General features: G+C 71.6%; 402 protein-coding genes, 5 tRNA genes, 3 pseudogenes and 1 riboswitch (2 of these 411 cut by a window edge). Of the genes and pseudogenes, 216 read left to right on the top strand and 194 right to left on the bottom strand.

The features are described from left to right. Positions 1-607: the 5' portion of a hypothetical protein gene (locus V4Y03_RS17185; RefSeq protein ID WP_332435485.1), read on the bottom strand. Its footprint begins 2 nt before the window's first position; 607 of the gene's 609 nt are visible here — the first part of the coding sequence; the start codon lies at positions 605-607; only part of the stop codon is in view: it crosses the left edge, with 1 base visible at position 1. A gap of 158 nt (positions 608-765) precedes the next feature. Continuing rightward, on the bottom strand, positions 766-1,557 hold the full coding sequence (locus V4Y03_RS17180; protein ID WP_332435484.1) for a bifunctional DNA primase/polymerase: 792 nt from the start codon (positions 1,555-1,557) through the stop codon (positions 766-768). 536 nt (positions 1,558-2,093) lie between these two features. Between V4Y03_RS17180 and V4Y03_RS17175 the strand changes: the two genes are divergently transcribed. Together V4Y03_RS17175 and V4Y03_RS17170 are read left to right on the top strand one after the other, a co-directional pair. Beyond that, positions 2,094-3,545 carry a PP2C family protein-serine/threonine phosphatase gene (locus V4Y03_RS17175; RefSeq protein ID WP_332435483.1) on the top strand — a complete coding sequence of 484 codons (1,452 nt, stop codon included), beginning with the start codon at positions 2,094-2,096 and terminating at the stop codon, positions 3,543-3,545. Positions 3,546-3,680: 135 nt separating this feature from the next. Beyond that, entirely contained in the window at positions 3,681-5,141 is a 1,461-nt protein-coding gene (locus V4Y03_RS17170; protein ID WP_317877166.1) for an aminopeptidase P family protein, read from the top strand. Between the two features lie 167 nt (positions 5,142-5,308). On the opposite strand, the gene V4Y03_RS17165 is transcribed toward V4Y03_RS17170, so the two are convergent. Next, positions 5,309-5,758 carry an ATP-binding protein gene (locus V4Y03_RS17165; RefSeq protein ID WP_332435482.1) on the bottom strand — a complete coding sequence of 150 codons (450 nt, stop codon included), beginning with the start codon at positions 5,756-5,758 and terminating at the stop codon, positions 5,309-5,311. A gap of 213 nt (positions 5,759-5,971) precedes the next feature. Between V4Y03_RS17165 and V4Y03_RS17160 the strand changes: the two genes are divergently transcribed. From V4Y03_RS17160 to V4Y03_RS17120, 9 genes are all read left to right on the top strand, one after another. Further along, entirely contained in the window at positions 5,972-6,754 is a 783-nt protein-coding gene (locus V4Y03_RS17160) for a hypothetical protein (RefSeq protein ID WP_332435481.1), read from the top strand. A gap of 154 nt (positions 6,755-6,908) precedes the next feature. Further along, positions 6,909-7,658, top strand: a complete 750-nt coding sequence (locus tag V4Y03_RS17155; RefSeq protein WP_317877169.1) for a YcnI family copper-binding membrane protein — start codon at positions 6,909-6,911, stop codon at positions 7,656-7,658. A gap of 47 nt (positions 7,659-7,705) precedes the next feature. Beyond that, positions 7,706-8,440 carry an SCO family protein gene (locus V4Y03_RS17150; RefSeq protein WP_317877170.1) on the top strand — a complete coding sequence of 245 codons (735 nt, stop codon included), beginning with the start codon at positions 7,706-7,708 and terminating at the stop codon, positions 8,438-8,440. Beyond that, the gene (locus V4Y03_RS17145) at positions 8,437-8,889 is read left to right on the top strand and encodes a copper chaperone PCu(A)C (protein ID WP_317877171.1); all 453 of its coding nucleotides are present in this window, start codon (positions 8,437-8,439) and stop codon (positions 8,887-8,889) included. The genes V4Y03_RS17150 and V4Y03_RS17145 overlap by 4 nt, the downstream gene beginning before the upstream one ends. 50 nt (positions 8,890-8,939) lie before the next feature. Further along, complete coding sequence (locus V4Y03_RS17140) at positions 8,940-10,841, top strand: copper resistance CopC/CopD family protein (protein WP_332435480.1); 1,902 nt, start codon at positions 8,940-8,942, stop codon at positions 10,839-10,841. Between the two features lie 3 nt (positions 10,842-10,844). Then, on the top strand, positions 10,845-12,116 hold the full coding sequence (gene efeB, locus V4Y03_RS17135; RefSeq protein WP_332435479.1) for an iron uptake transporter deferrochelatase/peroxidase subunit: 1,272 nt from the start codon (positions 10,845-10,847) through the stop codon (positions 12,114-12,116). 81 nt (positions 12,117-12,197) lie between these two features. Further along, complete coding sequence (pheA, locus tag V4Y03_RS17130) at positions 12,198-13,133, top strand: prephenate dehydratase (protein ID WP_317874466.1); 936 nt, start codon at positions 12,198-12,200, stop codon at positions 13,131-13,133. Between the two features lie 506 nt (positions 13,134-13,639). Continuing rightward, entirely contained in the window at positions 13,640-14,929 is a 1,290-nt protein-coding gene (serS, locus tag V4Y03_RS17125; RefSeq protein WP_317874465.1) for a serine--tRNA ligase, read from the top strand. Then, a complete protein-coding gene (locus V4Y03_RS17120; RefSeq protein WP_332435478.1) occupies positions 14,926-15,732 on the top strand; it encodes an HAD family hydrolase in 807 nt (268 codons plus the stop codon). Before serS ends, V4Y03_RS17120 begins: the two co-directional genes overlap by 4 nt. 101 nt (positions 15,733-15,833) lie before the next feature. Here V4Y03_RS17120 and V4Y03_RS17115 read toward each other — a convergent pair whose 3' ends face one another. Together V4Y03_RS17115 and lpdA are read right to left on the bottom strand one after the other, a co-directional pair. Then, the gene (locus V4Y03_RS17115) at positions 15,834-16,511 is read right to left on the bottom strand and encodes a rhomboid-like protein (protein ID WP_443079796.1); all 678 of its coding nucleotides are present in this window, start codon (positions 16,509-16,511) and stop codon (positions 15,834-15,836) included. 34 nt (positions 16,512-16,545) lie between these two features. Further along, positions 16,546-17,949: a dihydrolipoyl dehydrogenase gene (gene lpdA / locus V4Y03_RS17110; protein WP_317874462.1), complete on the bottom strand. Its 1,404-nt coding sequence runs from the start codon at positions 17,947-17,949 to the stop codon at positions 16,546-16,548. Positions 17,950-18,072: 123 nt separating this feature from the next. On the opposite strand from lpdA, the gene V4Y03_RS17105 reads away from it, so the two are divergent. Together V4Y03_RS17105 and V4Y03_RS17100 are read left to right on the top strand one after the other, a co-directional pair. Continuing rightward, entirely contained in the window at positions 18,073-18,753 is a 681-nt protein-coding gene (locus V4Y03_RS17105) for a FadR/GntR family transcriptional regulator (RefSeq protein ID WP_332435476.1), read from the top strand. Further along, positions 18,750-20,042 (top strand): CynX/NimT family MFS transporter, encoded by a 1,293-nt coding sequence (locus tag V4Y03_RS17100; RefSeq protein WP_443079795.1) that lies wholly within the window; start codon positions 18,750-18,752, stop codon positions 20,040-20,042. The genes V4Y03_RS17105 and V4Y03_RS17100 overlap by 4 nt, the downstream gene beginning before the upstream one ends. Positions 20,043-20,086: 44 nt before the next feature. Here the strand turns inward: V4Y03_RS17100 and V4Y03_RS17095 are convergent, their stop codons facing one another. The 4 genes from V4Y03_RS17095 to V4Y03_RS17080 are packed head-to-tail and all read right to left on the bottom strand — an operon-like array spanning position 20,087 to position 23,611. Further along, a complete protein-coding gene (locus tag V4Y03_RS17095; protein ID WP_332435475.1) occupies positions 20,087-20,806 on the bottom strand; it encodes an ABC transporter permease in 720 nt (239 codons plus the stop codon). A 14-nt stretch (positions 20,807-20,820) separates the two neighbouring features. Further along, positions 20,821-21,732, bottom strand: a complete 912-nt coding sequence (locus tag V4Y03_RS17090) for an ABC transporter ATP-binding protein (RefSeq protein WP_317874459.1) — start codon at positions 21,730-21,732, stop codon at positions 20,821-20,823. After that, positions 21,729-22,640, bottom strand: coding sequence for an ABC transporter permease (locus V4Y03_RS17085; RefSeq protein WP_317874458.1), 912 nt, complete (start codon positions 22,638-22,640; stop codon positions 21,729-21,731). Before V4Y03_RS17085 ends, V4Y03_RS17090 begins: the two co-directional genes overlap by 4 nt. Further along, entirely contained in the window at positions 22,637-23,611 is a 975-nt protein-coding gene (locus tag V4Y03_RS17080) for an ABC transporter ATP-binding protein (RefSeq protein WP_332437202.1), read from the bottom strand. Before V4Y03_RS17080 ends, V4Y03_RS17085 begins: the two co-directional genes overlap by 4 nt. Before the next feature lie 285 nt (positions 23,612-23,896). Between V4Y03_RS17080 and V4Y03_RS17075 the strand changes: the two genes are divergently transcribed. The 5 genes from V4Y03_RS17075 (at position 23,897) to V4Y03_RS17055 (ending at position 28,791) form a co-directional block, all read left to right on the top strand. Next, complete coding sequence (locus V4Y03_RS17075) at positions 23,897-24,742, top strand: M24 family metallopeptidase (protein ID WP_332435474.1); 846 nt, start codon at positions 23,897-23,899, stop codon at positions 24,740-24,742. Next, entirely contained in the window at positions 24,742-26,556 is a 1,815-nt protein-coding gene (locus V4Y03_RS17070) for an SDR family oxidoreductase (RefSeq protein WP_332435473.1), read from the top strand. Before V4Y03_RS17075 ends, V4Y03_RS17070 begins: the two co-directional genes overlap by 1 nt. Positions 26,557-26,679: 123 nt before the next feature. After that, entirely contained in the window at positions 26,680-27,630 is a 951-nt protein-coding gene (locus tag V4Y03_RS17065) for a MerR family transcriptional regulator (RefSeq protein WP_332435472.1), read from the top strand. Positions 27,631-27,753: 123 nt separating this feature from the next. Then, positions 27,754-28,323, top strand: coding sequence for an RNA 2'-phosphotransferase (locus V4Y03_RS17060; RefSeq protein WP_317874454.1), 570 nt, complete (start codon positions 27,754-27,756; stop codon positions 28,321-28,323). A gap of 15 nt (positions 28,324-28,338) precedes the next feature. Further along, positions 28,339-28,791 (top strand): hypothetical protein, encoded by a 453-nt coding sequence (locus tag V4Y03_RS17055; protein ID WP_332435471.1) that lies wholly within the window; start codon positions 28,339-28,341, stop codon positions 28,789-28,791. Positions 28,792-28,809: 18 nt separating this feature from the next. Here V4Y03_RS17055 and V4Y03_RS17050 read toward each other — a convergent pair whose 3' ends face one another. The 5 genes from V4Y03_RS17050 to V4Y03_RS17030 all read right to left on the bottom strand — a co-directional run bounded on the left by V4Y03_RS17050 (position 28,810) and on the right by V4Y03_RS17030 (position 31,827). Next, positions 28,810-29,349 (bottom strand): pyridoxamine 5'-phosphate oxidase family protein, encoded by a 540-nt coding sequence (locus V4Y03_RS17050; protein WP_332435470.1) that lies wholly within the window; start codon positions 29,347-29,349, stop codon positions 28,810-28,812. 203 nt (positions 29,350-29,552) lie between these two features. Next, a complete protein-coding gene (locus V4Y03_RS17045) occupies positions 29,553-29,954 on the bottom strand; it encodes a DNA-binding protein (protein ID WP_332435469.1) in 402 nt (133 codons plus the stop codon). Further along, complete coding sequence (locus V4Y03_RS17040; RefSeq protein WP_317874450.1) at positions 29,951-30,199, bottom strand: hypothetical protein; 249 nt, start codon at positions 30,197-30,199, stop codon at positions 29,951-29,953. Before V4Y03_RS17040 ends, V4Y03_RS17045 begins: the two co-directional genes overlap by 4 nt. Positions 30,200-30,254: 55 nt before the next feature. Next, positions 30,255-31,463, bottom strand: a complete 1,209-nt coding sequence (locus V4Y03_RS17035; protein WP_332435468.1) for a hypothetical protein — start codon at positions 31,461-31,463, stop codon at positions 30,255-30,257. Beyond that, positions 31,456-31,827, bottom strand: a complete 372-nt coding sequence (locus tag V4Y03_RS17030) for a hypothetical protein (RefSeq protein WP_332435467.1) — start codon at positions 31,825-31,827, stop codon at positions 31,456-31,458. Before V4Y03_RS17030 ends, V4Y03_RS17035 begins: the two co-directional genes overlap by 8 nt. Positions 31,828-31,927: 100 nt before the next feature. Between V4Y03_RS17030 and V4Y03_RS17025 the strand changes: the two genes are divergently transcribed. Further along, the gene (locus V4Y03_RS17025; RefSeq protein ID WP_317874447.1) at positions 31,928-32,821 is read left to right on the top strand and encodes an LLM class flavin-dependent oxidoreductase; all 894 of its coding nucleotides are present in this window, start codon (positions 31,928-31,930) and stop codon (positions 32,819-32,821) included. Positions 32,822-32,914: 93 nt separating this feature from the next. On the opposite strand, the gene V4Y03_RS17020 is transcribed toward V4Y03_RS17025, so the two are convergent. Together V4Y03_RS17020 and V4Y03_RS17015 are read right to left on the bottom strand one after the other, a co-directional pair. Continuing rightward, positions 32,915-33,319, bottom strand: a complete 405-nt coding sequence (locus V4Y03_RS17020; protein ID WP_332435466.1) for a DUF6083 domain-containing protein — start codon at positions 33,317-33,319, stop codon at positions 32,915-32,917. A 178-nt stretch (positions 33,320-33,497) separates the two neighbouring features. Further along, positions 33,498-34,034, bottom strand: a complete 537-nt coding sequence (locus tag V4Y03_RS17015) for a MarR family winged helix-turn-helix transcriptional regulator (protein ID WP_317877649.1) — start codon at positions 34,032-34,034, stop codon at positions 33,498-33,500. Positions 34,035-34,103: 69 nt separating this feature from the next. Between V4Y03_RS17015 and V4Y03_RS17010 the strand changes: the two genes are divergently transcribed. The 4 genes from V4Y03_RS17010 (at position 34,104) to V4Y03_RS16995 (ending at position 37,486) form a co-directional block, all read left to right on the top strand. After that, positions 34,104-34,898: a hypothetical protein gene (locus tag V4Y03_RS17010; RefSeq protein WP_332435465.1), complete on the top strand. Its 795-nt coding sequence runs from the start codon at positions 34,104-34,106 to the stop codon at positions 34,896-34,898. Between the two features lies 1 nt (position 34,899). Next, on the top strand, positions 34,900-35,796 hold the full coding sequence (locus tag V4Y03_RS17005) for an SGNH/GDSL hydrolase family protein (protein ID WP_332435464.1): 897 nt from the start codon (positions 34,900-34,902) through the stop codon (positions 35,794-35,796). Next, entirely contained in the window at positions 35,793-36,473 is a 681-nt protein-coding gene (locus tag V4Y03_RS17000; RefSeq protein WP_332435463.1) for an NAD(P)-dependent oxidoreductase, read from the top strand. Before V4Y03_RS17005 ends, V4Y03_RS17000 begins: the two co-directional genes overlap by 4 nt. Before the next feature lie 119 nt (positions 36,474-36,592). Next, positions 36,593-37,486, top strand: coding sequence for a Cof-type HAD-IIB family hydrolase (locus V4Y03_RS16995; RefSeq protein WP_332435462.1), 894 nt, complete (start codon positions 36,593-36,595; stop codon positions 37,484-37,486). Positions 37,487-37,518: 32 nt separating this feature from the next. On the opposite strand, the gene V4Y03_RS16990 is transcribed toward V4Y03_RS16995, so the two are convergent. From V4Y03_RS16990 to hisC, 5 genes are all read right to left on the bottom strand, one after another. Next, a complete protein-coding gene (locus V4Y03_RS16990) occupies positions 37,519-39,231 on the bottom strand; it encodes a GAF domain-containing sensor histidine kinase (protein WP_317877644.1) in 1,713 nt (570 codons plus the stop codon). Positions 39,232-39,250: 19 nt separating this feature from the next. After that, the gene (gene cydD / locus V4Y03_RS16985; RefSeq protein ID WP_332435461.1) at positions 39,251-42,853 is read right to left on the bottom strand and encodes a thiol reductant ABC exporter subunit CydD; all 3,603 of its coding nucleotides are present in this window, start codon (positions 42,851-42,853) and stop codon (positions 39,251-39,253) included. A gap of 29 nt (positions 42,854-42,882) precedes the next feature. Continuing rightward, positions 42,883-43,884 carry a cytochrome d ubiquinol oxidase subunit II gene (gene cydB / locus V4Y03_RS16980; protein WP_332435460.1) on the bottom strand — a complete coding sequence of 334 codons (1,002 nt, stop codon included), beginning with the start codon at positions 43,882-43,884 and terminating at the stop codon, positions 42,883-42,885. An 18-nt stretch (positions 43,885-43,902) separates the two neighbouring features. Then, entirely contained in the window at positions 43,903-45,411 is a 1,509-nt protein-coding gene (locus V4Y03_RS16975) for a cytochrome ubiquinol oxidase subunit I (protein WP_317877388.1), read from the bottom strand. Positions 45,412-45,666: 255 nt separating this feature from the next. Continuing rightward, the gene (gene hisC, locus V4Y03_RS16970) at positions 45,667-46,779 is read right to left on the bottom strand and encodes a histidinol-phosphate transaminase (RefSeq protein ID WP_317877389.1); all 1,113 of its coding nucleotides are present in this window, start codon (positions 46,777-46,779) and stop codon (positions 45,667-45,669) included. Positions 46,780-47,195: 416 nt separating this feature from the next. Here hisC and V4Y03_RS16965 point away from each other — a divergent pair, with 416 nt between their 5' ends. The 3 genes from V4Y03_RS16965 to V4Y03_RS16955 all read left to right on the top strand — a co-directional run bounded on the left by V4Y03_RS16965 (position 47,196) and on the right by V4Y03_RS16955 (position 50,769). Then, positions 47,196-48,302 (top strand): LacI family DNA-binding transcriptional regulator, encoded by a 1,107-nt coding sequence (locus V4Y03_RS16965; protein WP_317877390.1) that lies wholly within the window; start codon positions 47,196-47,198, stop codon positions 48,300-48,302. A 255-nt stretch (positions 48,303-48,557) separates the two neighbouring features. Beyond that, positions 48,558-49,967 (top strand): metallophosphoesterase, encoded by a 1,410-nt coding sequence (locus V4Y03_RS16960; protein WP_332437201.1) that lies wholly within the window; start codon positions 48,558-48,560, stop codon positions 49,965-49,967. A 160-nt stretch (positions 49,968-50,127) separates the two neighbouring features. Beyond that, positions 50,128-50,769, top strand: coding sequence for a hypothetical protein (locus tag V4Y03_RS16955; RefSeq protein ID WP_332435459.1), 642 nt, complete (start codon positions 50,128-50,130; stop codon positions 50,767-50,769). A gap of 58 nt (positions 50,770-50,827) precedes the next feature. Here V4Y03_RS16955 and thiC read toward each other — a convergent pair whose 3' ends face one another. Continuing rightward, entirely contained in the window at positions 50,828-52,618 is a 1,791-nt protein-coding gene (gene thiC / locus V4Y03_RS16950; RefSeq protein ID WP_332435458.1) for a phosphomethylpyrimidine synthase ThiC, read from the bottom strand. Between the two features lie 211 nt (positions 52,619-52,829). Between thiC and V4Y03_RS16945 the strand changes: the two genes are divergently transcribed. After that, complete coding sequence (locus V4Y03_RS16945) at positions 52,830-54,308, top strand: YibE/F family protein (RefSeq protein ID WP_332435457.1); 1,479 nt, start codon at positions 52,830-52,832, stop codon at positions 54,306-54,308. A 57-nt stretch (positions 54,309-54,365) separates the two neighbouring features. Here V4Y03_RS16945 and V4Y03_RS16940 read toward each other — a convergent pair whose 3' ends face one another. The 4 genes from V4Y03_RS16940 to V4Y03_RS16925 all read right to left on the bottom strand — a co-directional run bounded on the left by V4Y03_RS16940 (position 54,366) and on the right by V4Y03_RS16925 (position 56,690). Then, complete coding sequence (locus V4Y03_RS16940; RefSeq protein WP_317876326.1) at positions 54,366-54,809, bottom strand: SsgA family sporulation/cell division regulator; 444 nt, start codon at positions 54,807-54,809, stop codon at positions 54,366-54,368. A gap of 138 nt (positions 54,810-54,947) precedes the next feature. Then, positions 54,948-55,718, bottom strand: coding sequence for an IclR family transcriptional regulator (locus V4Y03_RS16935; RefSeq protein ID WP_317876317.1), 771 nt, complete (start codon positions 55,716-55,718; stop codon positions 54,948-54,950). A 237-nt stretch (positions 55,719-55,955) separates the two neighbouring features. Next, positions 55,956-56,168: a DUF5326 family protein gene (locus tag V4Y03_RS16930; protein WP_317876318.1), complete on the bottom strand. Its 213-nt coding sequence runs from the start codon at positions 56,166-56,168 to the stop codon at positions 55,956-55,958. Positions 56,169-56,372: 204 nt separating this feature from the next. Continuing rightward, positions 56,373-56,690: a cupin domain-containing protein gene (locus V4Y03_RS16925; RefSeq protein ID WP_317876319.1), complete on the bottom strand. Its 318-nt coding sequence runs from the start codon at positions 56,688-56,690 to the stop codon at positions 56,373-56,375. 51 nt (positions 56,691-56,741) lie between these two features. Between V4Y03_RS16925 and V4Y03_RS16920 the strand changes: the two genes are divergently transcribed. The 5 genes from V4Y03_RS16920 (at position 56,742) to V4Y03_RS16900 (ending at position 60,408) form a co-directional block, all read left to right on the top strand. Then, on the top strand, positions 56,742-57,119 hold the full coding sequence (locus V4Y03_RS16920) for a phage holin family protein (protein WP_317876320.1): 378 nt from the start codon (positions 56,742-56,744) through the stop codon (positions 57,117-57,119). A gap of 9 nt (positions 57,120-57,128) precedes the next feature. Next, complete coding sequence (locus V4Y03_RS16915; protein ID WP_332435456.1) at positions 57,129-57,620, top strand: low molecular weight protein-tyrosine-phosphatase; 492 nt, start codon at positions 57,129-57,131, stop codon at positions 57,618-57,620. A gap of 5 nt (positions 57,621-57,625) precedes the next feature. Further along, complete coding sequence (locus V4Y03_RS16910; RefSeq protein ID WP_332437200.1) at positions 57,626-58,756, top strand: cystathionine gamma-lyase; 1,131 nt, start codon at positions 57,626-57,628, stop codon at positions 58,754-58,756. 240 nt (positions 58,757-58,996) lie between these two features. Next, on the top strand, positions 58,997-59,893 hold the full coding sequence (locus V4Y03_RS16905) for a LysR family transcriptional regulator (RefSeq protein ID WP_317876322.1): 897 nt from the start codon (positions 58,997-58,999) through the stop codon (positions 59,891-59,893). Positions 59,894-59,928: 35 nt separating this feature from the next. Further along, positions 59,929-60,408 (top strand): NUDIX hydrolase, encoded by a 480-nt coding sequence (locus tag V4Y03_RS16900; RefSeq protein ID WP_317876323.1) that lies wholly within the window; start codon positions 59,929-59,931, stop codon positions 60,406-60,408. Here the strand turns inward: V4Y03_RS16900 and V4Y03_RS16895 are convergent. Both V4Y03_RS16895 and V4Y03_RS16890 read right to left on the bottom strand, forming a co-directional pair. Beyond that, positions 60,351-61,757 carry a globin domain-containing protein gene (locus tag V4Y03_RS16895; protein WP_332435455.1) on the bottom strand — a complete coding sequence of 469 codons (1,407 nt, stop codon included), beginning with the start codon at positions 61,755-61,757 and terminating at the stop codon, positions 60,351-60,353. The genes V4Y03_RS16900 and V4Y03_RS16895 overlap by 58 nt on opposite strands. A 106-nt stretch (positions 61,758-61,863) precedes the next feature. Then, on the bottom strand, positions 61,864-62,517 hold the full coding sequence (locus V4Y03_RS16890; RefSeq protein ID WP_332437199.1) for an HAD family hydrolase: 654 nt from the start codon (positions 62,515-62,517) through the stop codon (positions 61,864-61,866). Between the two features lie 99 nt (positions 62,518-62,616). Here V4Y03_RS16890 and V4Y03_RS16885 point away from each other — a divergent pair, with 99 nt between their 5' ends. From V4Y03_RS16885 to V4Y03_RS16875, 3 genes are all read left to right on the top strand, one after another. Then, positions 62,617-63,480 (top strand): GNAT family N-acetyltransferase, encoded by an 864-nt coding sequence (locus V4Y03_RS16885; protein WP_332435454.1) that lies wholly within the window; start codon positions 62,617-62,619, stop codon positions 63,478-63,480. Positions 63,481-63,597: 117 nt separating this feature from the next. Then, positions 63,598-64,056: a MarR family winged helix-turn-helix transcriptional regulator gene (locus tag V4Y03_RS16880; RefSeq protein WP_332435453.1), complete on the top strand. Its 459-nt coding sequence runs from the start codon at positions 63,598-63,600 to the stop codon at positions 64,054-64,056. Between the two features lie 30 nt (positions 64,057-64,086). Then, a complete protein-coding gene (locus V4Y03_RS16875; RefSeq protein ID WP_332435452.1) occupies positions 64,087-64,539 on the top strand; it encodes a GNAT family N-acetyltransferase in 453 nt (150 codons plus the stop codon). A 51-nt stretch (positions 64,540-64,590) separates the two neighbouring features. On the opposite strand, the gene V4Y03_RS16870 is transcribed toward V4Y03_RS16875, so the two are convergent. Then, on the bottom strand, positions 64,591-65,973 hold the full coding sequence (locus V4Y03_RS16870) for a serine hydrolase domain-containing protein (RefSeq protein ID WP_332435451.1): 1,383 nt from the start codon (positions 65,971-65,973) through the stop codon (positions 64,591-64,593). Positions 65,974-66,178: 205 nt separating this feature from the next. On the opposite strand from V4Y03_RS16870, the gene V4Y03_RS16865 reads away from it, so the two are divergent. Further along, positions 66,179-66,745, top strand: a complete 567-nt coding sequence (locus V4Y03_RS16865) for a dihydrofolate reductase family protein (protein WP_332435450.1) — start codon at positions 66,179-66,181, stop codon at positions 66,743-66,745. A 27-nt stretch (positions 66,746-66,772) separates the two neighbouring features. On the opposite strand, the gene dnaB is transcribed toward V4Y03_RS16865, so the two are convergent. Further along, complete coding sequence (gene dnaB, locus V4Y03_RS16860) at positions 66,773-68,254, bottom strand: replicative DNA helicase (RefSeq protein ID WP_317875331.1); 1,482 nt, start codon at positions 68,252-68,254, stop codon at positions 66,773-66,775. A 423-nt stretch (positions 68,255-68,677) separates the two neighbouring features. Between dnaB and V4Y03_RS16855 the strand changes: the two genes are divergently transcribed. Continuing rightward, positions 68,678-70,015, top strand: a complete 1,338-nt coding sequence (locus tag V4Y03_RS16855) for an MATE family efflux transporter (RefSeq protein WP_332435449.1) — start codon at positions 68,678-68,680, stop codon at positions 70,013-70,015. A 131-nt stretch (positions 70,016-70,146) separates the two neighbouring features. On the opposite strand, the gene rplI is transcribed toward V4Y03_RS16855, so the two are convergent. From rplI to rpsF, 4 genes are all read right to left on the bottom strand, one after another. Further along, positions 70,147-70,593 carry a 50S ribosomal protein L9 gene (gene rplI, locus V4Y03_RS16850; RefSeq protein ID WP_056565090.1) on the bottom strand — a complete coding sequence of 149 codons (447 nt, stop codon included), beginning with the start codon at positions 70,591-70,593 and terminating at the stop codon, positions 70,147-70,149. A gap of 18 nt (positions 70,594-70,611) precedes the next feature. After that, complete coding sequence (rpsR, locus tag V4Y03_RS16845; protein ID WP_003956534.1) at positions 70,612-70,848, bottom strand: 30S ribosomal protein S18; 237 nt, start codon at positions 70,846-70,848, stop codon at positions 70,612-70,614. Between the two features lie 58 nt (positions 70,849-70,906). After that, positions 70,907-71,509, bottom strand: coding sequence for a single-stranded DNA-binding protein (locus V4Y03_RS16840; protein WP_317875333.1), 603 nt, complete (start codon positions 71,507-71,509; stop codon positions 70,907-70,909). Between the two features lie 74 nt (positions 71,510-71,583). Further along, complete coding sequence (gene rpsF, locus V4Y03_RS16835; RefSeq protein WP_015034882.1) at positions 71,584-71,874, bottom strand: 30S ribosomal protein S6; 291 nt, start codon at positions 71,872-71,874, stop codon at positions 71,584-71,586. A 285-nt stretch (positions 71,875-72,159) separates the two neighbouring features. Between rpsF and V4Y03_RS16830 the strand changes: the two genes are divergently transcribed. From V4Y03_RS16830 to V4Y03_RS16820, 3 genes are all read left to right on the top strand, one after another. After that, complete coding sequence (locus V4Y03_RS16830) at positions 72,160-72,474, top strand: hypothetical protein (RefSeq protein ID WP_073908773.1); 315 nt, start codon at positions 72,160-72,162, stop codon at positions 72,472-72,474. A gap of 118 nt (positions 72,475-72,592) precedes the next feature. After that, entirely contained in the window at positions 72,593-73,711 is a 1,119-nt protein-coding gene (locus tag V4Y03_RS16825) for a lipid II:glycine glycyltransferase FemX (protein WP_317875334.1), read from the top strand. A gap of 103 nt (positions 73,712-73,814) precedes the next feature. Beyond that, positions 73,815-74,846: an alanine racemase gene (locus tag V4Y03_RS16820; protein ID WP_317875335.1), complete on the top strand. Its 1,032-nt coding sequence runs from the start codon at positions 73,815-73,817 to the stop codon at positions 74,844-74,846. A 15-nt stretch (positions 74,847-74,861) separates the two neighbouring features. Here V4Y03_RS16820 and V4Y03_RS16815 read toward each other — a convergent pair whose 3' ends face one another. Together V4Y03_RS16815 and V4Y03_RS16810 are read right to left on the bottom strand one after the other, a co-directional pair. Further along, positions 74,862-76,379, bottom strand: coding sequence for a glycosyltransferase family 87 protein (locus V4Y03_RS16815; protein WP_317875336.1), 1,518 nt, complete (start codon positions 76,377-76,379; stop codon positions 74,862-74,864). A 116-nt stretch (positions 76,380-76,495) separates the two neighbouring features. Next, positions 76,496-79,249, bottom strand: coding sequence for a transglycosylase domain-containing protein (locus tag V4Y03_RS16810; protein WP_332435448.1), 2,754 nt, complete (start codon positions 79,247-79,249; stop codon positions 76,496-76,498). A 372-nt stretch (positions 79,250-79,621) separates the two neighbouring features. On the opposite strand from V4Y03_RS16810, the gene V4Y03_RS16805 reads away from it, so the two are divergent. From V4Y03_RS16805 to V4Y03_RS16795, 3 genes are all read left to right on the top strand, one after another. Beyond that, entirely contained in the window at positions 79,622-80,302 is a 681-nt protein-coding gene (locus V4Y03_RS16805) for a PadR family transcriptional regulator (RefSeq protein ID WP_317873336.1), read from the top strand. Positions 80,303-80,351: 49 nt separating this feature from the next. After that, positions 80,352-81,434, top strand: coding sequence for an inositol-3-phosphate synthase (locus tag V4Y03_RS16800; protein WP_317873335.1), 1,083 nt, complete (start codon positions 80,352-80,354; stop codon positions 81,432-81,434). A 76-nt stretch (positions 81,435-81,510) separates the two neighbouring features. Next, positions 81,511-82,773: an MFS transporter gene (locus V4Y03_RS16795; protein WP_332435447.1), complete on the top strand. Its 1,263-nt coding sequence runs from the start codon at positions 81,511-81,513 to the stop codon at positions 82,771-82,773. A gap of 116 nt (positions 82,774-82,889) precedes the next feature. On the opposite strand, the gene V4Y03_RS16790 is transcribed toward V4Y03_RS16795, so the two are convergent. Beyond that, positions 82,890-84,356: a CCA tRNA nucleotidyltransferase gene (locus V4Y03_RS16790; RefSeq protein WP_332435446.1), complete on the bottom strand. Its 1,467-nt coding sequence runs from the start codon at positions 84,354-84,356 to the stop codon at positions 82,890-82,892. A 212-nt stretch (positions 84,357-84,568) separates the two neighbouring features. Between V4Y03_RS16790 and V4Y03_RS16785 the strand changes: the two genes are divergently transcribed. The 7 genes from V4Y03_RS16785 to trxA all read left to right on the top strand — a co-directional run bounded on the left by V4Y03_RS16785 (position 84,569) and on the right by trxA (position 94,338). Next, positions 84,569-86,968 (top strand): DUF6049 family protein, encoded by a 2,400-nt coding sequence (locus V4Y03_RS16785; RefSeq protein ID WP_332435445.1) that lies wholly within the window; start codon positions 84,569-84,571, stop codon positions 86,966-86,968. A 45-nt stretch (positions 86,969-87,013) separates the two neighbouring features. Then, a complete protein-coding gene (murJ, locus tag V4Y03_RS16780; protein ID WP_332435444.1) occupies positions 87,014-89,260 on the top strand; it encodes a murein biosynthesis integral membrane protein MurJ in 2,247 nt (748 codons plus the stop codon). Between the two features lie 117 nt (positions 89,261-89,377). Further along, positions 89,378-91,102, top strand: coding sequence for a protein kinase family protein (locus V4Y03_RS16775; protein WP_332435443.1), 1,725 nt, complete (start codon positions 89,378-89,380; stop codon positions 91,100-91,102). Positions 91,103-91,210: 108 nt separating this feature from the next. Further along, the gene (gene sigM, locus V4Y03_RS16770) at positions 91,211-91,921 is read left to right on the top strand and encodes an RNA polymerase sigma factor SigM (RefSeq protein ID WP_317873329.1); all 711 of its coding nucleotides are present in this window, start codon (positions 91,211-91,213) and stop codon (positions 91,919-91,921) included. Next, on the top strand, positions 91,918-92,856 hold the full coding sequence (locus tag V4Y03_RS16765) for a hypothetical protein (protein ID WP_332435442.1): 939 nt from the start codon (positions 91,918-91,920) through the stop codon (positions 92,854-92,856). The genes sigM and V4Y03_RS16765 overlap by 4 nt, the downstream gene beginning before the upstream one ends. A 138-nt stretch (positions 92,857-92,994) precedes the next feature. Further along, the gene (gene trxB, locus V4Y03_RS16760; RefSeq protein WP_317873327.1) at positions 92,995-93,960 is read left to right on the top strand and encodes a thioredoxin-disulfide reductase; all 966 of its coding nucleotides are present in this window, start codon (positions 92,995-92,997) and stop codon (positions 93,958-93,960) included. Between the two features lie 45 nt (positions 93,961-94,005). After that, positions 94,006-94,338 (top strand): thioredoxin, encoded by a 333-nt coding sequence (trxA, locus tag V4Y03_RS16755; protein WP_317873326.1) that lies wholly within the window; start codon positions 94,006-94,008, stop codon positions 94,336-94,338. A 104-nt stretch (positions 94,339-94,442) separates the two neighbouring features. On the opposite strand, the gene V4Y03_RS16750 is transcribed toward trxA, so the two are convergent. The 9 genes from V4Y03_RS16750 to rpmH form a co-directional block, all read right to left on the bottom strand. Then, positions 94,443-95,060, bottom strand: coding sequence for a GNAT family N-acetyltransferase (locus V4Y03_RS16750; RefSeq protein ID WP_317873325.1), 618 nt, complete (start codon positions 95,058-95,060; stop codon positions 94,443-94,445). 163 nt (positions 95,061-95,223) lie between these two features. Then, complete coding sequence (locus V4Y03_RS16745; protein ID WP_332435441.1) at positions 95,224-96,312, bottom strand: ParB/RepB/Spo0J family partition protein; 1,089 nt, start codon at positions 96,310-96,312, stop codon at positions 95,224-95,226. Continuing rightward, a complete protein-coding gene (locus tag V4Y03_RS16740) occupies positions 96,309-97,385 on the bottom strand; it encodes a ParA family protein (protein WP_317873323.1) in 1,077 nt (358 codons plus the stop codon). Before V4Y03_RS16740 ends, V4Y03_RS16745 begins: the two co-directional genes overlap by 4 nt. Before the next feature lie 236 nt (positions 97,386-97,621). Further along, positions 97,622-98,341 (bottom strand): 16S rRNA (guanine(527)-N(7))-methyltransferase RsmG, encoded by a 720-nt coding sequence (rsmG, locus tag V4Y03_RS16735; RefSeq protein ID WP_317873322.1) that lies wholly within the window; start codon positions 98,339-98,341, stop codon positions 97,622-97,624. 117 nt (positions 98,342-98,458) lie between these two features. Further along, a complete protein-coding gene (locus V4Y03_RS16730) occupies positions 98,459-98,968 on the bottom strand; it encodes a Jag family protein (protein ID WP_056565157.1) in 510 nt (169 codons plus the stop codon). A 29-nt stretch (positions 98,969-98,997) separates the two neighbouring features. Next, positions 98,998-100,308 (bottom strand): membrane protein insertase YidC, encoded by a 1,311-nt coding sequence (gene yidC / locus V4Y03_RS16725; RefSeq protein WP_317873321.1) that lies wholly within the window; start codon positions 100,306-100,308, stop codon positions 98,998-99,000. Between the two features lie 3 nt (positions 100,309-100,311). Then, positions 100,312-100,638, bottom strand: coding sequence for a membrane protein insertion efficiency factor YidD (gene yidD, locus V4Y03_RS16720; protein ID WP_317873320.1), 327 nt, complete (start codon positions 100,636-100,638; stop codon positions 100,312-100,314). Then, positions 100,635-101,006 carry a ribonuclease P protein component gene (gene rnpA, locus V4Y03_RS16715; RefSeq protein ID WP_317873319.1) on the bottom strand — a complete coding sequence of 124 codons (372 nt, stop codon included), beginning with the start codon at positions 101,004-101,006 and terminating at the stop codon, positions 100,635-100,637. The genes yidD and rnpA overlap by 4 nt, the downstream gene beginning before the upstream one ends. Positions 101,007-101,026: 20 nt before the next feature. Continuing rightward, positions 101,027-101,164 (bottom strand): 50S ribosomal protein L34, encoded by a 138-nt coding sequence (gene rpmH / locus V4Y03_RS16710; RefSeq protein ID WP_079045023.1) that lies wholly within the window; start codon positions 101,162-101,164, stop codon positions 101,027-101,029. Between the two features lie 393 nt (positions 101,165-101,557). Here rpmH and dnaA point away from each other — a divergent pair, with 393 nt between their 5' ends. The 11 genes from dnaA to V4Y03_RS16655 all read left to right on the top strand — a co-directional run bounded on the left by dnaA (position 101,558) and on the right by V4Y03_RS16655 (position 115,999). Then, positions 101,558-103,327, top strand: a complete 1,770-nt coding sequence (gene dnaA / locus V4Y03_RS16705; RefSeq protein WP_317873318.1) for a chromosomal replication initiator protein DnaA — start codon at positions 101,558-101,560, stop codon at positions 103,325-103,327. Positions 103,328-104,236: 909 nt separating this feature from the next. Further along, complete coding sequence (dnaN, locus tag V4Y03_RS16700) at positions 104,237-105,367, top strand: DNA polymerase III subunit beta (protein WP_015034855.1); 1,131 nt, start codon at positions 104,237-104,239, stop codon at positions 105,365-105,367. A 151-nt stretch (positions 105,368-105,518) separates the two neighbouring features. Then, positions 105,519-106,397: a phosphogluconate dehydrogenase (NAD(+)-dependent, decarboxylating) gene (gene gnd / locus V4Y03_RS16695; RefSeq protein ID WP_056565173.1), complete on the top strand. Its 879-nt coding sequence runs from the start codon at positions 105,519-105,521 to the stop codon at positions 106,395-106,397. A 60-nt stretch (positions 106,398-106,457) separates the two neighbouring features. Then, positions 106,458-107,579: a DNA replication/repair protein RecF gene (gene recF, locus V4Y03_RS16690; RefSeq protein ID WP_317873316.1), complete on the top strand. Its 1,122-nt coding sequence runs from the start codon at positions 106,458-106,460 to the stop codon at positions 107,577-107,579. Then, positions 107,576-108,130, top strand: coding sequence for a DUF721 domain-containing protein (locus V4Y03_RS16685; RefSeq protein ID WP_317873315.1), 555 nt, complete (start codon positions 107,576-107,578; stop codon positions 108,128-108,130). Before recF ends, V4Y03_RS16685 begins: the two co-directional genes overlap by 4 nt. Positions 108,131-108,613: 483 nt before the next feature. Further along, positions 108,614-110,644 (top strand): DNA topoisomerase (ATP-hydrolyzing) subunit B, encoded by a 2,031-nt coding sequence (gyrB, locus tag V4Y03_RS16680; protein WP_317873314.1) that lies wholly within the window; start codon positions 108,614-108,616, stop codon positions 110,642-110,644. Positions 110,645-110,685: 41 nt separating this feature from the next. Next, on the top strand, positions 110,686-113,322 hold the full coding sequence (gene gyrA / locus V4Y03_RS16675) for a DNA gyrase subunit A (RefSeq protein ID WP_332435440.1): 2,637 nt from the start codon (positions 110,686-110,688) through the stop codon (positions 113,320-113,322). 106 nt (positions 113,323-113,428) lie between these two features. Further along, on the top strand, positions 113,429-114,001 hold the full coding sequence (locus tag V4Y03_RS16670; RefSeq protein ID WP_317873312.1) for a DUF3566 domain-containing protein: 573 nt from the start codon (positions 113,429-113,431) through the stop codon (positions 113,999-114,001). A gap of 121 nt (positions 114,002-114,122) precedes the next feature. After that, positions 114,123-114,196 (top strand) — tRNA-Ile (locus V4Y03_RS16665). 158 nt (positions 114,197-114,354) lie between these two features. Next, the gene (locus V4Y03_RS16660) at positions 114,355-114,489 is read left to right on the top strand and encodes a DLW-39 family protein (RefSeq protein ID WP_003958712.1); all 135 of its coding nucleotides are present in this window, start codon (positions 114,355-114,357) and stop codon (positions 114,487-114,489) included. 109 nt (positions 114,490-114,598) lie between these two features. Further along, positions 114,599-115,999, top strand: a complete 1,401-nt coding sequence (locus tag V4Y03_RS16655; protein WP_332435439.1) for a hypothetical protein — start codon at positions 114,599-114,601, stop codon at positions 115,997-115,999. Between the two features lie 34 nt (positions 116,000-116,033). Here V4Y03_RS16655 and V4Y03_RS16650 read toward each other — a convergent pair whose 3' ends face one another. Both V4Y03_RS16650 and V4Y03_RS16645 read right to left on the bottom strand, forming a co-directional pair. Continuing rightward, positions 116,034-117,464 (bottom strand): serine/threonine-protein kinase, encoded by a 1,431-nt coding sequence (locus V4Y03_RS16650; RefSeq protein ID WP_332435438.1) that lies wholly within the window; start codon positions 117,462-117,464, stop codon positions 116,034-116,036. A gap of 61 nt (positions 117,465-117,525) precedes the next feature. Then, complete coding sequence (locus V4Y03_RS16645) at positions 117,526-118,074, bottom strand: helix-turn-helix domain-containing protein (RefSeq protein ID WP_317873309.1); 549 nt, start codon at positions 118,072-118,074, stop codon at positions 117,526-117,528. Between the two features lie 129 nt (positions 118,075-118,203). Here V4Y03_RS16645 and V4Y03_RS16640 point away from each other — a divergent pair. Further along, positions 118,204-118,276 (top strand) — tRNA-Ala (locus tag V4Y03_RS16640). Here the strand turns inward: V4Y03_RS16640 and V4Y03_RS16635 are convergent. After that, on the bottom strand, positions 118,267-118,920 hold the full coding sequence (locus V4Y03_RS16635; protein WP_332437198.1) for an NUDIX domain-containing protein: 654 nt from the start codon (positions 118,918-118,920) through the stop codon (positions 118,267-118,269). The two genes, V4Y03_RS16640 and V4Y03_RS16635, sit on opposite strands and share 10 nt — an antisense overlap. Before the next feature lie 143 nt (positions 118,921-119,063). Then, positions 119,064-119,447, bottom strand: a complete 384-nt coding sequence (locus tag V4Y03_RS16630; protein WP_317875409.1) for a DUF4406 domain-containing protein — start codon at positions 119,445-119,447, stop codon at positions 119,064-119,066. A gap of 49 nt (positions 119,448-119,496) precedes the next feature. Here V4Y03_RS16630 and V4Y03_RS16625 point away from each other — a divergent pair, with 49 nt between their 5' ends. Next, entirely contained in the window at positions 119,497-120,255 is a 759-nt protein-coding gene (locus V4Y03_RS16625) for a DeoR/GlpR family DNA-binding transcription regulator (protein WP_332435436.1), read from the top strand. Positions 120,256-120,471: 216 nt separating this feature from the next. After that, positions 120,472-120,858: a DUF6344 domain-containing protein gene (locus V4Y03_RS16620; protein ID WP_332435435.1), complete on the top strand. Its 387-nt coding sequence runs from the start codon at positions 120,472-120,474 to the stop codon at positions 120,856-120,858. Between the two features lie 211 nt (positions 120,859-121,069). On the opposite strand, the gene V4Y03_RS16615 is transcribed toward V4Y03_RS16620, so the two are convergent. Beyond that, positions 121,070-121,777: a DUF5324 family protein gene (locus V4Y03_RS16615; RefSeq protein WP_332435434.1), complete on the bottom strand. Its 708-nt coding sequence runs from the start codon at positions 121,775-121,777 to the stop codon at positions 121,070-121,072. A gap of 172 nt (positions 121,778-121,949) precedes the next feature. On the opposite strand from V4Y03_RS16615, the gene V4Y03_RS16610 reads away from it, so the two are divergent. Together V4Y03_RS16610 and V4Y03_RS16605 are read left to right on the top strand one after the other, a co-directional pair. After that, positions 121,950-122,477 carry a peptidylprolyl isomerase gene (locus tag V4Y03_RS16610; protein ID WP_332435433.1) on the top strand — a complete coding sequence of 176 codons (528 nt, stop codon included), beginning with the start codon at positions 121,950-121,952 and terminating at the stop codon, positions 122,475-122,477. A 23-nt stretch (positions 122,478-122,500) separates the two neighbouring features. Then, on the top strand, positions 122,501-123,385 hold the full coding sequence (locus tag V4Y03_RS16605) for a rhomboid family intramembrane serine protease (protein WP_332435432.1): 885 nt from the start codon (positions 122,501-122,503) through the stop codon (positions 123,383-123,385). A gap of 294 nt (positions 123,386-123,679) precedes the next feature. Here V4Y03_RS16605 and crgA read toward each other — a convergent pair whose 3' ends face one another. Beyond that, positions 123,680-123,934 carry a cell division protein CrgA gene (crgA, locus tag V4Y03_RS16600; RefSeq protein WP_317875415.1) on the bottom strand — a complete coding sequence of 85 codons (255 nt, stop codon included), beginning with the start codon at positions 123,932-123,934 and terminating at the stop codon, positions 123,680-123,682. A 140-nt stretch (positions 123,935-124,074) separates the two neighbouring features. Between crgA and V4Y03_RS16595 the strand changes: the two genes are divergently transcribed. From V4Y03_RS16595 to V4Y03_RS16570, 6 genes are all read left to right on the top strand, one after another. Then, the gene (locus tag V4Y03_RS16595) at positions 124,075-124,842 is read left to right on the top strand and encodes a DUF881 domain-containing protein (protein ID WP_317875416.1); all 768 of its coding nucleotides are present in this window, start codon (positions 124,075-124,077) and stop codon (positions 124,840-124,842) included. Positions 124,843-124,872: 30 nt separating this feature from the next. Continuing rightward, positions 124,873-125,541, top strand: coding sequence for a class E sortase (locus V4Y03_RS16590; RefSeq protein WP_332435431.1), 669 nt, complete (start codon positions 124,873-124,875; stop codon positions 125,539-125,541). Between the two features lie 64 nt (positions 125,542-125,605). Next, complete coding sequence (locus tag V4Y03_RS16585) at positions 125,606-125,767, top strand: hypothetical protein (protein WP_107103837.1); 162 nt, start codon at positions 125,606-125,608, stop codon at positions 125,765-125,767. After that, positions 125,764-126,402 carry an aminodeoxychorismate/anthranilate synthase component II gene (locus tag V4Y03_RS16580; RefSeq protein WP_332435430.1) on the top strand — a complete coding sequence of 213 codons (639 nt, stop codon included), beginning with the start codon at positions 125,764-125,766 and terminating at the stop codon, positions 126,400-126,402. The genes V4Y03_RS16585 and V4Y03_RS16580 overlap by 4 nt, the downstream gene beginning before the upstream one ends. Next, positions 126,399-127,625: a class E sortase gene (locus V4Y03_RS16575; protein ID WP_332435429.1), complete on the top strand. Its 1,227-nt coding sequence runs from the start codon at positions 126,399-126,401 to the stop codon at positions 127,623-127,625. Before V4Y03_RS16580 ends, V4Y03_RS16575 begins: the two co-directional genes overlap by 4 nt. 37 nt (positions 127,626-127,662) lie before the next feature. Further along, on the top strand, positions 127,663-128,337 hold the full coding sequence (locus tag V4Y03_RS16570; protein ID WP_317875420.1) for a class E sortase: 675 nt from the start codon (positions 127,663-127,665) through the stop codon (positions 128,335-128,337). Positions 128,338-128,425: 88 nt separating this feature from the next. Here the strand turns inward: V4Y03_RS16570 and pknB are convergent, their stop codons facing one another. From pknB to V4Y03_RS16540, 6 genes are all read right to left on the bottom strand, one after another. After that, complete coding sequence (pknB, locus tag V4Y03_RS16565) at positions 128,426-130,411, bottom strand: Stk1 family PASTA domain-containing Ser/Thr kinase (RefSeq protein WP_332435427.1); 1,986 nt, start codon at positions 130,409-130,411, stop codon at positions 128,426-128,428. Positions 130,412-130,553: 142 nt separating this feature from the next. Further along, positions 130,554-132,020, bottom strand: coding sequence for a peptidoglycan D,D-transpeptidase FtsI family protein (locus V4Y03_RS16560; RefSeq protein ID WP_332435426.1), 1,467 nt, complete (start codon positions 132,018-132,020; stop codon positions 130,554-130,556). Continuing rightward, positions 132,017-133,438, bottom strand: coding sequence for an FtsW/RodA/SpoVE family cell cycle protein (locus tag V4Y03_RS16555; protein ID WP_332435425.1), 1,422 nt, complete (start codon positions 133,436-133,438; stop codon positions 132,017-132,019). Before V4Y03_RS16555 ends, V4Y03_RS16560 begins: the two co-directional genes overlap by 4 nt. Before the next feature lie 26 nt (positions 133,439-133,464). Next, the gene (locus tag V4Y03_RS16550) at positions 133,465-134,955 is read right to left on the bottom strand and encodes a Stp1/IreP family PP2C-type Ser/Thr phosphatase (protein WP_317875424.1); all 1,491 of its coding nucleotides are present in this window, start codon (positions 134,953-134,955) and stop codon (positions 133,465-133,467) included. Between the two features lie 179 nt (positions 134,956-135,134). Beyond that, entirely contained in the window at positions 135,135-135,659 is a 525-nt protein-coding gene (locus tag V4Y03_RS16545; RefSeq protein ID WP_317875425.1) for an FHA domain-containing protein FhaB/FipA, read from the bottom strand. A 10-nt stretch (positions 135,660-135,669) separates the two neighbouring features. Beyond that, positions 135,670-136,530 (bottom strand): DUF3662 and FHA domain-containing protein, encoded by an 861-nt coding sequence (locus tag V4Y03_RS16540; RefSeq protein WP_332435423.1) that lies wholly within the window; start codon positions 136,528-136,530, stop codon positions 135,670-135,672. Positions 136,531-136,950: 420 nt separating this feature from the next. On the opposite strand from V4Y03_RS16540, the gene V4Y03_RS16535 reads away from it, so the two are divergent. Continuing rightward, a tRNA-Leu gene (locus V4Y03_RS16535) sits at positions 136,951-137,037 on the top strand. 175 nt (positions 137,038-137,212) lie between these two features. Here V4Y03_RS16535 and V4Y03_RS16530 read toward each other — a convergent pair. The 11 genes from V4Y03_RS16530 to eccD all read right to left on the bottom strand — a co-directional run bounded on the left by V4Y03_RS16530 (position 137,213) and on the right by eccD (position 163,525). Beyond that, entirely contained in the window at positions 137,213-138,757 is a 1,545-nt protein-coding gene (locus V4Y03_RS16530; RefSeq protein ID WP_332435422.1) for a hypothetical protein, read from the bottom strand. 48 nt (positions 138,758-138,805) lie between these two features. Continuing rightward, positions 138,806-141,352, bottom strand: coding sequence for a hypothetical protein (locus tag V4Y03_RS16525; RefSeq protein ID WP_332435421.1), 2,547 nt, complete (start codon positions 141,350-141,352; stop codon positions 138,806-138,808). A gap of 32 nt (positions 141,353-141,384) precedes the next feature. Beyond that, positions 141,385-154,971 (bottom strand): WXG100-like domain-containing protein, encoded by a 13,587-nt coding sequence (locus tag V4Y03_RS16520; protein ID WP_332435420.1) that lies wholly within the window; start codon positions 154,969-154,971, stop codon positions 141,385-141,387. A gap of 6 nt (positions 154,972-154,977) precedes the next feature. Next, positions 154,978-155,298: a hypothetical protein gene (locus V4Y03_RS16515; protein ID WP_317875704.1), complete on the bottom strand. Its 321-nt coding sequence runs from the start codon at positions 155,296-155,298 to the stop codon at positions 154,978-154,980. Next, a complete protein-coding gene (locus tag V4Y03_RS16510) occupies positions 155,295-155,795 on the bottom strand; it encodes a YbaB/EbfC family nucleoid-associated protein (protein ID WP_332435418.1) in 501 nt (166 codons plus the stop codon). Before V4Y03_RS16510 ends, V4Y03_RS16515 begins: the two co-directional genes overlap by 4 nt. 124 nt (positions 155,796-155,919) lie before the next feature. Beyond that, positions 155,920-158,856 (bottom strand): AAWKG family protein, encoded by a 2,937-nt coding sequence (locus V4Y03_RS16505; protein ID WP_332435417.1) that lies wholly within the window; start codon positions 158,854-158,856, stop codon positions 155,920-155,922. A 144-nt stretch (positions 158,857-159,000) separates the two neighbouring features. After that, the gene (locus tag V4Y03_RS16500; protein WP_317878170.1) at positions 159,001-159,474 is read right to left on the bottom strand and encodes a type VII secretion system-associated protein; all 474 of its coding nucleotides are present in this window, start codon (positions 159,472-159,474) and stop codon (positions 159,001-159,003) included. 101 nt (positions 159,475-159,575) lie between these two features. Next, positions 159,576-159,908: a WXG100 family type VII secretion target gene (locus tag V4Y03_RS16495; RefSeq protein ID WP_317878171.1), complete on the bottom strand. Its 333-nt coding sequence runs from the start codon at positions 159,906-159,908 to the stop codon at positions 159,576-159,578. Between the two features lie 49 nt (positions 159,909-159,957). Further along, complete coding sequence (locus V4Y03_RS16490; protein ID WP_317878172.1) at positions 159,958-160,317, bottom strand: hypothetical protein; 360 nt, start codon at positions 160,315-160,317, stop codon at positions 159,958-159,960. A 253-nt stretch (positions 160,318-160,570) separates the two neighbouring features. After that, entirely contained in the window at positions 160,571-162,103 is a 1,533-nt protein-coding gene (gene eccB, locus V4Y03_RS16485) for a type VII secretion protein EccB (RefSeq protein ID WP_332435416.1), read from the bottom strand. Positions 162,104-162,118: 15 nt separating this feature from the next. Next, positions 162,119-163,525, bottom strand: coding sequence for a type VII secretion integral membrane protein EccD (gene eccD / locus V4Y03_RS16480; protein ID WP_332435415.1), 1,407 nt, complete (start codon positions 163,523-163,525; stop codon positions 162,119-162,121). Between the two features lie 258 nt (positions 163,526-163,783). On the opposite strand from eccD, the gene eccCa reads away from it, so the two are divergent. Then, complete coding sequence (gene eccCa, locus V4Y03_RS16475; protein ID WP_332435414.1) at positions 163,784-167,884, top strand: type VII secretion protein EccCa; 4,101 nt, start codon at positions 163,784-163,786, stop codon at positions 167,882-167,884. A gap of 33 nt (positions 167,885-167,917) precedes the next feature. On the opposite strand, the gene V4Y03_RS16470 is transcribed toward eccCa, so the two are convergent. Both V4Y03_RS16470 and V4Y03_RS16465 read right to left on the bottom strand, forming a co-directional pair. Continuing rightward, complete coding sequence (locus V4Y03_RS16470) at positions 167,918-169,138, bottom strand: S8 family serine peptidase (RefSeq protein ID WP_332435413.1); 1,221 nt, start codon at positions 169,136-169,138, stop codon at positions 167,918-167,920. 150 nt (positions 169,139-169,288) lie between these two features. Beyond that, entirely contained in the window at positions 169,289-172,594 is a 3,306-nt protein-coding gene (locus V4Y03_RS16465; RefSeq protein ID WP_332435412.1) for a right-handed parallel beta-helix repeat-containing protein, read from the bottom strand. Between the two features lie 364 nt (positions 172,595-172,958). Here V4Y03_RS16465 and V4Y03_RS16460 point away from each other — a divergent pair, with 364 nt between their 5' ends. Further along, on the top strand, positions 172,959-174,710 hold the full coding sequence (locus V4Y03_RS16460) for a sensor histidine kinase (RefSeq protein WP_332435411.1): 1,752 nt from the start codon (positions 172,959-172,961) through the stop codon (positions 174,708-174,710). A 37-nt stretch (positions 174,711-174,747) separates the two neighbouring features. Continuing rightward, positions 174,748-175,407, top strand: coding sequence for a response regulator transcription factor (locus V4Y03_RS16455; protein ID WP_317879057.1), 660 nt, complete (start codon positions 174,748-174,750; stop codon positions 175,405-175,407). 31 nt (positions 175,408-175,438) lie between these two features. Here V4Y03_RS16455 and V4Y03_RS16450 read toward each other — a convergent pair whose 3' ends face one another. Then, positions 175,439-176,008, bottom strand: a complete 570-nt coding sequence (locus V4Y03_RS16450; protein ID WP_332435410.1) for a MarR family winged helix-turn-helix transcriptional regulator — start codon at positions 176,006-176,008, stop codon at positions 175,439-175,441. Between V4Y03_RS16450 and V4Y03_RS16445 the strand changes: the two genes are divergently transcribed. The 4 genes from V4Y03_RS16445 (at position 175,983) to V4Y03_RS16430 (ending at position 179,707) form a co-directional block, all read left to right on the top strand. Further along, on the top strand, positions 175,983-176,462 hold the full coding sequence (locus V4Y03_RS16445; RefSeq protein WP_443079794.1) for a hypothetical protein: 480 nt from the start codon (positions 175,983-175,985) through the stop codon (positions 176,460-176,462). The genes V4Y03_RS16450 and V4Y03_RS16445 overlap by 26 nt on opposite strands. 127 nt (positions 176,463-176,589) lie before the next feature. Further along, positions 176,590-178,116 (top strand): DUF2252 domain-containing protein, encoded by a 1,527-nt coding sequence (locus V4Y03_RS16440; protein WP_332435409.1) that lies wholly within the window; start codon positions 176,590-176,592, stop codon positions 178,114-178,116. A gap of 404 nt (positions 178,117-178,520) precedes the next feature. Beyond that, complete coding sequence (locus tag V4Y03_RS16435) at positions 178,521-179,306, top strand: hypothetical protein (protein ID WP_332437197.1); 786 nt, start codon at positions 178,521-178,523, stop codon at positions 179,304-179,306. Positions 179,307-179,362: 56 nt separating this feature from the next. Next, positions 179,363-179,707 (top strand): rhodanese-like domain-containing protein, encoded by a 345-nt coding sequence (locus V4Y03_RS16430; protein ID WP_317875996.1) that lies wholly within the window; start codon positions 179,363-179,365, stop codon positions 179,705-179,707. A 22-nt stretch (positions 179,708-179,729) separates the two neighbouring features. Here V4Y03_RS16430 and V4Y03_RS16425 read toward each other — a convergent pair whose 3' ends face one another. The 6 genes from V4Y03_RS16425 to paaA all read right to left on the bottom strand — a co-directional run bounded on the left by V4Y03_RS16425 (position 179,730) and on the right by paaA (position 184,627). After that, positions 179,730-180,863 (bottom strand): acyl-CoA dehydrogenase family protein, encoded by a 1,134-nt coding sequence (locus V4Y03_RS16425; RefSeq protein ID WP_332435408.1) that lies wholly within the window; start codon positions 180,861-180,863, stop codon positions 179,730-179,732. Positions 180,864-180,961: 98 nt separating this feature from the next. Next, a complete protein-coding gene (locus V4Y03_RS16420; RefSeq protein ID WP_332435407.1) occupies positions 180,962-182,065 on the bottom strand; it encodes a 2Fe-2S iron-sulfur cluster-binding protein in 1,104 nt (367 codons plus the stop codon). Then, positions 182,066-182,563, bottom strand: coding sequence for a 1,2-phenylacetyl-CoA epoxidase subunit PaaD (gene paaD / locus V4Y03_RS16415; RefSeq protein WP_317875998.1), 498 nt, complete (start codon positions 182,561-182,563; stop codon positions 182,066-182,068). Further along, complete coding sequence (gene paaC, locus V4Y03_RS16410) at positions 182,557-183,324, bottom strand: 1,2-phenylacetyl-CoA epoxidase subunit PaaC (protein ID WP_317875999.1); 768 nt, start codon at positions 183,322-183,324, stop codon at positions 182,557-182,559. Before paaC ends, paaD begins: the two co-directional genes overlap by 7 nt. Continuing rightward, positions 183,321-183,608 carry a 1,2-phenylacetyl-CoA epoxidase subunit PaaB gene (gene paaB / locus V4Y03_RS16405; protein ID WP_024760355.1) on the bottom strand — a complete coding sequence of 96 codons (288 nt, stop codon included), beginning with the start codon at positions 183,606-183,608 and terminating at the stop codon, positions 183,321-183,323. Before paaB ends, paaC begins: the two co-directional genes overlap by 4 nt. Beyond that, a complete protein-coding gene (paaA, locus tag V4Y03_RS16400) occupies positions 183,605-184,627 on the bottom strand; it encodes a 1,2-phenylacetyl-CoA epoxidase subunit PaaA (protein ID WP_317876000.1) in 1,023 nt (340 codons plus the stop codon). The genes paaB and paaA overlap by 4 nt, the downstream gene beginning before the upstream one ends. Before the next feature lie 112 nt (positions 184,628-184,739). Between paaA and V4Y03_RS16395 the strand changes: the two genes are divergently transcribed. The 3 genes from V4Y03_RS16395 to V4Y03_RS16385 are packed head-to-tail and all read left to right on the top strand — an operon-like array spanning position 184,740 to position 187,485. Next, positions 184,740-185,528: a DUF5819 family protein gene (locus V4Y03_RS16395; RefSeq protein ID WP_332435406.1), complete on the top strand. Its 789-nt coding sequence runs from the start codon at positions 184,740-184,742 to the stop codon at positions 185,526-185,528. Continuing rightward, on the top strand, positions 185,525-186,811 hold the full coding sequence (locus tag V4Y03_RS16390) for an HTTM domain-containing protein (protein WP_332435405.1): 1,287 nt from the start codon (positions 185,525-185,527) through the stop codon (positions 186,809-186,811). The genes V4Y03_RS16395 and V4Y03_RS16390 overlap by 4 nt, the downstream gene beginning before the upstream one ends. Next, the gene (locus V4Y03_RS16385) at positions 186,808-187,485 is read left to right on the top strand and encodes a TrmH family RNA methyltransferase (RefSeq protein ID WP_332435404.1); all 678 of its coding nucleotides are present in this window, start codon (positions 186,808-186,810) and stop codon (positions 187,483-187,485) included. The genes V4Y03_RS16390 and V4Y03_RS16385 overlap by 4 nt, the downstream gene beginning before the upstream one ends. A gap of 40 nt (positions 187,486-187,525) precedes the next feature. On the opposite strand, the gene paaN is transcribed toward V4Y03_RS16385, so the two are convergent. Next, positions 187,526-189,223, bottom strand: coding sequence for a phenylacetic acid degradation protein PaaN (gene paaN / locus V4Y03_RS16380; protein ID WP_332435403.1), 1,698 nt, complete (start codon positions 189,221-189,223; stop codon positions 187,526-187,528). 279 nt (positions 189,224-189,502) lie between these two features. Between paaN and V4Y03_RS16375 the strand changes: the two genes are divergently transcribed. Together V4Y03_RS16375 and V4Y03_RS16370 are read left to right on the top strand one after the other, a co-directional pair. Then, entirely contained in the window at positions 189,503-191,023 is a 1,521-nt protein-coding gene (locus tag V4Y03_RS16375; RefSeq protein ID WP_443079875.1) for a 3-hydroxyacyl-CoA dehydrogenase, read from the top strand. Next, entirely contained in the window at positions 191,020-191,613 is a 594-nt protein-coding gene (locus tag V4Y03_RS16370; RefSeq protein WP_317879001.1) for a TetR/AcrR family transcriptional regulator, read from the top strand. Before V4Y03_RS16375 ends, V4Y03_RS16370 begins: the two co-directional genes overlap by 4 nt. A 184-nt stretch (positions 191,614-191,797) precedes the next feature. Here the strand turns inward: V4Y03_RS16370 and V4Y03_RS16365 are convergent, their stop codons facing one another. Continuing rightward, positions 191,798-192,400, bottom strand: a complete 603-nt coding sequence (locus V4Y03_RS16365; protein WP_317878664.1) for an Lrp/AsnC family transcriptional regulator — start codon at positions 192,398-192,400, stop codon at positions 191,798-191,800. 177 nt (positions 192,401-192,577) lie between these two features. Here V4Y03_RS16365 and pdhA (V4Y03_RS16360) point away from each other — a divergent pair, with 177 nt between their 5' ends. From pdhA (V4Y03_RS16360) to V4Y03_RS16330, 7 genes are all read left to right on the top strand, one after another. After that, a complete protein-coding gene (gene pdhA, locus V4Y03_RS16360; RefSeq protein ID WP_317878663.1) occupies positions 192,578-193,738 on the top strand; it encodes a pyruvate dehydrogenase (acetyl-transferring) E1 component subunit alpha in 1,161 nt (386 codons plus the stop codon). Then, a complete protein-coding gene (locus tag V4Y03_RS16355; protein WP_332435401.1) occupies positions 193,738-194,784 on the top strand; it encodes an alpha-ketoacid dehydrogenase subunit beta in 1,047 nt (348 codons plus the stop codon). Before pdhA (V4Y03_RS16360) ends, V4Y03_RS16355 begins: the two co-directional genes overlap by 1 nt. Beyond that, positions 194,784-196,220 (top strand): dihydrolipoamide acetyltransferase family protein, encoded by a 1,437-nt coding sequence (locus V4Y03_RS16350; RefSeq protein ID WP_332435400.1) that lies wholly within the window; start codon positions 194,784-194,786, stop codon positions 196,218-196,220. Before V4Y03_RS16355 ends, V4Y03_RS16350 begins: the two co-directional genes overlap by 1 nt. 102 nt (positions 196,221-196,322) lie before the next feature. Beyond that, the gene (locus tag V4Y03_RS16345; RefSeq protein ID WP_332435399.1) at positions 196,323-197,177 is read left to right on the top strand and encodes an NTP transferase domain-containing protein; all 855 of its coding nucleotides are present in this window, start codon (positions 196,323-196,325) and stop codon (positions 197,175-197,177) included. Next, positions 197,174-198,643: a molybdopterin molybdotransferase MoeA gene (locus V4Y03_RS16340; RefSeq protein WP_332435398.1), complete on the top strand. Its 1,470-nt coding sequence runs from the start codon at positions 197,174-197,176 to the stop codon at positions 198,641-198,643. Before V4Y03_RS16345 ends, V4Y03_RS16340 begins: the two co-directional genes overlap by 4 nt. A gap of 20 nt (positions 198,644-198,663) precedes the next feature. After that, positions 198,664-199,725 (top strand): potassium channel family protein, encoded by a 1,062-nt coding sequence (locus tag V4Y03_RS16335; RefSeq protein WP_442809831.1) that lies wholly within the window; start codon positions 198,664-198,666, stop codon positions 199,723-199,725. A gap of 48 nt (positions 199,726-199,773) precedes the next feature. Then, positions 199,774-200,760, top strand: coding sequence for an NAD(P)H-quinone oxidoreductase (locus tag V4Y03_RS16330; RefSeq protein WP_332435397.1), 987 nt, complete (start codon positions 199,774-199,776; stop codon positions 200,758-200,760). Positions 200,761-200,968: 208 nt separating this feature from the next. Here the strand turns inward: V4Y03_RS16330 and V4Y03_RS16325 are convergent, their stop codons facing one another. The 6 genes from V4Y03_RS16325 to V4Y03_RS16300 form a co-directional block, all read right to left on the bottom strand. Beyond that, the gene (locus V4Y03_RS16325) at positions 200,969-201,517 is read right to left on the bottom strand and encodes a bacterial proteasome activator family protein (protein WP_332435396.1); all 549 of its coding nucleotides are present in this window, start codon (positions 201,515-201,517) and stop codon (positions 200,969-200,971) included. Between the two features lie 97 nt (positions 201,518-201,614). Then, entirely contained in the window at positions 201,615-204,476 is a 2,862-nt protein-coding gene (locus V4Y03_RS16320; RefSeq protein WP_332435395.1) for an ABC transporter permease, read from the bottom strand. Next, on the bottom strand, positions 204,473-205,207 hold the full coding sequence (locus tag V4Y03_RS16315; protein ID WP_332435394.1) for an ABC transporter ATP-binding protein: 735 nt from the start codon (positions 205,205-205,207) through the stop codon (positions 204,473-204,475). Before V4Y03_RS16315 ends, V4Y03_RS16320 begins: the two co-directional genes overlap by 4 nt. 101 nt (positions 205,208-205,308) lie before the next feature. Next, positions 205,309-206,061, bottom strand: a complete 753-nt coding sequence (locus V4Y03_RS16310; RefSeq protein WP_332435393.1) for a PadR family transcriptional regulator — start codon at positions 206,059-206,061, stop codon at positions 205,309-205,311. 95 nt (positions 206,062-206,156) lie between these two features. Continuing rightward, complete coding sequence (locus tag V4Y03_RS16305) at positions 206,157-207,074, bottom strand: hypothetical protein (RefSeq protein ID WP_332435392.1); 918 nt, start codon at positions 207,072-207,074, stop codon at positions 206,157-206,159. Positions 207,075-207,236: 162 nt separating this feature from the next. Continuing rightward, positions 207,237-208,901 carry a protein kinase domain-containing protein gene (locus V4Y03_RS16300; RefSeq protein ID WP_332435391.1) on the bottom strand — a complete coding sequence of 555 codons (1,665 nt, stop codon included), beginning with the start codon at positions 208,899-208,901 and terminating at the stop codon, positions 207,237-207,239. Positions 208,902-209,200: 299 nt separating this feature from the next. Between V4Y03_RS16300 and V4Y03_RS16295 the strand changes: the two genes are divergently transcribed. Continuing rightward, complete coding sequence (locus V4Y03_RS16295; protein ID WP_332435389.1) at positions 209,201-210,823, top strand: protein kinase domain-containing protein; 1,623 nt, start codon at positions 209,201-209,203, stop codon at positions 210,821-210,823. Between the two features lie 28 nt (positions 210,824-210,851). On the opposite strand, the gene V4Y03_RS16290 is transcribed toward V4Y03_RS16295, so the two are convergent. From V4Y03_RS16290 to V4Y03_RS16280, 3 genes are all read right to left on the bottom strand, one after another. After that, positions 210,852-211,874, bottom strand: a complete 1,023-nt coding sequence (locus tag V4Y03_RS16290; RefSeq protein ID WP_332435388.1) for a phosphotransferase — start codon at positions 211,872-211,874, stop codon at positions 210,852-210,854. A gap of 186 nt (positions 211,875-212,060) precedes the next feature. Continuing rightward, positions 212,061-212,513, bottom strand: a complete 453-nt coding sequence (locus V4Y03_RS16285) for a pyridoxamine 5'-phosphate oxidase family protein (protein WP_332435387.1) — start codon at positions 212,511-212,513, stop codon at positions 212,061-212,063. A gap of 134 nt (positions 212,514-212,647) precedes the next feature. Continuing rightward, positions 212,648-213,307 (bottom strand): response regulator transcription factor, encoded by a 660-nt coding sequence (locus V4Y03_RS16280; protein ID WP_317877393.1) that lies wholly within the window; start codon positions 213,305-213,307, stop codon positions 212,648-212,650. A gap of 344 nt (positions 213,308-213,651) precedes the next feature. Between V4Y03_RS16280 and pdhA (V4Y03_RS16275) the strand changes: the two genes are divergently transcribed. The 6 genes from pdhA (V4Y03_RS16275) (at position 213,652) to V4Y03_RS16250 (ending at position 220,025) form a co-directional block, all read left to right on the top strand. Then, positions 213,652-214,845 (top strand): pyruvate dehydrogenase (acetyl-transferring) E1 component subunit alpha, encoded by a 1,194-nt coding sequence (gene pdhA, locus V4Y03_RS16275; protein ID WP_317877392.1) that lies wholly within the window; start codon positions 213,652-213,654, stop codon positions 214,843-214,845. 2 nt (positions 214,846-214,847) lie between these two features. Further along, positions 214,848-215,828, top strand: coding sequence for an alpha-ketoacid dehydrogenase subunit beta (locus V4Y03_RS16270; RefSeq protein WP_317877391.1), 981 nt, complete (start codon positions 214,848-214,850; stop codon positions 215,826-215,828). Between the two features lie 10 nt (positions 215,829-215,838). Further along, complete coding sequence (locus V4Y03_RS16265; RefSeq protein ID WP_332435386.1) at positions 215,839-217,269, top strand: dihydrolipoamide acetyltransferase family protein; 1,431 nt, start codon at positions 215,839-215,841, stop codon at positions 217,267-217,269. 98 nt (positions 217,270-217,367) lie between these two features. After that, entirely contained in the window at positions 217,368-217,892 is a 525-nt protein-coding gene (locus V4Y03_RS16260) for a hypothetical protein (protein ID WP_332435385.1), read from the top strand. 64 nt (positions 217,893-217,956) lie between these two features. After that, the gene (locus V4Y03_RS16255) at positions 217,957-218,631 is read left to right on the top strand and encodes a GntR family transcriptional regulator (protein ID WP_332435384.1); all 675 of its coding nucleotides are present in this window, start codon (positions 217,957-217,959) and stop codon (positions 218,629-218,631) included. Beyond that, positions 218,628-220,025 carry an MFS transporter gene (locus V4Y03_RS16250; RefSeq protein WP_332435383.1) on the top strand — a complete coding sequence of 466 codons (1,398 nt, stop codon included), beginning with the start codon at positions 218,628-218,630 and terminating at the stop codon, positions 220,023-220,025. The genes V4Y03_RS16255 and V4Y03_RS16250 overlap by 4 nt, the downstream gene beginning before the upstream one ends. A gap of 20 nt (positions 220,026-220,045) precedes the next feature. On the opposite strand, the gene V4Y03_RS16245 is transcribed toward V4Y03_RS16250, so the two are convergent. Further along, positions 220,046-220,873, bottom strand: a complete 828-nt coding sequence (locus tag V4Y03_RS16245) for a maleylpyruvate isomerase family mycothiol-dependent enzyme (protein WP_332435382.1) — start codon at positions 220,871-220,873, stop codon at positions 220,046-220,048. 155 nt (positions 220,874-221,028) lie between these two features. On the opposite strand from V4Y03_RS16245, the gene V4Y03_RS16240 reads away from it, so the two are divergent. Continuing rightward, on the top strand, positions 221,029-221,835 hold the full coding sequence (locus V4Y03_RS16240) for a carbon-nitrogen family hydrolase (protein WP_317878153.1): 807 nt from the start codon (positions 221,029-221,031) through the stop codon (positions 221,833-221,835). A 274-nt stretch (positions 221,836-222,109) separates the two neighbouring features. After that, positions 222,110-222,400: a hypothetical protein gene (locus V4Y03_RS16235; protein WP_332435381.1), complete on the top strand. Its 291-nt coding sequence runs from the start codon at positions 222,110-222,112 to the stop codon at positions 222,398-222,400. 43 nt (positions 222,401-222,443) lie between these two features. Here the strand turns inward: V4Y03_RS16235 and yczR are convergent, their stop codons facing one another. Then, the gene (yczR, locus tag V4Y03_RS16230) at positions 222,444-224,015 is read right to left on the bottom strand and encodes an aminotransferase-like domain-containing protein (RefSeq protein WP_332435380.1); all 1,572 of its coding nucleotides are present in this window, start codon (positions 224,013-224,015) and stop codon (positions 222,444-222,446) included. Positions 224,016-224,078: 63 nt separating this feature from the next. Between yczR and V4Y03_RS16225 the strand changes: the two genes are divergently transcribed. Further along, positions 224,079-225,350, top strand: coding sequence for a trans-sulfuration enzyme family protein (locus V4Y03_RS16225; protein WP_332435379.1), 1,272 nt, complete (start codon positions 224,079-224,081; stop codon positions 225,348-225,350). A gap of 73 nt (positions 225,351-225,423) precedes the next feature. Here the strand turns inward: V4Y03_RS16225 and V4Y03_RS16220 are convergent, their stop codons facing one another. Genes V4Y03_RS16220 through V4Y03_RS16210 form a run of 3 tightly spaced genes read right to left on the bottom strand, consistent with a single transcriptional unit; the run spans position 225,424 to position 228,269 of the window. Then, the gene (locus V4Y03_RS16220) at positions 225,424-225,918 is read right to left on the bottom strand and encodes an LURP-one-related/scramblase family protein (RefSeq protein WP_317878746.1); all 495 of its coding nucleotides are present in this window, start codon (positions 225,916-225,918) and stop codon (positions 225,424-225,426) included. Positions 225,919-225,948: 30 nt separating this feature from the next. Then, positions 225,949-226,698 carry a bestrophin-like domain gene (locus tag V4Y03_RS16215; protein WP_317878747.1) on the bottom strand — a complete coding sequence of 250 codons (750 nt, stop codon included), beginning with the start codon at positions 226,696-226,698 and terminating at the stop codon, positions 225,949-225,951. A 2-nt stretch (positions 226,699-226,700) separates the two neighbouring features. Next, on the bottom strand, positions 226,701-228,269 hold the full coding sequence (locus V4Y03_RS16210) for a hypothetical protein (protein WP_332435378.1): 1,569 nt from the start codon (positions 228,267-228,269) through the stop codon (positions 226,701-226,703). 142 nt (positions 228,270-228,411) lie between these two features. Between V4Y03_RS16210 and V4Y03_RS16205 the strand changes: the two genes are divergently transcribed. Together V4Y03_RS16205 and V4Y03_RS16200 are read left to right on the top strand one after the other, a co-directional pair. Next, complete coding sequence (locus tag V4Y03_RS16205) at positions 228,412-230,214, top strand: NHL domain-containing thioredoxin family protein (RefSeq protein WP_332435377.1); 1,803 nt, start codon at positions 228,412-228,414, stop codon at positions 230,212-230,214. Positions 230,215-230,399: 185 nt separating this feature from the next. Continuing rightward, the gene (locus tag V4Y03_RS16200) at positions 230,400-231,257 is read left to right on the top strand and encodes a CPBP family intramembrane glutamic endopeptidase (protein WP_332435376.1); all 858 of its coding nucleotides are present in this window, start codon (positions 230,400-230,402) and stop codon (positions 231,255-231,257) included. A 24-nt stretch (positions 231,258-231,281) separates the two neighbouring features. Here the strand turns inward: V4Y03_RS16200 and V4Y03_RS16195 are convergent, their stop codons facing one another. The 3 genes from V4Y03_RS16195 to V4Y03_RS16185 all read right to left on the bottom strand — a co-directional run bounded on the left by V4Y03_RS16195 (position 231,282) and on the right by V4Y03_RS16185 (position 235,045). Further along, a complete protein-coding gene (locus V4Y03_RS16195; RefSeq protein ID WP_317876281.1) occupies positions 231,282-231,626 on the bottom strand; it encodes a hypothetical protein in 345 nt (114 codons plus the stop codon). Positions 231,627-231,690: 64 nt separating this feature from the next. Beyond that, positions 231,691-232,998 (bottom strand): M18 family aminopeptidase, encoded by a 1,308-nt coding sequence (locus V4Y03_RS16190; protein ID WP_317876282.1) that lies wholly within the window; start codon positions 232,996-232,998, stop codon positions 231,691-231,693. A 217-nt stretch (positions 232,999-233,215) separates the two neighbouring features. Further along, a complete protein-coding gene (locus V4Y03_RS16185; protein WP_332435375.1) occupies positions 233,216-235,045 on the bottom strand; it encodes an acyl-CoA dehydrogenase in 1,830 nt (609 codons plus the stop codon). A gap of 143 nt (positions 235,046-235,188) precedes the next feature. Between V4Y03_RS16185 and V4Y03_RS16180 the strand changes: the two genes are divergently transcribed. The 3 genes from V4Y03_RS16180 (at position 235,189) to V4Y03_RS16170 (ending at position 238,068) form a co-directional block, all read left to right on the top strand. Continuing rightward, positions 235,189-235,719 (top strand): SseB family protein, encoded by a 531-nt coding sequence (locus V4Y03_RS16180; RefSeq protein ID WP_332435374.1) that lies wholly within the window; start codon positions 235,189-235,191, stop codon positions 235,717-235,719. A 134-nt stretch (positions 235,720-235,853) separates the two neighbouring features. Then, entirely contained in the window at positions 235,854-236,816 is a 963-nt protein-coding gene (locus tag V4Y03_RS16175) for a pirin family protein (protein ID WP_056565434.1), read from the top strand. A 181-nt stretch (positions 236,817-236,997) separates the two neighbouring features. Beyond that, positions 236,998-238,068: an AI-2E family transporter gene (locus V4Y03_RS16170; protein WP_317876285.1), complete on the top strand. Its 1,071-nt coding sequence runs from the start codon at positions 236,998-237,000 to the stop codon at positions 238,066-238,068. Between the two features lie 21 nt (positions 238,069-238,089). Here the strand turns inward: V4Y03_RS16170 and V4Y03_RS16165 are convergent, their stop codons facing one another. Next, positions 238,090-238,908, bottom strand: coding sequence for an MBL fold metallo-hydrolase (locus tag V4Y03_RS16165; RefSeq protein WP_317876286.1), 819 nt, complete (start codon positions 238,906-238,908; stop codon positions 238,090-238,092). A 273-nt stretch (positions 238,909-239,181) separates the two neighbouring features. Beyond that, positions 239,182-241,302, bottom strand: a complete 2,121-nt coding sequence (locus V4Y03_RS16160; protein ID WP_332435373.1) for a SpoIIE family protein phosphatase — start codon at positions 241,300-241,302, stop codon at positions 239,182-239,184. A 170-nt stretch (positions 241,303-241,472) separates the two neighbouring features. Here V4Y03_RS16160 and aspS point away from each other — a divergent pair, with 170 nt between their 5' ends. Continuing rightward, entirely contained in the window at positions 241,473-243,299 is a 1,827-nt protein-coding gene (gene aspS / locus V4Y03_RS16155) for an aspartate--tRNA ligase (RefSeq protein WP_317874487.1), read from the top strand. Positions 243,300-243,376: 77 nt separating this feature from the next. Here aspS and V4Y03_RS16150 read toward each other — a convergent pair whose 3' ends face one another. From V4Y03_RS16150 to V4Y03_RS16120, 7 genes and pseudogenes are all read right to left on the bottom strand, one after another. Further along, positions 243,377-243,835 carry a hypothetical protein gene (locus tag V4Y03_RS16150; RefSeq protein WP_332435372.1) on the bottom strand — a complete coding sequence of 153 codons (459 nt, stop codon included), beginning with the start codon at positions 243,833-243,835 and terminating at the stop codon, positions 243,377-243,379. Then, positions 243,835-248,487 carry a putative T7SS-secreted protein gene (locus V4Y03_RS16145; protein WP_332435370.1) on the bottom strand — a complete coding sequence of 1,551 codons (4,653 nt, stop codon included), beginning with the start codon at positions 248,485-248,487 and terminating at the stop codon, positions 243,835-243,837. The genes V4Y03_RS16150 and V4Y03_RS16145 overlap by 1 nt, the downstream gene beginning before the upstream one ends. After that, complete coding sequence (locus V4Y03_RS16140) at positions 248,487-249,134, bottom strand: hypothetical protein (RefSeq protein WP_317874484.1); 648 nt, start codon at positions 249,132-249,134, stop codon at positions 248,487-248,489. Before V4Y03_RS16140 ends, V4Y03_RS16145 begins: the two co-directional genes overlap by 1 nt. Continuing rightward, positions 249,131-249,634, bottom strand: coding sequence for an SseB family protein (locus tag V4Y03_RS16135; RefSeq protein ID WP_332435369.1), 504 nt, complete (start codon positions 249,632-249,634; stop codon positions 249,131-249,133). Before V4Y03_RS16135 ends, V4Y03_RS16140 begins: the two co-directional genes overlap by 4 nt. Before the next feature lie 310 nt (positions 249,635-249,944). Beyond that, positions 249,945-250,728, bottom strand: a pseudogene (locus V4Y03_RS16130) (hypothetical protein). A gap of 38 nt (positions 250,729-250,766) precedes the next feature. Further along, positions 250,767-251,810, bottom strand: coding sequence for a helix-turn-helix domain-containing protein (locus V4Y03_RS16125; RefSeq protein ID WP_332435368.1), 1,044 nt, complete (start codon positions 251,808-251,810; stop codon positions 250,767-250,769). 290 nt (positions 251,811-252,100) lie between these two features. Beyond that, a complete protein-coding gene (locus V4Y03_RS16120; RefSeq protein ID WP_332435367.1) occupies positions 252,101-252,532 on the bottom strand; it encodes an ATP-binding protein in 432 nt (143 codons plus the stop codon). A 151-nt stretch (positions 252,533-252,683) separates the two neighbouring features. Here V4Y03_RS16120 and V4Y03_RS16115 point away from each other — a divergent pair, with 151 nt between their 5' ends. From V4Y03_RS16115 to V4Y03_RS16100, 4 genes are all read left to right on the top strand, one after another. Continuing rightward, on the top strand, positions 252,684-253,559 hold the full coding sequence (locus V4Y03_RS16115) for a helix-turn-helix domain-containing protein (RefSeq protein WP_332435366.1): 876 nt from the start codon (positions 252,684-252,686) through the stop codon (positions 253,557-253,559). Then, complete coding sequence (locus V4Y03_RS16110) at positions 253,556-253,822, top strand: DUF397 domain-containing protein (protein WP_332435365.1); 267 nt, start codon at positions 253,556-253,558, stop codon at positions 253,820-253,822. Before V4Y03_RS16115 ends, V4Y03_RS16110 begins: the two co-directional genes overlap by 4 nt. A 187-nt stretch (positions 253,823-254,009) precedes the next feature. Then, positions 254,010-254,576 (top strand): Uma2 family endonuclease, encoded by a 567-nt coding sequence (locus V4Y03_RS16105; protein WP_317874475.1) that lies wholly within the window; start codon positions 254,010-254,012, stop codon positions 254,574-254,576. A gap of 123 nt (positions 254,577-254,699) precedes the next feature. After that, entirely contained in the window at positions 254,700-255,053 is a 354-nt protein-coding gene (locus tag V4Y03_RS16100; protein ID WP_332435363.1) for a DoxX family protein, read from the top strand. A gap of 73 nt (positions 255,054-255,126) precedes the next feature. On the opposite strand, the gene metG is transcribed toward V4Y03_RS16100, so the two are convergent. Further along, a complete protein-coding gene (gene metG / locus V4Y03_RS16095) occupies positions 255,127-256,734 on the bottom strand; it encodes a methionine--tRNA ligase (RefSeq protein ID WP_317874473.1) in 1,608 nt (535 codons plus the stop codon). Between the two features lie 88 nt (positions 256,735-256,822). Between metG and V4Y03_RS16090 the strand changes: the two genes are divergently transcribed. Then, positions 256,823-257,479 (top strand): response regulator transcription factor, encoded by a 657-nt coding sequence (locus V4Y03_RS16090; RefSeq protein WP_317874472.1) that lies wholly within the window; start codon positions 256,823-256,825, stop codon positions 257,477-257,479. Next, positions 257,476-258,579 (top strand): sensor histidine kinase, encoded by a 1,104-nt coding sequence (locus V4Y03_RS16085; protein ID WP_332435362.1) that lies wholly within the window; start codon positions 257,476-257,478, stop codon positions 258,577-258,579. Before V4Y03_RS16090 ends, V4Y03_RS16085 begins: the two co-directional genes overlap by 4 nt. Here the strand turns inward: V4Y03_RS16085 and V4Y03_RS16080 are convergent. Next, entirely contained in the window at positions 258,576-260,474 is a 1,899-nt protein-coding gene (locus V4Y03_RS16080; protein WP_332435361.1) for a VWA domain-containing protein, read from the bottom strand. The genes V4Y03_RS16085 and V4Y03_RS16080 overlap by 4 nt on opposite strands. A 256-nt stretch (positions 260,475-260,730) precedes the next feature. On the opposite strand from V4Y03_RS16080, the gene V4Y03_RS16075 reads away from it, so the two are divergent. Next, entirely contained in the window at positions 260,731-262,803 is a 2,073-nt protein-coding gene (locus tag V4Y03_RS16075) for a PhoX family protein (RefSeq protein WP_332435360.1), read from the top strand. Positions 262,804-262,830: 27 nt separating this feature from the next. Here the strand turns inward: V4Y03_RS16075 and V4Y03_RS16070 are convergent, their stop codons facing one another. From V4Y03_RS16070 to V4Y03_RS16035, 8 genes are all read right to left on the bottom strand, one after another. Next, complete coding sequence (locus V4Y03_RS16070; RefSeq protein ID WP_332435359.1) at positions 262,831-263,820, bottom strand: hypothetical protein; 990 nt, start codon at positions 263,818-263,820, stop codon at positions 262,831-262,833. A gap of 101 nt (positions 263,821-263,921) precedes the next feature. Then, positions 263,922-265,397: an APC family permease gene (locus V4Y03_RS16065; protein WP_332435358.1), complete on the bottom strand. Its 1,476-nt coding sequence runs from the start codon at positions 265,395-265,397 to the stop codon at positions 263,922-263,924. A gap of 195 nt (positions 265,398-265,592) precedes the next feature. After that, positions 265,593-267,581, bottom strand: coding sequence for an FUSC family protein (locus V4Y03_RS16060; protein WP_317876650.1), 1,989 nt, complete (start codon positions 267,579-267,581; stop codon positions 265,593-265,595). Positions 267,582-267,683: 102 nt separating this feature from the next. Then, positions 267,684-267,920 (bottom strand): DUF2630 family protein, encoded by a 237-nt coding sequence (locus V4Y03_RS16055; protein WP_317876651.1) that lies wholly within the window; start codon positions 267,918-267,920, stop codon positions 267,684-267,686. A gap of 18 nt (positions 267,921-267,938) precedes the next feature. Next, entirely contained in the window at positions 267,939-268,922 is a 984-nt protein-coding gene (locus V4Y03_RS16050) for an endonuclease/exonuclease/phosphatase family protein (RefSeq protein WP_443079874.1), read from the bottom strand. A 34-nt stretch (positions 268,923-268,956) separates the two neighbouring features. Next, positions 268,957-269,388: a hypothetical protein gene (locus V4Y03_RS16045; protein WP_332435356.1), complete on the bottom strand. Its 432-nt coding sequence runs from the start codon at positions 269,386-269,388 to the stop codon at positions 268,957-268,959. A gap of 12 nt (positions 269,389-269,400) precedes the next feature. After that, the gene (locus V4Y03_RS16040; RefSeq protein WP_317876654.1) at positions 269,401-269,835 is read right to left on the bottom strand and encodes a DUF7144 family membrane protein; all 435 of its coding nucleotides are present in this window, start codon (positions 269,833-269,835) and stop codon (positions 269,401-269,403) included. 37 nt (positions 269,836-269,872) lie between these two features. Continuing rightward, positions 269,873-270,709, bottom strand: coding sequence for an alpha/beta fold hydrolase (locus V4Y03_RS16035; protein WP_332435355.1), 837 nt, complete (start codon positions 270,707-270,709; stop codon positions 269,873-269,875). 76 nt (positions 270,710-270,785) lie between these two features. Between V4Y03_RS16035 and V4Y03_RS16030 the strand changes: the two genes are divergently transcribed. Together V4Y03_RS16030 and V4Y03_RS16025 are read left to right on the top strand one after the other, a co-directional pair. After that, positions 270,786-272,141 carry an aminotransferase-like domain-containing protein gene (locus V4Y03_RS16030; protein ID WP_332435354.1) on the top strand — a complete coding sequence of 452 codons (1,356 nt, stop codon included), beginning with the start codon at positions 270,786-270,788 and terminating at the stop codon, positions 272,139-272,141. 82 nt (positions 272,142-272,223) lie between these two features. Further along, the gene (locus V4Y03_RS16025) at positions 272,224-272,628 is read left to right on the top strand and encodes a hypothetical protein (protein ID WP_317874856.1); all 405 of its coding nucleotides are present in this window, start codon (positions 272,224-272,226) and stop codon (positions 272,626-272,628) included. Here V4Y03_RS16025 and V4Y03_RS16020 read toward each other — a convergent pair. From V4Y03_RS16020 to V4Y03_RS16000, 5 genes are all read right to left on the bottom strand, one after another. Beyond that, entirely contained in the window at positions 272,586-273,149 is a 564-nt protein-coding gene (locus tag V4Y03_RS16020) for a hypothetical protein (RefSeq protein ID WP_332435353.1), read from the bottom strand. The genes V4Y03_RS16025 and V4Y03_RS16020 overlap by 43 nt on opposite strands. Positions 273,150-273,362: 213 nt before the next feature. Then, on the bottom strand, positions 273,363-273,734 hold the full coding sequence (locus tag V4Y03_RS16015) for a VOC family protein (RefSeq protein ID WP_332435352.1): 372 nt from the start codon (positions 273,732-273,734) through the stop codon (positions 273,363-273,365). Positions 273,735-273,821: 87 nt separating this feature from the next. After that, positions 273,822-274,259, bottom strand: a complete 438-nt coding sequence (locus V4Y03_RS16010; protein ID WP_332435351.1) for a universal stress protein — start codon at positions 274,257-274,259, stop codon at positions 273,822-273,824. A 64-nt stretch (positions 274,260-274,323) separates the two neighbouring features. Then, a complete protein-coding gene (locus V4Y03_RS16005) occupies positions 274,324-274,947 on the bottom strand; it encodes an FMN reductase (protein WP_332435350.1) in 624 nt (207 codons plus the stop codon). Positions 274,948-274,951: 4 nt separating this feature from the next. Next, entirely contained in the window at positions 274,952-276,031 is a 1,080-nt protein-coding gene (locus V4Y03_RS16000; protein ID WP_317874871.1) for an LLM class flavin-dependent oxidoreductase, read from the bottom strand. A 101-nt stretch (positions 276,032-276,132) separates the two neighbouring features. Here V4Y03_RS16000 and V4Y03_RS15995 point away from each other — a divergent pair, with 101 nt between their 5' ends. The 3 genes from V4Y03_RS15995 to cobM are packed head-to-tail and all read left to right on the top strand — an operon-like array spanning position 276,133 to position 278,291. Next, complete coding sequence (locus tag V4Y03_RS15995; protein ID WP_332435349.1) at positions 276,133-276,276, top strand: DUF6126 family protein; 144 nt, start codon at positions 276,133-276,135, stop codon at positions 276,274-276,276. Positions 276,277-276,318: 42 nt separating this feature from the next. Next, positions 276,319-277,533, top strand: a complete 1,215-nt coding sequence (gene cbiE, locus V4Y03_RS15990; RefSeq protein WP_332435348.1) for a precorrin-6y C5,15-methyltransferase (decarboxylating) subunit CbiE — start codon at positions 276,319-276,321, stop codon at positions 277,531-277,533. A gap of 8 nt (positions 277,534-277,541) precedes the next feature. Next, the gene (gene cobM, locus V4Y03_RS15985; protein ID WP_317874862.1) at positions 277,542-278,291 is read left to right on the top strand and encodes a precorrin-4 C(11)-methyltransferase; all 750 of its coding nucleotides are present in this window, start codon (positions 277,542-277,544) and stop codon (positions 278,289-278,291) included. Positions 278,292-278,359: 68 nt separating this feature from the next. Here cobM and V4Y03_RS33905 read toward each other — a convergent pair whose 3' ends face one another. Then, positions 278,360-278,434: a 50S ribosomal protein bL37 gene (locus V4Y03_RS33905; RefSeq protein WP_015034725.1), complete on the bottom strand. Its 75-nt coding sequence runs from the start codon at positions 278,432-278,434 to the stop codon at positions 278,360-278,362. 62 nt (positions 278,435-278,496) lie between these two features. On the opposite strand from V4Y03_RS33905, the gene V4Y03_RS15980 reads away from it, so the two are divergent. Then, the gene (locus tag V4Y03_RS15980; protein ID WP_317874863.1) at positions 278,497-279,210 is read left to right on the top strand and encodes a hypothetical protein; all 714 of its coding nucleotides are present in this window, start codon (positions 278,497-278,499) and stop codon (positions 279,208-279,210) included. Between the two features lie 137 nt (positions 279,211-279,347). Here the strand turns inward: V4Y03_RS15980 and V4Y03_RS15975 are convergent, their stop codons facing one another. Continuing rightward, the gene (locus V4Y03_RS15975; protein ID WP_317874864.1) at positions 279,348-280,493 is read right to left on the bottom strand and encodes a cobalt-precorrin-5B (C(1))-methyltransferase; all 1,146 of its coding nucleotides are present in this window, start codon (positions 280,491-280,493) and stop codon (positions 279,348-279,350) included. A 12-nt stretch (positions 280,494-280,505) separates the two neighbouring features. On the opposite strand from V4Y03_RS15975, the gene V4Y03_RS15970 reads away from it, so the two are divergent. After that, entirely contained in the window at positions 280,506-281,240 is a 735-nt protein-coding gene (locus tag V4Y03_RS15970; protein WP_332435347.1) for a cobalt-precorrin-6A reductase, read from the top strand. Between the two features lie 60 nt (positions 281,241-281,300). After that, complete coding sequence (locus tag V4Y03_RS15965; RefSeq protein WP_443079793.1) at positions 281,301-282,875, top strand: serine hydrolase; 1,575 nt, start codon at positions 281,301-281,303, stop codon at positions 282,873-282,875. 51 nt (positions 282,876-282,926) lie between these two features. Here the strand turns inward: V4Y03_RS15965 and V4Y03_RS15960 are convergent, their stop codons facing one another. Genes V4Y03_RS15960 through V4Y03_RS15950 form a run of 3 tightly spaced genes read right to left on the bottom strand, consistent with a single transcriptional unit; the run spans position 282,927 to position 286,359 of the window. After that, a complete protein-coding gene (locus V4Y03_RS15960; RefSeq protein ID WP_332437195.1) occupies positions 282,927-284,441 on the bottom strand; it encodes a precorrin-2 C(20)-methyltransferase in 1,515 nt (504 codons plus the stop codon). A 32-nt stretch (positions 284,442-284,473) separates the two neighbouring features. Continuing rightward, positions 284,474-285,127 (bottom strand): precorrin-8X methylmutase, encoded by a 654-nt coding sequence (locus V4Y03_RS15955; protein ID WP_317874867.1) that lies wholly within the window; start codon positions 285,125-285,127, stop codon positions 284,474-284,476. Further along, positions 285,124-286,359, bottom strand: a complete 1,236-nt coding sequence (locus V4Y03_RS15950) for a cobalamin biosynthesis protein CobG (protein ID WP_443079792.1) — start codon at positions 286,357-286,359, stop codon at positions 285,124-285,126. Before V4Y03_RS15950 ends, V4Y03_RS15955 begins: the two co-directional genes overlap by 4 nt. A 73-nt stretch (positions 286,360-286,432) precedes the next feature. Beyond that, positions 286,433-286,572, top strand: a riboswitch (cobalamin riboswitch). Between the two features lie 39 nt (positions 286,573-286,611). Between V4Y03_RS15950 and cobN the strand changes: the two genes are divergently transcribed. The 4 genes from cobN (at position 286,612) to V4Y03_RS15930 (ending at position 292,876) form a co-directional block, all read left to right on the top strand. Continuing rightward, on the top strand, positions 286,612-290,238 hold the full coding sequence (gene cobN / locus V4Y03_RS15945) for a cobaltochelatase subunit CobN (protein WP_332435345.1): 3,627 nt from the start codon (positions 286,612-286,614) through the stop codon (positions 290,236-290,238). 213 nt (positions 290,239-290,451) lie between these two features. Continuing rightward, positions 290,452-291,330: an alpha/beta fold hydrolase gene (locus tag V4Y03_RS15940; protein WP_332435344.1), complete on the top strand. Its 879-nt coding sequence runs from the start codon at positions 290,452-290,454 to the stop codon at positions 291,328-291,330. Positions 291,331-291,560: 230 nt separating this feature from the next. After that, positions 291,561-292,517: a DUF1648 domain-containing protein gene (locus V4Y03_RS15935; RefSeq protein WP_332435343.1), complete on the top strand. Its 957-nt coding sequence runs from the start codon at positions 291,561-291,563 to the stop codon at positions 292,515-292,517. 2 nt (positions 292,518-292,519) lie between these two features. After that, positions 292,520-292,876, top strand: a complete 357-nt coding sequence (locus V4Y03_RS15930) for a GntR family transcriptional regulator (protein ID WP_317876329.1) — start codon at positions 292,520-292,522, stop codon at positions 292,874-292,876. Between the two features lie 136 nt (positions 292,877-293,012). Here V4Y03_RS15930 and V4Y03_RS15925 read toward each other — a convergent pair whose 3' ends face one another. Continuing rightward, positions 293,013-293,972 (bottom strand): D-2-hydroxyacid dehydrogenase family protein, encoded by a 960-nt coding sequence (locus V4Y03_RS15925; RefSeq protein WP_317876330.1) that lies wholly within the window; start codon positions 293,970-293,972, stop codon positions 293,013-293,015. 144 nt (positions 293,973-294,116) lie between these two features. Between V4Y03_RS15925 and V4Y03_RS15920 the strand changes: the two genes are divergently transcribed. Next, on the top strand, positions 294,117-295,475 hold the full coding sequence (locus tag V4Y03_RS15920) for a hypothetical protein (RefSeq protein WP_332435342.1): 1,359 nt from the start codon (positions 294,117-294,119) through the stop codon (positions 295,473-295,475). 11 nt (positions 295,476-295,486) lie between these two features. Then, positions 295,487-295,846, top strand: a complete 360-nt coding sequence (locus tag V4Y03_RS15915) for a hypothetical protein (protein ID WP_317876332.1) — start codon at positions 295,487-295,489, stop codon at positions 295,844-295,846. Between the two features lie 157 nt (positions 295,847-296,003). Here the strand turns inward: V4Y03_RS15915 and V4Y03_RS15910 are convergent, their stop codons facing one another. The 7 genes from V4Y03_RS15910 to V4Y03_RS15880 form a co-directional block, all read right to left on the bottom strand. Then, positions 296,004-296,288 (bottom strand): SCO5918 family protein, encoded by a 285-nt coding sequence (locus V4Y03_RS15910; RefSeq protein WP_317876333.1) that lies wholly within the window; start codon positions 296,286-296,288, stop codon positions 296,004-296,006. A 152-nt stretch (positions 296,289-296,440) separates the two neighbouring features. Continuing rightward, positions 296,441-296,644, bottom strand: coding sequence for a cold-shock protein (locus V4Y03_RS15905; protein WP_056565564.1), 204 nt, complete (start codon positions 296,642-296,644; stop codon positions 296,441-296,443). 267 nt (positions 296,645-296,911) lie between these two features. Further along, the gene (locus V4Y03_RS15900) at positions 296,912-297,397 is read right to left on the bottom strand and encodes an iron chaperone (RefSeq protein ID WP_332435341.1); all 486 of its coding nucleotides are present in this window, start codon (positions 297,395-297,397) and stop codon (positions 296,912-296,914) included. A gap of 68 nt (positions 297,398-297,465) precedes the next feature. Next, the gene (locus V4Y03_RS15895) at positions 297,466-298,104 is read right to left on the bottom strand and encodes a glyoxalase (protein WP_317876335.1); all 639 of its coding nucleotides are present in this window, start codon (positions 298,102-298,104) and stop codon (positions 297,466-297,468) included. Between the two features lie 10 nt (positions 298,105-298,114). Then, positions 298,115-298,555 carry a helix-turn-helix transcriptional regulator gene (locus V4Y03_RS15890; RefSeq protein WP_317876336.1) on the bottom strand — a complete coding sequence of 147 codons (441 nt, stop codon included), beginning with the start codon at positions 298,553-298,555 and terminating at the stop codon, positions 298,115-298,117. A gap of 195 nt (positions 298,556-298,750) precedes the next feature. Next, complete coding sequence (locus tag V4Y03_RS15885; protein WP_317876337.1) at positions 298,751-299,161, bottom strand: VOC family protein; 411 nt, start codon at positions 299,159-299,161, stop codon at positions 298,751-298,753. Positions 299,162-299,692: 531 nt separating this feature from the next. Next, positions 299,693-303,040 (bottom strand): AfsR/SARP family transcriptional regulator, encoded by a 3,348-nt coding sequence (locus V4Y03_RS15880; RefSeq protein ID WP_332435340.1) that lies wholly within the window; start codon positions 303,038-303,040, stop codon positions 299,693-299,695. Positions 303,041-303,452: 412 nt separating this feature from the next. On the opposite strand from V4Y03_RS15880, the gene V4Y03_RS15875 reads away from it, so the two are divergent. Beyond that, positions 303,453-305,336 carry a tetratricopeptide repeat protein gene (locus tag V4Y03_RS15875; RefSeq protein WP_332435339.1) on the top strand — a complete coding sequence of 628 codons (1,884 nt, stop codon included), beginning with the start codon at positions 303,453-303,455 and terminating at the stop codon, positions 305,334-305,336. A 65-nt stretch (positions 305,337-305,401) separates the two neighbouring features. Here the strand turns inward: V4Y03_RS15875 and V4Y03_RS15870 are convergent, their stop codons facing one another. The 3 genes from V4Y03_RS15870 to V4Y03_RS15860 form a co-directional block, all read right to left on the bottom strand. Beyond that, entirely contained in the window at positions 305,402-305,980 is a 579-nt protein-coding gene (locus tag V4Y03_RS15870; RefSeq protein WP_332435338.1) for a hypothetical protein, read from the bottom strand. After that, complete coding sequence (locus tag V4Y03_RS15865) at positions 305,977-307,140, bottom strand: hypothetical protein (RefSeq protein ID WP_332437194.1); 1,164 nt, start codon at positions 307,138-307,140, stop codon at positions 305,977-305,979. The genes V4Y03_RS15870 and V4Y03_RS15865 overlap by 4 nt, the downstream gene beginning before the upstream one ends. A 335-nt stretch (positions 307,141-307,475) precedes the next feature. Beyond that, entirely contained in the window at positions 307,476-307,898 is a 423-nt protein-coding gene (locus tag V4Y03_RS15860) for a hypothetical protein (protein WP_317877402.1), read from the bottom strand. 210 nt (positions 307,899-308,108) lie between these two features. Here V4Y03_RS15860 and V4Y03_RS15855 point away from each other — a divergent pair, with 210 nt between their 5' ends. Further along, positions 308,109-308,876, top strand: coding sequence for a GNAT family N-acetyltransferase (locus tag V4Y03_RS15855; protein WP_317877403.1), 768 nt, complete (start codon positions 308,109-308,111; stop codon positions 308,874-308,876). A gap of 250 nt (positions 308,877-309,126) precedes the next feature. Here the strand turns inward: V4Y03_RS15855 and V4Y03_RS15850 are convergent, their stop codons facing one another. Next, the gene (locus V4Y03_RS15850; RefSeq protein WP_332435337.1) at positions 309,127-309,702 is read right to left on the bottom strand and encodes a YdeI/OmpD-associated family protein; all 576 of its coding nucleotides are present in this window, start codon (positions 309,700-309,702) and stop codon (positions 309,127-309,129) included. Positions 309,703-309,891: 189 nt separating this feature from the next. Here V4Y03_RS15850 and V4Y03_RS15845 point away from each other — a divergent pair, with 189 nt between their 5' ends. Further along, positions 309,892-310,401, top strand: coding sequence for a GNAT family N-acetyltransferase (locus V4Y03_RS15845; protein WP_317877405.1), 510 nt, complete (start codon positions 309,892-309,894; stop codon positions 310,399-310,401). A gap of 185 nt (positions 310,402-310,586) precedes the next feature. After that, complete coding sequence (locus V4Y03_RS15840; RefSeq protein ID WP_332435336.1) at positions 310,587-311,072, top strand: hypothetical protein; 486 nt, start codon at positions 310,587-310,589, stop codon at positions 311,070-311,072. 211 nt (positions 311,073-311,283) lie between these two features. On the opposite strand, the gene V4Y03_RS15835 is transcribed toward V4Y03_RS15840, so the two are convergent. From V4Y03_RS15835 to V4Y03_RS15795, 9 genes are all read right to left on the bottom strand, one after another. Next, on the bottom strand, positions 311,284-311,634 hold the full coding sequence (locus tag V4Y03_RS15835; RefSeq protein WP_317873062.1) for a MerR family transcriptional regulator: 351 nt from the start codon (positions 311,632-311,634) through the stop codon (positions 311,284-311,286). 783 nt (positions 311,635-312,417) lie between these two features. After that, positions 312,418-312,729, bottom strand: coding sequence for an SCO5918 family protein (locus V4Y03_RS15830; RefSeq protein WP_332435335.1), 312 nt, complete (start codon positions 312,727-312,729; stop codon positions 312,418-312,420). A 49-nt stretch (positions 312,730-312,778) separates the two neighbouring features. Continuing rightward, a complete protein-coding gene (locus V4Y03_RS15825) occupies positions 312,779-313,192 on the bottom strand; it encodes a CBS domain-containing protein (protein ID WP_317873064.1) in 414 nt (137 codons plus the stop codon). Between the two features lie 46 nt (positions 313,193-313,238). Continuing rightward, on the bottom strand, positions 313,239-314,750 hold the full coding sequence (locus V4Y03_RS15820) for a DEAD/DEAH box helicase (protein WP_332435334.1): 1,512 nt from the start codon (positions 314,748-314,750) through the stop codon (positions 313,239-313,241). A 251-nt stretch (positions 314,751-315,001) separates the two neighbouring features. Continuing rightward, complete coding sequence (locus V4Y03_RS15815; RefSeq protein ID WP_030323642.1) at positions 315,002-315,205, bottom strand: cold-shock protein; 204 nt, start codon at positions 315,203-315,205, stop codon at positions 315,002-315,004. 490 nt (positions 315,206-315,695) lie between these two features. Further along, a complete protein-coding gene (locus V4Y03_RS15810; protein WP_332435333.1) occupies positions 315,696-316,511 on the bottom strand; it encodes a DUF6585 family protein in 816 nt (271 codons plus the stop codon). A 377-nt stretch (positions 316,512-316,888) separates the two neighbouring features. Then, positions 316,889-317,143 carry a hypothetical protein gene (locus V4Y03_RS15805; protein WP_332435332.1) on the bottom strand — a complete coding sequence of 85 codons (255 nt, stop codon included), beginning with the start codon at positions 317,141-317,143 and terminating at the stop codon, positions 316,889-316,891. A gap of 66 nt (positions 317,144-317,209) precedes the next feature. Beyond that, positions 317,210-319,552, bottom strand: a complete 2,343-nt coding sequence (locus V4Y03_RS15800; RefSeq protein ID WP_332435331.1) for a terpene synthase family protein — start codon at positions 319,550-319,552, stop codon at positions 317,210-317,212. Positions 319,553-319,902: 350 nt separating this feature from the next. Beyond that, positions 319,903-320,631 (bottom strand): ArsR/SmtB family transcription factor, encoded by a 729-nt coding sequence (locus V4Y03_RS15795; protein ID WP_332435330.1) that lies wholly within the window; start codon positions 320,629-320,631, stop codon positions 319,903-319,905. A 109-nt stretch (positions 320,632-320,740) separates the two neighbouring features. Here V4Y03_RS15795 and V4Y03_RS15790 point away from each other — a divergent pair, with 109 nt between their 5' ends. Further along, positions 320,741-321,241, top strand: a complete 501-nt coding sequence (locus V4Y03_RS15790; protein ID WP_332435329.1) for a GNAT family N-acetyltransferase — start codon at positions 320,741-320,743, stop codon at positions 321,239-321,241. Then, complete coding sequence (locus tag V4Y03_RS15785; RefSeq protein ID WP_332435328.1) at positions 321,219-322,535, top strand: ISAs1 family transposase; 1,317 nt, start codon at positions 321,219-321,221, stop codon at positions 322,533-322,535. Before V4Y03_RS15790 ends, V4Y03_RS15785 begins: the two co-directional genes overlap by 23 nt. Positions 322,536-322,700: 165 nt before the next feature. Here V4Y03_RS15785 and V4Y03_RS33900 read toward each other — a convergent pair whose 3' ends face one another. After that, positions 322,701-323,684, bottom strand: coding sequence for a DUF1206 domain-containing protein (locus tag V4Y03_RS33900; protein ID WP_443079791.1), 984 nt, complete (start codon positions 323,682-323,684; stop codon positions 322,701-322,703). Between the two features lie 749 nt (positions 323,685-324,433). On the opposite strand from V4Y03_RS33900, the gene V4Y03_RS15770 reads away from it, so the two are divergent. The 6 genes from V4Y03_RS15770 (at position 324,434) to V4Y03_RS15745 (ending at position 332,585) form a co-directional block, all read left to right on the top strand. After that, positions 324,434-325,804 carry an ice-binding family protein gene (locus V4Y03_RS15770; RefSeq protein WP_332435327.1) on the top strand — a complete coding sequence of 457 codons (1,371 nt, stop codon included), beginning with the start codon at positions 324,434-324,436 and terminating at the stop codon, positions 325,802-325,804. Between the two features lie 251 nt (positions 325,805-326,055). Beyond that, entirely contained in the window at positions 326,056-326,667 is a 612-nt protein-coding gene (locus V4Y03_RS15765; protein WP_332435326.1) for a DUF5819 family protein, read from the top strand. Then, entirely contained in the window at positions 326,657-327,838 is a 1,182-nt protein-coding gene (locus tag V4Y03_RS15760; protein WP_332435325.1) for an HTTM domain-containing protein, read from the top strand. Before V4Y03_RS15765 ends, V4Y03_RS15760 begins: the two co-directional genes overlap by 11 nt. A 700-nt stretch (positions 327,839-328,538) precedes the next feature. After that, a complete protein-coding gene (locus V4Y03_RS15755; RefSeq protein ID WP_332435324.1) occupies positions 328,539-330,701 on the top strand; it encodes an MMPL family transporter in 2,163 nt (720 codons plus the stop codon). Between the two features lie 16 nt (positions 330,702-330,717). Continuing rightward, positions 330,718-331,899: a sensor histidine kinase gene (locus V4Y03_RS15750; RefSeq protein WP_332435323.1), complete on the top strand. Its 1,182-nt coding sequence runs from the start codon at positions 330,718-330,720 to the stop codon at positions 331,897-331,899. Continuing rightward, the gene (locus V4Y03_RS15745; protein ID WP_327108899.1) at positions 331,896-332,585 is read left to right on the top strand and encodes a response regulator transcription factor; all 690 of its coding nucleotides are present in this window, start codon (positions 331,896-331,898) and stop codon (positions 332,583-332,585) included. Before V4Y03_RS15750 ends, V4Y03_RS15745 begins: the two co-directional genes overlap by 4 nt. A 598-nt stretch (positions 332,586-333,183) precedes the next feature. Here V4Y03_RS15745 and V4Y03_RS15740 read toward each other — a convergent pair. Beyond that, entirely contained in the window at positions 333,184-333,405 is a 222-nt protein-coding gene (locus tag V4Y03_RS15740; protein ID WP_317873077.1) for a hypothetical protein, read from the bottom strand. A gap of 646 nt (positions 333,406-334,051) precedes the next feature. Between V4Y03_RS15740 and V4Y03_RS15735 the strand changes: the two genes are divergently transcribed. Then, positions 334,052-337,189 carry an FG-GAP-like repeat-containing protein gene (locus V4Y03_RS15735; protein ID WP_332435322.1) on the top strand — a complete coding sequence of 1,046 codons (3,138 nt, stop codon included), beginning with the start codon at positions 334,052-334,054 and terminating at the stop codon, positions 337,187-337,189. A 531-nt stretch (positions 337,190-337,720) separates the two neighbouring features. Here the strand turns inward: V4Y03_RS15735 and V4Y03_RS15730 are convergent. Continuing rightward, positions 337,721-338,656: an alpha/beta fold hydrolase gene (locus V4Y03_RS15730; RefSeq protein WP_332435321.1), complete on the bottom strand. Its 936-nt coding sequence runs from the start codon at positions 338,654-338,656 to the stop codon at positions 337,721-337,723. A 127-nt stretch (positions 338,657-338,783) separates the two neighbouring features. Between V4Y03_RS15730 and V4Y03_RS15725 the strand changes: the two genes are divergently transcribed. Continuing rightward, on the top strand, positions 338,784-339,419 hold the full coding sequence (locus V4Y03_RS15725) for a TetR/AcrR family transcriptional regulator (protein ID WP_332435320.1): 636 nt from the start codon (positions 338,784-338,786) through the stop codon (positions 339,417-339,419). A gap of 162 nt (positions 339,420-339,581) precedes the next feature. After that, positions 339,582-340,004 carry a GNAT family N-acetyltransferase gene (locus V4Y03_RS33895; protein ID WP_442809488.1) on the top strand — a complete coding sequence of 141 codons (423 nt, stop codon included), beginning with the start codon at positions 339,582-339,584 and terminating at the stop codon, positions 340,002-340,004. A gap of 131 nt (positions 340,005-340,135) precedes the next feature. Here V4Y03_RS33895 and V4Y03_RS15720 read toward each other — a convergent pair. Next, positions 340,136-340,209 (bottom strand) — tRNA-Gly (locus V4Y03_RS15720). A gap of 404 nt (positions 340,210-340,613) precedes the next feature. On the opposite strand from V4Y03_RS15720, the gene dcd reads away from it, so the two are divergent. Both dcd and V4Y03_RS15710 read left to right on the top strand, forming a co-directional pair. Continuing rightward, the gene (gene dcd / locus V4Y03_RS15715; RefSeq protein WP_055642613.1) at positions 340,614-341,189 is read left to right on the top strand and encodes a dCTP deaminase; all 576 of its coding nucleotides are present in this window, start codon (positions 340,614-340,616) and stop codon (positions 341,187-341,189) included. A gap of 13 nt (positions 341,190-341,202) precedes the next feature. Beyond that, on the top strand, positions 341,203-341,700 hold the full coding sequence (locus V4Y03_RS15710) for a phosphoribosyltransferase (protein ID WP_332435319.1): 498 nt from the start codon (positions 341,203-341,205) through the stop codon (positions 341,698-341,700). A gap of 195 nt (positions 341,701-341,895) precedes the next feature. Here the strand turns inward: V4Y03_RS15710 and V4Y03_RS15705 are convergent, their stop codons facing one another. Continuing rightward, positions 341,896-342,426, bottom strand: a complete 531-nt coding sequence (locus tag V4Y03_RS15705) for a hypothetical protein (protein WP_332435318.1) — start codon at positions 342,424-342,426, stop codon at positions 341,896-341,898. Between the two features lie 586 nt (positions 342,427-343,012). On the opposite strand from V4Y03_RS15705, the gene V4Y03_RS15700 reads away from it, so the two are divergent. From V4Y03_RS15700 to V4Y03_RS15690, 3 genes are all read left to right on the top strand, one after another. Further along, complete coding sequence (locus V4Y03_RS15700) at positions 343,013-344,125, top strand: peptidoglycan DD-metalloendopeptidase family protein (RefSeq protein WP_332435317.1); 1,113 nt, start codon at positions 343,013-343,015, stop codon at positions 344,123-344,125. Positions 344,126-344,349: 224 nt separating this feature from the next. Continuing rightward, the gene (locus V4Y03_RS15695) at positions 344,350-345,600 is read left to right on the top strand and encodes a sensor histidine kinase (RefSeq protein ID WP_332435316.1); all 1,251 of its coding nucleotides are present in this window, start codon (positions 344,350-344,352) and stop codon (positions 345,598-345,600) included. Continuing rightward, positions 345,597-346,307, top strand: a complete 711-nt coding sequence (locus V4Y03_RS15690; RefSeq protein WP_332435315.1) for a response regulator transcription factor — start codon at positions 345,597-345,599, stop codon at positions 346,305-346,307. The genes V4Y03_RS15695 and V4Y03_RS15690 overlap by 4 nt, the downstream gene beginning before the upstream one ends. Positions 346,308-346,397: 90 nt before the next feature. On the opposite strand, the gene V4Y03_RS15685 is transcribed toward V4Y03_RS15690, so the two are convergent. The 3 genes from V4Y03_RS15685 to V4Y03_RS15675 all read right to left on the bottom strand — a co-directional run bounded on the left by V4Y03_RS15685 (position 346,398) and on the right by V4Y03_RS15675 (position 350,374). Further along, the gene (locus V4Y03_RS15685) at positions 346,398-347,315 is read right to left on the bottom strand and encodes a Yip1 family protein (protein ID WP_317873085.1); all 918 of its coding nucleotides are present in this window, start codon (positions 347,313-347,315) and stop codon (positions 346,398-346,400) included. 173 nt (positions 347,316-347,488) lie between these two features. Beyond that, positions 347,489-349,741, bottom strand: a complete 2,253-nt coding sequence (locus V4Y03_RS15680; RefSeq protein ID WP_332435314.1) for a (Fe-S)-binding protein — start codon at positions 349,739-349,741, stop codon at positions 347,489-347,491. Positions 349,742-349,858: 117 nt separating this feature from the next. Further along, a complete protein-coding gene (locus V4Y03_RS15675; protein WP_317873087.1) occupies positions 349,859-350,374 on the bottom strand; it encodes a sugar transferase in 516 nt (171 codons plus the stop codon). A gap of 213 nt (positions 350,375-350,587) precedes the next feature. Between V4Y03_RS15675 and dnaK the strand changes: the two genes are divergently transcribed. The 4 genes from dnaK to V4Y03_RS15655 are packed head-to-tail and all read left to right on the top strand — an operon-like array spanning position 350,588 to position 354,746. Beyond that, positions 350,588-352,429 (top strand): molecular chaperone DnaK, encoded by a 1,842-nt coding sequence (dnaK, locus tag V4Y03_RS15670; protein WP_317873088.1) that lies wholly within the window; start codon positions 350,588-350,590, stop codon positions 352,427-352,429. Further along, complete coding sequence (grpE, locus tag V4Y03_RS15665; protein ID WP_332435313.1) at positions 352,429-353,076, top strand: nucleotide exchange factor GrpE; 648 nt, start codon at positions 352,429-352,431, stop codon at positions 353,074-353,076. The genes dnaK and grpE overlap by 1 nt, the downstream gene beginning before the upstream one ends. 37 nt (positions 353,077-353,113) lie before the next feature. Then, a complete protein-coding gene (dnaJ, locus tag V4Y03_RS15660) occupies positions 353,114-354,298 on the top strand; it encodes a molecular chaperone DnaJ (RefSeq protein ID WP_332435312.1) in 1,185 nt (394 codons plus the stop codon). A gap of 4 nt (positions 354,299-354,302) precedes the next feature. Continuing rightward, complete coding sequence (locus tag V4Y03_RS15655) at positions 354,303-354,746, top strand: heat shock protein transcriptional repressor HspR (RefSeq protein ID WP_015034631.1); 444 nt, start codon at positions 354,303-354,305, stop codon at positions 354,744-354,746. Between the two features lie 108 nt (positions 354,747-354,854). On the opposite strand, the gene V4Y03_RS15650 is transcribed toward V4Y03_RS15655, so the two are convergent. Further along, positions 354,855-355,874, bottom strand: a complete 1,020-nt coding sequence (locus tag V4Y03_RS15650; protein WP_317873091.1) for a helix-turn-helix transcriptional regulator — start codon at positions 355,872-355,874, stop codon at positions 354,855-354,857. Positions 355,875-355,981: 107 nt separating this feature from the next. Between V4Y03_RS15650 and V4Y03_RS15645 the strand changes: the two genes are divergently transcribed. Then, positions 355,982-356,239 carry a hypothetical protein gene (locus V4Y03_RS15645; RefSeq protein ID WP_317873092.1) on the top strand — a complete coding sequence of 86 codons (258 nt, stop codon included), beginning with the start codon at positions 355,982-355,984 and terminating at the stop codon, positions 356,237-356,239. After that, positions 356,236-356,556 (top strand): (2Fe-2S)-binding protein, encoded by a 321-nt coding sequence (locus V4Y03_RS15640; protein WP_317873093.1) that lies wholly within the window; start codon positions 356,236-356,238, stop codon positions 356,554-356,556. Before V4Y03_RS15645 ends, V4Y03_RS15640 begins: the two co-directional genes overlap by 4 nt. 131 nt (positions 356,557-356,687) lie before the next feature. Here the strand turns inward: V4Y03_RS15640 and V4Y03_RS15635 are convergent, their stop codons facing one another. Beyond that, positions 356,688-357,092, bottom strand: coding sequence for a pyridoxamine 5'-phosphate oxidase family protein (locus V4Y03_RS15635; RefSeq protein WP_317873094.1), 405 nt, complete (start codon positions 357,090-357,092; stop codon positions 356,688-356,690). 110 nt (positions 357,093-357,202) lie between these two features. On the opposite strand from V4Y03_RS15635, the gene clpB reads away from it, so the two are divergent. Beyond that, on the top strand, positions 357,203-359,818 hold the full coding sequence (gene clpB / locus V4Y03_RS15630; protein WP_317873095.1) for an ATP-dependent chaperone ClpB: 2,616 nt from the start codon (positions 357,203-357,205) through the stop codon (positions 359,816-359,818). Between the two features lies 1 nt (position 359,819). On the opposite strand, the gene V4Y03_RS15625 is transcribed toward clpB, so the two are convergent. After that, positions 359,820-360,272: a hypothetical protein gene (locus V4Y03_RS15625; RefSeq protein WP_317873096.1), complete on the bottom strand. Its 453-nt coding sequence runs from the start codon at positions 360,270-360,272 to the stop codon at positions 359,820-359,822. A gap of 107 nt (positions 360,273-360,379) precedes the next feature. Between V4Y03_RS15625 and V4Y03_RS15620 the strand changes: the two genes are divergently transcribed. Next, positions 360,380-360,919 (top strand): YbjN domain-containing protein, encoded by a 540-nt coding sequence (locus tag V4Y03_RS15620; RefSeq protein ID WP_317873097.1) that lies wholly within the window; start codon positions 360,380-360,382, stop codon positions 360,917-360,919. A gap of 36 nt (positions 360,920-360,955) precedes the next feature. Here the strand turns inward: V4Y03_RS15620 and V4Y03_RS15615 are convergent, their stop codons facing one another. Both V4Y03_RS15615 and V4Y03_RS15610 read right to left on the bottom strand, forming a co-directional pair. Further along, positions 360,956-362,191, bottom strand: a complete 1,236-nt coding sequence (locus V4Y03_RS15615; protein ID WP_443079790.1) for a hypothetical protein — start codon at positions 362,189-362,191, stop codon at positions 360,956-360,958. Positions 362,192-362,307: 116 nt separating this feature from the next. Beyond that, entirely contained in the window at positions 362,308-363,495 is a 1,188-nt protein-coding gene (locus tag V4Y03_RS15610) for a pyridoxal phosphate-dependent aminotransferase (protein ID WP_442809853.1), read from the bottom strand. A gap of 651 nt (positions 363,496-364,146) precedes the next feature. On the opposite strand from V4Y03_RS15610, the gene V4Y03_RS15605 reads away from it, so the two are divergent. From V4Y03_RS15605 to V4Y03_RS15520, 18 genes are all read left to right on the top strand, one after another. Beyond that, on the top strand, positions 364,147-364,665 hold the full coding sequence (locus V4Y03_RS15605) for a DUF2617 family protein (RefSeq protein WP_332435311.1): 519 nt from the start codon (positions 364,147-364,149) through the stop codon (positions 364,663-364,665). Between the two features lie 75 nt (positions 364,666-364,740). Continuing rightward, positions 364,741-366,447: a polyamine aminopropyltransferase gene (locus V4Y03_RS15600; RefSeq protein WP_443079789.1), complete on the top strand. Its 1,707-nt coding sequence runs from the start codon at positions 364,741-364,743 to the stop codon at positions 366,445-366,447. Positions 366,448-366,511: 64 nt separating this feature from the next. Next, a complete protein-coding gene (locus V4Y03_RS15595) occupies positions 366,512-367,381 on the top strand; it encodes an SRPBCC family protein (RefSeq protein ID WP_332435310.1) in 870 nt (289 codons plus the stop codon). A gap of 107 nt (positions 367,382-367,488) precedes the next feature. Further along, entirely contained in the window at positions 367,489-368,274 is a 786-nt protein-coding gene (locus tag V4Y03_RS15590) for an aldose epimerase family protein (protein WP_332437190.1), read from the top strand. Between the two features lie 27 nt (positions 368,275-368,301). Continuing rightward, positions 368,302-368,841: an orotate phosphoribosyltransferase gene (pyrE, locus tag V4Y03_RS15585; protein ID WP_317876491.1), complete on the top strand. Its 540-nt coding sequence runs from the start codon at positions 368,302-368,304 to the stop codon at positions 368,839-368,841. 222 nt (positions 368,842-369,063) lie between these two features. Continuing rightward, complete coding sequence (gene fbaA / locus V4Y03_RS15580) at positions 369,064-370,086, top strand: class II fructose-bisphosphate aldolase (protein WP_317876490.1); 1,023 nt, start codon at positions 369,064-369,066, stop codon at positions 370,084-370,086. Between the two features lie 96 nt (positions 370,087-370,182). Further along, on the top strand, positions 370,183-371,343 hold the full coding sequence (locus V4Y03_RS15575) for a MalY/PatB family protein (RefSeq protein ID WP_332435309.1): 1,161 nt from the start codon (positions 370,183-370,185) through the stop codon (positions 371,341-371,343). Between the two features lie 129 nt (positions 371,344-371,472). Beyond that, entirely contained in the window at positions 371,473-373,467 is a 1,995-nt protein-coding gene (locus V4Y03_RS15570) for a YncE family protein (RefSeq protein ID WP_332435308.1), read from the top strand. A gap of 81 nt (positions 373,468-373,548) precedes the next feature. Beyond that, complete coding sequence (locus V4Y03_RS15565) at positions 373,549-374,994, top strand: MFS transporter (RefSeq protein WP_317876487.1); 1,446 nt, start codon at positions 373,549-373,551, stop codon at positions 374,992-374,994. Between the two features lie 112 nt (positions 374,995-375,106). Then, positions 375,107-375,520, top strand: a complete 414-nt coding sequence (locus V4Y03_RS15560; protein ID WP_317876486.1) for a DUF3151 domain-containing protein — start codon at positions 375,107-375,109, stop codon at positions 375,518-375,520. Positions 375,521-375,752: 232 nt separating this feature from the next. Beyond that, positions 375,753-376,631, top strand: a complete 879-nt coding sequence (locus tag V4Y03_RS15555; RefSeq protein ID WP_443079788.1) for a DUF3152 domain-containing protein — start codon at positions 375,753-375,755, stop codon at positions 376,629-376,631. Positions 376,632-376,755: 124 nt separating this feature from the next. After that, positions 376,756-377,616 (top strand): tryptophan 2,3-dioxygenase family protein, encoded by an 861-nt coding sequence (locus V4Y03_RS15550; RefSeq protein ID WP_317876484.1) that lies wholly within the window; start codon positions 376,756-376,758, stop codon positions 377,614-377,616. After that, positions 377,609-378,811, top strand: a complete 1,203-nt coding sequence (gene kynU, locus V4Y03_RS15545) for a kynureninase (protein ID WP_332435306.1) — start codon at positions 377,609-377,611, stop codon at positions 378,809-378,811. Before V4Y03_RS15550 ends, kynU begins: the two co-directional genes overlap by 8 nt. 103 nt (positions 378,812-378,914) lie before the next feature. After that, positions 378,915-379,784, top strand: coding sequence for an alpha/beta hydrolase (locus V4Y03_RS15540; protein WP_332435305.1), 870 nt, complete (start codon positions 378,915-378,917; stop codon positions 379,782-379,784). 69 nt (positions 379,785-379,853) lie between these two features. After that, a complete protein-coding gene (locus tag V4Y03_RS15535; protein ID WP_332435304.1) occupies positions 379,854-382,133 on the top strand; it encodes an FG-GAP repeat domain-containing protein in 2,280 nt (759 codons plus the stop codon). A 100-nt stretch (positions 382,134-382,233) separates the two neighbouring features. Next, positions 382,234-383,547: a sensor histidine kinase gene (locus tag V4Y03_RS15530; protein ID WP_332435303.1), complete on the top strand. Its 1,314-nt coding sequence runs from the start codon at positions 382,234-382,236 to the stop codon at positions 383,545-383,547. Beyond that, positions 383,544-384,206 carry a response regulator transcription factor gene (locus V4Y03_RS15525; protein WP_317876903.1) on the top strand — a complete coding sequence of 221 codons (663 nt, stop codon included), beginning with the start codon at positions 383,544-383,546 and terminating at the stop codon, positions 384,204-384,206. The genes V4Y03_RS15530 and V4Y03_RS15525 overlap by 4 nt, the downstream gene beginning before the upstream one ends. Positions 384,207-384,255: 49 nt before the next feature. Beyond that, positions 384,256-385,452 carry a cytochrome P450 gene (locus V4Y03_RS15520; RefSeq protein ID WP_332435302.1) on the top strand — a complete coding sequence of 399 codons (1,197 nt, stop codon included), beginning with the start codon at positions 384,256-384,258 and terminating at the stop codon, positions 385,450-385,452. Between the two features lie 81 nt (positions 385,453-385,533). Here the strand turns inward: V4Y03_RS15520 and V4Y03_RS15515 are convergent, their stop codons facing one another. Next, a complete protein-coding gene (locus tag V4Y03_RS15515) occupies positions 385,534-387,105 on the bottom strand; it encodes an ABC transporter permease (RefSeq protein WP_332435301.1) in 1,572 nt (523 codons plus the stop codon). Beyond that, complete coding sequence (locus tag V4Y03_RS15510; RefSeq protein WP_332435300.1) at positions 387,102-387,998, bottom strand: ABC transporter ATP-binding protein; 897 nt, start codon at positions 387,996-387,998, stop codon at positions 387,102-387,104. The genes V4Y03_RS15515 and V4Y03_RS15510 overlap by 4 nt, the downstream gene beginning before the upstream one ends. 71 nt (positions 387,999-388,069) lie before the next feature. Here V4Y03_RS15510 and V4Y03_RS15505 point away from each other — a divergent pair, with 71 nt between their 5' ends. Next, on the top strand, positions 388,070-388,597 hold the full coding sequence (locus V4Y03_RS15505; RefSeq protein WP_317876906.1) for a GbsR/MarR family transcriptional regulator: 528 nt from the start codon (positions 388,070-388,072) through the stop codon (positions 388,595-388,597). Here V4Y03_RS15505 and V4Y03_RS15500 read toward each other — a convergent pair. Together V4Y03_RS15500 and V4Y03_RS15495 are read right to left on the bottom strand one after the other, a co-directional pair. Beyond that, entirely contained in the window at positions 388,570-390,378 is a 1,809-nt protein-coding gene (locus V4Y03_RS15500) for a hypothetical protein (protein WP_332435299.1), read from the bottom strand. The two genes, V4Y03_RS15505 and V4Y03_RS15500, sit on opposite strands and share 28 nt — an antisense overlap. Positions 390,379-390,504: 126 nt before the next feature. Then, positions 390,505-391,314, bottom strand: coding sequence for a diacylglycerol kinase (locus V4Y03_RS15495; protein WP_332435298.1), 810 nt, complete (start codon positions 391,312-391,314; stop codon positions 390,505-390,507). 144 nt (positions 391,315-391,458) lie between these two features. On the opposite strand from V4Y03_RS15495, the gene V4Y03_RS15490 reads away from it, so the two are divergent. Next, entirely contained in the window at positions 391,459-392,742 is a 1,284-nt protein-coding gene (locus V4Y03_RS15490) for an adenylosuccinate synthase (RefSeq protein WP_317875160.1), read from the top strand. Between the two features lie 169 nt (positions 392,743-392,911). Here V4Y03_RS15490 and V4Y03_RS15485 read toward each other — a convergent pair whose 3' ends face one another. Then, complete coding sequence (locus V4Y03_RS15485) at positions 392,912-394,897, bottom strand: serine/threonine-protein kinase (protein WP_332435297.1); 1,986 nt, start codon at positions 394,895-394,897, stop codon at positions 392,912-392,914. Positions 394,898-394,923: 26 nt separating this feature from the next. Further along, positions 394,924-396,468, bottom strand: a complete 1,545-nt coding sequence (locus V4Y03_RS15480) for a substrate-binding domain-containing protein (protein WP_332435296.1) — start codon at positions 396,466-396,468, stop codon at positions 394,924-394,926. Positions 396,469-396,648: 180 nt separating this feature from the next. Here V4Y03_RS15480 and V4Y03_RS15475 point away from each other — a divergent pair, with 180 nt between their 5' ends. Both V4Y03_RS15475 and V4Y03_RS15470 read left to right on the top strand, forming a co-directional pair. Continuing rightward, positions 396,649-397,590, top strand: a complete 942-nt coding sequence (locus V4Y03_RS15475; RefSeq protein ID WP_332435295.1) for an NADP-dependent oxidoreductase — start codon at positions 396,649-396,651, stop codon at positions 397,588-397,590. A gap of 212 nt (positions 397,591-397,802) precedes the next feature. After that, on the top strand, positions 397,803-398,690 hold the full coding sequence (locus V4Y03_RS15470) for a glycoside hydrolase family 19 protein (protein ID WP_332435294.1): 888 nt from the start codon (positions 397,803-397,805) through the stop codon (positions 398,688-398,690). 4 nt (positions 398,691-398,694) lie between these two features. Here V4Y03_RS15470 and V4Y03_RS15465 read toward each other — a convergent pair whose 3' ends face one another. Beyond that, positions 398,695-398,964 carry a DUF397 domain-containing protein gene (locus V4Y03_RS15465; protein WP_332435293.1) on the bottom strand — a complete coding sequence of 90 codons (270 nt, stop codon included), beginning with the start codon at positions 398,962-398,964 and terminating at the stop codon, positions 398,695-398,697. A 285-nt stretch (positions 398,965-399,249) separates the two neighbouring features. Here V4Y03_RS15465 and V4Y03_RS15460 point away from each other — a divergent pair. The 6 genes and pseudogenes from V4Y03_RS15460 to V4Y03_RS15435 form a co-directional block, all read left to right on the top strand. Further along, positions 399,250-399,483: pseudogene (locus V4Y03_RS15460) on the top strand (hypothetical protein); the annotation flags it as partial. Further along, a complete protein-coding gene (locus V4Y03_RS15455; protein WP_332435292.1) occupies positions 399,411-399,671 on the top strand; it encodes a hypothetical protein in 261 nt (86 codons plus the stop codon). The pseudogene V4Y03_RS15460 and the gene V4Y03_RS15455, both read left to right, overlap by 73 nt. Further along, complete coding sequence (locus V4Y03_RS15450) at positions 399,668-400,111, top strand: PIN domain-containing protein (protein WP_332435291.1); 444 nt, start codon at positions 399,668-399,670, stop codon at positions 400,109-400,111. Before V4Y03_RS15455 ends, V4Y03_RS15450 begins: the two co-directional genes overlap by 4 nt. A 111-nt stretch (positions 400,112-400,222) precedes the next feature. Then, positions 400,223-401,587, top strand: coding sequence for an aspartate aminotransferase family protein (locus V4Y03_RS15445; protein WP_317875169.1), 1,365 nt, complete (start codon positions 400,223-400,225; stop codon positions 401,585-401,587). A gap of 69 nt (positions 401,588-401,656) precedes the next feature. Next, positions 401,657-402,376: a GntR family transcriptional regulator gene (locus V4Y03_RS15440; protein ID WP_332435290.1), complete on the top strand. Its 720-nt coding sequence runs from the start codon at positions 401,657-401,659 to the stop codon at positions 402,374-402,376. Positions 402,377-402,489: 113 nt separating this feature from the next. Further along, on the top strand, positions 402,490-403,140 hold the full coding sequence (locus V4Y03_RS15435) for a hypothetical protein (protein WP_317875171.1): 651 nt from the start codon (positions 402,490-402,492) through the stop codon (positions 403,138-403,140). A gap of 65 nt (positions 403,141-403,205) precedes the next feature. Here the strand turns inward: V4Y03_RS15435 and V4Y03_RS15430 are convergent, their stop codons facing one another. After that, a complete protein-coding gene (locus V4Y03_RS15430; protein WP_332437189.1) occupies positions 403,206-403,910 on the bottom strand; it encodes an SLATT domain-containing protein in 705 nt (234 codons plus the stop codon). A gap of 266 nt (positions 403,911-404,176) precedes the next feature. Here V4Y03_RS15430 and V4Y03_RS15425 point away from each other — a divergent pair, with 266 nt between their 5' ends. The 7 genes from V4Y03_RS15425 to V4Y03_RS15395 all read left to right on the top strand — a co-directional run bounded on the left by V4Y03_RS15425 (position 404,177) and on the right by V4Y03_RS15395 (position 410,588). Next, positions 404,177-404,512 carry a YbaB/EbfC family nucleoid-associated protein gene (locus V4Y03_RS15425; protein WP_317875172.1) on the top strand — a complete coding sequence of 112 codons (336 nt, stop codon included), beginning with the start codon at positions 404,177-404,179 and terminating at the stop codon, positions 404,510-404,512. Positions 404,513-404,578: 66 nt separating this feature from the next. After that, positions 404,579-405,178 (top strand): recombination mediator RecR, encoded by a 600-nt coding sequence (gene recR / locus V4Y03_RS15420; protein ID WP_317875173.1) that lies wholly within the window; start codon positions 404,579-404,581, stop codon positions 405,176-405,178. 35 nt (positions 405,179-405,213) lie between these two features. Further along, positions 405,214-405,873: a DUF5063 domain-containing protein gene (locus V4Y03_RS15415; protein ID WP_317875174.1), complete on the top strand. Its 660-nt coding sequence runs from the start codon at positions 405,214-405,216 to the stop codon at positions 405,871-405,873. Between the two features lie 118 nt (positions 405,874-405,991). Continuing rightward, the gene (locus V4Y03_RS15410; protein ID WP_317875175.1) at positions 405,992-407,263 is read left to right on the top strand and encodes an aspartate kinase; all 1,272 of its coding nucleotides are present in this window, start codon (positions 405,992-405,994) and stop codon (positions 407,261-407,263) included. Continuing rightward, complete coding sequence (locus tag V4Y03_RS15405) at positions 407,260-408,351, top strand: aspartate-semialdehyde dehydrogenase (RefSeq protein ID WP_332435289.1); 1,092 nt, start codon at positions 407,260-407,262, stop codon at positions 408,349-408,351. Before V4Y03_RS15410 ends, V4Y03_RS15405 begins: the two co-directional genes overlap by 4 nt. Before the next feature lie 261 nt (positions 408,352-408,612). Continuing rightward, positions 408,613-409,386, top strand: a complete 774-nt coding sequence (locus tag V4Y03_RS15400) for a SigE family RNA polymerase sigma factor (protein ID WP_332435288.1) — start codon at positions 408,613-408,615, stop codon at positions 409,384-409,386. Next, positions 409,383-410,588, top strand: a complete 1,206-nt coding sequence (locus V4Y03_RS15395) for a hypothetical protein (RefSeq protein WP_332435287.1) — start codon at positions 409,383-409,385, stop codon at positions 410,586-410,588. Before V4Y03_RS15400 ends, V4Y03_RS15395 begins: the two co-directional genes overlap by 4 nt. Positions 410,589-410,609: 21 nt before the next feature. On the opposite strand, the gene V4Y03_RS15390 is transcribed toward V4Y03_RS15395, so the two are convergent. Together V4Y03_RS15390 and V4Y03_RS15385 are read right to left on the bottom strand one after the other, a co-directional pair. Then, the gene (locus tag V4Y03_RS15390) at positions 410,610-411,350 is read right to left on the bottom strand and encodes an SURF1 family protein (protein WP_317878268.1); all 741 of its coding nucleotides are present in this window, start codon (positions 411,348-411,350) and stop codon (positions 410,610-410,612) included. Positions 411,351-411,373: 23 nt separating this feature from the next. After that, complete coding sequence (locus V4Y03_RS15385) at positions 411,374-413,209, bottom strand: S9 family peptidase (RefSeq protein ID WP_332435286.1); 1,836 nt, start codon at positions 413,207-413,209, stop codon at positions 411,374-411,376. 71 nt (positions 413,210-413,280) lie between these two features. On the opposite strand from V4Y03_RS15385, the gene V4Y03_RS15380 reads away from it, so the two are divergent. Next, positions 413,281-414,111, top strand: coding sequence for a class I SAM-dependent methyltransferase (locus V4Y03_RS15380; RefSeq protein WP_317878270.1), 831 nt, complete (start codon positions 413,281-413,283; stop codon positions 414,109-414,111). On the opposite strand, the gene V4Y03_RS15375 is transcribed toward V4Y03_RS15380, so the two are convergent. Further along, the gene (locus tag V4Y03_RS15375; RefSeq protein WP_317878271.1) at positions 414,089-414,382 is read right to left on the bottom strand and encodes a DUF6191 domain-containing protein; all 294 of its coding nucleotides are present in this window, start codon (positions 414,380-414,382) and stop codon (positions 414,089-414,091) included. The genes V4Y03_RS15380 and V4Y03_RS15375 overlap by 23 nt on opposite strands. A gap of 115 nt (positions 414,383-414,497) precedes the next feature. Between V4Y03_RS15375 and V4Y03_RS15370 the strand changes: the two genes are divergently transcribed. Both V4Y03_RS15370 and V4Y03_RS15365 read left to right on the top strand, forming a co-directional pair. Further along, the gene (locus tag V4Y03_RS15370) at positions 414,498-415,898 is read left to right on the top strand and encodes a tetratricopeptide repeat protein (RefSeq protein ID WP_332435285.1); all 1,401 of its coding nucleotides are present in this window, start codon (positions 414,498-414,500) and stop codon (positions 415,896-415,898) included. 119 nt (positions 415,899-416,017) lie between these two features. Continuing rightward, positions 416,018-417,046 carry a YdcF family protein gene (locus tag V4Y03_RS15365; RefSeq protein ID WP_332435284.1) on the top strand — a complete coding sequence of 343 codons (1,029 nt, stop codon included), beginning with the start codon at positions 416,018-416,020 and terminating at the stop codon, positions 417,044-417,046. 25 nt (positions 417,047-417,071) lie between these two features. Here V4Y03_RS15365 and V4Y03_RS15360 read toward each other — a convergent pair whose 3' ends face one another. Continuing rightward, a complete protein-coding gene (locus tag V4Y03_RS15360; protein ID WP_332435283.1) occupies positions 417,072-418,901 on the bottom strand; it encodes an alkyl/aryl-sulfatase in 1,830 nt (609 codons plus the stop codon). A 187-nt stretch (positions 418,902-419,088) separates the two neighbouring features. Between V4Y03_RS15360 and V4Y03_RS15355 the strand changes: the two genes are divergently transcribed. After that, positions 419,089-419,370 carry a hypothetical protein gene (locus tag V4Y03_RS15355; RefSeq protein ID WP_332435282.1) on the top strand — a complete coding sequence of 94 codons (282 nt, stop codon included), beginning with the start codon at positions 419,089-419,091 and terminating at the stop codon, positions 419,368-419,370. Positions 419,371-419,424: 54 nt separating this feature from the next. Here the strand turns inward: V4Y03_RS15355 and V4Y03_RS15350 are convergent, their stop codons facing one another. From V4Y03_RS15350 to V4Y03_RS15335, 4 genes are all read right to left on the bottom strand, one after another. Then, positions 419,425-420,600, bottom strand: coding sequence for a serine/threonine-protein kinase (locus V4Y03_RS15350; RefSeq protein WP_332435281.1), 1,176 nt, complete (start codon positions 420,598-420,600; stop codon positions 419,425-419,427). Between the two features lie 141 nt (positions 420,601-420,741). Next, positions 420,742-421,617: a glycosyltransferase family 2 protein gene (locus tag V4Y03_RS15345; protein WP_332435280.1), complete on the bottom strand. Its 876-nt coding sequence runs from the start codon at positions 421,615-421,617 to the stop codon at positions 420,742-420,744. Between the two features lie 156 nt (positions 421,618-421,773). After that, positions 421,774-423,693: a potassium channel family protein gene (locus V4Y03_RS15340; protein ID WP_443079787.1), complete on the bottom strand. Its 1,920-nt coding sequence runs from the start codon at positions 423,691-423,693 to the stop codon at positions 421,774-421,776. A 176-nt stretch (positions 423,694-423,869) separates the two neighbouring features. Continuing rightward, a complete protein-coding gene (locus V4Y03_RS15335; RefSeq protein WP_317876669.1) occupies positions 423,870-424,931 on the bottom strand; it encodes a PucR family transcriptional regulator in 1,062 nt (353 codons plus the stop codon). Between the two features lie 316 nt (positions 424,932-425,247). Between V4Y03_RS15335 and V4Y03_RS15330 the strand changes: the two genes are divergently transcribed. The 5 genes from V4Y03_RS15330 (at position 425,248) to V4Y03_RS15310 (ending at position 435,122) form a co-directional block, all read left to right on the top strand. Beyond that, positions 425,248-427,386, top strand: a complete 2,139-nt coding sequence (locus V4Y03_RS15330; RefSeq protein ID WP_332435279.1) for a flotillin family protein — start codon at positions 425,248-425,250, stop codon at positions 427,384-427,386. 206 nt (positions 427,387-427,592) lie between these two features. Then, complete coding sequence (locus V4Y03_RS15325; RefSeq protein WP_332437187.1) at positions 427,593-432,401, top strand: DNA repair ATPase; 4,809 nt, start codon at positions 427,593-427,595, stop codon at positions 432,399-432,401. 137 nt (positions 432,402-432,538) lie between these two features. Next, entirely contained in the window at positions 432,539-432,880 is a 342-nt protein-coding gene (locus tag V4Y03_RS15320; protein ID WP_317876667.1) for an ArsR/SmtB family transcription factor, read from the top strand. A gap of 71 nt (positions 432,881-432,951) precedes the next feature. Beyond that, positions 432,952-434,646 carry a SulP family inorganic anion transporter gene (locus tag V4Y03_RS15315; RefSeq protein WP_332437186.1) on the top strand — a complete coding sequence of 565 codons (1,695 nt, stop codon included), beginning with the start codon at positions 432,952-432,954 and terminating at the stop codon, positions 434,644-434,646. A 47-nt stretch (positions 434,647-434,693) separates the two neighbouring features. After that, positions 434,694-435,122 (top strand): anti-sigma factor antagonist, encoded by a 429-nt coding sequence (locus V4Y03_RS15310; RefSeq protein ID WP_332435278.1) that lies wholly within the window; start codon positions 434,694-434,696, stop codon positions 435,120-435,122. A gap of 26 nt (positions 435,123-435,148) precedes the next feature. Here V4Y03_RS15310 and V4Y03_RS15305 read toward each other — a convergent pair whose 3' ends face one another. Both V4Y03_RS15305 and V4Y03_RS15300 read right to left on the bottom strand, forming a co-directional pair. Continuing rightward, complete coding sequence (locus V4Y03_RS15305) at positions 435,149-435,301, bottom strand: DUF6126 family protein (protein WP_332435277.1); 153 nt, start codon at positions 435,299-435,301, stop codon at positions 435,149-435,151. Between the two features lie 4 nt (positions 435,302-435,305). Beyond that, the gene (locus tag V4Y03_RS15300; protein WP_317875722.1) at positions 435,306-435,485 is read right to left on the bottom strand and encodes a hypothetical protein; all 180 of its coding nucleotides are present in this window, start codon (positions 435,483-435,485) and stop codon (positions 435,306-435,308) included. Positions 435,486-435,682: 197 nt separating this feature from the next. Between V4Y03_RS15300 and V4Y03_RS15295 the strand changes: the two genes are divergently transcribed. Then, positions 435,683-436,036 (top strand): ArsR/SmtB family transcription factor, encoded by a 354-nt coding sequence (locus tag V4Y03_RS15295; protein ID WP_317875721.1) that lies wholly within the window; start codon positions 435,683-435,685, stop codon positions 436,034-436,036. A gap of 21 nt (positions 436,037-436,057) precedes the next feature. On the opposite strand, the gene V4Y03_RS15290 is transcribed toward V4Y03_RS15295, so the two are convergent. Continuing rightward, entirely contained in the window at positions 436,058-436,711 is a 654-nt protein-coding gene (locus V4Y03_RS15290; protein ID WP_332435276.1) for a DUF1326 domain-containing protein, read from the bottom strand. 183 nt (positions 436,712-436,894) lie between these two features. Between V4Y03_RS15290 and V4Y03_RS15285 the strand changes: the two genes are divergently transcribed. Then, positions 436,895-437,719, top strand: coding sequence for a DUF2182 domain-containing protein (locus tag V4Y03_RS15285; protein ID WP_332435275.1), 825 nt, complete (start codon positions 436,895-436,897; stop codon positions 437,717-437,719). A 202-nt stretch (positions 437,720-437,921) separates the two neighbouring features. Here V4Y03_RS15285 and V4Y03_RS15280 read toward each other — a convergent pair whose 3' ends face one another. The 3 genes from V4Y03_RS15280 to V4Y03_RS15270 form a co-directional block, all read right to left on the bottom strand. Beyond that, a complete protein-coding gene (locus V4Y03_RS15280) occupies positions 437,922-438,194 on the bottom strand; it encodes a hypothetical protein (protein WP_317875720.1) in 273 nt (90 codons plus the stop codon). Positions 438,195-438,290: 96 nt separating this feature from the next. Beyond that, the gene (locus tag V4Y03_RS15275) at positions 438,291-438,500 is read right to left on the bottom strand and encodes a hypothetical protein (RefSeq protein ID WP_317875719.1); all 210 of its coding nucleotides are present in this window, start codon (positions 438,498-438,500) and stop codon (positions 438,291-438,293) included. 4 nt (positions 438,501-438,504) lie between these two features. Then, complete coding sequence (locus V4Y03_RS15270; protein ID WP_332435274.1) at positions 438,505-439,059, bottom strand: DUF5994 family protein; 555 nt, start codon at positions 439,057-439,059, stop codon at positions 438,505-438,507. A 317-nt stretch (positions 439,060-439,376) separates the two neighbouring features. On the opposite strand from V4Y03_RS15270, the gene V4Y03_RS15265 reads away from it, so the two are divergent. From V4Y03_RS15265 to V4Y03_RS15255, 3 genes are read left to right on the top strand one after another with little or no spacing between them, the layout of a single operon-like run. After that, a complete protein-coding gene (locus V4Y03_RS15265) occupies positions 439,377-439,871 on the top strand; it encodes a DUF5994 family protein (RefSeq protein ID WP_317875717.1) in 495 nt (164 codons plus the stop codon). Then, positions 439,868-440,224, top strand: coding sequence for a PRC-barrel domain-containing protein (locus V4Y03_RS15260; protein ID WP_332435273.1), 357 nt, complete (start codon positions 439,868-439,870; stop codon positions 440,222-440,224). Before V4Y03_RS15265 ends, V4Y03_RS15260 begins: the two co-directional genes overlap by 4 nt. A gap of 30 nt (positions 440,225-440,254) precedes the next feature. Further along, entirely contained in the window at positions 440,255-440,425 is a 171-nt protein-coding gene (locus V4Y03_RS15255; RefSeq protein ID WP_317875715.1) for a hypothetical protein, read from the top strand. Between the two features lie 4 nt (positions 440,426-440,429). Here the strand turns inward: V4Y03_RS15255 and V4Y03_RS15250 are convergent. The 5 genes and pseudogenes from V4Y03_RS15250 to V4Y03_RS15230 form a co-directional block, all read right to left on the bottom strand. Next, positions 440,430-440,807: pseudogene (locus V4Y03_RS15250) on the bottom strand (SpoIIE family protein phosphatase); the annotation flags it as partial. A gap of 98 nt (positions 440,808-440,905) precedes the next feature. Next, positions 440,906-442,189 carry a cation:proton antiporter gene (locus V4Y03_RS15245; RefSeq protein ID WP_332435272.1) on the bottom strand — a complete coding sequence of 428 codons (1,284 nt, stop codon included), beginning with the start codon at positions 442,187-442,189 and terminating at the stop codon, positions 440,906-440,908. A 782-nt stretch (positions 442,190-442,971) separates the two neighbouring features. Then, positions 442,972-443,045 (bottom strand) — tRNA-Pro (locus V4Y03_RS15240). Between the two features lie 38 nt (positions 443,046-443,083). Further along, entirely contained in the window at positions 443,084-443,821 is a 738-nt protein-coding gene (locus tag V4Y03_RS15235; RefSeq protein ID WP_317875713.1) for a Pr6Pr family membrane protein, read from the bottom strand. Positions 443,822-443,838: 17 nt separating this feature from the next. Continuing rightward, positions 443,839-444,777 carry a metallophosphoesterase gene (locus V4Y03_RS15230; protein ID WP_317875712.1) on the bottom strand — a complete coding sequence of 313 codons (939 nt, stop codon included), beginning with the start codon at positions 444,775-444,777 and terminating at the stop codon, positions 443,839-443,841. Between the two features lie 73 nt (positions 444,778-444,850). Here V4Y03_RS15230 and V4Y03_RS15225 point away from each other — a divergent pair, with 73 nt between their 5' ends. After that, positions 444,851-445,315, top strand: coding sequence for a GatB/YqeY domain-containing protein (locus V4Y03_RS15225; protein ID WP_317875711.1), 465 nt, complete (start codon positions 444,851-444,853; stop codon positions 445,313-445,315). Positions 445,316-445,396: 81 nt separating this feature from the next. Here the strand turns inward: V4Y03_RS15225 and V4Y03_RS15220 are convergent, their stop codons facing one another. Next, positions 445,397-447,631, bottom strand: coding sequence for a transglycosylase domain-containing protein (locus V4Y03_RS15220; RefSeq protein WP_317875710.1), 2,235 nt, complete (start codon positions 447,629-447,631; stop codon positions 445,397-445,399). 417 nt (positions 447,632-448,048) lie between these two features. Between V4Y03_RS15220 and V4Y03_RS15215 the strand changes: the two genes are divergently transcribed. Further along, a complete protein-coding gene (locus V4Y03_RS15215) occupies positions 448,049-448,393 on the top strand; it encodes a WhiB family transcriptional regulator (protein ID WP_026058363.1) in 345 nt (114 codons plus the stop codon). A 29-nt stretch (positions 448,394-448,422) separates the two neighbouring features. Here V4Y03_RS15215 and V4Y03_RS15210 read toward each other — a convergent pair whose 3' ends face one another. After that, positions 448,423-449,844 (bottom strand): ArsA family ATPase, encoded by a 1,422-nt coding sequence (locus tag V4Y03_RS15210; protein ID WP_332435271.1) that lies wholly within the window; start codon positions 449,842-449,844, stop codon positions 448,423-448,425. Next, on the bottom strand, positions 449,841-450,803 hold the full coding sequence (locus tag V4Y03_RS15205; protein WP_317875708.1) for an ArsA family ATPase: 963 nt from the start codon (positions 450,801-450,803) through the stop codon (positions 449,841-449,843). Before V4Y03_RS15205 ends, V4Y03_RS15210 begins: the two co-directional genes overlap by 4 nt. A 123-nt stretch (positions 450,804-450,926) precedes the next feature. On the opposite strand from V4Y03_RS15205, the gene V4Y03_RS15200 reads away from it, so the two are divergent. From V4Y03_RS15200 to V4Y03_RS15180, 5 genes are all read left to right on the top strand, one after another. Then, the gene (locus V4Y03_RS15200) at positions 450,927-451,085 is read left to right on the top strand and encodes a DUF4177 domain-containing protein (protein WP_015034547.1); all 159 of its coding nucleotides are present in this window, start codon (positions 450,927-450,929) and stop codon (positions 451,083-451,085) included. After that, positions 451,082-451,552, top strand: coding sequence for a RidA family protein (locus tag V4Y03_RS15195; protein WP_317875707.1), 471 nt, complete (start codon positions 451,082-451,084; stop codon positions 451,550-451,552). Before V4Y03_RS15200 ends, V4Y03_RS15195 begins: the two co-directional genes overlap by 4 nt. An 88-nt stretch (positions 451,553-451,640) precedes the next feature. Then, the gene (locus V4Y03_RS15190; RefSeq protein ID WP_332435270.1) at positions 451,641-452,513 is read left to right on the top strand and encodes an NUDIX hydrolase; all 873 of its coding nucleotides are present in this window, start codon (positions 451,641-451,643) and stop codon (positions 452,511-452,513) included. Beyond that, positions 452,510-453,340 carry an MBL fold metallo-hydrolase gene (locus tag V4Y03_RS15185; protein ID WP_332435269.1) on the top strand — a complete coding sequence of 277 codons (831 nt, stop codon included), beginning with the start codon at positions 452,510-452,512 and terminating at the stop codon, positions 453,338-453,340. Before V4Y03_RS15190 ends, V4Y03_RS15185 begins: the two co-directional genes overlap by 4 nt. 106 nt (positions 453,341-453,446) lie before the next feature. Further along, positions 453,447-454,331 (top strand): prohibitin family protein, encoded by an 885-nt coding sequence (locus V4Y03_RS15180; protein WP_317876070.1) that lies wholly within the window; start codon positions 453,447-453,449, stop codon positions 454,329-454,331. Between the two features lie 77 nt (positions 454,332-454,408). On the opposite strand, the gene V4Y03_RS15175 is transcribed toward V4Y03_RS15180, so the two are convergent. After that, entirely contained in the window at positions 454,409-455,083 is a 675-nt protein-coding gene (locus V4Y03_RS15175; protein WP_015034542.1) for a Crp/Fnr family transcriptional regulator, read from the bottom strand. A 254-nt stretch (positions 455,084-455,337) separates the two neighbouring features. On the opposite strand from V4Y03_RS15175, the gene nth reads away from it, so the two are divergent. From nth to V4Y03_RS15160, 3 genes are all read left to right on the top strand, one after another. Then, positions 455,338-456,291: an endonuclease III gene (gene nth, locus V4Y03_RS15170; protein WP_443079786.1), complete on the top strand. Its 954-nt coding sequence runs from the start codon at positions 455,338-455,340 to the stop codon at positions 456,289-456,291. Between the two features lie 98 nt (positions 456,292-456,389). Continuing rightward, complete coding sequence (locus tag V4Y03_RS15165) at positions 456,390-457,094, top strand: NUDIX hydrolase (protein WP_332435268.1); 705 nt, start codon at positions 456,390-456,392, stop codon at positions 457,092-457,094. 88 nt (positions 457,095-457,182) lie between these two features. Continuing rightward, entirely contained in the window at positions 457,183-458,382 is a 1,200-nt protein-coding gene (locus V4Y03_RS15160; protein ID WP_332435267.1) for a MarP family serine protease, read from the top strand. 24 nt (positions 458,383-458,406) lie between these two features. On the opposite strand, the gene V4Y03_RS15155 is transcribed toward V4Y03_RS15160, so the two are convergent. The 3 genes from V4Y03_RS15155 to V4Y03_RS15145 all read right to left on the bottom strand — a co-directional run. Next, positions 458,407-458,604: a hypothetical protein gene (locus V4Y03_RS15155; protein WP_317876067.1), complete on the bottom strand. Its 198-nt coding sequence runs from the start codon at positions 458,602-458,604 to the stop codon at positions 458,407-458,409. A gap of 143 nt (positions 458,605-458,747) precedes the next feature. Further along, on the bottom strand, positions 458,748-459,677 hold the full coding sequence (locus tag V4Y03_RS15150; protein ID WP_317876066.1) for an alpha/beta fold hydrolase: 930 nt from the start codon (positions 459,675-459,677) through the stop codon (positions 458,748-458,750). Further along, positions 459,674-459,686, bottom strand: partial view of a phage holin family protein gene (locus tag V4Y03_RS15145; RefSeq protein ID WP_317876065.1) — the 3' end only. Its footprint extends 473 nt past the window's final position; only the last 13 of its 486 coding nucleotides appear in the window; its start codon lies off the right edge, out of view; it ends in the stop codon at positions 459,674-459,676. Before V4Y03_RS15145 ends, V4Y03_RS15150 begins: the two co-directional genes overlap by 4 nt.

Here is a 459,686-nt window from a genome sequence, read left to right as displayed (position 1 = left end):
AACTTCCTTCGCTGTCCGCGGTGTTGCTGCCCGCCCGCAGAAGCAGCGGGGTGCTGTCCCCCTCGCCGCTGCCCGCGAATTCCGCGACCGCCGTATACGCCGTGGCCGCGCCGCGCCCCCGCTCCCTGGGGGTTTCACAGGTTCCCGGTTCGTCCTGCGCCGGGACGGCGCAGCGGACTTGTACGGTCCGCCCGCCGGGCGCCATCAGGGTCAGAAACGCGTCGAGCTCCTGGCCGGCCGCGTTCCGGTAGTACGTACGCGCCCAGGTGTCGGGCCCCTCGGCGAGGACGCAGGTCTGCGCTTCGACCCCGTCGGGGGAGGCGAGTTCCGGCCCACAGTTCGTGACCCGCTCCGGGAGCCTCGGAGCGGCCGGGGCGACGGCGGGGGTGGACGGGGTGGGGGACGCGGGTGTACGGGACCCGAGGCCGAGCCCTTCCAGCAGATCCCCGGCGCCGCCACGCGCCTTCGCGTCGTCTCCGGCCCCTGCCTTCGCGTCCGCCGGTCCTGCGGGCTCCCCGGTCGGCCCCGCCATCGCGACGAGCGGCAGCAGGACGGCGACCGTGACGACGGCCCCGAGTCCGATCACACGAAGGTTCACCGGACCCATGCGTCCCACCTGCTCCTGCTCGGCCGGAGATCTCGGGCAGGAGATCTCGAACGGTGGGCTGAACATAGCGGCGGCCGACGGGCACCCGGTCGGCCGCACGCCCGTTTGCCGGAGAAGTCGGACCAGGACGCACCCGTTCGGGTGAACGTCCGGGCCCGTCAGTACGCCAGCCGACTCCCGCCGCCCGGTGTGCTCGTACTCGCCTCCACCAGCGCGTCCACGACCGCCTCGACGTCCGGCAGCCACGGCCGGGCCGAGCCCGCGAGCGGGGCCCGCTCCCACCGCACCTGTCCGGTGCCGGAGACCGAGGGCGGCAGAAGCAGATAGCCGCCCTCTCCATGGAACCGCAGGGAACTCGGCACGCTGTCCTTCGCGTACAGCAGCTCGCCGAGCCGTTCGAGGCCGTACGGGGCGACCAGGATCGACCACCGGGTCGGGGTCGCCACGACCGGGCCGAGCCGCATGCCCATCGCGTCGAGCGCGGCGAGCGCCCGTGCGCCGGCCTGCGCGGGCAGGCTGACCGCGCAGGGCGCGCCGCCGCCCGTGGCGAGGAGCACCGGGGCGTCGGGGCGCCGGGTCCACCACCAGCGGATCATGCGCTCGTCCGTGGTGGCCGCGAGCAGACCGGGGTCGTAGGGGTGGGCGCCGGGCACCACGCACTCGGGATCGGGGCAGGCGCAGGCCGGCCCCGACGGAGCCGGGTTCGCCGCTCCCGCCCCCGAGGGAGCGGAGCCCGGTTCGCCCGCGCGGGCCGCCGGCCGCCCCAAACCCATGGCCGTACGGGCCGTCGCGCCCAGGCCCGCCGACGTACGGGCTTTCGTTCTCAGGCCCACTCCCGGCAGGACGGGCCAGTCCCACTCGACGGCGAAGGCGACCGCCGCGTCGAGCCGGGCGGTCCTCGCCTTGCGCCGGAACCGGAGCCTGCGTCGCCTTCCGAGGATCTCGCGCATGAGCGCTCGTTCCTTTCCGTTGAACGCCGAATCCATCCACATCACCATGTGCAGGACATTTCACCGTGCGTATCAGCGCGTACCGGGTCGGCGGGGTCCCGGCCCCGTCGCAGCGGGGCCGTCCGGGCCGTCACCGGGTGGAAACCACGTGGAGCCAGGTCAGAACGAGGTGGAGCCGGGTCAGCACCAGAGGCGGGTCAGAACACGTTCCCCGCCACTCGGTGACGGGCTGCGGCCTGCGGCATGAAAGACGCCGGGGTTCCGCGTCGCGTTCCAGGACAGCTCCAACTGCCCCTGCCTGTCACCGATTACGTACCCAGCACGCTCGGAATGACGCGCTTTCAAACGACGCCAGTCGACCGCAAAAGGTGCACACCGGGGACAATTTTCGGCCAACTTCCCGCCGACTTCAACCCTCTCGTACAACCTCACGGACACCACAAGTCCCGTGGGGACAATGCTGGACATCGTTCCTCTTGTGCGTGTACATGTGGATGCACCGAGCGGCTCAGGATGACATGGGGGTTTGCGATGCTATGGCGTCAAACGCACCGGTCGGAAAGCCGACTGACATGAGCGCCCCACACATGCCGAAAGTGGCCGGAATCGATTCCATGGTTCCCGGGCCCCCGCACACTACGGCGCCCCTCCCCGGGGTCCCCGCGGCGGCGGCACCCTCCGACCCGGTCCCCCCGCCCGGGGCGCTGATCCAGGACCGCCTGGCGGCCTGGGTCTCCGACCTCACCACCCTCCACGAACTCACCGAGCGCCTCATCAGGACGGCCTCCCTCGACGGGGCCCTCCGCGAGGTGCTCGGCGCGGGCGCCGCCCTGGTCGGGGCCCGCCGCGGCATGGCGGTGCTCGAACCGGCCGACGGGCTCGGCCCCGCTGCCACCATCGGACTCGGCCTCGCCCACTCCGACCTCGGAATCATCGAGACCGTCCCGCGCGGCACCAGCAGTTACGGCCGCCTCCTGGACGGCCTCCGCGATCCGGCCCGCCCCGAGCGGGTGCCGGACCCGATCGCCATCCCCGACGTCCGCACCGAGGAAGGCCTCGACCCGCGTCACCGCGAGGTCGCCGCCCGCCTCGGCTACGCCGCCAGCTACGCCCTGCCCCTCGCCACCGAGGAGGCCGGCCGGCTCGGCGCGGCCGTCTGGCTCTACGACGAGCCCGCCGAACCCACCGACCGGCAGCGCCACCTCATCGGGCTCTACGGCCGTTTCGCCACCGAGCACCTCGCCCGTCTCCTCCAGGTCGAGCGCGCCAGCGCCCAGGTCTCCACCGTCGCCGAGGAGCTGCTCCCCAGCCGGCTCCCCCGCGTCCCCGGCGTCCAGCTCGCCGCCCGCCACCTCACCGGACCCCGGGGCGGCGGCGACTGGTACGACGCGCTGCCGCTGCCCGAGGGCGCCCTCGGGCTCTCCGTCGGCTCCGTCACCGGGACCGGCCCCAGCGCGCTCGCCGCCATGGGAAGGCTGCGCACCTCCCTCCGGGCGTACGCGGTGATGGAGGGCGAGGACCCCGTCGCCGTCCTCTCCGACCTGGAACTCCTGCTCCGGCTCACCGAACCCGCCCGCTCGGCGACCGCGCTCTTCGCGTACGCCGAACCCTCGCGGCGCCGGATCGTCCTGTCCGGTGCCGGGCACGCGCCGCCGCTGGTCATCGGCGAGCGGCGCACCGAGTTCGTCGAGACCTCGCTCTCGGCCCCGCTCGGGATGCTCTCCTGCTGGGAGGCACCCAGCGTGGAGCTGTCCCCGGCACCTGGAGAAACGGTGCTTCTCTACACGGACGGGCTGCTGCGCCGTACCGGAGACGCCATGGACCGCGCCTTCGCACGGCTCCACGCGGCGGCGGTGAGCGTGCCGCAGGCGGACCGGGGCGACCCGGGCGCGATCGCCGACCACATCCTGCGGACCCTGCTGCCCGAGGGCCTGGACCGGGGTGGGGACGACGAGGACGTGGTCCTGCTCGCCGCCCGCTTCGAGTGAGCGGCCCGGCGCGAAACCGTAGGCGGCGATAACCGGAGAGTGACATTCCGGTAATGGGTCTTCCGGCCCTGGGCCCCCTTCCGTACGACCGTACGATGGTGGGGGTTCAGTGTCGTACCAAGAGGAGGCAGACCCGTGGCCGAGGAGCTCACGCCGGAGACCCCGGAAGAGACTGAGGAACAGGCGATCAAGCAGCGGAAGAACGGCCTGTACCCGGGCGTCTCCGACGAGCTGGCCGAGAACATGAAGTCCGGCTGGGCCGACACCGAGCTGCACGGCCTGGCGCCGATCGCCCAGGCCGACAAGACCGCCGCGCGCCGCGCCGCGCTCTCCGCCCGCTTCCCGGGCGAGCGCCTGGTGATCCCGGCGGGCAACCTGAGGACCCGGTCGAACGACACCGAGTACGCCTTCCGCGCGTCCACCGAGTACGCGTACCTCACCGGCGACCAGACCCAGGACGGCGTCCTCGTCCTGGAGCCGGTGAAGGACGGGCACAAGGCGACGATCTACCTGCTGCCGCGCTCCGACCGCGAGAACGGCGAGTTCTGGCTCGACGGCCAGGGCGAGCTGTGGGTCGGCCGCCGCCACTCCCTGACCGAGGCCGAGCAGCTCCTCGGCGTCCCCGCCAAGGACGTCCGCGAGCTGGCCGAGGCGCTGCGCGAGGCCACCGGCCCCGTCCGCAACGTCCGCGGCCACGACGCCGGCATCGAGGCCGCGCTGACCGACAAGGTCACCGCCGAGCGCGACGAGGAACTCCGCGTCCACCTCTCCGAGGCCCGCCTCGTCAAGGACTCCTTCGAGATCGCCGAGCTGGAGAAGGCCTGCGCCTCCACCGCCCGCGGCTTCGAGGACGTCGTCAAGGTCCTCGACAAGGCCGAGGCCACCAGCGAGCGCTACATCGAGGGAACCTTCTTCCTGCGCGCCCGCGTCGAGGGCAACGACATCGGCTACGGCTCCATCTGCGCCGCCGGCCCGCACGCCACCACCCTGCACTGGGTCCGCAACGACGGCGACGTGCGCTCCGGCGACCTGCTGCTGCTCGACGCCGGCGTGGAGACCACCGAGCTGTACACCGCGGACATCACCCGCACCCTGCCGATCAACGGCCGGTACACCGAGCTCCAGCGCAAGATCTACGACGCCGTGTACGAGGCGCAGGAGGCCGGCATCGCCGCGGTGAAGCCCGGCGCCGCCTACCGCGACTTCCACGACGCCGCCCAGCGCGTCCTGACCGAGAAGCTCGTCGAGTGGGGCCTCGTCGAGGGCCCGGTCGAGCGCGTCCTCGAGCTCGGTCTCCAGCGCCGCTGGACCCTGCACGGCACCGGCCACATGCTCGGCATGGACGTCCACGACTGCGCCGCCGCGCGCACCGAGATGTACGTGGACACCACGCTGGAGCCGGGCATGTGCCTGACCGTCGAGCCGGGTCTTTACTTCCAGGCCGACGACCTGACCGTGCCGGAGGAGTACCGCGGCATCGGCGTCCGGATCGAGGACGACATCCTCGTCACCGAGGACGGCAACCGGAACCTCTCGGACGGGCTGCCGCGCCGTTCCGACGAGGTCGAGGCGTGGATGGCCGCGCTGAAGGGCTGATCCCCGCGTACGTTGGAACCGAAGGGCCCCCGCCGACCGACCGGCGGGGGCCCTTCCCCGTGCCCGGTGTCCCGTACGGCACCTTCGCGGATCACACCGGCGGGCGGCCTTCGGAGTCACACCGGCGGGCGGCGTTCGGAGTCACACCGGCGGGCGGCGTTCGGGGATCACGCCAGCAGCAGGGAAGGGCTGTCCCGCCATTTCAGGATCTTGTCGAAGCTGACCACCGCGCCGCCGCGGCCCGAGCGGTTGCCGAACTGGACGTGATCGGCCAGCTCCTCGATCAGGCGCAGCCCCCTGCCGTGCTCGGCGTCGTCCGACGGGGCCGCCGGCACATCGCGGCCGGGGAAGCCCGGACCCGAGTCGGCCACCTCGATACGGCAGGTCTCGCCGTCCAGGTACGCCGTCACCCGATACGCCCCGCCGGGCGCGCGGGAGCCGCCCACGCCGCCGCCGTGCTCGACCGCGTTGGCACACGCCTCGGTCAGCGCCACCGACAGCTCGTAGGACACATCGGGATCGACACCCGCCGTCTCCATCGTGCCCAGCAGCAGCCTCCGGGCCAGCGGCACGCTCGCCGCCTCCCGCCGCAGATGGAGTGACCACCAGATGCTCATGCTCCAGCCTCCCGGCAGCGGCTCGACATACCGATACCTATTGCCGGACGGAACCCCTCGTAAGCGCCGAAGGGCGTCAAGAGCGCTCGTTCGGCGGATGCACCACGCCGGTACGCCGGTGTATGTCGCCGCGAAGACCCCCAAGAGGCCCAAGAACGACCTTACGGACCTGCCTCCTGCCGGTGCCGCCCGTGGTGCGATGATGGGCGCGCCATGACTGCCCCCGCGCTCGCTCCACGGCTGCTGAGGGCCGCGGTGTTCACCGCGGTCTGCGTCGTGCTGTCCGCGCTCGGGCACGCCCTGGCCGCCTGCGCGGGGATCGCCCTGTGGACGCTCCTCGCCGGATTCCTCGGGGTCTTCGGGGTCACGGTGCTCCTCGCCGGACGCGACCGCTCCCTCGGCTTCGTGGTCGGCGCCCTCACCGGCGGCCAGCTCGCCCTGCACGTCCTCTTCGGCCTCGGACAGCGCCAGCTCACGCTGAGCCCCCAGGCCGACGACGCCCTCGTCCGGATGGCCGCCCGGCTGGTCTGCGGAGCGGGCACCTCGTCCCTCGACGCGACCGACGCCACCCGCATCATCCGCGACGCGGGACTCGACCCGGCCGCCGCCGGCGCCCACGCCCACATGGGACACACGGCCACCGCCGTCCCGGCCGGTGAACTGCTGCCCGGACTGCCCATGCTCCTCGGGCATCTGCTCGCCGCCCTCGCGACGGGCTGGCTGCTGCGGCGCGGCGACCGCGCCCTCGTCCGGCTCGTCGAACTCTCCGAGCAGGGCGCGACGGAGCTCGCCGAGTGCGCCTTCGTCCGCTCGCTGCGGGCCGCCCTGCGTCTCGTACGGGCGCTCCTCACCGGCCTCTCCGCCGCCCCGCGCACGGGCCCGGCGCACGCCGTCCGTACCGCCTTCGACTCCTCGCCGCCGCCGGTGGCCGAGGCCCTCCAGCACTCGGTGATCAGGCGCGGTCCGCCCGCCGCCGACTGCGTCCTCGCTGCCTGACGCAGCCCGGCGCAGCCCGCCGCGGACCGCTCAACGGGAGCGGGACCGCGCTCGTCCGCACGCCACCGGACCGGGATTCCCCCGGGACTTCCCGGGTTCCCCTTCCGGCGTGCTGACCCACCGTCTCCCTCTCCGAGCTGGAGTGTCTTCTGCCATGACCGTCTCCCGTCTCTCCGCCACCCGGGTCGCCCTCGCCGGCGGCATCGCCCTCTCCTCCGTCGTGCTGCTGTCGGGCACGGCCTTCGCGCACGTGAGCGTGCAGCCGCAGGGCGAGGCCGCCAAGGGCGGCTACGCCACCGTCAACATCAAGGTCCCGAACGAGCGCGACGACGCCTCCACCGTGAAGCTGGAGGTCAACTTCCCGCTCGACCACCCGCTCGCCTCCGTCATGCCGCAGCCCATCCCCGGCTGGAAGGCCGTGGTGACCAAGAGCAAGCTCAGCAAGCCGCTGGAGCTGCACGGCAAGACCATCAACGAGGCCGTCTCCAAGGTGACCTGGACCGCCGACGGCTCGAAGATCGGCCCCGGCCAGTTCCAGCAGTTCCCGCTCTCCCTCGGCCAGCTGCCCGAGGACGCCGACCAGCTCGTCCTGAAGGCGATCCAGACGTACGACAACAAGGAGGTCGTGCGCTGGATCGAGGAGCAGAAGGAGGGCGCGGAGGAGCCGCAGAACCCCGCCCCCGTCCTGAAGCTCTCCGCCGCCTCCGAGGACCACCACGGCGGCGCCGCCCCGTCCGCCTCGGCCGACGGGAAGGCCGGCCACGACGAGAAGGCCGCGGAGAAGGAGACGGCCGCCGCCGACTCCTCCGACACCACGGCCCGGATCCTCGGTGTCATCGGCATCCTCGTCGGTGTCGCCGGTGTCGCCTTCGGCATCCTCGCCGGCCGCCGCCGCTCGGCCTGACGGCCGCCCCTCATCCAGAGCACCCGGAAGGAAGCGGAAAGAACAGCATGTCCGCAGAGAAGACACCCACCCCGAAGCCCGGGGACGACGGCGCCGCCCGCCCCGGGCGGCGCACCCCGCTGATCGTCGCCTCGGTCGCGATCGTCGCCGCGCTCGGCATCACCGCGGCCGTCGGCCTCGGCGACGACGACAAGCCCACCGGCGGGGGCGCCGGCTCGGTCGCCGTGGTCTCCGGCGGTAACGAGTCCACCAAGGCCGCCACCGTCCTCGACCGGCCGTTCACCAAGCCCGCGCTCGTCCTCACCGACACCAAGGGCCAGAAGTACGACCTGCGGGAGCGGACCAAGGGCAAGCCGACGCTCGTCTACTTCGGCTACACGCACTGCCCCGACGTCTGCCCCCTGACGATGAGCAACATCGCCATCGCCAAGAAGCAGCTCCCCAAGGCGGACCAGGACAAGCTCCAGGTCGTCTTCGTCACCACCGACCCCGAGCGGGACACCTCGGCCGAACTGGCCAAGTGGCTGCCCGCCGCGGGCGACTCCTCCTTCACCGGTCTCACCGGCGACTTCTCCGCCATCCAGGCGGGCGCCCGGCAGATCGGCATCGGCATCGACCCTGCGAAGAAGGACAAGGACGGCAAGGTCGTCTCCATGCACGGAGCACAGGTGATCGCCTTCTCGCCGACGACCGACCAGGGCTACGTCCTGTACGGCGAGGACGCGAGCGTCGACGACTACACCAAGGACCTGCCGAAGCTCATCAAGGGGGAGAACCCGTGAACCGCCGCACCACCGCCCTGTCCGCCTCCGTGGCTCTCGCCGCCGCGCTCGCCATAACCGGTTGTTCGTCCTCGTCCGACGGGGACAAGCCCCAGCTCAAGGTCAGCGGCGCGTTCATGCCGCAGCCGGTGATGGACATGGCCGGCGGCTTCCTCACCATCACCAACGACAGCGCCACCGCCGACAAGCTCACCTCGGTCACCAGCACCATCTCCGACGACGTCACGATCCACGAGACGAAGAACCAGAAGATGCAGGAGGTGAAGTCCTTCGACATCCCCGCGAACGGGGAGCTGAAGCTCGCACGTGGTGGCAACCACATCATGTTCATGGAGCTGAAGCAGAAGCCGAAGCAGGGCGAGAAGGTCAGCATCGAGCTCCACTTCGAGAAGTCCGACCCCATCAAGGTCGAGCTTCCCGTCGAAGCCGCCAACCACAACCCGCGGTAGCACCCAGCGCGTTGACGGAGTTCATACAGAACTGACGGAGTGACCCAGAGATGACAACCACCGCCCCGCGCCTCGGTACCGCCCTGGCCCGGCTGCTGATCCTCGCGGCCGCGCTGCTCGGCACGCTGCTCGCCGGCGCCGCCCCCGCGTCCGCGCACGCGGCGCTGACCGGAAGCGATCCGAAGGACGGGGCGGTGGTCGCCACCGCTCCCAAGGAGGTCAACCTGACCTTCTCCGAACAGGTCGCCATGAGCCCCGACTCGATCCGGGTCCTCGACCCGGCGGGCCGCCGGGCCGACACCGGCGAGGTAATCAACCTGTGCAGCGACTCCGTCGTCCGTTACGGCGTCGCACTGCGCGCCGGACTCCCCGACGGCACCTACACCGTGGCCTGGCAGACCGTCTCGGCCGACAGCCACCCCATCTCGGGCGCCTTCACCTTCTCCATCGGCGCCCCGTCCACGACGTCCGTCGCGCTGCCCGACCGGACGGCCGGCGGCGGACTCGTCGGCGCCCTCTACGGCATCGCGCGCTACCTCTCCTACGCGGGCTTCGCCGTCCTCGTCGGCGGCGGTGCCTTCGTCCTGGTCTGCTGGCCGCGCGGCGCGAGCGTCCCGCCCGTCCAGCAGACCGTGGTCCGGGGCTGGCTGACCCTCACCGGCGCCACCCTCGTCATGCTGCTCCTGCGCAGCCCGTACACGGGCTCCGGCGAACTCTCCGACGCCTTCGACCTGGCCGGTCTGAAGGCCGTCCTGGAGACGAAGACCGGGGCCGCGCTCACCTCCCGGCTGCTGCTGCTCGGCGCGGCGGCGCTCTTCGTCGCCGTCCTCTTCGGGGCCTATGCCCGGCGCACCGACCCGAAGGAGAAGAAGGACCTCGCCTTCGGTCTCGGCCTCGGCGGCACTGTCGTCGCCGCGGGGATCGCCGGCACCTGGGCCCTGGCCGAGCACGCCTCGACCGGTATCCAGCCCGGCATCGCCATGCCGGTCGACATCCTGCACCTGCTGGCCGTCGCCGCCTGGCTCGGTGGGCTCACGGTGCTGCTCGTCGCCCTCTACCGGGCCCCGAGCGTCCCGCGCGGGGCGGTCGAACGCTTCTCCAGGGTGGCCTTCGGCTCCGTGGCCGTCCTCGCGGCCACCGGCATCTACCAGTCCTGGCGCCAGGTCGGTTCCTGGTCGGCGCTCACCGGGACCCGCTACGGGCAGCTGCTGCTCGTCAAGATCGGTCTGCTGGCCGTTCTGATCGGCATCGCCTGGATCTCCCGCCGCTGGACCCAGCGCCTGGCCGCCCCGGCAACGCCCGAGGAAGAGGCCCGGGAAGAGGACGCGGAGGAAGCCCAGGAGGAAGCCAAGGAGCAGGCCGAGGCCGCCGATCCCGAGCGGGCCGCGCAGCTCGCCCGGCAGCGGGCGGCCGTCGCCACCGCGCGGCGCAAGCGCGAGCGGGACGCCGACCCCGAGCGGGCCGGCCTGCGCCGCTCGGTGCTGACCGAGGCGGCCGTCGCCGTCGTCCTCCTCGCCGTGACCACCGTGCTCACCTCGACCGAGCCCGGCCGCACGGAGGAGGAGGCGGGCCGCGGCACCTCCGCCTCCGGTCCGGCCGCCGTGCCCGACCGGCCCGTCGACATCCGGCTGCCCTTCGACACCGGCGGCGTCGACGGCAAGGGCGTCGTCCGGCTCAGCCTCGACCCCGGCCGCACCGGCGCCAACGCGCTCCACCTCTTCGTCGAGCGCCCCAACGGCAAGCCGCTGGACGTCCCGGAGATCAAGGTCGCCCTCACCCTGGAGGCGAAGGACGTCGGCCCGCTGCCCATCGCCCCCGACCGGATCCAGACCGGACACTGGAGCGCGAGCGGCGTCCAGATCCCGATGCCCGGGGAGTGGCGGATCCAGGTGACCGTCCGTACCTCCGAGATCGACCAGACCACCATCGAGAAGAACGTGAAGATCGGCTGACCCGTGAGCGAGAACGACAACCTTGAGATCTCCCGGCGGCGCCTGCTCGGCAGCGTCGGCGCGGTGGGCGCGGCCGGGCTCGTCATCGGCGCGGCCGGTGGCGTCGGAGTCTCCGCCGCGGTGTCGGGCGACGACGACGCGTCCGGAACCGGCGCCGGCGGCGCCCCGGCGCTGGCCTCCGTCGGCTCCACCGAGGTGATGTTTCACGGGAAACATCAGGCCGGCATCACCACGCCCCTCCAGTCCCGCGGGCATCTGGTCGCCTTCGACCTCGCCCCGGGCGCCGGGCGCAAGGAGGCCGTCGCGCTGCTGCGCCGCTGGTCGGCGACGGCGAAGACGCTGATGTCGGGGAAGGCCCCGGCCGGGGACACGGGTGTCGCGCTCGACGCGGGCCCGTCCTCCCTCACGGTCACCTTCGGCTTCGGCCGTACCTTCTTCGACCGCACCGGGCTCATCACCCGCCGCCCCATGGCGCTCGACCCGCTGCCGGCCTTCTCCTCCGACGCGCTGGACGCCCGGCGCTCGGAGGGCGATCTGTGGGTGCAGATCGGTGCCGACGACGCACTGGTCGCCTTCCACGCGCTGCGCGCGATCCAGAAGGACGCGGGCGACGCGGCCCGGGTGCGCTGGCAGATGAACGGCTTCAACCGCTCGGCCGGTGCCACCGCGAAGCCGATGACCGCACGCAATCTGATGGGCCAGGTCGACGGCACGAGGAACCCGAAGCCCACCGAGCCCGACTTCGACCGGCGGATCTTCGTCCCGGCCGGGACGACCGGCGCGGCGGAGTGGATGGCCGGAGGTTCGTACGCGGTGGTGCGCCGGATCAGGATGCTGCTCGACGACTGGGAGCAGCTGCCGTCGGGCCAACAGGAGCAGGTCATCGGGCGCCGGAAGTCCGACGGGGCCCCGCTCACCGGCGGTACGGAGACCACCGCGCTCGACCTGAACAAGTTCGGGCCGGACGGGAAGCTGGTCATCCCGGACAACGCCCACGCCCGGATCTCCGCCCCCGAACAGAACGGCGGGGCGGCGATGCTGCGCAGGCCGTTCTCCTTCCACGACGGCATCGCTCCCGACGGGACGCCGGACGCCGGTCTCCTCTTCGTCTGCTGGCAGGCCGATCCGCTCAGGGGCTTCGTGCCGGTGCAGCGCAAGCTGGACCGGGGCGACGCGCTGTCCGCCTTCATCCGCCACGAGGCCAGCGGCCTCTTCGCGGTCCCGGGCGGCCCGGCCGAGGGCGAATACGTGGGCCAGCGCCTCCTGGAGTCCTGACCTCCGGCCCGGACGGCCCACCGGCACATGGCTCCCGCCGGACGGGCCGCCCGTGGCCCCCGGGCCCACTAGGGTGACGGTATGTCCGCCAACCGGTTCACGTATCTCGGCCCCGAGGGCACCTTCACCGAGGCCGCGCTGCGTACGCTGCCCGAGGCCGCGACGAGGGAACTCGTCCCCATGGTCTCGGTCCCGGCCGCGCTCGACGCCGTACGGAACGGGGACGCCGCCGCCGCGCTCGTGCCGATCGAGAACTCGGTCGAGGGCGGGGTGACGGCCACCCTCGACGAGCTGGCCTCCGGCAGGCCGCTGATGATCTACCGCGAGGTGCTGCTGCCGATCGCCTTCGCCCTGCTCGTCCGGCCCGGGACCAGGCTCTCGGAGATCAAGACGGTGACGGGTCACCCGGTGGCCCAGCCGCAGGTGCGGAACTGGCTGCGGGCGAATCTGCCCGAGGCCGTGTGGGAGTCGGCGGCCTCCAACGCTGACGGCGCCCGGCTCGTACAGGAGGGCCGCTTCGACGCCGCCTTCGCGGGGGAGTTCGCGGCGGCGACGTACGGTCTCGAAGCGCTGGTCACCGAGATCCACGACGCGGAGAACGCCGAGACGCGCTTCGTGCTGGTGGGCCGGCCGGCCCGGCCGGCGGCTCCGACGGGTGCGGACAAGACCTCGGTGGTGCTGTGGCTGGGTGACGATCATCCGGGTGCCCTCCTCGAACTGCTCCAGGAATTCGCGGTGCGCGGGGTGAACCTGATGCTGATCCAGTCCCGGCCCACGGGGGCGGGGATCGGGAACTACTGCTTCGCCGTGGACGCCGAGGGCCATATCTCGGACCGCCGGGTGGGCGAGGCGCTGATGGGGCTCAAGCGGATGTGCCCCCAGGTGCGCTTCCTCGGCTCGTACCCGAGGGCGGGCGTCGTGGTCGAGGACGTACGGGCGCTGCGGCGCGGTACTTCGGACAGTGAGTTCATGGCGGCCTCCGACTGGCTGGCGAGGGCCCAGGACGGTCGGGCCTGATCAGATGGTGACCGAACGCTCCCGAAGGCGGGAGCGTTCGTCCACAGGTACGACCCACTAGTCCTACCTGCATATTTTTCAGTTACCCACAGCAGTTATCCACAGGCTTCACACTCGACCTGGGGACAAGTCGACAGCTCGCCCCGACAAGGTCGACAAATCGCCCTAGTCACACCCCCGAGCACCCCACCTGTCCACAGCGCCGCCGCAACGCCCCCGTCAGCACTCCTCGTCAGACCCACTCGTTGGAGCAAGCGGAGCAAGCAATTCCCACCCAAATGAGTGTCTCAATGGCGTTTGATCACGGAATTCCCAGGCGGGCGGCGGGAAATCCCCGCGATCCTCTCCGTAATCCACAGATCTTCCGCACAGCCTGTGGATAACTGAATGCCCTGCACCGCTCCCGGCGTTTTCACGGGTATCAATTCGGGCGAAACGGCACGCGTGACAACACGCGTGCCGTTATCCGGTGGGGGCGGGCGAACACGCACCGGTAGCCTGGTGGGGTGATTGACCTTCGCCTGCTCCGTGAGGACCCCGACCGTGTTCGCGCCTCCCAGCGCGCCCGTGGAGAGGACGTCGCGCTCGTCGACGCCCTGCTCTCCGCCGATGAACGGCGCAGGTCGTCCGGCGTCCGCTTCGACGAGCTCCGATCCGAGCAGAAGGCGCTCGGCAAGCTGATCCCCAGGGCCACCCCCGAGGAGCGCGCCGAGCTCCTCCAGAAGGCCGAGCAGCTCAAGACCGACGTCAAGGCCGCCGAGGCCGAGCAGAACGAGGCCGACGAGACGGCCAAGCAGCTGCTCCTCCAGCTCGGGAACATCGTCCACACGGACGTGCCCGTGGGCGGCGAGGAGGACTTCGTCGTCCTGGAGACGCACGGCACCATCCGCGACTTCGCCGCCGAGGGCTTCGAGCCCAAGGACCACCTGGAGCTGGGCGAAGCGCTCGGCGCCATCGACGTGGAGCGGGGCGCCAAGGTCTCCGGCTCGCGCTTCTACTACCTGACCGGCGTGGGAGCCCTGCTGGAGCTCGCCCTGGTCAACGCCGCCATCGCGCAGGCCACCGAGGCCGGCTTCATCCCCATGCTGACCCCGGCGCTGGTCCGTCCGCGCGCCATGGAGGGCACCGGATTCCTCGGCCAGGCCGCGGAGAACGTGTACCACCTGGAGAAGGACGACTACTACCTCGTCGGCACGTCCGAGGTGCCCCTCGCGGCGTACCACATGGACGAGATCATCGACGCGGACAAGCTGCCGCTGCGGTACGCGGGCTTCTCGCCCTGCTTCCGCCGCGAGGCCGGCACGTACGGCAAGGACACCCGCGGCATCTTCCGCGTCCACCAGTTCGACAAGGTCGAGATGTTCTCGTACGTCGCGCCGGAGGACGCCGAGGCCGAGCACCAGCGCCTCCTGGAGTGGGAGAAGCAGTGGCTGACCGGTCTTGAGCTGCCCTTCCAGGTGATCGACGTCGCCACCGGCGACCTCGGCGCCTCCGCCTCCCGCAAGTTCGACTGCGAGGCGTGGATCCCGACCCAGGGCAAGTACCGCGAGCTGACCTCGGCCTCGAACTGCGACAGCTTCCAGGCCCGTCGCCTCTCCGTCCGCATGCGCGAGGAGCAGGGCGGCAAGAAGACCGTGCAGCCGCTGGCCACCCTGAACGGCACGCTGTGCGCCGTACCGCGCACGATCGTGGCGATCCTGGAGAACCACCAGCTGCCCGACGGTTCGGTGCGGGTGCCCGAGGTGCTGCGCCCCTACCTCGGCGGCCGTGAGGTCCTGGAGCCGATCGCCAAGTGAGTCCCTTCCCCTACCGCCTGGTCGCGACGGATCTCGACGGCACGCTGCTGCGCGCCGACGAGTCCGTCTCGGACCGTACGCGGGACGCGCTCGCCGCCGTCACGGCGGCGGGCGCCGCGCACATCGTCGTCACCGGCCGGGCGGTGCCCTGGACCCGGCACATCCTGGACGACCTCGGCTACGAGGGCATCGCGGTGTGCGGGCAGGGCGCGCAGGTCTACCACGCGGGCGAGCACCGGCTGCTCACCTCGCTGACCCTGGACCGGCAGCTGGCCGGGCTCGCCCTCTCCAAGATCGAGGCGGAGGTGGGCCCGCTGGCGCTGGCCGCGAGCCGTGACGGTCTGGAGGGCGAGGTCCTGATCGGGCCCGGCTACCGGGCCCAGGAAGGGCCGCTGCCGTACGTGCCGTACGAGGACCCGGCGGAGGTGTGGTCGGCGCCGCTGACCAAGCTCTACATCCAGCACCCGACGCTGACGGACGACGAGCTGACCCGGGCCGCCCGGGAGACCGTCGGCGGTCTCGTGGACATCGTCCTGGCCGGTCCCGGGATCGTGGAGATCCTTCCCCTCGGCCTGAGCAAGGCGACGGGTCTGTCGCTCGCGGCGCGCCGGCTGGGCGTGAAGGGCGCGGAGACGATCGCGTTCGGCGACATGCCGAACGACATCCCCATGTTCGGCTGGGCGGCCCACGGCGTGGCCATGGGCAACGCGCACGCCGAGCTGCGAGCGGTGTCGGACGAGGTGACCGCCTCGAACGAGGAGGACGGCATCGCCGTCGTCCTGGAGCGCCTGCTGTCGGTCTGACCCGTCTTCGGGAAAGAGAAGGGGCGGCCCGCGCGGACACCGTCCGCGCGCTCGAAGTGGCCGCCCCTCCTTCCGGGGGATCCCCCGTGCCCCCCGTACAACTAGTGTGCGGCGGGCCCCCGTTCGCGGTCGAACGGTTTTCCGCGGGTGAGCGGGTAGCAGGCCAGGCCGATCGCCAGCGAGATCAGGTGCCCGAGGTCGGTGTACGTGCGGTCGGCGGCGAACGGTACGAGGAAGAAGGCCAGTACCGCCGCGAGGTAGAGCCAGCGCCAGGGCCGGGCCAGCCGGTAGGTGAGGATGCCCGCCGAGGCGGCGAGCCCGTAACTGACCCCGATGTCGACGACGTGCGCCATGCTGCGCGGCACGTCGTGGAGGCGGATGGCCACCAGGACGACCTGCTGGCTGATGAGGGTCGCCGCGATGTGCGCCGTGGCGACGGTGAAGAGCCACTTCGCGGTGCCGAGCCAGCGCTCGACGGGGGCGTGGAGCACCTCGAAGAGCACCGCGTACAGCAGGAGGTCGGCCGGGTCCTCGATCCAGAACGCGCTGCCGAGCAGGGCCCGGAGCGGGTGGTGCGCGAGCTGGTGGAGGTTGCTGCTGTTGCGGTGGAGGAGATAGGTGTCCAGGCCCTCGGGGGACAGCGCGATGACGAGGCTGGTGATCGCGATGACCAGGAGCCAGAGATGCGTACCGGGTGACGAACGCACCCACGACCTGATCGGTCGGGACGGTTCGCCACCCGGGGAGGTTCCGCTGTTTCCGCTGGCTTCGGTCGGCACGGTTCAGTGCCTATCACCGAAGTCGTGAGAAACCTCAGAAATTGATCATGTGTCCGGCAAGGCCGTGGATCGCTTCCTTGACGGCCTCGCCCAGCGTCGGGTGCGCGTGGACGTTCCGCGCGACCTCGTGGACGGTGAGGTCCCACTGCTGGGCCAGGGTCAGCTCGGGCAGCAGCTCGGTGACGTCGGGGCCGATCAGGTGGGCGCCGATGATTTCGCCGTGGGTGCCGTCGGCGATGATCTTGACGAAGCCGGTGGCGTCGCCGAGACCGTGCGCCTTGCCGTTCGCGACGAAGGGGAACTTGGCGACCTTGACGTCGAAGCCCTTCTCGCGGGCCTGCGCCTCGGTCCAGCCGAAGCTGGCGATCTGCGGCTGGCAGTAGGTCGCGCGCGGGATCATCGGGTAGTCGAGTTCCATCGTCTCGGCGTCCCCGATGGTCTCGGCGGCGATGACGCCCATGGCCTCGGCGGTGTGCGCGAGCATCAGCTTCGCGGTGACGTCGCCGATGGCGTAGATGTGCGGCACGGAGGTGCGGCAGCGGCCGTCGACGTCGATCGCGCCGCGCTCGGTCAGGGCGACGCCGGTGGCCTCCAGACCGTAGCCGGTGACGTTCGGGGCGAAGCCGATGGCCTGCAGGACCTTGTCGGCCTCCAGGACCTTCTGCACGCCGTCCTTGCCGGTGACGGTGACGCGGACCTGCGGGCCGGACTCGTCGATGGCCTCGACGCGGGTCGAGGTGAGGACGTCGATGCCGAGCTTGCGGTACTGCTTCGCCAGCTCCTTGGAGACCTCTTCGTCCTCCAGCGGCGCGATCCGGTCGAGGAACTCGACGATCGTGACCTTGGTGCCGTAGTTGTTGAGGACGTACGCGAACTCGATGCCGATCGCGCCGGCGCCGGCGATGACGATCGACTGGGGGGCGTCCTCGGCGAGGATCTGCTCCTCGTACGACACGACGCGCTCGCTGCGGGCGGTGCCGGGGAGCAGTCGCGGGGTGGCGCCGGTCGCGATGACGCAGTTGTCGAAGGTGATCGTCTCCGAGGTGCCGTCGGACTTGGCGACCTGGAGGGTGTTCGCGTCGAGGAAGGTGCCCCGGCCGTCGAACTCCGTGATCCCGTTCTTCTTCATCAGGAAGTGGACGCCCTTGACGCGGCCGTCGGCGACCGAGCGGCTGCGGCGGAACGCCTCGCTGTAGTCGAAGGAGACCGTGCCGTCGACCTTGATGCCGAAGGTCTTCGCCTCGTGGTTGAAGATGTGGGCGAGTTCGGCGTTGCGCAGCAGTGCCTTGGTGGGGATGCAGCCGACGTTCAGGCAGACACCGCCCCAGTACTTCTCCTCGACGACCGCGACCCGCTTGCCCAGCTGGGCGGCGCGGATGGCGGCGACGTAGCCGCCGGGGCCAGCTCCGAGTACGACGACGTCGAAGCGGTCTGACATGACTGACTCCCGAGGGTGGTGAGGGTGTTCGGTCCGCGTACGGCCCCACAGTAGTCGGGAGTCCCTCGGCCGGTCAGTTGTAGGATGACTGGGCAACCGGGCAAATGGAGGGGTCGGAACGGCATGGCACTCAGAGCTGCGGGGCGTACCTCGCTGGTGGATTCCGTGGTGGAACAGCTGCGTACGCAGCTCGCGGACGGCGAGTGGGCGGTCGGCGACCGCATCCCGACCGAGCACGAGCTCGCCCAGCAGCTCGGCGTCGGCCGCAACACCGTCCGCGAGGCCGTCAGGGTCCTGGTCCACGCGGGCCTCCTGGAGTCCCGCCAGGGCAACGGCACCTTCGTCAGGTCGACCGCCGATCCGGCCGCCGTCCTGCGCGAGGTCCGGCACGCGGGCGCCGCCGACGTCCTCGAACTGCGGGTCGCCCTGGAGGCCGAAGCCGCCCGGCTCGCTGCGGCCCGGCGGGACACCCACGACCTGCTGCGGCTGCGGGCGGCCCTGACCGGGCTGCGCGAGGAGGGCGACCGGGACGCGGACGCGGACCTCGCCTTCCACCTCGCGGTCGTCGGCGCCACGCACAACGCGCCCTTCGTCGAGGTGTACCGCTTCTTCTCCGCGCAGGTCCACGACGTCCTGGTGAAGGCCCTCGGCGACCGGGAGATGCCCCCGGTCGACATAGACGCCCACGAGGCACTGGTCGCCGCGATCGAGTCGGGCGACCCCGAGGCGGCGGAGCGACAGGCCCGCGAACTGCTGCGGGCGCCCATGGAGACGATCGCGGCGCTGACGGAGGGCTCCCGGTGAGCGAGGGAACACGTACGACGGAGCCGGCGGGCGCCCCGGCACCCCTGCTCGTCGACGCCGAGGCCGGGGTCGAACAGACGGCGGCGGGGAAGGCGGCCCGGCGGGCGCTGCTCGCGCACCCGGCGCTGCTGCTCGTCGGGATCGTGCTGGCCTCCCTGAACATGCGGGCCGCGCTCGCGAGCGTGGCGCCCCTGGTCGGCGAGATATCCGCCGACTACGGGCTCTCCTCGACGGCGAGCTCCCTGGTGACCTCGGTACCGGTGCTCTTCCTCGGCCTGGGCGCCCTGGTGGCACCGTGGCTGGGCCGCCGCTTCGGCGCCGAACGCGTCCTCTTCGCGGCACTGCTGCTGCTCGCCGTCGGCATCCTCGCGCGCCTGCTGCCCTCCGCGTACGCGCTGTACGGCGGCGGCGTCCTCGTCGGCACCGCGATCGCCCTGCTCAATGTGCTCATGCCGGGCCTGATCAAGCGTGACTTCCCGGACCGGGCCGCGGCGATGACCTCGGTCTACACGGGCGCGATGGTCGCCGGGGCCACGATGGCGGCGGCGGGCGCGGTGCCACTGGAGAAGGCGCTCGGCGGCGGCTGGGAGGCCTCGCTCGGCGTCTGGTCGCTGCTCGCCGCGGTGGCCGCCGTCGCCTGGCTGCCGCAGGTGCTGATCGCCCGGGGCCGTACCGGCCATGAGGTACGGGCCGTCCCGGCCGTCGGCGCCGCCCGCCCGGTGAACCTCTGGCGCTCGGGGCTCGCCTGGCAGGTCACGCTGTTCATGGGCCTGCAGTCGCTCTGGTCGTACGTGCTGATCGCCTGGATGCCGACGATCCTCACGGACCACGGGATGAGCCGCTCCACGGCCGGTGTCGTCTTCGCCTTCAACAACCTGGTCCAGATCGCGGGCGCCTTCGTCGTGCCCGTGCTCGCCGGCCGGATGCGGAGCCAGCGTCCGCTGATCGTGCTGGTCACCACCCTGGTCGCGGCCGGATACGCCGGTCTGATGGTGGCGCCGACGGAAGGTGCCTGGCTGTGGTCGGGGCTCCTCGGCGTCGGCCAGGGCGGCGCGCTCGGCCTCGCCCTGACCCTGATCGTGCTGCGCTCCGGGGACGCGACGACCGCGGCCCGGCTCTCCGGGATGGCCCAGACGGTCGGCTATCTGATGGCCGCGGCGGGTCCGATCGCCGCCGGAGCCCTCCACCAGGCCACCGGCTCCTGGACCCTGCCGATCAGTCTGGTCCTCGTCGTCTGCGCGACCGCCGTCGGCGTGGGACTGCTCGCCGCGCGGAACCGGACGGTCTGAGCGGAAGGAGAGGGGGCGGGACCGCCCCCTCTCCTTCCCGCCCGCTACTCCTCGCCCGCCAGGGCCAGCTTGCTGAGCTTGTAGCCGGCGAACCAGGTCGCCACGACCGTGACCGCCACCAGGAGCACCACCGCCGTCGTGAGGCCGACCTCGGAGGTGACCAGGCCGTCGCCCGTGACCTTCTGCGCCAGGGCGAGCGCCCACTGCTGCACGCTCAGGGTCCTGGCGCCGTCGATCAGGGAGCCGAACAGGGCCTCCCACACCAGGGCGTAGACCAGGCCGATGACCACCGCGTGGCGGCTGATCGTGCCGAGCAGCAGGAACAGCGCGCTGTACGCGATGGAGGCCACCAGCGCCGCCACCGTGTAGGCCACGGCCACCTGCTGGCCGTTGCCGTTGAGGATGAACCCGGCGATGAACGTCGGGACCGCCGAGAAGACCATCGTGACCGCGATGGCCACGATCAGCTTGGTGAAGATGATCGTGTGCCTTTTCACCGGCTTCGACAGCAGATAGACGATCGAGCCGTCGTCGATCTCGGGCCCGATCGCGCCCGTACCGGCGATCACGCCGATCAGTGGCACCATCGTGGCCAGTGCGAAACCGCCGAGGACGTCGGCCGCGGCCTGGTCGTCGGCGCCGCTGAGGAGGCGGATCGCCGCCGAGATGAGCAGCAGCATGCCGGGCAGCAGGAAGAGGATCAGCGCCCTGCGGCGGCCGAGGAGGGCCCGGTAGGTGAGCCGGGCGACTGTGGGGTTGTACATCGGTCAGGCTCCTTTCAGGCCGCGACGAGGTATGAGAAGACCGATTCGAGGGACTCGTCCGAGGGCGAGACCGTCAGGAGACGGATCCCCCGCTCGCGCGCGACCTTCGGCAGCAGTTCCGTGAACCGCCCGAAGTCCACCGCCTGCACGCGCAGGCCGCCCTCCGCGTGGTCGACCTCGATGCCGGCCGTGGACGGGTCGGCGATCAGCGCGGCGGCGAGCGCCCGGTCGTCGCTGGAGCGGACCAGGTAGCGGTGCGGCCGGTCCGTCATCAGCCGGCGGATCTTGCGGAAGTCACCGGAGGCCGCGTGCCGTCCGGCCACGATCACCTCGATGTGGGAGGCCAGCTGCTCGACCTCCTCCAGGATGTGCGAGGAGAACAGGACCGTGCGGCCCTCCGCGCCCATCCGCCGCAGCAGCTCCATCAGCTGCATGCGCTGGCGCGGGTCCATGCCGTTGAACGGCTCGTCGAGCAGCAGCACCGACGGCTCGTGGACGAGGGCCGAGGCCATCTTCACGCGCTGCCGCATGCCCTTGCTGTACGTGGAGATCTTGCGGTCCTGGGCGTACTCCATCTCGACCGTGGCCAGGGCCTGCTGGGCCTCCTTGGCGCCGAGGCCCTGCAGCTCCGCGTTGGCCAGGACGAACTCGCGGCCGGTCAGGAAGTCGTACATCGCCTCCCGCTCGGGCACGACACCGATCTGGCGGTAGACCGACTCGTTCCCCCAGATCGTCTGACCGTCGAGGGTGACGGCGCCGGTGGAGGGGTCGAGGAAGCCGCCCATCATGTTGATGAGGGTCGACTTCCCGGCGCCGTTCGGGCCGAGGAGGCCGGTGACGCCCGGACCCACCGTCATCGTGATGTCGTTCACGGCCACGACGTTCCCGAACCAGCGGGAGACGTGGTCGATGTGGAGCGTTGTCACAGCCCGACCTTTCGGTAGCGGCGCATCAGGATGCCGTACGAGGCGGCGATGAGCGCGAGGACGACCAGCAGATAGACCATGCCGACACCGGCACCCGGTCCCCCGAGCTCGGGGAACATGGGCGGTGCGCCCAGGAAGGCGGTCTGCACGCCGTCGATGAGGCTGATCGGGGAGAACAGGCCGAGCCACTCGATGGCGCCCTTGTTCTCCGTGGTGTAGGCGATGCCCATGAGCGTCGAGACCGCACCGTACGAGATGGTCAGCACGCCGATCACGGCGGCGACGCCGAAGCCGCGGCGCGGGGTCAGCGCGGCCATGACCAGGCCGACGCCGGCGAAGAGCAGCGAGAGCAGGGCCACGGAGACGAGCCCCTGGCCGAACATCTTGGCCTGCTCGGCGAAGTCCATCTTGGCGAGCATCGAGCCGATCCACATGATCAGCAGCGGGACGGCCGTGAGGATGAACAGCGCCGACGCCATCGCGCCGTACTTGGCGAGGACGTAGTCCGCGCGCTCGATCGGGCGGGAGAAGTACAGCGGCACGGTTCTGAACCGGAGGTCGCGGGAGACCGACTGCGGGGCCTGCGAGGCCAGGTAGATGCCGATGACGACCTGGAGGAAGACCGCGTACTGCGTGTACTCGATCGACAGCTTGGACTGCTTGGTGAAGACCGCGATCGCGACGAAGATCAGCGCCGGGATGCACATCACGCCGAAGAGCAGCATCGGCAGCACCTTCGACTTGGCGCTGCGGCCCAGGCCGTACGCGCCGCGCAGGGACTGCGAGAACAGCGACCTGCGCGCGTACGACCGGCCCAGGCGCGGGCCGTCGTACGACCGGTAGCCGATGTTGTGGATCCGGGTCGTGTCGGGAGCGGCCTGGGAGGGCTGGGGGGTCTGTGTGCTCATCGGGCCGGCACCTCCTCGTGCTGCGGGGACGCCTCGGCGGCTTCCGGCTTGAAGACCTCGGCGATGTGGTGGCGGCGCTGCTCCATGCGGACGAGACCGAGACCGAGGTCCGAGACGGTGTCCCGCACCAGGTCGTACGTCTCCTCGCCGGGCGCATCCAGGAGCAGGATGTGACCGGCGCCGGGCAGACCGTCCTCCACGCCCGCGTGGAGGACGACACCCGCGGCGGAGAGGGCCGCGCGGAGCGCCGCCGTGCCGTCGGGGTGGGTGTCGGAATCGGTGACCTCGACCGCGAGCGTCGTGGTGCTGCGGGTGAACTCGCTGGTGGAGCTGGAGCGGAGGAGCCGTCCGCCGTCGATGACGACGACGTGGTCGCAGGTCCGCTCCAGCTCACCGAGGAGGTGGGAGGTGACGAGGACGGAGATGCCGAAGTCGGTCCAGACCCGGCGGATCAGTCCCAGCATCTCGTCGCGCCCGACCGGGTCCAGGCCGTTCGTCGGTTCGTCGAGGAGGACCAGCTTCGGGTCGTGGACCAGGGCCTGGGCGAGCTTCACCCGCTGCTTCATGCCCGTCGAGTAGCCGCCCATGGGGCGGTACCGCTCCTCGTACAGACCGACGTGGCGCAGGGTGTCGGCGGTCCGCTCGCGCGCGGCGGTCGCGGGCAGCCCGGACATCCGCGCCATGTGGACGACGAACTCGGTGGCCGAGACGTCCGGTGGGAGGCAGTCGTGCTCGGGCATGTATCCCACGCGCTCACGGATCTCGGCGCCGGACGTCCGCACGTCCAGGCCCAGGACCTCGGCGCGGCCCTCCGTGGCGGGGGAGAGTCCGAGCAGGATCTTGATCATGGTGGACTTGCCGGCTCCGTTGGCACCCACGAGTCCGGTCACACCGGGCCCGATGTCCAGGGAGAGCCGGTCAAGCGCGGTCACCCGGGGGAACCGCTTGCTGAGGCTTTCGGTCGCGATCACAGTCACGCTTCGAAGGTAGTGGCGTGCGCCACAGCGGTCGTCAGCCCAACGGCTCGATCCTTCTCCGACCAGAGGAGTACAAGCCAGTAGGGGAGGTCGCGACGAAAGTCTTTTTCCCGGGGTTTTCGGGACGGCGGGTTCCCCGGGCCTCCGGGACGGGGGCGGGCGGTTTTCCACAGGGCCCGGTCCGACCCCTTGACGCAGCCGCCGGGCATTGTCACATTCATCGGTGTCAAGTTACGGACGCGTAGCGCAATCGGGCGCTCACACGGGACGGCGGGTGGCATGGCCTCAGCAGTGACAGGGGAACTCTCCGCGGAGCTGCGGGGGTTCAGAGAGACGCAGCGCCTCGCCTACGAGTGCGCCGAGGCCGTCGCGGCACAGCTCAGGCCGGGGGTGACCGAGCGCGAGGCCGCCCGGATGCAGCGGGAGTGGCTGTACGAGCGAGGGGTGCGGGACTGGTTCCACCGGCCCTTCGCCTGGTTCGGCGACCGCACGGCCTTCGTCGACTTCAAGATCCCTCTGCAGTTCTTCCCGACCACCAAGCGCCTGGAAGCGGGGATGCCGTTCATCCTCGACATGGCCCCGGTCCACAAGGGGCACACGGCCGACATCGGCTACAGCGGCTGCCTGGGCCTCAACCCCCTGCACGACAAGCTGCTCGCCGACCTCCGGGACCACCGCGAACTGATCCTGCGCGAGGTGCGCGAGCGCCGTACGCTCCGCGAGATCTACCAGGACGTCGACCGGCTCATGGTCCGCCAGGGGTACGCGAACCGGCACCGGGCCTATCCCTTCGGGGTCATAGCCCACAAGATCGACCGGGTGAGGGAGCGCCGCTGGTCGCCGACGCTCTTCGGCTTCGGCACCCAGGCGCTCAAGGGCCTCGCGAGCGACGCCCTGCACGGGCACCGGGACGGCTGGTCGCCGCTCTGGTCGCCGTACACGTTCTCCGACCACGAGCCGCAGCCGGGCCTGTGGGCGGTCGAGCCGCACCTCGGATTCCGGGGTACGGGCGCGAAGTTCGAGGAGATCCTGGTCGTCACCGACTCCCGGGACCCCGAGCAGAGCGCGTTCTGGCTGGACGACGATCTGCCGCACGTGCGGCGCTGGAACGAGAGGGCGGTCTGATGGCGGGGCTCAACGGTCCGACGGCGGGGCTCAAGGGGGCGCGGGAGCGCTGGGTACGGACGGGCGGGATCGAGCTGTGCGTCGCCGAGCTCGGCGAGCCGGACCGGCCCACCGTCCTCCTCGTCCACGGCTACCCGGACTCCAAGGAGGTGTGGTCGGAGGTGGCGGGCCGCCTCGCCGAGGACTTCCACGTGGTGCTGTACGACGTCCGGGGCCACGGTCGGTCCACGGCGCCGGCCCCGCTGCGCGGCGGCTTCACCCTGGAGAAGCTGACGGACGACTTCCTGGCGGTCGCCGACGCCGTCAGCCCTGACCGGCCGGTCCACCTGGTCGGCCACGACTGGGGCTCCGTGCAGTCCTGGGAGTTCGTCACGGTCGCGCGCACCGAGGGCCGGATCGCGTCCTTCACCTCGATGTCCGGCCCCTCCCTCGACCACTTCGGGCACTGGATCAAGCGGCGGATGACCCGGCCCACTCCGCGCCGGGTCGGCCAGCTCCTGGGCCAGGGCGCCAAGTCCTGGTACGTGTACATGCTGCACACGCCCGTCCTGCCGGAGCTCGCCTGGCGCGGGCCGCTCGGGAAGCGCTGGCCGAAGATCCTGGAGCGCGTCGAGAAGGTCCCCGCCGGTGACTACCCGACGCCCTCGCTGCCGAGCGACGCGGCGAACGGCGCCTGGCTCTACCGGGACAACGTCCGCGCGCGTCTCGGCAGACCGCGCGCCGACGCGTACGCGCACGCGCCCGTGCAGCTGATCACCCCGACCGGGGACGCGTTCCTCTCCGAGCGGCTCTACGACGACCTGGGCAGCTGGGTGCCGGACCTGACCCGGCGCACGATCCCCGCCAAGCACTGGGTGCCCCGCACCCGTCCCGACCAGCTCTCCGCCTGGATCGGCGACTTCGTCCGGGCCAACGAGGAACCGTCGACGAGGGCGCCGAAGCCGGTCGCGGAGACGGTGGCGAAGAGCGGGGTGAAGCCGGAGTACGCGGAGCGGTTCGGCGGCCGGCTGGTGCTGGTGACCGGGGCGGCCAGCGGCATCGGGCGGGCCACGGCCTTCGCCTTCGCGGAGGCCGGCGCCCGGGTGGTGGCCGTCGACCGGGACGCCGAGGGCGCGGTCCGCACGGCCGAGATGGCGCGGCTGATCGGTGCGCCCGAGGCCTGGGGCGAGACCGTCGACGTCGCCGACGAGCAGGCGATGGAGAAGTTGGCCGCCAAGGTGGCGAGCGAGTACGGGATCGTCGATGTCCTCGTCAACAACGCGGGCATCGGGCTCACCGGTTCCTTCTTCGACACGACGAGCGAGGAGTGGAAGCGGGTCCTCGACGTCAACCTGTGGGGTGTGATCCACGGGTGCCGGGTCTTCGGCGCCCAGATGACCGCGCGCGGCCAGGGCGGTCACATCGTGAACACCGCGTCCGCCGCCGCGTTCCAGCCGTCCCGCGCGCTGCCCGCGTACAGCACGTCGAAGGCGGCGGTGCTGATGCTCAGCGAGTGCCTGCGCGCGGAACTGGCCGGCCAGGGCATCGGGGTGTCCGCGATCTGCCCCGGCATCGTCAACACCAACATCACGTCGACCGCGCGGTTCGCGGGAGTCACGGACGAGGCGGAGGAGAAGCGGCGCCAGCGGAAGGCGTCCCGGCTGTACGGCCTGCGGAACTATCCGCCGGAGAAGGTCGCGGACGCGATCCTGGGTGCGGTTCTGCACGACCGCGCGGTGGTCCCGGTGACCCCCGAGGCCCGGAGCGCGCACTTCATCTCCCGGCTGAGCCCGGGAGTACTGCGGGCGTTCGCACGGTGGCAGCCGCCGGCGTAGCGAGGGGGACCGGCGCGGGCCGTCCGACCCGCGCGGGGCCGGGTCGGGGGCGGCGGTCGTACGATCCCTTGCAGGAGGGGCCTCGCGGCGGCGGGGTGGAGCGAGCGGTCGGTGGGAGCGGTTTTGTCCGAGCAGTCAGCACAGCCGGAGTACCGGATCGAGGATCTCGCCCATCACAGCGGGGCCACGGTCCGGACGATCCGCGCCTACCAGGACCGCGGGCTGCTGCCCCGCCCGGAGCGGCGGGGCAGGTCGAACGTGTACGGGGACGCGCACCTGGCGCGGCTCCGGCAGATCGCCGACCTCCTCGACCGGGGCTACACCCTGGCCTCGATCAAGGAACTCCTGGAGGCCTGGGACACCGGCCGGGGCCTCGGCGGGGTGCTGGGCCTCGTCGCGGAGGTGCACGGGCCGTGGACGGACGAGGAGGCGGACCGGATCTCCCGCGAGGAGCTGGACGCCCGCTTCGGCGGCACACCGGACGAGGCGGCCATCCTGGAGGCCGTCGAGCTCGGCGTACTGGAGCGGCTCCCGGGCCGGGAGGGCGAGGAGTACCTCGTACCGAGTCCCCAGGAACTCGCGGTGGCGGCCGAGTTGTACGCGGCCGGGGTGCCGCTCGCGGCAATCACCGGGCATCTGAGGGAACTTCGGGACCAGGTGGAGCACATAGCGTCCCGTTTCCTGGAGTTCACCACCGAGTACGTCTTCGCGCGCTATCTGGAGCACCGCCCCCCGACGGACACGGACGCGGCCGAGGCGGCGACGATGGTGCGGCGGCTCCGGCCGCTCGCCCAGCAGACGGTGGACGCCGAACTGGCTCGGGCCATGCGCCTGTTGGCGACCCGGCATCTCCAGCTGCATCTGGCGCCGCCCGAGGCACCGGCCGTGAAGGACGACGAGCCGCGCCCGGTGACCCTTCCGGCCGGAACGATAAGGGCGGTTCAGGGTCTGGTGGGTCCGGAGGGCGTCGCGGCCTTCGTCGCCGCCGCCACGGAACGAGAGGTCCACAAAAGAACATTGGACGCGCTTTCCGCAAATCGCTCAATCGGTGGCGAAGTTACTCAATCCACCTGAAAACACTGCCCTGTTGTCCACAGAATCGTCAACTCGCCTGTGGATAAGTCGCTTTGGCTGTGGATCAAACATCCCAGCGGAAATCGATGGCCCCGGAAAACCGCGCTCCGGCATCCTGACGCAATGAATGGAACCGCACGACGACAACCGCCGGACGAGCGCCGCACGGTGAAGGTCTCGAAGTACCTCTCCAAGCACCTGCGCCACCAGCCGGAGCGCATCGGCCTCGTCCTCGACGCCCACGGCTGGACCGAGATCGAGGCGCTGCTCCAGGCCACCGCACGCAACGGCTTCGTGATCACCCGCGAGGAACTCGACCACGTCGTCGCGACCAACGACAAGAAGCGCTTCGCGATCGAGGGCACCCGCATCCGGGCCAGCCAGGGCCACACCATCGCGGTGGACCTGGACCTGCCGGCCGCGGAACCGCCCGCGTACCTCTACCACGGTACGGTCGCCGCCCTGCTCCCCGCGATCCGGGCGGAGGGGTTGCGCCCCATGGCCCGCCACCACGTGCACCTCTCCCCCGACCGGGAGACCGCGACCCGGGTCGGTGCGCGCCGGGGCCGGCCGGTGGTGCTCAGCGTCGACGCCGGAGCCATGCACCGGGCCGGACACGTGTTCCGCGTCAGCGCCAACGGCGTCTGGCTGGCCGATGCCGTACCGCCGGAGTACCTGCGCTTTCCCGGCTGAGGCATGATCGCCCCCATGGCACACCCGCACCTGCCCAGCACCGAAGCCGCCGTCGTCGCGATCCGTGAGATCGCCCAGGAGTTCGAGCTGGAGATGACGGTGACCGACGACATCGGCGCGGACCAGACGTCCCGGCGCACCTCGTCCGGCGCGTTCGCCGTCCTCGACGCGGACGGTTCGCTGCCGCACGAGGCGTACGTGGAGCTGGGCGGCTCCCCCTCGGTCACGGTTCAGATCTTCCCGGAGGACGACGCCAGGATCGTCGTGGAAGGCATCGCGTTCGAGGACGTGCCCCGCGACGCGGTCCCCGCGTTCGTCCGTTCCCTCCACAGCGGCCTGGCCCATGTGAAGGGCCGTTTCTTCCCGCCCGGCTGGTGGCTGATCGTCCCGCTGCCCGGCGACGAGACCTACAAGGAACTCGTCCCCGGCGTCTCGCTCACCCCGTGGATGAGCCGCCTGACCCGCTGACCGCGGCGGTGCGGCGGGTCAGGCCAGCCAGTCGCCGTCCCGCATCAGTTCACGGCCGCGCAGTTCGTCCGCCTCGCGCCAGGCCTGGACGCGGCGCGGGGTGATGCGGAACCAGCGGTACGCCGTGGTCAGCGCAAACGGGTCGAAGCCGGTGCGCGCGGCGAAGCGGTCCCTCCGCTCCTCCGGCAGCGCGTCCATCTCCAGCACCTCGACATCGCCCTCGATCATGGTCACATCACGGGTGGCTCCGAGCCCGAGCCGAGCGGTCCCGGTGGCCGCCAGGTTCCGGCCGGTCGGGCTGTCCGCCGGGGTGGCCACCAGAAGAGCGGCCCCGTCCCAGTCGAAGGACAGCGGCACCAGGTATGGCACGCCGTCCGCCGATGCGGTGGCGACCCAGACGTCGACATCGTGGTCCAGCCGGTGCGCGGTGTCGCGCCGGCGCGCGGCAAGGGAACGGGGGCCGGGGGCTGCGGGGGCGTCGCCCGTAGCGCCGGTCCCGCCCGTACCGCCCGTACCGCCCGTACCGTCGGCCTCGCCCGTACCGTCGGTCTCGTTCATCGATCCCGCTCCCCTCAGTCCCGTGCAGTGAGCACAGTTTCCCCCCACGGGGTGTGCCCCGCCTCGGTATTCGAAGGTCCGGATCCCGTTCCACGCGCGCGCGTAGGGTGGCGTCATGCGCTTGAGTACGGTGAGCCTCCCCATCCACCGATGGAGCGAGGGAAAACGTACGTCAGGGGCGCCTTGGTCCCGCCCGAAGCGGATCAGATCGCGATGAGTCGGACTCGGTTCCCGCACAGCTTGGCCATGTCGTCGACGTCGGACGTGAGCATGGCCACCGGGCCCGGCTGGCGGAGCGCCAGCTCGGCGACGGTGGCATCGATCGCGTACTTGTGGCCGTGCAGGGCGGCTTCTCTCAGCAGCCCGGCGGCGGCTCTGGCCGTCTGCTCGGTCACCGCTTCCACCTTGACCTGGGAGAGGACCCAGTTCAGTCGAGGTGTGTTCACCCGGGCGTGCATGACCTCCACGATGGTGTTGGCGCAGACCACGAGATCGGCCGCCATCGAATGGAAGGATCTGATCATCGCGAGCACGGCCCGGTCCTGCGAGATCCAGGCGGACAGCCCTTGGGAGTCCAGTACGACGGCCTCAAGGCGATTGTTCACGCGGCGCTCGCCGACTCCTCGTGCTCGGCCGTGCCGAAGATTCTGGCCTGGGCCGCGGCCAACTCCTTGTCGGTGAACGCGCCGTGTTCCTCCTCGTAGCGGCGCAGCTCCTCACCGAGCAGGTGGTGCCTGATCTGGCGGGCAACGGCCTCCGCGACGTAGCCGGAGACGTTGTCCGTGAGCCTCTTCAGCTCCGCCACCTGCTCGGTGGGCAGAGTGACCGTGATGCGGGTCGTATCAGCCATGGATCCAGCATACTGCGGTATGCGCGCCATCGGTCGAGCTTCTCCACGTACGAGCTCAGCGCCGCCCCGCACCGAGCAGCTCGCTCAGACGGTCGCCGATCACGGACACCCCGGGGCGCGGGTCGCTCTCGTAATACCAGGGCTTGCGCCGGCGCAGCAGCGCATCGCCGTGCTCGCTCCAGGTGAATCCAGGCTTCCTCAGCAGCTTCCGGAACACGTCGTCCGCTGTCTCCGGATGAGCGGCGGCCAGTCGGCGGATCGGCAGTGGCGTGATCGACTCCTCGCGCAGGTACGTGCGCAGCAGGTCCTGGTGCTGTCTGCGCCCCGTGAGGGCGGGGTCCGCGAAGAGGTCCCGCAGCATCCCGTAGTCGGCGTAGAAGTTGAGCCCGTCGACCTGGTCGTAGATGACACCGACCGTGTCGGAGTCCGCGAGCTCTCGCGGAAGCTCGAAGAACGGCAGGTCCAGGCCGGGAGGACGTCTGCCCCGGGCGTGGCCCGGCCGTCCGGCGACGGCGCCCTCATGGCGGTGGCGGTAGTACCCGTCAAGGAGTTCCTCGGCTTCGGCAGGCGGAAGGACCAGTTCGTCGCCGCCGCAGAAGTCCATGAAAGCGGTCCGGTCCTCCCGCATCCACTGCCACCCCTGCTCGCTCTTCTCGGCGTTGCGGAAGACCAGTTCGGGGTGGTGCGTGGCCAGTCGCAGAGCGGCTTGGGCGATCTCGGTGGCGCTTGACCTGGGGTAGCTCTCCATAGCCCCGGACACCAGCCACGCCACGCCGGCCGATTGAACGGGCACCAGGCAGGTGTGGAGGAATCCACCCTCGGACACTCTGCGGAACGCCGCCCGCCCGACGTTCGAGTACGTGCGGTACTCCAGGTCGTCGACAAGGTTGAGCAGGATGACCGCATCCCCGTCCTTACGCTGGATCTCGAAGACGCCCTCGACCGGGTCACGCCAGCCGAGCAGCATCTCCCGTTCGGCGGCGGTCAAGTCCTTCCGGCCGGCGACGAAGCGGTCCACCACGGTCGAACCGTCCGGCAGGCGGTACCGCAGGATGAAGTGGTCGGTGATCCGGATCGCCTCGCCCTCGTCCAGCTGCCGTGCGGGCCCAGCGGCCTCCAGCAGAAGGGGCGTCAACCACCGGTCGAAGCGGGCGCTCTGAGCGAAGGCGACCAGTTTCTTCTTCAACTCGGCGCTGCGAGCGATGAGATCGTTCAGCGGCGGTTCGCCGGCGCCCTGATGCGCGCCCCGCACGGCCTCAGCCACGTTCAGTCCTTTCCTGCGAGCCACCTCCGCGTGAGGGGCGAGGCGTCCGGCCTCGACCTGCCCAGTGGCGGTACGCCTCGATCCGCTCCGCCCCCTCGGGAGCCGGGCTGGGCAACGGCAGCTCCAGGATGCCGACCGCCTGTCGGACGCGCCCGTGAGAGCACAACGCGCCGATCCTGCCGTCCGGCGTGAGGTCGATGCTCCGCATCCTTGCCTCGGCGCCGGGAACCATGGTCGTGAAAGGCACATCGAGGTGCTCCTCAAGCATGGTGAACAGGCCGGTCAGCTGCTCTTCCTCGCCGTACGCGTCGACCGTCGCCTCATCGACCAGGGCCGCGAGTTCAGCCTCACTCCACGTGCTCATGAGGGCACCGTAGCGACCGTCAGAGCGGCGCCGGTGCGGTTTCCTTCATCCGCTCCGCCGGCACAGCCATCGGAGCAGAACCCGGCGTATGGTCTGCATCATGCGTCTGAGTACGGTGATCCTCCCCATCCACCGATGGAGCGAGGGGCAGAAGACCTGGCGGCGGGCCGAGGACCTCGGGTTCCATGCCGCGTACACCTATGACCACCTGTCCTGGCGGACCTTCCGGGACGGCCCGTGGTTCGGCGCGCTGCCCACGCTCACCGCGGCGGCTACGGCCACCGAGCGGATGCGGCTCGGCACGCTCGTGACCTCGCCGAACTTCCGGCATCCGGTGACGCTCGCCAAAGAACTGATGACGCTCGACGACATCTCCGACGGGCGGATCACGCTCGGCATCGGCGCGGGCGGCAATGGCTTCGACGCGACCGCGCTGGGCCAGGAGCCGTGGACGCCGAAGGAGCGGGCGGACCGTTTCGGCGAGTTCGTGGCGCTGCTCGACCAGCTGCTCACCGAGGACGCGGTGACGGAGACCGGCACGTTCTACTCGGCCGACGAGGCGCGGAACATCCCCGGCTGCGTCCAGCGCCCGCGGCTGCCGTTCGCGGTGGCGGCGACGGGGCCGCGCGGTCTGAAGCTGGCCGCGCGGTACGGGCAGGCGTGGGTGACGACCGGTGACCCGAAGATCTTCGAGGAGGGCACTCCGGAGCAGTCGGTGGCGGCGCTGCGCGGCCAGGTCGAGAAGCTCGGCAAGGCCTGCGCCGAGACCGGCCGAGAGGTCGCCGAGCTGGACAAGGTGCTGCTGACCGGCTTCACGCCGGACCGGAGCCGGCCGCTGGAGTCCGTGGACGCGTTCGTGGACTTCGCCGGGCGCCACCGCGAGATCGGCTTCACCGAGATCGTGATCCACTGGCCGATCCCCGACTCCGACTTCGCCGCCGACCAGGCCGTCTTCGAGCGGATCGCCACCGAGGCGCTCACCCAGCTGGGCTGACGACGGAGCGAGGCCGGGCACGGCCGGGAGAGGCCGGGCACGGCTGGGCACGGCTGGGGCCACGGCCCCGGTCAGACGGGGGACCACCGCCGGTCAGGCGGTCCGTCGGGCGTGGCCTCGCCACAGCGCCTGCATGACGGGGGAGCCGGCCGGCTCGGGGCCGGCCGGGCAGACGTCGAAGTGGCTCACCCGGCAGGTGTCGGAGGGCACGGCGGAGCCGAGGTTCACGGCGGTTCCGTCACCCGCGACGCGCCAGCGGCTGCCCGCCGGGACGACACCGGCCGCCAGCTCCCCCGGCTCGATCATGATCCAGCGCCCGCGCACCGTGCGGTGCCACGCGGCGGACGCCCCGCACCGACGGCAGTTCGCGACGGACGGCTGAGGCTGTCGCCCGTGCGCCACGGCGTCGACCAGGCCCGCCAGCACGTCGCCCACCAGCACCGGGTCCCGCGCGGGCGGGCTCGCGCCCGTCCCCTCGCACTCCGGGCACAGCGCCATTCCGAGACTCGCGACCCAGGTCCCGTACGGCACCCCGCAGGAGTCGCACCCGTCCCTTCTCCGGCCCGAGCCCATGCCCCCGCCCCCCTGAGACGCCTTCCGCTCCCAGGGATCTTCCCCGTCGAACGAAAAACGAACGGACGTTTACGGCCACGTCGGGACGGGCCGCCCCTCCCGCTCAGTTCGGCCGGCCACCCGCGCGCTTCGGCAGGTTCCGGTAGCCGGGGTGGACTCCCGGCGTGAGGCCCTGCTGCTCGGCTATCCGCCCGAGCAGCGCCGTCAGCCGTACCCGGTCCTCCTCGTCCAGCGCAGCGAACAGCTCGTCCTCGTGCGCGGCGGCCACCTCCCGTACCCCTTCGAGGGCCCGGCGGCCCCCCTCGGACACGTACAGCTCGTGGTGACGACGGTCCTCGACGCTGCGCCGCCGTTCGACGAAACCCTTCTGCTCCAGGTTGTCGATCAGCGCGACGACACGGCTCGGCACGACGCCGAGGTCGGCGGCGAGGGAGCGCTGACTCCGGCCGGGCTGCATGGCGATCATCCGCAGCAGACCGACGTCCGGCGGTGCGAGGCCGAGGGCGCCGACGCGTTCGCCGAAGCGGCCGGCCGCGTGCGCCCCGAGCTGGGCGAGCAGAAACGCGCCACCGCGCGAAGGCGCGGGCGGGGGCGCCGCCGCGTCGTCCGGGTCTTCCACTGGTTGCCGGTCACTGCTCACGGAGTTAGGGTACGCGAAAAGAATGATTCTTCACTGTGAACTATTCTTCTCAGAGAACGGACCGTACCCGTGTCTGCAGAGAGCTGGACCGACCCCCGGCCGACCGAGGCCCCCTTGGAGCGAGAGCGCAGGGAAGCGCAGGGAGGGCCGCCGCCGGGTGTGCTCGCCGTGGTGTTCACCGCGCTGTTCCTCGCCGGGCTCGTCCTCAGCACCGTGCTCGCCGGAGGCGACCCGTTCCCCTCCCCCTTCGGGGAGACCGGCGAGATCGTGGCCTACTTCCGCGCCCACTCCGACGCCGTCCAGATCTCCGGCGCCCTCCAGTTCGCCGCTTCGATCCCGCTGGCCGTGTACGCCGCCACCGTCTCGGCCCGGCTGCACCGGCTCGGCGTCCGCGCCCCCGGCGCCACGATCGCCCTGGCCGGCGGCCTCCTCGCCGCCGGATTCCTGGCCTGCTGCGGGCTGGTGAGCTGGACCCTGTCCCGTACGGAGGTCCTCGAACTCCCGCCGCTCGTACGGGCCCTCCAGTACCTGGCCTTCGCCACCGGCGGCCCCGGGCACGTGGTGACGCTCGGCCTGCTCGTGGCCGGAATCGCCGTTCCCGGGCTCCTCGCCGGACTGCTGCCCCGCGCCCTGGCGGTGACCGGTCTGGTGCTGGCGACCGTCGCGGAACTGGCCACCCTCACCCTGCTCTTCGACGGCGCCGCCCTGCTGCTGCCGCTGGCCCGCTTCACCTGCCTCGGCTGGCTGATCGCCGCCGGTTTCCTGCTGCCCCGGCACCGCGCCCGGACCACCGCCGGCGCCCGTACCCGTACGCGCACCAGTACCGGCACCCCCACCAGCACCAGCACCCGTGAGGAGTCCTGACATGACCGAGAGCCGCACCCACGACGAGACCCGCAACAGCGCGAAGCCCAGCGGCGCCCCCGACCCCGCCCTGATCGCCAAACTCCTCCGCTTCCAGCAGCCCGAGAAGTCCCTGCGCTACCTGGGCGAACTCTCCGACGCCCGCCTCGCCGACCTCTTCGGCCTCGACCCCGACACATACCGCGCCCTGCTGCGGGACCTCGACGAGCAGGCCCGGAACACCGCCGCCGAACTCCTCAAGGACCCCGCCTTCGCCGACCGGGTCGGCGCACTGCCCTTCCGGCCCGGCCAGCGGATCGTGGCGCTCGGCGAGAGCACCACCGCCGACCGGCTCTCCTGGTTCGCGATCCTGCGCCACCTCCTCCCGGACAGCGTCGTACTCGTCGACCTCGCGGTCTCCGGGCTCACCACCACCCAGGCCCTCGCCCAACTCCCCCCGCTGCCCCACCTGCGCCCCGACTGGGTCCTCTGCATGCTCGGCGCGAACGACACCCAGCGGATCGGCCGTGGCACCGACGGGCCCGGCACCCGGCTGGTCAGCGGTCCCGAGACCGAGCGCAACCTCCTGGCCCTCCGCGAACTCGCCGCTCCCCCGGTGGCGGACCGCTGGATCTGGCTCACCCCCGGCTCCGTCGACCAGGAACGGGCCGACGCCTACCCCCACTTCCGCCGCGCCGGGATCGGCTGGAGCGCCGAGGACGTCGACGGCGTCGCCGACTTCCTCCTCGGCCGTCCCGAACTCACCGTCGACACCCGGGCGGCCGCCGCGGGACTGCACCTCGACGACGGGATCCACCTCACCCCCGAAGGCCAGCGGGCCATCGCCGTCGCGCTCGTCGAGGCCCTGGCGAAGGCGGCGGCGAAGGCAGCCGAGGCGACGGAGGTGGCGGCGTCATGAGGCTCCTGCTCTTCGGCGTCACCGGCGGCACCGGCGCTCAGCTCCTCGCGCAGGCCCTCGCCGCGGGCCACCAGGTCACCGCCGTGGCCCGCGACCCCGCCCGGGTGCCGGTGCCCGTACCAGCGCCGATGACGGACCCGGCCCCGGACCCGGCGTCCCGGCTGACGGTCCTGCGCGGGGACGCGCTCGCACCGGAGACCTGGCGGCAGGCCGTCGCCGGGCACGACGCCGTCCTCTCCTGCCTCGGCAGCACCGACCGCAAGCACCCGACGACCGTCTACTCGCGGGGCACCCGGAACATCGTCGAAGCCATGCGCGCGTCCGGCGTGGACCGGCTGCTCTGCCTCTCCTCCGCCGGCCTGGAGATCACCCCCGACGTGCCGCTGCCGCAACGGCTGGTCACCCGGTACGTGATCCAGCGCCTCTACCGGCACGGCTACGCCGACATGGCCCGGATGGAGACCTTCATGACCTCGGCGGCGACAGGGGACACGGCCTGGACGGTGGTACGGCCGCCGATGCTCACCGACGGCCCGCTGACCGGCCGCTACCGGACCGCCGAGAACGGCCACCTGGACCGCCCGAAGTCCCTCTCCCGCGCCGATCTCGCGCACTGCCTCCTGACCCGGGTCGACGACCCCCGCACCCATCGGGCCGTCATGGAGGTCGCGTACTGAGAGCCCGCCGGCCTCTTCCGCACCTCGAAGTACGCCCGGAGGAACGGAAGGCCGGAATCCAGTCACTCATATGTGCGGCTCCCCGCACGCCCGTGCGTCCGGTGCGGAAGAATGGGGCGGTGACCTCTCCCCGTTCCCCGCACCCGTCCGCCCCGGCTCCCCGGCTGATCGCCACCGACCTCGACGGCACGCTGCTGCGCGACGACAAGTCCGTCTCCGCGCGCACGGTCGCCGCACTCGCCGCGGCCGAGCAGGCCGGCATCGAGGTCTTCTTCGTCACCGGCCGCCCGGCCCGCTGGATGGACGTCGTCAGCGACCACGTCCACGGGCACGGTCTGGCGATCTGCGCCAACGGCGCCGCCCTCGTCGACCTCCACACGGGCGGCACCTTCCTGGAGGTGCGTCCGCTGGAGCGGCCCGTCGCCCTCGATGTCGTACGGGCCCTGCGTGCCGCCGCGCCCGGCACCTCCTTCGCGGTCGAGCTGACCACCGGCATCCACTACGAGCCGCAGTACCCGCCGTTCTTCCTCGACCCCGGCGCGACCGTCGCCACCGCCGAGAAGCTCCTCTTCGAAGAGGAGCCGGGAGCCGCCGCCCCCGTGCTCAAGCTGCTCGCCCAGCACCCGGAGCTCGACCCCGACGCGTTCCTCGCGGTGGCGAGGGAGACGGCCGGGGACCGCGCCGCCTTCACCCGGTCGAGCCCCACCGCCCTCATCGAGATCAGCGCCCATGGCGTCTCCAAGGCCTCCACCCTGGCCCTCTGCTGCGCCGAGCGCGGCATCACGGCCGAGGAGGTCGTCGCCTTCGGCGACATGCCCAACGACATCGAGATGCTGAGCTGGGCGGGCCGCTCGTACGCGATGGGCAACGCCCACCCCGACGTGATCGCCGCCGCCTCCGGCCGTACGGTCGGCAACAACGAGGACGGCGTGGCCGTCGTCATCGAGCAGCTGGTGGCAGAAGCGACGGCAGCCGCGCACGGCGACCAGCTCCGCCGACCGCACGGCGACTAGCTCCCGCCCCGCCGGGCACTGCCTTCCCGGCGCTACAGCGGCGCCTCCCACACCACCGTCGTGCCGCCGCCGTCCTCCCCGATGCCTGGTCCGCACCAGCTCGCGCCGCCCAGCGACTCGGCCCGCCGCGCCAGGTTGCGCAGACCGCTGCGCCGCCCGCCCGCCGGAATGCCGATGCCGTCGTCGGCGACTTCGAGCCGTACCCCGGCGGAGCCGTCCGGCAGGGTGACGCCCGCGTCGACGACCACCTCGATACGGCTCGCCTCCGCGTGCCGGAAGGCGTTGGAGAGCGCCTCCCGCAGCGCGGCGATGAGGTTCTTGCCGGTGAGTTCGCCGACCATGGTGTCGATCGCGCCGAGGAAGCGGTGCGCGGGCTTGAAGCCGAGCGGCACCGCCGCCATGTTGATCTCCCGCAGCACGCGGGTGCGCAGCCCCGAGGGGGCCTCGGCGGGGCCCTGCTGGAGCGCGAAGATCGCCGTACGGATCTCCTGGATGGTCACGTCCAGTTCGTCCACGGCCTTGCCGACGCCCTCGCGCACGGCCGGCACGATCGACCTGCGCTGGGCACCCTCCAGCATCATGCCGGTGGCGAAGAGCCGCTGGATCACGAGATCGTGCAGGTCACGGGCGATCCGGTCGCGGTCCTCGTAGACGGCGAGGCGCTCCCGGTCCCGCTGCGCGTCGGCCATCATCAGGGCGAGCGCCGCCTGCGAGGCGAACTGGGTCGCGAGCGTCCGCTCCGCCTCGGTGAACTGGCGCGCGCCCCGCACCCGGGGGGTGGCGAGCGCGCCGAGCACCCGCCCGCCGCTCTGCAGCGGCAGCATCATGCTGGGGCCGTACGGGGAGGTCAGCCGGCTGATCATGCGCGGGTCCTTCGACGCGTCCGCGATGAAGACCGCCTCGCCGGCCAGAAGCTGTTCCACCACGGCGCTCTCGGGCGGGATCACCACGCCCAGCGACTTCGTGGGCCGGGGCGAGGAGACGGCGACGATCTCCAGGCCGCCGTCCTCGGCGGGCAGCAGCACGATGCCGGCGTCGGCGTCGGCGAGCCGCCGGGCCTGTTCGGCGACGACGGCGAGGGCGTCGTCGGCGTCGCCGCCGGAGAGCAGCGCGGTGGTGACGGCGACCGAGCCGTCGATCCACCGCTCGCGCTGCCGGGCGGCCTCGTACAGACGGGCGTTGCCGATGGCGATGCCCGCCTCGGTGGCCAGCACCCGGACCATGTGCACGTCGTAGTCGTTGAACTCGCCGCCGCCGTGCTTCTCCGCGAGGTACAGATTGCCGAAGATCTCGCCCTGGACGCGGATGGGAACGCCGAGGAAGGTCCGCATCGGGGGGTGTCCCGGCGGGAAGCCGGCCGAGCGCGGGTCGGCGGAGAGGTCGGCGAGGCGGATCGTCTGGGGGGCCTGGATCAGCGCGCCGAGCAGCCCGGCGTGGCCGTCGGGCCGGTGTCCGATGCGGCGGGCCACCTCCTCGTCGACACCGAAGGTGACGAAGTCGGACAGGCCCTTGCCCTCGTCGTCGACGACGCCGATCGCGGCGTAGCGGGCGTCGGCGAGTTCGGCGGCGGTCTCGCAGATGCGGTCGAGGGTGGAGTGGAGTTCGAGCCCGGTGCCGACCGAACGCATGGCCTCCAGGAGCTGCGGTACGCGGGCGGTGAGTTCCGTGGACAGGCCCTGGAGGCTGCGGGTGGCCTGAGTGGCGGCTTCCAGGGGGTCCGGGGCGTCGGACGCTTCGGCGGTCATGGCTTGAGCCTAGTAAGTCCTATTTGGCGAGAAAAGTCGGCCGGTCGCCGCCGGGGGCGGGCAGGGACGTCTCCGGGCCGACGACGAGCAGGTCGGTCGCCCGTTCCTGGTCGAGCATCCGGCGCAGCGGGCCTTCCGCGGCGGCCAGTTCCGCGTACGGTCCGTGCTGCACGGTCCGGCCCCCGTCCAGGACGAGGACCTCGTCGACCGCTTCGAGTCCGTGCAGGCGGTGGGTGATGAGGAGGGTCGTACGGCCTTCCGTGGCCCGGAGCAGATCGTCGGTGAGGGCGTCGGCGGTGGCCAGGTCCAGGTGCTCGGCCGGCTCGTCGAGGACGAGTACGGGGAAGTCGGCGAGGAGGGCACGGGCGAGCGCGAGGCGCTGGCGCTGACCGCCGGAGAGCTGGGAGCCGTGCTCGCCCACGAGGGTGTCGAGCCCGGCGGGCAGAGCGTCCACCCAGTCGAGCAGCCGGGCCCTGCGGAGCGCCTCGCGCAGTTCCTCGTCGCTCGCGCCGGTACGGGCGAGCCGCAGGTTCTCGCGGACGGAACTGTCGAAGAGGTGCGCGTCCTGGGCGCAGAGCCCGACGAGGCGGCGGACCGCGTCGCCGTCGAGCTCCCAGGCGGGCACGCCGCCGATCCGGTACGTGCCGTGCTCCACGTCCAGGAACCGCAGCAGCACCTGGGCGAGCGTGGTCTTGCCGGAGCCGGAGGCGCCGACGACGGCGACCCGGCGCCCGGTCTCCAGGGTGAGCCGGAAGTCGGTGAGCGCGGCCCGTTCCTGACCGGCGTGCCGGGCGGAGAGCCCGTCGAGCACCAGCGGGAACGGGCTCGCCGGGGGAGTCTCGGGCCGGACCGGCTCCCGTACGGGCACGGGCGCGTCCAGCACCTCGAAGACCCGCTCGGCGCTGTGCCTGACGCGCTGGCGGTACTGGACGGCGAGCGGAAGTCCGGTGACCGCCTCGAAGGCGGCGAGCGGGGTGAGGACGACCACGGCGAGGGCGACGCCGTCGAGCCGGCCGTCCGCCACGGCCCGGACGCCGACGAGCGCGGCGGCCACCACGGTCAGGCCGCAGACGAGGGCCGAGAGTCCGGCTCCGAGCGCGGTGGCGGCGGCCTGCCGGGAGGCGATGCCGGTGAGCGCCCGGTCGGCGGTCCGCGCCCGCTCGATCCGGCCGCGCAGCGCACCGGCCACGGTCAGCTCGGCGCAGCCGCGGAGCAGATCGGCCACGGCGGTCGCGAGGGCTCCGCGCGCGGGGGCGAGCCGTCGTTCGGCGCGCCGGGCGAGGGCTCCGGCAGCGGCCGGTACGAGGACACCCGCGACCAGCAGGCCGACGGCGAGGACGGCACCGGCCTCGGGCAGCAGCCAGGCGGTGAACCCGGCGGAGGCGACGCCCACCACGAGCGCGGCGCCCGCCGGGAGCAGCCAGCGCAGCCAGTAGTCCTGGAGGGCGTCGACGTCCTGGACGAGCCGGGCGAGCAGGTCGCCCCGCCGGGTGCGGCGCAGTCCGGCCGGGGCGATCCGCTCCAGCCGCCGGAAGACCGAGACCCGGAGTTCGGCGAGCATCCGCAGGACGGCGTCGTGCGAGACGATCCGCTCCGCGTACCGGAAGACCGCCCGCCCGATGCCGAAGGCGCGGGTGGCGGTGACGGCCACCATCAGATAGAGCACGGGCGGCTGTTCGGAGGCACGGGAGATGAGCCAGCCGGAGACGGCCATGAGGCCGACGGCGGAGCCGAGGGCGAGGCTGCCGAGCAGCAGGGCGAGGGCCATCCGCCCCTTGAGCTCCCCGGCCATGCCCCGGACCCGGCCGAGCACGGAGCTGGGGGTGCTCACGGCGCCGACGGCCTCGGGGGTCTCGGGGGCGGCCGGCTCGGGGACGGCAGTCCCGGAAGCGGCGGCCCCGGAAGCGGCGGCTTCGGAACCACCCGCTTCAGAACCACCGGCCACAAAACCACTGGCCTCAGAAGCACCGGCCTCAGAACCAGCCCCCGCCGGGTCCACCCGCACCACCCGGTCCGCCACCGCGAGCAACGCCGGGCGGTGGACGACGAGGAGCACGGTCCGGCCGGCGGCGAGGCGGCGGACCGCGTCGACCACGCCCGCCTCCGTCTCGCCGTCGAGCGCGGCCGTCGGCTCGTCGAGCAGCAGCAGCGGACGGTCCGCCAGGAAGGCCCGGGCGAGCGCGAGGCGCTGCCGCTGCCCGGCCGAGAGCCCGACGCCGTCCTCGCCGAGCGGGGTGTCGAGCCCCTGCGGGAGCCCGGCGACGAACCCGTCCGCACCGGCGTCCCGCAGTGCCTGCCGTACCGCCTCGTCGGAGGCGTCCGGGCGGGCGAGGCGGACGTTCTCGGCGATCGTGCCCGCGAAGAGGTAGGGCCGCTGCGGCACCCAGGCGATCCGCGACCGCCAGGCCTCCAGGTCGAGCGTGGCGAGATCCTGGCCGCCGACGCGGACGGAACCGCCCTCTTCCGGCACCGCGAACCCGAGGACGACATCGAGCAGCGTCGACTTCCCGGCCCCGCTCGGCCCGACCAGGGCCACCGTCTCGCCCGGCTCGACCGTCAGTGTCGTCGCGTCGAGGGAGGGTTCGGCCCGCCCGGCGTGACGTACCACCACCCCGTCAAGATCCAGGCGTACGGACGCGGGGACGGCGCCCGTACCGCTCTCCCGTACCGGCTGCTCCAGGACGTCGAAGATCTCCTCCGCCGCCGCGAGCCCCTCCGCCGCCGCGTGGAACTGGGCTCCCACCTGCCGCAGCGGCAGATAGGCCTCCGGCGCCAGGATCAGGATGACGAGTCCGGTGTACAGGTCCAGCTCGCCGTGGACGAGCCGCATGCCGATGGTCACGGCGACCAGCGCGACCGACAGCGTCGCGAGGAGTTCCAGGGCGAAGGAGGACAGGAAGGCGATCCGCAGGGTGCGCATCGTCGCCTGCCGGTACTCGGAGGTGATCGTGCGGATCGACTCGGCCTGGGCCTTCGCCCGGCCGAAGATCTTCAGGGTGGGAAGCCCGGCCACCACGTCCAGGAAGTGCCCGGAGAGCCGGGACAGCAGCTTCCACTGGCGGTCCATCCTGGCCTGGGTGTACCAGCCGATCAGGATCATGAAGACCGGGATGAGCGGCAGGGTGACGACGATGATCGCCGCCGAGACCCAGTCCTCGGTGACGATCCGGGCCAGCACCGCGACCGGCACGACCACCGCGAGCCCGAGCTGCGGCAGATAGCGGGCGAAGTAGTCGTCGAGGGCGTCCACGCCCCTCGTCGCGAGGGCGATCAGCGAACCGGCCTTCTGGCCACTGAGCCAGCCCGGCCCGAGGGCGGCCGCCCGATCGAGCAGCCGGCCGCGCAGTTCGGACTTGACCGCCGCACTCGCCCGGTGGGCGGCGAGCTCGGTCAGCCAGGAGACCAGCCCCCGTGCCGCCGCCACTCCGGCGAGCAGCAGCAGGGGGGTGGTCAGGGCGGAAACCGACTGGTCCTTCTGGAAGGACCCCACCACGATCTCGGCGATGAGCATCGCCTGGGCGATGACCAGCACCGCCCCGACCAGGCCGAGCGCGACCACCGCGATCAGGAAGACACGGGTGGCCCTGGCGTACCGGAGCAGGCGCGGATCGATCGGTTTCACGTGAAACATGCTCCCCTGGAAAGGGCCGGCTAGTGGGACTCGGCGATGTGCTGGGTACCGATCCGCTTGCGGAACACCCAGTAGGTCCAGCTCTGGTAGAGCAGCACCAACGGGGTCGCGATCGCCGCGCACCAGGTCATGATCTTGAGCGTGTACGGGCTCGACGACGCGTTCGTCACGGTAAGACTCCACTCGGGGTTGAGCGAAGACGGCATGACGTCCGGGAACAGCGCGAGGAAGAGCATCGCCACGGCCGCGGCGACAGTGACGCCCGAGAGCGCGAACGACCAGCCCTCACGCCCGGCCTTGATCGCGACGATCGCCCCGACCAGGGCCACCGCGGCGACCAGCATGGCCGCGAAGCTCCAGCTGTCACCCGTGTCGACCTGGGTCCAGATCAGGAAGCCGAGCGCGAGCACCGCCGTGACCAGGCCCAGCTTGAGCGCGAGCGCCCGTGCCCGCATCCGGATGTCACCGACCGTCTTGAGCGAGGCGAAGACCGCGCCGTGGAAGGTGAAGAGAGTGAGCGTGACCAGGCCGCCGAGGAGCGCGTACGGGTTGAGCAGGTCCCAGAAGTTGCCGACGTACTCCATGTCCCCGTCGATCTTCACGCCCCGGACGATGTTGCCGAAGGCCACGCCCCAGAGGAGCGCGGGGATCAGTGAGGTCCAGAAGATGGCCTGTTCCCAGTTGCGCTGCCAGTTCTCCTCGGCCCGCTTCGCCCGGTACTCGAAGGCGACGCCCCGGACGATCAGGCAGACCAGGATGATCAGCAGCGGCAGGTAGAAGCCGGAGAAGAGCGTCGCGTACCACTCGGGGAAGGCGGCGAAGGTCGCGCCGCCGGCGGTGAGCAGCCAGACCTCATTGCCGTCCCAGACGGGCCCGATGGTGTTGATGAGGACCCGCTTCTCGGCCCGGTCGCGGGCGAGCAGCTTGGTCAGGATGCCGACCCCGAAGTCGAATCCCTCCAGGAAGAAGTAGCCGATCCAGAGGACGGCGATGAGTACGAACCAGACGTCGTGGAGTTCCATGCCTCGATCTCCTGAGCCTCAGTACGAGAAGGCCATCGGGCGGTCGGGGTCACGAGAGTCCCCGCCGATCTTGGTGGGCGGGTTGAGATCGTCGTCGGTGAGCTCCGGCGGGCCCGCCTTGATGTACTTCACGAGGAGCTTGACCTCGATCACGGCGAGGATCGCGTAGAGCGCCGTGAAGACGATCATCGAGGTGAGCACCTCGCCCTGGGAGACACCGGGGGAGACCGCGTCCCGGGTGCGCAGCACGCCGTAGACGACCCAGGGCTGGCGGCCCATCTCGGTGAAGATCCAGCCCCAGGAGTTGGCGATGAGCGGGAACGCCATGGTCCAGAGGGCGATGATCCAGTACCACTTGCCCAGGCGGGGGCTGAGTGCCTTCCGCTTGAACAGGACCAGGTTCGGCACCTCGTCCTCACCGGTCCTCATCCCGGGAGCCAGCATGAACTTCTTGCGGGTCAGCCAGAGGCCGAGCACACCGATGCCCAGCGAGGCCATGCCGAAGCCGATCATCCAGCGGAATCCCCAGTACGCGACGGGGATGTTGGGCCGGTAGTCGCCGGGCCCGTACTTCTCCTGCTCGGCCTTGTTGACGTCGTTGATGCCCGGGACGTACGAGCTGAAGTCGTCGTTGGCGAGGAAGGACAGCAGCCCGGGGATCTCGATGGCGACCGTGTTGTGGCCCTTCTCGACGTCGCCGTAGGCGAACACCGAGAAGGGTGCGGGCGCCTCGCCGTCCCAGAGCGCCTCCGCGGCGGCCATCTTCATGGGCTGCTGCTTGAACATGACCTTGCCGAGCAGGTCACCGCTGATGGCGGTGCCGAGGCCGGCGATGATCAGGGTGATCAGGCCGAGCCGCAGCGAGGTCCGCATCACCGGGATGTGCTTCTTGCGTGCCAGGTGGAAGGCGGAGATGCCGACCATGAACGCGCCGCCGACCAGGAAGGCCGCCGTCATCGTGTGGAAGAACTGGGTGAGGGCGGTGTTCTGGGTGAGCACGTGCCAGAAGTCGGTGAGCTCGGCCCGGCCGCGCTCCTCGTTGATGCGGTAGCCCACCGGGTGCTGCATCCAGGAGTTGGCCGCGAGGATGAAGTACGCGGAGAGGACGGTGCCGATCGACACCATCCAGATGCAGGCGAGGTGGATCCGCTTCGGGAGCTTGTCCCAGCCGAAGATCCACAGACCGATGAAGGTCGACTCGAAGAAGAAGGCGATGAGCGCCTCGAAGGCGAGCGGCGCTCCGAAGATGTCACCCACGAACCGGGAGTAGTCGGACCAGTTCATGCCGAACTGGAACTCCTGGACGATGCCGGTGACGACACCCATGGCGATGTTGATCAGGAAGAGCTTGCCCCAGAACTTCGTCGCCCTGAGGTACTTCTCCTTCTCCGTCCGCACCCAGGCGGTCTGGAGTCCGGCGGTGAGCGCGGCGAGGGAGATCGTCAGGGGGACGAAGAGGAAGTGGTAGACGGTGGTGATGCCGAACTGCCAGCGCGCCAGGGTCTCTGGCGCCAGAGCGAGGTCCACGTCGTTTTCTCCTTACATCGCCGTGGTCACATCGGCAGTTTGCCCTGTTAATCCCACAAATTACGGGAGCAACCAGGACACGCTTGTGAACGCGTTCACATTCACAAGCATTATGACTCATACGAAATCCGTATCTTCTACCGGGGTCCCCTCCCGCTCTCCAGGGGTCCCCGCACACGCGGAGACCCCCGCGAGCGGGGCGCTCGCGGGGGTCCGGGTCTGCCGGGGCGGGGCGGTGGCCGACCGCCGGCCTCGTCAGCTCTCCTTGCGGAAGCCCTCCGCCGCCTTCAGGAACAGGTCGTTCGCCTCGGTCTCGCCGATCGTGACGCGCACGCCCTCGCCGGCGAACGGCCGCACCACCACACCGTGGCGCTCGCACTCCGCCGCGAAGTCCATGGTCCGCTCGCCCAGCCGCAGCCAGACGAAGTTGGCCTGGGCGTCCGGCACGGTCCAGCCCTGGGCCACCAGCCCGGCGTGGACCCGCTCGCGCTCGGCCACCAGGGAACCGACCCGCCCGAGCAGTTCGTCCTCGGCCCGCAGCGAGGCCACCGCCGCGTCCTGCGCCAGCTGGCTCACGCCGAACGGCACCGCCGTCTTGCGCAGCGCCGCCGCCACCGGCTCGTGGGCGACCGCGAAGCCGACCCGCAGCCCCGCCAGGCCGTACGCCTTGGAGAAGGTGCGCAGCACGGCGACGTTCGGACGGTCGCGGTAGAGCTCGATGCCGTCCGGGATCTCCCCTCCTTCACCGGGGGTGGAACGGACGAACTCGCGGTACGCCTCGTCGATCACCACCAGGACGTCGGAGGGCACCCGGTCGAGGAAGCGCTCCAGCTCGGCCCGGCGCACCGCGGTGCCCGTGGGGTTGTTGGGGTTGCAGACGAAGATCAGCCGGGTCCGGTCGGTGATCGCCGCGGCCATCGCGTCGAGGTCGTGCACCTCGCCGTCGGTCAGCGGCACCTGCACCGAGGTGGCACCGCTGATCTGCGTGATGATCGGGTACGCCTCGAAGGAGCGCCAGGCGTAGATGACCTCGTCGCCGGGGCCCGAGGTCGCCTGGAGGAGCGACTGCGCGACGCCGACCGAGCCGGTGCCCGTCGCGATGTGGGAGACGGGCACGCCGAAGCGGTCGGCCAGCTCCTCGGTGAGCCCGGTGCAGGCCATGTCCGGGTACCGGTTGAAGCTCGCGGCGGCGGCCAGCGTGCTCTCCATGACCCCCGGCAGCGGCGGATAGGGGTTCTCGTTGGAGGACAGCTTGAAGGCCACCGGGCCGCCCGAGGCCGCCGGCCTGCCCGGCTTGTAGGTGGGGACGCCGTCCAGCTCGGCGCGCAGCTTCGGGCTGCCCGTGCTCGTCCCGCTGGTCTCGCTCACAGTGTGGCCTCCTCGACCGTCCGTACCGCCAATGCTCCTCACCTTAAGAGGATTCCCTCCCGCTGCGAATGGGCTGCGGACAACAGGAGGGACACGCTGCGGAAACGGCGACCCCGGCAGGGTGCGTACGGAGTGCCCGGCGCGGCTCCGAAACAGGGGGGCGCGCGGCTGGGTGGCGTGCGCGGGTGGCGGGCGCCGTGGCGCGCATCCCCCGTAGAGGTGAGTTGAGACCTCTTCGAGACCTCGCCCCCTCGCCAGGCCTACACCGTTCGACGAGCGTGGAACCCACGGTAATGACCCTAACTACCTTGGATTCAGAGCCTCTTGGCACTTCTCGATCATGCAGAAACGTGCCTGCCACTGCCTGCATATGCGACCGGCTCAACCGCCCCTCGTCGCCCTACTATCGGCTCGCCATGACAGCAGCAGGGAAGCACCAGGTGAGCCGGGCACAGACCCGGGGAAACCGGCAAGGCCGGGCAGGCATCCGGGACGTGGCCGCCGCCGCCGGAGTCTCCATCACGACTGTCTCCGACGCGCTCAACGGCAAGGGCCGACTCCCCGACGCCACCCGGCGCCACGTCCGCGAAGTCGCCGACCGGCTGGGCTATCGCCCCTCCGCGGCGGCCCGCACGCTCCGCACCGGTAAGTCGGGACTCATCGGCCTGACCGTGACCACGTACGGGGATGAACCTTTCACCTTCACCGAATTCGCGTACTTCGCGGAGATGGCCAGAGCCGCCACATCGGCCGCACTCGCCCGGGGCTACGCCCTGGTCATCCTCCCCGCCACCTCCCGACATGACGTCTGGTCGAACGTCGCCCTCGACGGCACCGTCGTCATCGACCCCTCCGACCACGACCCGGTCGTCACCGAACTGGTCCGCCAGGGCCTGCCCGTCGTCTCCGACGGACGCCCCGCCGGCACCCTTCCGGTCACCGCCTGGGTCGACAACGACCACGAAGCCGCCGTCCTCGATCTGCTCGACCACCTCGCCGACGCCGGCGCACGCCGCATCGGCCTCCTCACCGGAACCACCACCGACACGTACACCCGCCTGTCCACCACCGCGTACCTGAACTGGTGCGCACGGGTGGGCCAGGACCCCGTCTACGAGGCCTACCCGGCGCACGACCCGTGCGCGGGCGCCGTCGCGGCCGACCGGCTGCTCGCCCGACCGGACCGGCCCGACGCCGTGTACGGCCTCTTCGACCCCAACGGAACCGACCTCCTCGCGGCCGCGCGCCGCTACGGACTCCGCGTCCCGGACGACCTGCTGCTGGTGTGCTGCAGCGAGTCGACCGTCTACGCCACCACCGAACCGCCCATCACGACGCTCTCGCTCAAACCACGCCGGATCGGCACGGCCGTCGTCCAGCTCCTCATCGACGCCATCGAGGGGATCGACGCCGACGGACCGGTCGAGCGGGTGATACCGACCGAACTCATCGTCCGCACCTCCTCGCAGCGCCGTTCACCCCGTACGACGGTCAGTCCACCGCGCCAACCCTCGAAGGACTGAACTCTCCGACGGGTCGTCACCCCACCGCCGTCCCGCCCCTGCCCGTGGGCCGGGACGGCGAAACCAGCCGGCACACCGGCCCCAACCCTGGACTGGACCTTCTCAATTCGGGCGAAACAACCGGTGAACCCGGAGTGGACCCGGATTCACCACCCCTGGTGCGTCACACAGGAGGACCCTCATTCCTATGATGGGCGCACGACATCGCGGGCCACCCCCACCAGGCCGGTCCGCGATGTGCAGGGCATCGCGACGGTGGTGGAGGGGTCCATGACTCAGGGGGCCGGGCAGGAGCCCGTGGCGCGCACGGCGACATTGCGTGACTTCCGTGTACCGCCGTACGCCCGTGTGCCCGTACAGGGCCACGCCACCGATCCGACGTCCACGGAGCCACTGCCGGTCCCGCCACCGGCCGAGACCCCACCCACCGAACACCCGCCGCACCCCGAGCACGCCCCGCACCCGGCGCAGCCGCACCCCGCCGCGGCGTACGCGACCGCACCGGCGAGCCCTCCCGCGACCCCACCGGCACCCGCGAGTCCTCCGGCGACCGCGCCGATGCCCGTGTCGGCACCCGCGCCCGCCCCCACCGCGCCGCTGCCCGCCGAGCCGACCCTGCTCCTCGGGCGCCGCACCACGCCCGCGTACGCCGTCGCGGCCGGCTCCTCCATCGTCTCCGTCGCCACCGGTCACCCCGGCAACGCCTTCCCGGAGGGCAGCCTCCCCGAGGGGTACACCCCGACCGAGCGCGACCTCCCGATCATCAACCGCGGCGACACGGTCCAGGTCCCGGTCACCCCCGAGCCCGCCCCCGCCGCCGAGCCCGCCCCCGGGAACGGCGAGGGACCCGGCCCGCTCTTCGTCGTCGGCGACGTCCACGGCTACCTCGACGAACTCGTCTCCGCCCTCCACGCCCAGGGCCTCATCGACGAGAACGGCAACTGGTCCGCCGGAAACGCCCGCCTCTGGTTCCTCGGCGACTTCACCGACCGCGGCCCCGACGGCATCGGCGTCATCGACCTGGTCATGCGCCTCTCCGCCGAGGCCGCCGCCGCCGGCGGCTACTGCAAGGCCCTCATGGGCAACCACGAGCTGCTGCTCATCGGCGCCAAGCGCTTCGGCGACACCCCGGTGAACTCCGGCGCGGGCACCGCCACCTTCCAGGCCGCCTGGCTGCTCAACGGCGGCCAGAAGCACGACATGGACCGGCTCCAGGACGTCCACCTCCAGTGGATGTCCCGGCTCGACGCCGTGGTGCGCGAGGACGACCACCTCCTCCTGCACTCCGACACCACCGCGTACCTCGAATACGGCCAGACCATCGAGGACGTCAACGACACGGTCCACGAGATCCTCAACCGGAACGACGCCGACGAGGTCTGGGACGTCTTCCGGAAGTTCACCAAGCGCTTCGCCTTCCGCGACGAGGGCGGCCCGCAGGCCGTTCAGGAGCTGCTCTCCACCTACGGCGGCCACCGGATCGTCCACGGCCACAGCCCGATCCCGTACCTCCTCGGCCAGGTCGGCACGGAGGACGGCGAGAGCGACGCGGGCCCGGTCGTCGACGGACCGCACGTGTACGCGGACGGTCTGGCGATCGCCATGGACGGCGGAGTGACCATGGCCGGAAAGCTGCTGGTCGTCCAACTCCCGCTGAACGGCTGAGGCATAACCCTGCGCATCCGGGGAAGTCGAATTCCGGAAACACCCTGTCAGCCTGTGGCATCACCGCAATACCATCGGGTCCATCCGTAGCAGGCTCTCCTCCGTTTCCGCCCAACCGACCGTTTCCCACGGCTGATCCGGGCCTACGGAGCATCGGGGGATGCACATGAACGTGGCTCCGCACCTGCTGACCGAGGACCGCGCCGAGTACGAGCGGGTTCTCGACGACGCACTGAGCACCGCCCACGCACGTCCGGATCTCGCCGGGGCCGGAACCCGGCTCAGCCTGGCGCAATTGCGCGCCCTCACGCTGAACGCGACCACCCTCGTCACCAGCGCGGCGGCGAGCGAGTACGACCACTACGTGAAGGTCCGCGAACAGCACCGCGCGGCCCTCGGGACCCGTACGCCGACACTCTCCGATCCGCAGGGCCCCGGCGCGGGCGTCGTCGCGGTCTTCACCGTCCTGGTGCCCGTCCTCGCGGGCGCCGCCGCCGTCATCTTCCTGCTGGTCGGCGCGGTCCTGCACGCCCTCGCTCCCACCGTGGTCTTCGGCGCGACCCTGCTCACGGCAGGCCTGGTCTTCGGCGTCGTGGCCGCCGCCGGACTGCTCTTCGCAGCCGCCGGACTCCTCGTGACGGCCCTGCGCAACAGCCCGACCGAGGTGGGCGGCCCGCTCGGGGCCGCCCCGGACGACGAACTGTCCCGCGCCCGCGATGCCTGGCGCCTGGCCCTCCTGGAGCGCGGCATCCTGCCGTTCCTCCACGACGTCCTCGCCGCCACGTCCCCACCGGACCCCTGACGGGCACCGGCCCATGACGCCCCCAGGGTCGCGGGCCGGTGCTGCCGGGTGCCCCCGGTCACTCCGCCAGCGGCAGGTACACCCGATTGCCCGTCGCCGCGAACTCGGCCGACTTCGCGGCCATGCCCGCCTCGATCTCATCCGCCTTCAGATCACCGCCGTGCTCCCTCCGGATGTCCTGCGAGATCTTCATCGAGCAGAACTTCGGACCGCACATGGAACAGAAGTGCGCGGTCTTCGCGGGCTCCGCCGGCAGGGTCTCGTCGTGGAACTCGCGGGCCGTGTCCGGGTCGAGCGCCAGGTTGAACTGGTCCTCCCAGCGGAACTCGAACCGCGCGTCCGACAGCGCGTCGTCCCACTCCTGCGCGCCCGGGTGCCCCTTGGCGAGGTCCGCCGCGTGCGCGGCGATCTTGTACGTGATGACGCCGGTCTTCACGTCGTCCTTGTTCGGCAGGCCCAGGTGCTCCTTGGGCGTGACGTAGCAGAGCATCGCCGTGCCCCACCAGGCGATCATCGCCGCGCCGATGCCCGAGGTGATGTGGTCGTACGCGGGCGCCACGTCCGTGGTCAGCGGGCCGAGCGTGTAGAACGGCGCCTCCTCGCAGATCTCCTGCTGGAGGTCGATGTTCTCCTTGATCTTGTGCATCGGGACGTGCCCGGGGCCCTCGATCATCGTCTGGACGTTGTGGCGCTTGGCGATCGTGTTCAGCTCGCCGAGCGTGCGCAGCTCCGCGAACTGCGCCGCGTCGTTGGCGTCCGCGATCGACCCGGGCCGCAGGCCGTCGCCGAGCGAGTACGTGACGTCGTACGCCGCCAGGATCTCGCAGAGCTCCTCGAAGTTCGTGTAGAGGAAGTTCTCCTTGTGGTGCGCGAGGCACCAGGCGGCCATGATCGAGCCGCCGCGCGAGACGATGCCGGTCTTGCGGCGCGCGGTGAGCGGCACGTACGGCAGGAGTACGCCGGCGTGCACGGTCATGTAGTCCACGCCCTGCTCGGCCTGCTCGATGACCGTGTCCTTGTAGATCTCCCAGGTGAGGTCCTCGGCCCGGCCGTCGACCTTCTCCAGGGCCTGGTAGAGCGGCACGGTGCCGATCGGGACGGGGGAGTTGCGCAGGACCCACTCGCGGGTGGTGTGGATGTTGCGGCCGGTGGACAGGTCCATGACCGTGTCGGCGCCCCACTTGGTCGCCCAGGTCATCTTCTCCACCTCCTCCTCGATGGAGGAGGTGACGGCGGAGTTGCCGATGTTGGCGTTGACCTTCACCAGGAACCGCTTGCCGATGATCATCGGCTCGATCTCCGGGTGGTTGACGTTCGCCGGGAGCACGGCGCGGCCGGCCGCGATCTCCTCCCGTACGACCTCGGGGGAGACGTTCTCCCGGATCGCCACGTACTCCATCTCCGGGGTGATCTCGCCCCGGCGGGCGTACGCGAGCTGGGTCACGGCCTGTCCTTCGCGGCCCCGGCGCGGCAGGCGCGGGCGGCCGGGGAAGACCGCGTCGAGGTTCTTCAGCCCGCCACCGCGCGGCGAGGTGTGCTTGATGCCGTCGTCCTCGGGGCGGGCCGGGCGGCCCGCGTACTCCTCGGTGTCGCCGCGCGCGATGATCCAGTTCTCGCGCAGCGGCGGAAGGCCCCGCCGGACGTCGGTGTCGACCGTGGGGTCGGTGTAAGGGCCGGACGTGTCGTACAGCGTGACGTCCTTGCCGTTGGTGAGGTGCACCTGACGGACCGGCACCCGGAGGTCCGGGCGCGAGCCCTGGACGTACCCCTTGTGCCAGCCCGGCGTGCGTTCCCACTCGTCGGCCACGTTCTGGCCGGAGGCAGGCGTGCGTGCATCCTGAATGGTCATGAGACCGATCTCCCTACGCCGGCATTACCCGGTAACAGGTTCGGCGGTCGGCGCAGCCTCCTCCCGTACGTACATCAGTACGCGCGTACGGTGATCAGCGCCCTCTCAGCCCGGTGCTCCGAGCTCCCGCGTGTGCAAAGGTGCCACCACGCTAGCGGCATCCCTGGCGTGCTGAACAGTGGGCCCCCGACGTTCTTGCGATGATCGGTCGGTGACTCTCCCCCAGCAGACTCCCGAGCCGCACGGCCACCACCACGGTCCGGACCAGGGTCCCGGCCACGGCGGGGGCCACGGTCCCGGCCCTGGTGGCGGGCACGACCCCGGCCCTGGTGGCGGGCACGGCGGCAGTCCCTCCCACGGGCACGGCCACAGCCACAGCCACGGCCCCGCCGCCCCCGTATCCCGTCATCTGCGCAGGGTCATCGCCGCGATCCTGATCCCGTTCGCGACGGCCGTCGTGGTCGGGCTCGCGGTCCTGTGGCCCGGCGGCGCCCCGGCGCACGAACGCACCGGCGTCGGCTTCGACCGGCAGACGGAGCAGGGCAAGGTCGTCTCCGTGGAGCAGGTCGACTGCGCCTCCGTGAACGCCGGCCAGGGCCCGCCGACCGGGGACACCTCGACCCCGGAGGGGCGCGAGGCGGCCGACGCCCAGCAGGACCAGTGCGAGAAGGCGACGATCGAGGTCACCACCGGCGCTGAGAAGGGGCGGCGGTTCACCGAGATCATCCAGCCCGACGCGACGCGCCAACTGCGCGAGGGGCAGGGCGTGGTGGTGGCGTACGCCCCCGACGCCCCCCGCGACCTGCAGTACTCGGTGACGGACGTGAACCGCAAGGTCCCGATGGCTGTCCTCGCCGGCATCTTCGCCCTCGCGGTGGTGCTCGTCGGCCGGATGCGGGGCGTGATGGCGCTCGTCGCGCTCGTCGTGAGCTTCCTGATCCTGACGTTCTTCATCCTGCCGGCGATCCTGGAAGGATCGAATCCGCTGGTCGTGGCGGTGGTCGGGTCGAGCGCGATCATGCTGATCGCGCTCTACATGTGCCACGGCCTCTCGGCCCGTACCTCGGTCGCGGTGCTGGGGACGCTGATCTCCCTGCTGCTCATCGGTCTGCTCGGCTCGCTCTTCATCGGCTGGGCCTCGCTCACCGGCAACACCGACGACTACACCGGCCTGATCCACGGCCTGTACCCGGACATCGACATGTCCGGTCTGCTGCTCGCCGGCATCATCATCGGTTCGCTCGGCGTGCTCGACGACGTGACGGTCACCCAGACCTCGGCGGTCTGGGAGCTGCACCAGGCCGATCCGGCCATGGGGCCGCGCGCGCTGTACCGGGCCGGGATCCGGATCGGCCGCGACCACATCGCCTCGGTCGTGAACACGCTCGTGCTGGCGTACGCGGGCGCCGCCCTCCCGCTGCTGCTTCTCTTCTCGATCGCGCAGAGCAGCACGGGGACGGTGGCCAACAGCGAGTTGGTCGCCGAGGAGATCGTCCGTACGCTCGTCGGGTCGATCGGTCTGGTCGCCTCCGTGCCCGTCACCACGGCGCTCGCGGCCCTGGTCGTCTCCGCCGACCGGACGGACCCCGGGGCCGGGCCGGGAGCGGGCGGCCGTGCGGGAACGATCGGCCGGCCGGGAGGCCCCAGGCCTGCCGAGGTACGGGGCGGACGGCGCCGTCGCGCCAAGTGACGAGCCGCCGGGTCGGCAGCGTCGGGCGGCCGGGGCAGGCAGCCGGGTCGGGCGGCGTCAGGCGGCCGGCCCGGCGTTCTCCTCGGCCAGAATCCGGCCCAGCGCAGCCTCCAAGTGATCTTCGAAGTCGCCGAGTGTCCGTTCCTGACCGAGCGGAACGAGCTTGTCCGTTCGGTCGAGGAAGGCGACGAGCGGCGGCGCGCTGGCCCGGAACAGGGCGCGGTCGCCGCCGACCTGGAGCCGGATGGAGACGTCCGAGAGCCCCTCGGGCTCCGTCGGGGCGATGTGCACATCGCCGTCCCCGCTCGGCCTGTTGATCCCGTCGAGCAGCAGTTCCCTACCGAACGCCCAGGTCACCGGCGCGTCCCCGGGGAGGTGGAAGGTCATCCGCACCGCGTAGGGATCCCGGGTCTCATATCGCAGCTCGACAGGGATCTTGAAGGAGAGCTCCTCGGAGACGAGGAAGCTCATCAGGACCTCGGCCTGAACCGACTCTCGCATCATGTACCCCGCAGTAGATGAAGCAGTTGTGTAAACACAGCTGCTGAAAGCTGTGACCGAAACGGCCAGGAATGATCCCCCGTGGCCCTCTTGACGCAATCGTGCTGTAAGCGCTAGCAGATCACAAGGAGTGATTTTTCAGATACTGATAGAGAACGCGAACGAGCCGAAGAGCCTTCCGATCTCCGTACGTAGCCGCTCAACTGCTGGGAGCAACCGTTCTTCCTGGTGAAGAGGGAGGGAAATCGCCATTGCGGCCGCCACGGAGCCCGCGGTGATGGGGATCGCGGCACAGACCGTGCCGAGCGCATATTCCTGACGCTCCACCAGGGGCTCCATTCGCCCCAAACCGCCCAAACGATCCAAAAGGACGTGGCGGTTACGCACCGTATACGGGGTGATGGCTTCGACCGGATGCCGGTCGAGGTGGTCTTGACGAGATTTCAGATCGAGTTGGCTCAGCAGACATTGCCCGATCGCATGGGCGTGCCCGGTCTCGCGGAAGTCGGCCCATTCCTCCACTGCGGGGGCGGAAGGGGTGTCGGCTACGGCGACGAGCTCGATCTCGCCCTCGCGGTAGAGGGCGAAGTAGACCGGCACACCGATCTCGTCCCGCCAGCGGGCAAGGGAGTCTTCGATCTTGATGCGACGATTCTGCACAGCTTCGCCGCCGGCCAGTCGGACGGCGGCCTCACCCAGCACGAACACGCCCTTCTCGCGGCGCAGATAGCCCTCGTGCGTCAGGGTGCGGAGCAGGTGGTACGTGGTGGGCAGCGGAAGGCCCGTCTCACGGGCGAGCTGTTTGGCCGGGGCGCCTTCCGGATGGGAGGCCACGGCCTCCAGAAGTCTCAGCGCACGCTGCACCGAGCCGATCAGGGTTGGCGCAGCCGTCTGCGAAGCCGTGGCCAAAGGTCACCCCCAGGCGTGACGACGGATGCATCGCACCCGCCCGCGGGGGCCGCCCCCGCGCGCCCGCCGGGCCTGGGAAACCGCTGGTCAGTAGGGAGGTCTACGTCTGTAGTCCCCAACACGGCGGAGAGATTCCACTCTAATGGCAGCCCCTGGGCCCATGCTCTGATTCGACCAGCGCGTTCCCCCAGCCGGGCTAATCCCCTCCGTCGGCCTCATACCGATCGGTAGCTTGTGCTACCAGTCCTCTCTCGAGCGGTTCGAGGAGCTGAACTTCCGTACGACGTAGACCAGTCCGGCGACAAGGGCCACGAACAGCAGCACCTTGAAGAGCAGCCCGACCACGAAGGCCAGGACGCTGGTGATCAGTCCGCCGAAGACGAGCAGGGCGAGGGCCGGTATGGCGACCCACTTCACCCACCAGGGCATCCCCGCGAGAATCTGCTGCACGGCCATCGTCCTACCTCGCTCTCGAAGATCCGTTCCACGCACTCCGCGTCGAACACCTCCAAGGCTAGGGTCCGGACGTGACCCATGGGGGCCCTGCGGCCCCCGCTCTCCCCTGATCCGCCCCCTAGGGGCTCAGGACCTCCCGGGGCATCGGGCCTCAGGGGCCCGCCCAGGTCGTCAGGATTCGGGGACCTCCCCGGAGCCTCACGCCTCCGGCGGCGAGAAGACCACCATCACCCGCAGGTCCTCGCTGATGTGATGGAACCTGTGCTCCTCCCCCGCCGGCACATAGACCACGCTGCCCCGCGCCACCTGGGTCGTCTCCGTCCCCACCGTGATCGCCGCCCGGCCGCTCACCACGAAGTACACCTCGTCCTGGCGGTGCGGCTGCTGCGGGTCGAGCTCCCCGGCGTCCAGCGCGTACAGGCCCACCGACATGTTCCGCTCGCGCAGGAACTGGAGGTACGCGCCCTGGTTCGCGGCACGTTCCGCTTCCAGTTCGTCCAGTCGGAATGCCTTCATCGCCTGTCAGCCCCTGCCCTCGGCCCGATCACGTCTGCCACGATCAGACACATGATGAATTTTCTAGTCAAGACGCTCGCCAACGCGGGCGCCCTCGGAGTCGCCATCTGGCTCCTCGAGGACATCACTCTGACCGGTGACAGCACCGGCAAGAAGGCCCTGACCCTCATTCTCGTCGCCCTGGTCTTCGGGCTCGTGAACTTCCTGGTCAAGCCGGTCGTCCAGCTCCTGACGCTTCCTCTCTTCATTCTGACCCTCGGCCTGATCACCCTGGTGGTCAACGCCCTGATGCTGCTGCTCACCTCGTGGCTGGCCGAGCAGTTCAACCTCAGCTTCCACGTGGAGGGCTTCTGGACCGCCGTCCTCGGCGGCCTGATCATCTCCGTGGTGTCGTGGGCGCTGAACGTCGTGCTCCCCGACAGTGACTGAGTGCGGCCCGTGACCTATCGCGTCTGTTTCGTCTGCACGGGCAACATCTGCCGCTCGCCGATGGCCGAGCACGTCTTCCGCAGACATGTGGAGGACGCCGGCCTCGGCGATGTGGTGGAGGTCGACAGCGCCGGCACCGGTGGCTGGCACGAGGGCGACGCCGCCGACCCCCGTACCGTCTCCGTCCTCGACGAGAACGGCTACACCTCCGCGCACACCGCACGCCGGTTCCGGGCCTCCTGGTTCCCGGACCTCGACCTGGTGATCGCGCTGGACAAAGGGCACCTGCGGGAACTCCGCGCGCTCGCCCGCACCCCCGAGGAAGCGGCGCGGATACGACTGCTGCGCTCCTACGACCCCGCCGCCGGGGACGCACTGGACGTCCCGGACCCGTACTACGGGGACCGCCGGGGCTTCGAGGAGTGCCTCGAACTGGTGGAGGCCGCGAGCGGGGGACTGCTCGCGGCCGTACGCCTGGAACTGGAGGACCGGACACCGTGAGCGACATGGACATCGGCGACGGCACGCGTGCCGTGCGGGCCGGACTTCCCGAGCCGGTGAAGTACGAGCCGACCCTGCCGGGGCCGGTCTTCGCCGCGCACTTCCACCTGCCGGGCGAGCCGACCGGGCCGTACACCTACGGCCGCGACGAGAACCCGACCTGGACCCACCTGGAGCGGGCGATCGGCGAGCTGGAGGCGCCCGGGGAGCAGGGCGTCGAGACGCTGGTCTTCGCCTCCGGCATGGCCGCGATCTCCGCCGTCCTCTTCTCCCAGCTGAAGGCGGGCGACGCGGTGGTGCTGCCCACCGACGGCTACCAGGCCCTGCCGCTGCTGCACGAGCGGCTGCGGGCGTACGGCATCGAGGTCCGCACCGCGCCGACCGGCGGCGACGGCCAGCTCGCCGTGCTCGCCGGGGCCAAGCTGCTGTGGATCGAGACCCCGTCCAACCCCGGGCTCGACGTCTGCGACATCCGCCGGCTGGTGGCCGAGGCCCGTGCCGCGGGGGCACTCGTGGCCGTCGACAACACCCTCGCCACCCCGCTCGGGCAGCGGCCGCTCGATCTGGGCGCGGACTTCTCCGTCGCCAGCGACACCAAGGGCATGACCGGGCACGGGGACATCCTGCTCGGTCACGTCAGCTGCCGTGATCCCGAGCGGGCGGCGGAGGTACGGCGGTGGCGCAAGGTCGTCGGCGCCATCCCCGGGCCCATGGAGGCCTGGCTCGCGCACCGTTCGCTCGCCACGCTCCAGCTGCGGATCGACCGGCAGTGCTCCACGGCGCTCGCACTCGCGCGGACGCTCGCCGGGCGCGCGGACGTGACCGGGCTGCGCTACCCGGGACTGCCCGACGACCCCTCGCACGCGGTGGCCGTCCGGCAGATGCGGCGCTTCGGGCCGGTGGTCTCCTTCGAACTGGCCGACCGGAAGCGGGCGGAGCGGTTCCTCGAAGCGCTGCGGCTCGTGGACGAGGCCACCAGTTTCGGCGGTGTGCGTTCCACGGCGGAGCGGCGCGGGCGCTGGGGCGGTGACGCGGTCGCGGAGGGCTTCATCCGCTTCTCGGTGGGCGCCGAGGACCCTGAGGACCTGATCAACGATGTGCTGCGGGCGCTCGACGAGGCCGGGGGAGTCGCCTGAGACGGCGCTCCGCCGCCCGTCGGGCGCACGGAGCGGGGCGCTCCGAGCCTCCCCCCTCGTGGCTCGGAACGCCCTCGTTCCCACGCGCGGAGACCGCCTGAGCAAGGCTAGTTGACTGTGCGTCAGTGTCCAATCACGGTAGCGACAGAGACCTATCGACTTATTTATAGTTGGACGGTCCTGAGGCGCAGTCAGCCGACCGCCTGAGTCGAACGGCCGCACGGCCGGGAGGGGGCGGACATGGATCTGGCCCTGCTGCGCACGTTCGTCACGGTGCACCGGGCCGGCTCCTTCACCCGCGCCGCCGCGCTCCTCGGGCTCTCCCAGCCGGCCGTCACCAGCCAGATCAGGACCCTGGAACGGCAGCTCGGGCGGCCGCTCTTCCTCAGACAGGCCCGCGGGGTCACACCGACCACCGTCGGCGACGAGCTCGCCCATCGGGCCGCTCCCCACCTGGACGCCCTCGTCGAGATCGCCGACACCGGCCTCGACGGGGAGAGCGGCGTCCGTACCCTCCATGTCGCCGGGCCTCCGGAGTTCACCGCGCTCCGCGTGCTGCCCGCCCTGACCCCGCTGGTCGAGCAGGGTCTCGCCGTACGGGCGTCCTTCCTCGGGAACACCGCGGAGATCCTCGACGGTCTCGCCGCCGGCCACCACGACCTGGCCGTCGCCACCGCCCGCCCGCGCGGCGGTCTCCTCGTCGCCACCCCGCTCTGCGACGAGGAGTACGTCCTGGTCGCCGCCCCCCGCTGGGCGGCCCGTCTCACCCCCGACGTGCTCCTCCACAAGGGCGCGGTGGTCCTCGAACAGCTTCCGGTGGTCGAGGTGCACGAGTCGCTGCCGTTCGTCGCCCGCTACTGGGCGAGCGTCTTCGAGACCAAGCCGGCGGTGTCCGCCACCGTCATCGCCCCCGACCTGCGGGCCGTACGCGAGTCCGCCGCCTCGGGCGCCGGGCTCGCCGTGCTGCCCCGCTACCTCTGCGAGGAGGCCCTGGAACAGGGACGGCTCGTGGCGCTGCTCGACCCTCCGGTCCCTCCGCTGCGGACGTACTTCCTGGTCGTGCGGACGGGGACGCTCGCCCTCTCGCTCCTCGCGAAGGCTCATGAGCGCCTCCTGCGGGCCGCCGGGGACTGGTGAGTTTCAGGACACCCCGAACGGGCCATTTTCTTCCCATGAACGAACGGCCCGTGATCAAGCGCACCGCACGCGCCATCCTCCTCGACGGCGACGACCTCGTCCTCATCAAACGCACCAAGCCGGGGATGGATCCCTACTGGCTCACGCCCGGCGGCGGCGTGGAACCCTCCGACAGCACCGTCGTCGAGGCCCTGCACCGCGAGGTGCACGAGGAGCTCGGCGCCAAGATCACCGATGTGGTGCCCTGCTTCGTCGACACCGTCGAGCACATCGTCGACGGCGGGGTCTCCGGGGTGAAGGTCCAGCACTTCTTCGTGTGCCGGCTCGACTCCATGGACACCTCGCTGCGCCACGGCCCCGAGATGGAGGAACCGGTCGGCGAGTACGAGATCGTCCGGGTCCCGTTCAGCCGGGTCGGCATCGCGGCCGTGCACCTCGTCCCCCTCTCCCTGCGCCACTACCTCGACGGCAACATCGAGGGCGTCCGGGCGATGCACGCCCCCGACCTGGGCTGATCGGCCGGGGTGAGCTCCGCGAGGAAGTCGTGCCGGATGCGCTCCACGGGGACCCCCGCTCCCCGCAGCGCGTCCACACCACGGCGGACCATGCCGAGCGGCCCCGACAGATAGGCGTCGCGTTCGTCCCAGGGGCCCAGGCTGCACACCGCCTCCGGAAGCCGGCCCTGCTCCTCGGTGACCGGATGGACCGAGAGCCACGGGAAGGTCCTCTGCAGCCGCAGCATGGTGTCCATGTCGTAGAGGTCATGGCCGCTGCGCGCCCCGTAGAACACGTCGACGGGGCGCCGGTCCCCGTGCTCGGCGACGTCCTCGACCAGCGCCTTGATCGGCGCGATCCCCGTGCCGCCACCCACGCAGAGCAGCCCGGTGTCCGTGGCGTGGTCGACCGTCATGGATCCGGCCGGCGGGCCCAGTCGCAGCACGTCCCCCGGACGTGCCCGGTGGACCAGCGCGTTGGACACCCACCCGGCCGGCACCGCCTTCACATGGAGGGAGAGCAGCCCGTCGGGCCGGGGCGCCGAGGCGAAGGAGTAGTGCCGCCAGATCCGCGGCCACCACGGGGTCTCCAGCGTCGTGTACTGCCCCGCGAGGAAGGGGTACGGCTGGTCGGTGCGGAGCGTGACGACGGCGACATCGGGGGTGCGCAGGTCGTGGGAGACGACCTCGGCGTGCCACCAGGCGGGCGCCGACCGCTCGTCCTCCGCCGCCGCGTCGATCATGATCTGCGAGATCGTCGTGTACGTCCGCACCCAGGCCGCCTCGGTCTCCCGGTCCCAGGTCGTCGACGCGTACCGGACGAGCGCCCCGATGAGGGCCTCGCCGACAGCCGGGTAGTGGGCGGAGTGGGTGCCGTACTTACGGTGCCCCCGGCCGAGGTTCTCCAGGTACGCGGTGAGCACCGGGGCATCGTCCAGATGCTCCGCCGCCGTCAGGAGGGCACTCAGAAGCCGGTCCCGCTGGGTGTCCATGGCCGCGGGGAACATCTCGCGCAGCTCGGGGTTGCGAATGAAGAGCAGGGCGTAGAAGTACGAGGTCACCCGGTCGGCGACCGGGGCGATCTCCTCCAGGGTCCGCCGGACGAGCACGGCATCGGCTGACGGTCCGACGGCGGTGGCGGGCGCCGCGCTGGTGGCGGCGGACGCTGCCCCGGTCGTGGCGGGCGCCGGCCCGGTCGTGGCGGGCGCTGCCCCCGATATCCGGGGTTCGTTCGTGGTCTCCGGGGACGCCGGCCCGTCCGTCGGGGCCGCCAGCCCGTCCGGCACCCCTGCCTCGTACGGGTGCGTCGACCCGGGCTCGCGGCCGTCCGCTGCCCCCGCCGCCCTCGTGGTGGTCGGAGCGTCCATCATGTGCCTCGCCCTCGCGCTGGCCGGCTTCCGTGGTCGCAGCATGGGGCCTCCGGTCCCCGGTTCGGACGGAAAGCGGCGTTCTCGGGCCAAACGGCGGGGATTCTGGTTAAGCTGCGCGGTTTTGGACGAGGGCGTAGGCCTCGCGCAGATCGCCTCCGGTGTAGCTGTGGAGGGACAGCCCGGCGAGATGGTGGTCCGCGTTCACGGCCACGGTCTCCGGCACGATCGCGAAGAGTTCCGCGTCGGACATCGAGTCCCCGTAGGCGACACAGTCGGCCGGATCGACCCCGTACTCCTCGCAGAGCCCGCGCGCGATCCGCACCTTCGCCCTCGCGTCGAGGATGGAAGGGCGGTGGATCTCCTCGGTGAAGGGCACGGCCGGCCAACGCGAGCCGTGCGCCACGTCCGCACCCCAGGCCAGCAGCCGCTCGACGAAGAAGTCGGGCGAGAGCGAGATCACCGCACAGCGGTCGCCCCGCTCCCGGATGTCGGCCCAGACCTCACGGATGCCGGTCAGCCACGGCGCCCCGTCGAAGGCAGCCGCGACCTGCTCCACGGTGAGCTCGGCCCAGAGCGCACGCGCCCGGACGGCGAACTCGTCCGGGGTGAGCCCGCGCAGGAAGCCCTCCTCCAGGGCGGCGATCTCATCGACGAGACCCAGCTGCCGCGAGATCTCCACAGCAGCCGCCGATCCTCGGATCAGGGTGCCGTCGAGGTCGAAGAGGTGGAGTCGTCGCGTTCGGGGTTTCACGTGAAACATCGTCTCCATGCCACGGGGTGGAATCAACGTCCCCTCGGGTATCGGCCAGGTCCGGTAAAGCGGTGGACGGATGATCACCACGTCGGACAGCATGAAACCATGCCGACTTCCCCCTCTTCGCTCGTGCACCTCCCTGTCCGACGCCTCACGTCGGACGACCTCCTCGCATGCTCCGACCTCTCCGAGAACCGGGGATGGCCGCGCGAGGAGCACAAGTGGGGGCTGCTGCTCACCGCGGGGACCGGGTACGGCATCGACGACCCGGACGGCCCCGGACTGGCCGCCTCCTGCATCGTCACGTCCTACGGCCCCGGCCTCGCGGCGATCGGCATGGTGCTCGTCGCCGAACGCCACGCACGCCGAGGGGTGGGCCGTCGGCTCATGCAGCACGTCCTGGCGGAAGCCGGAGACACCCCGCTCACCCTGCACGCCACGCCGAACGGGCAGCCGCTGTACGAGCAGCTCGGCTTCTCCCAGATCGGCCGGGCCGAGATGGTGCGCGGCCGGTTCACCTTCACCACGCCCGCCCCGGCGGTTCCGGTCCGCGCGGCGACGGCGGAGGACATCCAGGCGATCCTGCGCCTCGACCACGAGGTCTTCGGCCTCGACCGCACCCATGTCATCACCCGGCTCCCCGCGTTCGCGGATCACCTGCGGGTCGTGGAGGAGGACGGCGAGATCACCGGCTTCGCGGCGGCCTGGCCCAACATGGACACCCATGTCATCGGGCCCCTGATCGCCCGCGACCCGGCCACCGCGCAGGCGCTGATCGCCTCGCTGGCGACCGCGAGCGACCGACCGCTGCGTACGGACATCGACGTGCGCCACACGGAGCTGCTGAGCTGGCTGAAGGAGAACGGCATCGAGTCGATCGCCTTCAACTCGGTGATGATCCGCTCTCTCCCGGACCTCCCGGGCAACTGGGTCCGCCGCTTCGCACCGCTGACGGTCGCGGCCGGCTGAGCCGGAGGTACCGGCACCTCCCCCGGACAATTACTTGCAGACGCGCATTATTGCGCCGGATCGTCTATCCTGGGCCAGGAAGCCACTCCGGCGCCGACGGGAGACCGAGGAGAGACCATGACCGCGACGGATCCCGCACTCACCGCGCTCTCCCAGCGCTGGTGCGCCCTCAGCCTGCTGCACGGCAGGATCGAGGCGCACCTCGAACGCGCCCTGGAGGCCGGGCACGGTCTGAGCGTGCGGGAGTACTCGCTCCTCGACGTCCTCAGCCGCCAGCACAGCGGACCGGGCGGTCACCTCCAGATGAAGCAGGTCGCCGACGCGGTCGTGCTCAGCCAGAGCGCCACCACCCGGCTCGTCACCCGGCTCGAAGACCGGGGCCTGCTCACCCGGTACCTCTGCGCCACCGACCGGCGCGGCATCTACACGGATGTCACCGAGGCCGGCCTGAAGCTCCTGGCCGAGGCCCGCCCCACCAATGACAGCGCGCTGCGCGAAGCACTCGACGAGGCCGCGAAGAACCCGGAGCTGGCCCCGCTGGTCCGGGTCGTGGAAGGTGAGCCCGTCACCGTGTGACGGCCACCGGCCGCGCGTACGCTGCGGGGCATGAGCGATCTTGAGATACGCCCCGCCACCGCGGAGGACCTCGCTGCCATCGTCGCGATGCTCGCCGACGACCCCCTGGGCGCGCAGCGCGAATCCCCGGACGACCTCGCGCCGTACCTCACGGCCTTCGAGCGCCTCGCGAACGACCCCCACCAGCACCTCGTCGTGGCCGCCCGCGCGGGCCAGGTCGTCGGCACCCTCCAGCTGACCGTGATCCCGGGCCTCTCCCGCCGGGGCACCACCCGCTCGATCATCGAGGGCGTCCGCATCCACGCCGCCGAGCGCGGCAGCGGCCTCGGGACCCGGCTCATCGAGTGGGCCGTCGAGGAATCCGGGCGCCAGGGGTGCCGGCTCGTCCAGCTGACCTCGGACGCCAGCCGCACGGACGCCCACCGGTTCTACGAGCGCCTGGGCTTCGAGGCCTCCCATGTGGGCTTCAAGAAGAGCCTCTGAAACACCGCCCTGTGGGGTGGGTGTTTCACGTGAAACACCCACCCCACAGGCTCAGAGACCGCGCCAGCCGGCCTCGTCCACCCCACCCGGCACCGCGTCCGCGGGTGCGTACGGCTCCCGGGTGAAGACGAACGAGCCCAGGTCGAGATGGCTCACGCTGCCGTCGTCACGCCGTACGGCCCGGAGCGTCTCCCCCTCGTAGTAGCCGTTCAGCCCGACCCAGCCCCCCTCGGGCAGCGCCCGGAACCGGGCCCGCCGCCCGGCGCCCCGCAGGGGTTCGAGCACCACGCTCCGCTCGGCACCGATCCGGAGCCCGTAGGCGTACGTGCCCCAGTACCAGGGCCCCGTCAAGGACAGCAGTTCCTCGTCGACCTCGGACTCCGGAAGCGGTCGCCAGGGCTCCGGGAACCTCGGCTCGGCCTCCGCCACGATCCCCACGAGATCAGCGGCCACGGTCCCCGTCAGCGGCCCCGAGGTGGCATTGGAGAGGGCGACCGCCGCCAGACCGTCCTCGACGCTCACCCACAGGGCGGCGACGAAGCCCGGGAGCGAACCCGTGTGACCGATCAGGGTCCGGCCGTCCCTGCGCACCAGCTGGAGGCCGAGCCCGTAGCTCCCCTCCCACTCACCTTCGCCGTCCGGGGCCGCCGGAGCACGCATCTCCTCGACGGAGGCCAGGGCGAGCACCCGCTCGTCACCCGCCGCCAGAAACGCGGCGAATCGCCCGAGATCCTCCGCCGTCGACCAGAGCTGCCCGGCCGGGGCCATCAGCCCCAGGTCCTCCGAGGGCTCGGCAAGCATCACATCGGCCCAGGGGTGCACCGCCCAGCCCCCGGCGTGCGGGGCGACCGGCTGAGCGGTCGTCCGGCCCATCCCCAGCGGCTCCAGGATCTCGCTCCGCAGAGCCTCCTCCCAGGACACCCCGCGCACGGCCTCGATCAGCGAACCGAGCAGCGTGTAGCCGGGGTTGGAGTAGTGATGACTCCGCCCCGGCGCCCTCAGGAAGGGACGCTCCCCCAGTACGTCGGAGAGCTCCGGCCGCAGCACGGCGGAGGACCGCTCCCACCACGCTCCGGGCGTCTCGGCGGCGAGACCACCGCTGTGGCCGAGGAGTTGGGCGATCGTCACCTCACCGACGCCCGTGCCCTTGAGGTGCCGTTCCAGTGGATCGTCGAGCCCGAGCAGACCTTCGTCCCGCAGCCGCATCACCAGCACCGCGGTGAACACCTTGGTGATGGACCCGATCCTGAACTGCGTATCGGCATCGGGCGCATGCCCGTCCACACAACTACGCGCCCCGCTCCACACCATCACCCCGTCGCGAACCACGGCCCCCACAAAAGAAGGCGCCCGCCCCTCGGCCTGAGCAACAGCAACCCGATGGGCCAACGCCCGCTCGGTACCCGGCAACAGCCCGTCAAAAGATGCAGTCATGAACCACATTCAACGCGATCCCCCACCCAAAACTTCCCACGCGAGCCCCCACCGGACCGAGTGAGGCCGCAGACCGCTACGAGCCCCGTAGGGTCTCGCCGCTCGCGACATGCCGATCTCACCGGCGAGCCCAGATCGCGCACCGATGAGTTTCCCGCGCCACGCTGGTCTATATATCGGACATCCACGGACGGAAGGCTGGGCCATGCGGAAACTGATCTACGGCATGAACCTGACCCTGGACGGCTACATCGCCGCGGTCGGCGACGACATCGGCTGGAGCGGACCGCCGAGCGACGAGCTGTTCCAGTGGTGGCTCGCCCACGAGCAGGCCAGTGGCCTGTCGCTGTACGGGCGCAAGCTCTGGGAGACGATGAGCTCCTACTGGCCGACCGGCGACCGGCAGCCCGACGCCACCCCGGCGGAGATCGAGTTCGCGCGGAACTGGCGGGACACGCCGAAGGTGGTGTTCTCCTCGACGATCGACAAGGTCGACTGGAACACCCGCCTGGTCACCGGCGACGCGATCGCCGAGATCACCCGGCTCAAGGCCGAGGACGGCGGCCCCATGAACATCGGCGGCGCAACGCTCGCCGGGGCGGCCATGCGCGCCGGGCTGATCGACGAGTACGTGATCGCCACCCATCCGGTCCTGGTGGGCGGCGGCACGCCGTTCTTCACCGCACCGGACGGCTGGGTGAACCTGAACCTGCTGGAGACGCGGACGTTTCCCGGCGGCGTGGTCCTGACCAGGTACGAGACGAGGCACTGAGCAGTTTCCCGCTGTCTCACGCTCGCGTCAGGTCTGAGCCATGTCCACGAAGCGGGAGTAGTGGCCCTGGAAGGCGACGGTGATCGTGGCCGTCGGGCCGTTTCGGTGCTTGCCGACGATGATGTCGGCCTCGCCCGCGCGGGGTGACTCCTTCTCGTAGGCGTCCTCGCGGTGCAGCAGGATGACCATGTCCGCGTCCTGCTCGATCGAGCCGGACTCACGCAGGTCGGAGACCATCGGCTTCTTGTCGGTGCGCTGTTCGGGGCCACGGTTCAGCTGGGAGAGCGCGATGACCGGCAGTTCCAGCTCCTTGGCGAGGAGCTTCAGGTTTCGCGACATGTCGGAGACCTCTTGCTGGCGGCTCTCCTGCCGCTTCGAGCCGCCCGACTGCATCAGCTGCAGATAGTCGATGATCACGAGCTTGAGGCCGTTGCGCTGCTTGAGCCGGCGGCACTTCGCGCGGATCTCCATCATCGACAGGTTCGGGGAGTCGTCGATGTAGAGCGGAGCCTGGGACACGTCCGGCATACGGCGGGCGAGGCGGGTCCAGTCCTCGTCGGTCATCGTGCCGGAGCGCATGTGGTGCAGCGCGACCCTCGCCTCGGCCGAGAGCAGGCGCATCGCGATCTCGTTGCGGCCCATTTCGAGGGAGAAGATGACGCTGGGCAGGTTGTGCTTGATGGACGCCGCCCGTGCGAAGTCCAGGGCCAGCGTCGACTTACCCATGGCGGGACGGGCCGCGATGATGATCATCTGACCTGGGTGGAGGCCGTTGGTCAGGGAGTCGAGGTCGGTGAAGCCGGTGGGCACACCGGTCATCTCACCGCTGCGGGAGCCGATCGCCTCGATCTCGTCGAGCGCCCCCTCCATGATGTCGCCGAGCGGCAGATAGTCCTCGGTCGTGCGCTGCTCGGTGACCGCGTAGATCTCGGCCTGCGCCGAGTTCACGATCTCGTCGACGTCTCCGTCGGCCGCGTATCCCATCTGAGTGATCTTGGTGCCGGCCTCCACGAGGCGCCGCAGCACGGCCCGCTCGTGGACGATCTCCGCGTAGTACGAGGCGTTGGCCGCGGTCGGCACCGACTGGACCAGCGTGTGGAGGTACGAGGCACCGCCGACACGGGAGATCTCGCCGCGCTTGGTGAGCTCGGCGCCGACCGTGATCGGGTCGGCCGGCTCGCCCTTGGCGTAGAGGTCGAGGATCGCGGCGTAGACGGTCTCGTGCGCGGGCTTGTAGAAGTCGTTGCCCTTGATGATCTCCACGACATCCGCGATGGCGTCCTTGGAGAGCAGCATGCCGCCGAGGACGGACTGCTCGGCGTCCAGGTCCTGCGGAGGGACCCGCTCGAAGCCGGAGAGCCCGCCGTCCCAGGGGCCGTCTCCGCCCCGCTCGTGCTGGTCGTCGCGCCCGCGGCCACGGCCGCGCCCTTCACCTCGGGTACGAGTGGGCAGCCGGTCGCTGGGACCGCCATCGGCCCAGGGGTCGTCCATCGGCTCGGGAACGCTCACCAAGCACCTCTTCCCGTCCGCTCAGCGGACCTCGCCGTGCCGCTCTTTCTTACGCCACGCCTTGATCGACGAGTGGCTTCGCGACCGCTTCTGGCGCGTTGGGCGCCGGACCACGGTAGGCCCGCGAGGGGCGTCAGCCAATCTGGTTATCCACAGGCCCTGTGGGTGAAGGCCCCAATGCTGTGGAGAACTTGCCGGAACCTGTGCACGGAGCGGGGGACAGCCATGTGGACAAACTCATAGACCCCTCACCCCCACCGGCCTGACCTGCACTTTTCCCATCCACGGGCTGTGGGGGAGAAAAACTTTTCACCCTGGACCAAGATCAGAACAAACGGCCCACACCCGAAGCCCATTACCCTCCACAAGTAAGGGCTGCACACACATTGCATCTCTTACCTGTGGAAGATTAGATTGACCCCCATGACCCAGGCCCCCGCGACCTCCAAGGCCACCCGCCGACAGCACGACCGCGAGATCGTCTCCCTCGCCCTGCCGGCGTTCGGTGCTCTCGTCGCCGAGCCTCTCTTCCTCATGGTCGACAGTGCCATCGTCGGCCACCTCGGCACGCCGCAACTCGCGGGTCTCGCGATCGCCGCCGCCCTGTTGTCCACCGCCGTCAGCGTCTTCGTCTTCCTCGCCTACGCCACCACCGCCGCCGTCTCCCGGCGCGTCGGCGCGGGCGATCTCCCCGCGGCCATCCGACAGGGCATGGACGGCATCTGGCTCGCGCTCCTCCTCGGCGCCGCCGTCGTCGCACTGACCCTGCCCACCTCGCCCTGGCTGGTCGACCTCTTCGGGGCCTCCGACACCGCTTCCCCCCATGCGATCACCTACCTCCGGATCTCCAGCCTCGGCATCCCCGCGATGCTGGTGGTCCTGGCCGCCACCGGCGTCCTGCGCGGCCTCCAGAACACCCGTACACCGCTCTACGTGGCCATCGCCGGCTTCGCGGCCAACGGCGCCCTCAACATCGGACTCGTCTATGGGGCGGGCCTCGGCATCGCCGGATCGGCCTGGGGCACGGTCATCGCCCAGTACGGCATGGCCGCCGCCTACCTCGTCGTGGTCGTACGCGGCGCCCGGCGCCACGGAGCCTCGCTCCGCCCCGACCCGGCCGGCATCCGCGCCTCCGCACAGGCCGGTGTCCCGCTCCTCGTCCGTACGCTCTCGCTCCGCGCGGTCCTGATGATCGCCACGGCGGTCGCCGCCCGGATGGGCGACACGGAGGTCGCGGCCCACCAGATCATTCTGTCCCTGTGGAGCCTGATGGCCTTCGCGCTCGATGCGATCGCCATCGCGGGCCAGGCCATCATCGGGCGCTACCTCGGCGCCGACGACGCCTTCGGCGCCCGCCAGGTCTGCCGCCGGATGGTCCAGTGGGGCGTGGTCTCGGGAGTGGTGCTCGGCGCTCTGCTCATCGTCGCCCGTCCGCTGTTCGTCCCGCTCTTCACCGGCGACACCACCGTCCAGGACACCCTGCTCCCTGCCCTGCTCGTGGTCGCGGTCTCACAGCCGATCTCCGGGGTCGTCTTCGTCCTCGACGGCGTCCTGATGGGGGCGGGCGACGGCCCTTACCTGGCCTGGGCGATGCTGCTGACCCTGGCGGTCTTCGCCCCGGTCGCCCTCCTGATACCGGTGCTCGGTGGCGGGCTGACCGCGCTCTGGTGGGCGATGACGCTGATGATGACCGTCCGGATGGCCACCCTATGGCTGCGCTCCCGCTCGGGCCGCTGGATCGTCACGGGCGCCACCCGCTGAATGTTTCACGTGAAACAGGGCGTTTCACGTGAAACAGCGCCGCCCGAAACAGGGCGAACAACAGCGGAAGGGCCGCACCCCGAGGGGTGCGGCCCTTCCTCACTGCTGAGCACAGACTGCCAGGGGCAGCGTTACGCGGCGACGATCTCGACGCCGAGCTTCGCGGCCACGTCGGCGTGCAGACGCACGGAGACCTGGTGCGAGCCAAGGGTCTTGATCGGCGAACCGAGCTCGACGCGACGCTTGTCGACGTCGGGGCCACCCGCGGACTTGATCGCCGAGGCGATGTCGGCCGGGGTCACGGAGCCGAAGAGACGGCCGGCGTCGCCGGAGCGAACGGCCAGGCGCACCTTCGTACCCTCGAGCTGGGCCTTGATCTCGTTGGCCTGCTCGATGGTCGCGATCTCGTGGATCTTGCGGGCGCGGCGGATCTGCGCCACGTCCTTCTCGCCACCCTTGGTCCAGCGGATCGCGAAACCACGCGGGACCAGGTAGTTGCGAGCGTAGCCGTCCTTGACGTCGACGACGTCGCCAGCGGCACCGAGGCCAGAAACCTCGTGGGTCAGGATGATCTTCATTGGTCGGTCACCCTTTCCTTATCGCGCGGTGGACGTGTAGGGCAGCAGCGCCATCTCACGGCTGTTCTTGACGGCCGTGGCGACGTCACGCTGGTGCTGCGTGCAGTTGCCGGTCACGCGGCGGGCACGGATCTTGCCGCGGTCGGAAATGAACTTCCGCAGCATGTTCGTGTCCTTGTAGTCCACGTACACGGTCTTGTCCTTGCAGAACGCGCAGACCTTCTTCTTAGGCTTGCGCACAGGCGGCTTCGCCATGGTGTTTCTCCTGTGTGATCAAGAAGTGGGGATACGAGCTGCTTCGAGGGCTCGCGCCCTAGAAGGGGGGCTCGTCCGAGTAGCCGCCGCCGCTGGAGTTTCCACCCCAGCCGCCTCCGCCGCCCTGCTGCTGGCCGCCGCCGGAGGAGGAGGAACCGCCGGTCGCCCACGGGTCGTCGGCGGGAGCACCGCCACCACCCTGCTGGCCACCGCCGGAGTTTCCACCCCAGCTGCCACCGCCGCCGGCCTGCTGGCCGCCGCCGCCACCGCCGCCGTAACCGCCCTGGCCGCCTCGACCGGTGGTCTTGGTGACCTTGGCCGTGGCGTTCTTGAGGCTGGGGCCGACTTCCTCGACGTCCAGCTCGTAGACCGTGCGCTTGACGCCCTCACGGTCCTCGTAGGACCGCTGCTTCAGCCGGCCCTGCACGACGACGCGCATGCCTCGCTGAAGCGACTCGGCGACGTTCTCCGCCGCCTGACGCCAGACCGAGCAGGTGAGGAAGAGGCTTTCGCCGTCCTTCCACTCATTGGTCTGACGGTCGAAGGTGCGGGGAGTGGACGCGATACGGAACTTCGCGACCGCCGCACCGGACGGGGTGAAGCGCAGCTCGGGGTCGTCGACAAGATTGCCGACGACCGTGATGACGGTCTCGCCTGCCATGGGGGTACCTCTCGGCGGGATTGCTTCTGGCTGCTTTGCTGCTACTCGAACCCGATGACCACTGAGCTAGAAGCTCAGTGGGTCTCGGGACGGAGGACCTTGGTCCGGAGGACCGACTCGTTCAGGTTGAGCTGTCGGTCGAGCTCCTTGACGACCGCAGGCTCGGCCTGCAGGTCGATGACCGAGTAGATGCCCTCGGGCTTCTTCTTGATCTCGTAGGCGAGACGACGACGGCCCCAGGTGTCGACCTTCTCGACCTTTCCGTTGCCCTCACGGACGACGGAAAGGAAGTTCTCGATCAGCGGGGAGACAGCGCGCTCCTCGAGATCGGGGTCGAGGATGACCATCACTTCGTAGTGACGCATGTGGAACCCACCTCCTTTGGACTCAGCGGCCACGGTCGTTCCGTGGCAGGAGGGTCGTGATGCGTTAGCAACGGTAGCCGCCACCGCGGACAGTCCCCCTCGGCGAACGAGGGGCACCGCCGGGATCCAGTACGGACCAGGGCAGACACCGGTGCAGACCGTACAGAGTACCTGCACATCGGCCTGCGGTTGAAATTCTCCGGTGAGGGGACGCAATCTGTACACAACGGATGTCGGCGGCGCTACGATGCGCCGCCTTCCGGCAGCTACGCCAGGAGGTGCCCCATGGCACAGGCAATGCGACCCGACCCCGGCCACTCCCTCTTCGCCACCGACGGCAAACCGCACCCCATCCAGGACGCCCTGGTCGGGGTGACCCTGGTCCTCGGTGTGATCGCCTTCGTCACCGCGCAGTTCCACAACCTGCACCTGCTGAGTTCCTGGACAGGCCTCATCGGCATCCTGACCGGCGCCTACGGACAGTTCATCTCCGTGACGACACGCGAGCGCTTCCTGCTGATCCTCGGACTCGGCGCCTCGGCGTTCGGCTTCTACCTCGGCATGGCGCACGGCGGGCTCTTCGGCGGTGTCATCAGCTGAGCCGGGCGGCACGTCAGGGCGTACGTGCCCATTCGGGGCGCTCCCGGTCACAGTAGGCTTCGGCGCGAGAGCCGGAGCCCCTGACCGATGGGGACACACCTGCCGAGGAGCGCCCCGCATGAGCCTGACCCTGAGGACCATCAGCCGCGAGCAGCATCTGGGTTTCATCCAGAGCCAGCCCGCAGCGAGCCACTGCCAGGTCCCGGCGTGGGCTGATGTGAAGACGGAGTGGCGCTCGGAGAACCTCGGCTGGTTCGACAGGACCGGCGAGCTCGTCGGTGTCGGTCTGGTGCTCTACCGCCAGCTCCCGAAGATCAAGCGCTACCTCGCCTATCTGCCCGAGGGCCCGGTCATCAACTGGCACGCGCCCAACCTCGACGACTGGCTTCAGCCGATGCTGGCGCACCTCAAGCAGCAGGGCGCCTTCTCGGTGAAGATGGGCCCGCCGGTCGTCATCCGCCGCTGGGACTCGGCCGCCATCAAGTCCGGCATCCAGGACCCGGACGTCAAGCGCCTCAAGGACGTCGAGGCCAGCCACATCGAGCCGCGCGCCTTCGAAGTGGCCGACCGGCTGCGGAAGATGGGCTGGCAGCAGGCCGAGGACGGCGGCGCCGGCTTCGGTGACGTACAGCCCCGCTACGTCTTCCAGGTGCCGCTGGCGAACCGTTCGCTCGACGATGTCCTCAAGGGCTTCAACCAGCTGTGGCGCCGCAACATCAAAAAGGCCGAGAAGGCCGGTGTCGAGGTCGTCCAGGGCGGCTACGAGGACCTGGCCGAGTGGCAGCGGCTGTACGAGATCACGGCTGTCCGTGACCACTTCCGGCCGCGCCCTCTCTCGTACTTCCAGCGCATGTGGACCGTCCTCAACTCCGAGGACCCCAACCGCATGCGGCTGTACTTCGCGCGTCACAACGGCGTGAACCTCTCCGCGGCGACGATGCTCGTCGTCGGTGGGCACGTCTGGTACTCCTACGGCGCCTCCGACAACATCGGCCGTGAGGTCCGGCCCTCGAACGCGATGCAGTGGCGGATGCTGCGCGACGCGTACGCGATGGGTGCGACCGTCTACGACCTGCGCGGCATCTCCGACTCGCTCGACGAGACCGACCATCTCTTCGGGCTCATCCAGTTCAAGGTGGGCACCGGCGGCGAGGCCGTCGAGTACGTCGGCGAGTGGGACTTCCCGCTGAACAAGCTGCTGCACAAGGCACTCGACATCTACATGTCGCGCCGCTGATCCACGACGTCGCGCCGCCGCCCCATGGCGTACCGCTGACGTTTCCGTAGTCTCGTACATACCTTTGACACACCGCTGCCATCAGAAAGGTTCCGGGCCGGCCATGGCGCTCTCCCTCTACGTCGACACCGCTCGCTGGCGCGCGCACCAGAAGACCGTCATCGACCAGTTCCCCGGTGTGATCCCGGTCTGCAAGGGCAACGGATACGGCTTCGGCCATGAACGCCTCGCGGACGAGGCGGCCCGGTTCGGCGCCGACATGCTCGCCGTGGGCACCACGTACGAGGCCGCGCGGATCAAGGACTGGTTCGGCGGCGACCTGCTGGTCCTCACCCCCTTCCGCCGCGGTGAGGAACCGGTTCCGCTGCCCGACCGGGTGATCCGCTCCGTGTCGTCGGTGGACGGCGTCCACGCCCTGGTGGGCGCCCGGGTCGTCATCGAGTGCATGAGCTCGATGAAGCGGCACGGTGTCCGCGAGGAGGAGCTCCAGCAGCTCCACGCCGCCATCGAGGACGTACGCCTGGAGGGCTTCGCGCTGCACCTCCCGCTGGACCGCCCGGACGGCACCGACGCCGTCGAGGAGGTCATCGGCTGGATGGACCGGCTGCGGGCCGCCCGGCTGCCGCTGCACACCATGTTCGTGAGCCATCTGCGGGCCCAGGAGCAGGCCCGGCTCCAGCAGCAGTTCCCGCAGACCCGCTTCCGGGCCCGGATCGGCACCCGGCTGTGGCTGGGCGACCACGAGGCCACCGAGTACCGGGGCGCGGTCCTCGACGTGACCCGGGTCGCCAAGGGCGACCGGTTCGGCTACCGCCAGCAGAAGGCCGCGTCGGACGGCTGGCTGGTCGTCGTCGCCGGCGGCACCTCGCACGGCGTGGGCCTGGAGGCCCCCAAGGCGATGCACGGCGTCATGCCGCGCGCCAAGGGCGTCGCACGGGCGGGGCTCGCCACCGTCAACCGGAACCTGTCGCCGTTCGTCTGGGCCGGGAAGCAGCGCTGGTTCGCCGAGCCGCCGCACATGCAGGTGTCGATCCTGTTCGTGCCGGCCGATGCCCAGGAGCCGCGGGTCGGCGACGAGCTCGTGGCGCATCTGCGCCACACCACGACACAGTTCGACCGGCTCGTGGAGCGCTGAGCCGGCCGGTACCGCTCACCCCCGGGGACTCTGTTCCCCGGGGGTTCCCCATTCCACCAGCAGGCCCTCGTCCGCGGCGGGGGCCGCGTGCCGGGCCGGATGGGCCGCCCGGCCGGCGACGAACACGTCCTCCGCGCCGTCCAGGACGCCCCCCGAGGGGTCGTCGGCGCCGTCCTGCCGGACCGGGTCCGTCTCGGGCGTCAGGATGTCGCGTACGACCATCACGCACAGGTACAGCGTGCCGAGCAGGTGCAGGACGATCGCGAACTGATAGCCGTCCACCGGCAGGCCCTGCTTGGCGACGCCGCTGTTCGTGAACGCCAGGTACATCCAGACGCCCACGAAGTACATGACCTCGCACGTCTGCCAGACCAGGAAGTCGCGCCAGCGCGGCCGGGCGAGCGCCGCCAGCGGGACCAGCCACAGGACGTACTGCGGTGAGTAGACCTTGTTGGTCAGTACGAACGCCGCGACGATCAGGAAGGCCAGCTGGACGAAGCGGGGCCTGCGGGGCGCCGTGAACGCCAGGTAGGCGAGGCCCGCCACGGCCACCAGCATCAGCAGCAGCGCGTACAGGTTGGCCCGGTCCGGCGGGATCGAGTCGCCCGTCCGCTGGCTGATCAGCAGCCAGACCGAGCCGAAGTCGACGTTCCGGTCCCGGCTGAAGAGGTAGAACTGCTTCCAGCCCTCGGGGGCCATCAGCATCACGGGCAGGTTGACCACCAGCCAGGCACCGGCCGCGCCGAGCACCGCGGTCCCGAACTCCCGCCACTTCCCGGCCCGCCAGCAGAGCATCAGCAGCGGGCAGAGAAGCAGTATCGGGTAGAACTTGGCGGCGGTGGCCAGACCGAGCAGGACGCCGAAGGCCAGCGGCCGTTCCCTCGACCACATCAGGACGGCGGCGGCGGTCAGCGCGACGGCCAGCAGGTCCCAGTTGATGGTGGCCGTCAGCGCGATCGAGGGCGCCAGGGCGACGAGCAGCCCGTCCCACGGGCGCAGCCGGTGCGTACGGGCCACACAGACCGCGAGAACGGCCGCGCAGGCCATCAGCATGCCCGCGTTGGCCAGCCAGAAGGCCTGCTCCTGCTCCCGCATGGCCCCGCCGCCCGGCGTCAGCCAGGCCGCGACCTCCATGAAGAGGCCGGTGAGGACGGGGTACTCCAGGAACGGTATGTCGCCGCCCAGCCGGTCGAAGTACGGCACGAGGCCCGCCGCGAAGCCGCGCCCCTCGTAGAGGTGCGGGATGTCCGAGTAGCAGGCGTGGGTGTACTGGGAGGTGATGCCCTCGAACCACGCCCAGTTGTAGCAGGGCAGCTTCTGCACCATCCCGAGGGCGAACATGCCGATGGCCACGAGGGCGATCACCCGCACCGGCGTCAGCTGCCCGGTGCCGAACGACGCCCGGCGGCCGTAGGGGCCGCCGATCAGTTCGCTGCCCGCGGCGGCCACCTTGTCCCGGTGGGTGGGGATGACCGTCTGCGAGCGGCCCTGTGGCCGGTCCTGCGGCGCGCTCGTCTTCTGGAGGCTCGGCATGGGGGACATCCTGCCGTACGTCTCCGGGAAAGCGGCGAGGGCCGCCGCTGCCGGCTCCGTACGGAAGGTACGGAGCGGCCGCGGCGGCCCTCACGGGAGTGCGCGGGCGGGCTGGATCAGGGAATCCAGGCCCCGCCGCCTCCGGGTTTGCCGTTCCCGCCTCCGGGGTTGCCGTCCGTCGGTGTATCGGTCGGCGTCGGTGTGTCGGTCGCGGGTGGCGTGGTGGTGGGCTGCCCCGTGTTGCCGCCGGGGTTGCCGGGGTTGCTGCAGTTCCAGTCCCAGATGTCGCAGGTCGTCTTGCCCGGCTTCGGCGTCCGCGAGACCGGGGGAGTGGTCGTCGCGGTGGCCGGGGGAGTCGTCGGCGGCGTCGTGGTCGCGGTGGGAGTCGGCGTGGCCGTCGGGCTCGGGGTCGGGCTGGTGGCGCCACCGCCGAAGACGGGCTCCGCGTTCTCCAGGTCGAGCGGCTTGGGGAACTCCACGAGCGGCATGCCTTCCACGGCAGTCGTCATGTAGTCCTTCCAGATCCGCGACGGGAACGAGGAACCGTGGATGCGCGGCTGGGCACCCGTGCCGTACATCTCCTGGAACTCGCGGTTCTTCTTCGTCTCGTCGTCGTCGAAGCGGTACATGTCGATGGCGGTCGACAGCTGCGCGGTGTAGCCCACGAACCAGGCCGACTTGTTGCCGTCGGTCGTACCGGTCTTGCCGGCCACGTCACGGCCCGGGATGGCGGCCTTGCGACCGGTTCCCTTCGGGTTCTCCACGACGTCGCGGAGGACGTCCGTGACGTTGCTGGCGATGGCCGGCGAGAAGGCCGACTTGCCCGCCGCCTCGTGCTTGTAGATCGTCTTGCCGCCCTTGACCACCTTGTTCACCGAGAACGGCTCGTTCTGCTCACCGTTGTTGGCGAAGGTCGCGTACGCGCCCGCCATCCGGATCGCGCTCGGGCTGGAGATACCGAGCGAGAACGAGGGCACCTCGCCCTGGACGAGCGATTCCTTGCGCAGACCGGCGGAGACGGCGGCCTCACGGACCTTGTCGATGCCGATGTCCATGCCCAGCTGCACGAACGGCGAGTTCGCCGAGCGGATCATGGCCTCGCGGAGGGTCATGTTGCCGTAGCTCGCGCCGTCGTCATTGGTCTGGCGCCACTCCTCGCCCTTCTCGTTCTCCCAGATCTCGCCGTCGTACCTGCGGATCTTCAGCCCGTCCTTGCCGGAGTAGCGGCTCTTGTCCGGGTCGACGATCGTGCGCGAGGTCTCGCCCTGCTCCGGCCCCAACTTGCTGTCCCGCACGCCGTACTTCATGGCGGCGGCCAGGACGAAGGGCTTGAAGGTCGAGCCCACCTGGGCACCGGTCGGGTCGGCGTTGTTGGTGAAGTGCTTGGTGGCGTCGACACCGCCGTAGATCGCGACGATCGCGCCCGTCTGCGCGTTCACCGAGGCGCCGCCGAACTGGACGTTGGTGTCCTCCTTCGGCCGCTTCTTCGGGTCGATGTACTCCTTGAGGATCTTGTTGACCGACTTCTCCAGCGCCTGCACCTTCGGCTTCTGGAAGGTGGTGTGGATCTCGTAGCCACCGCGCTCGAGTTCCTTGGCGCCGATGCCCTCGGTGTTCTTGTTGATGAAGTTCGCCTTGGCCGTGCTGACGAGATAGCCGATCTGGCCGGTCAGCTGGGCGTCCTGCTTGCGCTTCTGGACCTTCGGGAAGGTCGTGTACTTGGCGCGCTCCTCGGCGGTGATCTTCTTGTCGTTGACCATCTCGTCGAGGATCCACTTCCACCGCTTGGTGGCGCGGTCGAGGTTCTTCTCGGGCGTGGCCTCGGGGTCGATCTCCGGGTAGCCGCCCGGGTCGTAGTACGTCGCGCCCTTCAGCACCGCGGCGAGCAGCGCCGACTCACTGGCGTTGAGGTACCTGGCGTCCTTGTCGAAGTACGCGCGCGCGGCGGCCTGGATCCCGTAGGCACCGCGCCCGTAGTACGCGGTGTTCAGGTAGCCGGCCATGATCGTCGACTTCTCGTTCTCATTGCCGACCTTCATGGAGATGAAGAGTTCCTTCACCTTCCGGGTCACGGTCTGCGACTGGTCGTTGAGCCGGTTGTTCTTCACGTACTGCTGGGTGATGGTCGAACCACCCTGGGTCTCGCCGCCCTTGGCCATGTTCCACACGGCGCGGCCGATGCCCATCGGGTCGATGCCGGAGTCGTCCCAGAACGTCTTGTTCTCGGCCGAGACCACGGCCTCCTGCATGACCTTCGGGATCTGCTCGATGCCGACGATCTGGCGGTTGGCGCCACTGCCGGTCGCGACCATGCGCGAGCCGTCGGCCCAGTAGTAGATGTTGTTCTGCGAGATCGCGGTCGCGTCCTCCTTCGGGACGACCACGTTGGAGTACGCGAAGACCGCGCCGCCCATCAGGGTCCCGACGAAGACCAGGAACGTACCCGTCACGAGCTTCCACGACGGCATCCAGCGACGCCAGCCGTGCTTGCCGTAGCGCGGGTAGTCGATCATCCGCTTCTTGCCCGGCGGGCGACCGCCGGAGCCCCGCCCCGGGCCACTGCCACGGCCGCCTCCGCCGCCGCCTCGGCGTCCGCCTCCGGGGCCGCCGGGGCCCCCGGGGCCCGCGTCAGCCCCCTTTCGGCGACTGCCGCGCTGGGCGGCCCTGCGGGCCTCCGCGCGGCCCCCGTAGGGGCGCGACTCCTCCCCCGCGGGGGAGGAAGGTCCGTACGAGGCCGAAGGGGCCCTCGTACCGACGTCATGGGCCGGGGCCGACCTGCGGCCCACCGGCTGCTGGGCAGCGCGCCGTGCCTCCGCGCGACCGCCCGTCGGCGGCTGCTGCGGCGGCATTTTGCGACGATGCTCGCTCATCGAACGACTACTCCTCGGGCAGGCGCGTACGCCTGGAAGCGGCAGTTGAGTTCCGGTCCCCCCGAAATGCGCACGGCCGGAACCCCATCGGAGGCCCCTCCGTACCGCAGCCGGTCACCCGCAGCACTGACGCCCCGCGGCATCTCTCGGTTCCCGGTGGTCTGCATGCCGCACAGACTACGCACGGCCAAAACCCACCTTGGGCCGGAGTTCACCCCAAATCAGGCAAGTCGAACGCTGTGAATTAACGATGTGACGCCGGTCACGGCGGTCCCACTTGTCGAGACTGACAGCCCGTTCTATCGTGCTGATGTATCGAGTCGATACATCAGCACGGCATAAGGGTCCCGAAAGCGGAGGAGGAGGCGACGAATGAGCAGACGCTCCGGCATCCTCGAGTTCGCCGTTCTCGGCCTGCTGCGCGAGGCCCCGATGCACGGGTACGAGCTGCGGAAGCGCCTCAACACCTCGCTGGGCGTCTTCCGGGCCTTCAGCTACGGAACGCTGTACCCCTGCCTCAAGACGCTGGTCGCCAACGGCTGGTTGATCGAGGAACCGGGCAGTGCCCCCGAGGAAGCCCTCGCCGCTTCACTCGCAGGGCGCCGAGCGAAGATCGTCTACCGGTTGACGCCGGCAGGTAAGGATCAGTTCGAGGAACTCCTGTCCCACACCGGCCCGGACGCCTGGGAGGACGAGCACTTCGCCGCACGCTTCGCCTTCTTCGGGCAGACCGAGCGCGAGGTGCGGATGCGCGTCCTGGAGGGCCGCCGCAGCCGGCTGGAGGAGCGTCTGGAGAAGATGCGCGCCTCTCTGGCCCGGACCCGCGAGCGCCTCGACGACTACACGCTTGAGCTGCAGCGCCACGGCATGGAATCCGTGGAGCGCGAAGTGCGCTGGCTGAACGAGCTCATCGAGAGCGAGCGAGCGGGGCGGGATCAGCGATCCGGCCCCGACGCCGCCGCTCTGCACGACAACGATTCTGGAGAAACGGGCGGCCTGCCCCGGCACGGGGGCAGTACCCGGCCGGATCCGTCCGACGACACCGCCAAGTGAAACCCTGCGCACAGCAGGGCTTCCACAATCACAACAGGGAGCAACCGGAATGGGTTCGGTTCGCGTAGCCATCGTCGGCGTGGGCAACTGCGCCGCCTCGCTGGTGCAGGGCGTCGAGTACTACAAGGACGCCGACCCGGCGGCCAAGGTGCCCGGCCTGATGCACGTCCAGTTCGGCGACTACCACGTCCGTGACATCGAGTTCGTGGCCGCCTTCGACGTCGACGCGAAGAAGGTCGGCCTCGACCTCTCCGACGCCATCGGCGCCAGCGAGAACAACACCATCAAGATCTGCGACGTCCCGAACAAGGGCGTCACGGTCCAGCGCGGTCACACGCTCGACGGTCTCGGCAAGTACTACCGCCTGACCATCGAGGAGTCCGCCGAGGCGCCGGTCGACATCGTCCAGATCCTCAAGGACCGCCAGGTCGACGTCCTCATCTGCTACCTGCCGGTGGGTTCCGAGGCCGCTGCGAAGTTCTACGCGCAGTGCGCCATCGACGCCAAGGTCGCCTTCGTCAACGCTCTTCCGGTCTTCATCGCCGGCACCAAGGAGTGGGCCGACAAGTTCACCGAGGCGGGCGTCCCGATCGTCGGCGACGACATCAAGTCGCAGGTCGGCGCGACCATCACGCACCGCGTGATGGCCAAGCTGTTCGAGGACCGCGGTGTCCGTCTTGAGCGCACCATGCAGCTCAACGTCGGCGGCAACATGGACTTCAAGAACATGCTGGAGCGCGACCGCCTGGAGTCCAAGAAGATCTCCAAGACCCAGGCCGTCACCTCGCAGATCCCCGACCGTGAGCTGGGCGAGAAGAACGTCCACATCGGTCCGTCGGACTACGTGGCCTGGCTGGACGACCGCAAGTGGGCGTACGTGCGCCTCGAGGGCCGCGCCTTCGGCGACGTTCCGCTGAACCTCGAGTACAAGCTCGAGGTGTGGGACTCCCCGAACTCGGCGGGTGTCATCATCGACGCCCTGCGCGCCGCGAAGATCGCCAAGGACCGCGGCATCGGCGGCCCCATCCTCTCCGCGTCGAGCTACTTCATGAAGAGCCCGCCGGTGCAGTACTTCGACGACGAGGCCCTGGCCAACGTCGAGAAGTTCATCAAGGGTGAGGTCGAGCGCTAAGGCGCCCCACGCTTGTCGATCGAGGGTCCCCGGGCTTACCGCCCGGGGACCCTCTTCGTATGTGAGTCTTGCTGCCATGTCCGTCGTACGTGATCTGCGCGTACTCCTGCGCCTGACGAACTTCCGCCGCCTGCTCGCCGTCCGGCTGCTCTCCCAGTGCGCCGACGGCGTCTACCAGGTGGCCCTGGCCACGTACGTCGTCTTCTCCCCCGAGAAGCAGACCTCCGCCGCGGCGATCGCCTCCGCGATGGCGATCCTGCTGCTCCCGTACTCGCTCGTCGGGCCCTTCGCCGGAGTGCTCCTCGACCGCTGGCAGCGCCGCCAGGTCTTCCTGTACGGCAACCTCCTGCGCGCCCTGCTCGCCTGCGGGACCGCCGTGCTCGTCCTCGCCTCCGTCCCCGACTGGCTCTTCTACGCCTCCGCGCTCTCCGTCACGGCCGTCAACCGCTTCGTCCTCGCGGGACTCTCCGCCTCGCTTCCACGGGTCGTGGACGAGGAACGGCTCGTCTTGGCGAACTCGCTCTCCCCCACCGCCGGCACCCTCGCCGCGACCCTGGGCGGCGGTCTCGCCTTCGGCGTCCAGCTGCTCGCCGACAACTCCAACGCGACCGTGGTGGCCTCCGGCGCCCTGCTCTATCTGGCCGCCGCCCTCGCCTCGCTCCGGATGCCCCGGGAGCTCCTCGGGCCCGATCCGAAGCCCGAGCCGGCGCCCCTCACCTCGGCTCTGGCCTCGACGGCCCGGGGGCTCGCCGCCGGACTGCGGCATCTCTCCGAAAGGCGCCCCGCAGCCCGCGCTCTCGCCGCCGTGACCCTCATGCGCTTCTGCTACGGCGCTCTGTTCGTCACCGTGCTCATGCTCTGCCGCTACGCCTGGAGCTCCACGGAGGCCGAGGGGCTCGGGCTGCTGGGACTCGCCGTGGCCGCGTCGGGCGCCGGATTCTTCGCGGCCGCCGTCATCTCCCCCTGGGCCGTGGGGCGGCTCGGTCCCTTCGGGTGGATGACCGTGTGCGCCGCGACGGCCGCCGTGCTGGAACCGGCGCTCGGCCTGACCTTCGCCCCCACGCCGTTCCTCGTCGCCGCCTTCGTCCTAGGGCTCATCACCCAGGGAGGGAAGATCGCGACGGACACGGTGGTGCAGACCTCGGTGGACGACGCCTACCGAGGACGGGTCTTCGCCCTCTACGACGTGCTGTTCAACGTCGCCTTCGTGAGCGCGGCGGGCGTCGCGGCCCTGATGCTGCCGCCCGATGGCCGGTCCACGCTGCTGATCGTGCTCGTGGCCGTGATCTACGCCGGGATCGCCCTGGGCCTGCGGCGCGGGGAACGCACGGAGGGGTGATGTTTCACGTGAAACACCACCCCTCGTGACCGCCTCACATCCGCCGCTGTTTCACGTGAAACAGCGGGTTCCACGTGAAACGTCGACGCGGCGCCGACCGGCTCGGCACGGCCGGCTCAGCTCTGCTCGGCCCACCACTCCTTGAGCGCGACGACGGCCTGCGCGTGCTCCATCGGGCCGTTCTCCAGCCGGAGCTCCAGCAGGAACTTGTAGGCCTGACCGATGGCCGGCCCGGGGCCGATCCCCAGGATCTCCTGGATCTGGTTGCCGTCGAGGTCGGGCCGGATCGCGTCCAGCTCCTCCTGTTCCTGGAGCTGGCCGATGCGGTCCTCCAGGCCGTCGTAGGCGCGGGAGAGCGCGGTCGCCTTGCGCTTGTTGCGAGTGGTGCAGTCCGACCGGGTCAGCTTGTGGAGGCGCGAGAGCATCGGTCCGGCGTCGCGGACATAGCGCCTCACGGCCGAGTCGGTCCACTCGCCGGTCCCGTAGCCGTGGAAGCGGAGGTGCAGCTCCACGAGGCGCGAGACGTCCTTGATCATCTCGTTGGAGTACTTGAGCGCGGTCATCCGCTTCTTGGTCATCTTCGCGCCCACCACCTCATGGTGGTGGAAGGAGACCCGGCCGTCCTTCTCGAAGCGACGGGTCCGCGGCTTGCCGATGTCGTGGAGCAGCGCGGCAAGGCGAAGGACCAGGTCCGGCCCGTCCTCCTCCAGGTCGATCGCCTGGTCGAGCACGGTCAGCGAGTGCTCGTAGACATCCTTGTGACGGTGATGCTCGTCGCTCTCCAGGCGCAGCGCAGGCAGCTCGGGGATGACGTGCTCGGCGAGCCCGGTCTCGACGAGCAGCCCGAGGCCCTTGCGCGGGTGGGCGGAGAGCAGCAGCTTGTTGAGCTCGTCACGGACGCGCTCCGCGGAGACGATCTCGATCCGGCCGGACATCTCCTTCATCGCGGCGACAACCTCGGGAGCGACCTCGAAGTCCAGCTGCGCGGCGAACCTCGCGGCTCTCATCATCCGCAGCGGGTCGTCGGAGAAGGACTCCTCGGGCGTCCCCGGCGTACGGAGCACACGAGAGGCGAGATCCTCCAGACCGCCGTACGGGTCGACGAACTCCTTCTCCGGAAGGGCTACGGCCATCGCGTTGACGGTGAAGTCACGGCGGACGAGGTCCTGGTCGATGGAATCGCCGTAGGAGACCTCGGGCTTGCGCGAGGTCCGGTCGTACGCCTCCGAGCGGTACGTGGTGACCTCGACCTGGAAGCGCTGGTCGACGTCTCCGACGCGGGCGTCCTTCTGGCAGCCGACCGTTCCGAAGGCGATGCCGACCTCCCACACGGCGTCGGCCCACGGACGGACGATCTTCAGTACGTCCTCGGGGCGGGCGTCGGTGGTGAAGTCGAGGTCGTTGCCGAGCCGGCCGAGCAGGGCGTCGCGTACCGAGCCACCGACCAGCGCGAGGCTGAACCCGGCCTCCTGGAATCGGCGGGCGAGGTCGTCGGCGACGGGGGACACGCGCAGCAGTTCACTGACCGCGCGGCGTTGCACCTGGCTCAGTGCAGTCGGGGTGTCTTCGTTGGCGTTCGGCACAACAGAAAAGGGTACGTGCCCCGGCTCGCGGCGACGTCCTCGTTTTCCGGAGGGCACCGGTCCCCGGACCGGCCGGACCGGACCCGTGGAAGATCGCCTGGAGCAGTCCCCGGCACTTGCTCCCAGCATGCCTCGTTACCATGCCTGGACACAGCAACCGGGAACCATCTCCACCACTGGCATCAGAGACAACGACGAGGACGGGCGAACGCGTGGCCGAGGCGGCAGACATCCAGGGAACCGGTCCCTCACCTGCCCGCCGATGGCTGCGGCGCACGATCACCGTCGCCGTCGGGGCGCCGCTCCTCGCGGGACTGCTCCAGGCCCCTGCGGACGCCTCCCCGGCCTCCGCCGCCGAGGGCAGCGCCGTCTCGAAGACGGTCGATGTGTCGCTCGACACGCTGACCCCGACCGCGCCCACCGAGGGGGACACGGTCACCGTCACCGGGACGGTCACCAACCGGAGCAAGAAGACCGTCACCGACGCGACCGTGGATCTGCGCGTCGGGCCCCGGATGACGAGCCGCAGCGAGATCGAGCAGGTGGCGGGCCGCACGGGCTACCGGAGCGACAGCGACCCCGCCCCCCTCGACGACGCCCCCACCGTCAAGATCCCCCGGCTGGGCGCCGGCCTCAGCGCGGACTTCTCGTTCTCCGTCCCGGTCTCCGATCTCGGACTCGACGACGCCGGTGTGTACCAGCTGGGGGTCTCCCTCACCGGGCAGACCTCGGACCGGCACGACGACCGGGTGCTCGGCATCGAGCGGACGTTCCTGCCGTACCAGCCCGAGGCCACCGAGAAGAAGACCCAGCTCACCTACCTCTGGCCGCTGATCTCCTCCGCCCACGTCTCCGCCGAGACGGCCACGGACGATCAGCAGACCCCCGTCTTCGAGGACGACGTCCTGGCGGCCGAGCTGAAGCCGGGCGGACGCCTCGACCAGCTGGTATCGCTGGGAGGGGACCTCCCGGTCACCTGGGTGCTCGACCCGGACCTGCTGGCCTCCGTCGACGCCATGGCGAACGGCTACCGCGTCAAGGACGGCACCCTGCACGTCCCGGGCAAGAACCAGGCCGTCGCCGAGCAGTGGCTGGACGCGCTGGAGAAGGCGGTCCAGGGGCACAAGGTCGTCGCCCTCCCCTTCGCGGACCCCGACCTCGCGTCCCTGGCCCACCGGGGCAAGGACGTCCCCGGTTCCCTCGGACACCTCCAGTCGGCGACCGCGCTCGCCGGGATGACGGTCGAGACCGTCCTGCACACCCAGGCCTCCACCGACTTCGCATGGCCCGCCGAGGGAGCCGTCGACCCCTCCATCGTGGCCGTGGCGACCTCCGCCGGCGCCGACAAGGTGATCGCCCGCAGCGACAGCGTCCGCGACGACCTCTCCTACACCCCGACGGCGGCCCGCCCCTTCGGCAACGGAAGCACCACGGCCGTGGTCAGCGACGCGCTCCTGTCCACCGCCTTCGAAGGGGACATGATCCGCACGGAGAACTCCACGCTCGCGGTCCAGAAGTTCCTCGCCCAGTCGCTGGCGATCACCATGGAACAGCCGGAGGACCAGCGCAGCATCGTGGTCGCCCCGCAGCGAATGCCGACCGTCGCCCAGGCGCAGACGATGGCGACCGCCCTGAAGGGTCTCTCCGGGCGTCGCTGGACCCAGCCGAGCGACCTCCTCGCCGCCGCCGCGGCCAAGCCCGACCCGGACGCCTCCACCACGGTGCCCAGCAGCTCCCGGTACCCGAAGAAGCTGCGCGACCGGGAACTGCCCGTCCAGGCCTTCCGCGACATGAAGACCACCCGCGACGAGCTGAACGACTTCAAGGTGATCCTGTCCCAGCAGGACCGTGTCGTGGCCCCCTTCGGCAACGCGATCAACCGCGAGATGTCGACCTCGTGGCGGGGGCAGGCCCGAGCCGCCGCGCTCTACCGGATCAACGTCCTGGAGTATCTGCAGACCCTCACCGAGGGGGTCCAGCTGGTCGACAAGTCCGATCTCACACTCTCCGGCCGCAGTGCGACGATCCCTGTGACCGTCCAGAACAAGCTGCTGCAGGACGTCCATCTCGTGCTGCGGCTCACCTCCGGCAACAAGAACCGGCTCCAGGTGAACGGCGACCGGGACGCCGAGCTCCCCGTGAAGATCAACGGCGGGCACAGCCAGTCCGTGAAGTTCAACGCCTCCGCCAGCGTCAACGGCCAGGTGCCGATGACCGCCCAGCTCTACACCGAGGACGGCACGCCGTACGGGCAGCCGATGACGTTCACCGTGAAGGTCTCCGAGATCACCGCCACGGTGATGCTCGTGATCGCCGGTGGAGTGCTGCTCCTGGTCCTGGCCGGCGTACGGATGTACAGCCAGCGCAAGCGGGTGGCCGCCCGGAACGCCGAGGTCGAGGCAGCGGAGGCGGCAGCGGACCCGGAGGCCGACGCGGAGGCCGACGCCGGGACTGAAGACGGGACGAATCCTGAGGCGGATCCCGAGGCGGATCCCGAGGCGGTGACAGGCGAGGCCGACGGGGGTGAACCCGAGCAGCCGAGTGACCCGACACCGGACACCGGGTCCGAAAGCGGCGACCCGTCGAGCCCGGGTGAGAAAGTGGACCGTTGAGCGATGTCGTGGCCGGTCGGCCGGGGACGATGAGGTGGGGTAACCATGAACGCGCCGTACGACGGTGACCGCGGCCAGGGCGCGGGCGGCACCGCGCCGTCCGGTGGGACGCCCGCGGCCCCCTCCGGTCCCGGCCACCCTCCGGTGCCGGCCCCGCAGGAACAGAACCCTTACGCGCAGGACACCTACGCGCAGAACCCGTACGCCCAGAACCAGTACGACCCGAACGCGTACGCCCAGGACCCCTATGTCCAGGACGCCCTCGCCCATGACCCGTACCGGGCCCAGGACCTGTCCGCACAGGACCCGGTGACCGAGGCGCTCTACGACCGCGCCGCGCACCCGCCGCCCCCGCCGGGCACCTATCAGGAGCCCCAGCCGCTCTACCAGCAGCCGGTCGCGCCCCAGCACGCACCCGACCCCCGGGTGTGGGCGCAGACACCGGCGCCGGAGCCCGACGGCACCTCACGGCACCTGCCGTACGGCGATGACGCGCGCACGGTCCAGTTCACCGGCGTCGACGACCTGGTGACCCGGGCCGGCGAGGAGGCCCCCGAACCGGATGCCTTCGCGCACCTCTACCGGGACCAGCAGACGCCCGGCCAGGTGCCCCCGCCCGCCCCGGAGCCGGACCCCATGTCCGCCCCCGCCCCCAAGAAGTCCGGAAGGGCCTCCGGGCTGCTGAAGTCGAGCGCGGTGATGGCGGCCGGCACCCTGGTCTCCCGGCTCACCGGCTTCGTCCGCAGCCTGGTGATCACCGGCGCGCTCGGCGCGGCCCTGCTCGGCGACACCTTCACCATCGCCTACACGCTGCCGACGATGATCTACATCCTGACCGTCGGCGGCGGTCTCAACTCGGTCTTCGTCCCGCAACTCGTCCGCTCGATGAAGAACGACGAGGACGGCGGCGAGGCCTACGCCAACCGCCTGCTCACCCTGGTCATGGTGGCGCTGGGCCTGATCGTGGCACTCGCCGTCTTCGCGGCACCGCTGCTCATCCGGCTGATGTCGAACACCATCGCCGACGACGCCGCGGCCAACAGCGTGGCCGTGACCTTCGCCCGGTACTGCCTGCCCACGATCTTCTTCATGGGCGTGCACGTGGTGATGGGCCAGATCCTCAACGCCCGCGGCAAGTTCGGCGCGATGATGTGGACGCCGGTCCTCAACAACATCGTCATGATCGTCACCTTCGGCCTGTTCATCTGGGTCTACGGCACCTCCGCCGAGTCCCACATGGGCGTGCGGACCATCCCGGACGACGGCATCCGCCTGCTGGGTGTCGGCACCCTCCTCGGACTCGTCGTCCAGGCCCTGGCGATGATCCCGTACCTCCGTGAGACCGGCTTCCGCTTCCGGCCGCGCTTCGACTGGAAGGGTCACGGGCTCGGCAAGACGGTCAAGCTCGCCAAGTGGACCGTGCTCTTCGTCCTCGCCAACCAGGCGGGCGTCCTCGTCGTCACCCAGCTCGCCACGGCCGCCGGTGAGGAGTCCGGGAAGAACGGTGCCGGCTTCCTCGCCTACTCGAACGCCCAGCTGATCTGGGGCATGCCGCAGGCCATCATCACGGTCTCCGTCATGGCCGCGCTGCTGCCCCGCATCTCCCGCGCCGCCCACGACAACGACCCCGGAGCCGTCCGCGACGACATCTCGCAGGGCCTTCGGAACTCGGCCGTCGCGATCGTCCCGGTCTCCTTCGCCTTCCTGGCGCTCGGCGTCCCGATGTGCACCCTGCTGTACGCCTCCAGCGGCGTCGAGGCCGCCCAGGGCATGGGCTTCATCCTGATGGCCTTCGGCCTCGGCCTGATCCCCTACTCCGTCCAGTACGTCGTGCTCCGCGGCTTCTACGCCTACGAGGACACCCGGACGCCCTTCTACAACACGGTCATCGTGGCCGCCGTCAACGCTGCGGCCTCGGCCGTCTGTTACGTCGTCCTGCCCGCACAGTGGGCCGTCGTCGGCATGGCCGCCTCGTACGGGCTCGCCTACGCCGTCGGCGTCGGCATCGCCTGGCGCCGCCTCCGCAACCGGCTGGGCGGCGACCTGGACGGCACCCAGGTGCTGCGGACCTACGCACGCCTCTGCATGGCCTCCGTGCCCGCCGCGATCGTCGCGGGCGGCGTCGGCTTCGGTCTGCTGAAGCTCCTGGGCGAGGGTGCGCTGGGCTCGCTCGTCGCCCTGCTCATCGGCGGAGTCGTACTTCTCGGTGTCTTCTTCGTCGCCGCCAAGCGCATGCGGATCACGGAACTGAACACCCTGGTCGGCATGGTGCGCGGACGCCTGGGACGCTGATCACGCGGCCCCGCACAACCATCGGGGGGAACCGCGTGTCGTGCATAGCGTCCGACTGTGGGCACAATTGGCTTGGCTGTTGGATGCGGTGCAACGGATGGGGAGGCAGGAACGACGGTGGCGGAACGTAGCACGGCTGCCGTCGACGTGGCCGACAACAGCGGTGACGACCCGCTGACCGCCAAGGCGGACACGGCCGCGACCGACGGGGTGGCGGACAAGCAGAAGACGGCGGAGAAGACCGCCGAGGCCACGGAGACGAAGGCGGTCGATCGACAGAGCGGCGAACAGCCCTCCATCACGGCTCCCGAGCTGCACAGCGGCCACAAACTGGCCAGACGCTACCGGCTGGAGGAGTGCGTCACCCGTCTGGACGGCTTCAGCAGTTGGCGTGCGGTCGACGAGAAGCTGCGGCGCGCGGTCGGAGTCCATCTGCTGCCCGCCGACCACCCCAGGGCCCGGTCGGTCCTGGCCGCGGCCCGCTCCTCGGCGCTCCTCGGCGACCCCCGGTTCGTCCAGGTCCTCGACGCAGTCGAGGAGAACGACCTCGTCTACGTCGTGCACGAGTGGCTGCCCGACTCCACGGAGCTGACCGCGCTGCTCGCGGCCGGTCCGCTGGAGCCCCACGACGCCTACCAGCTCGTCAGCCAGGTCTCCCAGGCCATGGCCGCCGCGCACCGGGAGGGCCTCGCCCACCTCAGGCTCACCCCGAGCGCGGTCCTGCGCAGCTCCACCGGCCAGTACCGGATCCGCGGTCTGGCCGTGAACGCCGCCCTGCGCGGCATCACCGCCGAACGTCCGCAGCGCAGCGACACCGAGGCCATCGGCGCCCTCCTGTACGCCGCGCTGACCCAGCGCTGGCCGTACGACAGCGACGCGTACGGGCTCTCCGGGCTCCCCAAGGGCGTCGGGCTGCTCCCGCCCGACCAGGTCCGGGCCGGCGTCCACCGGGGCCTCTCCGAGATCGCGATGCGCGCCCTGGCCAACGACGGGGCCACCGCCTCGCGCCAGGAACCGCCCTGCACCACCCCGGACGAGCTGGCCAAGGCCGTGGCGGCGATGCCCCGTGTGAAGCCGCCGGAGCCGGAGTTCACCGCACCGCCCGAGTACCAGCGCACGACGTACCAGCAGGGCACCTACGGGCGTCCCCAGCCGCGTCCCGCGGTCACCCAGCCGGTGATCGTCCCGCCGCCCCCGCTGCAGAGCCGTACCGGCAGGGCGCTGAAGTGGGCCGTCTCGGCGCTGCTGATCGCCGCCCTGGGCCTCGGCAGCTGGCAGATCGCCGACCGGCTCCTCGGCCAGGACAGCATCTCCGAGACGCCGAACACGGCCCCGACGGTCGACGACGAGAAGCCGGAGCCGCCCAAGCCGCTGGCGATCCGTTCCGCGGAGGAGTTCGCTCCCGACGGCCTTCCGCAGAACCCCGACGGTGTCGGCGACACCTACGACAGCGACAGCTCCTCGTACTGGCGTACCAAGACCTTCATCGGCGGCCCCGTCCTGGCGCCGTACAAGCAGGGCGTCGGGATCGTCTACGACCTCGGGAGCGAGCAGAACGTCTCGTCCGCCTCGATAGCGCTGCGTTTCGGCGGCCCGCAGACCGCCGTCACGCTGTACGCGGCGGACTCGCTGTCGCCCTCCGGTACGCCGGACTCCATGAAGAAGATCGCCTCGGTCGAGACCTCGGACTCGACCGCGAAGCCGGAGACCAAGACGCCGGTCAAGACCCGCTACGTGCTGCTCTGGATGACCTCCGTGCCGTACTCCGACCGTGACGAGTACTTCGGCGCGGGCTACAAGCAGGCCATCACGAACGTGTCGTTCCAGGGGACCGCTCCCTAGTCACCGGCCGTGCACCACGATGAGCGCCGAGCCCAGCTCGGCGCTCATTTACTTCCGGTCACGGACCGGATTGAATGCCTGCACGGCTGCCGAGCGAGGAGGGGAACCGTGACCCCTGCGGCTGACGATCCCCGCACCGCTGCGGACGACGAACTCCTGGCCCGCCATGTCGACGGGGACCCCGAAGCCTTCGGTGAGCTCGTACGGCGCCACCGCGACCGGCTCTGGGCCGTGGCCCTCCGGACCCTGGGGGACCGCGAGGAGGCCGCTGACGCCGTCCAGGACGCCCTGATCTCGGCCTTCCGTGCCGCCCATACCTTCCGCGGCCAGTCGGCCGTCACGACATGGCTCCACCGCATCACGGTGAACGCCTGTCTGGACCGCATACGCAAGACCGCCTCCCGCCGGACCTCACCCGTCGACGACGACGCCCGCTTCGAACAGCTCCTCGACCCCCATGAGTCGGCCGAGGCACCCGTGGAGCGCCAGGACCTCCACCGCCAGCTGTTCGCCGCACTCGCCACGATCCCCGCCGACCAGCGTGCCGCCCTCGTCCTGGTCGACATGCAGGGATACCCGGTCGCGGAGGCTGCCCGTATCCTCGGCGTTCCCACCGGCACCGTGAAGAGCCGCTGCGCGCGCGGGCGGGCCCGCCTGCTTCCGATGGTCACTCATCTGCGCGCCGACACCGTGGGTAACGAGGCCCCCGGAGGGGGAAGGAACCGGACGCCGGGGGCATCCGTCCCACCGGTGCCGGGGCCGACGGACACCGGACCGACTGATCCAGCTGCTGTGAAGGGCGGAGGTGGGCGCACGTGACTTCCACGGCCGGCAAGGCCAACACCACACAGCACCCGGACGTCTCGGAGATCTCCGATCTGACCGAGGGGCTCCTCTCACCGACGCGCTCGGCAGCCGTCCGCCGTCATGTGGACGACTGTTCCCTCTGCGCCGACGTCCGGACCTCCCTGGAGGAGATCCGCGGCCTCCTGGGCACCCTTCCGGGTCCGCCCCGCATGCCTGCCGAGATCGCCGGCCGGATCGATGCCGCCCTCGCCGCCGAAGCACTTCTCAGCGCCACCACGCCGGAGAAGGACACCGCTGTTTCACGTGAAACAGCGCGCACCCCGGCCGAGCGGGTCCCCGCTCCCTCCTCCCCCCTTGCCGACCGCCCGGCAGGCCGTCCCGCCGCCTCGACCGGGCCCGGCCGCGCCGGACGGCCCCGACGCCGTCGGACCGCCCTGCTCGCCACCCTCGGTGCCGCCTTCGGCGCCGTGATCCTCGGCACGAGCCTCTATCTGAGCCAGTCGGGCGACGTCACCGCCGGCGGTCAGGCAACGGACGCCAGGAAGGTCGACACCTCCGCCGGAGCGGCTCTGACCCCCTTCTCGGGGACGCCGGTCGAAGACCGGGTGCACGCCCTCCTGAACCAGGACAGCGCCGCCATGACACCCCAGGGCATCGGGCCGGAGTCGATGTCCGCCGAAGCCGGCGGCGCGACGCCCCGACGGAACAGGGACGGCGCGGTCGTCCCCCGCTGTGTCCTGGCCGGCACGGGCCGCGCCGACGCGGTGCTCGGACAGGAGCGGGGCGAGTACCGGGGAACACCCGCCTACCTGCTCGTCCTGACCGATCCCTCGGACGGCAGCCGGGTCCAGGCCTACGTTCTCGACGCCTCGTGTGCCGACCGCACCGGCGGAAACGGAACCCCGGCCGCCACCGTCCTCTTCAGCCAGACGTACGCCCGTCCCTGACCCCACTTCCCGCCCAGCCCGGTGCCGCGCGGCGGACTCGGGAATGCACGCCCCTTAGTATCCGTTGGGTGGGGTGAGAGTGACCGAGGCAACCGCCCCCGTAGGCAGTGGCAGTCTGCAGAGACGAGGAAGACACCCGTGAGCGACGTCCGTAACGTGATCATTATCGGCTCCGGGCCCGCGGGTTACACCGCTGCGCTCTACACCGCCCGAGCGTCGCTGAACCCCCTGGTCTTCGAAGGTGCCGTCACCGCCGGTGGCGCACTGATGAACACGACCGAGGTCGAGAACTTTCCCGGTTTCCGTGACGGCATCATGGGCCCCGACCTGATGGACAACATGCGGGCCCAGGCCGAGCGCTTCGGCGCCGAGCTGATCCCGGACGATGTCATCGCCGTGGACCTGACCGGTGACATCAAGACCGTCACCGACACCGCCGGAACCGTGCACCGCGCCAAGGCCGTCATCGTCACCACCGGCTCCCAGCACCGCAAGCTCGGCCTCCCCAACGAGGACGCGCTCTCCGGCCGCGGTGTCTCCTGGTGCGCCACCTGTGACGGCTTCTTCTTCAAGGACCAGGACATCGCCGTCGTCGGCGGCGGCGACACCGCGATCGAAGAGGCCACCTTCCTCTCCCGCTTCGCCAAGTCCGTCACGATCGTCCACCGCCGCGACACCCTGCGTGCCTCCAAGGCCATGCAGGAGCGTGCCTTCGCCGACCCGAAGATCTCCTTCGCCTGGGACAGCGAGGTCACCGAGATCCACGGCGACCAGAAGCTCAGCAGCCTGACCCTGCGCGACACGAAGACCGGCGAGACCCGCGAGCTGGCCGTCACCGGCCTCTTCATCGCCGTGGGCCACGACCCCCGGACCGAGCTGTTCAAGGGTCAGCTGGAGCTCGACGAGGAGGGCTACCTCAAGGTCTCCGCCCCGTCGACGCGCACGAACCTCACCGGTGTCTTCGGCGCCGGCGATGTCGTCGACCACACCTACCGCCAGGCCATCACGGCCGCCGGCACCGGCTGCTCCGCCGCCCTGGACGCCGAGCGCTTCCTGGCCGCCCTCGCCGACAGCGAGAAGCTGGCCGAGACCCCCGCGGTCTGACCCGACTCTCCCCACCCCACACCCCGCGAGATCAAGGAGGCCGCTGTGGCCCTCAAGTCTGTAACCGACGCTTCCTTCGACGAGGACGTCCTCAAGAGCGACAAGCCCGTCCTGGTGGACTTCTGGGCCGAGTGGTGCGGCCCGTGCCGTCAGATCGCCCCGTCGCTGGAGGCCATCGCCGCCGAGCACGGTGAGATCGAGATCGTGAAGCTCAACATCGACCAGAACCCGGCCACGGCTGCCAAGTACGGCGTCATGTCGATCCCGACGCTCAACGTCTACCAGGGCGGCGAGGTCGTGAAGACCATCGTCGGCGCCAAGCCGAAGGCCGCGATCCTCCGCGACCTGGCGGACTTCGTCGAGCCGACCAAGGCCTGATGCTCCCTCGCTGTTTCACGTGAAACATGACGCACGAGCGACGTTTCACGTGAAACAGAAGCGGCCCGCCCCCGACAGGGGGTGGGCCGTTCTCGTACCCGGCGTCAGAGCGGGCGCAGGGCCGGCTCCTTCTGTACGGCACCGAGAAGCCGGTCTAGCGCCATCTCGACGTCCTCCTTCCAGGAGAGCGTCGTCCTGAGCTCCAGCCGCAGCCTCGGGTAGGCAGGGTGCGGCCGGACGGTCTTGAAGCCCACCGCCAGCAGATGGTCGGCCGGCAGCACACACGCCGGCTCCTTCCACCGGGCGTCACCGAACGCCTCGATGGCCTTGAACCCCCGCTGCAGCAGATCCTTGGCCACGGTCTGCACGACCATGCGCCCCAGCCCCTGTCCCTGGTACCCGGGCATGATCCAGGCGGTCATCAGCTGCGCCGCGTCGGCGGCCACGGGGCTCGTCGGGAAGGCGGTCGCCCTCGGCACATAGGCCGGGGGAGCGTAGAGGACATAGCCGACCGGTATCTCGTCGACGTAGACCACCCGGCCGCAGGAACCCCACTCCAGGAGAACGCCCGAGATCCAGGCCTCCTTCTCGGGCTCCGACCGGCCCGCCCTCACGGCCGCCTCGCCACTGACCGGATCGAGCTCCCAGAACACACAGGAGCGACATCGCTTGGGCAGGTCCGGAAGGTTGTCCAGCGTGAGCGGTACGAGCCGACGCCCCACGGCTGCTCCTCGTTTCCCTCGCCAGCGAGTACGGATACGCCTCTCGGAATCGTATCGAGCGGCCGATCGGGAGGACACCGCTCACAGGCAAAGGGCGGGCCGCGTTCCGGTGAAGACCGGTATGCGGCCCGCCCTCGGCGGCCTCAGACTGCGGGGAGAGCGATCAGCCCTCCGCGCCCTTCTGGTCCATGACCCGTCCCTCTCCGGGAGCCAGGGTCGACAGGATGCGCTCCAGATCCTCCATCGAGGCGAACTCGACGACGATCTTGCCCTTCTTCTGCCCCAGGTCGACCTTCACCCGGGTCTCGAAGCGGTCCGAGAGCCGGGAGGCGAGATCGGTGAGCGCGGGCGCGACGCGGGCACCGGCCCGCGGCTTGTTCAGCTTGACCGCACCGACGGGCTCATCGGGGCCCATGAGGCTCACGATCTCCTCGACGGTACGGACCGACAGGCCCTCGGAGACGATCCGGTACGCCAGCTTGTCCTGGGCCTCCGCGTCCTCCACGCCGAGCAGGGCCCGCGCGTGGCCGGCGGAGAGCACTCCGGCGGCGACCCGGCTCTGCACCGCCCCGGAGAGGCGCAGCAGTCGGAGCGTGTTGGAGATCTGCGGGCGGGAGCGCCCGATCCGCTCGGCCAGCTGGTCGTGGGTGCAGCCGAAGTCCTTGAGCAGCTGCTCGTAGGCGTGCGCCTCTTCGATCGCGTTCAGCTGGGCACGGTGGAGGTTCTCCAGGAGCGCGTCCAGGAGCATCTTCTCGTCATCGGTGTCCCGGACGATCGCGGGGATCCGCTCGAGTCCCGCTTCCTTGGAGGCCCGCAGACGACGCTCGCCCATGACCAGTTCATAGCCCTCGTCATCGAGCTTGCGCACGACCACGGGCTGGAGGAGGCCGACCTCCTTGATGGAGACGACGAGTTCCGCCAGGGCGTCCTCGTCGAAGACCTCGCGCGGCTGGTGCCGGTTGGGAACGATGGCGTCGAGCGGAAGCTCGGTGAAGTAGGCCCCCGCCGGAGGCGCCGGCAGAGCCGGGGTCTCGGGCTCGTTCCACGAAGGCGTGGACTCCGGGGACTTCGCGCTCTGCGGCAGCGAAGCCAGCTTCGCCGCGGCCACCCCACGGCCCGAGGTCAGGACGGAGGCGGTTCCGGGAGAAGCCTGACCCGTTCCCGCACCGGCCGACGGCGTCTGCCGTTCCTGGGGAGCAGCGGGAATCAGCGCACCGAGTCCACGCCCCAGTCCCCTACGTCGCTCGCTCACTGGATCCCCTCCGACATGCTGCGCTGGTTGTTCTGGTGCCCTGGCTGGGCGTGCTGCGGGTCGTAGTGCACGGCGACCCCCCGCAGAGCGATCTCACGAGCCGCTTCGAGATACGACAGGGCACCGCTGGAGCCCGGGTCGTAGGTGAGGACCGTCTGCCCGTAGCTCGGCGCCTCCGAGATGCGGACGGACCTCGGAATGCTCGTCCGCAGCACCTCTTCGGCGAAGTGGGTGCGCACCTCGTCGGCGACCTGCGAGGCGAGCCTCGTCCGGCCGTCGTACATGGTGAGCAGGATCGTCGAGACATGGAGCGCGGGGTTGAGGTGCCCCCGCACCAGCTCGACGTTCCGCAGGAGCTGTCCGAGCCCCTCCAGCGCGTAGTACTCGCACTGGATCGGGATCAGCACCTCGGCTCCGGCCACCATGGCGTTGACCGTGAGGAGACCGAGCGAGGGCGGGCAGTCGATCAGGATGTAGTCGAGCGGCTGCTCGTAGGCCTGGATCGCCCGCTGCAGTCGGCTCTCACGGGCCACCAGCGAGACCAGTTCGATCTCCGCACCGGCGAGATCGATGGTGGCGGGGGCGCAGAAGAGACCCTCGACATCCTTGACGGGCTGCACCACTTCGGAGAGCGGCCTGCTGTCGACGAGAACGTCGTAGATCGACGGGACCTCGGCGTGGTGGTCGATCCCGAGCGCCGTGGAGGCGTTGCCCTGCGGGTCCAGGTCGATAACCAGCACTCGGGCGCCGTGCAGTGCCAGGGACGCGGCAAGGTTGACCGTCGTGGTCGTCTTGCCCACGCCGCCCTTCTGATTGGCGACCACCATCACGCGAGTCCGGGCCGGGCGGGGAAGTCCCTCACCGGCACGACCCAGGGCTTCTACTGCCAGCTGGGCAGCACGACCCATGGGGGTGTCGTCCATCGGGGGCGGTGTTTCACGTGAAACATCCTCCCCCACCGATTCGGTTCGGGGACCGGGGACCGGATCGGTCATCGGTCCCGCGATGTTGGCGTCGGACCGCAAGGATTCACTCTCCTCGGCTTCAGGCTCGCGATGAGGAGAGCCTGCCATGCTTTCGGGGTCGTGAACCAGCGAGGTCGGTGGTTCTGTGGGTGAATCCACCTCTGTGGACATCTCCGTGACCCTCACGGGTGGTTTCACACGGGGTCTACGGTCCCGGGGCGCGGCTGCCGCGCGACCGCGGCTGATGATCCCCTGCAGCAGTGAGCGACGTTTCACGTGAAACACCATGCCCCTGCTGCCCGGCCGGGACCGTTCGACACTCCGAAATGGTGCGTATGCGACGCTCAGCGGCGCCGACGGGTCTTGCTCGTCCGGGCGGCCTTGGCCCGCTTGGCCGCGAACCTCACACCACCGGGGCTCTCGCCGACCTCCACCCGCACGACGGTGGCGAGCGGATCGACGATCCCCTCGCCGACCTGAAGCACCGAGGTCTCCACCACGCCGAGCCGGGAGAGCGCGGCGCGGGCACCGTTGATCTCCTCCTCCGCCGTGTCGCCCTTGAGCGCCAGCATCTCGCCGTACGGGCGCAGCAGGGGAACGCCCCAACCGGCCAGCCGGTCCAGCGGAGCCACCGCACGAGCGGTCACCACGTGCACGGGCGTGATCTTGCCGAGCATCTCCTCGGCGCGTCCCCGGACCACGGTCACATGGTCGAGACCCAGCAGCTCGACGACCTCCTGGAGGAAGTTCGTCCGGCGAAGGAGCGGCTCCAGGAGCGTGATCTTCAGATCGGGCCGGACCAGAGCCAGCGGGATACCGGGAAGACCGGCGCCCGAGCCCACATCGCAGACCGTGACGCCCTCGGGGACGACCTCCGAGAGGACGGCGCAGTTCAGCAGGTGGCGCTCCCACAGCCGCGGAACCTCACGCGGGCCGATCAGGCCGCGCTTCACACCCGCGTCCGCGAGGAGCTCCGCGTAGCGCACGGCCTCCGGGAAGTACTCACCGAAGACTGTCCGCGCCTGCTCCGGAGCCTCGGGGAGCTCCGCCGCTTCCTCCGTCACGGGAACCGTCCTTCCGTACCGCACGCATCGTGTGCGAGCGCACTGTGGTGGCTGACTATCAGGCTGACAAAGATCGGCCCCGCCTGCGAACAGACGGGGCCGAGACTACGTGAGGGTTCAGGCCGGGAGCACGACGACGAAGCGCTGCGGCTCCTCGCCCTCGGACTCGCTGCGCAGACCCGCGGCGGCGATCGCGTCGTGCACGACCTTGCGCTCGAACGGCGTCATCGGGTCCAGCTTGACCGGCTGGCCGCTGGTCTTCACATCGTTCGCGGCCTTGGCGCCCAGTTCGGCGAGCTCGGCGCGCTTCTTGGCCCGGAAGCCGGCGATGTCCAGCATCAGGCGGCTGCGGTCACCGGTCTCCCGGTGCACGGCGAGCCGGGTCAGCTCCTGGAGCGCCTCCAGGACCTCACCGTCGCGGCCCACGAGCTTCTGCAGCTCACGAGCCGAGTCGCTGATGATCGAGACCGCGGCCCGGTCCGCCTCGACGTCCATGTCGATGTCGCCGTCGAGATCGGCGATGTCGAGCAGACCTTCGAGGTAGTCGGCCGCGATCTCACCCTCCTGCTCGAGGCGGGTCAGGGTGTCGCCACCCTCGGCGGCGGCGGAGGTGGTGCCTTCCGTCACGGATGGACTCCTTCTTGCTTCGGGGCGGCTTACTTCTTGGAGGACGGGTGCTTGGGCCGCTGCTGGCCCTTGCGCTGGCCGGACTTGCCCTGGCGGGAGCCTCCGGAGTTGGCACGGCTCGGACGCGCGGGCTTGTCCTGTGCCTCGTCCTTGTCCTCGGCGGCGGCCTTGTCCTGACCCTGGGGCTTCTTCTCGAGCGAGGTGGTCGCCTCTTCGGCGGCCGGCTCGGAGGATTCCTCGGTGTCCTTGACCAGGTGCTGGGCCGCGGCGGCCTGACGCTGGGCCTTGGTCTGGCGCTTGGGCTGCTGCCGCTTGGCGACGGCACCGCCCTCGGCATCGGCCACGACGGTGTCGCTCTTGATCACGGTGCCGTCCGCCTGGGCGGCGAAGCCGGCCTTGGAGAGGCCCACGAAGAAGCGGCGCTCGTTCTCGTTGCGGTCGCCGCCCTTGGCGACGATCACCTTGACCGTGTTCTTCCGACGGCGGCCGCGGACCTCACCGTGCTCCGAGACGCTCTTCAGCAGGCGCTGGAGGTAGGAGTCCTGAGCCTTGCTGCCCGGGGTCGGGTTCTGGTTGATCACGTACATCTGCTGGCCCATGGTCCACACGTTGGTGGTCAGCCAGTAGACGAGGACACCGACGGGGAAGTTGACACCCATGACGGCGAAGATCACCGGGAAGATGTACATGAGCATCTTCTGCTGCTGCATGTACGGGGTCTTCACCGAGAGGTCGACGTTCTTCATCATCAGCTGGCGCTGCGTGAAGAACTGCGAGGCCGACATCATGACGATCATGATCGCGGTGACGATGCGGACCGAGGTCAGCGAGGCGTCGAGGGCGGCGACCTCGGCGGCGGTGTCGGTGAACTTCGAGGCGAGCGGAGCGCCGAAGATGTGGGCCTGACGGGCGCTGGCGAGCAGCGGGCCGTCGATGACACCGATCTCCTTGCCCGAGGCGATCGCGGAGAGCACGTGGTACAGCGCGAAGAAGAACGGCGACTGGGCCAGGATGGGAAGGCACGAGGAGAGCGGGTTGGTGCCCGTCTCCTTGTACAGCTTCATCATCTCTTCGGACTGACGCTGCTTGTCGCTCTTGTAGCGCTCCTGGATCGCCTTCATCTTCGGCTGGAGCGCCTGCATGTTCCGCGTCGACTTGATCTGCTTGACGAACAGCGGGATCAGACAGATGCGGATCAGGACCACGAGGGACACGATGGACAAGCCCCAGGCCCAACCCGTGTCAGGACCGAAGATCGCCCCGTACACACTGTGGAACTGGACGATGACCCAGGAAACGGGCCAGGTGATGAAGCTGAACAGACTGGCAATCGTTTCCACTAATCAGGCTCCTTGAGCTTTGGGCGAGGTCTCTGCGGCCGGGCTCGTCTCGGCGGTGGACCCGCCCTTGTCGCCGCGCAGCGCGTTCTTCAGCATTTCGTGCCAGCGGGGGCGCTTGCGCGCGGGGACATGGTCCACACCGCCGGGCGACCACGGATTGCACCGCAGGATGCGCCAGGCGGTCAGGGCCGTGCCCTTGATCGCGCCATGCCGATCGATGGCCGTGAATCCGTAGTGGGAACACGACGGGTAGTACCGGCAGACGGGCCCCAGAAGAGGGCTGATCGTCCACTGGTACAGCTTGATGAGAGCCAGCAGCGGGTACTTCATCGCGTGCCCCCTCCCAGCAGCCGCTGGAGGGCGGCGTCCAGGTCTCGGGCCAGCTGTGCGTGGTCGGCGTCACCGGCTCCGGGCAACGCCCGTACGACCACCAGGCTACCGGGGGGCAGCTCGGTGAGGCGGTCGCGCACGAGATGGCGCAGGCGACGCTTCACCTGGTTGCGTACGACCGCAACGCCCACGGCTTTGCTCACGACGAAACCCGCACGCGTCGGGGGAGCGCTCTCCCCAGGCGCGTGCGGGTCCGTTGCACCGCTGCGTAGGTGGACGACGAGGAGCGGGCGACCGGCCCGGCGACCTCGGCGTACTGCGATTGCGAAGTCCTCGCGCCGCCTCAGCCGATTCTCGGTAGGCAGCACGTCATGACCTGTTAAGCGGATCAGGCGGACAGCTCAGTGCGACCCTTGGAACGGCGGTTCGCAAGGATGGCTCGGCCGGCACGCGTACGCATCCGCAGGCGGAAGCCGTGGGTCTTGGCGCGACGACGGTTGTTCGGCTGGAAGGTGCGCTTGCTCACTCGGGGGCTCCAGAAATGATTCGTAGATGGCGGGACATCGCCTGGCTGTCACCGTGCGCCCACGAGTAGCTCGCAATACGCCCGAGTGCACCGCTACACGTTCAAAACCGTGATCTTTGCCCATCGGAGGCAGGCGGCAGCAGCCATCGACAACTCGACCTGGTCACGGTACGCGCGGCTACGCCATCCGGTCAAACCGACCTGTCGCCACCTCCCATTGTGCACAGGCTGTGGACAACAACTTGAACCACGTCAGCCGCCACGACTACCGTGGACGGACTCCATTCTTTTCCGTTCTGTCCTCTCCTGTCCTCACGGACCCGTCCTCACGGACACCGACCCACCGTCCCCCGAGAACCACTCCATCGTGGGACCTGCGAGAAAGCGTGCCCTGTGGCTGACGTACCTGCCGATCTTGCCGCAGTGTGGCCACGCGTCCTGGAGCAACTCCTCGCGGAGGGCCAGCAGGGGATCGAGCCCAAGGACAAGCAGTGGATCGAGCGCTGCCAGCCGCTCGCCCTGGTCGCCGACACCGCGCTGCTCGCCGTGCCCAACGAGTGGGGCAAGCGCGTCCTCGAGGGCCGGCTCGCCCCGCTGATCAGCGAGACCCTCAGCCGTGAGTGCGGCCGCCCGATCCGGATCGCGATCACCGTCGACGACTCCGTCGGCGAGCCGACACCTCCCGCGCCCCCGGTGCAGCAGCCCCAGCAGTCCCGGTACGACGACCGCGGGCAGTCCGATCAGTACGGCAAGTACGACGGCGGCTACGGGCACCGGCCGATGCCCGACGACGGGCTGCCCACCGCGCGCCCGGCCTACCCGGACTACTCGCAGCAGCGGCCCGACCCCGGCGCCTGGCCGCGGACCCAGGAGGACCTGTCCTGGCAGCAGCCGCGGCTCGGCGGCTACCAGGAGCGGGCCCCGTACACCGGTCCGGAGCAGCCCCGGCAGTCGCGTTACGACGAGCCGCCCCGGGGCTACGAGCCGCAGCGGCCCGAGCGCGCCGAACTGCCCGACCCGCAGAGCCACGGCGCCCGTCCCGGTCCCCGGCCGGGCGGTCCCGTCCCCGGCCCGGGCGGCGGTCACGGTTCCTCGTCCGGCGGGCAGGGTGCCGGCGCGCCCGGCGAGCAGCACGCGCGGCTGAACCCCAAGTACCTCTTCGACACCTTCGTCATCGGTTCCTCGAACCGCTTCGCGCACGCGGCCGCCGTCGCGGTCGCGGAGGCGCCGGCGAAGGCGTACAACCCGCTCTTCATCTACGGCGAGTCGGGCCTCGGCAAGACCCACCTGCTGCACGCGATCGGGCACTACGCGCGGAGCCTCTACCCGGGGACGCGCGTGCGGTACGTGAGCTCGGAGGAGTTCACGAACGAGTTCATCAACTCGATCCGCGACGGCAAGGGCGACGCCTTCCGCAAGCGCTACCGCGATGTGGACATCCTGCTCGTCGACGACATCCAGTTCCTCGCGAGCAAGGAGTCGACGCAGGAGGAGTTCTTCCACACCTTCAACACCCTGCACAACGCGAACAAGCAGATCGTGCTCTCCTCGGACCGGCCGCCCAAGCAGCTGGTGACCCTGGAGGACCGGCTCCGCAACCGCTTCGAGTGGGGCCTCACCACCGATGTGCAGCCGCCCGAGCTGGAGACGCGCATCGCGATCCTCCGCAAGAAGGCGGTGCAGGAGCAGCTCAACGCCCCGCCGGAGGTGCTGGAGTTCATCGCCTCGCGGATCTCGCGGAACATCCGTGAGCTGGAGGGCGCGCTGATCCGGGTGACGGCCTTCGCGAGCCTCAACCGGCAGCCGGTGGACCTGGGGCTGACCGAGATCGTCCTCAAGGACCTGATCCCGGGCGGCGAGGACTCCTCGCCGGAGATCACGGCACCGGCGATCATGGCGGCCACGGCGGACTACTTCGGTCTGACGGTGGAGGACCTCTGCGGATCGTCGCGCAGTCGCGTCCTGGTGACGGCCCGGCAGATCGCCATGTACCTGTGCCGCGAGCTGACGGACCTGTCGCTGCCGAAGATCGGCGCGCAGTTCGGCGGCCGTGACCATACGACGGTGATGCACGCGGACCGGAAGATCCGCGCGCTGATGGCGGAGCGGCGCTCCATCTACAACCAGGTCACCGAACTCACCAACCGCATCAAGAACGGCTGACGGACCGCGCCTCGGCGCGGCTCCGGCACCGCCTCGGGCGCCGCTCCAGAACGGCTCCTGCGCGGTCCAGGCACCGCCTCGGTGCCACCTCGACACCACCTCAGCGGCCTCCGAAGGGCGCTCCGGGACACCTCCCGGGGCGCCCTTCGGCGTTCCCGGGGGCCGTCGGCGCGCCGGGGACCAGCCCCGGGTGTTCGATTACGCCGTTCCGGTGGCGGGTTCTCCACAGATTGGGGGATGATCTCCCGTCCACAGGGTGGGGACTGTCGAGTTATCCGGACTGTGTCCACAGGCCTGCCTGCTGACAGGCCATCACTCCAGGTCAGACCCCTGTGGAATTGTTGAGAAAAGATTTCCACAGGCTGTGGATGAAACTTTCGTCCACAGGGGGCGCCGAAGGTTGTCCACCGGCAACCCACAGGGCGGGGTACGTTGCCCACAGCTTCTCCACACCCCTGTCCACTGTTCGGCAACAAAACACCCCCTCTCACCGGGCCGAGTGAAAGCGGTCACACCAAGGGAGACGTTTGGGCTGTGGGGAACGTGGGGAAAGCTGGGGACAGCGCTGGGGAGAACTCCCCATGGCCTGTGTATGGGGTGTGCAGAACTTTCGGGTGTCCACAGAGACCCCGAGTTGTCCACCGGTTTCACCCACAGGCGCGGTGGACAAAAAACTGGGCCTGACCTGCGAAAACGGGGTTATCCACCGTTTCCACAGCCCCTACTACTACTCCCACTTAGAGTTAGCTAGGAATCCGCTTCGAAGTGGGGCCTGTGCACAACTCGGCGCCGGAGCTCCGACGCGCCCTCGTCGCGACTTGACCCCGAGCAGCACCGAGTGTCGGCGGCGTACGTCAGACTGGTTCCCGCAGTCGACGAAGAGCCAGCAACAAGCAGGAGGCGGTTCCGGTGAAGATCCGGGTGGAGCGCGACGTACTTGCCGAGGCGGTGGCCTGGGTGGCCCGCAGCCTCCCGGCCCGTCCGCCGGCCCCCGTTCTCGCAGGCCTTCTGCTGAAGGCCGAGGACGGCGCGCTGAGCTTCTCGAGCTTCGACTACGAGGTCTCGGCCCGTGTCTCCGTCGAGGCCGAGGTCGAGGAGGACGGCACCGTCCTGGTCTCCGGCCGACTGCTCGCCGACATCTGCCGCGCCCTCCCCAACCGCCCCGTGGAGATCTCCACAGACGGTGTACGGGCGACCGTGGTCTGCGGCTCCTCCCGCTTCACCCTCCACACCCTGCCCGTGGAGGAGTACCCGGCGCTGCCGGAGATGCCCACCGCGACCGGCACCGTCCCCGGTGAGGTCTTCGCCTCCGCCGCCGCGCAGGTGGCCATCGCCGCCGGCCGTGACGACACGCTGCCCGTCCTCACCGGTGTGCGCATCGAGATCGAGGGCGACACCGTCACCCTGGCCTCCACCGACCGCTACCGCTTCGCCGTCCGCGAGTTCCTGTGGAAGCCGGAGTCCCCGGACGCCTCCGCGGTCGCCCTGGTGCCCGCGAAGACCCTCCTGGACACCGCCAAGGCGCTCACGAGCGGTGACACGGTCACCCTGGCGCTCTCCGGCTCCGGCAAGGGCGAGGGCCTCATCGGCTTCGAGGGCGCGGGCCGCCGCACCACCACCCGCCTGCTCGAGGGCGACCTGCCGAAGTACCGGACGCTCTTCCCCACCGAGTTCAACTCGGTCGCGGTGATCGAGACCGCGCCGTTCGTCGAGGCCGTCAAGCGCGTGGCCCTGGTGGCCGAGCGCAACACCCCGGTCCGGCTGAGCTTCGAGCAGGGCGTGCTGATCCTGGAGGCCGGCTCCAGCGACGACGCACAGGCTGTGGAGCGCGTCGACGCGCAGCTGGAGGGCGACGACATCTCGATCGCCTTCAACCCGACCTTCCTGCTCGACGGCCTGAGCGCCATCGACTCCCCGGTCGCCCAGCTCTCCTTCACGACCTCCACCAAGCCGGCGCTGCTGAGCGGCAAGCCCGCGCTGGACGCCGAGGCGGACGAGGCCTACAAGTACCTGATCATGCCGGTGCGGCTCAGCGGCTGAGCCGCGGCGGTTCATGCCGGGGGGTCCGGAGGTCGTCCCCCGGAGGACCCGAGGGGGCGTCGCCTGAGCGGCTGACCCCACAGGTGTGCACCCGGGTCCCGGCGTAGGCTCGGACCCGGGTAAACCGCACACGACGCTTAAGGAATCTCTGATGGAGCTCGGTCTCGTCGGTCTCGGCAAGATGGGCGGCAACATGCGCGAGCGCATCCGCCGCGCAGGCCACACCGTCATCGGATACGACCGCAATCCGGACCTCGCCGATGTCCACAGCCTCGAAGAGCTTGTGGGCAAGCTCAAGGGGCCCCGCGTCGTGTGGGTGATGGTCCCGGCCGGTGCCGCGACCCAGTCCACCATCGACGAGCTGGCCGAGCTGCTCTCCCCCGGCGACATCGTCGTGGACGGCGGCAACTCGCGCTGGACGGACGACGAGAAGCACGCCGAGGAGCTGGCGGCCAAGGGCATCGGCTTCGTCGACTGCGGCGTCTCCGGCGGCGTCTGGGGCCTGGAGAACGGCTACGCGCTGATGTACGGCGGCTCCGCCGAGGACGTGGCGAAGGTCCAGCCGATCTTCGACGCGCTCAAGCCCGAGGGCGAGTTCGGCTCGGTCCACGCGGGCAAGGTCGGCGCCGGCCACTTCGCGAAGATGGTTCACAACGGCATCGAGTACGCGATGATGCAGGCCTACGCCGAGGGCTGGGAGCTCCTGGAGAAGGTCGACTCCGTCACCGATGTGCGCGAGGTCTTCCGCTCCTGGCAGGAGGGCACGGTCATCCGTTCCTGGCTGCTCGACCTCGCGGTGAACGCGCTGGACGAGGACGAGCACCTGGACAAGCTCCGCGGCTACGCCTCGGACTCCGGCGAGGGCCGGTGGACCGTCGAGGCCGCCATCGACAACGCCGTACCGCTGCCGGCGATCACCGCGTCGCTGTTCGCGCGGTTCGCCTCGCGGCAGGACGACTCCCCGCAGATGAAGATGATCGCCGCGCTGCGCAACCAGTTCGGTGGCCACGCGGTCGAGACGAAGAAGTAATCCACAGGCTGTGTGCCCAGCGGTGCACAGCAGCCGGGGGAAGAAGGTCGGCGCACCACCATGCACGTCACGCATCTCTCGCTGGCCGACTTCCGTTCGTACGCCCGGGTCGAGGTCCCGCTCGACCCGGGCGTCACGGCTTTCGTGGGCGCCAACGGCCAGGGCAAGACCAATCTGGTCGAGGCCGTCGGCTATCTCGCGACCCTCTCCAGCCACCGGGTCGCCTCCGACGCCCCGCTCGTCCGGATGGGGGCGGAGCGCGCGGTCGTGCGCGCCGCCGTCACCCAGGGCGAGCGCTCCCAGCTGATCGAGCTGGAACTCAATCCCGGCCGGGCCAACCGTGCCCGCATCAACAGGTCCTCGCAGGTCAGACCGCGTGACGTCCTCGGAATCGTACGGACGGTGCTGTTCGCGCCCGAGGATCTCGCCCTGGTGAAGGGCGACCCCGGCGAGCGCCGGCGCTTCCTCGACGAGCTGATCACGGCGCGCACGCCGCGCATGGCGGGCGTGCGCTCCGACTACGAGCGCGTGCTCAAGCAGCGCAACACGCTCCTGAAGTCGGCCGCGATGGCCCGGCGGCACGGCGGCCGCGGCCTGGACCTCTCCACCCTCGACGTCTGGGACCAGCACCTGGCCCACGCCGGGGCCGAGCTGCTCGCCCAGCGGCTCGATCTGATCTCCGTACTGCAGCCGCTCGCGGACAAGGCGTACGAGCAGCTCGCGCCCGGTGGCGGACCGATTCTGCTGGAGTACCGGCCCTCCGCGCCCGGCGCCGGGCACACCCGCGAGGAGCTGTCCGAACAGCTGCTCGCCGCCCTCGCCGAGGTGCGGAAACAGGAGATCGAGCGGGGTGTCACGCTTGTCGGACCGCACCGCGACGAGCTGCTGCTGAAGCTCGGCGACCTGCCGGCCAAGGGGTACGCGAGCCACGGCGAGTCCTGGTCGTACGCGCTGGCGCTGCGGCTCGCCTCGTACGACCTGCTGCGGTCCGAGGGCAACGAGCCCGTCCTCGTCCTCGACGACGTCTTCGCCGAGCTGGACGCCCGGCGGCGCGAGCGGCTCGCGGAGCTGGTGGCCGGCGGGGAGCAGGTCCTGGTCACGGCCGCGGTGGACGACGACGTACCGGGGGTCCTCGCGGGGACGCGGTACGTCGTGGCCGGAGGGACGGTGGAGCGGGTATGAGCGAGGAGAACCGTCCCCAGCCTGTGGACAAGGCCGCGGTGCCCGAACCCTCCGGGGTCGATCTCGCGCGGGTCGCGCTGCGCGCCGCCAAGGAGCAGGCCAAGGCCAAGGGGGCCGCCGCCCAGCAGAAGAAGCAGGCCCGGCGCGGAGGGGGCCTGCGCTCCGGCGCGCGCGCCGACGGGCGCGACCCCATGGCGCTCGGCGCGGCGATCAACCGGCTGATCACCGAGCGGGGCTGGGAGACGCCGGCCGCCGTCGGCGGGGTGATGGGTCGGTGGCCGCAGATCGTCGGGGAGGACCTGGCCAAGCACTGCGTGCCGGTGAAGTTCGACGACGAGCCGGATGCGCGGGTGCTGACGGTGCAGTGCGACTCGACGGCGTGGGCGACGCAGTTGCGGCTGCTCGCGCCGCGGCTTGTCGCGCGGCTGAACGAGGATCTCGGGCACGGGACCGTGCGGGTCATCAAGGTGCTGGGGCCGGGGGGGCCGCGGCGGGGGTACGGGCCGCTGCGGGCGCCGGGGTCTGTGGGGCCCGGGGACACGTACGGGTAGCAGCGGTACGGGGCGCGACGCCCGGTTCTCAGGCGCGGGGCGCTGATGGCGCGGGTCCGAGCAGAGGGCGCTGTGCGGGTGGCCTTGTGCCCACCTCCCCAGAGTCCGTCCGGGGGACCCCCACGCCCTTGCGGAACGACTGCCCACAACGCGGCGGCGACGCTGCCCACGACGCGGCGGTGGGTCTGCCCACGATGTGGCGGTGGGTCTGCCCACAACGCGGCGGCGGCCTGTTCACGACGTGGCGGCGGCGCCGCCCACAACGCGCTACGACTCGAAGCGCTGGGTGGCCGTCAGGGGGCTCTGGAGACCCTGTCCGGATATGGGGAGTCGTCTTGCTCCCGCTCAGGGCGGCACATGCGGACTCAGGGACCGGCAAACCCCCATGACTGTCGGCGCTACCGGTAGACTGGAAGACAATCCCGCCACCCTGCGGAACATGTCGAACGACGCAGCCGCTCCCGTATGCCCGGAGAACGGCCTGTGCTGTGCCAGAAAGGGCGCTTCGTGGCCGATTCCGGCGACCCCAACGAGAACAACCAGTACACCGCCAGCAACATCCAGGTCCTCGAAGGCCTGGATGCCGTGCGCAAGCGCCCTGGCATGTACATCGGCTCGACCGGTGAGCGCGGCCTGCACCACATGGTGCAGGAGGTCGTCGACAACTCGGTCGACGAAGCCCTGGCCGGCCATGCCGACACCATCGACGTGACGATCCTCCCCGACGGCGGCGTCCGCGTCGTCGACAACGGCCGCGGCATCCCGGTGGGCATCGTGGCCTCCGAGGGCAAGCCGGCCGTCGAGGTCGTGCTCACCGTGCTGCACGCGGGCGGCAAGTTCGGCGGCGGCGGCTACGCCGTCTCCGGCGGTCTGCACGGCGTCGGCGTCTCCGTCGTGAACGCCCTGTCCACCAAGGTCTCCGTCGAGATCCGGACGGACGGCTACCGCTGGACGCAGGACTACAAGATGGGCGTCCCGACCGCCCCGCTCGCCCAGCACGAGGCGACCGACGAGACCGGCACCTCGGTCACGTTCTGGTCCGACCCGGACATCTTCGAGACCACCGAGTACTCCTTCGAGACGCTCTCGCGGCGCTTCCAGGAGATGGCCTTCCTCAACAAGGGCCTGACCATCGAGCTCACCGACGAGCGCGAGTCCGCGAAGGCGACCGTCGGCGCCGACGACCCGGACGCCGAGGCGGCCGCCGAGCCGACCGCGCGCACGGTGAAGTACCACTACGAGGGCGGCATCGTCGACTTCGTGAAGTACCTCAACTCGCGCAAGGGCGAGCTGGTCAACCCGACCATCATCGACATCGAGGCCGAGGACAAGGAGCGTCTGCTCTCGGTCGAGATCGCGATGCAGTGGAACTCCTCGTACAGCGAGGGCGTGTACTCCTTCGCGAACACGATCCACACGCATGAGGGCGGTACCCACGAGGAGGGCTTCCGCGCCGCGCTGACCACGCTGGTCAACAAGTACGCGCGCGACAAGAAGCTGCTCCGCGAGAAGGACGACAACCTCACGGGCGACGACATCCGCGAGGGTCTGACCGCGATCATCTCGATCAAGCTCGGCGAGCCGCAGTTCGAGGGCCAGACCAAGACGAAGCTCGGCAACACCGAGGCGAAGACCTTCGTGCAGAAGGTCGTCCACGAGCACCTGACGGACTGGTTCGACCGCAACCCGAACGAGGCCGCGGACATCATCCGCAAGGGCATCCAGGCCGCCACCGCGCGCGTGGCCGCGCGCAAGGCCCGCGACCTGACCCGCCGCAAGGGCCTCCTGGAGTCGGCCTCGCTGCCGGGCAAGCTCTCGGACTGCCAGTCGAACGACCCCGCCAAGTGCGAGATCTTCATCGTCGAGGGTGACTCCGCCGGCGGCTCGGCCAAGTCCGGCCGCAACCCGATGTACCAGGCCATCCTGCCGATCCGCGGCAAGATCCTGAACGTCGAGAAGGCCCGGATCGACAAGATCCTCCAGAACACCGAGGTCCAGGCCCTGATCTCGGCCTTCGGCACCGGTGTGCACGAGGACTTCGACATCGAGAAGCTCCGCTACCACAAGATCATCCTGATGGCGGACGCCGACGTCGACGGTCAGCACATCAACACCCTGCTGCTCACCTTCCTCTTCCGCTTCATGCGCCCGCTGGTCGAGGCCGGTCACGTCTACCTCTCCCGCCCGCCGCTCTACAAGATCAAGTGGGGCCGGGACGACTTCGAGTACGCGTACTCGGACCGGGAGCGGGACGCGCTCGTCGAGCTGGGCAAGCAGAACGGCAAGCGGATCAGGGAAGACTCGATCCAGCGCTTCAAGGGTCTCGGCGAGATGAACGCCGAGGAGCTGCGCGTCACCACCATGGACGTCGAGCACCGCGTGCTCGGCCAGGTCACCCTGGACGACGCCGCGCAGGCCGACGACCTGTTCTCGGTGCTGATGGGCGAGGACGTCGAGGCACGCCGCTCGTTCATCCAGCGGAACGCCAAGGACGTTCGCTTCCTCGACATCTGAGTCGGTCTCAGCTGACCGTACGAAAGGACTGACGACCAGCAATGGCCGACGAAAACACCCCGACCGGGACCACCGAAGAAGAGCCCGTCCTGCGCATCGAGCCCGTCGGGCTCGAGACCGAGATGCAGCGCTCGTACCTCGACTACGCGATGTCCGTCATCGTCTCCCGCGCGCTGCCCGACGTACGGGACGGCCTCAAGCCCGTCCACCGCCGCGTGCTGTACGCGATGTACGACGGCGGCTACCGGCCCGAGAAGGGCTTCTACAAGTGCGCCCGCGTCGTCGGTGACGTCATGGGTACGTACCACCCGCACGGCGACTCCTCGATCTACGACGCGCTCGTCCGCCTCGCCCAGCCCTGGTCGATGCGCATGCCGCTCGTCGACTCCAACGGCAACTTCGGTTCCCCGGGCAACGACCCGGCCGCCGCCATGCGGTACACCGAGTGCAAGCTCATGACGCTGTCGATGGAGATGCTCCGGGACATCGACGAGGAGACCGTCGACTTCCAGGACAACTACGACGGCCGCAACCAGGAGCCGACGGTCCTGCCGTCCCGCTTCCCGAACCTGCTGATCAACGGCTCGGCCGGTATCGCGGTCGGCATGGCCACCAACATCCCGCCGCACAACCTCCGCGAGGTCGCGGCCGGCGCCCAGTGGGCGCTGGAGCACCCCGAGGCCAGCCACGAGGAGCTGCTCGACGCGCTCATCGAGCGGATCAAGGGCCCCGACTTCCCGACCGGCGCGCTCGTCGTCGGCCGCAAGGGCATCGAGGAGGCGTACCGCACGGGCCGTGGCTCGATCACGATGCGCGCGGTCGTCGAGGTCGAGGAGATCCACAACCGCCAGTGCCTGGTGGTCACGGAGCTGCCGTACCAGACCAACCCGGACAACCTCGCGCAGAAGATCGCCGACCTGGTCAAGGACGGGAAGATCGGCGGCATCGCCGACGTCCGCGACGAGACCTCGTCCCGGACCGGCCAGCGCCTGGTCATCGTGCTCAAGCGCGACGCCGTCGCCAAGGTCGTCCTGAACAACCTGTACAAGCACACCGACCTGCAGACGAACTTCGGCGCGAACATGCTGGCGCTCGTCGACGGCGTGCCGCGCACCCTCTCGCTCGACGCGTTCATCCGCCACTGGGTGACGCACCAGATCGAGGTCATCGTCCGCCGGACGAAGTTCCGGCTGCGCAAGGCCGAGGAGCGCGCCCACATCCTGCGCGGTCTGCTCAAGGCCCTCGACGCGATCGACGAGGTCATCGCCCTCATCCGGCGCAGCGACACGGTCGAGGTCGCCCGCGGCGGCCTGATGGAGCTGCTCTCGATCGACGAGATCCAGGCCAACGCCATCCTGGAGATGCAGCTCCGCCGGCTCGCCGCCCTGGAGCGCCAGAAGATCGTCGCCGAGCACGACGAGCTCCAGGCGAAGATCAACCAGTACAACGCGATCCTGGCCTCCCCGGAGCGCCAGCGGTCGATCGTCAGCGAGGAGCTGGCCGCGCTCGTCGAGAAGTTCGGCGACGACCGCCGCTCCAAGCTGGTGCCCTTCGACGGTGACATGTCCATCGAGGACCTGATCGCCGAGGAGGACATCGTCGTCACCATCTCGCGCGGTGGCTACGTGAAGCGGACGAAGACCGAGGACTACCGCTCGCAGAAGCGCGGCGGCAAGGGCGTGCGCGGCACGAAGCTGAAGCAGGACGACATTGTCGACCACTTCTTCGTCTCCACGACCCACCACTGGCTGCTGTTCTTCACGAACAAGGGCCGGGTCTACCGCGTGAAGGCCTACGAGCTGCCCGACGCCGGCCGGGACGCGCGCGGCCAGCACGTCGCGAACCTGCTGGCCTTCCAGCCGGACGAGCAGATCGCCCAGATCCTGGCGATCCGCGACTACGAGGCCGCGCCGTACCTGGTCCTCGCGACCAAGGCCGGTCTGGTCAAGAAGACCGCGCTGAAGGACTACGACTCGCCGCGTTCGGGTGGTGTCATCGCGATCAACCTCCGGGAGACCGAGGACGGCAGCGACGACGAGCTGATCGGCGCCGAGCTGGTCTCCGCCGAGGACGATCTGCTGCTCATCAGCAAGAAGGCGCAGTCGATCCGCTTCACCGCCACGGACGACGCGCTGCGTCCGATGGGACGTGCAACTTCGGGCGTCAAGGGGATGAGTTTCCGCGAGGACGACGAGCTGCTCTCGATGAATGTCGTCCGGCCCGGTACGTTCGTCTTCACCGCGACCGACGGCGGGTACGCGAAGCGCACCCCCGTCGACGAGTACCGCGTCCAGGGCCGTGGCGGTCTGGGTATCAAGGCCGCCAAGATCGTGGAGGACCGCGGCTCGCTCGTGGGCGCGCTGGTGGTCGAGGAGACGGACGAGATCCTCGCCATCACGCTGTCCGGCGGTGTGATTCGTACGCGAGTCAACGAAGTCAGGGAGACCGGCCGTGACACGATGGGCGTCCAGCTGATCAATCTGGGCAAGCGGGATGCCGTCGTCGGCATCGCGCGGAACGCCGAGGCCGGTGGCGAGGACGACGTCGAGGACGCGGACGACGTCATCGACGCCGAGGGCGCCGTGGAGGCGTCGGAGAACGCGGTGGTCGAGACCGTGGTGGTCGAGACCGAGGCAGTCGAGGGCACGGAGCCCTCGGCCGGGGAGCACGAGGAGTAAGAGCGTGAGTGGAGCCACGGGCGCCGGATCGGCGGCCGCCGGAGCTTCTGCTGGTGCTGGAGCGAACGGCGCCCGTGGCCCCGCCACGGACTCCCAGGGGGTTGCGGTGACGGACACTCGGGGGCAGCAGCCCCCGTACGAGACCTACAACGGGCCGCTGCCCGGCGAACGCGCGGGTGCGCAGCAGCCGGGCGGTCCGTACCACCCGCCGCAGGCGTACGGTGCCTCGGCGCCGGGCGGCGGCGGTACGGTCGGCGGCCAGACCGGGGCCGTGCGCCGGCCGCGTACGGGGGCACGCACGACGCCCCGTACGCGCAAGGCGCGGCTGCGGGTGGCCAAGGCCGATCCATGGTCGGTGATGAAGGTGAGCTTCCTGCTCTCCATCGCACTGGGCATCTGCACGATCGTCGCTGCGGCGGTGCTGTGGATGGTCATGGACGCCATGGGCGTCTTCTCGACGGTCGGCGGGACGATCAGCGAGGCCACGGGCTCGAACGAGTCCAACGGCTTCGATCTGCAGTCGTTCCTGTCGCTGCCGCGGGTGCTGATGTTCACCTCGGTGATCGCCGTGATCGACGTGGTCCTGATGACCGCGCTGGCGACGCTGGGCGCGTTCATCTACAACCTGTCGGCCGGCTTCGTCGGCGGTGTGGAACTCACGCTCGCCGAGGACGAATGACGGTCGGGTGACCTGCGGGTGACCTGCGTGGGGGGCCGGACGAGAACCGATTTTGGGACTGGCCCCCACGTGCGCTAATCTTCAGGAGTCAGCGCGCGGGACACACTCCGCAGAGCGCGGCGGGGCTATAGCTCAGTTGGTTAGAGCGCATCCCTGATAAGGATGAGGCCACAGGTTCAAATCCTGTTAGCCCCACAGTGTCGATCGACCCGGACGGTTCCTCCGTCCGGGTCGTTTCGTTTGTTCGGGGACGGCCGGAGGTTTGAACCTCGTACAGGTCACCGATCGGTATCGGTCGATGTGTAGAGTGGGCGTCAGAAGTCTCCTACGTCAACGAAAGACGAGGTCGCGCGGTGAAGAAGCTTCTCCTGGTCGCACTGGCCGCCATCGGCGGGCTCCTCGTGTACCGCCAGATCCAGGCGGATCGCGCCGAGCAGGATCTGTGGACGGAGGCGACCGACTCCGTGCCCGCAGGTTCGGGTGTCTGAGACGAAGACCGTCTGTGGGTGAAGCCCCGGCCGCGCGTGAGCGGGCCGGGGCTTTGCTTTGCCTGAGCAAATTGTCGACTTGCTTAAGTGAAGTGAAGGGGAGAAGCGCGTGAGGACGCAGCCCGGCCTCGGCCGGAGGGCGGGGGCCCTGATCACGGCGGTCACGGCGGTGGGAGCGGTGGTGGCGCTGCCGGGGCCGGTGTGGGCGGCGGCCGGCACGGCGCCGACGTGGGCGGCGGGAACCCCTCTCCGGGCCGAGGGAACCCCTCTCCGGGCCGAGGGAAGCCCTCTCCGGGCCGCGGGGACCTCGCTCCGGGCCGCGGGGGCTCCCCTTCCGCCGTACGCCTTCGACAGCGGCGCGCAGCGGGTCGCGGGAGCCGCATCCAGCTCCGATGCCGCGCAGCTGAAGACCGGTCAGACCTACCGCGACACGCTCAAGAAGGACGGCAAGGTCTACTACCGCGTCGACCTCGACGACAAGCGGAACGCGTACGTCTCCGTCGTCGCCGTCCCGAAGACCGGCGGCAGGGTCGAGTACGGCGACGGCGTCAAGATCAGCCTGCAGGACGGCTCCGGCACCGAGTGCGGCTACCAGCAGACGAACTTCACCTCGGCCGAGTACACCCGGCCGCTCGCCGCGTACGCCCGGCGCGTCGTCGACGCCGACAGCTCCACCTGCCAGAACGCGGGCGCGTACTACGTGCTCGTCGAGCGGCAGTCGAAGGCGACCTCCAGCCCCGACGACTGGGAGCTGGAGATCCGCTACACGACCGAGCCGGGCCTGAGGAAGGCCGGGCCGACCGAGCTTCCGGAGGTGTGGCCCTCCGCCACCCCCGGGCCCCCGGCCGGCGGCCCGAAGCCGCGCCAGGGCGGCGCCGGCGTCCACGACGCCACCTCGCTGACGCAGGGCGAGTGGCGGTCCGACATCCGGCCCGGCCAGACGCTCTTCTACCGGGTGCCCGTCGACTGGGGGCAGCAGCTCTTCGCCAGCGCCGAACTCGGCAGCAGCGCCGCCGGGGACGAGTACATCGGCAACGCCCTGGTGCTCTCCCTGGAGAACCCGGCGCTCGGGCACGTCGACGAGAAGACCGCCAGCTACGACGGGAAGCAGTCGACGCTGGTCCTCGACGCGCAGCGGCCGGTGGCCCACGAGAACCGCAGCTCGTACGACGAGGGCACCAGCGGCATGCGGTTCGCCGGCTGGTACTACCTCTCGGCCACCCTCAGCCCGGCGATCGCCAAGGAGTACGGGGACGGGACGGTGCCGCTGACCCTTCGGGTCTCCGTACGGGGGACCGCGAAGCCCGGCCCCGGCTACGACGGCGACCCCGGGCAGTTCGCCGTGACCGCCGACGACAAGGAAGTGGCAGCGAACGGCTCCGGCGGGGAGCGTGCGGCGGAGCGGAGCGACACGATGCGGGTGGTCGCGGTGGCCGGGATCGGCGGCGGTACGGCCCTGCTCCTCGGGCTCGGCGGGTGGACGCTGATGGCGCGCCGGAGGGCGGTCTAGGGCCTGGGGGCCGCCTCCCTGTCGCGGGACCGGCTCAGGTCTGGGAGAGGGCCCAGAAGCCGACCGCGAAGCAGACCAGCGCGAGCAGCAGCACCGGGACCGTCACCTTCGGGGGCGGTCCCGGTCGGCGTACGGGGGCGGTCTGCGGGGCCTGTGGGGCGTGCGAAGCCTGTGGGGCGTACGGGGTGTACGCGGCCTGCGGGGACGGGTGTGCGGGCGGAGTGTGCGGCGGGAAGGGCGCGGGCGGCGCGGCGTAGGGGTGAACGGGGGTCTGTCCGTACGGGGTTCCCACGGTGGGCGTCCGCGCGAAGGCGGGGTTCGGGTGCGCGACCGGCGGGGGCAGGTGGAAGCTGCCCGTCTCGGAGGGGCTGGGCATCGGCGGGTGGGCCGGGGCGGGGAGGGGGGCCGTGGGGGGCGTGGTACCTGCCGGGGCGGTGGATCCGGTCGCCGGGCCGGTGGTTCCGGGCAGGTCCGTGGGGGGTGCCGGCGGCGGGGTGGTGGCCGCCGTGGTGGATGCGGCGGCTGGGGCCGCTGTGGCGGTCATGGTGGCTGGGCCCGCTGTGGCGGACGTGGCGGTCGTGGGGCCCTCCGGGCCGAAGCCCGTCGGCAGGGGGCCGAGCTGGTCGAAGATCTCGACCCGCTCCTCACGCTCCTCGTCGGCGCGTGGCTCGGGCAGCATCTCGGCGGCCGCGCTCAGCGCCTTCCGCGCCCCCGTGGCCGTACGGAAACGGGCCTGCGGATCGGGCTGGAGCAGCCCCGCGAGCACCTGCCACAGGGGCTCCGGGACGCCCTCGGGGGCGCTGGGGGTGCCGTGCTCGACGAAGTGTGCGACCAGGGCCTGCGAGTCCGGCTTGCGGCCCTGGAGGAGATAGAGCGCGACCAGGCCGACGGCGAACAGGTCGGCGGTGAAGTCCGGCTCGGCGCCGAGGAGTTGCTCGGGCGCGAAATATCCGGGCGTCCCCACGACGTAGTTGGTCTCGGTGAGGCGCGGCTCGCCCTTCCGCATGGAGATGCCGAAGTCGGAGAGCCGCAGGTGCGGCCGGCCCGTGCCGGTGACGTCCATGAGGATGTTCGCGGGCTTGATGTCCCGGTGGACGACCCCCTCGGCGTGCACCGTGGCGAGGCCGGAGAGCAGCTGGTCGAGCAGGACGCAGACGAAGCGGGGCGGCAGCGGGCCGTAGTCGCCGATGACATGGGCCAGGGAGCCGCCGGCGACGAGGTCCATGGTGAAGAGGACCTTGTCGTCGTCGGCGGCCCAGCTGGCCGGGGCGAGGACGTGCGGATGGTCGATCCGCATCGCCTGCTCGCGGACGAAGCGGAGCAGCGTGTGGGCGTCGCTCTGCAGGAGCACCTTGGCCGCCACGTAGCGCCGGCGGCGGTGGTCCCAGGCGCGCCACACGGCGCCCGCCCCGCCCCGTCCGATCGGGTCGACCAGCTCGTACCGCCCGGCGAAGACCTCACCCATCGTGCTGCGCCCGCTCCCGTTGCTTCGTCTCTCGGCGGTGCCGGCCGGCTGCCCGCCCGCGTCAGTTCTGGTGCGACTCGTAGTGGGCGACCGCGTCCGCCGTGCGCCCCGCGCCGTACACCCGGAGGAACTCTGCCAGCTCCGGGTGGGCCGGGGCGAGGGAGTCGGCGGCGTCGATGATGTCGCCGGCCGCGGCTACGGAGCGCAGCAGCGACTGGATCTCGCGGACCACCCGGCGGACGGTCGGCGCGCCCGAGCCGGTGGTGGTCTGACCGGTGCCGGTGAGGACGGAGCCGCCCTGCGACTTCTTGACCTCGTCCATCCGGTCGGCGGCCTCGGCGGCGCTGACGCTGCCGTCGGCGACCTGGACGGCGAGCTCCTGGAGGGCCTGGACGCGCTGGACGACGGCGGGGTTGCCGATCTTGGCCCGCTGGCCGCTCATCAGCTGGGACAGCATGGGCGCGGAGAGCCCGAGCACGGCCGCGAGCCTGGCCTGGTTGAGCCCGAGATCGTCGATCAGCCGACGGAAGAGCGCCCCCAGCGGCTCCCCGTACCAACTGCGCTGAAGCTCTCTGGCTCTTGCCGTGGCTTCCTGCTGCGCTGCGTCCATCACTTCTCCCCATCCCTTAGGTTCGCCACTGCGAACCTCGGTCAGCATCTTACGGAGAGTGGTCGCCGACCGGGAGTCCCAATCCTTTTGCCGGACATGGGGGGTGACCCGGTACGCTGTTCTCGTTCCGGGGCCTTAGCTCAGTTGGTAGAGCGCTGTCTTTGCATGGCAGATGTCAGGGGTTCGACTCCCCTAGGCTCCACCCCGTACACCCCCTTCGACCTGCGTAACCGCGGTCGGAGGGGGTGTTTTCGCATGGGGGGCGAAGGGGCCGTCCAGAGCGGCCCACTGCAGGAGCAGGACGGTCTTGCCGTCGGTGACGCGGCCGTCGCGGACCATCGCGAGGGCGTCGGCGAAGGGCAGCTCCAGCACCTCGATGTCCTCGCCCTCCTCCTCGAGACCGCCGCCGTCCCCGGTGCGGTCGGCCGCCGTGTAGGGGGCCGCGTAGAAGTGCAGGCGTTCGGTGACCGAGCCGGGGCTCATATACGCGTCGAGGACGTGGGTGAGCGGGCCGAGCGCGATGCCCAGTTCCTCGGCGGCCTCGCGGCGGACGGCGGCGGCCGGGTCGTCGCCGTCGAGCAGCCCGGCGGCGGCCTCGACGAGGACGCCGTCCGGGTGGTCGTTGACGTAGGCCGGGTAGCGGAACTGGCGGGTCAGCAGGACGACACCGCGCGCGGCGTCGTACGGCAGGACGACGGCGCCGTTGCCCCGGTCGTACGTCTCGCGTTGCTGGGTCTCCCAGCGTCCGTCGCGGCGCCGGTAGTCGAAGGTGGTGCGCCGCAGCACGTGCCAGCCCCGCGAGGTGAGCTCGACGTCACGGACCACGACGTCGGGGTTGCGGTCCAGGTCGCGGCCGGCGCGGTCGAGGCCGGTCCGGCCGCGGTGGTCGGGGGTGTCGACGCCGGGGGTTCCGGGGGTGCCAGAGGTGCCGGGGACGCCAGGAGCGCCGGGGCTGTCGGGGGTGCCGGTGCCGGGGCGGGGGCGGGGGTTCACACGGCCTCCCGCGGGGTGCGGCGCGGGATCTCGTCCGCGTGGTGGAAGACCGGCAGGCCGCGGCGGCGGGCGGTGGCGACGTCCTGGTCGGCGCCCGCGGAGTCGCCGGGGAGCCGGAGCACGGCGTCGCAGTGGGCGAGCAGGCGGTCGGCGGTCGGGTAGAGGACCTCGTCGGCGAGGGGATCGGCGGGGCCGGCGCCGGCCGAGCGCAGGACGGGCAGGGCGATCCACTCCCCGATCACGGGGAGGTGTCCGGCGGCGAACACCGGCCAGGCCGCCTCTTCGAGGCGGGCGAGGTTCGCGGCCATGGCCTGCTGGTCGCCTGCGGTGCCGGAGCGGTAGGGCCCGGCGATGAGGATGAGCATCGGCTTGTCGGTCATGGCGCGCTACGATACATGCAGAAACGTGCAAGAACAGGAGAGAGTGCGGATGCTGGCTGCCGAACGACGCGACCACCTGCTGAACCTTCTCGCCCGCGAGGGCAAGATCGTCGCCAAGGAGGTCGCCGCCGATCTGGGCATCTCCGAGGACAGCGTGCGGCGCGATCTGCGCGACCTCGCGGCCGAGGGGCTCTGTCAGCGGGTGTACGGCGGGGCGCTGCCCGTCTCCCCCGCGCTCGCGGACTACGACACCCGGAAGGCGGTCACCCCGGACGGGAAGCAGAAGGTCGCCGCGGTGGCCGCCGCGCTCGTCCGGCCGGGCAGCGCGGTGATCCTGGACGGCGGCACCACCGCGCTCGCGGTGGCCCGTGCCCTCGCGCCGGACCTGGACTGCACCGTGATCACCCACAGCCCGACCATCGCGGTCGCGCTGCTCGGCCATCCGCGGGCCGAGGTCTTCCTGCTCGGCGGGTGCCTCTTCAAGCACTCGGCGGTCGCCTGCGGCGCGGCCGCGGTGGAGGCCGCGCAGAACGTCTCGGCCGACCTGTGCCTCCTGGGCGTCACCGGCGTCCACCCCGAGGCGGGGCTGACCACCGGCGACGCCGAGGAGGCCGCGATGAAGCGCGCCCTGGCGGCACGGGCCGCGGAGACGTACGTCCTCGCCTCGTCCGAGAAGATCGGCACGGCCTCCCGGTTCCGCGTGCTGCCCTGGGAGGAGATCAGCGGACTGATCACCGACGCGGACCCCGCCCACGCGGTCGTCGAACAGCTCACGGCGCGCGGTGTGGAGGTCCTGGCGGCCGACTGAGATCCACCGCTCTCACCCTGGCAGGGCCCGGCTTTCCCGGGCGTACGCGGTGTCCGTCCGGGGCCCACTGGGCCGGACGGGTGGTGTTCATCGGAAGAACTGCGCGGCGACGGCGGCGCTCCGGGGAAATCGGGCGCGCATCCACATCATGAGGAAAGTACGTAAAGCGCGCAAACCGAAATGAACCATCCGAGAACGTCACGAAAGTGAGGGGCCATGGCCACCGCCAAGGTCAAGCAGTTCTGGACCGCCTTCATCTCCGTCCTCTTCGCCCTGCTCGCCTCCGTCGGCCTGGCGGGCACCGCCGCCGCGGCCCAGCAGCCCGCCGTCCAGCAGCCGGAGGAGCCGGCCGCCGGCACCGCCGCGACTCCCGTCGCCGTCGTGGGGGAGCGCGCACCCGCCTCCGTACCGGCACAGCGGGCGCATCGGTGGCCGCTCGCCGGGGACCGCTCCCTGCCGCCGACCATCAAGCAGCGCATCGCCGCCGAGGCCCACGGTTCCTCTCCCGCCGCCCGGAACCGCTCCGCGGCCGGCGTGACCGCCGTGGCCGAGCACGACGAGCCGGCCGCGCTGACCGAGCTGGCGCTCGCCGCGGCGGCGTAGGCGCGGGGAGAAGACGGACACACGCGTCTCCCCGCACCGCCACCAGACTTCGTAGAACCCCAGGCATCACCCCGGCAGAACCACGTAGAGCCAGCAGGACCCCAGCAGGACCACGTAGAGCCCCAGCAGGACCCCGGCAGAACCACGTAGAACCCCAGGCAGCACCCCGGCAGAACCACGTAGAGCCCCAGCAGGACCCCGGTAGGAACGGTCAGCCGCGCTTGTCGCGTTCGGCCGCTTCGGCTGCGGCCGCGGCTTCGGCTTCGGTCTCCTTGGCCTCCACCTCCGGGTCGAGGGAAGCGCCACTGTCGTCGACGGACGGCGGGACGGTCTCCTCGTCCACCTCGGTGGGAGCGGGCGGTTCGACGAGCCAGTCGGGATTGGCCTGACTGTCCCACCACTTCCAGGCGGCGAACGCGCCGCCGGCGAGAATGCCCAGGACCAACAGGCCCTTGGCGAGGCGTCCGGCCCTGGCCCGACGCTCGTGCCTCTTCACGATCTTCTGGATCTCCTCCGGTGTCACCTGACCGCGCAGCGCGGCCCAGGCGGCGATGGATCGCGCCCCGGCCTCCTCGATGACCGGCCCGGTCGCGGCGACCGCCTGCTCGACCCGGGGAACGGTGTAGTCGGCTGCCTGACGGGCGGCCCGGCGGGTCTTGACCGCCGCACGGTGTGCGGCCGCGTCGACCCGCGGCGGAACATACGGTGCGACATACGAGTCGTACTGCGCACGAGCCTGCTCCCGGGCCAGCAGCGCGGCCTTCGAGACCTTCGGCGCGATCAGCACGCGCGCCTCGTGCGCGTAGCGCGAGGCCTGGTCCTTGGCCGTGCCGGCGTACGGCGCCACCACGTCCGCGGCGTGCAGAACGCTCTCCTTCGCCGAATCTGTCGCGGCGCGCACGCTGTCCAAGCTGGTCACGGGATTCCTCCTCCTCGGTGGCGATGTCGGTTTTTCACCTTTCCATCCTTTTCGGAATCATGCCCGCCCGAGCGAAGTCCGGCATGCGGGGCGGGCATCCGGGGCATGCGAGGATCGGACACGCCAGGGACAGACGTGGCATGACGCGACATGACGTGGACGGAAGGCGACCGTGGCCGAGCAGCTGTACGCGATCCTCAAGACCAGCCTGGGTGACATCGAGGTGCGGCTGATGCCGTTCCACGCCCCGAAGACGGTGCGGAACTTCGTCGAGCTCGCCGCCGGCGAGCGCGAGTGGACCCACCCCGCGACCGGCACGGTCTCCTCGGACCCGCTGTACGACGGCACGGTCTTCCACCGGGTCATCAAGGGCTTCATGATCCAGGGCGGCGACCCGCTCGGGGACGGCACCGGCGACCCCGGTTACGCGTTCGCCGACGAGTTCCACCCGGAGCTGTTCTTCGACCGCCCCTATCTGCTCGCCATGGCCAACGCAGGGCCGGGCACCAACGGCTCCCAGTTCTTCGTCACCGTCGCCCCCGCGACCTGGCTGAACCGCAAGCACACCATCTTCGGCGAGGTCGTGGACAAGGAGAGCCGCAAGGTCGTCGACGCCATCGCGGCCGTCGCCACCGACCCGCACACCGAGCGGCCGGTGCAGGACGTGGTCGTCGGCACCGTGGTGATCGAGAAGCGCTGAGGCGGAAGGAGCCGGAACCTCCCATGGACCCGCGACCTTCCACGGACCCGCAGGCCGGTCCGTCCCACTGCTACCGCCACCCCGAGGCCGAGACCGGCATCCGCTGCACCCGCTGCGACAAGCCGATCTGCACCCGGTGCATGGTCTCCGCCTCCGTCGGCTTCCAGTGCCCCGACTGCGTGCGCAAGGGCTCAGGGACCGGCCACGCCCCCGACGCCAACCAGCCGAGGACACTCGCCGGCGGCCGGGTGACGGGGGACGGCCGCTTCGTCACCAAGATCCTCATCGGGATCAACCTCGCCGTCTACCTCGCGGTGCTGATCGTCGGCGACCGGCTCGTCGACGAGCTGGTGCTCATCGGGTACGCCTACAGCCCGCCGCTCGGCGAGGTCGTCGGCGTCGCGGACGGCGAGTGGTACCGGCTGCTGACCTCGACCGTCCTCCACCAGGAGGTCTGGCACATCCTCTTCAACGTGCTGGGCCTGTGGGTGATCGGCGGGATCGTCGAACCGGAGCTGGGGCGGATCCGGTACGCGGCCCTCTGTCTGCTCTCCGGGCTCTCCGGGTCCGTGCTCGTCTACCTCGTGGCCGAGCCGAACCAGCCCTCGCTGGGCGCCTCGGGCGTCGTCTACGGACTGGTCGGGGCCTGGGTGGTGCTGGCCCGCCGGCGCCGTCACGACATGCGGCCGGTGGTCCTCTTCGTGGCCCTGTCGCTGCTCATGACATTCACCCGTCCGGGGATCTCCTGGGAGGCCCATGTCGGCGGTCTGGTCGCGGGCGTCCTGGTGACGTACGCGCTCGTGCACGCGCCCCGGGCCCGTCGGGACCTCGTGCAGTACGGGGCCCTCGGTCTGCTGCTGCTCGTGGACGTGGGGAGCGTACTGGCCCGCACGGCGGCGCTCACCTGAGCGCAGGGGCCTGTGGACGAGCTTTTCTGTGAGCTTTCCCCAGAGTTATCCACAGTGCGTGGCGGGTTGTCCCCGCCGGGTGGGGAAACACCACGCCCCTCGCCTCTGACCTGGCATTTCTCCAGGGAGGCGAGGGGCGTGAGGCGTTCATGCCGAGGTGATTCCGGTCATACCGGCGTCAACTCGGTGCGAGTTATCCACAGATCTTCGTAAGTTATCCAGTGCTGTGCACAACGCTGTGGATAAGTTCAGGGGAGAGCTTGACGAGCGGCCCCCGAGGAGGCTAGACCGCCGCTACTTCCACTGCGTGGAGACGCCGAAGCCGGCCGCGATGAAGCCGAAGCCCACCACGATGTTCCAGTTCCGGATCGACTCGACCGGCATCGAACCGTCGGTGACGTAGAAGATCACGATCCACACCAGACCAATGGCGAACAGCGCCAGCATCACAGGCGCCACCCAGCTGCGGTTGGTCAGCTTGATGTTGGTCGCCTGCTTCGCGGGCGGGGGCGTGAAGTCGGCCTTCTTGCGGATCCGTGACTTCGGCACGAGGGACTCTCCTGTCGATGCGCTGCGTGACCGCGCAGGGAACTGTGGCTGGCGCCGGGATGTGACGAAGGAGGACGTCTGAGTCCCCCAGGCGTCCGTTAGCGTAGTGGTTCCACGGCACCGAAGGGGATCAGGGTACGTTGAGCAATTCCGCCGGCACTCCCGAAGGGCCGGGCCGCACCACCAGGTGGCGCCCCGTCCGGGTCCTCACCCTCGCCGTTTTCGCCCTCGCCGGACTGATCTTCGTCACGAGCTTCAACACCGCCAAGGGCACCAACATCCGCACGGACGCCTCGCTCCTGCGCCTCTCCGACCTGATCGAGGAGCGCAGCCACAAGAACGCCGGCCTCGACGAGACCACCGCCGCCCTCCGCTCCCAGGTCGACTCCCTCGCCGCCCGCGACGACGGTTCCACCCGCGCGGAGGACGAGAAGCTCGCCGCGCTCGAAGCGTCCGCCGGGACCAGCGAGGTCGCCGGATCCGGCCTCACCGTCACCCTGGACGACGCCCCGCCGAACGCCCAGGCCGCCCCCGGATACCCCGAACCGCAGGCCAACGACCTGGTCATCCACCAGCAGGACCTCCAGGCCGTCGTCAACGCCCTGTGGCAGGGCGGCGCCGAGGGCATCCGCGTCATGGACCAGCGGCTCATCTCCACCAGCGCCGTCCGCTGCGTCGGCAACACCCTGATCCTCCAGGGCCGCGTCTACTCGCCCCCGTACAAGATCACCGCCGTCGGTGACCGGGGGAAGCTGAACAAGGCCCTCGCGGGCTCCCCGGCGCTCCAGAACTACCAGCTGTACGTGAAGGCCTACGGGCTCGGCTGGAAAGTCGACGAGCACAAGGCAGTGACTCTTCCCGGCTACTCGGGCACAGTGGACCTCCACCAGGCGAAGCCGGTGAGCTGACCACCGGTGACCTGACACCGGGAGGGGCGCTTGCGGCTCGTCGTACGGACCTTCAGCGAACTCTGCCTCACCGTCGGCGCCCTGATCGTCCTCTTCGTCGTGTACGTCCTGTACTGGACGGGGATCCAGGCCCAGAGCGCGAGCGCCGGCCAGATCGACACCCTCCAGCGGGAGTGGACGAACGTCCCCGCCGCCGCCGGACCCGCCCCCACGCACGCGCGTCGCTACGCCCCCGGCAAGGGCATCGCCGTCATGTACGTCCCCCGGCTCGGCAAGGACTGGAAGTGGCCGGTCCTCGAAGGCACCGGACCGGGCGTCCTCAAGAAGGGCCTCGGGCACTACGCCGCCACCGCCCGGCTCGGCGGCACCGGCAACTTCTCCGTCGCCGGCCACCGCCGCACCTACGGGGACCCCTTCAAGGACTTCCCGCGGCTGCGCCCCGGCGACGCGGTGGTCCTGACCGACGGGACGACCTGGTTCACGTACCGGATCGACCGAGGCCCCTACCGGACCGTCCCCACCGACGTCGGGGTCGTCGACCCGCTGCCCCGGAAGTCGGGCTTCGACGGGCCCGGCCGCTATCTCACCCTCACCACCTGTGACCCCGAGTGGGGCAGCAGCCACCGGCTCGTCGTCTGGGCGCACCTCGACGCCACCCGGCCGGTCGCCGACGGCCGTCCACAGGCTTTCGACAGCTGACCCCCCAGAGCCCCCTCGCCCCGTACTCTGGTCGTCGTAACGAACGGAAGGGGCGGTCGACGTCATGTACGGCTGGATCTGGCGGCATCTGCCGGGCAACGCGTGGGTACGGGCGCTGCTCTCGATCGTGCTGGTCCTCGCGATCGTCTACGTCCTGTTCCAGTACGTGTTCCCCTGGGCGGAGCCACTGCTTCCGTTCAACGATGTGACGGTGGACGGCCAGTGAGCGCGCGCATTCTCGTCGTCGACAACTACGACAGCTTCGTCTTCAACCTCGTCCAGTACCTCTACCAGCTCGGTGCCGAGTGCGAGGTCCTCCGCAACGACGAGGTCGAGCTGAGCCACGCCCAGGACGGCTTCGACGGCGTCCTGCTCTCGCCCGGACCCGGCGCGCCCGAACAGGCCGGGGTCTGCATCGACATGGTCCGGCACTGCGCGGACACCGGCGTGCCCGTCTTCGGCGTCTGCCTCGGCATGCAGTCCATGGCCGTCGCGTACGGCGGGGTCGTCGACCGCGCGCCCGAGCTGCTGCACGGCAAGACCTCCCTCGTCACGCACGAGGGCCTGGGCGTCTTCGCCGGTCTGCCCTCGCCGTTCACCGCGACCCGCTACCACTCGCTGGCCGCCGAGCCCGCCGCCCTGCCGGCCGAGCTCGAGGTCACCGCGCGGACCGAGGACGGCATCATCATGGGCCTCCGTCACCGCGAACTCCCCGTCGAGGGCGTGCAGTTCCACCCCGAGTCCGTCCTCACCGAGCACGGCCACCTGATGCTCGCCAACTGGCTGGAGCAGTGCGGCGACAAGGGGGCGGTCGGACGGTCGGCGGGGCTCGCGCCGGTGGTGGGCAAGGCCGTCGCGTGACGACGGGCTCCCCGTGGTTCCGGCCGACGAACGAACCGGGCCCCGAGCCGATACCCGCGGACCCCTACGCACCGGCGGAGCCTTACGCCTCCGCCGAGCCGTACGCACCGGCGGAGCCGTACGCACCCGCGGACCCTTACGCACCGCAGTACGCCCCCGCGGAGCCCTACGCGACGCCGGCCGAGCCGTACGCCTACGAGCCGCCCGCGCCCGCCCCTTCCTCCTACGAGTCCCCGCCCTACGGGGACGCCGCCGAGGAAAGCCCCTACGCGCCCCCGTACGAGCCGTACGAGGCGGAGGGGTCCCCGCGGACCTCCCCGAGCGAGACGATGCCCCTGGAGGTCGTGGAGCCCCTTCCCGGGCCCTCCTCCGAGCCGCTTCCCGGACCCGGCCGTGCCGAACGCCGCCGCGCCGCCAAGGGAGGCCGTGCCAAGGGCCGTAGAGGCCCCGCCACCGACTCCCCCGACGACACGCCCCCCGCCGCACCTGCCGCCCCGCTCTCCCGCGTCGAGGCGCGCCGCGCCGCCCGCGCCGCCAAGGACAGCGTCGGCGTCGTCGCCAGCCGGGTCGTCGGCGAACTCTTCATCACCTTCGGCGTCGTCATGCTGCTCTTCGTCACCTACCAGCTGTGGTGGACGAACGTCCTCGCCGGCCAGGAGACCAACCGCGCCAAGGCGCAGATCGAGGACACCTGGGCCAAGGGCGACCAGGGCGCCGGCACGGCGCCGGACGCCTTCGAGCCCGGCCAGGGCTTCGCCATCATGTACATCCCCAAGCTGGACGTCGTCGTCCCCATCGCCGAGGGCATCAGCAAGAGCCAGGTCCTCGACAAGGGCATGGTCGGCCACTACGGCGAGGGCAAGCTCAAGACCGCCATGCCCGCCGACAAGAAGGGCAACTTCGCCGTCGCCGGCCACCGCAACACCCACGGCGAACCGTTCCGGTACATCAACCAGTTGAAGCCCGGCGACCCGATCGTCGTCGAGACGCAGAACGCGTACTACACCTACGAGATGGCGAGCATCCTGCCGCAGACCTCGCCCTCGAACGTCTCCGTGATCGACCCCGTACCGAAGCAGTCCGGCTTCGACGGGCCCGGCCGGTACATCACGCTGACCACCTGCACACCCGAGTTCACCAGCACCTACCGCATGATCGTGTGGGGCAAGCTGATCGAGGAACGCCCGCGCAGCGAGGGAAAGCCGAAAGCGCTCGTAGGCTGAGACCCCACACCTCCGGACGGGACGACGGGACGACCTAGTGGCACGCGTGCGCAATCGGATCGCCGGGATGATCAGTCTCCTCGGCGAACTCCTCATCACAGCGGGCCTGGTGCTCGGCCTCTTCGTCGTCTACTCGCTGTGGTGGACCAACGTGCTCGCCGACCGCGCCGCCGACCAGGACGGCGCCCAGGTCCGCGACCAATGGGCCGACAGCCCCGGGGCGCTCGACACGAAGGACGGCATCGGCTTCCTCCATGTGCCGGCGATGAGGAACGGCGAGGTCCTGGTGAAGCAGGGCACCGGCACCGACGTCCTCAACCACGGCGTCGCCGGTTACTACACCGACCCGATCAAGTCCGCGCTCCCGCAGGACAAGCAGGGCAACTTCACGCTGGCCGCCCACCGGGACGGCCACGGCGCCAAGTTCCACAACATCCACAAGTTGAAGACCGGTGACCCGATCGTCTTCGAGACCAAGGACACCTGGTACGTCTACAAGGTCTACAAGACCCTGCCGGAGACCACCAAGTACAACGTGGACGTCCTCCAGCCGGTCCCGGAGGAATCCGGCAGGAGCAAGCCGGGCCGGTACATCACGCTGACGACCTGCACCCCCATGTACACCTCCGACTACCGGTACATCGTGTGGGGCGAGCTGGAGCGCACCGAGAAGGTCGACCGCGAGCGGACGCCCCCGGCGGAGCTTCGCTGACACACGGCCGCGGACGTGAGGAAGGGGCGAGCCCCGGCACCCGGTGGGTGCCGGGGCTCGCCCCTTGCGTACGGCCTACGGCGTTCGGCTAGCCGAACCAGCCGCCGCCGTCCTGCTTCTCCGTCTTCACGTTGACCGGCTGGTTCGGCTGGCCCTGCGTGCCCGGCGGCACGTCCTGCTCGGTGACCTTCGCGTCACCCCGGTTGGGGCCGTCCACGTTGCCGAGCTGGTAGCCCATCGCGGCGAGCGTGGTACGCGCCGCGTCCAGGGTCATGCCCGTGATCGGCGGGACCGGCTGCGTCGTGGGCTGCTGCGGACCCTTGGAGACCCGGAGCTTCACCTCGGCGCCCTCGCCCGCCGTCGCGTTGCCGTCCGGGGTCTGCGCCAGGACCTGGTCCTTGGGCTGGTCGTTGTCGACGTACTCGGTGATCACGACGAAGCCCAGTTCCTTGAGCTGCTGCTCGGCCTGCGCCAGCTGGTTGCCGACCACCGGGGGAACGGTCTTCTGCTTCTGCTTCGCGACGGTGATCGTCACCTCGGAGTTCTTCTCCGCCTTGGTGCCGCCGTCGGGGTTCTGACGCAGGACCGAACCCGGGTTCTCGTCGGACTCCTCCTGCTCCACCTTGACCTTGAAGCCCTTGCTCTTGAGGGACTCCTCGGCGCGCTCCTGGGACTGCTCGACCACGTCGGGGACCTCGGTGAGGGGCGCGCCCTCGGAGAGGTACACCTGGATGGTGCCGTTGAGTTCCATGGTCGCGGTGGCGTCCGCGACCGGGATCTGACGGCAGATGGCGCCCTTGGGCTGATCGCAGCGCTCGGTGCCGGCCTGCTGGACCTTCACCTCGGCGTTGGTCGCGAGTCCCGTCGCCCTCTCCATGGTCTGGCCGACCAGCTGAGGGATGACGACCTTACGGGGGCCGTCCTTCTCCTGGACCAGCGAGACGCCGATGAAGATCGCGCCGACCAGCACCAGGATGCCCGCGAGGACCAGCAGGATCGTCGAGGTGTTCGACTTCTTCTGGCCGCCGCCGCGGCGCCGGTCCGGGCGGTCGTCGTAGCCGTAGCCGCCGTCGTCGTGGTTGATCGGGGGCAGCATCGTGGTCTGGCCACCCGGGTCGGCCTGGCGCAGCGCCGTCGTCGGCTGGTCCTCCGGCGGATAGCCGTAGCCCCCGCCGTACGCGGGCGCGCCCGCCATGCCCATCCCCATGCCCATCGCGGCAGCGGCGGCGACCGGCTGACCGTCGAGGCAGGCCTCGATGTCCGCGCGCATCTCGTCGGCGGACTGGTAGCGGTAGTCGGGGTCCTTGACCAGCGCCTTGAGGACGATGGCGTCCATCTCGGGCGTGATCTCGGGGTCGAAGTTGCTCGGCGGCTGCGGCTCCTCCCGCACGTGCTGGTACGCGACCGCGACCGGGGAGTCGCCGATGAACGGCGGACGGACGGTGAGCAGCTCGTACAGCAGGCAGCCCGTGGAGTACAGGTCGGAGCGGGCGTCGACCTGCTCGCCCTTGGCCTGCTCGGGGGAGAGGTACTGGGCCGTGCCGATCACCGCGGCGGTCTGCGTCATGGTCATGCCGGAGTCGCCCATGGCGCGGGCGATGCCGAAGTCCATGACCTTGACCTGACCGGTGCGCGTCAGCATGACGTTCGCCGGCTTGATGTCACGGTGCACGATGCCGGCGCGGTGCGAGTACTCCAGCGCCTGGAGAATGCCGACCGTCATCTCGAGCGTGCGCTCGGGCAGCAGCTTGCGCCCGGAGTGCAGCAGCTCACGCAGGGTCGACCCGTCGACGTACTCCATCACGATGTACGGGATGGAGACCCCGTCGACGTAGTCCTCACCGGTGTCGTAGACCGCGACGATCGCCGGGTGGTTCAGCGAGGCGGCGGACTGTGCCTCACGGCGGAACCGGGCCTGGAAGGACGGATCGCGGGCCAGGTCGACCCGCAGCGTCTTCACGGCGACGGTGCGGCCGAGCCGGGTGTCCTGTCCGAGGTAGACCTCGGCCATGCCACCACGGCCGAGCACCGAGCCCAGCTCGTACCGGCCGCCGAGGCGACGCGGCTCTTCCATAGCTAATCCAGCCCTCTCCGTCTGTCCCGACCGCACCCATGGGTGGTCCGGCGGTGTGTGCTGTTCGCGCATACGGTACCGGCCCCGGGCAGACGTTCCGCCAGGGACCGGTACCTGATACCTGACCGGTACATGGGCGAGGTCAGCCGCGGGTCTTCAGTACCGCCTTCATGACGGCCTTGGCGATCGGGGCGGCGAGACCGCCACCGGTGATGTCCTCACGGTCCGTGCCCTGCGAGTCCTCCACGACGACGGCGACCGCGACCGGGGAGCCCTCGGCGGTCTTCGCGTACGAGATGAACCAGGCGTACGGGCGCTTCGCGTTCTTCTCGCCGTGCTGCGCCGTACCCGTCTTGCCGCCGACCTTCACGCCGTCCATGTTCAGCTCGGCCTTGCCGCCGGTGCCGTTGGAGACGACGTTCTCCATCATCTGCTGGAGGAGCTGGGCGTTCTTCTCGGAGACCGGGCGGCTCATCTCCTCCGGCTCGGTCTTCTTGAGCAGGTCGACGTTGGGCGCGCGCAGCTCGTCGATCATGTACGGCTTCATCAGCTTGCCGTCGTTGGCGATCGCCGCCGTGACCATCGCCATCTGGAGCGGGGTGGTCGCGGTGTTGAACTGGCCGATGGAGGAGAGCGCGTTGCCACCGCGGTCGGACTTCTTGTCGTAGACCGAGGCCGCGGAGCGGACCGGGGTGAACTGCTCGGCGTTGAAACCGAACTTCTCGGCCGTCTCCACCATCTTGTCGCGGCCGACGTCGTCGCCGAGCTTCGCGAACACCGAGTTGCAGGAGACTTCCAGCGCCTTGTTGAGGCTGGCGTTGGCGCAGCCGTTGGCGTGGTTGACCATCGGCACCCTGGAGAGCGGGATCTTCCAGCCCTCGGGGGTGTCGGTCGCCGCGTTGATGTCGGTGACCTTGCCGCTTTCCAGGGCCGCGGCGGCCGTGACGACCTTGAAGACGGAACCGGGCGGGTAGATCTCGCGGATCGCGCGGTTCAGCTTCGGCTTGTTCTTGTTGTTCTCCAGCGCCACCCAGGCCTTCTCGTCCTTGGCGGAGTAGCCGGCGAAGGAGGAGGGGTCGTACGAGGGGGTGGAGGCCATCGCGAGGATCTTGCCGGTCTTCGGGTCGATCGCGACGACGGCGCCGGTCTTGCTGCCGAGGCCCTCGAAGGCGGCCTTCTGCGCGGCCCCGTTGAGGGTGGTGACGACGTCGCCGCCCTTCTTCTTCTCGCCGGTGAACATGGCGAGGGTGCGGTCGAAGAAGAGCCGGTCGTCATTGCCGGTGAGGATGCCGTCCTCGATCTTCTCGATCTGGTTGGCGTCGTAGGCCTGCGAGGCGTAGCCGGTGACCGGGGCCCACATGGGGCCGTCGGTGTAGGTGCGCTTGTACTTGTAGAACGTGTCCTGGGAGTCGACGGAGCCGGTGACGGGCTTGCCGTCCACGATGATGTTGCCGCGGACGTTGGCGTACCGCTCGATCTGCACCCGCTTGTTGCGCGAGTGGGCGTTCAGCTCGTCGGCGCGGACGAACTGGAGCCAGTTGTCGCGCAGGAGCAGGGCGAGGACGAGCAGGCCGCAGAAGATCGCGACCCGCCGCAGCGGCTTGTTCACGGACGGACCACCTGGGTCATCTCGGCGTCGGGGGACGGGGCGGGGGCGGGCGCGGGACGGCGCGCGGTGTCGCTGATCCGGATCAGGATGCCGACCAGGGCCCAGTTGGCGATCACGGAGGAACCGCCGTACGCCAGGAACGGCATGGTCATACCGGTGAGCGGAATGAGCCCCATCACACCGCCGGCGACGACGAAGATCTGGAGCGCGAAGGCGCCGGAGAGCCCCATCGCGAGCAGCTTGCCGAAGGGATCACGGGCGGCGAGGGAGGTGCGGACACCGCGCTCGATGATCAGCCCGTAAAGGAGCAGGAAGACCATCACACCGGTGAGGCCGAGCTCCTCGCCGACGGTGGCGAAGATGAAGTCGGAGTTGGCGGCGAAGCCGATCAGGTCGGAGTTGCCCTGGCCGAGGCCGGTGCCGAGGATGCCGCCGGAGCCGAAGGACATCAGCACCTGGGTCATCTGGTCACAGGCCGGGACCGTGTCCGCGCAGGCGAACGGGTCGGCCCAGGCGTCCACACGGGCCTGGACGTGGCTCGCGAAGGAGGCCACACCCACCGCGCCCGCGACGGACATCAGCAGACCCATGACGATCCAGCTGGTCCGCTCGGTCGCCACGTACAGCATGATCACGAACATGCCGAAGAACAGCAGCGAGGTACCGAGGTCGTTCTCGAAGACCAGGATGAGGAGGCTGACCGCCCAGATCGTCAGGATCGGGCCGAGGTCACGGCCACGCGGCAGGTAGAGCCCCATGAACCGGCGGCTCGCCAGCGCCAGGGCATCCCGTTTCACCATCAGATAGCCGGAGAAGAAGACCGCCAGCACGATCTTCGCGAACTCACCGGGCTGGATGGAGAAACCGGCGACGTTGATCCAGATCTTGGCGCCGTAGACGGGGGTACCGAGGCCGGGGACCAGGGGCAGCAGCAGCAGGACGAGGGCCGCCGCCATGGAGATGTACGTGTAGCGCTGGAGGACACGGTGGTCCTTCAGCAGCAGCAGCACGCCCACGAACATGGCGATGCCGATCGCCGAGTACAGCATCTGCTTCGGGGCGTCCGGGCTGAAACTTCCGAAGTCCCGGACGGACTTCGCGATCAGCCGCGGCGACTGGTCAAGCCGCCAGATCAGCACCAGGCCCATGCCGTTGAGCAGGGTCGCGAGGGGCAGCAGCAGCGGGTCCGCGTACGGGGCCCACTTGCGCACCACGAGGTGGGCGACACCGGCGAGCAGGGCGAGGCCGAGTCCGTACCCGAGCATGCCGGCCGGGACCTTGCCGTCGATCGCCAGGCCCACGTTGAGGTACGCGAACACCGGGATGACGACGGCGAATGCGAGCAGCGCCAGCTCGGTGTTGCGGCGGCTCGGCGCCTCGATCGCGCCGATGGTGGTCGTGTTGGTGACAACGCTCATGGTGGTGAAAGGCCCCCTACGGGTGCTTACTGCTTGCCGCAGTTCGAGGCCAGCTTCTGCTCCTCCGCGGTGAGGGCGGGACCCGGCGACGGAGCGGCTGTGGTGGGCTTGGAGTCAGGGGTGGCGGTGCCGTCCGGCTTCTGGGCCGGCGGCTTGCTCGCCTGGTCGGCTGCCTTCTCGGCGGCGGCACGGCGCTGCTCGGTCTTCTTGCACGCCGAGGCCTGGAGGGCCAGCTCGGAGATCTTCGTCTCGGCCTTGCCGAGGCTGCCGCCGGTGATCGTGTCCTCGACCTGCTTCCGCTGGTACGCGGGGAGGTACTTGAGTTCGATCTCGGGGTGGTCCTTCTCGACCTTCGACAGTGAGATCCACGCCAGGTCCTGGCTGATGCCCTGGTAGAGCGCCACGTGCTGGTCCTTGGAACCGACGAAGTACTGCTTCTGCGTCCAGCGCCAGCCGCCGTACAGCCCGCCGCCGACGACCGCGAGGACGAGGACGAGCAGGAAGGAGCGCTTGAGCCACTTGCGGCCGGTCCGCGGCTTCTCGAAGTCGTCGTCCGTGTACGACTCGAACGAGCCCTGCGGGGGCATGCCGCCGTAGCCGTGGCCGTCACCGCTGCCGGGCGGGCCGAAGCCGCCGGCGGGCGGCTGCTGGTGCGGAGCCGTACGACCGAGCCCGGAGGCGCGGCCGGCCGGGGTCTGCATGGCCCCGCCGTCGTTCAGCTGGGCCTGGTTCTCCGCGACGGCGCCCACGATGACCGGGATGTCGCTGAGGTGGCCGGCGAGGGTGTCGCCGCCGTCGACGTCGAGGACGTCGGCGACGATCACCGTGATGTTGTCGGGGCCGCCGCCGCGCAGTGCGAGCTGGATCAGCTCCTGCACGGTCTCCTGCGGGCCCTGGTAGCTGGCGAGGGTGTCCTCGAGCGTCTGGTGCGAGACCACGCCGGACAGTCCGTCGGAGCAGATCAGATAGCGGTCGCCGGCCCTGACCTCGCGGATGGAGAGGTCGGGTTCGACGTGGTCGCCGCTGCCGAGCGCGCGCATCAGGAGCGAACGCTGCGGGTGGGTGGTGGCCTCTTCCTCGGTGATCCGGCCCTCGTCGACGAGGCGCTGCACCCAGGTGTGGTCCTGCGTGATCTGCGTCAGGACGCCGTCACGGAGCAGGTACGCGCGGGAGTCGCCGACGTGCACCAGGCCGAGCCGCTGGCCCGTCCACAGCAGAGCGGTGAGCGTGGTGCCCATGCCCTCCAGCTGCGGGTCCTCCTCGACCATCATCCGGAGCTGGTCGTTGGCGCGCTGCACCGCCGTACCGAGCGAGGTGAGGATGTCGGAGCCCGGGACGTCGTCGTCGAGCGTGACGAGGGTGGAGATCACCTCCGAGGAGGCGACCTCACCGGCGGCCTGGCCGCCCATGCCGTCGGCGATGGCGAGCAGCCGGGGACCGGCGTAGCCCGAGTCCTCGTTGCCCTCGCGGATCATGCCCTTGTGCGAGCCCGCGGCGAATCGCAGGGACAGAGTCATGCGCACCTGCCCTGTCGACGCCGCATCGGGGTACGGCCGGTCTCGACCCACACTGCCCACCCTCCGGTCGCTCCGGTCACACCGGTCGCTTCAATCGCTCCGGCCAGGAGCGCGGCACGGCCTGTCGCGGGGACCGTCCCGACTCGCTCGCTCCGTTCGCGCCTATTCATGATGTAGCACTACTTCCGCAGCTCGATGACGGTCTTGCCGATGCGGATCGGCGCGCCCAGCGGAATCGGTGTCGCGGTGGTGAGGCGGGTCCGGTCGAGATACGTGCCGTTGGTGGACCCGAGATCCTCGACGATCCACTGGCCGTCCCGGTCCGGGTAGATCCTGGCGTGCCTGCTGGAGGCGTAGTCGTCGTCGAGGACGATCGTCGAGTCGTGCGCCCGGCCCAGCGTGATCGTCTGCCCCTGGAGGGCGACGGTCGTGCCGGTGAGGGTGCCCTCGGAGACGACCAGCTTGGTCGGGGCGCCACGGCGCTGCCGCCCGCCGCCCGCGCTCTGCTGGCCGCGCTGCTGTGGTGGCGCGGCGGTCTGCCGCGCCGTCTGCTGCTGAGGTCGCGCCTCCTGGCGCCGCGAACCGCGCTGGGTGACCCGCGTACCGAAGAGGTCGCTGCGGATGACCTGGACGGCCACGATGACGAACAGCCACAGAACGGCCAGGAAACCCAACCGCATGACCGTCAGGGTCAGCTCTGACATTGCCCCCGCTTCACCCTTCGGCTTGCCGGTAAACGATGGTGGTGCTGCCCACGACGATCCGCGAGCCGTCGCGGAGCGTAGCGCGGGTGGTGTGCTGCCCGTCCACCACGATGCCGTTGGTGGATCCCAGATCCTGGATCGTCGAGGGCGTTCCGGTCCGGATCTCGCAGTGCCGGCGGGAGACGCCGGGATCGTCGATCCTCACGTCCGCGTCGGTGCTGCGGCCGAGGACCAGGGTCGGGCGCGAGATCTGGTGGCGGGTGCCGTTGATCTCGATCCAGCGGCGCGGCTGAGTGCCCGCCCCGCCGTGTGTGGCGGGGCCGGGGGCCCCTGCCGCCGGCCGGTGGCCGGTGGCGCCGGGAGGCGGAGCCGCGGGCATGGGCGGGGCGCCGGCCGGGGGGTACCCGTAACCGCCGCGGCCCTGGCCCGGGCCCTGCTGCTGCTGGGGCTGAGCGGGCTGCTGCCGGCCGCCCGCGGGCTGCTGCGGCTGTGACGTACTCGACGCCAGCGTGCGGCTGCGGACGCGGTACAGGCCGGTGTCGAGGTCCTCGGCCTTCTCCAGGTGGACCTTGATCGGGCCCATGAAGGTGTACCGCTGCTGCTTCGCGTAGTCCCTGACCAGGCCGGCGAGCTCGTCGCCCAGCTGGCCCGAGTAGGGGCTGAGGCGCTCGTAGTCCGGTGCGCTCAGCTCCACGATGAAGTCGTTCGGGACGACGGTCCGCTCGCGGTTCCAGATCTGCGCGTTGTTGTCGCACTCGCGCTGGAGCGCGCCGGCGATCTCGACCGGCTGGACCTCGGACTTGAAGACCTTGGCGAAGGTGCCGTTGACCAGACCTTCGAGACGCTGCTCGAAACGCTTCATGACTCCCATGGGGCACCTCCTCGGTCGTTGTGGTCCTGGTACTGCTTACTGATCGTATCCACGCGTCGGGAAATCGGCTGGTTCCCCTTCTCTGCCCTGTGGACGAGTGTCACCTCTCACAGGCGTTCCCCACGGATCGTAGAGGCGGCCTGTGGACAGTGTCCCGCACCCGGCTGGAGAGATCGGGAGAGAGGTGGCGTCCGTGGAGTCGGTCGGGGGTCGGTTCGGGGTCGGTCGGGGGTGGGTCGGGGGTCGGTTCGGGACGGTCCGGGCGGTCCGGGGAGGGTCCGTCTCCCTCCCCCTCCTCACCTTGTTCTGCGCGAGCGGAGCCGAAACAACGGATGTGAATCCACGGTCTGCGACGTGCTAATCTTCTGATGTCGCCAGGCGCTCACACCTAAAGGTGAGGGAGCCCGGAGCACACCCAATGCGCGGGTGGCGGAATAGGCAGACGCGCTGGATTCAGGTTCCAGTGCCCGAAAGGGCGTGGGGGTTCAACTCCCCCCTCGCGCACCAGGAGCATCGCTCCAGTAGTACCGATGAGAAGGTCGGCACCGTGAAGACGGTGTCGGCCTTCTTCGGTTTTCCGGGGTGGGCCGGGGTGGGGTGCTTGGGTGCGGCCTCGGTGTGAGGTAGTACACAGAGGCCCGCCGCTCCTCGGGGTGGAAGAGCGGCGGGGTCGGTGGTTCGGTCAGGAGGCCGTGCAGTCGACGCGGACCGGGGCCGCTGCCGCGTGGCGGTTGTCCGCGCCGTTGCCGCGGTTGTCCAGGACGACGGAGATCTTGTTGTTCGAGACCGGGAACCGGCCCGCAGAGACCCACTGGCCCAGGTGCGAGGGCTGGTTGATCTCGAAGCTCCCGATGTTGTTCGTCGAGCTCTGCGTGAAGGCCCGGTAGACCGTGTAGTGCGCCGGGGTGCCGCCCACGTACGCCATGTCCCGCACGTTCGGTATGAACACCTGCACCGCGCACGTGCCCTTCGTCACCGAGCCGGTCGTGAACTTCCACTGCGCCCAGATGCCGTCCGAGCGCGAGCTGCCCGACATCGGCATGCTGTAGAAGAAACCGCTGCAGCCGTACGAGGTCGTGCCCCCGCGGTTGGTCACCCAGCCTTCCTTGCCGTCGGTGTACATGTCCCCGACCGCGAAGCCCGGCGTCTCGCAGCCGGGGCCGATCAGATGCGCGTACGTGACCGGCTTGGGTGCGCTCGTCGCCGGCGGCGGTGCCACCGGCTGGTTCTTCGGGGGCGCCTTCGTGGCCGGCGGAGTCGTCGCCTTCGTCCCGCCGCCGCCCTGGGTGCCCGCGGTCCCCCCGGTGCCGCCGCCCGCGGCCGGAGGCGCCGTCTGCCTGCCCGCGCCCGGGGACCGCGGGCCCTGGGACGTGCCCGAGCCGCCGTTCCCGTACGTCACGCCCGTGCCGGGCTCGTGGATCCCGCCGATCGGGCCCAGCCCCTTGCCCGTGCCGCCATCGGGCCCCGGACCCTTCACCGGCGCCCCGCTCTTGCCCTTGCCCCGGTCCGTGCCCGGAGCGGCGAGCTGCTGCTCGCTGGGGACGATCCCGGGCCCGGGGCCCCCGGGGTGCATCGAGCTGCCCGGAGGGGCTGCGGCGGCCGAGGAGCGCGGCTTGTCGTCGGGGCCCGAGACGAGGAAGGGCACCCCGATCAGGACCAGACCGCCGAGGACGGCGGCCGCGATCATCGGCTTGTTGGGGCGGCCGAGGGGAGGAGTGGCGGAGGCGGTGCCGGTGCCGGAGGACGGGGTGGAGGGGGTTGCTCGGGTGGCCGCGGTTGCGGTCGTCGCGGTGGTGGTTCTGGTGGCGGTGGTGGCAGCCGTGGCGGCTGTGACTGCGGCTGCGGAGGTTGCGGTCGCGGCTGCGGTGGTTGCGGCGGTCGTCGCGGCTGCGGGGGTGGCGATGGCCGCCGGGGGCGCCGGGGTGGTTTCCGGTTCCGGTTCCCGTTCCGCTTCTGCTTCTGGCTTTGCTTCCGCTTCTGCCTTCGGCTCGCTCGGCGCGGGGGTCGGGGCGGGTGCCGTCGCGGTGGCTTCCGCCGTCGCTGTGGCCGTGGCCGTGGCCGTGGCCGTGGCCGTGGCGGCCGTGGCGGCCGTGGTGGACACCGCTTCCGCCGTCGCCGGGAACAGGCCCGCCGACGGTTCCTCGCTCAGGACGGCGAGCGCCGCCGCGCGTCGCACCGAAGAGTCCCCGGTGCTCTCCGCTGCCGGGGTGGACTCTCTGCTTGCCATGGCTGGTCTGCCTTTCTCGACGGGGGAAGAGCCTTGTGGGGCACCCACTCAGAGCGCCTGCGGGACGTGGAGGAACGGGCCGGTGCACCGGTCCGGCCAGGGCGCGGTGCCGGACCGGCGGGCCGCCGCGTCCAGCCGTTCCAGGGCTTCGGGGGACGGCTCGCGGAACCTGCCCGCGTCCGCCGGGAGTTCGGCGAGCAGCACCCGGGCGGGCAGCTCGCCGTCCGCCTCGTGGCGGGCGACGACGGCGAACGCCGTCCCCGCGGCGAAGAGCGCCTGCGCGCCGTTCCCGTCACGGGACAGCACCGCCGTACGCCGGGCGGTCATCGGCCGTACGGCATAGCGGACATGGGACAGGGGTGGTACGGGCGCGTCCGGCGTCTCCAGGTGCACCACGTCCAGCGGGGCGTCGCACACCAGCACCGCACCCGGCACCACCTCGTCCGGTACGGACGGCTCCGCCACGGCGCGGACCAGCGTGCCCCGCAAGGCGGGCAGGCGCCGCAGCCCGGAGGCCAGGCAGGCGGCGTACGGGCGCAGCGCCTCCGCCCCCTCGGCGAGCGCGCGGGCACCGAACGGGTCCTCGGGCGACGACGCGAGGTACAGCCTCACGGCGATCAGGTCGGCCCGCACCGCGTCCTCCCCCGACCCGCGCAGCGCCGGCATCCTGATCAGCGCCTGCCCTACGGGGCCGCTGTGCTCCTCCCAGACGGCCGCCGCCAGTTCCCGGAACGCCCGCCGGTCCGCCTCACCGCTGAACCCTTCGGGAGCACGGCGCACCGGGGCGCGGAGCACCGGAGGGCGGAGTGCTGGGGTGGTGGGTGCCGGGGTGGGGGGCTTCGGGGCAGGGGGTGTCGGGGCCGGCGGGGGCGGCGTGCGGGTCGGTTCGGGTTCTGCGGGCTGCGCCGCGGACGCGGACGCGGGCGGGGATGGGGACGGGGTCGGGGTCGGGGTCGGGGTTGGGGCCGACGCCGGGGTTACGGGTTCCGGCTCCCGTTCCGGTTCCGGTTCCGGTTCTTGTTCAGGGTTCGGTTCCGGTTCCCGTTCTGCTTTCGGAGCGGTTGCCGTTCTGGGGGTGGCCGCCAGGGGCAGGCCCGTACGGACCGCGAACCGGCGCAGTGCCGCTGACGCTTCCGGTTCCGCCTCCTCGGAGACGGCGAGTTCGGCATGCGCGCGGGCCGCCGGTTCGAGGGTGGCGAGGAGGGCCGACAGGTCCCGCAGGGTCGCCTCGCGGACCGCTTCCTCGGCCAGGCACTCGGCCGCCACCTCCACCCGTAGGGCACGCGGTTCGCCCGCCCTGTCCCGTACGGCGGACGGCGGCACGTGCGTGGCACCGATCCAGAGGCCCGAACGCACGGCCACCGCCCACCCACCGGAGGGGAGCCGGAGGGTCGCCGGTACCGGGCCGGGTGTGCCCGCCGATGCCGGGAGGTTCCAGGCGGTCGGGCGAGGAGACGGGCGGGAGCCGTCGTCTCCGGTCGGGGAGCAGAGGAGGGAGGCGAGCGGCGCCGGCCAGGTGAACTCGCCCTCGGGGGAGAGCAGTCGTACGGATTCGGCCGGTCTCCGATCCGGCTCCTGTTCCTCCGCTTCCGCTTCCGGTCCGTCTTCCGTTTCCGCCTTCTCCGTCTCGGAGGTGAGCGGGAGGCCCAGGGTCACCTCCAGTTCCGCGCCGAGGAGGTCGCACACCTCCTCGGCCAGCGCGGTCGCGTCCCGCCCGTCCGCCGGTACGAGCCGCAGGGCGCGACGGATCTCGGAGGGCAGCGAGGCGAGCAGCGTCGCCAGGTCCTCGGCCGCGACCGGGTCCGCGCGCGGGGTGCCGAGCAGTACGGCCGGCCGCTCGGGGTCGACGGCGACGGCGTACGCCGGTCCGTCGGGGCGCGGTGCGGCGGCGTCCGCCGGGCCGAGCGCGAGCCCGGCCGGGACGGCCCGTACGACACCGGCCCCGACCGGGCCCAGCGGAACCCGGGTCAGGGCGCGCTGCCAGCGGGGTGCGGGCAGCCGGGTGCCGAGGGGTTCGGGGGCCTCCCCCGGTACGAAGCGCCACCAGCCGCCGCCGGGAGTGGCGGGTTCCGTGACGTAGAGCAGGCCGCCGGGAGCGAGGACGGCGGGGGCGTCCGGGGCCTCCAGGGTCACGTCCCAGGCATCGGCGAGGCGCTGGGCCAGCGGCCCGTCCTCTCCGGCCGGGGCGGCGGCGCCGGACAGCACGAGGCGCAGGGAGAGCGGCTCGTCCTCGCGCAACCGGGCCAGCAGGGAACCCAGTTCCTCACCGAGGTTGCCCGCGGCGGACTGCGGTACGTCGACCACCACGACGGGCCGCCGGGGGTCGGCGGGCAGCGCCTGTACGAGGGCGCGGACGGGCGAGTCCGGGGCCTCCGAGGAACGCAGGAGGTGGCGGTGGGGGAAGTCGTCGCGGACCGTGCGCGGTGCCGGGGCCACGGCCGGTGCCGGTTCGTTGGCTTCGGTGGCGGGGACGGTCGCCGGAGCCGTACCGGCCGGTGCGGGGGTGCCGCGGTGGCGGCTGAACCGCCGTAGCAGCCGCCTGGACCTGCCCCCGTCCGAGGCTCTCTCCGCCCGGTCGTCGTCACCCTGTCGCACGTGCCCTCCCCTGTTCGGTCGCCCCGATTCGATCATGAGGACTTGTCCGGACGGGAATGCCCTCCGCCGGACTGGCCGGAGTTGTTGGGCCTGTTGGGCCTGTTGGGGTTGTTCGGCCTGTTCGGGGTGGAGTTCGGGTTGGGGATATTGGGGTTGTTATTGGAGTTGTTCGGGCGCCTGTTGGGGGTGTTCGGCCGGTTGTTGCTGCTGCCGCTGTTGTTGCCGTTGCCGGAGAGCCGGTTGAAGGCGGAGTCGGCCAGGCCGGAACTGCCGCTGCCACCGCCACGGTTGTTGCCGCCCGTGTTGGGGGGCGGGTTGCGGGGCGAGTTGTTCCGGGGGGTGTTCGCGCTCTGGGTCTGCTTCCTCGGAGGCTGGTTGCCCGGGGCCGCCTGGTTCCTCGGCGTCTGAGTGCTCGGCGTCTGAGTGCTCGGGGTCTGGTTCCTCGGGGTCTGGTTCCTCGGCGTCTGGGTGCTCGGGGTCTGGGTGCCCGTCGGCGGGGCGGGGGGTCGCGACGAGGAGCTGAGGGGGGCGTGCGGATCGTGCGCCGGCGGCATGAGGGTGCGCGTGCCCGGAGGCAGCGTCGCGGCGGCGCGCCAGCCCTCGCCCGCCACCCACCGGACCTGAATGGGCTGGGCGGAGGTGTTGTCCTCGCCGAACCGATGCCGCGTTCCGTCGGGGGCCGTGACCTCCAGGGTGCGTCCGAAGCCGCCCGCGTAGAGGTTCAGCAGGTGTCGCGCGGAGGGGTCGATGCCGAAGAGGGCCGGGGGCGTCGTGCCCCGGTAGTCGTCGAGGGTGTGGGACATCGGGTGGATGCGCCCGGTGAAGAGGCGGGTGGAGAGGTTCGCCACGGTCAGCCCGTTCGCCGCCGCGTTCGCGACGAGCTCCCGGGCCGCGGCGGTGGTGAGGTTGTTCCGGTGGATGACGGTGAGCATCTGCCGTACGAGAGGGTCGACCGGGACCTGTCGTACAAGAGGGTCGACCGGGGCTTGGTTCTGCGGGGTCGCCGGTGCGTCGAACGTGGATCTCCCGGTGAACGCCTCGGTGAGTGCCGCGAAGAACGACCCCGGGCGGGCGGTCAGCGGCTGGTGGACGGCCGGTTCGACGCTCGGGGAGAGGTAGGTCTCCGCGATCTCGTGGAAGGTGCGCTGGATGACGCCGTGATCGGTGGCGTACAGGAGGTTCATGGCGTGCAGGGACGTTTGGTTGTCGTTCGTCTGCAGGCCGAAGACCGGTCCGCCGGGGACGGGCGTGTGCGACACCCTGTTCAGGAGGGACATCGACGTGAAGGAGTTCAGGAGGGCCCTCGCGTCGCGGACGGGGCTCTCCTGGGGAACCCTTCCCCACGGATCGTCGGCCGTGAAGTCGGCGTGGAGGAGGCTCCCGTTGTTCTGCAGGTCAGCGAGGTGCCCGTACTTCTCGCCCTTGGCCCTGTTGTCCGTCTCGTTGAAGAGCTTTCCGTACGGGGTGGGGTTGATGTGGCTCTGGGGTATCCGGAGTTCGTGCCGGGGCACCTGACTCAGATCGGTGATTCCGTTCTTGGCCGCGGTGGTCTGCCGGGACGAGAGCATGCCGAAGTAGAGGCGGGACAGGTCGGTCTGGGTGGCGGCCCGCTGGTACTCCGTGAAGAAGGCCGTTCCGCGTACGGCGGGGCGCAGGGTCTCCGCGGCGAGCGCGAGGCGTTCCTGGGCCGCGACCCTGGCCTTCTCGGCCTCCTCGGCGGTCGTCGGGGGCCGCGGAGGCGCCGGGGGCGGTACGGGTTCGTCCTGTGTGATCTCCCAGGACGCGAGGCTCATCAGGCTGTCCGCGAGGCCGTTGAACTCCGGGCCCTGCTCGCTGAACTCGACCGGGGGGCGGTCGCCTTCGGGGATCAGCAGCGTCGCCAGGGCGTCGACGAAGAGATTCGGCTCGGGCGAATAGGGGATGAACGTGGCTATGCCGCCCATTCTTTCCCGTACCCGCATATCGTGCTGAATCTCGTCCTCGAACGCGGTCACCGTCTCGTCGACATCGGTCGGGACCGGGCCGAGGGGGAGCTGGTCGTTCTTCTTCCGGCCCTTCGACTTCTGTGCCGCCTGGCTCTCTGCCTTCCTGTTGTGGGCTTCCCACCTGCTCCTCGTCTCGTCGGCCAGAATGCCGCGGCGGGGGTCTCCCTCGGCGGGAATGCGGTATCCGCCGGCGATGAGCAAGGGACGCAGGGGTGCGGTGACGTCGCGTGGGTCGATGGTCTCCTGAGTCCGGAACTCGAGCCGTTCGTCGAAGTACGCGAAGACGTGTCGGTCGCGGGGAGTCGTGTGCGGATAGTTGTCGAAATCCATGAACGACACATACGGGTGGGTGGAGTTCGCGAGCAGACCGCCGATCGCACCCCGGGTGGCCGCGCTCCTCAGGGTCGCGTTACGGGCCTCCCCGTGAGGGAAGGCGGCGTTCTCCGCCCGCTGCCTCAGGGGCGTGGTGACCACGGCGAGTGCGACCGGGGATTGGATGGCCGCGACGCGCTCGGCGATCGTGCGCCTCATATTCACGATCTCGACGGCATCGACGCCGTCGAATCTCCGGTCGTTCACTCCGACGACGATCGCGACCCGGTTCCGCATTTCCTCGGGGAGGTTCTCGTGCACCGAGGCGACGAAGTCCTGGAGATGGGTGCCACTGGTGATCGTTCCGAAATCGACGATCGCGTTCACGACGTAGGAGATCCGGTCCCCGCGCGCGATGCTCTCGCTCACGCGGGCGCGGTACGCGTCGGGCGAGAGCGTCTGGTGGTCCGCGTCGATGTTCGTCGTGAGAGCCGTGAAGAGGTCGTTCTCGTAGATGGTGGTGGCCGGCGGGGCGGGTGGGGCGGCCGGGGTGTTGGGGGCCTTGCTGCTCTCGCCGTCGAACTGCTCGTCCGGGCTCAGGCGGGCGTTCGCGTTGTCGGCGTCGTTCGGCTGTTCCCTGGGCTCTGTGTGCTGCGTGGGCTCGGTGTGTTCCGTGGTCTCCGGCTGCTCCGGCTGTTCCGTGGTCTCGGTCTGTTCCGTGGTCTCCGTCTGTTCCGTCGGAGGTGTGAGCAGGTGGGCCACGTACTGGGCGTGGATGTTGCGAGCCCGTAGGACGGCGAGGGGCTCGTGCGGGGAGTCCTGGGCGAAGAGCTGGGCGAAGTCCTGCTTGGCGGTGTCGAATGCCGTGTTCGCCGTGCTCAGCGTCGTGGTCAGGACGCCCTGTCGCCTGACGAGCTGGGGGAGCGGGCCCTTCTTGCCGATGTTCGTGTTGGTGGACGCGAGCTCCTTCGTCGTCCGGTTGATCTCGTCCAGCGCCCGCTTCGCGCGGTCGGCGATGTCGGTGACCGTGTTCCTCAGCTCGGTGCTGAGGCCGTGGCCGGGGTCGCCGTGCCGGAGGTACCCGTCGATGTTGGCCAGGTCCTCGTCCGTGAAGCCCTTGGGCCGGGAGGTCTCCCGGCCGTCCTCCGCGGTGAGCTTCTTCAGGTCCTCGTGCCGCGGGGCCTCGTGCCATGCCGCGTGCTTCTGCTCGTCCTTCCGGACGTCCAGCGACAGGTCCTTCTGGTACTGGCCCGAGCGGGTCGGGGAATGGGTGACGATGAGGCGTTCGTAACCCGGCGGCAGGCCGCCGCCGACCGATGTCGGTGTGGTCTGCCCCGGGACCTCGTGCCAGACGGTCATCCGGTCGCCGCCCATTTCGCTGTTGGGCTCTTCGAGGTAGCGGACCTCGAAGCCCATGAGCGCCATCGCCTCCAGGTTTCCGCTGCGGAAACCGAGGTGGCGGGTCTCGGCGTGGTGGTGGAGGTAATGGAAGAGCCGGAACTGACCCGTACGGGTGTTGCCCTTCCACGCCGCCGTCTTCGGGTCGTTCCAGAACTCCGTGAGGTCCGCGACCTGGGCCGTGAACCCCTCGGTCCGGATGTTCGTCTCCGTGCCGTTCTGGCCCGGAAGTTCACCCTTGTTGAAGTAATCGGCTATCGCCTGGTATTTCGGTTGGGGCTTCGGCTTGGGCAGGCCGGAATCGTCGAGTTCCACCGGCTTCGGTAGGGGTTCACCCGAAGCGTCGCGTTCCACCGGTTCCGGATAGCCGGAGTCGCCCACGACGATGACGGCCTTCATGTCCCCGAGACCCGCGATGATCTGCGCGACACCGAAATAGCTGGTGTCGTGCTCGATGTGCACCTCGCCCTTCTTGCCGCTGAAGCGGGACCACAGGACCGCGACCTTGTCCCCTTGGTCCAGGCGGATGTTGTGCCCGGCGAGCCAATTCTCGATGGCGGGATTCGGCGCCTTCTCCGGCGTGAGGTCCCACGCGTTCAGGATCTTCGTACGGAGGTCGGAGCTGAAGGACCTGCCGATGCGCTGCGTGGCATCGCCGACGCCGAGAATGCGTTCCTTCTTCGTCCTGGCGGTCAGGTTCTGGTTCGCGATGAAGGCGTCGAACCGGGTCTTCGCCTCGGCGGCACTCATGACCTCGGAACGGCCCCTGAGGTTCGAGGCGTCGTAGAACGCCTTCACCTTCTCCGCGGTCGCCCGTTCCTTGTCGAGCTGCTCCTGCTCCTTGGGCGTGAGCGGGGCGGTGTCGCCCTCCTTGCCGTAGATGAGGACCACGTGCAGGTTCTCGTCGGCGATGAGGGCGGCGGCGATGCCGAACTGGTCGCCGGAGGCGTAGTACGGCTGCTTGAGGTACGTGACCTTGGACTCGTCCACCGTGTGCTGCGTGGTGGGCGTCTCCGTACCGTCCTCCGGAGCCTGGTTCGTCGTCCCGTCCACCCGCTGGTCGGGGGAGAGACGGCTGTCGTCCCGGGGCGTGGGGACGGTGGTCGTGTGGAGCGGGACGACCGCGTTGTCGCTGACCCGCTCGATCGTCGCGAGGTAGTCCTCGGGCAGCTCCCGCAGGTTCTCCTCGCGGGTCCGGACCATCAGGCCCTCGGTCCGTACCCCGCTCGCCCGGTCGTTGCGGCGGAAGAGGTGCGGGTCCTGGGAGTCGGCGTCCGAGTACTCGTCGGCCAGGCCCAGGTAGTGGAGCAGCTCGTGGGTGACGGTGGCGTCGTTGTCCCGTACGTCCCAGTGGAGTTGGTCGGCGCGGCCCGGTGACGGCGTACGGGAGAGGGTGACGGCCTCGCCGTGCGCCGGGGAGTGGACGAACTCGGCGGTGACGTGCAACTGGTCGCCGGAACCGGGCAGTCGGTAGCCGCGGTTGACGTGGGTGTCCAGGACCTTCTGCATCCGGTCCTGGTGGGCGCGGAGGTCGGCCTCGGTGAGGCCGTCGGTGAGCTTGAAGGGCAGCGTGACGAAGAAGCGGCGCACGGTCCGGCCGTCCGCGAGCTGCTCGCGGCGCACATGGTTGCGGATGAGCGTCATGGAGCCGTCGAGGCGGCCGGGCTGCGGTTGGAGCTGGCGCAGCTTGGGGTCGAAGCGCTCGGTGTGCACCGCGGCGGTCTTCGTACCGTGGAAGGAACGCAGCTCGTCGAGGCGTACGGGGTTCTCGACCAGCTGTCCCCTCTGGCGGGGAGGGGGCTGGGGGGCGGCCTCGTCGGTGTCCGTGGTGTTCGTGGTGTCCGTGGTGTTCTCGGTCGTCGGGGCGGCGGAGGTGTTCACGGGCGATGTCGTCGCCGGGGCCGTATTGGTGTTCGTGTTCGTGTTCGGGACCGTGGTCGTGGTCGTCGTCGGCTCGTTCGGGGCGATCACCGGCGGGACCACCTGGTTGCCGTCCGGGTCGTACGTCGTCACCTGCGGGCCGTTGTCCTCCTGGATGACCAGGTGCACGGTGCGCTGGTGGTCGACGGCGATCCGCCGGGCCAGGGCGTTCGCCTCCGCGCGGGTTTCCCCGGGGTTCGGCCTCGTGTCCGGGTGCAGCCAGAGCTGAGGGGCGACCGCCGAATTCTGGAGCGATGCGCCGATCAGCGTGATCAACGCCTCGTCGGTGGGGGCGGACATGTCCCAGACGCCTTCGGCCAGGTCCGCCTGGTTCAGGATGCCGAGTCCGAGCAGCGCCTGCTCGGGTACGCGGACGATCGCCGTACCGGTGACCTGACGGGTCTCGCCCTCGGGGTTGGTCACCGTGACGAGCGTGTCCACCTCGACCTCGTGGGTCTTCAGACCGGTGGTCGCTCCCGGCAGTCCGGCCGTCCCGATCTTGGTCCAGAGGCGTGCCGTCGTACCGACTCCGCTGCCCTGCCCGCCGGGGATCGACTGGTAGTGCACGGTCGGCACGGTCACGCCGAGGCCCAGGTCGACCGGGGGCTTGAGGTTCTGCAGTTTGACCTGGCCGGAGACGGCGAGCGGCGCGGAGACGGTACGGGAGGTCGCCGAGGACGTCGCGGTGGTCGTGCCCGTGACACGGGCCTGGTCCATCACCATGCCCCGGGTGTCGTCGACGAAGCGCGGATTGCTCATCCGGAGCCGGACGTCGACCTGCTGCCGGCCGCCGGTGACCGTACCGCCGAGGGTGGCGGCCGCTCCGGTGGGGCCGATGCGGGAGACGCCCTTGCGGAAGGCGTCCGTGAGGAGGGTCGCGAGGGCCTCCGGGACCGGTCCGTCCTGCCGGAGGGGGCCGAGCAGTCCGGGCGCGACCTCGTTGACGGCCTGCTGGAGCTGGGGGCCGTTGGTGACGGCCGTGACGGCGGTGGTGTCCTGGAACCCCAGGGACGGGTGCTGGTTGAAGAGCCGGTCGTGGATCGCGGGCGGCAGGCCGGAGGAGTGGACCTCCGGAGGAAGCTGCTCCACGACCTGCTGATCGCTCGCGGGAGCCTGGTCGCCACCGAGCCGCAGGGTGACCGTGGCGTGGACGGGCTCGCTGATCTCGTGCGTGACGGTCGTGCCGGGCACGAAGCCGGGGGCCTGGAGGACGGCGGTGAAACGGTACGGCAGGTCGTACTCGTTGCCGCCCTTCGTACGCTGCCAGGCGCGGTCCTCGGCGACCGTCGACGAGGAGACGGTGGTGGCCTGCGACACCGCGACGCCGGGGGTGACCGAGGCCTTCACGGGCGTGCCCGAGGTCGGGACGCTCAGGTTCCCGGCCACGGCGGCGGACCACTTCGTGGTGCGGACGGTGCTCACCGAGGTGTCCAGGGGGCGGTGCTGGGAGTAGAACTCCAGCTCCGTGGCCGCCGAGGCGGGACGCCCGAGCGTCGCGCCCAGCTCGGCGGTGGTCAGGTTCGGCCGGCCCTGGACGATGAGGGTCAGCGTGGTGGTCCCGAACACTCCCATGTACGGGAAGCGGAGCGGCGGCAGCGAGGACGAGCCGGGGCGCGCCTCCGTACCCGTATCCGTATCCGTCCGCGTGCCCGGGTTCGCGCCGCGGCCGACGAGTTCGGCGAGAGCGGCGGTCGTCGTGTACTCGGCGATCTTGCGCTGGAGTCCGGGGACGTGGCGGGAGTCGCCGGGGTCGAGGGCGCCGGGGGCGTGCTGGTTGACCAGCTCGGTCAGGAGGGTGTTGAGCCGGATGTACTCGTCCCGGGACGTCGAGGGCGGGACGGGGTCCGGGGTGACGGCGGGTTGGGTGATCGCCTGGTCGTCGGTGGTGGTCGTGGTGTTCGTGGTGTTCGGCGGGGTCGTCGCCTGCGCGGTGGGGGTGAACGGGACCACCGCGAGTACGGAGTCCGTTCCCAGCGCTCCGTACCGTACGAAACGGGCGGGCAGCGGGACGGTCGCCGCCGCGACAGGGGTGGTCGGCGGGCCGGCCAGGCGCGACAGATCCCCGTTGCTGCGCCGCAGCTGCTCGGTGGTGGCGATGAACTCGATGCCCCCCGGGACGGTGATCGGCGGGAGCGAGGTCGTGGTCGCCGAGGCGGAACTGCCGACACCGTTCTTGCCGCGGCGGACGGTCACGTGGAACTCCACGTTGGCCCGGATGCGGTGCTGCGCGCTGTTCTCGGCCGCGACCCGGGTGATCTGCACGGAGGACGTGTCCGTGGTCGTCCGCGCCGTGCCCTGGCCGTAGCCCCCCTTCACCGCGAAACCGCCGGTCAGAGGGGTGGGGAGCGGAGCCGCGTTGCCCTCGGGCGGCCGGTTCGCACCGAACTTGCCGCCCAGCTCCGCGGTCAGCTCCCAGGGCAGCTTCGCCGTGCTCTTCTGCCGGCTGCCGCCCTCGCCGACCGCGAGGTCCGTCTCACCGAACTGCTTGGCGTCCCCCAGACTGATGGGATCGCTGATCACCATGTGCACTTCGACGACCGCTTCGGAGCCGCTGAACGCCCCGGGGACGAACAGGCCGTCCACCACGTACACGCCCTTGCTCATCTGGTGCGCCCTGGCGAGCAGTGCGGACGGGCTGATCTGGTGGTTCAGGATCCTGCTGTGGTCGGAGGAGACGGACGGGGCGGGCGGGGCCGGAACGGTGACGTGGGGGGCCGGGGTCGCGGTGAGGCCCAGCTGTCGGAGCGTGGCCGTCGCCATCGCCGCGAGCCGGGTGAGCGGTGAGGACGGCGCGGGCCGAAGGTCGCCCGTGTGCCGGGGCAGGCCCACGCCCTGCTGGATCGCGGGGTCCAGCGGGCGGGACGTCGACAGCTGGTTCGGATCGTCGGAGGGGCGGCCGTCGGTGGTCAGGAACTCGTTCAGCGCCCGCTGAAGGACATCACTGCCCAGGAGTACGTCGACCTGGGCGCCGTCCGGGAGTACGACCGGGGGCCCGCCGACGGGCGGCATGGTGTCCGGCCGCCCGAGCCGGCTCTGCGGAACGGCGAGGTCCAGATCCACCAGGGGGTCGGCGGGGGTCTGGGGCGGTATCGAGACCGTGGTCTGGGTCTGGGTCTGGGTCTGGTTTTGGACCTGGGTGTGGGTCTGGGGCTGCGTCTCGGTCTGGACCTGCGTCTGGGTCTGGGTCTGGGTCTGGACCTGCGTCTGCGTCTGCGTTTGGGGCTGGACCTGCGTCTGGGGCGGAGGCTGGGGTGACGACACGACCACCTGGTTGTTCTCCAGGAACTCCATCCTCAGCCGGCTCGGGACGCGGAAGACCTCCGTGTCGTGGTTGCCGGTCCGGATGGTCTGGGAGTGGCCCAGCGCCGTGGTCGGGCTGTCGGTCCAGACGATCTGCGGGCTCGCCTTCCCGCCGACGGCGGTCGTGAAGGCGGGGATTCCCACGGACAGGTCGCCGCTGACCCCGAGACTGCCGGCCAGGGTGCTCGTCCGCTGGTTGCTGCTGGTGTCCGAGAGGCCGCCGGCGTTGGAGACGAACACGTTCGAGAGCGTGGCGTGGTGGGTGATGGCCCTGTCGGCCGCGCGCTCCAGGTGCAGGACGAGTTCGACCTGCCGGACCCGTCCGTCGACGCTGACGCTGCTGAACGGCAGGCGCAGTCCGCCGTCCGTCAGTTCGTCGACGGAGGACAGCAGCGCCGCCTCGCTCGTGAGCAGGCGCAGGGTGCGCAGGTTGTCCATACGGGCGCGGGCGTTCTCCGGTGTGGTGAGCCCCGGCTTCGGGAGGAAGCCGTTGTCGCCGAGCCAGGTCCGCGCCTGGTCGAGCACCGCCGTCAGGCCCTCGCCGCGCAGGCGCAGCGGTGTGACGGAGAGGCCGATGCCCCGCAGTTCCTTGAGGCTGTTCGGCAGGGTCTCCGGGTTCACGTCACCGACGCGGGCCGGGGGCTCGCCGAGGGCCCTCAGGCGTCCGTCCACCGCGTTCATGGCGGCGGTCCCGTTCGAGCTTCCGTCCGCGGCGATGAACTCCACGTGATGGACCACCTGGACCGGGAACAGGACGTGCGCCGCGGAAGCCCGCATGTTGCGGTTGGTGCTGTGCGCAGCACCCGTGCCCAGGGAGTTGTCCTTCTGCCAGCCCAGACCGCCCTTGAACACGATCTGCCCGCCGGGGGTGAGATCACGGCGCGCCTTGTTCTCCGGAGTGGCGTCGGAGTTGAGGCCGACGCCGCCGAAGAGCTCGACGGCGGCGCCGGACGTGATCTTGCGCAGGGTGTCCTGCTTCGTCTGGCGCTCCACGTACCGCTCGAAGTTGTAGCTGTCGGAGACCCAGACCTCCCGCCCCCGCGTCTCCGGGGGCCGTACGTCGGCGACGATCCTGAACATGCCGAGCACGTTGCCCGCCGTGTCGACGAGGACCGGCGAGAAGGTGCCGGCGGAGGTGTTGGTGTCGATGGTGCCGGGGGTGGGCGTGCCGGGGGTGGAGGTGCCGCCGCTCTCCCGGACGCGGTGGAGGGGCAGGGCGCCGAGCTGGTGCTCGATCCCGAAGAACTGCTCCACCTCGTTCAGCGACTCCGGTGCCAGCGAGGCGAGTCGGGTGGCGAACCGCTCCTTCACCCCGCGGAGCAGACCACCGGGGTCGGCGAGCGAGTCCAGCGCCCACACGGGCGTCACGTCGAGGTGGTCGTTCAGCGTGTTCTGCTCGTGCCAGAAGGGAGTGACGCGCGCAGGGGCGGGCTCGTCGGCCACCAGGTGGTGGGGGAACCAGGCCGTGACGGTGCCCATGTCCACCGGGTTGGACCAGTTGTCGCTGCCCGACTCCCTCAGCGTCCACACACCCTGGTAGTGGTACGGGTGGGTCGCCTCCGAACTCCGGTGCAGGCTCGTGCTGTTGACGCTCACCGTCTGCGTGCTGCTCGTCGTCACCTGTTGGCGGGTGAGGCTCAACGTGCCGCCCACGGGGTACCCGGTGACGACGGGCGAGGGCTTGGCCGGGATCGTGGTCGAGACGGGCACGGAGATACCGCGAAAGCGGGACGTACCGGACTGCCGGCTCTGGGAGAACGTGGCCGTCTGACGCTGCTCGTTGTTACGGGGCGGCAGCCCGCCCGGTACGTCGGACATCAGCGAGGCGCGGGGGTCGGAGAGGCTCAGCCGCAGCTGGAGCGTCCGCGTGGTCCCGTCGTCGTCGACCGTCACCCGGTGGCCGTCGGGGCTCATCAGCATGTGCCGGTTGTCCACGAGCGACTGCGAGGTGAGGCTCGTCCGCAGCTGCTCCCGTACCGCGTTCCGGCGGCTCTCCGGGATGCCGAGGGTCTCCAGCACCTGGGCGTGCAGATCGGTGACCACGGTGTCGGAGAAGGGGGACAGCTGCACCCCGCCGATCCCGGTGTGGTTCGGCCCGCCGAAGTCACGGATGTGGCGGTGCGGCGAGGGCGGCGGCGGAGGCGGGGGCGGGGGCTGCGCGGGGGAGACGGTGGTGATGGTGTCGGTGTTCTCAGCGGTGATGTCGGCGGTGGTGATGCCGTTCGTGGTCGTGTCGTTCGTGGTCGTGTTGTTCGTCGTCTGTGGCGCGTCCGCCTGGGACGGCGGGAACAGGAGGGAGTCGGGCGAGGGGGCGAGTGCGCCTTCCGTGACGACGGTCTCGGTGACGGACTCCGTGACGACCGCCTCCGTGACGACCGTCTCGGTGACGACGGACTCCGTGATCACGGACTCCGTGCTGACCGACTCCGTGTTGACCGACTCCGTGTTGACCGACTCCGTGACGACGGATTCCGTGACGACCGTCTCGGGCCCCGTCTCGGAGAAGGTCACCGTCTCGGGCCCGGTCGAGGTCTCGGAGACGAGCGAGATCGGCGGGGTCGAGGGCGACGACGTGTCCGTGGCCGAGATGGTGGGCGGCTTCTCGGAGACGTTCGTGTCGTCGTCCGTCTTGGACGTGTCCGTGGACGTGTCCGCGTTCTCGTTCGTGTCCGAGGGCGTGTTGCTCTCGGTGGAGAGGCCCGTCGGCTGTACGGGGCCGGTCGCGTTGTTCCCGGTCTTGTTCGACGCCTCGGAATCGGTCCGCTGGCTCTGATTCTGGCCCTGGTTCTGGTTCTGCCCCTGCCCCTGGCCCTGGTTCTGCCCCTGGTTCTGGTTCGAAGTCGTGCTCGTGCTCGTGCTCTGCGTGTTCGTACTGCTGCTGGAGGATGTACTCGACCCCGTACCCGACGGCGACGGCGAGCCGGACGTCGTGGCGATCGGCGCCCCCGGAGCGTCCTGTTCCTCGCTCCCGTCCGTGGTCGTCTCGTCGTCCTTCTCGGCGAAGAGTTGGTCCAGGCCGAGGTCGGACATGTCGGACGTGAGGCTGCCGCTCTCCGGCGTACTGGAGGACGAACCGCCGTCCCCGGTGCTCCCGCCCCCGGGGGTGCCGAAGTCCGGCGTGCCCAGGCCCAGTTTGCCGCGCAGGCCCAGGCCGAGCTTCTCGCCGCCGGTCTCCATGAGGTGGCCGATCCGGCCCTCGACGATGCCGGAGCCGAAGGTGAGACCGGAGGTCTTGAAGGTGTGCTCTTCCGAGAAGATCAGGTTGTACGTGCCCTCCGAGACGGCCGCGTGGGCGCCCTCGAACAGGCCCTTGACGCCGAACTCGCGCATCGACTTGAGGATGCTGGAGCCCATCGCGTCGGCGGTGCCCTTGGTCAGGACGTCCATCGCCTTGTCGTCGAGCTGGCCGGCGAGCGGCTTCAGGGCGTCCCCGAGGGCGTCGGGCAGCCCCTTGCGGCCGGTCTCCGAGAGCAGCGTCTGCGCCCAGTTCCGGCCCGCGTCGCGGGCCTCGGCGCCGCCGAACCGGCGCTCGAAGGCGTCCCCGACCTCCTTGATGAAGTCGCGGGCGGCCTTCTCCGGGTGGGGGCCCGCCGTGCCGGGGAGGTGCTTGCGGAAGATGTCGCTCATGTCCTGGCCGAAGGACTTCGGCGGCGGCGGGGTGTCGCCGCCCTTCGTCTTCGGGCCGTCGCCGCCGCTGCCCTTGGACGGCGGAGGGGTCTCGCCGTCGCCGGGCTTGCTCTTGGGCGGGGGCGTGGGGCCGAGGTCGTCACCGGGCTTGGACTTCGGCGGCGGAGTGGGACCGACGTCGTCGCCCGGCTTGGACTTCGGCGGGGGCGTCGGACCGAGGTCGTCGCCCGGCTTGGTCTTCGGCGGCGGGGTGGGGGCCAGGTCGTCGCCCACCTTGTTCTTCGGCGGCGGGACGGGGGCGACGTCGTCGCCGAGCTTCTTCGGCGGGGGCAGCGCGTCGTCGAGGCCCTTGCCGAGCAGCTTGCCCGCGTCCTTGCCGAACAGGTTCGAGAGGAACTTGTTGAAGAGCTTGCCCAGTGCCTGGAAGGGGCCGGCCAGGAGGCCCTGGATGGCTCCGGAGAGCGCCGCGGCCTTCGTGAGGTCGTGGTCCCACTCGTCACGGGTGCCCTGGTTGAGCTGGATCCACTGGCTGAGGCTGTCCATGACGACGCCCATGCCGACGTTGATGATCTCGTGCATGAGCAGGGCGACCAGCAGCCGGCCGAGCCGGGTGCGGATGATCAGCCTGACGATGGCCTGCTTCTGGAGGTACGCGGCGATCGAGGCGCCGAAGAAGAAGGAGAGCGCCGCCGCCACGGCGGCCTCCACGAGGAGCTCCACCAGCTGGGCGATGATCATGTACTTGGTGTACTGGAGCTGGGTGGCGCTCTTGCGGGTGAAGTTCGCGATCAACTCGGCCTGGTCGGTGACCGAGTTGAAGTAGTCGAGGCCCTCCTGCCCGCCGAGGAAGGCCTTCATCGCCTCCTGGTACATCTCGGCGGCGGTGCCGTCGAAGTTCTTCCTCGTGTAGCCGAGGGCGTCCGCGACCTGCTTCTGGATGTCCCCCTTGAGCTTTCCGTGCAGCCCCTTGTGCGCCTCGGCGAGGGCGAACATCTTGTCCTCGTCGCCGTCCGGCGGTATCTCGCCGGTCAGGGCCGCGAACAGCCAGGCGCATTCGGGCGGAAAGTGCAGGGACATGGCCGGTCAGCGCTTCTTCGTGTGGGTGTTGACGTTGTCGATGATGTCCTGCTGCGTCTTCTTGAACTTGCCGGAGGTGTCGCCGAGGCTCTCCCCGCTGGATTCGAGGGCCTTGACCAGCGCCTCGCTCCCGTCCACGACGTAGCCGAGGCCCTGGTAGTACTTCTTGGCGAAGGCCTCGCCGAACTCCCCCGTGCCCCAGCAGCCGCGATAGCTGGTGATCTTGTCCACGTACTCGTCGCGGGCGACCTTCAGCTCGTGGCCCACGTTCTTCACAGCCTCGCCGCCCCGGTCGAGGCCCTCGCTGTCGACGTCGAGTTCGGTCATCGCGCGACCCCCTCCCCCGCACCGCCGGCGGTCCCGTCCTCGTCGTCCACCAGCTCGTCGAGGAGGGCGCCGCCGGAGGTGGCGGTGGAGCGGGAGGACGGCACCACGAGGTCCGGGTCCTGGCGCAGCGGGGCGAACAGCTCGTCCCACTCGACGGGCGCGAAGCCGCCCTCGGCGTCCTTGTCGAGACCCGGGATCGGCCCGAACGGCCGGTACACATCGAGGAGTCGGGAGGCAGCCTGGGCGCGGGCGGAGGCGATCGTGCCCATCACGACGCTCGCCAGCTCGGCGGGGGCCATCGTGCGGTAGCGGTTCGTGGGGAAGCGCAGCTGGGTCAGCTCGCCCTGCGCCCCGACGGTCGCCTCGACCGTGCGGTCCTTGGCCGTGACCGTCACGGATATCCGCGCGGCCTCGGCGGCGGCCTCGTCGAGGCGGGCCCGGGTCTCCTCGAACTCCGCCAGCGCTTCCGCGAGCCGTTCCTCCAGGGGATTGTTCATCGCCCGGCACCTCTCCCTCTCCGTGGTCCCATTCGTCGTGCGTCTCGTCGTACGCCTCGTCGTACGTCTCGGCTTCCGTCCGTCGCCCGCCGCCGTTCGCGGGGGAGTACGGGGCTCACCGGGCTCACCGGCCGATCACACCGGCGACGCCGCCCTCGTCCGTGCCCCAGACGTCCTCGTCCTCGCTGACCCAGGTGGAGCGCTCGCGCTCGTCGCTCTGCGTGCCCTGGCCGCCGCCCATGCCGCCGCCGCCCATGGGCGGCATCATCGGCATGCCGCCGGAGGAGGTCGCGGGGCGGCGCAGCGCGGCCGCCTCCTCGGCGGCCAGCTGGGCGGCGCGGGCGCGGCCGGCCGTGGTCTCGCCGGTGGCGGTGGCCCGGAGGCGCTCGGCCCCCGCCGCGCCGCCGGCGCCGGGAGTGCCGGGCGCGCCGAAGCCGTGCCCGAGGGGGTTGTTGGAGAGCAGGGGGATGCGGGGGCCGCCGCCCTGACCGGAGCCGCCGTAACCCCCGTACCCGCTGTTGACCAGGCTGTTGGTCTTCTTCTTCTCGTCCGGGTAGTCGTAGTAGTCGTGGTCCCCGAAACGCCTGGTGTTGTTGCGGTCGAGGGAGGAGGGGCCGCCGGTCACGGAGAGGGTGCGGCCGTCGGCGTCCGTGGTGACCGTCCGCCCGTCCGGGAAGGTGATCTTGTGACCGCCGTCCTTGAGCTTCTGGTCGATGGTGCCGTCCGGGTAGCGGGTGGTGGTGGAGCCGTCCGCGTTGTGCTTGGTCTCCGCGCCCGCGTTCCCGCCGAGCGGGTTGAGGTGCTCGGTCTTCTTCTGCCCGTCGGCCTCGGTGGTGGTGTACGTGCCGTCCGGGGCGAGCCGGGTGGAGGAGCCGTCCTTGTACGTGGTGACGACGGTGCCGTCCTTGTCGACCTTGGCCACCGACCCGTCGGCGTACTCGATCGTCGAGGTGTTCTTCCCCAGCTGGGACACGGTCTTGGTGCCGTCCGGGTCGATCGTGGTGACCGTTCCCTGGGGGCTGACCGTGGTCCTGGTGCCGTTGGGGTGGACCGTCGTCGTCGAGCCGTCCTTGTTGAAGGTGGTGGTCGAGCGGTCCGGGTTGTGGACGGTGGAGCCCGGCTCGGGGTGGGTGACCTTCTTGTTGCCGTCGGGGTCGGTCGTGGTGAGGGTGCCGTCGGCGGCGCGGCTCTGCACCGTGCCGTCCTTGTACTGCGTGACGCTGCTGCCGTCCGGGCGGATCGTCGTCCTCGTACCGTCCGGATAGGTGATCGTCTCGCTGCCGTCCCTGTGCAGCACGGTGGTGGAGCCGTCGGGGTTGACCGTGGTGGTCGTGCCGTCGCGGGCGACGGTGGTGGTGGTCCCGTCCTTGTGGGTGGTGGTGCGGGAGCCGTCCTGGTTGTACGAGGTGGTGGAGCCGTCCGGGCCCTTGGTGGTCTTGAGCGGGACGGGCTTGGTCGGGGTGCCGCCGAGGCCGGGCGGGTTCAGGCCGAGCAGCGGCGGGGTCACGCCGGGCGGAGTGATCTCCTTCCGCCCGTCGGGGTAGGTCGTGGTGTACGAGCCGTCGGGGTTGCGGACGATGGTGGTGCCGTCCGGGGTGCGGACGACGTTGCCGCCGTTGGTTCCGTTGGTCCCGTTGGGGTTCAGGAGGGGCGGGGGCGTGCCGCCGGTGCCGAGGCCGGGGGGCTTCTTCCCGCCCAGGCCGCCGTCGCCGCCGAGACCGCCGCCGACGGAGTTGGGGTCGAGCGTCGGCGGCGGCTTGTCGCCGCCCCCGCCGAGCTTCTCCTCCAGCTCGTCCTTCTTCTTGTTGGCCTCGTCCTCCAGGTCCTTCTTTTCCTTCTCGAGGTCCTCTTTCTGCTTCTTCGTCGATTCCTCGAGGAATTTGGCCTTCAGGTCGCTGAAGCCCGTGCTGAAGCTGAGGTTCCCGGTCGCGTTCGCCAGGTTGTTGAAGACCTCGTTGAGCAGCTGCGTCTGGGTGTTGGCCGCCGTGTCGATCGTCGCCACAATGGTTTCGACCCAGTGCTTGTACGCCTCCTGGGCGACCTTTTCCCAGGCCGGCTTCTGGGTGAGGTCTCCGTACAGCGGGTGATAGATCGTGAATCCCGAGTAAAGATAGACCGTACTCTTCCCGGAGACCTTATAGACCTTTTTGATATTGTTCTCGTTGAGATAAATGGCGACCTTGTTCACCTCTGCGTTGAGGTGGTAGGTGGGGAGATACGTGTTGTACGTCAGCTGCTCCCCCGGCGTCGCCGCGTCGATGGTCACCTTGGCCTCTAGCCAGGTGTTCCAGGCCTTCATGAGGGCGTCGGCGGCGTCGTGGATCGCCTTCGCGCACCGGGCGATCTCCTGGCCGATGGAGGACGTCGGGTTGTAGGTCTCGCCGAAGGACAGGGAGACGGGCGTGCCCGTCGGGGTCAGGTCCTTCTTGAGGTCCTTGTACCCGTAGGCCAGGCCGTCGAGCAGCATGCGGAACACGTCGGCGGCCGAGCCCTGCCAGGCGGCGTCCTCGCCCCCGAGGTCCTTGACCCACTTCTCGAGTTCCGCGCCGTAGTCCGTGAAGAACTTCTGGACCTCGTCGTAGGCCTTCCCCGTGGTGATCAGGCTCTTCAGATCGACCACGTCCGTCGACACGATCTGCGGCACGGTCGCGAACTGGTGGGTGAATCCCTCCGTCGTGTACTTCGTGACGAGGGCGGAGAGGGCGTCACGGTAGCCGCCGTCGTACGCGCCGGCCTTTCCGTTGTCGCTGAAGTCGTTCCCGCCCTCGTTCCAGGGGACGGTGAGGGTGACCTCGAAATGACCGGTCACCTTGGTGACGTCCGAGTCGAAGTCGTAGAACTGGATGACTCTTTCCAGCGGACCCGGCGAGACGTTGTTGGCCGCCTCGTCGTAGTCCTTGCGCTTGATGGAGGCCCGCAGCCATCCGGCGCCCTCACCCGCCTGGTCCGCCGTGCCGCCGATCTTCCCCACTTCCTCGCGCGTCGGGCCGACGAATCCGGTCAGCTGAGTGGCGAGGTACTCGGCCCACTTCTTCTTGTCTTCTTCGGACGCGGGAGCCATACGGGAGTCGATTCCTTCGGGAGGACGAGCGGCGGACGACGGGCGGCGGAGCGGCGGGACACGACCGGGGGAGCGGCGGAGATGCGGACGGCGGGAGCGACGGAACGCGGAGTGCGGCAGCGGCGGAGAGGCGGGACGGGCCGGTTACGCCGCGGGCTTGGGCGCCATCAGGTCCGAGATGTCCTTCCAGTCGTCCAGGATCTTCTGCCCCTCGATGCTGTCGAGGTTGTCCTCCTCGGCCGTCGTCATGTCCGCGATGGTGAAGCCGAGTTCCTGCTTGATCTCCTTGAACAGCTTCAGCTGGTTCGTGAGGATCTCGCCGAGCTTCTCGGAGTTCGTCTGCATGTACGTGACGAAGAGGCTTCCCATGGCCGGGGACTCGGGCTTGGCGTCGTCCAGGGTCAGCTTGCCCAGCTTCGGCCCGTGCGAGGTGATGTTCTCGCCGGGGTTCTTCAGCTTCCGGGCGAGCAGGGGCATCGTCGGACTGGGGCTGGTCGGCGAGGTGCTCGCGATCTCCTCCAGCTTCTTGAGGAACATCGGGATTCCCTGCCCTTCGACCGTGAGGAACCTGGTCAGGCTCTCCTTGTCGAGGTGGGACAGATCCGTACCTTCGGCCATGCTCTCTCTCCCTCGGTCGGTGCGAAGCGGTCACCGCGGTGGTGCCGACGGTCACGGCGCCGCGGGCACTGGGCCGGCGGCGCCGCTGGGGGTGGGACCGGTCAGGAGGGGACGCGGACGTTCGCCCACTGGTCGGCGCTGCGGTTCTCGTGCTTCTTGTAGATCTCGCTGATCTGGTTCAGCAGGGCGCTGTGGCGGTCCAGGATGCGGCCGAGCTCCTGCGAGGCCGCGTTCCACGCGTCCTGCTTCCCGCCGTACGTGGCGGCGTCCGAGCCCTGCCAGGCGACGCGGAGCCCGGCGAGTTCCTCGTTGAGCGCCTGGACGGTGTTCTGGATCGCCTTCGTCTGCATCCGCATGTCCTCGGCGGCGCGGTCGACGTGCTGGTATTCGACGTGGATGACACCGTCGGACTTGTCGGCGTAGAAGTTGGACATCAAAGGCTCCTCGACGGGGTGGAGGGGAGAGGGAACGGCGGTGGCAGGCTCAGGGGTTGAGCTTGCTCTCGGTGCCCGCGGAGATCGAGGAACGGCGGGCGGCCTCGATGAAGTCGTTGATCTCGCCCTGCGTACGCGACTGTGCCTGGCCGGTCTCGGTCAGCGTCTGCATCATCTCGCTCATGCTGCGGGTGATGACGTCCACCTGGCCGCTCCACTCGTTCAGCAGGCCCTGGAAGGCGCTGCCGTCGCTGCCGCCGTAGGCCCTGATCAGGCCGCCCATGACGGTCTTGACGTCCTCCTGGGCCCGCTGCACGCCCTCCTTGGCCTGGAAGAGGGCGTTGTAGCCCCGCTGGTTCTCGCTCTGGCTCGAAGTCTGGGTGCTGCCGGGGGGCGGCGGAGTCGCCATGATGGAGTCCTTGTCTGAGGCGCGGACAGTGAAGCGGACGGTGAAGCGGAACGGTGGAGCGGGTTTTGCTCTGAGGGGCTGAAGTCGGCTGACGAGAAAGGTGAGTCGAACACTCGTCTAGGCCATCCCCGATGCTAGGGAGAGCTTTGTGACGTGTGCAACGACTTCCGGTGTCTTCTGAGCTTCTTCTGATGTTCGTGACCGGATTCGACCGGGCGTTCCTCCGGGAAGATGCCGGACAGCCGCCGGGGGTTCACCGGCAGTTCGCGTCCGATGGCGACGAGCCGTCCGTCCCGGCCGCCGGACCGCCGGCCAGTGCCGCCGTCACGTCGAGGCGCGGCCCCGTGGGCAGCATGTCCAGGAGCCGTGACGGTACGGCCTGGGCGTGGCCGCCCTTCAGCCCCAGCCGCTCCACCGAAGTGGCGTCCGTCAGCCGGTACTTCACGCCGATGTCCGTGACCAGGTAGGTCGTGGTGCCGCGCACTCCGCCGCCGGCGCCGAGCGCCTGGACGAGGGCGCCGCCGCCGGGGCGTACCGCGATGCCGTTCACCGGCAGGCAGGCCGACGCGATCCCGGGGCCGGAGGCCGGTTCCGGGAGGCTCCCGGACTCGCCCACCAGCGCGAGCCGGACCAGGGGCACGAGACCCTCGGGCTGGATCTGCGCGCACAGCGCCGACCCGGCGGCGGACCGCGCGGGCGGAGGGGTGGCGGGCCAGTCCGCGGGGACGGCGGAGGAGTCCGTGGGGGACGCGGTCGAGGACCCGGCGGAAGTCGTGGGCCCGGCCGAGGGCTTCCCGCCCGGGACCTGTCTGCGGGTCAGTTCGTCGGCGGTCAGGGTGAGGGCCGTCGGGGCGCCGCCCCGGTACGCCTGGCGGCCGGTGCGGTCGTCGCCGAGGACGAGCGCCGCCGCCAGCGGGGTGAGCGGCCGCAGCCCGGCCTTCTCCAGCAGGAAGTACTGCCGGTCCGTGCCCGGCGACGACAGGGCGAAGACCTGGCCCACCCGGGCCGCCGCACCGCCGATCCGCCCCGACTCCGTACCCCTGCCGTCGACCTCGGGGGCCACCAGGTCGGCGCCGGCGGGCAGGCTGTCCAGGAGTGCGGCGGTCACGGGGACGGTGGCCGTGCCGGACCAGCCGAGGGCCTGGAGCGCGCCGTGTCCGCCGATCCGCATCCGGTGGTCGCCCCACAGCAGGTACGTGCTGCCGTCGGGGCCCGCGACGAGGACGCCCTCCCGCTTCCCGGGGAACTCGCCGCCGGTCGCGAAGCCGATCCGCAGCGAGGTGCGGGCCGTCCGGCCGCTGCCGTCGGGGCCGGTGGCCAGCGGCGGGTCGGCGCACACCTGCCAGGCGCCCCGCTCCAGGTCACCGGGGCCCGGCAGGGTGTCCGGGGCGCCGGGGATGCCGACGGGGGTGCCGTGGGGCTCGCCGCGCAGGGACTCCGTGGACACGATGACGGGGGCCGGAGCCGTACGGGAGACCAGCCGGGCCGAGGCGTAGTTGAGGACCGGACGGAGCCGGCCGTCGAGGTACAGGTAGCGGGTGCCCGTCTCCTTCTGCACGATCAGCGCGTTCGTCGTCCGCCACGACTTGGTGCCGGCCGGGGAGATCATCCCGAACAGCAGGAAGCCGACGACGAGGACCACGCCGAGACCGATGCCCCAGGCGAGGCCCCGGTTGGTGCGCCCGACGGGGCTCTCCGGCGCGTCCGGATCCTGCCGCAGCATCCCGCTGACGAGCCGGCCCATGACGAACATATGGGCCTGGACCTGGTCTTTCCTGGACTGCATGGCGGTCCCCCTCCGTCAGCCGGACACGGTGCGCAGGGCGCCGTAGACGCCGAGCACCCAGAGCACCAGCGGGATCAGCGCCACCGCCGCGCAGGTGTGCAGGATGTCCCCGGCCCGCCCCCAGTGCGGCAGGACCCGGCGGCCCGGCACCGTCCAGGACGCGACGGCCGTGGTGCCGGCCAGGGTGAGCAGGACGGCGAGCAGCACCGGCCGGTCGCCGGGGGCGATTCCGGCTCCCACGGTGAGCGCGGCGAGCAGCAGCCCGTACAGGCCGGGGAGGAAGACCGCCGGGCGCTGCCAGACGTTGCCGATGGTGCGGGAGTGCAGCAGCAGGAGCAGGCAGAGCGTTCCCGCGGTGACGAGCGCCGGGGTGCCCGGGTCGTCCAGGAGCAGCGCGGTGAGCACGGCGGCGCAGACCAGGCCGACGGCCGCGTACAGCGCGGTCATCCACTGCTCGGCCTGCGCGGTGCGGCTCACGACGTGCGCGTGCGGATGCGGGTCGATGCCCTCCTGCAGCTCCTCCGCGTTGGAGGGCAGCGCGGGCAGCCGAAGACCGGAGAGCCGGAAGGAGATGCCGGGGACGAGGCCGCCGACGGCGACCGCGAGCACGGCGACCACGGCCGCGGCGGGCCCGGGGGTCAGGTCCATGGTCAGCATCAGGGTGCCGCCGACCGCACCGGCCAGGGCGATCACCGCGACCGAGAGCAGCAGCGGGACGAAGGCGGCGACCGCGGCGACCGACAGCACGGCGCCGCCCGCGGCGGCGGCGGACGCGGCGAGGACGCGGGCACCGGTCAGCTGCCCGCCGCCGTCGGCCTCACCGGCCGGGAGGAGGGCCCCGGCCAGGGCCAGGAAGGGTGCCACGAACACACCGAGGGCGGCTCCGGCGGCCGAGTCGCCGACCGCCCGGGAGGCCGCGGCGGCGCCGAACAGCACGAGCAGACCGACGGCGCCGGCGATGGCGGCCCTGGTCGGGGCGTCGCCGCCGGGCAGGGCGCAGACCACCCAGGCGGCGGCGAGCAGCAGGACGGCCGTGGCGCGCAGCGTCCAGCGGCCGGTGCGGGCGGTCCAGCCGTGGGGGCGATCCCGCATGCTGCCCGCGACGCCGTCGACGAGGTCGTCGAAGTGGAGGGCGGGCAAGGCCTCGACACGAGGCCGCAGATGAAGCGTTTCTCCATCGCGGAGGGACAGCGACTCGGGCGTCCCCTCCTCGTCCAGCGGCTCTTCGCCGAGCCGCTGGAGGACCCAGCCCCCGTGCTCGATGCCCTGCTCCGCCAGCTCTTCGCCCGCGTGGTCGAGGAGGGTCGGCAGAAGATCCGCCAGTGGTACGTCCACGGGGACCGCGAGGTCGAGGAGACGCCGGGGGGCCCTGACGGCGAGCCGGCACAGACCGGGGCTCGATATGCCCGATGTTTCTGTCATGACGGGTGGCCGCACCTCTCCGAGGGGCCGGGGTACCGAAGCTGGGTAGCGCACATTACCTTGGTCAACACGTCAGGTCACAGGGCCCCCGGGCCAGTTGACGCCTGCGCCGCGCCCCCGGCGGCCGGACGGTCCCGGCCCCGCGCGGGCACGGGAAACGGAACCGTACGCCTCCGGAAACGGAACGGAACGAGCCGGCGAACGGATCCCGACCCCCCGAACGCCCCCGGACGCGATCAGCCCGAGGAGACATCCAGCGTGAGCACCGTCCTCTTCCGCAGGCCCGCCCGACGGCGCGGTCCCGACATGCCCGAGGGCGAACTCGCGCTCCAGGAACCGCCGACGCTCCCGGAAGCGGAACCCAACACCTCGGCGATGTGGACCTATCTGCCGATGGGTCTCACCTCGCTCGCGATGCTCATGATGTTCCTGCGCCCCGGCCAGGCCACCGCCTTCAGCTACATCGCCATCGGACTCATGCTGTTCTCGTCCGTCGCGATGATCCTCGCCCAGCTGATCCGCACCGCCGGCGAACGCAAGCGCAAACTCAAGGGTGAGCGGCGCGACTACCTGCGCTACCTGACACAGATGCGCCGTCGCATCAGGGTCACCGTCGGCGCCCAGCAGAAGGCCCTGTCCTGGCGCCACCCCGACCCGGACGCCCTGTGGGCCCTGGTCGGGACCAGCCGCCAGTGGGAACGGCGGCCCGCCGACGAGGACTTCGCCGAGGTACGGGTGGCCGTCGGCGACCAGAAACTCGCCGTACGGCTCGCACCCCTCTCCACCAAGCCGGTCGAGGACCTCGAACCGCTGGCCGCGCACGCCCTGCGCAGCTTCATCCGCGCGTACGGCACCGTCCCCGAGCAGCCGATCGCGCTGTACCTGCGGGCGTGGTCGCGGGTGGTGATCCGCGAGGAGGGGGCGGAGCAGGACCCCGGCGGTCCGGAGGGTCCGGGCGCTCCGGAGGGTCCGGGCAGTCCGGATGGTTCGGGCGATCCAGGCGATCCGGGCGGTTCGGGCGGCGAGCGCTCCCGTGCCCTGCTGCGCTCCCTCGTCGCCCAGCTCGTCACCTTCCACGCCCCCGAGGAACTCAACATCGCGCTCTGCGTGAGCGACGAGCGCAGGGCCGCCTGGGAATGGCTGAAATGGCTCCCTCACGCCCAGCACGGCTACCAGCGCGACGGCGCCGGGCAGGTCCGGCTCGCCGCCGCCGACTTCCAGTCCCTGGAAGAACTCCTCGGCGTCGACTTCACCCAGCGTCCGCCCTTCGACCCGGAGACCCCGCCGGGCCGCGACGAGCCCTTCACCCTCGTCGTGGTGGACGGCGGCACCGTGCCCGCCGGCCACCGCGTCACCGGCGCCGGCTACCGCAACACCGTGCTCGTCGACCTCGGCGGGGCGCTCGCCTGGAAGGCCGCCCGCGGCACCCTCCGGCTCCGCCTCGACACGGCGGGCCTGCACCTCGTCCGTACCGACCGCGAACGACGAGAACAGGCCACCTTCCTCGGGCGCCCGGACGTGCTCGGACCGGCCGCCGCCCGCGCCCTGGCCGCCCGCCTCTCCCCGTACCGGCTCGGCGGCGGCGCCACCGCGTCCGAGCCCTTCGTCACCGACACCGAACTGACCAGCCTCCTCGGCATCCCCGACCTGCGGCGGCACGAACCCGCCCGGCTCTGGAAGCACCCCGTCGAGGGGCGCGGCCGGCTCCGGGTGCCCATCGCCGTCGGCGAGGACGGCACCCCCGTCGAGCTCGACATCAAGGAGTCCGCCCAGGGCGGCATGGGACCGCACGGCATGCTCATCGGCGCCACCGGCTCCGGCAAGAGCGAGCTGCTGCGCACCCTCGTCCTCGGCCTGGCGCTCACCCACTCCTCCGAGACGCTCAACCTCGTCCTCGTGGACTTCAAGGGCGGCGCGACCTTCCTCGGCATGGACGAGCTGCCGCACACCTCCGCCGTCATCACCAACCTCGCCGACGAGGTCGCGCTCGTCGGCCGCATGCAGGACGCGCTGCACGGCGAACTCATCCGCCGCCAGGAGCTGCTGCGCAAGGCCGGGAACTACGCCTCGGTCCTGGAGTACGAGCGCGCCCGCGCCGCCGGCGTCCCGCTCGCGCCGCTGCCCAGCCTGTTCGTCGTCGTCGACGAGTTCAGCGAACTGCTCGCCGCGCACCGCGACTTCATGGAGCTGTTCGTCATGATCGGCCGCCTCGGCCGCTCACTCGGCGTCCATCTCCTCCTCGCCTCCCAGCGGCTGGAGGAGGGCCGGATGAGCGCCCTGGAGGGACACCTCTCGTACCGCATCGGCCTGCGCACCTTCTCGGCCATCGAGAGCCGGGGCGTCCTCGGCGTCCCCGACGCCTACCACCTGCCCTCGCAGCCCGGCAGCGGCTATCTGAAAAGCGGCGTCGAGGCCCTGACCCGGTTCCGCGCCGCCTATGTGTCCGGGACGTACAAGGCGCCCCGCCGCGGCGCCCGGCGGGAGCAGATCGCCCGCCAGGTGGTCCCCTGGGGCACCGAATGGGTCGTGCCCCACACGCTGCCGGCGGCGCCCGATCCGGAAGAGACGGCCGCACTCGAAGCGGAGACAGAGGCCGGTTCGGGCTCCGGCTCCGCCATGGAGGAGAGCCTCCTCGGCCTCGCCCTGGAGCGGCTGCGCGACAGCGGTCCCCCCGCCCACCAGGTGTGGCTGCCGCCGCTCGACACCGCGCCCAGCCTCGACGCCCTGCTGCCGCCGCTGACCCCGGACCCCGACCTCGGCCTCACCACGGCAGGACCCGGCGACCGCGGGCGGCTGCGCGTCCCCGTCGGCCTGGTGGACCGCCCCTTCGAGCAGGTACGCGACCTGCTCACGGTCGACCTCTCCGCCGCCGGCGGCCACGTCGCCGTCGCGGGCGGCCCGCAGAGCGGCAAGAGCACCCTGCTCCGTACCCTGATCTGCTCCCTCGCCCTCACCCACTCGCCCCGCGAAGTGCAGTTCTACTGCCTGGACTTCGGCGGCGGCGCGCTCGCCGCGCTCGCCGGGCTGCCGCACGTCGGCGGGGTCGCGGGACGGCTCGACCGGGAGCGGATCGCCCGCACCTTCGCCGAGGTCGTCTCGCTGCTCAACCGCCGCGAACTCTTCTTCCAGGAACAGGGCATCGACTCGATGACCACCTACCGGAAGCGGCGGGCGGCGGGCGAGTTCCCCGACGAGCCCTTCGGGGACGTCTTCCTCGTGGTGGACGGCTGGTCCACCGTCCGCAGCGACTTCTTCGACGACATGGGCGTCTTCTCCGAGATCGCCTCCCGGGGCCTCAACTACGGCGTCCACCTCGTCATCGCCACCTCCCGCTGGGTGGAGGTCTCCGCCGCCCTCCGCGACCAGATCGGCACCCGCCTCGAACTCCGCATGGGCGACCCCATGGACTCCGCCGTCGACGTCCGCAAGGCCGCCACCGTCCCCGTCTCCCCCGGCCGGGGCCTCAGCCCCGACAAGATGCACTTCCTCACCGCCCTCCCCCGCATCGACGGGCAGGAACGCGCCGAGGACCTGGCGGAGGCGCTCGCCGACCTCGTCGAAGCCGTCGCCGAGAGCTGGGACGCGCCGCCCGCCCCCGCCGTACGCATGCTGCCCACCGAACTGCCCTCGTCCGAACTCCCCGTCTCCGAGCACCCGCTGCGGATCGCGATCGGACTCGACGAGGCCGAACTCGCGCCCGTCTGGCACGACTTCTCCCAGAGCCCGCACCTCTACCTCGTCGGCGACACCGAGAGCGGCAAGACCAGCGCGCTCAAGCTCATCGCCCAGCAGATCATGGCGTCCCACGGCCCTGACGAGGCCAGCTTCCTCGTCGCCGACTACCGCCGCGAACTGATCGAGGCCATCCCGGAGGAGTACCGGCTCGGGCACGCCGTCTCCGCCGACCCGCTGCGCGAGTACGTCGACGGCGCCGCGCGCGCCATGGCCGCCCGGCTGCCCGGGGAGGACATCTCCCCGGCCAGGATGCGCCGCGCCGACTGGTGGAACGGGCCCCGGCTCTTCGTCCTCGTCGACGACTACGAGATGGTCGGCTCGCCCTTCGACGGCCCCTTCGAACCGCTGGTGCCGCACCTGCCGCTCGGCTACGAGATCGGCCTGCACATGATCGTCGCCCGGGCCTCCACGGGCGCCGGCCGGGCCGACCCCCTCGTCCGCAAGATGGGCGAGGTCAACTCCTCGGCGCTGCTGCTGTCCTGCCCGCCGTCGGAGGGCTACCTCCTCGACAACGTCAAGCCCCGCATCCTGCCCCCCGGCCGCGCCCAGAGCGTCGTCCGCCGCAAGACCCGCCTGGTCCACCTGGCCCTGCCGGAACCGGTCCCGGAGGAGGCGGAGGAGTAGGGGCGGGGACGGGGACCCCGAGGGGCCCCGGTCTCACTCGGCCGGGCGGCCCTCGGCGTCCAGGCGGCCCGGCTGCCAGCGGCGCCGGCGGCCCTTGGGCAGGACGACCGCGAGGAAGGCCACGAGCAGGATCGTTCCCGCCGCCACCCCCGTCACCAGATAGGCGGTGGAACGGGCGCCCGCCGTCTCCGGCGGCTCCGGCAGCCGGACCGGCTCCGGGCGCCCGGCCGCTCCCGCCGCCCCGTCCGTCCCCGACGGGTGGGCTCCGGCGGAGACCCCCGAGACGGCCCCGTACGGGTCGAGCGCGGGCAGGTCGCCCGGATACGCGCCCTTGAGCAGCCGTACGCGTACCTCGGCGGCGTTCAGCTCGGGGTGGTACGCCCTGACCAGCGCCGCCGTGCCCGCGGTGACCGCGGCGGCCAGGGACGACCCCGAGGCCGTCCACTTGCCGTCGCCCACCGGCCCCGGGCCCATCAGGGCGCCGCCGGGGGCGGAGAGATCGGCGTGCCGGAACGGCGGCGCGGCCGCCGGACGCGTGCCCTGCGGCCCGGTGTCGAGCACCGCGAGGGCGTCGGCCGGGGCCACCGGCGCGGGCGGCGGGGCGGACGACGAGCCCCGCGGGACGCTGTCCGCCGCCGCGGGTACGACCACCAGGGCGTCATACGCGCGTACGGCGGCCATCGCCTCGCGCACCCGCCGGTCGGAGCCGTCCAGGGGCGCCGTCACCGTGATGACATCCGCCCCGGCCTTCGCCGCCTCCCGAATTCCGGCGGCCAGCCGGGCGGGGTCGGGTTCACCGCGCTCACCGGTACCCCGTACGGCCAGGACGCGGGCCTCCGGGGCCACCCCCGAGAAACCCTGACCGGGAAGGGCCGCCCCGGCCGCCAGCCCGGCCTGGAACGTCCCCCGGCCCACACAGTCCTTCCCGGCCGCGCCCAGCGCCTCGACCCGGCCCCGCAGCACGGCCGCGTCGTCGCTCACACCCGTGCCGACGACCGCCACCGTCACCCCGCGCCCCCGGGACAGACGCCAGACCTGGTCGAGGCCCAGCAGGTCGCGCGTCCAGGGGGCCGCCGCCGTGACCGTGCCCCGTACCTTCGTGCAGGCCTGGTCCGGGGCGAGCCGCTCGGGCACGCCGGGGAGCGCGGTGCCACCACCGTCACCGCCGGCCGCCGAAGCGAGGGGAGCCGGACCGGCGGCGAGGAGGGCGGTGCACAGGAGCAGGCCGGTGCGCAGACTCGTACGGCGACGCATGGACGTCCTCGGTCCTCGGTTCGGGCCACCCCCAAGGGGTGGGACTGGTTGCGTACGACGGGGGCGCGGGCGACCGCGCGTACCCCTGAGGCCAACCGGCCCCGGGGCAGGGTTCCCTGGTCGGGTTTCCCCGGGGCGGAGCCACCCCGGTCAGGGTTCCCTGAGGTCCTGCGGCAGCAGCAGCCGCAGGTCGTCCAGGCTCGGCGACGCCACCGAGCTGAGCCGGCGGGCCTGCCGGGTCATCATCGCCTCAAGGGTCTGGCGGGCCAGACGGGCGTTGCCGAAGGTACGGCCGCGCGGGATCGCCTCGAAGTGGTCCCGCAGCTCGGACGCCGTACCGGGAGCGCACTCGTACCCGTTGTCGACCGCGTGCCGGCGGACGATGGTGACCAGTTCGTCCGAGGAGTAGTTCGGGAACTCGACATGCCGGGTGAAACGGGAGGCCAGACCGGGGTTGGAGTTGAGGAAACGGTCCATCTCCTCCGTGTAACCGGCGACGATCACCACCACCTCGTCGCGGTGGTCCTCCATCAGCTTCAGGAGCGTGTCCACCGCCTCCTGGCCGAAGTCGGAGGAGGCACCGCCGCCGGGCGTCAGCGTGTACGCCTCGTCGACGAACAGCACCCCGCCGAGCGCCCGCTGGAAGACCTCCTTGGTCAGCTGCGCCGTGTGCCCCACGTACCGCCCGACGAGATCCGCCCTCGCCACCTCGACGAGCTGGCCGCGCGGCAGCACCCCGAGGGACGCGAGGAGCTCGCCGTACAGCCGGGCCACCGTGGTCTTTCCGGTGCCGGGCGGACCGGCGAAGACCAGGTGGTTGCTGATGCGCGGCGCGGGAAGCCCCGCCGCGGCCCGGCGGCGGGCCGTCGCGAGCAGGTTGACGAGGTCGCTCACCTCGCGCTTGACCGCCGTCAGACCGGTCAGCGCGTCCAGCCGCAGCAGCGGGTCCTGGTCGTCGCCGGACGCCGCCGGGGCCGGCGGAAGACCCACGTCCTCGGCGGTCAGCAGCGTCAGATCGCGCTCGTCGACGTCCCCGCGCGCGGCGAGCCGGGACGCCTGCCGGTCCACCATCTCCTCGAAGACCTTCCGCGCTGTACGGCCGTTGCCGAACCCGGCGTCGCGCGGCATCCGCTCGAAGTGGGTGTGCAGCGTCGAACGGGCCTCGCCGTCCAGCTCGTAGCGGTGCGCGGAACACATCCGCTCCACGATCGTGACCAGCTCCCCCGACGTGTAGTCGGAGAACTCCACACTGCGGGTGAAACGCGAGGCCAGACCGGGGTTGGAGGCCAGGAAGTCCGTCATCTCCTTCGGATATCCGGCCGCCACCACCACGACGTCCTCGCGGTGGTCCTCCATCAGCTTCACCAGCGTGTCGATCGCCTCACGGCCGAAGTCCGCGCCCGAACCGGCCGAGTCGGACAGCAGCGTGTACGCCTCGTCGACGAACAGCACCCCGCCGAGCGCCTTCTTGAACGTCTCCGTCGTCTTGATCGCCGTACCGCCGACGATCTGCGCGACCAGATCCGCCCGCGACACCTCCACCAGATGACCCGAGCGCAGCACACCGAGCGACGCCAGGATCGACCCGTACAGCCGGGCCACCGTCGTCTTGCCGGTACCCGGCGGGCCCGCGAAGACCAGGTGCCGGCTCATCGGCGGCGCGGGCATCCCCAGACCGGCCCTGCGCTGCGCCATCCGGTTCAGGTTGATCAGCGTCAGGACCTGTTCCTTGACGTCGTCGAGGCCGATCAGCGACTGGAGCTCGGCGACCGCGCCGCCCTCCCCGTCCTCGCCGCCGCCCGCCACGACCGCCCCGCCGGGAAGCCGCCCGTCGCCCGCCGCCTCCGCGTCGGCGACACTGCCCCAGGCGTCCGGCGCGCCGTTGTCGACGCTCGTCAGCTGCTCCACCGCGAGCCGGTCCCCGGCCACCGCCTGACGCAGCCCGCTGCCCTTGTTGTCGCGTACGACACAGCCGATCACCGACACCGGATCGGGGCCCTCCACCCGCACCCCGTCGGCTCCGGACCCGGTCACCTCACAGGAGTTGAGCGAGGCCCTCGCGCCCGCCGCGACCAGCACCCCGTACTCGCCCGAGTCCCACACCCGCGACCGGGCCGCCGTCAGATCACCCTGCTCCTCGACCCGCAGACCCACGGCCGGGCACTCGCTCACCTCGGTGTCGCGGAGGGTCACCGCGCCGAGCGCGCCCACCACCACACCGGAGCCCTTCGCGGCCCGCACCCGGCCCTGGCCGACGTACAGGCTCGCGTGCCCCGACACATGCAGACCCGCGCCCTCGCACTCCTCGACCCGGCACTCCTCGAGACGGCCGCGGCCGTCCGCGACGACCTCCACCCCGTGCCCCGCCGAACGTGTCACGGTGACGCGGCGCAGCAGCGGATTCGCGCTCGCCCGGACCAGTACCCCGCTGCCGCCGCTGCCGCTCACCTCCAGGCGGTCGACCTCCGCGACGGAGTTCTCCTCCAGGAGCACCCCGATCCGCTCCGGGTCGCGGACAGTGGTCCCGGTGAGCACCGGGGACGAGAAGTCGGTCACCCGGATCGCCGCGTCCCGGGCGGAGCCGAACACGCACTCCTCGAACAGGCCGCGGCTCCGCTCCGTCACCAGCAGCCCGTGCCCCGCGGTCCGGTCCGTACGGCAGCGGCGCAGGGTGGGCGCGGAACCGGAACCGACGACGAAGCCGTGCCCGGTGGTGTTCCTTACGGTCACGTCCTCCAGCAGGGTCGTGCCCGTGGTGTTCACGAAGACGCCCACCACGGAGTCCGCCACCGTCGAACGCGTCACGGTGACGCTGCTCTCCTCCTCGGCGGCGACCCCCGGCTTGTCGGTGGCCGAGATCTCGCACTCCTCCACGCGCACGTCCGCGCGCCCGTTGGCCAGGACGCCGTTGCCCCGGGCGTCACGGAGCCGGCCCGAGCGCACCGACACCCGGCCCTGCTCGCCGGCGACGACGGCGGAGGTGCCGAGGTGCTCGACGACGCACTCCTCGAGCAGGCTCTCGGTCGCCGAAGTGGTCACCACTCCGGCGCCCTTCGGGTTCTCGACCCGGCACTGCCGCACCGCGAGCGAACCCGAACCGCGGGCGAACAGCGCGGCCCAGGAAGACCCGTACACGTCGCACCGGTCGAGCAGGAGCTGCCCGCGCGGTACGTCGACCACCGGGAGTTCCTCGTCGTGGCCGCGCAGCACCAGGGAGTTCACCATGGCGGAGTCGCAGGCCAGGGTCAGCGCGGAGCCGCGCCGGGGCGCGAGCTCCACGGTGCCCCGGCCCTCCGTGGTGGTCAGCGTCAGGGAGGTCGCGAGGGTAAGGCTCTCCTCGTAACGCCCGGGAGCGACGCTGATGACGGCTCCGGTACGGGCCACCCGGAGGGCCTCGGCGATGGTGCGGCAGTCGCCCGTCCCGTCCTGGGCGACGGTGAGCAGCTGGCGTGACACGTTCTGACCTCCAGGGCGCCCCGATGTCGTTCCGCCGTGCAGCGTCCGATCGCTTCGGGACGTGTGGAACTGATGTGCCCATCATGCCTGTCGGGGCGGACGGCCCGCCAGCGCCTTCGGCTGCCGGGGGTGCCTCTCCGCTGCGACTTCTGTCGCTGCGGGGCGCGACGAAAGGGGGAAGCCGGGCGGTGGGGCGGATGCCTAGGGTGCGAGCGTGGACGTTATGTCGAAGTCGGGATCGAAGACGAAGCCGGGTCCGGGGCTGGAGCCGGGGCCGGAGCCGAGGCCGGAGCCGGGGCCGGAGAGCCGTGGGCTCGGGGTCGGGCGTGGGCGTGGGCCCGGGGCCCGGGGGCGGGTCGCCGTGATGAGGGACGCGGTCGTCGCGGCGTGGACCTGGTTCGCCGTGCCGGGGCAGTGGTCGGGGCGCAGGACCACGGGTGAGCTGGCGCTCGCCTCCGTCCTCGCGCTGCTCGGCGCCGGGACCGAGGACCTCCTCGGCGGCGAGGGCTGGCGTCTTGCCGGGATCGCCGCCGGCTCCGCCGTGCTGTCCCTGGCGCGGCGCAGACTGCCCGCGAGCGTGCTCGTCCTGACCGCCGGGCTCGCGCCCTTCCTGTCCGGCTTCGGACCGCTGCTGCTCGTGGTCGGCTGGTCGTCGGGGCGGTACATCGCGGGCGTCGGGCGGGCGCTCACCGCGTTCATCGCCGCCTTCGTCCTGAACGTCGGAGGGACGCTCCTGGGCGTCTGGGAACCGCAGCGGATGCTCACCGTCTCGGTCATGGCGACCCTCTACTACCTGGGCACCACCCTGGCCCCGGGGCTCGCTCACCGGTACTGGACCCAGCGGCGGACCCTGCTGCACGCGCTCCAGGAGCGCAACGCGCAACTGATGCGGGAGCGGACCATGGTGGTCTGGCAGGCGCGGCTGAGGGAGCGGCAGCGCATCGCCCAGGACATGCACGACAGCCTCGGGCACCAGCTGGCCCTGATAGCCGTGCACACGGGCGCCCTTGAGGTGGACCGTGAGCTGAGCGAGCGGCAGCGCGAGGTGGTGGGCGTCCTGCGGAACGCGTCGGTGACGGCGATGCACGAGCTGCGGGAGGTCGTCGGGATACTCCGGGACGGCGTCGAGGCCGCCGAAGGACCGGCGGGGGCCGGGGGTCCCGCGCGGGCCGGGGACGAGACGGGCCGGGCCGCACGGGGCATCGCGGGCATCGAAGGGCTCGTGGAGTCGGCGCGGGCGGCCGGCACCGCGGTGGGGCTCCGGCGGTCGGGGGCGGAGCGGCCGTTGGCGCCGGCTGCCGACCACGCCGCGTACCGGATCGTGCAGGAGGCCCTGACCAACGCCTACAAGTACGCGCCGGGGACACCGATCGGCGTCGAACTGCGCTACGAACCGGACACCTTCGTCGTGGAGGTCGTCAACGAGCAGCCCACGGAAGGCCCGTCGAAGGACGTGGTGAGCGGTGGTCAGGGACTGACCGGCCTCGCCGAGCGGGCCCGCCTGGTGGGCGGCATGTGCCACGCGGGCCCGGCCGACGGCGGTGGGTTCCGGGTCGCCGGGATGCTGCCGTACGGGGCGGCGCCCGTCGCTGAGGCGGCACCTTTGGTCGATGCGGCCGACGACTTCCGGCAGCAGTCCACGAAGCCGCTGGTGGGCGATGGTCGTCCGGTCGTGGTCGGACCGACCGACTGGACGTTCACGGAGCGGGAGCTCGCTATGGCGGTGCGTGGGGGCAGGGGCAGGAGCACGGGCGGTTCGGTCGCCCTGGGGTGTGGGATCGCGTTCGCGGCGCTCGTCCTGCTCGTGGTCGCGGCGGGCTTCGGCCTCTTCTTCCTGATGGGTTCGGTGGAGAAGGGGATGATCGAGCCCGAGCAGTACGACGCGGTGGACGTCGGGATGGCGGAGAAGGAGGTTCGCGATCTGCTTCCCTCGGGTGACACCATCGCCACGGCGGGCCTCAGCGGCAAGGGACCGGCGCGGCCGGCGGGGGCGGAATGCCTGGTGCTGATGTCCACGGAGTTCAGCGAGGACATGAACAAGGAGCCCGTCTTCCGGTTCTGCTTCAAGGACGGCAAGCTGATCGAGAAGAAGGCGTACGAGATCGAGGCGCGATAGCGCCCGGCGGCTCGTACCGGAGCGTGGGGGAACAGCTGTGGCAGGGCAGCCCATCAGGGTCGTGATCGCCGACGACGAGCCTCTGATCAGGGCGGGGATCAGGATGATCCTCAACTCGGACCAGGAGATCGCGGTGGTCGGCGAGGCGGCCGACGGGCGGGAGGCGGTCGAGGCGGCCCGCGCGCACGCGGCGGACGTGGTGCTGCTGGACATCCAGATGCCGGTGCTGGACGGCCTCTCCGCGCTGCCGGAGCTGCGCAGGGCGGCCCCGGCGGCCCGGGTGATCATCCTGACGACGTTCGGTGAGCGGGAGAACGTCCTGCGGGCGCTGGAGCACGGCGGGGCGGGGTTCCTGCTCAAGGACACGGCACCGGCGGAGCTGATCCGGGCGGTGCGGGCGGCCGCGGCGGGGGACGCGTATCTGTCGCCCGCGGCGACCCGGCACGTGGTGGAGCGGCTGGCCTCGGGCCGGGAGGCGGCCCGCGCGGAGGCGGCCCGCGGGCGGGTGGCGGGCCTCAGCGAGAAGGAGCGCGATGTGCTGGCGCTGCTGGGGGAGGGCCTGTCCAACGCGGACGCGGGAAGACGGCTGCACATGAGCGAGGCCACGGTGAAGACGTATGTGAGCCGGATCCTGGCCAAGCTGGACTGCGAGAACAGGGTGCAGGCGGCACTGCTCGCGAGGGACGCGGGGCTGTAGGGGCGGGGGCTGCCCCGGCGCCGCCGGGGGGTCAGCGGGGGGCGGGGCCCGGAGCGCCGCCCGCGCCCGGCGGGTTCCGCCGCGTGCCTGCCGTGCCCGCCGTGCCCGCTGTGTTGTCCGTGTTGTAGCGGAGGAGGTACGCGGCGAAGCGGGCGAGGTCGTCGGCCGACCAGTCCTTCAGACGCTCCTGGTAGGCCGCGAGGCGGCTCGTCTGGGCCGTGGCGAGGGCGGCGGTGCCCGCCTCGGTGGGGTGCAGGACGTGCACCCGGTGGTCGTCGGGCGCGGGCCGGCGCTCGACCAGGCCTAGCTTCTCCAGACCGGCGACCTGGCGGCTGACCGTCGACTTGTCCAGCAGGTAGTGCGCGGCGAGATCGGTGGCGCGGCAGCCGCGCTGCGCCTCGATGTGGACGAGCAGGGTGTAGGAGACCAGCGGGAGTTCGGGGTGGACCCGGGCCGCCGCCGCGCGGGCGCGGCGGGCGAAGGCCGTCACGTCGCTCGTCGTCAGCCTGATCGGCACGGCGTTCGCCGGGCCGGTGTTCCATCTGGTCGACCAGGGGATCGGCGGGGTGTGGGCGATGTCCTGGCTGTACGCGGCGGGCATCCTGTTCGTCGGAGTCGGCCTCCACACCTTCCTGCGCCGCTGGACCACGCTCGGCGTGATGGTGCTCTTCGTGATGCTCAACTTCACGAGTTCCGGCGGCATCTACCGGCCGGAACTCCAGCCCGGCTTCTTCGGTGCGCTGCACTCCTTCTGGAACGGCGCGGGCTACGTCGAGGGCGTACGCGGCCATGTGTACTTCGACGGGCACGCCGTAGGCGGCCATGTCCTGGTCCTCGCCTTCTGGTTCCTCGCGGGTGTCGCCCTGGTCGTCGCCGCCGGACTCACGGAGTCCAGGCGGGCGAAGGCGAGGGGACAGGTGCCGGGACAGGCGACGGGACAGGTCCAGGGCAAGGCTGAGGCAACAGCAACAGCAACAGCAACAGCAACGGCATCGACATCGGCGCGGGCGAAGGCCGAGGTCGAGGAGGAGATGGAGGAGGCGGTGGCGGTCTGAGGACGTCTCTCCGGGAGTTGTCCACAGGGCCCGGTGGAGGTTGTCCACAGGGGGAGACGGCCTCTCGGCTCCGGCGGTACCGTCGGAGCCGGATGATGTTGGAATTCGCATCGGGGGAGGACGTGCCATGGACGAGATCCAGGCCGTGGTGCCGGGACAGCGCGGTACGGACGGAGGGCCGGACGGCGGACGGGTGCCGCACGTACCGGGCTTCGCGCGCCGCGCCGCCGGAACCTTCCCCGCCGGAACCTTCCCCGCCGGAATCTCCCCCGCCGGAATCTCTCCTGACGGGAACGGGTCCGCGGGTGCCCCTCCGAGGGTGCGGGGCAAGGAACTGCGCGAGCGGGTCCCGCGCTCCGAGCACCGTCGCCCGGCCCTCGCCGCCGACCGCCCGGACGCCGTGCGGGCCGTGGAGGAGTCGAACCGGGGCCGGGTCCCCGAGCTGGCACCGATCAGGGTCGGCCGGATGGCCGCCAGCCCCTTCGCCTTCCTGCGCGGATCCGCTGGCCTGATGGCCCAGGACCTTGCCGGCACCCCCGTCACCGGGATCTCGGCCCAGCTGTGCGGCGACGCCCACGCGGCGAACTTCGGCCTCTACGGGGACGCCCGCGGCCGGCTCGTCATGGACCTCAACGACTTCGACGAGACGATCGTCGGCCCCTGGGAATGGGATCTCAAGCGGCTGGCCACCTCCCTCGTCCTCGCGGGCCGGGAGGTCGGGGCGAGCGAGGAGGTGTGCCGGGCCGCCGCGTTCGACACCGTCGGCGCCTACCGGCGCACCATGCGACTGCTCGCCCGGCTCCCCGCGCTCGACGCCTGGAACGCGATACCCGACGAGGAACTCGTCTCGCACACCGACGCGCGTGACCTCATCGGCACCCTGGAACGGGTCTCCGCCAAGGCCCGCAACAACACCAGCGCACGGTTCGCCGCCCGCTCGACCGAAGCGGTGACCGACGCCGACGGCGGCGGCCGCAGATTCGTGGACGCTCCCCCGGTGCTGCGCAGGGTCCCCGACGCGGAGGCGGCGGCCGTCGCCGTCTCCCTCGGCGAGTACCTGGAGACCGTGTCGGAGGACCGGCTGCCGCTCCTCGCCCGGTACGCCGTCCACGACGTGGCCTTCCGGGTCGTCGGCACCGGCAGCGTCGGTACCCGTTCCTACGTCGTGCTGCTCCTGGACCACCGTGGCGAGCCGCTGGTGCTCCAGGTGAAGGAGGCCAGACCGTCCGCCCTGCTGCCCCACCTGCCGACCGCGGGCTTCACCGTGCCGGAGCCCGGCCACGAAGGGCGGCGCGTGGTCCTCGGGCAGAAGCGAATGCAGGTTGTCAGCGACATTCTGCTCGGTTGGACCACGGTCGAGGGGCGCCCCTTCCAGGTGCGCCAGTTCCGCAACCGCAAGGGCAGCGTCGACCCCGCCACGCTCACCACTGACGAGGTCGACGACTACGGCCGGATGACCGGGGCCCTGCTCGCCCGCGCCCACGCCCACAGCGCCGACCCACGCCTGATAGCCGGCTACTGCGGCAAGAACGACGAGTTCGACGAAGCCGTGGCCGCCTTCGCCGTCTCGTACGCGGACCGCACCACCGCCGACCACGCCGCCCTGCTCACCGCCGTCCGAGCAGGCCGCATACCCGCGGAACAGGGCGTCTGAACGAACCCGAAGCCCAGGGGCCGGGTCCCCCGTCCACACCGGTGGCGACCGGCGCCCGGGCTGGTGAGGGCCGCGAGGCCCGGGACGGCGCCCACGACGGTGGGCCGGCGCCCAGCGCCGGTGGCCACGACGGCGCCCACGTCATGGCTTGGGTGGGGCTGATGCCCACAGAGGGGGAGGGAGGGGAGGGGAGGGGGAGGGGGGGGGGAGGCCCCCCTGGTGGGACCGTAGGCTGGTTGGGACGAGCCGGAACGAGGACGTAGGCGGGCGTGGACGTGAGCGTGCACCAGGGTGCGAACGAGGGTTCCGAGGGCGAGCCGCCTCAGGACGGGCAGTCCGGGGACCCGCAGTCCGGGGATCAGCAGTCCGGGGACCAGCAGTCTCGGGAGTCGCGGTCCGAAGGTGTGGCGGGTGGTGATGAGCGGCCCGAGGCTCGGCTTGAGCGGGCTGTGCGGGTGGCCGAGCAGGCGTTGATCGAGTTCGAGATCGCCGTCGAGACCTTCCGTGTCGAGGTGGACAACTTCTCGCGGCTGCACCACCAGAAGCTCGGTCCGATGTACGCGCGGCTCGACGAGCTCGACGCGCGGATCGCGGAGGCCCGGGCGGCGCGTACCGGCGACCCCGAGGATCTGCGGCGGGCCGAGGAGGCGCGGGCCGCGGTCCTGCCGATGCCCGGGGTGGACGAGCTGTTCCACGACTGGATCGACTCCGACGGCCTGTCCCCCGAGGCCGCGGCGATGCTGACCGACCGCCCGGTGCAGCCGCCCAAGCGGGTCCGTCCCGGCGAGGAGGCCCGCAGGCTCTACCGGGAGCTGGCCCGCAAGGCCCACCCCGACCTCGCACGCGAGGAGGACGAGCGCAAGCGCCGCGAGGAGTTCATCACCCGGGTCAACGCCGCCTACGCCCGCGGCGACGAGGCACTGCTCCGGGAGCTGTCGGCCGAGTGGGAGGCCGGTCCCGTACCGGCCGAGCGGCTCAGCGAGAGCGAGGAGCTGTACGCGCGCCTGGAGTGGCTGGCGCAGCGCAAGGACATGCTGTCGGCGTTGGCGCGTGAGCTGGAGGAGAGCGCGATCGGCGCGATGCTGCGGATGGCGCCGGAGGACCCGGACCAGCTCCTTGAGGAGATCGCGGAGCAGCTGCTCGCGCAGGTCACCGAGCGTGAGACCGAGCTGGCGGGGCTGGTGCAGTAGGTTTTTCCGTGCGCCCGGATTCCTTCGGGCGGTACTGACGAGAGAAGGCCGGTCCCATGAATTTCTCCCCGCTGCCCTCGGTGGACGCGGCTTCCGTGCCGGCCGATGCGCTGGTGCTGGACGTCAGGGAGGACGACGAGTGGGCGGCCGGGCACGTCGAGGGTGCGCTGCACGTGCCGATGAGCGACTTCGTCGCCCGCTTCGGTGAGGTGACGGAGGCCGTGGCCGAGCGCGGTCGCGCCTTTGTGATGTGCCGGGTGGGCGGCCGGTCGGCGCAGGTCACGCAGTATCTGGTGCAGCAGGGCTTCGACGCGGTGAACGTCGAGGGCGGCATGCTCGCCTGGGACGGTGCCGGGCGTCCGATGGTGACGGAGAACGGCAGCCCGGCCTTCGTCCTCTGAGGTTCTCGGCCTTTCGTCGGCGTCAGCCGAGGGGGTGGGCGGCCAGGAGGTCGCCGAGGGCTTCCTCGTGGGCGGCGGCGGGGCCGAGCGACAGTTCCAGGTGCTTGGCCCAGGCGTGGTAGCGGTGCAGCGGGTAGTCGGTGTCGGCGCCGAAACCCCCGTGCAGGTGCTGCGCGGTCTGCACCACCCGGCGTACCCCTTCCGAGGCCCAGATCTTCGCGACGGCGATGTCGCCGGCGGCCGGCAGCGGCGCTTCGGCGCCGCTGGAGAGCCGCCAGGCGGCCTGCCAGAGGGTGGCCTCCATGGCCCGCAGATCGATGTAGCGGTCGGCGGCCTGGACGGCGACGGCCTGGAAGGTGGCCACGGGGTGGCCGAACTGCTCGCGCTTCCCGGTGTACTCGCTCGTCATGGTGAGGACGGCCTCGCCGAGGCCGAGGGCGAGCGCGCAGGTGCCGGTGGTGAGGAGTCCGCGCAGGTGCTCCCAGGCGCCCTCGGCGTCGATGACATCGGCGGCGTCGAGGTGTACGGAGTCGAGGTGCAGCTCGGCGAGGAGTTCGCCGTTGGTGGAGTACTGCGCGGTGAGGGCGAGGCCTTCGTGCGTACGGGGTACCAGGGCGAGGACGGTGCCGCCGTCGGCGGTGTGCGCGGGTACGGCGATGAGGTCGGCGCCGTGCGCCCAGGGGACGGCGGTCTGCACTCCGTCGAGGGTCCAGCCCCCGTTGTCGCGGTGCGCGGTGACGGCCAGTTCGGCGGGGTCGTGGCCGGTGCGTCCCTGGGAGGCGGCGGTGAGGACGAGCTCGCCGCGGCCGACGCGGGGCAGGATCCCGGCCGCGGTCTCCTGGGGGGCGTAGCGGTCGACGGTCGTCGCGACGGCGCTGGTCTCCAGGAGGGGCACGCGGGCGAGGACGCGGGCCGATTCGCGGAGGACGAGGCAGAGGGCGACGGGGTCGAGTCCGGCGCCGCCGTGCTCGGTGGAGACCGTGAGGGTGAGCAGGTCGGCGGCGGCGAGCCGGGACCAGAGCGGTCGGTCGAGGTCCTCGGACACCGCCCCCGGGGTGAGGGCGGGGCTCGGTACGGCGTCGGGTGCGACGCCTGAGAAGACCGCCTTGGCCGCCTCGACGGCTGCCTGCTGCTCTTCGGTGAAGGTGAAGTCCACTGCCCTGCCCTCCCGTTGCTGCCCCTGCCCATGCTGACGGTCCGTCAACATAGAACAGGTTCTAGTGGAAGGGAATGGGCGGCGCCGCCCGGTCTTCGTCAGCGGTCGAAGTCCAGCTCCACGTCCGGGGTCACCGGGTGGGACTGACAGGCCAGGACGTATCCGGCCTCCGTCTCCTCCGGTTCGAGCGCGAAGTTGCGGTCCATCCGCACCTCTCCGCCGACGAGGAACGCGCGGCAGGTGCCGCACACCCCGCCCTTGCAGGCGTACGGCGCGTCCGCGCGGGCGCGGAGCACCGTGTCGAGGAGCGTCTCGCCTCTGTCCACCGGCCAGGTGCCGGAGCGGCCGTGCAGGGTCGCGGTCAGGGTGGCGTGCGCGGGGGTGTCAGCGGGCGGGACCGGGGCGGGCGCGGAGCCGTCGTCGACGTGGAAGATCTCCTGGTGGATGCGGCCGCGGTCGACGCCGAGTCCGCGCAGCGCCTGCTCGGCGCCCTGGACGAGTCCGAAGGGTCCGCAGAGGAACCAGCCGTCGATCGTGTCGACCGGCAGCAGCGCGGGCAGCAGTCCGGCGAGGCGCTCGCGGTCGAGCCGACCGGACGGCAGACCGGCCTGCTGCTCCTCCCGGGAGAGGACGGTGACCAGCTGGAAGCGGTCGGGGTAGCGGTCCTTGAGGTCGGCGACCTCGTCGAGGAACATCGTGGACGCGGCGGTGCGGTCGCTCCGGATCAGGCAGAACCGGGCCTCGGGCTCGCGGGCGAGCAGGGTGGCCGCGATGGACAGGACCGGGGTGATGCCGCTGCCGCCGACGACGGCCGCGAAGTGGCCGGGGCGCGGGGTGAGCGAGAAGCGGCCTCTGGGCTCCATGACCTCGACGAGGTCGCCGACGGCCAGTTCCTTCAGCGCGTACGTCGAGAAGGAGCCGCCGTCGACGAGCCGGATCCCGACGCGCAGGACGGGGGCCTCGCCGACCGGGGAGGCGGGGGCGCAGATCGAGTACGTGCGGCGGATCTCCTCGCCCTGCTCGCCCGTGCGGCGCAGGGCGAGGTGCTGGCCGGGGTGGTGCCGGTACGTCTCGTGGAGTTCGGGCGGGACCGCGAAGGTGACGGCCACGGAGTCGTCGGTGAGCCGCTCGACCTCGCTCACCGCGAGGGAGTGGAATCCGGCCCGTCCGGCGACCGGGTCGCCCACGCCTGAGGACTCCATCTACAGCTCCTTGAAGTGGTCGAACGGTTCGAGGCAGGCGGTGCAGCGGCGCAGTGCCTTGCACGCGGTCGAGGAGAAGCGGCTGAGGAGTTCGGTGTCGGTGGAGCCGCAGTGGGGGCAGCGGATCGCGAGGGTCAGCGGCACGGGGCCGTCGGCCGGGCCCTGGGGGCGTGGCGGTGCGACGCCGAACTCGGCGAGCTTGCGCCGTCCTTCCTCGCTGATGTCGTCGGTGGACCAGGCGGGTGCGAGGACGGTGACGACGGAGACGTCGGGGACGCCGTGCGCGTGGAGGGCGCGCTCGATGTCCGAGGACATGGCCTCGACGGCGGGGCAGCCCGTGTACGTGGGGGTGAGGGAGACCTCGACCCGGCCGGGGCCTGTGACGTGGACTCCGCGGAGCACGCCCAGCTCGGCCAGGGTGAGGACGGGCAGCTCGGGGTCGAGGACGGCGCCGGCGATGCGGCTCAGTTCCTCTTCCAGGGCGGTCAGGGTCACCATGTCGCCCCCGGGTGGCTGCGGTGCAGGTGCTGCATCTCGGCGATCATCCGGCCGAAGGACTCGGTGTGGAGGCCCTGCCGGCCGGCGCCCGCGGCCCAGGCGCCGGTGCGCGGCCCGGAGGGCACGGTGAGGGTGGCCCTGCCGAGGATGTCGGTGACGGAGGCCAGCCAGGCGCTCTCCATGGCCGAGTGGTCCACGTCGAGCCCGTCGACGGGCAGGAACATTTCACCGGTGTACCGCCACAGGGCGTCGCAGGCCCGCTGCATCCGCTCGTGGCTCTCGGCGGTGCCGTCGCCGAGGCGGAGGGTCCAGTGCTCGGCGTGGTCCTGGTGGTAGGTGACCTCCTTGACGGCCTTGGCCGCGAGGGCGGCGAAGGGGCCGTCGCCGGTCGCGAGCCGGGCGTACAGGAGGCGCTGGTAGGTGGAGAAGTAGAGCTGCCGGGCGATGGTGTGGGCGAAGTCGCCGTTGGGCTGCTCGACGAGCTGGACGTTCCGGAAGGAACGCTCCTCGCGCAGGTAGGCCAGTTCGTCCTCGTCGCCGACGAGGGAGAGCAGGACGCGGGCCTGGCCGAGGAGGTCGAGCGCGATGTTGGCCAGGGCGACCTCCTCCTCCAGGACGGGGGCGGAGCCTGCCCACTCCCCCAGGCGGTGGGAGAGGACGAGGGCGTCGTCACCGAGGGCGAGCGCCGCTCCGGTGAGGGCCGCTTCGGCGGGTGCGGTTCCGCCGGACGGGGTGTTCTCGTGGGTGTCCGTGGTGCTCACAGGTGCTTCACCCCCTCCGGGATCTCGTAGAACGTCGGGTGGCGGTAGGGCTTGTCCGCCGACGGCTCGAAGAACGGGTCCTTCTCGTCGGGCGAGGAGGCGGTGATCTCCGTGGAGGGGACGACCCAGATCGACACGCCCTCGCTCCTGCGGGTGTACAGGTCGCGGGCGTTGCGCAGGGCCATCTCCGCGTCGGGTGCGTGGAGACTGCCCGCGTGGGTGTGGGACAGCCCGCGGCGGGAGCGCACGAACACCTCCCACAGCGGCCAACCGTCGCTCGTCATCCCTGTGCCTCCCCGTGCTTGCCGGTGTGCTTGTGCTTCTCCGCGTGGGCCGTGGCGGCTTCCCTGACCCAGGCGCCGTCCTCGTGGGCCTGGCGCCGTCTGCTCAGTCGCTGGTCGTTGCACGGGCCGTTGCCCTTGAGCACGTCCCAGAACTCGGTCCAGTCGATCGGCCCGAAGTCGTAGTGCCCGCGCTCCTCGTTCCACCGGAGGTCGGGGTCGGGGAGGGTGAGGCCGAGCGCCTCGGCCTGCGGCACGGCGATGTCGACGAAGCGCTGGCGCAGCTCGTCGTTGGTGTGGCGCTTGATCTTCCAGGCCATCGCCTGGGCCGTGTGGGTCGACTCGTCGTCGGGCGGGCCGAACATCATCAGCGAGGGCCACCACCAGCGGTCCACGGCGTCCTGCGCCATGGCGTGCTGGGCCTCGGTGCCATGGGAGAGGGCGAGCAGCGCCTCGTACCCCTGGCGCTGGTGGAAGGACTCCTCCTTGCAGACGCGGACCATCGCCCGGGCGTACGGCCCGTACGAGCAGCGGCAGAGGGGGACCTGGTTGGTGATCGCGGCGCCGTCCACCAGCCAGCCGATCGCGCCGACGTCTGCCCAGGTCAGCGTGGGGTAGTTGAAGATCGAGGAGTACTTCTGGCGGCCCGAGTGGAGCTTGTCGAGCAGTTCGTCGCGGCTGGTGCCGAGGGTCTCGGCCGCGCTGTACAGGTAGAGGCCGTGGCCGGCCTCGTCCTGCACCTTGGCCATGAGGATCGCCTTGCGCCGCAGCGAGGGCGCGCGGGTGATCCAGTTCGCCTCCGGCTGCATGCCGATGATCTCTGAGTGGGCGTGCTGCGCGATCTGCCGGACGAGCGAGGCGCGGTACGCCTCGGGCATCCAGTCGCGCGGCTCGATCCGCTCGTCGGCGGCCACTGCGGCGTCGAACACGGCCTCGTGGGCGGCCTGCTCCGCCGCCACGGCCGCGTCCGACACGCCGGGCACGCCCGTGGTCTCTGCCGTCCCTGCCGTCACTGCGGTCATCGGACCCCCTACCGACCGATCGTTCGGTTGAATGACTTCAATGGTGAGTCGACGGCCCGTATGGTGTCAACCCTGTGGATAACCGAGGTGGGCCGATCGGGATCGGGGCGGGATGGACGCGTACGTCGAGAAGGACGCGGCCGGAGTGGACGGTGACCGTCCGGCACCCCCCGCCGACGGCCGGGAACCGGAGCCCCCGGCGGCCCGCGCGACCAGCGGAATCATGGCCCTGTCGCTGCCCTACCAGGTCGTCCTGGCGGTGGCGCTCGCCGTCACCGGAGTGTTCGCCTGCGTCCACCTCGCGATGGTGTTCCTGCACGTCGCGCCGTCCAACACGCTGACCAAGCGGCACGGCCAGGCCGTCGACGACTGGATCTATCCCGAGTTCGAACAGAACTGGAAGCTCTTCGCGCCCAACCCGCTCCAGCAGAACGTCTCCGTCGAGGTCCGCGCCGAGGTCGCCGGCGCCGACGGCGGCCGCCGCGCCACTGGCTGGACCGACCTCACCGCCCAGGACACCGCGGCGATCCGCCACAACCCGATGCCCAGCCACGCCCAGCAGAACGAGCTGCGCAGGGCCGTCGACTTCTACCTGAGCACCCACTCCGACGACAACCGCCCCAACGGGCTCCGCGGTGAGCTCTCGGAGCAGTACATGCGCCGGATCGCGATGCTCCGCCTCGACGCCCTCCCCGCCCTCCGGGGCACCGACGGACGGGTGCTCGGCGGCGAGGTGCTGCGCGTCCAGCTCCGCGCCGTCACCCGGCCCGTCCCCGCGCCCGCGTGGAGCACCGAGAAGACCGGCACCGCCCCCTCGTACCGCGACTTCCCCTGGTGGCCGGTCACCGACGAGGACCGGCCCGCCGAAGCCGACCGAAGCCGTACGGAGGCGGGCCGATGAGCACCCCCGACCCCACCCCCGTCCCCACCTCTGGTGGCCCCGGCACCGCCACGCGCGCGCGGACGCGAGCGAAGGAGTCCTTCGACCGCCGGCTCGCCCGTGCCGTCCAGACCGTCACCGGCCGCTCCGTCGGCCCGTACCAGACCGCGATCGTCCGGATCGGCTTCTCGCTGACCTGGCTGGTCTTCCTGCTCCGCGAGCTGCCCCACCGCCACGAGCTGTACGGCCCCGACGGCCCCTGGTCCTGGGAGATGGCCCACCGGCTGATCGCCGACAACCGGGCCTTCACCGTCCTCATGTGGTCGGACGGCCGGATCTGGTTCGAGTGCGTCTACGCGCTCGCGGTGCTCTCCGCCGTGCTGCTCCTGGTGGGCTGGCGCACCCGGGCCGTCTCCGTGGTGTTCATGGCCGGGGTGCTCTCGCTGCTGAACCGTTCCGTCTTCGTGAGCGACGGCGGCGACAACGTCCTCCACCTCGCCGCGATCTATCTCGTGTTCACGCGCTGCGCGCGGGTGTGGTCCCTCGACGCCCGGCGGGCGGCCCGTGAGGCCCGCGCCGCGAGCGCCGGGGAGCCGCCGCGACAGGACCGTGTCGGTCCGCTCCTGTGGGTCGTGCTCGGCGGCTTCCTGCTCGCCACGACCTGGTTCAGCGAGGTCAGCGGCGAGTGGTGGCTGCCGGTGCTGCTGTGGGTGCTGTGGCTGGGGAACGGCCTGTGGTGGCTGGTCTGCCGGTACGCGCCGGAGGAGCCGCGTACCCTGCTCGACGCCCTCGCCAACCTCGCCCACAACGCCGCTCTCGTCGTGATCATGGCGGAGGTCTGTCTGATCTACGCCACGGCCGGCTGGTACAAGATCCAGGGCTCGCGCTGGCAGGACGGCACGGCGCTGTTCTACCCGCTCCACCTCGACTACTTCACGCCCTGGCCGGCCCTCTCCGGGCTGCTCGGGACCAGCGGGATCATGGTGATGCTGCTGACCTACGGCACGGTGATCGTGCAGGTCGCGTTCCCCTTCACGCTCTTCCACCGCAAGGTCAAGAACGTCCTGCTGGTCGCGATGATGCTGGAGCACGCGGGGATCGCGGTCCTCCTCGGGCTGCCGGTCTTCTCGCTCGCGATGATCTCCGCCGACGCCGTGTTCCTGCCGACGCCGTTCCTGCTGGCGCTCGGCGTCCGGGCGGCACGCGGTCGGGACCGGCTGCTGCGGCGGCGGACGGGCGCCGAGACGCTGCCCGAGCAGCGCCGTACGGGTGAGGAGCAGGGTCCCCGTACCCTCGTCGGGTGAGCACCACCGAGGAGAAGTCAGCGGCCGAGGCGACCGAGCCGGTCCAGTACGACGAGGGTTTCGGCCCCGAGATCGGCGTCGGACCGCATCCGGAGCCGTGGCCCGAGGGCGAGCGGTACGACCCCGAGCTGCTGGCCGGCGGCGACCGGCGCAATGTCGTCGACCGCTACCGGTACTGGACACGTGAGGCGGTCGTCGCCGACCTCGACACGCGTCGGCACGACTTCCACGTGGCCGTGGAGAACTGGGGCCATGACTTCAACATCGGTTCGGTGGTGCGGACCGCCAACGCCTTCCTCGCGAAGGAGGTCCACATCGTGGGCCGGCGGCGCTGGAACCGTCGCGGCGCCATGGTCACCGACCGCTACCAGCACGTCCGGCACCACCCCGACACCGAGTCGCTGACCTCGTGGGCGGCGGCCGAGGGGCTGCCCGTGATCGGCATCGACAACCTGCCGGGCGCGGTGCCGCTGGAGCGGACCGTGCTGCCCCGGCGCTGTGTGCTGCTGTTCGGGCAGGAGGGCCCGGGGCTCACCGAGGAGGCCCGCGCCCACGTGGAGATGGTCTGCTCGATCGCCCAGTTCGGTTCGACCCGGTCGATCAACGCGGGGGCCGCCGCCGCGATCGCCATGCACGCGTGGGTGCAGCGGTACGCGGAGATCGAGGCGCCGTAGGCGTCGTGGAGGCCCCGGAGGGCCTCCACGAGACCGTGGATCAGGCCTGGCGGCGGACCTCCACCACCCGGAAGCGGTTGGAGACGAAGGCGCCGTCGCACAGCGCGGCGTTCGCCGCCGGGTTCCCGCCGGAGCCGTGGAAGTCGGAGAACGCGGCCGTCTGGTTCACGTAGACCCCGCCCGTGAGGTTCAGCGAGAGCTGGGCCGACTCCTCCAGGCAGACCTCCTCCACCGCGCGCTCGGTGTCCGCCGAGGTCGTGTACGCCCCGACGGTCATCGCGCCCTGCTCGCGGACCGTGCGCCGCAGCAGCTCCAGGGCGTCCTCGGTGGAGTCCACCGAGACGGCGAAGGAGACCGGGCCGAAGCACTCCGAGAAGTACGCGGCCTGGGCGTCGGGCTTCGAGCCGTCCAGCTTCACGATGACCGGCGTACGGACCACGGCGTCCGGGTACTCCGGGTTGACCACCTCGCGGGAGGCGAGCGCCACCTCGCCGAGACCGGCGGCGGCTTCGAGGCGGGCCTTCACGTCCGGGTTGACCAGGGCGCCGAGCAGGCCGTTCGCCCGCGCGTCGTCGCCCAGCAGACCGCCGACCGCCGCCGCGAGGTCGGCGACGACCTCGTCGTACGACCTGGGGCCCTGGTCGGTGGTGATGCCCTCGCGGGGGATCAGCAGGTTCTGCGGGGTGGTGCACATCTGGCCGCTGTACAGGGAGAGCGAGAACGCCAGGTTGGCGAGCATCCCCTTGTAGTTGTCGGTGGAGTCGATCACGACCGTGTTGACGCCGGCCTTCTCGGTGTAGACCTGCGCCTGGCGGGCGTTGGTCTCCAGCCAGTCGCCGAAGGCGGTGGAGCCGGTGTAGTCGATGATCCGGATCTCGGGGCGCACGGCCAGGGTCTTGGCGATGCCCTCGCCCGGCCGCTCGACGGCGAGCGCCACCAGGTTCGGGTCGAAGCCGGTCTCGGCCAGCACCTCGCGGGCGACCCGGACGGTGAGCGCGAGCGGCAGGACCGCGCGCGGGTGCGGCTTGACCAGGACGGGGTTGCCGGTGGCGAGGGAGGCGAACAGGCCCGGGTAGCCGTTCCACGTGGGGAAGGTGTTGCAGCCGATCATCAGGGCGATGCCGCGGCCGACCGGGGTGAACTCCTTGCTCAGCTCCAGGGGGTCGCGCTTGCCCTGGGGCTTGGACCACTCGGCGCGCCCCGCGGGGGTGCGCGTCTGCTCCACGTACGCGTACGTCACGGCTTCGAGGCCGCGGTCCTGGGCGTGTGGGCCGCCGGCCTGGAACGCCATCATGAACGCCTGCCCGCTGGTGTGCATGACGGCGTGCGCGAACTCATGGGTGCGGGCGGAGATCCGGGCGAGGATCTCCAGGCAGACCAGGGCGCGCGTCTCGGCCCCGGCGTCCCGCCACGCGCGCGTGCCCGCGCGCATCGCGGGGAGCAGGACGTCCATGTCGGCGTGCGGGTACTCGATGCCGAGCGCCGGGCCGTACGGCGAGATCTCGCCGCCGGTCCAGCCGTCCGTGCCGGGCTGGTCCAGCTCGAAGCGGGTGTTCAGCGCGGACTGGTGGGCGGCGAGGCCGGCGGCGGCGTCGAGCGAGCCGTCCGCGCCGTATGCCTTCGGGTGCTCGGGGTACGGCGACCAGTAGGCACGGGTCCGAATGGTGGCGAGCGCCTGGTCGAGCGTGGACCGGTGCTTCTCGGCCAGACGGTCGGTGGTCAGCTGAGCGGTGGCCATGGATGGACCAACTCCTCGTCGAGCTGGGCAGGGAGACGCGTACGGAGTTAGAGTAACCGAACGATCGGTCGGGACAAGGGGGCCTGTCGATCCTGTGGAAAACCCATCGGGGAGGATCACTCCATGAGCGCCAACGTGACCGTCAGGGGGAGCGGCGACGTGACCGCCAGTGAGACCGCCGCAGAGGGACAGGACCGCGCCGCCGCCGTGGAAGCCGTGGCCGCGGGGGCCGTGGGAGCCGCCGTGGAAGCCGTGGCCGCGGGGGACGTGGGAGCCGCCGTGGACGCCGTCGCGCGGGACCGTACCGTCGCCGTCGTCGGCACCGGGACCATGGGTCAGGGGATCGCCCAGGTCGCGCTGGTCGCCGGTCACCCCGTGCGCCTCTACGACAGCGCCCCGGGCCGGGCCGCCGAGGCCGTCGCCGCCCTCACCGCCCGCCTGGACCGGCTCGTGGAGAAGGGGCGCCTGGACGCCACCGCCCGGGAGGCCGCCGTCGGCCGGCTGCACGCGGCCGAGGACCCCGCCGAGCTCGCCGACGCCGCCCTCGTGATCGAGGCGATCGTCGAGGACCTCTCCGTCAAGCAGCGGCTCTTCGCCGACCTGGAGAAGATCGTCGGCGACGACACCGTCCTCGCCACCAACACCTCCTCCCTCTCCGTCACCGCCATCGCGGGCGGGCTCCGGCTGCCTGGCCGGTTCGTCGGACTGCACTTCTTCAACCCGGCGCCGCTGCTCCCGCTCGTCGAGGTCGTCAGCGGCTTCGCCACCGACCCGGACGTCGCCACGCGCGCGTACGGGACGGTGAAGGGCTGGGGCAAGACGCCGGTGCGCTGCGCCGACACCCCCGGCTTCATCGTGAACCGGGTCGCCCGACCCTTCTACGCCGAGGCGCTGCGGGTGTTCGAGGAGGGCGCCGCGGACCCGGCCACCATCGACGCGGCCCTGCGCGAGTGCGGCGGTTTCCGCATGGGCCCCTTCGAGCTGACCGACCTCATCGGCCAGGACGTGAACGAGGCCGTCACCCGCTCCGTCTGGGAGTCCTTCTACCAGGACCCCAAGTTCACGCCCTCGCTCGCGCAGCGGCGGCTCGTGGAGTCGGGGCGGCTCGGCCGGAAGACGGGCCGGGGCTGGTTCTCGTACGCGGAGGGCGCCGAGCGGCCCGAACCGCACACGGCGGCGCCGGCGGAGGCCCCGGCGAGCATCGTCGTCCGGGGCGACCTCGGGCCGGCGGAACCGCTGGTCGGCCTCTTCGAGGCGGCCGGGATCACGGTCCGGCGCAAGAACGGCGCCGGTTGCATCGAGCTGCCGAGCGGCGGCGAGCTCAACCTCGCGGACGGCGAGACGTCCTTCGAGTACCAGAAGGACGACATCGTCTACTTCGACCTCGCGCTCGACTACGAGGCCGCGAGCCGGATCGTGCTGTCGACCCGCGAGGGCGTCGAGCCCGATGTCCTCGCCGAGGCGGTCGGGCTCTTCCAGGCGCTCGGCAAGCAGGTGTCCGTGATCGGGGACGTGCCCGGCATGATCGTGGCCCGTACGGTCGCGATGCTGGCCGATCTGGCCGCCGACGCCGTCGACCGGGGCGTGGCCACCGCCGAGGACGTGGACACCGCGATGCGGCTCGGGGTCAACTACCCGGCGGGACCGCTGGAGTGGGCCGGGAAGGTGGGCCACGCGCGCGTACGGGAGCTTCTGGACGCGATGCACGAGCGCTGCCCGTCGGGGCGGTACGCGCCCAGCCTTGCCACGGCGCGCCGTGCCTTCGTCGAAGACGCCCGGGACGGGGAGGACGCACGATGACCACCGCCAAGCGCGACACGTACACCCCCGAGACGCTGCTCTCCGTGGCCGTCCGGGTCTTCAACGAGCGCGGTTACGACGGCACGTCGATGGAGCACCTGTCCAAGGCGGCCGGGATCTCCAAGTCGTCGATCTACCACCATGTGTCCGGCAAGGAGGAGCTGCTGCGGCGGGCGGTCAGCCGGGCGCTCGACGGGCTCTTCGCGATCCTCGACGAGCCGGGCGCGGTGCGCGGCAGGGCCGTCGAACGGGTCGAGTACGTCACGCGCCGCACGGTCGAGGTGCTGATAGCGGAGCTTCCGTATGTGACGCTGCTGCTGCGGGTGCGGGGCAACACGGGCACCGAGCGGTGGGCGATGGAGCGGCGGCGGGAGTTCGACCAGCGGGTGGCCGAGCTGCTCAGGGCCGCCGCGGAGGAGGGTGACCTGCGGGCCGATGTGGACATCCGGCTCGCGACCCGGCTGCTCTTCGGCATGATCAACTCGTTGGTGGAGTGGTACCGGCCGCACCCGGACGCGACGGCGGAGCGCGAACAGCTCGCCGAGACCGTCGCGCACCTGGCGTTCGACGGGCTGCGGACGGCGCGCTGAGGGCCTGCTGAGGCCGTGCCTGGCCCTCACACGGGCAGCGCCCCGCCCGGGTCCCGGGCGGGGCGCTGCCCGGGACCGGGGCAGGGCCCGCCTGGGCCCGGGGCACGGCCTGCCCGGGACCCCGGGCAATGCCCCGGGACCGCCCCCGGCCCGGGCATCACCCCCGGAGGCCGGCGGTGCCCCCTCAGCCGCGTGGGTCCGCGTTCAGGTCCGTCTCCTCGAAGACCAGCAGCGTGCGCGTGGACAGTACCTCCGGGATCGCCTGGAGCCGGGTGAGGACCAGCTCGCGCAGCGTCCGGTTGTCCGGGGTGTGCACCAGCAGCAGGACGTCGAAATCCCCGCTGACCAGCGCGATGTGCGTGGCGCCCGGCAGCGCCCTGAGCTGCTCGCGGACCGTGCGCCAGGAGTTCTGGACGATCTTGAGCGTGATGTAGGCGGAGGCTCCGTGCCCCGCCCGCTCGTGGTTGACGCGGGCACTGAAGCCGCGGATCACCCCGTCGTCGATGAGCCGGTTGATGCGCGCGTACGCGTTGGCCCGCGAGACGTGCACCCGCTCGGCCACGGAGCGCACCGAGGCGCGGCCGTCCGTTTGCAGCAACCGCAGGATGTCGCGGTCGATCGCGTCCAGCGGGCGCGCCGGAAGCACGCCCGTCGGCGCCCCGATCGGGGCGCTCAGCACCTCGCCGGGAACCTCGCCCCCGGCCCCGCCGAGGGCGCCTCCCCTGTCATCGCCCGAGTCACCGCCCGGAGCCTCGCTCCGGTCGACGGCCATTTGTTCATCCGCCATGTCCCCCCGCCTCTCTCCGGTGGACGACCTGCACACATCCCAGGCTGTGGAGAACCGTTTGTCCACAGGCTGAAGGTGCCTGTAGCCAAAATGCCTCCACGACCGAACAATCGGTAGGTGAGGCGCACCACACTCGCGCCACCCGCCTTCGGGTCTTATGCCCGCTCCCACGAGGAGGTGGACTCGTTGCAACAGCGCAGTTCGACAGTCCAAGAGCCGCCCGGTGCCGTCCCCGCCTACCGGCCGACCCCGCCGCCGGCGTGGCAGCCGCGCACCGACCCCGCCCCGCTGCTGCCCGAGACCGAGCCGCTGCGCGTGCTCGGCACGGACGCCGTGGCCGACGCCGACCCCGCGCTGCTGCTCCGGCTCTACGCGGAGCTGGTCCGCGGCCGCCGGTACAACACGCAGGCCACCGCCCTCACCAAGCAGGGCCGGCTCGCCGTGTACCCGTCCACCACCGGCCAGGAGGCGAGCGAGATCGCCGCCGCCCTCGCGCTGGAGGACCGGGACTGGCTCTTCCCCTCGTACCGTGACACGCTCGCGGCGGTCGCCCGCGGCCTCGACCCCGTACAGGCGCTGACCCTGCTGCGCGGCGACTGGCACACCGGGTACGACCCGCGCGAGCACCGCATAGCTCCGCTCTGCACCCCGCTCGCGACCCAGCTGCCGCACGCGGTGGGCCTCGCCCACGCCGCCCGCCTCAAGGGCGACGACGTGGTCGCGCTCGCCATGGTCGGCGACGGCGGCACCAGCGAGGGCGACTTCCACGAGGCGCTGAACTTCGCGGCCGTCTGGCAGGCCCCCGTGGTCTTCCTCGTGCAGAACAACGGCTTCGCGATCTCCGTACCGCTCGCCAAGCAGACCGCCGCCCCCTCCCTCGCCCACAAGGCCGTCGGATACGGGATGCCCGGCCGGCTCGTCGACGGCAACGACGCGGTCGCCGTCCACCAGGTGCTGACCGAGGCCGTGGCCCGCGCCCGGCGCGGCGGCGGCCCCACCCTCGTCGAGGCCATCACGTACCGGATCGACGCCCACACCAACGCCGACGACGCCACCCGCTACCGCGCGGCCGGAGAGGTCGAGACCTGGCGGGCGCACGACCCGATCCTGATCCTCGAAAGGGAACTCACCGAGCGCGGTCTGCTCGACGAGGACGGCAAGCGGGCGGCGGCGGAGGCCGCCGAGACGATGGCCGCCGACCTGCGGGAACGGATGAACGCCGACCCGGTGCTCGACCCGATGGACCTCTTCTCCCACGTGTACGCGGAGCAGACGGCGCAGCTGCGCGAACAGGCGGCGCAGCTGCGCGCCGAGCTCGAAGCCGAGGGTGAGGCGTGATGACGACGGCGACGACCGGACCCGCGGCGGACAGGACCGCCGCGAAGGCCGGCAAGCCCAAGCCGGCCACGATGGCGCAGGCGCTCCAGCGCGCCATGCGCGACGCGATGGCCGAGGACCCGACCGTCCATGTGATGGGTGAGGACGTCGGCACCCTGGGCGGTGTCTTCCGGGTCACCGACGGACTCGCCAAGGAGTTCGGCGAGGACCGCTGCACGGACACGCCGCTGGCAGAGGCGGGCATCCTCGGCGCGGCCGTCGGCATGGCCATGTACGGGCTGCGGCCGGTCGTCGAGATGCAGTTCGACGCGTTCGCGTACCCGGCGTTCGAGCAGCTGATCTCCCATGTCGCGAAGATGCGGAACCGGACGCGCGGCGCGATGCCGATGCCGATCGTCATCCGTGTCCCGTACGGCGGCGGGATCGGCGGCGTCGAGCACCACAGCGACTCCTCCGAGGCCTACTACACGGCCACCCCCGGACTCCATGTCGTCACCCCGGCCACGGTCGAGGACGCCTACGGGCTGCTGCGCGCGGCCATCGCTTCCGACGACCCGGTGGTCTTCCTGGAGCCCAAGCGGCTCTACTGGTCCAAGTCCGACTGGTCCCCCGAGGCCCCCACGCCCGTCGAGCCGATCGGCAAGGCCGTCGTCCGCAGGCGCGGCACCGGGGCCACCCTGATCACCTACGGCCCCTCGGTGCCGGTCTGCCTGGAGGCGGCCGAGGCCGCCCAGGCCGAGGGCTGGGACCTGGAGGTCGTCGACCTGCGCTCGCTCGTGCCGTTCGACGACGAGACCGTCTGCGCCTCGGTGCGGCGCACCGGACGCGCGGTCGTGGTGCACGAATCGGCCGGCTTCGGCGGGCCCGGCGCGGAGATCGCCGCGCGCGTGACCGAGCGCTGCTTCCACCATCTGGAGGCGCCGGTGCTGCGGGTCGCGGGCTTCGACATCCCGTACCCGCCGCCGATGCTGGAGCGGCACCATCTGCCGGGCGTGGACCGGGTCCTGGACGCGGTGGCGCGACTGCAGTGGGAGGCGGGGAGCTGATGGCCCAGGTGCTGGAGTTCAAGCTGCCCGATCTCGGTGAGGGACTCACCGAGGCGGAGATCGTCCGCTGGCTGGTCGCCGTCGGCGACGTCGTCGCGATCGACCAGCCGGTCGTCGAGGTCGAGACGGCCAAGGCGATGGTCGAGGTGCCCTGCCCGTACGGCGGTGTGGTCACCGCCCGGTTCGGCGAGGAGGGCACCGAACTGCCCGTCGGAGCACCGCTTCTGACGGTCGCGGTGGGGGGCACGGGCGCGCCGGAGGAGCTCGCGGAGGCGGCTCCGGGGGCCGCTCCCACGGCGGGCGGGTCCGCCGCCGAGTCGGCTGTGTCTTCGGAGTACTCGGGCAATGTGCTCGTCGGGTACGGCACGGCGGGGCCCGCCGCCCGCCGCCGCCGGGTACGGCACGAGAACCCGGCCGTGGCGCAGTCCCGCGCCGCAGCTCCCGCCCCCGCCTCTGTCGCCGCTCCGGCGCCGGTCGTCGCTGCTCCGGCTCCGGTTCCGGTCGCCGTGGCGGTCGGTGGGCACGGGGGGCCGGTGCCGGTCATCTCGCCGCTCGTGCGGAAGCTGGCCAGGGACCGGGGGCTCGACCTGCGGGAGGTGCGCGGATCGGGGCCCGAGGGGCTGATCCTGCGGGCCGACGTGGAGTTCGCCCTCGCGGCCCTGGAGCGGCCGACCGCTGGACAGACGCCCGCGCCCGCCGTCGCCGCGCCCGCCGTCTCCGCGCCCGCGTCGGTGGGAGCGTCCGCCGTCGCCGAGCGGATTCCGCTGCGCGGGGTGCGCGGCGCCGTCGCGGACAAGCTGTCCCGCAGCCGTACGGAGATCCCGGACGCGACCTGCTGGGTCGACGCCGACGCGACCGAGCTGATGGCCGCGCGGGCCGCGATGAACGCGGCGGGCGGGCCGAAGATCTCCCTGCTCGCGCTCCTCGCCCGGATCTGCGTCCATGCCCTGAGCCGGTTCCCCGAGCTCAACTCGACCGTGGACACCACCGCCCGGGAGATCGTCCGGCTGCCGGCCGTGCACCTCGGCTTCGCCGCGCAGACCCCGCGCGGCCTGGTCGTACCCGTGGTCAAGGACGCCGGGTCCCGTACGACGGAGTCGCTCACGGCCGAGTTCGCCCGGCTGACGGAGGCCGCCCGGCAATCCGCGCTCACCCCGGCCGACCTCACCGGCGGCACGTTCACCCTGAACAACTACGGGGTGTTCGGGGTCGACGGGTCCACACCGATCATCAACCACCCCGAGGCCGCCATGCTCGGCGTCGGCCGGATCATCCCGAAACCCTGGGTGCACCAGGGCGAACTGGCCGTCCGTCAGGTCGTGCAGCTGTCGTTCACCTTCGACCACCGCGTCTGCGACGGCGGTACGGCGGGCGGCTTCCTGCGGTACGTGGCGGACTGCGTCGAGCAGCCCGCGGTCCTGCTCCGCACGCTCTGACGACCGGCCTCCGCGGGGGCCCGTGCCGTTCCCGCCGTCCGTGCCGTCCCAACCTGGAGACGCGCCGGACGGCGGCGGCCGTCGGCGGCCCATACTGCTGGGGTGACCACAGCACATGACGCCGTCGTGCTCGCCGGAGGCGCCGCCACGCGCCTCGGTGGCGCCGACAAGCCCGGAGTACGGGTCGGAGGCCGGGCGCTCCTCGACCGGGTCCTCACGGCCTGCGCCGGCGCGGACCGGACCGTGGTCGTCGGCGGCCCCCGCCCGACCGTCCGCCCCGTCCGCTGGACCCGCGAGGACCCGCCCGGCGGAGGCCCGCTGGCCGCCCTCGACGCGGGGGTACGGGAGACCCGGGCCGAAGTCCTGCTCGTGCTCTCCGCCGACCTGCCCTTCCTCGACGAGGACACCGTCCGGCGGCTGCTCGGCGCACTCGCCGAGGACCCCGAGGCCGAAGCCGCGCTCCTCACCGACGCCGAGGGACGGGACCAGCCGCTCGTCGCCGCCTACCGGGCCGCGCCGCTCCGCCGCGAACTGGCACTCGCCGCCGAACGGCGCGGCACCCTCGCGGGCGGCGCGCTGCGCCTGCTCGCCGGGGCGTTGAAGCTCACCCGGGTCGCCGCGGGGCCGCTGGCCTCCTTCGACTGCGACACCTGGGAGGACATCGCCACGGCGCGGGCCCGGATCAGGGAGCATGGGGGCGTGCTGGATGAATGGATCACCGCAGTCAAGGACGAACTGGGCATCGAGCTGGACGTCGACACCGGCGTACTGCTGGACCTGGCCCGCGACGCCGCCCACGGGGTGGCTCGCCCCGCCGCGCCCCTGACCACCTTCCTGGTGGGCTACGCGGCGGCGCGCGCGGGCAGCGACGGCGGGCCCGAGGCGGTCGCCGAGGCCGCCAGGAAGGCCGCCGCGCTGGCCCAGCGCTGGGCCGCCGAGCAGGACGAGGCCGGATGATTCCGAGGGAGACCGTCCCGGTGGCCCCGGGAACCGACGGCGGTGCGCAGGCGGAGCGCCCGCACCGCGCCACCGCCTGGCCCGAGGCGCGGGCTGCCGCCGTCCGCGCCGGGACCTCCGCGCGGGCCGGCCGGGCGGAGTCCGGCGTACCGCTCGGGCAGGCGCTCGGCCGGGTCCTGACGGAGCCGCTGACGGCCCTCACCGACCTGCCGTCCTTCGACACCTCCGCCATGGACGGCTGGGCGGTCACGGGTCCCGGACCCTGGACGGTGGTCGAGGAGGGCGCCGTCCTCGCCGGTCACGCGCCCGCGACCGGGTCGGAGCGTCGGCCGGCCGACGGAGAGGCGGTACGGATCGCCACCGGCGCGCGCGTACCCGCCGGCACCACCGCCGTCGTCCGCACCGAGCACGCGCGTACCGAGTGCCCGGCCGCCGACCCCGCTGCCGGCGCCGACCCCGGTGCCCTTCTGCTGTACGCGCTCCGCGAGGTCGTGCCCGGTCAGGACATCCGCCCCCGGGGCCAGGAGTGCCGCTCCGGCGACGAACTCCTCCCCGCGGGCACCCTCGTGACCCCCGCCGTCCTCGGTCTCGCCGCCGCCGCCGGCTACGACGCGCTCCCCGTACCGCCCCGCCCTCGGGTGGAGATCCTGGTCCTCGGCGACGAACTGCTCACGGCCGGGCTCCCGCACGAGGGGCTCATCCGCGACGCCCTCGGCCCGATGCTCGGCCCCTGGCTCACGGCGCTCGGCGCCGACGTCCTCGCCACCCGCCGCATCGGTGACGACGCCGAGGAGCTGGGCGCCGCCGTCACCGGTTCCACCGCCGACCTGGTCGTGACGACCGGCGGGACGGCCGCCGGGCCCGTGGACCACGTCCACGGCGTGCTCGACAAGGCGGGCGCCACCCTCCTCGTCGACGGCGTGAAGGTCAGGCCGGGCCACCCGATGCTGCTCGCCCGCCTGGCGGCCGATCCCGGCCGTCCGGAGCACATCCGCCATCTCGTCGGGCTCCCCGGCAACCCGCTCGCGGCCGTCTCGGGCCTGCTCACCCTCGCGGAGCCGCTCCTCAGCGCCCTCGCGGCAGCGGAAGCCGACACCGATGCCGACACCGATGCCGACACCGACACCGACACCGACACCGACACCGAGGCCGAGGCAGACGCCAGGACCAGCGCCGACGCTCCCGAGCCCACCCCCGGCGCGGCCGCGGAAGCCCGCTCCGCCCTCCAGGGCGAAGTGCAGGGCCACCCGTACGACACGCGTCTCGTCCCGGTCGTCCGCCGGGGCGGACGGGTCCTGCCGCTGCACTACAACGGGCCGGCCATGCTCCGTGGCATCGCCGCCGCCGACGGTCTGGCCGTCGTTCCGCCCGGCGGAGCGCGCCCCGGCCAGGAGCTCGACGTCCTCGACCTTCCCTGGCCCGCGGCCGAGGGGGCCGTACCGGCCCAAGGAGCGTGTTTCACGTGAAACTTCCCAGCCGCGACGTGATGGCCCGCCAGGCGGACGAGCGGATCGCGAGCCCGAGCATCCGGCTCCCCCGCCGGGTCGTCGAGCGTCCGCTGCGCCAGGTCGGCAAGCGGCTGCTCATGGCGATGGCCGTGCTCGCCGTGACCATCCTCATCGTCTACGTCGACCGCGCCGGCTACCACGACAACGCGAACGGCACGCTCGACTTCCTCGACTGCGCCTACTACGCGACCGTGACCCTCTCCACCACCGGCTACGGCGACATCGTGCCGTACAGCGATTCGGCGCGGCTCGCCAACATCCTGCTCGTCACGCCCCTGCGCGTGCTGTTTCTGATCATCCTGGTCGGCACCACCCTCGAAGTCCTCACCGAGCGGACCCGCGAGGAGTTCCGGCTGAACCGCTGGAGGTCCACCTTGCGCGACCACACCGTCATCGTCGGCTTCGGCACCAAGGGGCGGTCCGCGATCCAGACCCTCTGCGCGACCGGCCTCCGCAAGGACCAGATCGTCATCGTCGATCCGTCCACCAAGGTCATCGAGACGGCGAACGCGGACGGGTTCGTCGGAGTCGTCGGCGACGCGACCCGCAGTGACGTGCTGCTCCGTGCCGAGGTGCAGCGGGCCCGCCAGATCGTCATCGCCACCCAGCGCGACGACACGGCCGTCCTGGTCACCCTCACGGCACGCCAGCTCAACCGGGGCGCGAAGATCGTCGCCGCGGTCCGCGAGGAGGAGAACGCGCCGCTGTTGCGCCAGTCCGGTGCGGACGCGGTCATCACCAGCGCCAGCGCCGCCGGGCGGCTGCTCGGCCTCTCCGTGCTGAGCCCCAGCGCGGGCACTGTCATGGAGGACCTGATCCAGCAGGGCTCGGGCCTCGACCTGGTGGAACGCCCGGTGACCAAGAGCGAGGTCGGCAAGAGCGTGCGGGAGACAGGCGACCTGGTGGTGAGCGTGCTGCGAGGCCACCGGCTGCTCGGCTACGACGACCCCGCCGCCAGCCCGCTCCAGCTCACCGACCGGGTGATCACCATCGTGCGTGCCACGGCGGTCACCCCGCTCAGCACGCCGCCCGAGGACTGAGCACGGGGCACCGGGCCCCGGTGCGTCGGCGGGAGTAGCCTCGCCGCCATGTATGCGATCACGATTCCGGAACCCGGTGGTCCCGAGGCCCTCGTCTGGGCCGAGGTGCCCGATCCTGTACCCGGCGAGGGCGAGGTGCTCGTCGAGGTGGTGGCGAGCGCCGTCAACCGCGCCGATCTGCTCCAGCGGCAGGGCTTCTACGACCCGCCGCCGGGCACGTCCCCGTACCCCGGTCTGGAGTGTTCGGGCCGGATCGTCGCGCTCGGTTCGGGTGTGGCCGGCTGGGCGGTCGGCGACGAGGTGTGCGCGCTGCTCGCCGGCGGTGGTTACGCCCAGAAGGTCGTCGTACCGGCCGGGCAGCTGCTTCCCGTGCCGGAGGGCGTCGACCTGGCCGAGGCCGCCGCGCTCCCCGAGGTCGCCTGCACCGTCTGGTCCAACATCTTCATGATCGCGCACCTGCGGCCGGGCGAGACGCTGCTCGTGCACGGTGGCGCGAGCGGGATCGGCACGATGGCGATCCAGCTGGCGAAGGCGGTCGGGGCGCGGGTCGCGGTCACCGCCGGAGGCCCCGAGAAGCTGGCGCGCTGCGCCGAGCTGGGCGCGGACATCCTCATCGACTACCGGGAGCAGGACTTCGTCGAGGAGCTGGCGAAGGCGACGGACGGGGCGGGCGCGGACGTCGTCCTGGACATCGTGGGGGCCAAGTACCTGGACCGGAACGTGAAGGCGCTGGCCGTCAACGGCCGCCTCGTCGTCATCGGTCTCCAGGGCGGGGTGAAGGCCGAGCTGAACCTCGGTGCGCTGCTCGCGAAGCGCGCCGCGGTCATGGCGACCACGCTGCGGGCCCGGCCCGCGGACGAGAAGGCGGCGATCGTCGCCGCCGTCCGGGAGCACGTCTGGCCGCTGATCGCCGCGGGTACGGTCCGGCCGGTCGTCGACCGGGCGCTGCCGCTGGCGGAGGCCGCCGAGGGGCACCGGGTGCTGGAGGCCGGCGGCCACGTCGGCAAGGTGCTGCTGCTCGCGCCCCAGGCCTGAGGCGGGGCTGCGGTGACAGCGCCCCGGGCCGTAGGCGGGACTGCGGTGACAGCGCCCCGGACCGTAGGCGGGGCTGCGGTGACAGCGCCCCGGGCCGTAGGCGGGGCTGCGGTGACAGCGCCCCAGGCCTGAGGCGGGGACGCGGGAGGGGCCCGGCACAAAATGTGCCGGGCCCCTCCTCCGTACGGTCAAGGTCTACGCGCGACCCCTACAGGTACGGGCCCGAGCGGACCGCGTGGCCGTGGCCGCGGTCGTCGTCGTCATCGTCGTGACCCGCACCCGGCGGGAGCGCCCTGCGCATCTGCTCCAGCTGGGCGCGCGCCGCCATCTGCTGGGCGAACAGCGCCGTCTGGATGCCGTGGAAGAGGCCCTCCAGCCAGCCCACCAGCTGGGCCTGCGCGATGCGCAGCTCGGCCTCGGAGGGGATCGCCTCGTCGGTGAACGGCAGGGAGAGACGCTCCAGTTCCTCCACCAGCTCGGGCGCGAGCCCGTCCTCCAGCTCCTTCACGGAGCTGGCGTGGATGTCCTTGAGCCTGACCCGGCTGGCCTCGTCGAGAGGTGCCGCGCGTACTTCCTCCAGGAGCTGCTTGATCATGCTGCCGATCCGCATGACCTTGGCAGGCTGCTCGACCATTTCCGTCACCGGGACCTCGCGGGGTTCGTCGTCGCCCTGAGTGCCGCCGAGCGCCATCCCGTCCTGTCCCACGATGAGGACCTGGGGGCTCTCCTGCGACCTGTCATTCCTCGGCATCTCCATGCCGCCATTCTCTCGTACCCAAGCGTCACCACGGGGTGTGCCCCCGGACGAGGGTGATCCACCCTCGTCCGGGGGCACAGGACGGCAACGAAGACCGTCAGGTCGCCGCGCGCCGGGCCACCGCGCCGCGCGAGCGGGTCACGAGGGCGGCGAGCAGGGCGGCGCCGAGCGGTACGGCGACGAGCAGGCCGCCGAGCGTCTCCCAGGGGATGACGATCGGGACGAACGGCTCGGACATGTCGCCGCCCCAGCCCTCGGCGAGGCTCTGCTTGTACATGGCGATCTGCTCGCGCTCCTCGGTGAGCCGGAGCCCCATGGCCGGCAGCATTCCGGCCGCCGAGCCGAGTATCACGCCCATCGCGGCGACGACTCCGCACTGGAAGCCGCTGAGGGTGCGGCGGACGCGGGGCGGGGCGCCGACGGCGGCGAGCGTCTTCAGGTCGGCCTCGGCGTCGGCCTGGGCGAGCCCGGTGGCGATGCCCGCGGCGCCGATGGTGACGAGGCCGGCGAAGATGGACAGCGACAGGAGGATGAGGCTGTTGCTGTTGACGAAGCCCTCCTCCAGGTGGAGTTCGACGTTGCTGCCGAGCTTGGCGAGTTCGCCGTCGAGCTTCTGGCGGGCCTCGGTGTCGGGCATCCGGTCGGTGGTGACGTACGTGCCGAGCGGCACGGTCGACAGTCCGGCGGCCTTGGCGGTGGCCGGGGTGATCAGGCCCTGGAGGCCGTAGGTCTCCGGGTTGCCGGGCACGCGGTAGGCGGGGACGGAGCTGACCTTCCCCGGTGCGGGACGGTTCGCGTCGAGCGCCTTGTCGGCGGCGGCGAGGTCGGTGATCTGCTTGATCCCGACGGTGCCGTTCTTGTCGATCTGGGCGCGGGAGAAGCTGACGATCTTCCCCTCGGCGAGGGCCTTCACGGCTCCGGCGTCCTTGATGCCGAGGACCTGGAGGAGCTTGGCGTCTCCGACGAGGAGACCGCCCTCGGCGGAGACCCAGCCGCCGCCGGAGGACTGGTTGCAGCGCCAGTCTTCGGCGAGCAGCTTCCGGCGCTGCTCGGGGGTGAACTTCTCCGACGGGTCACCGCCGCCCGGGATCGCCTTGTACAGCGGGCACTCGTTCGCCGGGGGGATGACGATCTCGTAGCGGCCGCAGCCCGCGCCGCGGCCCCAGGGGTCACAGCTGGGCTTGCCGACGGAGACCCGCTCGACATCGGCGCGGACGTCGACCGGCAGGTAGCGCTGGAGTGCGTCGCGGACCGCGGGGACGTCCCGGCCGCCCTCCTCCGTGACGACGGCGGTGACCGCGCCGTACGGCAGCCGCGCCTCGTACGAGGCCTTGCTCTCGGCCTCACGGCTGGCCATGTACGTGGAGACGGCGACCGTGCCCGCGACGGCGGCGAGGACGGCGGCCACGGCCGGCGCCGTACGGCCCCGGTTGCGCACGGCGTCCCGCAGCGCGAGCCGCGGCGACAGCGGCAGCCAGCGCCCGGTGCGCCCGAACAGGCCCACCAGGGCCGGGGTCATGGCGACGACGCCCAGCTCGGCGAGGGCCGAGCCGCCCGCGACGATGGCGACCTGCCCGCTGACCAGCGAGCCGAAGAGGGCGATGGCACCGCCGAGAAGAACGGCCCCGAGGCCGATCAGCGGCAGGACCCGGCTGGAGCGGCGGACTCCGCGCCGGCCGGTGAGCGAGGCGAGGACGGTCTGCCGGGAGGCGGTGATCGCCGGGACGATCGCGGCGAGCAGACCGGTCAGGACGGCGAGCAGCGCGATGCCGAGGAGTTCGAGCGGCCGGACGTCGAAGGCGCCGAACCGCTGGCCCATGGTCTGCTCGAGGACCGGCTGGAGCAGCAGGGTGAGGATGACGGCGAGGACCGTGCCGGTGACCGCCGCGGCGACACCGATGACCAGACCGCCGCTCAGCACGATGGCCCGGATGTGGCTGCGGGCACCGCCGTTGGCGCCGACGAGCCCGAGCTGGCGGCGCGAGCGGCGGGCGCCGACCGCGAAGGCGGGCCCGGCGAGCAGACAGATCTCCAGCATCGCCAGGGCGACGACGGTGACGACGGAGGCGAGTTCGGCGGCGCCCCCCGTCGAACCGTCGTGGAAGCCCCAGTCGGCCTTCTGGTAGAGCGGGACCTCGGAGTCGGCCGGCGGGTCGAGGAGCACGGCGCGCGAGGCGACGGTCACACCCTTGGTGTTGATCTCCTTGACCATGTTCCACGTGAAACCACCGGGCTTGCGCACCAGATAGCTGGTGGAGCCCCCGGGACCGGACAGACCGGCCTTCTCGGCGGCCTTCGCGTACGGCGCGAGGAAGGCGCCGGGCAGCGCGTTGATCTGGTCCGTCTTGAGCGCGTCCGGAATTTCGTAGGAGCCGACGATCCGGTACGGGTGGTCGAAGTTGCGGGCGGAAACGGTCGAGCCGACCGACAGACCGCTGGCCTCCAGGAAGTGCGAGGTCGCCATGACCTCGTCGTTCTTCTCCGGGAACCGTCCTTCGAGGAGGGTCGTGATGCCGCGGGCGATCGGGTCGCCCGCCTTGAGCTCACGGACCTCGGTCACGAGCAGACCGTGGGTCGTCGTCAGCTTGGCCGAACCGGTGCGGTCCGTCAGGACGGTGGAACCCGCGGGGAAGGTCTTGGTGATATCGGTCGGGCCGCTGGGCCAGGCCATGTCGCCGTAGTCCTTGGCCGGCGTGCTCATCTCGCCGAGCGGGTCCTGGAAGATCGGCACCCCGTCGTACTCGGGGTCCTTGAACAGGGCGTCGGCCGCACCGATCAGGCGGTCCGCGCGCTCGGTGGGGGACAGCTCGGAGCTGCGGTAGGTCAGATCGAGGGCGCTGACGCCCAGGATGGGCAGGGCGATCATGGCGAGGACGAGGGCGCTGCGGCCCTTGGAACGCCAGGCGTCACGACGGGCGATGCGGATCGCGGCCCGCCAGGAGTGGAACCAGGTCTTCACGCTTCGGCCACCTGGCCCGACAGCAGGGAATCGGCTTCGCTGCGCACGGTCTGGTCGACGATGGCGCCGTCCCGCAGGAACACGACCCGGTCCGCCCAGGCGGCGAACCGCGGCTCGTGGGTGACGAGGACGCCGGCGGCGCCCGCGTCGCAGCGGGTGCGGAGGAGGGCGAGCACGGACTCGCCGGTCTCGGAGTCGAGGGCGCCGGTCGGCTCGTCGGCGAGCACCAGGCGGCGGTCGCCGACCAGGGCGCGGGCGATGGCGACGCGCTGCTGCTGACCGCCGGACATCTCGTCGGGGAAGCGGTCGGCGAGGTGGCCGAGCCCCATCTCCTCCAGGGCCTTCACGGCCTCGACGCGGGCCTTGCGCGCGGAGGTGCCGTCCAGCTCGCGGGGCAGGGCGACGTTCTCGGCGGCGGTGAGGGCCGGGATGAGGTTGTAGTCCTGGAAGACGTAGCCGATGCTGCGGCGGCGCAGGGCGGCGAGCTGCTTGACGCTCGCGGTGGTGATGTCGGTGTCCTCGACGATCACCTGGCCCGAGGTGGGGGTGTCGAGGCCGCCCGCGATGGTGAGCAGCGTGGACTTGCCGGAGCCGGACGGGCCCATGACGGCGACGAGTTCACCCGGGTACACGGCGAGGTCGATGCCGCGCAGGGCATGCACCTCGGTGGCACCCGCGCCATGGACGCGGGTCAGGTTCTTGAGTTGCAGCACGGGCTGCGGTGCGGACATGAAAGGGGTCCCCCCTTGGGCGTACGCGGCGGGCTGCCGGGTACGGGAGCGATCGGTGGAAGGTGGTGCGGAAGCGGTACGGGGTGGGGCGCGATGTGCGGTCAGCGCGCCCCGCCCATGGGTGGGGCGGCCTCGGCGACGGACGGCGGGGATACGGCGGACACGGGGGTGGCGGTTCCGGTGGCACCGGTGGTCGTGCCGGCGCCGGTGCCGATACCGAGGTCTGCGCGACCACCGGGGTCCGTGCCCGGGCCTGTGCCTGTGTCCGTGTCCGAGCCCGGGGCCGTGTTCGTGGCCGTGCTCGCGTCGAGCGCCGACAGACGGATCAGCCGGGACTCGCAATGGTCCAGCCAGCGCGCCTCGGCCTCGGTCTGGAAGATCAGCTGCTCCAGGACGAGCAGCCAGGCCACGTCGTCCCGTTCCCGTGCTCCGCCGCTCTCGACGGCGACGAGTGCCTGGGCCTTGAGCCGGGTGTAGTCCTGCATCGCCTGCACGGTGTGCCGGCGCTGGGACTGGATGACGTGGCGGATGTCGACGCCGGGGGCACCCACCGCCATGGCGAGCTTGATGGCCAGCTCGTCACGGGCAGGGCTGGTGCGGTCCACCGGCCTCTCGAACCAGGTCCTCAGCTCGGCGCGACCGCTGTCGGTGATCGCGTAGAGCGCGTGCCCGGCCGTGTCCTCGCCGCCCTGGGCGACCATGCCGTCGCGCTCGAGACGGCTGAGGGTCGTGTAGACCTGGCCGACGTTGAGCGGCCAGGTGGAGCCGGTGCGGGACTCGAACTCCGTACGGAGCTGGGAGCCGTAGCGAGGGCCGCGTTCGAGAAGGGCGAGGAGCCCGTGGCGGATCGACATACTCAGTATGTATACCGGGTATGCCGAGGACGACAACCGTCCTGAGGGGGAAGCGGGGGGTCCGCCTCAAGGGGGACCCGGGCGCTCAGGGCGGCTCAGCGGCGGCGCATCCGCAGCCCGAGAAAACCGATCCCGAGCCCCATCAGGGCGAGCCCCACACCCAGCGTGAGGACGGGAACCCGCTGGTCAGCGAGGGGCGACGCGGCTTCCGACGCGATACGGGGCGCGGCGGCGCGCCGGCTGGCGGGCGGTGTATCGGGGAGGGCCGCGTCCTCCTCGCGTACCGCCTCGTCCGCCGCCCCGACGTCCCCGGGGGCCTGCGGCTCTGTTGCGGTTTCGGTACGGGAGGGGCCGGGCGACGGTCTCGCGGCGCCCGCCGAGGCGCTCGGGCCCAGGGACCGGCCCGGCCGGGGCCGCCCTTCCCCGGCGGGGCGCCCGGCGAGGGACGCGGAGCCACTGGGCGCGGGGGCGTCGCTGGGCTCGCCGACGGCCGTTCCGGACGCGGCGGGCGCCCCCGTGGCGGGTCCCCCGGTGCCGGGCGCCCCGGTCCCGCTCGGTGCGGGCGCGGGGGACGCGGGCGTACCGGCGCCCCCGGTGCGCCCCGGTGAGACGGTGGCGGCCGGGGAGGAGGGGGTCGCGGTCGCGGAGGGCGCGGCGGAGGAGGGGAGCGCGGCGGAGGAGGGGAGCGCGGTGGAAGAAGGGGGCGCGGCGGGGGTGGTGCCGGCCGGGGGCGGCACCACAAGGGCGCCCGGACCGGCGACGCCCACCGTGACACCGGGCGCCCCGGACCCGGCGACAGTCCCGGACCCGGCGAAGGCCCCGTGTGCGACGAACCCCCCGCGCGCGAAGAACCCCCCGTGCGTGGAGGCAGCCCCGTACCCGAGGCCCGCCCCGTGTCCAAGGCTCGCCCCGTGCCCCGCCGGTGCCGCGTACACCGTGCACGCGCAGGCGAACGCGCAGGTGAGCGCGGGGCCGAGGGCCCGCACGCGTGTCCTGCGGAGTGCTGGAGTCACCGGGTGACCCCCTCCCGTACCGAGCCGCCGAGATGGTCGACTCAGCGTAGGCATGCCGGAACATTTCCGGCATCCGGGACGGGGTCAGTGGGTGTATCGAGCCGTCAGGGCCTCTGAGCGGGCGTCAGCGGCCATGGGGGGCGTCGGGCTGACGCCTCACCCCTACTGCGGCGGGTTGCCCGTCGAGATCTTGAGGGTGAACTCGGCGTCCTTGTCGGCGATGTCCTCGCCGGCCGGCGGGTACTGCTCCAGGACCGTGCCCTGGCCGTAGGTCGACTCGTCGACCGGGGTCTCGACCATGATCTTCCACCCGGCGGCCTGGACGCAGTCCTTCACCGACTGGATGTTCTTGTAGGTGAAGTTGGGGACCTCGAACTTCTCGGGGTCGTCGCTCGACTCGGTCGGCTGCGTGCACTTCTTCGGGTCGATGGTCTTGGTCAGGTCCGGGCCCTTGTGGCCGGGCGCGGCCGTCGGCTGCTCCGTGCCCCCGGTGCCGCCGGCGCTGCTGCTGGTGCCGCCGTCGGCCGCCTGGTTGCCCGGGTCCTCCTTCTGGCTGAGCGCGAAGACCAGGCCGCCGACCGCGAGCAGGGCGACGACGATCGCGCCCACGATCACCGGAGTGTTCCGCCGGGAGCCGCCGCCCGCCGGGGCGGGCGCGGGCGTGTGCGCCTGCGCGTAGGGCGCGGGCGTCGGGGCCTGCTGGTGCTGGTACACCGGGGCGGGCGTCGGCGCCTGCTGCGGGTAGCCGTACGAGGGGGCGGGCGCCGGGGTCGCGGGGCCGTACGGGCCGGGCTGCGGCGTCGGCGGCAGGTAGGGCTGCTGCACACCGTGCGGCCCGGAGTGGGGGCCGGGCGGCGGGGTCTGGCCGATGGGCGGGAAGACCGCCGAGCCGACGCCCGCGCCACTGGTGACCGGACCGCCCTGGACGATCATCGGCGCGCCCGTCTGACCCGCCGAGAGCACCCGCAGGCACTCGTCGCGCATCGCCGCCGCGCTCGGGAACCGCTCGTTCGGGTTCTTTCGCAGCGCGCGGGCGACGAGCGCGTCCATCGCCGGCGTCACCGAACGGTTGACGGTCGACGGGGCGACCGGCTCCTCCTGCACGTGCGCGTACGCGATGGCGAGCGGGGAGTCGGCGTCGAAGGGCAGCCGGCCGGTGAGGAGCTGGAAGAGCATGATGCCGACCGAGTAGAGGTCGGAGCGGGCGTCGACCGCGCGCCCGAGGGCCTGCTCGGGGGAGAGGTACTGGGGGGTGCCGACGACCATGCCGGTCTGGGTCATCGAGGTGACCCCGGACTGCATGGCCCGCGCGATGCCGAAGTCCATGACCTTGACGACGCCGCGCTTGGTCGTCATCACGTTGCCGGGCTTGATGTCGCGGTGGACCAGGCCCATCTCGTGGCTGACCTCGAGGGCGGCGAGCACGTCGGCCGTCACCTTGAGCGCCTTGTCGGCGGGCATCGCGCCGTACTGCTGGACATCGGCGGCGAGGACCGAGCCGAGCGGCTGCCCCTCCACGTACTCCATGACGATGTACGGCATGACGGCGCCGTCGAGGGTGTCCTCGCCGGTGTCGAAGACCGAGACGATGTTCGTGTGCGACAGCTTCGCGACCGCCTGCGCCTCGCGCCGGAACCGCTCGCGGAACGACTGCTCCCGGCCCAGCTCGGTGTGCAGCGTCTTGATGGCGACCTGCCGGTCGAGCGCGCTGTCGTAGGCCAGGTAGACCGACGCCATGCCACCCTCGCCGAGAAGGTCGCGCAGCTGGTACCGGCCGCCCGCGACCGAACCGCCCGCATAGCGGCCCTGTGCGCCGTCCTGGCTCATCTGTGCTTCCCCCTACGCGCACGAGGCGGCGTCGATCCGGTTTTTCCTGGCCAAGTCTGCCCGAGGGCAGTGACACGTCAAGCCAGGTGCCCGTTCCGTGACCCTCCGCACAGGAAGGTCCCCCGGCGGGTTCCGCGAAAGGTCCGGGGAAAGGTTTCCGCGCGGGTGGGGGAAACCCGGCGAATTTGCACAGGTGTACGTGGAAGGGGTTGGATGGCCGGTCCATCTCGAACCGTGATGTCGTACGGAGCCTGTAGCGTGACGACTGGACACGGCACGACAGACGACGGCGAGGACTGATGGCACCCGAATCCGGATCAGGTGGCGGTGTGCCGGACGCGGCAGCGGAGTCCTGGGGCGTCGGCGGAGTCGTCGGTGACGGGCGCTACCGCCTGACGCACCGTCTGGGCCGCGGCGGCATGGCGGAGGTCTTCGCCGCCGAGGACGTACGGCTCGGCCGTACCGTCGCCGTCAAGCTGCTCCGCTCCGATCTCGCCGAGGACCCGGTCTCCAAGGCCCGCTTCACCCGCGAGGCGCAGTCCGTCGCCGGGCTCAACCACCACGCCATCGTCGCCGTGTACGACTCCGGCGAGGACCTGGTGGCCGGCCGGCCCGTGCCGTACATCGTGATGGAGCTCGTCGAGGGCCGCACCATCCGTGACCTGCTGCTCAGCGCCGAGGCGCCGGGTCCCGAGCAGGCCCTGATCATCGTCTCCGGGGTTCTGGAGGCGCTGGCCTATTCGCACCAGCACGGCATCGTGCACCGCGACATCAAGCCGGCCAACGTGATCATCACCCACGGCGGCGCCGTGAAGGTCATGGACTTCGGCATCGCCCGCGCCCTGCACGGCGCGCAGTCGACGATGACGCAGACCGGCATGGTCATGGGCACCCCCCAGTACCTCTCCCCCGAGCAGGCCCTCGGCAAGGCGGTCGACCACCGCTCCGACCTGTACGCGACGGGCTGCCTGCTCTACGAACTCCTCGCGCTGCGCCCCCCGTTCACCGGCGAGACCCCGCTGTCCGTGGTGTACCAGCACGTGCAGGACATCCCGGTCCCGCCCTCCGACGTCACGCACTCCGTGCCGCCGGAGCTCGACGGCCTGGTGATGCGCTCGCTCGCGAAGGACCCGGACGACCGGTTCCAGAGCGCCGAGGAGATGCGCGGCCTCATCCAGTACGGCCTGCAGATGCTCCAGCAGCAGGGCGGCCACACCGGCACGTGGAACACCGGCCCGGTCGAGATGCACGAGGGCGGTCACACCCCGGTCGGCGGCATGGCCGCGACGACCGCGATGGGTCACCCGATGCACGGCGAGACCGCGCAGGGCCCGATCCTTCCCCCGCGGAACCCGGAGGACGGCGGTGTCGGCGGGTACGGCGGCTACGACGGCGGTACGGGCGGCACCGGGGGCTACGGCCAGGACGGCGGCTACGGTCCGCAGGGCGGCGGCAACGGCCGCCGGGGCAAGGTGTGGCTGTTCGCCGCGCTCGCGGTGATCGCGGTCGTGACCGGTGTCGTCTTCGCGATCCAGGCGGCCCAGAAGGACAGTCCCGCGAGCGGCCCCAAGCCGATCGTCACCGATTCGCCGTCCTCGGCCACCTCGGAGCCCCCGCCCACGGAGGAGCCCTCCCAGGAGCCCTCGCAGGACCAGGGCGGCTCGGGCGGCGGCTCGACGCAGCAGCCGTGGCCGCCGCCGACCACGCGGCAGCCGACGGACGAGCCGTCGAAGACGCTGGAGCCCACGGACGAGCCGACGAAGACGACGGCGCCGCCGACCGATCCCACCGGTGAGCCGACGAAGACGACGGCCCCGCCGACGGAGCCCACCGGCGACCCGACGACCTCCTCGCCCGATCCCACCGGGGGCAACGGCAACCCGGACACGCCCCCGACGGGCAACGGCGCCGAGACGGGCTGACCCCGCCCGGCGTGAGCGGCCACCGCCGTCACCCTGCGAACGCGTCGCGTACCGCCTCGTACTCGCGTGTCCACCAGACCGCCAGGGCCGACACCGCAGGAAACTGCGGGTCGGCCCTTCGGTCGTGCAGCTGGTAGCGCCAGCGCAGGGTCCAGAAGTCGTTGAGCCGTTCCCACCACACCCGGTGCGCCGCCGCCGCCAGCTCGGCCCGGTCGGCGCCCGTCGCCCGCCGGTACGCGCGCGCGTACGCCCGCACCTTCTCCAGGGCCAGCTCCCCTTCCGGCCGTACGAAGAAGATCGCGGCCGCCCTGACCGCCTCCTCGGCCCGGGGGCGCACCCCGAGCCGGTCCCAGTCGACGATCGCGGCGGGTTCGGCGCCCCGGTAGAGCAGGTTCAGCGGGTGGAAGTCGCCGTGCACCCAGCCGGCCGCGGCTGCGGGCGGCGGACGGTGGTGCGCGTGCTGGGCGAGGAGCCGGCGCCGTTCCCGCAGCCGGTGCTCGGCGAGCGCGTCGAAGCTGTCGCGGGGGCGGTGGGCGCGGGCGAGGCGGATCAGTTCGTCGATGGCCCGGAAGGTGTCCAGGAGGTCGGCGCTCGCGCAGACGCCGTCGTCGGGGGCGCCCGGGGTCCCGTCGGCTCCGGCGGGGCCCATCACACGGTCCAGGGCGGTGTGGACCTGCCCGAGCAGGGCGCCGAGGCGCCGGGAGCAGCCGGTGGAGAGCTGGGCGCCGTCGCGGTGGCGGCCGTCGATCCAGGGGTGCAGGGCGTAACAGCGGCCGTCGACGACGGCGACCGTGCGGCCGGTGGCGTCGGCGAGCGGCGGGGCGACGGGCAGGCCGAGGGCGTACAGCCGCTGGGTGGCACGGTGCTGGCGGGCGATGGTGGCGCGGTCGGCGGTGAGGGCGTCCAGGTGCTGCTTGAGGAAGTAGGTGCCCCGGGTGGTGGAGAGGCGGAAGCCGCGGTTGAGCAGCCCTTCGGCGACGGGCACACAGGAGAGCGGCTCGCCGGCGTGCCGGTGGCGGCGCAGCAGCGCCCCGACGGGCGGCGCGCCCACGGGCCTGCCGGGAGAGGCGCCGGGTCTGCCGGGGGATGCCCCAGGTCTGCCGGGGGAGGGCCTGCCGGGGGATGCGCCGGGTCTGCCGGGGGACGGCCTGCCGGGGGATGCGCCGGGCCGCGCCGGCGGCGACGTACCCGGCGGAGTGAGCGTTTCAGATGAGCGCGGCACCCGTCAGATGTTAGATCACGCTACGTGGTGGAGATGTCGCCGTACGGAACGGGGGGTGGGGCGGGTCCCCGGGGTCTCGCTCGCGTAGTCGAGCGCGTGCACCGTCACGAACTGCGGTTCGATCCGCATGAAGACCGGGGTGAAGGCCTCGTCGTCCACGGCCTCCGGCTCCGGCCCGAAGGCCGCGAGCTCCTCCTCGGTCGGCTCGACGATCTCGGCGGTGCCGGTGAACTGCACGGACCACAGGTGCTCGGAGCCCGAGTTGAAGTTGTCCGCGCCGTAGGCGACGACGCTGCCGTTGCAGGCGCGGTGGTAGCCGAGCCCCCGGTGCATCCGGAGCAGGACACGGCCGTCGGACACGATGTGCCGGGCGGGGGCGACGAACGGCATCGCCCGCATGCTCGTCGCCACTCGGCCGTAGGACACACGGCTGAGCAACTCGATGGCGCGGATCTCGTCGGTGGACATGGCTTCCACTCTCCGCCACCGGCGCCGGGTCGGAAAAGGGGCCCCTGCCCCGCTTTCACGAGGACATAGGTCCCGAAACGGCGCCGTCGGCCCCGCGCTCATCCGTACGGGTGAGAGCGGGGCCCGCCGGTACGTCAGTGACGCTCGGCCTGCAGCCGCGCCACGTACGCCGCGGCCTGCGAGCGCCGCTCCATGCCCAGCTTCGACAGCAGGCTGGAGACGTAGTTCTTGATGGTCTTCTCGGCGAGGTGGAGCCGCTCGCCGATGACCCGGTTGGTCAGGCCCTCGCCGATCAGGTCCAGGATCTTGCGCTCCTGGTCCGTCAGGTTGGCGAGCTTGTCGTCACCCTTCGGGTTGTTGCCGTCGCGCAGCCGCTCCAGGACACGGGCGGTCGCCACCGGGTCGAGCAGCGACTTGCCGGCCGCCACGTCCCGCACCGCGTTCAGCAGCTCGTTGCCGCGGATGGCCTTCAGGACGTAGCCCGAGGCCCCGGCCATGATCGCGTCGAAGAGTGCCTCGTCGTCCGCGTACGAGGTCAGCATCAGACAATTGATGCCCTCGTCCTGGGAGCGGATCTCACGGCACACCTCGACGCCGCTGCCGTCCGGCAGCCGGACGTCGAGCACCGCGACGTCGGGGCGGGTCGCGGGGATCCTGACCAGCGCGTCCGCCGCCGTCCCGGCCTCCCCGACCACCTCAATGTCGTCCTCCACGGAGAGCAGCTCGTGGACGCCGCGCCGGACGACTTCGTGGTCGTCCAGCAGAAATACCCGGATTTTTCCTTCTTCGCGCACGCAGCCAGTCTCACATATTGGCTCTTCCCGCGCCCGGGGTGCGCGGGATAACGTGCCGGGTGTTCCGGCGGCCCTTCGAAGCCGCTGCCGACGCGCTGACCAGCCGCTGTTCCCCGTTTTCTCGATTTACTTGGAAATCCAAGCAAAATCGCAGGTCAAGTGGGGTTTCGCGGGAATGCCGCGCTGTGGGTAACGTGCCTATGACAGGGCGCTCGCCGGGGCACCTGTCACGCCCGACCCCGGCCGCGTCGCACCCACCCCGTGCGAAGGGTACGGATAAGGCGGAGAGCCGCACTGGCCTTGCCCGGCGAACCCGGGGGCCGGACCGACGGAGGAGCACGCACGTGACCGTGGAGAGCACTGCCGCGCGCAAGACGACGCGACGCAGCAGCGGCACCAAGCGCACCGCAAGCGCGAGCACGAGCACCACCAAGAAGACGAGCACGCGCGCCGAGGCGGGGGCTGTGGAGCCCGAGCTCGTCCAGCTGCTGACGCCCGAAGGAGAGCGCGTCCAGCACCCCGATTACGACATCGACCTCAGCGCCGAGGAACTGCGCGGTCTCTACCGCGACATGGTCCTCACCCGTCGCTTCGACGCCGAGGCCACCTCGCTCCAGCGTCAGGGCGAGCTGGGCCTGTGGGCCTCGCTGCTCGGCCAGGAGGCGGCGCAGATCGGTTCCGGCCGTGCGCTGCGGGACGACGACTACGTCTTCCCGACCTACCGCGAGCACGGTGTGGCCTGGGTCCGTGGCGTCGACCCGACGAATCTGCTGGGAATGTTCCGCGGTGTGAACCACGGTGGCTGGGATCCCAACAGCAACAATTTCCACCTGTACACGATCGTCATCGGCTCGCAGACCCTGCACGCCACCGGTTATGCGATGGGCATCACCAAGGACGGCGCGGATTCCGCCGTGATCGCGTACTTCGGCGACGGCGCCTCCAGCCAGGGCGACGTCAACGAGGCCTTCACCTTCTCCGCGGTCTACAACGCGCCCGTCGTGTTCTTCTGCCAGAACAACCAGTGGGCGATCTCCGAGCCCACCGAGAAGCAGACCCGCGTGCCGCTCTACCAGCGCGCCCGCGGCTTCGGCTTCCCCGGCGTCCGCGTCGACGGCAACGACGTCCTGGCCTGCCTGGCCGTGACGAGGTCCGCCCTGGAGCGCGCCCGCCGCGGCGAGGGCCCCACCCTCGTGGAGGCCTTCACCTACCGCATGGGCGCCCACACCACCTCCGACGACCCGACGAAGTACCGGGCCGACGAGGAGCGGGAGGCCTGGGAGGCCAAGGACCCGATCCTGCGCCTCAAGGCGTACCTGGAGCGCGAGGGCAACGCCGACGAGGCCTTCTTCGAGGCCCTGGAGGCGGAGAGCGAGGCGCTCGGCAAGCGTGTCCGCGAGGGCGTCCGCAACATGCCCGACCCGGACCACATGGCGATCTTCGAGAATGTCTACGCGGACGGGCACGCGCTCGTCGACGAGGAGCGCGCGCAGTTCGCCGCCTACCAGGCGTCCTTCGCGGATGGCGAGGTCAAGTAACCATGGCTGTACAGAAGCTCCCGCTCGCCAAGGCGCTCAACGAGTCGCTCCGCAAGGCCCTGGAGACCGACCCCAAGGTCCTGATCATGGGTGAGGACGTCGGCAAGCTCGGCGGCGTCTTCCGTGTCACGGACGGCCTGCAGAAGGACTTCGGCGAGGACCGTGTCATCGACACCCCGCTCGCCGAGTCCGGCATCGTCGGCACCGCGATCGGCCTGGCCCTGCGCGGCTACCGGCCGGTCGTGGAGATCCAGTTCGACGGCTTCGTCTTCCCCGCGTACGACCAGATCGTCACGCAGCTCGCCAAGATGCACGCCCGTGCGCTCGGCAAGGTCAAGATGCCGGTCGTCATCCGCATCCCGTACGGCGGCGGCATCGGCGCGGTCGAGCACCACTCCGAGTCCCCCGAGGCGCTCTTCGCGCACGTCGCGGGCCTCAAGGTCGTCTCGCCGTCCAACTCCTCGGACGCCTACTGGATGCTCCAGCAGGCCATCCAGAGCGACGACCCGGTGATCTTCTTCGAGCCCAAGCGCCGCTACTGGGACAAGAGCGAGGTCGACACCGAGGCCATCCCCGGCGAGCTCCACAAGGCCCGGGTGGCGCGCGAGGGCAGTGACCTCACGCTCGCCGCGTACGGCCCGATGGTGAAGGTCTGCCTGGAGGCCGCCGCGGCCGCCCAGGAGGAGGGCAAGTCGGTCGAGGTCCTGGACCTGCGGTCGATGTCCCCGATCGACTTCGACGCGATCCAGCGGTCCGTCGAGAAGACCCGTCACCTCGTCGTCGTCCACGAGGCCCCGGTGTTCTACGGCTCCGGTGCGGAGGTCGCCGCCCGGATCACCGAGCGCTGCTTCTACCACCTGGAAGCCCCCGTCCTGCGGGTCGGCGGCTACCACGCGCCGTATCCGCCGGCGCGCCTGGAGGAGGAGTACCTGCCGGGCCTCGATCGCGTGCTCGACGCCGTCGACCGCTCGCTGGCGTACTGAGGAGAGCACCGTGACGATCCGCGAATTCAAGATGCCCGACGTGGGCGAGGGCCTGACCGAGGCCGAGATCCTCAAGTGGTACGTCAAGGCCGGTGACACGGTCGAGGACGGCCAGATCGTGTGCGAGGTCGAGACGGCCAAGGCCGCCGTCGAGCTGCCGATCCCCTTCGACGGCACGGTCCACGAGCTGTGCTTCCCCGAGGGGACCACGGTCGATGTCGGCCAGGTCATCATCTCGGTGAACGTCGGCGGCGGTGCGGCACCCGAGGCCCCGGCGGCCCCGGTGGCCGAGGCCGCTCCCGCGCCCGCCGCACCAACGCCCGTCGTGGACGAGGAGGAGGACGAGCCGCAGGTCCGTCAGCCGGTCCTCGTCGGCTACGGCGTGGCCGTCAGCTCCACCAAGCGCCGCCCGCGCAAGGCGGCTCCGGGCGCGGTCCAGGCCGCCCCGGCGGCACCGGCCGCCCCGGTCCAGGCGGCGCCCGTCGCCGTCTCCGTACCGGAGCAGCTCAACGGGCACGCGCCGGCCGGCGCCCGGCCGCTGGCCAAGCCGCCGGTCCGGAAGCTCGCCAAGGACCTCGGCGTCGACCTGGCCACGGTCACCCCGACCGGCCCGGACGGCGTCATCACCCGTGAGGACGTCCACGCGGCTGCCGCTCCGGCGTCCGCGCCGGCCGCCCCGGCCCCGGCGCCCGTGGCCGCCCCGGCCCCGGTCGTGGCGCCCGCGGCCGTCGTGCCCGACGCCCGGGAGACCCGTGTCCCCGTCAAGGGCGTACGGAAGGCCACGGCGGCGGCGATGGTCGGCTCGGCCTTCACCGCGCCGCACGTCACCGAGTTCGTGACCTTCGACATCACGCGCACGATGAAGCTGGTCGACGAGCTCAGGTCCGGTACGGACATGGCGGGTCTGCGGGTCAACCCGCTCCTCCTCATCGCCAAGGCCGTCCTGGTCGCCGTCCGGCGCAACCCGGAGATCAACGCGGCCTGGGACGAGGCGGCGCAGGAGATCGTCCTCAAGCACTATGTGAACCTGGGCATCGCCGCGGCCACCCCGCGCGGTCTGCTCGTCCCCAACATCAAGGACGCGCACGCCCAGACCCTGCCCGAGCTGTCGGCCTCCCTGAGCGAGCTGGTCTCCACCGCGCGCGAGGGGAAGACGACTCCGGCGGCGATGCAGGGCGGCACCATCACCATCACCAACGTGGGCGTCTTCGGCGTCGACACCGGTACGCCCCTCCTGAACCCCGGCGAGTCCGCGATCCTCGCGGTCGGCTCGATCAAGCTCCAGCCGTGGGTCCACAAGGGCAAGGTGAAGCCGCGCCAGGTCACGACGCTGGCCCTCTCCTTCGATCACCGACTGATCGACGGCGAGCTCGGCTCCAAGTTCCTGGCGGACGTCGCCGCGATCCTGGAGCAGCCGAAGCGGCTCATCACCTGGGCGTGACGCCCGAGTTGCCATGTTTCACGTGAAACACCCGGCCGGGGAGGGGGAAGACCCCTCCTCGGCCGGGTGTTTTCGTCGTCGTGCCGTAGAGGGGGATCGTGAGCGCGTATCTGGGGCCGCTGGAGCCGGTCGGGGACCGGTGGGTGATCGGTGATGCCAAGCGGCCGGGCGGAACGTGCCTGGTCCTGACGGCCGAAGGCATGGAGCACTGCGCGAACGGGACCGCGGAGCCGCTTGAGGTCGTGCCGTGGTCCAGGGTCATGGAGCTGGGCATCCGTACGACCTACCGGGCCTGGATGGCCACGCGCGGGGGGACCGCGCTCAGCTGGGCCGGCCAGTCGAACGCCGTCGACATGGGCCGCGACGCCTGCTCCGTACACGCGCTCGTGCGCCATCCGTACGACGACTGGTTCGCGCGCTACAGCCACCATCGGCGCGCGTACACGGGGGCGCACGTGTACCTGGTGGGCCATCTCTTCGAGGCGGTCTCCGAGGCGAAGCTGATGCGCCGGCTGGGCGATCCGCGATGGCTCGGCGCGGTCGTCGAGCAGGTGGCGCCCCTGCCGAACCGGCGGGCGTCGGCGCGGAGGGTCCGCGAGATCGTCGGGGCCGCGGACGCCTGACCCGGCCCGTCCGTATCGCGGACGGGGCTGCCTGTTGCACCCCTGTTGTATCTATGCTGTGCGCATGCCATCAGCGCCAACCGGTCCAGCCCTGCTGCCCACCAAGCAGCCCCCCGCCGCCGACCGTGTCTACATGCACGTCAAGCGGGCCGTACTCGACCGGCGCTACGAGGGAGGCACCCTCCTCACCGAGGGCGAACTCGCGACGGCCGTCGGAGTGTCCAGGACGCCGGTGCGCGAGGCGCTGCTCAAGCTGGAGATGGAAGGGCTGCTCAAGCTCTACCCGAAGAAGGGCGCCCTCGTCCTCGCCGTCTCCGCGCAGGAGATCGCCGATGTCGTCGAGACCCGGCTGCTCGTCGAGGAGTTCGCCGTCCGCCGGGCCGTCCCCGCCCCCGCCCCGCTGATCGCCCGCCTCGAAGAACTCCTCGACGAGCAGCAGCGGCGCGCCGAGGCCGGCGACCTGGCGGAGGTCGCGGTCACCGACCGGTGCTTCCACGCCGAGATCGTCCGCCACGCGGGCAACCAGATTCTCTCCCGCCTCTACGACCAGCTCCGCGACCGCCAGCTCCGCATGGGCGTCGCCGTGATGCAGTCCCAGCCCGACCGCGTCGCCAAGAACATCACCGAGCACGCCGAGATCCTCGACCGGATCAAGGCCGGGGACGCCGAGGGCGCCGCCGCCTGCGTCCGCCAGCACCTCAGCTGGGTCAAGGTCCTGGTCCGGGGTGACGACCGGTGAGCGACCGCCGCAACCGCCACCGCGACGGCCGGGACCGTGACCCCAACCGCCGGGACCGGGACCGGGACCGGCGCCGCGACCGCAGCCGCAACGGATACGGCTCCGCCGTCACCCTCCCCGGCGACCCGCCCGGCGGCCGTCGCGCCGCCCTCGTCTGGGGCGTCGGCGTCGGCGTCTACTTCGTCGCCGTCATCTTCCGCACGTCCCTCGGCGTCGCCGGACTCGACGCCGCCGACCGCTTCCACGTCAACGCCTCCGCGCTCTCCACCTTCTCCATACTCCAGCTGCTCGTCTACGCCGGCATGCAGATACCCGTCGGCCTGATGGTCGACCGGCTCGGCACCAAGAAGGTCCTCGCCCTCGGCGTCGTCCTCTTCACCCTCGGCCAGCTGGGCTTCGCGCTCTCCCCGTCGTACGGCACGGCGCTCGCCTCCCGCGCCCTCCTCGGCTGCGGCGACGCCATGACCTTCATCAGCGTCCTGCGGCTCGGCAGCCGCTGGTTCCCCGCCCGGCGCGGCCCGCTGATCGGCCAGGTCGCCGCCCTCTTCGGCATGGCCGGCAACCTCGTCTCCACCGTCTTCATCGCCCGCGCCCTGCACGGCCTCGGCTGGACGACCACCTTCGTCGGCAGCTCGCTGGCCGGCGTCGTCGCTCTCGTCCTGCTGCTGCTCTTCCTCAAGGACCACCCCGAGGGGTACGAGCCCCAGCCCTCCACCCACGCGGGCGCCGCGTTCGTACGCCGGCAGATCGCCGAGTCGTGGCGGGAACCCGGCACCCGGCTCGGCATGTGGGTGCACTTCACCACCCAGTTCCCGGCGATGGTCTTCCTGCTCCTGTGGGGGCTGCCGTACCTCGTCGAAGCGCAGGGCCTGTCCCGGTCGACCGCCGGAACCCTGCTCACTCTGGTCGTCCTGTCGAACATGGTCGTCGGCCTCGCGTACGGGCAGATCATCGCCCGGCACCACGCGGCCCGCGCCCCGCTCGCCCTCGGCACCGTCGCCGCCACCGCCCTGCTGTGGGCGACCACCCTCGCCTACCCCGGCGACCACGCCCCGATGTGGCTGCTCGTCACCCTCTGCCTGGTCCTCGGCGCCTGCGGACCGGCCTCGATGATCGGCTTCGACTTCGCCCGCCCGGCGAACCCGCCGGAGCGTCAGGGCACCGCCTCCGGCATCGTCAACATGGGTGGTTTCGTGGCCTCGATGACCACGCTGCTCGCCGTGGGCGTGCTGCTCGACGCGACCGGCGGCAACTACCGGATCGCGTTCTCGTCGGTCTTCGTCCTGGAGGCCCTGGGAATCGTGCAGATCCTGCGCCTCAAGGCCCGCACCCACCGCAGGGAACGGGAACGGCTCGTCGCGAGCCGCGTCGAGGCCGTGCACGTCCCGGTCTAGAGGTCGGGACTACGGGAGCACTACCGGGGCGTCACCGCGAAGTTGTCGAGGATGGCCTGCGCCAGCTCCTCGTCACCCTCCGTCTTGACCCGGTCGGCCACCTCGGCCGGCCGGACCCGGCCGCAGGCGAGCCGTACGAACGTCTCCCAGTCCGTCGCGAGCGTCACCGCGGGGCCGAGCGAGGGCGCGCCGTCGATCGAACCCCGGCCCTCCGCGTCGACCCGAACGGTCCGCAGGAACTCCACCGGGCCGCTCACGTCGATCACCACCGCCGAGGGCGCGGGCGCCCCGGCGTCCTTGGCGACCACCTTCGGCATCGCCTCCAGCAGCACGTCCCGCGTGACGTGCGCACCCGCCGAGTCCAGGTTGCCCGGCCTGCCGAGCGCGACCCGCAGGTCCTGCTCGTGCACCCACACGTCGAAGGCGCGCATCCGGTACGCCAGTTCCAGGGACTGCTCGGCGCCCAGGGGAGCGCGGATCAGGCGCTCGGGGGAGCGGTTCTCGTTGCGCAGCTGCCGGGCCCGGCGGATCAGGATGTACTCCAGCTCCGAGGTCATCTCCGGCGCGGTGTGGTGCCGCCGCACATCGACCTGGACCTCCATGTAGCGCGCGAAGTCACTGCGTACGTGGTACAGGTCGCGGGGCAGGGAGTGGATCGGCCGCGGGTCGCCGAGTATCTCGGTCTCCATGCCGATGACATGGGACACGATGTCCCGCACCGACCAGCCGGGGCACGGGGTCGGCCGGTTCCACTCGCCCTCCACGAGCGGCTGCACCAGCTCGGCTATCGCCTCGATGGAATGGGTCCAGGCGTCGGCGTAGTTCTGGAGGCTGGGATGGACGGTCACGGGACCCCTCGGCGGTTCTTCGGTGCGCGGGCTGAAAACACGACTGGGTGGGAGGCTCGGACGCTAAGTTACGCTGCCCGAAGGCACCCCGGCAGTGCTTTCGTGTGACGATCGTAGGCCGGTGTTGACGGCTCGAATGCCAGGACGGTGGTAGTGTGCGCGCCTCGCTGATCCAGATCGCGGTAGACCCGGACGAACCGGTCGACGCTCGTCGTGCCCGCGTGGGCCGCCTCGTAAGGGCGGAATCCGGCCACGCCGACCTTGTCGTCCTGCCCGAACTGTGGACCGTCGGAGCCTTCGCCTCCGACCTCTTCGCCGCCGAGTCCGAGCCGCTGAACGGCCCGACGCACCGGGCGATGGCGGACGCCGCCCGCGACGCCGGGGTCTGGCTGCACGCCGGCTCCTTCGTCGAGGCGGAGGGCGGCGCCCTCTACAACACCTCGCTCGTCCTCTCCCCCGACGGCGAACTCGCCGCCTCCTACCGCAAGATCCACCGCTTCGGCTTCGACAAGGGCGAGGCGGTGATGATGGCCGCCGGGGAGGACCTCGTCACCGTCGACCTGCCGCACCTCACCGTCGGCGTCGGCACCTGCTACGACCTGCGCTTCCCCGAACTCTTCCGCGGCCTCGTCGACGCCGGCGCGCAGGCCTTCGTCGTCCCGGCAGGCTGGCCCGCCCTCCGCCGCGCCCACTGGAGCCTGCTCGCCCGCGCCCGCGCGGTCGAGAACCAGGCGTACGTCCTCGCCTGCGGTACGGCGGGCACGCACGCGGGGGTGGAGCAGGCCGGCCACTCGATCGTCGTCGACCCCTGGGGGGAGACCCTCGCCGAGGCGGGCCCCGACGAGGAGATCCTGCGGGCCGTCCTCGACCCGGCGAAGGTCACGACGACCCGCGAACAGTTCCCGGCCCTGAAGGACCGGGTGCTCGGCATCGCGACGCCGCCGGCCGGTCGCCGGGGCTGAGGCCGGTCGGGGGCACGGTGGCCGGGGCTGAGGCCGGTCCGGGGCACGGTGGCCGGGGCTGAGGGCCGCCCGCCCGCCGACCCGCACGGCCAGCTGCCGCTTCCTGCCGCGCCCCGACGCGCGGACGGTGACCGTGAGGCCGGGGTCCTCCTCGTCGGGCTCGCGGGTCAGGACGTACGCCCGCTTGTCGAGCGCCGAGAGCCGGTAGCGGTCGCCCGCGTACCGCAGTGCGAGGGCGCGCTGCGCCGCCGCGGCGCCCCAGCGGTTCCGCGTCATGTACACCATGCGGTCGCCGACCCGGAGCGTGGACCGGTTCAGGGTCGGCAGCCGGATGCCGTCGGTGTGGATGCCCCGGGCCTCGAAGGCGGCGACGGGTATCAGCCCGCCGCGCGCCTCCGAGACGACGGTCTCCGGCGCGGTACGGGGCAGCGGGCAGGTCAGCGTGATCTCGCCGAACTCCCGCGAGACGCCCCGCCACCCGGCCCGGCGCGCGTGCCGGTCGCCCTCCTGCCACGGCTGGAGGACGAAGGGGGAGACGGCGGTGTGCATGGTCGCTCCTTCTTGAGGGAGGGCCGAGGGCCCTGAATCGGTCGGGGAGGGACCGGAGGTCAGAGGGTGACCGCGCGCAGGGAGGCCCGGACGGGCCCGTACGGGATCCCCGACCCCGGCTCGTACGGGATCCCCGACCCGGGCCCGTACGGGATCCCCGGCCCGCACGCATCGCCCGCCCCGCGCCCGTACTCCTCCCACGCCGCCGCCAGTCTCCGTACCGCCTCCGACAACTGCTCCGGGGGCAGCAGGAAGTGCAGCCGCAGATGGCGGACGCTGCCGCCGAGGGCGTCGGTCGTCACGCCCGGCAGGACCGCCACCCCGTGGCGCAGGGCGAGCTGCGCGAACGAGACGCCGTCGCCGTGCGGGAGGCGTACCCAGAGCGTCTGGCCGCCGGTCGCCGGGGCGCAGGACCAGGACGGGAGCAGCCGGGCCAGCTCGCCGCGCAGATGCGCGTGGCCCGCGCGGATGGAGTCCAGGCGGGCGGCGAGGACCGGCGCGAAGTCGTCGAGGAGCCGGGCCGCCGCGAGCTGGGACGGCACGTCGCAGCCCAGGTCGTGCAGGGCCTTCAGCCGGGCGAGCCGGGCGATCAGCGGCGCGGGGCCGCGCACCCAGCCGATCCGGAGGCCGCCCCACACGACCTTGGAGAGCGAGCCGACCGAGACGACCTCGCCGTACGAGGAGAGGGAACGGTCCTCCGGGCGCGGGGCGAACGCCAGGTCGCCCAGTACCTCGTCGTCCACCAGCGGCACCCCGAGCGCGTTCGCCGCCTCCACGAGCCGCCGCCCGGCGAGCGGCGGCAGGACCGTGCCCGTCGGGTTCTGGAAGCGGGCCACCACATAGGCCAGGGCGGGACGGTGGTGTTCCATCACACGGATCGCCTCCGCCACGTCCAGTCCGTCGGGCCCGACCGCCACCGGCAGGGGCACGGCGGCGGCCTCCCGGACCAGGTCGAGCGCCCCCGGATACGTCGGCGCTTCGATGAGCACCCCGTCGCCGGGCGCGAGCAGCAGCCGGGTGAGCAGCGAAAGCCCCTGCTGGGCGCCGGTCGTGACCAGGATCTGGCCGGGCTCGGTCGGCACCCCGCGCGCCGAGTAGCGGGCCGCGACGGCCGTCCGCAGCGCCCCGAGTCCGGCCGGGTGGTAGCCGAGGTCGCCTTCGGGCAGGACCAGCGAGCGGTACGCCTCCGCCAGCTCGGGCGGCGGCCCGGTGGGAGCGGCGCAGCTCAGCAGCAGCACGTCGTCCGGCGCCTCCAGGAGGTGCAGGAACAGCGGGTTCGAGGTCTCGGCCACCCGGGGCGGCGCCCCCGGGCCCGTCCGCGTCTCCTCCTCGGGCTCGGGCGCCAGCGCCGCCCGCGTCACCCGGGTCCCGCTGCCCTGCCGCCGTACCAGCCGTCCCTCCTGCCGCAGTACGTCGTACGCGGCGACCACCGTCGTCCGGCCCACGGCCAGGGCCCGCGCCAGCCGCCGGTCCGGCGGCAGCGGCGTGCCCGGCGGCAGCGCGCCCTCGTCGATCAGCCGGCGCAGCCGGGCCGCGAGCAGCAGGTACAGCGGCCCGCGCCCGGCCGACCAGCGGCCGAGCCGGGCGACCAGGTCGTCGGCCGGGTGGGGAAGGTGTCCGATTGGCTCCATCGCCGAACCAATCTGCCGGGATTGGACCTGGGAAGGCAAACCGCCGGTCCACAGACTGGGCCCATGAGCCCTGCCGACTCCGCACCGTCCGCCGAACCCGCCGCCTCCGCCGCCCCTCCCGTGGGAGGCGCCTCGCCCCTGGGAGGCTCGGGCTGCCCCCGTCCCGAGACCCTCGCCGTCCACCCGCCGCACGTCGAGATCACCGGCAGCAGGCCCCTCGGCGTCCCCCTCCACCAGGGGCACGTCTTCGCCTTCGACTCGGCCGACGCGCTCGCCGCCGCCTTCACCGCCACCGACGCGTTCATGTACAGCCGTCACGGCAACCCCACCGTCCGCACCCTTGAGGACGCCGTCGCCCGCCTCGAAGGCGGCGCCGCCGGCCTCTCCTTCGCCTCCGGCATGGGCGCGGTGAACGCCGTCCTCCTCGGTCTGCTCGGCTCCGGCGATCACGTCATCGCCCAGACCTGCCTGTACGGCGGTACGTACGCGGTCCTCACCGACCTCGCCACCCGCTGGGGCGTCGACGTCACCTACGTCTCCGGCACCGACCCGGAGGAGGTGCGGGCGGCCCTGCGCCCGGAGACCCGGCTCCTCTACCTGGAGACCGTCGCCAATCCCACCACCCGGGTCTCCGACCTGCCCGCGCTCGCCGCCGTCGCCGCCGAGGCGGGGGTGCCCGTCGCCGTCGACAACACCTTCGCCTCGCCGCTCCTCTGCCGCCCGATCGACCACGGCGCCGACATCGTCGTGCACTCGGCGACGAAGTACCTGTCCGGGCACGCGGACGTCCTCGGCGGCGTCGTCGTCTTCAAGGACGCCGAGCTGTACCACCGGGTCCGCCACCACTCCGTCGAACAGGGCGCGTCCACCGACCCGTTCGCCGCCTGGCTGACCCTGCGCGGGATGCAGACCCTGTCGCTGCGGATGGAACGCCAGTGCGCGAGCGCCGCCGACCTCGCGGCCCGGCTGTCCGCGCACCCGGCGGTCGCCGCCGTCCGCCACCCGGCCCTGGCGAGCCACCCGGACCGGGCCGTCGCGGAGCGGCTGCTGCCCGCCGGGGGCGGCGGGGTGATCTCGGTGGATCTCGCGGGCGGCCGGGAGGCGGGCCGTACCTTCGTCGAGGCGGTACGGCTCGCGTCCCTCAGCGTCTCCCTCGGCGATGTGAAGACCCTGGTGATGCACCCGGCCTCCACCTCGCACCACCAGCTCGACGCGGCGGCCCTGGCGGCGGCGGGGATCGGTCCCGGCACGGTCAGGATCTCGGTGGGCATCGAGCACGTGGAGGACCTGTGGGAGGACCTGGAACAGGCGCTGGGCAAGGCCGGCACCCTCTAGCCCTCCTGCCCCCTCCACCCCCTCTCCCTCTCCCTCCCCCCTCTCCCTCCAGCCCTCCCCCCCCGCGCTTCCGCTAGTCGTCCCCGCGCTCCCGCTCGGCCATCCGGATCACGCACACCGCCACCGCGATCTGGAGCGCCGCGTCGGCGTCCTCGCGGACCACGTTCACCGCGTAGGTCTCGCGGACGTGGAACCACCGCCGGGAGATGTGGGCCAGGAGTTCGCCCTCGTACTCGACGGTGAACTCCCGGTCCAGGATCCGGCCGCTGACGTCCAGTTCGGTGCCCTCGACGAGGGCCACCCGGTAGTGGTTGCGGAGCAGCGAGAGCCGTTTGCGGCGGACGGTCGCGAGCGGGCGCTCGTCCCGCTCGATCGTCATGGCGTCCCGCAGGCTGAACATCTTCTGCCGCAGGGTCACGAGGACGTGCCCGTCGGGGTCCTTCAGCTCCAGGGTGTCGCGCAGCCGCAGCGCCTTGCCGTCGACGAGGAAGGCGTGGCGGCCCTGCTCGTCCTCGATCCAGTAGTCGTCGCCGATCGCGAAGATCTTGTCCCGTACGAGATATTTCATGGCGCTATGCCTGCCCCGTGGGGGACGGGTTCACCCGAAGTAGCGGACGAACGCGTCCGGGGTCGCCCCGAGCGTCTCGCCGAAGGGCGAGTCGAGCTGATGGATCAGCAGCACCGTGAAGGCGATGAAGCCGGCCAGGCCCATCACCATCACCACATGGGTGGTGCTCCGGCTGATCCCGAAGAGGAACATGAAGGCGAGGGTGAGCGTGCCGCCGATGAGAAGTCCCGCCCACAGCACGGGGGAGAGACGTTCCTGCGCTGCCGCCTCCCGGCCCCGGCGGGCGTCGTCGACGTAGCCGAGCTGGGCCAGTACCTCCTGGGCGGCGATCTGCTCGGGGACGTTCGCGGAGTCCGACACCTCGCCGGCCTTCCGCAGCTGTTCGAGCAGCCGCCAGCCGGAGGCGTCGAGCGGTTCGCGCGCCTCCATCACGGGCCATTCGACGTCGACGACATGATCGGCGTACGTCCGGGCCGCGTCGCGCAGCGGCTGCCGGCGGTCGGCGGGGAGTGCGTCCGCGAGCAGATACGTCTGGTGCAGGGCGCCGGCCTCGGCCTGGACGTTGTCGGCGGCGGCGGACCGGGTGTCCCAGACGGACACCAGGCACAGGCCGAGCACGATCGCGTAGAGCACCGAGACCATCATGGCGATGTACTCGGCGACGTCCTCGCGCGGTTCCTCGTCCTCGCCGACCGGGAAGAGCCTGGTCTTGGCGACGACGGCGAGGGCGGCGACGAGCGCGACGCCGAGGACGACGACGAGCGTTTCGAGCAGGGCCACGGTCAGCTTCTCCGATTGCCGAGGAGGGCGGCGGCGACGGCCGCCGGGATCAGGATCAGCAGCAGCATCGAGACGACTCCGAGCTCGTCCGCCTCCCGGCTCCGGCGCCGAAGCCGTCCGAGGAACCCTTCGTGGTCGAGGGCGGCGGCACGGCGTGTGGCGACGGCGGCCTCGTCGCGGGGTACGGGTACGGGTACGGCGTCGGGGTCGGTCGGTACGGAGCCCGGGGGTACGCCCTCCGGGGCGGGGACCACGGCGGCCGCGTCACCGGCACCGGCGCCGACCCCGTCAGCGCCCCCGTCAGCGTCCCCGTCACCGGGCGCGGCTCCGGGCGGGTTGACCAGTCCGAGTCCGACTCCGGACCCGGGTCCGAGTCCGAGTCCGGCCCCGGCCCCGGCCCCGAGTCCGGCCCCAGCCCCAGCCCCAGCCCCGGCGGCCCCCGGAACGGGCACCCCGCCCCCGGCCAAGGGCCCCCCGGGAGCGCCGGGCGCCCCACCGTTCCCCCCTACGGGATTCCCCAGGGAATCCCGGCCGGGACCCCGTACGGGACCTAGGGGACCCAGGGGACCTACGGGATTCCGTACGGGACCTACGGGATTCCGTACGGGACCTACGGGACTGCCCACGGGAATCCGTACGGGCTCCCGCCCGGCGGCCGACGGCTTGCCCGCTTCCGGTCGCGCGGCCCCCCGCGCCGCCGGACCCGGCACCGTGAAGACGGCGGAGGACCGGGCGACGAGCGACGGCGCGGGGACCCGGCCGCCCCCCGGCCCGTAGGTGGTCACCCGGTCGCTCCCGGAGGCGAGGCCGGTGCTCCGGTGGGTGCCGGGGGGCCGCCGTACGGTGGCCGTGCAGCGGGCCGAGGCGCCCGGGGCGAGCAGGGGCACGGTCCCGGGCCGCCCCGCGCAGTCCACGGCGCCCGCGCGCCGACCGGGTGCGGTGTCCCCGATCCCGACGGCGCGCCGACCGGGCCCGGTGCCCCCGACCTGGACGGCGGGCAGACCCAGCGCGGTGTCGCTGACCCGGACGGCGTGCAGGGGCCGGTTGCCGTCGTTGGCCACGGTGTACGTGATGGTGGCCGTGCCAAGGCCGGGGGGCCCGACCGCGATCCGTTCGGTGAGGCGGAGGGCGCCGCCGACGCCGGTGTACCCGGCGCGGGCGGTGGCCGTCAGCACCCGGCGCAGCGAGGGGACGGAGCCTTCCGCCCGTACCGTGCCCCGATGCGTCCCGGACACGGCGCTGAAGCGGGCGACGCACTCCAGCTCACCGAGCGCGGGGAGCTGGCGGGCGGGGCAGCGCACGGCCCCGGAGGGGACCTCGGGGTCGGCGATCCGCACCCCGTAGAGGTCGGCCTCGCTTCGGTTCACGAGCCGGTACCGCTTCACGACCGGCCCGCCGACCCGCAGGTCCGGCGGCCGGATGCCGCTGTGGTCCCGGCCGTTCACGCTGACGCTCACGGTCAGGGCGCCGTCCCCGACGCCACCGGCCCGGGCGGGGGACCCGGGCAGCACGGCTCCGGGCACCACCACCCCGGTCAGCGCGAGCACCACCACCAGAAGCCCGCCCCTCACCCGACGGTGGCAATAGTCCGATGATCTGCCCACACACGTCATAAGCCCCATGCCACCGCCCGCCCGGAAGCACCCCCCGACCGGGACACGCCCCCACCCCCCACCCGGCCCTCACTTTCCACCCGTACGGCACCCTTGAACCATGAACGACTCCGCGCCCACCGCCGCGCCCCGCCGTGCCCGTGTCCGCGCCCCCGAGCTGATCGGCAAGGGCGGCTGGCTCAACACGGGCGGAGACGACCTCACCCTCGCCGACCTGCGGGGAAAGATCGTTCTGCTGGATTTTTGGACCTTCTGCTGTGTGAACTGCCTGCACGTCCTCGACGAGCTGCGTGAGCTGGAGGAGAAGCATCGGGACACCCTCGTGATCGTCGGGGTGCACTCGCCGAAGTTCGTGCATGAGGCCGAGCATCAGGCCGTCGTCGATGCCGTCGAGCGGTACGAGGTGCACCACCCCGTACTGGACGACCCCGAGCTGGCCACCTGGAAGCAGTACGCCGTACGGGCCTGGCCGACGCTCGTCGTCATCGACCCCGAGGGGTATGTCGTCGCCCAGCACGCCGGCGAGGGCCACGCCAACGCGATCCGCACCCTCGTCGAGGAGCTGGAGGCCGAGCACGGCGCCAAGGGCACGCTGCGGCGCGGTGACGGCCCCTACGTGGCCCCCGAGCCCGTCGCCACCGACCTCCGCTTCCCCGGCAAGGCGATCCTGCTGCCCTCCGGGAACCTCCTGGTCTCCGACACCACCCGGCACCAGCTCGTCGAGCTGGCGGCCGACGGCGAGACCGTCGTCCGCCGCATCGGCGAGGGCGTCTTCCGGGAGCCCCAGGGTCTCGTACGGCTGCCCGACGGCAGGGTCGTCGTCGCCGACACCGTGAACCACGCCCTGCGCGCGTACGACCCGGAGACCGGCGCGATCGAGCGGATCGCCGGCACCGGCAAGCAGTGGTGGCAGGGCTCCCCGACCTCCGGGCCCGCCCTGGACGTCGACCTGTCCTCGCCGTGGGACGTGGCCTGGTGGCAGGGCAAGGTGTGGATCGCCATGGCCGGCGTCCACCAGCTGTGGACGTACGACCCGGCCACCGGGACCGTCGAGGTCGCGGCCGGCACCACCAACGAGGGGCTCGTCGACGGCCCCGCCGCCGAGGCCTGGTTCGCGCAGCCCTCCGGGCTCGCCGCCACCGAGGACCGCCTCTGGGTCGCCGACTCCGAGACCAGCTCCCTGCGCTGGGTCGAGCGGGAGGCCGACGGTTACGCCGTCCGCACCGCCGTCGGCACCGGCCTCTTCGACTTCGGGCACCGCGACGGCCCGGCCGGGCAGGCCCTGCTCCAGCACCCGCTGGGCGTCACCGCCCTGCCCGACGGCTCGGTCGCCGTCAGCGACACGTACAACCACGCCCTGCGCCGCTACGACCCCGCGAGCGGCGAGGTCACCACCCTCGCCACCGACCTGCGCGAGCCCAGCGACGCGGTCCTCGTCGACGGGGACATCGTGGTCGTCGAGTCCGCCCGGCACCGGCTCACCCGGCTGCGGCTCCCGGAGGAGGCCGTCCAGGTCGAGGCGGTCGCCCATCGCACCCGCCGCGAGGCCACCGAGGTCGCCCCCGGCCTGCTCCGGCTCGACGTGGTCTTCCGGGCCCCCACGGGCCAGAAGCTCGACGAGCGGTACGGCCCCTCGACCCGCCTCCTGGTCTCCTCGACCCCGCCGGAACTGCTGCTCGGCGGCGAGGGCACGGGCACGGACCTCTTCCGTGACCTGACCCTCGACCCGGAGCTGACCGAAGGCGTCCTGCACGTCTCCGCGATGGCGGCCTCCTGCGACGACGACCCCGCCAACGAGTACCCGGCCTGCCACGTCCACCAGCAGGACTGGGGCGTCCCGGTGAAGATCACGGCGGACGGCACGGCCCGCCTCCCGCTGATCCTGGCGGGCATGGACGGCTGAGCGGCGGGGAGAGGCGGGGAGAGGCGGGAGCCCCGCCCACAGGCAGTTCATGTCCGTTTCATGAGGGTCGTAGGGATTAACTATCTTTTTCGATTCTTATGGGAACATGTGACCGCCCTGTGGGCGGGTGCCCCATCCGTGCCGGCGGGCGCTGTCGTCGCCCGCCGTGCCGAAGGAGCCGCCCCGTGTCCGCAGACCTCTCCCCCGCCCGGCGGCGACTGGCCTGGCCGTGGTTCCTCGGCGTGGTCGTCGTCTACCTGGCGATCCTCCAGGGCCTCGGCGCGCTCATCGGCGTCGATACGGGCTCGAAGGGCCAGTTCGCGACCACCGAGGCGATCCTCCGCAACGGGCTGATCCCGATCGGCCTCTCGGTCCTCTTCGGCGCGGCGGTGGTCACCTGGCTCGGCTGGTGGGGCGATGTCATGCGCTACCGCGTACCGGTTCGGCGCTGGGTGCGCTTCGTGCCGATCGCGATGCTGGTCGCCGCCGTCCTCGGAGCGAACTACCGCAACCTGGCCGACCAGCCCCTCTCCCTCGTACCGAGCCTGATCGCGATGACCCTGCTGGTCGGCGTCGGCGAGGAGCTGATGTTCCGGGGCATCGGCGTGCAGGTCTTCAAGCAGGCCGGTTTCACCGAGGGCAAGGTCGCCCTGTGGTCCTCGCTGATCTTCGGCCTGGCGCACGTCAGCAACGCCTTCGGCGAGGGCTCGCAGGCGATCGTCCAGGCCGTGGTCGTCTCCACCTCCGGCTACTTCTTCTATCTGTGCCTGCGCGTCGGCGGAACGCTCCTGCTGCCCATGCTCGTCCACGGCCTGTGGGACTTCGGCCTGATCTCCAACTCGGCCGGCGTCGACCCCGAGGCGTCCCCGGGCATGGTGCTGCCGATCCTTCTCCAGGTCGCCCTGATCGTCCTCGTGATCGTCAAGCGCCGCTCGATCAGCCCCGCGACCGGCCCCGACACCGAAAACAACGCCGACAGCAACACCGGCTGCGACGACGAACCCCGGACCCCGGCCACCCGGCCGACCCCCGGCCGCCACTGACGCCCGCGGGATCCGGCGCCCGGCCTAACGCACGACCCCCTGGTTCCTGGACGGCCGCCCCGCAGCCGCGTCCAGGCATCCGGCCACCCAGGCCGCCGGGTCGTGGACGGCCCGGTCGCCGCCCATCCCCTGCCGTTCCATGCTCGCGCACTCCCCGTCGAGCAGCGCCCTCGTGCGCGAGCCGTCCACGTCGTAGCCGCGGATGCGGGAGGCCTGGACGAAGCCGCCCTCGTAGGCGATGTCCGTGCCCCACGGCGGCCGTTCGTTGTACTCGCCGATCAGAACGGCCGCCGCCGCCGTGGCGAGCACGACGGCGGCGGCGGTACCGGCGGCGAACTTCCCCCGTGAGGGGCCCTCATGACGATGCATGGGGGCGACGCTGCCAGGCGGGGCCTTTCGCGGATGTTTCGCGGTCCGCGGGCCCCTGGTGGGGTCAGCCCTCCAGGAACGCGACCAGCGCGTTGGCGAGGAGGTACGGGTCCTCCGCGCCGCACAGCTCGCGGGCGCTGTGCATGGAGAGGATCGCGACGCCGATGTCGACGGTCTTGATGCCGTGGCGGGCGGCGGTGATCGGGCCGATCGTCGTGCCGCAGGGCATGTCGTTGTTGGAGACGAAGGACTGCCAGGGCACGCCCGCCTTCTCGCACGCGGCGGCGAAGACCGCACGGCCGCTGCCGTCGGTGGCGTACCGCTGGTTGACGTTCACCTTGAGGATCGGGCCGCCGTTGACGCGCGGGTGGTGCGTCGGGTCGTGGCGCTCCGCGTAGTTCGGGTGGACGGCGTGGCCGGTGTCCGAGGACAGGCAGACGGTGCCGGCGAAGGCGCGGGCCCGGTCCTCGTAGGAGCCGCCGCGCGCGTACACGGAACGCTCGAGGACGTTCCCGAGCAGCGGGCCCTGGGCGCCGGTGTCGGCCTCGGAGCCGTTCTCCTCGTGGTCGAAGGCGGCGAGGACCGGGATGTACGTGAGGTCCTCGCGGCCCGCGAGGGAGGCGAGCGCGGCGACGGAGGCGTGCACGGAGATCAGGTTGTCCATGCGCGGTCCGGCGAGGAGTTCGCGGTCGCGGCCCAGGTAGGCGGGGGCCTCCACGGCGTGGACCATCAGGTCCCAGCCGCTCACGTCCTCGGCGTCCACGCCGGCCTCGGCGGCGACGAAGGAGATCAGGTCGCCCTCGTGGACCTCGCCGATGCCCCAGACGGGCTGCATGTGCCGCTGGCGGTCGAGCTTGAGGCCGTCGTTGACGCCCCGGTCGAGGTGGATGGCGAGCTGCGGGACGCGCAGCAGCGGCCGGTCGACGTTGACGAGGCGGTGGCTGCCGTCGCGGAGCGTGAGGCGGCCGGCGAGGCCGAGGTCGCGGTCGAGCCAGGTGTTGAGGAGGGTGCCGCCGTAGACCTCCACGGCGACCTGCCGCCAGCCCTGCGAGCCGAGGTCGGGCTGCGGCTTCACGCGCAGGTTGGGGGAGTCGGTGTGGGCGCCGACGACGCGGTACGGCGTGTGGGCGGAGGCGCCCTCCGGCACGTACCAGGCGATGATCGCGCCGCCGCGGATCACGTACTTGCCGCCGCTGGTCCCGTCCCAGGACGCGGTCTCCTCCACCTGTCGGAAGCCCGCCTTCTCCAGCCGCTCGGCGGCCGTCGCGACCGCGTGGTACGGCGAGGGCGAGGCCGTCAGGAAGGCCATCAGGTCGTCGGTGTGTCCGCGGTCGAAGGGGCCGGCGGTGGGACGGGAAGCTGCGCTGCTCATGGGTTCACCTTACGCAGAGCCGGGAGAAGGGATCCGGGGCCCCGGGGATGGACGAGGGGATGGGGCAGGGGGAGGGTCAGGGGGAGGGACGCATCGGGATCGCCCGGGGCCCGGCACCAGCGCCCCGGAGGCGAACCTGCGAACCGAGCCCTCGAAGAAAACGGAACGGCCCGCCCCCTCCCCGGGGACGGGCCGTGCCTCAGGACGAAGCGCGTTCTCAGAACGCGGCCTCGTCCAGGTCCATCAGCGAGCCGTCGACCGCCTCGGCGAGCGTGCGCTCGGCGGTGACGCCCGGCAGGACGTTGGCGGCGAAGAACTTCGCGGCCGCGATCTTGCCCTGGTAGAAGGCGACGTCCTTGCCGGTCGCGCCGGCGGCCAGCTTCTCCGCGGCGACGGCCGCGCCGCGGATCAGCAGGTAGCCGACGACGACGTCGCCGGAGGCGAGCAGCAGGCGGGTGGTGTTGAGGCCCACCTTGTAGATGTTCTTGACGTCCTCGCCGGTCGCGGTGAGGTCGGTCAGCATGACGCCGACGATGCCCTCCAGGTCGACCGCGGCCTTGGCGAGCGCGTCGCGGGCGCCGGCCAGGTCCTCGCCGCCGGTGCCGACCGCGAGGAACTTCTTGATCTCCTCGGCGAGCGCGTTCAGGGACGCGCCCTGGTCGCGGACGATCTTGCGGAAGAAGAAGTCCTGGCCCTGGATGGCCGTGGTGCCCTCGTAGAGGGTGTCGATCTTGGCGTCCCGGATGTACTGCTCGATCGGGTACTCCTGGAGGAACCCGGAGCCGCCGAAGGTCTGGAGCGACTGCGCGAGCTGCTCGTAGCCCTTCTCGGAGCCGTAGCCCTTGACGATCGGGAGCAGCAGGTCGTTCAGGCCGTGCAGCGCCTTGGCGTCCTCGCCGGCCGCTTCCTTGACCGCGATCTCGTCCTGCACGGAGGCCGTGTAGAGGACGAGGGTGCGCATGCCCTCGGCGTACGCCTTCTGCGTCATCAGCGAGCGGCGGACGTCGGGGTGGTGGGTGATGGTGACCTTGGGCGCGGCCTTGTCCATGAAGTTGGCCAGGTCGGTGCCCTGGACGCGCTCCTTGGCGTACTCCAGGGCGTTGAGGTAGCCCGTGGAGAGGGTGGAGATCGCCTTCGTGCCGACCATCATGCGGGCGAACTCGATGATGAGGAACATCTGGCGGATGCCGTCGTGCTTGTCGCCGATCAGCCAGCCCTTGGCGGGGTGCTGGTCGCCGAAGGTCATCTCGCACGTGTTGGAGGCCTTGAGGCCCATCTTGTGCTCGACGTTGGTGGCGTAGACGCCGTTGCGCTCGCCCAGCTCGCCGGTCTCCCAGTCGAACTCGTACTTCGGGACGAGGAAGAGGGAGAGGCCCTTGGTGCCGGGGCCGGCACCCTCGGGGCGGGCGAGGACGTAGTGGAGGATGTTCTCCTCCATGTCGTGCTCACCGGACGTGATGAAGCGCTTCACGCCCTCGATGTGCCAGGAGCCGTCCTCCTGCTGGGTGGCCTTGGTGCGGCCGGCGCCGACGTCCGAGCCGGCGTCGGGCTCGGTCAGGACCATCGTGGAGCCCCAGCGGCGCTCGACGGCGATCTGCGCGACCTTCTTCTGCGCGTCGTTGCCCTCGTTGTAGAGGATGCCGGCGAAGGCCGGGCCGGAGGAGTACATCCAGATGGCCGGGTTCGCGCCGAGGAGCAGCTCCGCGTATGCCCAGATCAGGGAGCGCGGGGAGACGGTGCCGCCGATCTCCTCGGGGATGCCGAGGCGCCAGTACTCGGACTCCATGAAGGCGTTGTACGACTTCTTGAAGGTGGCCGGGACCGGGGCGGTGTTGGTCTCCGGGTCGAAGACCGGCGGGTTGCGGTCGGCGTCGGCGAAGGACTCCGCGAGCTCGTTCTCGGCGAGACGGCGGATCTCGTCGAGGATGCTCTTGGCGGTCTCGACGTCCATCTCCTCGAACGGCCCGGAGCCGTACACCTTGTCGCGGCCGAGGACCTCGAAGAGGTTGAACTCGATGTCGCGGAGATTCGACTTGTAGTGCCCCATGGCGACGGCTCCGTAAGGCTCGGGGAGGCAGGTTCCTCGTACACGTACCAGCAAGTAGCAAAGCGTTCTCTCCGATGATGCTACCCACCGGTAATAAGAGCAACCCCTCTCGGGCCATCTGTGACGCAGTAGGCTCATGGCCCATGTACGGCTACGAGCAGAATCCGGGTGCCCAGCAGCAGTACGCACCGCCCCAGCAGGGCGGGATGCCGGGCGGTATGCAGGCTGGAATGCCCGGTGGGATGCCCGGTGCCGGCATGCAGGACGGCATGCAGGGCGGTTACGGGCAGCAGCCCCCGCTCTACCCGGAGCCCTCGCCGCCCTCCCTCGCCGACGCCGTGCGCGCCTTCACCACCGGCACGCTCGCGCCCGAGGACTTCCAGCAGATCTTCGCGACCTCCAAGGTCTACTGCCCGCGCGGCGACAACCCCGGCTTCCTGGCGCTGCACAACACCCAGCAGCCGGTCATCCCGATGTTCACCTCGCTCAAGGAGCTGCGGCGGTACGCGGGCAAGGAGTCGAAGTACTTCGTCATCACCGGCGCCGAGGTGATCGACCTGCTGCCCACCGGCTACGGCTTCGTGCTCGACATGGAGGGCGACCACCGGATGGTCTTCGACGCGAAGGCCGTGGAGCAGATGGTCGATTTCGCGATGCGGCGGATGTACGGCTGACGCAGCCTGGAGACAGGGAGAACGCCCGGGAGGAATTCCTCCCGGGCGTTCCGCGTTCTGGGTGGCAAGAAGTTCACCGTTCAACTAAAGTGGACGCCACGAGGTCGCATCAGACCGCACTAGGAGGTCCCGTCATGCCCGCCGTGACTGTCGAGAACCCGCTCACCCTGCCGCGCGTCGCGGCTCCCGCCGACGCCGTCCCGCGTCCCGTGCTCGCCGTCACCACGGCACCCTCGGGGTTCGAGGGCGAGGGCTTCCCGGTGCGCCGCGCGTTCGCCGGGATCAACTACCAGTACCTCGACCCGTTCATCATGATGGACCAGATGGGTGAGGTGGAGTACGCGCCGGGCGAGCCCAAGGGCACCCCCTGGCACCCCCACCGCGGCTTCGAGACCGTCACCTACATCATCGACGGCGTCTTCGACCACCAGGACTCCAACGGCGGCGGCGGCACCATCACCAACGGCGACACCCAGTGGATGACCGCCGGCGCCGGCCTCCTCCACATCGAGGCCCCGCCGGAGTCCCTCGTCGTCAGCGGCGGCCTCTTCCACGGCCTCCAGCTGTGGGTGAACCTGCCCGCCGCCGACAAGATGATGGCCCCCCGCTACCAGGACATCCGCGGCGGCCAGGTCCAGCTGCTCACCTCCCCCGACGGCGGCGCGCTGCTCCGCGTCATCGCCGGAGAGCTGGACGGGCACGAGGGCCCCGGCATCACCCACACCCCGATCACGATGCTCCACGCGACCCTGCGGCCGGGCGCCGAGATCACCCTGCCGTGGCGCGAGGACTTCAACGGCCTCGCGTACGTGCTCGCCGGGCGCGGCAGCGTCGGCGTCGAGCGGCGACCGGTCCACACGGGCCAGACCGCCGTCTTCGGCAAGGGCGGCTCCCTCACCATCCGCGCCGACGAGAAGCAGGACGGGAACACCCCCGACCTGGAGATCGCCCTTCTCGGCGGACAGCCGATCCGCGAGCCGATGGCCCACTACGGCCCGTTCGTCATGAACACCCAGGCCGAACTCCGCCAGGCCTTCGAGGACTTCCAGGCGGGCCGGCTGGGGACGATCCCGGCGGTGCACGGGATGGGCGAGTAGGGGAGACCGTACGGGTCCCAATAAGGGGCACGGGTACGGGTCCCAGTACGGGTACGGGTACGGGGCGGGGCGTGAGCTCTGCCCCGTACCCGCGTGTGCGAGCCCTGCCGCACTGACGGTCCGTCACCCGTACGGCCGTCAGCGCGCGACGACACGCCGACGGGCGTGGTCCGGTGGTCGGGTGCAGACGACGAGAGCGCTCCTTCCCGAACCCGCCCGCCGGTTCGCCGCCTGGTGCGTCGTCTTCCTGCTGGCCGCCGGGGTCGTCGCCGTCTTCATCTGGCTCTGCATCGTCTTCAAGACGGTCGTCACCCCCGTCCTGCTCGCGATCCTCGGCACCGCCCTCCTCGGGCCGCTCTACCGGCGCCTGCTCCTGATGAAGGTCCGCAAGTCGCTCGCCGCCGCGCTCACCGTCGTCGCCGTACTCGTCGTCGTCGGCGGAGCCACGTACATCGTCGTCGCCGCGCTCATCGACACCGGCGACCAGATCATCGCCTCGCTCCGGCAGGCCGCCAACGACATCACCGAGCACTTCGGCGCGGCCGGGACCTCGCTCGACGACCTCGCCAAGAACGCCAAGAGCCTCCTGGAGAAGTTCGGCGGCACCGCCGCGTCCGGGGTCATCAGCGGCATCAGCGTCGTCGGTCAGATGCTCACCACCGCGGCCCTCGCGCTGCTCCTCATCTTCTTCTTCCTGAAGGACTCCGACCGGGCCGCAGGCACCCTGCGCTCGCTCGCTCCCCGCGCGACCGGCGACATGGCCGAGGCGATGGCCCGCCGCGCCTTCGAGGCCGTCGAGGGCTTCATGCGCGGCACGACCCTCGTCGCCTTCGTCGACGCCGTCCTCATCGGCATCGGGCTCGTGGTCCTCGACGTGCCCGGCGCGGTGGGGCTCGCCGCGCTCGTCTTCGTCACCGCCTACATCCCGTACCTCGGCGCCTTCCTCTCCGGGGCCATCGCCGTCCTGGTCGCCCTCGCCGACCGGGGCTTCGTCATCGCCCTGTGGGTGCTCGGCATCGTCCTGGCCGTCCAGGTCATCGAGGGGAACGTGCTCCAGCCGATGGTGCAGAGCCGGACCGTGCAGATGCACCCGGCGGCGGTGCTGCTGGCGATCACGGCGGGGGCGTCCGTCGCGGGCATCCTGGGCATGCTGCTCGCCGTACCGCTGACGGCCGCGGCGACGGGGGTCCTCAGCGAGCTGCGGAGGCGGTACGCGCCGGCGGAGGGGCCGGAGGCCGCGCCGGGCGGGTGAGCTTCCGCCCCTCGGGCCCTCTCAGGTCGCCGCCGGCTGCCCGCCCGGCCCGAAGGAGGCCAGCATCTGTTCCAGGGCGGCCTGGTCGGGGCCGACGAACGGGTCCGAGTCCGGGGCCATCGTGATCGTGTCGATCATCGACGCCGTCATCCGTACCGCGGGCGGCAGATGGGTGGAGAGCACGATCTCCGGGGCCATCTCCCGCAGCGGGTCGATCGTCGCCCGGTACTTGGCCGGGTCCACCATCCGCACCCACGGGCTGTCCACGCTCGCCCACAGCAGCTGGGCCTGCCGGAGTTCCTCGGGCTTGAGGTCGTTCGCGTGGCCGCTCTCCGCGAGTTCGGCGGTCGGCATGGGCCCGCCGAAGCAGTCGGAGCTGAAGCAGATCCGGGTCTTGTCGTCGTAGAAGCCGACCGTGGCGGGGTTGTCGAACAGCGGGGGCCTGAAGGCGCGGAGCCTGCGGTCGCCCACGTCGAGGGACTGGCCGGGGTTGAGGAAGTACACCCGGTCCATCGGCAGCGGGCGTTCCGTGGTCATGATCCCGGCGCCGATGAAGGTGGTGACGACCTTCGCCCGGGGCGCGGCCACGAGCAGGTCGAAGATGCCGCCGGTGTGGTCGCGGTCGGGGTGGGTGAGCCAGATCCAGAGGATGTCGGCGGGGTCGACGACGGAGCCGAGGGTGTTGACGAAGTTCCGGTCGGCCAGGGAGAGCCCGGTGTCGACGACGACGGGTTCGGCGGCGGTGAGGACGTACGCGTCGACCGGGATGTACCCGATCCCGGGCACTTCGAGGCTGTCGGCCAGCACGGTGGTGTCACTGCCGACCTTGTGGATGTCCATGGCGAACTCCGTGGTCCCCCCGGGCGGCCGTACGACACCAGTCTGCGCCGCACGGGTGAGACCCGCGCGGGGAACCACGGGCGGGCGGGGAGCCACGGGCGGGGAGCCACCGACGCGCGCGTGCCCACGGGCCGGCGGCGACCGACGGCGTACGGTCGCGGCTCGCGGCTCACGGACCGGCAGCGACCGACGGCGTACGGGTCCCGCCCGGCCGAGGCCCCCGCCAGGGCGACCCCGCACCAGCCCACGATCCCGCCCCGCCGCCCGCCAGGGCTACCCGCAGCAGCCCCGTCCCGACTCCGGTTCGTTCAGTTCGAACCAGATCGCCTTGCCCTCGCCGCGCGGGTCGACGCCCCACGCGTCCGCCAGCATCTCCATCAGGACGAGACCGCGTCCGCTCGACGCCATCTCGCCCGGGTGCCGCTTGTGCGGCAGCTCGTCGCTGGTGTCGGAGACCTCGACGCGCAGCCGCCGGGACTTCTCCGCGCAGGCCACCTCGGCGACGAGGAGCGCGTCGCCGTCGGTGTGGACGAGGACGTTGGTGACCATCTCGGAGACCATGAGGACGGCCGAGTCGAGCTGCTCCTCGTCCGCCCAGTCGTGCAGCAGCTGCCGCACCTGCTCCCGCGCCTCGGCGATCCGCTCCGGTTCGGCCTGGGCGATCGTCATCAGGGTGCGGCGCGGGGCCTCCGGCAGCGCTCCGGCGGGGCGGCGGGAGAGCAGCAGGACGGCGATGTCGTCCTCGCGGCGGTCGGCGAGCGGCCCGGTCGTGTGGTGCGAGCCCGGCCCGTGGACGGCCTCGACGAGCCCGTCGGCGAGCTGTTCCAGGTCCTGGCCGTCGTGGGACTCCAGGAGCGCGCGGACCCGCTCCCAGCCGCTGTCCAGGTCGTGCCCGCCGGTCTCCAGGAGACCGTCGGTGCAGATCATCAGGGTCTCGCCGGGGTCCAGGGTGAGCCGGGTGGTGGGGTAGTCGGTGTCGGGGTCGATGCCGAGGGGCAGGCCGCCGGCGGTGGGCCGAAGAAGAACCGTTCCGTCGTTCATCCGTACCGCCGGGTCCGGGTGCCCGGCGCGGGCGATGTCGACCGTCCCGGTCTCCAGGTCGACCTCCAGGTAGAGGCAGGTCGCGAAGCGCGGACCGGCGTCGCCCTCGCCGTCGTCGCCGTCGGTGATCCCGTAGAGGAAGCGGGAGGCGCGGGCGAGGACCGCGTCGGGACGGTGCCCCTCGGAGGCGTACGCGCGCAGGGCGATCCGCAGCTGCCCCATCAGGCCCGCGGCCCGTACGTCGTGCCCCTGGACGTCCCCGATGACGAGCGCGATGCGGCCGGCGCCGTGCCCGCCGGTACGGGAGGTGCCGCCGGGCAGCCGGATCATGTCGTACCAGTCGCCGCCGACCTGGAGCCCGCCGCCGGTGGGCACGTACCGGGCGGCCACCTGGATGCCGGGGATGCCGGGCCCGAGGACCGGCATCATCGTCCGCTGGAGGCCGAGGGACAGCTCGCGCTCGGACTCGGCCACGCCCGCGCGTGCGAGGGCCTGGGCGAGCATCCGGGCCACCGTCGTCAGGACCGACCGCTCGTCGGGCGTGAACGCCACCGGGTGTTTGAAGGCGGCCATCCAGGCGCCCATGGTCCGCCCGGCGACGACCAGCGGCACGAAGGCCCAGGAGCGGCGCCCGAACCGCTGGGCGAGCGGCCAGGTCACCGGGAAGCGGCGCAGGTACTCGTCGGGGGTCGGGAGGTAGATCGCGCGGCCCGTGCGGGCGACCTCCGCCGCCGGGTAGTCCGTGTCCAGGGACATCGACGAGAAGGGGCCCTCGTCACCCTCGCTGTGTCCGTGGTGGCCGATGACCGTCAGCCGGTCGCCCGCCACGCCGAAGACGGCGAGTCCGTCGGGGGAGAAGCCGGGCATCGACAGCGAGGCCGCCACGCGCAGCACCTCGGCCGTCGAGCGCGCCTCGGCGAGCGCGCGTCCCGCGTCGAGCAGGAACGCCTCGCGGGAGCGGCGCCAGTCACCGGTGACGGGGGTGCGGGCGGCGGTCCCCGGCTGCTGCTCGGCGACCTCCTGGAGGGTGCCGACCAGCAGGTAGTCCTTGCCCTCGATGAGCGGCTTCGACCTGCTCCGTACGGTACGGATCACCCGCCCGTGCTCGTCCATGATCCGCAGCCGGGCCTCGGCGAGGGTGCCCTCGGCGACGGCGAGGTTGACGACGCCGTCGATCTCGTTCCAGTCGACCGGGTGGAAACGGGACCGCGCGGCCGCCTCGGTGAGCTGGACGGACTCGGCGGGCAGCCCGAGCAGCCGGGCGGCCTCGGCGTCGAGCGAGACGATCCCGGACGCGTTGTCCCAGCGCCACAGGCCGGTCGCGATCGCGGCCAGGACGTCCTCGGTGCGCATTGCCCCACTTTATGAATATCGGACACCAGATCGCCACTGACAGTATTCGAAAAGCGATCTTGGCCCGGCCGGTACTCTGGGTGGGTCTGCCCTCGTGTCCTGTGACATCCGTGACAGGGGCCACAAGGCAGCCGCCCACCCCAAGATCCCGAAGACTGGATGAAACGACGATGCATCGGTACAGGTCCCACACCTGCGGCGAGCTCCGCGCCTCTGACGTCGGCACCGACGTCCGGCTGAGCGGCTGGCTGCACAATCGGCGCGACCTGGGCGGCATCCTCTTCATCGATCTGCGCGACCACTACGGCATCACGCAGCTCGTCGCCCGGCCCGGCACCGCCGCCGCGGAGGTCCTCGACAAGCTGACGAAGGAGACCGTCGTCCGCGTCGACGGCAAGGTCGTCTCGCGTGGCGCGGAGAACGTCAACCCCGAGCTGTCGACCGGCGAGATCGAGATCGAGGCCGCCGAGGTCGAGGTCCTGGGCGCCGCGAAGCAGATCCCCTTCACCATCAACGCCGACGACGGCGTCAACGAGGAGCGGCGCCTGGAGTACCGCTTCCTCGACCTGCGCCGCGAGCGCATGCACCGCAACATCATGCTGCGGTCCGCCGTCATCGCCTCCATCCGCTCCAAGATGGTGGCCCTCGGCTTCAACGAGATGGCGACGCCGATCCTCGCCGCGACCTCCCCCGAGGGCGCCCGCGACTTCGTCGTCCCGTCCCGTCTGAACCCGGGCAAGTTCTACGCGCTGCCGCAGGCGCCGCAGCAGTTCAAGCAGCTGCTGATGATCTCCGGCTTCGACCGGTACTTCCAGATCGCGCCCTGCTTCCGCGACGAGGACGCCCGCGCGGACCGCTCGCCGGGCGAGTTCTACCAGCTCGACGTCGAGATGAGCTTCGTCGAGCAGGAGGACGTCTTCCAGCCGATCGAGAAGCTGATGACGGAGATCTTCGAGGAGTTCGGCAACGGACGCCACGTCACGTCGCCGTTCCCGCGGATCCCGTTCCGCGAGTCGATGCTCAAGTACGGCAACGACAAGCCCGACCTGCGCACCGCCCTCGAACTCGTCGACATCTCCGACGTCTTCGAGAACTCGGAGTTCAAGGCCTTCGCCGGCAAGCACGTCCGCGCGCTCGCCGTCCCGAACACGGGCGAGCAGCCGCGCAAGTTCTTCGACCAGCTGGGCGACTTCGCGGTCTCCCTCGGCGCGAAGGGCCTGGCCTGGGTCCGCGTCGGCGAGGGCAACGCCCTGACCGGCCCCATCGCCAAGTTCCTCACCGAGGAGAACGTCAAGGTCCTGACCGAGCGCCTCGGTCTGGAGCCCGGCCACGCGATCTTCTTCGGCGCGGGCGAGTTCGACGAGGTCTCCAAGATCATGGGCCCGGTCCGGGTCGAGGCCGCCAAGCGCGCCGGCCAGTTCGAGGAGAACGTCTTCCGCTTCGCGTGGATCGTCGACTTCCCGATGTACGAGAAGGACGAGGAGACCGGCAAGATCGACTTCTCGCACAACCCCTTCTCGATGCCGCAGGGCGGCCTTGAGGCCCTGGAGACCCAGGACCCGCTGGACGTCCTCGGCTGGCAGTACGACATCGTCTGCAACGGCATCGAGCTGTCCTCGGGCGCGATCCGGAACCACGAGCCCGAGATCATGTTCAAGGCCTTCGAGATCGCGGGCTACTCGCGCGAGACGGTCGAGCACGAGTTCGCGGGCATGCTCCGCGCCTTCGAGTACGGCGCCCCGCCGCACGGCGGCATCGCCCCGGGCGTCGACCGCATCGTGATGCTCCTCGCGGACGAGCCCAACATCCGCGAGACGATCGCCTTCCCGCTCAACGGCAACGCCCAGGACCTCCTGATGGGCGCCCCGACGGAACTCGACGAGTCCCGCCTGCGCGAACTGAACATCCAGCTCCGCAAGCCGGTCGAGAAGACGGCCCCGAAGCCGTCGGAGGACCGCCCGGTGACGGAAGCGGTCCACCCGGACGCGGCACGCTAAGCCTCACGGCTGACCGAGAAGGGCCCGGAATCCTGACGGATTCCGGGCCCTTCGCGCATTCCGGGCGGGCTGCCCTTCTACCGAAGTTGCTGGACGACGATCCAGTAGTCGTATTCTTCTTCGGTCACCGCGCACACCGATTTCCCGTTCAGTGACATCGCGACGAAATCCAGCCCTTCCTCGCCCTTCGAGAGCTTTGGCGCGAGTTCCGTCCTGGGCGACCACTTCACCACGGCCCAGCCGAATCCCCACGAGCCGCTTCCTGAAATGCTGAGCAGGAAGGAACCGTCATTTCCGAAAAGTTCATTCTGTGCGGCATGGACGTGCCACTGGCGGTCGACCTCCGTCAGGGCTTGTGGATGACTCAGGGGGACCGTGGCGGCAGGCTGAACCTCCCCGTGGATAACGCTCTGCCACGCCTCGCGAGGAGAGAGCACGTCGCTGGGCGCAGGGTCGTCGGAGACTGTCAGGCCAGTGGCGGTGATGCGGTTCAGCCAGGCTTCTCTCGTCGGCTCAGCCATGTTCGCGGAGGTCATCAGTTGTAGAACAGGTGATGATCACCTTCTGATTTGTTGATCTTTGCATACCGTTCCATTTCTCGGTAGTTGGTGTTGTCCCAGCCGAAGTTGACGAAGGCTCGGTCGGGATCGCCCTTCGGTTTGCCCGCATGGAAATGAGTGCCGGCCGGGTCGTGTGTGTGTTCTACCACGACGCGTGACCCTTGGGGTGTCTCGTATTGCCGGAATGTGCCCCAGTGTGACTGCTCCGACGAATACACGTACCCCGGGGTGTGCTTTCTCGTGACGTCCGGACCAACCTCCCATTCGGCCCAAAACTCTGCCTCGCCGGGTTTGATGCCTGCCAGCTCGTAGGTTGCCTTCCTGGCGGCCTCGCGATTTTCGAACGGATTGGACTTCTCTCCCTTCGGCCCGCACGGTCCAAGCCCCAGGGGATCGCTCCACGCATGTGGGTTGAGGACGTAAGTCGCCGGGTTCGGAGCAGGGGCCAGCCCCAGTGGGTCCTGGCTGAGGTAGCGAGCCGATTCCGGGTCGTAATAGCGGAAGTAGTTGTAGTGAAGGCCCGATTCGGGGTCGAAGTACTGGCCCGGGAAGCGGAGTGGGGTGTAGGCGGTGGCGTCGCGGGTCCACGTGGTGGTGCCCCAGAGGGTGGTCCGGGTGCGCCAGGCCACGTCGCCCGACTCGTCGACCAGTTCCGTCGGGGTCCCGATCAGGTCGGTGACGATGGCGAAGAAGCGCTCGTCGGGGGAGTCCGTGTCCGTGCGGCGTTCCGTCTGGGCCAGGGGGCGCAGGCCCGCGTGGTCCCAGGTGAGGGTGATGTCCTCAGTCGTCTGCTCGCAGAGCGTGGCCCCGTCCCAGGTGAAGTGGACTGTCTCCAGCGGGGACTGCTTCGATATGCGGCGGCCCAGGGGGTCGTACGCGTACCGCCACACCGCGCCGTCCGGCGTCGTCACCGACGTCAGGCGGTCTTCCGCGTCCCACTCGTAGCGCCAGGTGTCGGGTTTGCGGGAGAGGCGGGTCTTCTGGCGTAGGACTATGCGGCCCTGGCCGTCGTGTTCGTAGCGGACGGACCCCGCGCTGGTGATGCGTGTGCCCTCGTAGGCGCGTGTGCCCGTCGAGGACTGGGCCGGGTGCGTGGACGGCCAGAAGGCCTCCGTCTGGTTGCCGGCGTCGTCGTAGGCGTACCGCTCGGTCCAGTCGCCGGCGTGGACCGCCGTCACCCGTCCCGCCACGTCCAGGTCGAAGCGGCGTGTGCCGGAGAGCGCGTCGGTGACGCCGATGAGTCCGCCGTCCGCGCGATAGGTGTACGCCCGGTGCTGAAGGCGGCGACCCGAACCGCCGCTGACCTCCTGCGCGGTGACGCGGCCCATCGCGTCGAACGAGGAGTTCAGGACGGCGAAATCGGATACGTGGCGGGTGGTTTCATGGCCCAGGGCGTCGTGGGTGAAGGAGAGTGTCCGGCCCGAGGACGTCAGTTCCGTACGGCGGCCCGCCGCGTCGTACGACCACGTGCTCGGCGTACCGCCCGGCGTCGTCCGCCCCGTTCGCCGACCGATGGCGTCGTGCGTGAACGACAGGGTGCGGCCGTTCACGGTCTCCGAGACGAGGCGGCCGTAGCGGTCCCGGAGGCGCGCCAGCGTCGCGTCCGGACCGGTCGCTGCCGCGAGTTGGTCGAAGAGGTCGTACTCGTAGGTACTGACCGCTCCTTCGACGTCCTTGCGAACGATCCGCCCGAGCGCGTCACGGTCGAACCGGATCGTCTGGCCGAGGCCGTTCGCCCGGGAGGCAAGACGTCCCGCCGCGTCGTACTCGTAGCCCAGCGTCCGGTCGTCGAAGTCCGTCTCGGCGAGCGGTCGGCCCGCCGGGTCGTATGCGTAGTCCCACGTCAGGCCCTGCGGCGCGGTCACCCGGGTCAGGCGCAGGTTCGTGTCGTGGGAGAACTCGTAGCGGACCCCGTCCGGGCCCGTCCGGGAGGCCAGCAGGTCGAAGTCGGTGTACGTGAAGCGGGTCGTGGCGCCCATCGCGTCCGTGTGGCCGAGGCAGTTGCCTTCGCCGTCGTACGTCCAGGACTCCACCGTGCCGTCGGGTGCGATGCGTCGGGACGGCCGGCCCTCGACCGTCCACTCCTGGCGAGTGACCGCTCCCAGGGGATCGGTGACCTCGACCGTACGGCCGAAGGCGTCATGTGCGTAGCGGGTCGTGGCGCCCAGCGGATCGGTGACCTCGACGGGGAGGCCCCGGGCGTCCAGGACCAGCCGGGTGGTGGCGCCGAGTGGGTCAGCCACCGAAGTGAGCCGGCCCGACTCGTCGTACGCGAACTCCGTACGGGCGCCCGAAGCGGCCGTCACCGACGTGCGGTTGCCGCGCTCGTCGAAGGTCTGATGGGTGATATTGCCGTCGGTACCGACGACGCGTATCGGGAATCCGCGTTCGTCGTACTCGGCTCGCGCCTGGCGTCCGTCCTGGCGCTCCATCAGTGCCGGTCGGCCGTGTGCGTCGTACGTGATGCGGCTGACGTGCCCCAGCGGATCCGTCCGGGACAGCAGTCGGTTGTGGCGGTCGTACTCGAAGCGCGTGACCGCGCCCAGCGCGTCGATCTCGGCGACGACCTGGGCGCGCTCGTTGATCAGGTGACGCTCGGTGTTCCCCAGGCCGTCGGTGAGGGTGGTCAGGCGGAGCCCGGTCGCAGGGTCGACGCCGTCCCAGGTGAAGGTGGCTTCGAGGTGGCCGTTCGTGCCCGACTGGTACGTGCAGCGGTCCCGGTCGTCGTAGACGTAGTCGTAACGGCTGCCGTTCGTGTCCGTCCACGACGTGATGCGGCCGTGCTCGTCGCAGCCGAAGCGCAGCGGGCGCCCGGAGGAGTTGGTGACCTCGGTCAGGTGCCCGTCCGTGTAGCCGTAGCGCAGGATCTCCTGGTCGGAGCCGTCCGCCGCCGCGCCCGCGAGGTGGAGGGCGGTCACCCGCCCCTCGCTCGTCGTGAGCTTCAGGTGGTAGCCGCCGTGGTGGACGATCGCCGTCGGGGCGCCCGCCGCGTCGTGCTCGAAGGTGATCCAGCGGCCGTTGCGGTCGTCGATCTGGGCCAGGAGCGCGAGTTCGTCGCCGTGGTCCACGAAGTGCCGGACCGTGCCGGTGACCGGGTCGGTGATCGTGTAGCCGTCCCCGATCCGGTCCAGCGGCCACTGCCGGCCGTGCGTGGGCATGACGGGGACGCCGGGAGCGGGGTGGGGGTAGGCGAGCAGGCTGCCCTCGTCGCAGCTGAAGACCACGCCTTCCGAGTCGATCTCAAGCCGCTGGTCCACCGTCGACGACCACGCCGGGCCGAACCAGCGTCCCGAGCGGCGCGAGGAGTCGAAGGTGCGCCGGAAGACGAGCGGCAGCGAGCCGGGCAGGGCGACGTCGGTCTGCGGCAGCAGCATCCGGCCCGTGGCGATGTCGACGGGATCGTTCTTGCACGCCGTCTCGCGGCACGTCTTGCCGTTGCTGTGCGGATCCTTCTCCTGGTCCCCGCGGACGCCGCCCGGCTTCTTCTCCTCGGGCAGGTGCTTCGTGAGGTCCTTCAGCCCGGCGCGCAGACCTCCGCGCACCAAGCCGGTGCCCTTCGTCCCGATCATCTCCGGCAGCATCCGGCCGAAGAACTCCGACGGGTCGCCCTTCGCCGCCTCCCAGGCGTTCTGCAGTGCCCTGTCCGGGTTCGCCGCCGTGGACACCAGCCCGGCGAGCGTCATGTTGACGCCCTTGTAGTAGTCCGCCGGGTGGGTCAGGTTGTACGGGTCCACCGGGTTGACCGAGCGGACGAAGTTGAGCAGGCCCGCCGTGCCCTTGACGGCGCCGCCGCCGAAGTGGGCCAGTTCGATGCCCTGGCCCAGGCCGTAGTCCATCAGCTCCTGCTTGGCCCTCTCCCGGCCCGTCGGTTCCTTGGGCGCGTGCGCGAGCGCGGCGCCGACCGCCGCCTTCGCGGTCTCCCCGGCCTCGTCGCGCGCCTTCCGCGCGTCGTTCAGGATCTCCTGGGCCCGCTGCCGCTTGGCCGCGCCGGGGTCGGCGAAGGGGCCGGGGTCCGGCAGCGGACTGTCGCCGGTGCGGGCCGCGTTGTAGGCGTCGACCTTCTTGTTGTACGTGTCGACCGCCGACTTGGAGTCTCCGTCGCCCTCCTTGTACAGCGCTATCGCCTCGCGCGCCTTGCCCTGCGCGCTCACGATCGCCCGGGAGTATGTCTCCAGTGCCTTGGCCGCGCTCTCCATCGCGTCCGCCGCGCGCAGCCAGTCGGTCGGCAGGGCCTGGAACTTCTCCCGGAACGCGTCGGCCGCCTCGCCCTTCCAGTGACCGGCGTCGAGCCTCTTCATGCCGCCGCCGACGAGATCGAACGCGCGCTGGAAGTCCCGCAGGTTCTTCACCGTCGCGGCGATCTTCTCCGGCTTGCCGTGGACGAGCTCGTCCGCCTCCTCGGTCTGCCCGAGCCGCTGTTCCCCGACCTCCGCACCGAGGGAGGAGGCGGCCCTGTCGCCCCAGTCCTCGACCGCGTCCGCCCAGTCGTGCGTCCCCGCGGCGTCGAGGGCCTGGCCCACCCTGTCGGTCGCGTGGTCGATCCCCTCACCGGCGATCTCCTTGACCTTGTCGACGCCGTCACCGATCTTGTCGATGCCCTTGTCGACCAGCCCTCCCCAGTCCACCATCAGCGGCTCTCCCCCCACCGCGGCTGCTCGGCCTGCTCGATGGTCGCCCGGTCGGGATCGAGCAGGTCCTTGAGCCTCTGGTCCGCTCCGTCCCGCGTCTTCGGGTCGATCGCACCCGAGCGTTCCAAGCCGTCGAGCATCGAGTCCTCGACGTCGTACGCGGTGTTCTTCCAGGTCTGCTCGACCTCGTCATGGGCGTCGCTGAACGACTCCCCGCTCCAGTCCGCGCCGTCCCACGTCTGCTGGTCGCGGATGCTGTCCCAGCTCTTCTGCTTGACCTCGTCCTCGGACAGGTGAGGGCTCCCGTTGAGGGAGTTCACGCCGATCTTGATCGAGTCCTTGATGTACTGCTCCTGCTCCGCGAACGAGCCGGCGGACAGGCCGACCGCCTGCGCGAAGCCGTTGCCCCGCCAGGTCAGCGCGCGGACGCCCCACTCCCACCGGTCGCAGAACGTCCGGAACTCCGACGTCAGACCGCCGTGCCCCAGCTCCAGACCGGACAGGGCGAGATCGGAGAATCCCCGGCCCGTCGACGCCTGCCCGATCATGCCGAGTTCCTTCAGCTCGGCATGTGCCAGGTCGATGCCCTTCGCTATCGCCGCGAGCGCCACCGCCGGCGCCGCGAGGTCGGGCTCGTTCCCGCTCATCGTGTCCCCGTTCCCCCGAGATCCACCGCCACCTCGTCCGGGACGATTCCCGCGACCGGCGGCAACAGCAGTCCGTCCGTACTTCCCGCGTCCAGCGCGACTCCGCCGGGGCCGGGCAGCGCGGGCACCATCGCGTCCAGCAACCGGGCCCCCAGAACCGTCCGGTACGTCCACTCGCGCCCAGCGTCTCCCCGTGCCACCGCGAACCGCGCCAGCGCCTCCTCGTCGGAGAACGCGCAGATCCACCGCACCCCGTTGAAGTCCGCCGTCCACAGGCTTCCGTGGTCGTCGTAGGGCACCAGCACGGCCGTACGCCGGAATTCACCGAGCAATCGCGCAAACTCCCGGCGGGCCACCGTCACCTCGTCGGCGGCCTGCGGCGCGGGCGCGGCCGGCGCCACCTCTGATGCGGGCTGCTCCGCCGGAACTGGCGCATCCACCAACTCGGCAAGCCGCGAGAACTGGTGAGGTATCGCCGTGCCATCCCCGGTCTCATCCACCCACGCATGCTGGCATGCGGTCATTCGCACCAGCAACGAACAAAAGGCCGATACGGTCGCACCTGTCGGCGGGAGGCGCCCTGGCTCCGTACGAACCGCCCTGGTGTGCCGGTTCTTGGGGAGCCGGACGGGTGGGCTGCGGCCTCGCGGTACCGGGTGCGGTTCGGCCGCGTCTTTGTCAGGTCTACGGACTGGTGGCCGCGAGTGCGGCGGACCGGCCTGTCGTTCCATGCTCGCGGAGCCCGTGGCCGAAGGGGCCCGGAACCGTCGTGCGTGCGGTTCCGGGCCCCTTCGGCATGTGTGGCGGGGACTACTCGTCCGTGAAGATGTCCTCGGCGGAGGCCGCCGTGACGGCACGAGTGAGCCAGCGGTGCAGCAGCTCGGGGTCGTCGCAGCCGGTGACGCGGGCGCGGACGGCGTCCGGCACGTCGAGGCCGCGCTGCTCCAGGACGACCAGTATGGCGTCGGCGCTGGCTTGGGCGCGTCCTTCGGCCTTGCCCTCGGAGCGGCCTTCCTCCCGGAGTTCTTCGGAGAGGTACGACTTGTAGAAGGAGAGGTCCACGGCCACCAGAGTCCTCCAGATGTCTTGGGCCGGACGCTTGCCCAGCCCCTGTGCGGTGAATTCGATGATCGGGTCGGCGACGTTCTCGGGAACGTCCTGCAGCGCGGTGGACAGCGCCTTCAGTATGGCACCGATGTCCGGATCGCCCGCGTGCGTGATGGCCGACAGGGTGGCCAGCGCCAGGTCCTCGCCTGCCTTCGCCGGGGTCCTGGCAGACGACAAGCAGGGCGGTCGGCAGTCCGTACTTCGTCCACAGGTACGAGACGTAGTACGCCCAGCTCGCCGGCTTGGCCGGGTCCTTCTTGCCCTGCGCCTCGATGGCGAGGAGGAGGGAGCCGTCCTTGGCGCTGTCGAGCCGCAGGAGGGTGTCGACGCGGCGCTCGACGGGCCTCGTCTCGGTGAGGTCGTTGGGTAGGACGACCGCCTCGACGACGGCCGGGAGCGGGAGCTCCAGCACGTCTTTCAGGCGGCTGAAGAGGTGGAGGTCGTGTCGGAAGATGTGGTGCATCGCTTCATGCGGTGGGTTGACCATGGGGTTCCTAGGGGTGCTGGGCCGGGTCCGGGGGTTGGTCAGCTGCGGCAGCTGCCGCAGGCTCCGGGTTCGGGGGCGCGGTGGGCGCGGTCGCAGGTGTCGCAGTTCTGGAGGGGGTGGGTCGGCGTCGGCTTCTCCGGGCGGAACGGCGGCAGGGGCGGGAGCCGGGCGTCCAGGCGGTGGGCCAGGAGGGCGGCCGGGCGACGCAGGGGGTCCCGGGGGAGGTCTGCGGTCAGGGCGCGGTGTACGGCCTCGGGGGTGAGGTCCCGCTCCAGCCAGGCGGCGACGCCCGGGACGAGGTGTTCGGCGTCCGTGGCGGAGATCAGGAGCCGGGGGTCCGTACGGCGGAGGCCGGAAAGGACCCCGAGGGCGGTCTGGAGCAGGTCGGGGTAGGGATACGAGGGCTGCGGTACGGCGGGCAGGGCGCGTCGCGGCGGCTTGTTCTCCTGACGGGCGGGCCGCTGGGGCTGTGCGGGCCGCTGGGGTTGTGCGGGCTGATTGGGCTGCGCCGGGGATGTCGGCTGCGTCGGTCGCGCCGGGGGCGTCGGCTGCGTCCGGGACTTCGGCTGCGCCGGGGGCATCGGGTCGTCGGTGAGGTGGGGCTGGTCGTTCGTGGTGGTGGGCCGGTCGTCGGTGGAGGCGGGCTGGTCGTCCGTTGTGGTGGGCCGGTCGTCCGTCGTGCCGGTCCGGCCCGGCTGGTTGCAGGACACCGTGCGGGTGACGATGTGCCCGTCCTGGGTGCGCTCACGGGTGCGGCGCAGATAGCCGTGGGCCTCCAGCTCGCGCAGCGCGGCGGCGATCCGGGTCGTCCCCTCCGGGAAGCGGGCGGCGATGCTTCGGATGCCGATGGCGGCGCCGCTGGGAAGCGACTGGATGTGCACGGCCAGGCCGATGGCCAGCAGCGACAGCTCGGCGTGCTGCGCGAGGTGGTTGCCGATCACCGTGAAGCGGGTGGTGTGGCGGGCGTTGTCGTGCGTGACGCCGCCGCAGCGCGTGGCTGTTCCGGCGCGCCGGGAGGGGCGAATTTTCCCGTCGTTACGGGACGGGGCGTACGGGCGCACGTTAGTGTGCTGGGTATCCATCGGGAAGTGCTTCTTCCTCGGTGGTCAGGCCCTCGCTTTTTGGGATTGCCGTCCCGGCGGGGGCCGACGTATGTCTGTGGGCATATGCCAGGCAGGCAGAGCGTAAGGCAGGCAACCCACCCAAAAGCCAGCGGTGTTGGTGTTTTTCACCCGAGTGAGTGAGCGCCTGCCCGAGCGGGGGGAGGGGGGCTTGGTGGGGTTTCTTTCTCTCTCGTCGTTGTCCTTGGGAGACCGTCCACCTCACCGGATTCCACATTCCTGGAATCCGGTGGATGACTCGTATACGCAGGTCAGGAGTACGGGTGATCGAGTTCGGCCCATACGGTCTTCCCGGGTACGGGTCCCAGGTCGACGCCCCAGCGGTCGGCCAGCGCCTCGACCAGGAGCAGCCCGCGCCCCGAGTCGCCCTCGGGTGAGGCGGGTTCGGCTCGCGGCAGTCGCTCGCCCCGGGTGTCGGTGACCTCGATACGCAGAACGCCCTCCCGGTCGAGGAGCGCGAGCCGGAAGCTCCGGCCGGCTACCCGGCCGTGCGTCGCCGCGTTCGTGGCGAGTTCGGCGACGAGTTGCGTGGCCGCCTCCGTCACGCCGTACGGCAGCGCGTGATCCCGCATCCACTCGACGGCGAGGAGCCGGGCGAGCCGCGCGCCGCGCGGCGTGGGCGACAGCAGTACCCGGAAGTCGTGCCCCGGTACTGGTACTTGGGTGGTGCTCTTCAGATTCACGTCACCGAGCGTGGCCGTCCTCGCTTACCGTGAATAGTGACGATGCCGATGCGTAGGGTGACTGTCCGGGGCTTGTCCACTGCTGTCCGGGCTGTCCAGAGCGCTTCCGGGGGAGGTGTCGCGCCACTGAGGGCGAGGGAAGGGTGCGGGTATGTCGGTGGACGGCGGGGCGCAGCGGCTCAAGACCGAAGCGGACGAGCCGGGGTGGGAGGTCGACCCGGATGATGACTGGGGTGTGGCCGTAGTCGCCACCGTGGGGCGGCAGTTGCGGCTGAGGAGAGAAGCGGTGGGGATGCGGGCCGCCGAGCTCGGGACGGCCACAGGCTACGGCGAGGACATGGTCTACAAGATCGAGGCCGGGAAGCGGATTCCCCGTCCCGAGTTCCTGGACAAGGCGGACGAGGTGCTGGGGGCGGGTGGGCTGATCTCGGCGATGAAGGAGGACGTGGCGAAGGTCCGGTACCCGAAGAAGGTGCGGGCCTTGGCGAAGATGGAGGAGCGGGCGGTTGAGATCGGGGTGTACGAGTGCAACAGCATCCACGGGCTGTTGCAGACCCCGGAGCACGCCCGAGCCGCCATCGAGGCGGCACAACCTCCGTACTCGCAGAGTGATGTGGAGCGGATGGTGGCCGGTCGTGTGTCGCGGCAGTCCATCTTTGCGCGGGACCCCGCACCCGCGCTCGGTTTCGTGCTGGAAGAGGCTGCGCTGAGGCGCCCCCTCGGGGGCACAATGGTGTGGCGGAGCCAGCTCGAACGCCTTCTGGTGGTGGGCCGCATGCGTCACGTCACGCTTCAGGTGATGCCGACGCACAGCGAGGTCCATTCCGGTCTGGACGGCAGGATCGAGCTGCTGAAGTTCGCGGACGGTACGGCGGTGGGACGCTCCGAGGGCGCGTTCAACGGTCGGCCTGTCTCCGACCCGAAACAGCTCCGCATCCTTGAGCTGCAATATGGCACCATCCGAGCGCAGGCACTCCCTCCACGGGAGTCGTTCGCCCTCATCGAGCAATTGCTGGGAGAGACATGATCCGCAACATCTCCGCCGGGGACGCCTCCGAACTGGCATGGTTCAAGAGCAGCTACAGCAGCGGCAACAACGGCGAGTCCTGCATCGAGGTCGCCTGGCGCAAGAGCAGCTACAGCGACGGCAACGAGGGCGACTCATGCGTCGAGGTCGCCACCACCCCCGCCGCCGTCCACGTCCGCGACTCCAAGTGCGTCGACGGCCCGCAGCTCGCGCTCGCGCCCACCGCCTGGGCAGGCTTCGTGGCGTACGCCTCCGGCAGCTGACGTCCAGACGTCCCGTGACGGCCCGTGGGCCGGCCGTGTCACCCACAGGGGTGAAGGCTGCGGATTCCCGAATCCCAGGACGCTGGCATATGCCAGCGTGCCTGCCATGGCGACAGCGACGAACCCGGCCACACGTGCCGGGAAACCCGTACCGTGGAAGGCACCGCCGATCCGGGAGGAGTCTGCCGTGAGCGTTCTGACCCAGGAGGGGTTCGAAGAACTCGCTCGTGCTGGCGAACGCGTGGACGAATCCCTGCGCCTTGAGTTCATCGACGGGACGATCTGGGAGAAGGCTGTGCCTGACGGCGACCACGGGCGGATCATCGCCTGGCTGACGCGACTGTGCATTCAGGCTGACGCGGACTGGTGGCTCTACCCCGATCAGGGCCTGAGGATCGAGAAGTACCGCAAGGGCAACGCCCGCCCGGACGGCTGCCTCGTCCCGCTGGACGCGTTCGTCGGCCAGGGCGAGTGGGCGAGTGCCGACGGTGTCCTGATGGTCGTCGAAGTCACCTCCGGCGACTCGGACACCGGTCACCGCGACCGCGTCGAGAAGCCGCGCGCCTACGCCGAGACCGGAATCCCCGTGTACTTGCTGATCGACAGGACCATGGGTGAGGTCAAGGTCCATTCGCAGCCGGACGGGGAGCGGTACGAGATGGTGGCGATCGTGCCCTTCGGCAAGACGGTGTCTCTGCCGGAGCCGGTGGGGATGGAGCTGGACACGGAGCCGCTGAAGAACTGGGTCGGCTGAGGTTCTGGAGAGGGGGCACCGGAGTTCCTTCGCGCGGGCCGTCACACTTCCCGTCCCGCCTCCGTCAGTCCAGTGTCCGGCTCGGTCGAGGCGGATACGGGAGAGGCTGAAGGAGCCGTCGCGATGTTCACCGAGATGTCCGCCACCGCCATCGTCGTCACCGCCGTCGCCGCGTTCATGGCCGGGTTCTCCGCTGCGGCGATCTTCTTCAGGGCCGCCTTCGTCGTCGAGCCCCTCGCCCAGTACGGCGTGCCGCAGTCGTGGTGGAACTGGCTGGGCGCCGCCAAGGCCGCCGGGGCCACCGGGCTCATCGTCGGGTTCTACGTCCCCGTCATCGGGACCCTCGCCGCCATCGGGCTCATCCTGTACTTCGCCGGGGCCGTGATCACCGTGCTGCGGGCCCGCGCGTACGGCCACGCTCCCTTCCCGCTGGTCTACATGGCGCCCGCCGTCGCCGCCCTGGCCCTGACCTGGTGACGACCGTACGGAAAAGGCCGCCGTCCCCGGAGTCGTACCGGGGCGGCGGCCTTCTTCGTACGAGAAGGGAGTGTCAGTCCTTCTTCGGCTCCTCCAGGCGGGGGAACAGCACCGCGCCCTTCGTCACCGTCGCGCCCGCCGGGAGCCGGCCCCACGTCGCCGAGGTCTGGACCGGCTGGGCCGCCAGGGCGCCCAGGGACGGTTCGGCGCCCAGGGACTCCCAGAGGGCCTGCGAGGTCTCCGGCATGATCGGGTTGAGCAGGACCGCGACCGCGCGGAGCGACTCGGCGGCCGTGTAGAGGATCGTCGCCAGGCGGGCCCGGCCCTCCTCCGACTCGTCCTTGGCCACCTTCCACGGCTCCTGCTCCGTGATGTAGCCGTTGACCTGCTTCACGAAGTCGAAGATCGCCAGGATGCCGCCCTGGAAGTCCAGCTCCTCGCCGATCTTCGCGTCGGCCGTCGCGACCGCCTTGGCCAGGCCGTCCTGGATCGCCTTCTCCGCGTCGCCGTCGGCCGCCGAGGCCGGCAGCTCGCCGCCGAAGTACTTGCCGACCATCGCCGCCACGCGCGAGGCGAGGTTGCCGTAGTCGTTGGCCAGCTCGGACGTGTAGCGGGCGGAGAAGTCCTCCCACGAGAACGAACCGTCCTGGCCGAAGGCGATCGCCCGCAGGAAGTACCAGCGGTACGCGTCCACGCCGAAGTGCGAGGTCAGGTCCTGCGGCTTGATGCCGGTCAGGTTCGACTTCGACATCTTCTCGCCGCCGACCATCAGCCAGCCGTTGGCCGCGACCCGGCCGGGGACCGGCAGGCCCTGTGCCATCAGCATCGCCGGCCAGATCACCGCGTGGAACCGCAGGATGTCCTTGCCGATGAGGTGGACGTTCGCCGGGAAGGTCTCGTCGAACTTCGCCGGGTTCTCGTTGTAGCCGACGGCCGTCGCGTAGTTGAGCAGCGCGTCGATCCACACGTAGATGACGTGCTTCTCGTCCCACGGCACCGGGACGCCCCAGTCGAAGGTCGAGCGGGAGATCGAGAGGTCCTCAAGACCCTGCTTGACGAAGTTCACGACCTCGTTGCGGGCCGACTCCGGCTGGATGAAGCCCGGGTTCGCCTCGTAGAACTCCAGGAGCTTCGGGCCGTACTCGCTCAGCTTGAAGAAGTAGTTCTCCTCCTTGAGGATCTCCACCGGCTTCTTGTGGACGGCGCACAGCTTCGTGCCGTCCTCGGCCTCGATGAGGTCGCCGGGGAGCTTGTACTCCTCACAGCCCACGCAGTACGGGCCTTCGTACCCGCCCTTGTAGATCTCGTCCTTGTCGTACAGGTCCTGCACGAACTCCTGGACGCGGTCCGTGTGGCGCTTCTGCGTCGTACGGATGAAGTCGTCGTTCGCGATGTTCAGGTGCTCCCAGAGGGGCTTCCACGCCTCTTCCACGAGCTTGTCGCACCAGGCCTGGGGCGTGACGTCGTTCGCCTCGGCCGTGCGCATGATCTTCTGACCGTGCTCGTCCGTGCCGGTGAGGTACCACACCTTCTCGCCGCGCTGACGGTGCCAGCGCGTGAGCACGTCGCCTGCGACGGTCGTATAGGCGTGGCCCAGGTGAGGAGCGTCGTTGACGTAGTAAATGGGGGTCGTGACGTAGAACGCCTTCGCCCCCTGCTTCTCGGATCCAGTGGCCGCCATGGTCGAAATCCTAACCGTCGTACGAAGATCCACTCACATCGATAAACCCGGGGGCCGGCGGCGGGGACCAGGTGGGGAGGATGGACCCATGCGCGTACTGGTAGCCGAGGACGAGCGGGACCTCGCCGCGCTCGTCGCCACCGGCCTGCGGCGGGCCGGATTCGCCGTCGACACCGTCCACAGCGGCGACGCCGCCCTGGACCACCTGGCCCTCCACCCGTACGACGTGCTCGTCCTCGACCGCGACCTGCCGCGCGTCCACGGCGACGACGTCGCCCGCCGGCTCGTCGCCGCGGGATCGCCCACCCGCATCCTGATGCTGACCGCCGCCACCGCCACCGAGGAGCGCGTCACCGGGCTCGACCTCGGCGCCGACGACTACCTCGGCAAGCCCTTCGAGTTTCCCGAGCTGGTCTCCCGCGTCCGGGCCCTGCGCCGGCGCTCCGCCCGCCCGCCGCTGCCCCCGCTCCTGGAGCGGTACGGGCTCCGCGTGGACACCGTCCGGCGGACCGCCACCCGCGACGGGCGGGACCTCGACCTCTCCCCGAAGGAGTTCTCCGTCCTCCAGATCCTCCTGGAGGCCGAAGGCGCGGCCGTCTCCGCCGAAACCCTCCTCGACCGCGCCTGGGACGCCCACACCGACCCCTTCACCGGCGCCGTCCGCGTCTGCATGAGCAAACTCCGCGCGAAGATCGGCGAGCCGGGGCTGATCCGGACCGTGCAGGGCGTGGGGTACCAGCTGTGACGCCGGACCAGGGATATCTGGGCTCCGGGTCCACCATCCGCACACGGATCGCACTCGTCTACGGGGGTGCCTTCCTGGTGCTCGGCACGGTGCTGCTGCTCGTGGTGAACCTGCTCGTCCTCGCCGGTACGGACGACGAGACCGACGCGATCGTGGCCCGCGCGAACGGGGCGACGAACGGCGCCGCCGTCGTGGAGGCGTACCGGCTGGGCGACGACATCAGCCGCGCCGCCGGCGAACAGATGCTCATGTGGTCCGGGCTCGCACTGCTCGTCATGGCCTGCTGCGCCGTCGTCGTCGGCTGGTGGACCGCCGGGCGCGTGCTGCGGCCCGTCCACGAGATGACCGCCCGCGCCCGCCGCCTCTCCGAGCGCACCCTGCACGACCGGATCGCCGTGCGCGGGCCCGACGACGAGCTCAAGGAACTCGGCGACACCATCGACGCGCTGCTCGGCCGCCTGGAGACCGCCTTCGACAGCCAGCGCCGCTTCATCGCCAACGCCTCCCACGAGCTGCGGACCCCGCTCGCCACCCAGCGCGCCGCGATCCAGGTGGGTCTCGACGAGGACTGCGACGTACGGCAGGTGCTCCTCGACGCCAACCGGCGCAGCGAACGCCTCATCGACGGGCTGCTGCTCCTCGCCCGCAGCGAACGGGGGCTCGCGGAGCGGGACGACGTACGGCTGGGGGAGGTCGTCGCCGAGGAGTACGCGCGCGCGTGCGTGGTCGACGGCGGCGGTGTCGTCCGGGGGAGCCGGGTGCTGCTCGGGCAGCTCGTACGGAACCTCGTCGCGAACGCGGTCGCGTACAACGTGCCCGGGGGAACCGTGGACGTACGGGTCGACGGCGGGGTGCTGACCGTGGTCAACACCGGGCCGGTCGTCCCCGCCGACCAGGTCGAAGCCCTCTTCGAGCCCTTCCGGCGGGGCGAGGGCCGGGACCGTACGGGGCCCGGCGCGGGGCTCGGGCTCTCCATCGTGCGGTCGATCGCCGTCGCGCACGGGGGTGGGGTACGGGCCGTGGCGCGCGGCGCGGAGGAGGGCGGCGGGCTGGCGGTGGCGGTGACCCTGCCGGTCACCGCCACCGCCTCCCGTTCCTAGAGCTCCAGGCCGGTGAGCAGGCCCCGGTAGAACGCGGCGTGCTCGGTCTCCACGGGGGTCGCACCCGCGAAGTACGTGCCGGTACGAGGGGTGCCGTCGAGCTTCCGGACGAAGTCGAAGGCCTTGTTGTCCTCCTCGCCCCAGGCCACGAACCGCCAGTGCAGCGGACGCTCCGCCGCCTCGGCCAGGGCCTGCGTGGCGGCCGTCTTCGACTCCGGCGCGCCGTCCGTCTGGAACACGACCAGCGCGGGGCGGGCCGGGTCCGCCTTCCCGTGGTGGGCGAGGACCTCCTCCACGGCGCGGTGGTAGTTGGTACGGCCCAGCCTGCCGAGGGTGGCGTTGACCTCCTCGATACGGGTGGGCGTGAGGGTGGCCGGGGTCAGCTCGACCGTGCCGTCGATGTCCGTGGAGAAGAACACGGTGGTGACGGTGGCGTCCTCGTCGAGGTGCGCCGCGAGCGCGGTGACCTGCTCGGCGAGCCGCTGCACGGAGCCGTCCTTGAAGTACCCGCGCATCGACCCGGAACGGTCGACCACCAGATACACGGCGGCCCGGCTCCCGCTCAGCCCCTGCGCCTGGAGCTGCGCACCGGCGGCGTCGTGGGCGTCGGAGAGGTGGGGGGCGAGGGCGCCTGGCTGCGTGCCGGCCTCGGCGGCCTGCGGCTCGGGCTGCGGCTCGGTGGCGGCCTGGGGCTCGGGCTCGGCCGGGGCTTCGGCGGCTTCCTGGGCCTCGGGCTGCGGCTCGGCTTCCGGTTCGGCCTCCGGCTCGGTGGCGACGGCGGTCTCGGCCTCCGGCTCCTTGGCCTCCTCGGCGGCCTGCGGCTCGGGCTGTGCTTCGGCTTCCGGCTCGGTGGCGGCCTGCGGCTCGGTCTCCGCCGGGGCTTCGGCGGCCTCCGGCTCGGTGGCGACGGCGGTCTCGGCCTCCGGCTCCTTGGCCTCCTCGGCGGCCTGCGCCTCCGGCTCGGCCTCGGGCTCCGCCGCGACGGCGGCGATGTCCTGCTCCTCCGGAGCGACTTCGGCGTCGGTCGCGTCGTCCGCGTCCGCCGGCGGCGCCACCGTCGTGTCGGCGGCTTCCGCCGCCTCCTCCTGCTCCTCCGGAGCGGGTTCGGACGCGGGCGCGTCCGTGTCGGCAGCCGTCGCGGCTTCCGCCGGTTCGGTGGCGTCCGCTGCCTCGGCAGCCTCGGGCTCGGTGGCCGTCTCCTCCGCCTCAGCCGCAGAGCCAGCCGTGTCCGGCGTCTGCGCCGTGGCGGCCTCGGCCTCCGGCGTCACCACCGACGCCTCGGCCTCCGGCTCCGCCGCATCCGCAACCGACGTCTCCACCGGCTCCGCAACCGACGGCTCCGAAGGCGCGTCAGCCTCAGCAACAACCTCCGCCTCAGCCGCAGGCGCCTCCGCCTCCGCCTCAGCAACAACCTCCGCCTCAGCCGCAGGCGCCTCCGCCTCCGCCTCAGCAACAACCTCCGCCTCGGCCGCAGGCGTCTCCGCCTCAGCAACAACCTCCGCGTCGGCCGCAGGCGTCTCCGCCTCAGTAACAACCTCCGCGTCGGCCGCAGGCGTCTCCGCCTCAGCAACAACCTCCGCGTCGGCCGCAGGCGTCTCCGCCTCAGCAACAACCTCCGCGTCGGCCGCAGGCGTCTCCGCCTCAGCAACAACCTCCGCCTCGGCCGCAGGCGTCTCCGCCGGCGTCACCGCTCCCGCCCGTGCCCGCGGGATCTGCGGGTTGTCGAACGACGCCGCCACCAGGTCGTCCGCCGCTCGGCGGGCCGCCGTTTCCGGGGCCTCCGGGGGTTCCGGGGACGTGGACGTGGTCTCACGCGTCTGGGACGGGACGGAGGTCGCCGGGGAGTCCTCGCGGTCTCGGCCGAACACCTTGCGCAGCATGCTCCGAATACCCATGAGCGAACCCTTTCGCATGAGTGGGGTGCGTGTGAATGTCCGTGCTGGGCGTTTCGGGACTTTCATCCCTGGCCAGGGCGGACACGTAAGGTTAGCGGCCACCCCCTCCCTCCTCGGTGACCCGGTCGCCCACGGATGCCGTGCATTCATTCGGCGTTCACTCCGCCGCCGTCCCCGTGCAGAGGTGCGCACATAGCGTCGCGGCCGTAGCCATCCCGACACCATGTCGGCGCAGTGTGCGCCGGAGGAGGACGAAGTGCGCAAACTGCTGCCGCTGCTGAGCACGAACCCCCACGGAGGCGGCCGTTCCGCTCTCACCTGCCGCTATCGGTGTGGTGACGCCTGCTTCCACGAGGTGCCCAACACCAGCGACAACGAGTACGTCGGCGACGTCATAGCCGGTGTCCTCTCGCGCCGTTCCGCCCTCCGTGCCGCCGCCGTCGTGACGGTCGCCTCCGCCGCCGGCGGGGCCCTCACCCTCGGCAACGCGCCCGCCGCCGAGGCCCACTCCCCGAAGCCCGGCCACGGCCACGGCAACGGCAGCACCGACGGCGCCCGCGGCCTCCGCTTCGCCCCCGTCGCGCCCAACAACGCCGACCAGGTCACCGTGCCCGCCGGCTACTCCCAGAACGTCGTCATCCGCTGGGGCGAGCCCATCCTGCGCGGCGCCCCCGCCTTCGACTCCGAGAAGCAGTCGGCGAAGGCCCAGGCCGGCCAGTTCGGTTACAACAACGACTTCCTCTCCCTGCTGCCGCTGCGCGGGGAGCACGGCCGTCAGGTGCTCGTGGCCAACCACGAGTACACCGACGAGGTCCTGATGTTCCGCGGCTACGACCCCGCGAACCCGACCCGCGAGCAGGTCGAGACCGCCTGGGCCGCGCACGGCCTCTCGGTCGTCGTCGTCCAGGAGGAGCGCCGCACCGGCAAGCTGACGCCGGTCACCCGCCACCACCTCAACCGCCGTCTGCACACGACGAGCGAGTTCGAGGTCACCGGACCCGCCGCGGGCAGCGCCCTGCTGAAGACCTCCGTCGACCCGACCGGCCGCAAGGTCCTCGGCACGCTCAACAACTGCGCCGGCGGCACCACCCCGTGGGGCACCACCCTCCACGGCGAGGAGAACTTCAACCAGTACTTCGCCAACGGCTCCAGCGCCACCGACAAGCGCTACGGCATCGGCACCGGCGCCACCGAGCGCAAGTGGGAGCGCTTCGACAAGCGCTTCGACCTCAAGCAGGAGCCGAACGAGGCGCACCGCTTCGGCTGGGTCGTCGAGCTCGACCCGTACGACCCCGACTCCACCCCCCGCAAGCGCACCGCGCTCGGCCGCTTCAAGCACGAGGCCGCGCAGCCCCGTCTCACCGAGGACGGCCGTCCGGTCGTCTACATGGGCGACGACGAGCGCTTCGACTACTTCTACAAGTTCGTGTCGGGCAAGCGGATGAGGAAGGGCGGCTCGCGGTCCGCCCACGAGCACAACCTCACGCTGCTCGACGAGGGCACGCTGTACGTCGCCAAGCTCACCGGCGACTCCCCGGCCGCCGAGATCGACGGCACCGGCAAGCTCCCGAACGACGGCGAGTTCGACGGCTCCGGCGTGTGGCTCCCGCTCGCCACGGCCGGCCCCGACGGCGCCGTCTCGCACGTCCCCGGCATGACCGCCGAGGAGGTGTACGTCTTCACCCGCCTCGCCGGTGACAAGGTCGGCGCCACGAAGATGGACCGCCCCGAGGACGTCGAGCCGAGCCCCCGCTCGGGCCGCGTCTACGTCGCGCTCACCAACAACACCGACCGCGGCAAGGCCGGCAAGGCCCCCGCGGACGAGGCCAACCCGCGCAACCTCAACAAGCACGGGCAGATCCTCGAACTGGCCGAGCACTGGGACGACCCGGCCTCGGACGGCTTCGCCTGGCGGCTCTTCCTCGTCGCGGGCGACCCGAACGACCCGGCCACCTACTTCGCCGGCTTCCCCAAGGAGAAGGTCTCCCCGATCTCCTGCCCGGACAACGTCGCCTTCGACCCGCACGGCAACCTGTGGATCTCCACGGACGGCAACCAGCTCGGCTCGCACGACGGCCTGTTCGGCGTCGCCACGCGCGGCGAGCGGCGCGGTGAGCTGAAGCAGTTCCTGACCGTCCCGACGGGCGCCGAGACCTGCGGCCCGATCGTCCAGGACCGCCGCGTCCTGGTCGCCGTGCAGCACCCGGGCGAGATCGACGGTGCCTCCGTCGAGAAGCCCGCCTCGGTCTGGCCCGACGGACCCGGCCGCATCGTCCGCCCGTCGGTCGTCGCGGTCTGGCGCACGGACGGCGAGGACATCGGCGTCTGATCCGGCGGCGCCCGGGGGTGGAGAGCCTCACTCCACCCCCAGGCCCTCCCTGAACCGTACGAACTGCTCCTCCGGGTCCCCCGTGTACGCCCACGGCACCCACGCCGCCCGCGCTCCCAGCATCCCCATCAGCTCCCGCGCGATCTCCACCTGGCCCGCGTAACACGCCGCGTGCGCCAGGAAGTTGATGTCCCCGACCTCCTCCGGTGCCACCGGTGCCCCCGGCTCCCGCCCGCCGATCCAGCGCGCGCGGGTGCGCCGCAGTTCGGTCACCGCCAGTTCGTGCTTCCAGTGCTGGTCGAAGCCGCGCACCGGGCCGCGTCCGAGCGCCCCGTCCGCGATGTACCGGTACTCCTCCACCCGCGCCACCTGCACGAGCACCGGCAGCGAGGAGCCGGGCGGCGCCACGCCCGCCGCGTCGCGGGCGAAGTCGTACATGCTGCCGTGCGTCCCGTGCCACCGCGCCGACCAGTAGCGCAGCACCTGGATGTGACCCTCGGTGTTGTACGGGTCCCTGTGCCGCAACTCGTCGAACCACTGGCGCAGTTCGCGGCGCGCCACCCCGCCCTCGTAGAGGCGCGCCACCGAGAGCAGCGACACCCACGGCATCGGGTCGGCGGGTGCCGCCTCCGCCGCGCCCCGGCAGGCGTCGACGGCGGCGTCGATCCGGCCGCGGTCGACCGCCGCGCCCCGGCCGGCCGCGATGGCCGCGTCGAAGACCCGTACCACCTCGGTCGCCGCCCGCAGCACGGCCGCGTCGGGGTTGCGGGGTTCGGCGGCGCGCCAGGTCTCCACGGTGGAACTGCCCGCGGCGGCGTGCGAGAGCAGCCGCAGCCGGTGGGTGCGGCGCGCCCAGTGGTCCCCGGTGGCGGCGAGCAGGTCCCGTACGCCCTGCCAGCGGCCGATGACGATGTCGTGGCGGGCGTCGGTCAGCGCGCGGTCCCCGAAGTCCGGGTCGAAGTCGGGCACGAAGCGCTCCGGACGCGCCGGGCGCGTGGAGCGGCGGCGTACGGCCATCGGGGGCCTCCTTCGGGGTCGGCTGCCGTCAGAAGTCGAGTCGCGCTGTCCGTGCTGTCCGCGCTGTCCGGGGGTCGAGTGGTGGGGTGGTCGGGTGGTCGTCAGAAGTCCGTCGCGTAGTTCTTGTCCCGTGTCGCCGAACGCGCGCGCGTGGCCGGGCCCGAGCCCTCCGCCGCCGCCATCGCGGCGACCGCGTCCAGCCGGGCCGGGCGGTAGTAGTCGCTGCCCTTCCGCCAGTACACGATCAGCGGGACGACGCCGAGGAGCAGGCCGCCGAGGCCGATGGTGAGGGCGGTCGTGGAGAGTTCGCCGAGCGATTCGACGAAGGCCCACAGCATGAACGCGGAGCCGAGCAGCGGCCAGACGCCGCCGAGCAGCAGATTCCGTACGGAACGGAAGAGGACCGACTTGTACGCGACGACGGCGGCGATGCCGGCGAGCCCGTAGTAGAAGGCGATCTGGAGTCCGATCGCGGAGACGGCGTCGCTGAGGATCTGCTGCACGGACCCGGCGGCAGCGGCGGCCCCGAACATGACGAGGGCGGCGCCGCCGACGGTGACGACGGCGACCCAGGGGGTGTTCCAGCGGCGGTGCACCAGGCCGAGCGCGGCGGGCAGGGTCCGGTCGCGGCCCATCGCGAAGAGCGAGCGGGTGACCTGGAGAAGGGTGGTCTCCAGGGTGGCGACGGTGGACAGGACGACGGCGACGACCAGGAGTTTCCCGCCGACGCCGGGCCAGATCTCCTGGCCGAGGACGGCGAGGACGTTGGGTCCGGCGGTACGGATCTCCTCGGCGGTGAGCAGGACGTTCACGGCGACGGTGAAGGCCTCGAAGAGGAGGAAGACGAAGCCGACGCCGATGAGCGCGGCGAGCCCGGCGGTGCGCCGGCTGTCGCGGGTCTCCTCGCTGAGGTTGCTGGTGACGTCCCAGCCCCAGTAGTAGAAGGCGGCGATGAGGGCCCCGGCGGCGAAGCCGTGGCTGCCGTCGAAGCCGTCGATCCCGAACCAGGACCAGTCGAAGGCGGTGGCCCGGCCCCGGTGGGCGACGGCGGCGAGGACGAAGCCGACGAGGATGAGCATCTCGACGCCGGACATGATCAGTTGGGCCCGGACGGTGAGCCGGGCGCCGCCCAGGACGACCAGCAGCATCATCAGGAACCAGCCGGCGCCGACGGCCGCCGCGAGCGGGGTGTGCTCCGCGAGCTCCGGGTCGATCAGGGAGAGCGTGAGCGAGCCGGCGGGCAGTGAGCCGGCCACCATGAAGACGGTGGCGGCGAAGACGAGCGCCCAGCCGGAGAGGAAGCCGAGGAAGGGGTGGAGGGTGCGGCCCACCCAGGAGTAGCCGGCCCCGGCGTTGACGTCGATCCGCCCGAGGCGGGCGTAGGCGAGGACGATGCCGAGCATCGGTATCGCGCAGTAGAGCAGGGCGGCGGGCCCCGCGAGGCCGACGGCGCCGAAGAGGACGGCGGTGGTCGCGGCGAGCGAGTAGGCGGGCGCGCTGCCGGCGACGGCCATGACGATCGTGTCGAAGGTGCCGAGCACATTGGGCTGGAGCCCTCTGTTCGTCGTGGTGCGCATGGCGGGGTCCTCGGGGCGCGGGGGTGAGGCAGGGCGAAGTGGCCCGTCCGCCGGGCCGGTTGCCGGCGGCGACGGGCACGGATCAGGGTGAATCGAGCGCATCGTAGTCGCCCGGGTGGGCTGCGGAAACGGCGGTGGGGAGGGTTCCGTTCAGTGACCGCCGGTAAGTCCTCCCGTACGCCCCCCGGGGAAGGTTTACCGCAGGTCGGGACCGGCGATGGCGCGGGCGGCGCGGACCTCCTGACGGAGCGGTGCGAGGACTCCGTTCTCGTCGCCGGGCAGCTCGGTGCGGACCTCCACGAGGGTGTCGGTGCCGCGGAGTCCGTCGGCGAGTTCGCGCAGCTCCCGCTCGACGGCGCCGACCTCCGCCGGGTCGGGGGCGGGTGCGCCGTGGTTGACGCGGATGTGGGCGGCGGTGGTGGCGTCCACGATCCGTTCGACGGCGACGACCAGCGGCCACCAGGCGGCGGCGCGGGGTCCGGTGGGCGGTGGTTCGGTCAGGGCGCGCTGGAACTCGCTGCGGACGGTGGACAGGTCCCGGTAGAGCTTCCGCCGGGCCCGGAGCCGTCCGCTCTGGTCGGTGGGGTCTTCGGCGAAGGCCCTGGCCACATAGGCGGCGGTGTCGGCGACGGCGTCCGCGAGCCGGTCCCCGACGCGGGCGTGCCAGGACTCGGGCCAGAGCAGATAGCCGGCGATCAGGGCGATGCCGCAGCCGATGAGGGAGTCGTACAGGCGGGGCATGACCAGGTGGAAGCCCTGCTGGTTGAGCGTGTCGGAGAGCAGCAGGATGACGGGGGTGATGGCTGCCGTCTGGAAGGCGTACCCCTTCGCGGAGAAGGCCGGGATGAGGGCGGCGAGCACGCACATCACGGGCACGTCCCACCAGCCGCGGGGGACCGCGGCGAGGACGAGGGCGGCGAGGAGGAGCCCGACGGCGGTGCCGAGGGCGCGGAGCACGGCCCGGGAGAAGACCGAGCCGAAGTCGGGCTTCATGACGAAGGTGACGGTCAGCGCGACCCAGTACGAGCGGGGTACGGCGATCAGCGAGACCAGCGCCTGGGCGATGCCGATGCAGAGGGCGAGGCGGAGCCCGTACCGCCAGGAGGCCTCGGAGAGCAGGACGGCGCGGGAGGTCCGGCGGGCGCGGACCCGGAGCGCGGCGGGTCGGCCGAGGCGGTCGTCGACGTGGGGGTCCCCCCTGGTCGAAGACCTTGGGGGAGGGTCGGGTTCGGGCTTGTGGACGACGGCGGCGGCGTGCCGCAGGGCGTGGTCGACGGCCTTCTCGGCGGGCCGTTCGGGGGTCGGCAGATCCAGTACGGGGTCCCCGGTGCGGCCTTCCTCGACGGCGTCGGCGAGCTCCCGGACGGCCGCCGCGACCGAGGGCGGCAGCGGGCCGTAGAGCTGGGCGCGCAGCTGGGCGGCGGGGGCGGCCTCGACGAGCGGGATGACGACGTTGAGCTGGGCGAGCAGCCGGACCAGGGCGGGCGTGCGGCCGTGCTGGCGGGCGCGGCGGGCGAGGACGAGGTCGTAGGACTGGTTGAGGGAGGCGGTGACGGCGTGCCGTTTCTCGTCGTACGCGGCGGTCCCGGTGGCCTCGTACAGCTCGGCGACGGCCCGGTAGGTGGCGGCGACGGCGGCGCGTTCGGGGGCGGCGCGGCGCAGTGGCCAGCCGAGCAGGGTGAGGACGAGGACGAAGAGCCCGCCGAGGGTGAGGAGCAGGGGCGCCTTCCACCAGGGGTCGGGCATGGGGAGTCCGGCGCCGACGACGGCGTTGAGGAGCAGGAGCAGCCCGGAGACGGAGGCGACGGCGCCGATCGAGGAGATCATCCCGGAGACGAGCGCGACGAGGGTGAGGACGCCGACGGCGAGCCAGCCCTGGCCGAAGACGAGGGTGCCGAGGGTGACGCCGACGGCCCCGAAGAGCTGCGGCACGGCGATGTTGAAGATCCGCATCCGGTAGGCGTCGGCGGTGTCGCCGATGACCCCGGAGAGGGCGCCCATGGACACGAGGGCGCCGTAGGCGGGCTGTCCGGCGGCGAGGCCGACGGCGAGCGGCGTGGACAGGGCGACGGACGCGCGGAGGACGGCGGCCCAGGGGATCGGCGCGGGGGCGGGCCGGAGCCCGGCGGTGAGCCAGGCGGGCGGACTGAGCCGAACGGTACCGGGGCCTGCGGGTCGTGCCATGTCCCCAACGTACTGGCCGGGGGAGGGGAGAGGCGGGGCGCGGCTGCCGGGGCCGTCGTGGCTCGGCTGCCCGCGCTTCCGGCACCGGTCCGCCGCGGCGGCTCAGTTGCGGTAGGACTCGACCTCCGTGGCCGGGCGGACCGCGGCCGTGTCCGGGTCCTCGCCGAACTCCGCTTTGGCGCGTCGCTGGCGCAGCAGGTCCCAGCACTGGTCCAGGCGGACCTCCAGGTCGGAGAGGCGGGCCCGTTCCTCGGGGAGGAGGCCGCCCGTGCGCTGTCTCAGGGCGCGTTCCTCTTCGACGAGGGCGCCGATGTCGTCAAGGATCTCCTCGTTGTCCATGTCCTCAAGCGTGGCCGATCAGCGCCCGGCGTGCAGGTCGAGATCGGCCAGGAGCGCCCGGTGGTCCGTGCCCGCGAGGTCGAGGAAGCGGGTGCCCCTGACGGTGAAGTCGTCGGTGACCAGGACGTGGTCGATCTGGACGAACGGCGGGAGGGGGCCGTCCATGGGCCAGCTGGGGGTGCGGCTCGCGCCCGAGAGGCGGGCCGCGTCGTGGAGCCCGCCGCCGTCGAGGACGGCGCGGAAGGCGGCGTGGTCCTGGGAGGCGTTGAAGTCGCCGGCGACGATCTGGGGGCCGTCGGGCGCGGTGGCGTCCCGTACCCGTCCCAGTTCCCGTTTCCACAGGTGCACCTGCCCCGGCAGCGGCGGCATCGGGTGTGCGAGCTGGAGCCGTACGGTCCGGCCGCCGATCTCCGCCGTGGCGCCGGGCATGCCCATGGTCGCCGGGATCATGTGCCAGTCGCGGAGCGGGTAGGCGCTGAGGATCACGGAGCCGGCCGAGCCGTCCTCCTCGACGGAGGCGTAGTGGGGGAGTTCGGCGGCGAAGGCCCGGGTGAGGGCGTGCCCGCAGGCGCGGTCGCACTCCGAGACGAACACGAGCTGGGGCCGCTCCCGCCGGACGGCGGTGATGAGCGAGCCGGTGGCTCCGCTGAACTCGACGTTCGAGGCGAGGACCCGGAGCCGGGCCACCACCGGGCCGCGTGCGGTGGTGTGGTCCGGCCCGTACGGCAGCACCGTCCAGACGGTCGCCGCGAGGACCACTACGGCGAGCGCCGCGAGGACCCGCCGGCGGGCGACGGCGGCGAGCAGCAGCCCGAGGGCGGCGGGGGCCGCGAACCAGGGCAGGAAGGAGAGCAGTTGGGGGACCGGGGTCACCGCGTCGGTGTCCAGCAGTCGGCAGGCGGTGAGCACCGCCGGTGCGGCCAGGAGCAGCCCGGCGACCCAGGCGGTGGTACGGCGCCTGGGTCGGAGGGGCGGCGTGGGGCGGGGTGGGGCGGGGTGCATCACGCGCTCGGCGGCGGGGGCTCGGTCCACGCCGTCAGTGTCGCAGGGCCTGTCCGATCTCCGCCTTGGTATCGCCGGAGAGGGTGCGGTTGCTGCGGGCGGTACCGGTCTTGGACTTTCCGGCGGGGACGCCGTCGATGTTCAGGACGACCGAGTCGAGGAAGTTCCCGTCGGTGTCCCGGAAGGTGACCAGGACGGTGTAGTCGGCGTTCTTGTCCTGGGGGTTGGTGGCGGTGACCTGGGCGACCGTGCGGTCGCCGTCGGTGCTGGTCGGTCCGGCGGTGACGTCGCCGGTGGCGTTCACCCCGTCCTTGACCTCCTTCATCTTCTCCTGGGCGGCCGACGCGGCGGCGGCCGTGGCGGAGGAGATGACGTCGCCCGTCGTCTGCTTGACCTGGTCGCATCCGGTGAGGGCGAGCGCCGTGGTGGCGGTGAGTCCCAGGGCGATGCCCGCGAGGCGTCTCATGGGGCCGTCCCCTCAGTGCTTCTCGTCGGGGCCGTACACCTCGTCGGTGGCCAGGGCCCAGATCACGAACACCGAGATGGCCATCGAGAAGAGCGCCCACCAGGGCTGGTACGGCAGGAAGAGGAACTGGACGAGGAGGTTCAGGGAGGCGAGGGAGATACCGGCGACCCGGCCCCACTCGGCGCCCCTGAGGATGCCGAAGCCCGCGATGGCGACCACGACGCCGAGGATCAGGTGGATCCATCCCCAGGTGGTGAGGTTGAACTTGAAGACGTAGTCGCCGATGCGGGTGTAGACGTCGTCCTTGGCGATGCCGGCGATGCCCTGGAAGACGTCCATGCAGCCGGTGACCAGCATGAGGACACCGGCGAAGAGGGTGCCGCCGGAGGCCCAGGCGCCGGAGGCGGAGGGGGCCGGTTTGCGCGGTGGTGCCGTGTTCTGGCTCATGCCCCCATCGTCGGAGCGTTCGTACGGTTGCGAACTTTCAGTTGGGCCGGACGAGTGAGCGGAGGTAGTTCTCCAGTACGGCGTCGAACTCCTCGGGCCGCTCCAGGTTGGGCAGGTGCGCGGCCCGCTCGATCACGGCGAGCGTGGAGTCGGGGAGCAGCGCGTGCATCTCCTCGGCGTCCGTGACGGGGGTGTAGGAGTCGTCCCGGCCGACGACGACGAGCGCGGGCACGGCGACGGTGGTGAGCAGTTTCCGGTAGTCGGGGCGTTCGGCCCGGCCGCGCAGGGCGGCGGCGGCGGCGGCCGGGTCGGTGGAGCGCATCATGCGGTGGACGTGCGGGGCGGCATGGGTGTTGTACGGGGCGACCATCCGGTCCAGCACCTCGTCGGCGTACTCCCGCATGGCCTCCGCGCCGCCGGCGAGCAGCCGGTCGGCCATGGCGTTGCGGGCGGCCCTGCCGTCCTCGGTCTCGGCGGCGGGGAAGGTGTCGGCGAGGACGAGGCCCCGGACGCGCCCGGGGTGGCGGCGGTACAGCTCCATGGCGATCTGGCCGCCCATGGAGAGTCCGGCGAGGACGCACTCGTCGATGTCCAGCTCGTCGAGGAGGGCGACGAGGTCCTCGGCGAAGTCCCCGAGGAGGGTGAGGCGGTCGGTGTCGGTGTCGGCGTCGGCCGTCTCCGGCCGGGCGCCGAGGGGCGTGCGGCCGTAGCCGCGCAGGTCGGGGGCGATCACCCGGTGGGTGCGGGAGAAGCGGTCGGTCTGCGGCTGCCACATGGTGTGGTCGAAGGGGTGGCCGTGGACGAGGAGCAGGGCGGGGCCCTCGCCCCGGTCCTCGTAGGCGATCTCGGCGTCGGCGGTGCGGGCGGTGAACATGACCGCAGGCTAGGCAGCCACAGCTGCTCGGTGCAATAAGATCTTTGCTCTCGGTGCAATGGGAGAGGGGTGTGCGGTGGAGGAGTACCGGAGGATCGCCGACCGGGTCGAGGCGGCCGTACGGGACGGGCGGCTGAGCCCCGGCGACCGGCTGCCGCCGCAGCGGGTCTTCGCCCGCCGTCACGCCATCGCCAACTCCACGGCGATCCGCGTGTACGGAGAGCTGGCGCGGCGGGGCCTGGTCGTCGGGGAGGTCGGGCGCGGCACCTTCGTACGGGCCGCGCCCCCGCTGCCGGGGCCCGCGCTCGCCGAGGCGACCGGCGCCGCGCCCGTCGACCTCCAGCTCAACTACCCCGTCGCGGAAGGCCAGCCGGAGCTGATGGCCCGCGCGCTCGCGGCCCTCGCCCGGCCCGACGTCCTGGCCGAGGCCGTCTCACGGCCCGCCGCCGCCACCGGCACCCCGGAGGCCCGCGACGCGGCGGCGGCCGTGCTCGCCCGGCCCGGCTGGGCCCCCGACCCCGACGGCGTCCTCTTCGCCGGGAACGGCCGGCAGGCCATCGCCGCCGCGCTCTCCGCGCTCGTCCCGCCCGGCGGCCGGCTGGGCGTCGAGGCGCTCACGTACCCCTTGGTCAAAGCGGTGGCCGAGCGGCTCGGCATCCGGCTCGTACCGCTCGCCCTGGACGCCGAAGGGGTACGGCCCGAGGCGCTCGCGGCGGCCCACCGGGCGGCGCCGCTGTCCGCCGTCTACCTCCAGCCGACCCTGCACAACCCGCTCTCCTCGACGGCGGGGGAGGGCCGCCGGGCCGAACTCGCCGAGCTGCTGCGCCGCCTGGACCTGACGGCCGTCGAGGACACCACCTGGGCCTTCCTCGTACCGGACGCGTCCGCCCCGCTCGCCGCGCACGCCCCCGAGCGGGTCCTCCTCGTCGACAGCCTCTCCAAGCGGCTCGCCCCCGGCCTGACCGTCGGCTACCTCGTGGTGCCCGGACGGCTGCGCGCGGCGGCGGCGGACGCCCTGCGCTCGGGGGCCTGGACGGCGGGCGGGCTCGCGGTCGCCGCCGCCACCCGCTGGACCGGGGACGGCACGGTCGCCGAGGCGGTCGCGGCGAAGCGGGCGGACACGGCGGCCCGGCAGGCCCTGGTCCGGCGGCGGCTCGCCGGGCACACGCTGCGGACCTCCCCGCACGCGTACTACTGCTGGTGGCAGCTGCCCGCGCCCTGGCGGGCGGAGACCTTCACGGCGGCGGCCGCCGCCCGCGCGGGCGTGGCGGTCACCCCGGGCAGCGCCTTCGCGGTGGGTACGGGCACGGCCCCCGACGCGATCAGGATCGGCCTGGCCACCCCAACGCACGAGGTCCTTGACGGGGCACTGCGGCGACTGGCGGCGCTGGCCGCCGAACCGCCCGGGTCCCTCCGGGCGGTTACCGGCTGATCCACTTGCGGCGGGCGGGGGCCGGGTGTGCTCTGGAGGGTGCGGGAAGCAGCAGGGGGGCGAGAGCGAAGGAGCTCCTGCCATGGCCGCACACGCAGCGGTGCCCACGAGGCGCCGGATCAGTACGCACGGCTGGGGGTTCCCGGTCACGACCGGTGTCCTGTACGGCCTCTACGCGGCGACCGTCGCCCGCCAGGGCGGCCCCACCACACTCGGGCAGCTGTGGCTCGGCATCGTGTCGGCCGTGGTCCTCGCCGGAGGTCTGTACGCCCTCAGGGCCTACGGCCACCGGCTGCCCCGCGAGCTGCGGGCCGCCGCCTGGGGCGCCCTGACGGGCATCGCGGTCGGCTTCCTCTTCAGCCTCTCCGACGCCAGCGTCCTGTCGTCGAGCGGTCTCGGGCTCACCGTCGCCGGGGTCGCCGGGGCCGGCGCGTACTACCTCTTCTACACCCACGAGGACGCGGCGGGCCGGCCCGCGCCGTACTGACCGCGCCCGCCCTTCCCGCCGTGGCGGCGGCGCCGGTGGTACGCGACCGCGACGGCGGCCAGCAGCACGGGCCAGGCGAGCAGCGGCGCGTAGCAGGCGATCAGCAGGGCGTCCTGGGCCGCCGAGGCCGGGACGCCCGGCCCCAGGTCCGCGTACGAGGCGTACGCGCCCCAGCCCGCGATGGCGCACAGCCCCGCCACCCCGGCGAGGGCCGCGCCCGTCGCGGCGGCCGGATTCACCCGGCGCCCGCCGAGCAACGGCATCCAGCGGGGGAAGACCTCGCCCCAGGGCCGGACCAGCCCCAGCGTCAGGAAGGCCAGCAGCTCGGACACGACGCTGAGGGAGACCACGTACACCGACTCCCCGAGGCCGAGGGGTCCGAGCCCGGAGTCCTGTGTGACCGGCAGTCCGGCGACCAGGGCGATCCGCCACAGGCCGGAGGGGAGCGTGACGAGCGGGACGGCGTGGGCGGCGAGGGCGGCCCAACGGGGCACGTCCGGAAGGGCCTTGAGCTTCATCATGGCTCCAGCCTTCCGCCGCCCCCGGCCCCGCACGTCGCCCCGGCGACCGGTCCGCCTCCGCCGCGCGGGGGAGACGGCGTCGTCCGGGGGTGAGGGGGTGTCCGCCCGGTCCGGCGGGGCGGACACGAGGCTGCGCGACAACCGCAGGTGGTCACTCCGACAACCAGGGGTTGTCGCTCGCCCCCGGGCGCGGTCGTCCCCGCCCGTCCGACGCTACCGCCCGCGCGGCGTCGTCTGCTGGACGGCCCAGCGGTTGCCGTCCGGGTCGGCGAAGAAGACGAACGAGCCCCACGGCATGTCCGAGATCTCGCTGACCTCGATCCCGCGCGCGGTCAGCTCGCGGTGGGCCTCCTCGATGTCGGTGACGACGACCTGCATGTTGTCGAGGGAGCCCGGGGCCATCTCGGTGAGCCCCTTGCCGAAGGCGATCGAGCAGGCCGAGCCCGGCGGGGTCATCTGGACGAAGCGGATGGCGTCGCTGACGGGCACGTCGTGGTCGGCGTGGAAGCCGACCCGCTCGTAGAAGGCCTTGGCGCGGTCGACATCGGTGACGGGGACCGCGACGAGTTCCAGCTTGATGTCCATGGGGGCATCATGCGCCCGGCCGGGGCCGGGCGCACGGCATACCGCGTACGCCACCCCCCGGGCCGGGCGCATGATGCCGGGGGCCGCCTACTCCCCCGTGTCGCCCCGGACCACGACGACCGGGCACGGCGCGTGCTGGGTGACGTGCGAGGAGACCGAGCCGAGCATCGCCGCCTTGAAGCCGCTGTATCCGCGGTCGCCGACGACGAGCAGCGACGCGCCCCGCGCGGCGTCGAGCAGGGCCTGCGGGGCGTTGCCGCCGACCACCGTGCGGGTGGTGGCGGCGGCCTCCTGGGGGGTGAGGGTCTGGTCGATCGACTCGTCGAGAATCTGCTTCGCGAGCCGCTCGGGGTCGAACTCCGCCGGTACGCCGGGCATGAGCGTCGCCCACGAGGCCGGGTACTCCCAGCTGATCACCGTCTGGAGGGAGTCCCCGGTCAGAGCGGCCTGCCCGGCCGCCCACTTCAACGCCTTCAGAGCGGGCGCCGATCCGTCCACGCCCACCACGATCCTGCCGCCGGCCATCGCCGACCTCCGTTTCGCTGTCGGGAACCCCGGGAAGGGCCTCCCCCACAACGTAACAAACCGATCAATCGAGGCGAAGGCCGGCCAACTGCTTCTCGAACGGGACGATCTCGTCCTCGTCCTCCCGGCGGGCGGGGCGCGCCGCGACCGTGTCCGCGAACTCGTTGCCCGCACGGGTGATCCGGTTGGGCAGGCCCTCGGTGTACTCGTCGCCGCCCGAACCCCAGTCCTCCGAGGCCGCGTAGACGGCGGTCGGGACGACGAGGGCCCGCAGATAGGCGAAGAGCGGTCGCATCGCGTGGTCGAGGACCAGGGAGTGCCGGGCGGTGCCGCCGGTCGCCCCGATCAGCACCGGGGTGCCGGTCAGCGCGGCCGGGTCGATCAGGTCGAAGAACGACTTGAACAGACCGCTGTACGAGGCCGTGAAGACGGGGGTGACGGCGATGACGCCGTCCGCGCCCGTCGCCGTGTCGATCGCCTCCTGGAGCTTCTCCGAGGGGAAGCCGGTGACGAGGTTCTTCGCGATGTCCACGGCCAGGTCGCGCAGTTCGACGACCTGGACGTCGACGGCGTACTCCTGCTCGGCCAGCCGGTACCGCGCGGCCTGCAGGAGCCGGTCGGCGAGCAGCCGGGTGGAGGACGGGGCGCTGAGTCCGGCGGACACGGCGACCAGCTTCAACGTCTGCATGACCTCAGACCTCCTGCTTCTTCTGTACGGCGGGGTGCAGCGGGGCGGAGTCCGGTACGCCGGCCGGGCGCAGGCTCGCGAACTCCTTGCGGAGCACCGGGACGACCTCCTCGCCGAGCAGGTCGAGCTGCTCCAGGACCGTCTTGAGGGGCAGTCCCGCGTGGTCGACCAGGAACAGCTGGCGCTGGTAGTCGCCCACGTAGTCGCGGAAGGACAGGGTGCGCTCGATGACCTCCTGCGGCGAGCCGACGGTCAGCGGGGTCTCGCGGCTGAACTCCTCCAGGGAGGGGCCGTGGCCGTAGACCGGCGCGTTGTCGAAGTACGGGCGGAAGTCCCTTACCGCGTCCTGCGAGTTCTTGCGCATGAACACCTGGCCGCCGAGGCCGACGACGGCCTGCTCGGGGGTGCCGTGCCCGTAGTGGGCGTAGCGCTGGCGGTAGAGCCTGACCATCTTCTCGGTGTGCTGCTTGGGCCAGAAGATGTGGTTCGCGAAGAAGCCGTCGCCGTAGTACGCGGCCTGCTCGGCGATCTCGGGGGAGCGGATGGAGCCGTGCCAGACGAACGGCGGGACGCCGTCGAGCGGGCGCGGGGTGGACGTGAAGCCCTGGAGGGCGCTGCGGAACTTGCCCTCCCAGTCGACCACGTCCTCCCTCCACAGCTTGTGGAGGAGCGCGTAGTGCTCGATGGCGAGCGGGATGCCCTGGCGGATGTCCTGGCCGAACCACGGGTAGACGGGGCCGGTGTTGCCGCGGCCCATCATCAGGTCCACGCGGCCGTCGGCGAGGTGCTGGAGGGTCGCGTAGTCCTCGGCGATCTTCACCGGGTCGTTGGTGGTGATCAGGGTCGTGGAGGTGGACAGGATCAGGTTCTCGGTGCGGGCGGCGATGTGCCCGAGGAGGGTGGTGGGGGAGGACGGGACGAACGGCGGGTTGTGGTGCTCGCCGGTCGCGAAGACGTCGAGCCCGACCTCCTCGGCCTTGAGCGCGATGGCGACGGTGTTCTTGATGCGCTCGTGCTCGGTGGGGGTGCGGCCGGTGGTGGGGTCGGCCGTCACGTCGCCGACGGTGAAGATCCCGAACTGCATCGTGCTCACCTCTCGCGGTTCCTGATGTATTGGTTGAAGCTTAAACTATCACGTCCAACGGTGCCACCCCGCCGTCTATTCCGGCCCGTACCCTGGAGCGCGTGGCCGAGGAGAAGACGTACGACAACGAGCGCTGGAAGGAGCGGGGCGTGATGCTCCGCGTCTTCGTGTACGTCTTCGCCACCCACGCCTTCGCGGGCTTCGTCTGGCTGCTCTTCCACGTAGGGCAGAACGCCCAGAAGTGACCCGGCGGTAGGGGCCCGCGCCCCTCACGTAGAGTCCCCGACGTGAACGGTGCGATAGCGGTCGTCGGAATCGGCGCGGACGGCTGGGACGGACTCCCCGAGAGCTCCCGCCGCGCCCTGCGCACCGCCGAGGTCCTGCTCGGCGCCCCCCGCCAGCTCGCCCTCCTCCCGGCCGCCGACTGCCCCGGCGAACGGATCACCTGGCCCTCCCCGCTCCGCCCCGCCGTCCCCGGCCTGCTCGCCGCCCACGAGGGCCGCGCCCTCGCCGTCCTCGCCAGCGGCGACCCCAGCTTCCACGGCATCGCCCGTACCCTCGCCGACGTCGCGGGCGCCGAGCGCCTCCGCGTCCACCCGCACCCCTCCTCCGTCTCCTACGCCTGCGCCCGCCTCGGCTGGCCCCTGGAAGCCGTCGAGACCGTCTCCCTCGTCGCCCGCCCGCTCGCCGCGCTCTCCGCCGCCCTCCACGACGGCCGCCGCCTCCTCGCCCTCAGCGAAGGCGCCGACACCCCCGCCCGGGTCGCGGCCCTGCTCCGGGACACCGGCTGGGGCGGCACCCGCCTCCGCGTCCTCGAACAGCTCGGCGGCCCCGCCGAGCGGCTCCTCGACGGGACCGCCGCCGACTGGCCGCACGAGCGGACCGACCCCCTCAACGTCCTCGCCCTCGACTGCGTACGCGACCCGGACACGCTCCGGCTCGGCGCCGCCCCCGGACTCCCCGACGAGGCGTACGAGCACGACGGGCAGCTCACCAAGCGATATGTGCGCGCCGCCACCCTCGCCGCGCTCGCCCCCGCACCCGGCGAACTCCTCTGGGACATCGGCGGCGGCTCCGGCTCCATCGGCATCGAATGGATGCGGACCCACCGCTCCTGCCGGGCGGTCATCGTCGAGAAGAACCCCGAGCGGGCCGCCCGCATCAGCCGCAACGCCGACGCCCTCGGCGTACCCGCCCTGCGCGTCGTGACCGCCCCCGCGCCCGAGGGCCTCGCCGCCCTGCCCACCCCCGACGCGGTCTTCATCGGCGGCGGCCTCACCGCCCCCGGCCTCCTCGACACCTGCTGGGAGGCCCTGCCGCCCGGCGGCCGGCTCGTCGCCAACACCGTGACGCTGGAGTCCGAGGCACTGCTCGCCGACCGCTACCGCCGCCACGGCGGCGAACTCGTCCGGCTCGCGGTCGCCACCGCCGTCCCCGTCGGCGGCTTCACCGGCTGGCGCCAGGCCATGCCCGTCACCCAGTGGTCCGTAACGAAGGGTTGAACAGAGGAATGACCGTCTACTTCATCGGCGCGGGCCCCGGCGCGGCCGACCTCATCACCGTGCGCGGCGCGAGGACCCTCGCGAAGTGCGGGGTCTGCCTCTACGCCGGCTCCCTCGTCCCCACCGAACTGCTCGCCGAGTGCCCGCCGGACGCCAGGCGCGTCGACACCGCCCGGATGGACCTCGACCAGATCGTCGCCGAGATCGCCGCGGCCCACGAGGCCGGGCAGGACGTGGCGCGGCTGCACTCCGGCGACCCGTCCGTCTTCAGCGCGATGGCCGAGCAGATGCGGCGGCTGGACGCGGCGGGCATCCCGTACGAGGTCGTGCCCGGCGTCCCGGCCTTCGCCGCTGCCGCCGCCGCGCTCAAGCGGGAGCTGACCGTCCCCACGGTCGGCCAGACGGTCGTCCTCACCCGGATCGCACAGCAGGCCACCCCGATGCCCGAGGGCGAGGACCTGGCGACCCTCGGCCGCAGCGGCGCCCTGCTCGTCCTCCACCTCGCCGCCCGCTACGTCGACCGGGTCGTGGCCGAACTCGTCCCCCACTACGGCACCGACTGCCCGGCCGCGGTGGTCGCGATGGCCAGCCGCCCCGACGAGGTCGTCCTGCGGGGGACGCTCGACGACATCGCCGCGCAGACGAAGGCGGCGGGCATCACGAAGACGGCGGTGATCCTGGTGGGCCGCACGCTCGCGGCCTCGGAGTTCCGCGACAGCCACCTGTACGACCCGGCCAGGGACCGCCACACCTGCTGAGCCGCCCCCGGGACGGCGCGCGGCGGGGCCCCGGGAAGTCCGATCCCCGGGGCCCCGCCGCGTGGACGTCAGGCGTTCGGCCGCTTGCCGTGATTGGCGTTCTTCTTCTTCCGCGCGCGCCGCTTGTTGCCTCGCTTGGCCATGGGACTCCCTCTCGCTCGGGGGGCGTGTCCCGGCCAGCCTAGGTTCGGGGCGGGGGGCCCGCATGTCGGCCGCGGAGGCCGTGCGGTCTCATGGAGACGTGACTGTCTACGACGTGGCCCGGGCACTGCCGGGCATCGAGGAACTGCGCGACCACTCCCAGGGGCTCGCGATGCTGGACGCGATCCTGAGCCCGGCCTGGGAGGGGCGGTACTACTCCTTCGACGCCCACTGGTCGGAGGACGAGCAGCTGGCGTCCATGCGGGACGGCTCGGGCGGCGAGTACACGATCGTCCTCTCCCCCGCGGGGGCGTACGCCCGAGTCTTCGACCACGAGTCGCCGCTGAGCCCGTACGGGCCGCTCGCGGACGGGAAGACGTGGCCGGGGGTGCTCGACGGGGTGCCGGAGGCCTTCCGGGAGTACCTGACGGAGCCCGCGTTCATGGACGAGGACGACGTGCACGTGACCACCGCCTGCCTCTGGCGCGAGACCGCGGACACGGCCTGGCACACGGGCGAGGTCGCCTACCCGGACCTGGAGGACCACCCGGACCCGGACGGTTCGCTCACCCTCCTCCGCCTCCTGACGAACCGCACGGCGGAGGCGTACGCGGAGTGGGCCTCGGACTACTACGAGCGCACGGTGGACATCGAGGCGGTCCGGCACGTGCTCGCGCTGCGCCCGCTGACGGGGGAGCTCGTGGCGGCCCTCAACCCGGAGACGGATCTCGCCGAGCTGGCGGAGGACATCGCGGAGATCGGCTACCCGGCGGGCTGACGGGTGCGGGGCCGGTGCCCGCAGGCCCGAGCCCCGCCCGCCCGGCAATCGGTCATCGGGGGATCCTCGGGCGGGCGGGAGGGCACTCGGCGCCGGATTCACGCCCCTGAGGCCGCCCCTGAGGCCGCCCACGAGGCCTACGCCGACGCAGACCCCGACGCCGACCCCGGCCCCGCGACCTCCGACCGTCCCACCACCACACCCGCCCGGTCGACGCAGACCACGTCGACCGCCACCGGTGCGCCCCTGAGGACCGACAGGGCCTCGTCGCGGGCGCGGGCGGCGACCAGGTCGCCGAGGGGGACGCCGGCCGCCTCGCAGAGGCGGAGCGCGGCCAGGCCCGTGTTCGCCGCGGCGATCTCCGAGGCCAGGGACTCCGAGGCGCCGCCGGTGACGGCCAGGTCCGCGAGGAAGGCCTTGTCGACCTGGGAGCGCGCCGAGTGCAGGTCCAGATGGCCCGCGGCGAGCTTGGAGAGCTTCGCGAAACCGCCGCAGACCGTGAGCCGGTCGACCGGATGGCGGCGTACGTACTTGAGGACCGCGCCCGCGAAGTCGCCCATGTCGAGGAGCGCGATCTCCGGCAGGTCGTAGAGCGTCGCCACCGTCCGCTCCGAGGTGGAGCCGGTGCACCCGGCCACGTGCGTGAGGCCGCCCGCGCGGGCCACGTCCACGCCCCGGCGGATCGAGTCGATCCAGGCGGAGCACGAGTACGGGACGACGATCCCCGTCGTGCCGAGGATCGACAGGCCGCCCAGGATGCCGATCCGGGGGTTCCACGTGGAACGGGCGATCTCGGCGCCACCGTCGACGGAGACGGTGATCTCGACGTCGCCGGCGCCGCCGTGCCGCGCCGCGACCGCCGCCACGTGCTCGCGCATGAGCTGCCGGGGCACGGGGTTGATCGCCGGTTCGCCGACCTCCAGGGGAAGCCCCGGCAGGGTGACCGTACCGACGCCCTCGCCGGCCCGGAAGACCACGCCGGAGCCCGGCGGGAGCAGCCGTACCGTCGAGCGGATCACGGCCCCGTGGGTGACGTCCGGGTCGTCGCCGGCGTCCTTGGTGACGGCCGCCATGGCCGTACCGCCGGCGAGCCGCTCCGCGGTGAGCGCGAAGGACGGCGTCTGCCCCTTCGGCAGGGTGACGGTCACCGGGTCGGGGAACTCGCCGGTCAGCAGGGCCGTGTACGCGGCCGTGGTCGCCGCGGTCGCGCAGGCGCCCGTGGTCCAGCCCGGCCTGAGACCGGTGTGCTTGAGTTGGGCCTCACGCCCGCCGCCTGAAGTCACGAAGAGGCTCCTGTGCACATACTCATTCTCGGGGGGACCACCGAGGCCCGCGCCCTGGCCGGGCTGCTGCACGGCGGCGGGGTCAGGGTCACCAGCTCCCTCGCGGGGCGGGTGGCGAGCCCCCGGCTGCCCGAGGGCGAGGTGCGGATCGGCGGGTTCGGCGGGGCCGAGGGGCTCGCCGAGTGGATCGGCGCGCACGCGGTGGACGCGGTCATCGACGCCACGCATCCCTTCGCCGAGCGGATCAGCTTCAACGCGGCCGGGGCGGCCGCCACCGCCCATGTTCCCCTGCTGGCGCTGCGCCGTCCCGGCTGGGTCCCGGCGGACGGGGACCGCTGGCTGTCCGTGCCGTCCCTGTCGGCGGCGGCGGACGCGCTCGACGGCCTGGGGGAGCGGGTGTTCCTGACGACGGGCCGGATGGGCCTGGCGGCCTTCGCGGCCCTCCCGCACTGGTTCCTGGTCCGCTCGGTGGACGCCCCGGAGGCCCCGATGCCGGCCCGCGCCGAAGTGCTGCTCGACCGGGGCCCGTTCACCCTGGACGGCGAGCGGGAGCTGCTGGCCGGGCACCGGATCGACGTACTGGTGACGAAGGACAGCGGCGCCGCGGCGACCGCCCCGAAACTGACGGCGGCCCGCGAGGCGCGCATCCCGGTCGTCCTGGTCCGCCGCCCCCCGGTCCCGGACGGCGTCCCGGTGGTGACGACCCCGGAGGAGGCCGCCGCCTGGGTGCGGTCGCGCCTGCCGTAAGCCGTGATCGCGCCCGCTCCCCCGCGCGACAACCGTCCTCCCCGGGCTTTCAATGGAAGCGTGATTACCGTCCGATGGCTGGTCACCGCGGGGGCGGCGGCCGTGCTGGGGATGGGCTCGCTCGCCGCGACCGGGCCCACGCCCCCACCCGAGCCGCCTCCCGCACAGCCCCCGCCGTCCCTCGACCGGGCCGACGTGGACCGGGCCGTCGGCCGGCTCGACGGGAGTGTCGCGGAGCTGATGAAGCGGACCGGCGTCCCCGGGGTCTCCGTCGCCGTCGTCTACCGCGACAAGGTCGTCCACCTCAAGGGCTACGGGGTGCGCGAGGTCGGCAAGTCCGCCCGGATCGACGCCGACACCGTCTTCCAACTGGCCTCCGTGTCCAAGCCGATCGCCTCCACCGTCGTCTCCGGAGCGGTCGGCGTGGACGGCTGGCAGAAGCCGGTCAACCCCGCACTGCCCGAATTCCGGCTCAAGGACCCGTGGGTGACGTCCCATGTGACGGTCGCCGACCTGTTCTCGCACCGCAGCGGCCTGCCCGACCACGCGGGCGACCTCCTGGAGGACCTCGGCTACGACCAGGACTACATCCTGTCCCACCTGCGGTACGAGCCCCTGGCGCCGTTCCGCGCGAGCTACGCCTACACCAACTTCGGCCTGACGGCGGCGGCCGAGTCCGTCGCCGCCGAGAAGGGCGTCCCCTGGGCGAAGCTCGCCGAGGACACCCTCTACAAGCCGGCCGGCATGAACCACACCAGCTCCCGCTTCGAGGACTTCGTCTCCAACCCCGACCGCGCCCACGGCCACGTCAAGGAGGCCGACGGGACCTGGAAGGCGCTGTACGTACGCGACCCCGACGCCCAGTCCCCCGCCGGCGGTGTCAGCTCCTCGGCCCGTGACATGGCGACCTGGCTGCGGCTCCAGCTCGCCAACGGCAGCCTCGACGGCCGCCGGATCGTCGCCGAGGACGCCCTCGACCTCACCCACCACCCCGAGGCCGTCGCCAGCCCGGCGCACGCACCGGCCGCCCGGACCGGCTTCTACGGCCTCGGCTGGAACGTCTCGTACGACGACCAGGGCCGGCTGCGCCTCTCGCACACCGGCGCGTTCGCGCAGGGCGCGCACACCAACGTCACGATGCTGCCGGGCGAGCGGCTCGGCATCGTCGTCCTCACCAACGGCGCCCCGGCCGGTGTCGCGGACACCGTCGCCCTCGACTTCTTCGACACCGCGCAGGAGGGGAAGCCCAGCAGGGACTGGCTGCCGCTCGTCAACGGGCTCTACGAGCAGGAGGCCGACGCCGGCGTCTCGCCCACGGACTACGCGAAGGCGCCCGCCCACGCCAGGCCCGCGAAGGCCGACGGCGCCTACACGGGCACGTACACCAGCGCCTACTACGGCCGGCTGGCGGTGGCCAAGGGCGAGGACGGCGGCCTGGTGCTCCGCCTGGGGCCGGAGACGGAGCGCCAGTCGTACCGGCTGACGCACTACGACGGCGACACGTTCAGCTTCCCCACGCGCGGGGAGAACGCCGTCGGCCCGACCGGCGTCACGTTCTCCCCGGACGGGAAGACGGTCCGCGTGGAGTACCTGGACCAGGAGGGCCTGGGCACCTTCACCCGCACCGCCTCCTAGGGACCTGCGGGTTCCGCCCGGGTCACCCGTAGCCGGTGCTTCGGGGCCGGGTCACCCGTACCGGCGCGGCGTCCAGGTGATCGTGCGGCCGTCCGCCCGTTCCACCGCGCGCGTCTGCGAGGAGCCGACGAGCAGCAGGGTGCGCATGTCGACCTCGGACGGCTCCAGGGTCTTCAGGGTGACCACCCTTACGGACTGCTCGGGGCCGCCGACGTCCCGGGCGACGACCACCGGGGTCTGCGGGGGACGCAGTTCCAGGAGGAGGTCGCGGGCGGCGGCCACCTGGTGCGTACGGGACTTGGAGCCCGGGTTGTAGAGGGCGAGGACCAGATCGGCGCCGGCGGCGGCGCGCAGCCGGGCCTCGATGACGTCCCAGGGCTTGAGCCGGTCGGAGAGGGAGATCGTGGCGTAGTCGTGGCCGAGCGGGGCGCCCGCCGCTGCGGCTGCGGCGTTGGCGGCGGTCACCCCCGGGAGGACCCGTACGGGAACGTCCGCGTACTCCGGCTCGCAGGCGACCTCCAGGACGGCCGTGGCCATCGCGAAGACACCCGGGTCGCCGCCGGAGACGACCGCGACCTTCCGGCCGCGGCGGGCCAGGTCGAGGGCGAACTCCGCGCGCTCGGACTCGACCTTGTTGTCGGAGCCGTGCCGGATCTGCCCGGGGCGCAGCACCGGCACCCGGTCCAGATAGGTGGTGTAGCCGACGAGCACGTCGGCGTTGACGAGCGCGCCGCGCGACTCGGGGGTGAGCCAGGGTGCCCCGGCCGGTCCGGTGCCGACGACGACGACCTCGCCCCGGTCCCGCACGGGAGGCGTGGCGTCGATCCGGGAGGGCAGGACGGCCACCGAGAAGTAGGGGACGGACTCGGGGTCGACGGCGGCGAGTCCGCCGGTGCGCTCGCCCGCCATGAAGGCGCGCTCCACATAGCGGGCGTCGTCGAGCCGGCCGGCCCGTTCGAGGGCCCGCCGCACGGTGGGGAAGGTGCGGCCGAGCTTCATCACGACCGCCGAGTCGGTGCCCGCGAGACGGGCCGTCAGCTCGTCCTCGGGCAGGGTGCCGGGGATGATCGTGAGGACTTCCTCGGCCTCGCACAGCGGCTCGCCGAGCCGGGCGGCGGCGGCGCTGACCGAGGTCACACCGGGGATGACGGTGGTGTCGTAGCGGTCGGCGAGCCGCTTGTGCATGTGCTGGTACGAGCCGTAGAACAGCGGGTCGCCCTCGGCGAGGACGGCGACCGTGCGGCCCGCGTCGAGGTGGGCGGCGAGGCGGGCCGCGGCCTCCTCGTAGAAGTCGTCGAGGGCGCCCCGGTAGCCGCCGGGGTGGTCGGTGGTCTCCACCGTGAGCGGGTACATCAGCCGCTCCTCGATGTGGTCCTCGCGGAGGTGTCCGGCGGCGATCGAGCGGGCGATGGAACGGCCGTGGCGGGCCGAGTGGTAGGCGACGACGTCGGCGGCGGCGATGGCCTTCACGGCGGCCACGGTCATCAGGTCCGGATCGCCGGGCCCGAGCCCGACGCCGTACAGCTTGCCGGTCACGGTCGTGCCCCCGTCGCCCTTCGCGCTCATGCCCTCGGTCCCGGTCATGCCCTCGGCCCCGCTCATGCCTGGATCTCCGCTTCGTGAGCGATCGCGTTGATCGCGGCGGCGGTCATCGCGCTGCCGCCGCGCCGGCCCCGTACGACGAGGTATTCGAGGCCGAGGTCCTGGGCGGCCAGCGCGTCCTTGGACTCGGCGGCGCCGATGAAGCCGACCGGTATGCCGAGGACGGCCGCCGGGCGGGGCCCGCCCTTCGCGACCATCTCCAGGAGGTGGAAGAGGGCGGTGGGGGCGTTGCCGATGGCGACGACGGAGCCTTCGAGGCGGTCCCGCCAGAGTTCGAGGGCGGCGGCGGAGCGGGTGGTGCCGAGTTCGGCGGCGAGGCCCGGCACGGCCGGGTCCGACAGCGCGCAGATCACCTCGTTGTCGGCGGGCAGCCGCTTGCGGGTGACGCCGCTCGCGACCATCTGCGCGTCGCAGAGGATCGGCGCACCGGCGCGCAGGGCGGCGCGGGCGTCCGCGACGACCCCGGGGGAGTACGCGATGTCCTGCACGAGGTCGGTCATGCCGCAGGCGTGGATCATCCGGACCGCCACCTGGGCGATGTCGGCGGGCAGGCCCGCCAGATCCGCCTCGGCGCGGATGGTGGCAAAGGACCGGCGGTAGATCTCCGCCCCGTCCTTCTCGTAGTCGAACATCCTGGTGCTCTCGCTCATCTCGTGTGGGTCGGCAGGGCGCGGGCCGCCGCGACTGCCGCGGGCAGGGAGGTACGGGGGGTGGGGGCGCCGTCCACTAGATAGGTGTCGTCGCCGGTGGCGAGGACACCGGTCCAGGCGCCGTACGGGTGCCCGCAGCGGCGCGCGCACCCGGAGAAGTGCACGGGCAGCGGCCCGGGGGGCGCGGCGAGGGCGTCCGCCCGGACGTCGGCGAGGGACTTGGCGCACCCGGGGCGTCCGGTGCAGGCGGTGACCCCGGCGCCGGGGGCGTCGGGGCGGGTGATCAGGCCGTACGACTCCAGCTCGGGGAGTCTCGCGGGGTCGGTGGTGACGACCGCCCCGCGCCAGGGCGTGAGCCGGATCTCGCCGGCGGGCGGCAGGGCCCGCAGCTGGGCGGCGGTCAGCCGGCCGAGCGGGGCGAGGACGTGCAGGGCGTGCTCGCCGAGCGGCCCGGGTGCGGGGGGCGGGGACGCGGGAAGCGGCGGTACGGGTACGGGCTCCGCCGGGATCCCGGCCCGTGCGAGGGCTCCTGCCCAGTCGGGTACGTGCCCTTCGGGCAGTTCGCGGGGCCGCCAGGCCCCGTTCCCGGCGGTCTCGGCGGCGTCGAGGAAGGCGAGGGCGGCGGTGAGGGCGGCGCGGACGGCGTCGTCGGCGGCGAGCCGGAAGACCCGCGCGCCGAGCCACAGCAGGACGGTCCCGCCCTCTCCTGCGACCAAGCTCACATCGCCGCCGAGCCCGGCGACGTCCCCGCGCCCGTCGTCGAGGAGGAACAGGAACCGTCCCGAAAGGGACGCGGCCCGGGGTTCGGCACACAGGGCGGTGTCCAGGGCGCGCGCCCACAACTGCACGTCCGCGTACCCGAGTCCGTCGAGTCCGGAGGCCGGGGAGGCCACGATGTTGCGGACGCGTTCATGGGTGGGGGAGGGCAGCAGCCCCGCCCCGGCGAGAAGCCCCGCGAGCTCCGCCCCGCAGCCGTCGCCGAGACCGCGCAGCTCCGCGTTGCCCCGCGAGGTGATGCTGATCCGCCCGTCACCGAGGGTCTCGGCGACAAGGGCGAGCACCTCGACCTGACGCACGGTCAAGCGCCCGCCGGGCAGGCGCAGTCGGGCGAGCCGGCCGTCGTCGGCGGGATGCAGGCGCAGCGCTCCGGGGCAGGCGTCGCCACGGTCCCGTATGCGAGCTTCGCCCGGTTCGGGCGGCGGGGGCGGGGTGGGCGGCATGGCGGCGAGCATACCCACGGGGAACCGGGCGGCCACCGAGTGTGATCCGGCCGACTCCCCGGCTCCCTCCGGCGCGGAGACCGCACGATCTAGGATGCAGATCGGCATGGGGTCCCAGGACCCCGGGGAGGAAGCCCGGTGAGAATCCGGCGCGGTCCCGCCACTGTGAGCCCGTACCAGCGATGGTGCGGGTGAGTCAGGAACTCCCGCCGTCCATACGACCACCCGGGGCGCGGACAACCCCGAGGAAGGCCTGCGCTCGCCATGCTTCTGCTGCTGTCGCACTCCGACACCGATCTGCTCAGCGCCCGCGCGGCGACCGCCGGCTCCGGCGGCGGTCCGGTCGAGTACCGCTTCGCCAACCCCTCCCGGCTGCCGCTCGCCGACCTTCCGGCCCTGCTCGACGGCGCCGACCTGGTCGTCGTACGGCTCCTCGGCGGGCTCCGCTCCTGGGAGGACGGCCTCGACGCGGTCCGCGCGGCCGGGAAGCCGATGGTCGTCCTCAGCGGCGAACAGGCCCCCGACGCCCAGCTGATGGAGGCGTCCACCGTCCCCGTCGGCGTCGCCACCGAGGCCCACGCCTACCTGGCGCACGGCGGCCCCGCGAACCTGGAGCAGCTCGCCCGCTTCCTGTCCGACACGGTGCTCCTCACCGGTCACGGCTTCGAGGCCCCGGCCGCCGCCCCCACCTGGGGCCCCCTGGAGCGCACGCCCCGGACGACCGACGGTCCGACGATCGCCGTGCTCTACTACCGCGCCCACCACATGAGCGGGAACACCGCCTTCGTCGGCGCCCTCTGCGAGGCCGTCGAGGACGCCGGAGCCCAGGCCCTCCCGCTGTACGTGGCCTCCCTGCGCGCCCCCGAGCCGGAGCTGCTCGACCGCCTCCGCACCGCCGACGCCATCGTCACCACCGTTCTCGCGGCGGGCGGTACGAAGCCCGCCGAGGCGCAGGCCGGCGGCGACGAGGAGGCCTGGGACGCGGGCGCGCTCGCCGCGCTCGACGTGCCGATCCTCCAGGCGCTCTGCCTGACCGGCTCGCGCGCCGCCTGGGAGGAGAACGACGAGGGCCTCTCCCCGCTGGACGCCGCCAGCCAGGTCGCCGTGCCCGAGTTCGACGGCCGGCTCATCACCGTCCCGTTCTCCTTCAAGGAGATCGACGAGGACGGCCTGCCCGCGTACGTCGCCGACGCCGAGCGCGCCGCCCGCGTCGCCGGGATCGCCGTCCGGCACGCCCGCCTCCGCCACATCCCGAACGCCGGGAAGCGGCTGGCGCTCGTCCTCTCCGCGTACCCGACGAAGCACTCCCGCATCGGCAACGCCGTCGGCCTGGACACCCCCGCCTCCGCCGTCTCCCTGCTGCGCCGGCTGATCGCCGAGGGGTACGACTTCGGGCCCGAGGCCGACCTCCCCGGCCTGCTCTCCGGCGACGGCGACGAGCTGATCTACGCCCTCATCGAGGCCGGCGGCCACGACCAGGACTGGCTGACCGAGGAGCAGCTCGCGAAGAACCCGGTCCGCATCCCGGCCGCCGACTACAAGCGCTGGTACGCGACGCTCCCCGAGGAGCTGCGCACCCACGTCGAGGAGCACTGGGGCCCGGCGCCCGGCGAGATGTTCCTCGACCGCTCCCGCAATCCGGAGGGCGACATCGTCCTCGCGGCCCTGCGGCGCGGGAACCTCCTGATCCTCATCCAGCCGCCGCGCGGCTTCGGCGAGAACCCGATCGCGATCTACCACGACCCCGATCTCCCGCCGTCCCACCACTACCTGGCCGCCTACCGCTGGATCGCCGCCCGCGCCGAGGACGGAGGCTTCGGCGCCGACGCCATGGTCCACCTCGGCAAGCACGGCAACCTGGAGTGGCTGCCCGGCAAGAACGCCGGTCTGTCCGCCGCCTGCGGCCCCGACGCCGCCCTCGGCGACATCCCGCTGATCTACCCCTTCCTGGTCAACGACCCGGGCGAGGGCACCCAGGCCAAGCGCCGCGTCCACGCCACCCTCGTCGACCACCTGGTGCCGCCGATGGCCCGCGCCGACTCGTACGGCGACATCGCGCGCCTGGAGCAGCTGCTCGACGAGTACGCGCAGATCTCCTCCATGGACCCGGCGAAGCTGCCCGCGATCCGCGCCCAGATCTGGACGCTGATCCAGGCCGCCAAGCTCGACCACGACCTGGGCCTCCAGGAGCGCCCGGAGGACGACGGCTTCGACGACTTCCTGCTGCACGTCGACGGCTGGCTGTGCGAGGTCAAGGACGCCCAGATCCGCGACGGTCTGCATGTCCTCGGCGGCGCCCCGGAGGGCGAGGCCCGGGTCAACCTGGTCCTCTCCATCCTGCGCGCCCGCCAGATCTGGGGCGGCACGCAGGCGCTGCCGGGTCTGCGCGAGGCGCTCGGCCTGGACGAGTCGGCCGCGACCCGCACCACCGCCGACGAGGCGGAGGCCAAGGCGCGCGAGCTGGTCGAGGGCATGGAGGCGGCGGACTGGTCCGTGGACGCGATCCCGGCCGTGGCCGCCGCGTACGGCTCCGAGGTGCACGCCGTGCTGCGGTTCGCCTGCGAGCAGGTCGTGCCGCGTCTGGCCGGCACCACCGACGAACTCACCCACGCCGTCCACGCGTTGAACGGCGGCTTCGTCCCGGCCGGCCCCTCGGGCTCGCCGCTGCGCGGCCTGGTCAACGTCCTGCCGACCGGCCGGAACTTCTACTCGGTCGACCCGAAGGCCGTGCCCTCCCGGCTCGCCTGGGAGACCGGGCAGGCGCTCGCGGACTCGCTCCTGGAGCGCTACCGCACCGACAACGGCGAGTGGCCGACCTCCGTCGGGCTCTCCCTGTGGGGTACGAGCGCGATGCGCACCGCCGGCGACGACGTGGCCGAGGCGCTCGCCCTGCTCGGCGTCCGCCCGCTGTGGGACGAGGCCTCACGCCGCGTCAACGGCCTTGAGCCGATCCCGCTCGCCGAGCTGGGCCGCCCGCGCGTCGATGTCACACTGCGCATCTCGGGCTTCTTCCGGGACGCGTTCCCGCACGTCATCGGGCTTCTCGACGACGCCGTCCGGCTGGTCGCCGGCCTGGAGGGCGAGTCGGCCGAGGAGAACCACGTCCGGGCGCACGCGCAGGCCGACCTCGCGGAGCACGGCGACGAACGGCGCGCCACGACCCGCATCTTCGGCTCGCGGCCGGGGACGTACGGCGCGGGCATCCTCCAGCTGATCGACTCGCGCGACTGGCGCACGGACGCGGACCTCGCCGAGGTGTACACGGTCTGGGGCGGTTACGCGTACGGGCGCGGGCTCGAAGGCCGCCCGGCGCGCGCCGAGATGGAGACCGCGTACAAGCGGATCGCGGTCGCCGCGAAGAACACGGACACCCGCGAGCACGACATCGCCGACTCAGACGACTACTTCCAGTACCACGGCGGCATGGTCGCGACCGTCCGCGCGCTCAGGGGCACGGCCCCCGAGGCGTACATCGGCGACTCGACCCGCCCCGAGACCGTCCGTACCCGCACGCTCGTCGAGGAGACCTCCCGGGTCTTCCGCGCCCGCGTGGTCAACCCGCGCTGGATCGAGGCGATGCGCCGCCACGGCTACAAGGGCGCGTTCGAGCTGGCGGCGACCGTCGACTACCTCTTCGGGTACGACGCCACGACGGGTGTCGTGGCCGACTGGATGTACGACAAGCTGACGCAGGAGTACGTCCTCGACCCGGAGAACCAGGCCTTCCTGAAGGAGGCCAACCCCTGGGCCCTGCACGGCATCGCGGAGCGCCTCCTCGAAGCCGAGTCGCGCGGAATGTGGGAGAAGCCGGACCCGGAGACCCTGGCCGCCCTGCGCCAGGTGTTCCTGGAGACCGAGGGCGACCTCGAAGGCTCCTCCGACGAGGACTAGGTCCTCACCGGGGCGGGGGCGGGGGCGGGGGCCGGGGCCGGGGGACGTGTCGTGACGGCCGGGCCGTCACGAAGGCGTCGGCCGGGGCCGGATGGTCACCGTCGCTCTCTCTCCCGCCCCGGAGATTTTTCCGCCCGGCCCCCGCGCCTGCGATGAGTTCCGGCGCCCCCGGCGGTCTACCCCCATGACTGACTCACCACCGAGGAGATCACCATGGCCGAGACCGACACCCGGACGCTGGACACCGCCGGCGCGACCCTGCGCTACGACGTGCGCCCCGGCACCGGAGCCGAGGCACGCCCCCTGCTGCTGATCGGTTCCCCCATGGACGCGACCGGCTTCACCACGCTCGCCTCCCACTTCACGGACCGGACCGTCGTCACGTACGACCCGCGCGGCGTGGGCCGCAGCGAGCGCACCGACGGCGCGGCGGAGTCGCTTCCCGAGGAGCACGCCGACGACCTGGCCCGGCTGATCGAGGCGCTCGGCGTCGGCCCGGTCGACGTCTTCGGGAGCAGCGGCGGCGCCGTCAACTCCCTCGCCCTCGTCGCCGCCCGCGGCGACCTGGTGCACACCCTCGTCGCGCACGAGCCGCCGACGGCCCAGGTCCTCCCGGACCGCGAGGCGGCCCTCGGCGCGTGCGCGGACGTCCACGCGACCTATCTGCGGGAGGGCTGGGGGCCCGCGATGGCGAAGTTCCTGGCGCTGACGGGCCGGAAGGGCCCGTTCCCGGCGAACTGGGCGGAGGAGCCCGCGCCCGACCCGGCCGCCTTCGGCCTGCCCGCCGAGGACGACGGCTCGCGCGGCGACCCGCTGCTCGGACAGAACATGCGGGGCTGCACCTCCTACCGCCCCGACTTCACCGCCCTGCGCGCCGCCCCGACCCGGATCGTCGTCGCGGCGGGCAAGGAGTCGGAGGGCGAGCTCGCCGCCCGCGCGGCGGCGGCCGTCGCCGAGGGCGTCGGCACCCCGCTCGCCGTCTTCCCGAGCCACCACGGCGGCTTCCTGGGCGGCGAGTTCGGCCAGCAGGGCGCCCCGGCGGAGTTCGCCGAGGCGCTGCGGGCGGCCCTGGACGGCGACGACCGGGGCTGACACGGACGGAGCGCCGGGCTGACGACCCGGCGCTCCTCCGCCCGGCGGCTACTTCTCCGCGGCGGCGGCCTTCACGGCCGCCGCCGCGTCGACGTACCGGATCTCCCCATTTGAAGGCGTTTGGCCTGTTCAGCAAGCGGCACCGAGGGTCCGCATCCGGAAAGGAGGTCTAGTTGTTCTAGCTAAGTGCGAACAACTTGTTCTATCCTGGTGCGAACAAGGGAGGCTCCATGAACCGATCCACACCCCGTCTCCGCGCCCTCGCCGCGCTCCCGTTCGCCCTCACGCTCCTCGTGTACGTGCTGCTCCTCGTGCTCCGGTACGACCGGCTCCCCGACACCCTCGCCACCCACTTCGGCCTCGACGGCCGCCCCGACGGCTTCACCGGCCGCACCGCCTTCGCCGTCGTGGGCGTCGCCCTCCTCGTCGCCCTCGGCGCCGGCTGGACGGCCCTCGTCCGCCGCCCCTCCCTCTGGGGCGCCTGGGCCACGGCAGGCTTCGCGGGCGCGCTGCTCGTCCTCCTCGTACGGGACAACCTGGACGTCACCGACCCGTCGCAGGTCTCCTCCCCCCTCGTGAACCTCACGCTCGCCGCAGCGACCGCCGGGCTGTTCGGGCTCGCCGGGTGGGGCCTGACGCGGCTCGTCCCCGAGGACGCGGCGGCCCCCGTCCCCGGCGCCCCCGACGCCCCCCGGCTCCCGCTCGGTGCGAGCGAGGTCGCCGGCTGGTCCCACGCCACCGCCTCGGGACCGCTGACCGTCCTCGGGGTGATCGCCCTCGCCGCCGTCCCCGTCGGGCTGATCCTCGCCCCCTGGCCCGCCGCGCTGCTCGCACTGCTCGGCCTCGTCATCGGGGTGCCGGGGCTCGCCCTCGCCCGGGTCCGGGTCGCCGTCGACCGCCGGGGCGTCACCGTACGGCCCTCACTGTCCCCCCGGCCCCGCGTCCGCGTCCCGCTCGACGAGATCGCGGGGGCGAGCGTCAGAGAACTCGACACGGCCGCCGTCCTCGGCGAGTTCGGCGGCTGGGGCTACCGGGTCAGGGCCCACCGCACGGGCGTGATCGTCCGGACCGGGGAGACCCTGGTCGTACGGAGGGACAGCGGGCGCGAGTTCGCGGTCACCGTGCCCGACGCGGGCACCGCCGCCGCCCTCCTCAACACGCTCGTCGAGCGCCATGGGAAGGTCTGACCGTGCTCTTCCGTGTCGACCCGGCCTCCGCCGCGCCCCTCGGCGACCAGATCGCCGCCTGTGTCCGGGGCGCCCTCGCCGACGGCTCCGCCGCACCCGGCGAACGCCTCCCGGCCGCCCGGGAGCTCGCCGACTCCCTCGGTGTCAACGTCCACACCGTGCTCCGCGGCTACCAGCGGCTCCGCGAGGAGGGCCTGATCGAACTCCGCCGGGGCAGGGGCGCCGTCATCGTCCCCGGCGCCACCGCCCCCGACCGCGCCCGCCTGGTCTCCCGGCTCCGCGAGGCGGCGGCGGACGCCCGCGAACTCGGCCTGACGGACGAGGAGTTCATGGAACTGGCCCGCACGAGCCTGGGCTGAGACCCGTTCTTGTACGGGATCGGCGCGGCTCCCGTACGGGGATCACCGCGGCTCCCGTAAGGGGGTCGGCACGGCTCCCGTACGGGGACACGGGCCCGCCACCCGTACCCCGCGCCCCGCCCCCCCGTACCGCGGCTCAGCCCAGTTCCCGTACCGGCGCCCCCGCGAGGAACGCCTCGATGTCCTCCACCGCCTGCCCGAAGTACCGGCCGTAGTTCCCCTCCGTCACATAGCCGAGGTGCGGCAGCGCCAGGACGTTCGGCAGGGACCGCAGGGGGTCGTCCAGGGGCAGCGGTTCGGTCTCGAAGACGTCCAGCCCGGCCCCCGCGATCCACCCCTCGCGCAGCGCCCGCAGCAGCGCCCCGCCGTCGACGAGCCCCGCACGCGAGGTGTTGACGAGGTACGCGTGCGGGCGCATCGCCCGTAGTTCCGGCTCCCCGATCAGCCCGCGCGTCCGGTCCGAGAGCACCATGTGGAGCGAGACGAAATCACTCTCCGCGAGCAGCTCCCGCCGGTCCTTCGCGTACCCGACGCCGTGTTCGGCCGCCCGCTCCTCCGTCAGGTTCGGGCTCCACGCGCGCACGCGCATCCCGAAGGCGAGCCCGATCCGGGCCACCCGGCCGCCGATCCTGCCGAGCCCGACGAGTCCCAGCGTCCGGCCGGCCAGGTCGGCGCCGACGGTGGACTGCCAGGGGCCGCCCTCGCGCAGGGACCGGGCCTCGGCGGGTACGTGGCGGGCCAGGCCGAGGAGGAGCGCCCAGGTGAGTTCGGTGGGCGGCTCGGAGCTGCTGGCGGTGCCGCAGACGGTGATCCCGCGCGCGCGTGCGGCGGCCACGTCGACGGAGGCGTTGCGCATCCCGGAGGTCACCAGGAGGCGGAGCCGGGGGAGCCGGGCCAGGAGTCCGGCGTCGACGGGGGTCCGCTCCCGCATGACGACGAGGATCTCGCAGTCCGCCAGGGCCTCGGCCAGCGCGTCCCGGTCGGTGAGGTGCTCCCGCAGGACGCGTACGTCGACCCGGTCGGCGAGCGGGCTCCAGTCGGCGGAGGCCAGGGCGGCCCCCTGGTAGTCGTCGAGGACGGCGCAGCGCAGCTTCATGCCCGCATGATCGCGTACGGCGGGAGGGCGCGCGGTGCGTTCGTGTCCCCCTGGTGCCCCGCCCAGGGCGACAGGACCGCCCCCGTCTCACAGAATTGCGCTGAATTGCCCCGTATCGAGAAGCGGTGACGAGGAGTGGGCGCCATGGATGCCGATGCCGAAGCCGGTGGTGCCGCCGGCGGCAATGCCGGTGCCGACGAACTCGCGAGGCTCCGCGCCCGCGTGTCCGCCCTCGAAGAGGAGGCGAGGACAGCCGCCCCGGCGCGCCCGCCCCACCACCGCCTCCGGTCGTTCTTCTCCGCCCTGCTGATCGTCATCGGCTGCGTGCTCGTCCCGCTCGGGATCGTCGCCTCCTGGACCTCGGACATCGTCGGGGACACCGACCGGTACGTGAAGACGGTCGCCCCGCTCGCCTCGGACCCGGACATCCAGGCCGCCGTCGCGAACCGGGTGACGAACGCCGTCATGGACCACATCGACCTGGCCTCCCTCCTGGAGGGCGTCGCGCCCGACCAGCGGCCCCTGGTGGAGAAGGCGCTCGGCAAGCTGGGCGGCTCCCTGGAGAGCGCGGTCGGCAGCTTCGTCCACGACCGCGCCCAGGACGTGGTCGCCTCCTCGGCCTTCGAGACGATCTGGACCGACGCCAACCGTGCCGTCCACACCTCCCTCGACCGCGCCCTGACCGGCAGCGACGACGGGGCCGTGAAGATCAGCACGGACACGGTCACCATCGACCTGGCGCCCGTGATCGACCGGGTCAAGCAGCGGCTCGTCGAGTCCGGCCTCACGGTCGCGGGCAAGATCCCCGAGATCCACACCGACTTCACCGTCGTGCAGTCCAAGGACATCGGGAAGGTGAAGACGGCCTTCGGGCTGCTCCAGAAGATGGGCATGTGGCTGCCGGTGATCGCGGTGCTGCTCGTCGTCGGTGGCGTGCTGCTCGCGGTGGGCCGGCGCCGCACCCTGGTCGCGGCGGCGCTCGGCGTGGCGGCGGCGGCGGTGATCCTCGGGGTGGCCCTCACGGTGTTCCGTACGGTCTATCTGAACGCCCTCCCGGCCACCGTCTCCCCGGCCGCCGCGGGCTCCCTCTACGACACCCTGATCCGCTACCTCCGCACCTCGGTACGGGTGTACGCGACGCTGGGCGTCCTGCTCGCCCTCGCGGCCTGGCTCTCCGGCCCGAGCCGCCCCGCCGTACTGACCCGGAAGCTCTGGGACGACGGCATCTCCGCCACCCGCGGCACCGCGGACCGGGCGGGCCTGCGCACCGGACCGGTGGGCCCCTTCGTGCGCCGGTACCGGCGGTGGATCACCTGGCTGCTCGTCGCGGCGGCGGCAGCGGCCTGCGTGTTCTGGCCGCACCCCACGGGCTGGGTCGTCGTGGGCCTCGCGCTCGCCCTGCTCTTCGCCCTGGCGGTGACGGCGTTCCTGGCGGAGGAGACGCCGGAGGGCCGGGCGAAGGAACCCCCGAGCCAGGGTCCCCATGCCAGGGAGGGCGCCTAGAATGGGCTTCCATGTCGAAGCCTGACGAGCTGCTCGTCGAGATCGCCGCAACGGTGGAGTCCGGGCAGAGTAATCAGATGTCCCTGACAGTGGTCGCGGGAGGCGTGGTTCTCACCGGCCGGCTCGCCCCGGAAGCCCTGTGGAGACAGCGCGTGTCGGAGGTCCTGACGGACTCGGCCCGCCTCGGTGAGTTCTCCGGGGTGTTCAGCCCCTCCGAACCCAGGGAAAGTCCCCCGACCCACCTGCACTTCCACCTCGCCCGGATCCTCCAGGGCACGGTGGGCATCCCGGAGACCGGCGGGATGTACCGGGTGGCCCTGGCGGACGTGAGCGCCTGGACGGTGGGCGACTTCAGCTACTTCGACCACTGAGGGCACTGAGGGCACTGAGGTCACTCGGACTACTGGGACTACTGGGACAACTGAGGTCACTGGGACCGTACGGACCGGGCAGGCCCCTGAGGGCGTACGGGCCCCGGCGGAGGCCCCTACGGGGTACCGCCGGGGCCCGGGTGCCGGGTCCGTACCGTCAGAACGTCTCGGAGGGCTCTCCGGCCACCGGGTCGGCGGTGCCGGCGGCCGGCACGGTGAGGCAGGTGAAGCCGAGCTTGGTCATGGCCCGCGTGACCTCGCCGGCGCTGAAGTCGCGGCGGTCCTGGCGGGTGACGACCTCACCCACCTGCTTCACGGGGAACTGACGGCGGCCGATGACGACGACATCGCCGACGGCCGGCTCGGGCTTGACGCCCTTCATCGAATCGATCACTCCGGCCTTGGTCAGCTCGAAGGGGAAGCGGGCGATGACACAGCGCATGGTGACTCCTGCGGAGAAGTGGTTCCAGAGGTGATCCGGGCAGGAAATTCCCGCGGCCGATCAGTGGTGCGAAAAAGAACGGTGCAAAGGACTGGGACCCGCACCCCGTAGGTGCGGGCCCCAGTTCTCGCGACGCGTACGACGTTTCGGTTTCAGGAAGGGACGATGTTCTCGGCCTGCAGGCCCCGCTGGCCCTGCACGACGTCGAAGGTCACCTTCTGGCCCTCCAGCAGCTCACGGAAGCCCTGGGCGGCGATGTTCGAGTAGTGGGCGAACACGTCGGGGCCGCCACCGTCCTGCTCGATGAAGCCGAAACCCTTTTCCGAGTTGAACCACTTCACGGTGCCGGTTGCCATGTCACTGCTCCAAAAAGTCCGGAAATGAAAAAGGGTGCCCAGCGCCGGAGAAACCGGAAGAGGGCACTCGTACGTTCGGGACCCACAACTGCAACTGTTATCGACAGTAGCACGGTGGGCCGACGTGTGCGGGGTGAAGATTTCACCCCCTGTCATCCCATGCGTTTACATGACAAATTCCACCGTACGTCGCTTCGAATTTCCGGAGCGGATGGAGGGCGGACCGGTCCCGGTCCGCCCTCCATCCGCTCCGGAACCCGGCCTCCGTCAGCCCGCCGCCCGCTCGACGAGCGCGGCGATCCGGGCCTCGTCGTCGGCGGTGAGCGCGGTCAGGGCGTAGCTGGTGGCCCACAGGGCGCCGTCGTCGAGCTGCGCGAGGTCGCTGAAGCCGAGCGTGGCGTACCGGCTCTTGAACTTCTGCGCGCTCTGGAAGAAGCAGACGACCTTGCCGTCCCTGGCGTAGGCGGGCATCCCGTACCAGAGCTTCGGGGCGAGGTCGGGGGCGGCGGTCCGGACGATCTCGTGGATCCGCTCGGCGAGGGCGCGGTCGGCGTCCGGCATCTCGGCGATCCTGGCGCGCACCTCGGTCTCGCCGTCCGCCTCGGCGGCACGCGAACCGCGCCGGGCGGCGGTCTTCAGCTCCTTGGCGCGCTCCTTCATGGCGTCGCGCTCGTCGTCGGTGAAGCCGTCGTACTTCTCGCCGCCGCCGCTGGTGGCGCTGCTGCTCTTGACGGTCGTGCGCGCGCTCGCCATGACGGGGTTCCTCTCGGGAAGAGCGGGGGGGGAGGGGGGGAAGGGGGGACTCGGTACGGCTACGGGTGTCAGCTACGGGCGTCGGCGGAGGCCGCGGCTGTGGCGGTCTCCCAGGCGAAGCCGTCCGGGTCGGTGAAGGCGGTGCCGTCGGCCGCCCCGAGGACGATCCGGTGCGAACCCTCACCATCGGCGGGGAGGCCGACGTCCTTGGCGAGGGCGCGGCGCCCGTACAGGGCGAGCTTGACGGGGCTGTCCCCGGCGTCGAACTCGACGTACTTGCGGCCGAAGCTCTTCGCGACGGTCAGGCCGTGCTCGACGTAGAACTTCCGGGTCTCGGCCACGTCCGCGGCGCCGAGGAGGACGACGAACCGGTCGACGTGGCCGGTCGCGGGGCCGGTGTCCTTCTTCGCGGAGGTCGCGACCTTCCAGACGGTCCCGTCGGGGGCCTGGAAGACGCCGCCGTACCCCCAGAAGGACTTCGAGACGGGCTTGAGGACGGTGGCGCCCGCGTCGAGGGCGGCGTCGACCAGGTACCGGACGTCGGCCGGCTGGGAGACGGTCAGCGAGAGCGAGATCCCGCGGAAGCCGGAGGTCGGTGCGGACGAGGCCCGCAGCCGGACCCAGGAGCCCAGACCGGAGGCGGTGTAGAAGCGGTCGGCGGCCGGGAGGTCGGCCACCTCGACGGTGACGGAGGCGATGGTGTTCATGCCGTTCACGCTAGGCGCGGGCGGCCACCGGTGCTTCTCGATTCCTGACCGGTCGGGTGACCTGCTTGGCGACGCAGGACGGCATGCCCGCGTCGCCGTCCGCGACCTGGCGCCGGTAGACGCTGGGCGGGACGCCGACGAGCTCGGTGAAGCGGGTGCTGAAGGTGCCGAGCGAGGAGCAGCCGACGGTGAAACAGACATCGGTGACGCTCAGCTCGTCCTGCTGGAGCAGGGCCATCGCGCGCTCGATGCGCCGCGTCATGAGGTACGAGTACGGGGATTCGCCGTAGGCCTGCCGGAACTGGCGGCTGAGGTGGCCCGCCGACATGCTGACGCCCCTGGCGAGGGCCTCGACGTCGAGGGGCTGGGCGTACTCCCGGTCGATCCGGTCACGCACACGGCGCAACCGCGCCAGATCACTCAGGCGCTGCGCCTCGGTCAGTGCGCTCATCCACGCAGGATGACACATGGGAGGAATCCTTTCGGCGGACTTCCGGGAAGGGGGGCGGCCGGCGGATTCCCGGGAGCTGGACGGCTCGGCGCGACGCCGGGAGTCGGACGGCTCGGCGCGACGCCGGGAGTCGTACGGCTCGGCGCGACGCCGGGAGTCGTACGGCTCGGCGTGGCGCCGGGGGCGTCGTACGGCTCAGCGGACTTCCTGGAAGCGGACGAGGTTGCCGGCGGGGTCGCGGAAGGCGCAGTCGCGGACCCCGTACGGCTGCCGGGTCGGCTCCTGCACGACCTCGGCGTCCCCGGCCTGCACCTTCTCGAAGACCGCGTCGAGGTCGGGGGTGGCCAGCAGGATCCAGCCGTACGTGCCCTTGGCCATCATCTCGGCGATGGTCCGTCGCTCGGCCTCGGTGATCCCGGGGTCGGCCCCGGGCGGCGCGAGCAGGATCGACGTACCGGGCTGCCCGGCGGGCCCGACGGTGATCCACCGGGTCCGCCCCTGCCCGACGTCACTGCGCACCTCGAACCCGAGGGCGTCCCGGTAGAACCGCAGGGAGGCGTCGGGATCGTCGTGCGGGAGAACGGTGGTGTGAATGGTGATGTCCATGCCCGCAAAGCTAGTTGGGCGGTACCTCCGGTGCTTCTCCATTCCTGACGAATCCCGCGGGACGGTCCGACGCCGGAAGGCGGGAGGGCGCGAAGCCGCGCCCACCGGGCGCGGCCACGATGACGCCGACAGGGCTCGGTGCTCCCGTCGGCGCAAGGGGGTCGGCCCGCTTCTCACCCTGATCGTCCTGCTGCTCGCCTTCGTCCCGGCCACCGCCAACGGGTCCGACGGGAAGGCCGAGGGCGACTCGCCCGACTCACCGCAAGGGGCGGGTCTGCCGTTGGTCGGACAGGGTGCCGCTTCATATCATGATGCAGCCGAACGCGAGTTCGCTAATCGAGTATGCCGCCGCAGGACCTGTCGTTACCACTGTCGCCAAGGCGGTCAGGCAAACGAGGGTGGCGACCGCCAGGATGTTGCGCACTTTTTACTTTTCCTTCCGGGGTGATCATGTCGTGTTGATCATGAAGAAGCCGGAAGAGTAGCAGAATATCGAACTGATGGCACACTGGCATATGCGTATTCGATATTTCAATCCGCGTGTCGCGCGATGGGACCGGCATCCGCCTCGCCGTCGTGTATGCGTTCGATTTCGGCTAGGAGGCGACCGATTCTATGCGCGTCGACGTGGTCTCGATTTCGAACCAATTCGAATGCCTCGCGTAATGTCATGCGCGCTTCATCTACATCCCCCGCCGCGAGTCGCACCTCCGCCAGCAGTGTCCGGGCGGAGGTCTCCTCGTCGACGTCATGGGTGCGGGCGGCGACAGCCACCGCGGCTCGCAGCCGGTCCGTCGCGACGGCCAGGCGGCCGTCGGCGAAGTCCGCGCGCCCGAGGCGGCGCAGCGCCTGGACCTCGTGATGGGCTGCTCCGATGCTCTGTGCGATAGCCAGTGCTTCGAGGAGGTGCCGGCCGGACTCCTCTGCGCTCCCCAGCCGCCAGTGCGCCTCGCCGATCCCCACCAGGGCCTCGGCCTGGCTCTTCCGGTCGCCGAGTGACCGGAATTCCGAAAGTGCTGAACCGAACATGACAAGCCCTGCTTCGGGCTCGCCCGACTCCGTGAGGGCTTCGGCCAGATTTCTTCGTACGGTCGCACGGTCGTATCGGCTTCCGTCGACTTCCAGGAAAGACAGGGATTCCTCGAAGGAGTGGCGGGCCGACGCCAATTCGCCCGCCTGCATCTGTAATTCGCCGATATTGTTGAGGGTCTGGGCGGATGCGATTTCGTCACCCGCCTCCCGGAAACCTTCGAGGGCGCCGCAGAAATGTGCGAGCGCCTGCCCGCGTTCTCCGAGGAACAGCATCGTCACCGCTATGTTGTTCCGGCTGCGCGCCTTGTCCCACATATCGCCCGACAGTGACTTGATGGCGTAGGACTTCTGCAGCAGGACCAGGGCCTTTCGGTTCTCGCCGAGATGCCAGTTCAGCGTGCCGAGTACGCGTAGCGCCTCTGCCTCGGCGGGTTCGTCGCCCAGCGCCCGCGCGAGCTCCAGCGCCCGTTCGCCCCCTGCCGCCGCCTCCGTGTAGTCCCCGATGCTCGCGTCGGCCGCGCAGAGGTCGGTCAGGGCCCGGCAGAGCGCCGACGCGTTGTCGTTCGTGCGGTCCCAGTGGGCGACGGCATGCCGCAGGAGCTTCTTCGCGTCCTGCCAGTGGCACTCCGACTGCAGGAACCCCGCCAGGATGCCGCCGAGTCGGGCGGCGGCCCCGGGGGCGCCGTTGCGCCGGGCGTGGTCCTCGACGGCCAGGAGGTTGACGCGTTCCGCGGCCAGCCAGGACCGCGCGGCGGCGGAGTCCGGCAAAGGCGGTGGGGGAGTCGGCAGGGGTGCCTTCGGCGAGTCCGGCCGTACGCGGCGGGGATATGCCATGCGATCCGCCAGGTCGGCTGTCGTCACGTAGAAAGCCGTCAGGCGGGCAAGGGCCCGGCGGCGTTCCTGCTCACTGTCCTCCGAAATGGATAGGCCATAGGCATATTCGCGAAGCAGGTCGTGGTAGCGAAAGCGGTCCGGTACGGGCTCTCTGAGCAGGTGACATGCCAGCAGCCCTTCGAGGAGTCGCTCCGTCGTCACCAGCGGCAGACCCAGCAGGGCGGATGCCGCGGCGGCGGTGAATTCGGGTCCGGGATGCAGCCCGAGGCAGCGGAACGCGGTCCTTTGCTGCGCGGTGAGAGTCCGATAGGAGAGCGCGAACGCGCGCGCCATCTCCTGTTCCTGATCCGCGCTGTGGATCTCCGCCAGTCGCTCGGGACTCCGGGCGAGGCGCTCGGCGAGGACGGTCAGCGTCCAGGACGTACGGGCCCGGAACCTGTGCGCCACCAACTCGATCGCGAGGGGGAGATGCCCGCACAGGCCGACGATCCGCGCGGTCTCCGCGATGTCGCGGGTGCGTTCGTCCCCCGCGAAGCCGCGGAAGAGCGCGATGGCGTCCTCCTCCGGCAGCGCGTCGAGCGGGACCGACAGCGCTTGGGGGATACCGGTCAGATGCCGGCGGCTGGCGATGATCGTCAGGGACGGTGACCCGCTGGGCAGCAGCGGGCCGACCTGTTCGGGGCCGATCGCGTCGTCCAGGACGATGACCATCCGGCGCTCGGCCAGCATCGTCCGCCACAGGGCCGTACGCCCTTCCAGCTCCGCCGGAATGGAGAAGGCCGGCGCACCGAGCAGCCTCAGCAGCGTCGCCAGCGCCGCCCTCGCGGTGAGCGGTTCCTGGGTGGGTGAGTGCCCGCGCAGATCGATGTACAGCTGACCGTCCGGGTACCTCTCGGCGAGCAGATGGGCACTGGCGACGACCAGGGCGGTCTTGCCGACCCCCGCCATGCCGCTGACCGCTTCCACGGTGACGACCGATCCCCCGTGCGCGCCCTTCTCGGCGATCACCGAGGTCAGGGCCTGTAACTCCGACCGACGCCCGACGAGCGACGGCTGCTGGGGCAGATTCCGGCGCGGCTGCGTATCGGGCGGGGGCCCGGCGGGCGCGGGGGCCTCCGACGCGGGCGGGGGCCCGGCGGGCGCGGGGGCCTCGGGCGCCTCGGGCGCCTCGGGCGCCTCGGGCGCCTCGGGCGGGGAGGTCGCCGGAGCACCGGCAACGGGCGCGAGCGGAGCGGCCGTTCGCCCCGTACCGCCCCCGTGTACGAGTTCATGTGCCGGTACGCGGGCCAGTACACCCTGGTGGATCAGGTTCAACTCGGCGCCGGGGAGGGCTCCGTACTCCTCCATCAGTGACTGCCGGGCCCGCTGGTGGACCCGGAGCGCGTCCGCGTACCGTCCGCTGCCGTAGTACGCGAGCATCAGCAGCCCGACCAGGGTCTCGTCACCCGGAGAGCGCGCGACCAGCGCCGATAGCTCGCCGACCTGTTCGGCGAAGCGGCCCAGCCTCAGTCCGGCCGCGATGCGTGACGCACCGGCGCTCAGCCGCGATTCGGCGAGCGTTCGCCGTACGGTGGCCGCCCAGAACCCGGGCAGACCCGCGAGTGCTTCGCCCTGCCACAGATCCTCCGCCCGGGACAGCAGCTCCACCGCCCGCGTGTCACTGTCACCGGTGAACGCCGCGTCGACGAAGTGCTGGAAACGCTGCCGGTCCACGGAGCCGTCACCGGTCCGGAGGGTGTAGGTGTGCGCCCTCCCGACGATGCTGGGTGCGTCGGGTCCCGTTCCGGCCGCTCGCAGCCGTCGGCGGATGCGCGAGACATAGGTGTGCGCGTTCTCGCGGGCGCGTGCGGGCGGGTCGCCGTCCCAGAGTCTTTCCATCAGCTCGCCGATGGCGACGGGCCGGCCCGCGTCAAGGGCGAGCGCGGCCAGCAACAGCCGTTCCTTGTCCGATCCGAGCGTCAGCCAGTGCCCGTTCAGCCGCAGCCCCACCGGTCCGAGAATCTGGATTTCCACCAGCGCCCCCGCCGGTCCGTCGGATGGCCCACGAGCATGACATCACGCGGGGAATTTCTCCATCACGGCTGCCGTATTTGGCGTGATCCGTCTCATCCTTGATGGTCATTTCAAGTTGCGCCGGGGTAGAACGCGAGAGAGTTCGGGCAATGAGTAATCGATCTCCGGGGGCGGGTAGATGAGTGATTCGAGTACGGCCTCGCAAGGGCCTCACAGGAATGAGATCAGTGGCGAGGCGCGACTGTACGGTCCCACTGTCCAGGCCCGTGAGGTGCACGGAGGCATTCATCTCCACCCCGCGCCGACGGCGCCCGTGCGGCCCGCGCCACCGCGCCAGCTTTTACCCGTTCCAGCGAACTTCACCGACCGTGAGGACGATCTCGCCTCGCTTGACGGACTGCGCGCCGCGGGATTGCCACTGATCGTCGTCAGCGGCCCGGCCGGAATCGGCAAGACGACCCTGGTATCCCGATGGCTTCGTTCGCTGAGCGCCGACTTCCCCGACGGGCAGCTGTACGCGGACCTGCGTGGGCACTCGGCGGACGAGCCGGTCAGGCCCGCGGAGGTCCTCGGCCAGTTCCTCCGGGCACTGGGCGCCGGTCCGCCGCCCACGGAGCCGGTCGAACTGGCTTCCCTGTGGCGGTCCCTCACCGCCGACCGGCGTATCGCGATCATGCTGGACAACTCCTTCACGGCCACCCAGGTGCGGCCGCTGCTGCTCAGCGGGCCGGGCGGCCTCGTGGTCGTGACGAGCCGCCGCAGGCTGACCGGTCTGCGTATGCAGGGAGCGGGCTTCCATCAGCTCGACGCGCTCGGTCCGGACGCCGGCGTCGAACTGCTCACCCGTGGGATCGGCGCGGACCGCGTCGCGGGGGAGCTCTCCTCGGTCCACCGTCTGGTGGCCCTCTGCGCGGGCCTCCCGCTCGCGGTCTGCCTGGCGTCGGCCCGGCTCGCGACACGGCCGAGGCAGTCGGTCGGGGCGCTCGCCGACGCGCTCGCACGGAACACGGGCGGTGGCCGGCTGGCCGCGCTCGAAGTGGAGGGGGAGACATCGGTGCGCAAGGCCCTGGACGCGTCGTATGCGGTGCTGAACAGCGAGACCGCCCGCCTGTACCGGACGCTCGGTCTGCTCCCCGTGCGTCACTTCGACGCGATGATCGCCGCGGCGTCCTGCGGTGAGTCGCTGGAATGGGCGGAACGCCGGCTGGACGAGCTGGTCGAGGCGAACCTCGTGGAAGACGTCGGTCCGGAGACCTGCCGCTTCCACGATCTCTTACGGATCCACGCGCACGACCGAGCCATGGAGGACGATACGAGCGCCGCGCGCGAGGAGGCGTTGCGGCGATTCTGCGACTGGTCGCTGCACACCGCGACGGCAGCGCAGGAGCGGCTGACCCCTGCGCAGTTCACACTCCCCAGGAGCTACGACTACCCGCCGGATCTCCCGCTGCCCTTCGCTGACGATGTGGCGGCGCTCGGCTGGCTCGACTCCCGTCGGACGCAACTCCTGGATGCCGTACGGCTCGCGGCGAACAGCGGCTGGCATGACACGAGCTGGATGCTCGTGGACGCCCTGTGGCCGCTCTTCCTGCGATTGCGCCACTATGCCGAGTGGATCGAGGCCCACGAGATCGGCCTGAAGGCCGCCCGACAGGCCGGGAACAGGACGGCCGAGCGCCAGATGCTCAACTCCGGGGCCATCGGCCTGGGTGCCGCCGGCCGCACCGAGGAGGCCGTCGCCTGGTACCGGGACTCCCTCCGGGCCGCGCGCGAAGCCGGTGACGTGCGGGACGAGGGCCAGGCACTGCTGGGCCTCGGCGCGTGCCATGTCGAGGCCGGGCGGCCCGCCGAAGCCGTGACCCATCTGAACCGGGCGATCTCCGTCTGGGAGGGCTGCGGATACCCGCGTGGCGCGGCCCTCGCCCGTACCGCTCTCGGCGAGATCGCACTCAGGACGGGCGCGACGGACGAGGCGGTCGACTGCTTCACTCGGGCCCATGCCGCGCTGGTGGCGGTGAACGACCCCCACGACGCCGCGCGGGCCCTCGTCTTTCTGGGGCGTGCGAGTGTCCGGGCGGGGGCGTATGCGGAAGGCATGGCGAGGATGAACGAGGCCCTGGAGGTCTTCACCGGCTCCGGAGCGGCCTTCTGGCAGGCGCGCGCCCTGGAGATGCTCGGTGTCAGCGCCGCGGAGCACGGCGACGCGACGACGGCGGAGGACCTCCTCGCACGCGCCCGCGTCCTGTTCGAGACCACGAGCCCCGCCGACGCGCGTCGGCTCGGCGGGGGCGGGTGATCCGGCGAGGGGGACCGAGCCGGGGTCGCCGGCCCGGTCCCGGTGGGACGGGGACTCCGTGCGGCTCAGCCGGAGGGTACGTCGCGGGCGTACGGCCATTCCCGCAGCGAGCGCCCGGCCACCAGCCAGGCGTGCACGCACGACGGCAGCAACGACGGGTCCGCGGAGCCTCGATACGGCCGAGGGAGGCTGTGCGGTACGAGGACCACGGCTCGGTCGGAGCCACCGGCCGGGGCCCGGCCGCCCGAGCCTCGGACACCGGCTCGGCTTCCGGTTCCGGTTCCGGTTCCGGCTCGGCTTCCGGCTCCGGCTCCGGCTCGGCCTCCGGTCAGGGCCCAGCCGCCCGAGCCTCCGGCCAGGGGCACCGCCGCGATGCCGCAAGCCGGGTGGGCCGCGGTGAGATCGGCCAGTCGGCGCAGTGCTCCGGCGGCCGAGTGCGTCCGGCTGCCCTGGAGTACATCCGCGCAGTCCAGCAGGGAGTCGTCCTGGCAGGCGTCCACGTCGACGACGAGGTGCTCGTCGACCACCGACGTGCTCGGGACACGGCCCGCGGGGCTCAGCCACACACTGAACGACGCCTCGGCGCATCGGGCGTGCAGTGCGTCCGGAAAGCGGCTCGCCTCGACCACGACGAAGCGTTTCACGCCGAGGCCTCCCCTCGCACCGGAGCCCACACGGTCAGCGGGGGTGGCTCCGGCAGCGGGACGGTCACCGGTTCGTGCGCAGGCTGTCCCATCCCCAGGAGCCCGTACATCAGCCGGCGCATGTTCCGGTTGAACCGTCCGGGCTCCGAGGTGATGCGCGACCTGATCGGGGCGTACTCCTCATGCCGGTACTCCCGTGCCGCGTAGTCGAGTTGGTCGGCCAGCGGGTGAGTGGGAGACAGCGCCGGTGCGTGGGCGGCGAGCGCCGCGGCCGGTGAGGTGGGATTGATCTCCTGCTCCGGCGAGGCGGCCAGCAGCATCGGTGCCCCGGTGAGCGTCCCGTAGAGAGTGACCGAGCCGTGATCGCCGATGATCCAGTCCGCCGCGATCAGGATGCTGCGCCAGTCCGCTTCGGGCGGCACGATGCCGATTCCCTGCTGGGCGCAGCGTGCCAGCCAGGATCTGACCTGATAGGCGCCGTGTCCGGCCCACACGTTGGGGTGGACGAGCAGCGCCGTACGGAAGCGGGCCGCCGGCAGTTCGCCGATCAGCCGCGGCAGCAGCGCGTCGAACCGGCCGAAGGCGGAGTGGGCGCCCCAGGTCGAGACCGCGACGACGAGTTTCTGCCCTTCGGAGAGACCGAGCGCGCGGCGGTACGCGGGGCGCAGCGGCAGGCTGGCGGTGATCCGGTCGTGCACGGGGTCGCCGATCACGTGTGCCAGCGGGAGCGCCTCCGGGCAGTTGCCCGCCAGCTCGCGCAGATCGGCCTGGTGCGGCACGCCCACGGCGGCCGGCAGCCGCCCGCCGGGCAGGAGATCCTGTCTGCGCAGCCCCGCCACGCCCGCGTGGGGTCCCCCGGTGACCCTCTTCAGGTAGTTGGCCCCGTGCGGCAGCGTGATCAGCGGGGCGTCGATGTACTGCACGCCGCGCGGTCCGGCGGCGAGGGCGAGATCGAAGGTCATGCGGACCGCCTGGTCCCACGGCAGCACCGCGCTTCCCAGCCTGGCCAGGAAGGCGGGCACGCCGTCGCCGAAGTCGTGCGGCGGTGCGGTGAAGACGACCTGGAGCCGGAAGTCGGCCTCCAGCAGGGAGAGGACGTCGAGGAGTCGCTTCCCGTACGTCACCGTGTGGATCACCGCCAGTACCTTCTTGCGCCCCACCAGCGTCAGCCACTGCCGTGACTCGACGACCTTTCCCTCGGTGGTGCCGGTATCGAATCTGCTCGCCGTGGTCGTACTCAACGCGGCCATGCCGTCCCCCTGTTGACTGCTCCACGAGCGCCACGAAGCGCTCCTGTCAGCGGGATGCCCGGCAGGAGGGACGGAAGGCTTGAGGGAACCTTGCGAGAACCTTGCAGGGTCCTGCTGGGCGGCGAGCACGGCTGTGAGCGGTGATTTGAGGCGGGAACGGCGCGTGGCGATGTGCCGGTGGTGTTCTTCTCGCCCTGGTGCTCGCGCCCTGTCGCGTGTTCCTCCGGCCGGTGTGGTCCCGGCCGTCAACTGCCGTTGTTCTTGGACATGTCGAAGGTGATGCTCGAGAAGTCCCGGCCTTGGATCACGGGGCCGTTCTGGGTTCCCCCGCTGACGCTGTTCTGCACCTCGGCGCCTGAACCGCTCCGCGCGTCCTCCCACCACTGCTGGAGCAAGGCGCGGAACTCCTCGTCCAGGGCGGCGCGTACACCGAGAGCCGTCGCCAGCGCCTGGGCGCGCACCGGGTCGGCCGGATCGTTCCCCAGCTCCGCGACCTCCAGCTCGCCCGAACTGACGCCGGACGATTCCCCGGAGAGCGCGTCCCCAGCCGAACCGCGCCGGAACGGACGCCGCACCAGCGCGCTGAGTCCTTGCCACGCCTGGTGTCCGACATCGCCGGCAACACTGCCGGCCAGGGCCGAGAGGGCCGCCACCGTGATCGGGTCCATACCGGGCTCCCTGGGTCGGTATCTGGCAATCACAGCCTAGATCCGCGGCGTGGGGCGACGCAGGGGTTCTGGGGTATTGGGGGCGCCCCCGTGCCGTACCGCCGGCCTTCGCGAACGGAACACCGAACCGTTCGCGCTCGCCAGGTGGCCCAGTCATCCCGGATCGAATTGGCCCCCGTGATGGGGCAATTGCTCAGTACCGTTGGTGCCATGACAACACGATCTACGTCGGCCGACCAGCCCGTGTCCGTGGCCCCGGCCGAGGTGCCGACGCGGCAGGCCCGTAACTCCGCCGCCTTGTGGACCGCTACCGGCCGGTGCCGGGGGCACGAGGTCGTCCGGCGCCGTGGATTCCTCGCGGTCGACGGCGACGCGCGCGCCGGCCTGCGGATCCTGATCCAGGAGCCGGACCTCGACCCGGGCGAACTGGCCGAGTTGAGCGAGCTGGTACGCCGAGCCCCGGGCGCGGTGAACGCCGAGGATCCGTTCAGCTCGACCGACCTGAGCCACCTGGGCATGCGCGGCTGGCAGATGCCCGTCATGCTGCGCCCGCCCGGTCCCGTCGGCGAACCGGGGCTGGACGTGATCCGGGTACGGCGGACCGAGGACCTCCAGGCGGCCGAGCGGATCGCGATCGAGGGCTTCGAGCTGGCCGGATTCCAGCCCTACCGCCCCGGCGAACTGTTCCCGGCGGCGCTGATCGAGCAGCCGGGCGTGGACGTGTTCGTCGCCCTGTACGACGGCGTGCCCGCGGGAGCCGGTGTCACCGTCGTGGACGAGGGCATCGGCAGCCACTACTGGGTCGGCACTTCGCCGGCCTTCCGGTCGCGCGGCCTGGGGCGGGCCGTCATGCTCGGCTCCCTCGCTCACCTGGCGGACCTGCCGGTCACGCTCACCGCCTCGAAGCTGGGCAGGCCCCTGTACGAGTCGCTGGGCTACACCGCCGCGGCGTCCGCGACCTGGTGGGCCTCTCAGTGACACCGCAGCGGTAGCCCCGCCGGTCTCGAAACGCCGGTCTCGAAACGCCGGGTCCACGACGAAGTTGCCGCTGTTGGGGCTGCTGTTGGCATCGCGGCATTCGCATGGGGGTGGCACGGCCGGGGGGCCTTTCTCGCTCGTACTTCGCGTGGCCGGACGAGTCGACGCCGTACACCTCCTGCCTCATGCCCCGGGGAGGGACCTCGCTTCGGCTCGTACGAGCCATGCCCGGCTGCGGCCTCCCCTTCCCCTACGGGTGCGGCTTCTCGCCGTTCGCGAGCATCGTCACAAACGTCTCGATACGGCGGGCGTGGGTCTCGGGCCTCTTGGCCTCCTGGACGCGGTAGAGGATCGCGTAGCGGTTCGGGCGGTCGAGGGTCTCGAACGCGGCCGCCGCGGCCGGCACGGCGGCCAGAGCGGCGGCGAGGTCGTCCGGCACGGTGGCGGTCCTCGCGCTGTCGTAGGCGGCCTCCCAGCGGCCGTCGGCTTTGGCGCGGTCGATCTCGGCCCGGCCGGCCGGGCGCATCCGGCCCTGGGCGATCAGGACGGCGACCTTGTCCCGGTTGATCTTCGACCACCGGCTGCGCGGGCCGCGCGGAGTGAAGCGCTGGAGCCACCACTCGTCGTCGAACTTCGCCTTCTGCCCGTCGATCCACCCGTGGCAGAGCGCCACGTCCAGCGCCTGCGCGTAGTCGAGCGCGACGATCCCGGGCGCCTTCTTCCGCAGCTTGAGCCAGATGCCGGGGGATTCGGCGTGGTGCTCCCCGAGCCATCCCTCGAACTCCCCGGCGGACGCGAACGCGACGATCTCCAAGTCCTGAGTCATCCCGGCAGCGAACCACAGCCGGTACAGCGCGGCGGGCGCGGCGTGGCCCGCGATGCCGCGTTCGCCGCCGCCGGCCGCTGTCGGTGCCGCCGTTCAGGCCGTCCTGACTGCGCTGACCTCGCTGCGAGGGCTCGCGCCCCGCGCCGAAATCCACTGTGCGGATTCTCTTCGGACTGCTGGGATGGAGGCATGAGTCTCTTGCCTGCCGGGGCGGACGAGGTCGTCGTGCCGGTTCTCGTCCGCGATCTGACGGCCGCCGATCTGCCGGCCTGTGCCTGGTCCGGTTCGGCGGTCCATCTGGTGCAGGTGGCGCGGGAGTTGGAGCGCGCTGCTGCCGGTGAGGTGGACTACCTGGCTGTCTGTACGCCGGCCGGGTTTCCGGTGGCGATCGGCTGTGTCGACTATCAGGTCGCGGTCGGCGCGGGCACGCTGTCGCAGCTCGGGGTGCTTCCCGCCCTGCGGTCGTGCGGCCTGGGCACCGTCCTCGTCCGGGCCGCGGAGGACCGCGTCAGGTCACGCGGCCTGCGGCGGGCGGAGCTCGGGGTGGAGGAGGGCAATCCACGGGCCCGCGCACTGTACGAGCGTCTGGGGTACGTGGCGTACGGCCGTGAGCCCGATGCCTGGGACGTGGAGGCGCCGGACGGTTCGCTGCGTCGGTACGAGACGATGTGCACGCTGATGCGCAAGGACTTGTCCTAGGGCCTGTCGTCAAATTCCCGTCGTCGCCCGAAGGGCGGCCCTGCGGCGTCTGGTGCGTGCTCTCGGCGTGCCGGGCGGAAGCCCTCGTACTGGACGTACTCGGGCTTTCGCCCGGTGCGGCGAGAGCGCGTGCCAGGCGTCGTGGGGCAGGCGGGAGTTTGACGACAGGCCCTAGGGGGAGGGCCATGGCCCTGGAGGTGTGGACTTCGGTCCTGTCGCTCACGGGCGTCGCGCTCGGCGGTGGTCTGACGGCGTTCTCCCAGCGGGCCACCCAGCGGTCCGCCGAGCGGTCGGAGGAACGACGACGGAGGGCGGCCGGCGACGAGGCGCGCCGGGCCGAGCAGCTCCAGGCGATCAAGGACTTCATCGTATGCGCCCAGGAAGCCGAAAGAGCGGCCTACAACCGCCCTGACGCATGGGGCGGTGACGACGGCTGGAGCGGAATCGCCGGCGCCGCCATGACCGCACTCTGGGTCGCTGAACGGCACCTCGTACTGCTCTGCGATCCGAACCTGCACGCCCCCGTCCATGCGTACGGTCGCTCGCTCAACCAAGCGGTATGGCGCGAGATCGGCGACACCGAGGTCAACGAGCACCTGGAGGAGCACAAGGCCGCCTTCATGACCGCGGCCCGCGCGAGCCTGTCCTCCCCGCCGGACCCGGCGGCATGACGTACGACGAAGGCCCCGGTCTCTGACCAGGGCCTTCGTCCAAGAGCGGATGACGGGAATCGAACCCGCGCTGCAAGCCGGGGAATCACTCGGCGCCCGAACGGACGGCCCCGGGCCACGCGGCGCTGACACCGAAGGGGCCTCGCGCGCGCCTTCGCGGTTGAGCGGTTCTCCTCAAGCCCCTCCGGAATCGACGACGGGCGAGCCCACCTCAGTCCGAGGCCGGTGGCGTGTCCGAGTCCGCGTCCGATTCCGCGGCGCGGCGGTACTCGGCGTTGATGCGCTGGGCTTCTTCGAGTTGGTCTTCGAGGATGATGATGCGGCAGGCGGCTTCGATGGGGGTGCCCTGATCGACGAGTTCCCGGGCGCGTGCGGCGATACGCAGCTGGTAGCGGGAGTAGCGGCGGTGGCCGCCCTCGGAGCGGAGCGGGGTGATGAGGCGGGCTTCTCCGATGGCGCGCAGGAAACCCTGGGTGGTGCCGAGCATTTCGGCAGCCCTGCCCATGGTGTAGGCGGGGTAGTCGTCGTCGTCGAGACGCCCGTACGAGTCGTCTGCTGTCATTTGCACCTCTCTGTGAAACGCGTAGAGGGGCCCTGGTGCCGTACGGCACCAGGGCCCCGAAGGAACTACTACACCACCTGCCGGCCTTGATACTGCGCCGGCCTTCTGTGTCCGCCGACTCGACCCAGTGACTGTCGGGTTCGCGGGGATCGTGGTTGCTTGACCGGAGACCACCTCACTATCGATGTCCTGCGGTACCCGGACTCGAGACTTCCGGCCGGGCGATCCTGATGGCGCTGCGTTCCTCCGTTCTTTCCTCGGTCTGCTCAGTGGCCTGTGTCAGCGCCGCTCTTCGTCACTGCTGGGTACTGCGCACTGCCATCACGGGTCCGTATCCGCCATGCCTACGGTCCCGCTCGCGGCGGCCCCTGATCACTGCGGGCCACCCGGTCCGGCCGTCAGTCCCGTCGCCGTCCTGCGAAAGCCCTGGCTTCGAAACTCCACCGCCGTACCGTCCTGCGACTTCCTCTTGCTGCTGGTACTGCTTGCCGGCAGTTCGTCTCTGCCAGGCCCTCTTGTCTCTCTGGGCTACGAGAGAAACCATAACCAGGCCACCACTCAATGTCTACTCTGGCCGACATAGATTTTCATGTGTCCGGTGGGGAGGTAATCGACCTCGACGAGCGCGCGGAGAGTCGCGGAGCGTTCGTCGCCGGCTTGACCACCACGCTGCCGCACATGGCGCGGGTCACTCACCCGATACGCGAGAGGGCCCGACCGGCATGTGCCGGTCGGGCCCTCTCGGCTGATCTGAGTCAGCTCACGTTCGCTCGCGGATCACGTTCAGGCCGCCGCCGAAGTGCCGAGCTGCGCCGAGGCGTGCTGGAAGGCGACGAGCCCGCGCGCGGGCTCGACGGCCTGGGGAAGGTGGCGGCAGGTGAAGCCGAGCTTGGTCATGGCCCGGACGACTTCGCCGACGCTGAAATCGCGGCGGTCCTGGCCCGTGAGGAGCTGGCCGACCTGCTTGGCGGGGTAGGTGCGGCGGCCGATGATCACGGACTCACCGATGGCCTCCTCGGGCTTGACGCCCTTCATGGAGTCCAGGACTCCGCTCTTGGTGAGCTCGAACGGGAAGCGGGCGATGACACAGCGCACGATGCCTCACAGGAAGAGGAAGGGGATGGTTCCGCCGTGGTGAGGCGGGTCACGCGAGGGCGAGGGCGGGCGCGGGTACGTCTGAGGGGCCGTCCTGCCCGCCCATGACGGACGGGGCGCCGAGCCGGCGGAGACGTATGGCCCGCCCGGCCGTGAGGACGGTGGCCGAGGTGAGCGGCTCGCCGTCGCCGGAGAGGTCGCGCAGCCGAAGCCGGTCCGTGTAGACGGAGCTTTCGCGGACGGCGGTGAGCCGGGCCAGTGTGACGAGGCCGGTGGCGAGGCCGTCGTCGTCGCAGACGAGCAGGTGGCCGGTCCGGGCGCCCGCCATGACGGCCAGCGCCACCTCGACGGTCATGTCGTCGCAGACCCGGAGTTCTGCCGGGTCCATGGAGTCCCGGTCCCTCACCGTCCTGAGCGCGGGGGTGGTCCGGGCCGAGCGGGGCTGCATTTGGACCGATGCCACGACGTGCCTCCTGAGGAGATGGGGGGGCTTCCGGATCACGTGGTGCTCAGGCTGCCGTGTCGACGGCGGACCGTCGCCCGCTCGCGCGCCGGGCAGTCGAAGCGGAACCGCGCCGACCGCGGGAGGTCGCCCCGCGCTTACGCAGCTCGGCCGGCGGCGCGGTGATCGTCACGGGCACGCCCGACGGGGCCTGGGCGCCGGTGATCCTGTGGAGCGCCTCCTCGCCGGAGCGGACCTGAGTGGTCTTCGGCACGATGCCGGCGTCCTGCAGGAGCCGGGTCATCCCGCGACGCTGGTTGGCGGTGACCAGGGTGACGACAGTGCCGGACTCGCCGGCTCGCGCGGTACGGCCGCCGCGGTGGAGGTAGTCCTTGTGGTCCGTCGGCGGGTCCACGTTGACGACGAGGTCGAGGTTGTCGACGTGGATGCCGCGCGCGGCGACGTTCGTCGCCACCAGGACGGTGACGTGCCCCGTCTTGAAGCGGGCGAGGGTGCGGGTGCGCTGCGGCTGCGACTTCCCGCCGTGCAGGGCGGCGGCCCGGACACCGCAGTGGAGGAGGTCCTCGGCGAGGCGGTCCACGGCGTGCTTGGTGTCCAGGAACATGATCACTCGACCGTCGCGCGCCGCGATCTCCGTCGTCAGCCGGTGCTTGTCGGCGCCGTGCACGTGCAGGACGTGGTGCTCCATCGTGGTGACCGCGCCCTGGGAGGGGTCGACGGAGTGGACGACGGGGTCCGTGAGGTAGCGGCGGACCAGGAGGTCGACGTTGCGGTCCAGGGTCGCGGAGAACAGCATGCGCTGGCCCTCGGGGCGGACCTGGTCCAGAAGCGCGGTGACCTGCGGCATGAAGCCCATGTCGGCCATCTGGTCGGCCTCGTCCAGGACGGTGATCGTCACCTGGTTCAGCCGGCAGTCGCCGCGGTCGATGAGGTCCTTGAGGCGGCCGGGGGTGGCCACGACGACTTCGGCGCCCCCGCGCAGCGCGCTCGCCTGCCGGCCGATCGGCATCCCGCCGACGACGGTGGCCAGGCGCAGCTTCACGGCGCGGGCGTAGGGGGTGAGGGCGTCCGTGACCTGCTGGGCGAGTTCCCGGGTGGGGACCAGCACCAGCGCCAGCGGCTGACGGGGCTCGGCGAGCTGTCCGGCGGTGCGGGCCAGCAGGGCCAGACCGAAGGCGAGGGTCTTGCCGGAGCCGGTCCGGCCGCGGCCCAGGACGTCACGGCCGGCCAGGGAGTTCGGCAGCGTCGCGCCCTGGATGGGGAACGGGACGGACACGCCCTGCGCGGTGAGCGCGGCCAGCAGGCGCCGGTCCAGAGCCAGGTCGGCGAAGGCCTCGACGGCGGGCAGCGCCGGAGTGATCGTCTTCGGCGGGGCGAACTCCCCCTGCACGGCGGCGGGACGCCTGCCGTATCCGCCCGACCGGCTCGAACCTCCCGATCGGCTCGCGGCGGACGAACCGGGGCGACCGCCCCGGCCCGTTCCGGCGGAGGAGTCGTACGTGTGGCCGCCGTTGCGGCGAGTGCGGGAGGAACGGCCGTTCGTGCGTGTGGGGTTCATTCAGAACCTTCCTGGATACGGCGCGTATCGAAGAATTCCGGCAGCGGATGAACAGCTTTGGGAATCACAGGAACGGCCGAATGGGATGAGAAAGCGAGCGGCTTGGCCGGGACAAGGAGTTGTCGACGCGCGACCGGGCCGGCGAAAGGAATGCGGGTGATGCGGGTGCGGGTGGGAACCCCGCGAAACGAATACAGCTGGGGCCCGCACCCCGAGGGATGCGGGCCCCAGCTGTGTATTACGCGTCAGCGTCAGGCGGAGACGATGTTCTCGGCCGTCGGGCCCTTCTGGCCCTGCGCGATGTCGAAGGAGACCTTCTGGCCCTCCTGGAGCTCGCGGAAGCCCTGCGCGGCGATGTTCGAGAAGTGGGCGAACACGTCAGGGCCGCCACCATCCTGCTCGATGAAGCCGAAGCCCTTTTCCGCGTTGAACCACTTCACGGTGCCAGTAGCCATGTCATTTCTCCTCTGGGCATTACGACGGAATCCGTACCGTACGGAAGCCGTGTCGCCGCGATGATGCCCTGCCCGGAAAATGACCGGAAATACAAAGCGCTTCCTGCGGCACGCGGCCGACGGGAGGCGCTTGAAGTTTTTGGGTACCAAAACTGCAACTGGTTTCGACAGTAGCACGTCATCGCGGCCGGTGCGCTGCGAACATTTCTCCCTGTGTGTCGCCGGTAAAAACTCTGTCTGCGACGGCCGTCAAAATCTCAGGCCGCGGACACAGGTATTCGCGCCCTTCGAATGCGGTATTTCGGAAGCCGTGACAGGTCCGGACAACGCTTGAAGCTCGCGCCGGAGGGGTCACCGACCTCGGCGAGGCGCGCGGCATCGCTGCCGAGATCAGCCGCATCCGCGACGCCGCCGCCGCGGCAGGCGTCCGTACCGTCGGCGGAGCCGTCCAGTGGTGCACGGGGGCGCGGTGGGGGGCGCCGAAAGCTCCTCAGGACTCGTGCCGGCGCCGCAGCGCGTCGGCGAAGGTCAGGAAGACGGGCAGGTTGGGGAAGCCGGGAGCCGCAAACGTCATCCACGGCTTGCGGTCGCCGCGACGGCGGATCTCTATGCGGCCCTGCTTCACATCGACCCGTTCCACCTCCCGCCAGCCGATGCGGCGGCTGCCCTGCCCGACGCCGGAGATGTCGATGTCGACCACGCCGAAGTCGATCCGTTCACCTGCTTCCAGCCGGGCGGCGTCCCGGGGCACCCGTGCGCGGCTGAACGCGTCGCCGAGGCCCTCGGCGAACGGGACCATCCCGCTGAAGTCGTCCCCCACCACGATCTCGGCACCTTGCTCAGGCTTGATGGTCAGCCGGTGCGTGGCGGCGCTGGTGACCCCGTTGGTCACCTTGATGTCCTGCCGGGTGACAGAGGCGATCTCGTCCCAGGTGTATGCCTGTGTCTCCCCGCGGTCGATGTGCCACAGGGCGCCGTGCTCGTACCAGGCCACCCAGACCTGGGGCGGCCGGGGACGGAAGAGCCAGGCGAAGAGGAAGAACCCTACGAACCCCAGCGGGATCGCCGCGAGAATGAGCAGCGGAAGCGAGTAGTACCAGGCGCCCTGCTCCCGCTGGTCCTCAATCGCGTACGACAGGGCCAGCCACCCCAGGAACACGCCGAGCACGCCGACTGGCAGCAGAGCGCCCCACGGGAAGCGCTTCGGCTCGTTCTGCACCAGCCCCTTGCGGGCCCCCAGTCCGCGCTCCTGCGCTGCGGCACGTAACGCGTGCGGGACCCGTGCGGCACCACGCTCCGACGACACCCAAGCCTCCCCCACCCGGAAACCAGAGCGCCATTATGAAGGTCCGGCGTTCGCGTGCGGTAGAGCCGCCGCCTGCCGGCCTTCCAACTAAGCTCCAGGGGGTCTCGTGATGAGATCTGGACAACGCAGAAGGCCCAGGTCGCTGACCTGGGCCCTCGCATCTGAGCGGATAACGGGAATCGAACCCGCGCCATAAGCTTGGGAATCACCGTCGCGCCCGCTGGAGCGCGGCCTGGAGGTCCCAGCTCGACCGTCTAGCTTCTGACCTGGGGAAATAGCCTCTGGTGTGGGTTCCTGGGCGGGTTCGGAGACACCCGTGTCGACCGCTGTTCACCGCTCCGAAGGGCACGGATGGGGCACGCGTCGACGAACGCCGTTCAGGGCGTGCGCTGGGTCCCCGAGTGGTCGATGACGTTGCCGTTGGTGCAGTTGTTCTTGTGGTTTCCCGTCCAGTCGCTGAGCGCGGGCACCACGGCCAGCTCCTGGACGCAGACGTCGGCGGCGGTGAAGTTCCAGTTGTCTGCGGCGTTGACGCCGCTGCCGAAGTTGGAGTCGTTGTCGGCGTGGGCTGAGGGGGCTGCGATGGCGACGCCGGCGAGGACCAGCGCGGCGACAGAAACGATCTTCTTCATGGCCTGAGAACGACCTGCAGGAACCGGCGATACGCCAGTTCACTCTCCTGTCGAAACGAGAACGGGTCAGGTTTCGAGTGGAGCACCGGAGATCCGGTCGAGGGCGGTGAGCGCGTGGATGTCCGCGACGACGGGATAGTCGAAGGGAAGGGGGCGGGGGCCGACCTGGTCGGGCGGTGAGGGGAAGCAGCCGTCCTCGCTCTGGCGGCTGAGGAGGTGGGCGCCGGCGGCGGCCGTGACGTGGGGTGGGCCGTAGCGGGAGACGACAGTGAGGGCCTGGGCGGTGGAGAGAGGGTCGCTGTGGCTGTCCGGGGTGTGGCCCCAGCCCCCGTCGGGTTGCTGGGTGACGATCAGCCGGGCCGCGGCCCGGGCGATCGCGCCGTCGATCCGCGCGAGGTCGGCGGCCGGGAGAGTCCGTGCCGCGTCGAGCGCGTCGACAGCACGCAGGATGACGCTCGACTCGCTGAGGGTCCAGCTGGGAGTGAAGGAGCCGTCGGGGAGCTGGGCGTCGAGGACGAAGCGGATGGCGGCGGTGACGAGCCGATGGTGGTCCTGACCGAACGGAGCGAGGGCGAGGACGGCGCCTGCGGTCATGTCGAGGTCCGGATGGTCGCTCTCCAGCCAGGTGGGGAAGCCGCCGTCGGATCCGGCGATCGCGGCGAGATAGGCGGCGCCCCGTCGCAGGTGGTGGCGATAGCGGTGCGGGTCGAGTGTCTGGAGGAACTCCATGGCGCGGCAGGTGGAATCGACATCGGTCTGGCGCACCCCGCTCGCGAAAGGCCATCCGCCGTCATGTGCCTGATGGGAGGCGACGAACGCTCCCATCCGTGCCGTGTACGGCCGTAGCGCGGGACGGTCGAGGAACGCCAGGCCGCCCACGGCCGACAGCCACACGTCCTGGCTGTCGAGGAACGGCACCCCGCCTTCGACGTCGCACGTCAACAGCAGGCCGGTCACGGCGTCGTCGATCAGCCGGTGGCCGGGACGGAAGGACTGCAGGGCGTTGAGCCCGAGCAGGTGGGTGCTGGCGCTTGCCTCCCACAGCAGCCTCCCTCCGGCGTCGGCCAGCAGGTCGGAGAACTGGAAGCGCTCGCGGGTGGAGAGCGCGTACGGGTGACCGGTGGCCTGGGCGTAGACGGCCTGTACGGCCAGCTGGTTCACCAGGGTGAAGGTGGAGAGCGCCGGGGTGGCGGCGGGCGTCGGCGCGTCGGCGGCGTCCAGGCGCAGTCCCCCGAGCACGTGCAGTACGGCGTGCAGCACGCTTCGCTTGAACCGGCCCCGGCTCCCTGTGGCACGTGAAAGACCACCGGTCAGGGGGCGTGTGGCGTCAGCGGCGTCGGCGGGCAGGGTGTGCGGGCGCAGACAGGCGTCGATCAGCAGGGCGTCGAGCGGATCAGCGGCCGGGCGGCGCTCATCGAGGTAGCGGGTCAGTTGTCGCTGCTCGTGTTCGTGGCTGCCGCGGGTCCGGAGGAGCGCCAGGAGCAGGGCGGTTTCCAGGACACGGCTCACGCACCGGTCCGGCAGGGCCCCGCCGGGTGCGACCGCCAGAGCCAGCCGACGCTCCAGCGCTCCGGTGGCCGCCTCCAGCGGATCCGTCTGCGGCCCGGCCGTGCCGCGCTGGGAGGGCAGGGTGACCCGGTAGCGCCGCGTCTCGTACTGCCAGGCGACGGCACCCCCCAGGAAGGTGCGGATCAGTTCGGCCCACCTGCGGGAGCCGTCGTCCCGCACAGGGCCGGTAGCCGTGTCGAAGCCGTCCAGGCTCTCCTCCAGCATCGCGCGGGCGACCGCCGCCGCCTCGCCGCGGCCGATGCTCCGCTCCCGAGCCAGTACGTCGACCAGCCCGACCTGGCCGGGCCGCTCCGATCCGGCGTCGAACAGGTCGTTGGTCCAGGCGACGACGTCGGCGCAGACGCCGTACAGCTCCTCGGTGGCCGAGGGCGTCCACAAGGGCCGTAAGGCCACCAGCAGCAGGGGGGTCACCGTGATGGTGAGACGGCGCAGCCGGACGTACTCCTCCACGGAGGGCGTGTAGCCCTCCTCGCGCCAGCGCAGCTCCTGGCAGGTCGCCTCCGCGAACGACGCGTACGCCGTGGCGAAGCGCTCGCACCACGCGGGTTCGGTCCCCACGGTCGTCCGCTGCCACAGGTCCCGCAGTGCCACGACCGCCGGCGTCCGCACGGCCGTCCCCTCGCCGGTGACCACCGCGACCAGCGGGTCGAGTACGGCTCGGGCCTCCGCGGCCGACGAGACGCCGCCGGGCCGGTCGAAACCGTCGTCGACGAGCGTGATGAACGCCCCCCAGCAGGCCAGCAGTTCGAGATCTCCCGGAGCGGCCCCGGGAGCCACGAGGCCCGCCATCCGTCCGTGACCCATGCGGGCCAGCCGCCGCACCGCGGAGTCCTCCGCCACCAGTCCCCACCGGCGCGCCCACCCCGCCGCCGCCCGCTCGGCCCAGGGCCACCACGGACTGCACGCCCCACGCACCGCCACACCGTCGTCCACCCGCACCGCCAACGAAACCCTCCACCAGGACAACGACTGCCATGCCGACAGGAGCCGTTCGCGTCGTGAGCGCTCGGTGACGAGACACCGCATCGCGAGAACGGCCCGTATGGAATTCTCCAGGCGGACACCGCGAATCATCGAAGATGGATGCGTCGACCAGCCGAACGAGTGAGCCTGGGAGAAGGACAGGGCCCCGGGGAGAGTCCTGTTCGCCCGGCTTGATCACGCGTCGGTGTGGCCCGGTCAGGTCCGGTTCAGGAGCAGAGCTCAGCTGTTGGCAGGCCGAGGTGGTCGTGCAGTGCCCGGCGGCCGGCGGGTGTCACGAGGAGGGCGCGGGTGGTGCCGATGCGCGTCATCCACCCGGTGGCGAGTGCGTGGGCGGACAGGGCGGCGCCCACAGCGCCGGCCAGGTGGGGACGGCGCTCGGTCCAGTCGAGGCATGCGCGCACCGGTGGCCGGCGTGAGCCGGCGGGTACCGTGATGCCGACCTCGGCAAGCCAGAGGGCGCCCTTGCCAGTCAGGCCCGGCTCAGGTCCCCACTCCAGGAGTCCGCGTTCGACCATCGCGTCGGTGATGGCCAGAGCGGTGGTTCCGGCCAAATGGTCGTAGCACAGCCGGGCGCGGGCCAGTGCCTGCTGCCGGCCGGAGGCCGACAGCGAGCGTGGTGGGGCGCTGTGCTTCGGGGCCAGCGCGGCAAGGCTCTCGATCAGTTCGATCACTCTGCGGTCGGCCACCCGTACGTAGCGGTGGCGTCCGTGCCGCTCCTCGACGAGGAGTCCGCCGTTTACGAGCAGGTTCAGGTGCGAGGTCGCAGTGGACGGTGCGACTCCGGCATAGCGCGCGAGCTCGTTCGCCGTCCAGGCCCGGCCGTCGAGCAGCGCGAGGCAGAAGGCGGCCCGGGTGCCGTCGGCCACCAGTTTGGCCACGCCCGCCAGGTCCACACCCACGTCCTGGCCTGCGCGCTGAATGTCCACGGTGCCCATTGTCGCCGACGTCCCTTCGACGTCCGTCGAAGCGTCCCCGTCCTAGCGTCGGCCCGTGCGCCGGGCTCACCGGCCCCGCACCCGCATCCGCTCACGTACTGGAGCAACCATGCCTGCGTCCGATGCTGCCGTCACCGTTTCCCGCCAGCCCGCCCCCCAGCCGGACTGCATGCTCACCGACGCCCCCAACCCGGAGGACGCCGCGGCAATCTCCGACGCGCTGGACCGCTTCAACATCGAACACACGGGAATCGCCGACCGCAGACCTCTGGCCGTCCTGGTCCGTGATCCCGATACCCACCAGGTGGTCGGCGGACTGACCGGGCGTACCTCGCTCGGGCTGTTCTTCCTCGACCTCTTCTACCTGCCGCCCCGGCTGCGTGGCAGCGGGCTGGGAACAGAGATCCTCCGGCAGGCCGAGGATGAGGCCCGTGCCCGTGGCTGCCGCACGGCCGTGCTCTACACGATCACCTTCCAGGCCCCCGGCTTCTACCAGAAACACGGGTGGAAGCGGCTGGGAGAGGTGCCCTGCGATCCGCCGGGCACCAGCCGCGTCTTCATGACCAAGGAACTCACCGCACCGGCCGGTGAACCAGTTCGGTCCCGGTAAGGTCGCCGTGCTCGTTGCACCATCATCTGTTCCGTCCGCTCTGCACCTGCCACAGGTCGAGTCCGGGGCGTCACGGTCCGAGGCGGTGGTGCCGTCCGGTCTGCTCGACGCACTGGCTCAGGTGCCAGATCCGAGGAATCCGCGCGGGGTGCGGTTCCGGCTGGCAACGCTGCTCGCGGTCGGCGTATGTGCACTCACCAGCGCCGGGCACAACTCCCTGACCGCCATTGCCGAGTGGGTACGCCGCTGTGACCAGGATGTCCTGGCCCGGCTGGGCTGCCCCTTCGATCCCTTGACCGGCCGGTTCAAGGCTCCGGGCGAGCGCACCCCGCGCGATGTATTCGCCCGCGTCGACCCCGCGCTACTCACCGCCGCCGGTTTCACCAGGCTCACCACACTCCAGGCCCGCCCGATATCCGCAACAACCCCGGACGGGACCGTAGAGCGCGAACAGCGCCGCGTCCACCGCACCGCCCAGCACGAGACGGACCCGCCGCAACCACGTCGTACGGCCTTCGCCGTGGACGGAAAATGCCTGCGCGGAGCGGTCCGCGCGGACGGCAGCCGTGTCTTCGTCCTGTCCGCAGTGCGCCACCACGATGCGTTGACCGCCGCTCTGCGCGACATCGGTGCGAAGACGAACGAGATACCCGAGTTCGCTCCGCTGCTGGACACCCTCGATGGTCAGGACCTGACCGCCTCCATCGTCACCGTCGACGCCCTGCACGCCCAGACGAGCCACGCTCGCTACCTCGTCGAGGACCGCCAGGCCCACTACCTGCTGTCGGTGAAGAACAACCAGCCCACCCTGGCCCGCCAGTTGACCAAACTGCCCTGGAAGCAGGTACCGGTCCTCGATCAGTCCCGCGACCGCGGACACGGCCGTGAGGAGGTCCGCGAGGTGAAGGTGGTGAGCGTGAACGGTCTGCTGTTCCCCCATGCCCGCCAGGTTGTTCGCATCCACCGCAAACGCCGCCGAATCGGTACATCGAAGTGGCAGACCGAGACTGTCTACGCCGTCACCGATCTCGCGGCCCACCAGGCGTCTCCCGCTGAGATCGCTGCCTGGGTGCGCGGCCACTGGATCATCGAGAACACCGTCCACTGGACGAAAGACGTGACCTTCGCCGAAGACGCCAGTCAAATCCACAGGCATCGCACCCCCGCCGTCATGAGCGCCCTGCGCGACCTTGCCCGCGCCACCCTCCACCGCTCCGGATGGGCCAACATCGCCAGCGGCCGACGAGCCCACACGCACCCCGCAGCCACGCTCACCCTCCACGGGATTCCATGATCAAACCGGGCGAACGCGACTCTCCCCGGGGCCCTGGGGAGAAGGAGCCGACGTCGTTTGGAAAACGACGAAGCCCCAGGTCTCTGACCTGTGGCTTCGCAGAAGAGCGGATGACGGGAATCGAACCCGCGCTATAAGCTTGGGAATCACCGTGGCCGGCGCCGATCACGAGGTGCCTGACCTGGGGAAACACCCCTGCTTGCGGCTCCTTTCGGTGGTCTGTCGATACCCGTGTCGACCGCAGTTCACCGTTCCGAAGGGCACGGATGGGGCACGGTCGTCATTGCCGCGATCGTGCTGGGCATCATCGGCGCGGTCGCCGAAGGACTGTTCTGCCTGCTGATCGTCGGGGTCCCACGCCGCCGGATGAGTTCCTCTTGCCAGGGCGCATCGGGACGTGTCCCCGGGCCCGCGGCCCCGGTCGGCTGTTCCGCCGGAGTCCCGTGCTCGGCGGCCTTGCGCCAGCGGGCTTCGCAGAACGAGTAGAGGCCGAACAGCAGGAGGCCCACAGCGGCGGCGATCAGCAGGGCGGGCCCTGCGGGGTCGCGGCGAACGAGCGCAGGGTCTCGTCCAGTCCTTTGGCCTGGCTGGGGTCGTACCGCACGGCGGCCAGCAGGACGGATGGGCCGGCCCCGGCCGCGACCACGCCGCGCCGCCGACGATGCCCAGTATCGCTACGACCCGCCGGGTCGCCGGGCTCATCTCGTCCGTCCGGAGATTCTTCTCGAACTTCCGGATCAGGCTGCGCATCAGGATCACCACGCCCACGACGATCAGGACGACCCCGAACGCGCCGACGCTCACCCGGCCGCCCGGCCAGTCCAGCACCCTGGCGGTGTACTCCTTCGACGTCTCGTCACCGGGGCGGCCTCCGGAGGAACCGCCGACCAGCGCCGTCTGCACCACGCCGACACAGATCACGGCGTAGAACACCGCCGTCCCCAAAGAACCCAGACGCCGGGACCACTTCTTCCCACCCTCCACCGTCTGCCCGAACGCCGCCTCACACAGCCGCCACACCGCCATCGCCGCCAGCGCCACCACCAGCGCCCACAGCAGAGCCCGGCCGACCGGCTGCTCGCCGAGGGTCCCCACCGCACCGGACCGGTCGGCCTCCTGGCCGCTGTCGATGCCGAGGCGGATCCGCACGGCCAGAAATCCCTACCAGCACGTAGATCACTCCCCGGGCGCAGAGTCCACGGTAGGGCTGTCCCCTAGGGGAAGTAACCACCCGCAAGAGGACCGTCCTGCACACAGGGATCTGGAATCACTCCGGGGGATCGGGGCACGTTTACAAGTGTTCTCGAACTCCTGCGGGGCGACGGCTACATGGCCGTACGGCGACACCGACCAGCATCTCGTCGACCCGGGCGCTGGCCCTCGCCCCGGAGCAGAACCGGCACTTCATCACCGACGCCATCAAGCTCTACGCGTCCTGAAACCCCGAGGGCGACGCGCCGGGCTGCGACGATGCCCCGGAACCGCTGCTCCTTCACCCGCGGCCGGCACCGGGAAGAACCCGCCGCTGATGCCGCGCCTCCTTGCGTTTTTCGCCCCGGACGCGCCACGCCCATGCCGCAGCGGTCCTGAATCGACCCAGTCGGCGTACATCCGTGTTCACATCGGGGTCGGTTTCAGGACAGGTGTGCGGTGCCGCTTCGTGTGAACTGATCGAATTTCACTCATCCGGCGACGTTCCGAATCGTCGGCGGTGCGGGATTGCGTATTTTCATCACGCCCCGCGGTGTTGAATGTTTTTATATTCATCCCCCTCCTCGTTTTCGCCCGGTACGGGTGCGCGAATTTTCATGCGTAATATGCGGCCACAGCTAGAAGGCGCCCCGGGTGATCCGTAGGCCCGGCATGTGCCATGGCCCCCCACAGAAAATGGCCTCTTGATGAAGCTGCACATCCCTCGAACGACTCAGCGTCGTATTCTGTCCGGCGGGCTGGCCTCGGCCCTCGCCACAGCAGTTGCCGCCGCCATGGTCGCCGTCACGTCGACGCAGGCACTTGCCATCGCGACGCCCGTTCCTCTGGGCACGACCGCCAGCTACTCCGTCCTGGCAGGGCAGGGAGTCACCAACACCGGCAACTCAGTGCTCGACCACGACCTCGGGACGCACCCGAACCCGGCCATCACCGGCTTCCCGCCCGGCCTGGTACTCGGCGCTGTGCATCCCGCGGACGCCGCGGCCGCCCAGGCCAAGAGCGATCTGATCGTGGCGTACAACAACGCGGCCGGCCAACTCACGGGCCAGGCGCCGGACTTCCCGCTCGCTGCAGGGATCGGCGGGGGTCAGGAGCTGCTTCCCGGCGTCCACAGGGCCACATCCGGTGTCGGCCTCACCGGTGACCTGATCCTGAACGCCGGGGGAAACCCCAACGCGGTCTGGGTGTTCCAGATTCCCGAAGCCCTGACGACGGCATCCAACAGCAGGATCCTCCTCACCAACGGCGCTTCGCCGTGCAATGTCTACTGGCAGATCGGGAGTTCGGCGACCCTCGGCACCACCTCCACCTTCGTGGGCACCATCATGGCGCTGACCTCGATCTTCGTGAACCAGGGGGCGAGCGTCGAGGGCAGGGCGCTGGCCCGCAACGGCGAGGTGACGCTCAACAACAACAGGATCTTCCTCGGCGGGTGCGCCACCGGCGGTACGACGACCGGTACGACGACCGGTACGACGGCGGGGACGACGACCGGTACGACGACCGGCGCGACGACGGGGACGACGACCGGTACGACGACCGGTACGACGACCGGAGGGACCACCGGGGCGACGACGGGTACGACTCTGGGTCTGATCGGCGGCACCCTCATCGGCGGGCCCAGCGTCAACCTGGTGGGCGGCGGCACCTCGGGGAACATCGCGGGCAACACCTCCGGGAACACCGTGGGCAACACCGCCGGGAACACCACTGGCGGTAACACGTCGGGCAACAGCGCTGGGAACACGACCGGCGGCTCCATCACCGGCGGGAACGTCGCCGGCGGGAACGGCGGCAAGCCGGACCACGGTGGGCCGGACCACGGTGGGCCGGACCACGGCGGCAAGCCCGAGCACGGTGGGCCGGAGCACGGCGGCAAGCCCGAGCACGGTGGGCCGGAGCACGGCGGCAAGCCCGAGCACGGTGGGCCGGAGCACGGGCACGACGAGGGGCCCGGCAAGCCGGAGCACGGCGAGCACGGCGAGCACGGCGACTACGGCGACCAGGCTGACGGGCACTACGGCTACGCCGACAAGCCCGCGGTCCACGAGGGCTGAGCAGCAGGCCGTATCAAGACCGTTCATCGGATGACGGCGCGCGGCGGAATCCTCAGTGGTTCCGTCGTGCGCCGCCGGTGAGAGACGCAGAGACTCAGGCGCGAGCAGCGCATACGCGAAGGACAGGGTGGGCGGTGTCGAGCGGAATCGAAACAGCGGCCGTGCGGGAACCTCAGCAGTCCGGTTCCGATCCGGCCCCCCTGCCACCAGAACCAGAACACGACAGAGCGACCCCGCCGGACAGACGGCCCATGAGGGTACGCGCACTGAGAGCGGGGCTGCGCACGGCCGTGGCCCTGTGTCTGGTGACCACGCTGGTCCATGTCGTCATGGTGTTTCTTCACGTAGCCCCCTCCAACCCCGTATCGAAGCGGTACAGCCCACAGGTCAACGGATGGGTGTACCCCCTTTTCGAGCAGAATTGGCGACTTTTCGCACCGGACCCCGATTCCTTCAACCGGAAGGTCCTGGCGAGAACTGCACAAACGGCCTCCGACGGATCGCTACGAGTGAGCCCCTGGTTCGACCTGGCCGCCGTGGACAATGCCGCAGTCGACCACAACGCATTTCCGAGCCACACGGCTCAGAACCTTTTGCGCCGCGCCTGGAGCTCCTATGTCGAGACGCACGGAGGAAGCGACACGGCACGCTCGGAACGGGCGGTGATGATGCAGAAGTACCTGCGCAATATCGTCGCGGAACGCTTCGCCGCCCGCCACGGTGGCGACACGTTCGACTTCGTTCAGCTTCGGGTCGTCACGATGCCCATCGCCGCTCCCGGCACCGCCGCCGGCAACCGCCCGCCGGTACCCACCGAGAACCGGCTCCTGCCCTGGTGGAAGGTGACCCCCCATGGGAATTGAGCAGCCCTCCCGGCCCTCCCCTGCGGCAGCCGCACCACAACGCCCCCTGAGTCCGGGGACTTCGCTCGTCGGAGCCGCCCGTCAGTGGCTCCTCGGCCAGGTCGGCGCTCTGTGGGCCCTCCTCACCGGCCGCCCGGTGTCCTTGTATGCCGCCTCGGTGCTGCGCATCGGCTACGGGCTGCTCTACCTGGTCTTCCTGCTCCGCGAGTTCCCGCACCGTGGAGAGATCTGGGGACCCGAATCCCCTTGGACGCCTGCGCTGGCGGAACAGCTCTTCGAGCAGACGGGCTGGAACAGCGTCCTGACCCTGTCCGACAGCCCCGCCTATTTCGAGTTCTGCTACGCGATGGCCGTCGTCACGTCCGTACTGTTCATCCTGGGCTGGCGGACCCGCGTCATGTCCGTCCTCTTCGCCGTCGTGGTGATCTCGTTCCACGCGAGGTCGATCTTCATGACGGACGGGGGCGACAACCTGGTCCTGCTGATGGCCGTGTACCTCGTCCTGACCGCGTGTGGTCGGCGCTGGTCCCTGGACGCGCGCCGCGACCGGCTCAAGTCGGCTCGTGCGGGCGACGTGCCGGAGCCGGTGCGGGGCTTGTACGCGCAGGAACTCCACCACGCCCGCGTCACCTTGACCACCGTGGTGCACAACTGCGGCGTCTTCGTCATCGCCGCACAGGTCTGCTTCCTCTACGGATCGGCCGGCCTGTACAAGGTCCAGGGTTCCACCTGGGGCGGCGGCACCGCTCTGCACTACGCGCTGAACCTCGAACTGTTCCAGCCCTGGCCCGCGCTCTCCCACCTCGTGGACGATTTCCCGATGGTGATCGCGATCACCGGCTACGTCACGGTGCTCGTCCAGGTCGCCTTCCCGTTCGTACTCTTCGGCCGGCTCAAGTATCCCGTTCTTGCCGTGCTGCTCGGGATGCACATCGGCATCGCCGTACTCATGGGGCTGCCGCTGTTCTCCGGCGCGATGATCATCGCGGACGCCGTGTTCCTGCCCGACCGCTTCTACATCTTCCTGCCCCGACTGTGGCGCCGTGCGGCACAGCGCACCGGAATGCGGCAGGCGGCACCCGGCCGGGCCACAGGATCGGGATCCGTACCCGCACAGGGAAGACCGGAGCTACCCGCCCCGCAGGACCAAGTCGTTCCGAGTGGAGGGTAGAAGCGGTTCAGCCCACGCGATGGGCCCTGTGACGGACTTCCCGGAGGCTGACCTCGGACCGGAGACGGTCCAGTCCTGCCGAGTCCCGTGCGCGCGCGAGCGTCTCCCGGCCGAGCCGCCCCAGGGTCCGCCGCGGTTGCGCGTCAGGCTCCAGCCAGAGGCGCACCCGCGCGACGCCATGGCGCCGCGTAGGTGGTGCGGGAGGAGTCCCCAAGAGGTCCAGACAACAACGAAGCCCCGGGTCGCTGACCTGGGGCTTCGCTATGGAGCGGATGACGGGAATCGAACCCGCGCAATAAGCTTGGGAATCAATGCCACCATCGCGCCGCATGGGGTCCTGACCTGGTGTTTCGCCTGTCGGATTCGCCGTCCGAGGGCTCGCCTGGCGCCATTGGTGACCGCTGGTCACCGCTCTGAAGGGCACGGTCGGGGCACGTCCTCGACGGCAACGGAGTCGAACGCCTCCCGCTCGGCCGCGTTCACCGGCGCGGCCGGCTCACCGCCGCAGGGGTAGGCCCCCTCCCCGCCGACGGCGCGCAGCGTTACTCCCCGGGGAGTACGGGAAGGTCCGGGACACCCGGGGGAGTAGGGGCGATCTCCTGCGTCGGTGTGACGGAACGGTGCGTCGAAGACGGAACGCTGGATGCAACCGGGCGGGCCATCGGGGGCCACCGGTCCGAGTCCATGCGGGGGGCCCGAGATGGGGCAGACAGGGTGTACAGCGCGAACAGGTAGATACCGCAAGGTGGTTCCGTGGGGCGTACTGGCGTTGTGGGTGATCGTGATCGCCGTCGCCGGGTCGTTCGCGGGCAGGCTCGCGGACGTACAGCGTGACCGGACGGCGGACTATCTGCCGTCGGGCGCCGACTCGACGCAGGTGGCCAGGCTCCAGGAGATGCTGCCCGGCGGCGAGGCGACCGGCGTGCTGCTCGTCTACCGCCGCGACGGCGGGCTGACCGCCGCAGACCGGGACACCGCCGAACGGCAGATCGCGGTGGTCACGGTCCCGGCGGGTACGACGGATGCCGGGTCCGCCAAGTCCCCCGCCTTGCTTGCCACGTCGAAGGATCCTCGGGACTTCGGCGCGACCCTCCGGGGACCCGGCGTTCCCTCCGGAGACGGCACCACTCTCATGTACGCGGTGTCCACGGCCGCGCCCGGCACGGACGACGCCGCGAAGAAGGCCTTCGTCGAGGGTGTACGGGTCCACGCGCGCGGCGCCGACGGGCTGACCGTGTGGGTCGGCGGCGACAGCGCCGTCGAAGTCGATGCCAAGGAGGTGTTCGGCTCCATCGACGGGACGCTGATGCTGGCGACCGGCCTGGTGGTGGCCCTGCTCCTGATCCTCACCTACCGCAGCCCGGTGCTCTGGCTGGTGCCGCTGGTGGTGGTCGGGGCGGGGGCCGTCTGCGCGCGGGCCGCCGTGTACGGGCTCGCCTCCGGCTTCGGACTCACCGTGACCAGCCAGAGCGCCGGGATCATGACGGTCTTGGTGTTCGGCGCCGGCACGGACTACGCACTGCTGCTCGTCGCCCGCTACCGTGACGAACTGCGCCGTACCCCGCTTCCGTACGATGCGATGCGCACCGCGCTGCGCGGTTGCGGGCCGGCCGTGCTGGCCTCCTGTGGGACCGTCGTGGCGGGGTTGGCCTGTCTGCTCGCCGCCGACCTCAACAACATCCGTGGCCTCGGCCCGGTCGGAGCGGTGGGCGTGCTGTGCGCGCTGATCGCGATGATGACGCTGCTGCCGGCGGTCCTGGTGCTGCTCGGACGGCGCGTGTTCTGGCCGTTGATCCCCGCGTACGGCAGCGAACCCAAGCAGCGCGGACCGAACGTCTTCGCCGCGATGGGGAGTTCGGCGGGCAAGCGTCCGGCCGCCGTGCTCGTGACAGGAGTCGTGCTGCTGGGTGCGCTGGCGCTCGGTGTGCTCAACCTGCCCGGAGCGCTCAAGAGGGAGGACAGCTTCACCAGCAAGCCCGAGTCGATCGCCGCCATGGGAACGCTGGCCAAGGCCTTCCCGGATCGCAGCAGCCGGCCGATAGAGGTCATGGCGCCCACCGAAACGGCCGACCGGATTCTCGCCGGAGCCAGGTCCGTCGAAGGCGTCGCGAGCGCCGAGCGGGGCCGCAGCGGCGGCGGCTGGACCGAGATCGCCGTCACCACCGAGTCCGCGCCGGAGTCTGCGGGGGAGACCGCCGTCATCGAACGCCTGCGGGCCGAACTCGACGGCGCGCACGTGGGCGGCGCGAGCGCCCGGCAACTCGACCTGGCCACCACCAACTCCCACGACCGCCTGATCGTCATCCCCCTGGTCCTCGCCGCGGTGCTGCTCGTCCTCACCCTGTTGCTGCGCAGCCTGATCGCCCCGCTGCTCCTGGTCGCCGCCGTCGTGCTGGTGTGGGGCGCGGCGCTGGGCATCGGCGGAATGGTCTTCGGCCCGGTGCTGGGCTTCACCGGCGTCGACCCGGGGCTGCCGCTGCTGACCTTCGTCTTCCTGGTCGCCCTCGGCGTCGACTACGGCATCTTCCTGATGCACCGCACCCGCGAGGAGACCCGGGGCGGCGCCGAGCCGAGGCAAGCCGCTCTGATCGCGCTCCGCACCACCGGCGGAGTGATCGCCTCGGCCGGCATCGTCCTGGCGGCGACCTTCGGGGTGCTCGCCTCGCTGCCGCTGGTGATGTTCGTGGAGATGGGCACGGTCGTCGCGGTCGGGGTGATCTTGGACACTTTCCTGGTCCGCACGTACTTGGTGACCAGTGCCAGTGTGTTGCTCGGCCGCAGGGTGTGGTGGCCGGGCCGGCCTTCTGGTGCCTCGGCCCCGGTTTCCGGACCCGCACTCGAACTGGTCGGCGGCCGGCGATGAGAGCGACGATGTCCGGGTGGCAGAAGTGACCGATCCCCCGAGCGCGGTCGAGCGCGTACTGCGCGTACTGCACCAGGACCCCCTGGCGGCCGCGCACCCGACGCGGAACGACGCGGTGATCGCGGCTGGTGTCGCCCTGCTCTGCGGGGCGGTGGCGTACGCCGACACTGCGATGCGACCGGACGCGCTCGGGTGGGCCCTGCTCGCCTGCTCGGCCCTGCTCCTGGCGTGGCGGCGGCGTCACCCGCTCGGGGTGCTGGTCGCGGTCGTCGCCTGCATCGCCCCGTACCAACTGCTCGACAACGCCCACGCCGCCCCCGTACCGGCCGGCATGCTCGCCCTGTACACCGTGGCCGCCACCGGCACCGTCCGCCGGACGGTGACGGCCGGCGCGTGCGTGGTGGGCTTCGCGGTGACCGCCATGTCGTCCAACGGCGTCCACCGCGCCCTGGACGTACTGCGCACCTCCGGCTGGCTGGTGGCGGCCCTCGTGCTCGGCGTCGCCGTGCGCAACTACCGCAGGTACCTGGCCGAGGAGCGCGCCCGGGCCGGACAGGACGCCGACCGCAAGATCGCGGAGGAGCGTCTGCGCATCGCCCGCGACCTGCACGACCTGCTGGCCCACAGCATCACCCTGATCGGTGTCCGCACCTCGGTTGCCGCCCATGTCCTCGCCGTCGCCCCCGACCGGCTCGACCGGGCGGCGATCGCCGAGGCGCTGGACTCCATCGCCGACACCTGCCGCGAGGCCCGCGCGGAGCTCCGCACCACGTTGACCGTGCTCCGCGCCGACGAGCGCGGGCCGCTGCCGGACCTCGCCGGGCTGCCCGATCTGGTCCGTGCGGCCGGGGCGGAACTGGCCCTGGACACCGACGGGGCCCATGTCCCGCCGGCCGTGGGGGCTGCCGCCTACCGGATCGTCCAGGAGTCGCTGACCAACGCGGTCCGCCACGCGGGTCCCGACACCACCGTCCGGGTTCGGGTGGCGGCGGCTGACGGGTCTCTCCGCATCACCGTCAGCGACGACGGCCGCGGCCCGGGAGCGGACTCCACCGCTCCGGGTTTCGGCATCGTCGGCATGGGCGAGCGGGCCCGCAGCGTCGGCGGCACCGTACGGACCGGCGCCCGCTCCGGCGGTGGCTTCGAAGTCGCGGCGAGCCTGCCGCTCCCACCCCGTTCCCTGGAGGCATCCGCGTGACCACGCCACCCGTCGGGCACGACCGCGTGATCCGCGTCCTCCTCGCGGACGACCAGACCCTCGTACGGGCAGCCTTCGCGATGCTCATCGAATCGGCTCCCGACATGGAGGTCGTCGGACAGGCGGGCAACGGGCGCGAAGCCTTCGACCTCGCCCACTCCGAGCGGGCCGACGTGGTCGTCATGGACATCAGGATGCCGGGCACCGACGGCATCGAGGCGACCCGGCTCATCGCCTCCGCCGAAGACCTGGCCGGGGTGAAGGTCCTGGTCCTCACGACGTACGACACCGACGAGAACGTGGTCGAAGCGCTGCGGTCCGGGGCCTCCGGCTTCCTGGTGAAGGACACCAGGCCGGCGGAACTCCTGGCCGCCATCCGTACGGTGGCCGGCGGCGAGTCCCTCCTCTCCCCGGGCCCGACGGCCCGGCTGATCGCCCGGGTCCTGCGCATCCCCGGCTCCGCCCCGGCCCCCGCCGCCCTGGACCCGCTCTCCGCGCGGGAACGGGAAGTCCTCACCCTCGTGGCCCGGGGCCTCAACAACACCGAGATCGCCGACGCGCTGGCCCTGAGTCCCCTCACGGCGAAGACCCATGTGAGCCGGATCATGGGGAAGTTGGGGATACGCGACCGGGCGCAGCTCGTGATCGTGGCGTACGAGTCGGGGCTCGTCGTTCCCGGAGACTGACCGCGCTGACGGCGCCGGGCCTGCGGCGGGTGGGGCCACCTGCCGGCTGGCCCGCCGCTGAGCTTCCCGTCCGACCGAGGCGGCGCCACTCATGTCGCCTTTTCCTGGCCCTGATCATCGGCGCCGTCGTTGACGGGCTCCTCCTCCTGCTCATCATCGGCATCGTGCTGTTCGTGGCCGACCTCATCCATGCCGCCATGCGCATGCGCCCGCTCACCGCCGCCTCGTCCGGCGGCGGATCAGAGTCCGTCGCACCCGCACGGAGCTGGTCGGCGCACGCCGTGGACGGAGACGGAAACGGATCCGCCTCGTGGCCCGATGCCGAAGCCATCGTCACGAGTGGGAGCTAGCCTGCCTCGCGTCGAGCCGCACTCGTGCCAGAGGCTGACGCTTGCGCATCCTCGTCGAACAGGAAGGCTTCGATCTCCCCGAAGTCGGGCGCCTGGAAGGGATTTGTCGTGGGATGCGGTGATGCTGCAGCGGCGCAGGGGGACGCCCCTTCCGGAGCGGAGAACGGCGAGGTCAGGTCGATGAGAGGGGTCCTCTTCAGTGCGGGTCCGTGAACGGATCTGGTGTGCCGTGACCGGGCACGGTGGTCCTACAGCTTGCTCATCTTGGCGTACGGACTTGAGATCCGCTTTTGCGTCGAGCTGAAGTCCACGACCGCCGCGATCCCCTCCTCTATGCCGATGACCCGGCCGAGGCCGTACACGTCGTGTGTGACCTGGTCGCCTACGGCGAACTGCTTAGGAGGCAGCACGACCGGGGCTTTGAAGGGGCTGGTGGGCAAAAAGCGCTTCGGTGCACTTGGCTTTGTCATTGCTGCCAGTATGCGCCCACACATATCCGCTGCGGCCGTTCACGTCCGCAGCGCGAAGTAGCTGAGAAGAGTCTCGCCGAAAAGCAACAGCCCCAGGTCGTTGACCTGGGGCTGTGCTGTGGAGCGGATGACGGGAATCGAACCCGCGCTATAAGCTTGGGAATCACCGTTGCCTGGCCGGGCTATCCTGCCTCTGAACTGCGGAAACATGCTCAGCCGACGTTCATTCGGCAGGCTCGTGGGCACCTGTGTCGACCGCTGTTGTCCGTCCTCAAGGGCACGGTTGGGGCATGAGGTGCCGACGCCCGTCCTTGCCGCCCGCGGCCCACCACGCCGCCGCGATCGCGCGCAGAAGGAGCGGGCCAGGGCCTTGCATGCGCCCTCGCGCGCCCTGCGGATGTCCTCTGAGCGCTACTCGGCTCTGCTGTTAGCATCGCGGCGCTTGCATGAGGCGGTACGGCTGGGGGGCCTTTCGCTCGTACTCGCGCGGCTGGACGAGCCGACGCCGTGCGCCTCCTGTCTCTTGGCCCTGGGGAGGGACCTCACTTTGTCTCCTACGAGCAACGCCCGGCTGCGCGGAAACGGCCGAACCCGTGCCGCTCTCGCGCTGACGCTGGCGACGCTGACAGCGTCGACATCGGGAATCATGGCGCCGCCGGCGTTCGCCGACTCGGCCCCGGACGTGACCGTCCTGCCTGCGGCCCCGCGCTTCTCACCGCGTGCCACCTCGATCCTCAACGCGGGTGAGACCGGCTACCTGTTGGCGCAGGAGGGCGACAACCGCCTCCTGTGGATCGACTATGCGACGGGCTCGGCGTCACCTCTCGCCGTCACTCTGCCCGAGATGCCGCGCTACGACTTCGAGAACGGCTACTGGGACTACCGCCACCGGCTGCACATCGAGGGCGGAGGCTACTACGGCGACGGCTCCGACACCGTCGCCCTCTACTCCGCCGCCCCCGCACCCCATGTGACGCTTCAGAAAGGCGCGGGCGCTGTGTTCGCCGACGTACGCCTGCCCGAAGGGCAGTCGTACGTCGGGACGTTCGGCGACACCGTCCTGACCCGTACAGGTGAGGCGGACGCGCCGACCGGCTATCACCTGCTGCGGTACGAGGCCGGCCAGGTGACGGACACACCGGTCACCGGCTTCCCCGAGGGGGCCGCGCTCGGTGGGCTGGAGGACGCCGACGCGACGTCGCTCATCCTCCGGTACAAGGACTCCACCGGAGGGTGGGGGCGCTGGGTCCTCGTAGACCTCTCGGACGGGGTGGCAAAGCCTCTCCCCGACCGTCCGGTGCCCGACGATCCATGGAGCGTCCGTAGTTTCCGGCTTGGCGCAGGGACGATCCTGCGGGACGGGAGCGATCTCCTGGACCGTGCCGCTCCGCACACCGTGCTTCGTACCGTCAACACCGGCTCTGTCTCCTACGACGCGACCATCGTCCCCGTTGGTACAGCCATTTTGGCGGTCCAGCGCCAGAACCCCGGCAACAACGAGTACCGGGGTTCAGAGCTGTGGAGCCTTCCGGAGGAGGGAGAGCACCTGGCCCCGCCCGTGCTGCGACAGGCGTATGCGCAGGTCGTCCTCGCGCCCGACGGCACCGCGCTCGTCGCCGGAGCGAAGACCGCGGAGGACCGGGGCGACATCGACTGGGCCGTGCACCGGCTCGTACCGACCGCTGGCGGCGGGGTGGAGGCGCGTCGCGTCCGGACCGTCGCTCCCATGCCCGCCCGCGTCTACGGCCTCTCCCTGGGTGCCGGCATCCTGACCACGGCCGAGAACAGCACCTACTACCAGCCGGGCGATTACTACGGCGTGTACCGGAGCACCTGGCTGAGTTCCGCCGGGCAGCCGCAGCCGGTCCGTACGACCGTGGACGGGTTGCTGAGGACCGGCGGCGGGAACTGCGTCACGTTCATTTCGGACCGCTGTGTCTCCCTACTGGCGAGCGGCGACGGCTTCCACGGACAGCGGACGGCCGTCGATCAAGGGGGGTACACGCTGCTCTACAAGAACGGCGAGAGCGGCTGGGGACCGCGCATCGACACGGGCGGGGACCGGGTGGAGGACCTCTCCGGCCGGTTCGGCGTGACCGTCACCGGCGTCACCGGCGACTCGCCGTCCGTCGTCGAGTTCAAGCCCCCGACAGGCGGGACCGTCCTCCAGCGGACCGACTCCGCTCTGGGCGCGGTGTGGGGCTCCACCCTGTGGAGCGTGGCCAAAGACAGCCCGATGATCACGTCGAAGACCCTGCCGTCCGGTGCCGCCGGAGCGTCCTTCACCACACCCAACGGGTGCGTGCCGAGGGAACTCCAGGCTGCGGGTCGTTTGGTGTACTGGTCCTGCGAGGACAGCGAGTGGGGTCCCGAGGTGGGGTCGGGTGTCTACGACCGCCTGACCAAGCGGACCATGCGCGTGCCGGGACGCAACATCCGCAACGTCCTGCTCGGCGACGGCTACCTCGTCCGGCAGAGCGGGGAAGGCCTGCAGCTCTTCGACCTGCACGCCGGGCTTCCCACCACTGGCTCCACCGTGCCGCAGCGCCTGTTGGTGAGTGCCGCAGACCTGGGGCCGAACAACAAGCCCCGCCTGGGTTGGACGGTGGACCGTTTCGGCGGCCACGTCGCCTACGCGGGCGACGACGAGCGCGTCCGTATCGTCGGAACCGGGGTCCCCGCCCCGACCGTCAGCGTGATCGACTCCGTCGTCGGCGGCTCCACGTTCAACCTGGCCACCGCCGCCCCGCGCTGGTCGGGCACTTGGTGGACCTCCAAGCCCACCGGTGCGTGGCAGCTGGCACTGAAGGAGTCCGCCACCGGGACCGTGGTCCGTACCGTCTCCGGCGCCGAGGCGCGCGGCCGCGTCGATGCCGCTTGGGACGGCAAGAACGCCTCCGGGAAGATCGTGCGGAACGGTGTGTACGTCTGGACTCTGACCGCCAAGCCCGCCGACGGGGTCGGCGCCGATCTGACGGTGACCGGCTCGGTGAACGTGACCGGTGGCGCTCCGGCGCAGCTTCCCGCGTGGCGGGACGTCAGCGGTGACGGCAAGGGCGACCTGCTCGCGCTCACCTCGGCCGGGGCACTGACCGTGCGGGCCGGTACGGGAACCGGCGGGCTGGGGACGGGGGCCTCGGCTGCCGGATGGCCCTCGACGTCGATGGTCGTGCCGTTCGGGGACCTGTCGGGTGACCGGTGCAACGACGTGCTCGTCCGCAGTTCCGCGGGCGTGCTGACCCGATACGACGGAGGCTGCGGGAAGGCCTTCTCACCAGGTGGGACCCGGCTGACGATCGGTTCGGGCTGGCAGACGTACAACATGCTGACCGCCCCCGGCGATCTGACCGGCGACGGCCGGACGGACCTCCTCGCCCGGACCCCGGCCGGTGAGCTGTGGATGTACGCCGCCGACGGCGCGGGGAAGTTCAAGGACCGCGTGAGGCTGGGCGGCGGCTGGCAGGCCTACAACTCGCTCGTCGGCACCGGTGATCTGAACGGCGACAAGGCCGGTGACGTGCTGGCCCGCGACGCCGCCGGTGTCCTGTGGCGGTACTACGGCACCGGCAAGGGTGCGCTGGGGGGCCGTGTGAAGGTCGGCGGCGGCTGGCAGGGCTACAACGCGATCGCGGGCGTCGGTGACATCACCGGCGACGGCAGGGCGGACCTGGTCGCTCGGGACACCGCTGGAGTGCTGTGGCGCTACAACGGCACCGGCGCGGGCACGTTCGCGACGCGGGCGAAGATCGGTGGCGGCTGGCAGATGTACAAGACGCTGTCCTGACCAGTGACGCGAGGGCCGCGGCGATCCGTTTGAGCCCTTTGGCCGTCACGCCCCCCAGGACACGTGTCTGGGGGCGTGACGGCTGCGCGACTCGCGGCCGATCAGCTGGATCGGCTTCTCCTGGCTGATCCACGGGTCGGCGCGGGTGGGGATCTGCCCACACGCGAACCTGGAGCGGCAGCGCGAGGTGGCAGCGGGGATCGACGCCCGCGTTCAGGCGCTCCGCAGCAAGCCATCTGGCACGGATCTGGGCACGCGAGCCGTGGAGAGGTCCGGACAACAACAAAGCCCCAGGTCCCTAACCTGGGGCTTTGTCTCTACGAGCGGATGACGGGAATCGAACCCGCGCTATAAGCTTGGGAATCACCCGGCACTTGGGCGCGCATATGCCCCCTGACCTGCCGGAATGTTCGGTAGCGGGCCTGTGCCGGCTGCTTCTGCGAGCCCCTTGTTGACCGCTGTTCACCGCCCCTACTGGCACGTTGTGGCACGGCGCGGGTGTCGCCGACGCCGTTTCCCCCTGTCGTAGCCCTATGCGTCGACCGCAGCAGGGTCGAGGGAGTCGACGTCCTCCATGAAGGACAACATCCGGGCATTGACCACGTCGGGGTGGTCGATTTGCGGGCCGTGCCCCGTCGCGGTGATGATCTCGGCGCGGGCTCCGGGAACAAGGCGCGGAACGCGTTCCAGCTGTCGCTTGGGGTGCACGAGCAGGCTGTGCTTGCCCATGATGACGTAGAGCGGGGTCCGGATGGATCGCAACGTGTCCTCGGCCAGCGGCAGCGGTGCGGGGCGGCGGATCCGGTAAGCGCGTGCACCGAGCTGGATCCACTTGCGCATCTCGGGGACGGCGATGACCGGCTGGTCCAGCCACTTGGCGAGCCGGGGGCGCAGCGCCTTGGGGGCGAAGGTGGCGAACAGGCTCACGAAGACCCAGGCGAAGAAGCGCAGGCCGACCTTCTCCAGGCCGCCGGGGTCGAGGGCGGTGACCGAGGCGAGCCGTCCGGGCCGCCGGTGGGCTTGGTTGAGCACGAGCCAGCCGCCGTAGGAGGAGCCGACGAGGTGGACCCGGTCGAGGCCGAGAGCGTCGAGGGTCTCGTCCATCCACTGGGCTGCGCGCTCGGGTTGCCACATGGGCTCGCGGTGGACGCTGCGGTTGGCGTCGCCGGGGGTGTCGAGGGCGTAGACGGGGCGGTCGAGGCTGAGCCCGGGGGTGTTGGGGTACCACATCGCCGAGCTGTAGCCGGCGCCGTGGATCAGGACGATCGGGGTCCGGGAGTCGGCGGCGGGGTCCAAGGGGCCGTACCGGTAGACGTGGGTGGTGCCGAAGCTCGTCTCAACGTCCGTCTCGGAGCGGGCGGGTGCCCCCATTGCGTAGAGGACATCGGCGGCGGCGAAGTAGCGGTCGCGCAGGGTGTCGTTGACGTAGCGGCCGACGTCGCGTACGCGGGCGGTGTTCTCGGGCACGGCGGCACCTCCGGTGAAGATCCGTTCTTCGTGGTACGACCGTATCACCAATGTGGTACATCGGTATCATGAAGGGGTTCGGGTAGCGGAGCACGAACCCACCATCGACAGGCGGAGACACGGGAACATGCCGAAGCGTGTGGATCACGAGGAGCGGCGCGCCCAGATCGCCGAGGCGCTCATCCGGGTCGCGGGGCGGCAGGGGCTGCATGCCGTCGGCATGCGCGACGTGGCCGCGGAGGCCGGTGTGTCGCTCCGGCTCGTGCAGTACTACTTCGACACCAAGGAGAAGCTTCTCCTCTACGGCCTCCAGCACCTGACCGACCGCTTCACCGCGAGGGTGGGTGCCCGCTTGGCCGCTGTCGGCCCGGACCCGGGCCCGCGCGTCACGGTGGAGGCGCTGCTGCTGGCCTCGCTGCCGACCGACGAGGAAAGCCGCACGTTCCACCTGCTGTACAGCTCCTACGCGATCCTGTCGGTGACCGACGAGGCGCTGGCCGCCCAGCCCTTCATCGACAACCCCGACGCCGCGGAGAACGCCATGACCGGGCTCCTCGAGCAGGCGCAGGGGACCGGCCTGGCCGACCCGGACGCCGACGCGCGCACGGAGGCGATCAGCCTGCTCGCGATGGCGGCGACCATGGGCACCAGCATCCTCGTGGGCCAGCGGAGTCCGGAGTCGGCGATCGCGGTGCTCCGCCACCACCTGGACCGGATCTTCGCGGCTGCCGGGACGTCCGAGAGGAGGGCGGGCTCAACCTGACGTGTCGCGAAGCACTCGCACGCGGCGCAGAGTGTGGTACCGATCTGGACTGGGCCGACGGACGTGGAGTCGGTCGGGGTGTGGCGGGGACGAGGAGCGGCGCTGCCGCATGGGGGGTTCAGTGTGTTTGTAGTGAAAGAGGATGCATTCGATCCGGAGGAGATGCTGAGCCTCTACGACTCGGTCGGATGGGAGGGTTACACCCGCGACGTCGACAGGCTGTGCCGGGGCCTGGCCAACTCCCACCTGGTCATCACGGCACGAGACGGTTCGGGAACACTCCTCGGTCTAGCCCGGACGATCTCCGACGACGAGCACATCTGCTACGTCCAGGATGTCGTGGTCAACCCTGCGTATCACCGTCAGGGCGTAGGCCGGTCCCTGGTCGATCACCTCATGCGGCGTACTCGCACTGCCGCTTCTTCCTCCTGTCCTCGGACCACGAGTCGACACCCGCGGGCAAACGCAACCACGCGTTCTACCGGAGCCTGGGGTTCCTGTCGTACGAGGAGAAGGAGATGGCGGGCTTCGGACTGCCCAGGAACCGCCCCGACCTGCGCAATGCGGCGCCCTGACCGGATCTGACGCGGATCCCTACGTCAGCTGAGCACCAACTACGGGCCATGCGGGGGCCCATGTGGTGCACAGGTGGTGTGAGGCTCGGATCTGGATCGGGCAACAAACAAGCCCCAGGTCTCTGACCTGGGGCTTTGTCGTGGAGCGGATGACGGGAATCGAACCCGCGCTATAAGCTTGGGAAGCTCATGTTCTACCATTAAACTACATCCGCAGAGCGGCCGGATGATCCCTGCCGCATCGTTGCACACTGTACCCCATGGTCCACTTGAGGCGAAGCTCACGCCTTTTCGTGTGCGGAGTGCCGTCTGGAGGGTGTCCCCTTCATCCCCTAATGTGGCTGCTCGTCCACCGCATGTGTAGGGGAAGGGACTTGATGGGTTCGATGGAGCGCACCGTCGTCCGTTGTGCCGAGGGGCACGTGTTCAGTACCGCTTCGTTCCCGCTTCAGCAGCTCGGGGCCGGGCGGATCGGGCCAGGGCGGCTCATCCGGTGTCCGCGGTGTGCGCGGCTGCGGCACGCGGTGCCTGTGGAGGCCGGGCGGCGCTGAGCCGTGGTGCCGGGGCGCGGGCGCCTGCCGATTGGGGCAGGTCCGCGCCCTCTGCGTATCGTGGGGGCGTGCTTCTCTCAGACAAGGACATCCGGGCCGAGATCGATGCCGGACGGGTGCGCATCGACCCGTACGACGAATCCATGGTGCAGCCCTCGAGCATCGACGTGAGGCTTGACCGCTTCTTCCGGGTGTTCGAGAACCACCGCTACCCCCACATCGACCCCGCCGTCGAGCAGCTGGACCTGACCCGTGAGGTCGAGCCGGAGGGGGACGAGGCGTTCATCCTCCACCCCGGCGAGTTCGTCCTCGCCTCGACCTACGAGGTCATCACCCTTCCGGACGACATCGCGTCGCGCCTCGAGGGGAAGAGTTCCCTGGGGCGGCTCGGGCTGGTCACGCACTCGACCGCCGGGTTCATCGACCCCGGTTTCTCGGGGCACGTGACCCTGGAACTCTCGAACCTCGCCACCCTGCCGATCAAGCTCTGGCCGGGTATGAAGATCGGGCAGCTCTGCATGTTCCGGCTCAGCACGCCCGCCGAGTTCCCGTACGGGAGTGAGCGGTACGGCTCCCGGTACCAGGGCCAGCGGGGGCCGACGGCCTCCCGCTCGTTCATGAACTTCCATCGGACCCAGGTGTGAGGCGGTCGCAGACATGAGTGAAGTACGCGAGAACCTGACGTACGAGGGTTTCGGGCTCGCCGTCCGCGAGCTGGCGCAGGCCGTCGCCGACGACGGTTACGAGCCGGACGTCGTGCTGTCGATCGCCCGCGGCGGTGTCTTCGTCGCCGGCGGGCTGGCCTACGCCCTGGACTGCAAGAACATCCACCTGGTGAACGTGGAGTTCTACACCGGGGTCGGCACGACCCTGGAGATGCCGGTCATGCTGGCGCCCGTCCCGAACGCGATCGACTTCAGCGACAAGAAGGTGCTCATCGCCGACGACGTCGCCGACACGGGCAAGACCCTCAAGCTCGTCCACGACTTCTGCGTCGACCATGTCGCCGAGGTCCGTTCGGCCGTCATCTACGAGAAGTCGCACTCCCTGGTGAAGTGCGAGTACGTGTGGAAGAAGACCGACGAGTGGATCAACTTCCCCTGGTCGGTCTTGCCGCCCGTCGTCAAGCGTGAGGGTCAGGTGCTCGACGCCTGAGCCGGTTCCCTGGCGGGACCGAGGAGGCCCCCACCGGTACACGGTGGGGGCCTTCTCGCGTCTCCGGAGCCGTCCGTCCGTGCCGGGCCGGGCGGCCACGTCGGCCAGGGCCTCCGTGCCGTGTCAGGTGACCGGATTCGTCAAGGCCCGGTACGTGTTTGTGCCCGGTGCGCCGTCGACCGGTCCGGCGTACCCCTAGCCGCGGACCGCGGTCTGTACGGCCTGCCAGCCGTTGACGTCGATCGCGGTCTGTACGGCCTGCCAGCCGTTGACGTCGACCGCGGTCTGTACGGCCTGCCAGCCGTTGACGTCGACCGCGCCGTCGACCGGCCCGGTGCAGCCGCCGCGCTGGGTGAGCGTCTGCAGGACCCGCTGCGTGGTGCCCCCGGGGCCGGGAGCGCCCCCGCCTGACAGGTGCGTCGTCGCCATCAGACGGCGGGTGCCGCCGCCGTCGAGGTCCAGGGCCACGTGGCCGGGGGTGTTCCGTACCGCGTCGGCCCACCGGTGGAAGGCGCCGCGAGGTGCGGCGGACCAGTCCGGATGCCCTTCCCCGGACGCCTCCCACGCGTTGTACGCCGTGCCGCGCGAGCTGCTCAGATCGCAGGCCCGGAACATGAGCGACTGGCACATGTCGTTCCAGTCGTAGCCGTTGTCGAAGCCGGCGTCACCACCGTCGGTGACGTGCAGGCGAGCCCACTGCTCAGCCCCGGCGACCGTTCTCGTCAACTCGCGCCCCTCTGGTCAGGTGCGGCGAAGCCACCCACCGTGCTCGCCGCCGAACGAAGACCGAGCCGTCTGCCCGGCCGGACGACCGGGCCGGACCCATCGGGTCCGGACGACCGGTCCGGTGCCGCTCAGGAGACGGTCGGGCCCGCCGAGGCTCCGGGGGACCCCGCCGCCGATGCCGTGCCGCTCGCGCCCACCCCCGGGAGCAGTCCCGGGACCAGCACGCCGGCGGTCCGCAGGACGGACCGCCGCGACGTGTCCTGTCGCTCGCCATCAACCCACATCGGCACCTGACCTCCTGGAATTCCTGCGCTGCCGCCCGGCCTCGGACCGGTCAAGACCACCCCATCGCCCGGACGCCGACAACCCAACGAAAGCGCGGATTCGAGGCCCGGTTCCGCGCGTTCGTTGGGTTGTCGGCGTCCGGGCGGCCGGATGGGATGAGTGGGCTCGCGAACCTCCGTACGGCCCCGGCGGAAGACCGGTCTGTAAGACCCCCTTGCAAGACCCGCTAAAAGACCGGCTGAAGGATCCGTTGAAAGGCCCGCTGTAAGACCCGCCCGAGACCACAGCTCAGGGAGAAGCGTTGACCGAGACCGAGGCACGGCACCGTCGTGGCGGCGGCCAGGACGACCCCCACGTCCCGACCGGCGTCAGCCGCCGCACCCTGCTGCGGGGAGCGGTCGTGGGCGGCGGAGCGCTCGCCGCCGGCGGCCTCGTCCTGCCCACCACCGCGTACGCGGTCCCCGCGATCTACAACCCCTTCGCCGCGTACGCCATCACCGGCCAGTGGGACCCGCCGAACCACAACGGCGTCGACTTCGGCATGGCCGTGGGGACCTCGCTCCCCGCCTGCGCCGCCGGAACGATCGAGAACATCCCGTACAACGGCACCGGCGGACACACCGTCACCATCCACCACAGCGACGGATACCGCAGCCAGTACATGCACCTGTCGAGGTTCCTGCTCGCCAACGGCGCCTCCGTGGGCCCCGGGACGGTCGTCGGGCTCTCCGGCGGAGCCGCGGGCGCCGACGGCGCGGGCAACTCGACCGGCCCGCACCTGCACTGGCACGTCATCAACCCGAGCGGCGTCAGGGTCAACCCGCTCTCCTTCGGGTCCACACCGCCCCCGGTCCAGGGCGAGGGGCTGACGCTGCAGAAGATCGCGGGCGCCGGCGGCTACACCGGACCCCTGGACGGTGTCCCCGGCAGCCGGACCTGGCTCGGTGTGCAGCAGGCGGTACGGGGCTACGGCTACACCGGCCCGCTCGACGGCGCGCCCGGTGGCAACACGTACTCGGCCCTCCAGCGGCTGGCGCAGAAGGGCGGCTACGGCGGCCCGGTCGACGGCGTGATGGGCACCAACTCGTGGAAGGGCGTGCAGACCGTCCTGAGCCGGTTCGGCTACGGGGGTCCGATCGACGGCGCTCCCGGCGCCAACACCTGGGCCGCCTTCCAGCGCCTCGCCAAGCTCGGCGGCTACACCGGCCCGGCCGACGGAGTGCTCGGCACCATGTCGTGGAAGGGCATGCAGAAGGTGCTGACCGGCTTCGGGTACACCGGCCCGCTCGACGGCGCGCCCGGTGGCGGCACGTACTCCGCCCTCCAGCGGATGGCCCGGTACGGCGGCTACACCGGCCCGGTCGACGGAGTCCCGGGAACCAACACCTGGACGGCGCTCGCCCGCCTCGTCTGACCGTCTCCGCGCCCGGCGGCCCCGCGCTTGCCGTCTCCGCGCCCGGCGGCCCCGCCCCCGGCGGGCGCGGGGCCGGGTCCCGCCCGGCCGGACCGGCATCCTCCGCGATCCGGCCTCCCCGCACCTCTTCCTCCACTATCTTCATCGTGCGTTCGCAGGGCCCCGCGGCCCGACGAATCCGCTCACCTTCCGGTGGCCTGGGCCGCCCGGAGCCGAGGAGGACGATGAGGATCCGGGACGGGCTGTGGCGCGTCGGGGACCTGCCCACGACGAAGGCCGGCGTCGAGAGGGCGTTCTCCTACTTCACCGCGGGGGTCCGGCTCGGCACCGTCGCGCAGATGGTTCCGGCGGTTCAGCTCGGCGCGGCGAGGTCCCCGCACGCCTCCGCCTACGTCGCGTGCTGGGGGGCCGCGGCGCTGGCGGCGGTCGCGGTGAGCGTGGTGACGCTCGTGCGGAGACGGCCGCCGGGGACGGTCGTGTCCGTGCTGGACTTCGCCCTGGCCTGCGCCCTGCTCGTCCTCGGGCCCCTGGTGCTCGCGCCGGGGGACCGTTTCGGTACCTGGGTCGCCTTCCAGCCGGGGTACGCGCTCTCCGTCGTCATCACGGCGGGCGGCGTGCGCGGCCTCGCCCTCTGGGCGGGCAGCCTGCTCGGCGTCGCCGTCTGCTACCTGGTCTATCTCGGCGGCGAGGTGGGCGGCGACATGATCTCGACCGCCGTCGGCAACGTCCTGACCTACGTGGTGTACGCCCTGGTCGCCCGCATGTTCTTCGGGTACACCCGCCGCATCGCGCACGACGCCGACACCTCGCGCGCGCGTGCCGCGGAGCTGGCCCGGCGCGAGGAGGAGCGGCGGGCCCGGGTGATGATGCACAACGGCGTCGCCGTCATGCGCCTGCTGACCGAGCAGAACCACGGCGCCCCGCGCAGCCGGCTCGTCGACCAGGCCGAGGTGGAGCTCCGGCGGATGCGCTCCTATCTGCGCGGCCGGGGCCCGGACGGGGGCGCGGGGGACGAGGCGCGGGCGCACGACGACGGCGCGGGCCCGTCGGCGGGGCTCGTCGCCCTGGTCGAGCGGGCGTGCGACCGCTTCGCCGACCTGGGGATCGTCGCGCTGCTCGACCTCGGCGCCGACCTGCGGATTCCCGCCGCGCAGGCCGAGGCCCTGGAGCGCGCCCTCGACAGCCTGCTGCTGAACGTCCGTACGCACGCCCACGCGCACGAGGTGGTGGTGCACCTCGACGGGGGCGAGGGCTGGACGCTGAGCGTGCACGACGACGGCGTCGGGTTCGATCCGGCGTCGGTGACGGCCGGGGTCGGGCTGCGCGAGGTCGTCGTCGGCGAACTGCGCAGGCGGGGTCTCGGCGTGGCGATCGAGTCCGCCGTGGGGGAGGGGACGACCGTGACGGTCCGGTCCCGGGCGGGGACGGAGACCGGTCCCGCGGCCGAACGCGACGCCCTCGCGGACGCGTCATGAGGCCCACGGTGGCGGTCGTCGACGACGCCTCGCTGATCCGCGAGTCGATCGGCCTGCTCATGCCCGGTCTCGACGTGGTCGCGGCGACCGCGAGCGTGGAGGAGCTGGTGCGCCGGGGCCCGGCCGTGGACGTCGTCCTGCTCGACCTGCACCTGGCCAACCTGGAACGGCAGCCCGACGTCCGCCAGGGCATCGCCGCCGTCCGCGCGCTGACCCGCCGGGGCTACCGCGTCTGCGTCTACAGCCAGGAGGAGCGCCGTTTCGTGCTCGCCGCGTGCCTCGCGGCGGGCGCGAGCGGCATCGTGTCCAAGGCCCTGCCGTGCGACCGGGCGGAGCGGCTCTTCCACGAGGTCGCCACCGGGGGCACCGTGGTGCCGCAGCCGGTCGTCGGGATACTCGAAGTGCTCGTCCGGCGCGACTGCATCACCCTGCTGAGCGAGCGCCAGCGCCAGATCCTGCACGGCCGGGCCCGGGGGCTGAGCTACGCCCAGGTCGCGAAGCGGCTGTTCGTGAGCGAGTCGACGCTGCGCGGCTACTGGTACGACCTGACCAGGGCGCTGTCGGACTCGTTGAGCGGTCTCACCCCCGGCGAGATCGAGCGTGCCCTCGGTCTCGCGCCGGGCGACCTCCTGGAGTTCTGGGAGGACGGCGCGGCGGACCGGACGGCGGACCGCACGGCGTGGTGGCGCATCGGCCGTCCGCGCTGAGCGGCCGGGCAGCGGGAAGGCCCCCACCGTGTGCCGGCGGGGGCCTCCTCGTACGTCGTCACGTCGTCACGGTGCTACATCGCCGCCGCGCTACAGCGTGCCCAGCTTGATCAGGCTCAGCAGCGCCACCAGCTGGATCGCCGACGCGCCCAGCGCCTTCGGCCACGGCAGGTCGTGGGAGCGGCTGACCATCACGGTGAAGAGCGCGCCGGCCGCCAGCCAGGTCAGCCAGCCGAGGACCTGGACCAGGCCGTTCTCGCCGCCGAGGAACAGCGCGAAGACCAGCCGGGGCGTGTCCGTCAGCGACATGATCAGCATCGAGAGGCCCACGGTCGGCTGCCAGGTCCCGTCGCCGCCCAGCTGGCGTGCGACGGTGTGGGTGACCGCGCCCAGGATGAGCCCACCGACGACGAAGCCCGCGGCCGTCATCAGCACGTACGGGATCGCCGTCGACAGGGTCGCGTTGATCACCTCTTCGCGGGCCTTGTCGAAGCCGAAGATCGCGAGGAGCCCGTAGAGGAAGGTGACGACCAGCGCCGGGCCCCAGACGGCGTGGTCCCGCATCCGCAGGAAGGTGTCCGCCGGGCGCAGCACGATGCCGCTCAGCAGCGCCTTCCAGGGGAGCCGGGGGCCCGTGGGTACGGGGGCGGGCGGCGGCCCGGCCTGGCCGTAGGGGTCGTCGACGCTGAACATCTGGGTGTGGCCCGGGTTGTTCGCCGTGGACGCGTGCGGGTGCTGCGGCTGCCCGTAGGGGTCGCCGAAGTACTCGGGCTCGCCGTAGGGCTGCTGCCCGCCCTGCTGCCCGCCGTACGGCCGGCCCCCTTGCTGACCGCCGTACTGCTGCCCGCCCTGTTGCCCGTACGGGTCCGGGCCCTGGTTCGGGCCCTGCTGGGGCCACTGCTGCTGCGGGTGCGGCGGCGGGGCCGCGTTGTACCCGTACGGCGCCTGCTGCGGTTGTTGTTGCGGGGGGCGGTTGTCCCGGCCGCGTCCGTTCCTGAATCCAGCCACGTCGTCGAACGTACCCGCTTCCGCTGTGCGCGCGCTCCCCGGACCGGGCCTTGCCACTGAGCTGTGACATCCCCTAAGGGACGTCCTGGAGGGGTTTCGGGGGGTGGGCCGGGGGGCGTACGGAAAAGGGCCGCCCCGCGATTCGCGCGGGGCGGCCCTTCTTCGGCTCGGGCTCAGACGGCCGGTTCCGGCTCCGAGGGCTCCGGCTCCGGGTCGACCGGGGTCTTCACCGAGTCCAGGAGCAGCTGGGCCACGTCCACGACGGTGACGGACTCCTTGGCCTTGCCCTCGTTCTTCTTGCCGTTGACCGAGTCGGTCAGCATGACCAGGCAGAACGGGCAGGCGGTGGAGACGATGTCCGGGTTGAGGGACAGGGCCTCGTCGACGCGCTCGTTGTTGATGCGCTTGCCGATCCGCTCCTCCATCCACATCCGGGCACCACCGGCGCCGCAGCAGAAGCCGCGCTCCTTGTGGCGGTGCATCTCCTGCTGGCGGAGGCCCGGGACGGCGGACATGATCTCGCGCGGCGGCGTGTACACCTTGTTGTGACGGCCCAGGTAGCAGGGGTCGTGGTAGGTGATCAGGCCGTCGACCGGGGTCACCGGGACCAGCTTGCCCTCGTCGATGAGGTGCTGGAGCAGCTGGGTGTGGTGGATGACCTCGAACTCGCCGCCGAGCTGCGGGTACTCGTTGGCGATGGTGTTGAAGCAGTGCGGGCAGGTCGCGACGATCTTCTTGGCCGACTTCGGCTTCTTCGTCGACTCGTCCTCGTCGTCCTCGCCGAACGCCATGTTCAGCATCGCGACGTTCTCCGCCCCGAGCTGCTGGAACAGCGGCTCGTTGCCCAGGCGGCGCGGGGAGTCACCCGTGCACTTCTCCTCGCCGCCCATGATCGCGAACTTGACGCCCGCCATGTGCAGCAGCTCCGCGAAGGCCTTGGTGGTCTTCTTGGCGCGGTCCTCAAGGGCGCCGGCGCAGCCGACCCAGTAGAGGTAGTCGACCTCGGTGAGGTCCTCGACGTCCTTGCCGACGATCGGGACCTCGAAGTCGACCTCCTTGGTCCACTCGACGCGCTGCTTCTTCGCCAGGCCCCAGGGGTTGCCCTTCTTCTCCAGGTTCTTGAGCATCGTGCCCGCCTCGGACGGGAACGCGCTCTCGATCATCACCTGGTAGCGGCGCATGTCGACGATGTGGTCGATGTGCTCGATGTCGACCGGGCACTGCTCGACGCAGGCGCCGCAGGTGGTGCAGGACCACAGGACGTCGGGGTCGATGACGCCGTTCTCCTCGGCGGTGCCGATGAGGGGGCGCTCGGCCTCGGCGAGGGCGGCGGCGGGGACGTCCTTGAGCTGCTCCGGCGTCGCCTTCTCGTTGCCCTCCATGTCCTTGCCGCCGCCCGCGAGCAGGTACGGCGCCTTGGCGTGCGCGTGGTCGCGCAGCGACATGATGAGGAGCTTGGGGGAGAGGGGCTTGCCGGTGTTCCAGGCGGGGCACTGCGACTGGCAGCGGCCGCACTCGGTGCAGGTGGAGAAGTCGAGGATGCCCTTCCAGGAGAACTGCTCGACCTGGGAGACACCGAAGACGGCGTCCTCGGCCGGGTCCTCCCAGTCGATCTCCTGGCCGCCCGTGGACATCGGCTGGAGCGCGCCGAGGGCGGTGGAGCCGTCGGCGTTGCGCTTGAACCAGATGTTCGGGAAGCCGAGGAAGCGGTGCCAGGCCACGCCCATGTTGGTGTTGAGCGAGACGACGATCATCCAGGTGAAGGACGTGACGATCTTGAGGCACGCGAAGCCGTAGGTGAGGTACTGGATCGTGCTCAGGTCCAGGCCGTCGAGCAGCGCGATCAGCGGGTACGAGGCGAAGAAGCCGGGCTCCCAGCCGGTCACGTGGTGCTGGACGCCTTCGAGGGCGCGGAGCGTCATGATGCAGACGCCGACGATCAGGATGACGGCCTCGACGAAGTAGGCCTGGCCGGTCTTGGAGCCGGTGAAGCGGGACTTGCGGCCGGCCTTGGTCGGCTTGCTGAGCTGCCGGATCACGATGAGGGTCACGATGCCGAGGACCGTCATCAGGCCGAGGAACTCGGTGAAGATCTCGTACGGCAGCCAGTCGCCGATGATCGGGATCAGCCAGTCGGCCTGGAACAGCTGGCCGAAGGCGTTGACGATCGTCAGGAGCAGCGAGAAGAAGCCCACCGCCACGAACCAGTGCGCGAAGCCGACGATGCCCCAGCGGTTCATCCGGGTGTGGCCGAGGAATTCCTTGACCAGCGTGATGGTGCGCTGCTTGGGGTCTCCGGTGCGCGTGCCGGCGGGTACCGGCTGACCGAGCCGCACGTAGCGGTAGATCTGCACGGTGGCGCGGCCGAACAGCGCGACGGCCACCACCGTGATGGCGATCGACACGATGATCGCGGCGAGTTGCATGACGGGCTCCTCGGGCGGGCCTACTAAGCGGTAACTTATTGAGTTCCCGCTGAGATTACCCGGTCACGGCGCCGCGCTGTAGCGGCGCTCGCGGTGATATGTGTCGCTCAGGCAGACCTATCCGCGCGACACGGGCGAAACCGTCCGTGTGACCCGGGGAAACCTTGCCGCGCGACGCCTGCGGACTGCTGGAAGCGTACGCGCCAGGATCGTCAGATCCATCCCCAGCCAGTGGTGGTCCACGTAGTGGAGGTCGAGCAGCTCGCGCTCCTCCCAGGGCAGGTCCGAGCGGCCGCTGATCTGCCACGGGCCGGTCAGCCCCGGGCGTACGGAGAGCCGGCGGCGGCCCTCGCCCGCGCACTCGCGGTGGCCCGGGGTCAGCGGACACGGTCCGACCAGCGACATCCGGCCCGCGACCACGTGCAGCAGCAGGGGCAGCGCGGCCAGCGGGCCCTTCGTGCGGAAGGTCAGCATCGTGAAGGGCCGGCCCTCGAGACCCGCCACGGTGCGGCGGCGCAGCACCGCGCCGCTGCCGCCGAGGGTGACGGACAGGGCGGTGCCGGCGATCAGCGGCGAGAGGACGAGGAGCAGGAGCATCCCACCCACCAGGTCGAACGCGCGCTTCGCCGTCATGCGGTCACACCCTCCGGCGGGAATCCTGGGATATGTCCGGACTCTCTCATGCGAACCCGGGCGAACGGGGGACGACGCGCGCTGCGAGTGCCTCTGTGAGCGTCCTGACGGGTGAAGAGTTGAGTCGACTCGACTCAGGTCTGTTGACGTACTCCGGTTGGTCATGCATCCTTGAGTCAGATCCACTCAAGTACGTCAGCTGGAGGAATCGAAATGGCACGTGCGGTCGGCATCGACCTGGGCACGACTAACTCCGTCGTCAGCGTTCTCGAAGGCGGCGAGCCCACCGTCATCACCAACGCCGAGGGCGCCAGGACCACGCCGTCCGTCGTCGCCTTCGCGAAGAACGGCGAGGTGCTCGTCGGCGAGGTGGCCAAGCGTCAGGCCGTCACCAACGTCGACAGGACCATCCGGTCGGTCAAGCGCCACATGGGCACCGACTGGAAGATCGAGATCGACGGCAAGAACTTCAACCCGCAGCAGATGAGCGCCTTCATCCTGCAGAAGCTGAAGCGCGACGCCGAGGCCTACCTGGGCGAGAAGGTCGTCGACGCGGTCATCACCGTGCCGGCGTACTTCAACGACTCCGAGCGCCAGGCCACCAAGGAGGCCGGTGAGATCGCGGGCCTCAACGTCCTGCGCATCGTCAACGAGCCGACCGCCGCGGCCCTCGCGTACGGCCTCGACAAGGACGACCAGACGATCCTCGTCTTCGACCTCGGTGGCGGCACCTTCGACGTGTCCCTCCTGGAGATCGGCGACGGCGTCGTCGAGGTGAAGGCCACCAACGGTGACAACCACCTCGGTGGTGACGACTGGGACCAGCGCGTCGTCGACTACCTGGTGACGCAGTTCCAGAACGGCCACGGCGTCGACCTGGCCAAGGACAAGATGGCTCTCCAGCGTCTCCGCGAGGCCGCGGAGAAGGCGAAGATCGAGCTGTCGTCCTCGACCGAGACGTCGATCAACCTGCCCTACATCACGGCTTCCGCCGAGGGCCCGCTGCACCTGGACGAGAAGCTCACGCGCGCCCAGTTCCAGCAGCTGACCTCGGACCTGCTCGACCGCTGCAAGGTGCCGTTCCACAACGTCATCAAGGACGCGGGCATCAACCTCTCCGAGATCGACCACGTCGTTCTCGTCGGTGGTTCGACCCGTATGCCGGCCGTCGCCGAGCTCGTCAAGGAGCTGACCGGCGGTCAGGACGCCAACAAGGGCGTCAACCCGGACGAGGTCGTCGCCATCGGCGCCGCGCTCCAGGCCGGTGTCCTCAAGGGTGAGGTCAAGGACGTCCTGCTCCTCGACGTGACCCCGCTGTCCCTCGGCATCGAGACCAAGGGAGGGATCATGACCAAGCTCATCGAGCGCAACACCACGATCCCGACCAAGCGGTCCGAGATCTTCACGACGGCCGAGGACAACCAGCCGTCCGTCCAGATCCAGGTCTACCAGGGCGAGCGCGAGATCGCGGCGTACAACAAGAAGCTCGGCATGTTCGAGCTGACCGGTCTGCCGCCGGCCCCGCGTGGCGTCCCGCAGATCGAGGTCGCCTTCGACATCGACGCCAACGGCATCATGCACGTGACCGCGAAGGACCTGGGCACGGGCAAGGAGCAGAAGATGACCGTCACCGGCGGCTCCTCGCTGCCGAAGGACGAGGTCGACCGGATGCGCCAGGAGGCCGAGCAGTACGCGGACGAGGACCACCGTCGCCGCGAGGCCGCCGAGTCCCGCAACCAGGGCGAGCAGCTCGTCTACCAGACGGAGAAGTTCCTCAAGGACAACGAGGACAAGGTCCCCGGTGACGTCAAGGCCGAGGTCGAGACGGCGCTCGTCGAGCTGAAGGAGAAGCTCAAGGGCGAGGACACCGCGGAGATCCGTACGGCCACCGAGAAGGTCGCGGCCGTCTCCCAGAAGCTCGGCCAGGCGATGTACGCCGACGCCCAGGGCGCCCAGGCCGCCGGCGGCGACGCGGGCCAGCAGGCCCCGGCCGACGACGACGTCGTCGACGCCGAGATCGTCGACGAGGACAAGCCGAAGGGTGGCGCTGCCTGATGTCGAAGGAGACCCCGGGCTTCGAGGAGAAGCCCGACGTCCCCGCCGACGGCACGCCCGAGGAGACCGAGGCCGCTGCCTCCGCCGACAAGGCGGAGGGGGCGGCCCCGGCCGGGGACGCTACCGACGTAGCCCTCCTGGCGCAGCTGGACCAGGCCCGTACCGCGCTCGACGAGCGCACCGCGGACCTCCAGCGGCTCCAGGCCGAGTACCAGAACTACCGCCGCCGCGTGGAGCGGGACCGGGTCACGGTCAAGGAGATCGCCGTCGCGAGCCTCCTGACCGAGCTGCTGCCCGTGCTCGACGACATCGGCCGGGCCCGGGACCACGGCGAGCTCGTGGGCGGGTTCAAGTCGGTCGCCGAATCGATGGAGACCGTCGTCGCGAAGATGGGCCTCCAGCAGTTCGGCAAGGAGGGCGAGCCCTTCGACCCGACGATCCACGAGGCCCTGATGCACTCGTACGCGCCGGACGTCACCGAGACGACGTGCGTGGCGATCCTGCAGCCGGGGTACCGGATCGGCGAGCGGACCATCCGGCCCGCCCGTGTGGCCGTCGCCGAGCCCCAGCCGGGCGCGGCTCCGGCCAAGGCGGAGGAGTCGGAAGACCCCGACAAGTCCGACAAGTCCGAGAAGGACAGCGAGTAACAGCCATAACCGGAGCAGTCCGGAAGGAGGGACGTCGATGAGCACGAAGGACTTCGTCGAGAAGGACTACTACAAGGTTCTCGGCGTCCCCAAGGACGCCACCGAGGCCGAGATCAAGAAGGCGTACCGGAAGCTCGCCCGCGAGAACCACCCGGACGCCAACAAGAACGACGCCAAGGCCGAGGAGCGCTTCAAGGAGATCTCCGAGGCCAACGACATCCTCGGCGACCCCAAGAAGCGCAAGGAGTACGACGAGGCCCGCGCCCTCTTCGGGAACGGCGGCTTCCGGTCGCCGGGCGGCCCCGGCGGCGGCTCGTTCAACTTCGACCTGGGCGACCTCTTCGGAGGCGCCCAGGGCGGCCCCGGCGGCGGTGGCTTCGGCGGCGGCGGTGGCGGCATCGGGGACGTCTTCGGCGGCCTGTTCAACCGCGGCGCGGGCGGGGGCACCCGTACCCAGCCGCGGCGCGGCCAGGACGTCGAGTCCGAGGTGACGCTCAGCTTCACCGAGGCCATCGAGGGCGCGACCGTACCGCTGCGGATGTCCAGCCAGCAGCCGTGCACGGCGTGTTCGGGGACCGGCGACAAGAACGGCACCCCCCGGGTGTGCCCGACCTGTGTCGGCACCGGGCAGGTCTCGCGCGGCAGCGGCGGCGGCTTCTCGCTGACCGACCCGTGCGTGGACTGCAAGGGCCGCGGTCTGATCGCGGAGAACCCCTGCGAGGTCTGCAAGGGCAGCGGCCGGGCCAAGTCCTCCCGCACCATGCAGGTCCGCATCCCGGCGGGCGTCAGCGACAACCAGAAGATCCGGCTGCGGGGCAAGGGAGCACCGGGCGAGCGCGGCGGCCCGAACGGCGACCTGTACGTCGTCGTGCACGTCGACACCCACCCGGTCTTCGGCCGCAAGGACGACAACCTCACCGTCACCGTGCCGGTCTCCTTCACGGAGGCGGCGCTCGGCGGCGAGGTGAAGGTGCCGACCCTCGGCGGCCCCGCGGTCACCCTCAAGCTGCCCGCGGGCACTCCGAACGGCCGGACGATGCGCGCCCGGGGCAAGGGCGCGGTCCGCAAGGACGGCACCCGCGGCGACCTCCTCGTGACGGTCGAGGTCGCGGTGCCGAAGGAGCTGGACGACAAGGCACGCGACGCCCTGGAGACCTACCGCGAGGCGACCGCCTCGGAGGACCCCCGGGCGGAGCTGTTCCAGGCCGCGAAGGGAGCGTGACCCGGTGGACGGGCGCCGACGCAATCCGTACGAACTGACCGACGAGTCGCCGGTGTACGTCATCTCGGTGGCGGCCCAGCTCTCCGGTCTGCACCCGCAGACCCTGCGGCAGTACGACCGTCTCGGTCTGGTCTCCCCGGACCGTACGGCCGGCCGCGGCCGGCGCTACTCGGCCCGTGACATCGAGCTGCTCCGCCAGGTGCAGCAGCTGTCGCAGGACGAGGGCATCAACCTGGCCGGGATCAAGCGGATCATCGAACTGGAGAACCAGGTCGCGGCCCTGCAGAGCCGGATCGCGGAGCTGTCGGCGGCCGTCGACGGCGCGGCGGCGGCGATGCGGCAGCGCGAGGCCCAGGTGCACGCCTCCTACCGGCGCGATCTGGTGCCGTACCAGGACGTGCAGCAGGCGAGCGCGCTGGTGGTCTGGCGCCCCAAGCGCGGCGAGTAGGACGACGGTCACGAGGCCCCCTCCACAGGTGTGGAGGGGGCCTCGTGCGTTGCCGTGGGCCGGGGCCGGGGCCGGGTGCCGGATGCCGTGTGCCGGGTGCCTCCCGGCTCAGGCGTCCTTCTGGTCCGGCGCCCGGTCGAGGATGCCCGACTGGGCGATGAGGTAGCCGAGCTGGGCGCGGCTGCCGCTGCCGAGGGTGGCGGCGAGTTTGGCGATGTGGGCGCGGCAGGTGCGGACGTTCATGCCGAGGCGGCGGGCGATGGCCTCGTCGACATGGCCCTCGACGAGCAGTTTGGCGATGGAGCGCTGGACGCCGCCTATGCCGTCCACGGAGGGGCTGTAGGGGATCTCCTCCTCCCAGGGCACGCCGTGCAGCCAGAACTGGTCGAAGACGCCGACGAGGTACTGGACGAGGCCCTCGTGGCGCAGTTCCAGGGCGACCTGGCGGTCGCTGCGCGCGGGCACGAAGGCGACCTTGCGGTCGACGATGATCAGCCGGTCGACGATCTCTTCCAGGGTGCGCAGTTCGAGCCCGTAGGGGGCGACGCGTTCGACGTAGGCGAGGGTGGCGGGGTGGTGCCGGGCCGTGTGCTGGTAGAGCGTGCGCATCCGGACGCCCCGGTCCAGGAGCGGTTCCATGCGGCGCAGCGCGGCTTCCAGGGTCTCGGGGCGGCGTCCGCTGCCGGGCTGGATGGTGAGGAGTTCGACCGTGCACTCGTTGATGACCCGGTCGAGGGTGGCGTTGATGACGCTGAGGCCTTCGAGGACCGTGATGGCCTGGGCGCCGGAAGGATCCTGCGTGTGGATCGCCATGAACGGCTCGAACGCGTCGGCCAGGGCGATGGCGTGCTGACGGCGGACCTGTATCTCCTGCTCGATGGGATGCACGAGCTGGTTCAGGGCGATCGAGGGCGGCACGGGGTGCAGCCACTCGCCGTCGTCCGGGTCCGGGTGGAGGAGGGACAGCTCCTTGAGGCAGGGGGCCGCTTCGGCGTCCGCCCGGGCTATGCGGCCGGTGCGGAGCGCACTCGCATAGAGCTCCTTGCCCACGTCGCATAGTTCACCGTGACTGTGCTTATGACCGGACTCGTCGCATTCTCGCCTCATTTGCACCCCCCTCAGGGTCATGAATTACAGGAACATGATGCCCGGGTTGGCTGGTGGAAAGGGTCGGGAGTGAGCCATCGTCTTACTCGCGGGGGGGAGGTAGTGATCAAAAGAGGTGGAGATCGGCCATGACCAGGATGGTTCGTGCACTTAGCGCCATAGCCGTTGCGGCGGCTGCTCTCGGCGCACTCGCCGTCGGCGAGCCCTCGTGGGAGAGCACCCCGGCGCATTCCGTGGCAGGGCCGGGCGAGCCCTCGTGGGAGAGCATTCCGGCCCACGAGGTGTGGGCGGGACCGACGGAGCCCTCGTGGGAGGTCGCTCCGAGGGACGGCGGCACGCCCGACGAGCCCTCCTGGGAGATCGCTCCCAAGGGCGCGGGCGCGTGACCGTGCCGCCGGACGACCCCAGGTTCCGCCGGGAGATGGCTTCGGCCTACCGGTCCGGGTGGCACTTCGTCGACCTCGCCACGGCCATCCCCCACCGTGGTGACGCGTTGCGGGTGACGCTCTTCGGAGAGCCGATCCTGGTGGCACGGGAGCAGGACGAGGACGTCCGCGCGTACCGCTGCCTCCGCCGCCCGCGCGGCGCCCCACAGCCGATCCGCTGTGCCATCCGGTACGGCATGATCTTCGTCAACCTCGACCAGCGGGACCACCAGCTGATCGAACCAGAGACCATCACCGCCACCCCCCGCAGTGCCTGAGCGATTCCCCCGTCGTTGTAGATCGCTCCGGCACTTCCCCCACACAGCGGCGCCATCGCGGACCTGAAACGCGATGGCGCCGCTGTGCTTTTCCGTGTCCTGGACCGGGCGGGCTGTCGTCCGCCCCGCCGTCAGGCGCGGCCCATCGCCCGGGTGAGGGCGATCTCGATGACCACCCGGTCCGGGTTCGGGGCCGGCGTGCGCCCGTAGCGCTCCGCGTAGCGCGCCACCGCGTCCGCGACGGTCTCCGCCTCGGTGCGGACGTGCGCGACGCCCTCCAGGGTGGCCCAGCGCCCCTTGTCGACCTGGCAGACCGCGACCCGCGCGCCCTCCGCGCCCGCCGCGAGCACATTGGCGACCTTCCGGCTGTTCTTGTTGGTGATGACCCGCGCGTACCCCTGCTCGGGGTCGTAGGTGACGCCCACCGCCACGACGTGCGGGGTGCCGTCCGGGCGCGGGGTGGTCAGGGTGCACATGTGGTACTCGCGCCAGAAGCTGAGGTACGAGTCGGAGGGGTTCCTCGGGTCTGTGGCCATGCCCGGAAACTACACTCCCCGATACCTTGAGCGGAGGCGACTCAACTTTGTGTACTCTGGAGGGGTCATAAAGGGAGAGGACCCACGAGAACCCAGGAGGAGTACCGCACGTGGACGCCGAACTGACCAACCGGAGCCGGGACGCGATCAACGCGGCGAGCAGCCGCGCCGTGTCCGAGGGGCACGCCGACCTGACCCCCGCCCATCTTCTGCTGGCACTCCTGACGGGTCAGGACAACGAGAACATCACCGACCTGCTCGCCGCCGTCGAGGCCGATCAGGCGGTCGTGCGCGCCGGCGCGGAGCGGCTGCTCGGCGCCCTGCCGAGCGTCACGGGGTCCACGGTCGCGCCGCCGCAGCCCAGCCGCGACTTCCTCGCGGTCATCGCCGAAGCCGACAAGCGGGCCAAGGAGCTGGGCGACGACTTCCTGTCCACCGAGCACCTGCTGATCGCGATCGCCGCCAAGGGCGGTCCGGCCGGTGAGATCCTCGACCGGCAGGGCGCGAGCGCTTCCAGGCTGCTCGACGCGTTCGAGAAGAGCAGGGGAGGACGCCGGGTGACCACACCCGACCCGGAGGGGCAGTACAAGGCGCTGGAGAAGTTCGGTACGGACTTCACGGCCGCCGCGCGCGAGGGCAAGCTCGACCCGGTCATCGGCCGGGACCACGAGATCCGCCGCGTCGTGCAGGTGCTGTCCCGCCGCACCAAGAACAACCCGGTCCTCATCGGTGAGCCCGGCGTCGGCAAGACCGCCGTCGTCGAGGGCCTCGCCCAGCGGATCGTGAAGGGCGACGTGCCCGAGTCGCTCAGGAACAAGCGGCTGGTCTCGCTCGACCTGGGCGCGATGGTCGCGGGAGCCAAGTACCGAGGCGAGTTCGAGGAGCGGCTGAAGACCGTCCTCTCCGAGATCAAGGCCAGCGACGGCCAGATCATCACCTTCATCGACGAGCTGCACACGGTCGTCGGCGCGGGCGCCGGCGGCGACTCCGCCATGGACGCGGGCAACATGCTCAAGCCCATGCTGGCCCGCGGCGAGCTGCGGATGGTCGGCGCGACCACCCTCGACGAGTACCGCGAGCGGATCGAGAAGGACCCCGCCCTGGAGCGCCGCTTCCAGCAGGTCCTGGTCGCCGAGCCGACCGTCGAGGACACCATCGCCATCCTCCGCGGCCTCAAGGGCCGCTACGAGGCCCACCACAAGGTGCAGATCAACGACTCCGCGCTGGTGGCCGCCGCGACCCTCTCCGACCGGTACATCACCTCCCGCTTCCTCCCCGACAAGGCCATCGACCTCGTCGACGAGGCCGCCTCCCGGCTCCGGATGGAGATCGACTCGTCCCCGGTCGAGATCGACGAGCTCCAGCGCTCGGTGGACCGGCTCCGCATGGAGGAGCTGGCCCTGAAGAACGAGACGGACGCGGGGAGCAGGCAGCGCCTGGAGAAGCTGCGGCGCGACCTCGCCGACCGCGAGGAGGAGCTGCGCGGCCTGACCGCCCGCTGGGAGAAGGAGAAGCAGTCCCTCAACCGGGTCGGTGAGCTGAAGGAGCGCCTCGACGAGGCCCGGGGCCGCGCCGAGCGCGCCCAGCGCGACGGCGACTTCGACACCGCGTCCAAGCTGCTCTACGGCGAGATCCCGGCGCTGGAGCGGGAGCTGGAGGAGGCGAGCGAGGCCGAGGCCCGGCAGGAGAGCTCCAAGGACACGATGGTCAAGGAGGAGGTCGGGCCCGACGACATCGCGGACGTGGTCGGCGCCTGGACCGGCATCCCCGCCGGCCGCCTCCTGGAGGGCGAGACGCAGAAGCTGCTCCGTATGGAGGACGAGCTGGGCAGGCGGCTGATCGGCCAGTCCGAGGCCGTCCAGGCGGTCTCCGACGCCGTGCGCCGCACCCGCGCGGGCATCGCCGACCCCGACCGGCCCACCGGCTCCTTCCTCTTCCTCGGCCCGACCGGCGTCGGCAAGACGGAGCTGGCGAAGGCGCTCGCGGACTTCCTCTTCGACGACGAGCGGGCCATGATCCGCATCGACATGTCGGAGTACGGCGAGAAGCACACCGTCGCCCGGCTGGTCGGCGCGCCCCCCGGCTACGTCGGGTACGAGGAGGGCGGCCAGCTCACGGAGGCGGTCCGCCGCCGCCCGTACAGCGTGGTCCTGCTCGACGAGGTGGAGAAGGCGCACCCGGAGGTCTTCGACGTCCTGCTCCAGGTCCTTGACGACGGCCGGCTCACCGACGGGCAGGGCCGGACGGTGGACTTCCGCAACACCATCCTGGTCCTGACCTCGAACCTGGGCAGCCAGTACCTCGTCGACCCCTCGACCTCCGAGGACGTCAAGAAGCAGCAGGTCCTGGATGTGGTCCGGGCCAGCTTCAAGCCGGAGTTCCTGAACCGGCTCGACGACCTGGTGGTCTTCTCCGCCCTCGACCGGGCCGAGCTGGGCCGGATCGCGCGGCTCCAGATCGACCGGCTCGCGAAGCGGCTCGCCGAGCGGCGGCTCACCCTGGACGTCACCCCGGAGGCCCTGGAGTGGCTGGCCGAGGAGGGCAACGACCCGGCGTACGGCGCCCGGCCGCTGCGCCGTCTGATCCAGACGGCGATCGGGGACCGGCTCGCCAAGGAGATCCTGGCGGGCGAGGTCGTCGACGGTGACACGGTCCGGGTGGACCGCTTCGAGGACGGCCTGAGCGTCGGGGCGGTGAGCCCGGCCCCGTCCGGACGGTCCTCCTGACTCAGGTGTCGAAGGCCTCCACACGTACGAGGGCGGTGCCGCCGTCCTCGTACGTGACCCGGAGGTGCACGTAGAGCGTCTCGTCGAACGACACGTCCACGCAGCGGTCCGCCTCGCAGGAGTACGGCGGCTCACCCGTCGGGTAGGTCGCGTCCAGCCACCCCCCGAGCTCGGAGCGCGGCATCCGGAACTCGGCCTCGGCCCGGGTGTCCTGCCAGTGGGCCGCCGTGCAGCGGGCGTCCTCGGCGCTCATCGGCAGGCTTCCCCGGGCGAAGGCCATCAGCTGGGCGCAGTCGACCGGCTTCGACTCGCCGATCTCGTCCCAGGCCATCGCACCCCAGACCAGCAGGGCCAGCGGCGCGCCGCAGACGAGCGCCACCGACGCCGACACCCAGACCCAGGTCCGCAGCCGCGGGCGCACCGGTTTCGTCTTCTTCCCCGATTTCTCCCCCATGGGCACCAGATCTTGTCAGCCCGCAGCGGATCGCGGGAGGTGGGACTTGCCACGTACCGCCCGGGATGGGGGAGGATGGCGAGCATCCGTACGAAGGGAAATTCACGGTGAGCATCGACCCGTCCTCGATTCCGAATTTCGGGGGCCAGCCCCAGCCTCAGGCCGCAGGACCGGCGGGCCCCGTCGTCCCCGACCAGGACCTCGTCAAGCAGCTCCTCGAGCAGATGGAGCTGAAGTACGTCGTCGACGACGAGGGTGACCTCGCGGCGCCGTGGGAGGAGTTCCGCACGTACTTCATGTTCCGCGGGGAGGACGAGCAGCAGGTCTTCTCGGTGCGGACGTTCTACGACCGCCCGCACGACGCCGACGACCGCGCCAGGGTCCTCGACGCGATCGACGACTGGAACCGCCGCACCCTGTGGCCGAAGGTCTACACGCACCTGCACGAGGAGGAGGACGGCTCCGCCACCCTCCGCCTCATCGGTGAGGCGCAGATGCTGATCGGCACCGGCGTCGCCCTGGAGCACTTCGTGTCCTCCACGGTCAGCTGGGTCCGCGCCTCCATCGAGTTCGACAAGTGGATCGTCGAGCAGTTCGGCCTGGAGTCCCCCGAGGACAAGGGTGAGGGTGATGGCGAGGAGGCCTGAGCCTCCCCGTCCGGTCCCGCACCGGCCCCCGGGGCCTCAGATAGCCATGCGCGCGAGCGTCAGGGCGTAGGCCCCGTAGCAGAACGACAGCCCGGCCAGGGCCGCGATCACCAGGATCGCGGCCCTCGGCCGGGCTTTCGTCAGCGCCCCGGCGAGCGGCAGGAGCAGCGGGAAGGCCGGGAGCAGGAACCGCGGCTTGGACTCGAAGAAGCCGGAGCCGCCGACGGCGATGAGCACGAGGACCGCGGTGTACGCGAGGACGGGCAGCGGCAGCCGCTCCCCGCAGACGACGAGCGCGAAGAGCAGCACCCCCGCGCCGGTGATGAGCAGCGCCATCGCGAAGCCGAACTGGGTCGGACCGCCCAGCATCTCCCGTACGAACAGCAGGGCGCCCTTCCCGAGGTCGAAGCGGGAGGTCCAGCCCGACTGCACCGCGAAGTAGCCGCCGAGCAGGTCGCCGCGGCGGGCCCCCACCCAGAGCAGATACGCGAGCCAGCCGGCCGGCGCGAGGCAGGCCGCCGCCCACACCCGGGGCCCGGCCCGGCCCCGGGTCCGCCACAGCTCGCAGGCGACGGCGGTCAGGACGGCGGCGGCGACCGCGATCCCGTTGGGGCGGGTGAGCCCGGCGAGGCTCGCGAGGGAGGCCGCCCAGAGCCAGCGGCGGGTCAGCAGCGCGTACAGCGCCCAGGCGGCGAAGGCGGTCATGACCGGCTCCGTGTACGCCATGGTCAGCACGATCGAGTGCGGCAGCAGCCCCCACATCAGGACGAGCACGACGGCGGTGGCCCGCCCCCGCAGCCGCTCGCCGACCGCGTACACGCCCCAGGCGGCGGCCCCGGCGGCGAGCCAGGACAGCAGCAGCCCGGCGGTGCCCCCGGCGACCGGCAGCAGGGTGGTGACGGCCCGTACGAGCGCCGGGTAGAGCGGGAAGAAGGCCAGGTCGGAAAGGATCATGTCGTGGGCGCCGTGCAGGGTCCGCCCGTAGCCGTGGGCCGCGATCCCGGCGTACCACCCGGAGTCCCAGGAGGTCGCGAGGAGCGCCCGGGGCGAGCGGCCGGTGTGCCGGGCCCAGAGGGCGAGGACCAGCAGGCCGGTGAGCCGGGCGGCGGCGAAGAGCCCGAGGGCGGGCGCGGCCCGGCGGAGCGCGGCGTGCCACCGGGGGGCGCGGCGCCGGGCCCGTCGGTCCGGGGTGCCCCGGACCGTGGTCGTCGTCGGCCGGTCGAGGGTCTCGGCGGACAGGGTGCACCTCCGGGCGCGCGGGAAACCGGTCACTGCCGATAAATCGGTCTACCCGACCATCGGCCCGGCGCCCGGGGGGCGCGCGCGGGCACACCCCCGCCCGGGGGAACGCCCGCCGGGTCCCGTGGTCCGCGCCGGCGCGTCAGCCGTCAGCCCAGCCGCTTGAGCCGTGAGACGGCCTCCTCCAGGACCTCGGTCTTCTTGCAGAAGGCGAAGCGGACGAAGGGGGCGCCGGCCTCGCGGTGGTCGTAGAAGACGGCGTTCGGGATGGCGACGACCCCGGCGCGCTCGGGCAGCGAGCGGCAGAAGGCGAAGCCGTCCCCGTCGCCGAGCGGGCGGATGTCGGTGGTGACGAAATAGGTCCCCGCCGGCCGGTAGACCGCGAAGCCCGCCTGCGCGAGCCCGTCGGCGAGCAGGTCCCGCTTGGCGGCCAGATCGGCGCGGAAGCCGTCGAAGTACGTGTCCGGGAGGCGGAGCGCCTCGGCGATCGCGTACTGGAAGGGGCCCGAGGACACATAGGTGAGGAACTGCTTGGCCGAGCGGACGGCGGAGGTCAGCTCGGGGCTCGCGGTGATCCAGCCGACCTTCCACCCCGTGAACGAGAAGGTCTTGCCGCTCGAACCGATGGTGACGGTGCGCTCCCGCATTCCCGGCAGGCTCGCGAGGGGCAGGTGTTCGGCGCCTTCGAAGACCAGGTGCTCGTACACCTCGTCCGTGACGACGAGCAGGTCCCGCTCGATCGCCAGTTCGGCGACGGCGGTGAGTTCTGCCCGGGTGAGGACGGTGCCGGTGGGGTTGTGCGGGGTGTTGAGGAGGATCAGCCGGGTCCGGCCGGTGACGGCGGCCCGCAGTTCGTCCAGGTCGAGGACGAAGCGGCGGTCGCCGGTTCCGTCGTCCTGCTGGGGACGGAGGGTGACGGGGACCCTGGTGCCGCCGGCCATCGCGATGCAGGCGGCGTACGAGTCGTAGTACGGCTCCAGGGCGATCACCTCGTCGCCCGGCTCGACCAGGGCGAGCAGCGCGGCGGCGATGGCCTCGGTGGCGCCCGCCGTGACCAGCACCTCGGTGTCCGGGTCGTAGGAGAGGCCGTACCGCTCGCGCTGGTGGTCGGCGACGGCCGAGCGCAGTTCGGGGACGCCGGGACCGGGCGGGTACTGATTGCCGCGGCCGTCCCGCAGCGCGCGGACCGCGGCCTCCCGGATCTCCTCGGGGCCGTCGGTGTCGGGGAAACCCTGGCCGAGGTTGATCGACCCGGTCCTGGCGGCGAGCGCGGACATCTCGGCGAAGATCGTCGTCCCGAACTCGGCGAGGCGGCGGTTGAGCAGCGGTCGTGTCATGACGGCCATCCTGGGGCCGGACGCGTCCCGCGGCCAAGCTCTGGACTTGCTCAAGTCGGCTTTGGCGGGATGGCGTACCGGGCATCCCCCTCGCACAGAAGAACGGGGGAGTACCGATGGACATCTTCATCATCTTCATGGGGGGCCTGATCCTCGTCGGGCTCGCGGCCACCGTCCGGGACCGGCTCGGTTCACGGCGCCGGCGGCCGAAGCGGCGGAGCGGCCGGTCGAGCGGCGGCAGCAGCACCTGGGCCGACGGGGGCGGCGGGGGCGGCTGCGGCGGCGGCAGCAGCTCGTGCGGATCCGGAAGTTCGTGCGGTTCCGGGTGCGGCGGGGGCTGTGGAGGCGGCAGTTGAGCGTGGGGCCGGTGCGCGCGTACGAGGCGTGCGGCACGTGACGCGGGCAATCGGTGCGCACCCGCCGATCGATTCTGATTGAACAATTGAACTGTGGGGTCCCCGAAGGGGTTGGAAAACACAGCAAGTTGGGTAAAAACGCTGCGAGTCGCCCGCCGTCCGTGGTTCTCTCGCTCCTGACAGAGACAGCCCTCGGACCGTGTGTGGACCCGAGCCGGCGATTCCCCACTCCCGTTGAATCCTTCTCCGGGGCGCCCCCGGCCCACCCGTCAAACCGTGTTTGCGGAGCCGACCCATGCTCACCACTTTGAAGACCTCATACACCGACACGCGCGCGGCCGATCTGGCCTGGGCGCTCGGGCGCGAACCGCTGCCCGCGCTCGCCGTGCTCGACCTCGAACTCAGCGGCGCCAAACTCCAGTTGAGGCTGCTCGGCGCCTCGCACCAGGTCCTCCTGGAAGAGGAGGGCCGCAGCTGCTCGGAGACCGTCGCCTGCATGCCCGGGAGCAGCACCCCGCTGCCGCTCGGTGTCTCCAAGCGCGTCGGCGGCTGGGAGTACGAATTCGCCGCCCGCGTCGAGACGCTCTCGCACGGCTCCTTCGCGGGCCGCGCACAGGAGTTGCTCGCGCTGGTCGCCGACCATCCCAACGGACTCGCGGGGACCTTCCCCGGCTCGCCGCACGCCTTCACGGCGATGCTGGCGCAGCGCCATGAGGGCCAGGTGCGCTGGCGCACCTGGCACGCCTACCCGCAGGAGGGGCAGTTGGTGGTGACCAGGACCCGGATCGGCGTGCGTATGCCTGCCACGCTCTGATGTGCCCCCCAGGAGTCAAAGATGCACTCGTGTGGGTGACAAGGGGTACCTGAAACGTGACGTAGCGTTACGGTCATGATCGAGCCGACCGTGACCATGCCACCCAAGAGGGTGCGGCGGGCGCCCGTGCGGCGGCCCGAGCCGCCGCGCGGGACGGTGCGGTTCCCGGTGCTCGCGGTGGTCTTCGTCTGCGCCGCCTGCGGGCTGGTCTACGAACTCGAACTGGTGGCGCTCGCCTCCTACTTGATCGGCGACTCGGTCACCCAGGCCTCCGTCGTGCTCTCCGTGATGGTCTTCGCCATGGGGGTGGGCTCGCTCCTCGCCAAGCGGTTGCGCTGCCGTGCCGCCGTCGGCTTCGGCCTGGTCGAGGCGGGGCTCGCGCTGGTCGGCGGCTGCTCGGCGATGGTGCTGTACGCGGCCTTCGCCTGGCTCGGCGAATCGCGGTACGTGCTCGTGGCGTTCTCACTGGCCATCGGGGTGCTCATCGGCGCCGAGATCCCGCTGCTGATGTCGCTGATACAGCGCCCCGGGCGGCCGGCGGAGGGCACGGACCGGGCCGGGCGGGCCGGGCGGAAGGCCTCGGTCGGGGAGCAGGACGACGCCGCGGGGACGGTCGCCGACCTCTTCGCCGCCGACTACGTCGGCGCGCTGGTCGGCGGCCTCGCCTTCCCCTTCCTGCTGCTGCCCTGGCTCGGTCAGTTGACCGGCGCCCTGGTCACCGGCGCGGTCAACGTGGTGGCGGGCGGCGGCCTCGTCCTCTGGGTGTTCCGCCACGACCTGACCACCCGGTCCCGCGCCCTCCTCGTCGCCGTGAACGTGTCGGTGCTCGCCGTCCTCGCCACCGCGACCGTGCTCGTCGACGACTTCGAGCAGGCGGCCCGCCGCGCCGTGTACGGGGAGTCGGTGCGGGTCGCCGTCCACACCGAGCTCCAGGAGGTGGTGGTGACGGGCGGGGTCGGGAGGCCGCCCGACCTGTTCCTCGACGGCCGCCTCCGGGTCGCCGGGCAGGACGAGTACCGCTACCACGAGGCACTCGTCCACCCCGCGATGAACGGCCCGCACGCGCGCGTGCTCATCGTCGGCGGCGGCGACGGCATGGCCGCACGCGAGGTGCTGCGCTACCCCGGGGCGGACTCCGTCACCGTCGTCGAACTCGACCCGGGGGTCGTCCGCCTCGCCCGTACGGACCCGGCGCTCGCCGCGCTCAACGCACAGGCCTTCCGCGACCCCCGCGTCCACGTGGTCTACGCGGACGCCTTCCGCTGGCTCCGGGGCGCCGCCGCGCGTGTGCAGGAACGGTACGACGTGGTGATCTCCGATCTGCCCGACCCCGGCATCACCCCCAGCACCAAGCTGTACTCGGAGGAGTTCTACGGCCTGGTGGCCCAGATGCTCAGCCCGTCAGGGCGCTTCGCCGTGCACGCCGGGTCCGTCACCGACCGGCCCCGCACCTACTGGACCGTGGACGCCACCCTCCGCGCGGCCGGCTTCGCGACCCGGCCGTACAGCGCGGGTGGCCGGACCCCCGGCTTCGCCGCCGGACCCGACCGCGCCGACCGCGCCGGCGGTACGGGCGAGGGGCCCGGCGACTGGGGCTTCCTCCTGGCCGTACGGGCGGCGGGGCCCGGCGCGCCACCACCCCGGCTCGCGCTCGCCGCCGACGCGCCCCCGCTGCGCTCGCTCGGCGCGGGCTCCCTGGCGGCGGCGGCGCGCCGCGCCGAACGCGTCCGGGGCGCCGAACTGCCGCCCTCGACGCTGGTGCACCCCCGGTACGGAGGGTGAGGGCGATGGCGGCAGCGGGGCAAACAGGCGACGGCGCGCCCCGGCCTGAGTAGGCTCGGCTTCCATGGAGCATGAGGTGTTCGTTCCGGTCCCGGCCGAGGTCCTGCGCGCGACGCTCACGGACCCGGGCCGGGTGGTGCGCTGCGTACCCGGCCTCCAGCGGGACGCCGACGCGGAGGCGGGCCCCCTCACGGGCCGGCTCAAGGTGCGGGTCGGCGGCAACACGATCACCTACCGGGGCGCCCTGAAGGTCGTCGAGCGCGACGGCGCCATCACCTACGAGGGCCACGGCACCGAGGCCCGGGGCAAGGGCTCGGCCGAGCTGTCGCTCACCGTCGTCCTCACTCCGGTGGCCGAGGGCACGAGCCTGAGCTTCACCGGAGCCCTCACGGCGGACGGCCGGCTCGCCGAGGCGACGGAGGAGGCGCGGTCCACGACCGGCGCCCGGCTGCTCGACAAGTTCGTGGCGGCGGTGGCCGCGCTCGCGGGAGAGCCGGCTGCGGCCGAGGCCGAGGCCGATACCGACGCAGGCGCAGGAACCGACACCGACACCGGTACTGAAAGCGCTGACGCCGACACCGACACCGATGACGACGGGGTCGACGACGGCGTCGAGGAGCCCCGCCCGGGAGTCGCCTTCGACGCGCAGGTCCCGCCGCCCTCCCTCGGTCCCCTCCCGGTCGAGGGCTTCGGCGACACCCCCATCGACTTCCCCTCCCCGCAGCCCGCCGCCGAGGCTGCCCACGCCCGCCGGACGATGATCGGGCGGAGCGCCGAGGAGGTCGACCACGCCCCGCCGCGCGGCCGGTACGCCCCCGTGCCCGCTCCCGAGGCGAGCAGCGCCGGGGCCACCCTGCGCTGGATCGCGCCGGCCGCGGCCCTCGCGATCGCCTCCGCCGTCATCGTCGGCCGGGCCCTCCGCCGCCGTCGCTGACACCCCGCCCGCGCCCTCGTCCGTGCCCCCGCCCGCGGTCGCCACGACCGGCGCCGGAAGGGTCGTCCGCGTCCGGTGCCGCGCACGATTAGGGTCGGGGGGTGAGCATGCAGACGCGACTGACGGCGGGCGACGCCGAGTTGACCATCAGCCCCGAGCGCGGCGGCCGTATCGAGAGCCTGCGCATCGGCGGCACCGAGGTGCTGCGCCAGGGCGAGCGGTTCGGAAGCTTCCCGATGGTGCCCTGGTGCGGGCGGACCGGGAACGGCCGCTTCCGCGACGGGGCGGCCACCCATCAGCTGCCGGTCAACGCGCCCCCGCACGCCATCCACGGCACCGTCCGGGACCTGGCCTGGAAGACCGCCAGGAGCTCCGAGGCCGAGGCGGTCCTCACCTGTGAGCTGGGCGACCCCTGGCCGTACAAGGGCAGGGTCACCCAGGTCTTCGAGCTGGCCGAGGACTCCCTCACCCTCCGGTTCGGGGTCGAGGCCTACGACGACTCCTTCCCGGCCCAGGCCGGCTGGCACCCCTGGTTCCTGCGGAACCTCGGCCGGGGCGGCCAGGACGTGCGGCTGGACTTCACCGCCGCCTGGCAGGAGGAGCGCGGTGAGGACCACCTCCCCACCGGGCGCCGGATCGATCCCCTGCCCGGCCCCTGGGACGACTGCTTCGGCATGCCCGACGGCGTCGACGTCACCCTCACCTGGCCGGAGGAGCTGGAGCTGAAGGTCGCGAGCCGCGCCCCCTGGGTCGTGATCTACGACGAGCCCGAGGACGCCGTCTGCGTCGAGCCGCAGTCCGGTCCCCCGAACGGCCTCAACACCCACCCGCGCCTGGTCACCCCGATCGACCCCCTGGAGGTCGAGAGCACCTGGAGCTGGCGGCGGCTGTAGAACACGCCCCGGTCTAAGCTGCTGGGCATGACTGACGTACGCGCTGAGCTGCTCCAGCAGATCAAGGACAAGGCCGTGGTGCACGGCAAGGTGACCCTCTCCTCGGGTCTGGAAGCCGATTACTACATCGACCTGCGCCGGATCACGCTGGACGGCGAGGCCGCGCCGATGGTGGGGCAGGTCATGCTCGACCTGACGGCCGACCTGGACTTCGACTGCGTCGGCGGTCTGACCCTGGGCGCCGACCCGGTCGCGACCTCGATGCTGCACGCCTCCGCCGCGCGCGGGCAGCGCCTCGACGCGTTCGTCGTCCGGAAGGCGCAGAAGGCGCACGGCATGCAGCGCCGGATCGAGGGCACGGACGTCAAGGGCCGTCGCTGCCTGGTGGTCGAGGACACCTCGACCACCGGCGGCTCGCCGCTGACCGCCGTCGAGGCCGTCCGGGAGGCCGGCGGCGAGGTCGTCGCCGTGGCCACGATCGTGGACCGGGGCGCCGCCGAGGCCATCGCCGGTGCGGGCCTGGCGTACCTCACCGGCTACCAGCTGGCCGATCTCGACCTGGCGTAACCGCCGCGAAGTCGTGACTTAGGTCCCGGACCCCCGTCAGAACGGTCCTGACCTGCTTTTTTGCCGAAGGGCGGGGTGTTTCACGTGAAACACCCCGCCCTTCGGTGTGCCGCGCCCGTGGGAGCCCGTACAAGAGTCTGGAAAGATGGTCTCGACGATGACGTCGCCCCCAGGTCAGGGACAGCACTAGCACACACCCCGCACATCACAAGGAGCGGACGAATGCCCATCGCAACCCCCGAGGTCTACAACGAGATGCTCGACCGGGCGAAGGCAGGCAAGTTCGCCTACCCGGCCATCAACGTGACCTCGTCCCAGACCCTGCACGCTGCTCTGCGCGGCTTCGCGGAGGCCGAGAGCGACGGCATCATCCAGATCTCGACCGGCGGAGCCGAGTTCCTGGGCGGCCAGTACAACAAGGACATGGTCACGGGCGCCGTTGCCCTGGCCGAATTCGCGCACATCGTCGCCGCGAAGTACGACATCACGGTCGCGCTGCACACCGACCACTGCCCGAAGGACAAGCTGGACGGCTATGTCCGCCCGCTGCTCGACGTCTCCGCCGAGCGCGTCGCACGCGGTCTGAACCCGCTGTTCCAGTCGCACATGTGGGACGGCTCCGCCGAGACCCTCGCGGACAACCTGGCCATCGGCCAGGAGCTGCTCGCGAAGGCCGCCGCCGCCAAGATCATCCTTGAGGTCGAGATCACCCCGACCGGCGGCGAGGAGGACGGCGTCAGCCACGAGATCAACGACGAGCTGTACACCACCGTCGACGACGCGCTCCGCACCGCCGAGGCCCTGGGCCTGGGCGAGAAGGGCCGCTACCTGCTCGCCGCCTCCTTCGGCAACGTGCACGGCGTCTACAAGCCGGGCAACGTCGTGCTCCGCCCCGAGCTGCTCAAGGACCTCCAGGCCGGTGTCGCCGAGAAGTACGGCAAGGCGTCCCCGTTCGACTTCGTCTTCCACGGCGGCTCGGGCTCCACGGCCGAGGAGATCGCCACCGCGCTGGAGAACGGCGTCGTGAAGATGAACCTGGACACCGACACCCAGTACGCCTTCACGCGTCCGGTGGCGAACCACATGTTCAAGAACTACGACGGCGTTCTCAAGGTCGACGGCGAGGTCGGCATCAAGTCGACCTACGACCCGCGCACCTGGGGCAAGCTGGCCGAGGCCGGCATGGCCGCCCGTGTGACCGAGGCGTGTGCCGCGCTCCGCTCCACCGGCACCAAGATGAAGTAAGTACCGCGGTCAGAGCGGTGGAAGCAGTGTTCGTGTGAGCGAAGGACCCGGCACCTCCCGAGGTGCCGGGTCCTCGTGCGTCGACGGGAGGGCCCCATGTACGACTTCGACCGGGAGATAGACCGGCACGGCACCTGGTCGGTGCAGTGGGACGGGATCGCGGACCGCTTCGGCGTGCCCGACCTGCTCCCCTTCACCATCTCCGACATGGACTTCGCCTCCCCGCCGGAGGTCCTGGCGGCCCTCCACGAGCGCGTCGGCCACGGGGTCTTCGGCTACACGGACTGGCGGCTCGGGGAGTTCCGGGAGGCGATCCGGCACTGGTACGCGAGCCGGTTCGCCACCGAGATCGACCCCGAGGCCCTGGTGTACGCGCCCTCCGTGCTCAGCCAGCTCTCCCAGCTGCTCCAGATGTGGACCGAGCCCGGTGACGGCGTCGTCGTCCACACCCCCACGTACGACGGCTTCCGCAAGGCCGTCACCGGACTCGGGCGCGAGCTGCGCGGGGTCCCGGTCGGGGACACCGAGGCCCTGGAACGCGAGCTGGCCCGGCCGGACAGCCGGATGCTGCTGCTCTGCTCCCCGCACAACCCGACCGGCCGGGTGTGGACGGAAGCGGAGCTCACTCTCTTCGCCGGGCTGGCCGAGCGCCACGGGGTGTCCGTCGTCAGCGACGAGATCCACGCGGACCTGACCGCCGAGGGCCACCGGCACGTGCCGTGGGCCCGGATCGCGGAGTCCGGCCGGGGCCGCCGCTGGGCCCTGGTCACCTCCGGCACCAAGGCCTTCAACTTCCCCGCGCTCTCCGGCTCGTACGGCATCATCGGCGACCCCGACGAGCGCACGGCCTTCGTCCGGCGGATGGAGACGGGCGAGGGCCTCGCCTCGCCCGCCGTGCTCTCGCTGACCGCCCACATCGCCGCGTACCACCACGGCGCGGCCTGGCTGGACGAGCTGCGCGCCTACGTGGCGGGCACGATGGCCATGGTCCGCGAGCGCCTCGCGGCCGGCCTTCCCGATCTCGTCTGGGCGCCTCCGCAGGCCGGCTACCTGGCCTGGATCGACCTGCGCCCGCTCGGCATCGAGGAGACCCGGCTCCAGGAGGAGCTGGTGTCGGCGGAGAAGGTCGCGATCATGCCGGGCGGGGTGTACGGCACGCCGGGCTTCGTCCGGCTGAACGTGGGCTGCCCCCGGCGGAAGGCGGAGCGGGGCGTCGAGGCGCTGGTGCGCACGGCGGCGCGGCTGCGGAAGGCCTGAGGGGGCGGCGGCCCCCGGCATGGCCGGCGGCGATACCGGGAGGCGGGGTGTCGCAGGCGTGTTCTAGTCTTCGTGCACCGTGCCCCGCTCTGAGGGCCGGAGACCATGTTTCTGGGGGGTCTCTTCATCGTGCGCAAGCGCACTCTCTCTGCCGCGACGTCGTTCGCGGTTCTTGTCAGCTCCGCGGCGCTCGTCGCGGGCACGGCGGGTCAGGCCGCCGCCGACAGCAGCAAGGCCCTTCCGCTGTCGTCCGTGGGCGACATGCTGGTGGACGGCGTCCACCGCAAGATCTTCATCAGCGACCCGTACCTCGGCAAGGTCGTCGCGACCGACTACACGGGCACGGTGCTGAGCACCGTCACCGGCCTTCCCGGGGTCACCGGGCTCGCGCTCTCCCCCGACTCGGGGAGCCTCTACGCGGCGGTCCCGGGCGCCGACGTCGTCGTCGCCCTCGACCCGCAGTCCGTGACCGAGCAGGCCCGGTACGCCACCGGCGAGGGCACCGACCCGCAGTACGTCGCCGCCGCGGGCGGCAGGATCTGGTTCGGCTACGGCAACGGCGACCACGGCGACATCGGGTCGGTCGACACCTCCGGTGCCGAACCCGTGGTGACCCTGGCCCAGGACACCGAGCTGAACTACTCGGGCGCCCCGCGGCTCGTTTCCTCGCCGACGGACCCGAACGCCTTCGCGGCGATGTCCTCGTACTACCACCGCTTCCTGCTCGGCGCGTACGACGTGTCCACGGGCACCGCGACCCGTACCGCGCGCACGTCCCCCGACGTCGGCTCGGTGGGCATGGCCAACGACCTCGCCTACACCCCGGACGGCGGCAGGATCGTCACGGCCACCGCCGGCAACCGCCACCGGGTGTGGCGGACCACCGACATGGCCGAGCTGGCGTCCTACGCCAGCGAGTACCACGGCGCCGCCGTGGCGGTCGCCGCCGACGGCACGGTGGCGGCGGGCTCCGACGCCCCGTACAACCCGGACGTGTTCGTCTACCGGCCGGGCGAGACCAAGGCCGTGCGGCAGTACGACTTCCCCAACACCGGGGTCTACAGCGGTGGCGACGGCCTGCAGAACAGCGCCCTCGCCTGGGAGCCGGGCGGCAGCCGCCTGTTCGCGGTGACCTCGGCCTCCAGCGGCGACAGCGTCCGCCTGCAGGTCCTGGACACGCCCACCAAGTCCCTGCCGACGGTCACCGTGAAGGTCCCGGCCACCGTGGTGGTCACCAAGGCGGTCACCGTCTCCGGCACGGTCGCGGCGACGCTGGGACTGCCCGCGGGGACGCCGCTCACCGTGACGCGGTACGACCCCGAGTTCCCGAAGGGCAAGGCGCTCGGGACGAGGGCGCTCGGGGCGAACGGCACGTTCTCGTTCACCGACACCCCGACCGCGGCCGGCAGCGCCACGTACAAGGTGGCGTACGCGGGCGACGCCACGCACCTGGGCGCGAGCGGCACGGCGGTCGTCAAGGTGACCCCGTTCACGACCGCGCTGACGCTCGACCAGAACCGTCGCACGGTCAACTACGGCACCAACGTGACGTACACGGCCACGCTGGGCTGGACGTACCGCAACCGCGTGGTGGAGATCTGGTCCGACCCGCTGGGTCCGGAGCCGAAGCGGCTGCTCAAGCGCGGCACGGTCAACTCGGCGGGCAAGCTGTCGGTGACGGTCAGGATGACCCGTGACAGCTGGGTGACCGCGGACTTCGCCGCCGACACCCGCTCCGCCAGGGCCCACGCCGGGTCCACCGTGTACACGCGGGCCGGTCTGACGACCGCGCTGTCCCGGCACTACAAGTGGTCGAAGATCGGCACCATCTGGTACCAGACGTACCACCAGACCTCGGACCCGCTGGTCACCGCCTGGCACAACCCGTACCCGGGCCGCAAGACCCAGTACGACCTCCAGGTCTGGTACGACGGCGCCTGGCGCTCCGGCGGCTCGGACCTGATCCCGCTGAACAGCGGCGGCATGGTGTACTTCGCGTTCGACGGGGACGGGGCGGCGGGCATCCGCGCCCGGGTCCGCACGGCGTACGTGGACGGCACCTCCGGCGACAACGTGAACACCACGGTCTACGGCGCGTGGAAGTACTTCAACTTCACCCGCTGACCCGACGGCCACCACAGCCCCGTCCGCCGTTTCCTCGGATTCCGGCGGGCGGGGCTCCGTCGTTCGCGGGACCATGCAGGCATGGACATCCGGCTGAGCTCCGGGACCGGGCGCTGGATCGTGTTCACGACCGTCCTGGGCTCCGGGATGGCTCTCCTCGATTCGACGGTCGTCAACGTCGCGCTGCCGCACATCGGGGAGGACCTGGGCGCCGACCTCGCCGTCCTCCAGTGGACGGTCAACGCCTACATGCTGACCCTGGCCGGACTGATCCTGCTCGGCGGGGCCCTCGGCGACCGCTTCGGGCGGCGCCGGGTCTTCGTGATCGGGGTGGTGTGGTTCGCGCTCGCCTCGCTGCTGTGCGGGCTCGCACCGAACGCCGGGGTGCTGATCGCCGCGCGCGCCTTCCAGGGCGTGGGCGGGGCGCTGCTCACCCCCGGTTCACTGGCGCTGATCCAGGCGAGCTTCCACGAGGACGACCGGGCCAGGGCGGTCGGCCTGTGGTCGGGCTTCGGGGGTGTGGGGGCGGCGATCGGGCCCTTCGTGGGCGGCTGGCTGGTGGACGGTCCCGGCTGGCGGTGGGTGTTCCTGCTGAACGTGCCGCTGGCCGCGCTCTGCGTCCCCGTCGCCCTGCGGCACGTGCCGGAGTCGCGGGACGAGGTCGCGCACGGCCGGTTCGACGTGCTCGGCGCGGTCCTCGGGGCGGCGGCGCTCGCGCTCGTGACGTACGCGCTGATCGGTGCGGCCTGGTGGGCGGGGGTCGCCGGGGTGGCCGTCGGGGCCGGGTTCGTCCTGGTCGAGCGGCGGCGCGGCGAGGCGGCGATGGTGCCGCCGTCGATCTTCGCGTCCCGGATGTTCACGGCGGTCAACCTGGTCACCCTCTGTGTGTACGCGGCCTTCGGCGGCTTCTTCTTCCTGGCCGCCCTCCAGCTCCAGGTGGTGGCCGGCTACTCGGCGCTCGGCGCCGGTACGGCCCTGCTGCCGACGACCGTCCTGATGCTGCTGTTCTCGGCGCGGTCCGGGCAGCTGGGGGAGCGGATCGGGCCCCGCATCCCGCTCACGGTGGGGCCGCTGCTGTGCGCGGCGGGCATGCTGCTGATGCTGCGGGTCGGAGAGAACGCCTCGTACGTACGGGACGTGCTGCCCGCCCTGCTGGTGCTCGGGCTCGGGATGACGACGCTGGTCGCGCCGCTGACCGCGACGGTGCTCGCCTCGGTGGACGTGTCCAGGGCGGGCCTGGCGAGCGGCATCAACAACGCGGCGGCGCGGGCGGCCGGGCTGCTCGCGGTGGCCGCGCTGCCGCTGCTCGCCGGGATGGGGCCGGAGGCGTACCGCTCGGCGGAGGAGTTCGGGGCGACGTTCCGGCGGGCGATGCCGATGTGCGCGGGCATCCTGGTGGTGGGCGCGGTGATCGCCTGGACGACGATGCGGGCCCCGGTGCGGGTGAACTGCCATCCGGAGTGCAAGGTGCACTGCGGGGTGTCGTCCCCGCCGCTGGACCCGGGGCAGCGGGACACGGCGGTCTGAGCGGAACACGGCGGGGCGAGCGGGACACGGCGGTCTGAGCGGGACACCGCGGTCCGAGGGCGGGCAGGGCCGTGTCGGCCTTCCGTCGCCGCGTCTGAGGCAGACTGGCCCCATGGCCATCCATGAGAACCTCCTGGGGGGACCGGCCCCCACCCACCTGCCCGACGATCCCGGTCCGCGCGAGCTGCTCGCGAACGGTACGGCTCCGGCGGACGTCGCCGCGAAGTACCCGACCTCCTCGCTCGCCTGGGCCCGGCTCGCCGACGACGCGTACGAGCGCGGTGCGGTCGTCGAGTCGTACGCGTACGCCCGTACCGGCTACCACCGCGGCCTCGACGCGCTGCGCCGCAGCGGCTGGAAGGGCCACGGCCCGGTGCCGTGGGAGCACGAGCCGAACCGCGGCTTCCTGCGCGCGCTGCACTCGCTGGCCCGCGCGGCCGGCGAGATCGGCGAGAAGGAGGAGTACGAGCGCTGCTCGACCTTCCTGCGCGACTCTTCGGAGACCGCGGCCGAGACCCTAGGCTGAGCAGGCACGAGGCGTGACGCGCGGCCGGGAGCCCTCGGCCGCGCACACGTGACATTGTCCGGTTTTCCCCCCGTCCCGACGGACAGGGGGAAATCCGGACAGACTCTCCGGGCCGTTCGAGGGTGTTCGAGACGGCCGGTACGATCCCCGGGACCGAAGCACCGAAGACGCCGGTTCCGAGGCCTTACTTCCTCTTCCCCCACCGCCGGCCGACGCAGGGGAGAAGTCTGTCGTGGGCAAGCGTGCCTCAACCGCAGGACGGCGACGAACACGGAGCCGGCGGCGGGGCGCAGGCAGACGCGGCCCCATAGCCAGGCTCGCACTCCCCGCGCTGGTCCTGATGACGGTCGCGCTCGGCGCGGGCGCCGCCCTCGCCCACTACAACGGCCGGGCCGCCGACGGGACGGCCGCCCCGGCGCCCACGACGACGGAGGCGACGACCGAGGCCCCCGCCCCGGCGCCCACGACCACCACGCCCACGCCCCGGCCCACCACGGCGAAGCCGAAACCGAAGCCGAAGCCCACCCCGAAGAAGACGACCGTGCCGCAGTCCGGCGCCGGTACCTTCACCACCGCGCAGGCCTCCGGCGAACCGGTCGGCAGAAGCGGGGTCCTGCGCCGCTACCGGGTCCAGGTCGAGGACGGCGTCGATCTGTCGGCGCGCGAGACGGCCGCCGAGATCCAGCACATCCTGTCCCATCCGCGCGGCTGGGCCGCGCACGGCCGGGGCCGCTTCCAGCTGGTCTCGCAGAACGCCGACTTCGTCATCCGCATCGCCACCCCGGACACCGCCGACTCGCTCTGCGCGCAGCAGGGCCTCAACACCCACGGCGAGCTGAACTGCGAGACCACCGACGGTGTCGTGGTGAACCTCAAGCGCTGGATGCTCGGCTCGCCCACCTTCGCGGGCGAGGCCGCCGAGTACCGGCATCTGATCATCAACCACGAGGTGGGGCACGAGATCGGCATCCGGCAGCACATGGGCTGCCCGGGTCCGGGCAAGCCGGCGCCCGCGATGATGCAGCAGATCAAGGGTCTGAACGGATGTCGCTCGAACGCGTTTCCGTACAGCGAAGACGGGAGCTACATCACCGGGCCGATCGTGTCATGATGCGCTTGGGACGGCGTGCGACGGAGCACGTCTCCCGAGGGGACCGGGGCTCCCGTGCCGCACACATCGACGCGGACACGGTGGAGCAGACCGCTACCCGGTAGTACGCATCGAGGAGACAGAGATGTCATCCCTTCCCGCCTCTCCCGACCTCGCCGGATCCGGTTCGGCCGCCGACGCCCCGAACCTCGACTTCGCGGGTACGACGCCGTACGAGGACTACGTCCAGGCGGACGTCCTGACCCACCTCCAGCACCTCCGCTCGGACGACCCGGGCGAGATGGTCTTCCTGGTCACCACCCAGGTCATGGAGCTGTGGTTCACGGTGATCGTCCACGAGTGGGAGACCGCGAGCCGCGCCCTGCGCGAGGACCGCGTCCCCGTGGCCATGGACGCGCTCAAGCGTTCGGTCCGCCAGCTGGAGGCCCTGAACCACTCCTGGCGTCCGCTGGCGCAGCTCACCCCCGCCCAGTTCAACTCCTACCGGGCCGCCCTGGGCGAGGGCTCCGGCTTCCAGTCCGCGATGTACCGCCGGATGGAGTTCCTGCTCGGCGACAAGGCCGCGTCCATGCTCGTCCCGCACCGGGGCGCGCCCCGCGTCCACGCGGAGCTGGAGAAGGCGCTGCACGAGCCGAGCCTGTACGACGAGGTCCTCGGGCTGCTGGCCCGGCGCGGCCTGCCCGTCCCGGCCGCCGTCCTCGGCCGTGACCTGGCGCAGCGGTACGAGCCCTCCACCGAGGTCGAGGCCGTCTGGGCCGGGATCTACGCGGAGGCCGACCAGAACGGCGAGCTGGTCCGGCTCGGTGAGGCCCTGAGCGATGTCGCCGAACTCGTCTGGCGATGGCGCAACGACCACCTGGTGGCGACCCGGCGCGCGATGGGCGCGAAGACCGGCACCGGCGGTTCGGCCGGCGTGGCCTGGCTGGAGAAGCGGGCCCAGAAGAACGTGTTCCCCGAGCTGTGGACGGCGCGCAGCCATGTCTGAGCCGTACGAGAAGAGGGCCGCGGGTCTCGACGCCGCCGACGCCCTGGCGGAGCACCGGAAGAAGTTCGCCCTCGACGAGGGGACCGTCTACCTCGACGGCAACTCGCTGGGCGCGCTGCCCGCGCACGTCCCCGCCCGGATGGCCGACGTCATCACCCGCGAGTGGGGCGAGCTGCGCATCCGCTCCTGGGACGAGTCGGGCTGGTGGACCGCGCCCGAGCGGATCGGCGACCGGATCGCGCCGATCGTCGGCGCCGCCGCCGGTCAGGTCGTCGTCGGCGACTCGACGAGCGTGAACGTCTTCAAGGCGGTCGTCGCGGCGGCCCGTCGAGCCGGTGCCGGCCGGGACCAGATCCTCGTCGACGCGACGACCTTTCCCACGGACGGGTACATCGCGGAGTCCGCGGCGCGGATGACGGGTCACGAGATCGTGCCCTGCGACCCGGCCGACATGGCGGACGCGGTGAGCGACCGCACGGCCGCCGCGCTCGTCAACCACGTCGACTACCGCAGCGGCCGGCTCCAGGACCTGCCCGGCATCACCGCCGCCCTCCACCGGGCGGGCGCGCTGGCCGTCTGGGACCTGTGCCACAGCGCGGGCGCGCTGCCCGTCGGGCTGGACGAGCACGGGGTCGACCTGGCCGTCGGCTGCACCTACAAGTACCTGAACGGCGGGCCCGGTTCGCCCGCCTACCTGTATGTCGCCGAGCGTCACCAGGGCGCCTTCGACTCGCCGCTGCCGGGCTGGAACTCACACGCCGATCCGTTCGCGATGACCCCCGGGTACGAGGCCGCCGCGGGCGCCGTGCGCGGCCGGGTCGGCACCCCGGACATCCTCTCCATGCTGGCGCTCGAAGCGGCGCTCGACGTGTGGGACGGGGTCGCGGTCGAGGACGTGCGGGCGAAGTCGCTGGCGCTGACGGACTTCTTCCTGGAGTGCGTCGAGGCGTACGCCCCCGGGGGCCGCGTCACCTCCGTGACGCCCGCGGCGCACGGCGAGCGCGGCAGCCAGGTCGCGCTGAGCTGCGAGAACGCTCCCGCGGTGATGGCCGAGCTGATCAGGCGCGGGGTCGTCGGCGACCTGCGCCGCCCGGACGTCCTGCGGTTCGGCTTCACCCCGCTGTACGTCGGCTTCGCGGACGCGGAGAAGGCGGCGCGGGTGCTCGGGGAGGTCCTGGCCGATCTCGCCTCCTGAGGCATGAAGGTCCGATGATCGCCTGATCTGCGGGGGCTCCGGTGCTGGTACCGTCCCCGCAGGTCAGGCCAATTCGGCCCCGTACCCGAGAGGTTGGAACAGCATGCCGGACCCCGCCGCGCGCGCCGCCGCCGAAGAGGCGTCCGCCTTCTCGCACCCGGCCGTCGCCCCGGACGCCACCGCCGCGTACGGCGACCACCCCGACCAGGTCATCGACTTCTACGCCCCGCGCGACGGCCGCACCCGGGCGCCGCTCGTCGTCGCCCTGCACGGCGGGGCGTGGCGGGCACCGTACGACCGCCTGCACCTGACCCCCTTCGTGGACTTCCTGGCCCGCCGGGGCTTCGCCGTGGCCAGCGTCGAGTACCGGCGCGGCAGCGACATCCCCCGGCAGGGTGGTGCCGCCCCCGTCGCCGGGCGCTGGCCGGAGACCTTCGACGACGTGGCCGCCGCCCTCGACGCCGTACCGGAACTGGCCACCGCGCACCTGCCGTCGGCGGACATCGGCAAGATCGTGCTCACCGGCCACTCGGCGGGCGGCACGCTCGCCCTGTGGGCCGCCGCCCGGCACGTGCTGCCCGCCGGGTCCCCGTGGCGGCTGCCCGCCGCGCCCGCGCTGCGCGGGGTCGTCGCGCTCGCCCCGATCGCCCACTTCGACCGGGCGGTCGAGCTGGGAGTGTGCGGCGGCGCGGTCACCGAACTGCTGGGCGGCCCCGCCGCGTACGGGGAGCGGGTGGCCTCCACCGACCCGTCGGCGCTGCTGCCGACGGGGATCGCGACCACGGTCGTGCAGGGCCGCGAGGACGTCGACGTGCCGTACGCGGTCGCGGAGGCGTACGCGGAGGCGGCGGCGAAGGCCGGCGAGGAGGTCGGCTTCACCCTCCTCGAAGGGGTCGGCCACTTCCCGCTGATCGACCCGGCGGCGGACGCGTGCGCGGTGGTGGCGGAGGAACTCGCGCAACTGGCCTGGTGACCGGGGACTTCCCGGAACTCCCGTACAACCATGCGAGCCGATCGCGGGTCTGATCGGGCAAGGACTTCCGTGTCCGATCTTCCTCGTGGGGGTTTCACCTTGCAGCTCCGCTCCACCGGCACCCGCCTCGCCGCCGCCGTCACGGCCGTCCTCGCCGTCACGGCCGTCGGCGCGGGCACGCTCGCCACCGCGCCGGCCGCGTTCGCGGCCACCTCGGCCGCGGCCGACCAGGCCTCGGGCCTTCCCGTCTTCCCCAAGGGCGACAACCTCGCGGGCGTGGGCACCAGCGGGTTCTTCTCGTACGACTACACCGACGGGGTCATGTCCCTGGTCTGGACGCCGTACGACGGGGGACCCTCGACCAGGCTCCACCGCCCCGAGGGCGGCGGTTTCGCCCTGGCGGGCAATGACCTGGCCGTCATCGGCGACGAGAGCTGGACCGTGCTGATGCGGTCGCTCACCCTGCGGAACATGGCCGACCCGGCCGCCCCGGGCGTGGACATCGACCTCGGCGCGCTGAACGGCAACTACGTGGCCGTGCTGAGCCCGACGAGCGTCCTGGCGCAGATCACGAAGGCGGACGGCACGGCGGAACTGCACGTCGTGACCAGGAACGGCGCCACGACGACCACGCGCAGGATCGCGGGCCTGCCCGCGGACGCCACCGAGTTCACCGGCTCGACGGCTCGTGACGGCTCCGTCCTCGTCGGGTACGCGACGGGACCCGCGGACGCGCGGACCGGCGGCCGGGCCCTGGTCGACACGGCGGCCGGGACGGTGACCGAGACCTACTCCTCCGTGGAGTCCGGGTACGACTTCACCCAGCTGATGTTCTCCGCCTCGCACGTGGCCTGGCTCGACCACTCGGACGAGGACGGGCTGTACGTCACCTCCGTGGACCGGAGGACGGGCGAGGAGAAGAAGACCGCCCTGGGCTCCCGCACCGACCCGTGGTTCTGCGAACTCGTGGGCGACCGGCTGGTGTACGGCGCCCGCTGGTCGACCGCCCGGGCCGTCTCCCTCACCAGCGGCGAGTCCCAGGACCTCGGCGTCGCCACCGCGGCCTCGGCGTCCTCCTCCGACGGCAGCGCGGTGCTGCAGGGCAGCCGGGGCGAGGAGGGCGACGGGCTCTTCCGTGTCGCGGCGGCGCAGGACGGCACCCTGGCGGTCACCAAGGTGGCGGAGACGGGCGTTCCTCCGGTGGTCCCGTTGGTGATCCAGGAGGTCCACGTCCCCGACACGGTGAACCCCGACAGGACCAGCGGCAGGGTGAACCTGGCCTGGACGCTGTCGCGTGCCGACGCCTACCTGGACGTCACGCTCACGCACATCGCCACGGGCAAGGAGTTCAAGACGCGGGTGAACGCCCCCGCGAAGGGCACCACGTTCTCCCTCGCCTGGGACGGCGTCATCGAGGAGTCGACGCCGGACGAGAGCGGGTTCGTGGACGCGCCGAACGGCAAGTACGCCGTGGAGGCCGAGGCGACGCTGCTCGACGGCAGCGGCGAGCCCGCCTACCAGGGCTGGATGATGAACCTCGCCCGGACGTACAACCCGCACGACTTCAACGACAACGGATCCACCGACGTCCTCTTCCGGGACGCCAACGGCGTGCTGTGGCGCGAGGACCTGAGGGACCGCACCCCGCTCTACGGCGAGGTCAGGACCGCCAGGACCACCCGTATCGGCTCGGGCTGGGGGATCTACAAGACGATCGAGGCCGTCGGCAACGTCGGCGGCGCCGCCACCGGCGACGTGATCGCGGTCGACGGCTCCGGCGTGCAGTGGCTCTACCTGGGCAAGGGCGACGGCACGTTCGCCCCCCGGGTGAAGGTGGGCACCGGCTGGCAGGTCTACAACAAGGTCGCCGGCGGTTCGGACCTCGACGGCGACAACCGCCCCGACGCGGTGGCCGCGGACACCTCCGGCGTCCTGTGGTTCTACAAGGGGACCGGCAACTACGCGAAGCCGTACGCGCCCCGGGTCCGGGTCGGCGGGGGCTGGCAGGCCTTCAACCAGATCACCGCCGTCGGGAACATCGCCGGCACGGCCGCCGGGGACCTGGTCGCCCGCGACACCTCCGGCGTCCTCTGGCTGTACCAGGGCAACGGCCGCGGCGGCTTCGCCCCCGGTGTGAAGGTCGGCGGCGGCTGGGGTGCCTACTCCCAGTTCGTCGGCGCCGACGACCTCGACAACGACGGCCGCCCCGACCTGATCGCCTACGGGACGAGCGGCGAGTACGGCGCGTACGTCTACCGCTCGACGGGCACCGTCACCGCCCCCTTCCGAGGCCGTCAGACGACGGACCTCTTCACGTACGACGGCCTCAGGTACAGCAACGTCTCCTGAGCCCCGCCCCCGGCCGGACCGCGCTAGTCCTCAAGGGGGACCCGGAAGGATCCGCATCCAGCGGGACGACCGGGTCCCCCACCGCCCGTACCGTTTCGGTGTGACCCAGACACAGACCTCCGAGACGAGCCGCAGCCCCGAGTTCCGCCTGGTGCAGGCGGCGCTCGGCGGGCTGCACCAGGAACTCTTCCACGACGCCTTCGCCTACCGGCCGCTGCCGCGGATGGACGTGGAGAGCAGGCCGCCCCGCTTCCTGCCGCGGCGGATACGCGTGTACGCGGGGCTGCTGCCGCACGCGGTCGTCGCCTTCATGGCGATGATCGTCTTCATCATCGGGACGCAGCGCTACAACGGCGTCGTCGGCCCGATCGGGCTCGTGGCCACCCTCGCGCCGGCCGGGGTCGTGCTGCTCACCCTGGTCCGGCCGGTCCTCGCCTTCTGGGCGTCGATCGGCACGACACCGTTCATCGGGTACATCGCCGGCTTCGGGACCGGCTGGCCCTGGGCGGCGAACTCCTTCGCCGCCCACCTGGTGGTCCTCGCCGTGGTCGCCGCCCGCTCCCGGCCCCGTACCGCCGTGTGGATGTGGCTCGGGACGGCGGGCTACGCGCTCTTCGCCGAGATGTTCCTCGGCATGGGCGGCGGCACCGACGCCGTCCCGATGCTGTTCGTCTCGGCCCTGGTCCTGCTCACCGTGACCGTCTTCCAGGTCCGCCGCCAGGCCGACCGCGAGGTCACCGCCCAGCAGACCGTCACCGCGCAGGAACGCTCCAAGCGGACCCTCCTCGAGGAGCGGACCACCATCGCCCGCGAGCTGCACGACGTCGTCGCCCACCACATGTCGGTGGTCGCGATCCAGGCGGAGGCCGCCCCGTACCGGGTCGAGAACCCGCCGCCGGAGCTGGAGCAGGCCTTCCTCACCATCCGGGAGAACGCCGTCGCCGCGCTGACCGAGCTGCGCCGCATCCTCGGAGTCGTACGCGCCGAGGACTACGAGGCCCCCGACGCCCCGCAGCCGACCCTGGCCGACCTGGACACGCTGGTCGGGAACGTCGCCGACGCCGGGCTCGTCGTCGAGAAGACGGTGACCGGCGCGGTACGGGAACTGCCGCAGGGCGTGGAGCTCTCGGCGTACCGGATCGTCCAGGAGGCCCTGTCGAACGTGCTGCGGCACGCGCCGGGCGCGGCGGCGAAGGTCGAGGTCAGCTATGTGCTCGGCGGCCTGGGACTGCGGATCGCCAACGGTCCCGCGCGCGGCCTGGTCAAGCCCTCGCCGGGCGCGGGGCACGGCATCACCGGCATGCGGGAGCGTGTGACGATGCTCGGCGGGGAGATGACGGCCGGGGCCACCGAGGACGGTGGCTACGAGGTGGCGGCCTTCGTCCCCGTGAGCCGTGAGGAGGCCGAGCTGTGATCCGCGTACTGATCGTCGACGACCAGGTGATGGTCCGGGAGGGCTTCTCGGTGCTGCTCGGCGCGATGCCGGACATCGAGGTCGTCGGGGAGGCCGTCAACGGCCGGGAGGCGATCTCCCAGGTCGCGGCCCTCCACCCGGACGTGGTCCTGATGGACATCCGGATGCCCGAGCTGAACGGCATCGACGCCACACGGGAGATCGTCGCCGCCGACGAGGACGCGAAGGTGCTCGTCCTGACCACCTTCGACCTGGACGAGTACGTGTACCAGGCGCTGCGCGCCGGGGCCTCCGGCTTCCTGCTGAAGGACGCGTCGGCGCGGCAGCTCGCGGACGGGGTGCGGGTGGTCGCGGCGGGGGAGGCGCTGCTCGCGCCGACCGTCACGAAGCGGCTGATCACCGAGTTCGCGAAGGCGCCGGAGAACTCCCCGCGCCCGCCGGCGATGGCGCGGATCGGGGAGCTCACGGAGCGGGAGACGGAGGTCCTGGTGCTCATCGCGCAGGGCCTGTCGAACGCCGAGATCGCGGACCACCTCGTCGTCGCGGAGTCGACGATCAAGACGCATGTGAGCCGCATCCTGGTGAAGCTGGGGCTGCGGGACCGGACGCAGGCGGCGGTGTTCGCGTACGAGGCGGGGCTGGTGCGCGTCGGGGGCTGAGGCGCGGCGGCCCGGGGGCCGGGGCGGTATGCGGGGGTAGCGTCCGTCCATGGACGCTGTTGACGCTGCATACGACCCCTGGTCCCCGGAGTTCGTCGCCGATCCCTACCCCGCCTACGCCGCGCTGCGGGCGGCCGGCCGCGCCCACTGGCACGGGCCCACCCGCCAGTGGCTGATCCCGCACCACGAGGACGTGTCCGCGCTGCTGAGGGACCGGCGGCTCGGGCGGACGTACACCCATCGCTTCACCCACGAGCAGTTCGGGCGGGAGGCGCCGGACGCCGCTCACGAGCCCTTCCACACGCTCAACGACCACGGGCTGCTGGATCTGGAGGGGGCCGACCACGGCCGGATCCGGCGGCTGGTGTCGAAGGCGTTCACGCCGAGGACGGTGGAGGAACTGGCGCCGACGGTACGGCGGCTGGCCGCCGATCTGGTCGGCGGTCTGGTCGCGGCGGGCGGCGGCGACCTCCAGGCGATGGTGGCGGAGCCGCTGCCGGTCGCGGTGATCGCGGAGATGCTGGGCGTGCCGGAGGACGACGAGGAGCGGGGGCGGCTGCGGCCCTGGTCGGCGGCGATCTGCGGGATGTTCGAGCTGAACCCTTCGGAGGGGACGGCCCGGCGGGCGGTCGAGGCCTCGGTCGAGTTCTCGGACTATCTGCGGGAGCTGATCGCCCGGCGGCGGCGGGAACCCGGGAGGGACCTGATCTCGTCCCTGATCGCGGTGGAGGGGCTGACCGAGCAGGAGATGATCTCCACCTGTGTCCTCCTCCTGAACGCGGGGCACGAGGCCACCGTGAACACCACGGTCAACGGCTGGTGGACGCTGCTCAGGGAGGGCGTCCGTCCGGAACCCGAAAAGTTGTCCACAGCTGTGGAAGAACTTCTGCGCTACGACACCCCGCTCCAGATGTTCGAGCGCTGGGTCCTCGACGACATCGAGATCGGCGGGGTCCGGATCCCGCGCGGCTCCGAGGTCGCCCTGCTCTTCGGCTCCGCCAACCGCGACCCGGCCCGCTTCGGCCCCACCGCCGACACGCTCGACCTCACCCGCGCGGACAACCCGCACGTCACCTTCGGCGCGGGCATCCACTACTGCCTGGGCGCCCCGCTGGCCCGCCTCGAACTGACGGCGGTCTTCGCCGAGTTGCTCCACCGGGCGCCGGACCTCCGGCTCACGGCGGAGCCGGTACGGAAGCCGGGGTACGTGATCCGGGGGTTCGAGGGGCTGTGGGTGGAGGTGTGAGCGGGCGGCCGGGCCCTGGCAGGGGCCCGGCCGCCGGGGGAGTAGGCCGGGGGAGTAGGTCGGGGGGCGTCGGTCGGGGAGTCAGCCCACCATGTCCCGGCGCCGCAGGCCCGTGAGGCCCGCCGCCGTCAGCGCCGCCGCCAGGGCCGTCAGGAGCAGCACCGGGGTCCAGGCCATCTCCTGGCCGGGGAGCTTCGGCAGATGGCCGAAGGGGGAGAGGTCCAGGACCGCCTGCGGCAGGCCGAGGGCCGGGCCGATCCAGCCGAGGGCCAGACAGAGGCCGGCCACACCCCACGCGGCGGTGGCCGCCTTGGGGACGGCGCCCCAGAGGAGGACCGCGAGGGCCGCGAGGGTCCACACCGCGGGGAGCTGGACGAGCGAGGCGCCCAGGACCGCGCCGAGGTCGTGCCCGTAACCGAGGCCCAGACCGAGGCCGCTGAGGAGCAGGATCAGGGCGGAGCCGCCGAAGGCGATCACCAGATGGCCGGCGGCCCAGCGGAGCCTGCCGAGGGCGCATGCGAGGAGGGGTTCGGCCCGTCCCGAGGTCTCCTCGCCGTGCGCCCGGAGCACCGAGCCGACCGCGAAGAGGGCCGCGACCATCCCGAACAGGGACACCATGGTGGCGAGGAAGGCGCTGGTCAGGGCAGTCTGGCCGCCCATGCGCTCGAAGATCTCCCGGGCCTGTTCGTTGTCGCCGACGATGTCGGCCGCGCCCACGACGATCCCGCCGAAGACGAGCCCGCAGAGCAGGAAGCCCAGCGACCAGCCGAGGAGGGTGCCGCGCTGGAGCCGCCAGGCGAGCGCCCCCGCCGTCCCGAGCCGCCCCTCCGCCGGGCCCGGCCGGGTCGCGAGGAAGCTCGCGCCGACGTCCCGGCGGCCGGTCAGCGCGTACGCCGCCGCCGTCTGGACCAGGACGGCGGCGGCGATCAGCAGGAGCACCCACCAGCGTTCACCGGCGAAGGCGCGGACGTTCTCGGCCCAGCCGATCGGGGAGAGCCAGGTCAGGAAGCTGCCGCCGTCCGCGCTCCCGGAGTCGCCGGCCGCACGCAGCACGAACGCGAGGCCGAGGGCGGCGCCGGTGAGGCCCTTGGAGAGCCGGGCGCTCTCGGTGAGCTGGGCGGCGAGCGCGGCCGTGGTCGCGAAGACCATGCCGGTTCCGCCGATGGCCAGGCCGAGGGCGAGCGCCCCGGCCGCCCCCTGTCCGGCGAGTCCGGCGGTGACGAGGAGGGCGACGGCGGCGTTGACGACGAGCGCGGCGAGGAGGGCGGCGGTGAGCGGGGCCCGGCGGCCGACCGCACCGGCGGACAGCATCTCCTGACGGCCGGTCTCCTCCTCCTCGCGGGTGTGCCGGACGACCACGATGAGGCTCGCGACGGCGGCGAGGACGGCGGCGAAGGTGCCGAACCGCCAGGCGACGAGCCCGCCGATCGAGTCGTCGAAGACGGGGCCGTAGAGCGCGCGCATCGAGCTGTTGGCGGTCATGGAGGCGGCGACGTCGGCGCGTTGGGCGGCGGTGCCGTAGAGCCCTTCGAGCGTGCCGACGCCGCTGGCGACCATGCCGCCGGTGACGAGCGCCCAGACCGGGATCATCAGCCGGTCGCGGCGCAGGGCGAGCCGGGTGAGGGTGCCGGTGCCGGTGAGGACGGCGCTCATGACGCGGTCACCTCGGCCGCGTAGTGCCGGAGGAACAGCTCCTCCAGGGTGGGCGGGGTGCTCATGAGGCTGCGGACGCCCGAGGCGGTCAGGGAGCGCAGGACGGCGTCGAGCTTGTCGGTGTCGACCTGGAGCTTCACCCGGAGGCCCTGCACGTCGAGGTCGTGGACGCCGGGGAGGTGGGCGAGGCCGTCGGGCGGGGAGGCGAGTTCGGCGGTGACGCTGGTGCGGGTCAGGTGCCGCAGCTCGACGAGCGAACCGGACTCGACCGTGCGGCCCTTGCGGATGATGCTGACCCGGTCGCAGAGGCTCTCGACCTCGCTGAGGATGTGGCTGGACAGCAGGACGGTCCGGCCCCGGTCGCGGGCCTCCTCCACACAGCTCTGGAAGACCTCCTCCATCAGCGGGTCGAGGCCGCTGGTCGGCTCGTCGAGGACGAACAGGTCGGCGTCGGAGGCGAAGGCGGCGACGAGGGCGACCTTCTGCCGGTTGCCCTTGGAGTAGGTGCGGCCCTTCTTCGTCGGGTCGAGTTCGAAGCGCTCGGTCAGTTCGGCGCGCCGGGCCTTGTCGAGGCCGCCCCGGAGCCTGCCGAAGAGGTCGATGACCTCGCCGCCGGAGAGGTTGCGCCAGAGGGTCACGTCGCCGGGGACGTACGCGATGCGGCGGTGCAGCTCCACGGCGTCCTGCCAGGGGTCCTTCCCGAGCAGCGTGGTGGTGCCGGAGTCGGGGCGCAGGAGGCCGAGGAGGACCCGGATGGTGGTGGACTTCCCGGAGCCGTTGGGGCCGAGGAAGCCGTGGACCTCGCCGGTCTCGACGGTGAGGTCGAGGCCGTCGAGCGCGTGGGTGCGCCCGAAGGACTTGTGCAGTCCGGCGACGCTGATTGCCTGGGTCATGCTTCAGAACGTACGCTGTTTTCACAAAGTTGTGAAGTTAAGGAACCGTATAAAGTCGGGGGATGAGCGAGATGACGACGACCGGCGGGAGCGCGGGCGCGGGTACGGGCGGTACGGGTGCGGCCACGGGCGAGGACGCGGCGGTGTCCCGCTTCGTGGAGCGCTTCGCCGCCGAGCTGACCGAGGCGGGCATGCAGCGGATGGCCTCCCGCGTCTTCGCGGCCCTCCTCGCCTCCGAGACCGCCTCGATGACCTCGGCCGAACTCGCCGGGCAGCTGCAGATCAGCCCCGCCGCCGTCTCCGGCGCGATCCGCTACCTCAGCCAGGTCAGCATGGTCAGCCGCGAGCGCGACCCCGGCACCCGCCGCGAGCGGTACGTCCTCCACAACGAGCTCTGGTACGAGACCTTCACCCGCCGCGACCAGATCCTCACCCGCTGGGAGAAGGTCCTCCGCGAGGGCGCCGCGGCCCTGGGCCCGCACACGGCGGCGGGCGCCCGCACGGCGGAGACGGCGGAGTTCTTCGCCTTCCTCCAGAACGAGATGCTGGGAATCATGGACCGCTGGTCGGCCTACAAGGAGTCGCGCACGGAGTCCTGAGCCCCGGCCTCCCCGTCCCCCGCCTCCGGGCGGACCGTCGCGGGAGGCGCGAGCCGGTCCAGGAGCGCGGTGAACTCCGCGCCGCCCGCCTCCAGGTACGGCTCCGCCGGCCACAGCGGGCGCCCCTCGATCCAGGGCACGACCACCGCCCGCCCGTCGTCCACCCGGTCCAGCCAGCCGCGCAGCTCCACCCGGCCGGTGGGCTCGGACGGCAGCCCGGCCCGGGGGTGCTTCCGCGTGCCGGGCGGCAGCAGTTCGAGCAGCGCCTCGGGCAGGTCGTCCGCCCCGCCGTGGGCCGGGAAGAGCACCAGGACGGGAACGTCTCCGTACGGCGCGCGCAGCAGGACGTACCGGCGGTCGACGGGCACGGGCGCGGTCGCGGCGCGGGCCAGCATCCGGGCCGCGTGGCGGCCCGAGGTCAGCAGCAGGTAGCCGGCGCGCAGGAGCGTGCCCAGCGTGATGACGCCGATGACGTACACCGGGACCACGACGCCCTGCTCGCCGGGAGGGGCGACCAGCGCCAGTACGCCCATGCCCACGAGGGTCGCCCCCAGGATCAGCGTCTCGTGCGCCCCGGCGCCCCGGCGCAGGCCCCGCACCCGCCACCAGGCGACCTCGCGGACGTCCGCCTCGGGGCGGCGGGTGCGGGTCTGCGGGACGGCCTGACGCCCGGCGTGCGCGGCGAGCACCGCGTACGTGGGGGAGGGCGGCGTCTCGGCGGCGGGCGCGTGACCGGCCTTGACCGGGTTCACCGGGTTCACCGGGGGAGCGCCCGCGGGGGACACGTACGGGACGGGGACGGCACGGGTGCGGCGCCACCGGCGCACCGCGCCGCCGACGAGCCCCACGGGCAGCAGGAGCAGCCCGGACATGCCGAAGGCCTCGTTCACCTCGTTGGCGGGGGCGCCCTCCCAGTCCGCGTTGTACAGGTCGCCCTTCCAGGGGCCGTACGAGACGACGAAGCCGGTGTCCCGGCCTTCGAGGACCGGGTCGAGATCCGTGGCACACCGGTAGGGGCCGGTCCGCGTGCCCCCGTCGAAGGGGTCCTCCCAGCTGACCGTGCAGTGGCCGTCGGCCTGCTTGCTCAGGACGGTGAGGTCGATCCGCGGGTCGTCGTCCGAGGCCTCGACGCCGTAGATGCCGAGGCCCAGGGCGACGGCGCCGGCCAGGAGCACCCAGCGCCAGAGGCCCCACCGGCGCCGGGGACGGGCCTGCTGCGCGGCGAGAGGCGCGGCGGACGCGAGCGGCGCGGCGGGCCGCCCTGCCGGGACCTGGAGCGGGCCGTTCGCGGCCACCGGCCGCTGCGGGCTGAGCGGCACCGCCCGGTGCGGCAGGCCCGCCCGCACCGCCCGCTCCACGATCCGGCGCCGCGTGGCCCCGCCGCGCACCGGCTTCGCCCAGACCAGTTCCCCGCCGCCGGGCGGCGAGAGCACCCCGCCGGTACGCGGGTCCCCGCACCACCACAGCACGCCGTCCGGGCCCGGCCGCACCAGCTCGTACCGCTGCCGGGTGGTCACGACCGTCAGCGGCCACATCTCGCCGCTGTCCGGGTCGGCCAGGACGACGGTCGCGGCGCGCCAGGTGCGGGCGACGGGGACGGCGGCGTGCGCCGACCAGGCTCCGGTGCCGAGGGCGTGTCGCATCCGCGGCGCGAGGGACCGGGCGCCGACGCCGAAGACCAGCGCCACGATCCCGAGGCCGACGAGCAGCGACACGGCGGAGGCCGCCCATCCGCCCGGGCGCAGCACCCCGACGCCGGCGGCGGCCACGAGGAGGACCACCCCCGTGACCGTCCTCTCGGTGGCTCTCCCCCGGTACCGCTCCAGACCCTTTGCCGTCTCTTCCCGATCCAGCGCGTACGCCATCCCGAGCCCCCCACACCTGTCACTCGTGCCCCACGGATGAGGCTAAGGGCCCGGGATCTCCCGGGGAAGCGTCAGCCCCCACGCCCCCGCCCCGACCGTCCACGTCCTGCGGCGGACCGGGCCCGTGAGCCGCCCGTCCGCCCGGTAGCGGAAGTCCGGGCCCGAGACCGTGAGGGTGTGCGCCGTCGTGTGGTGGGGCGGGGCCGCCGACGGGTGGACCGTCACCTCGGCGGTGCCGCCCGCCGAGCGGACCGTCAGGCCCTGGACCGGGGTGTCGACGTCCGTGAGCAGCACCCCGTCCGCCTCCACCCGCAGCCGGTGGGCGCGGACCGCGACGGCCGTCGGGGCCGGGCGGACCAGGGTGCGGACCAGGGAGCGGCAGGTGCCCCAGACGGTGGTGGTGGCGGCGGTGAGCACCGGCGCGGCCGGGACCAGGAGGTCGCCGAGGACGACGCCGTCGCTGTCGTCGACCAGCAGGTCCAGACGGCGCACCGCCCCGTCGAGCACCGCCCGCGCGGCGGCGGGCGTGGAGCGCGGCACGCCGAGCGCGTGGGCGACTTCCAGGGCGCCGGGAGCGCCGATCGGGACGAGGGCGAGGGCCGCCCCGGCGAGCTCCCGCTCGCGGTGCAGCAGCGCCACCGCCCGCAGCAGCGCGCGGTCGTCGCCGAGCACCACGGGACGCCGGGATCCCCGCCTGGCCAGGGCCCTGGAGAATTCCTCGGGGCCGTCCGGCAGGCAGATCTTCGCCTCCGCGCCCGCGGACAGTACATCTTTCGCGATCCGCACGGACTCGCCGTCACTTCGGCGGGCGACCGGGTCGACGATGACCAGCAGCTGGTCGTGATCCGACACCTCGGTCCTTCCTCGGGTAGCATCTTTGTGCAAGAGCCCCTTGCGCTATTGCGCCAGGGGCTTCGTCTATTCCGGGGCACACCGGTGAGGCGGCGTTACGCCCCCTGACCTTGGACATGCCCCACCCGGAAGGGGTGTACGCCTGTGCCCGCACTTGTGCTGCTCGGTGCTCAGTGGGGTGACGAGGGCAAGGGAAAGGCCACCGACCTCCTCGGTGGATCCGTTGACTATGTGGTGCGCTACCAGGGCGGCAACAACGCCGGCCACACGGTCGTCGTCGGCGACCAGAAGTACGCGCTGCATCTTCTCCCTTCCGGAATCCTCTCGCCGGGGTGCACCCCGGTGATCGGAAACGGTGTCGTCGTCGACCCGGCGGTCCTGCTCTCCGAGCTGAGCGGGCTGAACGAGCGAGGCGTGGACACGTCGAAGCTCCTGATCAGCGGCAACGCCCACCTGATCACCCCGTACAACGTCACCCTCGACAAGGTGACGGAACGGTTCCTCGGAAAGCGCAAGATCGGCACCACCGGTCGCGGCATCGGCCCGACCTACGCCGACAAGATCAACCGCGTCGGCATCCGGGTCCAGGACCTGTACGACGAGTCGATCCTCACCCAGAAGGTCGAAGCGGCGCTGGAGGGCAAGAACCAGCTGCTCGCCAAGCTGTACAACCGCCGCGCGATCCAGGCCGACCAGATCGTCGAGGAGATGCTCCAGTACGCGGAGCAGATCAAGCCGTTCGTCGCCGACACGACCCTGATCCTCAACAAGGCGCTCGACGACGACAAGGTCGTGCTCTTCGAGGGCGGCCAGGGCACTCTGCTCGACGTCGACCACGGCACGTACCCCTTCGTCACCTCCTCGAACCCGACCGCGGGCGGCGCCTGCACCGGCGCCGGCGTGGGCCCGACGAAGATCAGCCGGGTCATCGGCATCCTCAAGGCGTACACGACCCGTGTCGGCGCCGGCCCGTTCCCGACGGAGCTGTTCGACGCGGACGGCGAGGCGCTGCGCCGCATCGGTGGCGAGCGCGGTGTCACCACCGGCCGTGACCGTCGCTGCGGCTGGTTCGACGCGGTCATCGCGCGGTACGCGACCCGGGTCAACGGCCTGACGGACTTCTTCCTCACCAAGCTCGACGTGCTGACGGGCTGGGAGCAGATCCCGGTCTGCGTCGCGTACGAGATCGACGGCAAGCGCGTCGAGGAGCTGCCCTACTCGCAGACCGACTTCCACCACGCGAAGCCGATCTACGAAATGCTGCCGGGCTGGTCCGAGGACATCACCAAGGCGAAGACGTTCGCGGACCTGCCGAAGAACGCGCAGGCGTACGTGAAGGCGCTGGAGGAGATGTCGGGCGCGCCGATCTCCGCGATCGGCGTCGGCCCCGGCCGCACCGAGACGATCGAGATCAACTCGTTCCTCTAGGCCGTACGCCCGAGGGCCCGTGCCCCGTCGTGAAGACGGGGCACGGGCCCTCGGTGTTTCCGCGGGTACGCCCGCCGTACCGCTTCGCCCGCGCGCCGGACACGGCCTAGGGCCTGTCGTCAAATTCCCGTCGTCGCCCGAAGGGCAGGCGGGAGTGTGACGACAGGCCCTAGGACCGGTAGTACTCGTTCGGTTCGCCGTCGAGCATCGGGTAGACCAGCAGCCGGTCCCTGCCCTTGAACGTGTCGACGACCAGGTAGCGGGACAGGCCCTCCTGGCACTCGCGGTCCCAGGCGTTGGTGTCCCTGGTGCGGGGGCCGACGACCAGCACGCTCCCGGCGCCCGCGAGGACGGACGTGGTGCCGCAGGACCAGTCCTCGGAGGTGGTCACGCCGTCGATGGTGCGCGGGTAGCCGTCGATGACGCCGATCACGGGGGCGCCGACCGGGCCCTGGGTGATCGTGACCTCCGAGGTGTAGCGGTCGTCGTTCTCGCCGTACATCTCGGGCGCGGGGATGCGGGACCAGTGGCCGAGGAAGCGTGCGGGGACGACCGCCGGGCCGCTGGGCGCCTTGCGGTACGTGGTCTTCGCGGCGCCCGAGGCCCATTCGAGGACATCGGGGGAGCGCAGGGTGAGGGTCTGGTGGGCGGCGGGCGTGCAGCGCTCGGCGGGCACGCTGGTGGTCACGTCGGACTCGCCGTAGACCACCTTGTCCTCGTCGGCCGAGACGAGCCGCGAGCGGCCCATGCACATCCGGTTCTCGGTGACCTGGACGTAGACGGCGCTCTTGGAGCCCGCGGCGCCCTGGGTGATCTCGATCCGGGCGGTCTCGCGGGGGGACTCGGGCGAGCCCTGGACGATGCCCTCCCAGGCGCCGAGGAAGGCGGCGGGGACGATCCCGGCGGGCCGGGCGGAGCCGTTGCCGGTGCCGCCGGCCCGGTTCTTCTGGTCGTCTCCGATGCCGGGGTCGGGCCAGAAGGTGTACGTGAGACCGGCCGCGGCGGCCACGACGAGCGCCGTGAGCCCGGCGACCGGCCCGGCGCGGCGGCACGGGTGCCGGGCGGGGGCCTGGGGGGCGGTGGAGGAGCCGGAGGGCAGGGGAGTGCGCGGGGTGGCCTCATCGGGGGCGGCGACGACGGATCCACCGGGGGCGCCCGAGGCACCGGTGACACCAGTGACACCAGTGACGCCGGAGGCGGCGGAGGCACCGGAGACAGCAGCACTGGAGGCACCGGAGGAGACCGGACCCTCCTCCTCCGCCCGCGTCTCCGCCTCCAGCAGCCGCGCCGCGTGCCGTCCCAGCCGTGCCAGTACGTCCGCCGGGAGCCACGGTTCCGGGACCGACAGCGTCTCCGCGATCTCGGCGGCCGACGGCCGCCCGGCCGGGTCCTTGGCGAGACAGGCCCGGATCAGCCCGGAGAGTTCGGGCGCCAGGTCCGTCAGATCGGGCTCGTCGTGGGCGATCCGGAACATGGTGGCGTGGACGCCGCTGTCCGCCGTACCGAACGGCGCGCGCCCGGTCGCCGCGTACACGAGGACGGACCCCAGGCAGAAGATGTCCGAGGCGGGCGCGATGTGCTCGCCCCTGACCTGCTCGGGCGACATGAAGCCGGGGGAGCCGACGACCGCCCCGGTGGTGGTCAGGTTGCCGCCGTCGGCGACCGTGTCGACGGCGCGGGCGATACCGAAGTCGATGATCCGGGGCCCGTCGACGGTGAGCAGCACGTTGGACGGTTTCAGGTCGCGGTGGACGAGTCCGGCGGCGTGGATATGTTCGAGGGCGCGCGCCAGACCGCCGGCCAGTGCCTTCACCGTCACGGGTGGCAGCGGCCCGGACTCGTCGCCGACGACGGTCCGCAGCGAGGGCCCGGGGACGTAGCCGATCGCCACCCAGGGAGACCCCGCCCCCGTGTCGGAGCCGAGCACGGGCGCGGTGCCCGCGCCGCCGACCCGTTCCAGGGCGGCGACCTCGCGGGCGAACCGGCGCCGGAACTCGTCCTGGGCGGCGAGTTCGCCGTGCACCACCTTCACCGCGACCGTCCGTCCGCCGGCCGAGCGTGCCAGGAACACCCGGCCCATCCCTCCGACTCCGAGACGGCCGAGCAGACGGAACGGGCCGATGGTGGCGGGGTCTTCCGCGGTCAATGGCTCCACGTCGTCAGAGCATGCCAGACGGCACGTCAGCCGTCCCCGCAGATCTTCAGCCCCTTCGGAGTGGCGCAGGGCAGGTGGCCCTGGGTGCCGATCACGTCCTGGCCGCGGCCCCGGGTCAGATAGCCGAGGAAGCTTGAGGTCAGCGAGTCGGCGGGGGGTACGCCCCAGGTGTAGGCGTACTCGATCTCCCGGTACGGGTAGCCCGGTCCGCTCATCTCCTCCAGGACGGGTTCGCGGCCGTCGATGGCCACCTTGTGCAGGCCCGGGTGTCCGCCGACGGAGCGGAGGTCGGCGTAGCCGATGGCTCCGGGGAGCTTGGCGACGGTGGTCAGGACCCGGTCCGTGGAATCGAGTTCGCAGCGGATCACCTTGGACTCGGTGTCGTCGACGTTCACGCAGTCCAGGGAGGAGTTGGCGGGTTCGTTGCGTTCGAGGACCCGGCGCTGGAAGACCTCGCGGGTACCGGAGTTGGCGTCGCGGCTGATGAGCAGGACGGGCCGGTCGACGCCGGGGACCAGCTGGCTCCAGTTGGTGATCTCGCCCTGGTAGACGCGGCGGATCTGGTCCAGGGTGAGGTTGTCGACGGGGATGTCGTCGTTGAGGACGAGGGTGAAGAGGGAGACGGCGACCGTGCTCTCCCGCAGCTGGGGGAAGCCGCCCGGCTTGCGGCCGTCGGAGAGGGCGATGACGGCGGGGGAGCCCTTGCCCTGCTCTGCGCCGGCGGCGGCGTCGGCCAGCGCCCGGATCCCGGAGGTCGAGCCGTGCGGGTCGAGGATGATCGTCGCCCCCGCGCAGTCCTTCTCGTACTGCTTCTTCACCTCGCGTACGACGGGGGCGAAGGCGGTGGAGCCGGTGACGGTGAGGGTGCCGGTGGCGCAGCCGATCGGTGGCGGGGTCCGCTCGCGGACGATGATCGCGGCGAGCGCGATCACACAGAGGGTGAGGACGACGGTGACGGCCCGCGAGGTGGGGCTGAATCTGGCGGCCTTCTCGTCGGGGGTGGTGCTCCTGTTGCGCCGGATGGCACCGCCCTGGAGGCTGCCGTCGACCTTGACGTCCCGGTCGGCCACCCCGCCGGAGAGCTGGACGAGCAGCTTGAAGTACTGCCCGCGGTCGAGCGCCACCTTGGGGACGAGGACGGCGCTGCCGCTGCGGCCCAGCTTGGGGGCGCGCTCCAGGTCGTCCCGGACCGAGACCCAGCCGGCCGGGACGGTGGCGACGACGCCCTGCACGGTCCGGTCACCGAAGGTGATCCGCAGCCCGTGGGGCTCGGTGGAGGCCCCGTAGTCGTCGGAGCTGATGTCGAGGTCCCGGTCGTTCTCGATGCGGAGGAGGACGAGCGTGGAGCCGTTGGCGGGCGGGGCCATGCCCACCACCTCGCCCTCGCGCACGGTCATGACCTCGCGGTCCTGGTTCTCCTCCCGGTGGAGCGGGGTGTTGAGCTGCACGCGGTAGCCGAGCCGCTTGCGCTGGGGCGAGAACCGGTCGAGCCAGACGACGCCGACCGAGACCAGGACGCCGAGGAGTGTCGTCCCCAGGGCGATGACGTTCTCAGCGGTAATCCACTCCATGGCCGGGACGGTACGGACGCCCGTCCGGGGGCGGTGGCCGCGTAGCGGGCGGTCACCTGGACTTCTCCGTTCGTTCAGACAGGCCCCGGGGTGCCCCCGGGTGGCCGGGCAGGGGTTGCCCGGGTGTGTGGAGCGTGGGTGTAATGGCCACGAGGGGGCCTTCCGTCTGAGGAGTACCCCATGCGTGTCGTCGAAGTGACCGCCTACGGCGGACCCGAGGTCCTCAGAATGACCCGCCGGCCGGAGCCGGAGGCCGGGGCCGTACCGGGGAAGGTACGGGTGCGCCTGAAGGCGGCCGGAGTGAACCAGGCGGATCTGCGGATCCGCGCGGGGAAGTACGCCGACATGGTCGGCTCGCTCAGGCCCCCGTTCGTCCTGGGGACGGACTTCGCGGGCAAGCTGCTCGACCACGCCCCCGGGATGCCGCCGGGGACCCGGGTGGCCGGGCTCGTGCCGTGGTTCGAGTCGCTGACCGGCGACGGCACCTACGCGGAGATCATCTGGGCCGATCCCGAGTGGCTGGCCCCGGTCCCCGACGACGTGGAGTTCACCGTGGCCGCGTCCTTGCCGCTGGCCTCGGCAACCGTCGAGCAGGGCCTCGAACGGCTCGCGCTGCGGCCGGGCGCGACGCTGCTCGTGACGGGTGCGAGCGCGGTGGTGGGCCGGATCGCGGTCCAGCTGGCGCACGCGGCCGGGCTGCGGGTGGTGGCCGTCGCCCACGAGGGCGACGAGAGCGAACTGAGGATCCTCGGCGCGGACCACGTCGTCCCGCGCGGCGCCCCGGAGGACGTGGTCGCCAAGGTGCTCGCGGGAGAACCGGACGGGGTGGACGGGGTCTTCGACGGGGGGCTCGTCGGAGACGCGCTGCTGCCCGTCCTGAAGGACGGCGGCGCGTTCGCCGCGCTCGCCCCCGACCGGGTCCCGGCCGCGGGGCGCGGCATCCGCGTCGAGGCGGTACGGGCCAGGCCGGACGCCGCCCGGCTGACCGAGACCCTGCGGAAGGTGGCGGACCGGGAGCTGATCACCCGGGTGTCCGACGTGATGCCCCTGGAGGAGGTCGCGGAGGCCCACCGGAGGGCGGAGGCGGGTCACCGGCCCGGCCGCATCATCCTGATGATCTGAGCCCGGGACGACGAGCCCGGACGACGAGTCCAGGAGGACGAGACGACGAAGGGCCCGGATCCGGCTTCACCGCCGGATCCGGGCCTTCTCGCTGTTTTCGATGAACCGGAACCCCACCTGTCACAACTCCTGGTCTAGACCTTGACAGGTTCAGACCAATCACGCTTCGCTGTGTGCTCCCCCACCCGGTCCCCACCCGGAAGGAAGCACGCATGTTGCGCAAGCTGCTCACCCTGATGGCCGCGCTCTGTACGGCCGTCGGACTCGCCGTACTCCTCCCCATCGCCTCGGCGGGCGCCGCCCCCGCCTGCGTCGGCGCCTGGAACTCCGGCAGCGTCTACACCGGCGGCATGACCGCCTCGCACAACGGCCACAACTGGTACGCGAAGTGGTGGACCCAGAACGAGCGCCCCGGCGCCTCCGACGTCTGGCGCGACGAGGGCACCTGCGGCACGGGTGGCGGCACGGACCCGGACCCCTCCGGATTCGTCGTCTCCCAGGCCCAGTTCGACCAGATGTTCCCGAGCAGGAACCCCTTCTACATGTACGCGGGACTCACCGCCGCCCTCAAGTCGTACCCCGGCTTCGCCACCACCGGCAGCGACACGGTGAAGAAGCAGGAGGCCGCGGCCTTCCTCGCGAACGTCTCCCACGAGACCGGCGGGCTCTACTACATCGTCGAGCAGAACACGGCCAACTACCCGCACTACTGCGACACGAGCCAGCCCTACGGCTGCCCCGCCGGCCAGGCCGCCTACTACGGACGAGGCCCGATCCAGCTCTCCTGGAACTTCAACTACCAGGCCGCGGGTGACGCCCTCGGCATCGACCTGCTGAACAACCCCTGGCGCGTCGAGCAGGATCCGGCCGTCGCGATGCAGACGGGCCTCTGGTACTGGAACACCCAGAACGGCCCCGGCACCATGACCGGCCACAACGCCATGGTCAACGGCGCTGGCTTCGGCCAGACCATCTGGGCGATCAACGGCAGCCTGGAGTGCAACGGCGGCAACCCGGCCCAGGTCCAGAGCCGGGTCACCAAGTACCAGCAGTTCACCCAGATCCTGGGTGTGCCCGCGGGGGCGAACCTGTACTGCTAGCGGTTCAGTTCTGCCACGCGACGAAGGCGGACCAGGAGGAGGGCCCCACGGTGAACGTGGGGCCGTCCTGCACCTTCGAGTCCCGGAGGTGGACGGCGGTGGCTACCTCCACGCAGTTGCCGCCGCCGAGGACGCGTTCGAGCTGGACCAGCATGTCGTCGCTGACCGGGTGGATCAGCCGTTCCATCGCGCTGATCGCCGCGCCCGTGAAGCCCATCTCCGCGCCCAGCTGTTCCTGTGTCCGGCCCTTCTTCATGCGCAGTCTCTTCGCCACGGCCGCCGCCATCCGAGCTCCAGGACCGATCGGTTCCTTGTTTTCCACTTGCGCCATTGCGCTCCCCATTCGGACTCAACCGATCTCAATCGGTCTCAACTGCTCCCCGCCGAATTCGACTGCGTATGAGGTGCGTTGGTGCTGGTCAAGGGGTTGCCGACGCACCCTCGGCAGTCGTGGAAAACGCTAGCGCCGACGCGGGAACATGTCCCCGTGAATGAAGAGAATCGGGAAGTGAACGTGGACTGGATTCCTGTTTCCTGATTCCAGCTCCGTAAGGCCGGGGTGCAATTCGACGCGGTGCGCGTCGACGGTGAGGACGGGCGGCGGCTTGCCGACTGGATGGAGGGACTCACGGGGGGCGACCCGGGGCCGGTGGTGATCGAGGCGAACGGACGGCGCGGGGTCTACTTCCTGGTGCCGCCGGGGTCGACGGCGCGGAAGTCGTGGCCGCGCGGGGTGACGCGGCTCAACGCGGGCCCCGCCCACGTGAGCTACGTACCGGTGCCGCCCAGCGGCGCGGTGTCAGCGAGGCCGAGATCATCCGGCAGGGGATCCACCTTGCCGCCATGGCCAACCGGGTCTGGGACGAGCCGCTGTTCTCGCGGACGTTCGAGGGGGGCGGCCGGACCTTGGCCAAGACCGAGGTCCGCGATGTCGTGGCCGACGCCGCCCGCCGCGAGACGGAAACGGGTACCGCTGCGTGATCGTCGTCGTGGTCGACACCTCGGGGCTACTGGCCGCCCTCGATTCCACGCACCCCGAGCACGAGGCCGCCGACGAGGCGATCCAGGCCGCCGGGCTGCTCGTCATGTCCCCGCTCCTGCTGGCCGAACTCGACCGTGTGGCCACGCGTGAGCTCGGCCGCGAGGCCGCGCTCAGCGCGGTGGACGACATCAGGCACTGGATGCGCCGGGGGCGGATCTCCATGCCGGAGATCACCGAGGACCGGCTGGGCGCCGCCCAGATGGTCCGGCTCCGCCACAGCGCCCTCGACCTCGACCTGGCCGACGCCGTCAACGTGGCTCTGGCCGCCGAGTACGACACCGACGCGGTCCTCACCCTCGACCGGCGCGACTTCCGGGCCGTGCGGCCGCTCGGCTGGCACAAGGCGTTCCGGGTGCTTCCCGACGACCTTCCCCTCTGAGTCCGGGACGGGAGGAACCCGCCCGGACCGGCAACGTGTCGGGTCCGCCCGCATCTCGGTGGACAAGATGGTCATAGCCCGCCCCACCTGCGGTTCCTTACCCTCGACGACATGACCCCTCATGTCATCGAACCCGATCCCCAGGCCGGGGCCGCCGTCAAGGCCGCCGACCGCGCGCACGTCTTCCACTCCTGGTCCGCTCAGGGCCTGATCGACCCGCTCGCCGTCGCCGGCGCCGAGGGTTCGTACTTCTGGGACTACGACGGAAACCGCTACCTGGACTTCACCAGCGGTCTCGTCTACACGAACATCGGCTACCAGCACCCCAAGGTGGTCGCCGCCATCCAGGAGCAGGCCGGGAAGCTGAGCACCTTCGCTCCCGCCTTCGCCATCGACGTCCGCTCCGAGGCCGCACGCCTCATCGCCGAGCGCACCCCGGGCGACCTGGACAAGATCTTCTTCACCAACGGCGGCGCCGAGGCCGTCGAGAACGCCGTCCGCATGGCCCGGCTGCACACCGGCCGTACCAAGGTGATGTCCGCCTACCGCTCGTACCACGGCGCCACCTCCACCGCGATCAACCTGACCGGTGACCCGCGCCGCTGGCCCTCCGACAACGGCTCCGCCGGCGTCGTGCGCTTCTGGGCGCCGTTCCTCTACCGCTCGCCCTTCTACGCCACCACCGAGGCGGAGGAGAGCGCGCGTGCCCTCCAGCACCTGGAGGACACGATCGCCTTCGAGGGTCCGGCGACCATCGCCGCGATCATCCTGGAGACCGTGCCCGGCACCGCCGGCATCATGACCCCGCCGCCCGGCTACCTCACCGGCGTCCGCGAGATCTGCGACAAGTACGGCATCGTCTTCATCCTCGACGAGGTCATGGCGGGCTTCGGCCGCACCGGCAAGTGGTTCGCCGCCGAGCACTTCGACGTCGTCCCCGACCTGATGACCTTCGCCAAGGGCGTGAACTCCGGTTACGTGCCCCTCGGCGGCGTCGCGATCAGCGAGAAGATCGCGGCCACCTTCGAGAAGCGCGCCTACCCGGGCGGTCTGACCTACTCCGGTCACCCGCTGGCCTGCGCCGCCGCCGTCGCCACCATCCACGTGATGGAGGACGAGAAGGTCGTCGAGAACGCCGCGCACATCGGTGAGACCGTCCTCGGCCCCGGCCTGCGCGAGCTGGCCGAGCGTCACCCCTCCGTCGGCGAGGTCCGCGGCATGGGCGTGTTCTGGGCGCTCGACCTGGTCAAGAACCGCGAGACCCGCGAGCCGCTGGTCCCGTACAACGCCGCCGGCGAGGCCAACGCGCCGATGGCCGCCTTCGGCGCCGCGGCGAAGAAGAACGGCCTGTGGCCCTTCGTGAACATGAACCGCACCCACGCCGTTCCCGCCTGCAACGTCTCCGAGGCGGAGGCCAAGGAAGGCCTCGCGGCCCTGGACGCGGCCCTCTCGGTGGCCGACGAGCACACCGCGTAACCGCTCTTCCCGGGAGGTTCCCTCCGTCTGGACTAGGGTGTCCGGAACCGGACGGAGGGGACCGACCACATGCCCGCGAGCGGAGCTGTCACACGCAACACCTTGCGACAGCAGATCGCGGACGCGCTCCGTGACGAAGTGCTCGCGGGCCGTCTCAAAGCGGGCCAGGAGTTCACCGTCAAGCAGATCGCCGACCAGTACGGCGTGTCCGCGACGCCCGTCAGGGAAGCCCTCGTCGACCTCTGCGCGCAGGGCCTCCTCGACTCCGACCAGCACCGCGGCTTCCGCGTCCACGAGTACTCGGTCGACGACTACCGGCGGATCGTCGAGGCCCGGATCCTCGTCGTCGACGGCATCTTCCGGCGCCACGCGCCCGTGAGCCCGGCGACCGCGACCACCGCGACCGCCGTCCCGGAACCCGACCTCGGCATCGGGGTCGCGCTCGTCTCCATACGCCGCAGGGGCGAGGCCGCCTCCCGCGCCGCCCGCGCCGGGGACCTCGACATCCTCATCGGCTACGACATCCGCTACTGGCGCGAACTGGCCAGACTGGTCGCCTCCAACGACTACATCGCCGACTTCCTGCACCGGCTCCGCGTCCAGGCCTGGGTCTTCTCCGTGCCCCATCTGCGCTCCGAGCGCGACCTCCTCGGCTGGCTGTGGGGCGGCCACGTCGACCTCGTCGACGCGATCACCCGCGGCGACGCCGGAGCCGCCGCCGAGGTCGTCCGGGAATACAACGCGCACTCGATGGAGTGGGCGGACCGGCTGGAGGCCCGGACCCGCTGAGGCCCCATCGGGTTGAGCCGGGGCCTTGGGGGGCAGGTGCTCAGGCGGGTGGGCGTGGTCGGCCCGGCCGACTACCCTGGCCGTCCCTGCAACTGACGGAGAGCGAGCCTCCCTTGGCCTGTGACCTGTGGCTGGTCCCCCTCGTCGACGTGTTGTGCCACAGCCCCGACAACCCCTTCGCCGAAGAGATAGCCGCCTACGACGCCGTGCTGACCGCGTCCGGTCTGCCGACCGTGCCCGTCTACGCGTACATGCCGGGACTCTCCGGCGACGTCGCCCCCATCGCGGGCTTCGACTACGAGGCCCTGCACTTCCTGCGGCGCGCCTACCTGCTCCAGGTGTGCGGGCTGCCGGTCGAGCCGGTCGGCGAGCTGGGCGGGGACTACGAGCAGCTGTTGGAGATGTTCGAGGCGACGGCCCAGCAGTCGCACCTGGTCTGGCACTACGACCACGCCGGCGCGTACGTGCCGGTCGAGTTCCCGGTGCCGCTCGCCAGCGACGAGCTGCTCGAAGGCGGCGGGCCGCTCGGCTCCTCGTACGGGCTGCTGCGGGAGCTGGAGTTCGTGGCGCCCGCGATCGGCATCGACCCGAGGAACCCGCCGGCGGCCCCGGCGGCCCCGGAGCGGCCGACCTCCCTGGAGGAGCCGGCCGAGGCCCCTCCGTACGACGGGCACCCCTTCGCGCGGGAGCGGCACGTGTGGCTGGGGCTGCACGCGGCGGCGACCCGGAGCCTGGCCCAGGGCTCGATGATCATCCTGAGCTGAGCCGCTTCCTCCCGGAGACGCGCGTCAGCGGGTCTCCGGGAGCCCGGCCGCTCGGCAGGCCCGGCTCAGCGGGTCTCCGGGGGCCGCTGGCGCGGCATGTTCGGGCGGGTGCCCGGTGGCAGGGGGAAGCGGCCCGCCGGGTGGGCGCTCTCGGGGCGGGCGGGCAGCACGCCGAACGACTGGAGCGCGAGCGGCGCCGGGCCCGAGCGGAACTCGACCATCCAGTCCGCGGTCTCCGCCCGTACCAGCTCCGTCACGTCCTCCGAGAAGCGGCGCAGCACGCCGAGACAGCGGTCGGCCGCCTCGCTCGCGGTGCCCTCGGTGGGGCCGAGCACCTCCCGGACGCTCTCCGAGGCCCAGTCGAACTGGAGGGCCTGGAGCCGCCGCTGCATGGCCTGCGCCGTCGCCACGTCCCTCATCCAGCCGGCCGTCACCCCGAAGTACCGGTCGCAGGCGATGCACGCGGCGCCGAGCAGCAGCGACACATAGCCCCAGCCCGCGGCGCCCTCCACGACCCCCGTCAGATCGAGCAGCGGCAGCGCGGCGCCCGCGGTCACCCCGACGGCCGTGCCGATCCGCAGCAGACGGGCGGCGCGGCGCTTCCAGACCCGGTCGGAGAGATACCACTCGACGGTCCGCAGGGCGTTGGCCTCCACCCAGCGGTACAGCTCGTCGAGCCGCTCGGCCGGCTCACCCCAGTCGCCCAGGGGGAACGGCGTACCGGTCAGGTCGCGGTGGACGTCTCCCCCGGGGGGCCCCGGCGGCTGCATCTCCGGCTGCTGGCTCACCGGGGGACTCCTCTGTTCAGCTCAGCGCTCGTGGCCTTCTGTGACGTGCGGTGCACGTGGTGCGCCCTTCCTACCGCCGAATGGTGGGCGGCGGGCCCGGAATCCCAGGATTTCCGCCCGCAAGGGGGTGTTGATCAGGTAGAGGAGCCCGGGGTTTCTCACCCGAAAGAGTGGTGGAGGCGGGGCGGGCGGCGACCACGTAGGCTCGGCGTACCGACATACGGACGTACCGAACCTCAGGAGTGACCGTGATTCCCGGTGGTGGTCAGCCCAACATGCAGCAGCTTCTCCAGCAGGCCCAGAAGATGCAGCAGGACCTCGCCCGCGCGCAGCAGGAACTGGCCGCGACCGAGGTCGAGGGACAGGCGGGCGGCGGCCTGGTCAAGGCGACCGTGACCGGCTCCGGCGAGCTGCGCGGCCTGGTCATCGACCCCAAGGCGGTCGACCCGGAGGACACCGAGACGCTGGCCGACCTGGTGGTGGCCGCGGTGCAGGCCGCCAACGACAACGCGCAGCAGCTCCAGCAGGCCAAGCTCGGTCCGCTGGCGCAGGGCATGGGCGGCATGCCGGGTCTGGGCTTCTGAGCCCCTTCTAAGGCTCGCTTCCAGCCACTACCGTAAGAATCAAGCACTCCCGAGAAGGGCGTTCCGTTGTACGAAGGCGTGGTTCAGGACCTCATCGACGAACTGGGCAGGCTGCCCGGCGTCGGTCCCAAGAGCGCGCAGCGGATCGCCTTCCACATCCTCCAGGCCGAGCCCACCGACGTCCGTCGGCTCGCGCACGCGCTTCTGGAGGTGAAGGAGAAGGTCAGGTTCTGCGCGGTCTGCGGGAACGTGGCACAGCAGGAGCAGTGCAACATCTGCCGCGACCCGCGCCGCGACCTGACCGTCATCTGTGTGGTCGAGGAGCCGAAGGACGTCGTCGCGATCGAGCGGACCCGCGAGTTCCGGGGGCGGTACCACGTCCTCGGCGGCGCGATCAGCCCGATCGACGGTGTCGGCCCGGACGACCTGCGCATCCGGGAGCTGCTCGCGCGGCTCGCCGACGGCGCGGTCACCGAGCTGATCCTCGCGACCGACCCGAACCTGGAGGGCGAGGCCACCGCGACGTACCTGGCGCGGATGATCAAGCCCATGGGGCTCAGGGTCACCCGCCTCGCGAGCGGGCTCCCGGTCGGCGGCGACCTGGAGTACGCCGACGAGGTGACCCTCGGCCGTGCCTTCGAGGGGCGGAGGCTGCTAGATGTATGACGACCGGGCCGGCGCGCTCTCAGGGAGGCTCCTCGATGTCTGACCCCACGCTGCACGCGATCACCCAGAACCCCGACGACTTCTCGGTCCAGATCGCCGACTCCATCGAGAGCTTCATCGTCGCGACCACCGAGGTCGCCAAGGGCGACGAGCCGGACAGCGCGGTGCCCTTCCTCCTCCTGGAGATCTCGCAGCTGCTGCTGGCCGGCGGGCGGCTCGGCGCGCACGAGGACATCGTCCCGGACGAGCGCTACGAGACCGACACGGGCCCGGAGCCCGACATGGACGACCTGCGGGAGCGCTTCGCGGTCCTCCTCGAACCGGTCGACGTCTTCTCCGAGGTCTTCGACCCGTACGAGCCCCGCAAGGCCCCGGTCCCGGCCCGGATCTCCGACAACCTCGCCGACATCGTCGCCGACCTGCGGCACGGCCTGGCCCACTACCGGGCGGGCCGCACCAGCGAGGCCCTGTGGTGGTGGCAGTTCTCGTACTTCTCCAACTGGGGCCCCACCGCCTCGGCCACCCTCCGCGCCCTCCAGTCCCTCGTGGCCCACGTCCGCCTGGACCAGCCGCTGGCGGCCCTGGACGGCCTCGACACGGACGAGGACCTCACGGAGGACGCCCTCGCGGAGGAGGCGGGCCGGGTGATGGCCGAGGAGATCGGCGCCCCGCTGGGCCTGGGCGAACGCCGCTGATGATCACTCCGTGAGCGCCCTGTCTCAGGATGCGATATCACGTCGGCGTTTCCGGGTCCCTCGTTAGACTGAGCCGATCGCAGCGCCGGCTGCGGCACAGACTGAGCGAGGAGCGCACGTGGGCCTTGTCGTGCAGAAGTACGGAGGCTCCTCCGTTGCCGATGCCGAAGGCATCAAGCGCGTCGCCAAGCGGATCGTGGACGCCAAGAAGAACGGCCACCAGGTGGTCGTCGTGGTTTCCGCGATGGGCGACACGACGGACGAGTTGATCGATCTCGCCGAGCAGGTATCCCCGATCCCTGCCGGGCGTGAGTTCGACATGCTGCTGACCGCCGGAGAGCGGATCTCCATGGCCCTGCTGGCCATGGCGATCAAAAACCTGGGCCACGAGGCCCAGTCGTTCACGGGCAGCCAGGCCGGTGTCATCACCGACTCGGTCCACAACAAAGCGCGCATCATCGATGTCACGCCGGGCCGTATCCGCACCGCCCTCGACGAGGGCAACATCGCCATCGTCGCCGGCTTCCAGGGCGTCAGCCAGGACAAGAAGGACATCACCACGCTCGGCCGTGGCGGTTCCGACACCACGGCCGTGGCGCTCGCCGCCGCGCTCGACGCCGAGGTCTGCGAGATCTACACCGACGTCGACGGTGTGTTCACGGCCGACCCGCGCGTGGTGAAGAAGGCGAAGAAGATCGACTGGATCTCCTTCGAGGACATGCTGGAGCTCGCCGCGTCCGGCTCCAAGGTGCTGCTGCACCGCTGCGTCGAGTACGCGCGCCGCTACAACATCCCGATCCACGTCCGCTCCTCGTTCTCGGGGCTGCAGGGCACATGGGTCAGCAACGAACCGCAGGGAGCTCAGAAGGTGGAGCAGGCCATCATCTCGGGTGTCGCCCACGACACCTCCGAGGCGAAGATCACCGTCGTCGGCGTGCCGGACAAGCCGGGCGAGGCCGCGGCCATCTTCCGGGCCGTCGCGGACGCCGAGATCAACATCGACATGATCGTGCAGAACGTGTCCGCGGCCTCCACCGGCCTCACGGACATCTCCTTCACCCTCCCCAAGGCCGAGGGCCGCAAGGCCATCGACGCCCTGGAGAAGGCCAAGGGCGCGATCGGCTTCGACTCCCTGCGCTACGACGATCAGATCGGCAAGATCTCCCTGGTCGGCGCGGGGATGAAGACCAACCCGGGCGTCACCGCGGACTTCTTCCGCGCGCTCTCCGACGCGGGCGTGAACATCGAGCTCATCTCGACCTCCGAGATCCGCATCTCGGTCGTCACCCGCGCCGACGACGTCAATGAGGCCGTGCGCGCCGTCCACACCGCCTTCGGTCTGGACAGCGACTCGGACGAAGCCGTCGTCTACGGAGGCTCCGGCCGATGACACCGAAGCCGACGCTCGCGGTCGTGGGAGCGACCGGGGCGGTCGGCTCGGTGATGCTCCAGATGCTCACGCACCACGCGGACGTCTGGGGCGAGATCCGCCTTCTCACCTCCTCGCGCCCGGCGGGTCTCCCTCAGGCTCTCGACTCCCATCGAGCAGGGGGGACCCCCATGGTCTCCGTGCGCGGGGAGGAGTGCGAGATCCTGGAGCTCGACGAAGAGGCCCTCGACGGCGTCGATGTCGCGCTCTTCCTGGTGCCCGAGCCGGTCGCCGCCCGCTGGGCCCCCGTCGCCGCGCTCAAGGGCGCCGTCGTCGTCGACACCTCCGCCGCCTTCCGCGCGAACCCCGACGTCCCCCTCGTCGTCCCCGAGGTCAACGCCCACGCGGCGCGCGTACGCCCCCGGGGCATCGTCGCCAGCCCCGGCTGCACCACCCTCGCGCTGATCGTCGCCGTGGGCGCCCTGCACGCCGAGTTCGGGCTCCGCGAACTCGTCGTCACCGCCCAGCAGGCCGCCAGCGGCGCCGGAGAGGCCGGCGTCGAGACGCTCCGCACCCAGCTCGGCCTGGTGACCGGCGGCGGCGACCTCGGCACCCACCCCGGAGACGTGCGCCGGGCCGTCGGCGAGACCACCGGGCCCTTCCCCGGGCCCCTCGCGCTCAACGTCCTGCCCTGGTCGGGCACGGCCGGCGCCGACGGGGCCTCCTCGGAGGAGGAGCAGGTACGGGACGAGACCCGCCGCGTCCTCGGCCTGCCCGAGCTGCGGGTCGCCGTCACCTGTCTGCGCGTGCCCGTCGTCACCGGGCACTCCGTCTCCGTCCACGCCCGCTTCGAGCGCCCCGTCCCGGTCGGCCGCGCGCACGAGATCCTGGCGACCTCACCCGGCGTCGTGCTCTACGACGACCCCGGCGCGGGCGACTTCCCCACCCCCGCCGACGTCGCCGGCACCGATCCCGCCTGGGTCGGCAGGGTGCGGCGGTCCATGGACGACGAGCGGGCGCTCGACTTCTTCGTCTGCGCCGACAACCTGCGCAAGGGCGCCGCCCTCAACGCCCTCCAGATCGCCGAATCGGTTGTCACATATTTGTAGGATCTGTGAACGACCTGTGAGCAAAAAGGCGTCAGATACCTCTTGAACTGCGGCGATGCCGTGGCCGAGGATGCTCTTTCCCCTTGCTGCAACCAGTGGTTGGGCGGGGGCGTCTCTGCGTGCACGAAAACCGTGTGACGCGGGACACGCTGCGAAGCAGGGCATCGGGGGAGAACGGTAGCGCATGGGGACGAACGGCTCACCGTCGAAATGGGTGGCGCACCCGTACAACCCTGCCGGGGGGAAGCGTGTCCAACATGCGTGGCAGAGGTACTCGACATCGCGATCATCGCCCCGCTGCGCGGCGCGGGCACGGCGTTGCTCCCCGTGCGGGGCACCGCGGGGGGCCCTGTGCGCGCCGGCGCGGGGCCCGCGCGCGGCGCTCCCGCCGATGCCGTACGCGGCTCCGCGGCCGGTGCCGTCCGGCGCCCGCGCCCGCTGGGCGGGATGCCGGTGATCGCCCGCATGCCGACCGGATCCCGTGCGAGCTCCGTGGACGGCATCCCCGCGCCCCGGACGAGCTCCGAGGGCAGCACGGCCGCCGGAACCACCGTCGACCACCTGACCGAGACCTACCGCGCCCACTACCGCTCGCTGCTCGGCCTCGCCGCGCTGCTCCTCGACGACACCGCCTCCTGCGAGGACGTCGTCCAGGAGGCGTTCATCCGCGTCCACTCGGCCCGCAAGCGGGTCCGCGAGCCCGAGAAGACGCTCGCCTACCTGCGCCAGACCGTCGTGAACCTCTCCCGGTCCGCGCTGCGCCGCCGCATCCTCGGCCTCAAGCTCCTGTCCAAGCCGATGCCCGACATGGCGAGCGCGGAGGAGGGGGCGTACGACCAGCTGGAGCGCGAGGACCTGATCAAGGCCATGCGCGGCCTCCAGCGCCGCCAGCGCGAGGTGCTCGCCCTGCGGTACTTCTCCGACATGACCGAGGTGCAGGTCGCCGAGGCGCTCGGGATATCCCTGGGCTCGGTGAAGGCGTACGGTTCGCGGGGCATCGCGGCGCTGCGCGTCGCGATGGGAGCGACGACATGAGCGAGGCCCCCGACAGGGACGGCGGGACCGGCGGGGCTCAGCGGAGCCACGCCGCCGGTGACGCCCGAGAAGAACGTGACGACCTGAGTGGACAGCGCATGGTGAACATCGAGCCCGGCCCCGGCGAGGGCCACGGGGACGACGAACTCGCGCTGCGGCGGCTGTTCCAGGGCGCCGTGTCCGGCCTGGAGCCCTCCAAGGGCTCGCTCGAACACCTGCGGCGGGCCGTGCCCGCGCGGCGCGCCCGCAAGCGGCAGGCCGTCGTGGGCGCCGCCGCCGCGGCCGTCCTCATCGGCACCGCCGTCCCCGCCTTCGTGCACGTCGCCGCGTCCGGCGGTGTCTCCGCCGCCGGCAACCCGGTGAACGCCGGGCACGGCGAGGAGGCCCAGGGCGGCACCGGCACCGAGACCGGGGTCGAGGGCGGCCAGAGCTCCAAGGCCCCGGCGAGCACCGTGTCACCCAGCCAGGGCGCCGACGAGGGCTCCCAGGGCAAGCCGCAGCGGCCCGGCAGCGGCGCCTCCGGCGACGGGTCCTCGCAGTCGCAGGGCGCGGGCCCCGGATCCGGGCCCCGGTGCGAGGCCGGGCAGCTCGGCGTCAGCGCGGCGGAGGCCGGCGGACCGGACGGCGAGGGCAAGGTCTACGGCACCTTCCGCATCTCCAACGTCTCCGCCCGGGACTGCGTCCTGGACGGCAGCGGCGTCGTCGGCTTCGAGGCGCGCGGGGCGGCCGACCCGGGCCGGATCTCGGTCGTCCGGCACACCTCCGGGGACGGCGGCAGCGGTCTGCCGGACCCCTCGCAGGAACTCTCCTCGATGCTCCTCAAGCCGAGCGGCAGCTACGAGGTGAAGTTCGTGTGGGTGCCGAGCGAGACCTGCCCGACCACCGGCACCACCCCGACGCCGACCCCGACCGAGCCGACCGAGCCGCCGACCACACCGCCGCCGACGCCCACCCCGACGGGTGGCACCGGCAACCCCGGCAACCCCGACCCCAGCGCGGGCTCCGGCGGCGCGGGCAGCGGTTCGGACGCGGGAGCGGGCGCCGGTACGGCCCCGCAGCTGCTCCGCGAGGACGGCGGCCTCGCCGACGGCAGCGTGCTGGTGAGCCACGTCGCGGAGCCGGGCGGCCCGGGAGCCTCGGCGACCGTCCCGAACGCCTGCGCGGGCACGATCTACCGCACCGGGCTCCTGAGCGGTTCCTGAGCGGCTCCGCGGGGGCTGGGCCTACAGGCCCAGCGCCTCGTCGCGGGAGGCCTCCGCCTCCCGGCGGACCAGGCGGAACCACATGAAGAGGACGAAGCCCGCGAAGACGAACCACTCCGCGGTGTAGCCCAGGTTCTGGAAGGCCTTCGCGTCCAGGCTCGTGCCCTCCGCCGCCGCCGCCGGGACCGGCGTCAGCCCGGCGGGGGAGTCCGCGAGGGTGACCCAGGCGTCGTAGACGTCGTCCGTGACCACGTTCACCAGGGACGCCGCGCTGATCATGCCGAGCTGCCCCTCCGGCAGCCCGCCCGCCGCGCTGACACCCTTCGTGCCCTGGGTCTCCGAGGCCTGGAGCGCGCCCACCACGGTGACCTCGCCCGCCGGCGGGGCCGGCACCTTCGCGCCCGTGGGGAGCCAGCCCCGGACCACCGGCAGCGACCGGCCGCCGTCCGTCCGCAGCAGCGTCAGGACATAGCTGCCGGTCCGGCCGTCCAGCTCACGGTCGGGGACGAGGAACTGCTCCCCGAACCGGCCGCGCGCCTCGGCCGGCCGGCCCGAGGTCTCCTTGTCCACCGGGAGCAGCGAGTCCAGCGGTGCCGCCTTCAGCGTGCTCGCGTCGGGCCGCTTCTCGGCCTCCTTGTGGGAGTCGACGCGATCCTCGAACTTGCCCAGCTGCCACGTCCCCATGAACACGCAGAACGGGATCGCCAGCAGGACGAAGACGTTGATCCCCCACCAGCGGGGCGTTCTCAGGAAGCGGTACACGCCCCCACGGTACGCAAACGGCCTCAGCTCTCCTTCGCCCGGGTCCCCAGGTGCTTCGCGGCGAACGCGAGGTCCAGGGCGACCTGCTTGATCCGCTCCTCCACCACGAGCGAGCCGTGCCCCGCGTCGTACCGGTACACCTCGTGGACCGCGCCCCTGGCCTTGAGCCGGTCCACGTAGTTGTCGATCTGGCGGATCGGGCAGCGCGGGTCGTTGACGCCGGCCGTGATGTGCACCGGGGCGGTCACCGCGTCCACGTACGTCAGCGGCGACGAGGCCGCGAACCGCTCGGGCACCTCCTCGGGGGAGCCGCCCAGCAGCGTCCGGTCCAGTGCCTTCAGCGCCTCCATCTCGTCCTCGTACGCCGTGACGTAGTCCGCGACCGGGACCCCCGCCAGACCGACCGCCCAGGCCTCCGGCCGGGTGCCGACGCCGAGGAGCGTCAGATAGCCGCCCCAGGAGGCGCCGGCGAGGACGAGCCGGTCCGGGTCGGCGAGGCCGCTCGCCACCGCCCAGGCGCGCACCGCCTCGATGTCCTCCAGCTCGATCAGACCGACCCGGTGCTTGAGCGCGTCCGTCCACTCCCGTCCGTACCCCGTCGAGCCCCGGTAGTTGACCCGCACCACCGCGTACCCGTGGTCGAGCCAGGCCGCCGGGCCCGAGGCGAAGGCGTCGCTGTCGTGCCAGGTGGGGCCGCCGTGCACCTCGAAGACCGTGGGGAAGGGGCCCTCGCCCGCCGGGCGCTGCACCAGTGCGTGGACCCTGCCGCCGGGGCCCTCCACCCACACGTCCTCCACCGGCACCGACGGCGGTGCCTTCGGGCCGGGCGGGTCGAGGACGACACCGCCGTCCGTGGACCGCACCACCGGCGGCTGGGCCGCCGAGGACCACAGGTACTCCACGCTGCCGTCGGGACGGGCTGTCGCGCTCGACACCGAACCGGCCGGGGTCTCCACCCGGACCAGGGCGCCGGTCGCGATCTCGTACCGCCACAGCTCGCTGCGGGCCTCGAAGCTGTGCACGATCAGCAGGCCGCTGCCGTCCGGATACCACTCGGCCGACACGTCGCCCGGCAGGTCGAGCGCGAGATCGGTCTCGGTGCCCGCCGCCACGTCCCAGAGCATCGGCTCCCAGCGGCCACGCCGCTGGTGCCCGACGAGCAGCCGGGTGTCCCCGTCGACCGGGGCGAAACCGAGCACCGCGAGGCCCAGCTCCTCCGTGCCGCCCTTGGTGTCGTCCAGCTCCGCGACCACACCCGCGTCCGAGGCGCGCAGCACCCGCAGCGCCGAGTGCATCGCGTCCCCGTGCTCGGTGTGCTCGACCGCGATCAGCGTGCCGTCGTGACTGAGGTCGCCGACCCCGGCCGACTCCCGGTGCCGGTAGATCTCGGCCGGGGCGTCCGCCCCCGGCCGTACGAGATGGATCGTCGAGCCGTCCTCGTCCGTGGAGCGGCCCACCACGAGCGTGCCCTCCCGGCCGATCGCGAGCCCCGCCGGGTAGGAGGCTTCGAGGCCGGGCACGGCCGGCTCGTCCGCCCCGCCGCCGAACGGCTGGCGCATCCACACCCCGAACTCGTCCCCGTCGGTGTCCGCGAACCACCAGATCCAGGCGCCGTCAGGGGACAGCGTGCCGTCCGTCGTGCCATTCGGCCGGTCCGTGACCTGCCGCTGCTCCCCGCTCGCCCGGTCCCAGGCGTACAGCTCGTACGTCCCCGTCGCGTTCGACACGAACAGCGAGCGGTCCGGGGCCTCCTCGGCCCACTCGGGCAGGGAGACGCGCGGTGCGCGGAAGCGCTGCTCCCACAGCGGGATCGGGTCGGTGGGCACGGGGCCGGGTCCGGCGTTGTCGCTCTGAGTCATGGCACCCATGATGCTCCGCACGACGGACAATCGGGTCGCGTCCCCCTCAACCTGTGGATAACCTCGCGGACATGTACTCCGCGACCCCCGAGGACTGGCGCGAGGCCAACCGCGCCCGCTGGGACGAGCGCGTCCCGATCCACGCAGCCAGCGCGTTCTACGACCTCGACACCTTCCGCGCGGGCAAGGACGCCCTGCGGGACTTCGAGCTCGCCGAGGTCGGTGACGTCACCGGGCGCAGCCTGCTGCACCTCCAGTGCCACATCGGTCTGGACACGCTCTCCTGGGCGCGCCACGGCGCCTCCCAGGTCGTCGGTCTCGACTTCTCCGAGCCGGCCGTCGAGACCGCCCGCTCGCTCGCCGCCGACCTCGGCCTCTCGCAGGACCGGGCCGCCTTCGTCGCCGCCGACGTGTACGACGCGGCCGAGGCCGTCCCGGACAACGCCTACGACATCGTCTACACGGGCAGCGGGGCGCTGTGCTGGCTGCCGGACATCGAGCGCTGGGCGGAGACCGCCGCGTCGCTGGTCGCTCCGGGCGGTTTCCTCTACGTGGCCGAGTTCCATCCGCTCACCGACTCGCTCGACGACGAGACCGGCAGCCGGATCGTGAACGACTACTTCGTCCGCGAGCCGTGGGTGGACACGACGCCCGGCACGTACGCCGAGCTCGACGCGGTCACCGTCCACAACCGCAGCGTGGAGTGGGTGCACCCGGTCGGCGAGGTCGTCACGGCGCTCGCGAGGGCGGGGCTGCGGATCGAGTTCCTGCGCGAGCACGACGCCTCGCTGTTCCCCCGCTACGGGGCGCTCCAGCAGCACGAGGACGGCTACTACCGCTTCCCGGCGGACCGCCCGCGCATCCCGCTGATGTACTCGGTCAAGGCGTCCCGCCCAGCCTGATCACGGCGCGCCCGCCCGTCAGGTCCACCGTCGAGCGGTTCGGCGGGGCGCCGTCCTCCTCGTCGTCCCGCAGCACCAGCGAACTCTGCCGCTCCTTGAGTTCGTTCTGCTTGCCCTGCGAGAAGGTGGCGTGCAGCTGCTCGAAGCCGGTCGAGGAGACCTGCCCCGTGCGCTTCCCCCGGCCGGTCATCCGCAGCAGCTGATCGGCGAAGGCGATCACGGTCAGCAGGATGACCAGACCGGGCAGCGTCACGAACACGGCGAACTCCATGTCTCCATCAGAACACGACCACCCGGATCGGGTCACGGGTCGGGGCATGACCTTGCCCGCCGCGGGGAGCACCCCCAGGATGTTGAATGAGTGACTGATGGGGAGAGAGTGATCAATGGCGCGCACAGGGTCCGGTGGACCGGCCGGGACGGCGATGCTGTGGGGGGAGCGGGTGAGCGCCGCCCAACTCGACGCCGCCGAGCGGGGCTACGCCCTCTGCGGACCCGCCGAGCGGCTCCTGTGGGAACGGCTCTCCGTCTTCGAGGGCGCCTTCGGCCTGGACGCCGTCCAGGAGGTGTGCGCCTCGGAACTGCTGCCTCCGGCACGGATCCCGGCGGTCCTCGACCGGCTCGCCCCGCTCGCCCTGCTGCCCGTCGACGACCTCTTCGACGGCGAACCCGACGCCCCCCGCTACTGGATGCCGCACCCGGTGCGGGCGGTGGGCGCCCGGCACCTCACCGGGCGCGGCGACCGCGGCTCCGTCGTCCCGCGCCACCGGCGCTGGTGCGTGAAGACCGCCCGGCGGGCCGCGGACTGGTGGCAGAGCGGCCGGCAGCTCGACGCCCGGGACCTCGCCCTGCGCGAACTCCCCGACCTGGCCGCCGCCATGGACCCGACGAACGCGTGGCCCACCCCGGGCGACGAGGCCGCGGCGGCCGTCGAGGTCGCCGTCTCCCTCTGGTTCCTGTGGGTGGCCTGCGGGCGGGTCGACGAGGGCCGCAACCGGCTCCGGCACGCCCTCTCCCTGCACACCGAACCCCCCTCGGCCCGGGCCCTGTGGCTCGCCGCCTTCCTGGAACTGGAGTCCGGCCGTCCCGAGGACGCCGAGCCGATCCTCGTCCGGGCCTGGGCGGCGGCGGTACGGGACGGCGACGAGCGCGCCCTCGGGATGCTGGCCCATCTGCGGGGCGCGACCGCGCTGTTCCAGGGGCGTACGGACGCGGCGGCGGAGGAGTTCCGGGACGCGCTGGCCCTGGTGGGGGAGCGGACCGATGTCGGGCCGAGCCGTCACGGGTGCTGGGTGGGCCTGGCGCTCTCGCTGTGCCGGACCGACCCGGAGGCCGCGCAGGAGGCGCTCGACCAGTCGGACCGGGAGCACCGGACCCGGCGCGCCTGGGCGGGCCGTGACCTCTACTCGGAGTCCTGGGCTTCGCACGTCCGGGCCGAACTCGCCGCCTGGGACGGGGACCCGGAGCGGGCCGCGGGCCACGCCCGGCGGGCCCTGCGCGAGCATCTGCGCCTCGGTTCGTCGGTGGGCGCGGCGGCCGCGGCGGAACTCCTGGCCCAGATGTGGTCGATGAGCGGCAGGAACGACCGGGCGGCCCATCTCCTGGGCGCGGTGGACGTGTTGCGGAGCTCGGCCTTCGACCCGTCGTACCGGCCGGCGGAGTACTGCGCGGCGATCCGCGCCCGCATCGAGCGGGCACTCGGCTCGCTGCTCGACGACCCGGAACTGCGGGACGCCTACGAGGAGGGCGCCAGGCTGGGCCTGTTCACCCTGGCGGAACGCCGGTAGGCGCACGCGGAACGCCGGTGGGCGCACGCGCGAGACCGGATGGCCGGGGCCCGCCGCGAGTTTTCCACAGATGCGTCCGCGCTCCGTCGGAGGCCGGTTCCGCTGTCTACGATGCCGACATGTTCGCCTTCGTCGTGGCCGCCGTCTTCCTGCTGCTCTTCGGGGCCGGTGTGCTGCGCGACCGGCGCCGCTTCGGCAATGCCGTGTACCTCGGCCTCGCCGTCACCTTCCTCGGGCTCGGGCTCCTCGCCGGGATCGAGGACGCCCCGCCGGGCGTCGCCGAGACCGCGATGGTCTGCGGGCTGCTCGTGCTCGGCCTCGGCCCGGTCGTCCTCGCCGGGCTGCTCTGCGCGAACGGCGTGAAGATGGTCCGCAAGGAGGGCAGACGCCCGGCCAACCTGCTGTCCCTCCTCGCCGGGCTCGGCATGTTCGGGGTGATGGGCCTGGCCGTGGCCGCCGTCGTCGCCCGCTCCTGGGTCCTCGGCCTGATCGTCGGCACCACGCTCCTCGTCCTCGGTTACGTCTCCTTCCTCTTCCTCTGCTTCATCGGATACGCCTTCCTCTACGGGCGCATGCGCATCCGCCGGGACGCCGACTACGTGGTGGTCCTCGGCTCCGGCCTGATCGGCGGCCGGCGGGTGCCCCCGCTGCTCGCGAGCAGGCTGGACCGGGGACGGCAGGTGTACGAGATGCTGGCCGCCCGCGGCCGGAGCCGGAGCGGCCCGCCGGTCCTCATCACCTCCGGCGGGCAGGGCCCCGACGAGGAGGTCCCCGAGTCGCACGCCATGGCCGACTACCTCGTCGAGCGCGGCTTCCCGGCCGGCGCGGTGGTGCGCGAGGACCGCTCGCGCACCACCGACGAGAACATGCTGTTCAGCAAGGAGCTGATGGAGCGGGACCGGCCGGGCTCCTCGTGCGTGATCGTCACCAACAACTTCCACGCCTTCCGGGCCGCCCTCACGGCCCGAAGAGCGGGCGTCGACGGCCAGGTGGTGGGCTCTCCGACCGCCGCCTACTTCTGGCCGTCGGCGATCATGCGCGAGTTCGTCGCGGTCTTCCTCCAGTACAAGGTGGTGAACCTGGGGATCTGCCTGACGCTGATCCTGCTCGGGGTGCTCGCCGGGCTGGCCGGGCTGGCGGTCCGCTGACCGGCCGGGGCCGTCGGGAGGCGGCTCACGGGGTGACGACCGGGAAGTCGGGGTCGGCCTTCGTCACGTACGAGAAGAGGCGGGCGAGCAGCGCGGGGTCGCCTTCCACCCCGATCCCCAGCTCCTGGAGGCCCTGGCCGGCCAGCAGGCCGAGCAGCTGCGCCTTGGCCAGGGTGAGGGTGAGCCCGGCGGGCGTCCGGGGCTCGCCCGTGACGGCCCGGTGGGTGAGGGCTCCGTTGTGGAGGGTGAGGCGGTGGCGGGCGTTCTCGTCGCTCAGGACGAGATCGATGGTCAGCTCGTCGTCCCAGGCGCGCGGTCCGTCGACGCGGATCGCGATCGAGTCGATGACCATCGGGACCGTGAGGGCCATGAGCATCTCGGGGTTCGTGAGTTCGACGATGTCGGAGCGGGGTCCGTCGCGGAGCTCCTTGGCTCCCGTCAGGTAGAAGTTGCGCCAGGTGCCGTTCTCGGCGCCGTGCCCGAGGCGCTCGTAGACCTTGGCCAGCGTCTCCTTCGCCTCGGCGTCCTCCGGGTCGGCGAAGACGATGTGGTTGAGCAGGGTCGCGGCGAAGCGGAGGTCGCCCGCCTCGACGTACGTACGGGCCTTGGCGAGGGCGGCGGCCGGGCCGCCCGCCACCTCCACGTACCGCTCGGCGAGTTCGGCCGGCGGCTGTTCCCAGAGGTGGGCCGGGTTGCCGTCGTACCAGCCCAGATAGCGCTGGTAGATCGCCTTGGTGTTGTGGGAGAGCGAGCCGTAGTAGCCGCGCGCGTGCCAGGACTTCTCCAGGGCGGGCGGCAGCTGGATCCGCTCGGCGATCTCGACGCCGGTCAGGCCGTCGTTGAGGAGGCGCAGCGTCTGGTCGTGCATGTACGCGTACAGATCGCGCTGCTCGGACAGGAACCGCACCACGTTGTCGTGGCCCCAGGTCGGCCAGTGGTGGGAGGCGAAGCCGACGTCGTACCGGCCGTGGAAGTACTCGATGGCCTCGTCGAGGTACCGGGCCCAGATCCGGGCGTCGCGGACGACGGCCCCGCGCAGGGTCAGCACGTTGTGCATGTTGTGCGTGGCGTTCTCGGCCAGGCACAGGGCGCGGTGGTCGGGGAAGAGGAAGTTCATCTCGGACGGGGCCTCGGTGCCCGGGGTGAGCTGGAAGACGATCCGCACCCCGTCGACCGTCTCCTCCTGGCCGGTGCGGACGATGTCCACGGTCGGCGGGATGAGGGTGATCGTGCCCGTGGAGGTGGCCTGCCCGAGGCCGATGCCGATCTGGCCCTCCGGCGACTTGGGCAGCATCACGCCGTACATGTACCCGGCGCGGCGGCCCATCGCCCCGCCCGCGTACACGTTCTCGCTGACCGCGTGCTCCAGGAACCCGGCGGGCGCCAGGATCGGGATGCCCTCCTCGGTGCCGTGCGGCAGGATCCCGCGGGCGCCGCCGAAGTGGTCGCCGTGCGAGTGGGTGTAGATCAGGCCGGTGACCGGGCGGTCGCCGCGGTGCTCCCGGTAGAGCGCGAGGCCGGCGGCGGCCGTCTCGGCCGAGATCAGCGGGTCGATCACGACGATCCCGCGCTCGCCCTCGACGATCGTCATGTTGGAGAGGTCGAGCCCGCGCACCTGGTAGATGCCCTCGGTGACCTCGTACAGGCCCTGCCTGGCGCACAGCCGGCCCTGGCGCCAGAGGCTCGGGTGGGCGGTGCCGGGGCACTCGGCCTTCAGGAAGCCGTAGGCGTCGTTGTCCCAGATCGTCCGCCCGTCGGCGGCCGTGATCACGCCGGGGACGAGGGCGCCGAGGAAACCCCGGTCGGCGTTCTCGAAGTCGGTGGTGTCCTCGAAGGAGGGCAGGGTGTCGCTCATGTGCCGGGTGCTCCGTTCCGCGGGGGCGGTGTGCGGCGTACCGGTCCATCTGAACACCGGGGCCGTACGGCCGCACTCCGGCGGCGATCAGCGCCGGGGCGCGCGCCGACGCCCGTACCGGGGCCCAGTGCGAGCGGCGGGAGCGGGCCTTCCTGCCTACTCTTGAGAGGAGGCGAGAAGGTGACCCATGAGGCAACGCCACCACTTCCACATCGACTACCTCGGGCACTCGGTCTCCGCGACCGTCGAGACCGGTCACACTCCCGCCGTCGAGGTCCTCGTCGACGGCAAGGAGACCGGCTACGCCACGACCAGGGACGACCGGCCTGTGTCGGTCCCGATCGAGCTGCCGACCGACCCGCCGACGACGGTGACGGTACGGGCCACCCCGGGGCCGGGCGTACCGCGCTGCATGCTGCTCGCGACGGCGGACGCGGATCCGCAGGTGATGGCGCCGAGGCTGTACTGACACCGGGGGCGTGCCGGGGGGAGTGCCCGGGGCGTCTGCCGTGACGCGGCGCGCTCAGGAGAGCCAGGCCATCCCGATGACCAGGAAGACGACGAAGGCGATGGCCCCGGCCACGGCGGCCGTCTTGCGGGGGCGGCGCCGGGAGAGCTCGGCGAGCCCGCTGCCGCTGACGGAGCCGGGGCGCTCGCGGCGCCGGGACGTGGGTGCCTGCGGGGCGGTGGAGGCGGGCGCGGGCCGGGTGTGAACGGCCGGCGGCGGCGGACCGGGGTGGTGCTGCGGGGCGTGCGGCGCCTGCGGGGCCGCCTGGGCGTGCGAGCCGTGAGTGGTGTGCGAGCCGTGCCCGGTGTGCCCGGTCCGCGGTGCGTGAGCGGGGTGCGGTGCGGCGGCCGGGCGGGCCTGTGCCGGGGCCTGCTGCGAGTAGGCGCGCCAGGCGCCGGAGGAGAACCAGTCCGCGATGGCCTGCGCCGGGGGCCGCTGCTCCGGCTGCTTGGCGAGCAGGCTCAGCAGATACGTCTCGAAGTCGGGCGGCAGTACCACCCCGAGTCTGCTCGGTGGCACCGGAGGGGTGTCGATGTGCTGGTACAGCAGCGCGGTCGCCGTGTCCGCGCGGAACGGCGTGCGCCCGGTGAGGAGTTGGTAGAGCACACAGCCCAGCGAGTACACGTCCGACGCGGACGAGGCGGGCTGCCCGAGGGCGCGCTCGGGCGCCAGGTACAGCCCGGTGCCCACGATCTGACCCGTCGTCGTGAGCGCCCCCGAGGGGTCGTCGACGAACCGCGCGATGCCGAAGTCGGCGAGCTTGACCGTCCCGTCGGCGTCGACCAGCAGGTTCCCCGGCTTGATGTCCCGGTGCACGACGCCCTGCCGGTGCGCGGCGGCGAGCCCGGCGGCGGCGTGCGCGGCGACCACGGCGACCCGCTCGGCGGGCAGGACCAGCGGATCGGCGGGGGTGCCGGCGAGGCTGTCGCCCTCCACCAGCTCCATGACGAGGAAGAGCTTTCCGTCCCACGTGCCGAAGTCGAAGACCCCGACCACATGCGGATGGCTCAGCCGGGCCGCCGTCTGCGCCTCCAGGCGGAACCGGTCACCGGCGGAGGGGTCGGCCGCGTGCGCCAGCATCAGCTTCACGGCCACGGACCGGCCGAGCACCTCGTCGGTGGCCTGCCACACCTCGCCCATGCCGCCCCGGCCGATACACACATGAAGCCGATATCGGTCCGCGACCAGCACCTGGAGACCACCCTTTCGACGATCGATCAACTTGACGGAAGACAACCAGCGTAGAGCCGCCCGCCGGCGCCGCTCGCCGCGCTCCCCCCGAGCGGGCCTCCGCCGAGAGTGCTCCCGCCTCCGAACCGGAGGACCGGAGGATCAGAGGACCGGCGGGCGGCCCAGCCGGGTCATGCGCCACACCGTGCGCCACCGCATCGGCCTGCGGGGGCCGCACGGCGTCCGTACGCCCTCGAAGAAGCCGCCCCACCACGCCCGCTGGGCCGTCAGGGACCGCGTCCGCACCAGGGTGAGGAGCATCCACACGCCGAGGTGCACCGGGACGAGGACGGCGGGCAGCCGGCGGCGGGTCAGCCAGACCCGGTTGCGGGCGGTGAACCGGTAGTGGCCGGCGTGCCGGGCCGGTGAGGTCTTCGGGTGCTGGAGGACGAGTTCGGGTTCGTAGAGGATCTTCCAGTCCGCGTCGAGCGCCCGCCAGGCCAGGTCGGATTCCTCGTGCCCGAAGAAGAACTCGCCCGCCCACAGGCCGGTCTGCCGGAGCATCGGCATGGAGAAGGCGTGCCCGCCGCCGAGGAAGGCGGTCACGAGGCCGCGCCGCATCGGGTCGTCCGCACGGAGCCGGGGGATCCAGCGCCGCTCGGTGTGTCCGTGCTCGTCGGCGACCCGGAACCCGACGATCCCCAGCGCCGGGTCCTCCGCGAACAGCTTCTGGACCCGGCGGAACACGTCGTCCGCGATGAGCAGGCCGTCGTCGTCCAGCTCGACGACGACGTCCACGTCGCCGGAGTCCCGCAGCAGTTCGAGGCCGACGTTACGGCCGCCGGGGCAGCCCAGGTTCTCTTCGAGCGGGATCCTGGTGGCGGTGGTCACGACCTCGGTGAGGGGCGTCGCGTTGCCCACGAGCACGACCCGCGCGGCGGGCACGTCCTGCGCGGCCACCGAAGCGAGCAGCGCCTCCAGTTCCCGCGGGCGCGTGCCCATGGTCACGATGACGACTCCGATACGGGGCAGCGGCATGGCGGTGAACTCCAGTGATCGACAATCCGCCGATGCTAGCGCCGCCGCCGTGCCCCGCCCGCAACCCCTCCCCGCCCGCTACCCCTCCCGGCCCGCTACCCCTCCCCGCCCGCTGCCCCTCCCGGCCCACGTCCGCCCTCAGGCGCCTCAGGCGCCTCAGGCGTCGCGGTCCGCGGGCCGCCGGGCGAGCAGTTCGGCCAGGCCGCGGCGGGTCGCGGCGATGACCACGCGGTCCTCGGGCCGCAGGACGTACCCGGGATGGAGTTCCCACAGCAGCTCGGGCCGGTCGCCGTCCTGGCGCGCGGACGCGAGGTCGGGGCGGCGGGCGGCGGGGACGGCCGTGTCGAGTGCGAGAACCCGCCAGCCCCCGGGCCGGAACGCCTCGGCGACCGTACGGCCCTCGAACTGCGGGTGCCCGGCGACGAGCAGCGCGGCGAAGAGCAGGACCTTCCGCTCGACCGGGATCGCGCCCAGGATCTGGCGGCCCATCATGGCCCCGGCGAAGGCGGGCGCGGCGAGGTGGCTGACGCTGCGGCTGCGGGTGAGCGCGTCCGGGTAGGCGGTGCGCAGCGTGCGGTGGACGGCGGTGGCGAAGTCGTCGTCGAACAGGCGCAGCGCGACCCGCAGATCGGCCTTGGCCGTACGGGCGGAGAGCGCCGCCTCCAGGTTCGTGGTGTCCGAGCTGGTCAGGGCGAGCAGGGCGTGGGCGCGGTCGATCTTGGCCGCCTCCAGGACGCCGTCCTCGGTGACGTCCCCGAGGACGACCGGCACGTGGAGGCTCCGGGCGAGCGGGATGCCCCGGGCGTCGGGGTCCTCCTCGACGCAGACGACGGGGATGTCGAGCTCGCGCAGCCGGGCGAGGACGCGGGTGCCGACCTTCCCGAGCCCGAGCAGCACGACATGGCCGGACAGCCGCCGGGGCGGGCGGCGCAGCGCGCTCGCGTCGCGGAAGGTGCCGAGCGCCTCAAGGCCTCCGGCGACGAGCAGCGGCAGCAGGGCCAGGCCGACGAGACCGGAGAGCAGTTGCAGGACCTGGTGGGTGACGGGCGCGCCGAGCGCGGGGTCGTTGATGGAGAACAGGTCGAGCAGCGTGAGGTAGGCGGCGTGCACCGGGTCGGCGTCGGTCAGCAGCGTGGTGACGCAGGTCAGGGCGAGGACGGAGGCGAGGAACCCGGCGACGGCCCAGCGCAGCCGGACGGAGAACAGCTCGCGCAGCGGGGCGCCGCGGCGGGCCAGGCGTCGTACGGGCAGGGCGGGACCGGCGTACCGGACGGTCTCCAGGACGACGCTGCCGCGCCCGCCGGTGCCCGCCACGGTCAGGTCGTCGGGCAGCAGGTGGGGGCCCTCCCGGTCGGCCTCCGAGCCCTCGGCGCCCGCCGGGTCGGTCGTGGTGGACGAGAGCAGCGCCAGGGTGCAGAGCCCGGCGTCCGGCACCTCGCCGCGTACGGGCGGGGGGCGTTCGGCTGCGCGCAGCAGGACGCCGTCGGCCTGGACGACCTTGCTCGTGCCCGCGACGGCGGTGGCGGCGAGGGCGGGCGCGGCGGTGTCCGCGTCGGACAGGACGGTGGTGGAGGCGTCGAGGACGGCCCGGTTCAGGCCGGGCGTCCGCACCAGCGCGGCCTGGTCGAGCAGCGCCTCAAGGCGCTGGCCGAGCTTGCGGTTGTACATCCGCACCACGAGCCGGACGCCGGGGTTGAGGCGGCGGGCGGCGAGCGCGGCCCGGAGGTTGGTCTCGTCGTCCTCGTAGAGCAGCGCGAGGGCGGTCGCGCGGTCGGCCCCGGCGCGCAGCAGCGCGGCCGCGGTCGGGGCGGGCGCGGTCATGACCCGTACGGGCAGGACGAGACCGCCACCGGTCGTGTCGCCGGGATCGGTGCCCGGCGCGGTGACCGGCCCGTCCGGGGGTTCCGCCGCCCGCTGGGCGGCCCATTCCTCGGGGACGACCAGGACGACCCGCTGTCGGTAGACGTCCCGCAGTTCGTCGGCGAGGCGGTGGGCGAGTCCGTCGTCGCCGCAGACCAGCATGGGCCCGTCGGTCCGGGCGCCCCCGTCCCCCTGCCGCGGCACCGTCCCCGCCATGTCTCCCCCGCCCCGCCCCCGTCCCCGGGCAGCCCGGGGTCCCGCCATCGTGGCACCGCCGCGTGCGCCGGGTCACTGCCGGACGTCGGCAGCGTTCACCCGTGCCCGGCGCCGTACGGGGCCGCCATGGTCGTACGAGGTCGCCGCAGCCGCCGTACGGGGCTTCCCCGGCGCGATCAGAGCTCCCGCGTCGGCCAGTTGAGGAGGCGGGCGCCGATGACGGCGGTCTGGAGGGTGTAGCGCTGGGTCGGGTCGCCCGGGTCCGAGCCGGTCAGCCGGTGCACGCGGTCGAGGCGGTAGGTCACGGCGCGCACGCTCAGGGAGAGGCGGCGGGCCGCGTCGGTGGTGACGCAGCCGGCGTCGAAGTAGGCGGTGAGGGTGTCGAGGAGCGGCCGGGCGCCGCCGCGGGCCTGCTGGAGCGGGCCGAGCACCGTGCTGACCAGGTCCTCCATGGCCTGCCGGTCGCGGGTGAGGACGGGGTAGACCAGGAGGTCCGCCGCGTACAGGACGGGGTCGTCGAGTTCCATGCGGTCGGCGAGGTCGAGCGCGTTGAGGGCTTCCTCGTACGAGTGGACGACGCCGCCCGCGCCGGGGTGCGGCCGGCCGATCGCGACCCGGCCGCCGTTCGTCGCGGCGTACGCCTGCTTGGCGAAGTGGCTGAGCACCTCGGGCTCGTCGGCGGGCGCGACGCAGATCAGCCGGCCGTCCTTGGTGGTGAGCAGGAGGCGGCGGGCGCCGAACCGGGCGAGCAGGGAGGACTCGACGCTCCGGGAGACCGGGTAGCCGTCGGCGTACGGCTCCGGCCCCTGGGCGACGGCCACCACGTGGGCCTGCGAGAACAGCAGCCCGAACCGCTCGGCGCGCTCGGCCAGCCGGCCGAGGTCGCTGCGGCCGTAGAGCAGGTCGTCGATGAACTCCCGTCTGGCGGCCTCCTCCTGGCGTACGGCCAGGGTCTGGGCGCGCTCGTGGCCCTCGGCGAAGGCGTCGACGGCCTGCTCTATGACGGCGAGGAGCCGGTCGGGATCGGTCCGCGGCGCACCGGACTGGGCCGCGCGCGCGGCGGCGAGATGGGCCCGGACGAAGAACCGCAGCCCGAGACCGGCCTCGGCGGCCCCCTCGCCGCGCGAGCGCAGCCCCTCCAACTCCTCGCGGGTCAGCCGTCTGCCGGTCGCGCAGATCTCGGCCAGCAGCTCGGCGTACCCCTCCAGGTACTCCGATCCCCCCGTGCGTTCCGCCATGTTTCCCTCCCGGGTCCCCTGTGCCCCGGCGCGTCACCGGCACACGGTGATCAAGAGTGCCAGCCGGGAGCGTCCCCGGCATAAAGAAGGCGTTAAAGGTTGCCGGTCACCGGCAATGCGCACGCGCGTACCCCGGGTGCAGGATGGATTCATCCGGGGCACGGGCAGCGGTTCCTGTGCCGGGGGCCGGAAGTGTCCGTGCGTCAGGGGGAGGGGAGTCACCGCCCGCCCGGACGGCACCCCCCTGACCCCTTTGGTCACACGTCACACGCCACGCGTCTCACCTCGCGCGGCACACCTCACCCGAGGACTTCTCATGGATGCCATCACCACGGGCGCCGGCGTGCTCGGCGCCGTCGTCCTGCTCTTCGCGCTCGCTCTCGTCTTCGTGCTCAGCCGGCTGTTCCGCAAGGTCGAGCAGGGCAAGGCGCTGATCGTCTCCAAGATGCGGAAGGTCGACGTCACCTTCACCGGGCAGGTCGTGCTGCCGGTGCTGCACAAGGCCGAGGTCATGGACATCTCGGTGAAGACCTTCGAGATCTCCCGCACCGGCCGGGACGGACTGATCTGCCGGGACAACATCCGCGCGGACATCCGGATCTCGTTCTTCGTACGGGTCAACAAGACCGTCGAGGACGTCATCAAGGTCGCGCAGGCCATCGGCACCGAGCGGGCCAGCCACCAGGAGACCCTGGAGGCGCTGTTCCACGCCAAGTTCTCCGAGGCCGTCAAGACCGTCGGCAAGCAGCTCGACTTCACCGACCTCTACACCAAGCGCGAGGAACTGCGGTACCGGATCATCGAGCTCATCGGCATCGACCTCAACGGCTACCACCTCGAGGACGCCGCCATCGACCACGTCGAGCAGACGCCGCTGAGCCAGCTCGACCCCGGCAACATCCTCGACGCCCAGGGCATCCGCAAGATCACCGAGCTGACCGCCCTGGAGAACGTCCGGACGAACGAGTACCGGCAGAACGAGCAGAAGGAGATCACCCGGCAGAACGTCGACGCCCGCGAAGCCATCCTGGAGCTGGAGCGGCGCCAGGCGGACGCCGAGATCAAGCAGAAGCGCGAGATCGACACCTCGCGGGCCCGCGAGGAGGCCGAGACCGCCCGGGTGGTGGAGGAGGAGCGGCTGCGCGCGCAGAGCGCCTTCCTGCGTACGGAGGAGCAGCTCGGCGTCCAGCGGGAGAACCAGGCCCGCGAGGTCGCGGTCGCGCAGAAGAACCGCGAGCGGGTCATCGCCGTCGAGAACGAGCGGATCGAGAAGGACCGCCTGCTCGAAGTCATCGCCCGCGACCGGGAGACCGAACTGACCCGCATCTCCGCGGAGAAGGAGGTCGAGGCCGAGCGCCGCGACATCGCCGAGGTGATCCGCGAGCGCGTCGCCGTGGACCGCACGGTCGCGGAGCAGGAGGAGTCGATCAAGCGGCTGCGGATGGTCGAGGAGGCCGAGCGCACCCGTCAGGCCGTGGTGATCGCCGCCGAGGCTGAGGCCCAGGAGAAGCTGGTCAAGGACATCAAGGCGGCGGAGGCGGCCGAGCAGGCGGCCGTCCACCGGGCCGCCGAGGAACTGACCCTGGCCGAGGCCCGCAACAAGGCCGCCGACATGGACGCCCGCGCCAAGATCCGGCTCGCCGAGGGCGTCCAGGCGGAGGCCGCCGCGGCCGGCCTGGCCGCCGTGCAGGTCAGGGAGAAGGAGGCCGACGCGATCGAGAAGGCCGGCCGCGCGGAGGCGGAGGCCACCGAGGCCCGGCTGCGCGCCGAGGCCGTCGGCGCCCGGGAGAAGGCGCTCGCGGAGGCCGTCGGCACCCGCGAGATCGCACTCGCCGAGGCGACCGCGATCGGCGAGAAGCTGAAGGCGGAGGCCGCCGGTCTGACCGAGAAGGCGGCGGCGATGGCGGCGCTCGACGACGCCTCCCGTACGCACGAGGAGTACCGGCTCCGCCTGGCGGCCGAGAAGGACATCCGGCTGGCCGGCCTCGAAGTGCAGCGGCAGGTCGCGGAGGCCCAGGCGACGGTCCTGGCCACCGGCCTGGAGCACGCCGACATCAGCATCGTCGGGGGCGAGTCCGTCTTCCTCGACCGGCTGGTGCAGTCGGTCTCGATGGGCCGGTCCGTCGACGGCTTCATGGACCACAGCCGTACCGCGCAGGCGCTCGCCGGCCCGTGGCTGAACGGCGAGGGCTCCTTCACGGAGGACCTCACCAAGGTGCTCGGCTCGCTGTCCACCGGCGACGTGCAGAACCTCAGCGTCTCGGCGCTCCTGACGAAGGTCATGAACTCGGGAGTGCTCGACGGGGCCACGGGGGCGGGCCTCACGGCCGCGATCGGGAACGTGAACGGGAACGGGAACGGCGCCACCGTCACCGCGAACGGATCCGTCACCGCGAACGGCACCGCCACCGCGAACGGCACCGCCAGGGGCGACACCGCCGCCCTCACCAGCTGACCGCACCGGGGGGAGCGGTCACGACGGGTCCGGTGCCGCACGGGGGAGTCCGCGGCACCGGACCCGCAATCATCACGCCACGAGGGGAGCAGGACCGGATGAGCACCGGAAGCGAGTCGGGCCGGATGAGCACCGGGACGGACGAGAGCCGGAGGGGCTCCGGCGCGGACCGGGACCGGACGGGCTCCGGAACGGAGCAGGACCGGATGAGCGCCGGCATGGACCAGGACGCGTACGGGGTGCTCCGTGACCGGCTCGCCGCGCAGGCGGCCGAGCTGGCCCGCCGCACCGAGGCCCTGAACCGGGCCCGTACCGCCGAGTTCGGCTCCGGCGAGATCGCCCTCACCGGCACCGGCCGCCTGCGCACCGAGCGCCCCGCGGTCCCGCGCGACCTCGTCGCCGTCGGCGACGGCGTCCTGCTCCTCGGCAGCCACACCGCCGCCACCGCCGTCGTCGGAGACGCCGGGCGCCCGGCCTCCGACGTCTTCACCCTGCACGACCGCGACCTCGACCCGCTCGCCGACGACGCCGTGCCCGGCCTGCTCGACGACCCCGCCTTCCTCGCCGAGTTCACCGCGCTGCACCGCTACTTCCGCGGCGCCCGGCTGCTGCGGCTGCGCCGGGTGGGAGACCGCCTCCTCGCGGTCTTCCGCACCGGCGCGAAGGCCGAGGACCTCCGCGTCCTGCGCTGGTCGGTCGATCCGTCCGGCGCGACGAGGTTCCTCGACGCCCGGGGCGACCGCGACAACATCGCGCCGCCCTCGCACGACATCGAGTGGACGGCGACGACCCGCGACGACCACGTGCCGGGCCGGCACCCGCACATCGCGCTCGCCGGCGGAATCTTCGTCTCGACGGTCGGCGGGGCGCTGACGGTCAAGACCGAGAACGACACCGAGACCGGCGAGGGCGTCCACTCCGAGCCCGTCGACGAACCCCTCCAGTCCCTGGCGGACGCCGAGGTCGGGTACGCCTCGGTGGGCGCCCTGGTCCTCGTGCGGGTCCGCCCGTACAAGGAGGAGACCACCCGGCACCTGGTCTTCAACACCCTGACCGGCAAGGTGGTCAGGCTGGACGGCATCGGGCAGGCCTGTCTGCGGCTGCCCGAGGACGAGGGAATCGTCTTCCCCGGCGGCTACTGCCTGGCCTCCGGCGGCGCGAAGACCTTCGACATCGACACCTCGGGGCTCGCCTTCGACCGCGCGGTCCGCTCACCCGACGGCGAGGACATCCTCTTCGTCTTCCACGCCGCGGCGGAGGGCCGGGGGCTCCTCCTCCCGTACAACCTGATCCGCAAGGAGATCGCCGCGCCGGTCGTCTGCGGCGGGCACACCCTCCTCGACGACGGGACGATGGTCGTCCTGCGCGCCGAGCCCGGAGAGGCCGGCCGGGCCCACCCCGTACAGGTCTGGCGCACGCCCTACGCCGCCGACACCCACCCGGGCGCCGCAGGGGACGGCCCGCTGGCCCGCATCGGCAACGCCGACCTCGTCCGGGGCATCGCCGACTGCCTGTCGATCGCCCGGCAGGCCACCGAACTCACCCCCGCCACCGAGGTGTACGCGGCGCTCGTCGCCGCCTGCGTCCGCGCCGCCGACGTCCACCACTGGCTGGGCGACCCCGAAGCGGGCGACCTGCGCGGCCCGTTGACCGAGCTGCGGACCACCGCCGCCCAGGTCCTCGACGAGTTCCGGACGGTGACGACGCTCACCCGTGAGGCGGCCGAGGCGCTGGACGAGGCCGCCGCCCGGATCGCCGGTCTCGTCCGGCGCATCCGCGGGGAGTCGCCCGCGACCGCCGAGGAGTGGATCGACCGGATCGCCGAACTCCGCCGGGCACAGGGGCGGTTGGTGACGCTGAAGGAGCTGCGCCACGCGGACGTGGAACGCGTCGACGCGCTCGCCGCCGACGTCGAGTCCGACATCGTCGCGGCCGGCCGGCGGGCCGTCGCGTTCCTCCGGCGCGAGGACGCCTTCACCGCCCACCACGCGGAGGCCGACCGGCTCGCCGCGGAGGCCGGCGAACTCGCCACCGTCGCCGAGACGGGACCCGTCGGGGAGCGGCTCGACGCGCGCGCCGACGGACTGCGGACGCTCAGCGAGATCGTCGCGGGCCTGGACATCGGTGACGCGACCGTCCGCACCTCGATCCTGGAGCGGATCGCGGACGTCCTGGGCTCCCTGAACCGGGCCCGAGCCGTGCTCACCGCCCGCCGCGCCGAACTCCTCGATGGCGAGGGCCGGGCCGAGTTCGCCGCCGAGTCGGCACTGTTCGGGCAGGCCGTCACCGGCGCCCTGGCCGCGGCGGACACCCCCGAGCGCTGTGAGGAGCAGCTCGCGCGCCTGCTGCTCCAGCTGGAGAACCTGGAGTCCCGCTTCGCGGAGCACGACGGGTTCCTGGCCGACCTCACCCGGAAGCGCACCGAGGTCCACGAGGCCTTCACGGCCCGCGGGCAGTCCCTCCAGGACGCCCGCGCCCGCCGGGCGGAGCGGATCGCGGAGTCGGCCGCCCGCATCCTGGAGGCGGTCGCCCGGCGCGCCGGAACCCTCGGCTCGCTCGACGAGGTGCACACCTACTTCGCCTCCGACCCCATGGTCGGCAAGGTCCGCCGCACCGCCGCCGAACTGCGCGCCCTCGGCGACCAGGTGCGGGCGGAGGAACTGGAGGGCCGGCTCGGTTCCGCCCGCCAGGAGGCCGGACGTGCCCTGCGGGACCGTACCGACCTGTACGCGGACGGCGGCGACACGATCCGGCTCGGCCGGCACCGCTTCGCCGTCAACCGGCAGGCCCCGGAGCTGACGCTCGTACCGTACGGGGACACCCTGGCGTTCGCGCTGACCGGGACGGACTACCGGTCGCCGGTCGCCGACCCGGAGTTCGCGGCGACCCGCCCGTACTGGGACCGGACGCTGCCCTCCGAGTCGCCGGAGGTCTACCGCTCCGAGTACCTCGCGGCGCGCCTGCTCGCCGAGCACGGCACGGACGGCCTGGCCGACGCCGACCTCCCCGCGCTCGCCCGGCGCGCGGCGGAGGCCGCGTACGACGAGGGGTACGAGCGCGGGGTCCACGACCACGACGCGGCGGCGATCCTCGCGGTGCTGCTCGGCCTCCACGAGGGCGCCGGACCGCTCCGGTACCCGGCGGGCGCGCGGGCGACCGCCCAGCTGTTCTGGGCGCACTCCACCACCGCCGGGGCCCGCGAGCAGTGGACGCGGCGGGCGGTGGCGCTCACCGCGGCCCGGGACCTGTTCGGCGCGGACTCGGCGCTCGACGGGCTGCGGGGCGAGCTGGCGGAGGAGATCGGCGACCCGGTGGCCGCCGCGTATCTGGTGGCCGAACTCGCCTGCGCCCCGGCGGGCTTCGCCCTCTCGGGCGCGGCCGGGACCCTGCTCGACAAGTTCCGCCGCGCCGTCGGCGGCTCCGCGTACGAGGACGCCCTCGCCGGTCTCACCGACCCGGGCGCCCGGCGGCAGCTCGTCGAGGTCTGGCTCTCCGCGTACGCCTCGGCGGCGGGGGAGAGCCCCGACCCGGCGGTGATCGCGGAGGCCGTCGCCGTCGAACTCGGCCCGGAGCTCCAGCGCTACGAGATCGCCGCCCCGACCTCGGCCACCGTCCCCGGACTGCTCGGCGCCCACCCCCGGGTGCGCGGTCGCGCCCTGGATCTGCGGCTCGACGAATACCTGGCCAGGACGGGGGACTTCGCGGACCGGGAGGTACCCGCCTTCCGCGCCTACCAGCGGCGCCGCTCGGAGCTGGTCGCCGCCGAGCGCGCCCGGCTCAGGGTGGACGAGCACCGGCCCCGGGTCATGTCCTCCTTCGTCCGCAACCGGCTCGTCGACGAGGTCTATCTGCCGCTGGTCGGCGACAGCCTCGCCAAGCAGCTCGGCGCGGCGGGCGCGGCCAAGCGCACCGACTCCCACGGCCTGCTGCTCCTGCTCTCCCCGCCGGGCTACGGCAAGACCACGCTGGTCGAGTACGTCGCGGACCGCCTCGGCCTGCTCCTGGTGAAGATCGACGGCCCGGCCCTCGGGCAGCGCACCACCTCGCTCGACCCGGCCGAGGCGCCCGACGCGACCGCCCGCCGCGAACTGGAGAAGATCGACTTCGCGCTGACGGCGGGCAACAACGTCCTGCTGTACGTCGACGACATCCAGCACACCTCGCCGGAGTTCCTGCAGAAGTTCATCCCGCTCTGCGACGCCACCCGAACGCTGAACGGCCACGACCTTCGGGGCAAGCGCTTCGCCGTCTGCATGGCCGGCAACCCGTACACCGAGTCGGGCGGGCGCTTCCAGGTCCCCGACATGCTCGCCAACCGCGCCGACGTCTGGAACCTCGGCGACGTCCTGACCGGCAAGGAGGAGGCCTTCGCCCTCAGCTTCGTCGAGAACGCCCTCACCTCGCACCCGGTCCTCGCCCCGCTGGCCGGCCGCGACCGCGCCGACCTGGAACTGCTGACCCGCCTGGCGGCCGGCGACCCGACCGCCCGCCGCGACCGCCTGGCCCACCCCTACCCGCCGGCCGAACTGGACCGGATCCTCGCCGTCCTCCGGCACGTCCTCACGGCCCGCGAGACCGTCCTGGCGGTCAACCGCGCCTACATCGCCTCGGCCGCCCAGTCCGAGGCCACCCGCACCGAACCGCCCTTCCGCCTCCAGGGCTCGTACCGCAACATGAACCGCATCACGGCCCGCCTCTCCCCCTCGATGAACGAGACCGAACTGGCCGCGGTGATCGACGACCACTACACGGCGGAAGCCCAGACCCTGACGACGGAAGCAGAAGGCAACCTCCTCAAACTGGCCACCCTGAGAGGCCCGCTGACCCCCACCCAGTCCGCCCGCTGGAAGCAGATCACCACGGCCCACCGCGCCCGGGGCAACCCGGAGGACACCCCGCTGACCCGAGCGATAGCGGCCCTGAGCGACCTGGCGGACCGCATCACGGCGGTGGAGACGGCGATCACGCGAGCGACCGGGGGGTACCCGGAGGGGACACCGCCGACGGTCGGCTGATCCAGTATGAAGTGTCTCAATTGCATAATTCGGCAATTCGATACATCCTTGGGGGGCCGTGCCCGTAGGTAGCCGCGGGCACGGCACCAGACGAGGCGTGCCCCCGGGGGCGCCGGGTGTGAGGAGAGTTGGCGATCGTGCCGGTCCCGCTGTACCAGGCCAAGGCCGAGTTCTTCCGGATGCTGGGACACCCCGTACGCATCCGGGTCCTTGAGCTCCTGCAGAACGGCCCCATGGCCGTACGGGACCTCCTCGCCGCGATCGAGGTGGAGCCGCCCTCGTTGTCGCAGCAGCTCGCGGTGTTGCGCCGGTCGGGGATCGTGACGTCGACGCGCGAGGGGGCGACGGTCGTCTACACGCTCGCGGGGGGTGACGTCGCCGACCTGATGCAGGCCGCGCGGCGCATCCTCACCGAGATGCTGGCCGGGCAGAACGAGCTGCTCACCGAGTTGCGGGAAGCCGGGGTCGCGGGCCGGTGAGCGGCGCCCTCGCCGCTACGGCACTGCGCCGCCTGCGTGCTCTCCTGCCCACCCGCGCGGACTTCGCGGCCATGGGCCGTGATCCGCGCCGTGATCTGCTCGCCGGGCTGACGGTGGCCATCGTGGCACTGCCCCTCGCGCTCGGCTTCGGCGTCTCCTCCGGCCTCGGTGCGGAGGCCGGGCTCGCGACCGCCGTGGTCGCCGGGGCGCTCGCCGCGGTCTTCGGCGGTTCGAACCTCCAGGTGTCGGGTCCGACCGGGGCCATGACCGTCGTCCTCGTGCCGATCGTGGCGGAGTACGGGCCGAGCGGTGTCCTCATGGTCGGGCTGCTCGCGGGGCTGATCGTCGTCGGTCTGGCCCTGGCCCGGGCCGGCCGGTACATGGCCTACATCCCCGCCTCCGTCGTGGAGGGCTTCACTCTCGGCATCGCCCTGGTGATCGCTCTCCAGCAGGTGCCGAACGCGCTCGGTGTCGCCAAGCCCGAGGGCGACCGCGTCCTCACGGTCACCTGGCGCGCTGTCGCGGAGTTCGTCGAGGCGCCGAACTGGACGGCCGTCGGGCTCGCCCTCGGTGTCGCCGCGCTCATGCTGCTCGGGGCCCGGTGGCGGCCGGCCGTTCCGTTCTCCATCGTGGCCGTGGTCGTCGCCACGGTCGTGGCGCAGGTGTGCCACCTCGACGCGGCGGCGCCCATCGGCGATCTGCCCGCCGGGCTGCCCGCCCCGTCCCTCGGCTTCGTCGACCTCTCCCGGCTCGGGTCCCTGATGGCCCCGGCCGTCGCGGTCGCGGCGCTCGCCGCGCTGGAGTCCCTGCTCTCCGCGCAGGTCGCCGACGGCATGACCGTGGGGCAGAAGCACGATCCGGACCGGGAGCTGTTCGGGCAGGGGCTCGCGAACCTGGCCGCGCCGCTGTTCGGCGGTGTCCCGGCGACCGGAGCCATCGCCCGTACCGCGGTGAACGTCCGTTCCGGGGCCGGCTCCCGGCTCGCCGCCCTCACCCACGCGGCCGTCCTCGCCGTGATCGTCTTCGCCGCCGCCCCGCTGGTCTCGAAGATCCCGCTGGCCGCGCTCGCCGGCGTCCTGCTCGCCACCGCCGTCCGCATGGTCGAGGTCGGCTCGCTGCGGGCCATGGCGAAGGCCACCCGCTCCGACGCCGTCGTCCTCGTGCTCACCGCCGTGGCCACACTCGCCCTCGACCTCGTCTACGCGGTGATCATCGGCATCGTCGTCGCCGGGGCGCTCGCCCTGCGCGCCGTGGCCAAGCAGGCACGGCTCGCCGAGGTCGACTTCCGCCCCGACCTGCCGGGCGAGCACAGCGACGAGGAACACGCGCTGCTCGCCGAGCACATCGTCGCCTACCGCATCGACGGCCCCCTCTTCTTCGCCGCCGCCCACCGCTTCCTCCTCGAACTCACCGAGGTCGCCGACGTCCGCGTCATCATCCTGCGCATGTCCCGCGTCACCACCGTCGACGCCACCGGCGCGCTCGTCCTCAAGGACGCCGTCGAGAAACTGAACCGGCGCGGCATCGTGGTCATGACCTCCGGGGTACGGCCGGAGCAGCGCCAGGCCCTCGACTCGGTCGGCGCCCTCGACCTGCTGCGGATCGACGGACGGGAGTACGCCACGACGCCCGAGGCGATCGCCGGCGCCCGCGCCCATCTGCGGGCGACGGGGATCCTCGCCGCCGCACCCCCGGCCGCCGAGACGCGGACGGCGGCGGCGAGAGCGTCTGGATCGCCCTCCCCCGGTGAGCCCGGCACCTTGTGAGCCCGGCACCTCCCACATGTCCCCCCTGTAAGGACGAAGGCAGCCCGATGACCATCGAATGGCGCTACACGACCCACCCCCACCTGGCCGTACTCTCCCTCGCGGGGTTCCTCGGCGCCGACGCGGTCGCCCGCTTCGACGGAGCCGTCGGCTGGGTCCTCGCCCGCGGCGCCGGGCCGGTCATCCTCGACCTGACCAGCCTGCGGGGATGGTCGGTCGGCGGCCAGCTCGCCGTCGCCGAGGCCGCCCGCCGGCTCGCCGCGGACGGCCGCCCGCTCGAACTCGCCGCGATCCCGGCCGACGGTTCCCTCGTCCCGGCCGGTGACCACCGGCCCGTTCCCGTCCACTGCGACCTGCCCACCGCGCTCGCCGCCCATGCGGCCCCCGACGCCCCGGCCGAGGAACCGCGCGAGTGGCAGAGCGACGACTGGACGCTGGCCGTGAGGCGCCCCGAGCCCGCCGTCCGGCACGCCTGACCGCGGAGGACGCGCGGCGGCTGCCGCTACTTCGGCGCGTGCTGCCCCACGTAGAAGAGCAGCCAGACGAAGCCGGCGAAGAGATGGGTCGCGAACACGTAGACGAAGACCCGCAGCATCACGCCGCGTTCCTTCCACCGCTCCATGTCGCCGTCGTCGCGCGTCCCACGCCCACTCATGCCCTCACCCTTCGGCCGCCTCGTCCGCCGCGTCGATCCCGTGCTTGCGCGCCAGCCGCAGGGCGTCGTCCAGCTCGTCGGCGGCGAGTGCGGCCTCGTACGGGTCCTCGGCTTCGTGCGCCGCCGCGAGGCGCTCCCGCGCCGCACGTACGCGTTCCCGCACCGCCTCGACGAACGTGCTCACGCCCACTCCCGTTCCGTCGCTCTCATGTTTAGTAATTGCTGATCTTAGCAATTATCGAGGCCGTCAGGTCGGCGCGAAGGCGCGAGGATGGTCCCCATGGCGAAGAGTTCTGGGTGGATGCGATGCACGGTCGGGCTGCGACGGCGGTCCTGTGGAGCCGCTACGGAGATCTCCCGTGCGGGCCGGGGGAGCGCCAGGTGAGCGCGCCGCTCTACCAGTTGAAGGCGGAGTTCTTCAAAACGCTGGGGCACCCCGTACGCATCCGGGTCCTGGAGCTGCTGAGCGTGCGCGAGCACGCGGTGGCGGAGCTGCTGACCGAGATCGGCGTCGAGCCCGCGCACCTCTCGCAGCAGCTCGCCGTGCTGCGCCGGTCCAATCTGGTCGTCGCGCGCCGCGAGGGCTCGGGCGTGTACTACTCCCTGCCCGACGCGCGGGTGGCCGCGCTGCTCGTCGTGGCACGGGAGATCCTCTCCGGCGTCCTGGCCGGACAGGCCGAACTGCTGGCCGACCTGCAACGGGCCTCCGCACCGGACACGAACCCGCCCGCCTGACGGGGCCGCGGCCCGGCTCCGTCAGGGTCCGGACCAGTCGAAGGTGATGTGCTTGCTGGACTGCCCGTCCCGGCTCCACCGGAACCCGAACGCGTCGGCCCGGTCCGCCGTCGACCTGCCCCAGGTCGCGGTCTGGCCGGGCCCGGTCTCCGCCCCCGGCAGGTTCGTCGACTGGACACGCGCGCCCTCCGGCGTCGTGGGTCCGGTCAGGGCCTCGCCGCTCGCCTCGACCCGGCCGGGGACCGAGGCCCGCCACCCGGAGAGATCGGCCGCGACCTCCACCTCGACGGGGGCGATGTCCATGCCCCGCACCTCGGCGCCGAACATCGTCATCATCTCGGCGGGCCAGCTGCCCGCCTGCCCACCGAAGATCATCTGGAGCGCTTCGCGCTGCGCGTCGTCGGCCCGCTCGTCGAGGAACACCGCCCCGTACGCGTCCGAGTGCTCGGCCCACAGGTTGCCGACGAAGGCCCCGAGCATCAGCACGTTGAGGCCGTCGAGCGTCACGTCACCGTAGTGCCCCTCGCGGATGTGCCAGGCCAGGACGCCGTCGCAGGCGCCGAAGGTGGGCGGCTGCGCGAAGCTGCAGGGGCACGGCACGTTGCACCTGCACGTATCGAACCAATCCCCGGCGGCGTGCCACTTCGGAACCGTCACGGCCGTCGTCTCGGACATGTCGCCGCCTCCTCGTGACCCTGTACCGGACAGCGGTCTCCTGAGGTCGGCGAACCCCCGGGAAGTATCACCGGCATCCGCCCGGTCTTCACGGGCCTGTTCTCCCTCATTCTCCCCCTCCACCCCACGCCCTGTCATCCGGCTGCGGGCGCGTTCGGACCGCCGGTGTGCTGTGCTGGAGGTGTGCGCCTCGACCGGAGGGCCTATCCGCCACCCCTGAGGCCGGCGAACCTGTTGTCGGCACGGGAGATCGCGCTCGCCTGGCTGCTCATGGTGCTGCTGGCGGTGCTCGGCTGGATCCTGGTCGTCGGCCAGGCCAGGGACATGGGCATCGAGCCGGGGACCATGGGACTGGGCGTGCCGCTGTTCCTGCTGTTCTGGCTGGTCATGATGATCGCCATGATGTTCCCGTCCGTGGCACCGGTGGCCATCACCTGGGCGCGGGCCATCGGCCGCCGGTCGACCGGGTGGGTCCGGGCGGCCCGTACGACCCAGTTCGTGGGCGGCTACCTGCTGGCCTGGACGGTTTTCGGCCTCGCCACGTACGGGATCCTCGCCGCGACCGGGGCCCTGGTGCGGGACCACCCCACCGCCGGCCGTTGGATCGGCGCCGGCGCCTTCCTGCTCGCCGGACTGCAGCAGCTCGGCCCGCTCAAGGACATGTGCCTGCGCCACTGCCAGAGCCCGGTGGGCCAGCTCGTCCGGTACGCCGGCTACCGCCCCCGCGCCCGCGACCTGCGGGTCGGACTCCACCACGGCCTGTACTGCGTGGGCTGCTGCTGGGGACTGATGATCGTCCTCGTCCCGCTCGGCGTCATGAACGTCCTGGCGATGGCGGTGCTGGCCGCGGTGATCTTCGTCGAGAAGCTGTGGCGCCTGGGCCCCGTCCTCTCGAAGGCCGTAGGCATCGTCTTCCTGGCCCTGGCGGTGCTGGCCCCGTTCCAGACCTGGCTGCTGCCCGGCCTGGAGGCTCCGCAATCACCCATGCCGGAGATGCTCCACCCCTGAGCCGGCCCCGTCGGCCGGCAACCGGCGGGCGGACACCGAAGACACGGGAAGGGCCTGACCCTCAGTGAGGATCAGGCCCTTGACCTGGTCTTGCGGCTCCCGGGAGGGACACACCCGCGGTGCCCGTCGGGAGCGAACCCGTGATCTACGACCGCGGGGCCGGACAGGCCGAGTGGGAGAGCGGGCCCCTGAGTAGTCCGGCTCAGCCGCGTTCTTCCTCCTCGGCCTCCATGCGGCGGATTCCCTGGTGGGTGAGGGAGACCATCGCGGGGGTGTTGCCGGGTTCCCAGTCGACGGTGATCAGGTCCTCGCCGGCGAGGTAGGTGCAGGCGGCGGCCAGGTCCTCCTCCGGGATGCGCAGGTCGTTCCGCAGCTTGCGTCCCGGGACTCCGAGGAGACGGTTGCCTTCGGTGGCTTCGTAGAGGGCGGCCAGGACCCGTTCGCGGTAGCTCTGTCGCTCGCCGAGTGTCGCCATGACCGAGTCCTTTCATGCGAGAGGCCGGCGAGTGGGTTGTCCCGGGTGTCGGGTGCCCCACCCGCGGCCTTCGGTCGGAGGAATGGCCAGGGGTGCTCACGGCCAGGTGCCCGTGCGCCTGCGGTGGGCGGCTTGCTCCGTCGGTGTGCGGTGGCCGGGGCCGGGCGGCCGGCGAATGGGCGGGAAGGCGTCGCCGAAGTGATGGGCGGCGATGCGTGCGTCGTGCTGGGCGTTGAGCCGGTGGATCAGGCGGGTGCCGAGCGCGATCAACAGGGCGATCACGGCGATCGTGATCAGGGTTGCCATGGGGTCACCTCCGCGGGCTTCCCGGCATGGGGATCATCCGCGCGCCGACGACCGGGTGCCGGAGTGGCGGGATGCCGGATCCGCCGTCGGTCTCCCAGGAGTCCTCGCTGCTTCGGGCGTCGCGCATACGGCGGCCGGTCGCGGCCTCGTCGGACATCAGGACTCCGGCGGCCAGGACGCTGCCGGGGAGGGCGGCGGCGGTCATCAGCCGGGCGGCGGCGGCGGGTTCGGTCTCGGGCGGGATCACCAGCAGGTCGCAGCGGCCGACGGTGTAGGAGAGCAGGATCATCTTGTCGGGATCCTGTTCGGTGAACCAGCCGACGTGCACGGTGTGCCCGGTGGCGGGAACCGTGTGCGGGACGACGGGCCAGTGGGTGGGGTTCACCGTGACGCGGGTGATGCGTCCGTAGCGCTCCTCCAGCGCGTCGACCAGAGGCGGAAGCTCGGCGGTGAGGTCACGCGAGCGAGGCCACCAGGCGCCGTCCAGAAGGCCGACGAGGGTGGTCTTCGGCGTCAGCGACAGCCGCGCCGAAAGCGTGGGTGCCAGGGTCGTGGCCATGATCGCGGACCCGTCCCCGGGCCGCCCTGAAAGGCGGCCCAGTGTCTTGATCGCCGGAAACGACGTCCGCGTGGGAGCGGGTGCTCGACTTACTCCCGGTACCTTCAGCCTACTCCGCGCAGCGGTCGGACGAGCCGCTCTGACCAGGTGATTTCCCACCGGGCACGCTGTCGGACGGCGGCCACGGGTATGACCGCGGGCACGCCCCCGGCCGATGGTCACGGGCAGGACCGCAGGCACGCGGAGTACCGTGAGACCACGGCGGTATCTCGTCGGCCATGAGGTGTCGGCGGCCCCGCGCAGGCAGGCGGACCACTATGGCCGAATACGACATCCCCACCCCTCCCAAGCTCCTTCCGGACGAGATCCACCGAGCGGTGAAACCCGGCACGGCCCTGCTCCGGCTGCAGACGACCCACTCCCGCGAAGGCGTTCTCGACGGCGCCTGGTGGCCCCGCTCCCGCGACATCGCGACCGAGCTGCCCGCCCTGATCCGGGCTCTCACCACACACCTCGGCCCCGTCACACGCGTCGGCCTGGACACGGACGCCTGGGAGGAGGTCCCGACCCGTGTGGTCGTCGACGACCGGGTCGTACGCCTCGACTCCTTTCCCGTAGGCGACGACACCGTCCTCATCACCCGTGGCGACAACGACCACTTCGCCCTCCTGGTGGTGCCCCCGGACACGACACCCGACGCGGCACGTGACGCCATGGCCCGTGCGGTCGACGCCGGCAACGTCACCCAGGCCGCCGGGATCCTTGTCGCCGCGCTTCCCGAACCGGCTGCACACCGCCAGGAGTCGGCATGATCCAGATGGCGGACATCCGTGAGTGGCGGACCCACGACGTGGTGGACGGGCGGGGCCACAGGATCGGAGAGCTGGAGGCGGTCTACGTCGACACCAGCACCGACGAGCCGGCCATGGCCACGGTCCGGGTCGGCCTGCCCACCCGCCACCGTCTGGTGTTCGTTCCCCTGGACGGTGCGACGGTGGGGCCGGGCTACGTGAAGGTCGTCCATGACAAGGCGCTGGTGAAGCAGTGCCCTTCGATCGGCAGCGACGACGTACTTCCCGCCGAGGACGAGGAGGCGGTCTTCCGGCACTACGACCTCCCCTACCAGCCCGGGGCGAACGGCGAGCGGCAGCTGGCCCGCCGCTGAGCTCCCCGACCGAGCGAGGGGGCAGCCCTCATGACGCTCTTTCTGGCCCTGATCATCATCGCGATCGTGCTGGGCATCATCGGTGCCACCGCCGACGGCCTGGTCTTCCTGCTGATCATCGGCATCGTGCTGCTCGTGGCGGACCTCATCTACATCGCCCTGCGCATGCGCCGCTCCGCCCACCGCCGCCCGGTCCGGTGATCCCTCAATCGAGGGCGGCGAGATGGTCGGCGTCGCCTCCGCGCCACTCGATGAGGAAGATGGTCGCGTCGTCGCTGGTGACGCCGCCTCGTTCCTGCTTCAACGTGTGGGAGAGCGCGCGCACCACCGACCGCACCGCCGTGTGGTCACGGACGACTCGGTTGGTGCACTCGATGAGTTGCTCCTCACCGAACTGTTCCCCACCGGCTTGATGCTCTTCGATCAGGCCGTCGGTGAAACACAGCAGCCGGTCCCCGGGCCGCAGCCTCCGTTCGCTGACCACCGGCTCCTCACCGCCGAAGCCGACCGGCAAGGTGGTCGGGCTCTCCAGCCGGTCCACCACGGCGCGGCCGCGGATCAGCGATCGGTCCAGCGGACCGGGGAGTGCTTGCGGGGTTCGCGGTTCTCGGGTTCGCCGGCTCCCACGCGATCACTACGTGGGAGCACACGTGCGGCTACGGGCCACCAGCGACCGGGCCTTCAGCGCGGTGTGTGGTCTTGGGCGAGGGCGTTCTCCCGCAGGTTCGGTTCCCCCCGGAGTGTTCTGGTGAACCATGCGCCGTAGCGGTTTCCCAGGAAGGGAGCCGAGGCTCCGTGGAGGATGACGCTCAGGCCGACGGTCACGGCGATGACCCCGCTCAGCAGAGTTCCCCCGGGCAGGTGTTCCTCGAAGGCGAGCAGGCCGAACACGAGGGAGGCGAGCCCGCGCGGACCGAACCAGCCGATGTAGGCCACGGAGGTGGCGCGCAGCCCGGTGCCGATCAGCGCGAGAGCGACCGGCAGCATCCGGAGGACGGTAAGGCTGAGCAGCGCGTAGACGACCATCCGCCACGTCAGGTGCTGGAGCGTCGGTCCGAGGATGACCGCGCCGAAGACGAGGAAGCTCAGCGAGGCGAGCAGGAGGCCGAGTCGTTCGGTGAACCTCGTGCTCCGCGCTGGATCCGAGTCCTGGGGACGGAGGCCCAGACCGGCGGGCGTCCGGCGCAGGTGGATGCCGAAGGCCAGACCGGCGGCCCAGGAACCGATGAAGCCGCTTCCGTCGCCCATGAGGCACAGCGCGTAGGCGACGGCCGGAACGGCGAGGACCAGGAACTGCTGCCAGTCGGAGCTGCTCCACCCTCGGGTCAGCGACCAACGCAACACACTCGCCCCGGCCCAGCCGGCCGCGATGCCGATCGCGCTGCTCAGCAGCAGCGCCCGCAGGAACGTCTCGGCCACGCCCGGATGACCATGGCCCTCACCCGCCGCCGCGAGTGCCAGCACGAAGAACGGAAGCGCCAGACCGTCGTTCACACCGGATTCCACGGACAGGCCGCCGCGGATCAGCGGCGGCACCTGCTTGTTGGAGAAGGCCTGCTGCCCGAGCGCGGCGTCCGTCGGCGCCAGGATGATGGCGGCCAAGGCCAGCTCCCACATACCGAGGCCGGGCAGCAGGGGCCAGGCCGCCAGCCACCCCAGAGCCATCGTGGCCGGCATGCCCACCGTGAGCAGCCGCAGCGGCAGGAACCCCTCCCGGCGCAGGTCCCGAGCCCTGATTCCCGCCGCGTCCGCGAACAGCAGGAGCACCAGTGCGCTCTCCAGCAGGGTCCGCGTGACCTCGGGATCCTTCGCGCGGTCCAGCAGATCCAGGCCCAGCGGGCCGATCGCCACACCTACGAGCATGAACACCAAAGGTCCCGAGAGCACCGTGGTCGACAGGCGCCGCGAGAGCATCCCGTAGCCGACGACCACACCCCCGGCGGCCACGACGGCCCAGCCGTTCATCCGCACTCCTCACACCGGACATCCGTCGTCGTCAGGGCGGCTGCGCCAGGGACGGCGTGACGGGTTCCCGGCACGCCGTCCCACCTCACGCAGAGACACGAGGCCTGACCCTACGTCGCCTCCGGCCGGGCCGACGGAAACCTTGGGCCGAACCCGCCCAGCCCGGCTCGGTCGGCCCAACGAGAGGTGACTGCGCCGAGCCGAACGGGGTGAGCGAGCGCTGCGACGCTGAGTAGCCGGTAGGCCGCCGCGCTCAGGGTTACCGGGAGCGTCCAGCTCCCAGCCATGCCGGCCCGTCGGCTTCCTCGGGCTTCGCGGCTGAGGTGAAAGGAACGGTGCAGCAGGAAGCCCGGTGCGGAGCGGCGCATCCCTCTTCCCTCAACGTGAGGACGGCCGACGGCCCAGGTGTGGTGAAGGGACCCCGGGCTCTTCCCGCTCGGTGCCCGAGGCAGCCATCTCGATGCGGGCGCGAGGACCCCCGCCTGGCGCCTGACCCGCCGTCATCGCAGTATCACGCAAGTCAGGAAGTCGACGATCACGACCAGATCGACGCCCGCACGGCCGACAGCGCAACCAGCATGGACAGAGTCTCGGCGCCGCTCCTGCCGCCCGCTGAAGGGGGCGATCGCACTCTGCCGTTGGACCCCTCGCCGCTGTTTCCGGGACCCGTTTGGAGCGTCTCCCGCGATCGGCTCCCTAACGGCTCCCAAGCCGACCCCGGAAACCACTCAGGGGCCTGATCCGATGTCTCGGATCAGGCCCCTGACCTGGTCTTACGGCTGTCGGGGTGGCGGGATTTGAACCCACGACCTCTTCGTCCCGAACGAAGCGCGCTGCCAAGCTGCGCTACACCCCGATGTCGCTGCTCTGTTGTTCACGTCGCGGCGACATCGCTTACTTTAGCCCACGCGCGCGCTGAGGCGAAATCCGGTATTCGGGGGCCCTCGGGGCGGGGCGGAGGCGGTCCAGGGTGACGATCGCGAGGCCCAGGGCGTAGAAGGCCGCGCCGAGGACGAGCGCGTTGGTGAGGACGCCGGCGTAGCCGTGGGCGGTCACGTCGAGGAACGGGTACGTGTAGCGGGTGGGCGCGTCGGGGGAGATCAGCTCGCCGCGTACCAGGGCGAAGGCGAAGTAGAGGCCCGGGGCGGCCAGCCACTGGGCGGCGTGCCGCCAGTGGAGTGCGCCGGGGGCGGTGAGGAGCAGGAAGTCGACGGCCGCGCCGATCGGGGTCACGGTGTGCAGCAGCTGGTTGGCGACCGCCTTCGCCCCGGTGAGGCGGGCGATCTCCGCCGCCTGGTTGAACTCGCTCGACGGGTTGTCGAGGACCAGGTGGAAGACGAGACCGACGACCGTGATGCAGAGCAGCGCCCCGCCCGTCCACAGCGCGGGGAGCGGCGGGCGGCGGGTCCAGGCGCGGACCGCGCCCCGGCCGAGGACGACGGCGACCAGGATGTTCGACCAGATCGTGAAGAAGCTCAGGACGACGAGCACGTCCCCGTACACGCACTCGATGACCAGGCCCGTGGCCGCGGACAGGGCGATCAGCGCCCGGAACGCCGCCGCGTAGGGGCGGCGGCGGGCGGGGGGTATGACGGCGGAGGCCGGCACGGCCGCGGTGTGGGGCGGGAACATTCCCCCACCGTAGGTGCTCAGGCGCGCGCCGTCAGGGTGAGCAGGGTGACCTCGGGCGGGCAGGCGAAGCGGACCGGGGTGTAGCGGTTGGTGCCGCAGCCCGCCGAGACGTGGAGGTAGGAAGTGCGGTCGCCCACCGTGTGGGTGGAGAGGCCCTTCACCCGGTCCGTGTCCAGGTCGCAGTTGGTGACGAGCGCCCCGTAGAAGGGGACGCACAGCTGCCCGCCGTGGGTGTGTCCGGCGAGGATCAGCTCGTATCCGTCGGACGTGAACGCGTCGAGCGAGCGCAGGTACGGGGCGTGGACCACGCCCAGCGTGAAGTCCGCCTGGGCGTCGGGGCCGCCGGCCACCCGCTCGTACCGGTCGCGCTTGATGTGCGGGTCGTCGAGGCCGGTGAACGCCAGGTCCGCCTGGGGCAGCTTGAGCCGGCCGCGGGTGTTGGTGAGGTTCACCCAGCCCGCCTCGTCGAAGGCGTCCCGCATGCCCTCCCACGGGTTGTGGACGGCGCCGACGACCGGCTTGTTGCCGTTGAGGCCGTGCCGGCCCTGCACCTTCTCCTTCAGATAGCGGGCGGGGTTGCGCGGGGTGGGCCCGTAGTAGTCGTTGGAGCCGAAGACGTACACGCCGGGGAACTCCATCAGCGGCCCGAGCGCGTCGAGGACCTCCGGTACCGCCTCCGTGTCGGAGAGGTTGTCGCCGGTGTTGACGACGAGGTCGGGGCGCAGCCCCGCGAGGGACTGGAGCCAGGCCCGCTTCTTGCGCTGACCGCTCACCATGTGGATGTCGGAGATCTGGAGGACCCGCAGGTCGCTCATGCCCGGCGGCAGCACCGGGACCGTCACGCGGCGGAGCCGGAACGAGCGGGCCTCGAAGCCCGCCGCGTAGACGATTCCGGCGGCGGCCGTCGCCGTGAGGCCTGCCGTGATCTTCAGGGGGATGCCGTACCGTGCGCGCATCCCCCCATCGTCGCAGACCCGGTGGGCGTAAATGCGCGGGCGGGTGGGGCGGCGCACCTGCCACACTTGACCCATGACCACGCTGAAGGCGAAGCTCCAGGCCGACCTCAACGCCGCGATCCGGGAGCGCGACGAACTGCGCTCCTCGACCCTGCGGCTGACCATCACCGCGATCACCAAGGAGGAGGTCGCGGGCAAGACCAAGCGCGAACTCTCCGACGACGAGGTGCAGAAGGTGATCGCCAAGGAGGCGAAGAAGCGCCGCGAGGCCGCGGAGGCCTTCGCGCAGGGCGGTCGCCACGAGTCGGCCGAGCGGGAGAAGGCGGAGGGCGTCCTCCTCGACGCGTACCTGCCCAAGCAGCTCGGTGACGAGGAGCTCGACGCGATCGTCGCGGCGGCCGTCGCGGAGGCGAAGGCGGCGGGCGCCGAGGGGCCGCGTGCCATGGGCGCCGTCATGAAGATCGTGAACCCGAAGGTGGCCGGCCAGGCCGACGGCGGGCGGGTCGCCGCCTCCGTGAAGAAGCTGCTCGCGGGCTGATCCCCACGAGTCGTACGTACGAGGAAGGGCGCCCCACTCGGAGTGGGGCGCCCTTCCTCGTACGTGTCCGTGCCTACCGCGTCAGTGGTTTCCGCCGCGGCCCTTGTTGGCGTCGCGGAGCATGTCCGGCGGGATCGTGATCCCGGGGAACGGGTTCGTCGGCGGCTTGGTGTCGCCCGGCTTGCCGTCGCCCTTACGGGGCTTGTTCGGGCCCTCGTCCCCGTCCTCCGGGGCCTTGGGCTTCTCGGCCCGCGGTACGGAGATGGCGGCGAAGCCCGGCGTCTGGGAGGCATCGAGCGCGCCCGTCATCGCGATCTTCCAGATCGGGCCGGGGAGGCAGCCGCCACAGACCTTGTCGTAGTACTCGCCGCCGATGGTGATGTCGTACATCTCGTCGCGCTTGCCGACGTCGTCGCCGACCCAGACGGCGGTGGAGAGGTTCGGCGTGTAGCCGACGAACCAGGCGTCCTTGCGGCCCTCGGTGGTACCGGTCTTGCCCGCGTTGTCCCGGTCGCTCAGACCGGCCCGCGTACCGGTGCCGTCCTCGATCACGCCCTTCAGCATCTGGTTGATGGTGTCGGCGGTGCGCTCGCTCATGGCCCGCGAGCACTTGGTGTCCGGCACGTTCAGCTTGTCGCCGTTGGCGGCCCGGACGGATTCGACGACGATCGGGGTGCAGTAGATGCCGCGGTTGGCGAAGGTGGCGTAGACGGAGGCCATGTCGAGCGGGGTGCTCTCCAGGCTGCCGAGCGTGGCCGACGGGCTCTGCTTGATGGGCTTGCCCAGCTCGCGCTCGTACCCGACCTTCTTGGCCATCGACAGCGTCTCGCACAGGCCGGTCATCTGCTCCAGCTTGGCGAAGTACGTGTTGATGGACTTGCCGAGGGCGCCCGTCATGTCATAGGGGCCCTTCTCCGACGGAAGCTCGTTCTGGACCGGCCATTCGAGGTTGCCGGCCGGCCTGCCGTCGCAGCGGGTGAACTCGCTCTCCGACATGGTGATCTTCGTCGGGGTGTCGAAGCTCTGCGCGGGGCTGAGCCCCTTCTCCAGGGCGGCGGCCGCCGTGATCGGCTTGAAGGTCGAGCCGACCGGGAAGCCGTACGTGGTGCCGCCCATCTTGCTGCCGACGGCGAGGTTCAGCGTCGTCTGGTGCTGCTTCTGGTCCAGGCCGTACGGGCGGGACTGGCCCATCGACAGGATCTTGCCGGTGCCGGGCTGGACCTGGACGACGGCGGTCGCGACCCCGTCGTCCTTGTTGACCTTGGCCACGGCCGCCTCGTTGGCCGCCGTCTGCGCCTTCGGGGAGAGCGTGGTCTTGATGGTGAGACCGCCCAGGTTCCACAGCTTCTGCCGCTCCTCGGCGGTCTTCCCGAAGACCGGGTCGTTGAGGATCGTCTTGCGGACGTAGTCGCAGAAGAAGCCGGAGCCGTCGACGGCCGTGATGCAGCCGTTCCTCGGGGTCTTCACCTTCAGCTTGAGCGGCGTCGCCTTCGCCTTGTCCGCCTCGGCCTGGCTGATGTCCTTCACGTCGGCCATCCGCTGGAGGACGACGTTGCGGCGCTTGGTCGCTTCCTGGAGGTCGTTGACCGGGTCGTAGCGGCTCGGCGACTGGACGAGGCCGGCCATCATCGCCGACTCGCCGAGGGTCAGGTCGGCGGCGTGCTTCGAGAAGTACCGCTGCGAGGCGGCCTCGATGCCGTACGCCTGCTGCCCGAAGAACGTGATGTTGAGGTAGTTCTCCAGGATCTTCTTCTTGCCGAGCTCCTCCTCGACCTGGATCGCGAACTTCAGCTCGCGGACCTTGCGGCCGATGGTCTGCTGGGTGGCCTGCGCGACCTTCTCGGGGTCGTCACCGGCCTCCTCGACGAAGACGTTCTTCACGTACTGCTGGGTCAGCGTGGACGCGCCCTGCGAGACCCCGCCCGACTGCGCGTTCCGGTTGATCGCGCGCAGCACGCCCTTGAGGTCGATCGCCCCGTGCTCGTAGAAGCGGCCGTCCTCGATCGCGACGATCGCCTTCTGCATGTACGGGGAGATCTTGTCCAGCGGTACGACCTTGCGGTCGCGCGAGTACACCGTGGCGATCAGACCGCCCTCGGAGTCGAGGATGCTGGTGCGCTGACTCAGCGGAGGGGTCTTCAGATTGGAGGGGATCTCGTCGAACCCCTCGACCGTGCCCTTCGCGGCCAGTCCGAGTGCACCGGCCGCGGGCAGGGCGATGCCTGCCAGTACGGCTCCCGCGAGCACACTGACACCGAGGAACTTGGCGGCCTGCTGGGTCCCGGTCAGACCACCGCCCGAGCGCTTCTTTGCCATGGGGGCAGCCTACGTTCTCATTCGCCGGACACGCGTATATGCCTTGGCCTAAGCTGCTCCCAACTGTCACAGCAGTGTGGTCCGGCATCAAGACCCGGGTGTGACATCGGCATGAATTCCCGTGACCCCGAAGCATGGGGACCTCGTGTCCGATTCCGGCTCATGCGTCATGTGGTGCCCCCATGTGGGCCCGTTGGATTCGGGCGTATCCAAGGGATATGTCTGCTATCACACGCATGTCCTTCGCTCACTCCCCTGGGTGATCTGACGCGCACGCATAGTCCGTTCGGGCCATCCAAGATTGGGCCCGAAGGGGGTGTTGCGCTGTCCCTACCTTCCGTAACGTCCCAACTGGCAGCGGTGAATATGCCGCTGTCGCCGTGGGGGAGCCTCGATTCGGGAGAGGACGGCGCCGGTATGGGCTGGGTAGCTGACTGGAGTGCGCAGGCGGCCTGCCGCACTACCGATCCGGATGAACTTTTCGTGCAGGGAGCGGCGCAGAACAGGGCAAAGGCGGTGTGCACCGGATGTCCGGTGCGGACCGAGTGCCTCGCCGACGCCCTCGACAACCGGGTGGAGTTCGGTGTGTGGGGCGGCATGACGGAGCGCGAGCGCCGTGCGCTGCTGCGCCGGAGGCCGACGGTCACCTCGTGGCGGCGGCTCCTGGAGACCGCGCGCACCGAGTACGAGCGGGGAGCGGGCCTGCTGCCCGTGGCCATGGAGGACGACGCGACGTACGAGGCGTATGCCGCGGTGGGTTAGGCCCGGCCGGGGGTCCGCTCAAGGGCCTTTCAGGCGGAGGGAGTCCGTCCGTTCGTGAGACGGTCACCGATGGTCCGCAGCCCGGCGAGGTCGTGCACATCGCCGGGCAGGGCCGCCACCTCGGTCACCGCCACCTCGGGGTGGAGCGCGGTGAAGCGGTCGCGCGTGCGCTGCTCACGCGTGAGCACCCGCATGCGCTCGGCATGCAGGCGGAGGAGTCCTGCGGTGAGACGGCGCACGTCGACGTCCACATCGGCGGACGCGTCGGTGTTCGCGTCCACGTCGGCGGATGCGGAAGCGTCCGCGTCGGTGTCCGCGGCGGGATCGGCGCGCGCGTCTGTGTCTGTGTCCTGTGCCGGTTCGGCTGTGGGGGCAGCCTCGGGTGCGGAAAGTGCGGCGGCGGTGGCGAGTTCGGACGGCTCGGGGTCGGTGGCCGGGGAGCCACTCCGCCGAGTCTTCCCGCCTTCCTGATCCACAATGCACCCCTCCTCAAGATTTTCCGCCGCGGCCCGCGCCCGCTCGGCCGAAAGCCGGACGGCGCCGCTGCCGTGCACGCGGTTGAGGACGAGACCGGCCAGCGGCATGTCCTCGGCGGCCAGCCGCTCCACGAAGTACGCGGCCTCGCGCAGCGCGTCCCGCTCCGGCGTGGCGACCACGAGGAAGGCCGTGCCCGGGGCCTGGAGCAGCTTGTACGTGGCGTCGGCGCGGGTCCGGAAACCGCCGAACATCGTGTCCATCGCCACGACGAACGTCTGCACGTCCTTGAGGAACTGACCCCCCAGCAGCTTTCCGAGGGTCCCCGTCATCATCGACATGCCGACGTTGAGGAACTTCATCCCGGCCCGGCCGCCCACCTTGGCCGGCGCCATCAGCAGCTTGATGAACTTCCCGTCGAGGAAGGACCCGAGCCGCTTCGGCGCGTCCAGGAAGTCCAGGGCGGACCGGGACGGCGGCGTGTCCACGACGATCAGGTCCCACTCGTCGCGGGCCCGGAGCTGGCCCAGCTTCTCCATCGCCATGTACTCCTGCGTACCGGCGAATCCGGCCGACAGGGACTGGTAGAAGGGGTTCTCCAGGATCGCCCGCGCCCGCTCGGGATCCGCGTGCGCCTCGACGATCTCGTCGAAGGTCCGCTTCATGTCCAGCATCATGGCGTGCAGTTCGCCGCCGTCCGAGCCCTTGATGCCCTCCACCTTGCGCGGGGTGTTGTCGAGGGAGTCGATGCCCATCGACTGGGCGAGGCGACGGGCCGGGTCGATGGTGAGGACGACGACCCGTCGGCCGCGCTCCGCCGCCCGCACGCCGAGCGCCGCCGCCGTGGTCGTCTTGCCGACCCCGCCGGCGCCGCAGCAGACGACGATGCGGGTGCCCGGGTCGTCGATCAGCGGGTCGAGCTCCAGGACGGGGACGGCGTCGAGCCCTTCCCCGGTGCCGGCGGCCTTCTCCGTCACGCGCCCACCCCTTGCTTCCGCAGTTCCTTCGCCAGCCGGTAGAGCCCCGCGATGTCCGCCCCGTCCCCCAGGAAGGGGAGCTCGTACGAGGGGACGCCGAGGCCGTCGAGAACCGCGCGCTGCGTCCGCTCCAGCTCCACCCGCCGGGCATGCCCGGCCGCCTCGTCGAGGAGCGGCTCGACCAGCGTCGCGCCGTCGGCGACGCCCGCGGCGGCCAGGGTCCTCGTGATCGCGTCCCGGTGGTCGCCGGAGGCGGCCCGTACCGCCGCCTGGTCGAGGACGTGCGGGCGGACCATGTTCACCACGACCCGGCCCACCGGGAGTTCGGCGGCGCGGAGCTCCGCGATGCCGTCCGCGGTCTCCTGGACCGGCATCTCCTCCAGCAGGGTCACCAGGTGCACCGCCGTCTCGGGGGACTTGAGGACCCGCATGACGGCCTGCGCCTGGTTGTGTATCGGTCCGATCCTGGCCAGGCCCGCTACCTCGTCGTTGACGTTGAGGAAGCGGGTGATGCGGCCGGTGGGCGGCGCGTCCATGACCACGTGGTCGTAGGTGTGCCCGCCGTGCTTCTCGCGCCGCCTGACCGCCTCGCAGGCCTTGCCGGTCAGCAGGACGTCCCGTACGCCCGGCGCTATCGTCGTCGCGAAGTCGATCGCGCCGAGCTTCTTCAGAGCCCGCCCCGCACCGCCCAGTTTGTAGAACATCTGGAGGTAGTCGAGGAGGGCGCGCTCGGCGTCGATCGCCAGCGCGTACACCTCGCCGCCGCCCGGGGCGACGGCGATCTTGCGCTCCTCGTACGGAAGGGCTTCCGTCTCGAAGAGCTGTGCGATGCCCTGCCTGCCTTCGACCTCGACGAGGAGGGTCCGCTTCCCCTCCGTCGCGAGGGCGAGGGCGAGGGCGGCGGCGACCGTCGTCTTACCGGTACCGCCCTTGCCGCTGACGACCTGGAGCCTGCTCACGTTGTCGAGCCTAACCACTGGCGGCCGCGCCCAATCAGGAGGCCGCCCCGGAGAAGCTCCCTAGGGGAAGGTTCGGGGGCCGCCTCGGAGAGCCGCCCCGCGCCAACGGATACAGTCGGCCCCATGACCAAGTGGGAGTACGTCACGGTGCCGCTTCTGGTGCACGCGACCAAGCAGATTCTGGACACCTGGGGCGAGGACGGCTGGGAGCTCGTCCAGGTCGTGCCCGGGCCGAACAACCCCGAGCAGCTCGTGGCCTACCTGAAGCGGGCCAAGTCGTGAGCGGGGCCGTGGAGGCGAAGCTCGCCGAGCTCGGCCTGACCCTGCCGGAGGTCGTGCCGCCGCTGGCCGCCTACCAGCCGGCCGTGCAGTCGGGCGTGTACGTCTACACCTCGGGCCAGCTCCCGATGGTGGGCGGAGAGCTCCAGCTGACCGGCAAGGTCGGCGGCGAGGTCACCGCCGAGGAGGCCAAGCAGCTCGCGGCCACCTGCGCGCTGAACGCGCTCGCCGCCGTGAAGTCGGTCGCCGGTGACCTGGACCGGATCAAGCGGGTCGTGAAGGTCGTCGGCTTCGTCGCCTCCGCCCCCGACTTCACCGGGCAGCCGGGTGTCATCAACGGCGCCAGCGAGCTGCTCGGCGCGGTCCTCGGCGACAAGGGCGTGCACGCGCGCAGCGCCGTCGGCGTGGCCGTGCTGCCGCTCGACGCGCCGGTCGAGGTCGAGGTCCAGGTGGAGCTGGTCGAGGCCTGACCGCCGAGCCGTACGACAGGGAGCCGGTTTTCCACAGCATGGGAAACCGGCTCTCGTGCATTCGGATGCTTGCGCATAGCATCCGGCCATGTCGAATGGTCAGTGGTACCCGCCCGAGTGGCCCGACCGTATCCGCGCCCTCGCCGCCGGTGAGCTCACGCCGGTGACCCCGCGCCGTGCCGCCACCGTCCTGCTGCTGCGGGACGGGGACGCCGGGGCCGCGCCCGAGGTCCACATGCTGCGCCGCCGCACCTCGATGGCCTTCGCGGGCGGCGCGTACGCCTACCCCGGCGGCGGCGTCGACCCGCGCGACGAGCAGCCGGTGCGCTGGGCGGGCCCCTCCCTGGAGACCTGGGCGGCCCGGCTCGGCCTCGACGGGCCCGCGCAGGCCCAGGCGGTGGTCTGCGCCGCCGTGCGCGAGACGTACGAGGAGGCGGGCGTCCTGCTCGCCGGGAAGACCGAGGACGCGGTGGTCGGCGACACGACCGGCGAGGAGTGGGAGCGGGACCGGGAGGCGCTCGTCGCCCGGGAGCTGTCCTTCGCGGACTTCCTGGACCGGCGGGGGCTCGTGCTGCGCTCCGACCTGCTCGGCGCGTGGGCGCGGTGGATCACGCCGGAGTTCGAGCAGCGGCGGTACGACACCTGGTTCTTCGTGGCCGTGCTGCCGGCCGGCCAGCGCACCCGCAACGCCTCCACGGAGGCCGACCGCACGGTCTGGATCCGCCCGTCGGAGGCGGCGGCCGGCTACGACCGGGGCGAGCTGACGATGATGCCGCCGACGATCTCGACGCTGCGGGCCCTGGAGCCGTACGGCACGTCGGCCGGGGCGCTCGCGGCGGCGGGGGAGCAGGACATGACCCCGGTGCTCGCGCAGGCGCGTCTGGAGGGCGACGAGCTGGTCCTGAGCTGGCCGGGGCACGAGGAGTTCACCAAGGTCATCCCGATGGGAAGCGCGCGATGAGCGATGCCGCCGCCCTGCCCGGCCAGCCGCGCGGGCTCGTGGAGTCGGGTCCCGCGACCGCGCGCGCCGTGAACGTCCTCGCGCCGAACCCGTCCGCGATGACCCTCGACGGCACCAACACCTGGCTCCTCTCGGAGCCCGGCTCGGACCTGGCCGTGGTCGTCGACCCGGGTCCGCTCGACGAGACCCATCTGCGCCGGGTGGCCGAGACCGCCGAGCGGCTCGGGAAGCGGGTCGCGCTGACCCTGCTGACCCACGGTCACCCGGACCACGCGGAGGGCGCCGGCCGGTTCGCCGAGCTGACCGGGACGGCCGTACGGGCCCTGGACCCGGCGCTGCGGCTCGGCGACGAGGGGCTGGGCGCGGGGGAGGTGCTGACGGTCGGCGGCCTGGAGCTGCGGGTGGTCCCGACCCCCGGGCACACCTCGGACTCGCTCTCCTTCCATCTGCCCGCCGACGGGGCGGTGCTGACGGGGGACACGATCCTGGGGCGCGGGACGACGATGGTGGCCCATCCTGACGGGCGCCTCGGCGAGTACCTGGACTCGCTGCGGCGGCTGCGTTCGCTGACGGTCGACGACGGCGTCCACACGGTGCTGCCGGGGCACGGGCCGGTCCTGGAGGACGCGCAGGGGGCCGTGGAGTTCTACCTCGCGCACCGGGCGGGGCGGCTCGCCCAGGTCGAGACGGCGGTCGAGAACGGCCACCGGACGCCGGCCGAGGTGGTCGCCCATGTGTACGCGGACGTGGACCGCTCGCTGTGGCCGGCGGCGGAGCTGTCCGTACGGGCGCAGCTGGAGTACCTGCGGGAGCGGGGGGCGGCGTAGGCGCGCGTCACGATCCTGTCCCGAGGTGGGCCCCGGCGCGGCGACGGTCTTGACCCGTGCTTTACGCTCCGCTTACTTCTGGCCGTAGCTTTCGGGGGGAACGCCCGTGTTCGTCATCGCCATCCTGCTGGTCATAGCCGCAGTGGTGCTCTTCTTCATCGGCCGCGCCAACGACTCCAAGGGCCTGAAGTTCGGCGCCCTCGGAGCGGTTCTGGCCGGTCTCTTCTCGTTGATCGTGAGCATGACGTACGTGATCAGCGCGTACGAGGTCGGTGTGCCGGTCGCGTTCGGCAAGGTCGGCTCGCCCATGACCTCGGGCATGCACGTGAAGTCGCCTTTCACCAGCGTCACGACCTTCTCGACCCGCCCGGTCGACCTCAACCTCTCCGACAAGGACGTGGTCGAGGTCCGCTCCTCGCAGGGCGGTGTCATGTACGCCGAGGTGACGGTGAAGTGGGCCGTCGTCCCGTCCAAGGCCGTCGAGCTGTACAAGCTCGCGGGCACCGAGGACGCCATCCAGCAGCGGCTGGTCTACCCCGACAGCCGTGAGATCGTCCGCAACGTCTTCGCCCGCTACTCCAGCGAGCAGGGCTACGCCTCCGACCGCGAGAAGATCAACGCCGAGATCGGCGACCTGATCAAGGAGCGGCTGGCCCCGCGCGGCATCACCGTGACCACGGTCAACCTGCGCAACGTGAAGCCCTCGGACGCCCTCCAGGGCCAGATCGACCGCAAGATCCAGCAGCAGCAGGCCACCGAGCGGGCCACCGAGGCCTCCCGTACCGCCAAGGCCGAGGCCGACCGGCGCCGGATCGAGGCGGAGGGCATCGCCCGCGCCAACAAGATCCTCAACGAGTCGCTGACGGACAAGGTCCTGATGAACCAGTGCATCGACGCGTTCAAGGAGGCGGCCGCGAAGAACGCGATCTACACCGTCCCCTGCGGGAACGGCGTCTCCGCCCCGGTGATCGTGGACGGCTCCAAGCGCTGACCCGATCCGCGTACGTACGAGGAAGGCCGCCCCGGTCGTGTGACCGGGGCGGCCTTCCTCGTCTGCCTGCCCGCGTACTAGCGCGAGCGCTTCGCGAGGCGCTCCACGTCCAGCAGGATCACGGCGCGGGCCTCCAGGCGCAGCCAGCCGCGCTGGGCGAAGTCGGCGAGCGCCTTGTTGACCGTCTCGCGGGAGGCGCCGACCAGCTGGGCCAGCTCCTCCTGGGTGAGGTCGTGGACGACGTGGATGCCCTCCTCCGACTGCACGCCGAAGCGGCGCGACAGGTCGAGGAGCGCGCGGGCGACACGGCCCGGGACGTCGGAGAAGACCAGGTCGGACATCTGGTCGTTGGTCTTGCGCAGCCGGCGGGCGACGGCGCGCAGCAGCGCGGTGGCCACCTCGGGGCGCGCGTTCAGCCAGGGCTGGAGGTCGCCGTGGCCGAGGCCGAGCAGCTTGACCTCGGTCAGCGCGGTCGCGGTCGCGGTGCGCGGGCCCGGGTCGAAGAGGGACAGCTCGCCGATGAGCTCGCCGGGGCCGAGGACCGCCAGCATGTTCTCGCGGCCGTCGGGGGAGGTGCGGTGCAGCTTCACCTTGCCCTCGGTCACCACGTAGAGGCGGTCACCGGGGTCGCCCTCGTGGAAGAGCGCGTCGCCTCGGGCGAGGGTCGCCTCACTCATCGAGGCGCGCAGCTCGGCAGCCTGCTCGTCATCGAGCGCCGCGAAGAGCGGGGCGCGCCGCAGAACGTCGTCCACGAGTTCTCTCCATACTGTCGACCTGCTCAGGGACCTGGGTCCCATGATGCCGGACGTACAAAACAGTGCGATCAATCACAACAAGTTTGACTCACCGAGCCGCCTGTCCGTACGGCAGGGGCCCGATTGGGGTCCGATCGGCCATGCCCGGGGCGGATGTCGGTGGTGGCCCCTAGGCTGGCCGGGTGTCCAACTCGCCGGTGACAGCGCAGGCCAAGGGGGCTGAAAGAGTGTCGGCCGAAGGTAATTCCGCCGTGGGCGAACACGGCGTGTCGAAACGGGCGAAAGCCGCAAATCGGAAGGCCGCCGTGCCGAATCGGAAGCCCGCGAAGGCCGCCGGGGCGGCTGAGCCCGCCAAGTCGGCGAAGCCCGCCAAGTCAGCGAAGCCCGCCGGGACGGCCAAGCCCGCCAAGCCCGTCCAGACCGTGAAGCCGGCCAAGCCCGAGTCGCGGCTCGCGATGGTCCGTCGCGCCCGGAAGATCAACCGCGAGCTCGCCGAGGTCTACCCGTACGCCCATCCGGAGCTCGACTTCCGCAACCCCTTCGAGCTGCTCGTCGCGACGGTCCTCTCGGCCCAGACCACCGACCTGCGGGTCAACCAGACCACCCCCGCCCTCTTCGCGAAGTACCCCACGCCCGAGGACCTCGCCGCCGCCGTGCCCGAGGAGGTCGAGGATCTGATCCGGCCGACCGGCTTCTTCCGCGCCAAGACCAAGTCGATCATGGGCCTCGCCGCCGCCCTCAGGGACGAGTTCGACGGCGAGGTCCCCGGCCGCCTGGACGACCTCGTCAAGCTCCCCGGCGTCGGCCGCAAGACCGCCTTCGTCGTCCTGGGCAACGCCTTCGGGGTCCCCGGCATCACCGTCGACACCCACTTCATGCGGCTCGTCCGGCGCTGGAAGTGGACCGAGCAGGAGGACCCGGTGAAGATCGAGGCGGAGATCGCCGAGATCTTCCCGAAGAGCGAGTGGACGATGCTCTCGCACCGGGTGATCTTCCACGGCCGCCGCATCTGCCACGCCCGCAAGCCCGCCTGCGGCGCCTGCCCGATCACCCACCTCTGCCCCTCGTACGGCGAGGGCGAGACCGACCCCGAGAAGGCCAGGAAGCTGCTCAAGTACGAGAAGGGCGGCTTCCCCGGCCAGCGGCTCAACCCGCCGCCGGACTACCCCGGCCGCCCGGCGCCCCCACTGGGCGCGAGCGACTGAGCCCGCCCCGCCGGGATCCCTCCGCTCCACCCCTCCGGGTGACCCGCCGGAGGGAACGAACCCGTACACCGATCGCGTTGTGAACCACGGGGGTGCCTATGACGCGCACTGACGAAGAGATCCACGGCCCCGGTATCGGCGGTCTGCTCAAGAGGGACGGGCTGCCCGCCTGGCTCGGGCCCGTCGACCGGGCCGCCCGCACGGTCGAGCCGGAGCAGCTGAGCCGCTTCCTGCCGCCCGCGAGCGGCGCCGGACGGCAGTCCGCCGTCCTCGTCCTCTTCGGCGAGGGCGAGCGCGGACCGGAGCTGCTGCTCATGGAGCGGGCCGGCAGCCTCCGCTCGCACGCCGGCCAGCCCTCCTTCCCCGGCGGCGCCCTCGACCCCGAGGACGGCGCCCCCGCCGACGGCGGGCTGCTGCGGGCCGCGCTGCGCGAGGCCGAGGAGGAGACCGGCCTCGACCCGGCGGGCGTCCAGCTCTTCGGCGTGCTGCCCCGGCTCTACATCCCGGTCAGCGGCTTCGTCGTCACCCCGGTCCTCGGCTGGTGGCGCACCCCCAGCCCGATCGGGGTCGTCGACCCCGGCGAGACCGCCCGGGTCTTCACCGTGCCCGTGGCGGATCTCACGGATCCCGGGAACCGCGCCACCGCGATCCACCCGAGCGGCCACCAGGGCCCCGCGTTCACGGTCGCGTCCGCTCTGGTCTGGGGTTTTACCGCCGGCGTGATCGACCGGCTACTGCACTTCTCCGGCTGGGAGCTCCCCTGGGACCAGTCGAAGCAGGTCCCGCTCGACTGGCGCTCATGACAGGCTGATCCCCGGCGAACAGGCTGATCCCGGCGAACGAACAGGCTGCCCCCGGCGACCGGAAAACGAATCTGCGAGGCAATTGACGGTGAACGTGCTGGACATCTTGTTGCTGCTCGCCGCCGTGTGGTTCGCGATCATCGGTTACCGCCAGGGCTTCGTCGTCGGCATCCTGTCGGTGATCGGCTTCCTCGGCGGCGGCCTCGTCGCCGTCCTGCTGCTCCCGATCCTCTGGGACAAGCTGACCGACCACAGCGAGGTCTCGACCACGGCGACGGTCGTCTTCGTGATGGTGGTCATCGTCTGCGCCTCGGTCGGCCAGGCCTTCACCACCCACCTGGGCAACAAGCTGCGCCGCCACATCACCTGGTCGCCCGTGCGCGCCCTGGACGCCACCGGCGGCGCCCTCGTCAACGTCGTCGCCATGCTGCTCGTGGCCTGGTTGATCGGCTCCGGCCTCGCCCGTACCTCCATGCCCACCCTCGGCAAGGAGGTGCGGAACTCCAAGGTGCTGCTCGGCGTGCAGGAGGTGATGCCGGATCAGGCGTCCGGCTGGTTCGCCGACTTCACCTCGACCCTCGCGCGCAGCGGGTTCCCCCCGGTCTTCAACCCGTTCGCCGACGAGCCGATCACCCCGGTCATGCCCCCCGACCCGAAGCTCGCCGACAGCCCCGTCGCCGCCCGCGCCCAGCGCTCCATCGTGAAGGTCGTCGGCACCGCGCAGAGCTGCGGCAAGGTCCTGGAGGGCACCGGCTTCGTCTTCGCCGACCGCCGGATCATGACCAACGCGCACGTCGTCGGCGGCGTCGACGAGCCGACCGTCCAGATAGGCGGCACGGGCAGGCTCTACGACGCCAAGGTCGTCCTCTACGACTGGCAGCGAGACATCGCCGTCCTGGACGTGCCGGACCTCAAGGCCACACCGCTGTCCTTCACCGACGAGGACGCTCGCAGCGGGGACGACGCGATCGTCGCCGGCTTCCCGGAGAACGGCTCGTACGACGTGCGCTCGGCGCGCGTCCGGGGCCGTATCAACGCCGACGGCCCCGACATCTACCGCCGTGGCGAGGTGCGCAGGGACGTGTACTCGCTGTACACGACGGTCCGCCAGGGGAACTCCGGCGGCCCGCTCCTCACCGAGGACGGCAAGGTCTACGGCGTGATCTTCGCCCGCTCCCTCGACGACCCCAACACCGGCTACGCACTGACGGCCGACGAGATCCGCGAGGACATCGAGCGCGGCAGGACCGCCGACCAGCAGGTCGACACCCAGGCCTGCGCCCTGTAGCCCACCGGCCCCGGGGGCCAGGCCCTAGGCGGTGTCGCGTGGATGCCTGAGGCGGGCCGAGACCCAGCGGGCCCTGCGGCGCAGGATGCGCGAGATCCCCACCCCCTGCACGGCGTGCGCGCGGCCGAGGTCCGGCGCGCCACCCCCCTCGCGAGGGCCCGGCCCGGCGGCCGAGCGGCGGTTGTGTGCGGTCGTGTCACCGTAGTCGTGCGTCCAGCCCATACTTCGACGTCTGCCCGGGGCCCAAGGTCGGTAACCACCCCGGGGCACTCCAATTGGAGTATGCGCGGGGCACATGGCCGTTCGAAGGAAGTCTGTACGCCCCGGAGGGAACAGAGGGGCCGTCAGCGGACCGGGCGGGTCCTTCAGCGATCGGGTTCGGGGTCCTTCAGCCAGTTGACCAGCTCCGTGGAGAAGGCCACCGGGTCCTCCTCGTGAGGGAAGTGCCCGAGGCCGTCGAAGAGCCGCCAGCGGTACGGCGCCTCCACGTACTCGCCCGAGCCCGCCGCGCTCCGGGTCCGCATCACCGGGTCCAGGGAGCCGTGCAGATGCAGCGTCGGCACCCGCACCGGCCGCTTCATGCGCCGGTTGAACTGGATGCCGTCCGGCCGCGCCAGGGAACGCACCATCCAGCGGTACGGCTCGATCGAGCAGTGCGCCGTCGACGGGACCAGCATCGCCCGCCGGTACACCTCGATGGCCTCGTCGTCCGAGGAGCGCGGTCCCGACCAGTCCTGGATCAGCTCGCCCACCAGCGCGGCGTCGTCCGCGACGAGCTGACGCTCCGGCAGCCACGGCCGCTGGAAGCCCCACACGTGCGAGCCGGCCCGCGACTGGGCGAAGTCGGCGAGCATCGCCGAGCGCCAGCGGCGCGGATGCGGCATCGAGGAGACCACCAGCCGGCGGACCAGCTTGGGCCGCATCACGGCCGCCGTCCAGGCGAGGTAGCCGCCCAGGTCGTGGCCGACGAGCGCCGCGTCGGGCTCGCCCAGGGAGCGGATCACGCCGGTGACGTCGAGGGCCAGGTTGGCGGGGTCGTAACCCCGGGGGGTGCGGTCGCTGCCGCCGACCCCGCGCAGGTCCATCGCGACGGCCCGGAAACCGGCCTCGGCGAGGACGGGCAGCTGATGGCGCCAGGTCCACCAGAACTGCGGGAAGCCGTGCAGGAGCAGCACCAGCGGGCCGTCGCCCATCTCGGCGATGTGGAAACGGGCGCCGTTGGCGGCGACGTCGCGATGGGTCCACGGCCCGTCGAGCCGTACGGGCCCGCCGTTGCCGCTCTCGGGGAGGGTCATACGGACGAG

Source organism: Streptomyces sp. P9-A4 (assembly GCF_036634195.1).
In the GTDB taxonomy this organism is placed as follows: Bacteria; Actinomycetota; Actinomycetes; order Streptomycetales; family Streptomycetaceae; genus Streptomyces.
Note: the sequence above shows the minus strand (reverse complement) of the source record. Positions and strands in the feature narration are given on the sequence as shown.

Bases quoted from the DNA above. Each gene is read 5' to 3' on its own strand.
- V4Y03_RS16880 (WP_332435453.1), top strand. From the start codon at position 63,598: ATGACCGCGACGGATCCCGCACTCACCGCGCTCTCCCAGCGCTGGTGC.
- V4Y03_RS16390 (WP_332435405.1), top strand. From the start codon at position 185,525: ATGAGCACCCCCGACCCCACCCCCGTCCCCACCTCTGGTGGCCCCGGC.
- V4Y03_RS16490 (WP_317878172.1), bottom strand. From the start codon at position 160,317: ATGGCGACTCCGCCGCCCCCCGGCAGCACCCAGACTTCGAGCCAGAGC.
- V4Y03_RS16050 (WP_443079874.1), bottom strand. From the start codon at position 268,922: ATGCACCCCGCCCCACCCCGCCCCACGCCGCCCCTCCGACCCAGGCGC.
- V4Y03_RS16165 (WP_317876286.1), bottom strand. From the start codon at position 238,908: ATGGACATCCACAAGGTCGGCAGTGACACCACCGTGCTGGCCGACAGC.
- V4Y03_RS15380 (WP_317878270.1), top strand. From the start codon at position 413,281: ATGTACTCCGCGACCCCCGAGGACTGGCGCGAGGCCAACCGCGCCCGC.
- V4Y03_RS16185 (WP_332435375.1), bottom strand. From the start codon at position 235,045: ATGGGGCACTACAAGTCGAATCTCCGCGACATCGAGTTCAACCTCTTC.
- V4Y03_RS17000 (WP_332435463.1), top strand. From the start codon at position 35,793: ATGAGGCTCCTGCTCTTCGGCGTCACCGGCGGCACCGGCGCTCAGCTC.
- V4Y03_RS15505 (WP_317876906.1), top strand. From the start codon at position 388,070: ATGACGACGACCGGCGGGAGCGCGGGCGCGGGTACGGGCGGTACGGGT.
- V4Y03_RS16110 (WP_332435365.1), top strand. From the start codon at position 253,556: ATGATCCGCAACATCTCCGCCGGGGACGCCTCCGAACTGGCATGGTTC.
- yczR (WP_332435380.1), bottom strand. From the start codon at position 224,015: ATGGAGCCAATCGGACACCTTCCCCACCCGGCCGACGACCTGGTCGCC.
- V4Y03_RS17040 (WP_317874450.1), bottom strand. From the start codon at position 30,199: ATGGCTGATACGACCCGCATCACGGTCACTCTGCCCACCGAGCAGGTG.
- V4Y03_RS16450 (WP_332435410.1), bottom strand. From the start codon at position 176,008: ATGCCCGCCGCGTACAGCCAGGACATCGCCCACACCCCGCCGATCCCC.
- V4Y03_RS16815 (WP_317875336.1), bottom strand. From the start codon at position 76,379: ATGCCGAGCCTCCAGAAGACGAGCGCGCCGCAGGACCGGCCACAGGGC.
- V4Y03_RS16430 (WP_317875996.1), top strand. From the start codon at position 179,363: ATGAATTTCTCCCCGCTGCCCTCGGTGGACGCGGCTTCCGTGCCGGCC.
- V4Y03_RS16825 (WP_317875334.1), top strand. From the start codon at position 72,593: ATGAGCCTGACCCTGAGGACCATCAGCCGCGAGCAGCATCTGGGTTTC.
- V4Y03_RS15375 (WP_317878271.1), bottom strand. From the start codon at position 414,382: ATGGAGTTCGCCGTGTTCGTGACGCTGCCCGGTCTGGTCATCCTGCTG.
- V4Y03_RS16125 (WP_332435368.1), bottom strand. From the start codon at position 251,810: ATGGATACCCAGCACACTAACGTGCGCCCGTACGCCCCGTCCCGTAAC.
- V4Y03_RS16550 (WP_317875424.1), bottom strand. From the start codon at position 134,955: ATGACTCTGTCCCTGCGATTCGCCGCGGGCTCGCACAAGGGCATGATC.
- V4Y03_RS17165 (WP_332435482.1), bottom strand. From the start codon at position 5,758: ATGAGCATCTGGTGGTCACTCCATCTGCGGCGGGAGGCGGCGAGCGTG.
- V4Y03_RS17180 (WP_332435484.1), bottom strand. From the start codon at position 1,557: ATGCGCGAGATCCTCGGAAGGCGACGCAGGCTCCGGTTCCGGCGCAAG.
- V4Y03_RS15315 (WP_332437186.1), top strand. From the start codon at position 432,952: ATGGGCCGTGATCCGCGCCGTGATCTGCTCGCCGGGCTGACGGTGGCC.
- V4Y03_RS16355 (WP_332435401.1), top strand. From the start codon at position 193,738: ATGACGACGGCGACGACCGGACCCGCGGCGGACAGGACCGCCGCGAAG.
- V4Y03_RS15690 (WP_332435315.1), top strand. From the start codon at position 345,597: ATGAGGCCCACGGTGGCGGTCGTCGACGACGCCTCGCTGATCCGCGAG.
- V4Y03_RS16545 (WP_317875425.1), bottom strand. From the start codon at position 135,659: ATGTCAGAGCTGACCCTGACGGTCATGCGGTTGGGTTTCCTGGCCGTT.
- V4Y03_RS15280 (WP_317875720.1), bottom strand. From the start codon at position 438,194: ATGGCGACACTCGGCGAGCGACAGAGCTACCGCGAACGGGTCCTGGCC.
- V4Y03_RS15950 (WP_443079792.1), bottom strand. From the start codon at position 286,359: ATGCTCGCCGCCATGCCGCCCACCCCGCCCCCGCCGCCCGAACCGGGC.
- V4Y03_RS16870 (WP_332435451.1), bottom strand. From the start codon at position 65,973: ATGACTGCATCTTTTGACGGGCTGTTGCCGGGTACCGAGCGGGCGTTG.
- gnd (WP_056565173.1), top strand. From the start codon at position 105,519: ATGGAGCTCGGTCTCGTCGGTCTCGGCAAGATGGGCGGCAACATGCGC.
- V4Y03_RS15245 (WP_332435272.1), bottom strand. From the start codon at position 442,189: ATGAACGGCTGGGCCGTCGTGGCCGCCGGGGGTGTGGTCGTCGGCTAC.
- V4Y03_RS15225 (WP_317875711.1), top strand. From the start codon at position 444,851: ATGACCACGCTGAAGGCGAAGCTCCAGGCCGACCTCAACGCCGCGATC.
- V4Y03_RS15955 (WP_317874867.1), bottom strand. From the start codon at position 285,127: ATGAGCGAGAGCACCAGGATGTTCGACTACGAGAAGGACGGGGCGGAG.
- V4Y03_RS16650 (WP_332435438.1), bottom strand. From the start codon at position 117,464: ATGGGTGAGGTCTTCGCCGGGCGGTACGAGCTGGTCGACCCGATCGGA.
- V4Y03_RS15200 (WP_015034547.1), top strand. From the start codon at position 450,927: ATGACCAAGTGGGAGTACGTCACGGTGCCGCTTCTGGTGCACGCGACC.
- V4Y03_RS15235 (WP_317875713.1), bottom strand. From the start codon at position 443,821: ATGTTCCCGCCCCACACCGCGGCCGTGCCGGCCTCCGCCGTCATACCC.
- V4Y03_RS15370 (WP_332435285.1), top strand. From the start codon at position 414,498: ATGGCGCGCACAGGGTCCGGTGGACCGGCCGGGACGGCGATGCTGTGG.
- V4Y03_RS16340 (WP_332435398.1), top strand. From the start codon at position 197,174: ATGATTCCGAGGGAGACCGTCCCGGTGGCCCCGGGAACCGACGGCGGT.
- aspS (WP_317874487.1), top strand. From the start codon at position 241,473: ATGCATCGGTACAGGTCCCACACCTGCGGCGAGCTCCGCGCCTCTGAC.
- V4Y03_RS16225 (WP_332435379.1), top strand. From the start codon at position 224,079: ATGAGCCCTGCCGACTCCGCACCGTCCGCCGAACCCGCCGCCTCCGCC.
- V4Y03_RS17025 (WP_317874447.1), top strand. From the start codon at position 31,928: ATGCGTCTGAGTACGGTGATCCTCCCCATCCACCGATGGAGCGAGGGG.
- eccB (WP_332435416.1), bottom strand. From the start codon at position 162,103: ATGCAGTCCAGGAAAGACCAGGTCCAGGCCCATATGTTCGTCATGGGC.
- paaN (WP_332435403.1), bottom strand. From the start codon at position 189,223: ATGGCCACCGCTCAGCTGACCACCGACCGTCTGGCCGAGAAGCACCGG.
- thiC (WP_332435458.1), bottom strand. From the start codon at position 52,618: ATGACCATTCAGGATGCACGCACGCCTGCCTCCGGCCAGAACGTGGCC.
- V4Y03_RS17085 (WP_317874458.1), bottom strand. From the start codon at position 22,640: ATGAGCACACAGACCCCCCAGCCCTCCCAGGCCGCTCCCGACACGACC.
- V4Y03_RS15445 (WP_317875169.1), top strand. From the start codon at position 400,223: ATGACCCCTCATGTCATCGAACCCGATCCCCAGGCCGGGGCCGCCGTC.
- V4Y03_RS15925 (WP_317876330.1), bottom strand. From the start codon at position 293,972: ATGAAGCTGCGCTGCGCCGTCCTCGACGACTACCAGGGGGCCGCCCTG.
- V4Y03_RS15805 (WP_332435332.1), bottom strand. From the start codon at position 317,143: ATGAAGAAGATCGTTTCTGTCGCCGCGCTGGTCCTCGCCGGCGTCGCC.
- V4Y03_RS15475 (WP_332435295.1), top strand. From the start codon at position 396,649: ATGCGTGTCGTCGAAGTGACCGCCTACGGCGGACCCGAGGTCCTCAGA.
- V4Y03_RS16685 (WP_317873315.1), top strand. From the start codon at position 107,576: ATGAGCGAGGAGAACCGTCCCCAGCCTGTGGACAAGGCCGCGGTGCCC.
- V4Y03_RS16865 (WP_332435450.1), top strand. From the start codon at position 66,179: ATGCGGAAACTGATCTACGGCATGAACCTGACCCTGGACGGCTACATC.
- V4Y03_RS16140 (WP_317874484.1), bottom strand. From the start codon at position 249,134: ATGAGCGGGAACGAGCCCGACCTCGCGGCGCCGGCGGTGGCGCTCGCG.
- V4Y03_RS15600 (WP_443079789.1), top strand. From the start codon at position 364,741: ATGATCGAGCCGACCGTGACCATGCCACCCAAGAGGGTGCGGCGGGCG.
- V4Y03_RS16920 (WP_317876320.1), top strand. From the start codon at position 56,742: ATGATGAATTTTCTAGTCAAGACGCTCGCCAACGCGGGCGCCCTCGGA.
- V4Y03_RS15680 (WP_332435314.1), bottom strand. From the start codon at position 349,741: ATGCAACTCGCCGCGATCATCGTGTCGATCGCCATCACGGTGGTGGCC.
- V4Y03_RS15190 (WP_332435270.1), top strand. From the start codon at position 451,641: ATGTCGAATGGTCAGTGGTACCCGCCCGAGTGGCCCGACCGTATCCGC.
- V4Y03_RS15900 (WP_332435341.1), bottom strand. From the start codon at position 297,397: ATGGCGAGCGCGCGCACGACCGTCAAGAGCAGCAGCGCCACCAGCGGC.
- V4Y03_RS15150 (WP_317876066.1), bottom strand. From the start codon at position 459,677: ATGACCCTCCCCGAGAGCGGCAACGGCGGGCCCGTACGGCTCGACGGG.
- V4Y03_RS17075 (WP_332435474.1), top strand. From the start codon at position 23,897: ATGGCCTCAGCAGTGACAGGGGAACTCTCCGCGGAGCTGCGGGGGTTC.
- V4Y03_RS15550 (WP_317876484.1), top strand. From the start codon at position 376,756: ATGTCATCCCTTCCCGCCTCTCCCGACCTCGCCGGATCCGGTTCGGCC.
- V4Y03_RS17150 (WP_317877170.1), top strand. From the start codon at position 7,706: ATGTCCGCAGAGAAGACACCCACCCCGAAGCCCGGGGACGACGGCGCC.
- V4Y03_RS15725 (WP_332435320.1), top strand. From the start codon at position 338,784: ATGCCGAAGCGTGTGGATCACGAGGAGCGGCGCGCCCAGATCGCCGAG.
- V4Y03_RS16895 (WP_332435455.1), bottom strand. From the start codon at position 61,757: ATGATGGACGCTCCGACCACCACGAGGGCGGCGGGGGCAGCGGACGGC.
- paaA (WP_317876000.1), bottom strand. From the start codon at position 184,627: ATGACCGCAGTGACGGCAGGGACGGCAGAGACCACGGGCGTGCCCGGC.
- V4Y03_RS16055 (WP_317876651.1), bottom strand. From the start codon at position 267,920: ATGGACAACGAGGAGATCCTTGACGACATCGGCGCCCTCGTCGAAGAG.
- V4Y03_RS33895 (WP_442809488.1), top strand. From the start codon at position 339,582: ATGCTGAGCCTCTACGACTCGGTCGGATGGGAGGGTTACACCCGCGAC.
- V4Y03_RS15365 (WP_332435284.1), top strand. From the start codon at position 416,018: ATGTTCGCCTTCGTCGTGGCCGCCGTCTTCCTGCTGCTCTTCGGGGCC.
- pknB (WP_332435427.1), bottom strand. From the start codon at position 130,411: ATGGAAGAGCCGCGTCGCCTCGGCGGCCGGTACGAGCTGGGCTCGGTG.
- V4Y03_RS16740 (WP_317873323.1), bottom strand. From the start codon at position 97,385: ATGGCAGGCTCTCCTCATCGCGAGCCTGAAGCCGAGGAGAGTGAATCC.
- V4Y03_RS15345 (WP_332435280.1), bottom strand. From the start codon at position 421,617: ATGCCGCTGCCCCGTATCGGAGTCGTCATCGTGACCATGGGCACGCGC.
- V4Y03_RS15605 (WP_332435311.1), top strand. From the start codon at position 364,147: ATGCTCACCACTTTGAAGACCTCATACACCGACACGCGCGCGGCCGAT.
- V4Y03_RS16630 (WP_317875409.1), bottom strand. From the start codon at position 119,447: ATGACCGACAAGCCGATGCTCATCCTCATCGCCGGGCCCTACCGCTCC.
- V4Y03_RS15710 (WP_332435319.1), top strand. From the start codon at position 341,203: ATGAGTGAAGTACGCGAGAACCTGACGTACGAGGGTTTCGGGCTCGCC.
- grpE (WP_332435313.1), top strand. From the start codon at position 352,429: ATGTCGAAGGAGACCCCGGGCTTCGAGGAGAAGCCCGACGTCCCCGCC.
- V4Y03_RS16180 (WP_332435374.1), top strand. From the start codon at position 235,189: ATGTACGGCTACGAGCAGAATCCGGGTGCCCAGCAGCAGTACGCACCG.
- V4Y03_RS16925 (WP_317876319.1), bottom strand. From the start codon at position 56,690: ATGAAGGCATTCCGACTGGACGAACTGGAAGCGGAACGTGCCGCGAAC.
- V4Y03_RS16060 (WP_317876650.1), bottom strand. From the start codon at position 267,581: ATGGCACGACCCGCAGGCCCCGGTACCGTTCGGCTCAGTCCGCCCGCC.
- V4Y03_RS16625 (WP_332435436.1), top strand. From the start codon at position 119,497: ATGCTGGCTGCCGAACGACGCGACCACCTGCTGAACCTTCTCGCCCGC.
- V4Y03_RS16310 (WP_332435393.1), bottom strand. From the start codon at position 206,061: ATGTCGATCCGCCACGGGCTCCTCGCCCTTCTCGAACGCGGCCCTCGC.
- V4Y03_RS16510 (WP_332435418.1), bottom strand. From the start codon at position 155,795: ATGAACAATCCCCTGGAGGAACGGCTCGCGGAAGCGCTGGCGGAGTTC.
- eccD (WP_332435415.1), bottom strand. From the start codon at position 163,525: ATGACAGAAACATCGGGCATATCGAGCCCCGGTCTGTGCCGGCTCGCC.
- V4Y03_RS15855 (WP_317877403.1), top strand. From the start codon at position 308,109: ATGACAACACGATCTACGTCGGCCGACCAGCCCGTGTCCGTGGCCCCG.
- V4Y03_RS15790 (WP_332435329.1), top strand. From the start codon at position 320,741: ATGCCTGCGTCCGATGCTGCCGTCACCGTTTCCCGCCAGCCCGCCCCC.
- V4Y03_RS15770 (WP_332435327.1), top strand. From the start codon at position 324,434: ATGAAGCTGCACATCCCTCGAACGACTCAGCGTCGTATTCTGTCCGGC.
- V4Y03_RS17140 (WP_332435480.1), top strand. From the start codon at position 8,940: ATGACAACCACCGCCCCGCGCCTCGGTACCGCCCTGGCCCGGCTGCTG.
- V4Y03_RS15675 (WP_317873087.1), bottom strand. From the start codon at position 350,374: ATGACGGCGAAGCGCGCGTTCGACCTGGTGGGTGGGATGCTCCTGCTC.
- V4Y03_RS16620 (WP_332435435.1), top strand. From the start codon at position 120,472: ATGGCCACCGCCAAGGTCAAGCAGTTCTGGACCGCCTTCATCTCCGTC.
- V4Y03_RS16330 (WP_332435397.1), top strand. From the start codon at position 199,774: ATGTATGCGATCACGATTCCGGAACCCGGTGGTCCCGAGGCCCTCGTC.
- V4Y03_RS15795 (WP_332435330.1), bottom strand. From the start codon at position 320,631: ATGGGCACCGTGGACATTCAGCGCGCAGGCCAGGACGTGGGTGTGGAC.
- V4Y03_RS15595 (WP_332435310.1), top strand. From the start codon at position 366,512: ATGGAGCATGAGGTGTTCGTTCCGGTCCCGGCCGAGGTCCTGCGCGCG.
- V4Y03_RS15510 (WP_332435300.1), bottom strand. From the start codon at position 387,998: ATGACCCAGGCAATCAGCGTCGCCGGACTGCACAAGTCCTTCGGGCGC.
- V4Y03_RS16160 (WP_332435373.1), bottom strand. From the start codon at position 241,302: ATGCGCACCGAGGACGTCCTGGCCGCGATCGCGACCGGCCTGTGGCGC.
- murJ (WP_332435444.1), top strand. From the start codon at position 87,014: ATGAACGCGCCGTACGACGGTGACCGCGGCCAGGGCGCGGGCGGCACC.
- V4Y03_RS17005 (WP_332435464.1), top strand. From the start codon at position 34,900: ATGACCGAGAGCCGCACCCACGACGAGACCCGCAACAGCGCGAAGCCC.
- V4Y03_RS15520 (WP_332435302.1), top strand. From the start codon at position 384,256: ATGGACGCTGTTGACGCTGCATACGACCCCTGGTCCCCGGAGTTCGTC.
- V4Y03_RS16270 (WP_317877391.1), top strand. From the start codon at position 214,848: ATGGCTGTACAGAAGCTCCCGCTCGCCAAGGCGCTCAACGAGTCGCTC.
- V4Y03_RS17160 (WP_332435481.1), top strand. From the start codon at position 5,972: ATGACTGCCCCCGCGCTCGCTCCACGGCTGCTGAGGGCCGCGGTGTTC.
- pyrE (WP_317876491.1), top strand. From the start codon at position 368,302: ATGACTGACGTACGCGCTGAGCTGCTCCAGCAGATCAAGGACAAGGCC.
- V4Y03_RS16645 (WP_317873309.1), bottom strand. From the start codon at position 118,074: ATGGACGCAGCGCAGCAGGAAGCCACGGCAAGAGCCAGAGAGCTTCAG.
- V4Y03_RS16370 (WP_317879001.1), top strand. From the start codon at position 191,020: ATGACCACCGCCAAGCGCGACACGTACACCCCCGAGACGCTGCTCTCC.
- V4Y03_RS17070 (WP_332435473.1), top strand. From the start codon at position 24,742: ATGGCGGGGCTCAACGGTCCGACGGCGGGGCTCAAGGGGGCGCGGGAG.
- V4Y03_RS16855 (WP_332435449.1), top strand. From the start codon at position 68,678: ATGACCCAGGCCCCCGCGACCTCCAAGGCCACCCGCCGACAGCACGAC.
- V4Y03_RS16335 (WP_442809831.1), top strand. From the start codon at position 198,664: ATGGCCCGCCAGGCGGACGAGCGGATCGCGAGCCCGAGCATCCGGCTC.
- V4Y03_RS15835 (WP_317873062.1), bottom strand. From the start codon at position 311,634: ATGACAGCAGACGACTCGTACGGGCGTCTCGACGACGACGACTACCCC.
- V4Y03_RS15935 (WP_332435343.1), top strand. From the start codon at position 291,561: ATGAACCGATCCACACCCCGTCTCCGCGCCCTCGCCGCGCTCCCGTTC.
- V4Y03_RS16530 (WP_332435422.1), bottom strand. From the start codon at position 138,757: ATGGCAAGCAGAGAGTCCACCCCGGCAGCGGAGAGCACCGGGGACTCT.
- V4Y03_RS17105 (WP_332435476.1), top strand. From the start codon at position 18,073: ATGGCACTCAGAGCTGCGGGGCGTACCTCGCTGGTGGATTCCGTGGTG.
- V4Y03_RS16885 (WP_332435454.1), top strand. From the start codon at position 62,617: ATGCCGACTTCCCCCTCTTCGCTCGTGCACCTCCCTGTCCGACGCCTC.
- V4Y03_RS15405 (WP_332435289.1), top strand. From the start codon at position 407,260: ATGACACCGAAGCCGACGCTCGCGGTCGTGGGAGCGACCGGGGCGGTC.
- V4Y03_RS16010 (WP_332435351.1), bottom strand. From the start codon at position 274,259: ATGGCCGGCGGCAGGATCGTGGTGGGCGTGGACGGATCGGCGCCCGCT.
- V4Y03_RS15305 (WP_332435277.1), bottom strand. From the start codon at position 435,301: ATGAGTGGGCGTGGGACGCGCGACGACGGCGACATGGAGCGGTGGAAG.
- V4Y03_RS16365 (WP_317878664.1), bottom strand. From the start codon at position 192,400: ATGGCGGATGAACAAATGGCCGTCGACCGGAGCGAGGCTCCGGGCGGT.
- V4Y03_RS16285 (WP_332435387.1), bottom strand. From the start codon at position 212,513: ATGTCCACCGACGAGATCCGCGCCATCGAGTTGCTCAGCCGTGTGTCC.
- V4Y03_RS15565 (WP_317876487.1), top strand. From the start codon at position 373,549: ATGGACATCCGGCTGAGCTCCGGGACCGGGCGCTGGATCGTGTTCACG.
- dnaK (WP_317873088.1), top strand. From the start codon at position 350,588: ATGGCACGTGCGGTCGGCATCGACCTGGGCACGACTAACTCCGTCGTC.
- V4Y03_RS15895 (WP_317876335.1), bottom strand. From the start codon at position 298,104: ATGAACACCATCGCCTCCGTCACCGTCGAGGTGGCCGACCTCCCGGCC.
- V4Y03_RS15695 (WP_332435316.1), top strand. From the start codon at position 344,350: ATGAGGATCCGGGACGGGCTGTGGCGCGTCGGGGACCTGCCCACGACG.
- V4Y03_RS15470 (WP_332435294.1), top strand. From the start codon at position 397,803: ATGTTGCGCAAGCTGCTCACCCTGATGGCCGCGCTCTGTACGGCCGTC.
- rpsR (WP_003956534.1), bottom strand. From the start codon at position 70,848: ATGGCGAAGCCGCCTGTGCGCAAGCCTAAGAAGAAGGTCTGCGCGTTC.
- V4Y03_RS17060 (WP_317874454.1), top strand. From the start codon at position 27,754: ATGAATGGAACCGCACGACGACAACCGCCGGACGAGCGCCGCACGGTG.
- V4Y03_RS15310 (WP_332435278.1), top strand. From the start codon at position 434,694: ATGACCATCGAATGGCGCTACACGACCCACCCCCACCTGGCCGTACTC.
- V4Y03_RS16605 (WP_332435432.1), top strand. From the start codon at position 122,501: ATGGACCCGCGACCTTCCACGGACCCGCAGGCCGGTCCGTCCCACTGC.
- V4Y03_RS16045 (WP_332435356.1), bottom strand. From the start codon at position 269,388: ATGAGACGCCTCGCGGGCATCGCCCTGGGACTCACCGCCACCACGGCG.
- V4Y03_RS15230 (WP_317875712.1), bottom strand. From the start codon at position 444,777: ATGCGCGCACGGTACGGCATCCCCCTGAAGATCACGGCAGGCCTCACG.
- V4Y03_RS16520 (WP_332435420.1), bottom strand. From the start codon at position 154,971: ATGTCCCTGCACTTTCCGCCCGAATGCGCCTGGCTGTTCGCGGCCCTG.
- V4Y03_RS15915 (WP_317876332.1), top strand. From the start codon at position 295,487: ATGTCGAAGCCTGACGAGCTGCTCGTCGAGATCGCCGCAACGGTGGAG.
- V4Y03_RS15960 (WP_332437195.1), bottom strand. From the start codon at position 284,441: ATGAGCGCGAAGGGCGACGGGGGCACGACCGTGACCGGCAAGCTGTAC.
- V4Y03_RS16830 (WP_073908773.1), top strand. From the start codon at position 72,160: ATGGCACAGGCAATGCGACCCGACCCCGGCCACTCCCTCTTCGCCACC.
- V4Y03_RS17020 (WP_332435466.1), bottom strand. From the start codon at position 33,319: ATGGCGCTGTGCCCGGAGTGCGAGGGGACGGGCGCGAGCCCGCCCGCG.
- paaD (WP_317875998.1), bottom strand. From the start codon at position 182,563: ATGGTGACCCTGACCGCCCTGGAAGAGGAACTGAGCCGCATCGCCGGC.
- V4Y03_RS15635 (WP_317873094.1), bottom strand. From the start codon at position 357,092: ATGGCCACAGACCCGAGGAACCCCTCCGACTCGTACCTCAGCTTCTGG.
- V4Y03_RS16080 (WP_332435361.1), bottom strand. From the start codon at position 260,474: ATGGGTATTCGGAGCATGCTGCGCAAGGTGTTCGGCCGAGACCGCGAG.
- V4Y03_RS15330 (WP_332435279.1), top strand. From the start codon at position 425,248: ATGGATGCCATCACCACGGGCGCCGGCGTGCTCGGCGCCGTCGTCCTG.
- V4Y03_RS15645 (WP_317873092.1), top strand. From the start codon at position 355,982: ATGACCAGGATGGTTCGTGCACTTAGCGCCATAGCCGTTGCGGCGGCT.
- V4Y03_RS16875 (WP_332435452.1), top strand. From the start codon at position 64,087: ATGAGCGATCTTGAGATACGCCCCGCCACCGCGGAGGACCTCGCTGCC.
- V4Y03_RS16955 (WP_332435459.1), top strand. From the start codon at position 50,128: ATGCACATGAACGTGGCTCCGCACCTGCTGACCGAGGACCGCGCCGAG.
- V4Y03_RS16350 (WP_332435400.1), top strand. From the start codon at position 194,784: ATGGCCCAGGTGCTGGAGTTCAAGCTGCCCGATCTCGGTGAGGGACTC.
- V4Y03_RS15905 (WP_056565564.1), bottom strand. From the start codon at position 296,644: ATGGCAACCGGCACCGTGAAGTGGTTCAACTCGGAAAAGGGTTTCGGC.
- V4Y03_RS16255 (WP_332435384.1), top strand. From the start codon at position 217,957: ATGCCATCAGCGCCAACCGGTCCAGCCCTGCTGCCCACCAAGCAGCCC.
- V4Y03_RS15760 (WP_332435325.1), top strand. From the start codon at position 326,657: ATGGGAATTGAGCAGCCCTCCCGGCCCTCCCCTGCGGCAGCCGCACCA.
- V4Y03_RS15165 (WP_332435268.1), top strand. From the start codon at position 456,390: ATGACGCGCACTGACGAAGAGATCCACGGCCCCGGTATCGGCGGTCTG.
- V4Y03_RS15560 (WP_317876486.1), top strand. From the start codon at position 375,107: ATGGCCATCCATGAGAACCTCCTGGGGGGACCGGCCCCCACCCACCTG.
- V4Y03_RS15275 (WP_317875719.1), bottom strand. From the start codon at position 438,500: ATGGCAACCCTGATCACGATCGCCGTGATCGCCCTGTTGATCGCGCTC.
- V4Y03_RS17050 (WP_332435470.1), bottom strand. From the start codon at position 29,349: ATGAACGAGACCGACGGTACGGGCGAGGCCGACGGTACGGGCGGTACG.
- V4Y03_RS16910 (WP_332437200.1), top strand. From the start codon at position 57,626: ATGGACATCGGCGACGGCACGCGTGCCGTGCGGGCCGGACTTCCCGAG.
- V4Y03_RS16115 (WP_332435366.1), top strand. From the start codon at position 252,684: ATGTCGGTGGACGGCGGGGCGCAGCGGCTCAAGACCGAAGCGGACGAG.
- V4Y03_RS16500 (WP_317878170.1), bottom strand. From the start codon at position 159,474: ATGGCCGAAGGTACGGATCTGTCCCACCTCGACAAGGAGAGCCTGACC.
- V4Y03_RS17055 (WP_332435471.1), top strand. From the start codon at position 28,339: ATGGCACACCCGCACCTGCCCAGCACCGAAGCCGCCGTCGTCGCGATC.
- V4Y03_RS16300 (WP_332435391.1), bottom strand. From the start codon at position 208,901: ATGAGCCAGGACGGCGCACAGGGCCGCTATGCGGGCGGTTCGGTCGCG.
- V4Y03_RS15765 (WP_332435326.1), top strand. From the start codon at position 326,056: ATGAGGGTACGCGCACTGAGAGCGGGGCTGCGCACGGCCGTGGCCCTG.
- V4Y03_RS15395 (WP_332435287.1), top strand. From the start codon at position 409,383: ATGAGCGAGGCCCCCGACAGGGACGGCGGGACCGGCGGGGCTCAGCGG.
- metG (WP_317874473.1), bottom strand. From the start codon at position 256,734: ATGGCGGCCACTGGATCCGAGAAGCAGGGGGCGAAGGCGTTCTACGTC.
- V4Y03_RS16000 (WP_317874871.1), bottom strand. From the start codon at position 276,031: ATGCAGTTCGGGATCTTCACCGTCGGCGACGTGACGGCCGACCCCACC.
- V4Y03_RS15940 (WP_332435344.1), top strand. From the start codon at position 290,452: ATGGCCGAGACCGACACCCGGACGCTGGACACCGCCGGCGCGACCCTG.
- V4Y03_RS15185 (WP_332435269.1), top strand. From the start codon at position 452,510: ATGAGCGATGCCGCCGCCCTGCCCGGCCAGCCGCGCGGGCTCGTGGAG.
- V4Y03_RS16420 (WP_332435407.1), bottom strand. From the start codon at position 182,065: ATGGAGTCCTCAGGCGTGGGCGACCCGGTCGCCGGACGGGCCGGATTC.
- V4Y03_RS15480 (WP_332435296.1), bottom strand. From the start codon at position 396,468: ATGGAGTGGATTACCGCTGAGAACGTCATCGCCCTGGGGACGACACTC.
- V4Y03_RS15650 (WP_317873091.1), bottom strand. From the start codon at position 355,874: ATGACCCTGAGGGGGGTGCAAATGAGGCGAGAATGCGACGAGTCCGGT.
- V4Y03_RS16090 (WP_317874472.1), top strand. From the start codon at position 256,823: ATGCGCGTACTGGTAGCCGAGGACGAGCGGGACCTCGCCGCGCTCGTC.
- gyrA (WP_332435440.1), top strand. From the start codon at position 110,686: ATGGCCGACGAAAACACCCCGACCGGGACCACCGAAGAAGAGCCCGTC.
- V4Y03_RS15215 (WP_026058363.1), top strand. From the start codon at position 448,049: ATGGGCTGGGTAGCTGACTGGAGTGCGCAGGCGGCCTGCCGCACTACC.
- V4Y03_RS16965 (WP_317877390.1), top strand. From the start codon at position 47,196: ATGACAGCAGCAGGGAAGCACCAGGTGAGCCGGGCACAGACCCGGGGA.
- V4Y03_RS16990 (WP_317877644.1), bottom strand. From the start codon at position 39,231: ATGACCGCCGAAGCGTCCGACGCCCCGGACCCCCTGGAAGCCGCCACT.
- V4Y03_RS16205 (WP_332435377.1), top strand. From the start codon at position 228,412: ATGAACGACTCCGCGCCCACCGCCGCGCCCCGCCGTGCCCGTGTCCGC.
- V4Y03_RS16795 (WP_332435447.1), top strand. From the start codon at position 81,511: ATGTCCGTCGTACGTGATCTGCGCGTACTCCTGCGCCTGACGAACTTC.
- V4Y03_RS16805 (WP_317873336.1), top strand. From the start codon at position 79,622: ATGAGCAGACGCTCCGGCATCCTCGAGTTCGCCGTTCTCGGCCTGCTG.
- V4Y03_RS15590 (WP_332437190.1), top strand. From the start codon at position 367,489: ATGCAGACGCGACTGACGGCGGGCGACGCCGAGTTGACCATCAGCCCC.
- V4Y03_RS15325 (WP_332437187.1), top strand. From the start codon at position 427,593: ATGAGCGCCGGCATGGACCAGGACGCGTACGGGGTGCTCCGTGACCGG.
- V4Y03_RS15415 (WP_317875174.1), top strand. From the start codon at position 405,214: ATGTCTGACCCCACGCTGCACGCGATCACCCAGAACCCCGACGACTTC.
- V4Y03_RS15840 (WP_332435336.1), top strand. From the start codon at position 310,587: ATGGCCCTGGAGGTGTGGACTTCGGTCCTGTCGCTCACGGGCGTCGCG.
- cydB (WP_332435460.1), bottom strand. From the start codon at position 43,884: ATGGAACTCCACGACGTCTGGTTCGTACTCATCGCCGTCCTCTGGATC.
- V4Y03_RS15270 (WP_332435274.1), bottom strand. From the start codon at position 439,059: ATGGCCACGACCCTGGCACCCACGCTTTCGGCGCGGCTGTCGCTGACG.
- V4Y03_RS15575 (WP_332435309.1), top strand. From the start codon at position 370,183: ATGTACGACTTCGACCGGGAGATAGACCGGCACGGCACCTGGTCGGTG.
- V4Y03_RS16325 (WP_332435396.1), bottom strand. From the start codon at position 201,517: ATGGAGATGCCGAGGAATGACAGGTCGCAGGAGAGCCCCCAGGTCCTC.
- V4Y03_RS15440 (WP_332435290.1), top strand. From the start codon at position 401,657: ATGCCCGCGAGCGGAGCTGTCACACGCAACACCTTGCGACAGCAGATC.
- V4Y03_RS15735 (WP_332435322.1), top strand. From the start codon at position 334,052: ATGGCGCCGCCGGCGTTCGCCGACTCGGCCCCGGACGTGACCGTCCTG.
- V4Y03_RS16395 (WP_332435406.1), top strand. From the start codon at position 184,740: ATGGACGCGTACGTCGAGAAGGACGCGGCCGGAGTGGACGGTGACCGT.
- recF (WP_317873316.1), top strand. From the start codon at position 106,458: ATGCACGTCACGCATCTCTCGCTGGCCGACTTCCGTTCGTACGCCCGG.
- V4Y03_RS16295 (WP_332435389.1), top strand. From the start codon at position 209,201: ATGGCACCCGAATCCGGATCAGGTGGCGGTGTGCCGGACGCGGCAGCG.
- V4Y03_RS17155 (WP_317877169.1), top strand. From the start codon at position 6,909: ATGACCGTCTCCCGTCTCTCCGCCACCCGGGTCGCCCTCGCCGGCGGC.
- V4Y03_RS16015 (WP_332435352.1), bottom strand. From the start codon at position 273,734: ATGGACATCAAGCTGGAACTCGTCGCGGTCCCCGTCACCGATGTCGAC.
- rplI (WP_056565090.1), bottom strand. From the start codon at position 70,593: ATGAAGATCATCCTGACCCACGAGGTTTCTGGCCTCGGTGCCGCTGGC.
- V4Y03_RS17175 (WP_332435483.1), top strand. From the start codon at position 2,094: ATGGCGTCAAACGCACCGGTCGGAAAGCCGACTGACATGAGCGCCCCA.
- V4Y03_RS16900 (WP_317876323.1), top strand. From the start codon at position 59,929: ATGAACGAACGGCCCGTGATCAAGCGCACCGCACGCGCCATCCTCCTC.
- V4Y03_RS16035 (WP_332435355.1), bottom strand. From the start codon at position 270,709: ATGTTCACCGCCCGCACCGCCGACGCCGAGATCGCCTACGAGGACCGG.
- V4Y03_RS16905 (WP_317876322.1), top strand. From the start codon at position 58,997: ATGGATCTGGCCCTGCTGCGCACGTTCGTCACGGTGCACCGGGCCGGC.
- V4Y03_RS16555 (WP_332435425.1), bottom strand. From the start codon at position 133,438: ATGAGCGTTGTCACCAACACGACCACCATCGGCGCGATCGAGGCGCCG.
- cobM (WP_317874862.1), top strand. From the start codon at position 277,542: ATGACCGTCTACTTCATCGGCGCGGGCCCCGGCGCGGCCGACCTCATC.
- V4Y03_RS16940 (WP_317876326.1), bottom strand. From the start codon at position 54,809: ATGCGAGAGTCGGTTCAGGCCGAGGTCCTGATGAGCTTCCTCGTCTCC.
- V4Y03_RS15360 (WP_332435283.1), bottom strand. From the start codon at position 418,901: ATGAGCGACACCCTGCCCTCCTTCGAGGACACCACCGACTTCGAGAAC.
- V4Y03_RS16585 (WP_107103837.1), top strand. From the start codon at position 125,606: ATGTACGGCTGGATCTGGCGGCATCTGCCGGGCAACGCGTGGGTACGG.
- yidD (WP_317873320.1), bottom strand. From the start codon at position 100,638: ATGAAGTACCCGCTGCTGGCTCTCATCAAGCTGTACCAGTGGACGATC.
- V4Y03_RS15265 (WP_317875717.1), top strand. From the start codon at position 439,377: ATGGCCGAATACGACATCCCCACCCCTCCCAAGCTCCTTCCGGACGAG.
- V4Y03_RS15860 (WP_317877402.1), bottom strand. From the start codon at position 307,898: ATGGACCCGATCACGGTGGCGGCCCTCTCGGCCCTGGCCGGCAGTGTT.
- V4Y03_RS16445 (WP_443079794.1), top strand. From the start codon at position 175,983: ATGTCCTGGCTGTACGCGGCGGGCATCCTGTTCGTCGGAGTCGGCCTC.
- V4Y03_RS16145 (WP_332435370.1), bottom strand. From the start codon at position 248,487: ATGGTGGACTGGGGAGGGCTGGTCGACAAGGGCATCGACAAGATCGGT.
- V4Y03_RS15540 (WP_332435305.1), top strand. From the start codon at position 378,915: ATGCCGGACCCCGCCGCGCGCGCCGCCGCCGAAGAGGCGTCCGCCTTC.
- V4Y03_RS17030 (WP_332435467.1), bottom strand. From the start codon at position 31,827: ATGAGCACGTGGAGTGAGGCTGAACTCGCGGCCCTGGTCGATGAGGCG.
- V4Y03_RS16195 (WP_317876281.1), bottom strand. From the start codon at position 231,626: ATGCATCGTCATGAGGGCCCCTCACGGGGGAAGTTCGCCGCCGGTACC.
- V4Y03_RS15290 (WP_332435276.1), bottom strand. From the start codon at position 436,711: ATGTCCGAGACGACGGCCGTGACGGTTCCGAAGTGGCACGCCGCCGGG.
- V4Y03_RS15355 (WP_332435282.1), top strand. From the start codon at position 419,089: ATGAGGCAACGCCACCACTTCCACATCGACTACCTCGGGCACTCGGTC.
- V4Y03_RS15815 (WP_030323642.1), bottom strand. From the start codon at position 315,205: ATGGCTACTGGCACCGTGAAGTGGTTCAACGCGGAAAAGGGCTTCGGC.
- V4Y03_RS16070 (WP_332435359.1), bottom strand. From the start codon at position 263,820: ATGGCCGTACGCCGCCGCTCCACGCGCCCGGCGCGTCCGGAGCGCTTC.
- V4Y03_RS16470 (WP_332435413.1), bottom strand. From the start codon at position 169,138: ATGCGTCGCCGTACGAGTCTGCGCACCGGCCTGCTCCTGTGCACCGCC.
- V4Y03_RS15980 (WP_317874863.1), top strand. From the start codon at position 278,497: ATGTCGGCCGCGGAGGCCGTGCGGTCTCATGGAGACGTGACTGTCTAC.
- V4Y03_RS16040 (WP_317876654.1), bottom strand. From the start codon at position 269,835: ATGAGCCAGAACACGGCACCACCGCGCAAACCGGCCCCCTCCGCCTCC.
- V4Y03_RS15255 (WP_317875715.1), top strand. From the start codon at position 440,255: ATGACGCTCTTTCTGGCCCTGATCATCATCGCGATCGTGCTGGGCATC.
- V4Y03_RS15910 (WP_317876333.1), bottom strand. From the start codon at position 296,288: ATGCGCTGTGTCATCGCCCGCTTCCCCTTCGAGCTGACCAAGGCCGGA.
- V4Y03_RS16515 (WP_317875704.1), bottom strand. From the start codon at position 155,298: ATGACCGAACTCGACGTCGACAGCGAGGGCCTCGACCGGGGCGGCGAG.
- V4Y03_RS16810 (WP_332435448.1), bottom strand. From the start codon at position 79,249: ATGAGCGAGCATCGTCGCAAAATGCCGCCGCAGCAGCCGCCGACGGGC.
- V4Y03_RS15515 (WP_332435301.1), bottom strand. From the start codon at position 387,105: ATGAGCGCCGTCCTCACCGGCACCGGCACCCTCACCCGGCTCGCCCTG.
- V4Y03_RS16315 (WP_332435394.1), bottom strand. From the start codon at position 205,207: ATGTCCGCACCGCAGCCCGTGCTGCAACTCAAGAACCTGACCCGCGTC.
- V4Y03_RS15755 (WP_332435324.1), top strand. From the start codon at position 328,539: ATGGGGCAGACAGGGTGTACAGCGCGAACAGGTAGATACCGCAAGGTG.
- V4Y03_RS17095 (WP_332435475.1), bottom strand. From the start codon at position 20,806: ATGTACAACCCCACAGTCGCCCGGCTCACCTACCGGGCCCTCCTCGGC.
- V4Y03_RS15430 (WP_332437189.1), bottom strand. From the start codon at position 403,910: ATGCAGCCGCCGGGGCCCCCCGGGGGAGACGTCCACCGCGACCTGACC.
- V4Y03_RS16190 (WP_317876282.1), bottom strand. From the start codon at position 232,998: ATGAGCAGCGCAGCTTCCCGTCCCACCGCCGGCCCCTTCGACCGCGGA.
- V4Y03_RS15385 (WP_332435286.1), bottom strand. From the start codon at position 413,209: ATGACTCAGAGCGACAACGCCGGACCCGGCCCCGTGCCCACCGACCCG.
- V4Y03_RS15890 (WP_317876336.1), bottom strand. From the start codon at position 298,555: ATGAGCGCACTGACCGAGGCGCAGCGCCTGAGTGATCTGGCGCGGTTG.
- V4Y03_RS16505 (WP_332435417.1), bottom strand. From the start codon at position 158,856: ATGGCTCCCGCGTCCGAAGAAGACAAGAAGAAGTGGGCCGAGTACCTC.
- V4Y03_RS15920 (WP_332435342.1), top strand. From the start codon at position 294,117: ATGGATGCCGATGCCGAAGCCGGTGGTGCCGCCGGCGGCAATGCCGGT.
- V4Y03_RS16025 (WP_317874856.1), top strand. From the start codon at position 272,224: ATGGCCGCACACGCAGCGGTGCCCACGAGGCGCCGGATCAGTACGCAC.
- V4Y03_RS16800 (WP_317873335.1), top strand. From the start codon at position 80,352: ATGGGTTCGGTTCGCGTAGCCATCGTCGGCGTGGGCAACTGCGCCGCC.
- V4Y03_RS15340 (WP_443079787.1), bottom strand. From the start codon at position 423,693: ATGGCGGGGACGGTGCCGCGGCAGGGGGACGGGGGCGCCCGGACCGAC.
- V4Y03_RS16100 (WP_332435363.1), top strand. From the start codon at position 254,700: ATGTTCACCGAGATGTCCGCCACCGCCATCGTCGTCACCGCCGTCGCC.
- V4Y03_RS16440 (WP_332435409.1), top strand. From the start codon at position 176,590: ATGGACGAGATCCAGGCCGTGGTGCCGGGACAGCGCGGTACGGACGGA.
- V4Y03_RS15260 (WP_332435273.1), top strand. From the start codon at position 439,868: ATGATCCAGATGGCGGACATCCGTGAGTGGCGGACCCACGACGTGGTG.
- V4Y03_RS15155 (WP_317876067.1), bottom strand. From the start codon at position 458,604: ATGGGCTGGACGCACGACTACGGTGACACGACCGCACACAACCGCCGC.
- V4Y03_RS16460 (WP_332435411.1), top strand. From the start codon at position 172,959: ATGAGGGACGCGGTCGTCGCGGCGTGGACCTGGTTCGCCGTGCCGGGG.
- V4Y03_RS15845 (WP_317877405.1), top strand. From the start codon at position 309,892: ATGAGTCTCTTGCCTGCCGGGGCGGACGAGGTCGTCGTGCCGGTTCTC.
- V4Y03_RS16540 (WP_332435423.1), bottom strand. From the start codon at position 136,530: ATGGGAGTCATGAAGCGTTTCGAGCAGCGTCTCGAAGGTCTGGTCAAC.
- dnaJ (WP_332435312.1), top strand. From the start codon at position 353,114: ATGAGCACGAAGGACTTCGTCGAGAAGGACTACTACAAGGTTCTCGGC.
- V4Y03_RS16820 (WP_317875335.1), top strand. From the start codon at position 73,815: ATGGCGCTCTCCCTCTACGTCGACACCGCTCGCTGGCGCGCGCACCAG.
- pheA (WP_317874466.1), top strand. From the start codon at position 12,198: ATGTCCGCCAACCGGTTCACGTATCTCGGCCCCGAGGGCACCTTCACC.
- V4Y03_RS15850 (WP_332435337.1), bottom strand. From the start codon at position 309,702: ATGACTCAGGACTTGGAGATCGTCGCGTTCGCGTCCGCCGGGGAGTTC.
- paaB (WP_024760355.1), bottom strand. From the start codon at position 183,608: ATGACGAGCGACGGTTGGCCGCTGTGGGAGGTGTTCGTGCGCTCCCGC.
- V4Y03_RS16235 (WP_332435381.1), top strand. From the start codon at position 222,110: ATGTACACCATGCGGTCGCCGACCCGGAGCGTGGACCGGTTCAGGGTC.
- V4Y03_RS16220 (WP_317878746.1), bottom strand. From the start codon at position 225,918: ATGAAATATCTCGTACGGGACAAGATCTTCGCGATCGGCGACGACTAC.
- V4Y03_RS16020 (WP_332435353.1), bottom strand. From the start codon at position 273,149: ATGATGAAGCTCAAGGCCCTTCCGGACGTGCCCCGTTGGGCCGCCCTC.
- kynU (WP_332435306.1), top strand. From the start codon at position 377,609: ATGTCTGAGCCGTACGAGAAGAGGGCCGCGGGTCTCGACGCCGCCGAC.
- V4Y03_RS16840 (WP_317875333.1), bottom strand. From the start codon at position 71,509: ATGGCAGGCGAGACCGTCATCACGGTCGTCGGCAATCTTGTCGACGAC.
- V4Y03_RS16005 (WP_332435350.1), bottom strand. From the start codon at position 274,947: ATGCAGACGTTGAAGCTGGTCGCCGTGTCCGCCGGACTCAGCGCCCCG.
- lpdA (WP_317874462.1), bottom strand. From the start codon at position 17,949: ATGTCAGACCGCTTCGACGTCGTCGTACTCGGAGCTGGCCCCGGCGGC.
- V4Y03_RS15335 (WP_317876669.1), bottom strand. From the start codon at position 424,931: ATGGCGGAACGCACGGGGGGATCGGAGTACCTGGAGGGGTACGCCGAG.
- V4Y03_RS15820 (WP_332435334.1), bottom strand. From the start codon at position 314,750: ATGAACCCCACACGCACGAACGGCCGTTCCTCCCGCACTCGCCGCAAC.
- V4Y03_RS15610 (WP_442809853.1), bottom strand. From the start codon at position 363,495: ATGACACGACCGCTGCTCAACCGCCGCCTCGCCGAGTTCGGGACGACG.
- V4Y03_RS15220 (WP_317875710.1), bottom strand. From the start codon at position 447,631: ATGGCAAAGAAGCGCTCGGGCGGTGGTCTGACCGGGACCCAGCAGGCC.
- V4Y03_RS16495 (WP_317878171.1), bottom strand. From the start codon at position 159,908: ATGTCCAACTTCTACGCCGACAAGTCCGACGGTGTCATCCACGTCGAA.
- rpsF (WP_015034882.1), bottom strand. From the start codon at position 71,874: ATGCGTCACTACGAAGTGATGGTCATCCTCGACCCCGATCTCGAGGAG.
- V4Y03_RS15885 (WP_317876337.1), bottom strand. From the start codon at position 299,161: ATGGACATCACCATTCACACCACCGTTCTCCCGCACGACGATCCCGAC.
- cobN (WP_332435345.1), top strand. From the start codon at position 286,612: ATGCTTCTGCTGCTGTCGCACTCCGACACCGATCTGCTCAGCGCCCGC.
- V4Y03_RS16175 (WP_056565434.1), top strand. From the start codon at position 235,854: ATGCCCGCCGTGACTGTCGAGAACCCGCTCACCCTGCCGCGCGTCGCG.
- fbaA (WP_317876490.1), top strand. From the start codon at position 369,064: ATGCCCATCGCAACCCCCGAGGTCTACAACGAGATGCTCGACCGGGCG.
- V4Y03_RS16065 (WP_332435358.1), bottom strand. From the start codon at position 265,397: ATGCGCACCACGACGAACAGAGGGCTCCAGCCCAATGTGCTCGGCACC.
- V4Y03_RS16150 (WP_332435372.1), bottom strand. From the start codon at position 243,835: ATGACCTCCGCGAACATGGCTGAGCCGACGAGAGAAGCCTGGCTGAAC.
- V4Y03_RS15740 (WP_317873077.1), bottom strand. From the start codon at position 333,405: ATGACAAAGCCAAGTGCACCGAAGCGCTTTTTGCCCACCAGCCCCTTC.
- V4Y03_RS16890 (WP_332437199.1), bottom strand. From the start codon at position 62,517: ATGTTTCACGTGAAACCCCGAACGCGACGACTCCACCTCTTCGACCTC.
- V4Y03_RS15625 (WP_317873096.1), bottom strand. From the start codon at position 360,272: ATGGGGGAGAAATCGGGGAAGAAGACGAAACCGGTGCGCCCGCGGCTG.